This is a genomic window from Streptomyces chartreusis, assembly GCF_008704715.1.
GTDB lineage: Bacteria > Actinomycetota > Actinomycetes > Streptomycetales > Streptomycetaceae > Streptomyces > Streptomyces chartreusis.
In genome coordinates, this window is sequence record NZ_CP023689.1 from 6,169,041 (window position 1) to 6,630,413 (window position 461,373).

General features: G+C 70.8%; 392 protein-coding genes, 9 tRNA genes and 3 pseudogenes (2 of these 404 running past the window's edge). 230 read left to right on the forward strand and 174 right to left on the reverse strand.

Features of this window, described 5'->3' with window-relative positions; genetic code table 11:
• The 4 genes from glxA to CP983_RS27145 all read right to left on the reverse strand — a co-directional run.
• A protein-coding gene (gene glxA, locus CP983_RS27130) for a radical copper oxidase GlxA (RefSeq protein ID WP_125525950.1) crosses the window boundary here: on the reverse strand, window positions 1–1,443 show its 5' portion. 495 nt of this gene lie to the left of the window's left edge; only the first 1,443 of its 1,938 coding nucleotides appear in the window; it begins with the start codon at window positions 1,441–1,443; its stop codon lies beyond the left edge, outside the window.
• Window positions 1,440–3,446 carry a glycosyltransferase family 2 protein gene (locus tag CP983_RS27135; RefSeq protein ID WP_150502374.1) on the reverse strand — a complete coding sequence of 669 codons (2,007 nt, stop codon included), beginning with the start codon at window positions 3,444–3,446 and terminating at the stop codon, window positions 1,440–1,442. The genes glxA and CP983_RS27135 overlap by 4 nt, the downstream gene beginning before the upstream one ends.
• A gap of 323 nt (window positions 3,447–3,769) precedes the next feature.
• Window positions 3,770–4,486 carry a FadR/GntR family transcriptional regulator gene (locus CP983_RS27140; protein WP_107905599.1) on the reverse strand — a complete coding sequence of 239 codons (717 nt, stop codon included), beginning with the start codon at window positions 4,484–4,486 and terminating at the stop codon, window positions 3,770–3,772.
• Window positions 4,487–4,692: 206 nt separating this feature from the next.
• Window positions 4,693–4,766: transfer RNA gene (locus tag CP983_RS27145), tRNA-Lys, on the reverse strand.
• A 182-nt stretch (window positions 4,767–4,948) separates the two neighbouring features.
• Here CP983_RS27145 and CP983_RS27150 point away from each other — a divergent pair.
• The 5 genes from CP983_RS27150 (at window position 4,949) to CP983_RS27170 (ending at window position 10,640) form a co-directional block, all read left to right on the forward strand.
• On the forward strand, window positions 4,949–6,391 hold the full coding sequence (locus CP983_RS27150; RefSeq protein WP_150502376.1) for a peptidoglycan-binding protein: 1,443 nt from the start codon (window positions 4,949–4,951) through the stop codon (window positions 6,389–6,391).
• Between the two features lie 95 nt (window positions 6,392–6,486).
• A complete protein-coding gene (locus tag CP983_RS27155) occupies window positions 6,487–7,617 on the forward strand; it encodes an SPFH domain-containing protein (RefSeq protein WP_150502378.1) in 1,131 nt (376 codons plus the stop codon).
• 130 nt (window positions 7,618–7,747) lie between these two features.
• The gene (locus CP983_RS27160) at window positions 7,748–8,353 is read left to right on the forward strand and encodes a lytic polysaccharide monooxygenase auxiliary activity family 9 protein (RefSeq protein ID WP_107905596.1); all 606 of its coding nucleotides are present in this window, start codon (window positions 7,748–7,750) and stop codon (window positions 8,351–8,353) included.
• Between the two features lie 91 nt (window positions 8,354–8,444).
• On the forward strand, window positions 8,445–8,912 hold the full coding sequence (locus CP983_RS27165) for a DUF3592 domain-containing protein (RefSeq protein WP_150502380.1): 468 nt from the start codon (window positions 8,445–8,447) through the stop codon (window positions 8,910–8,912).
• A gap of 57 nt (window positions 8,913–8,969) precedes the next feature.
• Window positions 8,970–10,640: a long-chain-fatty-acid--CoA ligase gene (locus CP983_RS27170; RefSeq protein ID WP_150502382.1), complete on the forward strand. Its 1,671-nt coding sequence runs from the start codon at window positions 8,970–8,972 to the stop codon at window positions 10,638–10,640.
• Here the strand turns inward: CP983_RS27170 and CP983_RS27175 are convergent.
• The 6 genes from CP983_RS27175 to ehuB all read right to left on the reverse strand — a co-directional run bounded on the left by CP983_RS27175 (window position 10,606) and on the right by ehuB (window position 14,767).
• Window positions 10,606–10,679, reverse strand: a tRNA-Lys gene (locus tag CP983_RS27175). The two genes, CP983_RS27170 and CP983_RS27175, sit on opposite strands and share 35 nt — an antisense overlap.
• Window positions 10,680–10,779: 100 nt before the next feature.
• A complete protein-coding gene (locus CP983_RS27180; RefSeq protein ID WP_107905594.1) occupies window positions 10,780–11,544 on the reverse strand; it encodes an IclR family transcriptional regulator in 765 nt (254 codons plus the stop codon).
• A 173-nt stretch (window positions 11,545–11,717) separates the two neighbouring features.
• Window positions 11,718–12,509, reverse strand: coding sequence for an ectoine/hydroxyectoine ABC transporter ATP-binding protein EhuA (gene ehuA / locus CP983_RS27185; RefSeq protein ID WP_107905593.1), 792 nt, complete (start codon window positions 12,507–12,509; stop codon window positions 11,718–11,720).
• Window positions 12,499–13,149, reverse strand: a complete 651-nt coding sequence (ehuD, locus tag CP983_RS27190) for an ectoine/hydroxyectoine ABC transporter permease subunit EhuD (protein ID WP_107905592.1) — start codon at window positions 13,147–13,149, stop codon at window positions 12,499–12,501. Before ehuD ends, ehuA begins: the two co-directional genes overlap by 11 nt.
• On the reverse strand, window positions 13,146–13,865 hold the full coding sequence (gene ehuC, locus CP983_RS27195; RefSeq protein WP_107905591.1) for an ectoine/hydroxyectoine ABC transporter permease subunit EhuC: 720 nt from the start codon (window positions 13,863–13,865) through the stop codon (window positions 13,146–13,148). The genes ehuD and ehuC overlap by 4 nt, the downstream gene beginning before the upstream one ends.
• Entirely contained in the window at window positions 13,862–14,767 is a 906-nt protein-coding gene (gene ehuB, locus CP983_RS27200; RefSeq protein WP_163016920.1) for an ectoine/hydroxyectoine ABC transporter substrate-binding protein EhuB, read from the reverse strand. Before ehuB ends, ehuC begins: the two co-directional genes overlap by 4 nt.
• A 47-nt stretch (window positions 14,768–14,814) precedes the next feature.
• Between ehuB and CP983_RS27205 the strand changes: the two genes are divergently transcribed.
• Complete coding sequence (locus CP983_RS27205) at window positions 14,815–15,309, forward strand: DUF3830 family protein (RefSeq protein WP_150502384.1); 495 nt, start codon at window positions 14,815–14,817, stop codon at window positions 15,307–15,309.
• Here CP983_RS27205 and CP983_RS27210 read toward each other — a convergent pair.
• Window positions 15,290–16,690: an amidase gene (locus CP983_RS27210; RefSeq protein ID WP_150502386.1), complete on the reverse strand. Its 1,401-nt coding sequence runs from the start codon at window positions 16,688–16,690 to the stop codon at window positions 15,290–15,292. The two genes, CP983_RS27205 and CP983_RS27210, sit on opposite strands and share 20 nt — an antisense overlap.
• A 23-nt stretch (window positions 16,691–16,713) precedes the next feature.
• Entirely contained in the window at window positions 16,714–17,697 is a 984-nt protein-coding gene (locus CP983_RS27215) for a D-2-hydroxyacid dehydrogenase (protein ID WP_150502388.1), read from the reverse strand.
• 206 nt (window positions 17,698–17,903) lie between these two features.
• Here CP983_RS27215 and CP983_RS27220 point away from each other — a divergent pair, with 206 nt between their 5' ends.
• The 3 genes from CP983_RS27220 (at window position 17,904) to CP983_RS27230 (ending at window position 20,817) form a co-directional block, all read left to right on the forward strand.
• Entirely contained in the window at window positions 17,904–18,716 is an 813-nt protein-coding gene (locus CP983_RS27220; RefSeq protein WP_107906228.1) for a maleate cis-trans isomerase family protein, read from the forward strand.
• A gap of 10 nt (window positions 18,717–18,726) precedes the next feature.
• Window positions 18,727–19,458 (forward strand): maleate cis-trans isomerase family protein, encoded by a 732-nt coding sequence (locus tag CP983_RS27225; RefSeq protein ID WP_107905587.1) that lies wholly within the window; start codon window positions 18,727–18,729, stop codon window positions 19,456–19,458.
• A gap of 270 nt (window positions 19,459–19,728) precedes the next feature.
• Entirely contained in the window at window positions 19,729–20,817 is a 1,089-nt protein-coding gene (locus CP983_RS27230; protein WP_150502390.1) for an LLM class flavin-dependent oxidoreductase, read from the forward strand.
• Between the two features lie 15 nt (window positions 20,818–20,832).
• Here the strand turns inward: CP983_RS27230 and CP983_RS27235 are convergent, their stop codons facing one another.
• Window positions 20,833–22,695 carry a putative bifunctional diguanylate cyclase/phosphodiesterase gene (locus tag CP983_RS27235; protein ID WP_150502392.1) on the reverse strand — a complete coding sequence of 621 codons (1,863 nt, stop codon included), beginning with the start codon at window positions 22,693–22,695 and terminating at the stop codon, window positions 20,833–20,835.
• 309 nt (window positions 22,696–23,004) lie between these two features.
• On the opposite strand from CP983_RS27235, the gene CP983_RS27240 reads away from it, so the two are divergent.
• Complete coding sequence (locus CP983_RS27240) at window positions 23,005–24,438, forward strand: M6 family metalloprotease domain-containing protein (protein ID WP_167537768.1); 1,434 nt, start codon at window positions 23,005–23,007, stop codon at window positions 24,436–24,438.
• Between the two features lie 246 nt (window positions 24,439–24,684).
• Here the strand turns inward: CP983_RS27240 and CP983_RS27245 are convergent.
• The 7 genes from CP983_RS27245 to CP983_RS27275 form a co-directional block, all read right to left on the reverse strand.
• Window positions 24,685–24,758: transfer RNA gene (locus CP983_RS27245), tRNA-Lys, on the reverse strand.
• Complete coding sequence (locus CP983_RS27250; RefSeq protein WP_107905584.1) at window positions 24,749–25,414, reverse strand: hypothetical protein; 666 nt, start codon at window positions 25,412–25,414, stop codon at window positions 24,749–24,751. The genes CP983_RS27245 and CP983_RS27250 overlap by 10 nt, the downstream gene beginning before the upstream one ends.
• 139 nt (window positions 25,415–25,553) lie before the next feature.
• Window positions 25,554–25,919: a hypothetical protein gene (locus tag CP983_RS27255; protein WP_107905583.1), complete on the reverse strand. Its 366-nt coding sequence runs from the start codon at window positions 25,917–25,919 to the stop codon at window positions 25,554–25,556.
• Between the two features lie 302 nt (window positions 25,920–26,221).
• The gene (locus CP983_RS27260; RefSeq protein ID WP_107905582.1) at window positions 26,222–27,556 is read right to left on the reverse strand and encodes an AAA domain-containing protein; all 1,335 of its coding nucleotides are present in this window, start codon (window positions 27,554–27,556) and stop codon (window positions 26,222–26,224) included.
• Window positions 27,553–29,160 (reverse strand): hypothetical protein, encoded by a 1,608-nt coding sequence (locus CP983_RS27265; RefSeq protein ID WP_150502394.1) that lies wholly within the window; start codon window positions 29,158–29,160, stop codon window positions 27,553–27,555. The genes CP983_RS27260 and CP983_RS27265 overlap by 4 nt, the downstream gene beginning before the upstream one ends.
• Window positions 29,151–30,284: a PD-(D/E)XK nuclease family protein gene (locus tag CP983_RS27270; protein WP_150502395.1), complete on the reverse strand. Its 1,134-nt coding sequence runs from the start codon at window positions 30,282–30,284 to the stop codon at window positions 29,151–29,153. The genes CP983_RS27265 and CP983_RS27270 overlap by 10 nt, the downstream gene beginning before the upstream one ends.
• Window positions 30,235–31,233, reverse strand: a complete 999-nt coding sequence (locus CP983_RS27275) for a phosphatase PAP2 family protein (RefSeq protein ID WP_150502397.1) — start codon at window positions 31,231–31,233, stop codon at window positions 30,235–30,237. Before CP983_RS27275 ends, CP983_RS27270 begins: the two co-directional genes overlap by 50 nt.
• A 187-nt stretch (window positions 31,234–31,420) precedes the next feature.
• Here CP983_RS27275 and CP983_RS27280 point away from each other — a divergent pair, with 187 nt between their 5' ends.
• Window positions 31,421–32,017 (forward strand): histidine phosphatase family protein, encoded by a 597-nt coding sequence (locus CP983_RS27280; RefSeq protein WP_150502399.1) that lies wholly within the window; start codon window positions 31,421–31,423, stop codon window positions 32,015–32,017.
• Window positions 32,018–32,151: 134 nt separating this feature from the next.
• Here CP983_RS27280 and CP983_RS27285 read toward each other — a convergent pair whose 3' ends face one another.
• Entirely contained in the window at window positions 32,152–33,630 is a 1,479-nt protein-coding gene (locus CP983_RS27285) for an NsdA family TPR-like regulatory protein (protein WP_150502401.1), read from the reverse strand.
• 266 nt (window positions 33,631–33,896) lie between these two features.
• Between CP983_RS27285 and CP983_RS27290 the strand changes: the two genes are divergently transcribed.
• Together CP983_RS27290 and CP983_RS27295 are read left to right on the forward strand one after the other, a co-directional pair.
• Window positions 33,897–34,352, forward strand: a complete 456-nt coding sequence (locus tag CP983_RS27290; RefSeq protein WP_185844160.1) for a hypothetical protein — start codon at window positions 33,897–33,899, stop codon at window positions 34,350–34,352.
• Between the two features lie 42 nt (window positions 34,353–34,394).
• Window positions 34,395–35,264 (forward strand): spermidine synthase, encoded by an 870-nt coding sequence (locus CP983_RS27295; RefSeq protein ID WP_150502403.1) that lies wholly within the window; start codon window positions 34,395–34,397, stop codon window positions 35,262–35,264.
• A gap of 69 nt (window positions 35,265–35,333) precedes the next feature.
• Here CP983_RS27295 and CP983_RS27300 read toward each other — a convergent pair whose 3' ends face one another.
• Entirely contained in the window at window positions 35,334–35,858 is a 525-nt protein-coding gene (locus tag CP983_RS27300) for a hypothetical protein (RefSeq protein ID WP_150502404.1), read from the reverse strand.
• Between the two features lie 110 nt (window positions 35,859–35,968).
• Between CP983_RS27300 and CP983_RS27305 the strand changes: the two genes are divergently transcribed.
• The 3 genes from CP983_RS27305 to CP983_RS27315 all read left to right on the forward strand — a co-directional run bounded on the left by CP983_RS27305 (window position 35,969) and on the right by CP983_RS27315 (window position 39,662).
• Window positions 35,969–36,673 (forward strand): response regulator transcription factor, encoded by a 705-nt coding sequence (locus tag CP983_RS27305; RefSeq protein ID WP_030967866.1) that lies wholly within the window; start codon window positions 35,969–35,971, stop codon window positions 36,671–36,673.
• Window positions 36,670–38,088: a HAMP domain-containing sensor histidine kinase gene (locus tag CP983_RS27310; RefSeq protein ID WP_150502406.1), complete on the forward strand. Its 1,419-nt coding sequence runs from the start codon at window positions 36,670–36,672 to the stop codon at window positions 38,086–38,088. The genes CP983_RS27305 and CP983_RS27310 overlap by 4 nt, the downstream gene beginning before the upstream one ends.
• 107 nt (window positions 38,089–38,195) lie before the next feature.
• The gene (locus CP983_RS27315) at window positions 38,196–39,662 is read left to right on the forward strand and encodes a glycoside hydrolase family 18 protein (protein ID WP_150502408.1); all 1,467 of its coding nucleotides are present in this window, start codon (window positions 38,196–38,198) and stop codon (window positions 39,660–39,662) included.
• A gap of 173 nt (window positions 39,663–39,835) precedes the next feature.
• Here CP983_RS27315 and CP983_RS27320 read toward each other — a convergent pair whose 3' ends face one another.
• The 4 genes from CP983_RS27320 to CP983_RS27335 form a co-directional block, all read right to left on the reverse strand.
• On the reverse strand, window positions 39,836–41,254 hold the full coding sequence (locus tag CP983_RS27320; protein ID WP_107905574.1) for a GH1 family beta-glucosidase: 1,419 nt from the start codon (window positions 41,252–41,254) through the stop codon (window positions 39,836–39,838).
• 164 nt (window positions 41,255–41,418) lie between these two features.
• The gene (locus CP983_RS27325; protein ID WP_189749052.1) at window positions 41,419–42,321 is read right to left on the reverse strand and encodes a carbohydrate ABC transporter permease; all 903 of its coding nucleotides are present in this window, start codon (window positions 42,319–42,321) and stop codon (window positions 41,419–41,421) included.
• On the reverse strand, window positions 42,318–43,346 hold the full coding sequence (locus CP983_RS27330) for a carbohydrate ABC transporter permease (protein ID WP_107905573.1): 1,029 nt from the start codon (window positions 43,344–43,346) through the stop codon (window positions 42,318–42,320). The genes CP983_RS27325 and CP983_RS27330 overlap by 4 nt, the downstream gene beginning before the upstream one ends.
• Window positions 43,343–44,668 (reverse strand): ABC transporter substrate-binding protein, encoded by a 1,326-nt coding sequence (locus CP983_RS27335; RefSeq protein WP_107905572.1) that lies wholly within the window; start codon window positions 44,666–44,668, stop codon window positions 43,343–43,345. Before CP983_RS27335 ends, CP983_RS27330 begins: the two co-directional genes overlap by 4 nt.
• A gap of 378 nt (window positions 44,669–45,046) precedes the next feature.
• On the opposite strand from CP983_RS27335, the gene CP983_RS27340 reads away from it, so the two are divergent.
• Window positions 45,047–46,102: a LacI family DNA-binding transcriptional regulator gene (locus tag CP983_RS27340; RefSeq protein ID WP_107905571.1), complete on the forward strand. Its 1,056-nt coding sequence runs from the start codon at window positions 45,047–45,049 to the stop codon at window positions 46,100–46,102.
• A 73-nt stretch (window positions 46,103–46,175) separates the two neighbouring features.
• Here CP983_RS27340 and CP983_RS27345 read toward each other — a convergent pair whose 3' ends face one another.
• From CP983_RS27345 to CP983_RS27365, 5 genes are all read right to left on the reverse strand, one after another.
• Window positions 46,176–46,694, reverse strand: coding sequence for a GNAT family N-acetyltransferase (locus CP983_RS27345; RefSeq protein ID WP_229915021.1), 519 nt, complete (start codon window positions 46,692–46,694; stop codon window positions 46,176–46,178).
• 79 nt (window positions 46,695–46,773) lie between these two features.
• Window positions 46,774–46,846: transfer RNA gene (locus tag CP983_RS27350), tRNA-His, on the reverse strand.
• A 117-nt stretch (window positions 46,847–46,963) separates the two neighbouring features.
• The gene (gene orn / locus CP983_RS27355; RefSeq protein WP_030955945.1) at window positions 46,964–47,566 is read right to left on the reverse strand and encodes an oligoribonuclease; all 603 of its coding nucleotides are present in this window, start codon (window positions 47,564–47,566) and stop codon (window positions 46,964–46,966) included.
• A 107-nt stretch (window positions 47,567–47,673) separates the two neighbouring features.
• Entirely contained in the window at window positions 47,674–48,912 is a 1,239-nt protein-coding gene (locus CP983_RS27360; protein ID WP_107905569.1) for a helix-turn-helix domain-containing protein, read from the reverse strand.
• Window positions 48,913–49,289: 377 nt separating this feature from the next.
• Window positions 49,290–49,607 carry a hypothetical protein gene (locus CP983_RS27365; protein ID WP_107905568.1) on the reverse strand — a complete coding sequence of 106 codons (318 nt, stop codon included), beginning with the start codon at window positions 49,605–49,607 and terminating at the stop codon, window positions 49,290–49,292.
• Window positions 49,608–49,949: 342 nt separating this feature from the next.
• Between CP983_RS27365 and CP983_RS27370 the strand changes: the two genes are divergently transcribed.
• Together CP983_RS27370 and CP983_RS27375 are read left to right on the forward strand one after the other, a co-directional pair.
• The gene (locus CP983_RS27370; RefSeq protein WP_030944387.1) at window positions 49,950–50,477 is read left to right on the forward strand and encodes a universal stress protein; all 528 of its coding nucleotides are present in this window, start codon (window positions 49,950–49,952) and stop codon (window positions 50,475–50,477) included.
• 150 nt (window positions 50,478–50,627) lie between these two features.
• Window positions 50,628–51,194 carry a GPR1/FUN34/YaaH family transporter gene (locus CP983_RS27375; RefSeq protein ID WP_125528246.1) on the forward strand — a complete coding sequence of 189 codons (567 nt, stop codon included), beginning with the start codon at window positions 50,628–50,630 and terminating at the stop codon, window positions 51,192–51,194.
• A gap of 155 nt (window positions 51,195–51,349) precedes the next feature.
• Here the strand turns inward: CP983_RS27375 and glmS are convergent, their stop codons facing one another.
• Both glmS and CP983_RS27385 read right to left on the reverse strand, forming a co-directional pair.
• A complete protein-coding gene (gene glmS, locus CP983_RS27380; protein ID WP_030944380.1) occupies window positions 51,350–53,167 on the reverse strand; it encodes a glutamine--fructose-6-phosphate transaminase (isomerizing) in 1,818 nt (605 codons plus the stop codon).
• A gap of 14 nt (window positions 53,168–53,181) precedes the next feature.
• The gene (locus tag CP983_RS27385) at window positions 53,182–53,439 is read right to left on the reverse strand and encodes a hypothetical protein (RefSeq protein WP_126900017.1); all 258 of its coding nucleotides are present in this window, start codon (window positions 53,437–53,439) and stop codon (window positions 53,182–53,184) included.
• A gap of 175 nt (window positions 53,440–53,614) precedes the next feature.
• On the opposite strand from CP983_RS27385, the gene CP983_RS27390 reads away from it, so the two are divergent.
• Complete coding sequence (locus CP983_RS27390; protein ID WP_150502410.1) at window positions 53,615–55,177, forward strand: purple acid phosphatase family protein; 1,563 nt, start codon at window positions 53,615–53,617, stop codon at window positions 55,175–55,177.
• Window positions 55,178–55,182: 5 nt separating this feature from the next.
• On the opposite strand, the gene CP983_RS27395 is transcribed toward CP983_RS27390, so the two are convergent.
• Window positions 55,183–56,070: a DUF4429 domain-containing protein gene (locus CP983_RS27395; RefSeq protein WP_150502412.1), complete on the reverse strand. Its 888-nt coding sequence runs from the start codon at window positions 56,068–56,070 to the stop codon at window positions 55,183–55,185.
• Window positions 56,071–56,165: 95 nt separating this feature from the next.
• Between CP983_RS27395 and CP983_RS27400 the strand changes: the two genes are divergently transcribed.
• Window positions 56,166–57,749 (forward strand): beta-N-acetylhexosaminidase, encoded by a 1,584-nt coding sequence (locus CP983_RS27400; RefSeq protein ID WP_280116573.1) that lies wholly within the window; start codon window positions 56,166–56,168, stop codon window positions 57,747–57,749.
• Between the two features lie 138 nt (window positions 57,750–57,887).
• On the opposite strand, the gene CP983_RS27405 is transcribed toward CP983_RS27400, so the two are convergent.
• From CP983_RS27405 to CP983_RS27430, 6 genes are all read right to left on the reverse strand, one after another.
• On the reverse strand, window positions 57,888–59,660 hold the full coding sequence (locus tag CP983_RS27405) for an IucA/IucC family protein (RefSeq protein ID WP_150502416.1): 1,773 nt from the start codon (window positions 59,658–59,660) through the stop codon (window positions 57,888–57,890).
• Window positions 59,657–60,196: a GNAT family N-acetyltransferase gene (locus tag CP983_RS27410; protein ID WP_126900012.1), complete on the reverse strand. Its 540-nt coding sequence runs from the start codon at window positions 60,194–60,196 to the stop codon at window positions 59,657–59,659. The genes CP983_RS27405 and CP983_RS27410 overlap by 4 nt, the downstream gene beginning before the upstream one ends.
• Complete coding sequence (locus CP983_RS27415) at window positions 60,193–61,476, reverse strand: lysine N(6)-hydroxylase/L-ornithine N(5)-oxygenase family protein (RefSeq protein WP_150502418.1); 1,284 nt, start codon at window positions 61,474–61,476, stop codon at window positions 60,193–60,195. Before CP983_RS27415 ends, CP983_RS27410 begins: the two co-directional genes overlap by 4 nt.
• On the reverse strand, window positions 61,460–62,902 hold the full coding sequence (desA, locus tag CP983_RS27420) for a lysine decarboxylase DesA (RefSeq protein ID WP_150502420.1): 1,443 nt from the start codon (window positions 62,900–62,902) through the stop codon (window positions 61,460–61,462). Before desA ends, CP983_RS27415 begins: the two co-directional genes overlap by 17 nt.
• A 187-nt stretch (window positions 62,903–63,089) precedes the next feature.
• Window positions 63,090–63,944, reverse strand: a complete 855-nt coding sequence (locus tag CP983_RS27425; RefSeq protein ID WP_150502421.1) for a siderophore-interacting protein — start codon at window positions 63,942–63,944, stop codon at window positions 63,090–63,092.
• Between the two features lie 117 nt (window positions 63,945–64,061).
• Window positions 64,062–65,108: an ABC transporter substrate-binding protein gene (locus tag CP983_RS27430; RefSeq protein WP_150502423.1), complete on the reverse strand. Its 1,047-nt coding sequence runs from the start codon at window positions 65,106–65,108 to the stop codon at window positions 64,062–64,064.
• Window positions 65,109–65,345: 237 nt separating this feature from the next.
• On the opposite strand from CP983_RS27430, the gene CP983_RS27435 reads away from it, so the two are divergent.
• Complete coding sequence (locus tag CP983_RS27435) at window positions 65,346–66,194, forward strand: hypothetical protein (RefSeq protein WP_150502425.1); 849 nt, start codon at window positions 65,346–65,348, stop codon at window positions 66,192–66,194.
• Between the two features lie 14 nt (window positions 66,195–66,208).
• Here CP983_RS27435 and CP983_RS27440 read toward each other — a convergent pair whose 3' ends face one another.
• Genes CP983_RS27440 through CP983_RS27455 form a run of 4 tightly spaced genes read right to left on the reverse strand, consistent with a single transcriptional unit; the run spans window position 66,209 to window position 71,870 of the window.
• Window positions 66,209–67,369, reverse strand: coding sequence for an acyl-CoA dehydrogenase family protein (locus CP983_RS27440; RefSeq protein WP_150502427.1), 1,161 nt, complete (start codon window positions 67,367–67,369; stop codon window positions 66,209–66,211).
• A gap of 6 nt (window positions 67,370–67,375) precedes the next feature.
• On the reverse strand, window positions 67,376–68,311 hold the full coding sequence (locus tag CP983_RS27445; protein WP_125528436.1) for a hydroxymethylglutaryl-CoA lyase: 936 nt from the start codon (window positions 68,309–68,311) through the stop codon (window positions 67,376–67,378).
• Window positions 68,311–70,236 (reverse strand): acetyl-CoA carboxylase biotin carboxylase subunit, encoded by a 1,926-nt coding sequence (locus CP983_RS27450; RefSeq protein WP_150506908.1) that lies wholly within the window; start codon window positions 70,234–70,236, stop codon window positions 68,311–68,313. The genes CP983_RS27445 and CP983_RS27450 overlap by 1 nt, the downstream gene beginning before the upstream one ends.
• A 17-nt stretch (window positions 70,237–70,253) precedes the next feature.
• Window positions 70,254–71,870, reverse strand: a complete 1,617-nt coding sequence (locus CP983_RS27455; RefSeq protein WP_150502429.1) for a carboxyl transferase domain-containing protein — start codon at window positions 71,868–71,870, stop codon at window positions 70,254–70,256.
• Window positions 71,871–71,980: 110 nt separating this feature from the next.
• Here CP983_RS27455 and CP983_RS27460 point away from each other — a divergent pair, with 110 nt between their 5' ends.
• From CP983_RS27460 to CP983_RS27475, 4 genes are all read left to right on the forward strand, one after another.
• Window positions 71,981–72,577 (forward strand): SACE_7040 family transcriptional regulator, encoded by a 597-nt coding sequence (locus CP983_RS27460; protein ID WP_030954494.1) that lies wholly within the window; start codon window positions 71,981–71,983, stop codon window positions 72,575–72,577.
• Window positions 72,578–72,639: 62 nt separating this feature from the next.
• Window positions 72,640–73,341, forward strand: coding sequence for a DedA family protein (locus CP983_RS27465; RefSeq protein WP_125528434.1), 702 nt, complete (start codon window positions 72,640–72,642; stop codon window positions 73,339–73,341).
• Window positions 73,342–73,494: 153 nt separating this feature from the next.
• Window positions 73,495–74,652 carry an acyl-CoA dehydrogenase family protein gene (locus tag CP983_RS27470; protein WP_107906225.1) on the forward strand — a complete coding sequence of 386 codons (1,158 nt, stop codon included), beginning with the start codon at window positions 73,495–73,497 and terminating at the stop codon, window positions 74,650–74,652.
• A 35-nt stretch (window positions 74,653–74,687) separates the two neighbouring features.
• The gene (locus CP983_RS27475) at window positions 74,688–75,554 is read left to right on the forward strand and encodes an acyl-CoA thioesterase (RefSeq protein ID WP_125528433.1); all 867 of its coding nucleotides are present in this window, start codon (window positions 74,688–74,690) and stop codon (window positions 75,552–75,554) included.
• A gap of 28 nt (window positions 75,555–75,582) precedes the next feature.
• Here CP983_RS27475 and CP983_RS27480 read toward each other — a convergent pair whose 3' ends face one another.
• The 3 genes from CP983_RS27480 to CP983_RS27490 all read right to left on the reverse strand — a co-directional run bounded on the left by CP983_RS27480 (window position 75,583) and on the right by CP983_RS27490 (window position 79,345).
• Entirely contained in the window at window positions 75,583–76,698 is a 1,116-nt protein-coding gene (locus tag CP983_RS27480; RefSeq protein ID WP_229915020.1) for an acyltransferase family protein, read from the reverse strand.
• A 209-nt stretch (window positions 76,699–76,907) separates the two neighbouring features.
• Window positions 76,908–77,699: a phosphatase gene (locus tag CP983_RS27485; RefSeq protein ID WP_125528432.1), complete on the reverse strand. Its 792-nt coding sequence runs from the start codon at window positions 77,697–77,699 to the stop codon at window positions 76,908–76,910.
• A gap of 74 nt (window positions 77,700–77,773) precedes the next feature.
• The gene (locus CP983_RS27490; protein WP_150502433.1) at window positions 77,774–79,345 is read right to left on the reverse strand and encodes a helix-turn-helix domain-containing protein; all 1,572 of its coding nucleotides are present in this window, start codon (window positions 79,343–79,345) and stop codon (window positions 77,774–77,776) included.
• Between the two features lie 191 nt (window positions 79,346–79,536).
• On the opposite strand from CP983_RS27490, the gene CP983_RS27495 reads away from it, so the two are divergent.
• From CP983_RS27495 to CP983_RS27505, 3 genes are read left to right on the forward strand one after another with little or no spacing between them, the layout of a single operon-like run.
• Window positions 79,537–80,997: a sodium:solute symporter family protein gene (locus CP983_RS27495; protein ID WP_125529451.1), complete on the forward strand. Its 1,461-nt coding sequence runs from the start codon at window positions 79,537–79,539 to the stop codon at window positions 80,995–80,997.
• Between the two features lie 57 nt (window positions 80,998–81,054).
• Entirely contained in the window at window positions 81,055–82,023 is a 969-nt protein-coding gene (speB, locus tag CP983_RS27500; RefSeq protein WP_107905547.1) for an agmatinase, read from the forward strand.
• Entirely contained in the window at window positions 82,020–83,708 is a 1,689-nt protein-coding gene (locus CP983_RS27505; protein ID WP_150502435.1) for a thiamine pyrophosphate-binding protein, read from the forward strand. Before speB ends, CP983_RS27505 begins: the two co-directional genes overlap by 4 nt.
• On the opposite strand, the gene CP983_RS27510 is transcribed toward CP983_RS27505, so the two are convergent.
• The 3 genes from CP983_RS27510 to CP983_RS27520 form a co-directional block, all read right to left on the reverse strand.
• On the reverse strand, window positions 83,698–83,949 hold the full coding sequence (locus CP983_RS27510) for a hypothetical protein (protein ID WP_107905545.1): 252 nt from the start codon (window positions 83,947–83,949) through the stop codon (window positions 83,698–83,700). The genes CP983_RS27505 and CP983_RS27510 overlap by 11 nt on opposite strands.
• Window positions 83,950–84,068: 119 nt before the next feature.
• Window positions 84,069–84,878 (reverse strand): endonuclease I family protein, encoded by an 810-nt coding sequence (locus tag CP983_RS27515; RefSeq protein WP_150502437.1) that lies wholly within the window; start codon window positions 84,876–84,878, stop codon window positions 84,069–84,071.
• A gap of 211 nt (window positions 84,879–85,089) precedes the next feature.
• Window positions 85,090–87,324, reverse strand: coding sequence for an ArnT family glycosyltransferase (locus CP983_RS27520; RefSeq protein WP_150502439.1), 2,235 nt, complete (start codon window positions 87,322–87,324; stop codon window positions 85,090–85,092).
• Between the two features lie 196 nt (window positions 87,325–87,520).
• Between CP983_RS27520 and CP983_RS27525 the strand changes: the two genes are divergently transcribed.
• From CP983_RS27525 to CP983_RS27545, 5 genes are all read left to right on the forward strand, one after another.
• On the forward strand, window positions 87,521–88,390 hold the full coding sequence (locus tag CP983_RS27525) for a serine hydrolase (protein WP_107905542.1): 870 nt from the start codon (window positions 87,521–87,523) through the stop codon (window positions 88,388–88,390).
• A 76-nt stretch (window positions 88,391–88,466) separates the two neighbouring features.
• A complete protein-coding gene (locus CP983_RS27530; protein ID WP_150502441.1) occupies window positions 88,467–89,498 on the forward strand; it encodes an esterase-like activity of phytase family protein in 1,032 nt (343 codons plus the stop codon).
• A 94-nt stretch (window positions 89,499–89,592) separates the two neighbouring features.
• Window positions 89,593–93,312, forward strand: coding sequence for an ABC transporter ATP-binding protein (locus tag CP983_RS27535; RefSeq protein WP_150502443.1), 3,720 nt, complete (start codon window positions 89,593–89,595; stop codon window positions 93,310–93,312).
• A gap of 102 nt (window positions 93,313–93,414) precedes the next feature.
• Window positions 93,415–93,807: a hypothetical protein gene (locus tag CP983_RS27540; RefSeq protein WP_030967590.1), complete on the forward strand. Its 393-nt coding sequence runs from the start codon at window positions 93,415–93,417 to the stop codon at window positions 93,805–93,807.
• A gap of 115 nt (window positions 93,808–93,922) precedes the next feature.
• Window positions 93,923–95,332, forward strand: a complete 1,410-nt coding sequence (locus tag CP983_RS27545) for an alpha/beta hydrolase family protein (protein ID WP_150502445.1) — start codon at window positions 93,923–93,925, stop codon at window positions 95,330–95,332.
• Between the two features lie 34 nt (window positions 95,333–95,366).
• On the opposite strand, the gene CP983_RS27550 is transcribed toward CP983_RS27545, so the two are convergent.
• Together CP983_RS27550 and CP983_RS27555 are read right to left on the reverse strand one after the other, a co-directional pair.
• Window positions 95,367–96,029 (reverse strand): hypothetical protein, encoded by a 663-nt coding sequence (locus CP983_RS27550; RefSeq protein WP_150502447.1) that lies wholly within the window; start codon window positions 96,027–96,029, stop codon window positions 95,367–95,369.
• 141 nt (window positions 96,030–96,170) lie between these two features.
• On the reverse strand, window positions 96,171–98,024 hold the full coding sequence (locus CP983_RS27555; RefSeq protein WP_150502448.1) for a glycoside hydrolase family 3 protein: 1,854 nt from the start codon (window positions 98,022–98,024) through the stop codon (window positions 96,171–96,173).
• 434 nt (window positions 98,025–98,458) lie between these two features.
• On the opposite strand from CP983_RS27555, the gene aroA reads away from it, so the two are divergent.
• Window positions 98,459–99,703, forward strand: coding sequence for a 3-phosphoshikimate 1-carboxyvinyltransferase (gene aroA / locus CP983_RS27560; RefSeq protein ID WP_150502450.1), 1,245 nt, complete (start codon window positions 98,459–98,461; stop codon window positions 99,701–99,703).
• Here aroA and CP983_RS27565 read toward each other — a convergent pair.
• Together CP983_RS27565 and CP983_RS27570 are read right to left on the reverse strand one after the other, a co-directional pair.
• Window positions 99,700–100,362: a hypothetical protein gene (locus CP983_RS27565; RefSeq protein ID WP_150506910.1), complete on the reverse strand. Its 663-nt coding sequence runs from the start codon at window positions 100,360–100,362 to the stop codon at window positions 99,700–99,702. The genes aroA and CP983_RS27565 overlap by 4 nt on opposite strands.
• Before the next feature lie 5 nt (window positions 100,363–100,367).
• On the reverse strand, window positions 100,368–100,943 hold the full coding sequence (locus CP983_RS27570) for an RNA polymerase sigma factor (RefSeq protein ID WP_150502452.1): 576 nt from the start codon (window positions 100,941–100,943) through the stop codon (window positions 100,368–100,370).
• A 192-nt stretch (window positions 100,944–101,135) separates the two neighbouring features.
• On the opposite strand from CP983_RS27570, the gene CP983_RS27575 reads away from it, so the two are divergent.
• Window positions 101,136–101,606 carry a cupredoxin domain-containing protein gene (locus CP983_RS27575; RefSeq protein WP_125529075.1) on the forward strand — a complete coding sequence of 157 codons (471 nt, stop codon included), beginning with the start codon at window positions 101,136–101,138 and terminating at the stop codon, window positions 101,604–101,606.
• Window positions 101,596–102,027 carry a hypothetical protein gene (locus CP983_RS27580; RefSeq protein ID WP_150502454.1) on the forward strand — a complete coding sequence of 144 codons (432 nt, stop codon included), beginning with the start codon at window positions 101,596–101,598 and terminating at the stop codon, window positions 102,025–102,027. Before CP983_RS27575 ends, CP983_RS27580 begins: the two co-directional genes overlap by 11 nt.
• Here CP983_RS27580 and CP983_RS27585 read toward each other — a convergent pair.
• The 3 genes from CP983_RS27585 to CP983_RS27595 form a co-directional block, all read right to left on the reverse strand.
• The gene (locus CP983_RS27585; RefSeq protein WP_150502456.1) at window positions 102,024–102,824 is read right to left on the reverse strand and encodes a sugar phosphate isomerase/epimerase family protein; all 801 of its coding nucleotides are present in this window, start codon (window positions 102,822–102,824) and stop codon (window positions 102,024–102,026) included. The two genes, CP983_RS27580 and CP983_RS27585, sit on opposite strands and share 4 nt — an antisense overlap.
• Window positions 102,825–102,903: 79 nt before the next feature.
• On the reverse strand, window positions 102,904–103,836 hold the full coding sequence (locus tag CP983_RS27590; protein WP_107905533.1) for a bifunctional helix-turn-helix transcriptional regulator/GNAT family N-acetyltransferase: 933 nt from the start codon (window positions 103,834–103,836) through the stop codon (window positions 102,904–102,906).
• A gap of 148 nt (window positions 103,837–103,984) precedes the next feature.
• Window positions 103,985–104,581, reverse strand: a complete 597-nt coding sequence (locus CP983_RS27595; RefSeq protein WP_125529072.1) for a dihydrofolate reductase family protein — start codon at window positions 104,579–104,581, stop codon at window positions 103,985–103,987.
• Window positions 104,582–104,936: 355 nt separating this feature from the next.
• Between CP983_RS27595 and CP983_RS27600 the strand changes: the two are divergent.
• Window positions 104,937–105,266: pseudogene (locus tag CP983_RS27600) on the forward strand (maleylpyruvate isomerase family mycothiol-dependent enzyme); the annotation flags it as partial.
• 228 nt (window positions 105,267–105,494) lie between these two features.
• Here CP983_RS27600 and CP983_RS27605 read toward each other — a convergent pair.
• Entirely contained in the window at window positions 105,495–106,541 is a 1,047-nt protein-coding gene (locus tag CP983_RS27605; RefSeq protein WP_150502458.1) for a LacI family DNA-binding transcriptional regulator, read from the reverse strand.
• A gap of 335 nt (window positions 106,542–106,876) precedes the next feature.
• On the opposite strand from CP983_RS27605, the gene CP983_RS27610 reads away from it, so the two are divergent.
• The 3 genes from CP983_RS27610 to CP983_RS27620 are packed head-to-tail and all read left to right on the forward strand — an operon-like array spanning window position 106,877 to window position 110,018.
• Window positions 106,877–108,034, forward strand: a complete 1,158-nt coding sequence (locus CP983_RS27610; RefSeq protein WP_030960235.1) for a Gfo/Idh/MocA family protein — start codon at window positions 106,877–106,879, stop codon at window positions 108,032–108,034.
• Window positions 108,031–109,182, forward strand: a complete 1,152-nt coding sequence (locus CP983_RS27615; protein ID WP_150502460.1) for a dihydrodipicolinate synthase family protein — start codon at window positions 108,031–108,033, stop codon at window positions 109,180–109,182. Before CP983_RS27610 ends, CP983_RS27615 begins: the two co-directional genes overlap by 4 nt.
• A 35-nt stretch (window positions 109,183–109,217) precedes the next feature.
• Window positions 109,218–110,018, forward strand: a complete 801-nt coding sequence (locus CP983_RS27620) for a sugar phosphate isomerase/epimerase family protein (protein ID WP_150506912.1) — start codon at window positions 109,218–109,220, stop codon at window positions 110,016–110,018.
• 205 nt (window positions 110,019–110,223) lie between these two features.
• Here the strand turns inward: CP983_RS27620 and rbsD are convergent, their stop codons facing one another.
• From rbsD to CP983_RS27650, 6 genes are all read right to left on the reverse strand, one after another.
• Complete coding sequence (gene rbsD, locus CP983_RS27625) at window positions 110,224–110,613, reverse strand: D-ribose pyranase (RefSeq protein ID WP_150502462.1); 390 nt, start codon at window positions 110,611–110,613, stop codon at window positions 110,224–110,226.
• Window positions 110,610–111,512: a ribokinase gene (locus CP983_RS27630; RefSeq protein WP_150502464.1), complete on the reverse strand. Its 903-nt coding sequence runs from the start codon at window positions 111,510–111,512 to the stop codon at window positions 110,610–110,612. The genes rbsD and CP983_RS27630 overlap by 4 nt, the downstream gene beginning before the upstream one ends.
• Before the next feature lie 122 nt (window positions 111,513–111,634).
• Complete coding sequence (locus CP983_RS27635) at window positions 111,635–113,587, reverse strand: ABC transporter permease/substrate-binding protein (RefSeq protein ID WP_150502466.1); 1,953 nt, start codon at window positions 113,585–113,587, stop codon at window positions 111,635–111,637.
• Window positions 113,577–115,109, reverse strand: coding sequence for a sugar ABC transporter ATP-binding protein (locus CP983_RS27640; protein WP_125526860.1), 1,533 nt, complete (start codon window positions 115,107–115,109; stop codon window positions 113,577–113,579). Before CP983_RS27640 ends, CP983_RS27635 begins: the two co-directional genes overlap by 11 nt.
• A complete protein-coding gene (locus CP983_RS27645; RefSeq protein ID WP_150502468.1) occupies window positions 115,106–116,125 on the reverse strand; it encodes a LacI family DNA-binding transcriptional regulator in 1,020 nt (339 codons plus the stop codon). Before CP983_RS27645 ends, CP983_RS27640 begins: the two co-directional genes overlap by 4 nt.
• Before the next feature lie 159 nt (window positions 116,126–116,284).
• Window positions 116,285–116,848 carry a hypothetical protein gene (locus tag CP983_RS27650; protein ID WP_150502470.1) on the reverse strand — a complete coding sequence of 188 codons (564 nt, stop codon included), beginning with the start codon at window positions 116,846–116,848 and terminating at the stop codon, window positions 116,285–116,287.
• A gap of 117 nt (window positions 116,849–116,965) precedes the next feature.
• On the opposite strand from CP983_RS27650, the gene CP983_RS27655 reads away from it, so the two are divergent.
• The 4 genes from CP983_RS27655 (at window position 116,966) to CP983_RS27670 (ending at window position 121,916) form a co-directional block, all read left to right on the forward strand.
• Complete coding sequence (locus CP983_RS27655) at window positions 116,966–117,556, forward strand: TetR/AcrR family transcriptional regulator (protein ID WP_150502471.1); 591 nt, start codon at window positions 116,966–116,968, stop codon at window positions 117,554–117,556.
• A 124-nt stretch (window positions 117,557–117,680) separates the two neighbouring features.
• On the forward strand, window positions 117,681–118,046 hold the full coding sequence (locus CP983_RS27660) for a cupin domain-containing protein (RefSeq protein WP_125526864.1): 366 nt from the start codon (window positions 117,681–117,683) through the stop codon (window positions 118,044–118,046).
• A gap of 64 nt (window positions 118,047–118,110) precedes the next feature.
• Window positions 118,111–120,360: an SF1B family DNA helicase RecD2 gene (gene recD2 / locus CP983_RS27665; protein WP_150502473.1), complete on the forward strand. Its 2,250-nt coding sequence runs from the start codon at window positions 118,111–118,113 to the stop codon at window positions 120,358–120,360.
• A gap of 266 nt (window positions 120,361–120,626) precedes the next feature.
• Window positions 120,627–121,916: a citrate synthase gene (locus CP983_RS27670; protein WP_107905519.1), complete on the forward strand. Its 1,290-nt coding sequence runs from the start codon at window positions 120,627–120,629 to the stop codon at window positions 121,914–121,916.
• A gap of 577 nt (window positions 121,917–122,493) precedes the next feature.
• Here CP983_RS27670 and CP983_RS27675 read toward each other — a convergent pair.
• From CP983_RS27675 to CP983_RS27685, 3 genes are all read right to left on the reverse strand, one after another.
• Window positions 122,494–124,791, reverse strand: a complete 2,298-nt coding sequence (locus CP983_RS27675; protein WP_150502475.1) for a heavy metal translocating P-type ATPase — start codon at window positions 124,789–124,791, stop codon at window positions 122,494–122,496.
• Window positions 124,792–124,799: 8 nt separating this feature from the next.
• Complete coding sequence (locus CP983_RS27680) at window positions 124,800–125,039, reverse strand: heavy-metal-associated domain-containing protein (RefSeq protein ID WP_030955126.1); 240 nt, start codon at window positions 125,037–125,039, stop codon at window positions 124,800–124,802.
• A gap of 240 nt (window positions 125,040–125,279) precedes the next feature.
• Window positions 125,280–125,963, reverse strand: a complete 684-nt coding sequence (locus CP983_RS27685) for a TetR/AcrR family transcriptional regulator (RefSeq protein WP_150502477.1) — start codon at window positions 125,961–125,963, stop codon at window positions 125,280–125,282.
• 160 nt (window positions 125,964–126,123) lie between these two features.
• Here CP983_RS27685 and CP983_RS27690 point away from each other — a divergent pair, with 160 nt between their 5' ends.
• Together CP983_RS27690 and CP983_RS27695 are read left to right on the forward strand one after the other, a co-directional pair.
• The gene (locus CP983_RS27690) at window positions 126,124–128,343 is read left to right on the forward strand and encodes an MMPL family transporter (protein WP_150502479.1); all 2,220 of its coding nucleotides are present in this window, start codon (window positions 126,124–126,126) and stop codon (window positions 128,341–128,343) included.
• A 101-nt stretch (window positions 128,344–128,444) separates the two neighbouring features.
• A complete protein-coding gene (locus CP983_RS27695) occupies window positions 128,445–129,488 on the forward strand; it encodes a zinc-dependent alcohol dehydrogenase family protein (RefSeq protein WP_150502481.1) in 1,044 nt (347 codons plus the stop codon).
• Here the strand turns inward: CP983_RS27695 and CP983_RS27700 are convergent.
• Both CP983_RS27700 and CP983_RS27705 read right to left on the reverse strand, forming a co-directional pair.
• Window positions 129,469–130,062: a GNAT family N-acetyltransferase gene (locus CP983_RS27700; protein WP_125526870.1), complete on the reverse strand. Its 594-nt coding sequence runs from the start codon at window positions 130,060–130,062 to the stop codon at window positions 129,469–129,471. The genes CP983_RS27695 and CP983_RS27700 overlap by 20 nt on opposite strands.
• A 66-nt stretch (window positions 130,063–130,128) precedes the next feature.
• A complete protein-coding gene (locus CP983_RS27705) occupies window positions 130,129–130,329 on the reverse strand; it encodes a helix-turn-helix transcriptional regulator (protein WP_030959066.1) in 201 nt (66 codons plus the stop codon).
• Between the two features lie 515 nt (window positions 130,330–130,844).
• On the opposite strand from CP983_RS27705, the gene iolC reads away from it, so the two are divergent.
• The 7 genes and pseudogenes from iolC (at window position 130,845) to CP983_RS27740 (ending at window position 138,662) form a co-directional block, all read left to right on the forward strand.
• Window positions 130,845–131,795 (forward strand): 5-dehydro-2-deoxygluconokinase, encoded by a 951-nt coding sequence (iolC, locus tag CP983_RS27710; protein WP_150502483.1) that lies wholly within the window; start codon window positions 130,845–130,847, stop codon window positions 131,793–131,795.
• Window positions 131,792–132,673, forward strand: a complete 882-nt coding sequence (locus tag CP983_RS27715) for a Cgl0159 family (beta/alpha)8-fold protein (RefSeq protein ID WP_150502485.1) — start codon at window positions 131,792–131,794, stop codon at window positions 132,671–132,673. The genes iolC and CP983_RS27715 overlap by 4 nt, the downstream gene beginning before the upstream one ends.
• A 4-nt stretch (window positions 132,674–132,677) precedes the next feature.
• Window positions 132,678–132,923: pseudogene (locus tag CP983_RS27720) on the forward strand (5-deoxy-glucuronate isomerase); the annotation flags it as partial.
• 106 nt (window positions 132,924–133,029) lie between these two features.
• The gene (iolD, locus tag CP983_RS27725) at window positions 133,030–134,913 is read left to right on the forward strand and encodes a 3D-(3,5/4)-trihydroxycyclohexane-1,2-dione acylhydrolase (decyclizing) (protein ID WP_150502489.1); all 1,884 of its coding nucleotides are present in this window, start codon (window positions 133,030–133,032) and stop codon (window positions 134,911–134,913) included.
• 14 nt (window positions 134,914–134,927) lie between these two features.
• Entirely contained in the window at window positions 134,928–136,430 is a 1,503-nt protein-coding gene (gene mmsA, locus CP983_RS27730) for a CoA-acylating methylmalonate-semialdehyde dehydrogenase (RefSeq protein WP_150502490.1), read from the forward strand.
• A gap of 113 nt (window positions 136,431–136,543) precedes the next feature.
• On the forward strand, window positions 136,544–137,065 hold the full coding sequence (locus CP983_RS27735; RefSeq protein ID WP_167537769.1) for a hypothetical protein: 522 nt from the start codon (window positions 136,544–136,546) through the stop codon (window positions 137,063–137,065).
• Between the two features lie 199 nt (window positions 137,066–137,264).
• A complete protein-coding gene (locus CP983_RS27740) occupies window positions 137,265–138,662 on the forward strand; it encodes an APC family permease (RefSeq protein ID WP_125527297.1) in 1,398 nt (465 codons plus the stop codon).
• A gap of 13 nt (window positions 138,663–138,675) precedes the next feature.
• Here CP983_RS27740 and CP983_RS27745 read toward each other — a convergent pair whose 3' ends face one another.
• Window positions 138,676–139,086, reverse strand: coding sequence for a GNAT family N-acetyltransferase (locus CP983_RS27745; RefSeq protein ID WP_125527296.1), 411 nt, complete (start codon window positions 139,084–139,086; stop codon window positions 138,676–138,678).
• 116 nt (window positions 139,087–139,202) lie between these two features.
• Between CP983_RS27745 and CP983_RS27750 the strand changes: the two genes are divergently transcribed.
• From CP983_RS27750 to CP983_RS27770, 5 genes are all read left to right on the forward strand, one after another.
• Window positions 139,203–141,854, forward strand: a complete 2,652-nt coding sequence (locus CP983_RS27750) for a CocE/NonD family hydrolase (RefSeq protein WP_167537770.1) — start codon at window positions 139,203–139,205, stop codon at window positions 141,852–141,854.
• A complete protein-coding gene (locus CP983_RS27755; protein ID WP_093746097.1) occupies window positions 141,851–142,714 on the forward strand; it encodes an ABC transporter permease in 864 nt (287 codons plus the stop codon). Before CP983_RS27750 ends, CP983_RS27755 begins: the two co-directional genes overlap by 4 nt.
• Window positions 142,715–142,862: 148 nt before the next feature.
• Entirely contained in the window at window positions 142,863–144,425 is a 1,563-nt protein-coding gene (locus CP983_RS27760; RefSeq protein WP_150502494.1) for a vWA domain-containing protein, read from the forward strand.
• Window positions 144,426–144,522: 97 nt separating this feature from the next.
• Window positions 144,523–146,448, forward strand: a complete 1,926-nt coding sequence (locus tag CP983_RS27765; protein WP_150502496.1) for an AMP-dependent synthetase/ligase — start codon at window positions 144,523–144,525, stop codon at window positions 146,446–146,448.
• A 59-nt stretch (window positions 146,449–146,507) separates the two neighbouring features.
• Entirely contained in the window at window positions 146,508–147,776 is a 1,269-nt protein-coding gene (locus CP983_RS27770; protein ID WP_150502498.1) for a glycoside hydrolase family 26 protein, read from the forward strand.
• Here the strand turns inward: CP983_RS27770 and CP983_RS27775 are convergent.
• Genes CP983_RS27775 through CP983_RS27810 form a run of 8 tightly spaced genes read right to left on the reverse strand, consistent with a single transcriptional unit; the run spans window position 147,739 to window position 157,319 of the window.
• The gene (locus CP983_RS27775) at window positions 147,739–148,866 is read right to left on the reverse strand and encodes a GNAT family N-acetyltransferase (protein WP_150502500.1); all 1,128 of its coding nucleotides are present in this window, start codon (window positions 148,864–148,866) and stop codon (window positions 147,739–147,741) included. The genes CP983_RS27770 and CP983_RS27775 overlap by 38 nt on opposite strands.
• Window positions 148,863–149,528 (reverse strand): YveK family protein, encoded by a 666-nt coding sequence (locus CP983_RS27780; protein ID WP_093746095.1) that lies wholly within the window; start codon window positions 149,526–149,528, stop codon window positions 148,863–148,865. The genes CP983_RS27775 and CP983_RS27780 overlap by 4 nt, the downstream gene beginning before the upstream one ends.
• Window positions 149,525–150,667, reverse strand: a complete 1,143-nt coding sequence (locus CP983_RS27785) for a glycosyltransferase (protein ID WP_150502502.1) — start codon at window positions 150,665–150,667, stop codon at window positions 149,525–149,527. Before CP983_RS27785 ends, CP983_RS27780 begins: the two co-directional genes overlap by 4 nt.
• On the reverse strand, window positions 150,664–151,455 hold the full coding sequence (locus CP983_RS27790) for a polysaccharide deacetylase family protein (protein ID WP_107905502.1): 792 nt from the start codon (window positions 151,453–151,455) through the stop codon (window positions 150,664–150,666). The genes CP983_RS27785 and CP983_RS27790 overlap by 4 nt, the downstream gene beginning before the upstream one ends.
• Window positions 151,445–153,334, reverse strand: coding sequence for a lipid II flippase MurJ (locus CP983_RS27795; protein WP_229915017.1), 1,890 nt, complete (start codon window positions 153,332–153,334; stop codon window positions 151,445–151,447). The genes CP983_RS27790 and CP983_RS27795 overlap by 11 nt, the downstream gene beginning before the upstream one ends.
• Window positions 153,331–154,704, reverse strand: a complete 1,374-nt coding sequence (locus CP983_RS27800) for an O-antigen ligase family protein (protein ID WP_373309888.1) — start codon at window positions 154,702–154,704, stop codon at window positions 153,331–153,333. Before CP983_RS27800 ends, CP983_RS27795 begins: the two co-directional genes overlap by 4 nt.
• A gap of 6 nt (window positions 154,705–154,710) precedes the next feature.
• Window positions 154,711–156,183 carry an exopolysaccharide biosynthesis polyprenyl glycosylphosphotransferase gene (locus CP983_RS27805; RefSeq protein ID WP_150502504.1) on the reverse strand — a complete coding sequence of 491 codons (1,473 nt, stop codon included), beginning with the start codon at window positions 156,181–156,183 and terminating at the stop codon, window positions 154,711–154,713.
• On the reverse strand, window positions 156,180–157,319 hold the full coding sequence (locus tag CP983_RS27810; RefSeq protein ID WP_150502506.1) for a glycosyltransferase: 1,140 nt from the start codon (window positions 157,317–157,319) through the stop codon (window positions 156,180–156,182). The genes CP983_RS27805 and CP983_RS27810 overlap by 4 nt, the downstream gene beginning before the upstream one ends.
• 350 nt (window positions 157,320–157,669) lie before the next feature.
• Here CP983_RS27810 and CP983_RS27815 point away from each other — a divergent pair, with 350 nt between their 5' ends.
• Both CP983_RS27815 and CP983_RS27820 read left to right on the forward strand, forming a co-directional pair.
• Window positions 157,670–158,374 (forward strand): ATP synthase F0 subunit B, encoded by a 705-nt coding sequence (locus CP983_RS27815; protein WP_150502508.1) that lies wholly within the window; start codon window positions 157,670–157,672, stop codon window positions 158,372–158,374.
• A gap of 147 nt (window positions 158,375–158,521) precedes the next feature.
• Window positions 158,522–158,827, forward strand: a complete 306-nt coding sequence (locus tag CP983_RS27820) for a hypothetical protein (RefSeq protein WP_107905498.1) — start codon at window positions 158,522–158,524, stop codon at window positions 158,825–158,827.
• 330 nt (window positions 158,828–159,157) lie between these two features.
• On the opposite strand, the gene CP983_RS27825 is transcribed toward CP983_RS27820, so the two are convergent.
• The 4 genes from CP983_RS27825 to CP983_RS27840 all read right to left on the reverse strand — a co-directional run bounded on the left by CP983_RS27825 (window position 159,158) and on the right by CP983_RS27840 (window position 161,117).
• Entirely contained in the window at window positions 159,158–159,478 is a 321-nt protein-coding gene (locus tag CP983_RS27825; protein ID WP_150502510.1) for a hypothetical protein, read from the reverse strand.
• Between the two features lie 62 nt (window positions 159,479–159,540).
• On the reverse strand, window positions 159,541–159,861 hold the full coding sequence (locus CP983_RS27830; protein WP_150502512.1) for a hypothetical protein: 321 nt from the start codon (window positions 159,859–159,861) through the stop codon (window positions 159,541–159,543).
• A 63-nt stretch (window positions 159,862–159,924) separates the two neighbouring features.
• The gene (locus CP983_RS27835; protein ID WP_150502514.1) at window positions 159,925–160,281 is read right to left on the reverse strand and encodes a hypothetical protein; all 357 of its coding nucleotides are present in this window, start codon (window positions 160,279–160,281) and stop codon (window positions 159,925–159,927) included.
• A 440-nt stretch (window positions 160,282–160,721) separates the two neighbouring features.
• Window positions 160,722–161,117 carry a hypothetical protein gene (locus CP983_RS27840; RefSeq protein ID WP_229915016.1) on the reverse strand — a complete coding sequence of 132 codons (396 nt, stop codon included), beginning with the start codon at window positions 161,115–161,117 and terminating at the stop codon, window positions 160,722–160,724.
• A 215-nt stretch (window positions 161,118–161,332) separates the two neighbouring features.
• Between CP983_RS27840 and CP983_RS27845 the strand changes: the two genes are divergently transcribed.
• The 5 genes from CP983_RS27845 (at window position 161,333) to CP983_RS27865 (ending at window position 164,867) form a co-directional block, all read left to right on the forward strand.
• Window positions 161,333–162,091 carry a LamG domain-containing protein gene (locus tag CP983_RS27845; protein ID WP_229915015.1) on the forward strand — a complete coding sequence of 253 codons (759 nt, stop codon included), beginning with the start codon at window positions 161,333–161,335 and terminating at the stop codon, window positions 162,089–162,091.
• Window positions 162,092–162,195: 104 nt separating this feature from the next.
• Window positions 162,196–162,786: a vitamin K epoxide reductase family protein gene (locus tag CP983_RS27850; RefSeq protein ID WP_030949930.1), complete on the forward strand. Its 591-nt coding sequence runs from the start codon at window positions 162,196–162,198 to the stop codon at window positions 162,784–162,786.
• A 107-nt stretch (window positions 162,787–162,893) separates the two neighbouring features.
• Complete coding sequence (locus tag CP983_RS27855) at window positions 162,894–163,388, forward strand: tyrosinase family oxidase copper chaperone (protein ID WP_150502516.1); 495 nt, start codon at window positions 162,894–162,896, stop codon at window positions 163,386–163,388.
• On the forward strand, window positions 163,372–164,232 hold the full coding sequence (locus tag CP983_RS27860) for a tyrosinase family protein (protein ID WP_125527656.1): 861 nt from the start codon (window positions 163,372–163,374) through the stop codon (window positions 164,230–164,232). Before CP983_RS27855 ends, CP983_RS27860 begins: the two co-directional genes overlap by 17 nt.
• Window positions 164,233–164,279: 47 nt before the next feature.
• Window positions 164,280–164,867 (forward strand): DUF2087 domain-containing protein, encoded by a 588-nt coding sequence (locus tag CP983_RS27865; protein ID WP_150502518.1) that lies wholly within the window; start codon window positions 164,280–164,282, stop codon window positions 164,865–164,867.
• 8 nt (window positions 164,868–164,875) lie between these two features.
• On the opposite strand, the gene CP983_RS27870 is transcribed toward CP983_RS27865, so the two are convergent.
• The gene (locus CP983_RS27870; RefSeq protein WP_150502520.1) at window positions 164,876–165,835 is read right to left on the reverse strand and encodes a D-2-hydroxyacid dehydrogenase family protein; all 960 of its coding nucleotides are present in this window, start codon (window positions 165,833–165,835) and stop codon (window positions 164,876–164,878) included.
• Between the two features lie 146 nt (window positions 165,836–165,981).
• Entirely contained in the window at window positions 165,982–166,653 is a 672-nt protein-coding gene (locus CP983_RS27875) for a ScbR family autoregulator-binding transcription factor (protein WP_125527659.1), read from the reverse strand.
• Window positions 166,654–166,774: 121 nt separating this feature from the next.
• Here CP983_RS27875 and CP983_RS27880 point away from each other — a divergent pair, with 121 nt between their 5' ends.
• The 3 genes from CP983_RS27880 (at window position 166,775) to CP983_RS27890 (ending at window position 169,666) form a co-directional block, all read left to right on the forward strand.
• Window positions 166,775–167,812: a ScbA/BarX family gamma-butyrolactone biosynthesis protein gene (locus CP983_RS27880; RefSeq protein ID WP_150502522.1), complete on the forward strand. Its 1,038-nt coding sequence runs from the start codon at window positions 166,775–166,777 to the stop codon at window positions 167,810–167,812.
• Window positions 167,813–167,847: 35 nt separating this feature from the next.
• Window positions 167,848–168,792, forward strand: a complete 945-nt coding sequence (locus tag CP983_RS27885) for an NAD-dependent epimerase/dehydratase family protein (RefSeq protein WP_150502524.1) — start codon at window positions 167,848–167,850, stop codon at window positions 168,790–168,792.
• An 85-nt stretch (window positions 168,793–168,877) separates the two neighbouring features.
• Window positions 168,878–169,666, forward strand: a complete 789-nt coding sequence (locus CP983_RS27890) for an SDR family NAD(P)-dependent oxidoreductase (protein ID WP_229915013.1) — start codon at window positions 168,878–168,880, stop codon at window positions 169,664–169,666.
• Between the two features lie 14 nt (window positions 169,667–169,680).
• Here CP983_RS27890 and CP983_RS27895 read toward each other — a convergent pair whose 3' ends face one another.
• Complete coding sequence (locus tag CP983_RS27895; RefSeq protein ID WP_150502526.1) at window positions 169,681–170,367, reverse strand: ScbR family autoregulator-binding transcription factor; 687 nt, start codon at window positions 170,365–170,367, stop codon at window positions 169,681–169,683.
• A gap of 360 nt (window positions 170,368–170,727) precedes the next feature.
• Here CP983_RS27895 and CP983_RS27900 point away from each other — a divergent pair, with 360 nt between their 5' ends.
• The 27 genes from CP983_RS27900 to CP983_RS28035 all read left to right on the forward strand — a co-directional run bounded on the left by CP983_RS27900 (window position 170,728) and on the right by CP983_RS28035 (window position 198,176).
• Complete coding sequence (locus CP983_RS27900; protein ID WP_107905487.1) at window positions 170,728–171,456, forward strand: response regulator transcription factor; 729 nt, start codon at window positions 170,728–170,730, stop codon at window positions 171,454–171,456.
• Between the two features lie 279 nt (window positions 171,457–171,735).
• On the forward strand, window positions 171,736–173,508 hold the full coding sequence (locus tag CP983_RS27905) for an acetyl/propionyl/methylcrotonyl-CoA carboxylase subunit alpha (RefSeq protein ID WP_150502528.1): 1,773 nt from the start codon (window positions 171,736–171,738) through the stop codon (window positions 173,506–173,508).
• Between the two features lie 195 nt (window positions 173,509–173,703).
• Window positions 173,704–174,033, forward strand: coding sequence for a TcmI family type II polyketide cyclase (locus CP983_RS27910; protein WP_125527440.1), 330 nt, complete (start codon window positions 173,704–173,706; stop codon window positions 174,031–174,033).
• Window positions 174,030–175,301, forward strand: coding sequence for a beta-ketoacyl-[acyl-carrier-protein] synthase family protein (locus CP983_RS27915; protein WP_107905484.1), 1,272 nt, complete (start codon window positions 174,030–174,032; stop codon window positions 175,299–175,301). The genes CP983_RS27910 and CP983_RS27915 overlap by 4 nt, the downstream gene beginning before the upstream one ends.
• Complete coding sequence (locus CP983_RS27920) at window positions 175,298–176,524, forward strand: ketosynthase chain-length factor (RefSeq protein WP_150502529.1); 1,227 nt, start codon at window positions 175,298–175,300, stop codon at window positions 176,522–176,524. Before CP983_RS27915 ends, CP983_RS27920 begins: the two co-directional genes overlap by 4 nt.
• A 181-nt stretch (window positions 176,525–176,705) precedes the next feature.
• On the forward strand, window positions 176,706–176,975 hold the full coding sequence (locus CP983_RS27930; RefSeq protein ID WP_107905482.1) for an acyl carrier protein: 270 nt from the start codon (window positions 176,706–176,708) through the stop codon (window positions 176,973–176,975).
• A gap of 97 nt (window positions 176,976–177,072) precedes the next feature.
• Window positions 177,073–177,858 (forward strand): 3-oxoacyl-ACP reductase FabG, encoded by a 786-nt coding sequence (gene fabG / locus CP983_RS27935; RefSeq protein ID WP_150502531.1) that lies wholly within the window; start codon window positions 177,073–177,075, stop codon window positions 177,856–177,858.
• A gap of 20 nt (window positions 177,859–177,878) precedes the next feature.
• Window positions 177,879–178,814, forward strand: coding sequence for an aromatase/cyclase (locus CP983_RS27940; RefSeq protein WP_150502533.1), 936 nt, complete (start codon window positions 177,879–177,881; stop codon window positions 178,812–178,814).
• Window positions 178,815–178,816: 2 nt separating this feature from the next.
• Entirely contained in the window at window positions 178,817–180,304 is a 1,488-nt protein-coding gene (locus CP983_RS27945) for an FAD-dependent monooxygenase (RefSeq protein ID WP_308436545.1), read from the forward strand.
• A 105-nt stretch (window positions 180,305–180,409) separates the two neighbouring features.
• Window positions 180,410–181,279, forward strand: coding sequence for a glucose-1-phosphate thymidylyltransferase RfbA (rfbA, locus tag CP983_RS27950; protein WP_150502535.1), 870 nt, complete (start codon window positions 180,410–180,412; stop codon window positions 181,277–181,279).
• Window positions 181,280–181,316: 37 nt separating this feature from the next.
• Window positions 181,317–181,997: an antibiotic biosynthesis monooxygenase family protein gene (locus tag CP983_RS27955; RefSeq protein ID WP_107905477.1), complete on the forward strand. Its 681-nt coding sequence runs from the start codon at window positions 181,317–181,319 to the stop codon at window positions 181,995–181,997.
• 63 nt (window positions 181,998–182,060) lie between these two features.
• Window positions 182,061–183,236, forward strand: coding sequence for a nucleotide disphospho-sugar-binding domain-containing protein (locus CP983_RS27960; RefSeq protein ID WP_150502537.1), 1,176 nt, complete (start codon window positions 182,061–182,063; stop codon window positions 183,234–183,236).
• Window positions 183,233–184,222, forward strand: a complete 990-nt coding sequence (rfbB, locus tag CP983_RS27965; RefSeq protein WP_150502539.1) for a dTDP-glucose 4,6-dehydratase — start codon at window positions 183,233–183,235, stop codon at window positions 184,220–184,222. The genes CP983_RS27960 and rfbB overlap by 4 nt, the downstream gene beginning before the upstream one ends.
• A 52-nt stretch (window positions 184,223–184,274) precedes the next feature.
• Window positions 184,275–185,759, forward strand: coding sequence for an FAD-dependent monooxygenase (locus tag CP983_RS27970; RefSeq protein WP_150502541.1), 1,485 nt, complete (start codon window positions 184,275–184,277; stop codon window positions 185,757–185,759).
• 41 nt (window positions 185,760–185,800) lie between these two features.
• Window positions 185,801–186,964 carry a methionine adenosyltransferase gene (metK, locus tag CP983_RS27975; RefSeq protein WP_150502543.1) on the forward strand — a complete coding sequence of 388 codons (1,164 nt, stop codon included), beginning with the start codon at window positions 185,801–185,803 and terminating at the stop codon, window positions 186,962–186,964.
• Window positions 186,964–187,971, forward strand: a complete 1,008-nt coding sequence (locus tag CP983_RS27980; protein ID WP_107905473.1) for a carbohydrate kinase family protein — start codon at window positions 186,964–186,966, stop codon at window positions 187,969–187,971. The genes metK and CP983_RS27980 overlap by 1 nt, the downstream gene beginning before the upstream one ends.
• Complete coding sequence (locus tag CP983_RS27985) at window positions 187,968–189,089, forward strand: DegT/DnrJ/EryC1/StrS family aminotransferase (protein ID WP_150502545.1); 1,122 nt, start codon at window positions 187,968–187,970, stop codon at window positions 189,087–189,089. The genes CP983_RS27980 and CP983_RS27985 overlap by 4 nt, the downstream gene beginning before the upstream one ends.
• The gene (locus CP983_RS27990; RefSeq protein WP_229914753.1) at window positions 189,082–189,840 is read left to right on the forward strand and encodes a class I SAM-dependent methyltransferase; all 759 of its coding nucleotides are present in this window, start codon (window positions 189,082–189,084) and stop codon (window positions 189,838–189,840) included. Before CP983_RS27985 ends, CP983_RS27990 begins: the two co-directional genes overlap by 8 nt.
• Window positions 189,837–190,448: a dTDP-4-dehydrorhamnose 3,5-epimerase family protein gene (locus tag CP983_RS27995; protein ID WP_308436544.1), complete on the forward strand. Its 612-nt coding sequence runs from the start codon at window positions 189,837–189,839 to the stop codon at window positions 190,446–190,448. The genes CP983_RS27990 and CP983_RS27995 overlap by 4 nt, the downstream gene beginning before the upstream one ends.
• Window positions 190,439–191,446 carry an NAD-dependent epimerase/dehydratase gene (locus tag CP983_RS28000; protein ID WP_150502547.1) on the forward strand — a complete coding sequence of 336 codons (1,008 nt, stop codon included), beginning with the start codon at window positions 190,439–190,441 and terminating at the stop codon, window positions 191,444–191,446. Before CP983_RS27995 ends, CP983_RS28000 begins: the two co-directional genes overlap by 10 nt.
• Window positions 191,443–192,840 (forward strand): NDP-hexose 2,3-dehydratase family protein, encoded by a 1,398-nt coding sequence (locus tag CP983_RS28005; protein ID WP_150502549.1) that lies wholly within the window; start codon window positions 191,443–191,445, stop codon window positions 192,838–192,840. The genes CP983_RS28000 and CP983_RS28005 overlap by 4 nt, the downstream gene beginning before the upstream one ends.
• A 41-nt stretch (window positions 192,841–192,881) precedes the next feature.
• Complete coding sequence (locus CP983_RS28010; RefSeq protein ID WP_107906213.1) at window positions 192,882–193,739, forward strand: alpha/beta fold hydrolase; 858 nt, start codon at window positions 192,882–192,884, stop codon at window positions 193,737–193,739.
• 15 nt (window positions 193,740–193,754) lie between these two features.
• Window positions 193,755–195,038 carry an MFS transporter gene (locus CP983_RS28015; protein ID WP_373309818.1) on the forward strand — a complete coding sequence of 428 codons (1,284 nt, stop codon included), beginning with the start codon at window positions 193,755–193,757 and terminating at the stop codon, window positions 195,036–195,038.
• Complete coding sequence (locus CP983_RS28020; protein ID WP_150502553.1) at window positions 195,035–195,871, forward strand: 4'-phosphopantetheinyl transferase family protein; 837 nt, start codon at window positions 195,035–195,037, stop codon at window positions 195,869–195,871. The genes CP983_RS28015 and CP983_RS28020 overlap by 4 nt, the downstream gene beginning before the upstream one ends.
• A 5-nt stretch (window positions 195,872–195,876) precedes the next feature.
• Window positions 195,877–197,436, forward strand: coding sequence for an acyl-CoA carboxylase subunit beta (locus CP983_RS28025; protein ID WP_150502555.1), 1,560 nt, complete (start codon window positions 195,877–195,879; stop codon window positions 197,434–197,436).
• 14 nt (window positions 197,437–197,450) lie between these two features.
• Window positions 197,451–197,663 (forward strand): acyl-CoA carboxylase subunit epsilon, encoded by a 213-nt coding sequence (locus CP983_RS28030; protein ID WP_030954389.1) that lies wholly within the window; start codon window positions 197,451–197,453, stop codon window positions 197,661–197,663.
• A 30-nt stretch (window positions 197,664–197,693) separates the two neighbouring features.
• Window positions 197,694–198,176, forward strand: coding sequence for a nuclear transport factor 2 family protein (locus CP983_RS28035; protein WP_150502557.1), 483 nt, complete (start codon window positions 197,694–197,696; stop codon window positions 198,174–198,176).
• Window positions 198,177–198,180: 4 nt separating this feature from the next.
• Here CP983_RS28035 and CP983_RS28040 read toward each other — a convergent pair whose 3' ends face one another.
• Complete coding sequence (locus CP983_RS28040) at window positions 198,181–198,846, reverse strand: TetR/AcrR family transcriptional regulator (protein WP_107905466.1); 666 nt, start codon at window positions 198,844–198,846, stop codon at window positions 198,181–198,183.
• A gap of 66 nt (window positions 198,847–198,912) precedes the next feature.
• Here CP983_RS28040 and CP983_RS28045 point away from each other — a divergent pair, with 66 nt between their 5' ends.
• The 5 genes from CP983_RS28045 (at window position 198,913) to metF (ending at window position 203,582) form a co-directional block, all read left to right on the forward strand.
• Window positions 198,913–200,424 (forward strand): MFS transporter, encoded by a 1,512-nt coding sequence (locus CP983_RS28045; protein ID WP_150502559.1) that lies wholly within the window; start codon window positions 198,913–198,915, stop codon window positions 200,422–200,424.
• Window positions 200,425–200,429: 5 nt separating this feature from the next.
• On the forward strand, window positions 200,430–201,347 hold the full coding sequence (locus CP983_RS28050; RefSeq protein ID WP_150502561.1) for an aldo/keto reductase: 918 nt from the start codon (window positions 200,430–200,432) through the stop codon (window positions 201,345–201,347).
• A gap of 99 nt (window positions 201,348–201,446) precedes the next feature.
• Window positions 201,447–202,052: an NADPH-dependent FMN reductase gene (locus CP983_RS28055; RefSeq protein ID WP_107906211.1), complete on the forward strand. Its 606-nt coding sequence runs from the start codon at window positions 201,447–201,449 to the stop codon at window positions 202,050–202,052.
• 98 nt (window positions 202,053–202,150) lie between these two features.
• A complete protein-coding gene (locus CP983_RS28060) occupies window positions 202,151–202,501 on the forward strand; it encodes a DoxX family protein (protein ID WP_150502562.1) in 351 nt (116 codons plus the stop codon).
• A 190-nt stretch (window positions 202,502–202,691) separates the two neighbouring features.
• Window positions 202,692–203,582, forward strand: a complete 891-nt coding sequence (metF, locus tag CP983_RS28065) for a methylenetetrahydrofolate reductase [NAD(P)H] (RefSeq protein ID WP_150506928.1) — start codon at window positions 202,692–202,694, stop codon at window positions 203,580–203,582.
• Here the strand turns inward: metF and CP983_RS28070 are convergent.
• A complete protein-coding gene (locus CP983_RS28070; RefSeq protein ID WP_189748666.1) occupies window positions 203,551–204,393 on the reverse strand; it encodes a hypothetical protein in 843 nt (280 codons plus the stop codon). The two genes, metF and CP983_RS28070, sit on opposite strands and share 32 nt — an antisense overlap.
• A gap of 519 nt (window positions 204,394–204,912) precedes the next feature.
• Between CP983_RS28070 and CP983_RS28075 the strand changes: the two genes are divergently transcribed.
• Genes CP983_RS28075 through CP983_RS28085 form a run of 3 tightly spaced genes read left to right on the forward strand, consistent with a single transcriptional unit; the run spans window position 204,913 to window position 207,660 of the window.
• A complete protein-coding gene (locus CP983_RS28075; protein WP_150502564.1) occupies window positions 204,913–206,586 on the forward strand; it encodes an alpha/beta hydrolase in 1,674 nt (557 codons plus the stop codon).
• A gap of 58 nt (window positions 206,587–206,644) precedes the next feature.
• Complete coding sequence (locus CP983_RS28080; RefSeq protein WP_150502566.1) at window positions 206,645–207,115, forward strand: hypothetical protein; 471 nt, start codon at window positions 206,645–206,647, stop codon at window positions 207,113–207,115.
• A 20-nt stretch (window positions 207,116–207,135) separates the two neighbouring features.
• The gene (locus CP983_RS28085; RefSeq protein WP_167537771.1) at window positions 207,136–207,660 is read left to right on the forward strand and encodes a WXG100 family type VII secretion target; all 525 of its coding nucleotides are present in this window, start codon (window positions 207,136–207,138) and stop codon (window positions 207,658–207,660) included.
• Window positions 207,661–207,854: 194 nt separating this feature from the next.
• On the opposite strand, the gene CP983_RS28090 is transcribed toward CP983_RS28085, so the two are convergent.
• Window positions 207,855–207,927, reverse strand: a tRNA-Arg gene (locus CP983_RS28090).
• A gap of 321 nt (window positions 207,928–208,248) precedes the next feature.
• Here CP983_RS28090 and CP983_RS28095 point away from each other — a divergent pair.
• The 4 genes from CP983_RS28095 to CP983_RS28110 all read left to right on the forward strand — a co-directional run bounded on the left by CP983_RS28095 (window position 208,249) and on the right by CP983_RS28110 (window position 214,568).
• On the forward strand, window positions 208,249–209,856 hold the full coding sequence (locus CP983_RS28095; RefSeq protein ID WP_150502570.1) for a dynamin family protein: 1,608 nt from the start codon (window positions 208,249–208,251) through the stop codon (window positions 209,854–209,856).
• A gap of 96 nt (window positions 209,857–209,952) precedes the next feature.
• Window positions 209,953–212,145, forward strand: a complete 2,193-nt coding sequence (locus CP983_RS28100; RefSeq protein ID WP_373309822.1) for a GTPase — start codon at window positions 209,953–209,955, stop codon at window positions 212,143–212,145.
• Window positions 212,146–212,416: 271 nt separating this feature from the next.
• Window positions 212,417–212,884, forward strand: a complete 468-nt coding sequence (locus CP983_RS28105) for a single-stranded DNA-binding protein (RefSeq protein ID WP_150502574.1) — start codon at window positions 212,417–212,419, stop codon at window positions 212,882–212,884.
• Between the two features lie 259 nt (window positions 212,885–213,143).
• Complete coding sequence (locus tag CP983_RS28110; RefSeq protein WP_150502576.1) at window positions 213,144–214,568, forward strand: Cys-Gln thioester bond-forming surface protein; 1,425 nt, start codon at window positions 213,144–213,146, stop codon at window positions 214,566–214,568.
• Window positions 214,569–214,827: 259 nt separating this feature from the next.
• On the opposite strand, the gene CP983_RS28115 is transcribed toward CP983_RS28110, so the two are convergent.
• Window positions 214,828–215,121, reverse strand: a complete 294-nt coding sequence (locus CP983_RS28115; RefSeq protein ID WP_030955971.1) for a hypothetical protein — start codon at window positions 215,119–215,121, stop codon at window positions 214,828–214,830.
• Window positions 215,122–215,406: 285 nt separating this feature from the next.
• Here CP983_RS28115 and ettA point away from each other — a divergent pair, with 285 nt between their 5' ends.
• The 3 genes from ettA to CP983_RS28130 are packed head-to-tail and all read left to right on the forward strand — an operon-like array spanning window position 215,407 to window position 218,189.
• Entirely contained in the window at window positions 215,407–217,071 is a 1,665-nt protein-coding gene (gene ettA / locus CP983_RS28120; RefSeq protein ID WP_125529148.1) for an energy-dependent translational throttle protein EttA, read from the forward strand.
• A gap of 6 nt (window positions 217,072–217,077) precedes the next feature.
• Window positions 217,078–217,524, forward strand: a complete 447-nt coding sequence (locus tag CP983_RS28125; protein WP_107905454.1) for an acyl-CoA thioesterase — start codon at window positions 217,078–217,080, stop codon at window positions 217,522–217,524.
• Window positions 217,521–218,189: a DUF8185 domain-containing protein gene (locus CP983_RS28130; RefSeq protein WP_125529147.1), complete on the forward strand. Its 669-nt coding sequence runs from the start codon at window positions 217,521–217,523 to the stop codon at window positions 218,187–218,189. The genes CP983_RS28125 and CP983_RS28130 overlap by 4 nt, the downstream gene beginning before the upstream one ends.
• Before the next feature lie 45 nt (window positions 218,190–218,234).
• On the opposite strand, the gene CP983_RS28135 is transcribed toward CP983_RS28130, so the two are convergent.
• The gene (locus tag CP983_RS28135) at window positions 218,235–218,648 is read right to left on the reverse strand and encodes a globin (protein ID WP_030959324.1); all 414 of its coding nucleotides are present in this window, start codon (window positions 218,646–218,648) and stop codon (window positions 218,235–218,237) included.
• Between the two features lie 179 nt (window positions 218,649–218,827).
• On the opposite strand from CP983_RS28135, the gene CP983_RS28140 reads away from it, so the two are divergent.
• Window positions 218,828–219,814 (forward strand): methyltransferase domain-containing protein, encoded by a 987-nt coding sequence (locus CP983_RS28140; protein ID WP_107905452.1) that lies wholly within the window; start codon window positions 218,828–218,830, stop codon window positions 219,812–219,814.
• A 69-nt stretch (window positions 219,815–219,883) separates the two neighbouring features.
• Here CP983_RS28140 and CP983_RS28145 read toward each other — a convergent pair whose 3' ends face one another.
• From CP983_RS28145 to CP983_RS28160, 4 genes are all read right to left on the reverse strand, one after another.
• Window positions 219,884–221,380 carry an FHA domain-containing protein gene (locus CP983_RS28145; RefSeq protein ID WP_150502578.1) on the reverse strand — a complete coding sequence of 499 codons (1,497 nt, stop codon included), beginning with the start codon at window positions 221,378–221,380 and terminating at the stop codon, window positions 219,884–219,886.
• A 92-nt stretch (window positions 221,381–221,472) separates the two neighbouring features.
• Complete coding sequence (locus tag CP983_RS28150; protein WP_150502580.1) at window positions 221,473–222,819, reverse strand: vWA domain-containing protein; 1,347 nt, start codon at window positions 222,817–222,819, stop codon at window positions 221,473–221,475.
• Window positions 222,820–222,916: 97 nt separating this feature from the next.
• Window positions 222,917–224,395, reverse strand: coding sequence for a PP2C family protein-serine/threonine phosphatase (locus CP983_RS28155; protein ID WP_150502582.1), 1,479 nt, complete (start codon window positions 224,393–224,395; stop codon window positions 222,917–222,919).
• Between the two features lie 3 nt (window positions 224,396–224,398).
• Window positions 224,399–226,615, reverse strand: a complete 2,217-nt coding sequence (locus tag CP983_RS28160; RefSeq protein WP_425282256.1) for a serine/threonine-protein kinase — start codon at window positions 226,613–226,615, stop codon at window positions 224,399–224,401.
• On the opposite strand from CP983_RS28160, the gene CP983_RS45250 reads away from it, so the two are divergent.
• Window positions 226,587–226,895 carry a hypothetical protein gene (locus tag CP983_RS45250; RefSeq protein ID WP_425282257.1) on the forward strand — a complete coding sequence of 103 codons (309 nt, stop codon included), beginning with the start codon at window positions 226,587–226,589 and terminating at the stop codon, window positions 226,893–226,895. The two genes, CP983_RS28160 and CP983_RS45250, sit on opposite strands and share 29 nt — an antisense overlap.
• 39 nt (window positions 226,896–226,934) lie before the next feature.
• Here CP983_RS45250 and CP983_RS28165 read toward each other — a convergent pair whose 3' ends face one another.
• From CP983_RS28165 to CP983_RS28215, 11 genes are all read right to left on the reverse strand, one after another.
• Window positions 226,935–228,260, reverse strand: coding sequence for a hypothetical protein (locus tag CP983_RS28165; protein WP_150502586.1), 1,326 nt, complete (start codon window positions 228,258–228,260; stop codon window positions 226,935–226,937).
• A 54-nt stretch (window positions 228,261–228,314) separates the two neighbouring features.
• Window positions 228,315–229,406, reverse strand: a complete 1,092-nt coding sequence (locus CP983_RS28170) for a glutamate ABC transporter substrate-binding protein (protein ID WP_150502588.1) — start codon at window positions 229,404–229,406, stop codon at window positions 228,315–228,317.
• A 14-nt stretch (window positions 229,407–229,420) separates the two neighbouring features.
• Entirely contained in the window at window positions 229,421–230,896 is a 1,476-nt protein-coding gene (locus tag CP983_RS28175; RefSeq protein ID WP_373309817.1) for a hypothetical protein, read from the reverse strand.
• Between the two features lie 542 nt (window positions 230,897–231,438).
• Window positions 231,439–232,410 carry an N-acetylglucosamine kinase gene (locus tag CP983_RS28180; RefSeq protein WP_150502592.1) on the reverse strand — a complete coding sequence of 324 codons (972 nt, stop codon included), beginning with the start codon at window positions 232,408–232,410 and terminating at the stop codon, window positions 231,439–231,441.
• On the reverse strand, window positions 232,401–233,666 hold the full coding sequence (locus CP983_RS28185) for a 6-phospho-beta-glucosidase (protein WP_107905444.1): 1,266 nt from the start codon (window positions 233,664–233,666) through the stop codon (window positions 232,401–232,403). The genes CP983_RS28180 and CP983_RS28185 overlap by 10 nt, the downstream gene beginning before the upstream one ends.
• Window positions 233,667–233,756: 90 nt before the next feature.
• Window positions 233,757–234,647: a carbohydrate ABC transporter permease gene (locus tag CP983_RS28190; RefSeq protein WP_150502593.1), complete on the reverse strand. Its 891-nt coding sequence runs from the start codon at window positions 234,645–234,647 to the stop codon at window positions 233,757–233,759.
• Between the two features lie 2 nt (window positions 234,648–234,649).
• Window positions 234,650–235,591: a carbohydrate ABC transporter permease gene (locus CP983_RS28195; RefSeq protein WP_107905442.1), complete on the reverse strand. Its 942-nt coding sequence runs from the start codon at window positions 235,589–235,591 to the stop codon at window positions 234,650–234,652.
• 7 nt (window positions 235,592–235,598) lie between these two features.
• Window positions 235,599–236,960, reverse strand: coding sequence for an ABC transporter substrate-binding protein (locus CP983_RS28200; RefSeq protein WP_176577095.1), 1,362 nt, complete (start codon window positions 236,958–236,960; stop codon window positions 235,599–235,601).
• A gap of 96 nt (window positions 236,961–237,056) precedes the next feature.
• Complete coding sequence (locus CP983_RS28205) at window positions 237,057–238,268, reverse strand: ROK family transcriptional regulator (protein ID WP_150502595.1); 1,212 nt, start codon at window positions 238,266–238,268, stop codon at window positions 237,057–237,059.
• Window positions 238,269–238,427: 159 nt separating this feature from the next.
• Entirely contained in the window at window positions 238,428–239,663 is a 1,236-nt protein-coding gene (locus CP983_RS28210) for an MFS transporter (RefSeq protein WP_150502597.1), read from the reverse strand.
• Between the two features lie 201 nt (window positions 239,664–239,864).
• Window positions 239,865–240,953, reverse strand: a complete 1,089-nt coding sequence (locus tag CP983_RS28215) for a mechanosensitive ion channel family protein (protein ID WP_125529142.1) — start codon at window positions 240,951–240,953, stop codon at window positions 239,865–239,867.
• Between the two features lie 323 nt (window positions 240,954–241,276).
• Here CP983_RS28215 and CP983_RS28220 point away from each other — a divergent pair, with 323 nt between their 5' ends.
• Window positions 241,277–241,813 (forward strand): HNH endonuclease, encoded by a 537-nt coding sequence (locus CP983_RS28220; RefSeq protein WP_016435120.1) that lies wholly within the window; start codon window positions 241,277–241,279, stop codon window positions 241,811–241,813.
• A 116-nt stretch (window positions 241,814–241,929) separates the two neighbouring features.
• On the opposite strand, the gene CP983_RS28225 is transcribed toward CP983_RS28220, so the two are convergent.
• From CP983_RS28225 to CP983_RS28235, 3 genes are read right to left on the reverse strand one after another with little or no spacing between them, the layout of a single operon-like run.
• Window positions 241,930–243,276 (reverse strand): FtsX-like permease family protein, encoded by a 1,347-nt coding sequence (locus CP983_RS28225; protein WP_150502599.1) that lies wholly within the window; start codon window positions 243,274–243,276, stop codon window positions 241,930–241,932.
• Window positions 243,273–243,971, reverse strand: a complete 699-nt coding sequence (locus tag CP983_RS28230) for an ABC transporter ATP-binding protein (RefSeq protein ID WP_150502600.1) — start codon at window positions 243,969–243,971, stop codon at window positions 243,273–243,275. Before CP983_RS28230 ends, CP983_RS28225 begins: the two co-directional genes overlap by 4 nt.
• Window positions 243,968–244,501, reverse strand: a complete 534-nt coding sequence (locus CP983_RS28235; RefSeq protein ID WP_125529145.1) for a PadR family transcriptional regulator — start codon at window positions 244,499–244,501, stop codon at window positions 243,968–243,970. The genes CP983_RS28230 and CP983_RS28235 overlap by 4 nt, the downstream gene beginning before the upstream one ends.
• Window positions 244,502–244,686: 185 nt before the next feature.
• Here CP983_RS28235 and CP983_RS28240 point away from each other — a divergent pair, with 185 nt between their 5' ends.
• From CP983_RS28240 to CP983_RS28250, 3 genes are all read left to right on the forward strand, one after another.
• Window positions 244,687–244,944, forward strand: coding sequence for a hypothetical protein (locus CP983_RS28240; protein ID WP_107905435.1), 258 nt, complete (start codon window positions 244,687–244,689; stop codon window positions 244,942–244,944).
• The gene (gene malQ, locus CP983_RS28245) at window positions 244,945–247,071 is read left to right on the forward strand and encodes a 4-alpha-glucanotransferase (protein WP_150502602.1); all 2,127 of its coding nucleotides are present in this window, start codon (window positions 244,945–244,947) and stop codon (window positions 247,069–247,071) included.
• Window positions 247,072–247,170: 99 nt separating this feature from the next.
• Window positions 247,171–247,428 (forward strand): hypothetical protein, encoded by a 258-nt coding sequence (locus CP983_RS28250; protein ID WP_107905433.1) that lies wholly within the window; start codon window positions 247,171–247,173, stop codon window positions 247,426–247,428.
• Window positions 247,429–247,595: 167 nt separating this feature from the next.
• Here the strand turns inward: CP983_RS28250 and CP983_RS28255 are convergent, their stop codons facing one another.
• A complete protein-coding gene (locus CP983_RS28255; RefSeq protein WP_150502604.1) occupies window positions 247,596–248,183 on the reverse strand; it encodes a TetR/AcrR family transcriptional regulator in 588 nt (195 codons plus the stop codon).
• Window positions 248,184–248,321: 138 nt separating this feature from the next.
• Here CP983_RS28255 and CP983_RS28260 point away from each other — a divergent pair, with 138 nt between their 5' ends.
• The gene (locus tag CP983_RS28260; RefSeq protein ID WP_150502606.1) at window positions 248,322–249,779 is read left to right on the forward strand and encodes an FAD-dependent monooxygenase; all 1,458 of its coding nucleotides are present in this window, start codon (window positions 248,322–248,324) and stop codon (window positions 249,777–249,779) included.
• Window positions 249,780–249,863: 84 nt separating this feature from the next.
• Here CP983_RS28260 and pepN (CP983_RS28265) read toward each other — a convergent pair whose 3' ends face one another.
• A complete protein-coding gene (gene pepN, locus CP983_RS28265; RefSeq protein ID WP_125528520.1) occupies window positions 249,864–252,437 on the reverse strand; it encodes an aminopeptidase N in 2,574 nt (857 codons plus the stop codon).
• Between the two features lie 112 nt (window positions 252,438–252,549).
• Here pepN (CP983_RS28265) and CP983_RS28270 point away from each other — a divergent pair, with 112 nt between their 5' ends.
• On the forward strand, window positions 252,550–253,026 hold the full coding sequence (locus CP983_RS28270) for a DUF1203 domain-containing protein (RefSeq protein WP_150502608.1): 477 nt from the start codon (window positions 252,550–252,552) through the stop codon (window positions 253,024–253,026).
• Between the two features lie 59 nt (window positions 253,027–253,085).
• Here CP983_RS28270 and CP983_RS28275 read toward each other — a convergent pair whose 3' ends face one another.
• Window positions 253,086–254,102 (reverse strand): aspartate-semialdehyde dehydrogenase, encoded by a 1,017-nt coding sequence (locus CP983_RS28275; RefSeq protein ID WP_030955963.1) that lies wholly within the window; start codon window positions 254,100–254,102, stop codon window positions 253,086–253,088.
• Window positions 254,103–254,411: 309 nt separating this feature from the next.
• On the opposite strand from CP983_RS28275, the gene CP983_RS28280 reads away from it, so the two are divergent.
• Both CP983_RS28280 and CP983_RS28285 read left to right on the forward strand, forming a co-directional pair.
• Complete coding sequence (locus CP983_RS28280) at window positions 254,412–254,939, forward strand: RNA polymerase sigma factor (RefSeq protein WP_125528525.1); 528 nt, start codon at window positions 254,412–254,414, stop codon at window positions 254,937–254,939.
• A gap of 1 nt (window position 254,940) precedes the next feature.
• Window positions 254,941–255,663 carry a hypothetical protein gene (locus CP983_RS28285; RefSeq protein ID WP_107906500.1) on the forward strand — a complete coding sequence of 241 codons (723 nt, stop codon included), beginning with the start codon at window positions 254,941–254,943 and terminating at the stop codon, window positions 255,661–255,663.
• Between the two features lie 55 nt (window positions 255,664–255,718).
• Here the strand turns inward: CP983_RS28285 and CP983_RS28290 are convergent, their stop codons facing one another.
• Complete coding sequence (locus tag CP983_RS28290) at window positions 255,719–259,003, reverse strand: S8 family serine peptidase (protein ID WP_150506930.1); 3,285 nt, start codon at window positions 259,001–259,003, stop codon at window positions 255,719–255,721.
• Window positions 259,004–259,228: 225 nt separating this feature from the next.
• Between CP983_RS28290 and CP983_RS28295 the strand changes: the two genes are divergently transcribed.
• From CP983_RS28295 to CP983_RS28305, 3 genes are all read left to right on the forward strand, one after another.
• A complete protein-coding gene (locus CP983_RS28295; protein ID WP_125528523.1) occupies window positions 259,229–259,687 on the forward strand; it encodes an NUDIX hydrolase in 459 nt (152 codons plus the stop codon).
• 231 nt (window positions 259,688–259,918) lie between these two features.
• A complete protein-coding gene (locus CP983_RS28300) occupies window positions 259,919–261,709 on the forward strand; it encodes a TIGR03767 family metallophosphoesterase (RefSeq protein ID WP_150502610.1) in 1,791 nt (596 codons plus the stop codon).
• Window positions 261,710–261,809: 100 nt separating this feature from the next.
• Window positions 261,810–262,997 (forward strand): serine hydrolase domain-containing protein, encoded by a 1,188-nt coding sequence (locus tag CP983_RS28305; RefSeq protein WP_189748663.1) that lies wholly within the window; start codon window positions 261,810–261,812, stop codon window positions 262,995–262,997.
• 78 nt (window positions 262,998–263,075) lie between these two features.
• Here the strand turns inward: CP983_RS28305 and CP983_RS28310 are convergent, their stop codons facing one another.
• Together CP983_RS28310 and pepN (CP983_RS28315) are read right to left on the reverse strand one after the other, a co-directional pair.
• Window positions 263,076–264,116 (reverse strand): hypothetical protein, encoded by a 1,041-nt coding sequence (locus tag CP983_RS28310; RefSeq protein WP_150502612.1) that lies wholly within the window; start codon window positions 264,114–264,116, stop codon window positions 263,076–263,078.
• Window positions 264,117–264,324: 208 nt separating this feature from the next.
• Window positions 264,325–266,910, reverse strand: a complete 2,586-nt coding sequence (gene pepN / locus CP983_RS28315) for an aminopeptidase N (RefSeq protein WP_150502614.1) — start codon at window positions 266,908–266,910, stop codon at window positions 264,325–264,327.
• A gap of 147 nt (window positions 266,911–267,057) precedes the next feature.
• Here pepN (CP983_RS28315) and CP983_RS28320 point away from each other — a divergent pair, with 147 nt between their 5' ends.
• Entirely contained in the window at window positions 267,058–267,696 is a 639-nt protein-coding gene (locus CP983_RS28320; protein WP_167537772.1) for a DsbA family protein, read from the forward strand.
• Between the two features lie 3 nt (window positions 267,697–267,699).
• Here CP983_RS28320 and CP983_RS28325 read toward each other — a convergent pair whose 3' ends face one another.
• The 10 genes from CP983_RS28325 to CP983_RS28370 form a co-directional block, all read right to left on the reverse strand.
• On the reverse strand, window positions 267,700–267,933 hold the full coding sequence (locus CP983_RS28325; protein ID WP_107906507.1) for a hypothetical protein: 234 nt from the start codon (window positions 267,931–267,933) through the stop codon (window positions 267,700–267,702).
• Window positions 267,933–268,994 carry a glycerophosphodiester phosphodiesterase family protein gene (locus CP983_RS28330; protein ID WP_150502618.1) on the reverse strand — a complete coding sequence of 354 codons (1,062 nt, stop codon included), beginning with the start codon at window positions 268,992–268,994 and terminating at the stop codon, window positions 267,933–267,935. The genes CP983_RS28325 and CP983_RS28330 overlap by 1 nt, the downstream gene beginning before the upstream one ends.
• A 26-nt stretch (window positions 268,995–269,020) precedes the next feature.
• The gene (locus CP983_RS28335; RefSeq protein WP_150502620.1) at window positions 269,021–270,445 is read right to left on the reverse strand and encodes an FGGY-family carbohydrate kinase; all 1,425 of its coding nucleotides are present in this window, start codon (window positions 270,443–270,445) and stop codon (window positions 269,021–269,023) included.
• 102 nt (window positions 270,446–270,547) lie between these two features.
• On the reverse strand, window positions 270,548–271,576 hold the full coding sequence (locus CP983_RS28340) for a 2-hydroxyacid dehydrogenase (protein ID WP_150502622.1): 1,029 nt from the start codon (window positions 271,574–271,576) through the stop codon (window positions 270,548–270,550).
• Window positions 271,573–272,652 carry an ABC transporter ATP-binding protein gene (locus CP983_RS28345; RefSeq protein WP_150502624.1) on the reverse strand — a complete coding sequence of 360 codons (1,080 nt, stop codon included), beginning with the start codon at window positions 272,650–272,652 and terminating at the stop codon, window positions 271,573–271,575. The genes CP983_RS28340 and CP983_RS28345 overlap by 4 nt, the downstream gene beginning before the upstream one ends.
• Window positions 272,630–273,460 (reverse strand): DeoR/GlpR family DNA-binding transcription regulator, encoded by an 831-nt coding sequence (locus CP983_RS28350; protein WP_125525978.1) that lies wholly within the window; start codon window positions 273,458–273,460, stop codon window positions 272,630–272,632. The genes CP983_RS28345 and CP983_RS28350 overlap by 23 nt, the downstream gene beginning before the upstream one ends.
• A complete protein-coding gene (locus tag CP983_RS28355; protein WP_150502626.1) occupies window positions 273,457–274,542 on the reverse strand; it encodes an ABC transporter ATP-binding protein in 1,086 nt (361 codons plus the stop codon). The genes CP983_RS28350 and CP983_RS28355 overlap by 4 nt, the downstream gene beginning before the upstream one ends.
• Window positions 274,539–275,369, reverse strand: coding sequence for a carbohydrate ABC transporter permease (locus CP983_RS28360; RefSeq protein ID WP_150502628.1), 831 nt, complete (start codon window positions 275,367–275,369; stop codon window positions 274,539–274,541). The genes CP983_RS28355 and CP983_RS28360 overlap by 4 nt, the downstream gene beginning before the upstream one ends.
• Window positions 275,366–276,247 carry a carbohydrate ABC transporter permease gene (locus CP983_RS28365; protein WP_030952143.1) on the reverse strand — a complete coding sequence of 294 codons (882 nt, stop codon included), beginning with the start codon at window positions 276,245–276,247 and terminating at the stop codon, window positions 275,366–275,368. The genes CP983_RS28360 and CP983_RS28365 overlap by 4 nt, the downstream gene beginning before the upstream one ends.
• Before the next feature lie 4 nt (window positions 276,248–276,251).
• Entirely contained in the window at window positions 276,252–277,673 is a 1,422-nt protein-coding gene (locus CP983_RS28370) for an ABC transporter substrate-binding protein (RefSeq protein ID WP_150502630.1), read from the reverse strand.
• Between the two features lie 162 nt (window positions 277,674–277,835).
• On the opposite strand from CP983_RS28370, the gene CP983_RS28375 reads away from it, so the two are divergent.
• From CP983_RS28375 to CP983_RS28385, 3 genes are read left to right on the forward strand one after another with little or no spacing between them, the layout of a single operon-like run.
• Complete coding sequence (locus CP983_RS28375; RefSeq protein ID WP_150502632.1) at window positions 277,836–279,302, forward strand: FGGY-family carbohydrate kinase; 1,467 nt, start codon at window positions 277,836–277,838, stop codon at window positions 279,300–279,302.
• The gene (locus tag CP983_RS28380; protein ID WP_150502634.1) at window positions 279,299–279,934 is read left to right on the forward strand and encodes a histidine phosphatase family protein; all 636 of its coding nucleotides are present in this window, start codon (window positions 279,299–279,301) and stop codon (window positions 279,932–279,934) included. The genes CP983_RS28375 and CP983_RS28380 overlap by 4 nt, the downstream gene beginning before the upstream one ends.
• A 12-nt stretch (window positions 279,935–279,946) precedes the next feature.
• Entirely contained in the window at window positions 279,947–280,726 is a 780-nt protein-coding gene (locus CP983_RS28385; protein WP_107906519.1) for an SAM-dependent methyltransferase, read from the forward strand.
• Window positions 280,727–280,785: 59 nt separating this feature from the next.
• Here CP983_RS28385 and CP983_RS28390 read toward each other — a convergent pair whose 3' ends face one another.
• From CP983_RS28390 to CP983_RS28430, 9 genes are all read right to left on the reverse strand, one after another.
• Window positions 280,786–283,056, reverse strand: coding sequence for a hypothetical protein (locus tag CP983_RS28390; protein WP_150502636.1), 2,271 nt, complete (start codon window positions 283,054–283,056; stop codon window positions 280,786–280,788).
• A 153-nt stretch (window positions 283,057–283,209) separates the two neighbouring features.
• Entirely contained in the window at window positions 283,210–283,851 is a 642-nt protein-coding gene (locus CP983_RS28395) for a superoxide dismutase (RefSeq protein ID WP_125525971.1), read from the reverse strand.
• A gap of 106 nt (window positions 283,852–283,957) precedes the next feature.
• A complete protein-coding gene (locus CP983_RS28400; protein WP_150502638.1) occupies window positions 283,958–285,349 on the reverse strand; it encodes an amino acid permease in 1,392 nt (463 codons plus the stop codon).
• Window positions 285,350–285,470: 121 nt separating this feature from the next.
• Complete coding sequence (locus tag CP983_RS28405) at window positions 285,471–286,367, reverse strand: TauD/TfdA dioxygenase family protein (protein ID WP_150502640.1); 897 nt, start codon at window positions 286,365–286,367, stop codon at window positions 285,471–285,473.
• Between the two features lie 11 nt (window positions 286,368–286,378).
• The gene (locus CP983_RS28410; protein ID WP_189748660.1) at window positions 286,379–287,719 is read right to left on the reverse strand and encodes an LLM class flavin-dependent oxidoreductase; all 1,341 of its coding nucleotides are present in this window, start codon (window positions 287,717–287,719) and stop codon (window positions 286,379–286,381) included.
• Window positions 287,719–288,450 carry an ABC transporter ATP-binding protein gene (locus tag CP983_RS28415; protein WP_150502642.1) on the reverse strand — a complete coding sequence of 244 codons (732 nt, stop codon included), beginning with the start codon at window positions 288,448–288,450 and terminating at the stop codon, window positions 287,719–287,721. The genes CP983_RS28410 and CP983_RS28415 overlap by 1 nt, the downstream gene beginning before the upstream one ends.
• Entirely contained in the window at window positions 288,426–289,268 is an 843-nt protein-coding gene (locus CP983_RS28420) for an ABC transporter permease (RefSeq protein WP_125525967.1), read from the reverse strand. Before CP983_RS28420 ends, CP983_RS28415 begins: the two co-directional genes overlap by 25 nt.
• Before the next feature lie 5 nt (window positions 289,269–289,273).
• Window positions 289,274–290,341: an ABC transporter substrate-binding protein gene (locus CP983_RS28425; protein ID WP_150502644.1), complete on the reverse strand. Its 1,068-nt coding sequence runs from the start codon at window positions 290,339–290,341 to the stop codon at window positions 289,274–289,276.
• Between the two features lie 206 nt (window positions 290,342–290,547).
• The gene (locus CP983_RS28430) at window positions 290,548–291,750 is read right to left on the reverse strand and encodes an ROK family transcriptional regulator (protein WP_150502646.1); all 1,203 of its coding nucleotides are present in this window, start codon (window positions 291,748–291,750) and stop codon (window positions 290,548–290,550) included.
• A gap of 486 nt (window positions 291,751–292,236) precedes the next feature.
• On the opposite strand from CP983_RS28430, the gene CP983_RS28435 reads away from it, so the two are divergent.
• Window positions 292,237–292,815: a biotin transporter BioY gene (locus CP983_RS28435; protein WP_107906528.1), complete on the forward strand. Its 579-nt coding sequence runs from the start codon at window positions 292,237–292,239 to the stop codon at window positions 292,813–292,815.
• 94 nt (window positions 292,816–292,909) lie between these two features.
• On the opposite strand, the gene CP983_RS28440 is transcribed toward CP983_RS28435, so the two are convergent.
• Window positions 292,910–293,635 carry a hypothetical protein gene (locus CP983_RS28440; RefSeq protein WP_150506937.1) on the reverse strand — a complete coding sequence of 242 codons (726 nt, stop codon included), beginning with the start codon at window positions 293,633–293,635 and terminating at the stop codon, window positions 292,910–292,912.
• Between the two features lie 232 nt (window positions 293,636–293,867).
• Here CP983_RS28440 and CP983_RS28445 point away from each other — a divergent pair, with 232 nt between their 5' ends.
• Window positions 293,868–296,114, forward strand: coding sequence for a serine/threonine-protein kinase (locus CP983_RS28445; RefSeq protein ID WP_229914752.1), 2,247 nt, complete (start codon window positions 293,868–293,870; stop codon window positions 296,112–296,114).
• An 87-nt stretch (window positions 296,115–296,201) separates the two neighbouring features.
• Here CP983_RS28445 and CP983_RS28450 read toward each other — a convergent pair whose 3' ends face one another.
• Window positions 296,202–297,668 carry an amino acid permease gene (locus CP983_RS28450; RefSeq protein ID WP_150502649.1) on the reverse strand — a complete coding sequence of 489 codons (1,467 nt, stop codon included), beginning with the start codon at window positions 297,666–297,668 and terminating at the stop codon, window positions 296,202–296,204.
• Between the two features lie 217 nt (window positions 297,669–297,885).
• Between CP983_RS28450 and CP983_RS28455 the strand changes: the two genes are divergently transcribed.
• Window positions 297,886–298,371 (forward strand): ribose-5-phosphate isomerase, encoded by a 486-nt coding sequence (locus CP983_RS28455; RefSeq protein WP_150502651.1) that lies wholly within the window; start codon window positions 297,886–297,888, stop codon window positions 298,369–298,371.
• 143 nt (window positions 298,372–298,514) lie between these two features.
• A complete protein-coding gene (locus CP983_RS28460) occupies window positions 298,515–299,324 on the forward strand; it encodes an Fpg/Nei family DNA glycosylase (RefSeq protein WP_150502653.1) in 810 nt (269 codons plus the stop codon).
• Between the two features lie 16 nt (window positions 299,325–299,340).
• Here the strand turns inward: CP983_RS28460 and CP983_RS28465 are convergent, their stop codons facing one another.
• On the reverse strand, window positions 299,341–300,597 hold the full coding sequence (locus tag CP983_RS28465) for a GNAT family N-acetyltransferase (protein ID WP_150502655.1): 1,257 nt from the start codon (window positions 300,595–300,597) through the stop codon (window positions 299,341–299,343).
• A gap of 161 nt (window positions 300,598–300,758) precedes the next feature.
• Between CP983_RS28465 and CP983_RS28470 the strand changes: the two genes are divergently transcribed.
• Window positions 300,759–301,940, forward strand: coding sequence for a PP2C family protein-serine/threonine phosphatase (locus CP983_RS28470; protein ID WP_125529001.1), 1,182 nt, complete (start codon window positions 300,759–300,761; stop codon window positions 301,938–301,940).
• A gap of 23 nt (window positions 301,941–301,963) precedes the next feature.
• Complete coding sequence (locus CP983_RS28475; RefSeq protein ID WP_150502657.1) at window positions 301,964–302,446, forward strand: HD domain-containing protein; 483 nt, start codon at window positions 301,964–301,966, stop codon at window positions 302,444–302,446.
• Window positions 302,447–302,461: 15 nt separating this feature from the next.
• Here the strand turns inward: CP983_RS28475 and CP983_RS28480 are convergent, their stop codons facing one another.
• Window positions 302,462–303,664, reverse strand: a complete 1,203-nt coding sequence (locus tag CP983_RS28480) for an acyltransferase family protein (RefSeq protein WP_150502659.1) — start codon at window positions 303,662–303,664, stop codon at window positions 302,462–302,464.
• A gap of 539 nt (window positions 303,665–304,203) precedes the next feature.
• Here CP983_RS28480 and CP983_RS28485 point away from each other — a divergent pair.
• The 3 genes from CP983_RS28485 (at window position 304,204) to gcvH (ending at window position 307,191) form a co-directional block, all read left to right on the forward strand.
• A complete protein-coding gene (locus CP983_RS28485) occupies window positions 304,204–304,398 on the forward strand; it encodes a hypothetical protein (protein WP_004001285.1) in 195 nt (64 codons plus the stop codon).
• A gap of 90 nt (window positions 304,399–304,488) precedes the next feature.
• Window positions 304,489–306,642: a serine/threonine-protein kinase gene (locus tag CP983_RS28490; protein WP_150502661.1), complete on the forward strand. Its 2,154-nt coding sequence runs from the start codon at window positions 304,489–304,491 to the stop codon at window positions 306,640–306,642.
• Between the two features lie 135 nt (window positions 306,643–306,777).
• The gene (gene gcvH / locus CP983_RS28495; protein WP_341874895.1) at window positions 306,778–307,191 is read left to right on the forward strand and encodes a glycine cleavage system protein GcvH; all 414 of its coding nucleotides are present in this window, start codon (window positions 306,778–306,780) and stop codon (window positions 307,189–307,191) included.
• 88 nt (window positions 307,192–307,279) lie between these two features.
• Here the strand turns inward: gcvH and CP983_RS28500 are convergent.
• Window positions 307,280–307,350 (reverse strand) — tRNA-Gly (locus tag CP983_RS28500).
• A gap of 131 nt (window positions 307,351–307,481) precedes the next feature.
• Here CP983_RS28500 and CP983_RS28505 point away from each other — a divergent pair.
• From CP983_RS28505 to clpX, 5 genes are all read left to right on the forward strand, one after another.
• Window positions 307,482–307,558 (forward strand) — tRNA-Pro (locus tag CP983_RS28505).
• A 211-nt stretch (window positions 307,559–307,769) separates the two neighbouring features.
• Window positions 307,770–309,164 carry a trigger factor gene (gene tig, locus CP983_RS28510; protein ID WP_150502663.1) on the forward strand — a complete coding sequence of 465 codons (1,395 nt, stop codon included), beginning with the start codon at window positions 307,770–307,772 and terminating at the stop codon, window positions 309,162–309,164.
• A 365-nt stretch (window positions 309,165–309,529) separates the two neighbouring features.
• On the forward strand, window positions 309,530–310,138 hold the full coding sequence (locus CP983_RS28515) for an ATP-dependent Clp protease proteolytic subunit (RefSeq protein ID WP_030967072.1): 609 nt from the start codon (window positions 309,530–309,532) through the stop codon (window positions 310,136–310,138).
• Window positions 310,139–310,188: 50 nt separating this feature from the next.
• Window positions 310,189–310,869: an ATP-dependent Clp protease proteolytic subunit gene (locus CP983_RS28520; protein WP_107906539.1), complete on the forward strand. Its 681-nt coding sequence runs from the start codon at window positions 310,189–310,191 to the stop codon at window positions 310,867–310,869.
• A 180-nt stretch (window positions 310,870–311,049) separates the two neighbouring features.
• Entirely contained in the window at window positions 311,050–312,333 is a 1,284-nt protein-coding gene (gene clpX, locus CP983_RS28525; RefSeq protein ID WP_030967070.1) for an ATP-dependent Clp protease ATP-binding subunit ClpX, read from the forward strand.
• Between the two features lie 72 nt (window positions 312,334–312,405).
• Here clpX and CP983_RS28530 read toward each other — a convergent pair whose 3' ends face one another.
• Window positions 312,406–313,398, reverse strand: a complete 993-nt coding sequence (locus CP983_RS28530; RefSeq protein ID WP_125528824.1) for a hypothetical protein — start codon at window positions 313,396–313,398, stop codon at window positions 312,406–312,408.
• 136 nt (window positions 313,399–313,534) lie between these two features.
• On the opposite strand from CP983_RS28530, the gene CP983_RS28535 reads away from it, so the two are divergent.
• The 12 genes from CP983_RS28535 to CP983_RS28590 all read left to right on the forward strand — a co-directional run bounded on the left by CP983_RS28535 (window position 313,535) and on the right by CP983_RS28590 (window position 331,682).
• Window positions 313,535–316,159, forward strand: a complete 2,625-nt coding sequence (locus CP983_RS28535; RefSeq protein WP_150502665.1) for a valine--tRNA ligase — start codon at window positions 313,535–313,537, stop codon at window positions 316,157–316,159.
• Between the two features lie 172 nt (window positions 316,160–316,331).
• Window positions 316,332–317,819 carry a bifunctional tetrahydrofolate synthase/dihydrofolate synthase gene (folC, locus tag CP983_RS28540; protein WP_125524538.1) on the forward strand — a complete coding sequence of 496 codons (1,488 nt, stop codon included), beginning with the start codon at window positions 316,332–316,334 and terminating at the stop codon, window positions 317,817–317,819.
• Between the two features lie 9 nt (window positions 317,820–317,828).
• The gene (locus CP983_RS28545) at window positions 317,829–318,185 is read left to right on the forward strand and encodes a DUF4233 domain-containing protein (protein WP_150502667.1); all 357 of its coding nucleotides are present in this window, start codon (window positions 317,829–317,831) and stop codon (window positions 318,183–318,185) included.
• Window positions 318,186–318,250: 65 nt separating this feature from the next.
• A complete protein-coding gene (gene ndk, locus CP983_RS28550; protein ID WP_030943193.1) occupies window positions 318,251–318,664 on the forward strand; it encodes a nucleoside-diphosphate kinase in 414 nt (137 codons plus the stop codon).
• Window positions 318,665–318,943: 279 nt separating this feature from the next.
• The gene (locus CP983_RS28555) at window positions 318,944–319,963 is read left to right on the forward strand and encodes a rod shape-determining protein (RefSeq protein ID WP_107906544.1); all 1,020 of its coding nucleotides are present in this window, start codon (window positions 318,944–318,946) and stop codon (window positions 319,961–319,963) included.
• A gap of 183 nt (window positions 319,964–320,146) precedes the next feature.
• A complete protein-coding gene (gene mreC, locus CP983_RS28560; protein WP_107906545.1) occupies window positions 320,147–321,196 on the forward strand; it encodes a rod shape-determining protein MreC in 1,050 nt (349 codons plus the stop codon).
• Window positions 321,197–321,209: 13 nt separating this feature from the next.
• Window positions 321,210–321,890: a rod shape-determining protein MreD gene (mreD, locus tag CP983_RS28565; RefSeq protein WP_150502668.1), complete on the forward strand. Its 681-nt coding sequence runs from the start codon at window positions 321,210–321,212 to the stop codon at window positions 321,888–321,890.
• A 127-nt stretch (window positions 321,891–322,017) separates the two neighbouring features.
• Complete coding sequence (gene mrdA, locus CP983_RS28570) at window positions 322,018–324,282, forward strand: penicillin-binding protein 2 (protein ID WP_107906547.1); 2,265 nt, start codon at window positions 322,018–322,020, stop codon at window positions 324,280–324,282.
• Window positions 324,279–325,475, forward strand: a complete 1,197-nt coding sequence (rodA, locus tag CP983_RS28575) for a rod shape-determining protein RodA (RefSeq protein ID WP_125524540.1) — start codon at window positions 324,279–324,281, stop codon at window positions 325,473–325,475. The genes mrdA and rodA overlap by 4 nt, the downstream gene beginning before the upstream one ends.
• Window positions 325,476–325,640: 165 nt before the next feature.
• Window positions 325,641–327,143 (forward strand): CYTH and CHAD domain-containing protein, encoded by a 1,503-nt coding sequence (locus CP983_RS28580; RefSeq protein ID WP_150502670.1) that lies wholly within the window; start codon window positions 325,641–325,643, stop codon window positions 327,141–327,143.
• 87 nt (window positions 327,144–327,230) lie between these two features.
• Window positions 327,231–329,204 (forward strand): TIGR03960 family B12-binding radical SAM protein, encoded by a 1,974-nt coding sequence (locus tag CP983_RS28585; RefSeq protein WP_150502672.1) that lies wholly within the window; start codon window positions 327,231–327,233, stop codon window positions 329,202–329,204.
• Window positions 329,205–329,624: 420 nt separating this feature from the next.
• Window positions 329,625–331,682, forward strand: a complete 2,058-nt coding sequence (locus CP983_RS28590; protein WP_189748656.1) for a restriction endonuclease — start codon at window positions 329,625–329,627, stop codon at window positions 331,680–331,682.
• Window positions 331,683–332,442: 760 nt separating this feature from the next.
• On the opposite strand, the gene CP983_RS28595 is transcribed toward CP983_RS28590, so the two are convergent.
• Together CP983_RS28595 and CP983_RS44090 are read right to left on the reverse strand one after the other, a co-directional pair.
• A complete protein-coding gene (locus CP983_RS28595) occupies window positions 332,443–333,504 on the reverse strand; it encodes a radical SAM protein (protein WP_150502674.1) in 1,062 nt (353 codons plus the stop codon).
• A 111-nt stretch (window positions 333,505–333,615) separates the two neighbouring features.
• On the reverse strand, window positions 333,616–333,780 hold the full coding sequence (locus CP983_RS44090) for a hypothetical protein (protein WP_167537773.1): 165 nt from the start codon (window positions 333,778–333,780) through the stop codon (window positions 333,616–333,618).
• Window positions 333,781–334,361: 581 nt separating this feature from the next.
• Between CP983_RS44090 and CP983_RS28600 the strand changes: the two genes are divergently transcribed.
• Window positions 334,362–335,831: an APC family permease gene (locus tag CP983_RS28600; protein WP_150502676.1), complete on the forward strand. Its 1,470-nt coding sequence runs from the start codon at window positions 334,362–334,364 to the stop codon at window positions 335,829–335,831.
• Between the two features lie 53 nt (window positions 335,832–335,884).
• Here CP983_RS28600 and CP983_RS28605 read toward each other — a convergent pair whose 3' ends face one another.
• On the reverse strand, window positions 335,885–336,304 hold the full coding sequence (locus tag CP983_RS28605; protein ID WP_244364963.1) for a DUF7144 family membrane protein: 420 nt from the start codon (window positions 336,302–336,304) through the stop codon (window positions 335,885–335,887).
• A gap of 279 nt (window positions 336,305–336,583) precedes the next feature.
• On the opposite strand from CP983_RS28605, the gene CP983_RS28610 reads away from it, so the two are divergent.
• The 9 genes and pseudogenes from CP983_RS28610 (at window position 336,584) to CP983_RS28650 (ending at window position 346,182) form a co-directional block, all read left to right on the forward strand.
• Entirely contained in the window at window positions 336,584–338,608 is a 2,025-nt protein-coding gene (locus tag CP983_RS28610) for a cell wall-binding repeat-containing protein (protein ID WP_150502678.1), read from the forward strand.
• Window positions 338,609–338,767: 159 nt separating this feature from the next.
• A pseudogene (locus CP983_RS44820) lies at window positions 338,768–339,004 on the forward strand (TerD family protein); the annotation flags it as partial.
• Between the two features lie 327 nt (window positions 339,005–339,331).
• Complete coding sequence (locus CP983_RS28620; RefSeq protein ID WP_150502680.1) at window positions 339,332–339,742, forward strand: hypothetical protein; 411 nt, start codon at window positions 339,332–339,334, stop codon at window positions 339,740–339,742.
• 102 nt (window positions 339,743–339,844) lie between these two features.
• The gene (gene gad, locus CP983_RS28625; RefSeq protein ID WP_150502682.1) at window positions 339,845–341,209 is read left to right on the forward strand and encodes a glutamate decarboxylase; all 1,365 of its coding nucleotides are present in this window, start codon (window positions 339,845–339,847) and stop codon (window positions 341,207–341,209) included.
• Between the two features lie 94 nt (window positions 341,210–341,303).
• The gene (locus CP983_RS28630) at window positions 341,304–342,428 is read left to right on the forward strand and encodes an NAD(P)/FAD-dependent oxidoreductase (RefSeq protein WP_150502683.1); all 1,125 of its coding nucleotides are present in this window, start codon (window positions 341,304–341,306) and stop codon (window positions 342,426–342,428) included.
• Window positions 342,429–342,497: 69 nt separating this feature from the next.
• Window positions 342,498–343,394: an RNA polymerase sigma-70 factor gene (locus tag CP983_RS28635; protein ID WP_125524547.1), complete on the forward strand. Its 897-nt coding sequence runs from the start codon at window positions 342,498–342,500 to the stop codon at window positions 343,392–343,394.
• A gap of 319 nt (window positions 343,395–343,713) precedes the next feature.
• Window positions 343,714–344,055, forward strand: coding sequence for a hypothetical protein (locus CP983_RS28640; RefSeq protein ID WP_125524548.1), 342 nt, complete (start codon window positions 343,714–343,716; stop codon window positions 344,053–344,055).
• Complete coding sequence (locus CP983_RS28645) at window positions 344,052–345,656, forward strand: MFS transporter (protein ID WP_150506945.1); 1,605 nt, start codon at window positions 344,052–344,054, stop codon at window positions 345,654–345,656. The genes CP983_RS28640 and CP983_RS28645 overlap by 4 nt, the downstream gene beginning before the upstream one ends.
• 169 nt (window positions 345,657–345,825) lie before the next feature.
• Window positions 345,826–346,182 (forward strand): carboxymuconolactone decarboxylase, encoded by a 357-nt coding sequence (locus CP983_RS28650; RefSeq protein ID WP_107907334.1) that lies wholly within the window; start codon window positions 345,826–345,828, stop codon window positions 346,180–346,182.
• Between the two features lie 23 nt (window positions 346,183–346,205).
• Here CP983_RS28650 and CP983_RS28655 read toward each other — a convergent pair whose 3' ends face one another.
• Window positions 346,206–346,520: a putative quinol monooxygenase gene (locus CP983_RS28655; protein WP_107906563.1), complete on the reverse strand. Its 315-nt coding sequence runs from the start codon at window positions 346,518–346,520 to the stop codon at window positions 346,206–346,208.
• A gap of 113 nt (window positions 346,521–346,633) precedes the next feature.
• Between CP983_RS28655 and CP983_RS28660 the strand changes: the two genes are divergently transcribed.
• The 4 genes from CP983_RS28660 (at window position 346,634) to CP983_RS44485 (ending at window position 352,541) form a co-directional block, all read left to right on the forward strand.
• Window positions 346,634–347,173, forward strand: coding sequence for a winged helix-turn-helix transcriptional regulator (locus tag CP983_RS28660; RefSeq protein ID WP_150502685.1), 540 nt, complete (start codon window positions 346,634–346,636; stop codon window positions 347,171–347,173).
• A gap of 103 nt (window positions 347,174–347,276) precedes the next feature.
• Window positions 347,277–348,269, forward strand: coding sequence for a polyphosphate kinase 2 family protein (locus CP983_RS28665; RefSeq protein WP_150502687.1), 993 nt, complete (start codon window positions 347,277–347,279; stop codon window positions 348,267–348,269).
• Window positions 348,266–351,019 carry a cation-translocating P-type ATPase gene (locus CP983_RS28670; protein ID WP_150502689.1) on the forward strand — a complete coding sequence of 918 codons (2,754 nt, stop codon included), beginning with the start codon at window positions 348,266–348,268 and terminating at the stop codon, window positions 351,017–351,019. Before CP983_RS28665 ends, CP983_RS28670 begins: the two co-directional genes overlap by 4 nt.
• Before the next feature lie 67 nt (window positions 351,020–351,086).
• Window positions 351,087–352,541: a hypothetical protein gene (locus tag CP983_RS44485; protein ID WP_189748652.1), complete on the forward strand. Its 1,455-nt coding sequence runs from the start codon at window positions 351,087–351,089 to the stop codon at window positions 352,539–352,541.
• Between the two features lie 20 nt (window positions 352,542–352,561).
• On the opposite strand, the gene CP983_RS28680 is transcribed toward CP983_RS44485, so the two are convergent.
• A complete protein-coding gene (locus tag CP983_RS28680; protein WP_150502691.1) occupies window positions 352,562–353,653 on the reverse strand; it encodes a hypothetical protein in 1,092 nt (363 codons plus the stop codon).
• A 599-nt stretch (window positions 353,654–354,252) separates the two neighbouring features.
• Between CP983_RS28680 and CP983_RS28690 the strand changes: the two genes are divergently transcribed.
• The 13 genes from CP983_RS28690 to CP983_RS28750 all read left to right on the forward strand — a co-directional run bounded on the left by CP983_RS28690 (window position 354,253) and on the right by CP983_RS28750 (window position 374,541).
• Window positions 354,253–355,374, forward strand: coding sequence for a hypothetical protein (locus tag CP983_RS28690; protein WP_150502693.1), 1,122 nt, complete (start codon window positions 354,253–354,255; stop codon window positions 355,372–355,374).
• Window positions 355,375–355,422: 48 nt separating this feature from the next.
• On the forward strand, window positions 355,423–356,250 hold the full coding sequence (locus tag CP983_RS28695) for a TIGR03936 family radical SAM-associated protein (RefSeq protein ID WP_107906569.1): 828 nt from the start codon (window positions 355,423–355,425) through the stop codon (window positions 356,248–356,250).
• Between the two features lie 262 nt (window positions 356,251–356,512).
• Entirely contained in the window at window positions 356,513–360,481 is a 3,969-nt protein-coding gene (locus CP983_RS28700; protein ID WP_150502695.1) for an Rne/Rng family ribonuclease, read from the forward strand.
• Between the two features lie 246 nt (window positions 360,482–360,727).
• Window positions 360,728–361,048: a 50S ribosomal protein L21 gene (gene rplU / locus CP983_RS28705; protein WP_007381993.1), complete on the forward strand. Its 321-nt coding sequence runs from the start codon at window positions 360,728–360,730 to the stop codon at window positions 361,046–361,048.
• Window positions 361,049–361,062: 14 nt separating this feature from the next.
• On the forward strand, window positions 361,063–361,317 hold the full coding sequence (rpmA, locus tag CP983_RS28710) for a 50S ribosomal protein L27 (protein WP_030961848.1): 255 nt from the start codon (window positions 361,063–361,065) through the stop codon (window positions 361,315–361,317).
• A gap of 135 nt (window positions 361,318–361,452) precedes the next feature.
• Complete coding sequence (gene obgE, locus CP983_RS28715; protein WP_150502697.1) at window positions 361,453–362,898, forward strand: GTPase ObgE; 1,446 nt, start codon at window positions 361,453–361,455, stop codon at window positions 362,896–362,898.
• Window positions 362,899–363,110: 212 nt separating this feature from the next.
• Window positions 363,111–364,625, forward strand: a complete 1,515-nt coding sequence (locus CP983_RS28720) for an FG-GAP repeat domain-containing protein (protein ID WP_150502699.1) — start codon at window positions 363,111–363,113, stop codon at window positions 364,623–364,625.
• A gap of 44 nt (window positions 364,626–364,669) precedes the next feature.
• Complete coding sequence (locus tag CP983_RS28725; protein ID WP_150502701.1) at window positions 364,670–366,157, forward strand: FG-GAP-like repeat-containing protein; 1,488 nt, start codon at window positions 364,670–364,672, stop codon at window positions 366,155–366,157.
• Window positions 366,158–366,327: 170 nt separating this feature from the next.
• Window positions 366,328–367,887, forward strand: coding sequence for an alkaline phosphatase D family protein (locus CP983_RS28730; RefSeq protein WP_107906572.1), 1,560 nt, complete (start codon window positions 366,328–366,330; stop codon window positions 367,885–367,887).
• 94 nt (window positions 367,888–367,981) lie between these two features.
• Window positions 367,982–369,175, forward strand: a complete 1,194-nt coding sequence (locus CP983_RS28735; RefSeq protein WP_150502703.1) for a hypothetical protein — start codon at window positions 367,982–367,984, stop codon at window positions 369,173–369,175.
• Between the two features lie 181 nt (window positions 369,176–369,356).
• Window positions 369,357–370,856, forward strand: coding sequence for a bifunctional cytidylyltransferase/SDR family oxidoreductase (locus CP983_RS28740; RefSeq protein WP_107906574.1), 1,500 nt, complete (start codon window positions 369,357–369,359; stop codon window positions 370,854–370,856).
• Window positions 370,857–370,973: 117 nt separating this feature from the next.
• A complete protein-coding gene (locus CP983_RS28745; RefSeq protein ID WP_229914749.1) occupies window positions 370,974–373,094 on the forward strand; it encodes a CDP-glycerol glycerophosphotransferase family protein in 2,121 nt (706 codons plus the stop codon).
• A 226-nt stretch (window positions 373,095–373,320) separates the two neighbouring features.
• A complete protein-coding gene (locus tag CP983_RS28750) occupies window positions 373,321–374,541 on the forward strand; it encodes a glycosyltransferase family 2 protein (protein ID WP_373309814.1) in 1,221 nt (406 codons plus the stop codon).
• Here CP983_RS28750 and CP983_RS28755 read toward each other — a convergent pair.
• A complete protein-coding gene (locus tag CP983_RS28755; protein WP_150502705.1) occupies window positions 374,510–376,555 on the reverse strand; it encodes a hypothetical protein in 2,046 nt (681 codons plus the stop codon). The two genes, CP983_RS28750 and CP983_RS28755, sit on opposite strands and share 32 nt — an antisense overlap.
• A gap of 211 nt (window positions 376,556–376,766) precedes the next feature.
• On the opposite strand from CP983_RS28755, the gene proB reads away from it, so the two are divergent.
• The 5 genes from proB to CP983_RS28780 all read left to right on the forward strand — a co-directional run bounded on the left by proB (window position 376,767) and on the right by CP983_RS28780 (window position 381,860).
• Window positions 376,767–377,894: a glutamate 5-kinase gene (gene proB / locus CP983_RS28760; protein ID WP_126900093.1), complete on the forward strand. Its 1,128-nt coding sequence runs from the start codon at window positions 376,767–376,769 to the stop codon at window positions 377,892–377,894.
• A gap of 155 nt (window positions 377,895–378,049) precedes the next feature.
• Window positions 378,050–378,514 carry a hypothetical protein gene (locus CP983_RS28765; protein ID WP_107906579.1) on the forward strand — a complete coding sequence of 155 codons (465 nt, stop codon included), beginning with the start codon at window positions 378,050–378,052 and terminating at the stop codon, window positions 378,512–378,514.
• A 74-nt stretch (window positions 378,515–378,588) separates the two neighbouring features.
• On the forward strand, window positions 378,589–379,875 hold the full coding sequence (locus CP983_RS28770; protein WP_150502707.1) for a glutamate-5-semialdehyde dehydrogenase: 1,287 nt from the start codon (window positions 378,589–378,591) through the stop codon (window positions 379,873–379,875).
• A gap of 185 nt (window positions 379,876–380,060) precedes the next feature.
• Window positions 380,061–380,636, forward strand: a complete 576-nt coding sequence (locus tag CP983_RS28775) for an SCO2584 family spore wall biosynthesis protein (protein WP_125528099.1) — start codon at window positions 380,061–380,063, stop codon at window positions 380,634–380,636.
• 123 nt (window positions 380,637–380,759) lie between these two features.
• On the forward strand, window positions 380,760–381,860 hold the full coding sequence (locus CP983_RS28780; RefSeq protein WP_107906581.1) for an SCO2583 family membrane protein: 1,101 nt from the start codon (window positions 380,760–380,762) through the stop codon (window positions 381,858–381,860).
• Window positions 381,861–381,912: 52 nt separating this feature from the next.
• Here CP983_RS28780 and CP983_RS28785 read toward each other — a convergent pair whose 3' ends face one another.
• Entirely contained in the window at window positions 381,913–383,049 is a 1,137-nt protein-coding gene (locus CP983_RS28785; protein WP_150502709.1) for a M48 family metallopeptidase, read from the reverse strand.
• 139 nt (window positions 383,050–383,188) lie between these two features.
• Here CP983_RS28785 and CP983_RS44095 point away from each other — a divergent pair, with 139 nt between their 5' ends.
• From CP983_RS44095 to CP983_RS28825, 10 genes are all read left to right on the forward strand, one after another.
• Window positions 383,189–383,350: a hypothetical protein gene (locus CP983_RS44095; RefSeq protein WP_093745985.1), complete on the forward strand. Its 162-nt coding sequence runs from the start codon at window positions 383,189–383,191 to the stop codon at window positions 383,348–383,350.
• Window positions 383,351–383,481: 131 nt separating this feature from the next.
• A complete protein-coding gene (locus tag CP983_RS44100) occupies window positions 383,482–383,646 on the forward strand; it encodes a hypothetical protein (RefSeq protein ID WP_167537774.1) in 165 nt (54 codons plus the stop codon).
• Window positions 383,647–383,723: 77 nt separating this feature from the next.
• Window positions 383,724–384,362: a nicotinate-nucleotide adenylyltransferase gene (nadD, locus tag CP983_RS28790; protein ID WP_030948193.1), complete on the forward strand. Its 639-nt coding sequence runs from the start codon at window positions 383,724–383,726 to the stop codon at window positions 384,360–384,362.
• A 25-nt stretch (window positions 384,363–384,387) separates the two neighbouring features.
• The gene (locus tag CP983_RS28795) at window positions 384,388–386,091 is read left to right on the forward strand and encodes an LCP family protein (RefSeq protein ID WP_150502711.1); all 1,704 of its coding nucleotides are present in this window, start codon (window positions 384,388–384,390) and stop codon (window positions 386,089–386,091) included.
• A 124-nt stretch (window positions 386,092–386,215) separates the two neighbouring features.
• Window positions 386,216–386,662: a ribosome silencing factor gene (gene rsfS / locus CP983_RS28800; RefSeq protein WP_107906584.1), complete on the forward strand. Its 447-nt coding sequence runs from the start codon at window positions 386,216–386,218 to the stop codon at window positions 386,660–386,662.
• A complete protein-coding gene (locus CP983_RS28805) occupies window positions 386,659–387,330 on the forward strand; it encodes a histidine phosphatase family protein (RefSeq protein ID WP_125528094.1) in 672 nt (223 codons plus the stop codon). Before rsfS ends, CP983_RS28805 begins: the two co-directional genes overlap by 4 nt.
• Window positions 387,331–387,436: 106 nt before the next feature.
• A tRNA-Ala gene (locus CP983_RS28810) sits at window positions 387,437–387,509 on the forward strand.
• A 262-nt stretch (window positions 387,510–387,771) separates the two neighbouring features.
• Window positions 387,772–387,945: a hypothetical protein gene (locus CP983_RS28815; protein WP_107906586.1), complete on the forward strand. Its 174-nt coding sequence runs from the start codon at window positions 387,772–387,774 to the stop codon at window positions 387,943–387,945.
• 3 nt (window positions 387,946–387,948) lie between these two features.
• Complete coding sequence (locus CP983_RS28820; protein WP_003976229.1) at window positions 387,949–388,182, forward strand: hypothetical protein; 234 nt, start codon at window positions 387,949–387,951, stop codon at window positions 388,180–388,182.
• Window positions 388,183–388,303: 121 nt separating this feature from the next.
• Window positions 388,304–388,376, forward strand: a tRNA-Ala gene (locus CP983_RS28825).
• Window positions 388,377–388,490: 114 nt separating this feature from the next.
• On the opposite strand, the gene CP983_RS28830 is transcribed toward CP983_RS28825, so the two are convergent.
• On the reverse strand, window positions 388,491–390,104 hold the full coding sequence (locus CP983_RS28830) for an NADH-quinone oxidoreductase subunit NuoF family protein (protein ID WP_150502713.1): 1,614 nt from the start codon (window positions 390,102–390,104) through the stop codon (window positions 388,491–388,493).
• The gene (locus CP983_RS28835; protein WP_150502715.1) at window positions 390,101–391,468 is read right to left on the reverse strand and encodes a ferric reductase-like transmembrane domain-containing protein; all 1,368 of its coding nucleotides are present in this window, start codon (window positions 391,466–391,468) and stop codon (window positions 390,101–390,103) included. Before CP983_RS28835 ends, CP983_RS28830 begins: the two co-directional genes overlap by 4 nt.
• Before the next feature lie 470 nt (window positions 391,469–391,938).
• On the opposite strand from CP983_RS28835, the gene leuS reads away from it, so the two are divergent.
• From leuS to CP983_RS28870, 6 genes are all read left to right on the forward strand, one after another.
• A complete protein-coding gene (gene leuS, locus CP983_RS28845) occupies window positions 391,939–394,809 on the forward strand; it encodes a leucine--tRNA ligase (protein ID WP_150502717.1) in 2,871 nt (956 codons plus the stop codon).
• A gap of 255 nt (window positions 394,810–395,064) precedes the next feature.
• Window positions 395,065–395,940 (forward strand): hypothetical protein, encoded by an 876-nt coding sequence (locus CP983_RS28850; protein WP_150502719.1) that lies wholly within the window; start codon window positions 395,065–395,067, stop codon window positions 395,938–395,940.
• A gap of 93 nt (window positions 395,941–396,033) precedes the next feature.
• The gene (locus CP983_RS28855; protein WP_107906590.1) at window positions 396,034–396,879 is read left to right on the forward strand and encodes a DegV family protein; all 846 of its coding nucleotides are present in this window, start codon (window positions 396,034–396,036) and stop codon (window positions 396,877–396,879) included.
• Between the two features lie 255 nt (window positions 396,880–397,134).
• A complete protein-coding gene (locus CP983_RS28860; RefSeq protein ID WP_229914748.1) occupies window positions 397,135–398,316 on the forward strand; it encodes a ComEA family DNA-binding protein in 1,182 nt (393 codons plus the stop codon).
• Window positions 398,313–400,943 carry a ComEC/Rec2 family competence protein gene (locus tag CP983_RS28865; RefSeq protein WP_150502723.1) on the forward strand — a complete coding sequence of 877 codons (2,631 nt, stop codon included), beginning with the start codon at window positions 398,313–398,315 and terminating at the stop codon, window positions 400,941–400,943. Before CP983_RS28860 ends, CP983_RS28865 begins: the two co-directional genes overlap by 4 nt.
• 164 nt (window positions 400,944–401,107) lie before the next feature.
• Window positions 401,108–401,371, forward strand: coding sequence for a hypothetical protein (locus CP983_RS28870; protein ID WP_150502725.1), 264 nt, complete (start codon window positions 401,108–401,110; stop codon window positions 401,369–401,371).
• Between the two features lie 71 nt (window positions 401,372–401,442).
• Here CP983_RS28870 and CP983_RS28875 read toward each other — a convergent pair whose 3' ends face one another.
• Together CP983_RS28875 and CP983_RS28890 are read right to left on the reverse strand one after the other, a co-directional pair.
• Complete coding sequence (locus CP983_RS28875) at window positions 401,443–402,567, reverse strand: methyltransferase domain-containing protein (RefSeq protein ID WP_150506951.1); 1,125 nt, start codon at window positions 402,565–402,567, stop codon at window positions 401,443–401,445.
• Window positions 402,568–403,310: 743 nt separating this feature from the next.
• Window positions 403,311–404,552: a helix-turn-helix domain-containing protein gene (locus CP983_RS28890; RefSeq protein ID WP_150502730.1), complete on the reverse strand. Its 1,242-nt coding sequence runs from the start codon at window positions 404,550–404,552 to the stop codon at window positions 403,311–403,313.
• Window positions 404,553–404,692: 140 nt separating this feature from the next.
• Here CP983_RS28890 and CP983_RS28895 point away from each other — a divergent pair, with 140 nt between their 5' ends.
• A complete protein-coding gene (locus CP983_RS28895) occupies window positions 404,693–405,001 on the forward strand; it encodes a hypothetical protein (RefSeq protein WP_150502732.1) in 309 nt (102 codons plus the stop codon).
• A 246-nt stretch (window positions 405,002–405,247) separates the two neighbouring features.
• Here the strand turns inward: CP983_RS28895 and CP983_RS28900 are convergent, their stop codons facing one another.
• Window positions 405,248–405,841 (reverse strand): hypothetical protein, encoded by a 594-nt coding sequence (locus CP983_RS28900; RefSeq protein ID WP_150502734.1) that lies wholly within the window; start codon window positions 405,839–405,841, stop codon window positions 405,248–405,250.
• A gap of 115 nt (window positions 405,842–405,956) precedes the next feature.
• On the opposite strand from CP983_RS28900, the gene CP983_RS28905 reads away from it, so the two are divergent.
• Entirely contained in the window at window positions 405,957–406,484 is a 528-nt protein-coding gene (locus CP983_RS28905) for a hypothetical protein (RefSeq protein WP_150502735.1), read from the forward strand.
• Window positions 406,485–406,813: 329 nt separating this feature from the next.
• Here the strand turns inward: CP983_RS28905 and CP983_RS28910 are convergent, their stop codons facing one another.
• From CP983_RS28910 to CP983_RS28925, 4 genes are all read right to left on the reverse strand, one after another.
• The gene (locus CP983_RS28910) at window positions 406,814–407,596 is read right to left on the reverse strand and encodes a hypothetical protein (protein WP_150502737.1); all 783 of its coding nucleotides are present in this window, start codon (window positions 407,594–407,596) and stop codon (window positions 406,814–406,816) included.
• A 29-nt stretch (window positions 407,597–407,625) separates the two neighbouring features.
• On the reverse strand, window positions 407,626–407,934 hold the full coding sequence (locus tag CP983_RS28915) for a hypothetical protein (protein WP_150502740.1): 309 nt from the start codon (window positions 407,932–407,934) through the stop codon (window positions 407,626–407,628).
• A gap of 1,059 nt (window positions 407,935–408,993) precedes the next feature.
• Window positions 408,994–409,191, reverse strand: a complete 198-nt coding sequence (locus CP983_RS28920) for a hypothetical protein (RefSeq protein WP_150502742.1) — start codon at window positions 409,189–409,191, stop codon at window positions 408,994–408,996.
• Window positions 409,192–409,288: 97 nt separating this feature from the next.
• Window positions 409,289–410,917, reverse strand: coding sequence for a recombinase family protein (locus CP983_RS28925; protein ID WP_150502744.1), 1,629 nt, complete (start codon window positions 410,915–410,917; stop codon window positions 409,289–409,291).
• Window positions 410,918–411,175: 258 nt separating this feature from the next.
• Between CP983_RS28925 and CP983_RS28930 the strand changes: the two genes are divergently transcribed.
• From CP983_RS28930 to CP983_RS28950, 5 genes are all read left to right on the forward strand, one after another.
• Entirely contained in the window at window positions 411,176–412,015 is an 840-nt protein-coding gene (locus CP983_RS28930) for an arylamine N-acetyltransferase family protein (protein WP_150502746.1), read from the forward strand.
• Between the two features lie 428 nt (window positions 412,016–412,443).
• Window positions 412,444–413,325: a YceI family protein gene (locus CP983_RS28935; protein ID WP_150502748.1), complete on the forward strand. Its 882-nt coding sequence runs from the start codon at window positions 412,444–412,446 to the stop codon at window positions 413,323–413,325.
• 41 nt (window positions 413,326–413,366) lie between these two features.
• A complete protein-coding gene (locus CP983_RS28940) occupies window positions 413,367–413,612 on the forward strand; it encodes a hypothetical protein (RefSeq protein WP_107907336.1) in 246 nt (81 codons plus the stop codon).
• Between the two features lie 68 nt (window positions 413,613–413,680).
• Window positions 413,681–414,670 (forward strand): DNA polymerase III subunit delta, encoded by a 990-nt coding sequence (holA, locus tag CP983_RS28945; RefSeq protein WP_125525162.1) that lies wholly within the window; start codon window positions 413,681–413,683, stop codon window positions 414,668–414,670.
• A 65-nt stretch (window positions 414,671–414,735) separates the two neighbouring features.
• Entirely contained in the window at window positions 414,736–415,134 is a 399-nt protein-coding gene (locus tag CP983_RS28950) for a nuclear transport factor 2 family protein (RefSeq protein ID WP_107906594.1), read from the forward strand.
• 211 nt (window positions 415,135–415,345) lie between these two features.
• Here the strand turns inward: CP983_RS28950 and rpsT are convergent, their stop codons facing one another.
• A complete protein-coding gene (gene rpsT / locus CP983_RS28955) occupies window positions 415,346–415,612 on the reverse strand; it encodes a 30S ribosomal protein S20 (RefSeq protein WP_030947131.1) in 267 nt (88 codons plus the stop codon).
• A 234-nt stretch (window positions 415,613–415,846) separates the two neighbouring features.
• Between rpsT and lepA the strand changes: the two genes are divergently transcribed.
• Window positions 415,847–417,715 carry a translation elongation factor 4 gene (lepA, locus tag CP983_RS28960; protein ID WP_107906595.1) on the forward strand — a complete coding sequence of 623 codons (1,869 nt, stop codon included), beginning with the start codon at window positions 415,847–415,849 and terminating at the stop codon, window positions 417,713–417,715.
• 269 nt (window positions 417,716–417,984) lie between these two features.
• Entirely contained in the window at window positions 417,985–419,859 is a 1,875-nt protein-coding gene (locus CP983_RS28965; protein WP_107906596.1) for an AMP-dependent synthetase/ligase, read from the forward strand.
• A gap of 88 nt (window positions 419,860–419,947) precedes the next feature.
• On the opposite strand, the gene CP983_RS28970 is transcribed toward CP983_RS28965, so the two are convergent.
• Window positions 419,948–420,508 (reverse strand): response regulator, encoded by a 561-nt coding sequence (locus CP983_RS28970; RefSeq protein WP_107906597.1) that lies wholly within the window; start codon window positions 420,506–420,508, stop codon window positions 419,948–419,950.
• Window positions 420,509–420,520: 12 nt separating this feature from the next.
• On the reverse strand, window positions 420,521–424,600 hold the full coding sequence (locus CP983_RS28975; RefSeq protein ID WP_150502750.1) for a HAMP domain-containing protein: 4,080 nt from the start codon (window positions 424,598–424,600) through the stop codon (window positions 420,521–420,523).
• Between the two features lie 192 nt (window positions 424,601–424,792).
• Between CP983_RS28975 and CP983_RS28980 the strand changes: the two genes are divergently transcribed.
• Together CP983_RS28980 and hemW are read left to right on the forward strand one after the other, a co-directional pair.
• A complete protein-coding gene (locus CP983_RS28980) occupies window positions 424,793–426,766 on the forward strand; it encodes a SpoIIE family protein phosphatase (RefSeq protein WP_150502752.1) in 1,974 nt (657 codons plus the stop codon).
• A gap of 43 nt (window positions 426,767–426,809) precedes the next feature.
• The gene (hemW, locus tag CP983_RS28985) at window positions 426,810–428,042 is read left to right on the forward strand and encodes a radical SAM family heme chaperone HemW (RefSeq protein WP_150502754.1); all 1,233 of its coding nucleotides are present in this window, start codon (window positions 426,810–426,812) and stop codon (window positions 428,040–428,042) included.
• Window positions 428,043–428,070: 28 nt separating this feature from the next.
• On the opposite strand, the gene CP983_RS28990 is transcribed toward hemW, so the two are convergent.
• Both CP983_RS28990 and CP983_RS28995 read right to left on the reverse strand, forming a co-directional pair.
• Window positions 428,071–428,880: a DUF3097 domain-containing protein gene (locus tag CP983_RS28990; protein ID WP_150502756.1), complete on the reverse strand. Its 810-nt coding sequence runs from the start codon at window positions 428,878–428,880 to the stop codon at window positions 428,071–428,073.
• Between the two features lie 31 nt (window positions 428,881–428,911).
• A complete protein-coding gene (locus CP983_RS28995) occupies window positions 428,912–429,655 on the reverse strand; it encodes an MBL fold metallo-hydrolase (RefSeq protein WP_125525159.1) in 744 nt (247 codons plus the stop codon).
• A gap of 164 nt (window positions 429,656–429,819) precedes the next feature.
• On the opposite strand from CP983_RS28995, the gene hrcA reads away from it, so the two are divergent.
• From hrcA to CP983_RS29045, 10 genes are all read left to right on the forward strand, one after another.
• Window positions 429,820–430,836: a heat-inducible transcriptional repressor HrcA gene (hrcA, locus tag CP983_RS29000; protein WP_030967637.1), complete on the forward strand. Its 1,017-nt coding sequence runs from the start codon at window positions 429,820–429,822 to the stop codon at window positions 430,834–430,836.
• Window positions 430,837–431,973 (forward strand): molecular chaperone DnaJ, encoded by a 1,137-nt coding sequence (gene dnaJ, locus CP983_RS29005; RefSeq protein WP_107906603.1) that lies wholly within the window; start codon window positions 430,837–430,839, stop codon window positions 431,971–431,973. It begins immediately after the preceding gene.
• 79 nt (window positions 431,974–432,052) lie between these two features.
• Entirely contained in the window at window positions 432,053–433,138 is a 1,086-nt protein-coding gene (locus CP983_RS29010; RefSeq protein ID WP_107906604.1) for a nitronate monooxygenase, read from the forward strand.
• Window positions 433,135–433,884, forward strand: coding sequence for a 16S rRNA (uracil(1498)-N(3))-methyltransferase (locus CP983_RS29015; RefSeq protein ID WP_150502758.1), 750 nt, complete (start codon window positions 433,135–433,137; stop codon window positions 433,882–433,884). The genes CP983_RS29010 and CP983_RS29015 overlap by 4 nt, the downstream gene beginning before the upstream one ends.
• 17 nt (window positions 433,885–433,901) lie before the next feature.
• Window positions 433,902–434,294 carry a VOC family protein gene (locus CP983_RS29020; RefSeq protein WP_107906606.1) on the forward strand — a complete coding sequence of 131 codons (393 nt, stop codon included), beginning with the start codon at window positions 433,902–433,904 and terminating at the stop codon, window positions 434,292–434,294.
• Window positions 434,295–434,553: 259 nt separating this feature from the next.
• Window positions 434,554–435,108 carry a hypothetical protein gene (locus CP983_RS29025; RefSeq protein WP_373309813.1) on the forward strand — a complete coding sequence of 185 codons (555 nt, stop codon included), beginning with the start codon at window positions 434,554–434,556 and terminating at the stop codon, window positions 435,106–435,108.
• 96 nt (window positions 435,109–435,204) lie between these two features.
• Window positions 435,205–438,429, forward strand: a complete 3,225-nt coding sequence (locus tag CP983_RS29030; RefSeq protein ID WP_150506955.1) for a S41 family peptidase — start codon at window positions 435,205–435,207, stop codon at window positions 438,427–438,429.
• 97 nt (window positions 438,430–438,526) lie between these two features.
• Window positions 438,527–438,880 (forward strand): histidine triad nucleotide-binding protein, encoded by a 354-nt coding sequence (locus CP983_RS29035; protein WP_107906607.1) that lies wholly within the window; start codon window positions 438,527–438,529, stop codon window positions 438,878–438,880.
• Window positions 438,881–438,892: 12 nt separating this feature from the next.
• Window positions 438,893–439,798, forward strand: coding sequence for a ribonuclease Z (locus CP983_RS29040; RefSeq protein WP_150502760.1), 906 nt, complete (start codon window positions 438,893–438,895; stop codon window positions 439,796–439,798).
• Window positions 439,799–439,818: 20 nt separating this feature from the next.
• The gene (locus tag CP983_RS29045; RefSeq protein ID WP_150502762.1) at window positions 439,819–440,811 is read left to right on the forward strand and encodes an adenosine deaminase; all 993 of its coding nucleotides are present in this window, start codon (window positions 439,819–439,821) and stop codon (window positions 440,809–440,811) included.
• A gap of 16 nt (window positions 440,812–440,827) precedes the next feature.
• On the opposite strand, the gene CP983_RS29050 is transcribed toward CP983_RS29045, so the two are convergent.
• Together CP983_RS29050 and CP983_RS29055 are read right to left on the reverse strand one after the other, a co-directional pair.
• Entirely contained in the window at window positions 440,828–442,096 is a 1,269-nt protein-coding gene (locus tag CP983_RS29050) for an MFS transporter (protein WP_150502764.1), read from the reverse strand.
• Between the two features lie 202 nt (window positions 442,097–442,298).
• Window positions 442,299–443,087 (reverse strand): IclR family transcriptional regulator, encoded by a 789-nt coding sequence (locus tag CP983_RS29055; RefSeq protein ID WP_150502765.1) that lies wholly within the window; start codon window positions 443,085–443,087, stop codon window positions 442,299–442,301.
• A gap of 151 nt (window positions 443,088–443,238) precedes the next feature.
• On the opposite strand from CP983_RS29055, the gene CP983_RS29060 reads away from it, so the two are divergent.
• The 3 genes from CP983_RS29060 (at window position 443,239) to CP983_RS29070 (ending at window position 446,719) form a co-directional block, all read left to right on the forward strand.
• The gene (locus CP983_RS29060; protein WP_373309821.1) at window positions 443,239–444,135 is read left to right on the forward strand and encodes a 5-dehydro-4-deoxyglucarate dehydratase; all 897 of its coding nucleotides are present in this window, start codon (window positions 443,239–443,241) and stop codon (window positions 444,133–444,135) included.
• Complete coding sequence (locus CP983_RS29065; protein WP_150502769.1) at window positions 444,132–445,421, forward strand: glucarate dehydratase family protein; 1,290 nt, start codon at window positions 444,132–444,134, stop codon at window positions 445,419–445,421. The genes CP983_RS29060 and CP983_RS29065 overlap by 4 nt, the downstream gene beginning before the upstream one ends.
• A gap of 182 nt (window positions 445,422–445,603) precedes the next feature.
• A complete protein-coding gene (locus CP983_RS29070; RefSeq protein WP_150506957.1) occupies window positions 445,604–446,719 on the forward strand; it encodes a carbohydrate kinase family protein in 1,116 nt (371 codons plus the stop codon).
• 8 nt (window positions 446,720–446,727) lie between these two features.
• Here CP983_RS29070 and CP983_RS29075 read toward each other — a convergent pair whose 3' ends face one another.
• The 3 genes from CP983_RS29075 to CP983_RS29085 all read right to left on the reverse strand — a co-directional run bounded on the left by CP983_RS29075 (window position 446,728) and on the right by CP983_RS29085 (window position 449,067).
• Window positions 446,728–447,528, reverse strand: a complete 801-nt coding sequence (locus tag CP983_RS29075; RefSeq protein ID WP_150502771.1) for a VOC family protein — start codon at window positions 447,526–447,528, stop codon at window positions 446,728–446,730.
• A gap of 335 nt (window positions 447,529–447,863) precedes the next feature.
• Entirely contained in the window at window positions 447,864–448,217 is a 354-nt protein-coding gene (locus CP983_RS29080; RefSeq protein WP_125525147.1) for a cytidine deaminase, read from the reverse strand.
• Window positions 448,218–448,245: 28 nt separating this feature from the next.
• On the reverse strand, window positions 448,246–449,067 hold the full coding sequence (locus tag CP983_RS29085; RefSeq protein WP_051918986.1) for a helix-turn-helix transcriptional regulator: 822 nt from the start codon (window positions 449,065–449,067) through the stop codon (window positions 448,246–448,248).
• A gap of 148 nt (window positions 449,068–449,215) precedes the next feature.
• On the opposite strand from CP983_RS29085, the gene CP983_RS29090 reads away from it, so the two are divergent.
• A complete protein-coding gene (locus CP983_RS29090) occupies window positions 449,216–450,676 on the forward strand; it encodes an MFS transporter (protein WP_150502773.1) in 1,461 nt (486 codons plus the stop codon).
• On the opposite strand, the gene CP983_RS29095 is transcribed toward CP983_RS29090, so the two are convergent.
• From CP983_RS29095 to era, 5 genes are all read right to left on the reverse strand, one after another.
• Window positions 450,638–450,997: an MmcQ/YjbR family DNA-binding protein gene (locus CP983_RS29095; RefSeq protein ID WP_030949219.1), complete on the reverse strand. Its 360-nt coding sequence runs from the start codon at window positions 450,995–450,997 to the stop codon at window positions 450,638–450,640. The two genes, CP983_RS29090 and CP983_RS29095, sit on opposite strands and share 39 nt — an antisense overlap.
• Window positions 450,994–452,301, reverse strand: a complete 1,308-nt coding sequence (locus CP983_RS29100) for a hemolysin family protein (protein WP_107906617.1) — start codon at window positions 452,299–452,301, stop codon at window positions 450,994–450,996. The genes CP983_RS29095 and CP983_RS29100 overlap by 4 nt, the downstream gene beginning before the upstream one ends.
• Window positions 452,298–452,795, reverse strand: a complete 498-nt coding sequence (gene ybeY, locus CP983_RS29105) for an rRNA maturation RNase YbeY (protein ID WP_030949212.1) — start codon at window positions 452,793–452,795, stop codon at window positions 452,298–452,300. Before ybeY ends, CP983_RS29100 begins: the two co-directional genes overlap by 4 nt.
• 15 nt (window positions 452,796–452,810) lie before the next feature.
• Window positions 452,811–453,875, reverse strand: coding sequence for a PhoH family protein (locus CP983_RS29110; RefSeq protein WP_125529193.1), 1,065 nt, complete (start codon window positions 453,873–453,875; stop codon window positions 452,811–452,813).
• Window positions 453,876–454,027: 152 nt separating this feature from the next.
• On the reverse strand, window positions 454,028–454,987 hold the full coding sequence (gene era / locus CP983_RS29115; protein WP_185844100.1) for a GTPase Era: 960 nt from the start codon (window positions 454,985–454,987) through the stop codon (window positions 454,028–454,030).
• 165 nt (window positions 454,988–455,152) lie between these two features.
• Here era and CP983_RS29120 point away from each other — a divergent pair, with 165 nt between their 5' ends.
• Together CP983_RS29120 and CP983_RS29125 are read left to right on the forward strand one after the other, a co-directional pair.
• Window positions 455,153–456,472 carry an ammonium transporter gene (locus tag CP983_RS29120; protein ID WP_150502775.1) on the forward strand — a complete coding sequence of 440 codons (1,320 nt, stop codon included), beginning with the start codon at window positions 455,153–455,155 and terminating at the stop codon, window positions 456,470–456,472.
• On the forward strand, window positions 456,469–456,807 hold the full coding sequence (locus CP983_RS29125; RefSeq protein WP_030949199.1) for a P-II family nitrogen regulator: 339 nt from the start codon (window positions 456,469–456,471) through the stop codon (window positions 456,805–456,807). The genes CP983_RS29120 and CP983_RS29125 overlap by 4 nt, the downstream gene beginning before the upstream one ends.
• Before the next feature lie 47 nt (window positions 456,808–456,854).
• Here CP983_RS29125 and CP983_RS29130 read toward each other — a convergent pair whose 3' ends face one another.
• Both CP983_RS29130 and CP983_RS29135 read right to left on the reverse strand, forming a co-directional pair.
• The gene (locus CP983_RS29130; RefSeq protein ID WP_107906619.1) at window positions 456,855–457,331 is read right to left on the reverse strand and encodes a hypothetical protein; all 477 of its coding nucleotides are present in this window, start codon (window positions 457,329–457,331) and stop codon (window positions 456,855–456,857) included.
• A gap of 239 nt (window positions 457,332–457,570) precedes the next feature.
• Window positions 457,571–458,419: a helix-turn-helix transcriptional regulator gene (locus CP983_RS29135; protein WP_150502777.1), complete on the reverse strand. Its 849-nt coding sequence runs from the start codon at window positions 458,417–458,419 to the stop codon at window positions 457,571–457,573.
• Window positions 458,420–458,538: 119 nt separating this feature from the next.
• Between CP983_RS29135 and CP983_RS29140 the strand changes: the two genes are divergently transcribed.
• Window positions 458,539–459,393, forward strand: coding sequence for an NAD-dependent epimerase/dehydratase family protein (locus CP983_RS29140; protein WP_150502779.1), 855 nt, complete (start codon window positions 458,539–458,541; stop codon window positions 459,391–459,393).
• 12 nt (window positions 459,394–459,405) lie between these two features.
• Here CP983_RS29140 and CP983_RS29145 read toward each other — a convergent pair whose 3' ends face one another.
• Both CP983_RS29145 and CP983_RS29150 read right to left on the reverse strand, forming a co-directional pair.
• A complete protein-coding gene (locus CP983_RS29145; protein WP_150502781.1) occupies window positions 459,406–460,647 on the reverse strand; it encodes an MFS transporter in 1,242 nt (413 codons plus the stop codon).
• On the reverse strand, window positions 460,644–461,373 hold the 3' portion of the coding sequence (locus CP983_RS29150; protein WP_150502783.1) for a GH1 family beta-glucosidase. It continues 617 nt past the right edge of the window; the window shows 730 of its 1,347 coding nt (coding positions 618–1,347); its start codon lies off the right edge, out of view; its stop codon occupies window positions 460,644–460,646. The genes CP983_RS29145 and CP983_RS29150 overlap by 4 nt, the downstream gene beginning before the upstream one ends.

Below are 461,373 nucleotides of genomic sequence, written 5' to 3' on the forward strand. Positions count from 1 at the left end.
GAGGTGCGCCTGGAGGATGTTGGAGTCGCCACGGCCCCGGTAGTCCTCGGAACCGCCCGACAGCAGCACGGAGTCGTCCGGCAGCACCGAAGCCTGCGGATACCGCGTGCCCTTCTCCAGCGACGGCCCGTCCACGAACTTCGGGGCGTCGTCGTTCAGGTCGATGATCCGAGTCTTCTCGCTGGACTCCTTGGACTCGCCGACGCCACCGCCGCCGACCACCATGTACTTCTCGTCCTGCGCCGGCGGCAGCAGCACCGTGCCCGAGGTCTCCATCAGCTTGGAGTCGCTCAGACCCGGCAGCTTGCTGAACTTGTTGGTGTCCACGTCCCAGATGCCCGGCTCACGGCCCACGTTGTCCGGGCCGTAGCCCGCGTTCGACCCCGAGTAGAAGATCTTGCCGTTCTCCAGCGGGAACAGCGCCGGGTACGTCGGGAACTGCCGCAGCTTCTGGAGGTACGTCCACTTCTTGGTCTTCGGGTCGTACACCTCGTTCTTGCCCGGCACGAGCTGGCCGATGTCGTCGAGGCCGGAGACGCTGAGGATCTTGCCGTTGCCCAGGGTGGTGAGCGTCGGGTACCAGCGGGCCTCGTGCATCGGGTCGACCTTGATGTACTTCTCGGCGACCGGGTCGAACTCGTAGGCGTCCCGGATGCCCTGGAAGTCCTTCTTGTCGAGGGCGAGCTTCTGCGCGATGCCGTACGTGTTGCGCGCGTCGGCGCCGGACAACCCCTGGATCCGGTAGTTGTCCTGGGTGCCGGTCTCGTACTTGGCGCCCTTCTTCTGCGCCTCGACGTAGATCCGGCCGAGGCCGGGGTCGTTGCGCAGGAACTCGCCGGTCGCCTTGTCGAAGACCTTCTTCGCGCGCGGCACCAGCACCGGGTCCTTGGAGACGAAGGTCTTGCCGTTCTCCTTGCCGGTGAACTTGGTGCCCGCGGGCAGCGTGATCGGCTCGTCCGGGTTCTCGTTGTGGACGATCATCAGGCCGCCGGCCTTGGTGACGTCACCCTTGAGCTTCTCGTACCGCTTCGTGCCGCCCGCGATCAGCAGGTTGCCGTTGGAGAGCTGGGTGTGGCCGGTGCAGAACAGGTCGTTCGGCGTCGGCACCTTCTTGATCGTGCCCTTGACCGGGTCCCAGATCCGGGTGTCGTACTTCTTCGCGTCGAAGTTGTCCTGGTTGTTGCCCGAGCCCGCGATCAGCAGCACCTTGCCGGTGTGCAGGAGCGCCGCGTGGATGGTGTTGAGGCGGTACTCCTCGGGGAAATCGACGATCTCCCACTTGCCGTTCTCGGCTTTGTACTCGGGCTTGTTGATTTGGTACTGGTGGTATTTCTCGGTGCCGACGCGATAGAGCCACGGCCCGTTCATTCCGGCCAGCGCGATGACCACCGCCGTGCCTATCGCGAGTCGACGGGCGCGGCGGCGGCCTGCACGGTCGTTCATTCCTTACGTCCCCCAAGTCCACCAAGGGCGATCTGCATCGTCTGGTCATTGCCGCCGCTGCCCGACGCGGCCCAGCTCGGCTTCTGCTGGCCGTGGGGCGTGTGCGGCGGCGTGGCGTGCGCGGGCATCGGCTGCGGCTGGTACGAAGCCGCGGTCGCGCCCGTCGCCACCGCGTCCTGCGGCCCGGTCTGGGCCGGCACGGTCGCGGCGGGCTTCTTCTTCTCCTGACGCAGCATGTAGCGCCAGGCGAAGATCGGCGTCGCCGTGATCAGCATGGCAAAGATCGCCCAGGTGATCATCGCGGGGTGCGAGTGGCCGTAGACGAAACCGGCGGCGATCGAGGCGCCGAAGATCGCGATGAAGTACCAGTGGTAGCGGAAGGTGCCGAACCACCGGTCGGGGCTCGCGGAATCGCCCTTCGGAGTGACGACGAACTTGCTCTTCTTGCGCAGCACCGAGTCGACCAGCGCCTTGGCGTACAGCGGCGCCGACAGCGCCGACATCACCATGCCGGCCACGCCGCCGGAGCCCTCGGGCTCGTGCGGCGAGACGTTGTGGCGGCGGTTCCAGACGTACAGGCCGATCTGGAGCGCGGAGGCGTTGCCGTAGAGCATCAGCCAGATCGTCGGGTCGATGTTCACACCCGAGGCGCCCAGGCCCAGGAACAGCGCACAGCTCAGCGCCGCCAGGATCCAGTTGAGGGCGGACATCGGGTAGAAGATGATCATCATCGTGTAGTTGAAGAGCTTGCTCGGCGGCAGCGAGTACCAGCCCTTCCAGTACTGCTTGAGGATCGTCTCGTACGTCCCTCGCGACCAGCGCATCTGCTGGGTGAAGAAGTCCGTCCAGGCGCTCGGGCCCTCACCGACGGCGAGCACGTCCGGCGTGTAGACCGAGCGCCACTTCTTGCCCGTCGCCGGGTTCTTGTGACGGTGGATCTCGAAGCCGGTCGCCATGTCCTCGGTGATCGAGTCGTACAGGCCGCCGATCTGCTTGAGCGCCTTGATGCGTACGGCGTTCGACGTACCCACGAACATCGGGGAGCCGTACTTGTTGCCCGCCCGCTGGATGAGGGCGTGGAAGAGGAACTGCTGCGACTCGGCGGCCTTGGTGACGAAGTTGTCGTAGTTGCCGTAGACCTGCGGGCCGATGACGAAGCCGATGTTCGGGTCCCGGAAGAAGCCGAGCATCCGCTCCAGGTAGTTCGGCAGCGGCACGTGGTCGGTGTCGACCGAGGCGAAGAAGTCGTAGTCGTCACCGTGTGCGTCCAGCCAGGCGTTGTAGTTGCCGTGCTTGGTCTTGGCGCGGTGCGGGCCCTTCGCCTGGTTCCACTTCGCAACGCCCTTGCGGGAGAAGTGGTGCACGCCGAGCCGGGCGCAGACCTCCTTGACCTCCGCGTTGTCGCCCTCGTCGAGCAGCCAGACGTGCATGAGGCCCCGGTGGCGCAGCTTGACGGCCGCCTCCAGGGTCTTCGTCACCATCTCCAGCGGCTCCTTGCCGGGCACGAAGGAGGTGAGGAAGGCCACTCTCGTGCCGGTCTCCGGCACCACCGGGATCGGGTCGCGGGCGACCAGCGTGGCGTGCGCGTTGGACAGCACGTTCATGCAGCGGAAGAACTCGATCAGGCCGATCGAGACGAGCATGACTATGTCGAGCGCCGGCAGGAAGTCGAAGGCGGGGTAGTCCCGTTCGGTCCAGTGCTCGGGCTGGAGCAGCCAGAACAGCAGCACCAGCGACAGCACCGGGGCCGCGGCGAGCATCAGGGCGACCCTGATCCGGTGCGGCTCCTGCGAGATCAGCGAGCGGTACTGGACCCGGTACGGCTTGTTCGGATCGGGCTGGGTGAGGGGACCGGCCAGCCGGCTGTAGTGCTCGTAGTCATACTTCGGCAGCGTCTTCTTGATCCGGCGGAATGTGCCGGTCCGTGTTTGCGAAGGCACCCGTAGTTGGGTGGTCTGAGACGGGTCGAAGTTCTGCCGGGCGCCCGTCGGCGTCGACGTCATGAGTCATCCCCCCACACGCAGGTCACCGCGTGTCTGTCGGTTCCTTTACGACTGTGTCGATCCCCCTCGACCTTCACAGGCGTATCAGTGGTGGGCCGCAGTCACCACATCTTCCACACCTTAGACATGGAAACGCGACCTTCCGGTTGCATCATGCCCCCCTCGGCATGCGGTCATGAACGGGGCCCCCTACTCCCCGTAAAAACCGGCAACCGGCTCCTTGCCCCCCAACTGCCGCGTATCCGCAGCATCTTGGTAAACCCAACCCCAGGGTTCTACGGCGTTCCGCATGATCGCAAGATGCGAAACGAGGTGTTTACCGGTCATACGCGCTCATTGTGGCACCTGTGGGGGTGTTGTGTATTCGTTGTGGACACGCGGGCGCGGATGTTGCCGAAGTGCTCCCGTATCGCCTCCTCCGCCCGTATCGCGTCGCCGGACCGCACCGCGTCCACGATCTCCCGGTGCTGCCGGCAGGTGACCAGGGGATCCTGCGGAGCACCCCCGAGGTCGGTGTGGACCCGGTGGAAGGCGTCCCAGAACGCCTCCATGACCTCGCCCAGCAACGCGTTGTCCAGCCCTCGGTAGAGGGTGGCGTGAAAGGCCCGGTCGGTCTCGGCGATGCCGTCGCCGCCCAGTGCGGCCTGCTCTTCCATACGGTCGACGAGCGCGTCCAGTTCAACGAGGTCGGTGTCCGGTAGCCGGCCGGCGAGCCGTGCCACCAGACCCGTCTCCACGGCCTCCCGCAGCTGCACGAGCTGGAGGAGGGTGTCCTCGCCGCGGTGATGTCCGGCGACCGTGCGGAAGGCGAGGCCCTCGACCATGGGGGCGAGGGACATCGCGCCGACGTAGGTGCCGAAGCCGTGCCGGATCTCCACGATGCCCATCGCCTGCAGACCCTTGAGCGCCTCGCGCACGGAGTTGCGGCTTGCACCCAGGTGAGCCATCAGCTCGGGCTCGGTCGGCAGCGGGGCCCCGGAGGCCAGCCGACGGTCGATGATGAGCTTCTTGATCCGCTCTTGCAGGTCACGAGCTGCCATGGCCAGAGGGTATCCGGCCAAACACGCAGGAAGCCCCTCGCTTGCACGAGGGGCTTCCCGGCTGTCTGTGCGCCGCCAGGGACTCGAACCCCGGACCCGCTGATGCTGCATCTCCCGGGGGATAACCCCCGGACCCCCAGCCGCCTCCGCGTGACCTACGTCAAAAGCGGAAGCCCCCCGCAGCTGCGAGGGGCCTTCACTGTCGGTGCGCCGCCAGGGACTCGAACCCCGGACCCGCTGATTAAGAGTCAGCTGCTCTAACCAACTGAGCTAGCGGCGCCTGCTGACCCGTGAACTCTACATGACCTGCGGGGGTGGATCCGACCATGGCGGCGGGGCGGCGCGGTGCTTCCGGGGGCTGTAAACCATTCGGACCGTCAACATGCGAGTGCGGAAGACCGTTGAGAAACTGACGGGGTGTACAGCCGCGGACATTTCCGACTGGAGTGTGAGGGGAATCGCATGGAGGCTCGGACTCCGGTATTCGAGGAAATCGATCCGGGGGGTGACTGCGACTGCCCCGGATGCGTTCACTGGAGACGCGTCCTGCCGCATTCCACACCTGGTCGGCACCACACCGCCCACCGAGCCCTGATTCTCGCCGCAGCCGCCTCCACCACTCTCGTCGTCGGCCACACGGCCCCCGCTCTCGCCGCCCCCCACACCGTCGACCGCCCGGCCGTTCCTGCAGATGAAGAGCCCAGTACGCCCCAGGGAGGCAAGGCCCCGCTGCACGGTCCCGGCGGGAAGCCGGCCCAGCCCGCCGGCCCGGTCAAGACGCCTCCGACCACCCGCGCGGAGATCATCAAACGGGCCAAGAAATGGGTCACCGCGAAGGTGCCGTACAGCATGTCCAGGTACTGGTCCGACGGATACCGGCAGGACTGCTCGGGGTTCGTCTCGATGGCCTGGAGTCTCACCGGAAACGAATGGACCGGAAGCCTCGGCCAGTACGGCGTCCGTATCTCCAAGGAGGAACTCCAGCCCGGTGACATGTTGCTGTTCCATAATCCCGCGGACCCCCAGAAAGGCTCGCACGTAGTCATTTTCGGCGGCTGGACGGACTACACGCACACCAACTACATCGCCTACGAGTCGGCTCCGCCGCACGCCCGGCGCCAGTCCACCCCGTACGCCTACTGGAACCACTCCGACCGCTACGTGGCCTACCGGTACAAGGGCCTCACGAGCGGCACCTCGGCGGGCAAGAAACCGGACACCGAGCAGCAGGCCGGCACCAAGACGGAGACCGGCACGAAGTCCGAGGCCGGTACGAAGACCGAGGCCGGTACGAAGACGGAGGCCGGGCAGCAGGGTGCCGCCGAGCCGGACACCGCCAAGTCCGCGAGTCAGAAGAGCCCGGCGCCGTACCCGGGGCGGGCCCACTTCGGTCCCGGTGCCAACAACAAGCACGTCACCCGGCTGGGCCGCCTCCTCGTCGAGCGCGGCGCCGGCCACCACTACACCACCGGCCCGGGCCCTCGCTGGTCGGACGCCGACCGCAGGGCCACCCAGGCCTTCCAGCTCGCGCAGGGCTGGCGGGGCCAGGACGCGGACGGCCTGCCGGGGCCGGGCACATGGAAGCTGCTGGTGACGGGCAAGGGCAAGGACATCCCGGCCGCCGCCACCGCGGCCCCGCCGCCCGAGCAGTCGGCGTCGCACGGGGTGCCCGGCTATCCGGGGCGGGCGCTGTTCCGGCCGGGCGCCGACAACCAGTACGTGACCCAGCTCGGCAAGCAGCTCGTGAAGAAGGGGTTCGGCAAGCACTACAAGACCGGACCGGGCCCGCGCTGGGGCCAGTCGGACCGGCGTGCGGTCGAGGCGTTCCAGCGCACCCAGGGCTGGCGCGGCGGCGCGGCGGACGGCTATCCGGGGCCGGAGACCTGGCGGCGGCTGTTCGCGTAGCGGCCCAGCACGCACGCGCTCGACAACCAAGGCCGTACGACCACGGCCGCACGACCTTCCTGTGACGCATCTGGCGCGGAGGCTGGAGGCAACGCATGACCACGACCACTTCTCACACGCCCGAGCCCGAGGGGTTCGCCGGGCCGGCCGAGGTGCCGGCCCGGCCCGCACGGCTGATCCAGAACGAGGTGACCACCGAGATCCCCGTCCATCTGCTGTTCCGTGACGAGGCGGGCCCGGTGTCCGTGCCGCTCAGACCGACGGTCGTCGCCCGCCGGCAGGGCACGGGCGAGCAGCCGCGGCTGCGCCGCCCGGTCCAGCCGAAGCCGCGTCCCGAACCACAGGTCGACCCCGAACTGGTGGAGCGGCCCGCGCGGGTGCTGCCCGGAGCCGCGGGCGTGCTCGCCGGGGCCTGCGGAGCGGCCGGGTGCCTCGCCGCCTCGTGGTGGGCCGGGGTGCTGCCGCCGTCGGCGGTGCAAGCGCTGGGGCTGCCGGTGTCGGCGGGGGCGGAGCTGGGTCCGGCGCAGTGGGCGGCATACGCGGGAGCCGGGGCGCTGGGGCTGCTCGGATTCGGCGGGCTGGCCCGTGGGTCGACCGGACGGGCCTGGGTGCTCGGGCTGTTCGGACGCTACCGGGGGACGGTCCGGCGCACCGGCCTGATGTGGGTCAACCCGCTGCTGCTGCGCCGCCGGGTCGACGTACGGCTGCGGCACTGGCGCAGCGAGCCGTTGCCGGCGGCCGACGGCAACGGGGTCGCGGTGCGGGTGGTCGTCCAGGTGGTGTGGCGGGTGAAGGACACCGCGCGGGCGCTGCTCGGGGTGGAGGACCACGAGTCGTATCTGCGCGAGGGCGTCGAGGCGGCGCTGGCCCGGGTGCCGGTGGAGATGCCGGGCGGCCCGCGGGGCTCGGTCGAGGCGACCGGCGAGTCACTGACCCGCCTGGTGGTGCGGGACGCGGACGCGGTCGGCCTGGAGGTGTTCTCGGTGCGGCCGGTGCGGGTGGAGTACGCGCCCGAGGTCGCCGCCGCCATGCACCGTCGCCGGGTCGCCGCGCTGGACGCGCAGGACCGGGCCACCATGGTCGACTCGGTCGTCGACTCGGTCGAGGACACGGTGACGCGGCTGACCGTGCGGGGCCTGGTCGAGCTGGACGACTACGAACGCAAGGCGCTGGTCAAGGACTTGACGGTGGCGTTCTGCGCGGGACGGGGCGAGACAACGATCTGACGGCCCCGCGACGGCCCCTCGAACATCTCCCTCTATTGGTATGGACATGTTCAACAGTCAGCAATAATCTGAGACTTGGTCTAGACCTGCAAGCTCGCCGAACTTCCCCCACGTTCCCAGGAGCAGCAGCATGCGCAGAAAGGCCAAGTTGTACGCAGCCGCACTCGGGCTCAGCACGGCCGGGGCCCTCGTGCTCTCCACCGGTGGCGCCAGCAGTCATGGCTACACCGATCTCCCCATCAGTCGGCAGAAGCTCTGCCAGAACGGCACCGTGACCAACTGCGGCTCCATCCAGTGGGAGCCGCAGAGCGTCGAGGGGCCGAAGGGCTTCCCGGGCTCCGGCCCGGCCGACGGACAGCTCTGCAACGCAGGACTGGGTCAGTTCTCCCAGCTCAGCGCGTCCAAGACGCCGTCCGGCGGTGCGTGGCCCGCAACCAAGGTGAACGGCGGTCAGAGCTACACCTTCCGCTGGCAGTTCACCGCGATGCACGCCACGACCGACTTCAAGTACTACATCACCAAGCCGGGCTGGAACCAGAACCACAACCTCTCCCGCTCGGACCTCAACCTCACGCCGTTCTTCACGGTCCCGTACAACGGGCAGCGGCCGCCGTCCACGCTCTCCCACACCGGCACCCTGCCGTCCGGGCTGAGCGGTCGTCACGTCATCCTCGCGGTGTGGACGATCGCCGACACGAGCAACGCGTTCTACGCGTGCTCGGACGTGACGTTCTGAGGTTCTCTTGAGTCAGTGCCCAGGCCGGCGTGGGTAGGTTCCTCCCACGCCGGCCGATCGGGGTCGGCGCATCGACCTCGGGGGATGTGCGATGGACGTGATCTTTTACGCCGTGCCCGGCCTGATCATGGCCGTGGCCCTGTTCATGGCGTACCGGGTGGTGTACCGCTCGTCCCAGATGCGCAGTGCCTGGAACAGCGGGCTCACCGCGCAGGCGCGCTGTCTGCGGATGTACGCGACCAGTCACGGCGGCGGCGGGGACAGCCGCGTGTACACCACGCTGCACCACGTGTACGAGTTCGTCACCCATGACGGCCGGCTCGTCCGCTTCGAGGAGGAGGACGGCCCGGGGACGACCCTCGAGGGCGACTTCGTGACCGTCCACTACGCCGACGGGCCGCGGGTGGTGGCCACGGCGCACCGACCGAGCCACGGCAGGCAGGCGGCGGCCACCGTCGGCGTCCTCACCTTCCTCGGGGTGGTCGTGCTGTTCTGCGTCGGCTTCATGGCCACCTACACGGACATGTCCTCGGGCATGGACGCGATGGGCGGCTTCTGACCCTCGCACGCTCCTGGCCCTCCATATCTGACGGTGTGTCAACTACCGTGCGCCTCCATGGAGTCCACTACGGCACGCACGGTCGCGGAGCTGGTGGCGGCAGGGTGGGGCGACCACCGGCCGGGGCTGTGGTTCGAGGAGCGGACGCTCACCCGGCACGAGGTGGCCGCCGGTGCCGCCGCTCGTGCGGCGCTGCTGGCCGAGCTGCTGCCGCCCGGCGCCGAGCCGCACATCGGAGTGCTCCTCGACAACACCCCGGAGTACCCGATGTGGCTGGGTGCGGCGGCCCTCGCCGGTGCCGCGGTCGCCGGGATCAACCCCACCCGCCGGGGCCCCGAACTCGCCCGCGACATCCGGCACACCGAGTGCCGGGTCCTGGTCACCGAGCGGTCCCGGCTGCCGCTGCTCGACGGCATCGAACTGCCGGGAGTGCGTCTGCTGCTGACGGGGACGCCGGAGTACGACGCCCTGCTCGCCCCGTACGCCGACGCCCGGCCAGACCCCTCCCGCGCCGACCCGCGCGACCGGCTCCTGCTGTACTTCACCTCCGGCTCGACCGGCGCCCCCAAGGCCGCGATCTGCAGCCAGGGGCGGCTGGCCGCGGCGGGGTACTCCCTGGCGGAGCAGTTCCGGGTGCGGCCCGACGACGTGCACTACATCTGCATGCCGATGTTCCACGGCAACGCGGTCATCGCCGACTGGGCGCCCGCCCTCGCGGCCGGCGCGGGCGTGGCGCTGCGCCGCCGGTTCTCGGCGTCGAACTTCCTCGCGGACGTCCGGCGCTACCGGGCGACGTACTTCACCTATGTGGGCCGGGCCGTCCAGTACGTCCTCGCCACCGAGCCGCGGCCCGACGACCGGGACAACCCGCTGCGGCTCGGCTTCGGCACGGAGGCGGGCGCCGTGGACGCCGCCGCCTTCGAGCGCCGGTTCGGGGTACGGCTGGTGGAGGGGTACGGCTCCTCCGAGGGTGGGGCCGCCGTGCAGTGGTCGCCGGGAACGCCGCCGGGGGCCGTCGGGCGGGCGGGGCCCGGTCTCGTCGTACTGGATCCGGAGACCCGCAAGGAGTGTCCGCCGGCGGTCTTCGACGCGGGCGGGCGGCTGGTCAACGGGGACGCGGCCATCGGTGAGCTGGTCAACCAGGGGTCGAACCCCTTCGAGGGGTACTGGCGCAATCCCGAGGCGGAGGCCGAGCGGCGGCGTGGGGGCTGGTACTGGACCGGGGACCTGTTCTGCCGGGACGCCGACGGCTATCTGTACTTCGCGGGGCGCGGCGACGACCGGCTGCGGGTCGACGGGGAGAACCTGTCCGCCGCGATGATCGAGAACATCCTCGCCCGCTACGAGGGGGCGTCCGCCGTCGCCGTGTACGCGGTGCCGGATCCGGTGACCGGGGACCAGGTCATGGCGACGATCGCCGGGGAGTTCGACCCGGTCGCCTTCGCCGGGTTCCTGCTGGCCCAGCCGGACCTGGGGACGAAGATGGCGCCCCGGTTCGTGCGGGTCGTGGAGCGGATGCCGGTGACCGCCACGAACAAGATCCACCGGGCCGGCCTCAGACGGGAGGGGCCGCGCTGCGCCGATCCGGTGTGGTGGCGGCCACCGGGCGAGCGGACCTACCGCAGGCTCACGGAGACGGACACCCTGACATACGTCGAAGGGCCCCTCGCTCCCACGAGAGGCCCTTCGTCTGTGCGCCGCCAGGGACTCGAACCCCGGACCCGCTGATTAAGAGTCAGCTGCTCTAACCAACTGAGCTAGCGGCGCATGACCCGTGCCGACCGCGATTTTGTGCCTTTCGCGGCGGCGACGAAGAAAATACTACCTGGTCCGCAGGGGTGCTCCGGACCACTGCGGAGCGCGCCGGTCAGGACTGGATCGCCAGCGACAGCAGCACCGGCGCGGCGCTGCGGTTCAGGGCGTCCGCCGCCTGGCGCAGCCGGTGCGCGTGCTCCACCGGGAGCGACAGGGCGAGGCAGCCCACCGAGGAGCCGGCCGTGATCGGGACGGCCGCGCACACCGTGCCCACCGCGTACTCCTGGAGGTCGAGGTGGGGGACCGTCGGCGGCTGCGACTCCAGGCGGGAGAGCAGCACCCGGTCGTTGGTGATCGTGCGCGAGGTGAGGCGGGCCATCTTGTGCCGCGAGAGGTGGTCGCGCCGGCCGTTGTGGTCGAGCTGCCCCAGCAGGCTCTTGCCGATCGCGGTGGCGTGGGCGGAGAAGCGGAAGTCGACCCACTCGTTGACCACGGGGGTGGCCGGACCGGCCGCGAACTGGTCGATCTTGACCTCTCCGTCGATGTACCGGCTGATGTACACGGCGGCACCGACGGAGTCCCGCAGCCGGTCCAGGGTGTGCTGGAGGTTGTCCCGCAGGGCCTGCTCACGGCCCTGGGCGGAACCGAGGCGGGCCAGGGCGTCGCCCGTGACGTACGCCCCGTCGGCGATCTGCTCGACATAGCCCTCGCGGCGCAGCATCCGCAGGAGGCCGGTCAGGCGCTCCGGGCCTATACCGGTGTGCCGGGCGAGCTCGGCCTCGGTGACTCCGGTGCTGTGCCGCGCCACGGTCTCCAGGACGCGCAGGGCGTCCTGGACCGAGTGGTACGGCGTCGTCGACTCGTGCTGGAGCGCCACGGTTCCCCCTGCGGTCGCACGTCGCTTCTCATCGGGCCCGGTTCGAGTGAGTCAGTCCCCTCCACGATAACGGGCAAGAGGCTTGTAGTGAGCGGTTGTTGACGAGATCGCGACGCCCTCAACTGCGGTGGTAGCACCCTGGCATATGCCGCAGTCAAGGGCCCCGCGAAGAGTCACAGCACAGCGCTGAGGAACTCCCGTGTCCGGTCGTTCTCGGGGTCGTTGAAGATCTTCTCCGGGGTGCCGGACTCGATGACCCGGCCGGAGTCGAACATCAGGACCTGGTCCGAGATGTCCCGGGCGAAATTCATCTCGTGGGTCACACAGAGCATCGTGATGTCGGTGGTGCGCGCGATGTCCCGCAGCAGGTCCAGAACGCCCGCGACCAGCTCCGGGTCCAGCGCCGACGTCACCTCGTCGAGCAGCAGCACCTGCGGACGCATCGCCAGCGCCCGCGCTATCGCCACCCGCTGCTGCTGGCCGCCGGACAGCTGGGTCGGACGGGCGTCGCACTTGTCGGCGAGGCCCACCATGTCCAGCAGCTCACGGGCGCGCGCCTCGGCCTCGTCCTTCGACATGCCGAGCACGGTGACCGGCGCCTCGGTGATGTTGCGCAGCACGGTCATGTTCGGGAACAGGTTGAACTGCTGGAACACCATCCCGATCTTCTTGCGGACCTCGCGGATCTGCTTCTCGGGAGCGGGGAACAGCTGCTGCCCGTCCACCGTGATCCGGCCCTCGTCCGGCTTGGTCAGCGTCATCAGCAGCCGCAGGATCGTGGTCTTGCCCGATCCGGACGGTCCGATCAGCGTGACGTGCTTGCCGGCCTGGACCGAGAAGTCGAGGTTGTCGAGGACGGTGTTGTCGCCGAACCGCTTGGTGACCTGCTCGAGACGGATCAGTTCGCCGTTGGAGCGGTTCTCGGCCGGGTTCTTCTCAGGGTTGTGCTGGATGTCAGTGGACAAGACGTCGCTCCAGGGCTCGCAGGAGGAGGGAGGCCAGGTAGGAGATGAGGATGAAGGCCACGCCGATCACGGTGAGGGGCTCGGTGAACTGGAAGTTCTCCTGGGAGAACAGCCGCGCCCGGCCGAGCATGTCGAGGACGGTGATCGCCATCAGCAGCGGCGTGTCCTTGAGCATCGAGATCACGTAATTGCCGAGCGCCGGCACCACGCGGCGGATCGCCTGCGGCAGGATCACCATCCGCCACGTCCTGGTCATCGGCAGGTTCAGTGCCGTCGCGGCCTCCCACTGGCCGACGGGCACCGCCTCGATGCCGGCGCGGTAGACCTGCATCGTGTACGTCGAGTAGTGCAGGCCGATCGCGAAGACGCCGGTGGTCAGCGCCGAGAAGGTCAGGCCCCACTCGGGCAGCACGTAGAACAGGAAGAACAGCTGCACCAGCAGAGGGGTGTTGCGGATGAACTCGGTGACCACTCCCACCGGCCAGCGCACCCAGCGCGTCGGCGTCCGCATCAGCAGGGCCCACACCAGGCCCAGGGCGAACGAGATCAGCGAACCCAGGACGAGGGCCTGGAGGGTGACCAGCAGACCGTCCCAGAAGTACGGCATGAAGTCGCTCACGGCGTTCCAGTCCCACTTCATGACACCGCACCTCCGACGCCGGTGGTCTGCGCGCGCTTGAACTCATCGGCGGTCACGCCGCTCGCCGGGGCCTTCCCGACCCCTGCCTTGAGCTTCTTCTCCAGCCCACGCATCACGCGGGTGAGGAGGAAGGCGATCACGAAGTAGATGAGCAGGATGTACGTGTAGATCTCCGCGCTCTCCTGGAGCGCGAGGCGCACCAGGTTGCCGCTGAAGGCCAGGTCGCCCATGCCCATGATCGACACCAGGGCGGTGCCCTTGAGCAGTTCGATCAGCAGGTTGGAGAACGGCGGGATCATCTCCGGCACCGCCTGCGGCAGCAGGACCAGACGCATCCGCTGCCAGGGCGTGAAGCTGAGCGCGATTCCGCCCTCCTTCTGCGCCGGGTCGACGGCGCCCAGCGCACCGCGCACGATCTCCGAGCCGTAGGCGCCGTACGTCAGGCCGAGGGCCAGCGTGCCCGCCCACAGGGGCACCAGCTGCCAGCCGAAGGCCGGGGGCAGCACGAAGAACACCCAGAAGATCATCACGAGCGCGGAGGTCCCGCGGAACACCTCGGTGTAGAAGCCCGCGAGGAAGCGCACGACCCACAGCCGGTGGGTCCGTGCGACACCGACCACGAAAGACACCGCGGCGGCCAGCAGCGCGCTGAGGACGAGGAGCTGGACGGTGGTCCAGATCCCCTTGAGTACGAGTTCCCAGAGTCCTGAGGTCATCCGCCGCAGAGCTCCTTCGCGGTCAGATCCGTCATCTCGTTCTCCGTGAAGCCGAACGGCTTCAGGATGCGCAGCAGTTCGCCGCTCTTCTTGAGCTTGGCCAGCTCGACGTTGAAGGCGTCCCGGAGCTTCGTCTCGGTCGGCCGGAACGCGAACGCGCCGCCGTCGACGTGCGGTTCGCCCTCGACAAGGGGCGCGAAGGCCTTGGTGGACTCCGCCTTGGCCGACTTCTTGACGACCTCACGGGTGGTCAGCGCCGTACCGGCGAAGACGTCCACGCGCCCCGCCTCGACGGCGTTCAGCCCCGCGACCTGGTCCGGCACGATCAGGATGTCGCCCTCCTCGTACCCCGCCTCGACGGCGTACTGGATCTCGGCGTAGCCGGTCCCGGTGGCGAACCTGGCCTTCTTCTCGACGACGTCCTTGTAGTCGTGCAGGCCCTTGGGGTTGCCCTTGCGCACGATGAAGGAGTCGAGCATCTGGTAGTCCGGGTCGGAGAATATGACCTGCTCACAGCGCTCGGGGTTGACGTACATCCCCGCGGCCACCACGTCGAACTGCTGGGAGTTCAGACCCGGGATCAGCGATCCGAACTCGGTCGGCACGGGCTGCACCTTGTCGACGCCCAGCCGTTTGAAGATGACCTTGGCCAGTTCCGGTGCCTCGCCGGTCAGGTCTCCGTTCTTGTCGATGTAGCCGAAGGGGATCTCTCCCGCGATTCCGAGGCGTACGACGCCCGCCGCCCTGAGCCGGTCGAGCAGGTCGCCGCCGTCCTCGGTCGATGCCGTGGCCACCCGCGAGCAGCCGGCGGCCCCCAGCGCACCGAGCGCCGCCACCCCCGCGAGCAGCGACCGGCGCGTGGTCCCAGGTGTGTCTCTGTCGTTCCCATTAGGTGGAGCCATGGCGGCGCGGCTACCCGGGACGATGCGATGTATGCACCCTGGAATGCATGACTGATCGGTTCATCGAGGTGTCACTGGTCAAGCGCGAGATCCACTGCACGGCCAAACTCCTGGACGACCGCGCCCCGCTCACCTGCGCGGCCGTCTGGGACGCCCTGCCCCTGACCGGCGACGTCTATCACGCCAAATACGCCCGCAACGAGATCTACGCCCTCTTCCCGCCCTTCGCGGAAACGGAGCCGCCGCTGGAAAACCCCACAGTCACCCCAATTCCGGGCGATCTATGCTATTTCGCCTTCGCCGGTACGGAGCTGGGCACCAAGTCCTACGGCTACGACCGCGAGGTCCGCGCCGGCACGACGGTGGTCGACCTGGCCCTGTTCTACGAGCGCAACAACCTGCTGCTGAACGGCGACGTGGGCTGGGTGCCCGGCATCGTCTGGGGCCAGGTCGTGGAGGGACTCGACGAGATGGCCCAGGGCTGCAACGACCTGTGGCGGTCGGGCGCCCTGGGCGAGTCGCTCAGCTTCCGCAGGGTGTGAGCCGGGCGATGCCGGCCTCGTAGAGCGCGTGCGCCGCCCGCAGGACGAGTTCGTCGCGATGGCGGGCGGCCACGATCTGGAGGCCGATCGGCAGGCCGTCCCCGTCCGTGCCGACGGGGACGGTCGCCGCCGGCTGCTGGGTCAGGTTGAAGGGGTAGGTGAACGGCGTCCAGCCGGTCCACCGGCGGTGCCCCGACCCCTTGGGGACCTCGGCGCCCGCCTCGAAGGCCGTGATCGGGAGGGTCGGGGTGAGCAGGAGGTCGTAGGAGTCGTGGAAGCGGCCCATCCGGCGGCCCAGTTCCATCCGGACGTCCACCGCGGCCAGATAGTCCAGCGCCGACATCCGGGCACCGACGCCGCAGATCTCCCTGAGGCCCGGATCGAGCAACTCCCGCTGATGAGGCCCCAGATGCTGGGTCACCCGGGCCGCCCCGGTGAACCACAGGGCGTGGAAGGCGTCCACCGGATCCGTGAAGTCCGGGTCGGTCTCCTCGACCCACGCCCCCAGCCCCGCCAGCCGCTCCACCGCCCGCCGTACCGCCGCCGCGACCGCCGGGCGCACCGCCACCTGACCGCCCAGGGACGGGGAGTAGGCGACGCGCAGACCGCGCACCCCGCCGGACAGGGCCGCGGCGAAGGAGCCCGGGGCCGGCGGGAGCGCCGACCAGTCGCGGGAGTCGGGCGCGCCGATGACGTCCAGGAGCAGGGCCGCGTCGGCCGCGTCGCGGGTCATCGGGCCGACGTGCGCCAGGGTGCCGAAGGCGCTCGCGGGGTACAGCGGGACCCGGCCGTACGTAGGTTTCAGGGCGAAGATGCCGCAGAACGCCGCCGGGATACGGACGCTGCCGCCGCCGTCCGTGCCGAGCGCCAGGGGACCCGCGCCGAGCGCCACGGCCGCCGCCGCGCCGCCGCTGGAGCCGCCCGCGGTGCGGGACGGGTCGACGGGGTTGCGGGTCACGCCGGACAGCGGTGAGTCGGTGACGCCCTTCCAGCCGAACTCGGGCGTCGTCGTCTTCCCCAGGAACACCGCGCCGTGCGCGCGCAGCCGGGCCACCGAGGGGGCGTCCTCCGGCCAGTGGCCCTTGTCCACGACGGTCTTCGAGCCCCGCAGGGTCGGCGACCCGCGCAGTAGCAGGATGTCCTTCACCGTGACCGGGACGCCGTCCAGCAGACCGGCCGGCTCGCCGCGCCGCCAGCGCTCGGCCGACTCGCCGGCCCGCGCGAGGGCCTCGTCGGCGGTGAGCCGTACGAAGGCGTTGACCTCCGGCTGGATCCGCTCGGCCCGCTCCAGCGTGGCCCGGGTGGCGTCGAGGGGGCTGAAGTCTCCCTTGCGGTAGCCGTCGAGGAGTTGTACGGCGGTCAGTGCGGTGAGATCCGTCATGGGGCGCCCTCCAGCCGTTGACGTCAGCGTCCGGGTACGTACCCGCGCTGTTTGTCGACCACGTTCAGCAGTGGTCTGCCCGCCTCCCACCGCTCGTACAACTCCACGAACTGACGCCCGAGTTCATCCCGCCAGCCGATGGTGTCCCCGCTCATGTGCGGGGAGACGATCAGGCCCGGCAACTGCCACAACGGGCTGTCCGGGGTGAGGGGTTCGTCCTCGAACACATCGAGGGCGGCCCCCGCGATCCAGCGCTTGTCGAGGGCCTCGGCCAGCGCCTCCTCCACCACCAGCTGCCCCCGCCCGACGTTGATGAACCGGGCCGAGGGCTGCATGACACCGAAGCGCCGCAGGTCGAACATGCCGTGCGTCTGCTCGGTCAGCGGCGCGGCCGCGATCACCCAGTCGGCGCGGGACATCAGCCGGTCGAGATCGTCGGGACCGTGGATGCCGGTGCGCGGCACCCGGCCGACCAGCGCGGTCGTGACGTCGAGGGCCTTGAGCGTGCGGGCGATCGTGCGGCCGATGGGACCGGAACCGACCACGCACGCACGGGTGCCCGCCACGCGCTGCCCCTCGCGGTGCCGCCACTGCCGGGCGCGCTGGAAGTCCAGGGTCCGCGGCAGGTCCTTCGCCATCGCCAGCACCAGCGCGGCGACGTACTCGGCGATCGGCTGGTCGAAGATCCCGCGCGCGTTGGTGACCACCGTGTCGGAGTCGGTGAGCTCCTGGCACATCAGGTGGTCCACGCCCGCGCTCGCCGTGTGCACCCAGCGCGGCCGCGGGCCCTCGCCGGGCCAGGCGTGGCGCACGGCGTGCGAGGTGAAGTCCCAGACCAGCAGGACGTCGGCGTGCGGGAGCCGCTGCGCGAGGGTCGACTCGTCCGCGTGCTCGACCCGGGCGCGACCGGTGAGGCGGCCGAGGCGGGGCAGGGGCTCGGCGTCGAGGACCAGGAGCGTGGGCGGCGCGCCGGAGGCGGGGGAGGGGCCGGGGGCGGGTGAGGTCATTCGGGGTCGCTTCTCCAGAGGTGTGCGAGGGCTGCGCCCGGGGGTGTGCGGGGGCCGTTTCTCGGAGTTTTACTGGAAGGGATGGCCGTCTGACATGCGAGGTTTGACCACGCTCGCACCCGAACCTACCTTCGTCAACACGGGCGTACGTACGGTCCGTTGCTCACCCGTATCTCGTAGTGAGGGCGGTGCCAGCCATGGACGCCATGGACATCTCCTTCCTCGGCGGCCCCCGCCCGCAGCGCGGTGTCGGAGTCGTCGCCCCCTTCGACTTCGCCCTGGACCGCGAACTGTGGCGCTGGGTCCCGGACGAGGTCTCGCTGCACCTGACCCGGACGCCGTACGTCCCGGTCGAGGTCAGCCTGGATCTGGCCCGTCTGGTCAGTGAGCACGAGACGCTCAGCGACGGCGTCCATACCCTGACCGCGATCGCCCCCGAGGTGGTCGCCTACGCCTGTACGTCCGGCAGTTTCGTCGGCGGCATCGCCGGCGAGCGTGCCATGTGCGAGGCGATGACCCGGGCCGGCGCGGTGCCGTCGGTCACCACGTCGGGTGCGCTGCTGGAGGCACTGACCGAGCTCGGGGTGCGGCGGGTGGCGCTGGTGACGCCGTACACCGTGTCGGTGACCCGGGCGCTGGAGCAGTACGTGGCCGAGGCGGGCGTCGCGGTCACCGGATGCGCCTTCATGGGGCTGACCCGGCACATCTGGAAGGTGCCCTACCGCGACGTGGCCGGCATGGCACGCAGGGCCGTCGGCCGCCGCCGGGTCGACGCGCTGTTCATCAGCTGCACCAATCTGCCGACCTACGACGTGATCCCCCAACTGGAGGCGGAGCTGCGCATCCCGGTTCTCTCGGCCAACCAGGTGACGATGTGGGCTGCGCTGCGCAGGCTGGGTACTCGCGCGGTGGGGCCTTATCAGGCGCTGATCGACCCGGCGGCGAGGATCGATCCGGCGACCCCGAGCGGGCCCGTGCTCCCGGACGTGCCGGATGTTCCCGAGCAGGAACAGCAGTAGAAAGGCTGACATGACCGCACTCGGATTTCTCTACCCGGGCCACTCCGCCGAGGACGACTATCCGCGCATCGAGCAGCTGCTCGCCAGCGACATCCGGATCGACCTGGTGCACACCGACATCGGCGAGGACGCGCACCGGGTGGACGCCCTGCTGCGGATGGGCTCCGCCGAGCGCCTCGCGGCGGGCGTGGAGGCGCTGCGGCTGACCGGCGCCGAGGCGGTGGTGTGGGCGTGCACCAGCGGCAGCTTCGTCTACGGCTGGAAGGGCGCCCACGAGCAGGTGCGCGGCCTCGCCGTCGCGGCGGGCATGCCGGCCTCCTCGACGTCCTTCGCCTTCGCGCACGCGGTACAGGAGCTGGGCGTGCGCAGGGTGGCGATCGGGGCGACGTACCCGGACGACGTGGCCGCGCTGTTCGCCCGCTTCCTCACCGACGCGGGCGCCGAGGTCACGGCGGTGCGCGGCTCCGGGATCATCACGGCCGCGGAGGTCGGGACCTGGGGCGAGGCCGAGGTCTTCGCACTGGCCAAGGAGGCGGACACGGCCGACGCCGAGGCGGTCCTCCTCCCGGACACCGCCCTGCACACGGCCGCCCACATCCAGGCCCTGGAGAACGAACTGGGCAAACCGGTCCTCACCGCCAACCAGGTCACGGTATGGGAGGCCCTACGCCTCACAGACCGCCGAGTGAACGCCCCGGCACTGGGAGAACTGTTCACCCGGGAGCCGATCGTGCAGGTGTAGCAGGGACGCCGCGTTCAGCCGGTCCGCATTCTTTTCAGCCCGTCCGCGGGTCTTTCTCGTCCGTCCGGTGTGTGACGGCGGGCCGGTCCGCAGTCTTTTCAGCCCGTCCGGCGTTTGAGGACGAGGCCCTTCAGGCCGAAGCGGGGGTCCGGGGGCGGCAGCCCCCGGGGGACGGGACGGGTAGGGGCGGCGGGGGCGAAGGAATAAACCGGAGACGGCCTCCTGTTAACGGCTGACGTACACCGCACGGCAAAACGGCAGGAGGCACCGGTGACGGCAGACGAGACCCGAGGCGAGGCACAGGGCACCGCCCCCGTCCCCCTCTCCGTACTGGACCTGGTCACGGTCAGCGCCGGCCACACCGCCACCGACGCCCTCCGCACCAGCGTCGACCTCGCCCGCCTCGCGGAGTCCCGCGGCTTCCACCGCTTCTGGGTCGCCGAGCACCACTCCATGCCCGGCGTCGCATCCTCCTCACCGGCGGTGATCCTCGCCCACCTCGCTGCCCACACGAACCGCATCCGCCTCGGCTCCGGCGGCGTGATGCTCCCGAACCACGCCCCGCTGGTCATCGCGGAGCAGTTCGGCACCCTGGAGGCCCTGGCCCCCGGCCGGATCGACCTCGGCCTCGGCCGCGCCCCCGGCACGGACGGCGCCACCGCCGCCGCCCTGCGCCGCACCGACCACCTGAACGAGGGCGCCGACGACTTCCCCGAGCAGCTGGCCGAGCTCACCCGCTTCCTCGACGACGACTTCCCCGACGGCCACCCCTACCGCCGTATCCACGCCGTGCCCGGCCCGGTCCAGGCGACCTCGCCCGGCGGCGTCCAGTCCCCGCACCGCCCGCCGGTCTGGCTGCTGGGCTCCTCCGGCTTCAGCGCCCGCCTGGCCGCCGTCCTCGGCCTGCCGTTCGCCTTCGCGCACCACTTCTCGGCCCGCAACACGATCCCGGCCCTGGACCTGTACCGCGAGTCCTTCCGGCCCTCCGCCGTCCTCGACCGGCCCTACGCCCTCATCGGCGTCTCCGCCCTGGCCACCGACGAGGAGAAGGAGGCCCGCCGTCAGGTACGGGCCGCCGCCCTCGGCATGGTCCGCCTGCGCACCGGACGCCCCGGCCTCATACCGAGCCCGGAGGAGGCCGAGGCGTACGAGTTCAGCCCGATGGAGCGCGAGTTCGTCGAGACCTGGAACGCCAACGTCGTCCACGGCACCCCCGACGAGGTGAGGGCCGGCCTCGACGACCTCCAGAAGCGCACCGGCGCCGACGAGTTGATGATCACGAGCAACGCGCCCGGCATGGACGTACGCCTGCGCTCCTACGAACTCATCGCGGACGCCTACGGGTTGCCGGCCGCCTGACCGGACCCGCACGCGTCAGACGCGGGCACCCATCAGCTCGGAGATACGATCCGGCGACACCGGCCGCGAGTACAGCCACCCCTGGCCGGTGTCGCAGCCGATCCGGCGCAGCCGTGAAGCCTGCGCCATCGTCTCAACGCACTCCGCGGTGACCGTCAGCCCCAGCCGGTGGGCGAGCTGGATCATCGCCTCGACCACGACCTCGTCGGCCGGGTTCGGCGGGACGGCGGCGCTGTTCTCGCTCTCGTACTGGAAGCCCCGTACGAACGAGCCGTCCAGCTTCAGGACCGAGACCGGCAGCCGGCTCAGGTACGCCAGGTTCGAGTAGCCGGTGCCGAAGTCGTCGATGGCGATGCGCACACCCATGTCGCTGAGCGCCTGGAGGTCCTGGAGGGGCCTGCCCGACGAACCCATCACCGCCGACTCGGTCAGCTCCAACTGGAGCAGATGCGGGGCGAGTTCGGTCTCCTCCAGGATCCGCGCCACGTCCGACACCAGGTCGGAGTCCCACACCTGGCGCACGGCGACGTTCACGCTCACGAAGATCGGCGGCTCGTCCGGGTGCGCCATCTGCCAGGCGCGGGCCTGGCGGCAGGCGGTCGCCAGGACCCAACGGCCCAGCGGCACGATCGAGCCGTCCTCCTCCGCCAGTCCGATGAACCGATTCGGCGCCAGTACGCCGAACTGAGGATGGTTCCATCGGACAAGCGCCTCGACGCCGCGCAGCCGGCCGTCCTCCATGCCCACCAACGGCTGGTACTCCAGGGCGAACTCACCGCGGTCGATGGCCGCGCGAAGCGTGGCGGCGAGTGCCTGGCGGGTGATGAGGTGGGCGTTGCGCTCGGGGTCGAACAGCGTCCAGCGGTCCTTGCCGTCGGCCTTCGCCCAGTACAGCGTGGTGTCGGCGGCCTGCATCAGCGCGGTCGGAGTGGTGCCGGCCGCGTGACGCTCCACGACACCGATCGACGCCGACACCGACAGACGGCGGCCGGACAGGTCGAAGGGCTCGCGCAGCGTCTCCAGCAACGACTCGGCCAGGTCGGCCAGTTGCTCGGTGCCGGTCGAGTCCTCGACGAGCAGCGCGAACTCGTCCCCGCCGAGCCGGGCCACCAGCGGCGGGCTGGACCGGGCATACCCGGCCTGCTCGGCGCAGTGCGTGAGCCGCTCGGCCACGGCCGCCAGCAGCTTGTCGCCGACGCGGTTGCCGAGGGTGTCGTTGATCGCCTTGAAGCCGTCAAGGTCCAGGTAGCACAGGCCGATTCGGCCCGTGGTGCCGCTCTCGTCGTACGACTCGACCTCCAGCGCCGCGGTCAGCCGCTCGAAGAACAGCGTGCGGTTGGGCAGCCGGGTCACCGGGTCGTGCATCTGCAAGTGCCGTACGCGCGCCTGGAGTTCGCGGTGAGCACTGATGTCGGTGACGGAGAGCAGGACGCCGCCGGACTCGTCGCCGGGCAGCGGTGCGACCGTGACCCGGGCCCACAGGAAGTGGCCCTCCGGGTGTTTGAGGCGGCGCGTGCAGAGCAGTTCGGCCTGCCGGCCGCGCAGCACCTCGCGGTACGTGTGCCAGGTCCTGGTGTCGGAGGCGAGGTCGACCAGGTCGGCGGCGGCGGTGCCGGTCAGCTCCTGGGCGGGCCTGCCGAGCAGTTCGGCGAAGGTGGAATTGGCGCCGGCCACCATGCCGTCGCGGTCGACCACGGCCATGGCCAGGGGTGCGGCCGAGAAGGCCGACCAGTAGGGCGGTCCCCCCGTACCAGGGGATGGCAGGGCATTACTCTCTGTGACGGCCGGCCCGATGAGGTCTGCCGCGGGCGTCGGCCCTTCGGACGTTCCGCTCACCGCTCGCTCCCGCAGTGCACTCGATCTTCGGATGGGTCTCATCGGAATGGTCGGCCGGGTGGATGGGGGACGGCCGCCGGGCCGTGTCCGTGCAGGAAAAGTGTCAGGAAAGTGTGCCGATCATAGAGGCTGGTCTCCGGCCCTTCCACCTACTGTCCAGTGTTCCCGCGCAACGCGCGCATCCGACAGATCGTTTCTGCTCGCACCTGGACGGCTTCTTCGAGCCCTCGACCACTTGTGACGTTCCGTGAGCGATTCGGGGGTGTCGATTCCACGGAGCGCGCGGGCCGCTCACCCGTCCGGTGCAGCACAACAGGACGTAGTACGACAATCCCACACAGGCTGGATGCGGTGTCCCGCGAACCGCATCCGGAGGTCCACGTGCCGCGTCAGAACCCCCTGCTCCGTGGGATGGGTCTGCTGCGGGACAGGCCCCGACTGCGCAGTGCCGCCGCCGTGTTCACCACGATGTCGGCGCTCGCCGCGACCTCCCTCGTCGTCGGCCCGTCGGTCGCGGAACCGTTCGACGCGGCACCCTGCGCCCTGCAGCGCACCGACGCCCACCACTCGGAGGGCCTGGACACCTGGAACGCCGCCTATCCGCGTCCGGCCCGCAAGCTCGACGCGGTCATGGTGTTCCTGTCCTTCCCGGACGCGGCCCCCCTGACGACCCCCGCCGAACTGACGGCAGACCACTTCCCGGCCACCACCCGCTTCTTCGAACGTGCCTCCTACGGCAGATTCACCCTGCGCCCGCATCCGCTGCGGCACTGGCTGCGGATGCCGCGTCCGTCGACGGCGTACGCCATACAGCGTGACTGGCGTGTCGCCGACCGGGCCGCCTATCTGCGGGACGCCCTCGCGGTGGCGGACCGGCAGGTGGACTTCTCCCGCTACGACCTCGTGTACTTCGTCGCCGATCCGGACGCGCCCGGCGTCGACTCGGACGCCACGAAGGTCGTCAACCTGGAGACGCCGCTGCGGGCCGACGGTACGGACATCCGGCGCGTCGTCACGGTGTTCGAGAACCATCCGCCGGACCGGCTGGTCCTCGCGCACGAGACCGGCCATGTCTTCGACCTGCCCGACCTGTACCACCGTCCGGTGGACGGCAAGGGCGACTGGGACACCTACGTCGGCGACTGGGACCTCATGGGCAGCCAGTTCGGCATGTCCCCCGACCTGTTCGGCTGGCACAAGTGGAAGCTCGGCTGGCTGGAGCCGCGGCAGGTGGTGTGCGTGCAGGGCGGCGGCGCCGGGGCCGTCCGGCTGACGCTGGAGCCGCTGTCGGCGGGGCCGGGGGCTCCGCCGCGGACGGGTGCGGCCGGGGCGGACAGCGTCTTCGGCACGGACGGCTCCTCCGACCCGTCCGGCTCCTCCTACGTTCCGTCCAACTCCTCCTACGGCACCGTCCCGGGATTCGGGCTGGGCCACGGCACCAAGCTCGCCGTCGTCCGCACCGGCGCCGAGAGCGCCCTCGCCTTCGAGGTGCGCGGCCCGGTGGGCAACGACGTGGAGACCTGCCGGCAAGGGGTGCTGGTGTACCGGGTACGCAGCCGGACCGAGTCCGGCAGTGGTCCGGTCCAGGTGATCGACGCCCATCCCCACAGCGAGGCCTGCTGGGAGGAGTCGGTGTATCCCCCGCTCGCGGACGCCCCGGTCGCCCTGGGCGAAAGCTTCACGGTGCCGGGGGAGGGAGTCCGCGTGGAGGTGGAGAGCCGAACGGCTTCCGGGGCGTGGACGGTGAAGATCACTACGGCGGGTGGGGCGCGGGCGGTGGGGTAGCGGTGGTGGGGTAGCGGTGGTGCCGGTCGGCCACAACCGGAAATGCGAAAGGCCCCTCGTTCTCACGAGGGGCCTTCACTGTCTGTGCGCCGCCAGGGACTCGAACCCCGGACCCGCTGATGCTGCATCTTCCGGGGGCTGTGAAATCGGCGGCTCCGCCGCGGGCCCCCGGACCCCCAGCCGACCCCGCAAGACCCGGCGAAAATGCGAAAGCCCCCCGCAGTTGCGAAGGGCTTTCACTGTCTGTGCGCCGCCAGGGACTCGAACCCCGGACCCGCTGATTAAGAGTCAGCTGCTCTAACCAACTGAGCTAGCGGCGCCTGCTGACGTCGTAGACCTTAGCACCCTGATCGGGGTGGGGAAAAATCGATATCCGAACGGCGGCGCGGGCCGCTCGCACGGCTGCCCAGAGCAGTACCTCGGGCCCCGGCAACCAGGGATTACGGGTGTCCGGCGCGACCAGCCAGCGGGAGCCGGAGGGGGCCAGGAGCGGCAGGTCCACGTCCGGTACGTCCAGGTCCGGAAGGGGCATGTCCGGCCCCTCCGGATCGGCCGGCGCGGGCACCGTGACCGCGTCGCCCGTGCCATGGCACAGGAGCGGCGGCATCCCGTCCGTGCGGCCGAATTCCTCCCAGCGCAGCAGCGAGGGCAGCCGCTGGGCGGTGCCCGGCGCGGCGAACATCAGGATCCGTCCGCGATAGACGGCCACCGGCCCCGAACCCGGCCCCCCGTCCCACAGCCGGTCGAGCATCCGGCGCCCGAAGAGCGCGGGCGCGCTGACGATGTCGAAGACGGAGCCGCAGGGCAGGACCACCGGGGCCGAGGGGCGCTCCTCCCAGAGGGCGAGCGTGCTGCGCGGATACGTTCCTGCCGAGGCGAGCCAGGCGACGCCCTCGGGGGTGATACGTGCTGCGGCGTCGACCCCGGTGGCGTGGAACCCGGCGTCCGAGAAGAGGTCGTCCCGTGTGCTGCTCATGACGCATAGATCTACCTGGCGTGAGCATGTGGTCTCACAGGGTTGCCGAAAAGCCGGACAGGGGCGGGTGACAGCGGGTATCTTGCCCGCCTGGCATATGCCAAAGGGTGGCGGTGGGTGAGCGCACCGGCCAGGCCGGTCACACCGGGTCGACGTGCCCCGCCCCTTCGACGCCACGCATCAGATCCCGGCCGAACTCCACCATCTTCTTGGCGTAGTCCTCGGTCCACTCGGCCCGCTCGGCGATGTCGGCGGGCGTCAGCCGGTCGAACCGCCGGGGGTCGGCGAGCTGGGCCGCCGCGATGGCCTGGAACTCCACCGCGCGGTCCGTGGCCGCCCGGAACGCCTGCGTCAGCTCGGTCGCCCGCGCGAGCAGCGCCCGGGGGTCGTCCATCGACTCCAGGTCGAAGAAGTGCTCAGGGTCGGCGGCCACCTGCGTGGGCTCGAAGAGCAGGGGCGCGGGGCGTAGCCGCGGTTCGTTCCGACGCGGCGTGGGCTCCGCCATGTCTTTGTCCTCCTCGTACGTCACCGATCTCGTCGGTCCCCGGCGACCCGGCTGTGAACCGGTCCACCGTCCATTGTCCCGCGCCCGCGCAAGAGGGCGTCGGGACAGGTCAATGGGGTTGCCGTCCTTCCAGGGGCTTCAAGGCCGCCAGACCACCCGATGTTCCGCCAGCCGTGCAAGCACCGCGTGATTCGCCTCCCAGCCGTCGGGGCTGCATCCAATGGCCGCCTCCGGCGGCGTGCCGGACTCCGTCCGGGATGGGCGGGTCAGGTCGGTGCCGGGTCGTGCGGGTGATGCTCGTTTCATGGCCGCCAGACCACCCGATGTTCCGCCAGCCGTGCGAGCACCGCGTGATTCGCCTCCCAACCGTCCGGGAACTTCACCAGCGTCCCCAGCTGCACCGGCTCCGTCGACGGGTAGTCGTCCAGGAGGTCGCTCACGCCTGCTCGGCACACCACGATGCACGCGTGCCGGTGGCGGGAGGCGAGGACGCACAGGCGGCCCGTCTCCAGGTGGAAGGCGGTGGCGTCGGGGCGGCCGGAGAGCGGGTGGAGGACCACCGTCACGTCGTACTCGCGGCCCTGGAGACGATTCGCGGTGTCGACGGTGACGTCCGTCACGCCCAGCTCGGCCAGGGCCGCCCGGACCCCCGCCGCCTGGTCCCGGTGGGCCGTGCCGACCGCGATCCGGTCGGCGGTCAGGGGCGCGGCGTCGGGCGAGCGCTCGGACGTGGCCGCGCCGCCTCGGTCCAGCAGACGCCGTACGACCGTCGCCACCGCCCGCACCGCCTCGGGATCCGTGCGCGGGGTGTGCCGGGCGGGCAGTTCCAGCAGCCCCCAGCCCGACTCCGCGGCCTCGTCGATCACCCGGTCGGGGCCCGAGCCGTCCGAGGGGACCGCGAAGGTGAGCCGGCGGTCGTCGTGGCCGGTGCCGCTGCGGAACGGCGTGTAGGGGTAGAACGCGTCGGAGACCAGGGGCGCGGCCGAGGCGGGGAGCCGCCAGGACACCGGCAGGCGGTGCTGCGGCAGGTCCGGGTTGTGGGCCAACAGGGTCGTCACCGCCGAGGCCGAGGGGTCGTACGACAGGCCCGCCCACTGCTCGCTGCCCACGATCGCGAACGGGTCCAGCTGCCCCGGGTCGCCCACGAACAGCGCCCGCTCGAACAGCCCGGCCACGGCGAGCAGCGAGTCCGAGCGCATCTGGTACGCCTCGTCGACGATCGCGTGCCGCCAGGGCTCCTCGACCTTCACGTGCGCCCACTTGGCAGCCGTGGACAGGACCACCGCCAGGCCCGCGAGATCGGCCGCCTTCGCCGACTTGCGTACGTTCGGCAGGTCGTCGAGCGCCTTGTCGTACGGGTCGGAATCGCTGCTGTGCAGGCGGCCCACCGGCAGCTCGGGGTCCTTCTCGGCGAGCCTGAGCACCAGGTCGTCGACCTGCGCGTTGGTCTGCGCGACGACCATCAGCGGGCGCCCGGCGTCCGCCAGTTCCAGGGCCGCGCGGACGACGAGCGTGGACTTGCCGGCACCGGGCGGGGAGTCCACCACGACCCCGCGCGCCTCGCTGTGCAGGGTGTTGTGCAGGATCGCGTCTGTGGCAGCGGACGCCGCGGCACCGGGGTCGAACACGGCGGTCACAGCACGTCCTCCTGGGTGAGCGGATCTGCGGCCTCGGACTCCTGCTCCCCGGGCGGCCCGCCGTGCGTCCACGGTGTCTGCTCCGGCTCGGGCAGCTTCGCGCCGCCCCGCTGCTCGTGCTCGAACAGCGTGAAGCAGACCAGGTCGCCCTTCTGCGGCACCGACCCCTCCTCCGGCTCCTTGCCACGGCCCATCTTGTCCAGCACGCGCAGCACCAGCAGCGCCCCGCCGTCCTCGTCGAGGGCCTCCTCGTGGCCGACGAACTCCGCCGACTGGGGCTTGCCGCCCAGGGAGCGGAACACCTTGACCCGCTCGCCCAGATGCGGCCGGTCGTCCGTGCGGACGGTGACCAGGGGCCGCGGGCTCGGCCGCTTGCCCTCGCTGTACGCCATCACCACGTCGGTGACCTCGCCCGCGAACGCCTCCCCGGCCAGCCGCCGCCCCGCCATCACCAGCGGATCGTCCAGCGCCTCCTGGGCCTCGAGACGGGCCTGCTCCCGCTCCCGCGCGGCGAGCTTGTTCGCGGCGGTGACGGCGTCGTCGCGGCGCGGCTGCGGCGGCTCACCGGCGACGACCCGGTCCCGGTGGCCGGTGAACGACCAGCGGTCGCGGGTCCACCGCTCCTCCACCCGCCCGGCCACGGGCAGCTCCCGCAGCAGGTCCAGGCCCCGCCACACCGCGTCCCAGGTGGGCCGGGTCCGGCTCGCCACCAGGGCGCGGATCTCCCGCTCGGCGGCGGTGAGGTGCCCGAGCCGGTCGTCGGCCTCCAGTCCGTCCTCGGAGGCGGCGAGGGCGGTGCGGGCGCGGTCGTAGCGCTCGATCGCGGGGGCGAGCAGCTTGTTGTCGAACGCCGGGTCGGTGGCGGGACCCGCCGGCGGGCACAGCAGCTGGCCGTCCCGGTCCCGCGCGAGCTCCGCGCGCAGAGCCGCCTCGGCGCCCGTCTCGCCCTCGGGAGGGTCGATCCAGGCGAGCAGCGCGCCCAGGTGCTGGTCCTCCAGCGTGGACTGGCCGGTCGCCCAGTGCCGGGACAGCAGGTCCGTCATGGCCGGCAGCAGCGAGGAGCCGGGCACGCGGGCCCGCTCGCCGAAGTGGGTCAGCCAGCGGCCGAGCAGCGGCACGCGCGGCGGCGCCGGATAAGGGGCCTCCGGGTCCTGCTCGGCCGTACGCCGAAAACGCATCGAGCGGCCAAGCAGCCGTACGAAGTCGGCACCCGCGCGGCTCGGCATGATCAACTGCGGGGCGTCCGCGCACAGTTCGACCTCGACCTTGACCCGCTTGCCGGTCTCCGGATCGGTCTCGTTGCGCTCGGCCGCCTCCACGTCCTCGGCGAAGGAGTCGATGTACGGCAGGACGACGTCCGCCAGCTCGGACAGGAACGCGAACCTGAGGTCCCGGTCGCGCGGCTGCGGTACGACCAGCAGGTGCGGGGCGTCCCGGTCGGTGCCGACCAGCGCGCCGAGCGGGGCACCGGCCTCACCGGCGGTGGTGAGGGGCACGAACACGAGCGGGCGCTGGGAGAGATGCCGGTGGCGGACGGTCGCGGCGGGCTGGGCGCGACCGGTGCTGACGGCTTCCAGCCGGGCGAGGGTGGAGATCAGCGACACCCGGCCACCGCCTCCTGACCGAGGGCCTCGGCACGCAGGCGTGCCGCTCTGCGCAGCGCCGCCACCGCCGGGTCGTCCGGGTCGCCGGACTCGCCGCGCGCCGCCGACAGGACGTCCTCGACCGTGCTCAGGCCGCCCAGCTCCGCCCGCACCGAGCGGCCCAGCGACGTCACCGCGCCGGACTCGAGGGAACGGGCGCGGCAGTGGAAGGCCAGCTCGCAGGCGGACAGGCACTCGGGCGCATAGGTCGCCGGGACCGACTCGACGGCGGCCGTCAGGTCCGCCGCGGGCAGCTCGGGGGAGAAGCAGGTGCCGGCGGGGAGCGCGTCGGCGATGTCCTCGATGCGGGTGAGCCGGTCCAGCTGGCGGGCGGTCACCGCGCGCTGCTTGCGGACGTCGACGGCCGAGGCGGTGGGGAGGTTGGAGAAGTCCTTGGGGCAGACCAGCAGGACGCGCTCACGCACGCGTGGCACCGATTCCAACCGGGCTGCGACCTGCTCAAGCGCCAGCACGTACACCGCCGCCTGCCGCGCGGCCGCGCCCACCTTCGCCGGGTCCGCCGAACCGTCCAGCATCGGGAAGGACTTGATCTCCACGACCGTCCAGCTGCCGTCCGGGTGCACGACGACCGCGTCCGGCTCCAGGAAGGCGGGCGAGCCGGCGACGTCCAGCGCGAGCATGGGGTGGTCTAGCAGGGTCCACTCGCCGCGCGCCTCGGTGGCCTCGCGCAGGGCCAGTGCCGTACGGGCCGTGCGGCCCTCGGGGCCGGTCGCGGTGAGCTCGGGCACGCGTGCGTGGGCGGGCGGTTCGGCGCCGCGGTCCAGCTTCTCGCGCACCAGGCGCAGCAGCTCCGCGCCGCCGTCCGCCTTGACCTTGGCCTCGAAGGCGTTGCCGCGTGTGAGGGCGAACTGCGACTGTCCGAAGGCCGACGGCGAACCCAACGCGCCCGCGAGGGCGGCCTTGTTCACCCCGGCGCCGTCCAGGATGGCGCGCCGCTTGCAGCCGGGGTTGGCGGCGAGGGCGGCCAGGGCGCGCGCGTCCAGTGCCTTGGCCGGGACGTCGGGACCGCGCAGCTCAGCGAGCCGGTGCCGGAGCGCCGTCCCCCGCGTCCTGGGGAGAGGCACTCGGCTCGGCTCCGGATGCGAACCGGGACTCGCGCTGCCGTGGAATTCGCTCACCCGCGGAAGTCTGGCATCCGCCACTGACAATCGAGGAAGAAGTGGCGGCGGAGCCCACCTTGACGGTGGCGCCCGCGCCCCTGCTGGCCGGACCGGCGGGGGCCGCGACGGGCGTAGCCCCCGGTCCGAACCGTGCCCGCGCCCGGTCCATGATCCGCATCACATACGGCGCCAGCAGCAGGCCGGCGCCCATCACGGCGGCGCCCGCGGCCGCGTCGAGGAAGTAGTGGTTGGCGGTGCCCATCACCACGAGCGTCGTGATCAGCGGGTAGGCGACCGCGGCGACCTTCGTCAGGCGGGTCCCGCCGAACCGCCACAGGATGACCCCGCACCACAGCGCCCAGCCGACATGCAGGCTCGGCATCGCCGCGTACTGGTTCGTCATGCCGCCGAGGCCCTTCGGCGCGCTGGCCTCGCCGCCCCACCAGCCGTAGGAGCTGTACTGGGCCATCGTGTCGACGAAGCCGTGGCCGTCGGCGAGCAGCCGGGGCGGGCAGGTCGGCAGCAGGGTGAAGCCGATCAGACCTATGAAGGTCGACGTCATCAGCCAGGTGCGGGCGGCGCGGTAGTGCACGGTGCGGGACCTGAAGAGCCACACCAGCAGTACCGGCGTTATCAGGTAGTGCAGCGAGGCGTACCAGAAGTCGGCCGGGACGCCGATCCAGGGCTCACGGGTGAAGAGCCGGTTGAGGGGGTGCTCCGCGTTGAGGTACAGGGCCTTCTCGATGTCGAGGATCGCCAGGCCGTGGTCGACGGCGGTGGAGACATCACCCCGGGCGAGCAGCCGGCCCGCCGAGTAGCAGGCGTAGACCAGCAATATCAGCGGCAGCTCGGTCCACCAGCGCAGGCGGGTCCGCGGCGTCGCCTCCACGCCAGCTATGTCGGCGTGCGGCATCCGATCGCCTCCCCCTTCTTTTCTCACGGCGCCCGGTGGACCGGTCGAACCACTTTACGGTGTACGCGCGCGCCCCTTTCGGGCGCCCCGGCCCTCAAGACGCAGAGATCGCCCGGCGGGTTGCCCGCGCCAAGCGTGCGCGATGATGTAAGGGTTCCGCCTCTCATTTCTCCCGGAAGGCCCCGCAATGGCACCGCGCATCCTGCTGGCCCGGCACGGACAGACGGCGTGGTCGCTGTCCGGCAAGCACACCGGCAGGACCGACGTACCCCTCCTGGAGGAGGGCCGCCGGGGCGCGAAGCTGCTGGGTGAGCGCCTGCACCGGCCGCCGTACGACCGGCTGGACGGCGTGGAGGTCCGCACCAGCCCCCTGTCACGCGCGCGTGAGACGTGCGAACTCGCCGGCTTCGGCGACCGCGCCCGCACCTGGGACACGCTCATGGAGTGGGACTACGGCGCCTACGAGGGCATGACACCGGCGGAGATCCAGGCGATACGCCCGGGCTGGCTCATCTGGCGCGACGGCGTGCCCGAGGGGGAGACCCTGTCCGAGGTGACGGCCCGCGCCGACGAGGTGGTGACGTGGGCCCGCGCGGCGGACCGGGATGTGCTGGTGTTCGCGCACGGGCACATCCTGCGGTCCATCGGCGCGCGCTGGCTCGGGCTGCCGCTCGACTTCGCGGCCCGGATCCGGCTGAACCCGACCTCGCTGTCGGTACTGGGCTGGGCCTACGACGAGCCCGCGATCGAGAGCTGGAACGACTCGGGGCACCTGGCCGGCTGAACGCTCCGCCGGAAGGACCGTGATGAACCTGCGGGCGGGTGGGGGCGGGTCGCGCAGTTCCCCGCGCCCCTTGAGCGCGACCCGCACCGGGATTCACCAGGACCGCTCGCCCACCCGCGAGCCCGCCCCGCCGGTCACGGCTTGCGGGGCGCCGAAGCGTGCCGCTCCAGGAACGCCGACACACCGCTCGCCCGCCGGTGCGGCAGCAGCACCCGGGCCGTGCCCGCGAGCATCGTCTGGACCCGCGACGACTGCACCAGGTCCAGGAGGTCCAGCACCCGCATCCCGGCGGCGGCCGCCTCGTCGGGGCGTCCGCCCCGCGCCAGGTCGTCCGCCAGCTGCGCGGTGTACAGGGCGATGTTGCGGGTGAAGTGCGGATCCTGGAGCTGCGCCGCCCGCCCCGCGTGCCGCGCGGCCCGCTGCCAGTTCCCCAGCGTCGACCAGCACTGCGCCTCCAGGACCTCCAGCTCGGCCTCCCCGTAGAAGCTCATCCACTCCGGGTCGGCCTCCGAGTGGCCCCGCTGGAAGAGGGCCTGCGCACGGGCGAGGGCCTGCTCGCAGCCGGTGCGGTCGGCGAGCCCCGCCCAGCCGCCCGCCTCGCGCAGCGCGAGCAGCGACATCAGCCGGGACGAGCCCAGAGGCCGCGCGACGCGTTGCGCGGCCTGCGCCGCCCGCACCGCCTCCCGGGGCCGGCCCGCGTCCCGCGCGAGGAAGGACGTATTGCAGAAGGCGTGCGCCTCCAGACCAGGGTCGCCCGCCATCCGGGCCGTCGCGAGCGCCTCCGCGTAGTGCGAGCGGGCGTCGTCGAACCGCCCCGAGTCGTGCGCCAGCCATCCCACCGAGATGGCCAGTTCACCCGCGCCCGCGTGGAGCCGGTCGCTGGTCGCCTGCCGGGTCGTACCGGCGTCGAGCAGCGCGTAGGCGGCCCGCAGCGGGGCGGCGGCGCGCCGGTAGAGGCCGTCGGCGCCGTGCCGGTCGTCGAGCAGCCGGATGCGGCGCACGGCTTGCTCGAGCGCGTCCGCCTCCCGCCCCCCGACACGTCTGTGGGGACGTTCCGCGGCCGCGGCGTCGTGGGCGAGCCCCAGGGGGCTCAGTGAGGCGGCGGCCACCGTGGCGCCTCCGCCGGTCATGAATGCGCGACGTAGCACGTCGCTCTCCTCGTGGTTCTCGTCGTTCTGCGCTGTGCCGTACGCGTCACACGGGTCGTACGGGTCCTGCGGGTTCAGTGGGTCATACGGCTCGTGGGCCCCTCGCGTCTCACTCGTGGCGAGCGCCGGGCTCGTGGTGCGTGCCAGGGGCGCGTCGTCCTCGGCGTGCGCCCGGCGTCCGCGTACGGACGAGCGGGGCGCGAAGCCCAGGTCGGTGAGGGTGCGGCCGGGGAACATGTGCAGGAACACCCGTTCGTACGCGTAGTTGGGGCAGCGGATCTCGCCGGCCTCGACTCTGCCGATGTAGCGCGCGTCACAGCTGACCCGCTCATCGATCTCGCGAGCGGCCCGTCGGACCACCGCGGCGAACTCGGCCGGCGAGCGCTGTCCGCGCAACTGCCGGAACGCGAGGTTCGGCCGCGGTGGCCTGGAAGGCTGGGACGAGGTCAGCTCTGACGACGCCATGGCCGGGTCCTCTCGTGCGAACCGTCGAACCATGCCGGGACGCGGACGAGTTGAACCGAAAATCCGTGTGGTGCCCTTGCGTCCGGCGGGCAAGAACGTACCTGCTGTAGCGGAGCCACCACGCAGGGTTTGGCTACAAACCGGATATCTCATACGTGATCTGCCATGAACTGCCATCCTTTGCGGCGGACTTCCGCCGTAGCCGTTGACACCGAGACGCGTTGAACTCTTCGGACTGCAAAAGGGGTTCCGTGGTGGAGGTCGGGATGGAGACCAGCCAGAGCGTCGTTCCTCGAACGCCGTCGACAACGGCGAGGCACGCGCCGACCGCAGAGTGCAGCGCGCCGCCGGGCGAGGGCTGCGACCCGGAGTCGGGGTGCGACGTGGTCACCGTCCCTGCGCGCCAGGGTCTGGAGGCCGTCGACATCCTGCGGCGCGGGGCCTGCGAGGCGGTGGGTCCCGTCCTGCACGACGACGGCGGCGACACCCTCGGCTTCGTGGTCCCGCCGGGCACGGCCGCCGCCTGGGACGTGCCGGGCAGCACCTGCACGGAGACCGACGGGCGGGGCCTGAGCCTCGACCTGAACCCCGAGCCGCCGGTCGAGGGCTCGGACTGGCTCCTGCCGCCCGGGGAGGCGGACCTGGCGACCGATCCCGCGGTGCTGCGGGCGGCGCTGGGCGAGGCGGCGCGGCTGATCGAGGCGGCCGACAACTGTCGGTGACCGGCGCAGGCGCAGTGGCGCCGCCCCCCTGATAATGGCGGAGTGGGAAAGTCCAGAAAGCCCCGGCGGTCAGCCGCGGACCTCGCCTCCGTCGTCGAGAGCGTCGACGGCGGACTCGCCGAGCTCATACCCGACCGGGACCGTGCGCGGGCCTGGACGCTCCTGATCGACGGGGCGCCGCAGTCGCACGTCGACCTGGACGACCCCGCCCACCTCTCCTTCGAGTACCAGCGCCGCCTCGGGCACGTCATCGACCTCGTCGCCGCGCCCGGCAGGCCGGTACAGGCCGTGCACCTCGGCGGCGGGGCCCTCACCCTCGCCCGCTACACCGCCGCCACCCGGCCCCGCTCCACCCAGCAGGTCGTCGAGCGCGACGCCGCCCTCGTCCAGCTGGTCCGCCGCGAACTCCCCCTGGACCGCGCCGCCCGCGTCCGGGTGCGCTCGGCCGACGCCCGCGAAGGGCTCGCCAAGGTGCCCGACGGCTGGGCCGACCTAGTCATCGCCGACGTCTTCAGCGGAGCCCGCACCCCGGCCCACCTCACCTCCACGGAGTTCCTCGACGAGGTCCGCCGCGCGCTGCGGCCCGGCGGCTGGTACGCCGCCAACCTCGCCGACGGACCGCCGCTCGCGCATCTGCGGGGCCAGATCGCCACCGCCGCCGCCCGGTTCGCCGAGCTGGCGCTGGTGGCCGACCCGACGGTGCTGCGCGGCAAGCGGTTCGGCAACGCGGTCCTGGTCGCCGCCGACCTCCCGCTGCCGGTCGCCGAGCTGACCCGTCGCGCCGCCTCCGACCCGCATCCCGCGCGGGTCGAACACGGCCGCTCCCTCAGGGACTTCACCGGGGGCGCCGTACCGGTCACGGACGCGGCGGCGGTGGCGTCGCCGGCACCACCGGCATCCGTCTTCACCTGAGCACGCGCTTCGAACGGGCACGTGCTTCGGACGGGCACGCGCTTCACATGCGCCGGTCCCCGCCGTGAGTCAGTAGTTCCCGATCTCCACCCGCGGCGGCCCGTCGTGCCACGTGCAGAACACCGACACCCGGTCCGCGCCCGCGGCGAACTCCACCCGGATCCACGTCTCCGTCTTCCACACCTGCATCGACCAGCCCGAGCCCGGGGTGGCGGAGACGAGGGTCGCGGAGGCGTCGCCGATGTCGAAGACCACCCGGCCGCCGTCGGTGTCGTAGCTCTTGACCTGGCCGGACGAGATGGGGGAGGGGTCCGGGGCGCTGGTCGTCGGCTTCGCCGACGGGGTCGGGGTGCGGGGCTTCCCGGTCGGCTTCGTCGAAGGGCTCTTCGACGGCGGCGGCGCCTTGGGGGACTGCGTCGAGGACGCCAGCGGCTTGGAGCCCTGCGTCGTCGCGTCGGCCGCCGTGATGGGCAGGGCGCGCGGGCGGTCGTAGACCGTGCCCGCCATCACCGTGTGGACACCCCACCACGACAGCGTGACCGCCGCGCCGGTGGCGAGCGACCAAGCAAGTACGTGTACGAGTCCTCTGCGCATCGCGGGCCATACTGCCTCACGCGTCCCAGGAGTGTCGCCCGGTTGTCCACAGGGAGTGAGTTGTCCACAGGCCCGGACCCGGCTCGACGGCATGGCGTACGGTGCGGCGCATGGCAAGTGTGCTCGTGGTCGAGGACGACCCGTTCGTTCGCTCGGCGCTCATCCGGCACCTGACCGACGCGGCCCACACCGTCCGCAGCGTCGGGACGGCGCTGGAGGCGCTGCGCGAGGTCGCCCATCTCCGTTTCGACGTGGTCATCCTGGACCTCGGACTGCCTGATCTGGACGGCTCCGAGGCCCTGAAGATGCTGCGCGGGATCACCGACGTCCCTGTGATCATCGCCACCGCGCGGGACGACGAGACGGAGATCGTCCGGCTGCTGAACGCGGGGGCGGACGACTACCTCACCAAGCCCTTCTCGGTCGAGCACCTCTCGGCCCGCATGGCGGCCGTCCTGCGCCGCTCCCGGGCCGGCGCCGGCGACCTGCCGCCGGAGGCCGTGCTGCGCGTCGGCGGCCTCACCGTCGACCCGCTGCGCCGCCAGGCCGAGCTGGACGGCGTCCGACTCGACCTCACCCGCCGCGAGTTCGACCTGCTCACCTTCCTGGCCACCCGGCCCGGAGTGGTCGTGCCCCGCAAGGAGCTGCTCGCCGAGGTGTGGCAACAGTCCTACGGCGACGACCAGACGATCGACGTCCATCTGTCCTGGCTCAGGCGCAAGCTCGGGGAGACCGCGGCGCGACCGCGTTATCTGCACACCCTGCGCGGCGTGGGCGTGAAGCTGGAACCACCGGGTGGGGAGCTGCCGCGATGAGATGGGCCCTGGTCAAGGTCTGCCTGGCGGTCACCACCATGGTCGTGGTCGCCTTCGCCGTGCCGCTCGGACTCGTCATCCGGGAGATGGCCCGCGACCGCGCCTTCTCCAACGCCGAGCGGGAGGCCGCCGCCGTCGCCCCCGCGCTGTCCATCACCACCGACCGCGACCAGCTGGAGCGGGTCGTCGCCTCGGCCGGCTCCGACTCGGGCATGGCCGTGCACATCCCGGCCTCCTCCGACAAGACGTCCGGCGGCACGAGCGCCGTCGACCTCGGCCGGCAGCGCGCCGCCGCCGCCGACATCGCGACCGTACGACGACTGGGCCGCGCCTCGACCAGCGACGTCCCCGGCGGGTCCACGCTCCTCCAGCCGGTCGCGCTCAGCTCCGGGGAGATAGCCGTCGTCGAGGTGTTCGTCCCCGACGCGGAGGTCACCAACGGGCTCACCACGGCCTGGACGGTGCTCGCCGGGGTCGGCCTCGCGCTGATCGTCGGCTCGGTCGCCGTCGCCGACCGGCTGGGCGTGCGGATGGTGCGGCCGGCCCAGCGCCTGGTCGAGGGCGCGCACGAACTGGGGGAGGGCAAGCTGGGCTCCCGGGTGCCCGAGGAAGGGCCGACCGAACTGCGGCTGGCGGCCGTGGCGTTCAACTCCATGGCCGACCAGGTCGTACAACTCCTCGCCAACGAGCGGGAGCTGGCGGCCGACCTGTCCCACCGGCTGCGGACCCCGCTGACGGTGCTGCGGCTGAACGCGGCCTCGCTCGGGGACGGTCCGGCCGCCGAGCAGACCCGCACGGCCGTCGCCCAGCTGGAGCGCGAGGTCGACACCATCATCCGTACCGCCCGGGAGGCCAAGCCGCAGACGGTGGCCGCCGGTCCCGGCGCCGGGTGCGACGCGGCCGAAGTGGTGCGCGAGCGCATGGCGTTCTGGTCGGCGCTGGCGGAGGACGAGGGCCGCAAGGTCCGGGTGGCCGGCGTGGAGCGGCCGGTGCGGATACCCGTGGCCCGGGCGGATCTGGCGGCCGCGCTGGACGCCCTGCTCGGCAATGTCTTCCGGCACACCACCGAGGGCACCGCGTTCGCGGTCGACGTGCACAACGGCGAGGACGCGGTGATCGTGCTCGTCTCGGACGCGGGGCCCGGCATATCCGACCCCGAGGCGGCGATGGCGCGCGGGCGGGGCTCCGGCAGCGCCGGGTCGACCGGGCTCGGCCTTGACATCGTGCGCCGGCTCGCGGAGTCGACGGGCGGGGACGTACGGATCGGGTCGTCGGTGCTCGGCGGGACCGAGGTGCGGATCTGGATCCAGCTGGACGGCAGGGAGCCGGTTCGACGAGGGCATCGCGGGGCCGTTCGCCGCCGCCGGCCCGGCAGATTGGTCTCTACCTTTAACCGTCCCCGATCTCTTCCTTAAGGGCGTCATAAGCTCCTCAACCCCCGTCCGGATCAGGCACTTTGCCCGATTCGGGGTCGCTAGCGTGCTGCCGCACCCCACCCCCGAACAGCAAAGGCAGACACGCGATGAGGACGCACCGGCGCAGGGTCAGCGGCAGGAGCAAGGCGATCGGCGGACTGGTCGCCGCGGCCGCGGTCGGCGGGGGCGCGATCGTGTTCACCGGCACCGCCCAGGCGGCCGGCGTCGGAGCGGCGTACACCAGGACCAGTGACTGGTCGACGGGTTACACCGCCCAGTACGTCGTCACGAACAACAGCGCGCAGACGAAGAAGGACTGGACGCTGGAGTTCGACCTGCCGTCGGGCGCGAAGCTGAGCTCCCTGTGGAACGCCGAGTCGAGCGTGAGCGGCCGGCACGTCACCGTGACACCGCCCAAGTGGGACACGGACGGTCTGGCCGTCGGCGAGTCGGTGACCGTCGGCTTCGTGGTCAACGGCACGGCGGCGCCCACGGGTTGTCTCATCGACGACGCCAAGTGCTCCACGGACGACACCGCGACCCCGGAGCCGAGCGGCCGCCCGACGCAGCCGCAGTCGCCCTCCCCGACGCCGACCGCGTCGGCCGAGCCCACCAGGACGCCGACCTCGACGGCGACCCCCACCGCCAAGCCCACACAGAGCACCGGCACCGGCACGAAGGCATCCGCCGGCTTCGCCCCGTACATCGACACCTCGCTCTACCCGGCCTTCGACATGGCGGCCGGCGCCGAGGCGACCGGCGTGAAGAACTACAACCTCGCCTTCATCACCGACGGCGGCGGCTGCACCCCCAAGTGGGGCGGCGTCACGGACCTCGGCACCGACGCGGTGGCCGCACAGATCGGTGACCTGCGGGCCAAGGGCGGCGACGTCCGCGTCTCGTTCGGCGGCGCGGCCGGCAGCGAGCTGGCGACGACCTGCTCCTCGGCGGAGGCGCTGGCGGCGGCCTACGGCAAGGTCGTGGACGCCTACAAGCTGACCAAGGTCGACTTCGACGTCGAGGGCGGCGCCCTGCCGGACACGGCGGCCAACACCCGCCGGGCCCAGGCGATAGCCAAGCTCCAGCAGCAGCACGCGGACCTGGACGTCTCCTACACCCTGCCCGTCATGCCGGAGGGCCTGACCCAGCCGGGCGTGGACCTGCTCGCCGACGCCAAGCGGAACGGCGTGCGGATCGACACCGTCAACATCATGGCGATGGACTACGGCCCCGCCTACAGCGGCGACATGGGCACCTACGCCGAGCAGGCAGCCACCGCCACCCAGGCCCAGGTCAAGAGCGTCCTCGGCCGCTCCGACAGCGACGCCTGGAAGACGGTCGCGGTCACCCCGATGATCGGCGTCAACGACGTCACCACGGAGATCTTCAAGGTCGACGACGCCACCCAGCTGGTGAACTTCGCCAAGTCCAAGGGCCTCGGCTGGCTCTCGATGTGGTCCGCGACCCGTGACAAGCAGTGCGCGGGCGGCGAGAAGCCGGCGGCCGACGCGACATGCAGCTCGATCCTCCAGGACAAGTTCGCCTTCTCCAAGGCGTTCGCGGCCTTCAACTGACCCGACAGGCCTCCTGGACCACGGGGGGCGCGCCCCGGCCGGCCTTCCCCCCATCCGGCCGGGGCGCGCATTGCTGTGCCGGCTGCCCGGAACGACGGTGGTGTCCGGGAACGACCGCGGGGCGCGGCACGCTCCCTCGCCGTGCCGCGCCCCGTCCCCCGGACCCCCGCCGGCTAGAACACCTCGTCCACCTCGGGCAGCGTGCCCGTGCGGGCCGCCTTCGCGTACCAGTGGGCGCTCGACTTCGGCGTCCTCGTGAGGGTGGCGTAGTCGACGTACACCGCGCCGAACCGCTTCTCGTAGCCGTAAGCCCACTCGAAGTTGTCCAGCAGGGACCACAGGTAGTAGCCGCGGACGTCCGCGCCGTCGGTGATCGCGCGGCGGACCGCCGCGAGGTGGCCGTGCAGATAGGCGATGCGCTCCGGGTCGTGGACCCGGCCCTCGGAGTCGGGCTTGTCGTCGTAGGCCGCGCCGTTCTCGGTGATGTACAGCGGCAGGCCCGGCGCCTCCCGCGTGTACCGCATGATCAGCTCGTGCAGGCCGGTCGGGTCGATGGACCAGCCCATGGCCGTGCGGTCACCCGGAGTCTGGTGGAACAGCACGTCGTCCGCGCCGGGCCACGGCGAGTGCTCGCTCGCCCCGTGGCCGTCGGCACGCGGGCCGGCCTGCTCGGCGTCGCTCGCGGAGACCAGCGCGGGCGTGTAGTAGTTCAGGCCCAGCGCGTCGAGCGGCTGGTTGATCGCCGCCAGGTCGCCGTCCAGGACGTACGACCAGTCCGTCAGCTGCTCCGTGGCCGTGAACAGGCTGGCCGGATAGGCGCCGTGCAGGATCGGGCCGTGGTAGATCCCGTTGGCCAGGTCGTCGATCTTCCGGGCCGCCGCCAGGTCCGCGGGGTCCTGCGAAACCGGCCGCACGGTGGAGGAGTTGAGGCTCAGGGCCACCGTGTTGCGGGCGGGCATCACCGAGCGCAGGGCCGTGGCGCCGAGGCCGTGCGCGAGGTTGAGGTGGTGGGACGCGCGCAGCGTGGCGACCGGCTCGGTGCGGCCCGGCGCGTGGACGCCGGAGCCGTAGCCCAGGAAGGCGCTGCACCACGGCTCGTTGAGCGTGATCCACTGCTCCACGCGGTCGCCGAGGGCCTCGCCGACGATCTGGGCGTACTCGGCGAAGCGGTAGGCCGTGTCGCGCTCCGGCCAGCCGCCCGCGTCCTCCAGCTCCTGCGGCAGGTCCCAGTGGTAGAGGGTGACGGCGGGCTTGATGCCCTTCGCCAGCAGCTCGTCCACCAGACGGCGGTAGAAGTCCAGGCCCCGCTGGACCGCGGGCCCGCGTCCCGTGGGCTGCACCCGTGACCAGGAGATCGAGAAGCGGTACGCGCCCAGGCCGAGGTCGGCCATCAGCGCCACGTCGTCGCGGTAGCGGTGGTAGTGGTCGACAGCGATGTCACCGTGCTCGCCGCCGGCCGTCTTGCCCGGGGTGTGGCTGAAGGTGTCCCAGATCGACGGCGTGCGGCCGTCCTCCCGGACCGCCCCCTCGATCTGGTACGCGGAGGTCGCGGCACCCCAGAGGAAGGCGGGCGGAAAGGACACGGGTGTCATGGGCTCAGGCATGGAAGCGCTCCCATTGGAGGTCGTGGAGACCGACGAGTACGAGTAGGAGGGGAGAGGGGGGAGGAGGGGGAGAGAGGGGGACGGGGCCGGGGGCCGGGGCGGCGGTGACGCGACCCCCGGGGCCGTGGGACGTACGGGCGGCGGGCCGGGCGTCAGCCCTTGACGGCGCCCTGCATGATGCCGCCGACGATCTGCTTGCCGAACAGCAGGAAGGCGATCAGCAGCGGCAGTGTGCCGAGCAGGGCGCCCGCCATGATCACCGCCTGGTCGGGAACGTACCCGGTGCCCAGGGAGTTCAGCGCGACCTGCACGGTCGGGTTCTCCTGGTTCAGGGCGATGATCGGCCACAGGAAGTCGTTCCAGGCGAACACGAAGGTCAGCAGGCCGAGTACGGCCATCGCCGGCCGGGCCGCCGGGAACACCACGTGCCAGACGACCCGCAGACTGCTCGCGCCGTCCACCCGGGCCGCCTCGATCAGCTCGGTCGGCAGCGCCTGCACCAGGTACTGCCGCATGAAGAACGTACCGAAGGCCGTGCACAGCGTCGGCAGGATCACCGTCTGGAGCTGGTTCGACCAGCCGAGGTCCGCCATCCACAGATACAGCGGTACGACCGCCAGCTGCGGCGGGATCATCATCGTGCCGATCGTCAGCAGCAGCAGGACGCCGGAGAACTTGAAGCGGAGCTTGGCGAAGGCGAAGCCGGCGAGCGTGGAGAACAGCACCGTGCTGATGGTGATCATGCCCGCCACGAAGATGGTGTTGAACATCGCCGTGCCGAGGCCGCCCTCCTCCCACGCCCGTTCCATGTTCTTGAACAGGTTCCCGCCGAACCACAGCGGCGGCGGGGTCTCCGCGAGGCGCTGGTTGCTGCGCGAGGCCGCGATCGCCGTCCACACCAGCGGGGCCAGCGAGAGCAGCGCGAACAAGGACAGGACGACATAGGTGAGCGGGCCGGCGTGCAGCTGCTTGCCGGCGCCCATCACCCGGGGCCGCTCGCGCCGGGTCTTCACGGGCTCCGTGGACTGAGGTGTCGTCAGTTCGGTCGCGGTCATTGGGACTTCCTCAGCCGTCGGGAGATCAGCAGCTGGATCACGGCGACGATCAGCAGGATCAGGAACATCGACCAGGCGATCGCGGACGCCTTGCCGAGGTTGCCGATGATCCAGCCCTGGTCGTACATGTACAGACCGAGCGTCTGGTACTGGTGCTCGGAGCCGCCCTTGGAACCGGAGACCCCGCCGAACAGCAGGGGCTCACCGAAGAGCTGGGTCGCGCCGATCGTGGAGACGACGACCGTGAACAGGATCGTCGGCCGCAGCTGCGGGATCGTCACATGGATGAACTGCTGCCAGCGGTTGGCGCCGTCGATCGCCGCGGACTCGTAGAGGTCGACCGGGATCGCCTGCATCGCCGCCAGATAGATCAGCGCGTTGTAGCCGGTCCAGCGCCAGATCACGATCGAGGAGACCGCGAACTGCGAACCCCAGTCGGACTCACGCCAGTTGACGGGGTCGATGCCGACGAAGTCCAGCAGCCAGTTGATCATGCCGCCGTCCCAGGAGTACAGCAGCACGAACACCAGCGTCGCCGCCGCCACCGAGGTGGCGTACGGGGTGAGCATCACGACCCGCCACACGGTCGAGCCGCGCAGCTTGTAGTTGAGCAGATGCGCCAGGCCGATCGCCATCAGCAGCTGCGGCACCGTGGAGATCACACCGATGGTGAAGGTGTTCCACAGCGCGTTCCAGAAGAAGTCCGAGGACAGCAGGTTCTCGTAGTTGTCCAGGCCTGCCCAGGTCTGGCCGTCGAGATTGGCCAGCTGCACGTTGTGCAGCGAGTACCACGCCGTGTACAGCAGCGGGATGAGCGAGAACGCCCCGAAGACGATGAAGAAGGGGGAGATGAACGCGTACGGCGACGCCTTCATGTCCCAGCGGTACAGCCGGCTCCGCCAGGAACTGCTCCCCGGCGGCGGGGTACCGCGACCGTTCGCGCGGCCGGCCGCGCCCGGCTTGTCACCGGGCGCGGCGTCGGCACTCGACGCGGGATGCGCGAGGGCCTGCTTGGAACTGCTCACTGGCCGAGCACGTCCTTGATCTCGTTGGTCGCGGCGTCCCAGCCCTGCTCAGGGCTCTTGCCCTTCTGCTCGACCTGGAGGATGCCGATGTCGGTGATCGCGGTGCCGATCGGCTGGTCCTTGGTGCCCAGGTACTGCGTCGGGATGGTGTTGGCGGAGGCCGAGAAGATCTCGGTGATCGGCGCGTCGGAGAAGTACGCCTGGGTGGCGGCCGCCGGCTTCAGGCTCGAGTACGACGACGGGGCCGACGGGAAGCTGGCCTGCTTGGCGAAGACCTTCGCCTGCTGCTCGGGCGCGGTCAGCCACTTCGCCAGCTCGACGGCCTCCTTCTGGTGCTTGCTCGCCGTCGGCACGCCGATGAACGAACCGCCCCAGTTGGCCGCGGTCGGCGCCGCCGCCACGTCCCACTTGCCCTTGCCGGCCTCACCGGACTTCTCCTGGATGTAACCGATCATCCAGGCCGGGCAGGCGACGGTGGCGAAGGTGCCGTTCGCGTAGCCCTGGTCCCACGGCTTGTCGAACTGCTTCAGCTTCGCGGACATGTTGCTGGTCGCCACGTCCATGGCGACGTCCCAGGCCTTCTTCACACCGGCGGACTTGTCCCAGACGACGTTGCCGTCCTTGTCGTAGTACCGCTCGACCTCACCGCCGAGGGCCGCGTTGTAGACGGAGGAGGCGGAGTCCACGAACTTGGTGCCGCTCGGCGCCTTCTTCATGTAGTCCTTGCCGAGGTCGACGTACTTGCCCCAGTCGCCCTTCCACTGCTCGGCGAGCTTGGTGCGGTCGGTCTCCAGACCGGCCTTCTCGAACAGGTCCTTGCGGTAGCAGATCGCCATCGGGCCGATGTCGGTGCCGAGCCCGATCAGCTTGCCGTCCTTCGTGGTGGCCTGGGCGTTCTTCCAGTCCAGCCACTGGGACTTGTCGACCTCCTTGCCGAGGTCGACGAACTTGTCGGCCTGCGTCTGCACGGCCTCGGTGACGTTGCCGACCTCGATCGCCTGGATGTCGTCGGTGCCGGCGCCGGCCTGGAGGCGGGTGAGGGTCTTGGGCCAGTAGACGTCGGTCCGGGTGGTGACGTTCTCCTTGATGTTGATGTCGGGGTGGAGCTTCATGTACTCGTCGTAGAGGCCGGCCTGCTTGTAGCCGAAGACACCGAAGGTGCCGATGGTGAGCGTGGTCTTGCCGCCGCCTCCGTTGCCACCGCCCTCGTTCGAAGAGCCGTCGTCCGAGTCCTCGGCGCAGCCGGCGAGCAGCCCTGTCGTCAGCGCGGCTGCGGCCGCGAGGGCCATCAGCCGGCGGGACCTGCGGGTACTCGTGCGCATTGCGTCCTCCTGTTGCCTGACGTGCCGACCCCCCGGCCAACTGCATTGTTGGGCCCGTTCGTTTGTACTCGCTGCGGCTCGGGCGGGGAACGTGCGGGATGTGTATGTGTCAGGTACTGTGGGAGCGCTCCCACAGGTGATGTGTTGAAGGTTCGTCGGTCCGAGCGGGGGTGTCAAGGGAGCGGACGCGGAGTTATGTGTTCAGTTATCGGCCCGTTAGCTAACTCGGCAGGGCCGGCGGTGCGGGTGCGAACTCGGCCAAGATCGCCTGTATTTGGCCGAAGCAGGGTCTTGATCAACGATCCCCGCGGACGGTCACGGCACCGGCGGGACTGTTAAATTCCAGGCCAACGGAATGGTCAACGGGAGGCGGAGCCCATGGCAACCCACGGAGCGCGGGGCCGGAGCGGCGGTCGGCCGACCCTCGAAGAGGTGGCGGCCCGCGCGGGCGTCGGGCGCGGCACCGTATCCCGGGTGATCAACGGCTCGCCCCGGGTCAGTGACGCGACCCGCGCGGCGGTCGAGGCGGCGGTCGCCGAACTCGGCTACGTCCCCAACACCGCCGCCCGCGCCCTCGCGGCGAACCGCACGGACGCCATCGCACTGGTCGTGCCCGAGCCGGAGACCCGGTTCTTCGCGGAACCGTACTTCTCGGACATGCTCAAGGGAGTCGGAGCGGAGCTCACCGACACCGAGATGCAGTTGCTGCTGATCTTCGCGGGCAGCGACAAGGAACGGCGCCGCCTGGCCCAGTACCTGGCCGCCCACCGCGTGGACGGCGTCCTGCTGGTCTCGGTCCACGCGGACGACCCGCTGCCCGACCTGCTGGCCCAGCTGGAGATCCCGGCGGTGATCAGCGGTCCGAGATCGGCCGCGGAGACGCTGACCTCGGTCGACTCGGACAACTACGGCGGTGCCCGCTCGGCCGTCGAGCACCTGATGGACCGCGGCCGCACCCGCATCGCGCACATCACCGGCCGCCTCGACGTCTACGGCGCCCAGCGCCGCGTCGACGGCTACCGCGACGCCCTGCGTGACGCGGGCCGCCCGGTGGACGACGGGCTGATCGAGCCCGGTGACTTCACGGAGGAGGGCGGCGCCGGCGCGATGCGGGCCCTGCTGGAGCGCCACCCCGACCTGGACGCGGTCTTCGCGGGATCGGACGTCACCGCGGCCGGCGCCCGCCACGCGCTGCGCGAGGCGGGCCGCCGCATCCCCGAGGACGTCGCCCTCGTCGGCTACGACGACTCCGCCATCGCCCGCCACATGGACCCGCCCCTCACCAGCGTCCGCCAGCCCATCGAGGAGATGGGCCGCCGCATGATCGACCTCCTCCTCACCGAGATCGCGGACCGCCGCCCGACGGCGTCGAGGGACCTGGAGCGGACCCAGGCGGTCCTGGCCACGGAGTTGGTGACGCGGGCCTCGTCCTGATCGGCGGGGCTCCGACCGCCAACCCCCGCCGGGCGTCGGGCGTCCGGGGCCCGGCGTCACACCCGACGTGACGTCACCCGGGCGACCGCTGTCGGCGCCACCGGACCTCCCCGTCCTGCCGCTCCTCGGTCGGGGCGAGGCCCGCCGCCGCGGCGACCGTCGCCGAGGCCTGGTGGGCGGGGTGGACATGGGCGACGACCGTGTGGACCGGGCCCTGCTCCAGCCACCCGACGAGGCCGCGCGCCGCTTCGGAGGCGAGGCCGCGCCGCTGCCACGGCGTGCCGATCACCCAGGCGATCTCGGCGACGCCGCCCGCGGTGATCGTCGCCTGGACCGTGCCCACGAGGCACGACCCGGCACGCAGCCGCAGCACCCAGTTGCACCAGGACACGGCCGGGTCGCCGGAGCCGGCGACGAGACGTTCGTAACGGGCGCGCAGGGCGTCGGGGGAGAGTGGTTCGCCGCCGATGAAGCGGTGCAGCGCCGGGTCCGCGAGGACGGCGGCCATCTCCTCGGCGTGCTCGACGCGCAGCGGCAGCAGATCGAGACGGCCGGTGCGCAGGGGCTCGGCGGACACACGGGGCTCGGACACCGTCGGAAGCCTAGGGCCCGCCCCAGGAAACGCAATCAGCCGGTGACTTCATCTCTGAAGTCACCGGCTGATCATCAAGGGTGAGTGACGGGACTCGAACCCGCGGCATCCTGGACCACAACCAGGTGCTCTACCAGCTGAGCTACACCCACCATGACCGGCTGTTGACTTCCGCGGAGTCCCCTACCGGCCGAGAAAAAGTGTACAGGGTCCGAAGGGGTGCTCGCGCACGCCTTTTCACGGCGCCCCTGTCGGACCCCCTCGCACACCTACTGAGCAGGCACGACGTGCTTCGCGGCGATCGACTTCGCGGTGTCCGAGTCGGGGCCGGGCTGGGGCACGAAGACGGCCTCGCGGTAGTACCGGAGTTCGGCGATGGACTCGCGGATATCGGCGAGTGCGCGGTGGTTGCCGTTCTTCTCCGGGCTGTTGAAGTAGGCCCGCGGGTACCAGCGCCGGGCGAGCTCCTTGATGGAGCTGACGTCCACGATCCGGTAGTGGAGGTAGTCCTCCAGGGTCGGCATGTCGCGCAGCAGGAAGCCGCGGTCGGTGCCGACGGAGTTCCCGCACAGCGGCGCCTTGCCGGGTTCCTTGACGTGTTCGCGGACGTAGGCGAGGACCTGCTCCTCGGCGTCCTCGAGGGTCGTGCCGCCGGCGAGTTCGGCGAGCAGCCCGGACGCGGTGTGCATCTGACGCACCACCTCCGGCATCGTCTCCAGCGCCGCGTCCGGCGGGCGGATGACGATGTCCACACCCTCGCCGAGGATGTTGAGCTCGGAGTCGGTGACGAGGGCGGCAACCTCGATGAGCGCGTCGTCGGACAGCGAGAGGCCGGTCATCTCGCAGTCGATCCACACCATGCGATCGTTCATGCGCCCACCCTACGGCTGACGTCCGTTCTTGGGTGCCCCGCGTCGGTGTGGAGGTCCTCGAAACGCCGGACGGGCCGAGTGGATCGGCCCGTCCGGTGTCTACGACGTCACATGCCGCTGCGCTGGCTCGGCAGCCCGGCGCGGCTGGCCGCGTACGCCTCGCGGCCGTTGTCCGACGCCACCGAGAGGGGCGCGGACGTGCCCATCGGGGCCGGAGTGCGCCGGGTCTGGAGCGGGACCGGACCGGCGTCGGGGTACACGGAGGGCGGCGGGCCCTGCGGCACACCCGGACCCAGCGCGGGCTCCGTCTCCGTCGGCCTCTCGCTCTGCGGACGCCGGGCACGGTACGCCGCCCGGTACGCGGCCGGCGACGAGCCGAGCTGGCGGCGGAAGTGGCCGCGCAGCGCCACCGGCGAACGGAAGCCGCAGCGGCCCGCGACCTCGTCCACCGAGTAGTCCGACGTCTCCAGCAGACGCTGCGCCTGGAGGACCCGCTGGGTGATCAGCCACTGCAGCGGAGCGCTTCCCGTCAGCGAGCGGAACCGGCGGTCGAAGGTCCGGCGGCTCATGTACGCGCGCGCCGCCAGCGTCTCGACGTCGAACTGCTCGTGCAGGTGCTCCAGCGCCCAGGCGACGACCTCCGCGAGCGGGTCCGCGCCGATCTCCTCCGGTAAAGATCGATCGAGGTAGCGCTCCTGACCGCCGGATCGGCGCGGCGGGACCACCAGGCGGCGGGCGAGCGCTCCGGCCGCCTCGTTGCCGTGGTCCGTCCGCACGATGTGGAGACAGAGATCGATTCCGGCCGCGGTGCCGGCGGATGTCAGCACGTCGCCGTCGTCGACGAACAGTTCACGTGGATCCACATGAACCGACGGATAGCGCTTGGCCAGCGTCGGTGCGTACATCCAGTGCGTCGTCGCTGGGCGGCCGTCCAGCAGGCCTGCCGCCGCGAGGACGAAGGCGCCGGTGCACAGCCCGACGATGCGGGCGCCTTCCTCGTGCGCCCGGCGCAGAGCGTCGAGCGCCTCCTCCGGTGGCGGCGAGGTGATCGAACGCCAGGCCGGCACGACGACCGTGCCCGCCCTTGAGATCGCCTCCAGGCCATGTGGCGCGGTGAGTTCCAGGCCCCCTGTGGTCCGCAGTGGGCCTTCCTCGCCGCCGCACACCAGTAGTCGGTAGCGCGGCACGCCGGCGTCCTGGCGGTCTATACCGAACACCGACAGCGGTATGGAACTCTCGAAGATGGGGCCGCCGCTGAACAGCAGCACCGCGACGATCTCCTTGCGGCGTCGCCCGGAAAGCTTCCGGGCCGCGGCTTCCGGCGCGGCAGTGGAGTCGTGGCTCATACTGCTAAGCCCCCCTCGGTGGTCGCGGCTCCTCGGTTGTGTCGCTCCTGCACGTTTCCCCTCGGTCCTGCACGAGTCCCCCGCCGTAGACAGTCAAGATCGAATCTACTGTGTCGCGTCGCGCCGCAGTGGCCGGTTCGGCACTCGGCACATTGTCGACTTGGCAACTTGGCGTGAAGCATTCGATCACGAAGCGTTGCACTCGCGGGCCGTGCAGGGAAGTGCGCCTTGTCGCAGTGGCCAATCCACGTAGGGTGCGCAGACCCCCTGAGGCCCTTTCCGTGCAGGTGGAACGGGGGTTGAGGGGTGTTCTGGGCAGGGGATGCATGCGCGCCAGAAGTTGGCTGAAAAGTGGCGTGCCCGTGCGTGAAAACCGGTCAGCCGACCGGTGTATTTCCCCCAGTGTGACGTCCGCCTCTATGAGCCCCGGTTCCGGTGCGGTGATGGCGTCCGCGACGCCGGGGCGAGGGGCCGTGCAGCTCCTCCTGGCGCAGCCGCGTCGCGCCGCGCTCCGACTGGCGCAGCAGCAGACGGCACACGGCCGTCACGGCGGCGAGACCGAGGGCCGTGCCGGTGGCGCCGGCGAACGAGGTGCCGTACCAGAGCAGGACCACGGGGACCAGGACGCAGCTGAAGGCCGCCCAGCGGACCACGTCGTTGGTGCTGTCCTCGGCGGGGGTGCGAGGTCCGGACATGGATATGTGCTCCTGGGCTGCCTGGGCGGTGCTCGTGGTGATCAACGCGGGGCGGGGCAGTCGGTCACTGGTGTTCGGCCGTCCGTACGGCGCGCGCAAGTGAATCCTGTGCAAACCGCCTGTACACCGCAGCAAGCATTGCGTTACGGGCGTCCCCTCGTGCATGCTCCCTGGAACCCGCACCGACCGTGAGCGGGTATCTGGGCTAAGGAGGCGTGCCGCCGTACCCTTGGGGTATGGGGTTGGGAAGACCATTCCCGGACACAGCTCCGCCGCACACTGCCGCATCCGTCGAGCTCCGCTCGTGGGCCCCCATATAAGGATCAATACGCCGAGACAGCCATGGCCGGTCACGAATTCTTCGAACCAGCGGACCGCAAGCGGCCCGTCGCCGACCCCACGGCGGCCGAGCCCCTGGCGGCGGAAGAGCCACGCCACTCCTGCGATCCAGCCTTCAAGCACGGCGTCGTCGTCGGCTTCGACGGCTCCACCTCCAGTGAGCGCGCCCTCGCGTACGCCATCGGCATGGCGCATCGCTCCGGGTCGGGCCTGATCATCGTCCATGTCGCCAACCGGCTGCCCACCACGGTGTGGGCGGGCTGCGAGCCGCCGGTCTTCGTCGACGTACCGGACCACCGCACCGAGGTCCTCGGCCTCGAACTCGCGTGCGCGGACTACCTCGCCGAGGTGCCGTGGATCCTCGTCGAGCGCGGCGGGGACATCTGCCACGAACTCGAAGAGGTCGGGCGGGAGTACGAGGCGGACGCGATCGTCGTCGGCTCCACGCAGGGCATCGTCGGGCGGATCTTCGGGTCCGTCGCGGGGCGGCTCGCCAAGCGGGCCAAGCGTCCCGTCGTTGTCATTCCGTAACTCGCCGTTGTCCCAGGTGAGATGAGCCGTTCGGGACGCCGCACTCCTTTCTGCGAAGCGTGAACTTACCCACGCGTAGAGGTGTTTGTGCCCTTGTGAAGGGCATATATCGCACACCGCACAACTGCACATGCATGAAGGGAGCCCGCCGTGGACAATGACGTCTCTGCGGGAAGCGGAATCACCGGCGTGGTCGGCCGACTCGCCCTCGGAATCACCCTGTTGGCCTTCGGACTCGGATACGCCGATGTGATCGACGGTGTGTCGGCCGCTGACGCCGTATCAATCGCCCAGTATGTGGGCGGCATTGCCCTCTTCGTCGCCGGGCTGATGGCCCTCCGGGACCGTGACGCCGCGAACGGCACCGCGTTCGTGTCCCTCGGCGCGCTCTGGTTCACCTGGGCCGTCGCCGCCGACAACCAGGTGTCCGCCAATGCCGCGGGGCTCTTCCTGCTGCTGTTCGCCCTCGTGGCGCTGTCCCTCACACTCGCCGGTGGCGACCAGCTCGGTCAGGGCGCGTACGGGCTGTTCTTCGTCGGCCTGCTCCTCATGGCCATCGCGAGCTTCGCCGACAACGACGGACTCACCAAGGTGGGCGGCTGGTTCGCCGTCGCCGCGGGTGCCGTCGCCTGGTACGCCGCGACCGCGGCGCTGGCCCACTGGCCGACCGCACTTCCTCGACGCGCTGCGGGCCGGGGGGTGACGGCCGCCGGTTAGCTGCGCAGGCCGGGGAGTTGGGCGGCTTCCCGGCAATCGAAAACGGACCCCCCGTGAATGGTGGCATCACGTGGGGGTCCGTGTCGTTCGTCGGCCTCTGCGGGGCGCGGGGGGTTGCTCGCGCAGTTCCTCGCGCCCCTAAAGGCCAAAGGCCTCTATTCGACCGTGACCGACTTCGCCAGGTTCCTCGGCTTGTCGATGTCTCGGCCCAGGGCCAAGGCCGTGTGGTAGGCGAGGAGTTGGAGGGGGATGCCCATCAGGATCGGGTCGAGTTCGTCCTCGTTCTTCGGGACGACGATCGTCTGGTCGGCCTTCTCCTGGTGCTGGTGGGCCACCGCGAGGATCTTGCCGCTGCGGGCCTTGATCTCCTCCATGGCGGCGCGGTTCTTCTCCAGCAGGTCGTCGTCGGGGACGATCGCGACCGTGGGGAGCGCCGGCTCGATGAGGGCCAGCGGGCCGTGCTTCAGCTCGGAGGCGGGGTAGGCCTCGGCGTGGATGTAGGAGACCTCCTTGAGCTTCAGGGAGGCCTCGCGGGCGACCGGGTAGCCCCGGACACGGCCGATGAAGAGCATCGAGCGGGCCTCGGCGTACTCCTGGGCCAGCTTCTTGATCTCCTCCTCCTGCTCCAGCATCTCGGCGATCTGGGCGGGCAGCTTGCGCAGGCCCTCGATGATCCGCTTGCCGTCGCGGACCGAGAGGTCGCGGGTGCGGCCCAGGTGCAGGGCGAGCAGGGCGAAGGCCACCGTGGTGTTGGTGAAGCACTTCGTGGAGACCACGCAGACCTCGGGGCCTGCGTGGACGTAGATGCCGCCGTCGGCCTCGCGGGCGATGGCGGAACCGACGACGTTCACGACGCCCAGCACCCGGGCGCCCTTGCGCTTCAGCTCCTGGACGGCCGCGAGGACGTCGTAGGTCTCGCCGGACTGGGAGACGGCGATGTAGAGCGTGTCGGGGTCCACGACCGCGTTGCGGTAGCGGAACTCCGAGGCCGGCTCGGCGTCCGCGGGGATGCGGGCCAGCTCCTCGATCATCTGGGCGCCGATCATGCCCGCGTGGTACGAGGTGCCGCAGCCGAGGATCTTCACCCGGCGGATCTGGCGGGCCTCGCGGGCGTCCAGGTTGAGGCCGCCGAGGTGCACGGTGGAGAAGCGGTCGTCGATGCGGCCGCGCAGCACGCGGTCCACGGCGTCGGCCTGCTCGTGGATCTCCTTGTGCATGTAGGTGTCGTGGCCGCCCATGTCGTAGGAGGCGGCCTCCCACTCGACGGTGGTGGGCTCGGCGGTCGTGCGCGTGCCCTCCGTCGTGTAGGTGCGGAAGTCGTCGGCCTTGAGGGTGGCCATCTCGCCGTCGTCGAGGGTCACTATCTGCCGGGTGTGGGCGACCAGCGCGGCGATGTCCGAGGCGACGAACATCTCCTTCTCGCCGATGCCGAGGACGACCGGGGAGCCGTTGCGGGCGACCACGATGCGGTCCGGGAAGTCGGCGTGCAGCACCGCGATGCCGTACGTGCCCTCGATGAGGCGCAGCGTCTCGCGGACCTTGTCCTCCAGCTTCTCCGCCTGCGAGCGGGAGATGAGGTGGACGAGGACCTCGGTGTCGGTCTCGGAGAGGAACTCGACGCCGTCGGCCTCCAGCTTGCGCCGCAGGTCGGAGGCGTTGTCGATGATGCCGTTGTGGACGACGGCGACCTTGCCCTCGGCGTCCAGGTGCGGGTGGGCGTTCACGTCGGAGGGGGCGCCGTGGGTGGCCCAGCGGGTGTGGGCGATACCGGTGGTGCCCTTGAAGCGCGCCGGGACCTTGGCCTCCAGGTCACGGACCCGGCCCTTGGCCTTGACCATCTTCAGGGCGGGCGCCTTCGGGGAGGAGACGACCACGCCGGCCGAGTCGTAGCCGCGGTACTCCAGGCGCTGGAGGCCCTCCAGCAGGAGGGGGGCCACGTCACGCTTCCCGATGTATCCGACGATTCCGCACATATATATAGGTATCCCTAGCCGTAGACGATCCGGCGCAGCTGGCGGAGCGTGAGCTCCGGCGGTGCCACCGTCCGGTATTTCAGGTCCGCCTCGATCTGTTCGAAGATCGTCGCGTTCACCAGGCCCTGGGCCTGGAGCTCGCGGTGGCGGCGACGGACGAACTCCTCGGTCGTCTCGTCGAAGTAGGCGAGCACGTCCTGGATCACCCGCGACGCCTCGCCCCGGCTGAGGGGCGTGCTCCGGGTCAGATGATCAACAAGGTCGTCGTGCACTCGGTAGATCCTGGGGTATCGGGGATGGCTTCGCAAGAATCCTGCCCGATTTCGGGCAAGAGGGTGTCAGGGGGCTTTGGGAGAGTTATGGAACGCCCATGGGTGTCCGTTGGGCGGTTGTTCCGCCGGGGGATGTGTGCACAGACCAGCTTGTGGCGCCATGGACATTCCCCGCATGGGTGTACCCCAGCAGCTGGCCGAGCGCATGAGCATGGCCGAACAGCACGAGTACCTGCGCGCCAAGTTCTCCCGGCGCACGATGATCAGAGGCGGCGCCGTCACCCTCGGCGCCGTCGCGGGCGGCACCTTCGTGCCCGGTGCCACCGCCCAGGCGGCCACCAGGACCCAGCCGCTCACGCAGACCGAGACCGTCGACGGCGCTCTCGTCGCCCCGTTCGGCCGCCACCTCGCCTACGGCAACGACGCGAGCACCGAGATGACCGTCTCGTGGCAGGTGCCGGTGGCCGTGAAGAAGCCGTTCGTCCGGATCGGCGCCCACCCCTGGGACCTCTCCCGCAAGATCGAGGCCGAGGTCCGCAGCCTCCACACGCCGGCCGGTGTCGGTGCCAGCGCCGACCACACCCAGTACTACGTCCATGCCAGGCTGACCCACCTCAAGCCGGGCCGGACGTACTACTACGGCGTCGGCCACCAGGGCTTCGACCCCGCCGAGCCGCACCTGCTCGGCACCCTGGGCACCTTCACCACCGCCCCCGCCGGCAAGAAGCCGTTCACCTTCACGGCCTTCGGCGACCAGGGCGTCAGCTACCACGCGCTGGCCAACGACAGCCTGATCCTCGGCCAGAACCCGGCCTTCCATCTGCACGCGGGCGACATCGCCTACGGCGACCCGGCCGGGCAGGGCAAGACCTCCGACACCGGCTTCGACTCGCGCACCTGGGACCAGTTCCTGTACCAGACCGAGTCCGTCGCCAAGTCGGTCCCGTGGATGGTGTCGTACGGCAACCACGACATGGAGGCCTGGTACTCGCCCAACGGCTACGGCGGCGAGGAGGCCCGCTTCACGCTCCCCGACAACGGGCCGGACCGGAAGAACCTGCCGGGCGTCTACTCCTTCGTCCACGGCAACACCGCGATCATCTCGCTCGACCCCAACGACGTGTCGTACGAGATCCCCGCGAACCTCGGCATCTCCGGGGGCACCCAGACCAAGTGGTTCGAGGCGCAGCTGAAGAAGTTCCGGGCCGCCCACGACATCGACTTCGTCGTCGTGTTCTTCCACCACTGCGCCTACTGCACCTCCACCGCGCACGCCTCGGAGGGGGGCGTGCGCCAGGAGTGGGTGCCGCTGTTCGAGAAGTACCAGGTGGATCTGGTCATCAACGGCCACAACCACCAGTACGAGCGGACGGATGTGATCAAGGGGGACGAGGTCGTCAAGAAGCTGCCGATCGGCGGCACGGCCTACCCCGAGACCGAGGGCGTCGTCTATGTCACGGCAGGCGCGGCCGGCCGCAGTCTGTACGCCTTCTCCGCGCCCGACTCCTACGAGGGCCACGAGAACGAGGTCGACTCCGTGGCCTCCTTCGTCAACCTCAAGGACGGCAAGAAGAACGAGACGGTCGCCTGGTCGCGCGTGCGCTACCTGAACTACTCGTTCCTGCGCGTCGACGTGAACCCCGCGCCGCGCGGCCGCTACGCCACCCTGAAGGTGCAGGGCATCGCGGAGACCGGTGACCGCATCGACCACTTCACGGTGGCCCGCAGGGCCAAGTAGGCCCGCTACATCCGCTTCAGCACCGCCTGCTTGGCCATCGTGAACTCCTCCTCCGTCAGTACGCCGGTGCGATGGAGCTCGCCGAGTTCGCGCAGGCGGCGCAGGAGCGCGTCGTGGTCGTCCTCGGCGGAAGCGGACGCGGCCGGGGGAGCGGGGAGTTCCCTCCGCGCCTGAGGTACGTCCGCGGTGGCCCTGGCCGGATGCGGCAGGCGGGCCTGGACCGCCGCCGCGACCAGGGCCATCAGCGGGTCCTTCTTGAAGCCCCACAGCTCCACGGCGTTGGGGTCGTACTTGGGCGGGGCCTTGGTGGAGGCGTTCCTGACGGTGAAGCGGAGATGGCCGTTCTCCAGGCCCGCCGCCGGATGCCACTCCACGGCCGTGATGTCGGCCAGCGCGAGGGAGCGGGTGCCGGCGGCGGCCTTGGCGTCCTCCGTCTTCCAGTTCCACTCCAGACGGACCCGCTCGCCGTCGAAGCTGGCGGTGGCGTCCCCGGCGGAGACGGACAGCGGGAGTGAGGGGCTCGGCACCAGATACGCGTCGACCGGGTCGGCCGGCACCTCGTCCAGCAGCAGGGCGTTGCGCACCTCGTCCACGAAGTACTCCGCGACGCCGTAGCGGTCGGACTCCACGATGAGCTGGTACGGGTCGTTGGGCTCGGTCAGCCGGCCGCCGGTGGCGTGCAGCAGCGGGTCGGCGCCGTCGCGCAGGCGCAGCCGGAGCCGGCCGGCCTTCTTACCCTGCTCGAAGGAGACCCCCGCCAACGCCCCCAGCGGGAGCACCAGTTCACCCAGCGTCTTGCGGAACAGGCTGACGTTCTTGTCCCGTCCGGGAGTCAGCCGCAGTGCGTCGCCGTCGAAGACCCACGTGCCGTCCTTCTGGATGATTTCCGCCATGGGGTGGATTGTTCCACCAGACTCACGAGAGAGTGGTCCAGACCTCTTGGAGCGCCATGGCTCAAGGAAGGGACACGTCTGTGAGAGATCGCCGCGTGAGACAGCACCACAGAACGCTCCGCCTTCTCGGTTCCCTGCTGCTGGTCGCGATGGGCGCCTCGGTGACAGGAGCAGCCCCCGCCCAGGCGGCACCCCCCACCCCGCTGGACCTCGTGGTCCCCGCGCCCGCGTCGGTCACCCCGGGCGCGACCCCCTACCGGATCACCCGCGACACCCAGATCCGGGTCGACGACTCCCGCGAGAGCCGCCGCGTCGGCGAGTACCTCGCGGGCATCCTCCGCCCCTCCACCGGCTACCGCCTCCCGGTCACCGACGGCGGCGCCGGAGGCATTCAACTCCGTCTGTCCAAAGGCTCGTTCGGGGCCGAGGGCTACCGCCTCGACAGCGGCCGCAAGGGCGTCACCATCACCGCCGCGGCCCCCGCCGGGCTCTTCCACGGCGTCCAGACCCTGCGCCAGCTGCTCCCGGCGGCCGCCGAGAAGGACTCCGTGCAGCCCGGCCCCTGGCTGGTCGCGGGCGGCACGATCAAGGACACCCCGCGCTACGGCTGGCGCGGCGCCATGCTGGACGTCTCCCGGCACTTCTTCACCGTCGACCAGGTCAAGCGCTACATCGACCAGCTCGCCCTGTACAAGATCAACAAGCTGCATCTGCACCTCAGCGACGACCAGGGCTGGCGCATCGCCATCGACTCCTGGCCGCGCCTGGCGGCCCACGGCGGCTCGACCCAGGTCGGCGGCGGCCCCGGCGGGTACTACACCAAGGCGGACTACAAGGAGATCGTCCGCTACGCGACCTCCCGCTACCTGGAGGTCGTCCCGGAGATCGACATGCCGGGCCACACCAACGCGGCGCTGGCCTCCTACGCCGAACTCAACTGCGACGGCGTCGCACCGCCGCTCTACACCGGCACCGAGGTCGGCTTCAGCTCGCTGTGCGTGAACAAGGAGATCACGTACGACTTCGTGGACGACGTGATCCGCGAGCTCGCCGCGCTCACCCCGGGCAGGTACCTGCACATCGGCGGCGACGAGGCGCACTCCACCAGCCACGCGGACTATGTGAAGTTCATGGACCGCGTGCAGCCGCTCGTCGCCAAGTACGGCAAGACCGTGATCGGCTGGCACCAGCTGACCGGGGCGACCCCGGCCAAGGGCGCACTCGCGCAGTACTGGGGGCTGGACGACACCAGTGCGCAGGAGAAGGAGCAGGTCGCCAGGGCCGCACAGAACGGCACCGGCGTCATTCTGTCTCCGGCCGACCGGATCTACCTCGACATGAAGTACACCGCCGACACACCCCTGGGCCTCGACTGGGCCGGTCTTGTCGAGGTGAAGCGGTCGTACGACTGGGACCCGGGCGACTATCTGCCGGGGGCGCCGGCTTCGGCGATCCGGGGTGTCGAGGCGCCACTGTGGTCGGAGACGCTCACCAAGTCCGACGACATCGAGTACATGGCGTTCCCGAGGCTGCCGGGGGTGGCCGAGCTGGGGTGGTCACCGGCTGCCACGCACGACTGGGACGCCTACAAGGTGCGGCTCGCTGCGCAGGCTGAGCGGTGGGAGGCGTTGGGGATCGACTTCTACCGGTCGCCGCAGGTTCCCTGGCCCGCCGCGTAGGGGTGGGTTTTCGGCTGCCGGTCGGTGGGGGCTGGTCGCGCGGTTCCCCGCGCCCCTGACGGGGCGCGACAGGCGCCGGACGTAGGACGGGCACCCCGGGGGACCGTACCCCGGGGTGCCCGTCTGTCTTTGCGGGGCCTACAGGCCCGCTATCGGGTTCTTCAGGGTGCCGACCAGCTGGAGGGCGCCCGCCGGGTCCGACAGGTCCACCATCTGCTTGTTGTCGCGCAGCTGGAGGCGGTTGAGGCAGGACAGGGCAAACTCGGGGGCGAACATGTCGTACTGCTTGAACTTGTCGGCGAGTTCGGGCACCGAGTGCTGGTAGTCCCGGGTGACCTCGGCGACCGTGCGCCAGAAGTCGTCCTCCTGAAGGATCCCCTCGGTCGCGAGGTTCGCGGCGAGGAAGCGGAAGAAGCAGTCGAAGACGTCCGTGAAGATCGACAGGAGCTTCTTGTCCTCCGGCACGTCCACGCGCAGCCGCTCGACCGTCGGCGGCAGCACCGCGTCCGGGTCCATGACGGCGATCTCCTCGGCGATGTCCTTGTAGATCGCCCGCTCCACGACGCCGTCCCTCAGGACGAGGATGACGTTCTCGCCGTGCGGCATGTACACCAGGTCGTAGGCGTAGAAGCTGTGCAGCAGCGGGGTGAAGTACGCCTTCAGGTAGCGGCGCAGCCACTCCGTCGGCGTCAGACCCGACTGCTCGATCAGCGCGCCCGCGAAGGAGGCGCCCTCGTGGTCGACGTGGACGAGGGAGGCCATGGTGGCCAGTGACTCGCCCTCGCGCAGGGAGGACACCGGGCTCTCGCGCCACAGGGCCGCGAGCATCTTGCGGTACGGCGAGTAGCGGTCCGTCGCGGCCTCGTACTCCAGGTGCCGGTAGCCGACGGCGGCACGCTCGCGGATGATCGACAGACCGGTGGCCCTGAGGACCGGGTCGTTGTCGATGAGCTGGGCCAGCCAGTCGTTGATCGCGGGCGTGGCCTCCATGTAGGCCGCCGAAAGACCGCGCATGAAGCCCATGTTGATGACGGACAGGGCCGTCTTCACATAGTGCTTCTCGGGGCTGGAGGTGTTGAAGAAGGTCCGGATGGACTGCTGGGCCAGGTACTCGTCGTCGCCCTCGCCCAGGCAGACCAGGTAGCCGCGGGCGACCTCGGCGGCGAAGGTGACCGTGAGCTTGTTCCACCACTGCCAGGGGTGGACGGGGATGAAGAGGTAGTCGGCCGGGTCGAGGTCCCGCTCGCGCAGGACGCCGTGGAAGCGCTCGACGGTCTCCGCGCCCAGCTCGTCGCGCACGAAGGTCTCGTAGTCGATGCCGACACCGGCCGTGAACGCGGCGCGCGAGCGGTGGGCCGCGAGCCACACCAGCCGGATCGGGCTCGCGGTCTCCGGGGCGTACGACAGGTACTCGTGGATGCCGAAGCCGAGCCGTCCGTTGTTGGCGACGAAGCAGGGATGGCCCTCGGTCATGCCGGTCTCGATGGCCTGGAACCCGGACCCGGCCAGCTCGGCGACCGTGACCTCGGGCTTGGTGAGCTTGTAGCAGGTGCCGGAGAGGGTGGAGGAGATCTCCTCCAGGTAGACCGGCAGGACCTCGTCGCTCAGGCCGAGGGACTTCTGGAGCTCGATGAAGAAGTCCAGGGCGGCGAGCGGGAGTTCGGCCCCGTCCCGGTGCCGGGTGATCGAGTCGGCGTCGACCTGCCAGTGGTCGAGCGCGCGCAGCACCGCGGTGAAGGTGTACCGGGTCAGGCCGTCGTCGCTGCGGACGACGTACTCGCCGGCGCCGGCGGACTCCGGCGTGATGAGCCGCTCGTGCGCGAACTCGGCGAGTGCCTTGCGGATCAGGAGGCGGTTGGCCCGCGCCCAGCGGTGGGGGGACAGATGCGCTACGGCGTCGGACAGGGTCATACGGCAACTCCTCGGGCGGCCAGGAAGTCCTCACGCGTGCAGAAGCTGAGCAGCGCGCGCTTCTCCGGCTTGTCGATCTCACGGACGGGCACAAAGCCGACGGCCTCGTTCAGGGCGTGCACGGCCTTGTTGCCGACGTCGGGCTCCACCACGACCCGGCGGGTGCGCGGGTCGGCGAACAGTTCGTCCATGACGGCGGTGATGACCGCCTTGGTGAAGCCGTGGATCGGCCGGTCGGTCGGCGCGACCAGGAAGTGCATGCCGACGTCGCCGGGCTCGGGCTCGTACAGGCCGACCAGCTCCACGTACCGGGGGTCGTAGCTCTCCATCAGGAAGGCCGGTTCGCCGTCGTGCAGGCCGAGGAAGGCGTGGTGGTGCTCATGGGCAGCGATGCGCATGTACTCGCGCTCGACGTCCTGGAGTTTCGCGTCCTGCATCATCCAGAAGGCGGCCTTGGGGTCGGTGACCCAGCGGTGCAGCAGCTCGGCGTCCTTGAGCGGGTCGAGTGCGCGGATGGTGAACGTGCCGATGCTCATACCGAGAACTCCTGGAACGCGATCGTCTTCTCGACCGGGTAGTACTCGGTGCCGAGCAGCTCGCGGATGATGTACGCGTTCCGGTACGGGCCCATCCCGAGGTCCGGGCTGGTGATGCTGTGGGTGTGGACGCCGGCGTTCTGGAGGAAGACGCCGCGGCCGGTGACGTCGACGGCGTAGTTGCGGGCGACGTCGAAGTTGCCGTGGGAGTCGTAGACCAGGCGGTCGCGCACCGGCTTCAGGAACTCCGGCTCGGCGTACTTGTAGCCGGTGGCCAGGACCAGGCCCTGGGAGTGGAGCTCGAAGTCCTTCCCCTGCTCCTCCTGGCGGAAGGACAGCGTGTACGTGCCGTTCTCGTGCCGCGCGCCGCTCAGCGAGGAGTTGGTGAGCAGCCGCGTCGGGACCGGGCCGCCGAGGTTCTTCTGGTAGAGCAGGTCGAAGATCTCGTTGATCAGGTCGCCGTCGATGCCCTTGAACAGGCCCTTCTGCTCGGCGGTGAGCCGGTAGCGGGTCGCCTCGGGCAGCTCGCGGAAGTAGTCGACGTACTCCGGGGAGGTCATCTCCAGCGTGAGCTTGGTGTACTCCAGCGGGAAGAACCGCGGGGAGCGGGTGACCCAGTTCAGCCGGTAGCCGTGGACGTCGATCTCGCTGAGCAGGTCGTAGTAGATCTCGGCCGCGGACTGACCGGAGCCGACCAGCGTGATCGACTCCTTCTTCTGCAGCTCCGCCTTGTGCTGGAGATAGCGGGAGTTGTGCAGGAAGTCGCCGCCGAGCTCCCGGCAGGACTCGGGTATGTAGGGCGGGGTGCCCGTGCCGAGGACGAGGTGGCGGGCGCGGTAGACGTCACCGGCGGCGGTCCGCACCACGTAGACCGCGTCCTCGTCCTGGTACGTCACCTCCGTCACCGTCGTGCCGAAGCGGATGCTGCTCAGCTTGCCGGCGGCCCAGCGGCAGTAGTCGTCGTACTCGACCCGCAGCGGATAGAAGTTCTCGCGGATGTAGAACGAGTACAGCCGGCCCTTCTCCTTCAGGTAGTTCAGGAAGGAGTACGGCGAGGTCGGGTCGGCCAGGGTGACCAGGTCCGACATGAACGGGGTCTGGAGGTGGGCGCCGTCCAGGAACATGCCCGCGTGCCACTCGAAGTCGGGCTTCGACTCCAGGAAGACACCGTCGAGCTCGTCGATCGGCTCGGTCAGGCAGGCGAGGCCGAGGTTGAACGGGCCGAGCCCGATCCCCACGAAGTCATGGGTCTTGGTCGGGTTTTCAGGACGCGCGGTCAAGGGACTCTCCCAGGTACTGCTCGGCGTGGCCGGCGATCAGGTCGAGAACGGCGGCGATGTCCTCGGCCGTCGTCTCGGGGTTGAGCAAGGTGAACTTCAGGTAGTGGCGGCCTTGGACCTTCGTGCCCGCGACCACCGCGTCGCCGGAGGCGAACAGGGCCTTGCGGGCGTACAGGTTGGCGCGGTCGATCTCGGCCGGGTCGGTGACGGCGGCCGGGATGTAGCGGAAGACGAGGGTGGAGAGCGTGGGCTCCACGACCACGTCGAAGCGCGGGTCGGCGGCCAGCAGCTGCCAGCCCTCGACGGCCAGGTCGCAGACCTCGTCGAAGAGCTGCCCGATGCCGTCGGCGCCCATCGTGCGCAGCGTCATCCACAGCTTGAGGGCGTCGAACCGGCGGGTGGTCTGGAGGGACTTGTCGACCTGGTTGGGGATGCGCTCCTGCACCATGCGCTTCGGGTTGAGGTATTCCGCGTGGTACGTGGCGTGGCGCAGCGTCGAGGCGTCGCGGACCAGTACGGCGGACGAACTCACGGGCTGGAAGAAGGACTTGTGGTAGTCGACGGTGACCGAGTCGGCGCGCTCGATGCCGTCGATGCGGCCCCGGTACTTCACGGAGGCGAGCAGACCGCAGCCGTAGGCGGCGTCGACGTGCATCCAGGTGTCGAACTGCTCGCACAGCTCGGCGATCTCCGGCAGCGGGTCGATGGAGCCGAAGTCGGTGGTGCCGGCGGTGGCGACGACCGCCATGGGGACCAGGCCGTCCTTCCTGCAGCGCTCCAGCTCATGGGCGAGCGCGACGGTCTGCATCCGCTTGTCGTGGCCGACGGGGATCGACACGACGGCGTCCTGGCTCAGGCCGAGCAGTTTCGCCGACTTCTTCACGCTGAAGTGGCTGACCTCGGAGGCGAAGATGCGCAGTTCGGCGAACGAGTCGGACTTGGCCTCCTCGCGCGCCAGCAGCAGCGCCTGGAGGTTGGACTGCGTGCCGCCGGAGGTGAACACACCGTCGGCGTTCTCGCCGAGCCCTATTCGGGCCGTCGTCCAGTCGATCAGCTTGCGCTCGATGAGGGTGCCGCCGGCCGACTGGTCCCAGGTGTCCAGGGAGGAGTTGACGGCGGAGAGGATCGCCTCGCCGAGCACGGCCGGGATGACGACCGGGCAGTTGAGGTGGGCGAGATAGCGGGGGTGGTGGAAGTAGATCGCGTCCCGGAGGTAGACGTCCTCCAGCTCGTCGAGCACCGCGGCGGTGTCGAGCAGCGGCTTGTCGAGGTCGATCGCGTCGATGGCCGGGGCGAGGGCGTCGACGGTGACACCGGTGAACGGACGGTCGGTGGCGGCGAGTTTGGCTGCCACCCGCTCTATACCTTCGGTCACGGAGCTGCGGTACCGCTCCGCGGTCGTGTCATTGAGCAGGTGCGAGCGCATGGGGAGGTCCTCCGGTGGGGACGGGCCGTGAGTGCGGGGTGCCGTGCGGGGGTGCCGTGCAGGGGGGTGGCTCGGCGTTTAACTTAGGTTAGCCTAACCTAAGTTCCTTTGGATCAAGGCGGCATGGAGGGTGACTACGATCACTTACGCCGCGGTAGCCGCCCGATCGCCTTGCTTTCAGCGGCAGTTACGCCTGCTCGCGCAGCTGTTCCTCGCTGAGCCCCTGCCGCCAGTAGCCCACGAAGGTGACCCGGCGCCGGTCCACCCCGCGCTCCCCGACGAAGTGCCGGCGCAGCGCCTTCACGCACCCCGACTCGCCCGCGATCCAGACGTACGGGTGCTCGGCGGCCGGGAGCCCGGCGTCCCGGACGACGTCGAGGGCCATGGGGGACCCCTCGGCGGGTGCGCCCTCCTGGACGAGCCAGGTGATCTCGGCGTCGGCCGCGGTCGTGAGGTCCTGGATGTCCCCGGCGTCGTGGACCTCCAGCCACACCCGGGCGCGGGTGCCGGCGGGGAGCGTCTCGAGGATGGCGGAAACGGCGGGAACGGCGGTGTCGTCGCCCCAGATCACCACCAGGTCGGTGTCCTGCGGCGGCCGGAACCGGATCGCCCGGTTGTCGGCGACGGCGGGGCCGAGCAGCAGGACCCGGTCACCGGCGGCGGCCCGGGAGGCCCAGCGGGAGGCGGGGCCGGCCGGGGTGGCCGCGCCGGGCTCGATGCCGTGCAGGACGAAGTCGATGTCGATCTCGTCGGGGTTCCGGCGCAGCGCCCGCAGCGTGTACGACCGCATCACGGCCCGTACGTCGTCCGGCAGTTCACGCCACCCCTGCCACCATCCGTCACCGAGCTCGACCGGCACCTGCGGCTCGGTCTGCCCCGGGTGCGGCAGGAACAGCGACAGGGACTGGTCGCAGCCGTCGGAGAAGAAGTGCCGCAGATCCTCCCCGGCGAAGCTGACGCGCACCAGAGACGGCCCGAGCCGCCTCGTCCGCACGACCTGGAGAGAGAAGAAACGGAACGGGGCGGCCACGGCGGTGGTCATGGGGGGCAACTCCTGAATCGACGTCAGGGAATCCGACCTGCTTTTTGGGGGCGCGGGGAACTGCGCGACCAGCCACAACGGACCCGCAGTCGCCCCGTAACCCCAAGTGGCCCTTGTCTAGGCGACCTTCTTGGCCTTCTCGATGGCCTCGGCCAGGCTCGTCAGCAGCGGCGTGCACTTGGCGTACGACAGAATCGGCTCGGGCGAACGGGCGATGACCTGCCCGGCCTTGACCGCCGGCAGCTTCTTCCAGGTCGCCTCGGTGATGTCCTTCGGCTGAATCGTCGAGGTGCGGTCGTCCATCATGATGATGTCGGCCGGGTACTTGTCGACGTTCTCCCAGCTGAGGCTCTCGAACCAGCCGCCGCCCTCCTTCTTGGCGCTCTCCGGCGGCTCCACGAAGTTCACGCCGAGGGCCTTGAAGTACTCCAGGTCGATGGAGAGGTTGGTGCCGGAGACGTAGAAGATGTCCTGGCTGGCGGAACCGGCCATCACCTTGATCTCGGGGCGCGACTTGGCGGCCTTGCGCAGACGCTCGGCGGCGGCCTCGAAGTCCTTCTTGGACTGGGCTGCCTTGTCGGCCTTCAGGTCCGCGCCGAGGGACTCGGCCAGCTCCCACATCCGCTCCAGCGGCTGGGTGATCTGGCGGTCGTAGACGGAGATCGCGGCGCTCGGCGCGAGCTTGGCGATCTTGTCCTTGGACGCCTCGGGGACGTACCAGAGGGTGCCGGCGCTGTCGAAGGTCGTGGAGATGAGGACCTCGGGGGCGAACGCCGCGTACTGCTCGACGTTGAACTGGTCCCAGACGTTGCCGAAGACCGTCAGCTTGCTGATGTCCATGTCGCCGGCCTGGACGTCGGCCTTGCCGTCCTGCGTCTTGGTCGGGCCGAAGACGCCCTTGACCTCGATGCCGTAGTCGAACAGCGCGGCCGCGACGCCGACGAAGGCGACGATCTTCGTCGGGACCTTGTCGAGCTTCACCGTGGTGCCGCGGTCGTCCTTGAACGTCCAGGGGCCGGACTTGGCAGCGGTCGTGGCGTCGTCGGAGCCACCGCTTTTCCCGTCGTCGTCCCCGCACGCTGCCAGCACGGCCCCGAGGCCGAGGGCGCCGCCGGCGGCGAGAATGCCGCGGCGGGTGAGGTGGGTGGCTCTGGCGTTGGGCATGGGTACGCTGCTTTCGAACAGGGCGGATCACCCGCCGGACAATTCGAAGGTAGGTTAGCCTAACCTGAGCTGATGTCCAGGGGTGGGGGCCTGTGATCGAAAGCTCAGAGGCTGCTGTGAGTTGGACTGATAGAGGCGACCGGTCGCAACTCCCTTGCAATGGCCGCTTGTTGACGCCCTGCGACTTCTTGCTCCGGTCGGGGATCGACTCGTCCCGGTCGGAGGAAGAGGGTTGTGATGGATGACGAGACACCCCGCATGGACGTGACCGTCTGGGCCACGCTCGACGAACAGGCCGCCGCGCCCCGCGGAGACCTCTGCGTCCACTGGTTCCGGACCGCGATCGACTTCTTCTTCTCGAGCGAGGCGGAGGAAAGGGAGACCGCCGAATCGTACGCGGGCGTCACCGAGTCGATCAGTGGCGGGCGGACGACCCGGGTCATGGACGCCCGGGAGAACTGGCCGGCGCTCGCCGACGCGTTGCGTGCCCACCCCTTCTACGCGAAGGCCGGCTTTTACGAGGCGTCGGCGAACGTCGACGAATGGGTCGAGGAGTACGGGCGCATCGAGGGCCGGCACGAAGGCCGCGGCGGTACGCACACCGAGCTGTCCGCGGCTCTGCGGGCCGGCGAGCGGATCGGCGACCCGGACTTCTGCGCACGCCTCTTCGACTTCCTGGCGGTGGCCCTCGACGGCGCCGACCCGGTCTTCGCGCGCGTCGACCACCTGAACTTCCACGACAAGCCCGACCTGGAGGTGGCTCTGCGACGGAGCCGCCGCAAGTATCTCCGCGAGTCCCGCACCTACCTGCGTGGCTACTCGTGGGTCACCGGCGTGCCCGGCGAACTCGCCTCCCGGCTCGGCGGCGCCCCGCGTCTCACGAGCACAGGGGCCTTCCACGCCGTACGGGAACTGCGCCGCGGCGGCCTGCTGGTGCAGGCGACCGAGACACTCGCCGGCTACGACGACCGGGCGATGCACCGGGTGTTCACGGCTCTGGCACCGGTACTGGCGCCGGGCATCCCAGAGGACGACCCCGCCCGCGAGAACCTCCGAATCGTCTTCGAGGACGCGAGCGGGGCCTGAGGTCCGTCCGAGACTCAGCCCACCAGTCCCAGTTCGCGGGCGATCAGCATGCGCTGTACCTCGCTCGTGCCCTCGCCGATCTCCAGGATCTTGGAGTCGCGCCACATGCGGGCGACCGGGTACTCGTTCATGAAGCCGTAGCCGCCGTGGATCTGGGTGGCGTCGCGGGCGTTGTCCACCGCGACCGTCGACGAGTGGAGCTTCGCGAGGGCCGCCTCCTTCTTGAAGGGCTCGCCCGAGACGAGGCGGCTGGCCGCGTCGCGCCAGGCGAGGCGGGCCGTGTGGGCCTTCATCTCCATGTCGGCGATCTTGAACTGGATGGCCTGGTTGGCGCCGATCGGGCGGCCGAAGGCGTGCCGTTCCTTGGCGTACTTGACCGACTCGTCCACACAGCCCTGCGCCAGGCCGGTGCCGAGCGCCGCGATGGCGATCCGGCCCTCGTCCAGGATGCGCAGGAACTGGGCGTACCCACGGCCCTCCTCGCCCAGCAGGTTCGCCGCCGGGACGCGGACGTCCTGGAAGGACAGCTCACGGGTGTCCGAGGCGTTCCAGCCGACCTTGGAGTAGGGGGCGGCGACCGTGAAGCCCGGGGTGCCGGACGGGACGATGATCGACGAGATCAGCGGCTTGCCGTCGGGCTTGCGGCCGGTCACCGCCGTGACCGTGACCAGGCCCGTGATGTCCGTACCGGAGTTGGTGATGAAGCACTTGGTGCCGTTGATCACCCACTCGCCCGTCGACTCGTCGAGGCGGGCCGTGGTGCGCGTCGCGCCCGCGTCGGAGCCGCCGTCGGGCTCGGTGAGGCCGAAGGCGCCGAGGATCTCGCCCGCGCACAGGCGGGGAAGCCACTCGCGCTTCTGCTCCTCCGTGCCGAAGAGATGGATCGGCATGGCGCCCAGCGAGACGCCCGCCTCCAGCGTGATGGCGACCGAGGAGTCCACCCGGGCCAGCTCCTCCAGCGCGATGCCCAGCGCCAGATAGTCGCCGCCCATGCCGCCGTGCTCCTCGGGGAACGGCAGTCCGAACAGGCCCATGCGGCCCATCTCCCGGACGATCTCGTACGGGAACTCATGACGCTCGTAGAAGTCGCCGATCTTCGGCGCCACGACGTCGTGGGCGAACGCCTCCACCGTACGGCGGAGTTCCTCCAGTTCGGGGGAGAGACGGTGGTTCATGGCTGTTCACTGCTCCTTGTGGGAGAGGGCTCGTACGGTGCGGGACGGGCTGGGTCGGCCCAGTTGTTCGGCCATCCACGCGCTCGTGGCGACGAGGCGGTCGAGGTCGACTCCGGTGTCGATGCCGAGACCCCGCAGCATCCACACGAGGTCTTCCGTGGCGAGGTTTCCGGTGGCGGACTTGGCGTACGGGCAGCCGCCCAGGCCGCCGGCCGAGGCGTCGACGGTCGTGACGCCGTGTTCCAGGGCGGCGTAGGTGTTCGCGAGCGCCTGGCCGTAGGTGTCGTGGAAGTGCACGCCGATGACGTTCGTCGGCACGCCCTCCTCGTTCAGGAGGGAGAGGAGTTCGAGCACATGGCCCGGGGTCGCGACGCCGATGGTGTCGCCGAGGCTCAGCTCGTCGCAGCCCATCGCGACGAGCGCCTTGCAGACCCGGGCGACCTGGTGGAGCGGGACCGCGCCCTCCCAGGGGTCGCCGAAGCACATCGAGACGTACCCGCGCACGTGCAGGCCCTCGTCCTTGGCGCGGCGCACCACCGGGTCGAAGACGCCCAGCGACTCGTCCAGGGTCCGGTTGAGGTTGGCCTTGGCGAAGGACTCCGTGGCGCTCGCGAAGACGGCGATCCGGCGCGCGCCCAGGCTCAGGGCGCGGTCCAGGCCACGCGCGTTGGGGACCAGGACGGGCAGGTGCACGCCCGCCAGCCCGGAGACGCGCGGGAACAGGTCCTCGGCGTCGGCGAGTTGGGGCACCCATTTCGGGTGCACGAAGCTCGTCGCCTCGATCGTCGTCAGCCCCGCGTCGGCGAGCCGGCGCACGAACTCCGCCTTGACCTCGGTCGGCACGGTCGACTTCTCGTTCTGCAGGCCGTCGCGGGCGCCGACCTCGTGGATGCGGACGCGGGCGGGCAGGTCCGCGGCCGGCACCGTCATGGGCAGCGTCATCAGTCCTCCTCCACCGGGGTGATGACCGCCAGGACCTGGTCCATGGCGACCGTCGCGCCGGGTGTGACGTCCAGTTCGGCGACCGTGCCGGCGTGCGGGGCGGAGATGACGTGCTCCATCTTCATCGCCTCGACCACCAGCAGGCTCTGTCCGGCGGTCACCTCGTCCCCGACGGCGACCTTCACCACCGTCACCGTCCCGGGCATGGGCGCGGTGAGCGAGTCCGCGCCCGCGTGGGCGGCCCCGGTGAGGGAGGCGGCCACCGGATCGTGGTCGCGCACGTGCCAGGCGTCGCCGTCCCGGCCCAGCCAGTCGGCGGCGCGGTGGAAGGTGTGGCGTACGCCGTCGAGGGTCACGGACACGCCGTCGTCCGTCACGTCGGCGGAGCCGCGCGGGGCGTACTCCACCGGGTCCTGGGCGCGCAGAGGGAAGCTCACGGGCCGCGCGGTGCCGCCGAGCCGCCAGCCGCTGGGCACCGAGAACGGGTCCGTCCAGCCGGCACCCGTCGGCCGCAGCGCGTCGAGCCGTACGGCCGCCGCCGCCTCGTACACCTCGTCGGGTACGTCCGTGGCGACCAGGTCGTCCACCACGCGCTCGACCAGTCCGGTGTCCAACTCGCCCGCCACGACCGCAGGATGCGCCAGCAGCCGCCGCAGGAACCCGGCGTTGGTCTGCACGCCCAGCGTGACCGTCTCCGCGAGCGCCGCCCTGAGCTTCCTGAGCGCGCTCGCGCGATCGGGGCCGTACGCGATCACCTTGGACAGCATCGGGTCGTACAGGCTGCCGACCTCGGTGCCCTCGCTGAGCCCGGAGTCGGTGCGGACGCCGTCGCCCTGGGGCTCGCGCAGCCTGAGGACCGTGCCGCCGGACGGCAGGAACCCGCGCGCGGGGTCCTCCGCGCAGATACGGGCCTCGATCGCGTGGCCGGTGAGCGTCACGTCGTCCTGCCCGAAGGCCAGCCGTTCGCCCGCCGCCACCCGCAGCTGCCACTCCACCAGGTCGAGGCCGGTGATGAGCTCGGTGACGGGGTGCTCCACCTGGAGGCGGGTGTTCATCTCCATGAAGTAGTAGGAGGAGGGGTCGCCGCCGGGCACGATGAACTCCACCGTGCCCGCGCCCCGGTAGCCGCAGGAGCGCGCCGCCTGCACGGCCGCCTCGCCCATCCCCGCGCGCGTGGCCTCGTCGAGGAGCACACTGGGCGCCTCCTCGATGATCTTCTGGTGCCGGCGCTGGAGGGAGCACTCGCGCTCGCCGAGGTGCACGACGTTGCCGTGGCCGTCGGCCAGCACCTGGATCTCGATGTGCCGGGGCCGGTCCACCCACCGCTCGACGAGGAGCGTGTCGTCGCCGAAGGACGCGCGGGCCTCGCGGCGGGCGGCGGCGATCTCGTCGGCCAGCTGCGCCTCGTCCCGCACCAGCCGCATGCCCTTGCCGCCACCGCCGGCCGACGGCTTGAGCAGCACCGGCATGCCGATCTCACGGGCGGCGTCCGCGAGTTCGGCGTCGGTGAGGCCGCTGCCGCTGGAGCCGGGCACGACCGGCACGCCGGCCGCCTTCACCGTCTCCTTGGCGCGGATCTTGTCGCCCATCAGGGAGATCGCGTCGGCGCTCGGCCCGATGAAGACGAGCCCCGCGTCGGCGCACGCGCGCGCGAAGTCGGCGTTCTCCGCGAGGAAGCCGTAGCCGGGGTGGACCGCCTGGGCGCCGGTGCGGGCGGCGGCCTCCAGGAGGCGCTCCACGGACAGATAGCTCTCGGACGCCGGGGCCGGACCGATCCGTACCGCGGTGTCGGCCTCGCGGACGTGCCGGGCGTCGGCGTCCGCGTCGGAGAAGACGGCCACCGAGCGCACGCCCATCGAGCGCAGGGTGCGGATCACACGGACGGCGATCTCGCCCCGGTTGGCCACGAGGACGGTTTCGAACATGCTCATCAAGGTCCCCCTCACATCCGGAAGACGCCGAACTGGGGGTCACCCAGGGGCGCGTTGCCGCAGGCGGTCAGTGCCAGGCCCAGCACCTGCCGGGTCTCCATCGGGTCGATGACGCCGTCGTCCCAGAGGCGGGCGGTGGCGTAGTAGGCGTTGCCCTGGCGTTCGTACTGCTCCCGGACGGGCGCCTTGAAGGACTCCTCGGCCTCCGCGGGCCAGTCCTCGCCGCGCGCCTCGATCTGGTCGCGCTTGACGGTCGCGAGGACCGAGGCGGCCTGTTCGCCGCCCATGACGGAGATCTTGGCGTTGGGCCACATCCACAGGAAGCGGGGCGAGTACGCCCGCCCGCACATGGAGTAGTTCCCCGCGCCGTACGAGCCGCCGACGACGACCGTCAGCTTCGGCACGCGCGTGCAGGCCACCGCCGTCACCATCTTGGCGCCGTGCTTGGCGATGCCGCCGGCCTCGTAGTCCTTGCCGACCATGAACCCGGAGATGTTCTGGAGGAAGACCAGCGGGATGCCGCGCTGGTCGCACAGCTCGATGAAGTGGGCGCCCTTCTGGGCGGACTCGGAGAACAGGATGCCGTTGTTGGCGACGATGCCGACCGGGTGGCCGTGGATCCGGGCGAAGCCGGTGACCAGGGTCTGCCCGAACTCGGACTTGAACTCCGAGAAGCGGGAGCCGTCGACCACGCGCGCGATGATCTCGCGCACGTCGTAGGGGGTGCGGGAGTCGACGGGGACGGCGCCGTAGAGGCCGTAGGGGTCGACCTTGGGTTCCGCGGCGGGCACCACCTCCCAGGGGAGGTTCCGGCGCGCGGGGAGGGTGGCGACGATGTTGCGCACGATCCGCAGCGCGTGCGCGTCGTCCTCCGCGAGGTGGTCGGTCACGCCGGACACCCGCGAGTGGACCTCGCCGCCGCCGAGCTCCTCCGCCGTGACGACCTCGCCGGTCGCGGCCTTCACCAGCGGGGGACCGCCGAGGAAGATCGTGCCCTGGCCCCGGACGATGACCGCCTCGTCGCTCATGGCGGGGACGTAGGCGCCGCCCGCGGTGCACGAGCCGAGCACGGCCGCGATCTGCGGGATGCCCGCGCCCGACATCCGGGCCTGGTTGTAGAAGATCCGCCCGAAGTGCTCCCGGTCCGGGAAGACCTCGTCCTGCATCGGCAGGAAGGCGCCGCCCGAGTCGACGAGGTACAGACACGGCAGCCGGTTCTCCAGGGCCACCTCCTGCGCGCGCAGGTGCTTCTTCACGGTCATCGGGTAGTAGGTGCCGCCCTTGACGGTGGCGTCATTGGCGACGATCACGCACTCGCGCCCGCTGACCCGCCCGATGCCGGCGATGACGCCGGCGGCCGGGGCCTGCCCGTCGTACATCCCGTCGGCGGCGAGGGGAGCGAGTTCAAGGAAGGGCGATCCGGGGTCGAGGAGGGTGTCCACCCGGTCCCGCGGCAGCAGCTTGCCGCGTGCGGTGTGCCGGGCGCGGGCCTTCTCGCCGCCGCCGAGCCGGGCCGCGGCGAGCTTGCCGCGCAGCTCCTCGCCGAGCGCCCGGTGGGCCTCCTCGTTGGACCGAAAGGCCTCCGACGCGGGATCTGCCGCGCTGTGGAGCTCCGGTGCCTCATGCATCCTGCGGTCCCCTCACCCAGTGATCGACTGTTCATGAGCGACTGGTTAATGAGCGTTAACCATTTCCTTCAGGTTAACGACCGCTAACCTCCCTGTCTAGAATTGCTCGCATGGCCACCAGAACCGACGCCCCCACCCGCCGCGAACAGATCCTCAAGGAGGCCGCGCGGCTCTTCGCCGAGCGCGGGTTCCATGGCGTCGGAGTCGACGAGATAGGCGCCGCCGTGGGCATCAGCGGCCCCGGTCTCTACCGGCACTTCGCCGGCAAGGACGCGATGCTCGCCGAGCTGCTGGTCGGCATCAGCGGTCAGCTGCTGACGGGCGCGAAGCGGCGCCTCGCGGAGGCCGACGGGGTGCCGGCCGAGGCGGTCCTCGACTCCCTCATCGAGGGCCACATCGACTTCGCCCTCGACGACCGCCCCCTGATCACCCTGCACGACCGAGAGCTGGACCGCCTGCGCGACAGCGACCGCAAGCTCGTGCGCCAGCTCCAGCGGCAGTACGTCGAGCTGTGGGTCGAGGTGGTCCGCGAGGTCTACCCGGGCCTGACCGAACCGACGGCCCGCTCCGCCGTGCACTCGGTCTTCGGCCTGCTCAACTCGACACCGCACCTGGGCCGGCCCGGGGCGCTCCCGGGCCGGGGCGTCACGGCGGTGCTGCTGCACCGGATGGCACGGGGGGCGTTCGGGGCGGCCGGGGCGGAGTGAGCCGGGAGGGCGTGCGCCCTTCCTCATGCCGCCTTTAGGTCAAGACTTCGTAAAGTGGCGGCATGATCTTTGCTGCTGAGGCCGAGGCGCCGGTCGGTGGAGTGGCCGGCTGGGCCGCCGACCTCATGGAGACGCTGGGCGGTCCGGGTGCCGGACTGGCCATCGCCCTGGAGAACCTCTTCCCGCCGCTGCCGAGCGAGGTGATCCTGCCGCTGGCGGGGTTCACCGCGAGCCAGGGCCGGATGGACGTGTTCGCCGCGATCGCTTGGACGACCGCGGGTTCGGTGGTGGGCGCGCTGGCGCTGTATCTGCTCGGCGCGCTCTTCGGGCGGGACCGGGTGATCGCGGCGGCGGCCCGGCTGCCGCTGGTGAAGGTCGCGGACGTGGAGCGGACCGAGGCGTGGTTCGTCCGGCACGGCACCAAGGCCGTCTTCTTCGGCCGCTTCGTGCCCATCTTCCGCAGCCTGATCTCGATACCGGCCGGCGTCGAACGCATGCGGCTGCCGGTCTTCCTCGCCCTCACCGCGGCCGGCAGCCTCATCTGGAACACCGCCTTCATCGCCGGCGGCTACGCCCTGGGCGCGCGCTGGCACGAGGTCACCGACGTGGTCGGCCTCTACTCCAAGGTGATCCTGGCGGCCGTGGCGGTCGCGGCCCTGGCCTTCGTGGCCGCACGGCTGCTGCGCGCGGGGCGCGGGACGCGGCGGCGGACGGCCGGGTCGGGTTCCGGGAGGCGAGCCCTGGAGCGTGACGAGCGTTACTGACCTTGACCTCTGGACGCCTGTGGATACTCGCCGGTACGGTGAGTGAGCAAGCGCTTAGCCATGGGATCGCGGCCATCAATCGAGCAACCCCTACGGCGAGCAACCAGGTACGCGAGAGCGGCGCCGGTCTAGGCGCAGAGAAGGGTGGCGGCGGTGCGCCGTACGGTGTTCAACGAGGATCACGAGGCGTTCCGGGAGACCATCCGCGCCTTCATCGAGGCCGAGGTCGTGCCGGTCTACGACGAGTGGTTCGCGGCGGGCCAAGCGCCCCGCGACTTCTACTACAAGCTCGCCGAGCTGGGCGTCTTCGGCATCCGCGTCGACGAGGAGTTCGGCGGCGCCGGCATCGACTCGTACAAGTTCGAGGCGGTGATGTACGAGGAGACCGCCCGCGCCGGTGTGCAGTTCGGCGGCTCCGGCGTGCACGTGCTGCTCGGCCTGCCGTACATCAAGATGCTCGCCAGCGACGAGCAGAAGAAGCGCTTCCTGCCGAAGTTCGTCTCCGGCGAGGAGATGTGGGCGCTCGCGATGACCGAGCCGGGCACCGGCTCCGACCTCGCCGGCATGAAGACCACCGCCAAGCTCTCCGAGGACGGCACGCACTACGTCCTCAACGGCTCCAAGACCTTCATCACCGGTGGCGTGCACGCCGACCGCGTGATCGTCTGCGCCCGCACCGACGCCCCCAGCGCCGAGGACCGCCGCCACGGCATCTCCCTGTTCGCCGTGGACACCAAGTCCGAGGGCTACTCCATCGGCCGCAAGCTGGACAAGCTGGGCCTGCGCACCTCCGACACCGCCGAGCTCGCCTTCGTCGACGTCAAGGTGCCCGTCGAGGACCTCCTCGGCGAGGAGAACAAGGGCTTCTACTACCTCGGCCACAACCTGGCCTCCGAGCGCTGGGGCATCGCCTTCGGGGCCTACGCCCAGGCCAAGGCCGCCGTGCGGTTCGCCCAGCAGTACGTCACCGAGCGCACCGTCTTCGGCAAGCCCGTCGCCGCCTTCCAGAACACCAAGTTCGAGCTGGCCGCCTGCCAGGCCGAGGTGGACGCGGCCGAGGCCGTCGCCGACCGCGCCCTGGAGGCACTGGACGCCGGCGAGCTGACCCCCGCCGAGGCCGCCTCCGCGAAGCTCTTCTGCACCGAGGTCGCCCACCGCGTGATCGACCGCTGCCTCCAGCTGCACGGCGGCTACGGCTTCATGAACGAGTACCCGATCGCTCGCCTGTACGCGGACAACCGCGTCAACCGCATCTACGGCGGCACCAGCGAGATCATGAAGTCGATCATCGCGAAGGACATGGGCCTGTAAGGCTCCTGACATCCCCTGCCAGTAGAAAAGGTGCCATGAACGAGGCACTTCAGGACCTCCTCGATCTGCTCGACCTGGAGCAGATCGAGGAGGACATCTTCCGCGGCCAGTCCCGCTCCGCCGTCGTCCCGCGCGTCTTCGGCGGTCAGGTCGCGGCCCAGGCGCTCGTCGCCGCCGGCCGCACGGTGCCCGCGGACCGGCCCGCCCACTCCCTGCACGCGTACTTCCTGCGCATGGGGGACCCGGGCGCGCCCATCGTCTACAACGTCGACCGGATGCGCGACGGCCGCTCCTTCACCACCCGCCGCGTGGTCGCCGTCCAGCACGGCAAGCCGATCTTCGCGCTGTCGGCGTCCTTCCAGACGTACGAGGAGGGCCTGGACCACCAGACCCCGATGCCCCCCTCGCCCGACCCGGAGTCGCTGCCCACCTCCGAGGAGCGCCTGCGCGGCTACGACCACCTCGATGCGGCGGTCGTCGAGCGGTTCCTGGAGGCACGCCAGGCGGTCGACCTGCGCTATGTCGAAGAGCCGCCGTACGGGAAGTTCGGCGAGCCGCGCGAGCCGCACTCCCAGGTCTGGTTCCGCACCAACGGCAAGCTCGCCGACGACCCGCTCCTGCACGTCGTGCTCGCCACGTACGTCTCCGACATGACCCTCCTCGACTCCGTCCTGCTCGCGCACGGCCGGGGCGGCTGGGCGGTCGGGGACGTGGTCGGAGCCTCGCTGGACCACGCGATGTGGTTCCACCGGCCCTTCCGGGCCGACGAGTGGCTGCTGTACGACCAGGAGTCGCCGTCGGCGTTCGGCGGGCGCGGGCTCGGCCAGGCGCGGATCTACACGCAGGACGGGCGGCTCGCGGTGTCCGTGATCCAGGAGGGCGTGGTCCGCGTCCCGCGCTGAGCGCCGGGGCCCGCCGGGCCCCGGCACCTCATGCCCGCGCCGCATTCCGCAGCCGGGCGAACGACGTGTCCAGGCCCCGCTTCAGCAGCAGGGCCGCCGGACGCTCCACGCACCGGTGCACCAGCCAGCTCAGCACCAGGAACACCGTGATCACCACGGCTACCAGCAGCCGAGGGTCCATCGTGTCCCGCAGCCGGTTGATCAGCACCGTGCCGGCGAGGTAGTGCGTCAGATACAGCGGATACGTCAGCGCCCCGGCGGTGACCAGCCACTTCCAGCGGATCCGGTCCGTGCGGCCGAGCGCGACGGCGACCATGAACAGCAGGAACGCCGTGTAGATCAGCGCGCTGCCGCGCCAGCCCGAGACATGCTCGACCGATTCGATCCGGCGCCCGAGCTCCACCTGCGCCATCAGCCACGACATGGTCAGCATGCCCCACAGCAGCAGGTCCTGGCCGAAGCGGTACATCAGGTAGAGCACCAGACCGGCGATGAAGAACCAGGCCGCGACCGGGTTCACGATCAGGATCATCAGGCGCAGCTCGGAGATCGGCGCGAGCATCGCGGCGGTGCCCCAGACGCAGCAGAACACCACGACCCTGCGGTAGGTGAGCCCCATGGCGACGACCACGAGGAAGAGCAGGTAGAACCGCAGCTCCGTCCAAAGGGTCCAGTAGACGCCGTCGACGTGCGGCGAGGCCGAACCGGACTGGAGCATCGTGAGGTTGAGCAGGACGTCCCGCATCCGCAGGCGCTCCCACACCCCCGGCAGGGCCACGACGACGGCCGTGGTGAAGACGACGGCGAACCAGTACGCCGGATAGAGCCGGATGACGCGGGAGACGAAGAACTGCCGCGGGGTGCGGCCCCAGCACGACATGCAGATCACGAAGCCGCTGATGACGAAGAAGATCTCGACGCCGATCCAGCCGTAGGCGGAGAAGCGGAACACCGTGGGCATGATCTCGGACACCGGACGGTCCCAGACGGGGTTGCCGGGCCGGTCGAGCCGGTCGGTGCCCGTGTAGTGGTGCACCGCCACCAGCAGCGCGGCGAGCAGCCGGACGCCGTCGACGACATACAGCCGGCGGCCCTCCCGGGCGGGCGCCGTCTCGGCCGGCGGGGGGAGCGGCTGCGAGGGCACGCGTATCGCGCCCGACGCCCGCAACAGAGTCGTAGGTCCAGTATCAAATCCGCGCATCAGCAACATCCGTTCCCCTGAGAAACTCCGTCACTTCTGTTTCCGGTTGAACAGACAGAGACGTGTCTCAGGGGGATGTGTGCAGGGACGCGACCTCCACGAAGAAATCCGGCAGCGTTCGCCGAGATTTCAACGTGGGCCGGTACAATCCCCTACTCGACCAGGCCGGCCTCGCGCAGCAGATAGGTGGTCATCGGGTCGTAGTGGCGCGGGCTGACGACGTGGTCGTCCAGCGGCACCACGACCTGCACCGTGCCCTCCGACTCCGCGAGGAACAGCGCCGGGTCGTTGCAGTCCGCGTAGCCGACGGAGTCGACGCCGTGCTGGCCGGCGTAGCCCGCCCAGCCGTGGTCGGCCACGACGAGGTCCGGCAGCGGGCGTCCCTCGCGCTCCAGTCCGGTGAGGATGGCCTTCATCGGTGCCCCGGAATGGGTGTGCCAGAGGGTGGCGCCGTGTTCGAGGACCGCGACGTCCGCGAACTGCATGACGTAGCCCTCGTCGGTCTGCAGGCCCTCGGGGATGACGACGATCTCGCAGCCGGCACCGCGCAGCGCGTCGGCCGTCGCGCGGTGGACGTCCAGCAGGCCGCCCGGGTGGCCGGTCGCGAACAGGACGCGCTGGCCGCCGTCCGCGGCCTTGCGCAGCCGGGCCGCCATGCGCTCCAGCGCGGCCACGGTCAGCTCGGGGTCGATGGTGTCCTGGCCGTGCCGGTGCTCGGCGTCGTCGTTCACGCCGACGCGCTCCGCCATCACCGCGAGCACGTCCTGCTCGTCCGTCCAGCGTTCACCGAGCTCCAGGCCGAGCCAGTAGTGGCGGTCGCCGTTCGCCAGCTTGCGGTAGTGGGAGAGGTTGTTCTCGCGGGGAGTGGCGACGTCGCCCGCGATACGGGTTCTGACGAGGTGGTCGACGAGCTCGGCGCGGCTGGGTGTCCCGGGTATCGGCATGGTTCCCATTGTGAGGCAGACAACTACGGGAACGGCCGCGTCCGGGGTGCGTGCGACGCGGGTCACTGTGTGGATCACCGCTCGCCGTGCCGCAGGGCGAACCACAGCTCCATTCGTACGTCCGGGTCGTCCAGGTCCGTGCCGAGCAGTGCCGCGCAGCGGGCGATGCGCTGGCGGACGGTGTTGCGGTGCACGGCGAGGGCCACGGCCGTGCGGTCCCAGCTGCCGTGCAGCGAGAGCCAGGTGCGCAGCGTCTCGGCGAGGGGCGGGGTGAGGGGCGCGAGCAGTGCGCGGGCGTGGGCCTCGGCCTCGCCGGGGGAGAGCAGGTCGGTGAGGGCGGGGCGGTGGGTGCCGTGCCGGTGCAGGGCCGCCCGGGTGGCCCGCGCGCGGGACAGGGCGCGGGCCGCCTGGGTGTCGGCGGCCGGCCAGTCCCGCGCGGTCGCGGGGGCGCTGACGCCCAGGGTCCAGCCGGGCTGCGGGGCGGGTTCGCGGTCGGCCGGGACGAGGACGCGTACGACGTCCCGGGCCAGGTCGACCAGCGGGGAGCCGAGGGCGGCGCCCAGTGCGGCGGCCGCCACGGGGTCGCAGGGCTGGGCGTCGGGGCTGCCGTGCACCACGAGCCAGCCGCCGCTGCCCAGCAGCGGGGCCACCGCCTCCGGCTCGGCGCCCAGCAGCAGCCGCACGAGCGCGGAGGAGCGGGCCGCGCCGGAGCCGCTCTGGTGCTCGCCGGTGAGGAGGGAGAGCAGCACCGCCGCCACGGAGGCGATGGTGTGGTCGCCGGTGTCCCGGTGCGGGGCGGCGACCCCGAGGACGAAGCCCTGGCCCGCGCCGAGGGCGTAGGCGGCGAGGTGGGTGCCGGCGGCGGTGTCGGTGGCGGAGGTGGGTGTCCCGGGGCCGGAGGGGCGTACTACGGCCGCGAGCTCGGCCAGCGCCCCGCGCACCACGTCCCCCGGCTCGCGCCCGGCAGCCGCGATTTCGGCCGCCCGCCCGGCAGCCGTGGCTTCGGCCGCCCGCCCGGCGGACGCGGCTTCCGGCCCCTGCCCGTCCGGCGCGCGTCCCGCCGAGGCGCTCTCCGCCCCCTCCGGCCCGTACAGCACAGCCCAACCCCCTATCCGCTGGGCCAGTTGCCGCAGCACGGCACGCACCGGGTCCGGGCGGGAGGCCGCGGCCGCCAGGCTCTGCTGGGCCTCCGTCACCCGGCGCAGTTCGGCGTGCCGGGCCTGGGCCATGAGCTGCCAGACCGCGCGGGCCACGCCGGAGAAGGTGGTCTGCGGCGGGACCTCCAGGAGGGGCAGTCCGTAGGTGTCGCAGGCTTCCACCAGGGCGCGCGGCACCGTGTCGTGCACCGGGGCGAGGCCGAAGCCGAGGGCGGCGCCGCCCGCCGCGACGATCCGCGAGACGTAGTCGTCGAAGTAATCCCCCAAGCTCCCCGACCGCGCAGCCTCCGGGATGTGCACCCCGGCCGACAGCAGCAGCTCGCCGCCCAGCAGATAGGGGTACGGATCGGCCATCTCGGAAGTGTGCGCCCAGTGGATCACCGTGTTCGTGTCCTGCGGGCCGGCGATCTGGCGCAGGCCCAGATCCTCACGGGCGAGGAGCGCCGACAGCGCTACGGGTGGGGTGGGCGGGACAGCGGGATCCGGCATGGGACGTTTCCTACACTCGCGCAGTCTCGGATGGATGAAACGTACACTTCGCAGTCACTTTCCGGCCACCTACTGTCGTTCCAGTCCGGCAGCCGCGGGTACGGGCGGATGTCCCCGCGAGCCGCTGCCGACCGTCCCCACCCCCCATACGCACGACACGCCACCGGAATGTTCGTGAAGGAGGCCCCACCATGGCCGTCGACTACACCGTCATCGTCGTCTATCTGGCCGGCATGCTGGCCATGGGCTGGTGGGGCATGCGCCGCGCCAAGTCCAAGAGCGAGTTCCTGGTCGCCGGCCGCCGGCTCGGCCCGACGATGTACTCCGGCACCATGGCGGCGATCGTCCTCGGCGGCGCGTCCACCATCGGCGGCGTGGGCCTCGGCTACCAGTACGGGCTCTCCGGCGCCTGGATGGTGTTCACCATCGGCCTCGGCCTGCTCGCGCTGAGCGTCTTCTTCTCCGCCCGCATAGCCCGGCTGAAGGTCTACACCGTCTCCGAGATGCTCGACCTGCGCTACGGCGGCCGGGCCGGCGTCATCTCCGGCCTCGTCATGTGGGCGTACACCCTCATGCTCGCCGTCACGTCGACCATCGCGTACGCCACGATCTTCGACGTCCTCTTCGACATGAACCGCACCGTCGCGATCATCCTCGGCGGCTCCATCGTCGTCGCCTACTCCACGCTCGGCGGCATGTGGTCGATCACCCTCACCGACATGGTGCAGTTCGTCGTCAAGACGATCGGCGTGCTCCTGCTGCTCCTGCCCATCGCCGTCGTCAAGGCCGGCGGGTTCAGCGAGATGAAGGCGAAGCTGCCGACCGAGTACTTCGACCCGCTGGGCATCGGCGGCGAGACGATCTTCACCTACGTCCTGATCTACACCTTCGGCATGCTGATCGGGCAGGACATCTGGCAGCGGGTGTTCACGGCCCGCAGCGACAAGACGGCGAAGTGGGGCGGCACCGTCGCCGGCACCTACTGCCTCGCCTACGCCCTCGCCGGCGCCGTCATCGGCACCGCGGCCAAGGTGCTCTACCCCAAGCTCGGCAGCCCGGACGACGCCTTCGCGACCATCGTCAAGGACGAACTGCCCATGGGCGTGCGGGGCCTGGTGCTCGCCGCCGCCCTCGCCGCGGTGATGTCCACCTCCTCCGGCGCGCTGATCGCCTGCGCGACCGTCGCCAACAACGACATCTGGTCCCGGCTGCGCGGCGTGGTCCGCCCGGACGGGGAGGCGCACGACGAGGTCAAGGGCAACCGCGTGTTCATCCTCATCATGGGCCTCGCCGTGATCGGTACGGCCATCGCGCTGAACAACGTCGTCGAGGCGCTGACCGTCGCCTACAACCTGCTGGTCGGCGGACTGCTCGTGCCGATCCTCGGCGGGCTGCTGTGGCGGCGCGGCACCGCGCAGGGCGCGCTCGCCTCGGTCGTGGTCGGCGGCGTCGCGGTGATCACCCTGATGGCGACCCACGGCATCCTGGCCAACGAGCCCGTGTACTACGGCCTGCTGGCCTCCCTCGCCGCGTACCTCGTCGTCTCCCTGATGACGAAGCCGACCGACGCGGCCGTACTCGCCGCCTGGCGTGAGCGCCTGGCCGGGCGGGACCCCGAACTCGTGTCCGAACCGGTACCGGCTCACCAGTAGAGTCGTAGGTAGATATCCCGCATACGCGATGAAGCGTAGGAAAGAAGGCATTTCCACATGAGCAGCTACGAGACGCCCCGCGGCCCCGTCGACTCCTCCCGCATCCCGCGGTACGCCGGACCCGCGACCTTCGCCCGGCTCCCGCGCCTCGACGAGGTCGGCCGCGCCGACGTCGCCGTGGTCGGCGTGCCGTTCGACTCGGGCGTCTCGTACCGGCCGGGCGCCCGCTTCGGCGGCAACGCCATCCGCGAGGCGTCCCGGCTGCTGCGCCCGTACAACCCGGCGCAGGACGCGTCCCCGTTCGCGCTCGCCCAGGTCGCGGACGCCGGTGACATCGCCGCGAACCCGTTCAACATCAACGAGGCCGTCGAGACGATCGAGGCCGCCGCCGACGACCTCCTCGGCACCGGCGCCCGCATGATGACGCTCGGCGGCGACCACACCATCGCGCTGCCGCTGCTGCGCTCGGTCGCCAAGAAGCACGGCCCGGTCGCGCTGCTGCACTTCGACGCCCACCTCGACACCTGGGACACGTACTTCGGCGCCGAGTACACCCACGGCACGCCGTTCCGGCGCGCGGTGGAGGAGGGCATCCTCGACACCGAGGCGCTCTCCCACGTCGGCACCCGCGGCCCGCTGTACGGCAAGCAGGACCTCACCGACGACGAGAAGATGGGCTTCGGCATCGTCACCTCGGCGGACATCTACCGCCGCGGCGCCGACGAGGTCGCCGACCAGTTGCGCCAGCGCATCGGCGACCGTCCGCTGTACATCTCCATCGACATCGACTGCCTCGACCCGGCCCACGCGCCCGGCACCGGCACCCCCGAGGCCGGCGGCATGACCTCCCGCGAACTGCTGGAGATCCTGCGGGGCCTGGCATCCTGCAACCTGGTGTCGGCGGACGTCGTCGAGGTGGCCCCGGCGTACGACCACGCCGAGATCACGTCGGTGGCGGCCTCGCACACCGCGTACGAACTGACCACGATCATGTCCCGCCAGATTGCAGAGGCCCGCGCGAAGTGACTCACGACCACGACCTGGTACTCCGCCCCACCGCCGCCCAGACGGAGGCAGCGCTGAACCCTCCACCCGGCCGCAACGGCGGGGACCTGGTCGTGGAGACGCTGGCGGCGCTCGGCACGACGACGGTCTTCGGCCTCCCCGGCCAGCACGCCCTCGGCATGTTCGACGCCCTGCGCCGCAGCGATCTGCGCTACATCGGTCTGCGCGTGGAGAACAACGCCGGGTTCGCGGCGGACGCGTACGGCCGGCTGACCGGCGAGGCGGCCCCGCTGCTGCTGTCGACCGGCCCTGGCGCGCTCACCTCGCTGGCCGCGCTCCAGGAGGCGGCCGCGGCCTCCGCGCCGGTGCTGGCGATCAGCAGCCAGATCCCCACGGCGGGCCTGGGCGGCGGCCGGCACGGCTATCTGCACGAACTCCCCGACCAGGCGGCCTCGTTCCGTGGCGTGGTGAAGTCGGTGCACACCGTCCGCACCCAGTCCCAGATCCCGTCCGCGATCGAGGCGGCCTGGAAGTCGGCGCTGACGGCCCCGCACGGCCCGGTGTGGGTGGAGATCCCGCAGGACGTGCTGCTGGCCGAGACGTCGATCCCGGTGGTGACGGGCGGCGACGCGTTCCCGGAGGAGCTGCCGCCGCGCCCCGAACTGACCGCGGTGGCCGCCGACCTGCTGTCGAACGCGGCCCGCCCGGCGATCATCGCGGGCGGGGGAGTGGTACGGGCCGACGCGAGCGGCAAGCTGCGGCAGCTCGCGGAGCTGATCCAGGCGCCGGTGGTGACCACCCCCGGCGGCAAGGGGGCGTTCCCCTGGAACCACCCGCTCTCGCTCCAGTCGTGGATCGAGGACCGGCACACCACGGACTTCCTGGAGGACGCCGACGTCCTCCTCGTCGTCGGCTCGGGGCTCGGTGAACTCTCCTCGAACTACCACACGTTCAAGCCGCGCGGCCGGGTCGTGCAGATCGAGGCCGACCTCGGCAAGCTGGAGTCCAACCACCCGGCCCTCGGTATCCACGCGGACGCCCGCCTCGCGTTGCAGGCCCTGCTGGAGACGGTGTCCGAGCGCACGGATCCCACGGCGCCCGAGCGGGTGGCGACGGTCCTGGCCAAGGTCGCCGAGCGCATCGACGCCCAGGAACTCACCCTGGAGCGGCAGGTGCTGGCGTCCGTGCGCCGCGCCCTGCCCGCCGACTCCCCGTCCTTCTGGGACATGACGATCCTGGCCTACTGGGCCTGGTCGGCCTTCGACGCCAAGGGCCCCAACCACCTGCACTCCGCCCAGGGCGCCGGCGGCCTCGGCTACGGCTTCCCGGCGGCGCTCGGCGGTGCGGTGGCCGATCCGACCCGCCCGGTCCTCGCGGTGTCCGGCGACGGAGGCGCGCTGTACTCGATCGCCGAGCTCGCGACGGCCCGCCAGTACGACCTGAACGTCACCTGGCTCATCGTCGACGACGGCGGCTACGGCATCCTGCGCGAGTACATGAACGACGCCTTCGGCGAGGCGACGGCCACCGAACTGACCCGGCCGGACTATGTCGCCCTGGCCGAGTCCTTCGGCGTCCCCGGGGTCCGCACGACCCCGGAGACCCTGGAGGCCGACCTGACCAAGGCCCTGTCCGAGCCCGGCCCTTCGGTGGTCGTACTCCCGGCGGTGCTGCGGATGTTCGAGCCGACTCACCTCACGGCGTGAGGGCAGGCGCGGCGGCCCGGTCGTGCATCTCGTCGTGGTCGCGGTTGTGGCAGGCGTCGTCCACGGCGGGGCCCGTCAGCGGCAGGGCCCATGGGACGAGCGCGAGTGTCTCCTTGCAGAGGCCGAAACCGGAGTAGCCGGCGATGCTGATGCGGCCCCGGTCGCCGTCGTCGGCGTGGGCCGGGGCGGCGAGTACGAGGGCTGCCATGGTGAGCGCGGCGAGCGCGCTGATCTTCTTCATGGCCGGGTCAACGGCACCGGATCGGCGCAGGTAACTCGGCTGCACAGGTGGTGAATGAACGCGCCGGGGCCGAATGAGGCCCCTGGCGCGTCCACGGGGACCGAGCGGGGCCCGGTCGGCTACCAGATCGCCTCGACCCACTCCGGGTGGTCGATGAACGGGTTGCGGTTGTGCTGGTAGGTGTCGTAGATGGCCTGGTTGCGCTTCTCCTCGAAGGCGCTCGGCGGGTCCTGCTCGTTCCACGCCTTGAGGACGGAGAGTTTGCCCATGTACGGGTTGCTGCCGTTGCCGACCTTCTCGTTGGGCTCCAGGTCGGCGAAGCCGTCGCCGCCGTCGTAGCGCACGGCCATGTAGAGGATCATGCGGGCCACGTCGCCCTTGTCGGCGGCGCGCGGCTCGAAGGAGTCGGAGTCGACCTTGCTGCCGCCGCCGTTCGTGACGGTGCTGCCGCCGTTGTCGAAGTCCAGGTTCCCGCGGATGCTGTTGACCTGGACGTCGGCCGGGCGCAGGTGGTGCAGGTCGGTGCCGGGGCCGGTCGCCTCGCCGAAGTCGCCGTGCGACTTGGCCCAGGTGTGCTCGCGGTTCCAGTCGCCGACGTCACCGCCGTTGAGGGACTTGCTGCGGGAGACGCCGCTGTACAGCAGGATCACGTTGTTGCTGTTGTTCGGGTCCTGGTCGGTGACCTTCAGCGCGTTCCAGACCGCGGAGTACGAGATCTTGGTCTGGCTGCTGATGATCGTGTGCAGGGACGACTTCAGGCTCGCGCCGGTCTTGCCGATCGCGTTCTTGTAGTACGTCGAGTCGTAGTCGGTCGTCGTGGCGGCGGCCGAAGTCGCCGTCAGGGTGGGGGTGGTGAGGCCGACCAGGACGGCGGCCGTCGTCAGCGCAACTGACTTCCAGCGCCGGTGGCGTATGTGTGTCGCCAGCATGTGGGGTTCCCATCTGCGCGGGGATCTACGCGGGTTGAGCGAAGGCGGCAAACGGGAGAGTGGCATGAACATGTAGTGCTGTCGAGGGCTTGCACGTGTCCATTGGGTGACGGGGAACGGCAAAACGGGGCAGCGCTACGCGAGTTGACACACCCGAATCGGCCCCCGGCGGTGAGCCGGGGGCCGTGGTGCGGTGCGGTGCCGGGTGTCGCTAGCCGACGTCCGACGGGTCGAGGCGGTAGACGGTGGACTGGTTGCTCTCGGAGGAGGACGAAGAGGATGGAGAGGACGATGAGGACTGGGCGGTGGCGCCGTACTCGCTCTCCTTCACCGCCGTCCCGTTCTTCTGCACCCACTCCGTCACCTCGGTGCTGACGTCGCCGCCACCGCCGGGGCCGCCTCCCATGCCGGCGCCCCCGACCTGGACGTAGTGCAGCTCGCCCTTCTTCACCAGCTCCTTGAGCCTGGCCAGGGTCATCGCGTTGTCGCTGCCCGACCAGCCCCACATGGAGATCACGGGCTCACCGCTGCTCAGGATCAGCTGTGCGGCGCTCTGCGAACTCGACACCGCGAGGAGCCACTCGGCGCCGTCCTGGTGCTTCTTGAGGTAGGCGATCAGCTCGCTGCTCGCGCCGCCGCCCATGCCGCCGCCACCGAAGCCGCCGCCCGCGCCGCCGGGCCGGGTGCCGCTGCCGGTGTCCGCTCCGCCCGGGGCGGTACCGCCGGTGCCGCTGCCGTTCGGCGGGGCGCCGCCCATCTCGCCGGCACCGTCGGGAGTCTGACCGTTCCCGCCGCCCGGCATCTGGCCGCCCTGCTGTGTGCCGCCCGGCAACTGCCCGCCGCCGAAGTCGCCCCGGCCGCCACCGCCACCGGGAGCGCCACCGCCACCCGGAGCGCCGCCACCACCGGGACCGCCGCCGAAGCCGCTCCCCGTCGAAGGGCCGGCCGTCGGGTTCGTGCCGCCCATGCCGCCGCCCGAGCCGGACGGCACCGACCAGGCGTACGCCGCCGGGCCCGCCACCGCAGCGACGACAGCCGCCGTCACGGATGCCGCGAGCAGCCGTACCCGTAGGCCCGTCGCGGACCGGAAGACGAGCAGACCCACGATCGCCAGCGCCATGATGACGGCGACGGCGGGCCACAGCCAGGTGTTCCAGCCGGAGGCCCGGCGCAGCAGCACGACCGCCCAGCCGGCCGTGACCGCCAGACCCGCCGGCAGCACCCACGCCCACCGCCTGTCGGTGCGGAACGCCCGCAGCAGCATCACGCCGCCGCCACCGCACAGCGCCGCGATGCCCGGGGCGAGCGCGGTCGTGTAGTAGGGGTGCATCGTGCCCTCGGCCATGGCGAAGGTCAGGTAGTGCAGGGCCGTCCAGCCGCCCCACAGCAGCAGCGCGGCGCGGGTCGGGTCGGTGCGCGGGGCGCGGCCGCGCAGAAGGAGGCCGCCGGCGCAGGCGATCGCGGCGAAGGGGAGCAGCCAGGAGATCTGGCCGCCGAGGATGTCGTTGAAGAGGCGGCCGATGCCGGCCGTACCGGAGAAGCCGCCGCCTCCGCCTCCGCCACCGCCGCCCCCGCCGTTGCCCTCGCCGCCGAGGATCCGGCCGAGGCCGTTGTAGCCCATGATCAGGTCCCAGGCCGTGCCGTCCGTCGAACCGCCGATGTAGGGGCGGTCGTCGGCGGGCACCAGCGAGACCGCCGCCGCCCACCAGAAGCCGGCGACGGCCAGGGCGACGCCCGCGATCAGCAGGTTGAAGATCCGCTTCACCAGCCCCGGCTTCGCGGCGTACAGGTAGACCGCGAAGACGGCGGGCAGCGCGATGTAGCCCTGGAGCATCTTCGTGTTGAAGGCGAGGCCGAAGCAGACCGCGGAGCCGACCAGGGGCAGCAGCCTGCCGTTGCGCACGGCGCGCAGGGCGAGGGCGGCGCCGCCGGCCATCAGGAAGACCAGCAGGGTGTCGGGGTTGTTGTCGCGGTTGATGGCGACCGTGATCGGCGTCAGGGCCAGGACCAGCGCGGCCACCGTCGCCGCGCCGTGCCCCCACACCCGCTTCACCGAGGCGTGCACGATCCAGATCGTCGCCAGCGCGAGCAGGATCATCGGGAGCATCATCTGCCAGGTGCCGTAGCCGAACACACGGCAGGACAGCCCCATCACCATCAGGGCGAACGGCGGCTTGTCGACGGTGAGGAAGTTGCCCGCGTCCAGCGAGCCGAAGAACCACGCCTTCCAGCTCTGTGTGCCGCTCAGGACGGCCGCGCTGTAGAAGCTGTTGAGGCCGGAGCCCGACAGGTTCCAGGAGTACAGCACCGCCGCCAGGATCAGGATCGCGATCAGGGCGGGCAGCGACCAGCGCGGTGCCCGGTCCGGGGGCGCCCGGTGCGGGGCCGGCGGGGGCGCGTCGGCGGTCACGGTCGGGTGGGGGAGGGGATCGGTGGCTGATGTCACCAGCGCATCGTGTGTGGCGGGGGTGGGTGCGGGCTGTGCCGTACCTGGTGCCCGGCTGTGAAATCACCTCGGCGGGAGCGGGGGTACGCGCCGCCGCCGATCCCCGGAGCCGCACGGATCCCGTGGCAATATCCTGACGGTGTATCAGGTGCCGTTCGCGTACAACCATTCCCCGGGTCTCACGAGTCTTGAGGGCATGACTCACGGGAGAGAGAAGTCAAGGGGCGTTTCCAGACGTGTGCGAGCAGTCGTCGCGGCGGGCGTGGGTGCCGGTGTGTTCATACCGGTCATCGCCGCGGGCCCCGCAGCCGCCGCGGCACCCACCGTCAGCTGTACGTCCGCCAAGGCGGGCCTCGCCGACAAGCTGAAGAAGGACATCACGGCGGCCCTCGCGGGCCGCAAGGGCACGATCGCCGTGGGTCTGTACGACCGTTCGACGAACACCAACTGCAGCCTGCGGGCCTCCAGCGCCTACGACTCGGCCAGCGTCGTCAAGGTCACCGTGCTGGCCACGCTGCTGTGGGACGCGAAGAAGCACAACCGCTACCTCACGGACCGCGAGGCAAAGCTCAGCAAGGACATGATCACCAAGTCGGACAACGCCGCGACCAGCACGCTCTGGAAGCAGCTCGGCCTGACGAAGGTCAAGGGCTTCCTGGCGGCGGCCGGCATGACCCAGACCAAGCCCGGCGCGGACGGCTACTGGGGTCTGACGCAGATCACCGTCACCGACGAGCAGAAGCTGCTGAAGCTCATCACCGCCAAGAACACGGTGCTCAGCGACAACGCCCGCGCCTACATCCTGAAGCTGATGGGCCAGGTCGTCTCCTCGCAGCGCTGGGGCACCCCGTACGGCGTGCCGTCCGGTGTCTCCGTGGCCGTGAAGAACGGCTGGCTGTCCCGCTCGACGCACGGCTGGCGGGTGCACAGCGTCGGCGCGTTCAAGGGCGGCGGCCACGACTACATGATCACGGTGCTGACCCACGACAACAGCACCATGAACTACGGCATCGCGACGATCCAGGGCGTGGCCAAGGCCATCCACAAGGACCTCGCCGCGAGCTGACGGCCCCAGGGAGCCGGATACGACGCTTCATGAGCCGGTCTCCCCTGCGTCACCGACCCGCCCTACGGTGACCTCCATGCGCCTGAGAACCGTACTCGCGACCGTCACAGCGGGCCTGGCGGCGGCCACTTGTCTGACCGCCGCCGGCCCGGCGAACGCCCGCCCCGACTCCTCGGCCGGCCACGCCTGTTCGCCCGCCGTCTCCATCGACCGCTTCTCCGACGCGCTCGACAAGACGGCCTACGAGGGCACCTTCGTCGGCAACTTCTCCGCGCTCGCCGTGGACCGGGACGGCTCGCTCGCCGCCGTCTCCGACCGCTCCGCCCTCTTCGGCCTGGACGCCAGGACCCTCGCGCCGGAGAGCGTCGTCCCGCTCGCCGACGAGAGCGGCGCCGCCCTCGACTCCGAGGGCCTCGTCGTGGACCGGGACGGCACCCGGCTCGTCGCCGGCGAGACAGAGCCGTCCGTGCGCCGCTACTCCCGCGACGGCAGGATCCTCGACCGGCTCCCCGTCCCGGACGCGCTGCGGGTCGCCCCGGCCGGCCGCGCCGTCTCCAACGGCACCTTCGAGGGCCTGACCCTGCTCCCCGGCGGCCGCACCCTGCTCGCCTCGATGGAGTACGCGCTCGCCGGCGACAGCGCGGGCATCGTCCGCCTCCAGACCTGGAACCGGACCAAGGGCGACCGCTTCGAGGTCGGCCGGCAGTACGCCTACCGCACCGACACCGGACTCGGCGTCCCCGAGGTCCAGGCCACCCCCGACGGCCGCCTCCTCGTCCTGGAGCGCGGCTTCACCGCCGGCGTCGGCAACACCGTCCGCCTCTACCTCGCCGACCCGCGTCGCGCGACGGACACGAGCGGTGTCGAGAACCTCACCGGCCAGGACGGCGTACGCCTGATCAGGAAGACCCTCCTCGCCGACATCGTGAACTGCCCGTCACTGGGAGCGACCGCCAAGCAGCCCCAGCCGAACCCGCTCCTCGACAACATCGAGGGCATGGCGATCACGGGGTACTCGAAGGGCCGCCTGAAGGTACTGCTGGTCAGCGACGACAACCAGAACGCCGCTCAGACGACCCGCTTCTACCGGCTGCGCGTACGGATCTGAGCACGGCACCCGCCGTGTTTGTTGCGGCGGGATGAAATCGGAGCTCGTCGGCGTTGGTGCCTTCCGGTAGATCAGGACGGACGGAGGGCACCGCGTGGCAGCGCAACGGGGATGGGCACGACGGCTGTGGGGTTACGCCTGGCGTCACCCCAAGGACGTGGTCCTCGCACTCGGCTCGTCCCTCGCCGGTATGGCGGTCATGGCGATCGTGCCGCTGATCACCAAGGTGATCATCGACGACGTGATCGGCGACAAGAGCCGCGGCATGGCCGTCTGGGCGGGCCTGCTGGTGGGCGCCGCGCTCATCGTCTACGTCCTCACCTACATCCGTCGCTACTACGGCGGCCGTCTCGCCCTCGACGTCCAGCACGACCTGCGGACCGACATGTTCGGGACGATCACCCGGCTCGACGGCCGGCGCCAGGACGAGCTGTCCACCGGGCAGGTCGTCGGCAGGGCCACCAGCGACCTCCAGCTGATCCAGGGCCTGCTCTTCATGCTCCCGATGACCATCGGGAACTTCGCCCTGTTCCTGATCTCCCTGGTCGTCATGGCCTGGCTGTCGCTGCCCCTGACACTGGTCGCGCTCGCCGTGGCCCCCGCCGTGTGGTGGATCGCGCGGCGCAGCCGGGCCAGGCTGCACCCCTCCACCTGGTACGCCCAGGCCCAGGCCGCCGCCGTCGCGGGCGTGGTCGACGGGGCCGTCAGCGGCGTCCGCGTGGTGAAGGGCTTCGGGCAGGAGGACCAGGAGACCGGCAAGCTGCGCGAGGTCGGCCGGCGGCTGTTCGCGGGCCGGCTGCGCACCATCCGGTTCAATTCCAGGTACACCCCGGCGCTCCAGGCCGTCCCGGCCCTCGGCCAGGTCGCGATGCTCGCGCTCGGCGGCTGGCTGGCGGTGCGCGGGCACATCACCCTCGGCACGTTCGTCGCCTTCTCCACCTACCTCGCCCAGCTGGTCGGCCCGGTCCGGATGCTCGCGATGGTGCTCACGGTCGCCCAGCAGGCCCGCGCCGGCACCGAGCGGGTCCTCGAGCTGATCGACACCGAGCCGTCGATCAAGAACGGCACCAAGACCCTGCCCGCCGACGCGCCCGCGACCGTCGAGTTCGACGACGTGGCCTTCGGCTACGCCGACGAGCGCCCCGTCCTCGACGGGCTGAGCTTCGAGATCCGGCCCGGCGAGACCCTCGCCGTCGTCGGCTCCTCCGGCTCCGGCAAGTCCACCGTCTCCCTCCTCCTCCCGCGCTTCTACGACGTCACGCGCGGCGCCGTCCTGATCGGCGGCCACGACGTGCGCGAGCTGACCACGGACTCGCTGCGGGCCGCGATCGGACTGGTGCCGGAGGACTCCTTCCTCTTCTCGGACACCGTCCGCAACAACATCGCCTACGGCCGCCCCGACGCCACCGACGAGGAGATCACCGCCGCCGCGCGCGCCGCCCAGGCGGACCGTTTCATCGCCGAGCTGCCCGAGGGCTACGACACCAAGGTCGGCGAGCACGGCCTCACCCTCTCCGGCGGTCAGCGCCAGCGCGTCGCGCTCGCCCGCGCGATCCTCACCGACCCGCGGCTGCTCGTCCTCGACGACGCGACCTCGGCGGTGGACGCCCGCGTCGAGCACGAGATCCACGAGGCGCTGGGGCACGTGATGGAGGGCCGCACGACCCTGCTCATCGCCCACCGCCGCTCCACCCTGGGCCTCGCCGACCGCATCGCGGTCCTGGACGCCGGCCGTCTCGCCGACATCGGCACCCACGACGAGCTCCAGGAACGCTCCGCCCTGTACCGGCGCCTGCTCACCGACCCCGACGAACTCGGCGGCGTCTCACCAGGCCACGCCCAGCCGGCCTGCCCGCGCGAGGACACCTCCGTACGCGACGAACTGGACGCGGAGTTCGACGCCGAACGCGGGGTGACGCCGCGGCTGTGGACCGGGGACCGGGAGCCCAAGGACCTGGCGCTCGCGGAGTCCCCGGCGACTCCCGAGCTCCTCGCCCAGGTCGAGGCGCTGCCCCCGGCCATCGACGTCCCCGACATCGACGAGGCGCGCGCGGTGCGCCCGGAGGAGAGCTACGGGCTCAAGCGGCTGCTGCGCGGATTCGGGCCGCCGCTGCTGATCAGCCTCGGCCTGGTCGCCATGGACGCCGGCATGGGGCTGCTGCTGCCCGTGCTGATCCGGCACGGCATCGACGACGGTGTCACGGCGGCGGCGCTCGGCGCGGTCTGGGCGGCGGCCCTGCTCGGCCTGGTCGCGGTGATCGTCCAGTGGGCGGCGCAGATCGCCGAGACCCGGATGACCGGGCGCACCGGCGAACGCGTGCTGTACTCGCTGCGGCTGAAGATCTTCGCCCAGCTCCAGCGGCTCGGCCTCGACTACTACGAGCGCGAGCTGACCGGCCGGATCATGACCCGGATGACCACGGACGTCGACGCGCTGTCGACGTTCCTCCAGACCGGCCTGGTCACCGCGTTCGTCTCGGTCGTCACCTTCTGCGGCATCATGGTCGCCCTGCTGGTCATCGACATCGAGCTCGCGCTGGTCGTCTTCGCGACGCTGCCGCCGCTGATCGTCGCCACGTACTACTTCCGCCGGGCGAGCGTGAAGGCGTACGAACTCGCCCGTGAGCGGGTGTCGGTGGTCAACGCCGACCTTCAGGAGTCGGTGTCCGGGCTGCGGATCGTGCAGGCCTTCCGGCGTGAGCAGGACGGCGGCGCACGGTTCGCCGAGCGCAGCGACAGCTACCGCCAGGCGCGTATCCGGGGCCAGTGGCTGATCTCGATCTACTTCCCCTTCGTGCAGTTCCTGTCGTCGGCGGCCGCGGCGTCGGTGCTGATCGTGGGCGGCACCCGGATCGACGCGGCCACGCTGACGACCGGCGCGCTGGTGGCGTACCTGCTCTACATCGACCTGTTCTTCGCCCCGGTCCAGCAGCTCTCCCAGGTCTTCGACGGCTACCAGCAGGCCACGGTCTCGCTCGGCCGCATCCAGGAACTGCTCCGCGAACCGACCTCGACGAAGGCCGCCGCCGAGCCGCTGGAGGTGCTGTCGCTGCGCGGCGAGATCGCCTTCGAGGACGTGCACTTCAGCTACGGCGACGAGGAGGAGGCGCTCGGCGGGATCGACGTCCGCATCCCCGCCGGGCAGACCGTCGCGTTCGTCGGCGAGACCGGCGCGGGCAAGTCGACCCTGGTCAAGCTGGTGGCACGGTTCTACGACCCGACCGGCGGCCGGGTCACCGTCGACGGCCAGGACCTGCGGGCCCTGGACATCACGTCGTACCGGCACCGGCTCGGGGTCGTGCCGCAGGAGGCGTACCTCTTCCAGGGCACCGTCCGCGACGCCATCGCCTACGGCCGCCCCGACGCCACGGACGCCGAGGTCGAGGCCGCGGCCCGGGCGGTCGGCGCCCACGAGATGATCGCGACGCTGGAGGGCGGCTACCTCCACGAGGTCGCCGAGCGCGGCCGCAACCTCTCCGCCGGCCAGCGCCAGCTGATCGCGCTGGCCCGCGCCGAGCTGGTCGACCCGGACGTCCTGCTCCTCGACGAGGCGACGGCCGCGCTGGACCTGGCCACGGAGGCTCAGGTCAACCAGGCCACCGACCGTCTCGCGGGCCGCCGTACGACCCTGGTGGTGGCCCACCGGCTGACGACGGCCGCCCGCGCGGACCGGGTGATCCTCATGGATCACGGCCGTGTCGCCGAGGACGGTACGCATGAGGAGCTGCTGGCGCTCGGCGGGCAGTACGCCGAGCTGTGGCGGACCTTCCTCGGCGAGGCCGAGCCGGAGGAACCGGTCGGGGCGGCCCGGTGAGGTCCCGCCCCGTGTCGCCGTGACGGTCGTGCAACCATCCGGCATACGCCGTGCGTCCGTACATCAGTACGCTCATTGCCGGTGTACGGGGAGGACAAGACGGTGGACAAAGGTGCGATACGCCGACGACTGGCGGTCGGCCTGGCGTTGCTGACGGCGTCCGGCGTGCTCGCGGTGGCGGTCCCGGCGCAGGCGCACGCCGCCGCGCCGACGCGCTGCGAGGGACGCAAGGTGAAGACGTACCCGTTCTCCACCGGCACCCTCTACGTCTACAAGCGCGGCGGTCACGTCTGCGTCATCACCCTGCCCAAGGACCCCGGCCGCTCGCAGTGGATGAAGGCCAGCGTCCAGGCGTACCGGGCGCACCCGGTCGCCGACGAGGGCCGGCGCTCCCGCCGGGCAGGCCCCGTCACCGTGTACGCCGGGCAGCGCTGTGTGTGGGTGAAGGGCCGGGTGGGACGGGGCTCGGTCAGCAAGGGCTGGATCCTCTGCTGAGCGGTGCCCCTCGCCGCCGTTCGGCCATCCCCGTGGCGAATTCCTCATCTCCCCTGGTGCGGTTGGTAGTTGCTCGCTAGCTTGCGGCGCACATCCGCTTCCCAGGGGAGGGTGAATGGTCCGCAAGACCCTCAGATGGCTGCTGACGCTCGCGCTGCTGACCGGCGCGCTCGGCACGGCCACGGCAAGGGCGGCCACCGCCGCCGAGCCGGACATCGAGGCACGGCTGCTGTCCATACCGGGCATGAGCCTCATAGAGGAGAAGCCGTACCCCGGCTACCGCTTCTTCGTGCTGTCGTACACCCAGCCGGTCGACCACCGGAACCCGTCCGCGGGCACATTCCAGCAGCGCCTGACCGTGCTGCACAGGGACGTCTCCCGCCCGACCGTCTTCTACACCAGCGGCTACGAGGTCTCCACGCGGCCCAGCCGCCGCGAGCCGACGCAGATCGTCGACGGCAACCAGATCTCCATGGAGTACCGCTACTTCACGCCGTCCCGGCCCGAACCGGCCGACTGGACCAAGCTGGACATCTGGCAGGCGGCCTCCGACCAGCACCGCATCTTCAAGGCGCTGGAACCGGTCTACGACCGCAAGTGGCTCTCCACCGGCGTCTCCAAGGGCGGCATGACCGCGACCTACTACGAGCGCTTCTACCCCCGCGACATGGACGGCGTCGTCGCCTACGTGGCCCCCAACGACGTGGTGGACAACGAGGACTCCGCCTACGACCGCTTCTTCGCCCGCGTCGGCACCAAGGAGTGCCGGGACCGGGTGAACGCGGTGCAGCGGGAGGCGCTGGTGCGCCGGGAGCCGATGAAGGAACGCTTCGCCGCCCACGCGGCCGAGCACGGTTACACCTTCCGCACGATCGGCAGCCTGGACAAGGCGTACGAGGCGGTCGTCCTGGACTACGTCTGGGGCTTCTGGCAGTACAGCCTGCTCAAGGACTGCGAGACCGTCCCGGCGGACGCGGCGCACGCCACCGACCAGGCGATCTGGGACGCCGTCGACGCGAGCGGCGGCTTCGACTTCTACACGGACCAGGGCCTGGAGCCGTACACGCCGTACTACTACCAGGCGGCCACCCAGCTCGGCGCCCCGATGATCGGGTTCCCTCACATCGAGCGCAAGCTGATCCGCTACGGCTACCTCCCGCCCCGCGACTTCGTGCCGCGCGAGATCCCGACGAAGTTCCAGCCGCGGGCCATGCGCGACGTGGACAACTGGGTCCGGCACAACGCCCGGCAGATGCTCTTCGTCTACGGCCAGAACGACCCGTGGGGCGCGGAACGCTTCCGCGTCGGCAAGGGCGCCCGCGACTCGTACGTCTTCGCCGCGCCGGGAGCCAACCACGGCGCCCTCGTCGCGGGCCTGGTGGAGCGGGAGCGCACCCTGGCCACGGCCCGCATCCTGGACTGGGCGGGCGTCGCGTCCACCTCGGGCGAGCCGAAGCCGTTGGCGAGGTTCGACGCGAGGCTCGACGTCCGGGAACCGGAACGGGAGCTCGCGATGCGGCCGTGATGTGCGCCGGCCGGTGACCGGGGGCTCCGCGCCCTCACACCGGCCGTGCGCAGCCCACCGGTTTCTCGCCGCCCAGCTGGACGTAGAGGGCCGTCGACAGCGGACAGTCGGTCCGCCGGTCGGCGGCCTTCGTCACCTCGTACTCCGGCTTCTGCTCCGCCCTGCCGTCGCAGGACGTCTCGCGGACCTGGCCGTCGCCGGAGTCGTAGACGCAGTCGCCGACGATCGTGCGGGGGCCGCCTCCGCCGCCGGGGTCGCCGGGGTGGGGCGCGGCGAGGTTGCGCATACAGGCGTAGCCCTGGGGGATCGCGCCGTCGCCGTCCTCGTCGGAGGTGCGGCTCTGTTCGCTGATGTGCAGCACGAAGTCCGTGGTCGCGGGGCACAGCGGGCCGTCGCCCACCGTGCCGTCGTGCCGGGCGACGACCCGCGCCGCCGCCCGTTCACCGGTGCAGGACACCTCGGTGAAGCTCGTCGTGCCGAAGGAACTGCACTCGTCGACGCCGAGGAACAGCGCGCCGTACCCGGCAGGGCGCGTCGGCGACACCTGCCGCCCGCTCGCGCTCGCGGTGGCGCTCCCGCTCCCGGCGAGCAGCCCGTCCTCCCCGGCCGCCCGTGACTGGTTCTGACATCCCGTCAGCAGCCCGACGAGCAGCACGAGCAGTGCACACGCCACCCCGGCACCACGTCTCCCACCCATCGCACTCCCCCCGGCTACCCCCGTCCAGCGTGGCCCGTCGAAGCGGGCGCACGCCAGGCGGTTGGGGTCCTTTGCGTAGATTAGGGGTGAGAGTGGCGATTGTGCGGCGTACGCGTTCTACGTCCAAAGTGCTACGGGTCGTCAGCGGTGCTTGTACGAGAGTCCGTGGCCGACCGGATAGAGGACCTCGGCCGGGTCGTCCGCCCGCTGCACCGGCACCGGCAGCCGGCCGCGCGGTGCCACCCGCCCGGCGATCACCCGGGCCGCCGCCCGCAGTTCGACGTCGGTCCAGGAGTAGGACGCCAGGACGGCCCGGACGGCGGGCAGCTGCGCCACGTCGTAGGGGTTGCGGATCGCCACCGCCACCACCGGCCGACCCGTCGCGAGGAGCTGCTCGACCAGCACCTTCTGCGCACTGGCCGCCGTGACGTTGTACGTCCCCACCACCACCGCGTCCGCCTCGCCCGCCGCCGCGACGGCCCGCGCGACGGTCGCCGCGGACGGTGCCGTACCGGTCGACAGGGCCGTCGCCGTGAAGCCCAGCTCGGTGAGGGCGGTGGCGAGCACGCCGGTCGGGGGACCCGTCGTCCCGGACGGGGAGGCCGGGTCGGCGCCCACCACCAGGACCCTCGGGTGAGTGCGACGGGACAGCGGCAGCAGCGACCCCTCGTTGACCAGCAGGGTCGTCGTGCGCTCGGCGATACGGTCGGCGACCGCGAGGTGGGCCGGGGTCCCGACGTTCCGGTCGACGCCGTCCTGGCTGACGCACGGCGCGTCGAACAGCCGCAGCTTCGCCTTCAGTCGCAGCACCCGCAGGATCGACTCGTCCAGCCGTGCCTCGGTCAGCTCGCCGTCCCGCACGGCCTTCAGGACCGCGTTCCAGGCGATGTCGAGGGACGGCGGATTCAGGAGCTGGTCCACGCCCGCCTTGAGCGCGAGGACGGGGACGCGGTCGTCGCCGTACTTCGTCCGTACGCCCTCCATGCCCAGCGAGTCCGTCACCACCAGCCCGTCGTAGCCCAGTTCCTCGCGCAGGATGCCGGTGAGGATCGGGCGGGAGAGCGTGGCCGGGTCGCCGGAGTCGTCGAGGGCCGGGACCATGATGTGCGCGGTCATGATCGAGTCGATGCCGGCGCGGACGGCGGCCCGGAAGGGCGGTGCGTCCAGGGTCTCCCACTGCTCCCGGGTGTGGGTGATGACGGGGAAGCCGTAGTGGCTGTCGACGGCGGTGTCGCCGTGCCCGGGGAAGTGCTTGGCGGTCGAGGCGACCTGCCGGCCGCGCTGGTATCCGGCCACCTCGGCGGCGACCATGCCGGCCACCGCGGCCGGGTCGGCGCCGAAGGAGCGCACGCCGATCACCGGGTTCGCCGGGTTGACGTTCACGTCGGCCACGGGGGAGTAGTTCTGCCGGATGCCGAGCGCCCTGAGCTCCTGGCCGGCGATCCGGCCGAGGGTGCGGGCGTCGGTGCGCGAGCCGCCCGCGCCGATGGCCATCGCGCCCGGGAGCAGGGTGGCGGGCTCGCCTACCCGGCAGACGATGCCGTGCTCCTGGTCGGTGGAGATGAGCACGGGCAGCCCGCGGGGCTGGGTGAGGGACGCGCGCTGGATGCCGTTCGACAGGTCGGCCATCTGATGCGGGTCGCGGGTGTTGTGCGCCCAGGTGAAGTAGATGATGCCGCCCACGCGGTACTTGGCGACCAGCTCGGCGGCCGTGCGGACGCCGATCTCCTTCAGGTTGGCGTCGATGTCGGCCTGGTCGGGGGCGGTCGCGGAGTGGCCGTAGACCCGCATGACGAAGAGCTGGCCGACCTTCTCCGGCAGGGTCATCCGGGCGATGAGGGCGCGCAGTTTCCGGTCGTCGGGGGCGGCGGCGTGGGCGGTCCCGCCCAGGGCCAGCGCGGTGGTGACGCCCGCGCCGGCCGCGAGGACCGTACGTCTGGACGGTGGTGCGGTGCTTCCTGTGCTTCCCCTGCTTCCCGTGCTGGTGTCGGGCACGTGCGCTCCTTCCGGAGGTGGTGCGCTGAAGGAAACTTCCAGGAGTCACCAATAACCGGGAAGTTTCTGCCAGTCAAGGGAATCGGCCGTACCGGAAGGCGGACGGCGACCGGAAAGGGGCCGCCATCGGCGCAGTTGGAGGGGGGCGCGCCGATGACGGCGTGCTGCCGGCCGCGGCACGGCGGAGAGGGTTGGTCAGCGATCGCAGCCAGCAGCGAGGGCCGACACCGCACCACGGTGACTCTCCGGCAGCTTGCGTGTTGGACGAGCGGGCATGGGGCTGGGTTCCCCGCGACGGGCGGAATCGGCGAAGTCGGTGAGCGGGAGGCGGGCGTGACGGATGAGTAGACGAAAGGGCGACGGCCGGCGACCGGCACGGGTCCATCCCGTGGACGTCCGGGCACGCGCCCAGCCGGCCGGGCGATCATGTGCGCATGCCCGAAGTCGCCGTTCCCGGCTCCAAGTCCATCACCGCCCGCGCCCTGTTCCTCGCGGCCGCGGCCGACGGGGTCACCACCCTGCAGCGGCCGCTGCGCTCGGACGACACCGAGGGCTTCGCCGAGGGGCTGACCCGGCTCGGCTACCGGGTCGGGCGGACCCCGGACACCTGGCAGGTCGACGGCCGCCCGCAGGGCCCCGCGGCCGCCGAGGCCGACGTCTACTGCCGTGACGGCGCGACCACGGCCCGCTTCCTGCCCACGCTGGCCGCCGCCGGCCACGGCACCTACCGCTTCGACGCCTCGCCGCAGATGCGCCGCCGCCCGCTGCTCCCGCTGACCCGCGCCCTGCGCGACCTCGGCGTGGACCTGCGGCACGAGGAGCAGGAGGGCCACCACCCGCTGACCGTGCGGGCGGCCGGCGTCGAGGGCGGCGAGGTGACGCTGGACGCGGGGCAGTCGTCGCAGTACCTGACGGCGCTGCTGCTGCTCGGCCCGCTGACCCGCGAGGGCCTCAGGATCACCGTCACCGACCTGGTCTCGGTGCCGTACGTCGAGATCACGATCGCGATGATGCGGGCCTTCGGCGTGGAGGTGCGCCGCGACGGCGACACCTTCGTCGTCCCGCCCGGCGGCTACCGCGCCACGACCTACTCGGTGGAGCCGGACGCCTCGACCGCGAGCTACTTCTTCGCGGCGGCCGCCGTCACGGGCGGCGAGGTCACGGTGCCGGGCCTGGGCGAGGGGGCGCTCCAGGGCGACCTGGGCTTCGTCGAGGTGCTGCGGCGGATGGGCGCACGGGTGACGGTCGGCCGGGACGCCACGACCGTCCGCGGCACCGGCGAACTGCGCGGCCTCACCGTCAACATGCGCGACATCTCCGACACCATGCCGACCCTCGCGGCCATCGCGCCGTTCGCGTCCGGCCCGGTGCGCATCGAGGACGTGGCGAACACCCGGGTCAAGGAGTGCGACCGCCTGGAGGCCTGCGCGGAGAACCTGCGCCGGCTGGGGGCGGACGTGGCGACGGGCCCGGACTGGATCGAGATCCGCCCCGGCGCCCCCCTCGCCGGCGGCACCGACATCAAGACCTACGGCGACCACCGCATCGTGATGTCCTTCGCGGTCACCGGGCTGCGGGTGCCCGGCATCTCCTTCGACGACCCCGGCTGCGTACGGAAGACCTTCCCCGGCTTCCACGAGGAGTTCGGGGCGCTGCGCGCACGCCTGGAGACGGCCTAGGCCGTCGGGAAGGCCGCCGTGGCCAGGACGCTTCCGTCGGCGGCCACCAGGCGGGCGCCGGTCAGGCTCGCCGGGTCGGTTCCGGTGGGCGTCGCCCAGTAGCCGTAGCCGTCCTTGAGCGGGAAGGAACCCGCCGAGGCCGTCGACCCGTCGGCGTGGACGAGCACACAGCGCACCGGGCCCCGGCCGGCCCCGTCGAGGTCGACGGACATGTACACCCAGCCCTCGTCGCCGGAGTGCGCGTAGATACGGCCGACCTCGCGGCCTTCGGACACCAGGGACGCCTCGCGCAGGCCGTCGTGGGTCCGCTGGGCCGGCGGCGGTGGCGCGGCCTCGACCGCCGTGCCGACCGCCCAGCCGCCGAAGCCGCAGGCCAGAGCCGTCGCCACGGCGGCCGCCGCCAGCCGGAGCCGGTGCCTGCGGGGCTTTCGCGCGGGTGCCGCGCCCAGTGCCCGTACGACCCGGCTCTCGAACCCGACCGGCGGCTCCGCGCCCGGCAGCAGGGCGAGAAGGCCGTCGCCGACCGTCGTCAGCCGCTCGATGTGCTCCCGGCAGTCCGGACAGCGGTCCAGATGCGCGACCGCCTCGGCTCGCTCGCGGGCGGGCAGGACCCCGAGCGCCAGCTCGGCGTCCAGCTCCCGCAGCCGCTCGCACTCCATGCCGCTCACCGCTTCTCCGCCGCCTCGATCAGGGCCCGTACCTTGAGCGTCCCGGTCCGGATCCGGGTCTTCGCCGTGCCCAGCGGAACGCCCTCGGACTCCGCGACCTCCCGCGCCGTCATCCCGTAGATCCCTGCCATCACCAGGGCCCGCGCCTGCTCCCGGGGCAGCTCCGCGACGGCCCGCCGCACCCGCTCCGCGCTGTCGTCGGCGAGCGCCCGCCGCTCCGGTGTCTCGGTGACGATGCCGAGCAGCCCGTCCAGGTCCTCCGGGGCGATGGGGCTGGCCCGCCGGGCCCGTACGGCGTCGATCGCCAGGTTGTGAGCGATGGTCGTCAGCCAGGCCCGCACCGAACCGCGCCGGGGGTCGTACACCTGCGCGTGCCGCCAGGCCCGCTCGAAGGTCTGCTGGGCGACGTCCTCGGCGAGCTGCACGTCGCCCAGGACGGCGACGGCCACGCCGAAGACCGTGCGCTGGAAACGGCGCACGAAGGCGACGGCGAGCTCGGGATCGCCCGTCGTCAGGCCGGAGAGCAGTGCCTCGTCGGGGACCCGCCCGAGGGAAAGGCCCTTGCGCCACATATCAGGGATACGTTCCGTCGCCCGGAAGGGATTGCCATACGCGATGTGCCGATGGCCGATGGCGATAGCCGATGTGCTGATGCGCCGATGTGTCGTGGGTCCATTCTCCGCCCGCGGGATCCCGCGGGACCGCAATCCCTCGGTCCCGGAGAGCCGTACCCCTTGCGGGGGGACGTTCCGGAGGACCGACTCATGACCATCCCGCACATCCGAAACCGCGTGCTCCTCGGCGTGGCCGCCGGTGGCCTGACCGCCGTGCTCGCCGCCTGCGGAGGCGGCGGCAACGGCAGCAGCAGTGGCGACAGCAGCAACGACAACAGCGCCGGTACCGGGCCCGGTACCCAGGTCACGGCGGAGATGACCGACTTCCACATCAACCTCTCGACACAGAAGTTCCAGCCCGGCGAGTACACCTTCACCGTGAAGAACATGGGCGGGCACACGCACGGCCTGGAGGTCGAGGGCCCCGGCGGCGAGAACCGCAGCAAGAACGTGGAGCCGGGGCAGTCCACGACCCTCACAGTGAACCTGAAGTCCGGCTCGTACGAGCTCTACTGCCCGGTCGACGGGCACAAGGACCTCGGCATGAAGACGGAGATCACCGTCGGCGGAGCCCCGGCGCCGTCGACCGACAACAACACCTCTCCGGGCAATGGCTACTGAGGGCGCCGCCGTCCGGCTCGTCCTGCGGCTGGCCGGGGCCGGGCTGACGGCGACGATGGCCGCGATCCATCTGCGCCTGTGGGCCGAGGGCTACCGGGACCTCGCCACCATCGGGCCGCTCTTCCTGCTCAACGGCATCGTCGGCATCCTGCTCGCGCTGGCCCTGCTGGTCACGCCCGTGCGCCTGCTCGGCTTCGTCGCGGTGGGCACCGCGCTGTTCACGGCCGGCACGCTGGGCGCGCTGTTCCTGAGCCTCAACGCGACCCTGTTCGGATTCGGCGAGTCGATCGACGCGGAGCTGGTCCGCCCGACCCTGTACGTCGAGACGGCGGGCGTGATCGTGCTGATCGCCCTGGCGGTGACCGCGTTCGGCCACGCCCACCGCCACCGCGACCAGCGGACGACCCCTGCCGGCCGCTAGGCCGACTCGTTCAACAGCCGCGAAAGGTGCTCCCGCCCCGCGCCGAGCAGCTCGGGCAGCGGGGGCACGTCCTCGTACCAGCGCTTCTCGTACTCCCAGCACAGCCAGCCGTCCCAGGCGTGCCGGGAGAGGACCTCCACGCACTCGGCGAGCGGCAGCACGCCGGCACCGAGCGGCAGCGGGGTCGTGTCCTCGGCGGAGGCGATGTCCTTGACCTGGACGTAGCCGAGATACGGCGACAGGGCCGCGTAGCTCTCCGAGGGCTGCTCGCCGGCCAGCCAGGTGTGCATGACGTCCCAGAGCGAGCCGACGTGCCGGTGGCCGACCAGGCCGAGCACCCGGATCGAGTCGCCGGCGGCGCTGTGCGAGTCGTGGGTCTCCAGCAGGATCCGTACGCCCATGTCGGCGGCGTACTCCGCAGCCGTGCCCAGCCGCCGCGCGGCGATCGCGTCCGCCGACTCCCGGCTCTGCTCGGGATCGGCGCCGGGGAAGACGCGGACGAAGGGCGTGCCGAGGTCGTGGGCGAGGTCGACGAGCCTGCGGACCTCCTCGATCACCGGCCCGTCGTCACCCGGCGCGGCGACCCGGGCGTACCCGGCGAGCCCCACCAGCTCGATCCCGGCGGCCTTGAACTCGGCCGCCACATCGGCCCGTTCCCCGGGCCCGAGCCCCGGATGCACCGGCTCCTCCGGATGCGCACGCAACTCGACCCCGTGATACCCGTGCACACTCGCAAGCCGCAGCACGTCGGGGAGAGGGAGACCGGGGACGCCGAGGGTGGAGAACGCCAGTTTCATGCCTCCACCTTGCCAGGGAAACGGAGGGACGCCCATCCGGCCGGGCGTTCGGAAGCGGGATGCCCGGATCCCCCGGGCCTCACTCCGTCGTGCCGTGCAGGTCCAGGCGCCAGTCCTGGCCCGTCAGGTCCTTGCCGAAGGAGCGGTGGGGTTTTTCGGCGGCCAGGACGAAGCCGTGGCGTTGGTAGATGCGGCGGGCCGACGACAGGACGTCGTTGGTCCACAGCACCAGGTCGCGGTAGCCGACGCCGCGGGCGAAGTCGACGACGGCCGTGACGAGGCGGTCGCCGATGCCGAGGCCGCGGGCGTCGGGCTCGACCAGCAGCAGGCGCAGCCGGGCCGTGGCGGGGGCCTCGTCGCGGACGCACATCACGCAGCCCACCGGACGGCCGTCCAGCTCGGCGATCCACACCCGCTCCAGGTGCGGGTCGTGGTCCTCGGCGAAGTCGGCGACGATCCTCGCCACCAGCCCCTCGTAGTCGGCGTTCCAGCCGTACTCCGCCGCGTACAGCGCGGCGTTGCGCTGCACGATCCAGCCGAGGTCGCCGGGGCCCGGCTCGCGCAGCAGGACGTCCTCGCGGCGGGGAGGGCGGCCCTCGGACAGGATCGTGCGGACGGTCGTCATCGCCTCGGCGAGGCGGGGCCGTTCGGCGGCCGGCACGGTCGACAGCAGTGAGCCGACCGATTCGCTCGCCCGCTCCTCCAGCAGCTTGCCGGTCTCCCGGCCGCGCGCGGTGAGCGTGACGCGCCGGCGCCTCGGATCCTGCTGCGAGGCGGTGCGCTCGATGAGCCCGTCCTGCTCGAACTTGTTCAGGATCCGGCTCAGATATCCCGCGTCCAGCGAGAGCTCGGTGCGCAGATCGGCCGCGTCGGTACGCGGGGAGTGCGCGAGCTCGTACAGGACGCGGGACTCGGTGAGGGTGTACGGCGCGTACAGGTGGCGGCTGTAGTCGAGGGCACCGATGACGTTCGTGTAGAAGCGGTTGAAGGCGCGGATGTCGTGGACGCTCATGATCGTCGACCCCGGTGGACTCTGCGGCGATGCGCTTGCGTATCGCCGGATGTTTGACTCAGTCAGAGGTTCTGGGTTCGAGCCTAGGACGTCCGCGCCCGGACGGCCACCCTTTCGCCGATTCCTCCCGTCGGCTGTCCCGGGGCCGTCAGCCCTCCGCGGCCGGCCGGAACACGCACACCTGAGCGCCGGTCTTCGCGGTGGTCGTCGAGACGAGTTCCAGTGGGCGCCTGCCGCCGTCGGCCGGGAAGATCGACTTTCCGCCGCCGAGCAGCACCGGCATCACGATGAGCTGGAGCTCGTCGACCAGGCCCTCCTGGATGAGGGTGCGCACGAGGGTGGGGCTGCCCATCATCGCCAGGTCGCCGCCCTCGGCCGCGCGCAGCTCCCGCACCCGGGCGACCGCGTCGGCGCCGGGGATCAGGGTGGTGTTGTTCCAGGTCAGATCGGCGTCGGTGAGGGTGCTGGAGACGACGTACTTCTTGATCGAGTTCATCCGGTCGGCGAAGGGGTCCCCGGCCCGCTCCGGCCACGCCCCCGCCATGGTCTGCCAGGTACGACGCCCGAAGAGCAGCGCGTCGGCGTTCCGCATCCCGGCGTCGAAGGCACCGCCGAGGACCTCGGCGTCGAAGTAGGGGTGCGACCAGCCGCCGTGCGCGAACCCGCCGTCGGTGTCCTCCTCGGGGCCGCCGGGGGCCTGGACGACGCCGTCGAGGCTGATGAACTCGGTGATCGAGATGCGCATGGGGTTCACTCCTGGATATCGGGCGTGCGGTGTGCCGCCGAGGTGGTTACGGCAGGGAAGACCGGGGCGGTGCCCGGAAATCATCGGTGGGTCGAGAGATAGACGCGGAACGCGGGATTCGGGAGGGGGTTGGGCTCGAAACTGTGGTCGGCGCGGGCCCGAAACCGTGGCGGGCTCGTGCGTACGTCCGGTCGGTCGTGCGCGGGCGATATGCGGTGGCCGAACCCGACTTCCCTGCGTCAGGCTCGAGTTCATGGATCCTCAGCTCGACGCACCGCCGGCCGCTCACTCCTGGCTCGGTCCGCCGATCGACGCCCGCCCGCTCTTCGTCCCCGAGCACGCCTCCCTGATCGCCACCCTGCGCGACATCGCCGCACCCGCCGGCACGCAGGTGCGGATCCATGTCACCGGGCCCGCGGGCGGAACGTGGACGGCGACCGCGGGCGGAACGTGGACCGCGACCGCGAGTGGAACCTCGACCGGGACCGCCCCGGACGGCGGCAACTGGTCGTTGGCCGGTCCGGCCGACGGTCATCCCGCCGCCCTCGTCCGACTCGACGCGGAGACCGCCTGGCGTCTGTGCGTACGCGGCATCGAACCCGCAGACGCCCTCACCCGCGCCGAGATCGAAGGCGACCGCCAACTCGCCGAAGCCGCCTGCCGGATCGTGTCTGTCGTGCACTGACCGGCCGAAGGCCCGTCACCGACGGAGGCGCAGCCCCAGCCCCAGCCCCAGATGTAGCCCAGCCCCAGATGCAGCAGCCTCAGCCCCAGATGCGGCCCAGCCCCAGCCCTAGACGCAACGACACCGCGGTGCCCCCGACCCCTGGACGCCCCCGGACCCGGACGCCCACCGACCGACCCGGACACCCCCTGCGCAAGCCACCCCCGCACCGGCAGCCCCCAACACCCCTTACGGCCGAGGCCCCCCGGAAGACCCCCGGACCATCAGCTCGCCCCGAATCGTCGCGATCCCCCCGGGCGGCGGTTCCTCCCGGGCCATCGCGATCCGGCCGGCCCGCGCACCCGCCTCCGACAGCGGCAGCCGCACCGTCGTCAGCGAAGGCACCGCGTCGATGCTGAACGGCAGGTCGTCGAAGCCCGCCACCGAGACGTCCTCGGGGATGCGCAGACCGGAGTCCCGCAGGGCCGCGCACGCGCCCAGGGCGACCGAGTCGTTGGCCGCGACCACCGCCGTCAGGGACGGGTCCCGGCGCAGCAGTTCCAGCGTCGCCTCGTAGCCGGACTGGCGGTCGTAGCGGCCGTGGACGGTCCAGCCGGCGTCCTCCTCGATGCCGTGTGCCTCCAGCGCGGCCCGGTGGCCCTCAAGGCGGTGCCGGGTCGTGGTGCGCTCCTCCGGGCCCGCGATGTAGCCCAGCCGCCGGTGGCCCAGGCCGATCAGGTGCTCGGTCAGCTCGCGCCCGCCGCCGCGGTTGTCGAAGGTCAGCGCGATCGCACCGGTGTCCGGCGCCGGCGGCCGCCCGCACAGCACCACCCTCGTCCCCGCCTCCGCCAGCTTGCGCAGCTTCGCCGCGACCGCAGCCGCGTGCGGGGCGTTCTCCATGGCGCCGCCGGTCAGGACCACCGCCGCCGCCCGCTGGCGCTGGAGCAGGGTCAGATACGTCAGTTCGCGCTCCGGCGAACCCCCGGTGTTGCAGACGACCGCCAGCCGCTCGCCGCCCGCCCGGCCGCCCGGGCCCCCGATCTCCGACTGGATCGCGCTCGCCATGATCCCGAAGAAGGGGTCGGCGATGTCGTTGACCAGGATGCCGACCAGGTCGGAGGTGGCGGCGGCGAGCGCGCTCGCGGGACCGTTCAGCACGTAGTCCAGCTCGTCCACCGCGCGCAGCACCCGCTCGCGGGTGGAGGCCGCCACGGGATAGTTCCCGTTCAGCACGCGCGACACCGTCGCGGGCGAGACCTGGGCGCGGGCCGCCACGTCCGCAAGGGTCACCGTCATCTCGTCGTCCTCCGGTCGCGCATCTCGTCGTACCACCTGTCGTACGTGTGTGGTCACCACGTGTTCACGGACAGGCCTGCCCCCTCGTAGACAGGCCATCCGCGACCACGGTTCCGTGTATGTCGAGCAGACCTTAAGGCCAAGAACCCCGGTTGTTCGTCCCCTCGAACAACTCAACCCCGTCACGGTCTTGTCTACACCGCTGCTCAGAGGCTAGCTTCTCATCAGATAGAAAGCGCTTGCTGTGACGCTTGGCAGGGAAAGGCGTACGCGGCGCGCACAACCGCGTACGAGGCGCGCACGAACGTTGCGCACGACGACTGGAAGGGAACGACGTGACACGCAAGACGGTGCGTATCGCCATGAACGGCGTGACCGGGCGCATGGGCTACCGCCAGCACCTGGTCCGCTCCATCCTGGCCATCCGCGAGCAGGGCGGCCTCGACCTGGGCGACGGCACCCTGCTGTGGCCGGAGCCGGTCCTGGTCGGCCGCCGCGAGTACGCCCTGAAGGCGCTCGCCGAGCAGCACGGCCTGGACGGGGCGAACATCTCGACGGACGTCGACGCGGTCCTCGCCGACCCCTCCGTCGAGATCTACTTCGACGCCCAGGTCACCTCCGCCCGCGAGGAGGCGATCAGGAAGGCGATCGCCGCCGGCAAGCACATCTACACCGAGAAGCCCACGGCCACCGGCCTGGAGGGCGCGCTGGAGCTGGCCCGCCTGGCAGACGCGGCCGGCATCAAGCACGGCGTCGTCCAGGACAAGCTCTTCCTCCCCGGCCTGCTCAAGCTCAAGCGCCTCATCGACGGCGGCTTCTTCGGCCGGATCCTGTCCGTGCGCGGAGAGTTCGGCTACTGGGTCTTCGAGGGCGACTGGCAGAGTGCGCAGCGCCCGTCCTGGAACTACCGTGCCGAGGACGGCGGCGGCATCGTCGTCGACATGTTCCCGCACTGGGAGTACGTGCTGCACGAGCTCTTCGGGCGCGTGAAGTCCGTCCAGGCCATCGCCACCACCCACATTCCGCAGCGCTGGGACGAGAACGACAAGCCCTACGACGCCACCGCCGACGACGCCGCCTACGGCATCTTCGAGCTCGACGGCGGCGCCATCGCGCAGATCAACTCGTCCTGGGCCGTGCGCGTCAACCGCGACGAGCTCGTGGAGTTCCAGGTCGACGGCACCGAGGGCTCGGCCGTCGCGGGCCTGCGCAACTGCCGTGTCCAGCACCGCAGCACGACGCCCAAGCCGGTGTGGAACCCCGACATCCCGGCCACCTACTCCTTCCGCGACCAGTGGCAGGAGATCCCGGACAACCAGGAGTTCGACAACGGCTTCAAGGCGCAGTGGGAGCTGTTCCTGCGGCACGTCTACGCCGACGCCCCCTACCACTGGGACCTCCTCGCCGGCGCCCGCGGCGTCCAGCTCGCCGAACTGGGCCTGAAGTCCTCGGCCGAGGGCCGCCGTATCGACGTACCGGAGATCCAGCCGTGACGATCCGACTGCCCGACTTCAAGGGCGGCCTGCGGGCGTACGAGCCGCGCGCCGAGCCCCTCGCGCTCACCCCGGGCGCGCCCCTCGCCTCCCGTACGGTCTTCTCGGCGGCGCACGTCGTCGCCGACCCGTACGCCGACACGAGCCCCGACGCGCCCGCCGCCGTCGACTGGGACGCCACGCTCGCCTTCCGCCGCCATCTGTGGTCCCACGGGCTCGGGGTCGCCGAGGCCATGGACACCGCCCAGCGCGGGATGGGCCTGGACTGGGCGGGCGCGGCCGAGCTGATCCGCCGCAGCACCGCCGAGGCGAAGGCGGTCGGCGGGCGGATCGCCTGCGGTGTGGGCACCGACCAGATCGCCGCCGGGTCCCTCGGAGAGGTCCGGGCGGCCTACGAGGAGCAGCTCGCGGTCGTGGAGGAGTCGGGCGCCCAGGCGATCCTGATGGCCTCCCGGGCGCTGTGCGCCGCGGCCTCGGGGCCCGAGGACTATCTGGAGGTCTACGGCCATCTGCTGCGCCAGGCCGGCGAGCCGGTGGTCCTGCACTGGCTCGGCCCGATGTTCGACCCGGCGCTGGAGGGCTACTGGGGCTCGTCCGACCTGGACACGGCCACGGACACCTTCCTGGAGGTCATCGCCGCGCACCCCGACAAGGTGGACGGCATCAAGGTGTCGCTGCTGGACGCCGCGCGGGAGATCGACATCCGCCGCCGGCTTCCGCAGGGCGTGCGCTGCTACACCGGCGACGACTTCAACTACCCCGAGCTGATCGCGGGTGACGAGAAGGGCTTCAGCCACGCCCTGCTCGGCATCTTCGACCCGCTGGGCCCGCTGGCCGCCGAGGCCGTCCGGGTCCTCGACACGGGGGACGTGGCCGGGTTCCGGGAGCTGCTGGACCCGACGGTCGAACTCTCCCGCCACCTCTTCCGGACCCCGACCCGCTTCTACAAGACGGGCGTGGTATTCCTGGCCTGGCTGGCAGGCCACCAGAGCCACTTCACCATGGTCGGCGGCCTCCAGTCGGCCCGTTCCCTCCCGCACTTCGCCCGCGCCTACGAACTCGCCGACGGACTGGGCCTGTTCCCGGACCCGAAGCAGGCCGAGGAACGGATGAGGAACCTGCTCGCCCTGTACGGAGTGGCCCAGTGAGCACCGGCGATCTCTCCCGCTTCTCCATCAACCAGATGACCGTCAAGCAACTGTCCATGCCCGAACTGGTCGAGGAATGCGGCCGCCTGGGCATCGGCAACGTCGGCCTGTGGCGCGAACCCGTGCAGTCGTACGGCCTGGAGGCGACGGCCAAGCTGGTCCGCGACGCGGGCCTGACGGTCACCACCCTGTGCCGCGGCGGTTTCCTCACGGCGATCGAGCCGGGCGAACGGGCGAAGGCGCTGGACGACAACCGGCTGGCCGTCGACGAGGCGGCCGCGCTGGGCACCGACGTCCTGGTGCTGGTCTCCGGCGGACTGCCCGCCGGGTCCAGGGACCTGCGCGGGGCGCGGGAGCGGATCGCCGACGCGCTCGGCGAACTCGGCCCGTACGCCGAGGAGCGGGGCGTGAAACTGGCCATCGAGCCGCTGCACCCGATGTACGCCGCCGACCGCTGTGTGGTGTCGACCCTGACCCAGGCCCTCGACCTCGCGGAACGCTTCCCGGCCCACCAGGTCGGCGTCACGGTGGACACGTACCACATCTGGTGGGACGACACGGCTCCGGCGCAGATCGCGCGGGCGGGCGCGGGCGGCCGTATCCACACCTTCCAGCTCGCCGACTGGACGACCCCGCTCCCCGAGGGCGTGCTCAACGGACGCGGGCAGATCGGCGACGGCGCGATCGACATGCGGGAGTGGAAGGGGTACGTCGAGGCGGCCGGATACGACGGCACCATCGAGGTCGAGCTCTTCAACGACGGGCTGTGGGCCCGGGACGGCCGGGAGGTGCTGGCGGAGACGGCCCGGCGTTTCGTGGAGCACGTGATCCGCTGAAAAAATCTGCGGCACCCGTACAACCCTCCCCCCACCTCGCCGGTCGTACTTGGCATCAGGACTCTTGGAGGGGGATCTGGGGGGATCGCGGGGGTTCTGACAGGAGGGGAAAACCCGAGGGGCTCGGTCTGCAGACCGAGCCCCTCGAAACGTTTCCGGGCCGCCGGGAAGCCGTGGTGTCGCAAGACCGCCGGGGACGGTGGTCTCAGAAGAAGACGCCGCAGCGCAGCAGCACATTCGCGTACGGCCGTGCCTCGCCGGTGCGGACGATCAGCCGCGCCCCCGCCGACAGCTCCTTGAGCCGCTCGTGCGGGACCAGCTCCAGCTCGGGAAACTCGCCCTCCAGCAGCGTGGCCGCCGCGGGGTTGGCGTCCCGGACCTCCTTCGCGGCCGTCGCGCCCTCCACCACCAGCTCGGCCAGCAGCCCGTCCAGCACCTCGGCGAACGACGGCACCCCGGCCCGGAAGGCCAGGTCCACGACCCGGGGACCGTCGGGTATCGGCATGCCCGCGTCGCAGACCAGGACACCGTCGCCGTGGCCCAGCTCGGCGAGCGCGCCGGCGAGATGGCGGTTCAGGATTCCGGCGCGCTTCACAGGGCGTCGACCTCCGCCGCCGTCGGGAAGGACACCTGCGCGCCCTGCCGGGTCACGGCCACCGCACCGACCCGGGCCGCGTACGCCGCCGCCTCCGGGAGGGACGCGCCCGTGCCGAGCCGCCAGGCCAGCGCCGCCGTGAACGCGTCGCCCGCGCCCGTCGTGTCCACCGCGTCCACCTTGACGGCCGGGATCCGGGCGACGCCCTGCGCGGAGGCCACCAGCGCGCCCTCGGCGCCGAGCGTCACGACCACCGAACGGGGGCCCTTGGCCAGCAGTATTCGCGCCCAGTCCTCGGGGGTGTCGCCCACCGCGGAGTCGCCGAGGATCACCTTCGCCTCGTGCTCGTTCACGATCAGCGGGTCACAGGCCGCGAGCACCTCGGTGGGCAGCGGGCGCGGCGGGGACGGGTTCAGGACGAACCGGCTGCCCTCCGCGAGGCTGCGGACCACCTCCACGACCGTCTCCAGCGGGATCTCCAGCTGCGCCGACACCACCCGCGACGCCTGGAAGAGGCTCGCGGCGGCGTGGACGTCGCCCGGGGTGAGCCGGCCGTTCGCGCCCGGCGACACCACGATGCTGTTGTCCCCGGACGGGTCCACCGTGATCAGTGCGACGCCGGTCGGCGCGCCGCCGACGAGGACGCCGACCGTGTCGACGCCGGACTCCCGCTGCGAGTCGAGCAGCAGCCGGCCGTGCGCGTCGTCGCCGACGCGGGCCAGCAGGGCCGTGCGGGCGCCGAGCCGGGCGGCCGCCACCGCCTGGTTCGCACCCTTGCCGCCCGGGTGGACGGCCAGATCGGAGCCGAGCACGGTCTCGCCGGCACCAGGCCGGCGCTCGACGCCGATCACCAGGTCGGCGTTGGCCGACCCTACGACCAGAAGGTCGTAGTCGTACATGAGATCGCTCCCCTGATAGTCCCCGTGATGACGTGCGGCGGGCGGCCGCCGCCAGGTCCATGCTCCTGCAACGACCGCCCGTCCGTTCGCCGTTCGCCGATGTCGGCGGATACCGGCCGATGTCAGCCGCTGAAGCCCGCCACGTTCTCCTTCGTGACCACCTTCACCGGCACCTTCACCGTCTGCCGGACCTTCTCGCCGTCGAGCGCCTTGAGGGCGTTGTCCACGGCGATCCTGCCGAGCTGGGTCGGCTGCTGGGCGACGGACGCGTACAGCGATCCGCCCTCCACCGCCTTCAGGCCGTCCGGCGTGCCGTCGAAGCCGACCACCGAGACCGACTTGCCGGCCTTGGAGCCCAGCGCCTTGATCGCGCCGAGCGCCATCTCGTCGTTGGCGGCGATGACGCCCCGCACGTCCGGGTGCGCCTGGAGCAGGTTCGACATCACGTCGAGGCCCTTGGTGCGGTCGAAGTCGGCGGGCTGCTGGGCGACGACCTGGATGCCGGGGAAGGCCTTGAGGCCGTTCTCGAAGCCCTGGGCGCGCTCGCGGGCAGCGGACGTGCCGGCCTGGCCCTGGAGGATCACGATCTTGCCCTTGCCGCCGAGCTTCTCGGCGATCGACTTGGCCGCGAGCTCACCGCCGGCGACGTTGTCGGAGGCGACGAGGGCGTCCGTCTTCGCGTCGTTGACCCCGCGGTCGACGGCGATCACCGGGATGTCCGCCTTGTCGGCGGCCTTCACGGAGTTGCTCGCCGCGTCCGAGTCCACCGGGTTGACGATGATCGCGCCGACGCCGGAACTGGTGAAGTTCTGGAGCTGGTTGGCCTGCTGCGAGGCGTCGTTCTGGGCGTCGGTGACGGTCAGGTCCACGCCCTGCTTCTTCGCCTCGGCCATGGCGCCGGCCCGGATCTGCACGAAGAAGGGGTTGTTGAGGGTCGACAGGGACAGGCCCATCTTCCGGTCGGCCGACGTGGAGGAGCCGTTGTGCAGGAAGGAGGTCGCGCCGACGATCGCCACGGTGACGACCGCCGCGAGCGCGTACGTCCCGGCCTGCTTGCCCTTGCCGCCCGGAGAAGCACCGGCCGCCGACGGGGTCGCGCCGGCCTTGCGGCGCAGCGTGTCGAAGAGCACCGCCAGCGCGATCACGACGCCGATGACGACCTGCTGCCAGAAGGCGGAGACGTTCAGCAGGTTCAGGCCGTTGCGCAGCACCGCGAGGATCAGCGCGCCGATCAGGGTGCCGGACGCCTTGCCGGTGCCGCCCGCGAGCGAGGCGCCGCCGATGACGACCGCGGCGATCGCGTCCAGCTCGTAGCCGTCGGCGGCCTGGGGCTGCGCGGAGGACAGCCGCGAGGCCAGCACGATGCCGGCGACGGCGGCGAACACGCCGGACAGGGCGTAGATGGCGAGCTTCTGCTTCTTCACCCGCAGGCCGGACAGGCGCGCGGCCTCCTCGTTGCCGCCGATCGCGTACATCGAGCGGCCGATGTAGGTGCGGCCGAGCACGAAGGCGGCGATCAGGCCCATCACGATCATCACGAGGACCGGCACGGGCAGCCAGCCGCCGAGCGTGTCGCCGAGGTGCGAGACGGAGTCCGGGAAGGGGATCGGGGAGCCCTCGGAGATCACCAGCGACAGACCGCGGGCCACCGAGAGCATGGCGAGCGTCGCGATGAACGGCGGGAGCTTGCCGTACGCGATGAGGAAGCCGTTGACGAGTCCGGCCGCGATGCCGGTCGCGACGGCCAGCAGCACCGCTATGAAGACCGGTACGCCGTGCGAGGTCGCGGTCCAGGCGAGGACGGTGGCCGACAGGGCCGCCACCGAGCCGACCGACAGGTCGATGCCCGCCGAGACGATGACGAAGGTGACGCCGAAGGCGAGGACGGCGGTCACGGCCGCCTGGACGCCGACGTTGAGCAGGTTGTCGGTGGTCAGGAAGTCGCCGGACAGCGCCGACATGGCGATGACGAGGACGATCAGCGCGGTGAGCGCGCCGTTCTCCAGCAGCAGGCGGCGCAGTCCGCCCGTGGCGCCACCGGCGCCCGGTGTCCTCTTGAGCGTGTCAGTGGCCACGAGCGGCCTCCTTGCCGGTCTTGAAGTCGTTGGTGGGGTTGCTGACGGCGAGTGCCATCACGGAGTCCTGGGTCGCCTCGTCGGCGGAGAGCTCGCCCGCGATCCGGCCCTGGGCCATCACCAGCACGCGGTCGCTCATGCCGAGCACCTCCGGCAGATCGCTGGAGATCATCAGTACGGCCGCGCCGGCGGCGGTGAGTTCATTGATCAGCTGGTAGATCTCGACCTTGGCGCCGACGTCGATGCCGCGCGTCGGCTCGTCGAGGATCAGCACCTTGGTGTTCGCGAGCAGCCACTTGCCGATGACGACCTTCTGCTGGTTGCCGCCGGACAGGGTGCGCACATGCTGGCCGAGCCCGGCCATCCGCACGCCCAGCTGCCCCGCGATCCGCGCGGCCGCCTCCCGCTGGCCCCTGAGGTCGACGAGCCCCGCGCGCGTGGCGGCCCGCATCGTCACCAGGCCGAGGTTCTCCTCCACGGACTGGTCGAGCACCAGGCCCTGGCCCTTGCGGTCCTCCGGGATCAGTCCGATGCCGGCCGCCATGGCGGCGACCACGTCGTGCCCCTTCAGGGCCGTACCGGCGACCTTGACGGCGCCCTTGTCGTACGGGTCCGCCCCGAACACCGCGCGCACCACCTCGGTGCGTCCGGCGCCGACGAGTCCGGCGATGCCGACGACCTCACCGGCGTGCACCTCGAAGCCGACGTCGTGGAAGACGCCGTCGCGGGTCAGGCCCTCGACCGTGAGCAACGCGGAGCCCTTGTCGGCCCGTTCGCGCGGGTACTGCTGCGCGATCGAGCGGCCCACCATCAGCCGGACGAGCTCGTCCTCCGGCGTGGCGGCGGGTACCTGCCCGACGCTCTTCCCGTCCCGGATGACCGTGACCCGGTCGCCCAGGGCGGCGATCTCCTCCAGGTGATGGGTGATGAAGACGATCCCGACGCCGTCCTCGCGCAGCTTGCGCACGATCCGGAAGAGCTTGTCCACCTCCTCGGAGGTGAGCACGGCGGTCGGCTCGTCCATGATCAGCACGCGCGCGTCCAGGCTGAGCGCCTTGGCGATCTCGACCATCTGCAGGCGCGCGATGCCGAGTTCACGCACACGCGCGCGTGGCGACACCTGGACACCGACCCGCTTCAGCAGGACCTCGGCGTCCGCCTCCATCCGCTTCCGGTCGATCATCCCGTAGCGGCGCGGCTGGCGGCCCAGGAAGATGTTCTCGGCGACCGTGAGGTCGGGCACCAGGTTGAACTCCTGGTAGATGGTGGCGATCCCGAGGCGCTCGGAGTCCTGCGCACCGTGGATGCGCGTCTCCTCGCCGCCGACCAGGATCCGCCCGGCGTCGGGCGTGTAGGCACCGGACAGCATCTTGATGAGGGTGCTCTTGCCGGCGCCGTTCTCACCGAGGAGGACGTGCACCTCCCCGCGGCGCAGATCGAAGTCGACGCCGTCCAGCGCGACCACGCCCGGGAAGGTCTTCCGGATGCCCTCGATGCGCAGCAACTCGTCCTGGTTGCTCACGACGTGCTCCTTTGCACTGAAGTGGGGTTCGCTCCGCAGGAGCGGCGTACGACGAGACGGGCGGGCAGGGTGACGGACTCGCCGGGCCGTCCCTCGATGCGGTCCACCAGGGCCCGTACGGCGGCCCGGCCCAGCTCGCCCGTCGGCTGGGCGACCGCGGTGATCGGCGGATCGGTGTGCACGAACCAGCGGATGTCGTCGAACGCCGCGAGCGCGATGTCGTCCGGGATGCGCAGCCCACGCGCGCGTACGGCGTCCAGGGCGCCGAGCGCCATCAGGTTGTCGGCCGCGAAGACGACCTCGGGCGGCTCGGGCAGGTCGAGGAAGCCCTCGGTGACCCGCCGGCCGCTCTCGGCCTGGAAGTCGCCCTGCCCTATGTAGACGTCGGGGAGTTCGAGGCCGTACGCGGCGAGCGCCTCCCGGAACGCCTCGACCCGCTCACGCCCGGTCGTGGTCGCCGCCGGGCCCGCGATGATCGCGAGCCGCCGGTGCCCGAGCCCGTGCAGATGAGCCACCAGGTCCTGCACGGCGGTCCGCCCGTCGGCCCGTACGACCGGCACGTCCAGGCCCGGGATCCACCGGTCCACGAACACCATCGGCGTCCCCGCGCGGACCGCGTCCAGCATCAGCGGGGAGCCGCCGTCGGTGGGGGAGACGAGGAGGCCGTCGATGCGGCGGTCCAGCAGATTCCGTACGTGATGGTCCTGGAGGTCCGGACGCTCGTCGGCGTTGCCGATGATGACGCTGTAGCCGAGGGCGCGGGCCTCCTCCTCGACGGAGCGGGCCAGTTCGGTGAAGTACGGGTTCATCACGTCGCTGATGACCAGACCGAGGGTGTGGGTCTGGTCGGTGCGCAGAGAGCGGGCGACGGCGTTCGGGCGGTAGCCCAGGCTCTGGACGGCGGCCAGCACGCGTGCGCGTGCCTCGGCACTGACCGACGGATGGTCGTTCAGGACCCGCGAGACCGTGGCGACGGAAACCCCCGCCTCGGCAGCGACGTCCTTGATGCTCGCCATCGTCGCTCCACCTCCTCGTGGAACTCATGGAATCGATTACATCGACCTGCACGAAGGATTGGAATCGATTACACGGACGAGGGCAAGGGGGTGAAGGGTGGCCGAAACTCAATCGTGACCAGCCGGGTGGCCCGGGTCGGTCCCGGGCCACCCCTCGGTTCATGCGTGCTTGGCGGCCCGCCCCAGGCGGAGGGCGGAGACGAGGAAGAAGATCCCGCCGAGGAAGGCGTAGCCGGCGAGGGAGCCCAGGGAGGCGTCGTCCTTGCCGGCCTGTGCGAAGAAGGAGGCGCCGGCGAGGGTGGAGATGCCGCCGCTGGCGATCATCGCCCACTGTCCTCCCAGCCGGCGCCGGGCGGCGCCGACGAGCAGCTGGACGACGCCCGCGGTGACGGCCCAGACGCCCCAGACGCGCAGTACCGCCGGGATCCCGGACGTGGCGGCGACGGCGAGGCCGACACCGGTGAGGGCGCTGAGCGCGATGTTCAGGTACAGGTGGCGCACCGGACCGTCGTCCGCCTTGGCGGACCGGACGTCGACGACGGCGCACGCCACGTCGAACAGGGGGTAGATCACCAGGAGTGCCCCGCTCAGCGGGGTCAGCGAGTCGGCGGTGGCGAACAGCAGGCCCGCCCAGACGGCGGCGAACGCGAAGCGCAGGAAGTACAGCTTGCGCAGGGCTGCGGTGACGCCGGTGCCGGGGGATGCGTCGACGAGGGTGTCCATGGGGGCCTTCCCGGGGTGTGAGGGAGAACGTTCGGTCTCTCTGGGTATCAAAGAGCGCTGCCGTGGCCGCTGTCAAGACCGAACGTTCTCCCTCATGGTTTTGATAGCCTCGGGAACATGAGTCGGGGCACAACGAGCCGGAGCACGGCGGGCGGCAGCACATCCGAGGCGCGAGCGAGGCTGCTCGGCACGGCGACGCGGATCTTCTACGCCGAGGGGATCCATTCCGTCGGCGTCGACCGGATCGTCGCGGAGGCGCAGGTCACCCGGGCGACGCTGTACCGGCACTTCTCGGGCAAGGACGAACTCGTCCTCGCCTACCTCGACTTGGCCGACAAGGGGATCCGGGCCCAGATCGAGGCCGCGGCTGCGAGCGAGGAGTCCGCGGCCGGCAAGGTCAGGGCCGTCGCCCGGTCCATCGCCGAGGGCATCCGGTCCCAGGGCTTCCGCGGCTGCGCCTTCCTCAACGCGGCGGCCGAATACCCCGACCCGGCCCACCCCATCCACCAGGCCGTGCTGGCCCACCGCCGGTGGTTCCTCGAAACCGTCACGGAACTGCTGGCCAGGACAGGCCGCACGCCCGCCGACGCGGCCGGCCGGCACCTCGTCATGCTCCGGGACGGCGCCATGGCGGCCGGCTGCCTCTCCGACCCCGAACCGGTCTGCGAGACCTTCCTGCAAGGCGTCGACGCGATGCTCGAGTCCTAGCCCGCGCCATCGCCGCCCCCGCCCACTCGTGTCTGTCGCGGGGCACTCCGGGGCGGTCCACACTGAAAGGACGATGGGACCGTCTCTTCAAGGCAAGGTCCGCAAGGGCCGGAGCGGAGGAGCCATGACGGCGGCGACACGCGACGAGGTACCCGTCACCCTGGGCGGCGACGGCGTGGAGGTCCGCACCAAGATCATCGGTGGCGGCATGTCCGTCGGCTACCTACGCCTGTCGGAGGGCACGGACATGGGCCCCGCTCTCAAGGGTCTCGAAGGTGACGCCTGTCAGTGCCCGCACTGGGGTTACCTGCTGAAGGGCAGGCTGCGGATGCTGACGCCGACGGGCGAGGAGTACTACGAGGCGGGCCAGGCGTACTACTGGGAGCCCGGTCACGTGCCCGTCGCGGTGGAGGACTGCGAGTTCGTGGAGTTCTCGCCGGCCGCGGAATTCCAGGCGGTCATCGACCACGTGACCGCACAGGCGGGCTGACGGCCACCTGCCGTCCTGCCCGCGATCCTCCGGCGTTGTCGGACCCGACCGGTAGCGTCGGATCATGTCCAATCAGGCGGGGAGCGGCGAGCGGCGACTTGCGGTGCTCGAAGGCGTCCTGGAGCGGATCACGTACGCCAACGAGGAGAACGGCTACACGGTCGCCCGGGTCGACACCGGAAGAGGCGGGGGCGATCTGCTCACGGTCGTCGGCGCGCTGCTCGGCGCCCAGGTCGGCGAATCCCTGCGGATGGAGGGGCGTTGGGGCTCCCACCCGCAATACGGGAAGCAGTTCACCGTCGAGAACTACACGACACTGCTCCCGGCCACCGTCCAGGGCATTCGCCGCTACCTCGGCTCCGGGCTGGTCAAGGGCATCGGACCGGTCTTCGCCGACCGCATCACGCAGCACTTCGGGCTGGACACCCTGAAGATCATCGAGGAGGAGCCGAAGCGGCTCATCGAGGTCCCCGGACTCGGGCCCAAGCGCACGAAGAAGATCGCCGACGCCTGGGAGGAGCAGAAGGCGATCAAGGAGGTCATGCTCTTCCTCCAGACCGTCGAGGTGTCCACCTCCATCGCCGTGCGGATCTACAAGAAGTACGGCGACGCCTCCATCTCCGTCGTGAAGAACCAGCCCTACCGGCTCGCCGCCGACGTCTGGGGCATCGGCTTCCTCACCGCCGACAAGATCGCCCAGTCCGTCGGCATCCCGCACGACAGCCCGGAGCGCGTCAAGGCGGGCCTGCAGTACGCCCTGTCGCAGGCCACCGACCAGGGCAACTGCTATCTCCCCGAGGAACAGCTGATCGCCGACGCGGTCAAGCTCCTCCAGGTCGACACCGGGCTCGTCATCGAATGCCTCGCCGAGCTCGCGCAGATCCCGGAGGACGGCTCCGACCCGGGAGTCGTACGGGAGAAGGTGCCCGGCCCCGACGGCGGCGCGGAGCCCGTGACGGCCGTCTATCTCGTCCCCTTCCACCGGGCCGAACTCTCCCTTGCCGCGCAGCTGTTGCGACTGCTGCGCACCGACGAGGACCGGATGCCGGGGTTCCACGACGTCGCCTGGGACAAGGCGCTGGGCTGGCTGAAGGGCCGTACGGGCGTGGAACTCGCCCCCGAGCAGGAGGCCGCCGTCAGGCTGGCCCTGACCGAGAAGGTCGCCGTACTGACCGGCGGTCCAGGCTGCGGCAAGTCCTTCACCGTCCGCTCCATCGTCGAGCTGGCGCGGGCGAAGAAGGCACGCGTCGTCCTCGCCGCCCCCACCGGCCGCGCAGCCAAGCGCCTCGCCGAACTGACCGGCGCCGAGGCCTCCACCGTCCACCGCCTGCTGGAGCTCAAGCCCGGCGGCGACGCGGCCTACGACCGGGACCGCCCGCTCCAGGCCGACCTGGTGGTGGTCGACGAGGCGTCCATGCTGGACCTGTTGCTCGCCAACAAGCTGGTGAAGGCCGTGCCGCCGGGCGCGCACCTGCTGTTCGTCGGGGACGTCGACCAGTTGCCGAGCGTCGGCGCGGGCGAGGTGCTCAGGGACCTCCTGGCCGACGGCGGCCCGATCCCCGCCGTGCGCCTGACCCGTGTGTTCCGGCAGGCCCAGCAGTCCGGCGTGGTGACCAACGCGCACCGGATCAACGCCGGACAGCACCCCGTCACCGACGGCATGAAGGACTTCTTCCTCTTCGTCGAGGACGAGACGGAGGAGGCCGGCCGGCTCACCGTGGATGTGGCGGCCCGTCGGATTCCGGCCAAGTTCGGGCTCGACCCGCGCCGGGACGTCCAGGTGCTCGCCCCGATGCACCGCGGCCCCGCCGGCGCCGGAACGCTGAACGGCCTGCTCCAGCAGGCCATCACGCCCGGACGCCCCGAGCTGCCGGAGAAGCGGTTCGGCGGGCGGGTCTTCCGCGTCGGCGACAAGGTCACCCAGATTCGCAACAATTACGAGAAGGGGGAGAACGGTGTCTTCAACGGCACCGTGGGCGTGGTCACCTCGCTCGACCCGGTCGACCAGCGCCTGACGGTGCTGACGGACGAGGACGAGGAGGTTCCGTACGAATTCGACGAACTGGACGAACTCGCGCACGCGTACGCGGTGACGATCCACCGTTCACAGGGAAGTGAATATCCCGCAGTGGTGATCCCCGTCACGACGGGAGCATGGATGATGCTTCAGCGGAACCTGCTCTACACGGCGGTCACCAGGGCAAAGCAGTTGGTCGTCCTCGTGGGTTCGCGCAAGGCCATCGGTCAGGCCGTGCGCACGGTCTCGGCCGGGCGCCGCTGCACGGCACTCGACTTCCGGCTCGCGGGCTCCTGAAACACCGCTTTCCCGCCCTCGCCGGACCCCCTTCTGACCTGCCGATTCGTGAGGCAGTGAAAAAAATGATCGATCAAACGAGTCGTGAAGGTCACAGACCACTTCCAGATGGGGAAAACAGCGGGCAGGATGGCAGGTTGGCGGCACTCAGTGCCGCCAATAGGCCCAATGGTCGACCCCGAGTGCACTCTCCTGAGCCGAATGGGGGAGGGTAGAGACAGTCAGGGCAACCTCGAAGATGAGGCACAACGTCGGTGAGGGAAGACGTGAGCGACAACTCTGTAGTACTGCGGTACGGCGACGGCGAGTACACCTACCCGGTGATTGACAGCACCGTCGGCGACAAGGGCTTTGACATCGGCAAACTCCGCGCCCAGACCGGTCTGGTGACGCTGGACAGCGGATATGGCAACACCGCCGCCTATAAATCCGCCATCACCTACCTCGACGGCGAGCAGGGGATCCTCCGGTACCGCGGCTACCCGATCGAGCAGCTGGCCGAGCGCTCCACCTTCCTGGAGGTGGCCTACCTGCTGATCAACGGTGAGCTGCCGACCGTCGACGAGCTCTCGACGTTCAAGAACGAGATCACCCAGCACACGCTGCTGCACGAGGACGTCAAGAACTTCTACAAGGGCTTCCCGCGCGACGCCCACCCGATGGCCATGCTGTCGTCGGTGGTCTCGGCGCTGTCCACGTTCTACCAGGACAGCCACAACCCCTTCGACGAGCGGCAGCGCAACCTCTCCACGATCCGCCTGCTCGCCAAGCTTCCGACGATCGCGGCGTACGCGTACAAGAAGTCGATCGGCCACCCGTTCGTCTACCCGCGCAACGACCTCGGTTACGTCGAGAACTTCCTGCGCATGACGTTCTCGGTCCCTGCGCAGGAGTTCGAGCTGGACCCGGTCGTGGTCTCCGCCCTCGACAAGCTGCTGATTCTGCACGCCGACCACGAGCAGAACTGTTCGACGTCGACGGTCCGGCTGGTGGGCTCGTCGCAGGCGAACATGTTCGCGTCGATCTCGGCCGGCATCTCCGCCCTCTGGGGCCCGCTGCACGGCGGCGCCAACCAGTCCGTCCTGGAGATGCTCGAGGGCATCCAGGCCAACGGCGGCGACGTCGACGCCTTCATCCGCAAGGTGAAGAACAAGGAGGACGGCGTCCGCCTGATGGGCTTCGGCCACCGGGTGTACAAGTCCTTCGACCCGCGCGCGAAGATCATCAAGGCCGCCGCGCACGACGTCCTCTCCGCTCTCGGCAAGTCCGACGAGCTGCTGGACATCGCCCTGAAGCTGGAGGAGCACGCGCTTTCCGACGAGTACTTCGTCTCGCGCAACCTCTACCCGAACGTCGACTTCTACACCGGTCTGATCTACCGGGCCATGGGCTTCCCGACCGAGATGTTCACGGTCCTGTTCGCCCTCGGCCGCCTGCCGGGCTGGATCGCCCAGTGGCACGAGATGATCAAGGAGCCGGGTTCCCGCATCGGCCGCCCGCGCCAGATCTACACGGGCGTCGTCGAGCGCGACTTCGTGCCGGTCGAAGAGCGCTAGACGCTCCGCCGAGGAGGCGCCCTTCGGGGCGCCGCACCTCCGCAGGCAAAAAGAAGAAGGCGCCCTGGCGGCGGTCCCCCCACGGGCCGACGTCCAGGGCGCCTTCCCATGTCCCGGTGCGGATTCCCCCCACGGGATCCGGCCGGGCGTCTGAGAGACCAGCGCCTGAAATCGCTGTCTTTCGGTGTTGCCGTTTGAGCGGAACGAGCGGACTCGTCGTACTCATGGTTGAGTGCGGTCTGCCGGGACAGCGCACGGTCGGGAGGGCCGCTCAAAGCTTCCCGATGTACGTGCCCCGGCAACGCAACTCTGAGGAAGTCCCCCAAGACATCCTCAGATGCCAGTAAGCGCCCCCCAAGACGCTGCCTGACATCGTCAACTTAGACCTTCGAACCCCTTCGATGGTTACGTTCACATCACTGTGATCTGCGTCTCTTGCATATGTCCGTTAGATACGCAAGAGCCCCGATATGGCGATCGAGGCCCAAGCGTAAGGATGATGCGCGAGCCTTGTGAAGAGCTTATGTGAGCCGGGCGCCGGACTCCAGAGGGACCCAGCGGGGTTCTTACTACGAATTCACCGGAACGTCCGCAGCCGCAGGCTGTTCGACACCACGAACACCGAGGAGAACGCCATCGCGGCGCCCGCGATCATCGGATTCAGCAACCCCGCCGCGGCCAGCGGCAACGCGGCGACGTTGTAGCCGAAGGCCCACACGAGGTTGCCCCTGATCGTGGCCAGCGTCCGCCGGGACAGCCGGATGGCGTCCGCCGCGACCCGTAGATCGCCGCGCACCAGCGTCAGATCGCTCGCCTCGATCGCCGCGTCCGTCCCCGTGCCCATCGCCAGACCCAGATCGGCGGTGGCGAGCGCGGCCGCGTCGTTGACGCCGTCGCCCACCATGGCCACACAGCGCCCCTCGCGCCGCAGCCGCCGTACCGCCTCGACCTTCTCCTCGGGCAGGACCTCCGCGATCACCTGATCGATGCCGACCGCGTCCGCCACCGCCTCGGCGACCGCCCGGTTGTCCCCGGTCAGCAGCACCGGGGTCAGCCCCAGCGCGCGCAGCTCGCGCACCGCCTCGGCGCTGGTCTCCTTCACCGCGTCCGCGACGGCGATCACGCCGCGCGCCGCTCCGTCCCACCCGACTACGACGGCCGTACGACCGTCCCTCTCGGCCTCTTCCCGGGCGCGGACCAGCTCCGTGGGCAGGGCGTCGAAAAGGCGCCCCACGGCCACGTCACGGCCCTCCACGCGGCCGCGCACGCCTCGCCCGGGGATGTTCCGGAACTCCTCGACCTGCGGCAGCAGTCCGACCCGCTCCTCCGCGCCGGCGGCGACCGCGCGGGCCACGGGATGTTCCGAGGCGTGCTCCACGGCGCCCGCGAGCCGCAGCACCTGCTCCTCGTCGGTGCCGTCGGCGACGTACACCTTCTGGAGGGTCATGCGGCCGGTGGTCACCGTGCCGGTCTTGTCCAGGACGACGGTGTCGACGCGGCGCGTGGACTCCAGCACCTCGGGGCCCTTGATGAGGATGCCGAGCTGCGCCCCGCGTCCGGTGCCGACCATGAGGGCCGTCGGGGTGGCCAGGCCCAGGGCGCACGGGCAGGCGATGATCAGGACCGCGACCGCTGCGGTGAAGGCGGCGACCGCGTCGTCGGTGAGGCCGAGCCAGGCCCCGAAGGTGGCGACCGCGAGGACGATGACCGCCGGCACGAACACCGCGGAGATCCGGTCGGCGAGCCGCTGCACCTCGGCCTTGCCGTTCTGCGCGTCCTCCACCAGCCGTGCCATCCGCGCGAGCCGGGTGTCCGAGCCGACCCGGGTCGCCTCGACGACGAGCCGCCCGCCCGCGTTGACCGTCGCGCCGGTGACCGCGTCCCCGACCGTGACGTCCACCGGCACCGACTCGCCGGTCAGCAGGGCGGCGTCCACCGCGGAGGCGCCCTCCACGACGGTGCCGTCGGTGGCGATCTTCTCGCCGGGCCGTACGACGAACCGGTCGCCGACCGCCAGCCCCTCGACCGGCACGCGCACCTCGCGCCCGTCGCGCAGTACGGTGACGTCCTTCGCGCCGAGCTCCATCAGGGCGCGCAGCGCCGCACCCGCGCGGCGCTTGGAGCGGGCCTCCAGGTAGCGGCCGAGGAGGATGAACGTGACGACGCCCGAGGCCACTTCGAGGTAGATCTGCGAGGCGCCGTCGACCCGCGAGGCGGTGAACTCGAAGGTGTCGTGCATGCCGGGCATGCCGGCGTCGCCCAGGAACAGCGCCCACAGCGACCAGCCGAACGCCGCGAGCGTGCCCATCGAGATCAGCGTGTCCATGGTCGCCGCGCCATGCCTCGCGTTGGTGAACGCGGCCCGGTGGAAGGGCAGTCCGCCCCAGACGACGACGGGCGAGGCGAGGGTGAGCGCGAGCCACTGCCAGTTGTCGAACTGGAGGGCCGGGACCATCGACAGCGCGATCACCGGCACGGCGAGCAGGGCGGAGACGACGAGGCGCCCGCGGTACGCGGCCGGTTCCGGGTCTTCCGGCGCCTGGTCCCGCTCCGGCGCGGGCCGCGGGGGAGCGGGCTCCTCGGCGGTGTACCCGGTCTTCTCCACCACGGCGACGAGGTCGGCGACCTCGATGCCCGCGGGGTAACTGACCCTGGCCTTCTCGGTCGCGTAGTTCACCGTGGCGGTCACGCCGGCCATGCGGTTGAGCTTCTTCTCGACGCGGGCCGCGCAGGATGCGCAGGTCATCCCACCGATGAGCAGCTCGACGTCCGAGGCGGCTGCGCGGTCGGCCGGCCCGGACGCGGGCGTCGCCCCGGCCGTGCCGGTCGTGCCGGCCGGCCCGGCTATCGGCGGTTCATCGGTGGTGCGGGTCATGGCCGGACTCAGACCCTGCCGACCAGTTCAAAGCCGGCCTCGTCGACGGCGGCGCGCACGGCCTCCTCGTCCAGCGCGGCGGCCGACACGACGGTGACCTCGCCGGTCGAGGCGACGGCCTTCACCGAGCTGACGCCGGGCAGTTCGGAGATCTCGCCGGAGACGGCCCCCTCGCAGTGTCCGCAGCTCATGCCGCTCACCTTGTAGACGGCGGTGACGGAGCCGGGGGTGTCGGTCTGGGCGGTCATGTGGTTCTCCTCGTCGAGGCATGTGGGGCCGAGGGGACCCAGGGGGTCCCTTCTCTTCCACGGTATACCCCTATGGGGTACTGCTCAAAGAGGGGTGGCGCCTGTCGGTACCGCACGGGCGTTCGGCGGGTACCGCGTGATCGCTCCGGGATGCGGGCATGCGCGGTGCGGGAGAGAGTGGGTCGCGGGGTCCCCCCGAATCCGGGAGCTGATCCATGCACACCTGTCGGTACCGGCCCACTAGGTCGCGGTGCGGGCCGCCTCGGTCCGGCCGAGTCTGTCGCCCACCAGCGGGTCGAGGTAGCGGATCAGGACGTGCTTCAGCTCCTGGACGTAGGCGTCGCGTTCGGCGTCCTCGTGGGCGAGCACCAACTCCAGTCCGGCCTTGTAAAGGCCCAGGCACATATGGGCGGTCCTGGCCAGGTCGGCCGGGGCGGCGTCGGGCAGGAACGAGGAGAGCAGGCCCTCGATCCGGGACAGCAGGGTCGCGTGCAGGGCGTCGTGCTCCTCGGCCATGCGGCCGGGGATGTCGGGGCCGTGCATCAACGCGAAGAACGCCGGATGGGCGCAGTTGAAGGCGATGAAGCGGTCGACGGCCGAGGCGACGGCCTCCTCCAGCGGAGTGGCGGGATCGACCGGGGCGAGCGCCTCGCCGTACATCTCGCGCATCTCGTGGATCAGCCGGTCGCCGAGCTCTATGGCGATCGCTTCCTTGTTCGGGAAGAACTGGTACAGCGTGCCGGGCGAGACGCCGGCCTCGCGGGCGATGGCGTTGGTGCTGGCGGCCGTGTAACCGGTGGTGGTGAAGACGGTGGCCGCGGCCTCCAGCAGCTGGGCGATACGGCGCTCGCCGCGGGCCTGGCGGCGGCGCGGCTGCTCCTTCTCCTGGTGGACCTGGTCGTCCTTGTCCCGGTTCGCGGACACGCGTTATCCCCAGCTCTCCGAACGCGATTGACAAACGCGAGCGGTCGCTCGCATTCTTGAGAAACGCGAGCGAACTCTCGTGTTTGCCAGTCTATGGCAGTGACAGCTCCATGCTGCCTGCCGTGCACAGCATGGATCAGGGTGAAGGGGACACCGCACAATGAACGAAGTCAACAGGCCACCCCGAGTCGGAGGCTGGACCCGCTTCGTCACAGCACGCCCCCGGTTGTCGCTGCTCGTGGCCCTGGTGATCACCGCGCTCGCCGTGCTGGCCGGCAGCGGCGTCGCCGACCGGCTGGGCAGCGGCGGCTGGGAGGACCCGGACGCCGAGTCGACCTATGCGACCAAGGCGCTGGAGCGTGAGTTCCCCGCCTCCCAGCCCAACCTCCTGCTCCTCGTGGACGCGGGTGACGCCTCGGTGGACGACCCCGCGGTCGCCGCGGAGGCACAGCGCCTCGTGTCCCGCCTGACCGGCGAGAAGGGCGTCGTGGGCGTCGGCTCCTACTGGCAGGGCAAGTCACCCGCCCTGCGCGCCGAAGACGGCCACGAGGCGCTGATCGCCGCCCGGATCACCGGCGAAGAGAAGCAGATGGGGGAGACCCTGGACCGCATCGCGCCCGAGTTCCGGGGCGCGCACGGCCCGGTGGAGGTGAGCGTCGGCGGCCCGGTCGCGGTGCGGCACGAGATGCAGACCACCATCCAGGAGGACCTGCTGCGCGCCGAGGTGATCGCCCTGCCGGTCACCCTCGTGCTGCTGGTCATGGTCTTCGGCAGCGCGGTCGCCGCCCTGCTGCCGCTGGGCATCGGCATCGTCGCCATCCTCGGCACGAACGCGGTGCTGCGCGGCCTGACCGAGTTCACCGATGTGTCGGTCTTCGCGATGAACCTCACCACCGCCCTCGGCCTCGGCCTCGCCGTCGACTACGCCCTGTTCATCGTCCGCCGCTTCCGCGAGGAACTCACCGGCGGCGCCGAACCACTGGCGGCGGTCGGCACCACCCTGCGCACCGCCGGACGCACGGTCCTCTTCTCCGCCCTCACCGTCGCGGTGTCCCTGGCGGCGATGCTGCTCTTCCCGCAGTACTTCCTGCGGTCCTTCGCCTACGCCGGCATCGCGGTGGTGCTGCTGGCCGCCGCGGCCGCCCTGATCCTGCTCCCGGCGGCACTGGTCCTGCTCGGCCACCGGGTCAACGCCCTGGACCTGCGCAAGCTGCTGCGGCGCGGTCGGGCGAAGGAATCCGACGGAGCGGCCGCAGCGAGTGAGGGCAAGGGCTGGGCCCGTACGGCGAACCTCGTCATGCGCCGCGCCCCCTTCTTCGCCCTCGGCACCACCGCCGTCCTGATCCTGCTCGGACTGCCGTTCCTCGGCGTGAAGTTCGGCACCGCGGACGACCGCCAGCTGCCGTCGAGCGCCGAGTCCCATGTCGTCCAGCAGCACATCCGCGACGGCTTCCCGGGCAGCCCCGGCGGCGGCCTGGAGGTGCTCGCCGAGGGGCGGGCCACCCAGGCGCAGTACGCCGACTACAAGCAGCGCATCGGGGCCCTCCCGGAGGTGCTGCGGGTCGACGGACCGCTCCTGAAGGGCGATTCGGCGTACTTCACGGTGCTGCCCAAGGGCGAGGCGGTGGACGACCCGGCCCAGGGCCTGGTCGGCGACCTGCGCGCGACCGAGGCGCCGTTCGACACCAAGGTGACCGGCGCGGCGGCGGTCCTGGTCGACTCCAAGGACGCCATCGCCGAACGCCTCCCGCTGGCGGCCGCCTTCATCGCGATAGTCACCCTGCTGCTGGTGTTCCTGCTGACCGGCAGCGTGCTGATCCCGATCCAGGCGGTGGTGCTCAACGCGCTCAGCCTGACGGCGATGTTCGGCGCGGTGGTCTGGGTCTTCCAGGACGGCCATCTGTCCGGCCTGCTCGGCTTCACCAGCCCCGGCTCGATCGAGACGACCCTTCCGGTGCTGATGTTCTGCGTCGCCTTCGGACTGTCGATGGACTACGGCGTGTTCCTGCTCTCCCGCATCAAGGAGGAGTACGACACGACGGGCGACCACGAGGAGGCCGTGCGGCACGGGCTGCAGCGCACCGGCGGTCTGATCACCGCGGCCGCCGTGATCCTCGCGGTGGTGATGGTCGCGATCGGCACCTCCCGGGTGACCAACACCAAGATGCTCGGCCTCGGCATCGCGCTGGCGGTCCTCATGGACGCGATGATCGTCCGCAGCCTGCTGGTCCCGGCGGTCATGCGTCTGACGGGGCGGGCGACCTGGTGGGCGCCGGGGCCGCTCAGGCGGCTCCACGACAGGTTCGGGCTCAGCGAGTCGGACGCAGCGCCCGAGCAGGCCGAGGCCGAGGAGCGGGACAAGGTGGCGGTGCCCGGCTAGCGTTCCGCCGGACGGGGTGATCTCCGCGCCGTGCCGTTCAGGGACCGGGTCCCGGGCGGTGCGGGGATCACCGGGGCGGGACGGAAGGCGAGGTGGGGCGGATGCGGGCCGTCGTGTTCGAGCGGTTCGGGGAGCCGGCCGGGGTGCGGGAAGTTGCCGATCCGGAGCCGAAGGAGCACGGGGTGGTGGTCCGGGTCGAGGCGACGGGGCTCTGCCGCAGCGACTGGCACGGCTGGCAGGGGCACGACCCGGACATCACGCTGCCGCATGTTCCCGGCCATGAACTCGCCGGGGTCGTCGAGGCGGTGGGAGACCGGGTGACCGGCTGGCGGCCCGGCGACCGGGTCACCGTGCCCTTCGTGTGCGCCTGCGGCAGCTGCGCGGCATGCGCGGCGGGCGACCAGCAGGTGTGCGAGCGCCAGACCCAGCCCGGCTTCACCCACTGGGGATCCTTCGCCCAGTACGTGGCGCTGGACCACGCGGACGTCAACCTCGTCGCCGTGCCGGAGGAGATGTCCTTCGCGACGGCCGCCTCGCTGGGCTGCCGGTTCGCCACCGCGTTCCGGGCCGTCGTGCAGCAGGGGCGGGTGGCCGCGGGGGAGTGGGTCGCGGTGCACGGCTGCGGCGGGGTGGGTCTGTCGGCGGTGATGATCGCGGCGGTCTCGGGCGCGCGGGTCGTTGCGGTGGACGTCTCGCCGCGGGCCCTGGACCTGGCGCGGAAGTTCGGGGCGGCCGAGTGCGTGGACGCGTCGAAGGTGCCGGACACCGCGGCGGCGATCCACGCCGTGACCGGTGGCGGTGCCCATCTCTCCCTGGACGCCCTCGGCTCGCCCGCCACCTGCGCCGCCTCCGTCGACGGCCTGCGCCGCCGGGGCCGGCACATCCAGGTCGGCCTGCTGCCCTCGGAGTCCGGCACCACACCGGTTCCCATGGCCCGCGCCATCGCCCTGGAGCTCGAACTCCTCGGCAGCCACGGCATGGCGGCGCACACCTACCCGCAGATGCTGGAGCTCGTGCGGGCCGGGGTGCTGCGGCCGGATCTGCTGGTGACGTCGACGATCCCGCTGGACGCGGTGCCGGCGGCGCTGGCGGCCATGGGGTCGGCGCCGGGTGCGGGAGTGACGGTCATCGAGCCCTGGAGCTGACGGCACCGACGTCGGGGCGGCCGTGGTGGGCGGCCCACTCGTGGTCCAGGACGGCCATCATCACCCAGTCCAGCCACTGGCCGTCCCTGAAGTCGGCCTCCCGCCGGACGCCCTCCACCACGAATCCGGCCTTCTCGTAGACGCGCAGGGCACGCGGGTTGTGGCCGTAGGCCTCCAACTGGATCCGGTGCAGCCCGAGTTGCTCGAAGCCATGGCCGACGATGAGCCGGGTGGCCTCGGTGCCGATACCCCGGCCGCGCCCCCGGGGACCGACGAGCGTGCGGAACGTACAGCTGCGTGCCGTGGCGTCCCACTCGTACAGGACGACCTCGCCGACGAGTTCGCCGGTGGCGCGGTCGGTGACAGCGAGGTCGAGACGGTCGTTCTGCGCGGAGCGCGAGCCGTACCAGGAGCGCAGCCGCTCCAGGGAGAACTCCTCGGACGCCTCGCCGGTGAAGCGGACGACCTCGGGGTCCTCGATGATCTCCGCCATGACGGCGGCGTCGGCCTCGGTGAAGGGCCGCAGCACGGTCCGGTCGCCGGTGAGTACGGGCTTGACGGAGAAGTCGCTCATGCCACGACTGTGCCCCACACATCGGGTGGGGCACAGGTGGTTTTCGTCGCCCTCGGCCCCGCGAGGTCAGTCCGGCCTCCGGCCGCGGTTGCCGGGCCGGGACGCCACCCACAGCCGCACGGTGTCCGCGTACCAGAAGGGCTTGCCGCCCTCGACATGGTCGGGCGGCGGCAGCAGCCCGTGCTTGCGGTACGACCGCACGGTGTCCGGCTGCACCTTGATGTGCGCGGCGATCTCCTTGTAGGACCAGAGCCTTCGGTCGGTCATAGGTGCACCTCCCCGCGCGCGCCGCGGTGGCGACCGGGGACCGGTCGTCGGGGGGACCGCGCGCTGCGCTGGCGATCACAAAGCCTGTGTCCGGTCAACGACACGGAGTGAGGACGCGACAGGGCCCGTGCGCGGGTGTGACGCAGGGCCCGCGTACACGGGACATGTGTGACAGGGGAGGGGCCTTTGTGACACAGGTGACGCAAAGGCGTACGCGGGCGCAAGGGCGTGGCGCGTTGACAACCGACGGCTCGGCCGTAGTCCCGCAGCAACCCCGTCAGGGGCGCGGGGAACCGCGCGACAAGCCCCCCCCACAATCCGCACCCGCCCCCGAACCGAACCCGGCAGATGCCAAGGCGCCCGGTCACCCCGCAAGCGTATGGTTCGAATGTCTGGACAAAACATTGACAGGCCTCCCCGACCCGGGCTAGAAAGCCGGAGAGACCCGACGCGCCACGAGCACACGCGTTGGCGTCGGCACGGGTGCCGCGACACAGGGAGACCGAGGGAAGCCGATGGCGTACGACCTGATCACCATGGGGCGGATCGGAGTGGACCTCTACCCCTTGCAGACCGGCGTCCCGCTGCCGCAGGTCACCTCCTTCGGCAAGTTCCTCGGCGGCTCGGCGACGAACGTCGCGGTCGCCGCCGCCCGCCTCGGCCGCAGCACCGCCGTGATCACCCGCACCGGGGACGACCCCTTCGGCGCCTACCTCCACGAGGCGTTGAAGGGCTTCGGCGTCGACGACCGCTGGGTCACCCCGGTCCCCGGACTGCCCACCCCGGTCACCTTCTGCGAGGTCTTCCCGCCGGACGACTTCCCGCTGTACTTCTACCGCCTGCCCAAGGCCCCCGACCTGGAGATCGACGCCCACGAGCTCGACCTCGACGCCATCCGCGACGCCCGGATCTTCTGGGTCACCGGCACCGGACTGAGCGAGGAGCCCAGCCGTACCGCGACGCTCGCGGCCCTCGCCCATCGCGCCAAGGCCGGCACGACGGTCTTCGACCTGGACTGGCGCCCCATGTTCTGGAGCGACCCGGCCGCCGCCCGCCCCTTCTACAAGGAGGCGCTGCGCCACACCACCGTCGCCGTCGGCAACCTCGACGAGGTGGAGGTCGCGACCGGCGTACGCGAACCGCACGCCGCCGCCCGCGCGCTGCTGGACACGGGCGTGCAGCTCGCGGTCGTCAAGCAGGGCCCCAAGGGCGTCCTCGCCGTCAACAGCGACGGCGAGGCGGCCGAGGTCCCGCCGCTGCCCGTGAACGTCCTCAACGGCCTCGGCGCCGGCGACGCCTTCGGCGGCTCCCTCTGCCACGGCCTCCTGGAGGGCTGGGACCTGGAGCGGACCATGCGGCACGCCAACGCCGCCGGCGCCATCGTCGCCTCCCGCCTGGAGTGCTCCTCCGCGATGCCGACGCCCGACGAGATCGAGGCCGCGATCGCCGCGGGGGCCGTCAAGTGAATGTCGACATCTCCGAACTGGTCCGCCTGCGCACCCGGAGCCCGGAGGCCGTGGCCGAGGCCGCCGCGCGGCGCAGGCGCCGGCCGCTGCTCGACGACAACGGCCGCCTGATGATCGTCGCCGCCGACCACCCGGCCCGCGGCGCCCTCGGCGTCGGGGACCGCAAGCTCGCCATGGCCAACCGTGCCGACCTGCTGGAACGGCTCTGCCTGGCACTCGACCGGCCCGGCGTCGACGGCGTCCTCGCCACCGCCGACATCCTCGACGACCTGCTGCTGCTCGGCGCCCTCGACGACAAGGTCGTCATGGGCTCGATGAACCGCGGCGGCCTCCAGGGCGCGAGCTTCGAGCTCGACGACCGCTTCACCGGCCACCGCGCCGAGGACATCGAGCGGCTGCGCTTCGACGCGGGCAAGCTGCTGCTGCGCGTCGACTACGACGACCCGGGCTCCCTCACCACGCTGGAGTCCACCGCCCGCGCCATCGACGACATGGCCGCACGCCGGCTTCCCGTCTTCGTCGAGCCGTTCCTCAGCAGCCGCACCCCCGAGGGCAGGGTCAGGAACGACCTGTCCGCCGAGGCCGTCACCAAGTCCATCGCCATCGCCTCCGGACTCGGCGGCACCTCCGCCTACACCTGGCTCAAGCTCCCGGTCACCGAGAACCCCGACGACATGGCCGAGGTCATGCGGACCTCCACCCTCCCGGCCGTCCTTCTCGGCGGCGAGGTCGGTGACGACCAGGACGGGGCATATGAGAAGTGGCGGGGTGCTCTGCAACTTCCCACCGTGCGGGGCCTGGTGGTGGGACGGTCGTTGCTCTACCCGGCGGACGGGGATGTGGCCGCCGCCGTCGACACCGCCGTAGGACTGCTGTGAGGGCCTGATGACCGGCGACAGTGAATGGATCGGGCGTCCGCTGAACGGCGGATGCACCGTGGACGTCGAGAACGAGAAGTACCAACTCCCGGGCAGGGGCAGCGTATTGAGTGGAGTCTCCGACTTCGCCCACGTGCCCCGTGCCGCCCGGGCACAGATCGCCTCCGGCGCGGAAGGCCGCTTTGCTTTGGCAGGAGCGAAGTGCGAGCGAAGACTCCCCGCCCGCTACGGCCCCGCGCCGGAGGTCCCGAACGGTTTCGGTCAGCAGCGCGTATTCCCCTCGCGTGAGGGCGGATCCGTCGCCCTCGCGCAGGATCGCTGATCCGCTTCCATCCGGCACCTACGGAGGGTTACCGATGACCTCAACGACGAGGCTCACGGTCGCACAGGCACTCGTCCGCTTCCTGTCCGCCCAGTACACCGAGCGCGACGGGACGCGGCACCGCCTGATCGGCGCCACCTGGGGCATCTTCGGCCACGGCAACGTCGCCGGGATCGGCCAGGCCCTCGTCGAGTACGGCGATGTCATGCCGTACCACCAGGGCCGCAACGAACAGGCGATGGTGCACGCGGCGGTCGGCTACGCCCGCCAGTCGGGCCGGCTGTCCACCCACGCCGTCACCACCTCCATCGGCCCCGGCGCGACCAACCTCGTCACCGGCGCCGCCCTCGCGACCATCAACCACCTCCCGGTCCTGCTCCTGCCCGGCGATGTCTTCGCCGCCCGCCCCGCCGACCCGGTCCTCCAGCAGCTCGAAGTGCCGTACGCGGGCGACGTGTCCGTCAACGACTGTCTGCGCCCGGTGTCCAGGTACTTCGACCGGATCACACGTCCGGAGGCCTTGATCCCGTCCGCCCTCCAGGCCATGCGTGTGCTCACCGACCCCGTGGAGACCGGCGCCGTGACGCTGGCGCTCCCGCAGGACGTGCAGGCCGAGGCGTACGACTGGCCCGAGGAGTTCTTCGCCGAGCGCACCTGGGTGGTGCGCCGGCCGGGCGCCGACCCGACCGAACTCGCCGAGGCCGTACGGGCGATCCGCGGCGCCCGCCGTCCCCTGCTCGTCGCGGGCGGCGGCGTCCACCACAGCCGCGCCGAGGCGGCCCTCGCCGAGTTCGCCGCCGTCACCCGCATCCCCGTCGCCTCCACCCAGGCCGGCAAGGGCTCCCTGCGCTTCGACCACCCCCAGGACGTCGGCGGCGTCGGCCACACCGGCACCGCCACCGCCGACGAACTCGCCCGCACCGCCGACCTGGTGATCGGCGTCGGCACCCGCTACACCGACTTCACCACCGCCTCCGGCACCCTCTTCGCGCACCCGGACGTCCGCTTCCTCAACCTCAACATCGCGCCCTACGACGGCCACAAGCTCGCCGGGATGCCGCTGATCGCGGACGCCCGCAGCGGCCTGATGGAGCTGACCGCGGCCCTCGACATGCACGCCTACCGGGTCGGCGCCTCCTACGTCGCCGAGTACACCGAGGACAAGGAGCGCTGGGAGCAGCGCGTCGACGCCTGCTACGAGGCCGACGAGCCCGACGTACGGCCGACGCAGCCGCAGGTGCTCGGCGTCCTGGACGCGCTCGTCGACGAGTCGGACGTGATCATCAACGCGGCCGGCTCCCTCCCCGGCGACCTGCACAAACTGTGGCGGGCCCGCTCGCGCGACCAGTACCACGTGGAGTACGGCTACTCCTGCATGGGCTACGAGATCCCGGCCGCGATCGGCGTGAAGCTGGCCGCGCCCGAGCGCCACGTCTGGGCGCTGGTCGGCGACGGCACGTATCTGATGATGCCGACGGAGATCGTGACCGCCGTGCAGGAAGGTGTCGCGATCAAGGTGTTGCTGGTGCAGAACCACGGGTACGCGTCCATCGGCGGACTGTCGGAGGAGACGGGCGCCGAGCGCTTCGGCACCGCCTACCGCCACCGGGCGGCCGACGGCACCTTCACCGGTGCCCCGCTCCCCGTCGACCTGGCAGCCAACGCCGCGAGCCTGGGCATGCGGGTGCTGCGCGCGAAGACCGTCAGCGATCTTCGTGAGGCGCTCGGCGAGGCCCGTGACGCCGACACTCCCACATGTGTCTACGTCGAGACCCAAACGGCAGACACAGTGTCGGGCCCGCCGCCCGCGCAGGCCTGGTGGGATGTTCCCGTGGCCGAGACCGCGACCCGACCGTCGGCGGTCAAGGCACGTGAGCTGTACGAACGGCACGTCTCGACCCGACGCCGCCATCTGTGAAGGAGTAACCGGTCATGACGAAGATCGTCAACCACTGGATCGGCGGCAAGACCGCCGAAGGCGCGTCGGGCACGTACGGGCCGGTCACCGACCCGGCCACCGGCGCGGTCACCACGAACGTCGCCTTCGCCTCGGTCGACGAGGTGGACGCGGCGGTCGCGGCCGCCAAGGAGGCGTACCTGACCTGGGGCCAGTCCTCGCTGGCCCAGCGCACCTCGATCCTGTTCAAGTTCCGCGCCCTGCTGGACGCCCACCGCGACGAGATCGCCGAGCTGGTCACCGCCGAGCACGGCAAGGTGCACTCCGACGCCCTCGGCGAGGTCGCGCGCGGCCTGGAGATCGTCGACCTGGCGTGCGGGATCTCCGTGCAGCTGAAGGGCGAGCTGTCGACGCAGGTCGCCAGCCGCGTCGACGTGTCGTCGATCCGGCAGCCGCTGGGTGTCGTCGCGGGCATCACGCCGTTCAACTTCCCGGCGATGGTGCCGATGTGGATGTTCCCGATGGCCATCGCCTGCGGCAACACCTTCGTGCTCAAGCCGAGCGAGAAGGACCCGTCGGCGTCGATCAGGATCGCCGAGCTGCTCGCCGAGGCCGGTCTGCCGGACGGTGTCTTCAACGTCGTGCACGGCGACAAGGTGGCCGTCGACCGCCTCCTGGAGCACCCGGACGTCAAGGCGATCTCGTTCGTCGGCTCGACGCCGATCGCCCGCTACATCCACACCACCGCCTCCGCCAACCACAAGCGCGTCCAGGCGCTCGGCGGCGCCAAGAACCACATGCTGGTCCTGCCCGACGCCGACCTGGACGCGGCCGCCGACGCGGCCGTGAGCGCGGCCTACGGCTCCGCGGGCGAGCGCTGCATGGCCATCTCCGCGGTCGTCGCGGTCGGGGCGATCGGCGACGAGCTGGTGGAGAAGATCCGCGAGCGCGCCGAGAAGATCAAGATCGGCCCCGGCAACGACCCGACCTCCGAGATGGGCCCGCTGATCACCGCCGTACACCGCGACAAGGTGGCCTCCTACGTCACCGGCGCCGCGGCCGAGGGCGCCGAGGTGGTCCTCGACGGCACCGGCTACACGGTCGACGGCTTCGAGGACGGCCACTGGATCGGCATCTCGCTGCTCGACAAGGTGCCCACGTCCGCGAAGGCGTACCAGGACGAGATCTTCGGCCCCGTCCTGTGCGTGCTGCGCGCCGAGACCTACGAGGAGGGCGTGGCCCTCATCAACGCCTCGCCGTTCGGCAACGGCACCGCGATCTTCACCCGGGACGGCGGCGCGGCCCGCCGCTTCCAGCTGGAGATCGAGGCCGGCATGGTCGGCGTGAACGTCCCGATCCCGGTCCCCGTCGGCTACCACAGCTTCGGCGGCTGGAAGGACTCCCTCTTCGGCGACCACCACATCTACGGCAACGACGGCACGCACTTCTACACCCGCGGCAAGGTCGTCACCACCCGCTGGCCCGACCCGGCCGACGCCCCCACCGGCGTCGACCTGGGCTTCCCGCGCAACCACTGAGCACACCCCTCGCGTGCCCGCTGAACTGCCGGTTCCTGTTCAGCGGGCATGGTGAACGTCACTGTTCGGCAACGTGAGTCGCATGACCTGAGGCACCTGGGCAGTCTGTCCGGGTGCAGATGACAGAAGCCTTTGCGACGACCGTTGCCTCCGTGTCGTCGGCGATTCTCATCGCCGGCACGTTGGAGGCAGCCGCCTTTGGCAAGGCAGTTCAGGGCTGGACACGCACAGCGGTCGACAACTTCATGGACGAGGGCGTGGAACTGGCGGCCATGACGCCGTCGGAACGCCAGGCGGCCTCGCGGGCGTTCAAGGCCGAATGGTTGCCGAAGTACGGCCTGGGGGCCGCGAAGTCGCTCTTCTTCCTGGCGCTCGGCCTCCTGTGGGGTGTGCTCATGGTCGCGCAGGCCGTGGCGATCCTCATGTGCCTGCTCTGGCTGGCGGACCCGAAGGGGCCGAAAGACGTCGGGATCGCCAGGGCGCTGGTCGGCATCGTGGCCGCCGGTGCCGTCGTCGTCGCCGCGGTGCCGATCGTCCGCGTGGTGTACTCGCCCCTCGGTCCCCTGGCAGAGGTGTGGCTGGAGCGCAGACTCAGGCAGGCAGCTCGCCCGGTCTCCCCACCGAGCAACCACTGACACCCGGTGCCGGGGGCCGTCCGTATCGCGGACGGCCCCATTTTTTTGGATGCCCGTGCTGCGGTTCCCGCACCCGTGTAAGCCGCCCAGTATGCGGCCTTGACGCGACGTTAACGCGTGAAAGAGGGCTTCGGAGCCACGGATTCCGTAGGTGAACACCCATTGACGCGATGGTTTCCGTCGATGTTGCATCCCCCTCGTGACCGACACCCTCACCCCCGTCGAGGGCGCCGCAGTCGAGGCGTCGGACGGCCCCCAGAAGCTCAAGCGCTCCATCGGCGTGGTCGGCGGCACCCTGCTCACGCTCTCCTGCGTGACCCCCGCCTCCACCCTCTTCGTGGTCGTCCCCGACCTGTTCGGCTCGCTCGGCACCGCCACCGCCCTCACCATCGCCATCGGCTCGCTGCTCTGCATCGCCGTGGCGTTCTGCTACTCGGAGCTGGGCACCCTCATCCCCAGCGCGGGCGGCGAGTACGCGATGGTCTCCACGCTCGCCGGACGGCTCGCCGGCTGGCTCGTGTTCGTGCTCTCCCTGCTGGTCGTCATGGTCGTCCCGCCGGTGATCGCGATGGGCACCGCCGACTACCTCGCCCCGATCGTCCACCTCGACCCCGCGATGACCGGCGCCGGCGTCATGCTGCTCGCCACCCTCGCCGGCCTGCTGGACCTGCGCGCGAACGCCTGGATCACCGGCGTCTTCCTGGTCCTGGAGGTCATCGCCGCGGCCGTCGTGGCGGTGCTGGGCTTCGCCCACGCCGAGCGCGGCCCCGCGAGCCTGGTCTCGATGGAGGTGGCCGGCGCCGACGGGCATGCCGACACCGTGACGGGCCTGCTGGTCGTCTCCGGGCTCGCCATCGCCCTGTTCGTCACCCAGGGCTTCTCCACCGCCGTCTACCTCTCCGAGGAGCTGGAGAACCCGCGCCGCAACGTCGCCCGCACGGTGCTGGCCACCCTCGGCATCTCCGCCGTGATCATCCTGGTCCCGGTCGTCGCCATCACCCTCGGCGCCTCGGACCTCCAGGAGCTGACCGGCGGCGACCTCTCCGCCATGGTCACCGCCTGGTCCAACTCCGCGGTCGGCACCTTCGTCAGCCTCTGCGTGGCCCTCGCGATCATCAACGCGGGCATCGTCATGGTCATCCAGAACTCCCGCGTGCTGTACGCCTCCGCCCGCGACAAGGCCTGGCCCCGGCCGGTCAACGACGTCCTCGCCAGGCTCGGCCGCTTCGGCTCCCCGTGGGTCGCCACCCTCGCGGTCGGCGTGCCCGGCGCGGCCCTGTGCTTCGTCAACCTCGACACCCTGTACGGCGTCACGGGCGTCTCGGTGACCGGCATGTACCTGCTCGTCGCGGTCGCCGCGCTGCTCGCCCGGCGCGGCTCGCACCGGCACACCCGCGCCTGGCGGATGCCGCTGTGGCCCGCGATGCCCGTCCTGCTGATCGTGGTCCTCGGCTACATCCTCACTCAGCAGGAGACCGCGCATCTGCTGTGGACCGGCGGCATCACCGCCGCCGCCACCCTCTACTGGGCCCTGTACCTGCGCCCGCGCCGCGACACCCGCTGGCTGGTGACCCTCCCGGAGGACGCGCGGGACTGACCGGCGGCCGACCTCAGCCGAAGGCCCACGTGATCACCGAGCACGACCCGTCGTCCTTGCCACCCGCACTGCGGTACGTGGCGAGGGCGACGTCGTTGTCGGTGTCGACCAGCACCCACATCCCGTAGCACCCCAGCCGCCGGCCCAGCGCGTCGAGCCGCAGCACCAGCGCCCGCCCGATGCCCCGCCGCCGGTAGGGCCCGGCCACCCCCAGCTCGTACAGGAACATCTCGGCGCCCTTGTCGGGGTGCACGGTCTCGACGCCGCTGACGAAACCCACCGGTTCGCCGTCGACGTAGGCCACGAGGAGGTGGTGGCCCCCGGTCCCGAGGAAGCGCTCGGCCCACTCGGGGCGCACCGGGTGATCGAAAAGGTGCTCTGCGGCGGCGACTTCGGCGGGGGTCGTGGCCCGGCGGATGTCCATGTGCCTTCGTACCACGGCTGGTGTACGCGGGAGGGGGCTCGTACTTCCGTGGGAGGGGTGGCGGTTCGGCCTCCGGTAGATAACCCGCCGACAGGTTCGCCCCGTACCGTTGAACCATGGATCTTCGATTGCCCGGGCTCCGCGCGCTACGGGGGCCGCGGCGGCTGTTCGCCGCCGCGGCCGCTGTCGTCGTCATAGCCGGTGCCGGTACGTGGACTGTCGCGTCGGCCGACGACGACGCGCCCGCGGTGCGCCGCGCCGACCGGGTCATGGACATGGGCGACGGGGTGCGGGTCGACACCTCGTACTTCACGGCCGCCGAGAGCGGCCGCCGCCCCGCCGTCCTCCTCGCGCACGGCTTCGGCGGCAGCAAGGACGACGTACGGCAGCAGGCCGAGAACCTCGCCCGCGACGGATACGCCGTGCTGACCTGGTCCGCCCGCGGCTTCGGCAAGTCCACCGGCAAGGTCGGGCTGAACGATCCGAAGGGCGAGGTCGCCGACGTCTCCCGGCTGCTCGACTGGCTGGCGAAGCAGCCCCAGGTCGAGCTCGACAGGACCGGCGACCCGCGCGTCGGCATGGCGGGCGGCTCCTACGGCGGCGCGATCTCCCTGCTGGCCGCCGGCCACGACGACCGCGTGGACGCCATCGCCCCGGCGATCACCTACTGGAACCTCGCGGACGCGCTGTTCCCGAACGGCGTGTTCAAGAAGCTCTGGGCCGGCATCTTCGTCAACTCCGCGGGCGGCTGCGAGAAGTTCGAGAAGCCGGTCTGCGAGATGTACGACCGGGTCGCCGAGTCCGGCGTCCCGGACGCGCAGGCCCGCAGCATGCTCGAAGAACGCTCGCCGTCGGCCGTCGGCGACCGCATCAAGGTGCCGACCCTGCTGATGCAGGGCCAGTCCGACTCCCTCTTCCCGCTCGGCCAGGCCGACCGGGCCGCCAGGGCGATCAAGGCCAACGGCGCCCCCGTCGACGTCGACTGGATCTCCGGCGGCCACGACGGCGGCGACATGGAGACCGGCCGCATCCAGGCCCGCGTCCAGTCCTGGTTCGACCGCTACCTCAAGGACGACAAGGGCGCCGACACCGGCCCGGCCTTCCGCGTCACCCGCACCGGAGGCGTCGACTCCACCGACGGCCAGGCCCTGCTGCGGGGCGCGAGCGCCGGCTCCTACCCCGGCCTGGAGAGCGGCCCGAAGTCCTTCCGTCTCAGCGGCGGCGAGCAGAGCTTCGCCAACCCGGCCGGCGCCAGCCCGCCCGCCGTCTCCGCCCTGCCCGGACTCGGCGGCACCGGCGGCCTCTCCCAGCTGTCCTCGCTCGGCGTCGGGGTGTCCCTGGACTTCCCGGGCCAGTTCGCCGCCTTCGAGTCGGCCCCGGTCACCGGCGACCTGCGGATCACCGGCTCCCCGAAGGCGACCGTGCACGTGAAGTCGACCAGCGAGGACGCGGTGCTCTTCGCCAAGGTCTACGACGTCGGCCCCGGTGGCAGGCAGCAGGTGCTGCCGTCCCAGCTGGTCACGCCCCTGCGCGTCGAGGACGCCGAGGCCGGCAAGGACGTGACGATCACGCTCCCCGCCATCGACCACGACATCGAGAGCGGCCACCGGCTGCGCCTGGTCGTCTCCTCCACGGACCTCGGCTACGCCTCGCCCCTCTCCCCGGCGACGTACACCGTCTCCCTGAAGGGCGATCTGACGGTCCCCACGGCACCCGGCGTGGACACCGCCGCCGCCCCGCTGCCGGCCTGGGTGTGGTGGCTGCCGCTCGCGGGCGCGGGCGTCGCCCTAGCCCTGCTGCTGACCGCCCGCCGCCGCACCGCCACCCCCGCGCCCGACCCCGCGCTGGCCGAGGCCCCGCTCCAGATCACCGACCTGAGCAAGCGGTACGCCGGCTCGCAGGACCGGTACGCGGTACGGGACCTGTCGTTCCGCGTGGAGAAGGGCCAGGTCCTCGGTCTGCTCGGCCCCAACGGCGCCGGCAAGACGACGACCCTGCGCATGCTGATGGGCCTGATCAAGCCGGACGCCGGTGAGATCCGGGTCTTCGGCCACGCCATCCGCCCCGGCGCGCCCGTCCTGTCCCGGGTCGGCGCCTTCGTCGAGGGCGCGGGCTTCCTGCCGCACCTGTCGGGCCGGGAGAACCTGGAGCTGTACTGGCAGGCCACCGGCCGCCCGGCCGCGGACGCCCACCTCGACGAGGCCCTGGAGATCGCCGGTCTCGGGGACGCCCTGGCCCGTGCGGTGCGCACCTACTCCCAGGGCATGCGCCAGCGCCTGGCCATCGCGCAGGCCATGCTCGGCCTGCCGGACCTGCTGATCCTGGACGAGCCGACCAACGGCCTCGACCCGCCGCAGATCCGCGAGATGCGCCAGGTGATGATCCGTTACGCGGCGGCCGGCCGCACGGTCATCGTCTCCAGCCATCTCCTGGCGGAGGTCGAGCAGTCCTGCACCCACCTCGTGGTGATGGACCGCGGCCGCCTCGTGCAGGCCGGTCCGGTCAGCGAGATCATCGGCTCCGGTGACACGCTGCTCGTGGGCACGCCCGCGGCCGTGGAGGAGCCGGTCGTCGACAAGGTCGCCGCCCTGCCGGGCGTGGCCTCGGCCGTGCGCACCGACGACGGGCTGCTCGTCCGCCTCGACGCCGACGGCAGCGCGACGCGCCTGGTCGCCGAACTCGTCCGCCTCGAAGTGCCCGTCCAGTCGGTCGGTCCGCACCGCCGGCTGGAAGACGCCTTCCTCACCCTGATCGGAGGCTCCGCATGAGCACGCTCACCGAGCGCACCGAGGTCGCCTCCGGCTACCGGGCGGGCCGCACGCTGCCGCTGCGGGTCGAGCTGATCCGCCAGCTGAAGCGGCGCCGCACGCTGGTCATGTTCGGCATCCTGGCCGTGCTGCCGTTCGTGCTGGTCGCCGCGTTCGCGATCGGCGGCGAGCCGGACGGTGGCGGCAACCGGATCACCCTGATGGACACGGCCACCGCGTCCGGCGCCAACTTCGCCGCCGTGAACCTGTTCGTCTCCGCGGGCTTCCTGCTGGTCATCCCCGTCGCCCTGTTCTGCGGGGACACGGTCGCCTCGGAGGCCGGCTGGTCCTCCTTGCGCTATCTGCTCGCGGCGCCCGTGCCCCGGGCCCGGCTGCTGTGGTCCAAGCTCGTGGTGGGCCTCGGGCTCAGCCTGGCGGCGATGATCCTGCTCCCCGTGGTCGCGCTGGCCGTCGGCACGGCCGCCTACGGCTGGGGCCCTCTCCAGATCCCCACCGGCGGCTCGATCGACACGGGCACGGCCGCGCAGCGCCTGGTGGTGATAGTGGCGTTCATCTTCGTGTCCCAACTGGTCACCGCGGGACTTGCGTTCTGGCTGTCGACCAAGACGGACGCCGCGCTCGGCGCGGTCGGCGGAGCGGTCGGCCTGACCATCGTCGGCAACGTCCTGGACGCGGTGACCGCGCTCGGCGACTGGCGGCACTTCCTGCCCGCGCACTGGCAGTTCGCCTGGGCGGACGCCGTACAGCCCACTCCCGAGTGGTCCGGCATGATCCAGGGCGCGGCGATTTCCATAACGTACGCCCTGGTGCTGTTCGCGCTGGCCTTCCGCGGTTTCGCCCGCAAGGACGTCGTGTCCTAGGTCAACGGAAGATCACCCACCGGTCTCGACAGGCGTCCCCCGTGCCTCATTCGAGACTCATCCGCAACGCTCCGTAGCGCACGTTCCGGCCCCCTGGCCCGTCACAGTCACAGAAAGTCGACGTCAACGGACCCAGGGGGCACGGAAGATGGAGCGTCACCGAATACGAGACCTGCGGGGCACCCTCCTCGCGCTGACCGCGGCGGCCGGTCTGCTGCTCACCGGCTGCGGCGCGGGCGACGGCGACAACTCCTCCGCGGACAACAGCAGCTACCCCACCGGCCGCCCGGCCCCCGCCCCCGGCTACACCGACGGCGGCAGCACCGGCGGCACGGGCGAGCAGAAGAACGGCGACGACTCCGAGTCCCGGGAGTTCGCGCCGGCCCCCGACTACCTCTCCACCTTCGCCCTGGACGTCGACACCGCCTCCTACGGCTACGCCCGCCGCACCCTCGCCGACGGCCATCTGCCCGACCCCACGACGGTCCGCCCCGAGGAGTTCGTCAACAGCTTCCGCCAGGACTACGACCGTCCCGACGGCAACGGCTTCTCGGTGAGCGTCGACGGAGCCCGCACCGACCGCGAGGACTGGTCCCTGGTCCGCGTGGGCCTGGCCACCCGGCCGGCCGCCGACCGCGGCGAGCGCCCGCCGGCGGCGCTGACCTTCGTCATCGACATCTCCGGCTCCATGGCCGAGCCCGGCCGCCTCGACCTCGCCAAGGAGTCCCTCGGCGTGATGACGGACCGGCTGCGCGACGACGACTCGGTCGCGATCGTCACCTTCAGCGACGAGGCGGAGCGGGTGCTGCCGATGACGCGCCTGGGCGACAACCGGGACGAGATCCACGACGCGATCGACAGCCTGGAACCCACGGACTCCACCAACCTCGGCGCGGGCGTGGAGACGGGCTACGAAACGGCGGAGGACGGCCTGCGCGAGGGCGCCACCAACCGAGTCGTCCTGGTCTCCGACGCACTGGCCAACACGGGCGACACCGACGCGGACACCATCCTCGAACGCATCGCGTCCGAACGCCGCGAACACGGCATCACCCTCTTCGGCGTGGGCGTCGGCAGCGACTACGGCGACGCCCTGATGGAGCGCCTCGCCGACAAGGGCGACGGGCACACGGCCTACGTCTCCTCCTCCGAGGACGGCCGCGAGGTCTTCTGCGAGGACCTGCCGCGCAACATCGACCTCACCGCCCGTGACGCCAAGGCGCAGATCGCCTTCGACCCGTCGACTGTCTCCGAGTTCCGGCTCATCGGCTACGACAACCGGCAGGTCGCCGACGAGGACTTCCGCGACGACAGCGTCGACGGCGGCGAGGTCGGTCCCGGCCACACGGTGACGGCCCTGTACGCCGTCCGCACCAAGCCCGGGACCGAGGGGCACCTCGCCACGGCGAGCGTCCGCTGGCTGGACCCGAGCACGCGGGCTCCGCACGAGGAGTCCGGGCGGCTGGAGAGCGGGTCCCTGAAGGACTCGGTCTGGAGCGCGAGCCCGCGCTTCCAGGTCACGGCCACGGCCGCGTACTTCGCCGACGCGCTGCGGCTCGGGGACGACCGCTGGAGCGCCCTGCCCGGCTCGGCGCACCTCGGCGAACTGGCCGAGCGCGCCGACGGGTTGGCGAGCAGGACGGAGGACAAGGACGTACGCGGCCTGGCCGACGCCATCCATCAGGCGAGCAGGCTGACGGGGCGGGACTAGGCGGGCCGCGGCCCCGGGCGGTGTCACAAGCATTGACCTTCGGCTACGCGTGAGTAAGTTGACTCCCCGGTAAGTCCGACGGGCACCGGGAGCCGACATGGGCGTACGCAAGGACCTGAAGCGGGCGAAGCGGCGGGGCGACCTGATGGCGCGGGCCACGGTCGAGGTCGTCAAGGACGAGCGGGGAGTCGTCCGCGAGGCCCGCACGCCGCCGCTCACGCCGCCGGCCGCCGGGACCACCGCCGATCTCCCGTACGTCAATGCCGCCGAGGAGCCCGACGCCGTCGTCCTGCGGCGCAGGCAGGGCGGTGACCCGACCTGGCGTCCCGTCACCGCCGCCGCCTTCGCCCGCGAGGTCACCGCCGTGGCCAAGGGGCTGATCGCCGCCGGGCTCGAACCCGGCGGCCGGGTCGCCGTGATGTCGCGCACCCGCTACGAGTGGACGGTCCTGGACTTCGCGATCTGGGCCGCCGGCGGGCAGACGGTCCCGATCTACGCCACCTCCTCCGCCGACCAGGTCGAGTGGATCGTCCGCGACTCGGGCGTACGCCACGTCGTCACGGAGACGAAGGAGAACACCGAGACGGTCGCGGCGGGCACCGCGGGGCACGAACAGCGGCCCCGGATCTGGCAGTTGGACGGTGAGGACGCCCTCGGCGCGCTCACCGGCCTCGGACGGAACCTGCCCGACGACGAGATCACCGAGCGCCGCGGGGCCCTCACCCCGGACACCATCGCGACCGTCTGCTACACCTCCGGCACCACCGGCAGGCCCAAGGGCTGCGTCCTCACCCACGCCAACCTCCACGCCGAGGCCGCCAACACGGTCGAGCTGCTGCATCCGATCTTCAAGGAGGTCACCCGTCAGACCGCCTCGACCCTGCTGTTCCTGCCCCTCGCGCACATCCTCGGCCGCAGCCTCCAGATCGCCTGTCTGATGGCCCGCATCGAGATCGGCCACTGCCCGAGCATCAAGCCCGACGAACTCCGCCCGGCGCTGAAGGAGTTCCGCCCCACCTTCCTCGTCGGCGTCCCGTACCTCTTCGAGAAGATCCACGACACCGGCCGCGCCACCGCCGAGAAGATGGGCCGCGCCGCCTCCTTCGACCGCGCCGACCGCGTCGCCGTCCGCTTCGGCGAGGCCTACCTCGACAAGTTCCTCGGCACGGGCAAGGGCCCCGGTCCCGGCCTCTACGCCGCCTGGGCCCTGTACGACCTGCTGGTCTACCGCCGCGTCCGCAAGGAGCTCGGCGGCCGCATGAGCTACGCCATCAGCGGCGGCTCCCCGCTGGACCGCAACCTCAACCTGTTCTTCTACGCCGCCGGCATCATCGTGTACGAGGGCTACGGCCTGACCGAGACGACGGCCGCCGCCACCATCGTCCCGCCGCTGAAGCCCCGCCCCGGCACCGTCGGCCGGCCCGTCCCCGGCACCGCGGTCCGGATCGCCGACGACGGGGAGGTCCTCATCAAGGGCGGCATCGTCTTCGGCTCGTACTGGAACAACCCGGACGCCACCGACGCCGTGCTCCGGGACGACTGGTTCGCCACCGGCGACCTCGGCGCCCTCGACGAGGACGGCTACCTCACCATCACCGGCCGCAAGAAGGACATCCTCGTCACCTCCGGCGGCAAGAACGTCTCCCCGGCCGTCCTGGAGGACCGCCTGCGCAGCCGCTCACCGGTCGGGCAGTGCCTCGTCGTCGGCGACAACCGGCCCTTCGTCGGCGCCCTTATCACCCTCGACCCGGAGGCCCTCACGCACTGGCTCGCCGTACGCAAAATGCCCGCGGACACCCCGCCGGCCGAGGTGATCCGGGACCCGCGGATGCGCGCCGACGTCCAAAGGGCCGTCGACTACGCCAACGAGGCCGTCTCCCGGGCCGAGTCGATCCGCGCGTTCGTCCTGGTCGAGGGCGAGTTCAACGAGGAAAACGGCATGCTCACCCCGTCCCTGAAGGTGAAACGGCACGCGGCGACCAAGGCGTACGCCGACGAGATAGAGACGCTGTACGGCAGCTGACGGCCCGTTCGGCCGCACTCGGATGGTGCGACCGGCGCGGATATGACTACCTATCACGTATGGCTCCTGACCGTCGCAGGTCCGCCCCCCGAGGGCCGGCGCTCCTCACCGCCTTCGTGGTCGCCTCGGCGGCCCTCGCTCCCGGCACGGCCCTCGCGGCCGACACCGCGTCCCGGCCCGACCCGCGCCGGCCCGCACCCACGGCGTCCCCGGCACCCCCCGGCGGCGCCCACTCGCCCCAGGGCGTGTCCGCGCACAGCCCCGCCTTCGGCGCGTACCTGCACTACGGCCCCGCCGGGGTGAAGCGCATGCAGGAGCTCAGCCGCTGGCTGGGCGGCCAGGAGCCGCGCGTCGGGCACACCTACCTGCCGGGCGACCTGTGGGACAACATCGAGGGCGCGCACGGCTTCCTCGACAGCTGGGCGAAGTGGCGGCGCGCCAAGGCCGACCGGATGCTCGTGCTGAACGTGCCGATGATGGAACGCAACGAGGAGAACCTCCCGGACGCGGCCGTGCGCGGGCTGCTGCGGCGCGCCGCGTCCGGCGCCTTCGACGAGCACTTCGAGGTACTGGCCGAGCGGCTGGTCGAACTCGGCGTGCCGGACACGGTCATCGTGCTCGGCTGGGAGATGAACGGCATCACCTACACCCACCGCTGCGGCCCCGACCCGGACAGCTGGAAGCGGTACTGGCAACGCATCGTGAAGGTCATGCGCTCCGTCGAGGGCCAGAAGTTCCGCTTCGACTTCGCCCCGAGCCGGGGCATGGACGCGATTCCCTGGCCCGAGTGCTACCCCGGCGACGACGTCGTCGACATCATCGGCATGGACGCCTACGACCAGCCGCACGGGCTCGGCTTCGACGAGCAGGTCTCCGAGCCCTACGGCCTGCGGCACCACGTGGACTTCGCGCGCAGGCACGGCAAGCCGATCTCGTATCCCGAGTGGGGCCTGTTCCGCAACGGCGACAACATCAGGTACATGCTGCGCATGCTCGCCTGGATGGACGAGCACAAGCCGCTGTACAACACCATCACCGACTACTGTCCGCACGGCGTGTGGCTGTGCTCCGACAACCCCCGCGCCGCCGCCCTGTACCGCGTGCTGCTGTCCACCCCCTACCTGCCGCGGCCCGAGCCGGGGCCGGCGGTCCCCGCGGAGCCGGACAGCGACCCGAAGCCGGCGTCCGGCCCGGCGGGGCCGGCCGGCCCCGCCGCCCTGCCCTCCGAACTGCCGCAGTGCACGCCGGTGGACCTGGAGAAGGGGCTGAAGCAGCGCATCGGCGACAGCCTCACCGTGTGCCTTCAGCAGGCGCGGAATCTTCGGTGACCGCGTCCCGGCGCAGGATCTTCTTGGCCCTGCGCCGGGCGGCGTCCTCGGCCGCGGCCGCCGCCAGCAGCGGCAGGGTGCGGCGCCGGGCCAGCAGGAAGCGCTGGTTGACGACCGGCTCGGGGCACCAGCGGTACTTGTAGGGCTCGTCGCCGCGCAGCAGGCTCAGCGACCGGCGTCCGTCGGTGGCGGCGTGGTCGGCGGACGCGCGCAGCAGCATCGTCGCCACGTCCACCCGGCGCCGCCGCAGCTGCGGGTCGAAGCCGTACATGTACATCCCGGCCAACGCCCCCGACAGCAGCGTGATGTTGACCGCCACCACCGAGCCGTCGAGCCGGAACTCCGACGTCGCAGCCTCACCGGTACGCGTCAGCGGAGCCGCCGCCCGCACCAGGTGCTCCAGGAACCGGGGCCGCAGATGCTCGCTCGACACCTTCCGGTCCTCCCACTGCAGCCGGTGCAGTTCGAGGAGCCGGCCGACCGCGGACCCGGTCTCCTCGGGCTCCACGAAACGCCACTCGACGCCGATCCGGCCGAGCTGGTTGATCTTGCTGCGGATGCGCCGGGCACGCCCCGTGGGCAACCGGCCGACCAGGTCCGCCATGGGCAGCGCGGGCAGCTCCAGGCACATCGAGTCGGACACCCGCTGCCGCGGGCCGCGCCAGCACCGGTAGACCCGTTCCATGGCGCCGCCCGGCCGCACCTCGCGGAAGTCGATCAGCGCCGAGCGGGCCAGCTCGCCCAGCGCGCCCGCGAGCGCCGCGGCGGCCGGCTCGGCCACCGCGTCGTCGATGAGCACATCGCACAGGTCGGTGATCGCACCGCCCATCGGCACCAGCGCCGGCAGCGGATGATGCACCCGCATCATCGGGGCCACCGCCACCAACTCCCCGCCGCTGCGCACCAGGACGAGCCGCAGCCGGCCCGGCGTGCCGTACGACAGCCACCACGAGTGCAGCCAGGCGTGGCTCTGGAACGGCGTCGCCGACGGGCACGCCCGGTACAGGCGCTCCCACTCCCCGGCCAGCTCCGCGAACGCGCGCTCCTCGGTGCACACCTCCACCGAGAGCGCTCGGACGGGCGCCGTCACCCGAGCGTTCCGTGGGTGTCGGCGGCGTTCGCCGGACCGGGCACCGACGCCCGGCCCGTGTCGTCGTCGTCCTCCGTCCGCCGCGGCCGGACCAGCAGCGAGAGCCCGCCCAGCAGCCCGCCGGCGCTCGCGCCGACGAGCGCGGTCAGCGCCGGGGACGCGGACGACGGCTCGGTGGGCCGCGCGGCACGGGACAGGCGCTCCAGCTTGATGCCGGTGTCGTCCTTGGTGTTGTCGGCGTGCGTCAGCAGGGCCCGGGACACGGCGTTGGCGATGTCCACCGCCTGACCGGGGTTCGTCGAGGTCGCCGAGACCGCGACCATCGGCGCGTCCGGGGAGGTCGCGACGTCGACGCTCTCGCGCAGCGTGGACGCGGGCACACCCGCCCACACCTGTGCGTCGCCGAGCACCGCGAGCTGCTTGGCCACCCGGCCGTAGGCCTGGGCGAAACCGAGCGCGTCGGTGCAGTCGGCGTCGGTCCTGCCGTTGGGCACCGCGACGACGGAACTCGTCGCCGTGTACTGCGGTGGCCGCAGCTGGCCGTAGGCGCCACCGGCGACGACACCGATCAGCGCGCCGGCCGGCAGCCACCACCACGACGGCAGCCGCCTCGTCGGCGTACGGTCGAAGAGCTGGTCACGCCCAGCGGGGTTGTCCGTCATGAGGTACTGCCTTCCAGGTTCGAGCCGGACAGAGCGGCCGTGTACAGATCCATCAGCTGTTCAGCGGTGGCCGCGATGTCGTAGCGGCCCACCGCGTCCGGGGCGCTGCGCTCGCCGGGTCCCGCCGCCCGCAGCCGCAGCAGTTCGCGCGCGTACGCCCCGGCGCCGCCCGGCACCCGCCGGGCCCCGGGTGCCGCGCCCGGCGGCAGGTCCTCGACGGCCGGGCAGCTCGCGTACAGCACGGGGAGCCCGGCCGCCAGCGCCTCCACCACGGCCAGCCCGAAGGACTCCTCCGGCGACGGCGAGGCGAGCACGTCCATCGCGGACAGCAGGTCGACCAGGTCGGGTGCCTCGTCCTGGGGGTCGGGCAGGCTCGGCCGCTCGCCCGTCATCAGGACCCGGTTGGAGACGCCCAGGTCCCGCGCGGTGCGCCGCAGCACGTCCTCCTCGGGCCCGCCGCCGACCAGCAACAGCCATACGTCGCCGGGCAGCAGCGCCAGCGCCCGCACCAGCAGGTCGAAGCGCTTGCCCGGGGTCATGCGTCCCACGCCGCCGACGACGAACGCGCCCTCGGGCAGTCCGAGGAACGTGCGGGCCACCTCGCGGCGCGCGGCGTCGTAGCGGAAGCGGGGCGCGTCGATGCCGTTCGGGATGACGCGGATGCGCTGCCCCGGCACGCCCCAGTGCCGCAGCCGCTCGGCCACCGTCGGGGAGACGGCCACCGTGGCGTGGCCGAGGCGCTCGCCGGCCAGGTACAGCCCGCGTACGCCCGCCGTGCGCGGCCGGCCCTCCAGCCGGGTCGCGCCGATCGAGTGCTCGGTGGCGACGACGGCCCGGACCTTCGCCAGGCGCGCCGCGACCCGCCCGTACAGGCAGGCCCGGTACAGATGGGTGTGGACCAGGTCGTAGCCGCCGTCGCGGATCAGCCGGGTCAGCCGTGGCAGGGCCGCCAGGTCGCGGTTGCCGGTCATGCCGAGGTGGGTGACACGCACCCCGTCGGCGGTCAGGCCCTCGGCGACCGGGCCGGGGTTCGTCAGCGTCACCACGTCGCACTGCGCGGGCAGGTGCCGCAGCAACAGCCGCAGCTGCTGCTCGGCGCCGCCGACGCCGAGGCCGGTGATGACGTGCAGGGCCTTCACACGGACTCCAGCGCGCGGCCGTAGACCCAGGCGAGGCGGCGCTTCAGCTCCAGCCGGATGGAGGAGTCGGCCTCGCCGATGTGGATGCGCGGCAGCGCGAAGTCGCCGGAGCCGGCCGGGCCGGGGGTGATGGCGCAGCCGTAGCGGTACCCGGCGCGGCGCACCGCGTCGACGGCCCGCTCGTCGAGATGGCCGTACGGGTAGCAGAAGCCCTCGACGTCCTCGCCGGTGAGGTGGGCGAGCCGGTACCGGCTCTCGGCGACCTCGGCGTGCAGTTCGTCGTCGTGGGCCTTGGTCAGGTCGATGTGGGTCAGCCCGTGCGAGGCGATCTCCATGCCGGCGTCCGCGGCGAAGCGGATGCCGTCCGCGTCGAGCAGGGCCTTGCGCGGGCCGCTCTGCTCCCAGGAGTTCTCGCCGTCGAGCAGCCCCGGCAGCACGAACACGGTCGCCGTGAAGCCCCAGCGGTGCAGCACGGGCAGGGCGGTGGTGACGAAGTCGGAGTACCCGTCGTCGAAGGTGAGCCCCACCAGGCCGCGCTCCAGGCCGAGGGCGCGCGCGTCGAGCAGCTCGCGCACGCTCACCCCGCGCAGGCCGCGGGCGGCCATCCAGGCGAACTGCCGCTCCAGGCGCCCGGGGGTGACGGTGATGTCGTACGGGTCCTCCGGGCAGTTCGAGACGGAGTGGTACATGGCCACCCAGGCGGCTGGCCGCCGCTTCGGGCGTCCCTCCGTGTCCGGGGCGGGGAGCGGTTCGGCCGCGGGTGGCGCGGCGGTGATGTCAGCGACCATGGCGGAGCCTTCGTGTGACGGAGCTACGGACGGATTGCGTGACGGGAAGCAGGAGGGAGCGGGCACCGGCCGCGTCGAGGGCCCAGGCCAGCAGGAGGAAGACGGCGGTCACGCACAGACAGCAGGCGGCGACGGCGGCCGCGGGGGAGTCGAACTGCCGCACGCACAGCAGCCCGGCGCCGGTGGCGCAGACGGCCGCCCGCACCGGCCGGGACAGTTCGGCGACGACCCGGCGCACGCACACCGGCACGGCACGCGGCCCCAGGCCCAGCAGCAGGAGCAGCGCGGTGAGGGTGATACCGGCCGCGTTGGCCGCGGCGATTCCGCGGGCGCCCCACGGGCCCACGGCCCACAGGCTGATCCCGGCGGTCGCGAGCGCTCCCGCGCCCATCGCGCCCAGCGGGAACCAGGTGGTGCGGCCCGTGGAGAAGTACGACCGCACGAGCGCCCCCACCAGCGTCTGGCCGAGCAGGCCGAGCGCGTACACCCGCATGACGGCGGCGGTGGCGGCGGTGTCCTGCGCGGTGAACGCGCCCCGCTGGAAAAGTAGTTGGACGATCTGCGGCGCGCCGGCGACGACCACGGCCGCACCGACCAGCACCAGGCAGGCCATCAGCGCCAGATCCCGCTCGACCCGTTCCGTCGCCCGCCGTGTGTCGCCCTCGGCGATGGCCCGCGCCACCACCGGGAAGGTGACGACGCACACCATCATCGACAGCGACATCGGCAACTGGGCGACCTTCTGGGCGTAGTTGAGATGCGAGATCGACCCCGCGGGCAGCCCGGAGGCGAAGTACCGCTCGATGAGCACCTGCGACTGCCGGCACAGCGCGAACAGCAGCACGGCGCAGACCAGCCCGAACGCCACGGTCCGGCCGCCGTCCCCCTCGTGCGGGGACGCCGGAACCTCGACCGGCTGCTCGGGCCGCCGCGCGATGCGCCGCCACAACGGCGGTGCCTGTACGGCGGCCATCAGGCACCCGCCGATCGCGACACCGAGCGCGGCTGCCTGTACGCCCCAGCGGGCGCCGAGGGCGAACATCGCGGTGATGATCGCGAGGTTGTAGGCGATGTAGATGGCGCCCGGCGCGAGATAGCTGCGGTGGGCTCGAAGGGCCGCGCTGAAGTAGCCGGCGATGCCGAAGCTCAGCACGCAGGTCGCGGTGAGCCGGGTGCAGGACACGGCCAGCGACGGGTCGGAGAGACCGGGCGCGAGGACGGACACCAGCATCGGCGCCCCGGCCGCGAGCAGCGCCGCCGTACCGGCGAGGGCCAGACACAGCCGCGGCAGCGAGGAGGAGACCAGTGCCCGCACGGGGTCGGGGGAACCGGACCCCTGGGCCGCCCGACGGGCCAGCGCCATGCTGAACGCCGGCACCAGCACGAACGCCATCCCGTCCTCGATCAGCAGCGTCGACGCCATCTCCGGCACCGTCCAGGCCACCAGGAACGCATCGCTCTCGGCCCCGGCCCCGAACAGATGCGCCAAGGCCTGATCCCGCCCGAGTCCGAGCAACGCCCCGGCCATCGACAACGCGGCGGACAAGAGGGTCGCCCGAGCGAGGAAACGCCGGGTGGGAGCGCTGGGGCGGCGGGGGGCCGGGGGCCGGGGGGTGGAGGCGGCTGGGGGAGGCGGCTTGACGGCGCGTGGGCGAGGGGCGCCGACCGTGCGATCGGAGTCGTCCTGGAGCGGAGGCAGTCCGTTCGCGCCGGCCGTGAGGTCGGGGAGGTCCTGGACCGGGCGCGGGGTGCGCACCCGGTCACTCGGGGTGCACGCGTCGGCCGGGGACGTGAGGGCCGCTTCGTCGGCCCTGAAGCCGTCGGCCGAGGTGGCGGCGCGGGCGTGGGCGCCGTCGGTTGTCGCCGGGCCGGGGGTCATCGTGCTGCCGATTCGGCGGTCGGGGCGGGTTGCGCGGCCGGTGCCTCGGGTGCGGCGGGGGTCAGTCCCCACCACGCCGCCAGGCCGAAGCAGATGGCCGTGAGGACCGTGGAGGGGCCGCCGATGTCGGCGTAGAGGAAGTTGACGAGCTGCCACAGCAGCAGGCCGCAGACCGGCAGCGCGCAGTCCCGGGCGGGGCTGCCGCCGCGCCGCAGCCGGCGCAGGGCGACCACCAGCAGGGCCAGCCAGCTGCCGGCGACCGTGATCAGGCCCAGGATGCCCTGCTCGCTGAGGAGCAGCAGATACATGTTGTGCGGGGACAGCAGCGGCTGGCGCCGGTAGGCCTGGCCCGCCCCCTCCGTGTCGCTGCCCGACGACAGCGCGAGCGAGGCATGGCCGTCCCGGTAGGCCGGGAACGCCTTCAGCCCCACGCCGACCACCGGGTGCTCGCCCCACATGCCGGCCGCCGCCGCCCACATGGTGTAGCGGTCGATCACCGACTGGTCCGGCGCGTCGGTGACCTGGGTGATGCTGGTCAGCCGCTCCTCCAGCGCCGTCGCGCCCACCCCGAGCCCGCCGACCAGCAGCACCGAGGCCGCCACGGCCGCCGCGCACACCTTCGCCGCCCGCCGCACCCCGGCCATCAGCAGCTGAGCCCCGCAGGCCAGCGCGGTGGCGATCCAGGCGCCCCGGCTGAAGGACAGCGCGAGCGGCACCAGCAGCACCAGCACGCACCCGGTCGCCACGAGCTGCTGCCGCCGGTCCCGCGCCGCGAGCGCGAGCCCGGTCGCGGCGACCATGCCGAGCGCGACGACGGTGGCCATGCCCATCACGTCGGACGGCCCGAACGTGCCCACCGCCCGGATGAACGCCCCCTGATACGACGCCCCGGTCCCGGTCAGGTACTGCTTGACGCCGATCGCCCCCTGCCACAGGGCGAGCCCGACCAGCGACCACATCAGCAGCCGGGCCCCGCGCCGGTCGCGCACCAGCACCATCACGGCGAGCGGGATGAGCACGAACACCTGGAGGTACCGGGCCAGTCCGGTGACCGCGTCGGCGGCGGCCGTGGCGCCCGCCGCGGCGACCGCGATGCCCACCACCGGCAGCCCGAACACGATCGCCGCGGTCCGCGTCAGCGGCCGCCGCGCCCGCAGCACGGTGTCGACCACGGCCCACAGCACGACGAGCGCGGACGCCGCGTCGGCGGGAGTCGCGGAGCCGCTCGGCACGACCGGCAGCCCCAGCAGGACGACGACCGCCACGACCGGCAGCACGGACAGGACGGGCCGCAGGGAGCGGACCCGGCGCCGCGCCGAGGGCGGCAGCGCGGGTGCGGGCCGGACCTTGACCGTCGTAGAAGTGCTCACCGTGGCTCAGCTCCCCGTCGGCCGTACGAACTGGGCCGCCGTGCGCAGCAGGATGCAGATGTCCTGCCACAGCGACCAGTTGTCGATGTAGGCGTTGTCGTAGCGGCACCGGTCCTCGATCGAGGTGTCCCCGCGCAGCCCGTGGACCTGCGCCAGCCCGGTGATCCCGGTCCGCATCCGGTGCCGCGCCGGATAGCCGGGGTGGGCCTGGCTGAACTCGGCGACGAAGAAGGGTCGTTCGGGCCGGGGCCCGACCAGGCTCATGTCGCCGCGGAAGACGTTCCACAGCTGGAGCAGCTCGTCCAGCGAGGTACGGCGCAGGAAGTGGCAGAAGCGGCTCATGTCCTGCTCGTCGGCCACGCTCCAGCGGGTCGCCGCCTCGTGCGCGCTGGCGGGCCGGTGGGTGCGCAGCTTCAGCATCGTGAACGGCCGCCCGTCCTTGCCGATCCGCTCCTGCCGGAACACCACACCCGGCCCGTCCAGGACCCGCAGCACGAGCGCACAGATCAGCAGGACCGGCGCGACCAGCACCAGCAGCGCACCGGACAGCAGCACGTCGAGCGCCCGCTTGCCCACGCTGCCGTGCCGCCGCGCACCCCGCGGCCGCAGCAACCGGCCGGAGAATCCCGCCAGATGACCGGCCCCCGTCCGGTGCCCGCTCACGCCGTACGACGGAGGATCGGCGTCCAGCTCCCACAGCGCGCACCCGTGCGCGGCCAGCGCCCGCAGCACGCCCGCCTTCTCCACCCGGGTCGCGGCCCCCACCACGAGGACCGTGCGCACACCGTTCTGGACGAGTGCCCGCCGCGCCTCCAGCGCGGTCGTCAGCACCGGCAGCCCGAGCTCGTCGTCGGCCTCGCCGAGCACCTCCGGGTCGTCGGCGACCAGGCCGACCGGCCTTACGCCGCAGTCCGGTTGGCGCAGCAGCGCGGCCGACACCCGCCGCGTCGCCGCGAGCGGGCCGACCACCAGCGCCGGACCGGGCCGCTGCCGCAACGCGCGGCGCCGCAGCCCGTGCACCGCCGCGCGCCCCGCGACGGCCGCCGCACAGTGCACCGCGGCCGCTCCGGCCAGCACGGCCAACGGGACGGACCGCAGCGGGGAGAGCGCCACCACGGCGGCCCAGCCCACGGCGATCCGGGCGCAGACGGCGGGCAGTTCGTCGAGCACGCCGGTGACGGCGGAGGTGTCGTAGAGGGACGCCCGCCGGTTCAGGCACAGCACACCGAGCGCGAGCAGGGCGACGACCAGCGGATGTCTGTGCGGCGCCGGCAGCACCAGGGCCCCCAGCAGGGCCGCGCCCGCGTCGAGGAGCCACAGCGTGGTCCGGAAGCTCCGGGCGGCCGGGCGTGGACGGCGGGCGCCCCGCCCGGCACCGCCCCGGCGTCCGGCGGCCTGGCCGCGGGGGGCGAGGACGGAGACGGCGCCCCCGGGGACCTGCGGCCCCGCAGGCGAGGCGACGGTACTTTCCGCGGTCATGTGGTCATGCACTTTCTGCCCTCGTCGGATCCGGACATCTGCGCGGCGGTGAGGCCGAGCAGCTCGCGGTACACATCGGTCACCGCGTCCGTGGTCTGGCGCAGATCGTGCGCGCGCAGCACGTGCGAGCGGCCCTGCGCGCCGAGCGCCGAGCGCAGCGGCTCGTCCCGCAGCAGCGTCGTGAGCGCCCGCGCCAGCGCACCGGGGTCCTCCGGCGGCACCAGGCAGTCCGGCCGATGGGCGGCCGGCAGACTCTCGGCGGCCCCGTCCACGTCCGTGGCGACGACCGGCCGGCCGCACGCCATGGCCTCCAGCGGGGCGAGCGCCATGCCCTCCCAGCGGGACGGCAGGACCACGACATCGGCGGCCCGGTACCAGCCGGCGACGTCCGGCGTCCCGCCGGCGAACCGCACCGACGCGGGCGCCGACGCGCGCAGCCGCCCGTCGTCCGGGCCGTCACCCACGAGCACCAGCCGTGCCCCGGGGACCTGCCGCTCGACCTCGGGCCAGGCCCGCAGGAGCACGTCCTGACCCTTCTGGCGGCACAGCCGTCCCACACACACCACGAGCGGACCCGCCCCGGAGCGCGCGCTCTCCCCCTCCGGCCGGAACCGGTCGGTGTCGACGCCGTTGGGGACCACCTGCCAGCGGGCGGAGATCCCGGCCCGGTAGCCGGTACGCCGCTCGGCCTCGCTCACGCACAGCACCCGCTTCGCCCAGCGCGTCCCGAACCGCTCCCAGGCCAGCGCCACCCGGGCGACGGCTCCGTCGGCGGCCTCGAACGACCAGGCGTGCGGCTGGAAGACGGTGGGCAGGGCGCCGCGCACCGCGAGCCTCGCCGCGAGCCCGGCCTTCGCGCTGTGCGCGTGCACCAGGTCCGGCCGCACGTCTCGCACCAGCCGCGACAGCCGCCGTACCTCACCCGGGAGCCGGAGTCCCGGGGAGCGGGTGGCGTCCCAGCGCACGACCCGGCAGCCCAGCGCGCGTACGTCGTACGCCAGCGTGCCGCCTCTCGGACAGACCACGGTCACCCGCAGCCCCGTGGCGAGTTGTGCCGCGGCCAGGTCCGTCACGACCCGCGCGACACCCCCCTCGACGGGCTGGGCGACATGCAGGATGTGCGGCGCGATGCGCATGACCGAAGCTGCCCTTCCGAAGAAATGAGTCCGAACCAGTAACACGATGTGTGGCTCGCGTTCCCGATATAAGATCCCGCGCCTGTTCGAGAGGGTCTGCGCTTCAACCGGCTTCGTGGGTTCAGCAGATAAGCAGTACCAGCCACTTATCCATATTTATCTTCTATCCGGTCAACAGTGTTGGAGCGGCAGCGTTTTGCGGGTTGTTTCCCGCACGGGACCACCCATTCGGAGTCGTCGCCCGGTGTGGTTTTCAGAATGGTCTGTTCGGAGTGATGAGCGGTTGCGGGCGCGCCGTGCCGGTTTAACGGTGATCGCAAGATCCGAAAACTCACTTCGAGGTGGACTCCATGCCTTCGACGAACAACCGGCACTTCGCCATATCCGCCCTGTGCGCGGCCCTCCTGCTGGGCACGGCGGCCGCACCCGCCCTCGCCGCCCCACCGGACTCCGGGCGCTCGGCCGTCCGAAGTCAGACCCCGGCCCTGGCCGGTCTCGGCACCGCACTGACCCCGGTGACGCACCTTCTGAACAGCGCGGTCTACGCCGACGACGACCCGCTCACCGAGGCGGAGGCGAAGGAACTCGCGGACGCCGTCGCCGAGGCCCAGAAGGAGATCGACGCCGCCCTGAAGGAGGCCGAGCAGGCCCGCAAGGAGGCCGACCAGGCCAGGAAGGACGCCCTCGCCGAGGCGCAGAAGGAGATCGACGCGGCCCTGAAGGAGGTCGCGGCGGCCAAGAAGGAGGCGCTCGCCGAGGCGGCAGCGGCAACCGAGGAGGCCACGGCGGAGACGACCACCGAGGCCACGACCGAGACGGCGGCCGGGACATCGACCAGCACGTCGACTGTGGAGACCACTGAGACGGCCTCCCAGACGACGAACCTCACCTCGGACGCTCTCGGCGCCCTCGGCGAGACGCTCAGTTCCCTGCTGAGCGCGCTCACCTCCCTCGGCTCCCAGGAAGAGGTGGACACCAGCGCCGACAACGTGCTCAAGTCCCTCGTGAACGTCAGGGTCGCCACGCAGCTCGACCGCGAACTGCCCGCCGCCTGAACCTTCCGACCCGTTGTGCCGGCCATTGCCGGCGCAACGGGTCTTTTCGTATGAGTTCCTGGAACTTGAGAGCGCAGAGTTTCCCGGGCGGTCCCCCTCTCGTTAGCCCGGGAGAACGAGGACCGGATTTACCTGGAAAGGACCACGATGAAGAACCTGAAGGCCGCTGCCGTTGTCGCCGGCTCGATTGCCATTGCCGGCGCCGCTGTCCCCGCCTCCGCGGTGGACATGTCGGGGCAGGGCCTCGTCGACAACGGTAAGACGGTCGCCCGCAGCCTCCCCACCGCCGCCAAGCTGCCGACCGGCTACGTCGGCAACAACGTGAAGCGCACGGCGGACAAGGTGAAGACCGGCGTGAAGGACTCGGGCATGGTGAAGACCCCCGTCTTCGGCGGCGCGCTGCCGAACCCCGTCGACGGCCGGCTGCTCGGTGGACTTCCGCTCAACAGGTGAGTTCGCGGCCCATCGGCTCGCGCTCGGGGCCGGCTCCGTATCCCTCGGAGCCGGCCCTTCGGCATGTCCGGCCCGGTCGATATGACGGAGTGTGATTTTCGGCGGCCCTATTGGGCCGAACGGACGACTCCGGGTGACCGCGGGTGAGGTGGTCGCGTTGGTCCCTGTGAACGGGCGCTCTTTCCTCCTTGCCGGCGCTCTCGAAATCTGTGGGCCCTGTCCGCTCTCCGAAGTGGACAGGGCCCACGGCTTTGCCCGGCGCACCGTGCACGGAGAACGCCGATGGCGGCCCACCGGAACTCCGGGGACCGCCATCGAGTGAAGGACTGATCAGAACAGCAGGCCCGCGACGTACGGGGACTTCTGCTGCTGGTCGACCTTGCCGGTGTTGCACGCGGCGTAGTGCGAGTTGGGCGCGATGGTGGCGGCCAGGACGGCGCCGTTCGACCACGGGGCGATGCAGCGGCCGTCGATCACGGCACCGTTGACGATGGCAAGGCCCTGCTGCGGGTCGTTGACGACGACGGGGGACGTCGAGAAGCCGCTACCGCCCTTGACGGTGGTGGTCTCGGTGTCGGCCGCGGCGGCGCCACCGGTCGCGAGGACGATGCCTGCGGCAATGGCGGAAACAGCCATAACCTTATTGCGCATGAGTTGAGCCTTTCCGGGCTGCGATGGGGGGTTTACCTGCGTCGAATCGCTCGAAGCAGGAGTCAGAACAGCAGTCCGCCCTTGTAGACGGCCTTCTGCGACTGGTCGACCGTCGCCGTGTTGCACGCGGCGTAGTGCGAGTTCGGCGCGGCCACGCCGGCCAGCACGGCTCCGTCGGACCAGGGGGCGACACAGCGGAGGTCGGCCACGGTGCCATTGACGATCACAAGGCCCTGCTGGGGCGCGTTCACGACGACCGGGGACGTCGAGAAGCCGCTGCCACCCTCGACCCGGGTGACCGTGGTGTCGGCCGCGGCGGTACCGCCGGCCGCGAGGGCGATGCCTGCTGCGAGGGCGGAGATAGCCGTAACCTTGTTACGCATGGGTTTGCGCCTTTCGGGGCTGCGTTGGGGGATTCACCTGCTGCTAATCGCTCGGCGCGGTGCTCAGAACAGGAAGCCCGCGACGTACGGGGACTTCTGCGACTGGTCGACCTTCTCCGTGTTGCAGGCGGCGTAGTGCGAGTTCGGCGCCGCGACGCCACCGAGAACCGCTCCGTTGGACCACGGGGCGATGCAGCGGCCGTCGATGACGGTGCCGTTGACGACGAGGACACCCTGCTGCGGCTCGTTCACGACGACCGGGCCGGACGAGAAGCCGCTACCGCCCTTGACGGTCGTGGTGGTGCCGCTGGTGCTGGTGCCGTTGCCACCGTTGCCGTAGCCGCCCGCGGAGGCGACGCCGGCGGCGCTGACGACGGTGCTGAGGGCGAGGGCCGTGATGACCGCGAACTTCTTGGACAACTCGGTTCCTTCCTGAATTCACGGTTGCGCACGCTTACGAAAAGGAAACCCGTATATGCATGCATAAGTCACGGCGCGAACATTCAAACATGGGTAGATTCCATCGAATGGCGCAACGCGGTGTGCCAAGCGGCGGACCAGGCTTTCTGTTCATTCCCTGAGCGGGCTTCGGGGAATATGCCCCGGGTACCGCCGAATACATTCAGGAACGGGCGCCGACATACGTCCGGCCCACCGGCGAGGGGAAGGCCGGTGGGCCGGACGATGGTTCACGGGTGCCGGTGGGCTGGTGGGCCCGCCACGCGCGGATCTGGAACTGCGGGTCCGGATCCGGCGCCCGGGCCTGCCGACGGTTTCCGACCGCCGAGAACCGGATCAGAGATGTGGAATTCCGGGTCCGGCTTTCGCCGGTACTGCCGACTTGTAAGGATGCCGGGCCGTCACTTGCCGGGGAGCAGGGTGCCGAGACCGGCGGCGGTCGGCGCCTTCAGCGGGCGGACCTGCACGGAGCCGCTGCCGGCCGGGTTCTTCACCGGAATGGTGGGCTTCTTGGCCGCGCCCGGGTCCATGCCGTCCAGGTAGACGCCGGACATCGGGCTCGTGCTGTTCTTGTCGAAAGCGGTGCCCTTGGCGACTCCGCCGTCACGGGCCAGCCGCGTCACCGTGTCGGCGGCCGGCACGACCGCCGGGGTCACCTTGGTCGGGGACATGAGCCCGAGCGGGCTGCCGGGAAGCCCCGAACCGCCGCCGACAGCGGCCGAAGCCGCGACAGCGGAACCGCCCACAAGACCCGCACCGATCGCCAACGCCGCAGTGGTGAAAACTGCCTTCTTCATGATTCACCTCGCTTGAAAGTACCTCTGATCCGACGGTTGGAGAACATAGCAGTCCATCGCCACTGCAAAAGCGACGCGTTACTCCATACGCATGAAAGTCGGCGAGGTGAAGAATGCAATGTGCGGCGGCATTCGGAGGGATTGGCATCTGGTCCGCGGAGTAATTCATCCTATGGTGCTTCCGGATCGGCAGGGCGACCTGCATGATCGGAAATATGAAATTCAGCGCTCTCCTCGACATGTTCACAGGCGGAGATAAATTTACCCCGTCCCCGACCCCTCCCGGGACACCGCCGGGATCGCTCGTCTGGGCGGAGGAGTTCGACGCGCCCATCGCCTGGGGCGCCCGCTGGGTCGGCGACCGCACCAGCGCGTTCCGCTACTGCGACCACAACCCGGACGACAACAAGCTCGACTGGCTCGACCCCGGCTGTGTGACCGTCTCGGACGGCATGGCCACCTTCACCGCCACCCCCGACGGCCGCACTCTCGAGAACGGCCGGCCGGCCTGGCGCACCGGGCTGCTCACCACCGAGTACTCCGACGAGGCCTTCCGGGTGCGCACCGGCGACCTCGTCGAGACCCGCGTCCGGCTCCCCTCGGGAATGGGGGCCTGGCCCGCGCTGTGGACCTGGAAGGACGGCGAGAACGAGGTCGACAGCTTCGAGTACCACCCGGACAACCCGCACCTGCTGGAGCTGTCCAACCACGTCAACTGCGCGGCGACGTACTTCACCGACGCGGACGCGGTCGCCCCCGGCCGCTGGGTGACCATCGGCACCCGCTACGGCGCACGGTGCGTCGAGTGGTTCGTCAACGGCGAGCGCGTCTTCGCCGACGACACGGGCGTCGGCCACCACTGGTCGGCGTATCTGATCCTGAACCTGTCGCTGAGCGCCGGCGAGCATCACCCGGCGCCCTGCGGACCGGACCCGATCACCTTCGACGTCGGCCATCTGCGGGTCTACCGCTGACCGCGCCCCCGGGATCCCCCGTTCGGGCGGAGGGCCCGAGGGTTGTCGGCCGGTCGGGTGGGAGCGTGCCGGAAGACGCCGCGGGCCGTCGATAAGGTCGCGCGGTGGTCCCTAACTCACGTGCCGGCAGCGGCCGGGCGTTCGCCCTGCTGGTGGTGATCTGCGGGGCGGCCGGACTGGTGGCCTCCTGGGTCATCACCCTCGACAAGTTCAAGCTGCTGGAGGACCCCGACTTCACCCCGGGCTGCAGTCTGAACCCGGTGGTGTCCTGCGGCAGCGTGATGGAGAGCGACCAGGCCGAGGCCTTCGGGTTCCCCAATCCGATGCTCGGTCTGGTGGCCTACGGCATCGTGATCTGCGTCGGGGTGAGCCTGCTGGCCGGGGTCACCTTCCCGCGCTGGTACTGGCTGACCTTCGCGGCCGGCTGCCTGTTCGGGGTCGGGTTCGTCTCCTGGCTCCAGTTCGAGTCCCTGTACCGGATCAACGCCCTGTGCCTGTGGTGCTGTCTGGCCTGGCTCGGGACGATCCCGCTGTTCTGGTATGTGACGTCCCTCGTCGTACGGGCCGGCTTCCTGCCAGCCCCGCGTCCGGTGCGGGCGTTCTTCGAGGAGTTCACCTGGGTGCTGCCGGTGCTGCACATCGGCATCGTCGGCATGCTGATCCTGACCCGTTGGTGGGATTTCTGGACAAGCTGACAATTGCTGCACCCGGGGCGACACGGCCGTACGGACGCCTCGGTGCTGACGGCTCGGAGCCTGGAACTGCTACTCGTACGAACACCGAACCGTACGAGGAGTGAGCGATGGCCGTCAGCGCAGGTGGGGTTTCGGTGGGCGGGGTCCCGGGCTCGGACGCCCCCGCGGGCAGCGGGTCACGGGCATGGACGCGGCGGGAGGCGGCGCGGCTGCTGCTGGCCTCGTCCGCACTGGCGCTGGCCCCCGTCATCACCGCCTCCCGGCCCTCCCGGTCCGCCGACCGGCCGCCCGGTGGCGGTTCCTTCGACGAGACCTATCGGGGCCGCCGTATCCAGGGCAGTCCGGTCTCCCGCGGCGGCCTCAGCGCCCTCGACGTCGCCTGGCACGTCACGGTGGACGGCCAGCCGCTGCATCTGATGCGCCGGGCCGACGGCACCTGGCTGAGCATGGTCGACCACTACAGCTGGTACGGGACCCCGCTGGAGGCGACCCGCGCGGCCGTCGACGAGCTCGGGCCCCGCGAGCAGCTGCGCCATCTGGCTCCCGGGCCGTTCGGCGGCGGACATCCGCACAGGGAGGCACAGCATGGCGTACGTGCGTAAGAACGTGAGCAGGCTGACGCGCACCGAGCGCCGGCGGTTCATCGAGGCGATGCTGATGGTCAAGCGGCGGGGCGAGTACGACGAGTTCGTACGGCTGCACATCGCGCACTTCGTCGGGGACGGCGACCGGGGCCTGCGCGCCGCGCACATGACGCCCTCCTTCCTGCCCTGGCACCGCATGTTCCTGCTGGACCTGGAGGAAGCGCTGCGCCGCTTCGACGACTCGGTGACGGTGCCGTACTGGGACTGGACGAAGGACCGCGGGACCAACTCGACGCCCTGGACCGACGATCTGCTGGGCGGCAACGGGCGGCCGGGTGACCGGCGGGTGATGACGGGGCCGTTCGCCCGGGGGACGGGCAACTGGACCATCAGGGCGAGCGTCACCGCCGGCGACTTCCTCACCCGGGACCTGGGACGCTCCCGCAGCCCGATCGGCCTGCCCACCAAGGACGATCTGAAGCAGGCCCTGGACGACCCCGTGTACGACGTCGAGCCCTGGAACTCGACGGTGACCAGGGGCTTCCGCAACAAGCTGGAGGGGTGGGGCCGGGGCCCGGAGTCGTGGCGCAACCACAACCGGGTGCACCGCTGGGTCGGGGGTGCCATGCTCGGCGGGGCCTCCGTCAACGACCCCGTGTTCTGGCTGCACCACGCCTTCGTGGACATGCAGTGGACCCGCTGGCAGCAGCGCCATCGCAACCACCGCTACCTGCCGGACCGGCCGCCCGGCCGCGGCACCGTCCAGTACCGGCGGATCGTCGCACGTCACGAGCGGCTGCCACCGTGGGACGTGACGCCGGACGACCTTGAGGACGTGTCCCGGATCTACCGGTACGCGTAGGAAAAAATCGCTCCGCGACCGGCGCCCGCGTCGATTAGCCTCCGCGCATGGCAACCGATCCCACGGAACAACTGGTCCGGCTGTTCGCCGAGGAGAGCCGGGTACGCGCCTTCGCCGCGGTGGCGCTCGGCGCGGGAAGCACCGAGGAGGTCGCCCGGGCGGCGGGGCTGTCCCCGAAGGAGACGGCACTGGCACTGCTGCGGCTGCGCGAGCAGGGCGTGGTGAGCGCGCGGGGCGACGGGGAACTGGGCGTCGCCTACGACCTGTTCAGGCAGTACGCCCGCACCGCGGCGCAGCGCGAGGCCGACTCCCGCGCCGCGGGCGATGCGGACTCCGGCGACGCGCGGACCGACATCGTGCTGCGGACCTTCGTCCGGGACGGGCGGCTGGTCCGGCTCCCGGCACAGTGGACCCGCAAGAAGCTGGTCCTGCGGTACATCGCCGAGCAGAGCTTCGAGCCCGGCGTCGAGTACCCCGAGCGCGCCGTCGACGAGCGGCTGCGCGGCTGGTGCGAGGACAGTGACGAGATCGACCATGTGACGCTCCGGCGTTACCTGGTGGACCTGCACCATCTGCGCCGGAGCGAGGGCGTCTACCGCCGGACGGCCGAGTCCGGGCGGGTCGAGAGCGCCTGAGGCGGGCGTCAGGGCAGGCGGCGTAGCGGTGAACCCGACAGGTACGCCTGGATGTCCTCGACCGCCTGGCCGTAGTACGTCGCGTAGTTGGCCTGCGAGACATAGCCCAGGTGAGGGGTGGCCAGCAGGCGCGGGGCCGTGCGCATCGGGTGGTCGGCGGGCAGGGGCTCGACGTCGAAGACGTCCACCCCGGCCCCCGCGATCCGGCCCTCGTGCAGGGCGGCCAGCAGCGCGTCCTGGTCGACGATCGCCGCGCGTGAGGTGTTGATCAGATACGCCGTCGGCTTGAGCAGGGCGAGTTCGGGTGCGCCGAGCAGGCCGCGGGTCCGGTCGCCGAGGGCGAGGTGGATCGAGACGAAGTCGCTCTCGGCGAGCAACTCCTCTTTGGAGGCGGCCAGATGGACGCCCACCTCGTCGGCGTACTCCTTGGTGAGGTTCTGGCTCCACGCGCTGACGTGCATGCCGAACGCGAGACCGACGTGTGCGACACGGCTGCCGATCTTGCCCAGGCCGAGCAGGCCGAGGCGGCGGCCGTGCAGGTCGGCGCCGACCGTGCTCTGCCAGGGGCCGCCCGAGCGCAGCGCGTCGTTCTCCCGGACGAGGCCGCGGGCGAGGCCCAGCAGCAGGGCCCAGGTCAGTTCGACGGGCGGCGTGGAGGAACTGGCCGTGCCGCAGACGGTGACGCCGTGCGCCTCGGCCGCGGCGTAGTCGATGACGGTGTTGCGCATGCCGGACGCGATCAGCAGCCGCAGCCGGGGGAGCCGGGCGATCAGCGAGGCGGGGAACGGGACGCGTTCCCGCAGCGTCACCACGATGTCGAAGTCGGCGAGGGCGACGGCCAGCGCGTCCTCGTCGGGGAGGTGGGTGGTGAAGGGGACGACCTCCACGTCGTCCGCGAGCGGCGACCAGTCGGCGGCCTTCGTCGCCGCGTCCTGGAAGTCGTCGAGCACAGCACAGCGCAGCCGCACGGTGGTTCCTTTCGTGGCCGGGTCGGACGACCGAACTGGAACGACTGTACGGAAGCGGGGCGGGTGCGGCCGATTCAGGCCGGTGAGTCGTGAGAGTGGAGTTCCGATCAACCAGACCGATCGGTTTGGTTACCGGTGTGCGATCGCTAACCCTGCGTCACGGGAGCGGCGGCTGCCGGGGAGTTCGCCTCGTACTCCTCGAAGACGCGCTCGCCCCGGTCCGGCGAGAGGTCGAGGGCGGCCAGCAGGGCCGGCGTGGAGATGCTCGGCAGGACGTGCCGGAGCAGGACGGAGACCCGGCGGCCGAGGTCGGCGCGGTTGCAGCTGGCCTGGCTCATCGCCTGGACGCCGGCGAAGGCGCCGGTGAGGAACTCGGCGGTGTCGGTCACGTCGATGTGCGGCAGGAGTTCGCCCTGGGACCGCGCCTCGGTGAGGATCTGCTCCAGCTGTTCGGTCCAGGCGCGGAACGCGGCGTCGCGGTCCAGTTCGCGTGCGCCCTGGTCAAGGGCGAGGGAGACGCCCGCCTGCACCAGCGGATCGTGCTGCAGCCGGTGGGCCATGACCATGCCGTGGTCGACGAGCTTCTGGAGCTTGCTGGATCTCTCGGGGAGCCGGTCGAGCGGCAGTTGGGCCTCCAGCACGCCCAGCGCGACCTCCTCCTTGGAGGAGAAGTGGAAGTACAGGGCGCCGCGGGTGACGCCCGCGCGGTTGAGGATCTCCTCCACCGTGGCCGAGGCGTAGCCGCGCTCGCCGAACACCCTCGCGGCCGCTTCGAGGATCGAACGCCGGGTCCTGATCGCACGGTCCTGCTGGGCCATGGGTCCCTCCACCGTGTGCATGCAGCACATTACGTCGCGTATTGAAAAGAAAACCGGATCACACGTATGTTACTCGTCGGGCGGGGGTGACTCGCTCTGGCGAATGAGCTCGGGGGGAGCCATGGACCGGGTGCGATCTCTTGACGGAACCGCACGGGACGAGCAAACCACAGAGGCCGGGGGGCCCGTCCCTGCAACGGTCGTATGGCACACGGAGGTAACCGGCGAGCAGGTGCACCGGCCGGACCCGCGGGACGCGTTCCCGGTGGCCTGGCGCCGGCTGGACGACACGCACTTCCAGGTCAGGGCCCGCTGGCCGCGCCGGCACCGGTTCTTCACCGAGGTGGCCGGGCGCTTCCAGGACCCGCTGCTGATACCGGAGACCCTGCGGCAGGGCTCGATGCTGCTGGCCCACGCCGCGTTCGCGGTGCCCGTCGAGGACCGGTTCGTGATGCAGCGCATCAGATACTCGACCTCGCCGGTCAGGATGCTGCTCGACGACTCGTCCGAGGACGTCGTCGCCGACATCACCTGCGGCGACGTACGGCGCAGGGGCCGGCGGCTTGCGGGCATGCGGTGCGCGATGGTGCTGCGGCGGAAGGGCCGGGTCGTGGCCACCGCCGACGGCAGGCTCGACTGTGTCTCGGACCGGGCCTATCGCCGACTGCGCGGTGAGCGGCTGTCCCTGACGGGTCGTCCGGTGCCGCTGCTGCCCGGCCTGCCGCCCCAGGCGGTCGGTCGCGAGGACGCAGCCGCCGTCGTCCTCGCCCCGTCCCCGCGCCCCGGGGCCTGGCAGCTCCGCGTCAACACCGCGCATCCCACGCTGTTCCGGCGGCCGGACGACCATGTGCCGGGCTTCGTGCTGCTGGAGGCGGCCCGGCAGGCCGCCACGGCCTTCTCGCTCTTCCCCGGCCTGATGGTCGTCACCGGCATGGACATGGTCTTCTCCCGGTACGCCGAACTCGACAGCCCCTGCTGGATCGAGGCCGACGCCCTGACCGCGGGCGACCCCGACCCGAGCACGGTCCGGGTGCGCGGCCTCCAGGACGACGCCGAGGTCTTCCGCTGTACGGTCACGGTCGCGGCGTCCGAGTCCGCCGCACCGCCCCTCGACCCCTGCGGCTCCCGCAGCGGGCCCGGCGCCGAGCGCCGGCCGTGACGCGCGAACCGCCGGCCGAGAGGGAGGAACCCACCTTGTCCGCACGCATCCTCGTCACCGGGGGAAGCGGCTTCATCGGCGGGCATGTCCGCGCCGCCCTGCGGGAGTCGAAGGACATCACGCCGTCCCGGGTCCGGCTGCTGCTGCGCGATCCCGCGCGCCTGCCGGCCGGCGCCGCCGCCCCGGAGGCGGACGTCGTACGGGGGGACCTCGCCGACCCGGAGTCGCTGCGCGGGGTCTGCGACGGCGTCGACGTCGTCCTGCACTGCGCCTCACACATCGGAGACGACGAGCGGCGCAACGAGACCGTCAACGACCACGGCACCCGGGCCCTCGTCGAGGAGGCGGCGCGCGCCGGGGCGGGCCGGGTCGTGTACGTGAGCACGGCCGCCGTGTACGGCCGCGGACCCTTCTGCGGTGCGCCGCCGGGGGAGTTGCCGCTCGCGCCGGCCTCGCCGACCAGCCGTTCCCGTGCCGCCGCCGAGCGGCATGTGCTGGAAGCGGGCGGGGTCGTGCTGCGCCCGCACCTCGTCCTCGGGGCCGGCGACCGCTGGGTCGTGCCCGGGCTCGCCGCGCTGCTGGGCGTGCTGTCGGCGGGGCTCAAGGAGTGCGCGGCACGGCATTCCGTGGTCGACGTCCGGGCGTTGGGGCGCGCGGTCGTCGCCGCCGGGCTGTCGGACCGGGACCTCGCGGGCGTACATCACGTCAACCACCCGCAGCCGGTGCACTGTTCGGAGCTCCTCGACTCCGTGGCCGGCCGGCTCGGGCTGCGGCTGCCGGGTGCCGCCGTGGACATCGACGAGGCGCGGGACCGGCTCGCCGGGCAGCCGCGCGCACTGCACCACCTCGGCATGCTCGCCGTGGACCACTGGTTCGCGGACGACGGCTTCTGGTCCGGTGTCGGCGTCGACCCCGGAGCGGGGTTCGCGGAGAGCCTGGCCGAACACGCCCCTTGGTACCGGGAGTTCCTGGCCGGCTGACCCGAGGGCTCATGCCCTCTCCCGTTCTTGAACCCTCGTTCCGTATTTCCCGACTTCCCCTTCCCCCTCGACACGCAAGGTCTTCGTGAACACCAAACGCGCGCTGACGGACAAGATCGCACTGGTCACCGGAGCCGGCCGGGGGATCGGCAGAGGCATCGCCGAGCGGCTCGCCGACGACGGGGCGCTGGTCGGCGTCCACTACGGCCGCAGCGAGGCAGCCGCCCTGGAAGTGATCGCGGGCATACGCGACAGAGGCGGCCGGGCCTTCCCGGTCGGCGCGGAGCTCGGGGTGCCCGGTGACGTGGACGCCGTCTTCGCGGCCTTCGACACCGGGGTACGGGAGCAGACGGGAGTGGCGGGCGGTGCCGAGGGCACGCTGGACATCCTCGTGAACAACGCGGGCGTGAGCGGTTCGGGGCCGATCGGCAAGGCGGACCCGGAGGTCTTCGACCGCATGATCGCCGTGAACGCCAAGGCGCCGTTCTTCCTCGTGCAGGGGGCATTGGCACGGATGCGGGACGGGGGGAGGGTCGTCAACATCTCCTCGCTCGCCTCACGGCGTGCCTTCCCGGAGTCCGTCGCGTACGCCATGTCCAAGGGGGCGCTGGACACGATGACCCTGGCCCTGGCGAAGGAGCTCGCCGGGCGCGGCATCACCGTCAACACCGTCTCGCCCGGGTTCATCGAGACGGACATGAACGCGCGGCGCCGGGCGACCCCCGAGGCGCGGGCCGCCCTGGCCGCACGCTCCGCCTTCGACCGGATCGGCCGCCCCTCGGACGTGGCGGACGTGGTCGCGTTCCTCGCCTCCGACGACTCCCGGTGGATCACCGGCCAGTACCTCGACGTCAGCGGGGGCACCGATCTGTGACGGCGACCCGGAGCTCAGGGCGCGGACGGGCCGACCGGGGCCGGGGCGCAGCCCGTGCGCAGAGCCGTGGCCGAGGCCCGGTGCGCCGCGTCCGTGCCCGCCGGGTCCAGTCGCGCCAGGGTCTGGGCCGTGGCGAGCGTGGGCAGCAGCAGCTCCCAGAACGCGGTGAGGGTGACGCAGGACAGCCACTCCGGGTTGGACCTGCTCAGCACCTCGTACCCGACCGTCGAGGCCACCAGGGCACCCGCCATGTGCTGTTGGGCCACGCCCTGCGCGAGCGTGTGCTCGTCATCGGCCTCGGCCAGGAGCTGCTGCACACAGCACTGCCACTCCTGACGCAGATTGAGCCCCGTGCCCGGCTCGGTCTCACAGCTGAGCACGAAGCCCGCGCGTACGACGCTGCTGCGCCGGAGCAGATCGGCCAGCGCGTGCGAGACGTCGACCAGGGCCTGGAGCGCGCTGGTGCGCCGGCCGTGGACGAGGCGGGCGGCTCGGCGCAGCGAGTGCGAGGCCTCGTTGCGCAGGGCCTCGGCCAGGGCGGCCTTGCTCTCGAAGTGGAAGTGCAGCGCGCCGGAACTGACTCCGGCCTCGGCGCTGATGACGGACAGCTTCGCCTTGTCGTAGCCGTGCCGCCGGAACTCCCCGGCCGCCGCGAGCAGCAGCGCGTCACGGGTGCGTGCGGCTCGTTCCTGCTTGATCATCTTCGGCCTCTCAGCCGCACCGTGATTTCCCTGATGTTCACTTTCGGCTCCTCCTGCTTCCAGTCCCGGTGAGGAAGGGCGATGGATCATAACAAACCGTTTTGACTGTTTGTCAGCCTCCGACCGGCGACCGTGAAAGCGCCTTCGGCCTGCGAAGTCGCGGAAAAACTGCGTCATTTTCCTGCAGTTTCGCTGAAGTATGCGGCGCTGCACTTGATTTGACGTGCCGTTGAACGACATTTGTGCGAGTCGTCAACGGACCTAAGGATCATTGACATACCGGAGGATCGGTTTGTAGGTTTCCAGTGGACGTTCCTAAAGTGAACGATTCGGACAAAGCTGGACTAGCTAGGGGGACTAATGAGCCAGCGTTCAACGAATCTGGTGGAGCCTCACATACCGGCTCCCCGGCGTGGGGAGGTGACGGCCTGGCGAGTTCTCGTCGTGGAGAACAACGCGGCCGAGGCGGAAGCCCTGGTACGCGCGCTGAAGCGGCACGGACACGAAGTGGACAGCGTGACCTCGGGAGGCGCCGCGCTCCAGTCGTACGCGGACGCCGACCTCGTACTGATCGACCTCGAACTCCCCGATCTGGACGGGCTGGAGGTCTGCCGCGGCATCCGGTCCACCTGTGATGTCCCGGTGATCGCCGTCACCGCCCGCGGATCCGAACTCGACCGGGTGCTCGGCCTCCAGGCCGGCGCCGACGACTACCTCGTCAAGCCCTACGGCTTCCGGGAGTTGATGGCCCGCATGGAGGCCGTCATGCGCCGGGTGCGTACGCCGGAACCCGCCGAGCGGGTCGTGAGCCACGGCCCGCTGCGCATCGACGCCGGCTCCCGCGAGGTGACGTTGCACGGACGTCCGGTCGACGTCACCCGCAAGGAGTTCGACCTGCTGTACATGCTCGCCTCCAACCCCGACACGGTCATCCCCCGCAAGCGCCTCATCCATCAGATCTGGGGCGACTCCTGGTCCCGGCGGACCGTGGACACGCACGTCAGCAGCCTCCGCAACAAGCTCGGCGGCAGTGGCTGGATCGTCACCGTGCGGGGCGTCGGATTCCGCTTCGGCGGGGAAGGCGGCTGAACGCGGGGTGAGCGGCAGACCCGCAAAGACTCGCGGCCGCTCCAGGACGACATCGAAAGAGGGGCGCCCCCGGACGCGGGGGCGCCCCTTTCGTATACGTCCACCTGGAGAATTTTGCATTCCTCTGAGATTTCCCGACGTTCCTCTGAAGTTGTTCGGACACAGCCGCACTGGGCCTGCGGAATCTGACCTGTTCCTGAAAGGAACGCCCTTGAACGAGCGGTCCGGCACGGGCGAGGCTTTGACTCACGGTCCGGTGACGAACGGGGAGAACGCGTCGTGCGCAAGGTGCTCATCGCCAACCGTGGCGAAATCGCTGTCCGCGTGGCCCGGGCCTGTCGGGATGCCGGGATCGCGAGCGTGGCCGTCTACGCGGACCCGGACCGTGACGCTCTGCATGTCCGGGCCGCGGATGAGGCGTTCGCCCTGGGCGGTGACACCCCGGCCACCAGCTATCTGGACATCGGCAAGGTCCTGACCGCGGCCCGCGAGTCGGGTGCGGACGCGATCCATCCCGGCTACGGGTTCCTGTCGGAGAACGCCGACTTCGCCCAGGCCGTCCTGGACGCGGATCTGATCTGGATCGGCCCGCCGCCGCAGGCGATCCGTGACCTCGGTGACAAGGTCGCCGCCCGTCACATCGCCCAGCGTGCCGGCGCCCCGCTGGTCGCCGGCACCCCCGACCCGGTTGCGGGCGCCGACGAGGTCGTCGCGTTCGCCGAGACCCATGGTCTGCCGATCGCGATCAAGGCGGCCTTCGGTGGCGGCGGACGCGGTCTGAAGGTCGCCCGCACCCTGGACGAGGTGCCGGAGCTGTATGAGTCGGCGGTGCGGGAGGCGGTCGCCGCGTTCGGGCGCGGGGAGTGCTTCGTCGAGCGCTACCTCGACAAGCCCCGGCACGTGGAGACGCAGTGCCTGGCCGACACCCACGGCAACGTCGTCGTGGTCTCGACGCGTGACTGCTCGCTGCAGCGCCGGCATCAGAAACTCGTCGAGGAGGCGCCCGCGCCGTTCCTGTCCGAGGCGCAGGTCGCGGAGCTGTACTCGTCGTCGAAGGCGATCCTGAAGGAAGCCGGCTACGTCGGTGCCGGCACGGTGGAGTTCCTCGTCGGCGCGGACGGCACGATCTCCTTCCTGGAGGTCAACACCCGTCTCCAGGTCGAGCACCCGGTCACCGAGGAAGTCGCCGGGATCGATCTGGTGCGGGAGATGTTCCGCATCGCCGACGGCGAGGCCCTGGGCTACGACGACCCGCCGCTGCGCGGGCACTCCTTCGAGTTCCGCATCAACGGCGAGGACCCCGGCCGCGGCTTCCTGCCCGCCCCCGGCACCGTCACCGCCTTCGCCCCGCCCTCCGGCCCGGGCGTCCGCCTGGACGCGGGCGTGGAGTCCGGCTCCGTCATCGGCCCCGCCTGGGACTCCCTGCTGGCGAAGCTGATCGTCACCGGCGCCACCCGCGAACAGGCCCTGCAGCGCGCTTCGCGGGCACTGGAGGAGTTCCAGGTCGAGGGCATGGCCACCGCCATCCCCTTCCACCGCGCGGTCGTCAAGGACCCGGCCTTCGCACCGGAACTGACCGGCTCCACCGACCCGTTCACGGTTCACACCCGCTGGATCGAGACCGAGTTCGTCAACGACATCAAGCCCTTCGCCGCCCCCGCCGACACCGACGCGGACGAGGACACCGGCCGCGAGACCGTCGTCGTCGAGGTCGGCGGCAAGCGCCTGGAAGTCTCCCTCCCGGCCTCGCTCGGCATGACCCTGGCCCGCACCGGCCTCGCCGCCGGCGCCAAGCCCAAGCGCCGCGCCGCCAAGAAGTCCGGCCCCGTCGCCTCCGGCGACACCCTCGCCTCCCCCATGCAGGGCACCATCGTCAAGGTCGCCGTCGAGGAAGGCCAGGAGGTCAAGGAAGGCGACCTCGTCGTCGTACTCGAAGCGATGAAGATGGAACAGCCGCTCAACGCACACAGGTCCGGCATCGTCAAAGGGCTGTCCGCCGAGGTCGGCGCGTCCCTCACTTCCGGTGCCGTCATCTGCGAAATCAAGGACTGATTTCTGACCGGGTTTGACATTCGTCTGACCTGAACCGCCTTGAAAGCGGCCGGAAAAACGAAGAACCTGGTGTCAGATTCATCAGATTCCCTTTCTCGCGCTTCTCGGAACTCTGCCGAGAGCCATGCGATGTGAATTCATCCGGTCGCCGCGCGTGGAATCACCGGGAAACTCTGTCGTGGAGGAGAGAGACGCATGCACAGCACTCTGATCGTGGCTCGGATGGATCCCGACTCCAGCATCGACGTGGCAAAACTGTTCGCGGAGTTCGACGCAGGCGACATGCCACACCGAATGGGCACCCGGCGCCGGCAATTGTTCTCGTACCGGGGTCTCTACTTCCACCTTCAGGACTTCGACGCGGACAACGGCGGCGAACTGATCGAGCAGGCGAAGGCCGACCCGCGGTTCATCCGGATCAGCGACGACCTCAAGCCGTTCATCGAGGCGTACGACCCTGCCACCTGGCGTTCGCCGGCCGACGCCATGGCGACCCGCTTCTACAACTGGGAGGCGTCCGCGTGACGTCGCGACGAGTCGTCATCACGGGGATGGAGGTCCTCGCCCCCGGCGGCATCGGCACCAAGAGCTTCTGGAGCCTGCTGAGCGAGGGGCGGACCGCGACGCGCGGGATCACCTTCTTCGACCCCGCCCCCTTCCGGTCCCGGGTGGCCGCGGAGATCGACTTCGATCCCGAGGAGCACGGACTGAGCCCGCAGGAGGTCCGCAGGATGGACCGCGCCGCGCAGTTCGCGGTGGTCGCGGCACGCGGCGCGGTCGCCGACAGCGGGATCGAGGTGGCGGAGTACGACCCGTACCGGGTGGGCGTCACCATCGGCAGCGCCGTCGGCGCCACCATGGGGCTCGACGAGGAGTACCGGATCGTCAGTGACGGCGGCCGCCTCGACCTCGTCGACCACGCGTACGCCGTACCGCATCTCTACAACTACCTGGTGCCCAGTTCCTTCGCCACCGAGGTGGCCTGGGCGGTCGGCGCGCAGGGACCCTCCACGGTCGTCTCCACCGGCTGCACCTCGGGCATCGACTCGGTCGGCCACGCGCTGGAACTGATCCGGGAGGGCTCCGCGGACGTGGTGATCGCGGGCTCCTCCGACGCGCCGATCTCCCCGATCACGATGGCCTGCTTCGACGCGATCAAGGCGACCACGCCCCGCCACGACGAGCCGGAGCGCGCCTCCCGCCCCTTCGACGGCACCCGCAACGGCTTCGTCCTGGGCGAGGGCGCCGCGGTGTTCGTCCTGGAGGAGCTGGGCAGCGCCCGGCGGCGCGGCGCCCACATCTACGCGGAGATCGCCGGGTACGCCACGCGCAGCAACGCGTACCACATGACGGGGCTGCGGCCGGACGGCGCGGAGATGGCCGAGGCGATCCGGGTCGCGCTGGACGAGGCCCGGATGAACCCCGATGCCATCGACTACGTCAACGCCCACGGCTCGGGCACCAAGCAGAACGACCGGCACGAGACCGCGGCCTTCAAGCGCAGCCTCGGCGAGCACGCGTACCGGACCCCGGTCAGCTCCATCAAGTCGATGGTCGGGCACTCCCTGGGCGCGATCGGCTCCATCGAGATCGCCGCCTCCGCACTCGCGATGGAGCACAACGTCGTGCCGCCCACCGCCAATCTGCACACCCCCGACCCCGAGTGCGACCTCGACTACGTGCCGCTGACGGCTCGTGACCAGATCACCGACGCGGTGCTGTCCGTCGGCAGCGGGTTCGGCGGCTTCCAGAGCGCCATGGTGCTCGCCCGGCCCGAGAGGAGTGCGGCATGAGTACGGCCACGAGTACGGCCGTGGTGGTGACCGGCCTCGGTGTGGTGTCCCCCAACGGCCTCGGCACCAGGGACTTCTGGGACGCGACCAGGAGCGGCAAGAGCGGCATCGGGCGGATCACCCGGTTCGATCCGTCGCAGTACCCGGCGCGGCTGGCGGGCGAGATACCGGGCTTCGTCGCCGAGGACCATCTGCCCAACCGGCTGCTGCCGCAGACCGACCGGATGACCAGGCTCGCGCTGGTGGCGGCCGACTGGGCGCTCGCCGACGCGGGGGTGACGCCCGCGGAGCTGCCCGAGTTCGACATGGGCGTGGTGACCGCGAGTCACTCCGGCGGGTTCGAGTTCGGGCAGAACGAGCTGCGCAAGTTGTGGAGCCTGGGCAGCCAGCACGTCAGCGCCTACCAGTCGTTCGCCTGGTTCTACGCCGTCAACAGCGGCCAGATCTCCATCCGCAACGGGATGAAGGGGCCGAGCGGGGTCGTCGTCAGCGACCAGGCCGGCGGGCTGGACGCGGTCGCGCAGGCACGGCGGCAGATCCGCAAGGGGACCTCGCTGATCGTGTCCGGGGCCGTCGACGCGTCCATCTGCCCGTGGGGATGGGTGGCGCAGCTGGCCGGGGATCGGCTGAGCACGAGCGATGAACCCACACGCGCGTATCTGCCCTTCGACGCCGACGCGAGCGGGCATGTGCCCGGTGAGGGCGGCGCGATCCTCATCCTGGAGTCCGCGCAGGCCGCGCGGGAGCGGGGCGCGAAGGTGTACGGGGAGATCGCCGGGTACGGCGCGACGATCGATCCGCGTCCTGGCAGTGGCGGTGAGTCCGGGTTGCGGCGTGCGCTGGAGGTCGCCCTCGCGGATGCCGGGGTGCGGGCGGAGGACGTCGATGTCGTCTTCGCCGACGCGGCTGCCGTGCCCGAGCTGGACCGGGTCGAGGCCGAGGCGATCAACGCCGTGTTCGGGGTGGAGGGTGTGCCGGTCACCGCGCCCAAGACGATGACCGGGCGGCTGTACTCCGGGGCTGCGCCGTTGGATCTGGCGGCGGCGTTCCTCGCCATGGCGGACAGGGTGATTCCGCCGACGGTCAACAGTGCGGTGGTGCCCGAGTACGGGCTGGATCTCGTCGGTGGGGAGGGGCGGGGTGCGGTGGTGCGTACGGCGGTTGTGCTGGCTCGGGGGCAAGGGGGGTTCAACTCGGCGGTTGTCGTGCGGGCCTTGCGGTAGTCGCCGTGGGGTTTCTCGCCCCCGCCGCCCCTACCCGTTCCGTCCCTGGGGGCTGCCGCCCCCAGACCCCCGCTTCGGCCCTGAACGGGCCTCGTCCTCAAACGCCGGACGGGCTGACAGGTGCGGGCCGGCGAAGAAGACCAACTCTCAACTCACCCGAACACGAAAGGACCAACCCCACATGTCCACCACACAGTTCACCCTCGACGACCTCAAGCGGATCCTGCGTGAAGGTGCCGGTGCCGATGAAGGTGTCGATCTTGACGGCGACATTCTCGACACCGGGTTCGAGGAGCTCGGCTATGAGTCGCTCGCGTTGCTGGAGACCGGTGGGCGTATCGAGCGGGAGTTCGGGATCACGCTCGACGACGACGTCCTGACCGACGCCCACACGCCCCGCGCGCTGATCGCGGCCGTCAACGCGCTGCTCGGAGTCGGCGCCGCCGCCTGATGCGTGACCGGTGACCGCAGGGCTCCCGGCTCTGCCCCGCGGTCACCGTCCCCACCCCTCGAACCGGACCACTCAACCCCCACGGGAGAAGAGAAACATGGCGCAGCAGCACAAGCGGGTCGCCCTCGTCACCGGAGCCACCAGCGGTATCGGCCTCGCCGTCGCACGGCTCCTCGCCGGGCAGGGGCATCGGGTCTTCCTCGGCGCCCGTACCCCCGAGAACGTGGCGTCCACCGTCAAGGAGCTCCGTGAGGAGGGGCTGGACGTCGACGGGGCCGCCGTGGACGTGCGGTCCGCCGACGGCGTCAGGGCCTTCGTGCAGGCGGCCGTCGACCGCTTCGGCAGCGTCGACGTCCTGGTCAACAACGCCGGCCGCAGCGGCGGCGGGGTCACCGCCGACATCGTCGACGAGCTGTGGGAAGACGTCATCGACACCAACCTCAACAGCGTCTTCCGGATGACGCGCGAGGTGCTCAACACCGGCGGGATGCGGGAGAAGGACCGCGGCCGCATCATCAATGTCGCCTCCACCGCCGGCAAGCAGGGCGTCGTCCTCGGCGCCCCCTACTCCGCCTCCAAGCACGGCGTCGTCGGCTTCACCAAGGCCCTCGGCAACGAGCTCGCGCCGACCGGCATCACCGTCAACGCGGTCTGCCCCGGCTATGTCGAGACCCCGATGGCCCAGCGCGTGCGCGCCGGGTACGCCGCCGCCTACGACACCACCGAGGACGCCATCCTCGAGAAGTTCCAGGCCAAGATCCCGCTCGGCCGCTACTCCACCCCCGAGGAGGTCGCGGGTCTCGTCGGCTACCTCGCCTCCGACACCGCCGCCTCCATCACCTCGCAGGCGCTGAACGTCTGCGGCGGGCTGGGCAACTTCTGACACGCTGAGGAGAACGCGCCATGACGACACGTCAGGTCGAGCACGAGATCACCGTCGACGCCCCCGCCCCCGCCGTCTACCGGCTCATCGCCGAGGTGGAGAACTGGCCGCGGATCTTCCCGCCCACCATCTACGTCGACCACCTGGAGCGCGGCGAGCGCGAGGAGCGCATACGCATCTGGGCCACCGCCAACGGCGAGGCCAAGAACTGGACCTCCCGCCGCACCCTGGACCCGGACGCCCTGCGGATCACCTTCCGCCAGGAGGTCTCCACCCCGCCGGTCGCCGCGATGGGCGGCACCTGGATCATCGAGCCGCTGTCCGGCACGTCGTCCCGGATCCGGCTGCTGCACGACTACCGGGCGATCGACGACGACCCCGAGGGCCTGAAGTGGATCGACGAGGCCGTCGACCGCAACTCCCGCTCGGAGCTGGCCGCGCTGAAGACCAACGTCGAACTCGCCCACGCCTCCGAGGAGATCACCTTCTCCTTCGAGGACACCATGCAGATCGACGGCTCCGCCAAGGACGCCTACGACTTCGTCAACGAGGCCGGGCTGTGGGTGGAGCGGCTGCCGCACGTGGCGTCCGTCAGGTTCAGCGAGGACACACCGGGCCTTCAGACGCTGGAGATGGACACCCGCGCCAAGGACGGCTCCACACACACCACGAAGTCGTACCGGGTGACCTTCCCGCACCACAGGATCGCCTACAAGCAGGTCACCCTGCCGGCGCTGATGACCCTGCACACCGGCTACTGGACCTTCGAGGAGAACGCGTCCGGGGTCGCCGCCTCCTCGCAGCACACCGTCGTCCTCAACACCGCCAACATCGCGAGGATCCTCGGCGCCGACGCCACCGTCGCGGACGCGCGCGCCTATGTGCAGAACGCGCTCAGCACCAACAGCCGCGCCACCCTCGGCCACGCCAAGGACCACGCCGAGAACAGGCGTTGACCGTGGCCACGCGCACACTGGAGACCGACGTCCTGGTCGTCGGCGCGGGGCCCGTCGGGCTGATGCTCGCCGGGGAGCTGCGCCTCGGCGGCGCGGCGACGGTCGTACTGGAGCGGCGGGACGCCCCGACCACCGAGTCGCGGGCCTCCACGCTGCACGCCCGCACCATGGAACTCCTCGACAGCCGGGGGCTGCTGGACGCCCTGGGCACCCCGCCCCACGAACCGCGCGGCCACTTCGGCGGCGTACCGCTCGACCTGACGCTGCCCAGCCCCTGGCCCGGGCAGTGGAAGGTGCCGCAGACCCGGACCGAGGAGCTCCTTCAGGACTGGGCGCTCGGCCTGGGCGCGGACCTGCGGCGGGGACACGAGCTGCGGGCCGTGCGGGTGGGCGAGGGCAGCGGGGCCGGCGTCGAGGCGGTGGCCGCCGGACCCGGCGGGCGGGCCCTGCGGGTCCGGGCGCGGTTCGTCGTCGGATGCGACGGCGAGGACAGCACCCTGCGGCGGCTGACCGGGGCCGAGTTCCCCGGGCGGGACGCGGGACGGGAGCTGCTGCGGGCCGACGTGGCCGGCATCGACGTACCCGACCGGCGTTTCCAGCGGCTGGAGAAGGGGCTCGCGATCGCCGCCCGGCGCGGTGACGGGGTCACCCGTGTCATGGTGCACGAGTTCGGCGCTGGACCAGGTGGCGGTGAGCCGGAGTTCGGCGAGGTCGCCCAGGTGTGGAAGCGGGTCACCGGGGAGGACATCAGCTCCGGCGACCCGCTGTGGGTGAACTCCTTCGGCGACGCCGACCGACAGCTGACCGACTACCGGCGGGGGCCCGTCCTGTTCGCCGGTGACGCGGCACACCAGCAGATGCCGATCGGCGGCCAGGCGCTCAACCTCGGGCTCCAGGACGCCGTCAACCTCGGCTGGAAACTCGCCGCCGAGGTGCGCGGGCGGGCCCCGGCCGGGCTGCTGGACACCTACCACGCCGAGCGGCACGCGGTCGGTGGGCGGGTGCTCGCGAACATCCGGGCGCAGGCGCTGCTGCTGCTCGGCGGGCCCGAGGTGGAGCCCGTCCGGGCGCTGCTCGGCGAACTCATCGCCGAACGGCCCCAGGTGCGGGCGCACTTGGCGGGGATGATCTCCGGACTCGACATCCGGTACGACGCCGACGCCGAGGACCCGCTCCTCGGTGCCCGGCTGCCGTATGTGCAACTCCGGGGACCCGAAGGCGCGTTGGACACCGCGGACCTGCTGCGCACCGGCGGTCGGGGCCTGCTGCTCGACCTCGCCGGGGACGCGCGGCTGCGTACCGCCATGCGGCCGTGGGCCGACCGGATCGTCACGGTGACCGCCCGCCCGGCGCCGGACTCCGCGCTCGGCGCCGCCCGTGCCGTGCTCGTGCGGCCCGACGGATACGTCGCGTGGACCGGCACGGAAGCCACGTCCGACGGGCCGGAAATCGCGCTGAAGAACTGGTTCGGCATTTCTGACAGAAATTGACATCGCTCTGACCTGGCGGCCCTTGAATCGGGCCGCACGTCCGAGAAAGCTGGTCACCGGCTCCCCCGACCACGAACCGGCAGACAATGCCTGGAGGCAGGGACAGTGAAAGGGATCATCCTGGCCGGCGGCCACGGGACACGGCTTCAGCCGATAACCCTGGGAATGTCGAAGCAATTGCTCCCGGTGTACGACAAGCCAATGATTTACTACCCACTGTCGGTGCTGATGCTGGCCGGCATCACCGATATCCAGATCATTTCCGCACCCCGTGATCTGGGCGGATTCCAGCGACTGCTGGGCGACGGCTCGGACTACGGGCTGAACCTCACCTACGCCGAGCAGGACGAACCCCGCGGCCTCGCCGACGCGTTCGTCATCGGCGCCGACCACATCGGCGACGACTCCGTGGCCCTGGTCCTCGGCGACAACATCTTCCACGGCCCCGGCTTCAGCGGCATCCTCCAGGACGCGGTCGTCGACGTCGACGGCTGCGTGCTCTTCGGCTACCCCGTGCGCGACCCCGAACGGTACGGCGTCGGCGAACTGGACGCCGCAGGCAACCTGGTCGCGCTGGAGGAGAAGCCCGCCCGGCCCCGCTCCAACCTGGCCGTCACCGGCCTGTACCTCTACGACAACGACGTGGTCGACATCGCCAAGAACCTGCGCCCCTCCGCGCGCGGCGAGCTGGAGATCACCGACGTCAACCGGGTCTATCTGGAGCGGGACAAGGCACGTCTGATCTCCCTCGGGCGCGGCTTCGCCTGGCTGGACACCGGCACGCACGACGCCCTCACCGAGGCCGGCCAGTACGTGCAGATCCTGGAGCACCGCCAGGGCGTGCGGATCGCCTGCATCGAGGAGATCGCCTGGCGCATGGGATTCATCGACCGCGAGACCTGCCACCGGCTCGGCACAAAGCTCGCGAAGTCCTCCTACGGCCGTTACGTCATGGAAATCGCCGCGGCCGGCTGAGAGTTCACCACCCTTACTTCTCGAACCGTGGAGAGTCATGCCTTTCATCTCGCCCGACGACGGCTACATGACCCTGTTCAACCTTTTCGACACCGAGGACCGGGAAAAGCAGAACCTGGTTCTGGAGGCCATGCGGGACATCGTCGACAACGCCGATTACCCGGGCTGGATATCCTCCACCGTGCACGCCGGCCAGGACACCCCCGGCACCGCCAACTACATTCAGTGGCGCAGCGCCGAGGACCTCAAGGCGCGCTACCAGGGGGAGAAGTTCCGGACGAAGACCGTGCCGGAGTTCCACCGGCTCGCCACCACCGTGCAGCTCATCCAGACCGAGTCGGTCTTCGCCCAGCGGCACCCCTCGCTCGGGGACGCCGCGGAGATCTCCACGGAGCGCGACGACTACACCGTGATCTTCGTGCTGCGCTGCGAGCCGGAGAACCAGAAGGCCCTCGTCGACGCCATCGCCAAGCCCGACGAGTGGCTGCTGACGGTCCCCGGCTACCGCTCCCACGCCTACTTCCGCGCCCTCGACGGCACAGCCGTCGTCAACTACGCGCAGTGGGACGACAAGCAGTCCTACGACGCCTTCCACACGCTGCCCGACGAGCAGCGGCCGCTCGACGTCCAGAAGGGCCGGGTGCGCGCCCGCTCCCTGGCCACCTCCCGCTGGGCGAACACCTTCCGCGTATGGCACTCGCGCTCCGCCGCGAGCTGACCTCCCCTCCCACCAGGACCGGAAGACCGGAAACGGAAGACCAGGACCGGAGAAGCCACAGCCATGCGCTACCTGTTCACCACCATCCCGGGGGCCTCGCACATGCTGCCCCTGGTCCCGCTGGCCCACGCCGCCCTCGCCGCCGGCCACGACGTGCTCGTCGCCGCGAACGGCTCGGCGCGGACCACGGCGGCCTCGGCCGGGCTGCACACCGTCGCCACCGACGACGGCCGGTCCGTACGGCCGTACGACGATCTCGTCCGCCGGTTCACCGAGACCGACGTGAGCTGGAACCTCACCCCGGGTGAGGTGATCGAGCACGTCGCCGGCGTCTTCGCCGACGTCGCCGGCGGTATGGCCGACGGCCTGGTCGACATCGCGCGGACCTGGAAGGCCGACGCCGTCGTCTACTGCCCGCCCGCCGTCGCCGGACTGCTCGCCGCCCGCGCCGCCGGCATCCCCGCCGTCCTGCACGGCATCGGCACCCGCCGGCCGACCTTCCGCCCCGCCCTGAACCGCCTCGCCCCGGTCGCCGAGCGCCTCGGCGCGCCCGCCCTGGAGGAGGCCGAGGTGGAGATCGACCTCAGCCCGCCCTCCCTGGAGACCATCCACCAGGACTCCCCGCACCAGGGCGGCGCCCGCCACACCCTGCCGATGCGGTACGCCCCCTACACCGGCGGCGCCGAACTGCCCGACTGGGCGCTCAGGCGCGGCGAGAAGCCCCGGATCGCCGTCACGCTCGGCTCCCTGCGCGTCTTCTACAGCGACGGCGCCCATCTGCGCGACATCCTCAAGGGCACCGAGGAACTCGACGTCGAGGTCGTCCTCACCACCAGCGGCGCCGAACTGACCGCGCTGCCCTCGCCGTTGCCCGGCCATGTGCGCACGGTGGACTGGATGCCGCTGCGCGCGCTCCTCGCCACGTGCGACGCGATCGTGCACCACGGCGGCATGGGCACCATGTACGCCGCGTTCGACGCCGGGGTGCCCCAGCTCGGCGTGCCCATGGCCCACGACGACGGCTGGGCCAACGCCCAGGTCCCGGTGGCCCGCGGCGCCGGCCTGATGCTGGAGGGCCGCAAGGCCACGGGCGGCGACATCGCCGCCGCCCTGCGCGACCTGCTCGGCGAGCCGGGCTACCGCGGGGCGAGCGAGCAGGTCGCCGCCGAGATGCGCGCCATGCCGACGCCCGCCGATGTCGTACGGGAGCTTCCCGGACTGCTGGGGGCGGCGTCATGAGGATGCTGGTGACCGGGGGCGCCGGGTTCATCGGCTCCCACTACGTGCGCTCGCTGCTCGCGGGCGCCTACGACGAGGGCCGGGGCACCGCCGTCACCGTCCTCGACAAGCTGACCTACGCCGGCAACCGGGCCAACCTGCCCGCCGACGACCCGCGGCTGACGTTCGTCCACGGCGACGTCTGCGACCGGGAACTGCTCCTCGACCTGCTCCCTGGCCACGACGCCGTCGTCCACTTCGCCGCCGAATCCCACGTCGACCGGTCGGTGACCGGGGCCGCCGAGTTCGTCCGCACGAACGCGCTCGGCACCCAGACCGTGCTGGACGCGGCACTGGAGACCGGTGTGGAGCGGGTCGTGCACGTCTCCACCGACGAGGTGTACGGCTCCATCGAGCAGGGCTCCTGGACCGAGGAGTGGCCGCTGCTGCCCAACTCCCCGTACGCGGCGTCCAAGGCGAGCTCCGACCTCGTCGCCCGCTCCTACTGGCGCACCCACGGCCTCGATGTGTCGGTCACCCGCTGCTCCAACAACTACGGGCCCTACCAGCACCCCGAGAAGCTGATCCCGCTCTTCGTCACCAACCTGCTCCAGGGCATCGAGGTCCCGGTGTACGGCGACGGCCGCAACCGGCGCGAGTGGCTGCACGTCGACGACCACTGCCGGGCCATCCACCTGGTCCTGATGCGGGGCGGCGCCGGCGAGATCTACAACGTCGGCAGCGGCGACGAACTGACCAACCTCGCCCTGACCGAGCGGATCCTCACGCTGTGCGGCGCCGACCGCTCGATGATCCGGCACGTCACCGACCGCAAGGGACACGACCTGCGGTACGCCCTCGACGACTCCAAGATCCGCGAGGAGCTCGGCTGGGCACCCCGGACCGGCTTCGAGGACGGGCTGGCCGCGACGGTCGCCTGGTACCGCGACAACCCGCAGTGGTGGCGGCCCGTCCGGGACGCCGCGCGCCCGACGGCCGTCGCCTGACGACCGGTCACCCCACAGGCACTTCACACCACCAGACAGGGAGGGGACGTTCGTGGACGCGGACGTGATCATCGTCGGCGCCGGGCCGACCGGGCTGATGCTGGCCGGTGAGCTCCGGCTCGCCGGGGCACGGGTCGTCGTGGCGGAGCTGCTCGACGAGCCCACGGGGCAGTCGCGCGGCCTGGGCTTCACGGCCCGCGCCATGGAGGCCTTCGACCAGCGCGGCCTGCTGCCGAGGTTCGGCGGCCTTCAGACCAGCCCGCTCGGCCACTTCGGCGGCGTGCAGTTCGACTACACCGTGCTGGAGGACGCCCACTTCGGCGCCCGCGGCGTACCCCAGTCGCAGACCGAGGCCGTCCTGGAACAGTGGGCCGGCGAGCTGGGCGCGGACATCCGGCGCGGCTCGGCGCTCACCGCCCTGACCGACCGCGGCGACCGGGTCGAGGTCACCCTCACCGGCACCGGGGGCGAGCAGCGGCTCACCGCCGGCTGGCTGGTCGGCTGCGACGGCGGGCACAGTGTCGTCCGCAAGGCCGCCGGGTTCGACTTCCCCGGGACCCCGGCCACCCGCGAGATGTACCTCGCCGACGTCGTCGGCTGCGGACTGAAGCCCCGTTTCCTCGGCGAGAAGCTGCCCAACGGCATGGTGATGGCCGCCCCGCTCGCCGAGGGCGTGGACCGCATCATCGTCTGCCCGCACGGCACCCCGCCCCGCGACCGCACCGACCGGACCGTCACCTTCGCCGAGGTCGCCGAAGCCTGGCGGGCCATCACCGGCGAGGACATCTCGCACGGCAGCGCCGAGTGGGTCAGCTCCTTCACCGACGCCACCCGCCAGGCCACCGAGTACCGGCGCGGCCGGGTACTGCTCGCGGGCGACGCCGCGCACATCCACCTCCCGGCCGGCGGACAGGGCCTGAGCACCGGGGTGCAGGACGCGGTCAACCTGGGCTGGAAGCTCGCCGCCGAGGTGGCAGGACGGGCCCCCGAGGGCCTGCTCGACACCTACCACGCCGAACGCCACCCGGTCGGCGAGCGCCTGCTGAGCAACACCCGCGCCCAGGGCATGGTCTTCCTCGGCGGCGAGGAGGCCGACCCGCTGCGCGAACTCCTCACCGAACTCATGGCGTACGACGACGTCAAACGCCATCTGGCGGGCTCGGTCAGCCACCTCGACGTCCGCTACGACCTCGGCGCCGGCAGCCACCCCCTGCTGGGCCGCCGGCTGCCGCCCCGCGCGCTGCGCACCGCCGCGGGCGCCACCACGACCACGGCCGAACTGCTGCACGCGGCGCAGGGCGTGCTGCTGGACCTCGCCGACGACGCCGGAGTCCGGGCCACGGCCGAGGGCTGGAAGGACCGCGTGCTCACGGTGACCGCGACCCTCGACGCCGCCGAGAGGCGCACCGACCCGTTCGCCGGCGCCGCAGCCGTCCTCGTGCGGCCCGACGGGTACGTCGCCTGGACCTCCGCCGACGGCGAGCGGGCGACGGACGCGCTGGAGCGCTGGTTCGGCCCGGCGGCCCCCGGACGCTGACGCCCGCCGCGGCCCTTCCCCACCCAACGGAGGAAACCCCCATGGCTGTACGCCTGTTCACCTCGGAGTCCGTCACCGAGGGCCACCCCGACAAGATCGCCGACCAGATCAGCGACACCGTCCTGGACGCGCTGCTGCGCCAGGACCCGACCTCCCGCGTCGCCGTCGAGACCCTCATCACCACCGGGCTCGTGCACATCGCGGGCGAGGTGACGACCAAGGCGTACGCGCCCATCGCCCAGCTGGTCCGCGAGAAGGTCCTGGAGATCGGCTACGACTCCTCGCAGAAGGGCTTCGACGGCGCCTCCTGCGGTGTGTCCGTCTCGATCGGCGCCCAGTCCCCGGACATCGCCCAGGGCGTCGACACCGGCGGCGCGGGCGACCAGGGCCTGATGTTCGGCTACGCGACGGACGAGACGCCGACGCTGATGCCGCTGCCGATCTTCCTGGCGCACCGCCTGTCCAAGCGCCTGACCGAGGTCCGCAAGAACGGCACCGTCCCCTACCTGCGCCCGGACGGGAAGACGCAGGTCACCATCGAGTACGACGGCGACCGAGCCGTACGCCTCGACACGGTCGTCGTCTCCTCGCAGCACGCGAGCGACATCGACCTCGACACCCTTCTCGCGCCCGACATCCGGGAGTTCGTGGTCGAGCCGGAGCTGAAGGCTCTCGTCGACGAGGGCATCAAGCTGGACACCGAGGGCTACCGCCTGCTGGTGAACCCGACCGGCCGTTTCGAGATCGGCGGTCCGATGGGTGACGCGGGTCTGACCGGCCGGAAGATCATCATCGACACGTACGGCGGCATGGCCCGCCACGGCGGCGGCGCCTTCTCCGGCAAGGACCCGTCCAAGGTGGACCGTTCGGCGGCGTACGCGATGCGCTGGGTCGCCAAGAACGTCGTAGCGGCCGGTCTGGCCGCCCGCTGCGAGGTGCAGGTGGCGTACGCGATCGGCAGGGCCGAGCCGGTGGGCCTGTTCGTGGAGACCTTCGGCACCGAGAAGGCCGGCGTGGCGAGGATCCAGGCCGCCATCACCGAGGTCTTCGACCTGCGTCCGGCCGCGATCATCCGGGACCTCGACCTGCTGCGCCCGATCTACGCCAAGACCGCCGCGTACGGTCACTTCGGCCGTGAACTGCCGGAGTTCACCTGGGAGCGGACGGACCGCGTCGAGGCGCTGCGGAAGGCGGCCGGGGCCTGATGCGCATCGCCGTCACGGGCTCCATCGCCACCGACCATCTGCTGTCCTTCCCGGGCCGGTTCACCGAGCAGTTCGTCGCCGACCGGCTGGACCGGGTCTCCCTGTCCTTCCTCGCGGACAGCCTGGAGGTGCGCCGCGGGGGAGTGGCCGCCAACATCGCGCTCGGCCTGGCCCGGCTCGGACTCGATCCGGTGCTGGTGGGCGCGGCCGGCGCCGACTTCGCGGAGTACGCGGCCTGGCTGCGCGCGAACGGGGTCGCCACGGACGCCGTACTGGTCAGCGAGACCCTGCACACCGCACGCTTCGTGTGCACCACCGACCTCGACCACAACCAGATCGCCACGTTCTACGCCGGCGCCATGGCGGAGGCATCCCGCATCGGCCTCGCGGACCTTGCCGAGCGTCCCGACCTGGTGCTCGTCGGGCCCAATGACCCGACGGCCATGCTCCGGCACACCGACGAGTGCCGGCAGCAGGGCATCCCGTTCGCCGCCGACCCCTCCCAGCAGCTGGCCCGGCTCACCACCGGGCAGGTACGCCGACTCGTCGACGGGGCACGGCTGCTGTTCACCAACGAGTACGAGGCCGCCCTCCTCCTGGAGCGCACCGGCTGGACCGAGGACGAGGTGCTGGAGCGCACCGGAGCCTGGCTCGTCACCCGTGGCGCCGACGGCGTCGACATCGCCCGCGCCGGCCGGGAGCGGCTGCACGTCGACGCCGTACCGACCGACCGGGCCGTCGACCCGACCGGTGTCGGCGACGCGTTCCGCGCCGGCTTCCTCGCCGGGGCCGCCCGCGGTCTGGCGCCCGAGCCGGCCGCCCGGCTGGGCTGCGCGCTGGCGACCGTCGTGCTGGAGACCGTCGGCACCCAGGAGTACGTGCTGACCGGGGCCGATCTGCTCCGCCGTATCGAAGCCGCCCACGGCCCGGCCGCCGCCCGGGAGACCGGGCCCGGCCTCGGCCCCGACCGAACCCCGAGCAACTTCAAGCAGGAGGCGATCGCGTGACCACCCGAGTCTGGGACTATCTGCCGGAGTACGCAGTCGAGAAGGACGACATCCTGGACGCCGTCGCGAAGGTGTTCGGGTCCGGTCAGCTGGTGCTCGGCGAGAGCGTCAAGGGCTTCGAGGCCGAGTTCGCCGCCTACCACGGGCTGCCGTACGCCACCGGCGTCGACAACGGCACCAACGCTCTCAAGCTCGCCCTTCAGGCGCTGGGCGTCGGCCCCGGCGACGAGGTCGTCACCGTGTCCAACACGGCAGCCCCGACCGTCGTCGCCATCGTCGGCGCCGGGGCCACACCGGTGTTCGTGGACGTCCGCGAGGACGACTTCCTCATCGACACCGAGCAGGTCGAGGCCGCCATCACACCCCGCACCAAGGTGCTGCTGCCGGTCCACCTGTACGGCCAGAGCGTCGACATGGAGCCGCTGAGGCGCATCGCCGACAAGCACGGGCTGAAGATCCTGGAGGACTGCGCCCAGTCGCACGGCGCCCGCCACCACGGCCGGCTCACCGGCACCATGGGCGACGCGGCGGCCTTCTCCTTCTACCCCACCAAGGTCCTCGGCGCCTACGGCGACGGCGGCGCCGTCGTCACCGCCGACGAGACGACCGACCGGGCCATGAAGCAGCTGCGCTACTACGGCATGGACAAGGTCTACTACGTGGTGCGCACGCCGGGCCACAACTCCCGCTTGGACGAGGTGCAGGCGGAGATCCTGCGCCGCAAGCTGACCCGTCTCGACGCCTACGTCGCCGGCCGGGGTGCCGTCGCCCGCCGCTACGAGGAGCAGCTCGCCGACGTCACAGGACCCGGCGGACTGCTGCTGCCGGCCACCAACCCGGGCAACACGCACGTCTACTACGTGTACGTCGTCCGGCACCCGAAGCGGGACGCGATCATCGAGGCGCTCAAGGCGTACGACATCCACCTCAACATCAGCTATCCGTGGCCGGTGCACACCATGTCCGGCTTCGAGCACCTCGGCCGGCCCGAGGGCTCCCTGCCGGTCACCGAGAAGCTGGCCGGGGAGATCTTCTCGCTGCCGATGTACCCGTCCCTGTCCGAGGGCCTCCAGGACAAGGTCATCGGCGCGCTGCGGGAGGTGCTCGCGCGTGTCTGAGGCAGCCGGGCCCACGGGCATCTACGACGCGGGCGACATCTACGACGCGATCTACAACGGACGCGGCAAGGACTACCGCGCCGAGTCCGCCGTCGTCGCCAAGCACATCCGCTCCCGCTTCCCCGCCGCCGCCTCCCTGCTGGACGTCGGCTGCGGCACCGGCGGCCATCTCACGCACTTCGCCGAGGAGTTCGGGGACGTGCGCGGCATCGACCTGGCCGACGGCATGCTCGACGTCGCCCGCCGCAACCACCCCGGCATCCCCGTCGAGCGCGGCGACATGCGCACCTTCCGGCTGAGGCGCCGGTTCGACGCCGTCGCCTGCCTCTTCGCGGCCGTCGGCAACCTCACCGGCGAGGACGAACTGCGCTCCACCCTGCGTACGTTCGCGCATCACCTCGCCCCGGGCGGCGTCGCCGTCCTCGAACCCTGGTGGTTCCCGGAGAACTTCACCCCGGACCACGTCGGCGGCAGCGTCGTCACCCACGGCGGCATGACCGTCGCCCGGGTCTCCCACACCGTCCTGCACGACACGGGCGACGCCAGCCGCATGGACGTGCACTACCTGGTCGCCAAGCCCGGCCAGGACGTCCGGCACTTCGACGACACCCATGTCATGGCCCTCTACAGCAGGGCCCAGTACGAGGCCGCGTTCACCGAGGCCGGGTTCACCGTCGAATACGTCACGGGTGAGTACCCGGGCAACGGCCTCTTCGTCGGCGTCAAGCCCGTCAACCAGGAAGGCAAGTGAGCGCCGTGCAGGTGCACAAGCTCGGCATCGAGGGTGCCTTCGAGTTCACGCCCCCCGTCTACAAGGACGACCGCGGCCTGTTCTCCTCCCCGTACCAGGAGGCCGCGTTCACCGAGGCGACCGGCCGCCCGCTGTTCCCCGTCAAGGACATCAGCCACAACCTCTCCGCCCGCGGCGTGCTGCGGGGCATCCACTACACCGCCACCCCGCCCGGCCGCGCCAAGTACGTCTACTCCCCCTACGGCCGCGTCCAGGACTTCCTGATCGACCTCCGGGTCGGCTCGCCCACCTTCGGACAGTGGGAGGCCACCGAGATCGGCGGCGACGACTGCCGCGCCCTGTACATCCCCGTCGGCGTCGGCCACGCCTTCCTGTCGCTGGCCGAAGACTCGATGGTCGTCTACGTGATGTCCGAGGGCTACGTCCCCGAGAACGAGCGCGCCGTCAGCCCCCTCGACCCCGAACTCGGCCTGCCTCTCCCGGCCGAGCTCACGGCCGCCCAGTCGCAGCGCGACCTGAGCGCGCCCACCCTCGCCGAGGCCCGCGAGCAGGGCCTGCTGCCCACGTACGAGGCCTGCCGGGAAGTGGAGGCACAGCTGTGGCCGTGAACCCCCCGCTCGTGGTCCTGCTCGGCGCCACCGGCTTCGTCGGCTCGGCGGTGCTGCGCGAACTCGCCCGCCGCCCGCTGCGGATCCGCGCCGTCTCCCGCCGCCCCGCGCCCGTCCCCGCCGGCGCCCGCGCCGACATCGAGGTCCGTGCCGCCGACCTCACCGGGCCCGGCGCCGTCGCCGAGGCCGTCGCCGGCGCCGACGTGGTGATCCACACCGTGCTGTACAGCGCCGGCACCACCACCTGGCGCGTCGAGGACGGCGACACCGCCGCCGAACGCGTCAACGTCGGCCTGGTCCGCGACCTTGTCGAGGCCCTGCGCGACGCCCGCACCGCCGACGGGTCCGCGGTCACCGTGCTGTGGGCGGGCGCCGCCTCGCAGGCCGGACCCTTGGACAAGGAGGTCCTCGACGGCACCGAGACCGACCGGCCCAAGGGCGAGTACGACCGGCAGAAGCTCGCCGCCGAACGGCTGCTGCTGGCCGCCGACGCCGAGGGCGCGCTGCGCGGCGCCGCGATCCGGCTGCCCACCGTCTTCGGCTACGGCCCCGACTCCACCGCCCGCGACAAGGGCGTCGTCACCTTCATGACGCGCCGCGCCCTGTCCGGGGAGTCCATCACCATGTGGCACGACGGCACGGTCCGCCGCGACCTGCTCTACGTCGAGGACGTGGCCCGCGCCTTCGCCGCCGCCGTCGACCACCCGGACGCGCTCGCCGGCCGGCACTGGCTGCTCGGCACCGGCCGCGGCGAACCGCTCGGCGAGGTCTTCCGCACGGTCGCGGCCCTCGTCGCCGGGCAGACCGGCAAGCCCGCCGTGCCGGTGGTGTCCGTGCCGCCGCCCGCGCACGCCGAGCCCGGCGACTTCCGCAGCGTCACCATCGACGCCTCGGCGTTCGCCGCCGCCACCGGCTGGAGTGCCGTGACACCGCTGGACGAGGCGCTCGCCCGCACGGTCGCGTTCGTCGTCTCCGGCGGCGAGGAGGCCCTGTCGTGACCGCACCCGTCGCCCCCTCGCTGCGTTCCCGCGCCGCCGAGGACCTGGCCGCCCGACTCGCCCGTTCGGCCGCCGCCACCGGCGCCGGGCACGCCCTGCGCACCGCCGACGTCGACGAGTGGCTCGCCGGCCGGGCCCGCGCCCACCGCTTCCGGGTGGAGCGGCGCCCGCTCGGCGCCCTGGACGGCTGGTCCTTCGCCGAGGGCACCGGCAACCTGGTGCACCACACCGGGAAGTTCTTCAGCGTCGAGGGGCTCCACGTCACCCTGAGCGAGGGCTCGGTGCGCTCCTGGCAGCAGCCCATCATCCGGCAGCCCGAGGTCGGCATCCTCGGCATCCTCGCCAAGGAGTTCGACGGCGTCCTGCACTTCCTGATGCAGGCCAAGATGGAGCCCGGCAACCGCAACGTCCTCCAGCTCTCGCCGACCGTGCAGGCCACCCGCAGCAACTACTCCACCGTGCACCGCGGTTCGCGGGTGAAATACCTGGAGTACTTCGCCGGGGCGGACCGGGCCCTGGTCCACGCGGACGTGCTCCAGTCCGAGCACGGCTCCTGGTTCTACCGCAAGGCCAACCGGAACATGCTCGTCGAGGCCGGCCCGGACACCGAGGTCCCCCTCGACGACGACTTCTGCTGGCTCACCCTCGGACAGCTCGGCGAACTGCTGCGCCGCGACAACCTCGTCAACATGGACGCCCGTACCGTCATCGCCTGCTTCCCGCCGGTGCACACCTCCGAGGGCGCCCTGCTCAGCGACGCCGAACTGCAGTCCTGGTTCACCGTCGAACGCTCCCGGCACGACGTGGACATGCGGCGCATCCCGCTGAACCAGGTCGAGGGCTGGCAGCGCGGCGACGACGTGGTCGAGCGGCCCGACGGCCGGTACTTCCGGGTCGTCGGCGTCCGCGTCGAGGCCGGCAACCGCGAGGTCACCGGCTGGGACCAGCCGCTGTTCGAGCCCACCGGCACCGGCGTCACCGCCTTCCTGTACCGGCGCATCGGCGGCGTACCGCACCTGCTGGTCAACGCCAAGGTGGAGGCCGGGTTCCTGGACACCGTGGAGCTCGCGCCGACCGTGCAGGCCAACCCCGGCAACTGGGAGCACCTGCCGCCCGCCGACCGCCCGCCCTTCCTGGACCTGGCGCTCGACGCCGCCGCCGACCGCGTCCGGTACGCGGCGATCCACTCCGAGGAGGGCGGCAGGTTCCTCAACGCCGAGAGCCGCTACCTCTTCATCGAGACCGACGACTCCGAGACCCCGCTGGATCCGCCGGCCGGCTACCAGTGGGCGACCCCGGGCCAGCTGGGCGCGCTCACCGCCCACGGGCACTACGTCAACGTCCAGGCCCGCACCCTGCTGTCCTGCATCGACGCCGGCGCGGTGGAGCTGTGACGCAGCTCGGGTGCGAGACCGCCCCCGCCGCCACCTCCGGCATCCGCCCGATCACCCTCGACGCCGCCGGACTCACCCTGTCCGCGCTGCTCGCCGAACCCGCGCACGGCACCCCGCGCGCCACCGTCGTCGCCCTGCACGGCGGCGGCATGAGCGCCGGCTACTTCGACGGCCGCTCCCACCCGGGCCAGTCCCTGCTCGGCCTCGGCGCCCGGCTCGGCTACACCGTCGTCGCCGTCGACCGGCCCGGCTACGGCGCCTCCGCGGGCGCCCTGCCGGACGGCCAGTGCCTCGCCGAGCAGGCGGACGCCCTGCACGCCGCCCTCGACGACCTCGCCCTGCGCCACGACACCGGTGCCGGACTGTTCCTGCTCGCCCACTCCTACGGCGGCAAACTCGCGCTCACCGCGGCCGCCGGGGAGCGCGGGGGCGCCCTGCTCGGCCTGGACGTCTCCGGTCTCGGCCACCGCTACGCCGTCACCCCGCGCGAACTGCCCGACGAACGCGGCCACGGGCACTTCAGCCGCAACTGGGGCAAGCTCCGGCTGTATCCGCCGGGCACCTTCCGCGACAGCGACACACTGGTCGCCCCGATGCCCGCGCGGGAGCGGGAGGAGGCGGCGCGCTGGCCGGAGGCGTTCGCGTCGCTGGCCGCGCGGATCCGGGTCCCGGTGCGGCTCACCTTCGCCGAGTACGAGGCGTGGTGGCGGCACGACGACGACACCCTCGCGGCGCTGCGGGCGGAGTTCGGCGGCGCGCCGCGCGTGGTGGTCGACCGGCTGCCCGGCGCCGGGCACAACATCAGCCTCGGCTGGGCCGCCCGCTCCTACCATCTGCGCGCCCTCGGCTTCCTGGAGGAGTGTCTCGCCCAGCGCGAGTGCGCCCCGACCGGACGCTGACCCGCGGTGCCCACCATGTTCGGCATGACTCTGCCCAGTGGCCTCCGCTCCCTGTCCGTGCGCAACTTCCGCCTCTTCGCGGCCGGCCAGCTCGTCTCCGTGGCGGGCACCTGGATGATGGTCGTGGCGCAGGACTGGCTGGTGCTGTCCCTGACCGGTGACTCCGCCTCGGCGCTCGCGACCGTGACGGCGCTCCAGTTCACGCCGCTGATGCTGTTCACCCTGTACGGCGGCCGGCTCGCCGACCGGCACGACAAGCGGCGCCTGCTGATGTGGGCCAACACCGCCTCCGGCGCGCTGGCCCTGAGCCTGGCGCTGCTCGACCTGAGCGGCGCGGCCCGCCTCTGGCACGTCTACCTCTTCGCGCTCGCCCTCGGCACCGTCAACGCCGTCGAGGTGCCCGCCCGGATGGCCTTCGTCAGCGAACTCGTCGGCGCGGAGCTGCTGCCGAACGCCTCCTCGCTGAGCGCCGCGTACTTCAACGTCGCCCGGGTCGCCGGTCCCGCCCTGGCGGGGCTGCTGATCGGGGCGTCCGGCACCGGCTGGGTGATGCTGCTGAACGCGGCGAGCTACGCGGGGACCGTGGCGGGGCTGCGCCTGATGCGGACGTCCGAGCTGCACCGCTCGGGGCGTGCGGCCGTCAAGGGCGGGGTGGCCGACGGCCTGCGGTACGTCAGGACCCGCCCGGACCTGCTGCTGCCCGTCGCGCTGATCGCCGTCGTCGGACTGTTCGGCCTCAACTTCCAGCTGCTGCTGCCCCTGCTCGCCAAGACCGTGTTCCACGCCGACGCGGCCTCCTTCGGGCTGCTCACCACGGCGTTCGCGGCCGGCTCCCTGCTCGCCGCGCTGGTCGGCACGGGACGCCGCTCCCGCCCGCCGGCCCGTACCGTCGTGCTCTCCGCGCTCGCCTTCGGCGTCCTGGAGACGACGGCCGCGTGGGTCCCCGGCTTCACCTCGGCGCTGTTCCTGCTGGCCCTGACCGGCTTCGCCTCCCTGTACTTCGCCCAGGCCGCCAACCACCGCATCCAGCTGGGCAGCGACCCCGACTACCGGGGCCGGGTGATGGCCCTCTACACCCTGATCCTCCAGGGCTCGACCCCTCTGGGCGCCCTCCTCATCGGCTGGCTCGCCCAGCAACTGGGGGCACGCGCGGGCCTGCTGGCGGGCGGCCTGGTGTCGGTGGGGGCGGCGGCGGTGGCCCTGGTCGTGGAGCGGCGGGGGAGCGGCGAGGACGACCCCCTGGCGCAGGAGCCGCCGACCCGTGAGCCCAGGCACTCCACCAGAGGCGGTACGACATGACATCGCGGCCCGCCACCACGGCACCGGCCCTGCGGCTGGGCGCCCCCCGAGAACTGCACCTGTGGGCCCTGCGCCCGCCCGCCGAGGAACCGCCGTCCATGAGCGAGCTGGACGCGGAGGAGCGCCGCCGGGCCGCCGGTTTCCTGCGGGCGGACGCGCGGCTGGTCTACCTGCACGCGCACATCGCGCTGCGCAGGCTGCTGTCGGCGTACACCGGCACCGCCCCCGCACTGCTCCGGCTGCGCAGAGCCCCCTGCCCCCACTGCGGCGGCCCGCACGGCCGTCCCGTCCTGCCGGGCCCGCTGCACTTCTCCCTGTCCCACAGCCACGGCCTCGTCCTGATCGGCGTGGCCGCGAGTCCCGTCGGCGTGGACGTGCAACGGGTGCCGGACGCACCGACGGTGGAGCTGTGCCTGCCACGGCTGCACCCGGCGGAGCGCCGCGAGGTGCTGGGCGCGCCCGAGGACCGGCGGCCGAGGGTCTTCGCGGAGCTGTGGAGCCGCAAGGAGGCGTACCTCAAGGGCCTCGGCACCGGACTCGGCCACGGTGTCGGCGGCCACTACCTCGGGGTCCACGCGAACGCCGGAGGCCACCGCGCACCGGACGGCTGGCTCGTCGCCGGCCTGCACGGCTGCCCCGGCCACGTGTCCGCGCTCGCGGTCGAGGCGGCGACCGCCCACCGTGCCGTACTCCACGAACTCCCGGACCGGATCGCCGAGTTGCCGCGGCCGGCGGCCGCCGAGGCGATCGCCGCCGCCGAACCGGTCCTGTCCATGGCCCTGCCCGCGCCGCCCGTACCGACAGCGACACCGACACCGACACACGAGGAGTGAGTGACATGGGGGAGACCACCACGCCCGGCCGCGTCGAGGAGCTCGGCCACATCAAGGAACAGGCCCGCGAGGGCCCCGATCCGAAGGCCACCGAACGCCAGCACGCCAAGGGCAAGCTGACCGCCCGCGAACGCATCGGACTCCTGCTGGACAAGGGCAGCTTCACCGAGGTCGAACCGCTGCGCCGGCATCGCGCCGCGGGCTTCGGGCTGGAGGCCAAACGGCCTTACACGGACGGGGTGGTGACCGGCTGGGGCACCGTCGACGGCCGTACCGTCTTCGTCTACGCCCATGACTTCCGCATCTTCGGCGGCGCCCTCGGCGAGGCCCACGCGCAGAAGATCCACAAGCTGATGGACATGGCCCTGTCCGCCGGAGCGCCGCTGGTGTCCCTCAACGACGGGGCCGGCGCCCGGATCCAGGAGGGCGTGTCCGCGCTCGCCGGGTACGGCGGCATCTTCCGCCGCAACACCAGGGCCTCCGGCGTGATCCCGCAGATCTCGGTCATGCTCGGCCCCTGCGCGGGCGGTGCCGCCTACTCGCCCGCGCTGACCGACTTCGTCTTCGCCGTACGGGACATCTCCCAGATGTTCATCACCGGCCCCGACGTGGTCCAGACGGTCACCGGCGAGCAGGTCACGCAGAACGAGCTCGGCGGTGCCGACGTGCACGGCGGTGTCTCCGGCGTCGCGCACTTCGTCTACGACGACGAGGAGACCTGCCTCGCCGAGGTGCGCTACCTGCTGTCCCTGCTGCCCGCCAACAACCGCGAGCTGCCGCCGACGGTGCGCGGCGCCGACCCGGTGGACCGCGCCGGGGACACCCTGCTCGAGACGGTCCCGGCGGACGGCAACCGCTCCTACGACATCCGCGCGGTGATCGAGGAACTCGTCGACGACGGCGAGTACATGGAGGTCCACGCGGCCTGGGCCACCAACCTGGTGTGCGCGCTGGCCCGGCTGGACGGCCATGTCGTCGGCATCGTCGCCAACCAGCCTGCCTCGATGGCCGGTGTGCTGGACATCAGGGCGAGCGAGAAGGGCGCGCGGTTCGTGCAGTTCTGCGACTCCTTCAACATCCCGCTGGTCACCCTGGTCGACGTGCCGGGCTTCCTGCCGGGCGTCGACCAGGAGCACGACGGCATCATCCGGCGCGGCGCCAAGCTGCTGTACGCGTACTGCAACGCCACCGTCCCGCGCGTCTCGGTGGTGCTGCGCAAGGCGTACGGCGGCGCCTACATCGTCATGGACTCCCGGTCCATCGGCGCGGACATCGCTCTTGCCTGGCCCACCAACGAGATCGCGGTGATGGGCGCCGAGGGCGCGGCGGGTGTCGTCTTCCGCCGGGAGATCGCCGCGGCCGAGGACCCCGAGGCGATGCGCCGCCGGAAGATCGAGGAGTACCGCACCGAGCTGGTCCACCCCTACTACGCCGCCGAACGCGGCCTGGTCGACGACGTGATCGACCCGCGCGAGACCCGCTCGGTGCTCTGCCGGGCCATCGCCATGCTGGCCGGCAAGGACGCCGACCTGCCCCGCCGCAAGCACGGAAACCCGCCGCAGTGACAGGGGACCCGGCCATGACGCCCACTCAGTTGTTCCGCGTGGAGAAGGGCAGTCCCGGCCCCGAGGAGCTGGCCGCGCTCACCGCGGTCCTGCTCTCCCGTACGGCCGCCCTGGGCGCCGAGCCCGACGACCTCTCCCGCCGCCATCGCGCCGTCGCCCGCTGGCGGCGCCTCGAACGCGACCGGGGCTTCACCGGCCCGCGCGGCTGGCGCGGCACCGGCCACTGAACCGCAGACCACCCGAGAAGAGGAGCAGCCATGACCACCCCTGACGAGCTGGCGCAGCTGGGCGCCCAGGTCCGTACCCTCGCCGACCGCGCCGCGATCACCGAGGTGTGCGACCGCTACGTCCATCACCTGGACGCCGACCGGCACAACGACACCTGGTTCGGCTCGGTGTTCACCGCCGACGTCCATCTCACGTTCCCCTTCGGCGAGTTCAAGGGCTTCGAGGGGCTCGCGGGCTTCCAGCAGATGGCCCGTACGACCTTCGAGCGCACCCACCACCTCGCCGGGAACTACACGATCGAACTCCACCCCGGGGGCGACGAGGACGCGGCGCGGGTGCGTGCCCATCTGATGGCCGTGCATGTGCGCCGGCCCGATGAGCCCGCCGCCCACTTCGACATCGGCGGGCACTACGAGGCCGAGCTGACCCGCACCCCGGCGGGCTGGCGCATCCGCCGGTTCACCTTCGACCTGGTGTGGAACGCGGGGCAGGGCCCGAACCCCGGGCACTGAGCGCTCAGCCGCCGTCCCGGGGCAGATAGCCGTACAGGAAGGCGTGGACGCCGGCCGCCGCGATGTCGTGCGTCTCGGCGTCGGTCAGCGCGTCCACGCCGGCCTGGCCGCGGCCCCAGGTGTTGGTGACGAGCACGACGAAGTGCTGGGCGGCGAGTTCGGAGTCCCGCACGTGCAGCAGGCCGCTCTCGGCGAGCCGGGCCATCCGGGCGGCGAGCGTGCGCTGCACCCGCAGCGGGCCGGCCTTCTGCCAGGCGTCGTGCAGGTCGCCGGGGAAGTTCTCGCCCTCGGCGTTGATCCGGGCGACGATCGCGAAGTGGTCGGTGAACTCCGGGCGCGGCCGCACCCAGTCCATGGCGAGCGACACCAGGTCGGCCTCCAGGCCGGCCGCGCTCGACGTACGGCCCAGACATCGCTCGATCATCGCCTCGTGGGCGGCGGCGACCTGCTCCGAGCTCTCGATGAGCACCGTGGAGAACAGCTGTTCCTTGTTCTCGAAGTGGTTGTAGATCGTGCGCGTCGACACCGACGCCTCGGTGGCGATCATGTCGATGCTGGCGCCCTGGTAGCCGACCCGGCCGAACACCTTCCGGGAGGCGTCCAGGATGGCCCGCCGCTTCTCCGGGAACCCCTTGCGCGGCCTGCCCCGCCCGCTGTCTGCACTGGTCATGCGGCACCTCCTGGTCGATTACAACGACCACTTTACACAGTGCAATGCACGTTGTACTTTACCTTCATGAGCGCATCGCAGAAGCTCGACCGGGCAGGGGTGCCGTCCGGCGCCGGATCCCCGGACTCCGGGGGCCGCGTCAGGGCCGCGCTGACCCTCGGGTCCGTGCTCCTCGGCTATCTGATCGTCCCGATGGCGATGTCCGGCACCAGCGTCGCGCTCCCGCGCATCGCCGCCGACCTGGGCGGCAGCGGCGGCGCCCTGCAGTGGGTGGTCACCGGGTACTTCCTCGCCGCGTCCTGCCTGATGCTCGTCGCGGGCTCGCTCGGCGACCTCTTCGGACGCCGGCGCATCTTCGCCGTCGGTGCGGTGCTCTACGTCGCCAGCACCGCGGCCGCCGCGTTCGCCCCGCACATCCTGGTCCTCGACGCGGCCCGGACCCTGTCCGGCGTGGGCGCGGCCGGCGTGATGGCCGGCGGCGGCGCGATCCTCGGCAGCAGTTTCGAGGGGCCCGCCCGCACCCGGGCCTTCGCCATGGTCGGCACCACGGTCGGCGTCGGCCTCGCCTTCGGCCCGACCTTCGCGGGCTGGCTGGTCAGCGCCCTCGACTGGCGCGCGATGTTCGGCGCCTTCGCCGGCGTCGGCCTCCTGCTCGTGATCGGCACGCTGTTCCTGAAGGAATCCGCCGCCGAGCACCGCCCCAGGTTCGATCTGCCGGGCACCATCGCCTTCGTCCTCGGCATCATCGGCCTGATGTACGGCACCAACCAGGTGGCGTCGGCGGGCTGGACCAGCCCCAGGGTGCTCGGCTTCCTGGGCGCGGGAGCGCTGATGCTCGTGGTCTTCGTCGCCCTGGAACGGCGCGCCGAACACCCGGTCCTGGACCTGGCGCTGCTGCGCGGCGGCCCCTTCACCGGCTGGCTGCTGGCCGCCCTGACCACGGCCGTCGGCACCGTCGGCGTCCTGGTCTACCTGCCGACCTACCTCCAGGGGGCCGGCGACTTCTCCGCCGGGGACGCGGGCACCCTGATGCTGGCGATGACCCTGCCTGTCCTGGCGGTGCCGCCGCTGGCCGGGAAGCTGGTCAACCAGGGCGTGTCCGCCCGGCTCCTCATCACACTGGCCGTCGCCCTGATCGCCGCCGGCAACGCCTGGATGACCGTGCTCGCCCCGGGCTCGGGCGCCGTACAGCTCATCGGCCCGCTGCTGCTGATCGGCGTCGGCAACGGCCTGGCCGCCGCGCTGATCGACGCCCAGGCCATGGAGCACGTCGCCCCCGACCGCATCGGCATGGCCTCCGGACTGCTCAACACCGCCCGCGGCGGCGCCAACGCGCTCGTCCTCGCAGTCTTCGGCGCCGCCCTGATCAGCCTGATGCAGTCCGAGGTCGGCGGCCGCGAGCAGGCAGGACGGGTGGCCGCGGGCGACCTCGGCGGCGAGTCCCACGCCTTCCTCGCCGAGCAGTACACCGACGCCTGGCACCTCGTGCTGTGGACGGTGGCCGGCCTGTGCGCGCTGTCCGGCCTGGCCGTCAACCGCCTCGTCGCCGGCACCGCCGCCGGCACGGACAAGGGGTGAGCGGGATGCGTACGACACTCCCGACCGCGCCGATGGGCGCCACCGGCCTCGTCGCCCCCGTCCAGGGACTCGGCTGCATGCGGATGACCGAACCGGCCACCGCGACCGGCCCGTCCGCAGCCGCCACCGTCATCAACCGCGCGCTCGACCTCGGCGCCACGATGATCGACACCTCCGACATGTACGGCCGCGGCCGCAACGAGGAGATGGTCGGCCGGGCCGTGCGCCACCGGCGCGACGAGGCGGTGCTGTGCACCCGCTTCGGCGTGGTCTTCGGCCCCGGCGACAGCTGGTCGATGCGCGGCGACGCCCCCTTCGTACGGGCGTCCTGCGAGGCCAGCCTGAAGCGGCTCGGCACCGACGTCATCGACCTGTACTACCTCGCCCGCCCGCATGTGAACGTACCCCTGGAGGAGACCATCGGCGCCATGGCCGGCCTGGTCGCCGAGGGCAAGGTGCGCCACCTCGGGCTCAGCGAGGTCAGCGGCGCGGAACTGCGCCGCGCCCACGCCGTCCACCCCGTCTCGGCCGTGCAGTCGGAGTGGTCGCTGGGCGCCCGGCGGATCGAGGCGATGGTGCCGGACTGCGTCGAACTCGGCGTCGGGGTCGTGCCGTTCTCGCCGAACGGACGCGGGCTGCTCAGCGCCCGGGACGACCGCTCGGCGCAGCTCGCCCGCACCTTCCCGGGCCGCGAGGACCTGCCGGGCGTCCTGCGCGACATCGCCACCGGGCACGGTGTGCGGCCCGGTCAGATCGCGCTGGCCTGGGTGCACCACAGGGCCCGGGTCTGGGGGATCCCCGTCACCCCGATCCCCGGCACCCGGCGCCTGGACCACCTTCAGGAGAACGTCGCCGCCGCGGGCATCGCCCTCACCGACACCGAACTGGCCCGGCTCGACGCGGTGTCCCCGGCGGGAGCGTGAGCCACCGGCGGGAGGGAAGCCACACCGCCACCACCCAGCCACCCCCTCTCATCCCTTCTCACCCCTTATGTGAAGCACTTGATGAAGGAGCACCTCAGCATGTCCACGAACACCCTGAAGCTCGCCGTCATCCTCGGCTCCGTCCGTGAGGGCCGGTTCGGCGAGGTCGTGACGCACTGGTTCGCCGGCCTGGCCAAGGAGCACAGCGCCTTCGACGTCGAGGTCATCGACCTCTCCGAGACCGAGCTGCCGCTCTCCCTGCCGGCGACGCCGCCCGCCATGGCGACCGAGGAGGTGCGCCCGGCCGAGATGCTCCCGCTCTCCGCGAAGCTGGCCGCGGCCGACGCGTTCGTCGTGGTCACCCCCGAGTACAACCACAGCTTCCCGGCCTCCCTGAAGGCCCTCATCGACTGGCACTTCACCGAGTGGCAGGCCAAGCCGGTCGGCTTCGTCTCCTACGGCGCCCAGAGCGGCGGCCTGCGCGCCGTCGAGCAGCTGCGCCAGGTCTTCGCCGAGATGCACGCCGTCACCATCCGCGACGGGCTGGCCTTCCCGTTCTACTGGGAGGCGTTCGGCGAGGACGGCGCCCCGCGTGACGCCGAGGGCACCAACGGCGCCCTGAAGGTGATGCTCGACGAGCTCGCCTGGTGGGGCAACGCGCTGCACGAGGCCCGCGCCAAGTCCCCCTACAACCCCGAGGCCTGACGCGGCGAGGGCGGGGGCAGGTCAGGCCGGCCCCCGCCCTCGTTCCTTTCCCACCGCCCCGTCCCCTCCGCTCACCCCTCCCACTCCCCGGAGAAGTCATGTACATAGCATACATAGTGCTCGCCGTGATCGTGTCGTTCCTGCTGGTGTTCTCCGGCCGCAGCATGCTGGTCAAGGACAAGGACATCGTGGAGACGCTGACCCGGCTCGGCGTGCCGAGCAACTGGTACACGATGCTGGCGCTGCTGAAGTTCGCCGGTGCCGCGGGCCTGCTGATCGGCATCTTCTACCGGCCGCTGGGCATCGCCGCCGCCATCGGCGTGGTGCTCTTCTTCATCGGCGCGGTCATCTCCCACCTGCGGGTGAAGGACGTCAAGGGCGTACCGGTGCCCTTCGTGCTGGTGCTGGTCTCGGCCGCCCCGCTGGTGCTGGGCCTCGCCACGCTGTGACGGCGCGCGCCGCACGCGCGCCCGCCCCTCGGCCCGTACGGACGCCCCGTACGGGCCGATCGCCCTTGCCCGCCCCCAGCGTCCACCAGGGAGCAGCATGACGCCGACCCCGCGCAGCAGTACGACGACGACCCCGCACGCCGACATGACGACGACCGTGCGCCGCAGCACGACGACGACCCTGCGCGAGATGCTCGCCCGCGATCTCGCGGCCGCCACGCCCACGTTCTCCTTCGAGTTCTTCGCCCCGAAGACCGAGTCCGGCACCCGCGGCCTGTGGGACGCCGTACGCCGGATCGAGCCGCTGTCACCCACCTTCGTGTCGGTCACCTACGGGGCGGGAGGCTCCTCGAAGGACCGCACGGTCGAGGTGACGCGGCGGCTCGCGACCCACACCACGTTGCGGCCGGTCGCCCATCTGACGGCCGTGGACCACAGCGTGGCCGAGCTGCGCCACATCATCGGCCAGTACGCCGACGCCGGGGTCCGGGACGTCCTCGTCCTGCGCGGCGACCCGCCCGGCGACCCGAACGGCCCCTGGATCCCGCACCCCGAGGGCTTCACCCACGCCCATGAACTGGTCGCCCTGGTAAAGGACATCAGCGACTTCAGCGTCGGAGTCGCGGCCTTCCCCGAACGGCACCCGCGCTCACCGGACTGGGAGAGCGACATCAGGCACTTCGTCGCCAAGTGCCGGGCCGGCGCTGACTACGCGATCACGCAGATGTTCTTCGACGCCGAGGACTACCTGCGCCTGCGGGACCGGGTGACGGCGGCGGGCTGCACGACGCCGATCATCCCGGAGATCATGCCGGCCACCGACGTACGCCAGATCCGCCGCTTCGCCCAGCTCAGCAACGCGTCCTTCCCGGCCGACCTGGCGCAACGCCTGGAGGCCGCCCGCGACGACCCGGCAGAGGGCCACCGCATCGGCGTGGCCCACGCCACGCAGATGGCCGCCCGCCTGCTGACGGAGGGCGCCCCGGGCCTGCACTACATCACCCTGAACCGCTCACCGGCGACGTACGAGATCCATCGGAATCTGGGGGTCAGGGGGAGGGCCGTGCGGGCGGCGGCGTAGGGGGTGGGCTGGGGGTGAGTGGTGGTGTGGGGGATGGGCCGGGAGCCGGCGCCGGCGCAGGGACAGGGCTGGGGACGGGCGGTGGCGCCTGCCCCGCTGGGCCTGACGGCGTGTCGTCCTCCAGTTCGCCGCGCAGGGCGGCGATCACGAAGCCCGTCATGCAGGCGAGGAGGATCAGCGTGATCGGGCCCCAGATCGCCGGCAGCGCCCACATCGGCCAGTCATTTCCCGACTTTGCCCAGAGCGTCAGCAGGGCCGCCGCGCCGATGGCGACACCGTGCCACCGCACCACGGTCGCCGCCGCGGCGTGACGCCGGTTGCCGCGTGCGAGAAGGGCCCACAGCCCGCCCGCGACGGCGGCCAGCCCGCCGGGGATGCAGGCGAGCGCGCCGCCCAGCCGGTCCGCGGGCCAGCCCACCGGGCCGTCGGAGGTCTGCTGCCGTCGCCCGTCGGCGTCCCGTACCTCGACGACCCGCCCGTGCCAGATCACCCCGACGACCTCGTCGTCCGGTTCCATCCCGGAGAGCACCGGACCGGTCTGCCGGAACGTCACGTCCCAGGTCTTGCCCGAGGGCAGCACCAGCACGGCTTCCGGTGACCTGTTCCGTTCCCGCCGGTTCGTATCGGCGCTGCGAACGGTGAATTCCTGTTCCCAGAGGCAGGCGGAGGCAGTGACGGGGACGGACGCGCACTCGGACGCGGCCCGATACTCCCGCTCCCGCTCGAGCGCCCCGCGAACCTGAAGGGCCGAGGCCACCCCGACCCCGAGCACGACGACCCCGACCAACAGCCACACCAGGTTCCGCCCCACCGCCCGTCCCTCCCCTGAACAGCAAAAACGCCCTCCCGAAGGAGGGCGGAGACTGGGCGCCCCCGGCAGGACTCGAACCTGCGGCCAAGCGCTTGGAAGGGCCCGCTTGGCGTGTCCACCAGAGATCCGCCACTGACCTGGGAAGCTACCCCTTCCGATCGAGGCTTGTCACCTGCCGTCGATACGCATTCGACACGGCCCGGAGCCGGTTCACGGTCGCCGATAGGAAGAGGGGTCGACGCGGCCGGCGCATGGCCGAACGGTCATCCTCCGGTCGCCTCGCCCCTGGCTTCGGCCCGGCTCTCCCAAACCCCTTGCCTGCCTACGGCTTTCGTCGCAGTGACGGGCCTTGCCACTCGACACGAGGTGATCCAGAAGCAACGGTCTTGGAGGAGAACACGTCGGCTAGGCTGAGCGCTTCGAACTCATGAGTGAGTAGCAACGGGGGTTGCCATATGCCTACTTGGGTCGGCTTACCATGCTCCGCGCGATCCTCGGGCCGGCCGAGCGGGAGCCGACGTGGCCTCTGACTTCTCCCGGCTGATGAAGCAGGACTTCTCCGACCTGGATGCCGCGGCCAAGTCCTGGCGCGGGCTCTCGACGACCATGGACTCACTCACCGACCGCCACCGCCGGCAGGTGACCGGGCCGTTGCACCAGTCCTGGAAGGGCGATGACGCCGACGCGGCCTTCTTCTACCTGGAGGACGTCGAGTCGCGCATCGGTGTGGTCGAGACGGAAGCGATGGCCATCGCCGAGGTCCTCAACACCACCAGGTTCTGGATGGAGCAGTCCCAGACCGACCTCCGTAACGCGGTGCGGCGTGCGGAGCAGGACGGCTTCGCAGTCGACAACGACGGCTGGGTCAGCGATCCGACCACCTCTGGCCTTCCACGCCAGGACCCCGACGCACAGCAGATCATCGCGGACCGCAGCGCCCTGCTCGGGGAGCACCGCGCCGCCATCGACGAGGCCCTGGCCGCCGCGCACAAGGCCAGTAACGACGGCGCGAGGGCCCTCGCCGAGCTGAACGGCGACATTCTCACCGATCCGCTCAGCCACGACGCGGCGGCGGAATCCGCCCGGGACGTCAAGGACGCGATGAAAGCCGTGGGTGTCCAGGCCCCGCAGATCCCCGCGGACGACCCGAAGGCTGCCGCCGACTGGTGGAAGGCCCTCAGCCCCGAGGAGCGTCAGACCTACACCACGCTCTACCCGAAGCAGATCGGAGCGACCGACGGTCTGCCGTCGGACGTGCGCGACGACGCCAATCGCACGGCCCTCGCCCAGGAGATCAATCTGATCCAGGAGGGCAACTGGGACGAAGGCTTCCCGGGAGACACCGATGAAACCGTCAACAGGCGCCTGGGCAACCTCCAGGTGCTGAACGACCGGCTCGAAGCCGCGGACGCCGCGCCCAAGGGCAAGGAGCTGTACCTCCTCGGCTACGACTCCAAGGACGACGGACGGGCCATCATCGCCATGGGCAACCCGGACACGGCCGCGCACACCGGCATCCTGGTGCCAGGCACGAACACCAACATGGACGCCGTACCCGGTCAGCTCGAGCGCATCGACAGGCTGCAGTCGGCGGCGGAGAGCCGGTCCAACGGCGAGAGCGTGGCGATGGTCACCTGGCTCGGCTACGACGCTCCCGAGGCGTCCGCGACCGACTTCACCAGCGTCGGCGGAACCGGGCGAGCCGAGGACGCCGCTCCTGACCTGCGGCAATTCGTGGCGGGCTCGCACGCCGCGCATGACGGGTCGCCGAGCCACACCACCGTCATCGGACACAGCTACGGCTCCACAGTCGTGGGTGCGGCCGCAGCCGGAGGCTCCGGTCTGGGCGCGGACGACGTGGTTGCAGTCGGTAGTCCTGGGATGACAGTGGACGAAGCCGAGGATCTCCAGATGGATCCCGAGCACGTGTGGGTCGGTACCGCGGAGGACGACGCCGTCGCCGACAACACCTCCGACTACACCCTCGGCCGCGACCCGACGCTTGGAGGCTTCGGTGGCAACAACTTCGAGGTCGACACCCATGGCCACAGCGGCTATTGGGACAGCGGGCCGTACGGACCCAGCGAGTCCCTCGACAACCAGGGAGCGATCATTGCAGGCAGGCAGCCCACAGAGGTTCCCAAGGAAGGCTCCGAGATGCCGCCGGACGCCTATGTCGTCCCTGGTCTCTAAGCCTTTCCTCCAGGCGCTGCTCGCCGTCTCCGCGGTTCTGCTTTCAACTGGAGGTTGTGTGTCCCGAAGCGACGACGCGAACACCCCGCTGCCGCGGATGGAGAAGGACGCCGCGCTGAAGTGGGCCAAGGACTACACCGCGTACATGGCCAGGATCACCGATGTCGAGCTCACCCCCTCGACGGCCAGGGTGCACTTCGAGGCCTGTGTCGGGGCGAACGACGAGGTGGCCGAGGACGGCCGGTACAGCCTCTTCTACTACGTCAACTCCCCGGCGCCCGTCACGGAACACACACGCGTCGTGAAGACGCTCCGTCAGGAGCTCTCCGAGCAGGGGTACGAGGTCACGGGATACCGGGAGTTCAAGGACGCCTATGAGTCGGCGGTGTTCAGGGCCGCCAACAAGGAGAACTCCTATCGCGTGACGGCCGAGACCGTCGGCTCCGGCAAGACGAAGCCCCAAGCGCTCTCCTTCTCCGTACGCACCCCCTGCATGCTCCCGCCCGGCGCAAAGCAGCAGCAGTTCTGACCGATCGAGAGGAACTGGACGTGTCTCGGAGCACCAACGTCGACCCGGCCGAACTGCGCGCGTCCGCCGGCGCCTGCGACGGTATTTCCCAAACCATGAAGGGGCCGGCTGACAAGGCCGTCAGGGAATCGGGGACCGCGGGCACCTCGCTCACCGGCTGGTCGGTCGGCCCCGCCTTGACAGAGATCGCCACCAGCTGGAAGCCGGCCCTCGACGGTCTGCACTCCCGCCTCCAGGCCGGCCGGGACAACCTCAGGTCGTCGGCGGACGGCCATGAATGGAACGACCAGCGGGCGTCCCAGGACTTCGAGAAAACCGGCACCTCGGCACAGGCCACCTCCGGTGAAATGCCCGCGGTTCTGCGCCCCGGTACGGGCGAGCGCCACGCCGTCGGGCACCCGGGCAGCACCTCGGGCGTCCAACCGGTGGGCGGAGGGTCCGGCGACGGACCACTGGACCCGCGCACCTCGTACGGCACCACTATGCCGACGTACGACGAGACCATCAGTACTCGCCCCACCCCCGCCACGAACGACTTCGGCTGACTTGACACTCCCACCTCACCGTCACGGGCTGCCGCAAAAGGCGGTCGCGTCTGTACAAGCGACAGGTGGAGAGCGCGGCCGTCCCGTTCGACACATGTTCGAGATCACATAGCTGGCGTCCGGGGCTTCGCCGTGACCCTTGATATGCGCTCTGAACAGCAAAAACGCCCTCCCGAAGGAGGGCGGAGACTGGGCGCCCCCGGCAGGACTCGAACCTGCGGCCAAGCGCTTAGAAGGCGCCTGCTCTATCCACTGAGCTACGGGGGCCGGTTGTGGTGGCCTCGTTCGTGGTGCCCGGGTGTGGGCCGAACCGTGACGTTGCCGGGGACAAGGATAGGGCTCCCGCATCCGTGTCCCTGTTGCTTCGCCTCCGTGGCTCGGTGTGGAGGTTCGGTGAAGCGGTCCTGATAATCGCAGGCAGGTACGAATCGTGCACCGCTTTTGGCCTCTCGCGCACCGGGTGTTGTGCACTCGTTATGCCTGGACTGTGCCCGTGTCCCAGTCGCCCCTTCCGTCCCTTGTGTCCTATCGGCGCGCAGACATGCTCATATGCTTCAGAATTCCCCTAAAATTGGGCATTCTTCGCATGTGGTGACCTTGGACGTACGGCCTCAGCTGCTCGACGCACTTTCCGCCCTGCGCGACCGTGTCGCGGCCGCACGCTTCCCGCTGCCCCTCGCGGGAGCGCCACGCGCGCGTGCCAACCGCGACGAACTGCTCGCGCAACTCGACGACTACTTGGTGCCCCGCCTGAAGGAGCCCGAAGCGCCCTTGCTGGCCGTGGTGGGCGGTTCCACCGGCGCCGGCAAGTCGACGCTCGTCAACTCCCTGGTGGGCAGGCGCGTGACCGAGGCGGGCGTGCTGCGCCCGACGACGCGGAACCCGGTGCTGGTCTGCCATCCCGAGGACCACCACTGGTTCAGCGGGATGCGCGTACTGCCCGACCTCACGCGCGTGTGGGTGCCCGAACCCGACCCGGCCGAGGAGCTGATGCTGCCCGGCGAGGACAGCGAACGCGTGCTGCGGATCGAGACCGCCGACACGCTGCCGGCCGGCCTCGCCCTCCTGGACGCGCCCGACATCGACTCCCTCATCGCCGACAACCGTGCCCTCGCCGCCGAACTGATCTGCGCCGCCGACATCTGGGTGATGGTCACCACGGCGGCCCGCTACGCCGACGCCGTCCCCTGGCACCTGCTGCGCACCGCCAAGGAGTACGACGCCACCCTCGTGACCGTCCTCGACCGGGTGCCCCACCAGGTCGTCTCCGAGGTCTCGCGCCAGTACGGCGCCCTCCTCACCAAGGCCGGCCTCGGCGAGGTGCCCCGCTTCACCGTGCCCGAGCTGCCCGAGTCGGCCTGGGGCGGCGGGCTGCTGCCGGCCACCGCCGTGGCGGGGCTGCGCACCTGGCTCGTCCACCAGGCCCAGGACCCCGCGGCACGCGATCACGTCATGGCCCGTACCGCGTACGGCCTCCTGGACTCCCTCAAGTCCCGCATGCCCGAGCTCGCCAGTGCGGCCGCCGCCCAGTACTCGGCGGCCCTGCGGCTCACCGCCGCCGTGGACAGCGCCTACGACGGCGAGTACGCACGCGTGCGTGGCCGTCTCCAGGCCGGCGCCGTGCTCGCCGGGGACGCCCTCAAGCGCTGGCGGGCCTTCCCGCTCGACTGCACCGCGGGCGAGCTCCTCGACTCGCTGGTGGAGAGCCTGAGCACGCTCCTGCTGTGCGCGGTCACCGCCGCCGACGAGCGCGTGGACGACGCCTGGCAGCGCGAACCGGCGGCCGCCGCGCCCGAGCTGACGGGCAGTGACCCCAAGCCGACGAGCGTCGAGCACCGCATCGGCATGGCGGTACGGCGCTGGCGCCGCGAGCTCGAGGAGTACGCCGAGGACGAGGTGAGCTACCTCGACCGCAGCGTCGCCCCGGACTCCGAGGTGGTCACCGCCCTCGTCGCCACCGCCCTGCTGGGCAGCCGGCGGGCGCGGTCCGCGGGGGAGGGGCTCGCCGAGCGGATCGGGGCGCACGGGGCGCTGCGGCTGCGCGACCGCGCCGGGCGGCTGCTCACCGAGCATCTGGACCGGGTCATGCACAACGAACGCGAGCGACGGCTCGCCCCGCTCGACTCCCTGGAGGTCCACCCGGACCCCCAGGCCGAACTCATCGCTGCGCTGTCCGTACTGCAGAAGGAGAGGTGACCGGTGACCGCCGTCACTGACCATGACCACACGGAACACGCCGATCAGCAGGAGGACGGCCTCACCAAGGACGACGAGCGCGTGAACGACACCCCCATGGAAGGCGCCGCCGACAACCTGCTCCCCGTGCGGGCCCCCCGCGCGGAGGCGGAGCAGCCGGCCGAGAGCGAGGGCTCCGTGGCCGCCGACGAACAGGACAGACGCAGGCTCTGGAGAAGGCCGGCGAAGCGGGAGGGCCGGCCGAGCGACGTCCACGCACGCGTGGAGGCCGATGACTCGCCCGCGCGTGAGGACGTCCCCGACTCGGGTGACGGCCGGAAGAGCGAAGCCGACACCGCCGGGCGCCCGGCCGTGCCCGAGCCCGGCGGCCGCAAGCCCGACAGCCCCAAGGCCGACGGCGACACCCCCGCGCGGGGGAGCGTCACCGACCCGGGCGTCCGCAAGGAGGCCCGCAGGGAGGGCGGCGCCGCCCGTCGCAGGGAGCAACCGGCCTCCCGTACGGAACCCACCCCTCGTACGGCTTCCTCGCCCCGCACGGAACCCGCACCCCGCACGGACCCGTCCACCGGCGCGGAGTCCTCGACCCCCTGGGACGACGGCCTGATCGCCCGGCGGGTCAACGAGGCCGCTCCCGTGGAGCAGCCCCCCGTCGTGGAGGCGCGGGCCTCCTCCGGGCCGCAGCAGTCCGTGACGCCGCTCGCCTACGACGGGGCGCTGCGGTCGCGGCTCGACGCGCTGCGCGAACTGGTCGGCCTCTCGCGCACCCGGCTCGACGGCAAGACCCTCGCCGAGGCGGGCCGCGTGCTCGACGAGGCCGCCGCGCGGCGCAGACTCTCCGGCCAGCACACGGTCGTCGCCATCGCGGGCGCCACGGGCAGCGGCAAGTCGCAGCTGTTCAACGCGCTCGCCGGGGTGACCATCTCGGAGACGGGCGTACGGCGGCCGACGACCTCCTCGCCGCTCGCGTGCAGCTGGAGCGACGGCGCGGCCGGCCTCATCGACCGGCTCGGCATCCCGCCCCGTCTGCGGCGCCGCCCCGCGCAGAACGCGGCCTCGGACGGGCAGCTGCGTGGGCTCGTCCTGGTCGACCTGCCCGACCACGACTCGGCGGCCGTACAGCACCGCGAGCAGGTCGACCGGGTCCTGGCGCTCGTCGACGCGGTGATCTGGGTCGTCGACCCGGAGAAGTACGCCGACGCGGTGCTGCACGAGCGCTATCTGCGGCCCATGGCCGGGCACGCCGAGATCATGTTCGTCGTCCTCAACCAGACCGACCGGCTCCCCGGGGAGGCCACCGACCAGGTCCTCGACGACCTGCGGCGGCTCCTCGACGAGGACGGCATCGCGCTGGGCGAGCACGGCGAACCGGGCGCCGTCGTGCTCGCGCTGTCCGCGCTCACCGGCGACGGTGTCGGCGACCTGCGGGAGGCGCTCGGCGAGTTCGTGACCGAACGCGGGGCCGCGGCGCGCCGGATCTCCGCCGACGTGGACTCCGCCGGGCTGGGACTGCGGCCCGTGTACGCCGCGCGGCGCCGGACCGGGCTCAGCGAGGAGGCCCGGGACGAGTTCTCGGCCCGGCTCGCGGACGCGATCGGCGCCACCGCCGCGGGCGAGGCCGCCGAGCGGGCGTGGCTGCGCAACGCCAACCGCGCGTGCGGGACGCCCTGGCTGCGGCTGTACCGGTGGTACCAGGACCGGAGCGAGCCGCCGACGGGACGGCTGTCCTTGAAGACGCAGACGGACGAGGAGGCCACCGCGCGCCAGCGCGTCGAGCAGGCGGTGCGCACGGTCGCCGACCGGGCCTCCGCCGGGCTGCCCACGCCGTGGGCGCAGGCGGTGCGCGAGGCGGCCGTACGGGGTGCCCAGGGGCTGCCCGAGGCGCTCGACGACCTGGCCGCGCGGGCGGGACTGCCGCCTGGGCGGCCACCGCGTCCGGGCTGGTGGCCGGCGGCCGTCCTGGTGCAGGCGTCGATGACGATCCTTCAGATCGTCGGCGGGCTGTGGCTGGTGGCGCAGATCGTCGGCGTCATGGAGCCCAACCTGGGTGTGCCGGTGCTGCTGATGGTGGCCGGCATCGTCGGCGGCCCGTTCGTCGAGTGGGGCTGCCGGATGGCGGCGCGAGGTCCGGCGCGGCGGTACGGCACCGACGCGGAACGACGGCTCAGGGAGGCGGCGGCCGGGTGCGGGCGGGCCCGGGTGCTTGATCCGGTGGCGGCGGAGCTGCTGCGGTACCGGGAGGTCCGGGAGCAGTACGGGCGGGTCATGGGGGTGGGGTCCACCGGGAGGTGAGCAGGGGCGCCGCCGGGCGCGGGTAGGTGCGGCCACCCGTGTGGGTGACGGAGATATCCACAGACCGGCGGTGATCCACAGGGCTCTGCGGGCTCGGCCCGACGGAGGCAGTCTGGCTTCGCGGCGATCGCGACGGAAGCGGTCGACCGCGGTGACGGCGGCACACCCGGTACGTCCGGGTGCGCCGCCGTCGGGTCGGACGCAGCCGTACGGGACGGGCCCGTCGGCGTATCCGCCCGGCGCGAGCGGCCGGGTGAGGGAGGGGTATGCGATGAACGAGACGATCGTCTGCGCGGTGGGGAACGTGGCGACGCAGCCGGTGTACCGGGAGCTGGCGACGGGACCGTCCGCCCGCTTCCGGCTGGCGGTGACCTCGCGCTACCTGGACCGCGGGAAGAACGAGTGGACCGACGGCCACACCAACTTCTTCACGGTGTGGGCCAATCGCCAGCTCGCCACGAACACCGCCGCCTCGCTGAACGTCGGCGATCCGGTGGTGGTGCAGGGCAGGCTGAAGGTGCGCTCGGACGTGCGCGAGGGGCAGAGCTGGACCTCGGCGGACATCGACGCGCTGGCGATCGGCCACGATCTGTCGCGCGGCACCTCGGCCTTCCGACGCGGGTCGAGGCCGGATGCGGCGGTCGCCGCGGGACCGCCGCAACCCGAGCCGGACTGGGAGACGCCTGCCCCGGGCGACGCCGAATCCCAACAGGGCGTGGAACCAGCGGTGGTGACGTGACGTCAGTCACTGAAGAGGCCTGACCGAACTGCGGCTTATCGATGAATGCGCGCCGAACGGACCCGGTGGATTTGTCGATAAGCCCTGCTCGCAAGGGATCTTGGCGATAACGATTCCGAGTCGGATCGGCCCGGCGGCGGGATCCCCGGGAAGCGTGGTGCGCCACGTATTTAGGATGCCGGGCATAGCTCTCGGGGCTTAAGAGTCTGCTGGTGGGACCTTCCCCCACGTCAACGGGTCCTGCTCGAAGGGGAATTCTGTGTTTGCTGCGTTCTCAGCGCTGTCGGCGCGCGGGCGAGGGGCGGCGCGTCTGGCCGCCGCGACCCTGGTGTCCGGGCTCGCCGCCGTCACGGTGCTGGCCGGCACCGCCGCGGCCGCGCCCGCTGCCGACACGGCGGCGCCGAGCCAGGGCGGGGCGACCGCCACCATAGGCGGCCTGAAGACGTACGGCGGCGCGGTCGTCCACACCGACTCCGGCGACCAGGAGATCTCGGCCGGTCTGTTCGAGATGTCCGTCGACGGCGGCGGCATGCTCCAGACGTACTGCGTCGACATCCACAACCCCACCCAGCGCGACGCCAAGTACCACGAGACACCGTGGAGCGGCACCTCGCTGGGCGCCAACGATGACGCCGGCAGGATCCGCTGGATCCTGCAGAACTCCTACCCGCAGGTGAACGACCTCGCGGCACTCGCCGCCAAGGCCGGCTTCAAGGGCGGCCTCACCGAGCAGGACGCGGCGGCCGGCACGCAGGTGGCCATCTGGCGTTATTCGGACGGGGTCGAGGTCGACGCCGTCGACCCGCAGGCCGAGAAGCTCGCGGACTACCTGGAGAAGAGCGCGCGCGGCGTCGCCGAGCCCGAGGCGTCGCTGACGCTGGAGCCGCCCGCGGTCTCCGGGCACGCCGGTGAGCGGCTCGGTCCGGTGACGGTGCGCACCGACGCGGACGGCGTGACGCTGACCCCGCCCGCCGACGCCGCCACCAGCGGGGTGCGGATCGTCGACAAGGACGGCAAGGTCGTCACCACCGCCGTGAACGGCGCCCAGGTGTTCTTCGACGTCCCCGAGGACGCAGCGGACGGCCAGGCGGAACTGACCGTGCAGGCCTCGACGACCGTCCCGGTGGGGCGTGCCTTCGCCGCCGAGAGCCGCAGCCAGACCCAGATCCTGGCCGGCTCCAGCGAGTCGACCGTCTCGGCGACGGCGAGCGCGACGTGGGCGGAGACCGGCGCGATACCGGCCCTGTCCGCGGCGGAGAACTGCGACAAGGGCGGCGTCGACATCACCGCCGCCAACGAGGGCGACGCACCGTTCACCTTCGAGCTGCTCGGCATCGAGTACAGCATCGCCGCGGGCGAGTCCCGCACGGTGACGGTCCCGCTCCAGGAGGACCAGGCGTACGACTTCACCATCGAGGGGCCGGGCGGCTTCGAGAAGCGGTTCACCGGCGTGCTGGACTGCATGACGCAGGCGGGCGAGGCCGACGCGGCCGGCACCGTCACCCAGACCCTCGACGAGCCCAGCCCCGCGACGGTCGGCTCGGCGTCCGACGACACCAACCTCGCCGCGACCGGCGGCTCCTCCATGACCCCCCTGATCGCGGGCGTCGCGATCGGGTTCGTCGTGCTCGGCGGTGCGGCACTGGTCATCGTGCGCAAGAGGGAGGCCTCGGCCCAGGACTGAGTCCGGCCGGGGAAGCCACACATAGCCACACATGCGGCCAGGGGCCTGATCCGTTGCTCGGATCAGGCCCCTGGCCGCTTTTCCGGGACGCCTGGGCGCCGGTGCACTGCTGTCGGCGGGACAACCCATGGGCCGACTGACGCGGCCCGTACTCCACCGGCGGTTCGCGCCTGGTGCACCGGACCGCACCCGCCCACGCCTCATGCCGAGTTCGGCACGGCATGAGGCGTGGTCAGGAGCCCCGTACCAAGGCGGTGGCTCAGAAGGCGCTGTTGTCGCAGCCCATCGTGGAGCCGAGGTGGGTGTCCTGCGCGCCCGTGTTGCCCTCGCCGTTGAGAGCGTTGCCCAGGGCGCCGTTGAGGATGCCGACCTGGCCGAGGACGTCGAGGTTCAGGTCGTGCGACTTGCAGTTGGAGCTCTGCAGCACGCTGACCTTGTCCCCGCCCTTGCCGCCGTGCCCGTCGAGGCCCTGGGCGGTCGCAGTGCCGGTGCCCAGCAGGCCGACGCTGCCAAGGGCGACGACCACGACGGCAGCCTTCTGAAGCTTGTGCATGTCATCTCCGATGGAGTGAGGTGGGTGCGATCCGTGACGGATCGACTCCGTACAGTTACGAGAGGCTAATGTGAAGAATCCAGGCATATCCGGACGACGCGCCGAGAATCACGCCGTTGCCACGCGGGGCGTTCGCGACCGACAGTGACGGTCAAGTCACGGCACCGTCGGAGAAACCCCAGGTGAGGGGCGTTCTGGTATACGGGTTTCCGTCGCGGGCTGGACGTCGGGCAAGATGGGGTGTATCTGCCCACTGCCTGATTTCAAGCTGCCGGACGGTTTCTCTTGGCTGAGTACATCTACACCATGCGCAAGACGCGCAAGGCAATCGGCGACAAGGTCATCCTTGACGACGTCTCGCTGAACTTCCTGCCCGGCGCGAAGATCGGTGTGGTCGGCCCGAACGGAGCCGGTAAGTCGACCATTCTGAAGATCATGGCGGGGCTGGAGCAGCCGTCGAACGGTGACGCCTTCCTGTCGCCCGGATACACCGTCGGCATCCTGATGCAGGAGCCCAAGCTCAACGAGGAGAAGACCGTCCTGGAGAACGTCCAGGAGGGCGTCTCCGAGGTCAAGGGCAAGCTCGACCGGTTCAACGAGATCGCCGAGCTGATGGCCACCGACTACTCCGACGCGCTGCTCGAGGAGATGGGCAAGCTCCAGGAGGACCTCGACCACTCCAACGCCTGGGACCTCGACGCCCAGCTCGAGCAGGCCATGGACGCGCTCGGCTGCCCGCCCGGCGACTGGCCCGTCGTCAACCTCTCCGGCGGTGAGAAGCGCCGCGTCGCGCTGTGCAAGCTGCTGCTGGAGGCCCCCGACCTGCTGCTCCTCGACGAGCCCACCAACCACCTCGACGCCGAGTCGGTGAACTGGCTGGAGCAGCACCTCGCCAAGTACGAGGGCACCATCGTGGCCGTGACCCACGACCGGTACTTCCTCGACAACGTCGCCGGCTGGATCTGCGAGGTCGACCGCGGCCGCCTGCACGGCTACGAGGGCAACTACTCCAAGTACCTCGAGACCAAGCAGACCCGTCTCAAGGTCGAGGGGCAGAAGGACGCCAAGCGCGCCAAGCGCCTCAAGGAAGAGCTGGAGTGGGTGCGGTCCAACGCCAAGGGGCGTCAGGCCAAGTCCAAGGCCCGTCTCGCCCGCTACGAGGAGATGGCGGCCGAGGCCGACAAGATGCGGAAGCTGGACTTCGAGGAGATCCAGATCCCGCCGGGCCCGCGGCTCGGCAGCATCGTCGTCGAGGTCTCCAACCTCACCAAGGGCTTCGGCGACAAGGTCCTCATCGACGACCTCAGCTTCACGCTCCCGCGCAACGGCATCGTGGGCGTCATCGGCCCCAACGGCGCCGGCAAGACCACCCTCTTCAAAATGATCCAGGGTCTGGAGACCCCGGACTCCGGCGCCATCAAGGTCGGCGAGACCGTCAAGATCTCATACGTCGACCAGAGCCGCGAGAACATCGACCCGAAGAAGACGCTGTGGGCCGTCGTCAGCGACGAGCTCGACTACATCAACGTCGGTCAGGTCGAGATGCCCTCGCGGGCCTACGTCTCCGCCTTCGGCTTCAAGGGCCCCGACCAGCAGAAGCCGGCCGGTGTCCTCTCCGGTGGTGAGCGCAACCGCCTCAACCTGGCGCTCACCCTCAAGCAGGGCGGCAACCTGCTGCTCCTCGACGAGCCGACGAACGACCTCGACGTCGAGACCCTCAGCAGCCTGGAGAACGCGCTGCTGGAGTTCCCCGGTGCGGCCGTGGTCGTCTCCCACGACCGGTGGTTCCTCGACCGGGTCGCCACGCACATCCTCGCCTACGAGGGTGACTCCAAGTGGTTCTGGTTCGAGGGCAACTTCGAGTCGTACGAGAAGAACAAGATCGAGCGTCTCGGTCCGGACGCCGCCCGTCCGCACCGTGCCACCTACAAGAAGCTGACCCGGGGCTGATCGATCTTGCGCCACATCTACCGCTGCCCGCTGCGCTGGGCGGACATGGACGCGTACGGCCACGTCAACAACGTGGTCTTCCTCCGCTACCTGGAGGAAGCCCGTATCGACTTCCTGTTCCGTCCCGAGAAGGACTTCAAGCAGGGGTCCGTGGTGGCGCGCCACGAGATCGACTACAAGCGGCAGCTCGTCCACCGGCACCACCCGGTGGCCATCGAGCTGTGGATCAGTGAGATCAGGGCCGCGTCCTTCACCATCATGTACGAGGTGAAGGACGACGACCTGGTCTACGTCCGGGCCTCGACGGTGGTCGTGCCGTTCGACTTCCAGGCGGAGCGGCCGCGCCGGATCACCGCGGAGGAGAAGGAGTTCCTCCGCGAGTACATGGACGACGAGCCCGGCAAGGCCGGCAAAGCCGGCGGGACCGAAGAGGAGGAGGCCGTCGCCGCATGACGGTGCTCCACCTCGCCGACGAGGGGGAGGCGGCGGATCTCGCGGCCTTCCTCTCCCGGCTGCTCCACTACGACCGCGGCGCCGCCGTCCGTCTCCAGGCGGCCGGCACCGCGCTCGCCGTCTTCGGCCGCCCGCCTTCCTTCGAGGTGCTGGCGATCCGCGCCGTACGCCTGGCGAAGCCGTACGAGAACGGACTCGACGTCACGCTGGACGTGACCGTCTCCGCGGGTGAACTCCTGGAGTCCGTCGACGAGTCGGCGGCCACCGCAGTCGTACCGGACGCCGTGACCGGGCCGCCGTGGGCCGGGGTGCTCCCGCCGCGCGGCGGATGGCGGCCGGTGCCGGGGCTGCCCGCGCCCGACGCCCTGCGGGCGATGATCGGCTCGGGTGTCGCGGAGTTCCGCTCACGCACACAGGAGTTGGCCCAGGAGCGGCGTACCCGCGCCGAACTCGACCGGATCGGGCGGGAGATCTGGTCCCGGACCGTCGGGGACACCCGTCTTCCGGTGCGGGCCGTGCACGCGGCCCAGTCGCTGGGATTCCTGCGCGCCACCGGGGAGCCGGCGCTGCTCTCGTCCGGCGCGTGGCTACGGCTGCGCACGCCGTACGGGTCGATCGCCGTACGGCGTGCGGGACTCGGCGCGCTCGACGTCAGCGTCCGCTGACACTCATGATCACTTACTGTTTGGTGACAGTGAGTCGCGGCAGGGTCAGCCCGCCGTGTTCACCATGGACGCCGCCGCGTACGTCAGGTAGTTCCACAGCGTCCGCTCGTGCTCCTCGGAGAGGCCGAGCTCGTCGACGGCGACCCGCATGTGCTTCAGCCAGGCGTCGTGCGCCGCACGGTCGACGGTGAAGGGGGCGTGGCGCATCCGCAGACGGGGGTGGCCGCGGTTCTCGCTGTACGTCGTCGGGCCGCCCCAGTACTGGATGAGGAAGAAGGTCAGGCGCTCCTCGGCCGGACCCAGGTCCTCCTCGGGGTACATGGGCCGCAGCAGCGGGTCCTCGGCCACACCCTCGTAGAAGCGGTGGACGAGGCGGCGGAAGGTCTCCTCCCCGCCGACCTGCTCGTAGAAGGTCTGCTCCTGAAGCGTGCCGCGCCGAATCTCTTTCACGTCGTCCATGGTCTCAGACGCGGCGACCGAGGACTCAAGGCTTAGGACCAGCCGACCGGGAAGCACCGGTCGTAACTGCTCGTGACTGCTCGTGACTGCCCCCGGCCGCCGCACCCGGCCGAATGGCTCGTTCCGGATCGTCCGGTCAGGCGCTCGCCCCGCACCGTCTCCCGCAGGACAGTGGACGTATGAGCGCGCACGCTCTCGACAGGGACCTGGAGGACCTCGCCACCTCGGCGAGGGCCGCACTGGTGCGTGAGATCGACGCGAGCGGGGCGTGGGCCGGCGACCCCGGGTGGCGGGAGGTCTTCGGCGCCGTGCCACGGCATCTGTTCGTGCCGTACTACTACGTCGGCGTCGCCGGCGGCTACGAGCGGCGCTGGGGCCAGAGCCCCGATCCCGCCGCCCGCGAGCGCTGGGTGCGCGGTGCCTACGCCGACACCCCGCTGGCCACCAGACTGCGCGACGGCGAGCTGCTCTCCTCCAGCAGCCAGCCGTCCCTGATGGCGATGATGCTGGTCGCGCTTCAGGTGGCGGACGGCCACCGGGTCCTGGAGATCGGCGCGGGCACCGGCTACAACGCCGCCCTGCTCGCCCGGCGGCTCGGCGACGACGACCTCGTCACCACCGTCGACCTGGAACCGGAGATCACCGAGTCGGCGCGAGGGCATCTGGCCGCCGCCGGGTACCGCCCCGCCGTCGTCACCGGCGACGGCGCCCGCGGCGTCCCGGCGCGCGCCCCCTACGACCGCATCGTCGCGACCTGCACCCTGCCGTCGATCCCGCGCGCCTGGCTCGCCCAGTGCCGCCCCGACGCCCGGATCCTGACCCCGCTCGCCACCGGCCTGGTCACCCTCGCCGTCCAGGACGCCGAGCACGCCGAGGGACGCTTTCTGCACACCCCCGCCTACTTCGTGCCACTGCGCGGCGGCAGCCGGAGCGAACCCGAGCTCCCGCCGGTGGCGGGGCTGCCGCGCCGGGCCAGGGAGCACGAACTGTTCCGCTTCCTGCTCACCCTCACCCGCGGCAGCCTCGACCCGCAGGAGGCGTACACGCTGTGGGAGCACGAGGGACAGCCCCAGCGGGAGCGGTACGGCATCACCGTGCGCGGCGAACACGAGTGGGCGTGGCTGGACGACCCCGAGGGTCCCTACGCCTGGCCCCTGCCCGGCTGAGACGCCGGAAGGGGCCGGCCGTACGGGCTTTCACCGCCGTACGGCCGACCCCTCCCGGGTGCCGACCAGCTAGCCGCGCCGGATCGTGATCGTCGTCCAGGCGCCCACGTGCACCCGGTCGCCGTCCTGGAGCGGTACCGGTACGAAGGGCTGGATGGGCTCCTCGGAGCCGTTCACCGTCGTGCCGTTCGTCGAGTTCTGGTCGACGACCGCCCAGGTGCCGTCCGGCTGCTGGACCAGGACGGCGTGCTGGTGCGAGACGCCCGGGTCCTCCGGCGGCACCGACAGGTCGATGTCGGGGGTGTCGCCGGTGGAGTGGCGGCGGCGGCCGATGGTGACCTGGTTGCCGGTGAGCGTGCGCTGCTGCTCGGGCGAGTACGCGGGCAGGTTCAGACCGGCGGCCTCGGGGCCGGAACGGTGCATCATCGCCATGAAGTACTCACGGTCCGGACCGATGGTCGCCAGCCAGGTCGCCGGCTGCTGCTGGTAGCCGGGCCCGGGCGGCGGGGCCTGGTTCGCGCCGGGCTGCGGATAGCCGTAGCCGCCCTGCGGGGGAGCGCCGGGGGCACCCGGGCCGCCGGGGCCGGACGACGGCGGGGAGATCACCCAGTCGTCGTCACCGCCGCCGAAGGACGGGCCGCCCTGCGGCGGACGGTTCGGGTCCTGCCCGAAGCCGGGCGGGGCCTGCGGCGCGGAGGGGCCGGGGCCGGCCGGCTGGAACGCCTGCGGAGCGCCACCGGGGCCACCGTGGCCGGGCGGGGGCGGAGGCGGGCCCTGCCGTGAGGGGTCGCCGCCGAAGGCGGAGGGCGCGTTCATGCCGTGGCCGCCGGGACCACCCGGTGCGCCGTGGCCGCCGGGGCCTGGGCCGCCCGGAGCTCCGGGACCGCCAGGGCCCTGACCGGGGAAACCGGGGCCACCCGGTGCGCCGGGGTTGGTGGCGCCAGGACCGCCGGGGGCACCGGGGCCGGGGCCGAAGCCGCCGGGACCACCCGGACCACCGTGACCGCCGGGACCCTGACCCGGGCCGCCGGGGCCACCCTGAGCGTGCGGGTCCGCGCCGAACGGCGGGATCGGTTCCGCCGGCCGGTTCACCTGCGACGGGCGCGAGCCCTGGTACTCGTACGAGTCACCGCCGCCGAACGACGGCGGGGGACCCGACTGCTGCTGGAAGTGGGACGGCAGGCCGGGGCCGCCGGGCGCCGGCGGGCGCGGGGCCGCGGGCGTGTACGACGTCGCCGTGTTGGTCAGGAAGTTCCACCGGCACTCCTCGCAGAACGGCGCACCGCCCTCACGGGGCGTACGGCACTGCGGGCAGAGCTCCGGCTCCCGGGCACCGGGCATGGGCGGCGGGCCGCCCTGCTGACCCATGTTCGGGCCACCGGACGGACCACCGGGTCCAGGGACGCCGGGGCCGGGACCGGGGCCGCCGGGAGGCGGGAAGCCGTAGCCGCCGCCGGGCGGGGGCGGGGGAGGAGGGGGCGGAGGTACGGCACCGGCCATGCGGTGACCGCAGACCTCGCACCAGTCGTCGGAACCCGACTGGTGTCCGTTCGGGCAGGTCGGCATGTCGGCGCTTCCCCCTCTCTTTTCCGGTCGCTCTCGACCGGATTTCTCCAACCCCGAGGGGTCAGGCTCGATCTTTTCCGGGTCCTGCTAGGTCACTTCTTTACACGAACAGTCTTTGTGGACCGTGTCTCGAGAGTCATCTCGTCGGCCTCCGCGACCTTCGCCTTCAGTCGCACAGTACCCGCCGCGGCGTCGACAACGTCCACCACCTTCGCAAGGAGTTTCGCCGTATCCGCATTTCCGGAGGCGCTGGCGAGCTGAACGGCGCGGCCCAGTTTGGCCGTTGCTCCATCCATATCGCCCGCTTTGCGAAGATCGAGCCCTTGTTGAATGGCTTGTGCCAGTTCTGCCTGGCCGGTGTAGTGGGCGACCTGAGGGTTGATCGACGTCGAGGCGACCATGTCGTCGGTCCACACGGCTCGTACCAGCCCCTGCGCGCCCAAGTTGTGCGCGCTCCCATCGGGTTGCGGGACGACGAGGGAGACCCGGGCGGCGAGCATCTCCTGGCCGAGGCCCGCGGCCGGGACCTCGACACAGACGTGGTAGTCACGGGACTCGTCGCCCCAGGAACCCGTGGGGTAGTCCCCGGCGCGCGGACCGGCCTCGGTGCGGCGGTCGGTCAAGTCCTCGACGGTGGGTGCGACCTGCTTGACGAACTTGATGGTCGTGCCGACCGGCGTCCACACCCGCAGGGCGACGTCCGCGACCTCCTTGCCCATCGCCGTCTCCATCATCTGTGTGAAGTCGGCGGCGAGGCCGGCCGGATCGGCGACGATGTCGGCGCTGCCGAGCAGCGCCGAGGCGATGCCTGTGACTTCTTTCACTTCCCAGTCCGTACCCACGCCGCGGGCGTCGCATGTGAAACGTCCGGCGCAGGAGTCGAGCGCCGCTTTGAGGTCCTCCGGCGACTCGTGTTCGTTGCGGCCGTCGGTGAGCAGGATGCCGTGCCGGATGGCGACGTCTTCCGAGGACAGCAGCCGGTCGGCGAGCCGCAGCCAGGTGCCGATCGCGGTGCCGCCGCCCGCGCTGAGCCGGCGCAGCGCCTGCTTGGCCTGGTCGCGGGTGGTGGCGTCGGCCACGGCGAGACGTCCGCCGCCCGGATACACCTCCTTGGCCACGTGCGTGCCGCCGATCACGGCGAAGTGCACGCCGTCGCGCAGGGTGTCGATCGCGGCGGCCGTGGCGTCGCGGGCGTTGCGCATCTTGGTCGGCGGGTAGTCCATCGAGCCCGAGCAGTCCACCATGATCGCCACGGCCGCGGACGGGCCCTGCCCCGGAGCGTAGAGGTGGGGCGCGGCGACCGCGCTGCCGATCGTGCCGCCGCCGGTCGCGGTCACCGTGACGATCGCGCTGACGTCCCGGCCGCCCTCCGGCAGGTACTCGTTCTGGTACACGTCCACCGAGAACTGCGGCACGTTTGATTTCGAGAAATTGGCCATACCTTCTCAAATCCCCCTAAAAAACCCCGTGATGGGGCCCTGGCTGTCGACGGACCGGTCCCCTCCGGTCCGATGAGGCCGTCCCCGCAGCAGGGCCTCAGGCCGATCCTGCCCCCATCGGGGGTGCCGGGAACGGCAGGACGGCCACTGTTACGTTGTCGTGGCCCCCACCGTCGAGCGCGTGACCGACGAGCACCTGGGCGCTGTGCAGGGGGCGCGCGGCGGCGTCGAGGGGTACGACGTCGGCCATGTCCTCGGCCGCCTCCGCGTAGTTCCATAGACCGTCCGTGCACACCACCACCACGCCCGGCCGGTCCGGCTTGAAGGAAGCGGTGTGCGGCTCCAGTTCGTAGGCGTCCGCGCCGAGCCAGCCGGTGATCGCGTGGGCGCGCTCGTCGGCGTACGCCTCGGCCTCGTTCATCAGGCCCGCGGCGACCATCTGTGCCGCCCAGGAGTCGTCCTCGGTGAGGCGGGCCGGGGGAGTGCTGCGGTCCACCGGGACCCAGTAGGCGCGGCTGTCGCCGACCCAGCCGACGATCAGCAGCTCCGGCGTGACCACCGAGCCGACGAACGTGCAGGCGGGCGCGTTCTGGTGGGGGGCCTGCTCGCGGGCCGTGGCGGGCTCGGCGGCCAGGGCGTTGACCGCGTTCGAGGCGGCGACGATCGCGTCGTGCATGGCCTGCTGCGGGTGGGTGCCGCGCGGCAGGGCGCCCAGCAGCGACTCGCTCGCGGCCCGGGACGCGGCCATCGAGGCGTCGTCCGGGCGGGTCGCCGAGGACACACCGTCGCAGACGATCGCCACGACCGCGGGCCGGCCGTCGGGCAGCGCGGTGCAGCAGACGGCGAACGCGTCCTCGTTGCGGTGGTGGCGCAGACCCCGGTCGCTGACGGCGGCCACGGGGCCCGCGTCCTGCTCCATGTGGTCGCGCTCGCGCGGTTGCGCGTGCCCGCAGTTCTCGCAGTAGCCGTCGTGGTCGACACGGCCGGCACGGCACGCCACGCACACCTTGGTGCCCTCCGGCGGGGTCGGCAGGTCGGCCGCGATCCGCGGGTCGGGCGCCTGCAAGGGGTAGTCGTCGGGCTCCGGCGGCCGGTCGAACCGCACGCCGGACGCCGGGGACACGGGAGAGCCGGTCGGGGCGGGAACGGCGGCCGGAGGCGGCAGCGGGCCTGCCGGTCCGGCCGGGCCGCCGGGGGCCGGGATGCCGGGGTGTCCCTGCGGTGCCTCGGGAGCGCCCGCCAGCGGCGGCGGAGGTCCGGGCGGCGGCGGTGCCTGCGGGGGCGGGGGAGTGCCCGGGGGCAGCGCGGCGCCGCCGGGGTCCGTGCCGGTCGGGTCCGGCAGATGCGCGGGCGCCGGGACGGCGGGGCCTTCCGGCGCGGGGGCCGCGGGCCAGTCCGCGCCGGGCGCACCCGGGGCGGGGGGCGGCGCCGAGCCGTTCAGGGCGATGGTGGGGTGGTCGTCCGGCCGTACGGGCACGGCGGACAGGTCGTATCCACACGCACCGCAGAAACGGTCACCCGACTCGAGCGGCCATTCGCAGCTCGGGCAGGCGGACAACTGGGGCATCTGCGACATCAACTACACCCACGTCCGGGGGCGGTAACGGTTGGCACGTTCCACCAGGTCGATCCTCTCCTCGCCGCCCCGTGCGAGACGGGCCAGCATGCGGTACGAACGCTCCAGACCGAAACGCAGTCCCCGCTCGTCCAGGCCGCTGCCGAGCAGCGTCCGTCCTCCGGCGGCGCCAGGGGCGGAACCCTGGCCCCCGGAGAGTATCCAGTCCAGCGCGCAGCCGAGGACTTCCGTCGACAACTGCTCCCGGCGCGCCGGGTCCAGGCCGTACGCGTCGAGCGCCTCGACCTGCCCCGCGGCGGCGGTCAGGTCGTCCAGGAACGGTACGTCGGAGGCGACCGCCGTGCGTTGACGCAGCCGGGCGCGGACGGCCGCCACGCGTGCGGCCGTGTAGTGGATGGAGCTCTCCGGCACCGACTCCAGGGTCGCCACGGCGCTGCGGCGGTCGCCGGTCGCCAGCTGGACGCGCGCGAGACCGAAGGCGGCGCTGACATAGCTGGGGTCGGTGGACCACACCAGGCGGTAGTACTCGGCGGCGTTGTCGAGCTGGCCCAGCACTTCGGCACAGAGGCCGAGGGCCAGCTTCGGGGCGGGCTCGCCGGGGAAGGCGTCGTAGATCGCGTCGAAGGCGAGCGCGGCGCCCTCGTGGTCGCCGGTGACGAGCGCCGCCACCCCGCGGTACCAGACCACCCGCCAGTCGTCGGGCCGTTCGTCCTCCAGCTTCAGCAGCGTCTCGTGCGCGGTACTCGTGTCGCCGTTCTCCAGCCATGCCCGGACCTGCCGCAGCCGGGTCTCGGTCGACGGCGCGGGGGCGGCGGCGAGGGCGCCCAGCAGCTCGGCCGCCGCGGTCGTCATCAGACCCGCGAGGAAACCGGCGTTGGGGTCGGACGGGTCGACCCGCGGGACCGGCAGGGCGAGCGCCCCTACGGAGGCGCTGACGGGCTTGACGATGCCGGGGGCGCCCTGGGCCGCGGCACCGCCCGGCACTCCGTTGCCCGCCGTGAGCTGCTTCGCGGCGGGCGCCACGCGTGCCCCCAGCCGTGAGACCTCGCCGTCCAGCTTCGGGAACAACTCCGTGTCCGTCACCCGCACTTCGGGACCGAACAGCGTCGAAAGCGACGGCCGCGCGCGTCCCGTCTGCAACGACACGACCTCGCGCAGCACGCCCGTCAGCTGCTCCGTCATCTCCTGCGCGGAGGCGAAGCGGCGGGCCGGGTCGGGGTCGGTGGCACGGACCAGGAGGCGGTAGAAGGACTCGTACTGGCGGAAGACCTCGATGTGGTCGGGGTCGGGCAGCGAGTCGACATAGACGTTCGTGTAGCCCTGGAAGTCGAAGGACAGCACGGCCAGGGTGCGCGCGACCGTGTACAGGTCGGAGGCGACCGACGGGCCGACGTCCGCGACTTCGGGCGCCTGGTAGCCCACCGTGCCGTAGATGGCCGACTCGTCGTCGTCCATCCTGCGCACCGCGCCCATGTCGATCAGCTTGAGCTGATCCTCGGTCTGGATGGCGTTGTCGACCTTGAAGTCGCAGTACAGCAGGTTGCGGTTGTGCAGGTGGCCGAGCGCCTCCAGGGCCTCGATGCCGTACGCGCACGCCTGCTCGACGGGCAGCGGATCGCGCCGACCCGTCTCCGTGCGGCGGGCGTTCGCGATCTCCTTCAGGGACTTGCCGCCGACGTACTCCATGACGATGTAGCCGTCGAGGGAGCCGGTGCGCTGGTCGAGGTGCTCGACGAAGTTGTAGATCCGCACGATGTTGGCGTGCTCGATCTCCGCGAGGAAGCGCCGTTCGGAGATCGCCGCCGCCATCGCGTCCTGGTCGCCGGTGTCCAGCAGGCCCTTGAGCACCACCCAGCGGTCGGAGACCGCGCGGTCCACGGCGAGATACACCCAGCCGAGGCCGCCGTGCGCCAGGCAGCCCACGACCTCGTACTGGCCGTGCACGATGTCGGCGGACTTCAGCTTCGGGACGAAGGAGTACGGGTGCCCGCACTTCGTGCAGAAGCCCTCGGTGCGGCCCGGCCGCTCACCGCGGGCCCGGCCGACCGGCGCGCCGCAGTCCGAACGCGAGCAGAACCGCTTGCGCTCGGGCACCTCCGGGTTCTCGAGGACCATCGCGCGCGGATCGGGCCGCGGCACGTCCGGGACCTGGACCAGGCCGACGCCGAGCCGGCCGCGCCCGCTGGAGCCGGTGGACGAACCCGAGCTGCGCACCGACACCGACCGGCCCGTGGAACGGCCCGACAGCGAGCGCGACAGCCGTCCCGACACCGAGCGGCGGGACTTCGACGACTGCGACGACGTACGGGAACTCCCGCGGCCGGTGGAGCGGGAGCTGCCGCTGCCCGTCGAGCCGCGTGCTCCCCTGCCGCCGGTCATCCCGGTGGGCGGTGAGCCGACCATGCCGGACGCCGACACGACCGGGGCAAGACCGCAGGTGTCGCAGTACAGCTCGCCGCCGCCCACGTCCTCGTACGTCCCGTCGCAGTCCGGCCGCTGACAGGTGCGCTGTGCCTGACTCACGACTCCCCCCTCACCCTCATGATCCCCCGCGATCCTCGGGCCCGCGCGGCCCCGGCACCCGGCCGCCGCCGAGCAGGTCGGCCGCCGCGTGCTGGTACCGCAGCACCGCCTGCTCGGCGACCCGCAGATCGCAGGGCGCGCTCCACAGCATGCGGCGGGCCGCGTCGTAGCGCTCGATGAGGAACGGGTCCTCCGCGAGGCCGTGCCGGGCGACCTTCGCCTTGTACGCGTCGAGGCGGCCGCGCAGCTCGGCGCGGACCGCCAGGGGCGCGGTGACCGCGGTCAACGACTCGCGGGCGCGCAGCAGTTCGTCCTCCGCCTTCTGCTCCAGGGACTCCAGGAGCGGGGACAGGCGGTGCCACTGGGCCGATCTGCGGTACTCGGCGGCCGTCGCCAGCTGCTCCTGGAGCACGGTCGGCGGGCCGCTGACCACCGGCACCTCTGTGGCGGCGATCTTCGCCAGCACCTCGCCGCGCGCGGTGCGGGCCTCGGCGAGCGTACGGTCCGCGCGCGAGAGCACGTCCCGCAGCTTGACCAGCCGCTGCTCGGCATCCTGACGGACCGTCAGTACCGCGTCGATCTCACGCCGTACGTCCTCCAGCGCGCGTGCCTCGCGGTCGTACACCGTGGTGTCCGGCCTGCCGCCGCCCGGCGCCGAACTGCCCTGCTTCCGGATCCAGTACGCGAGCGGGTCGGACACCACCTGCGCGCGCAGACCGGTCAGCGTGCGCGTGATGCGCTCCAGGTCGTCCCCCGCCGGGTGCTCGCCCGGGCGCACCCCGACGGAGTGGGCGAGCTGGCGGGTGCGCTGGAGCTCCGCGGCGAGTAAATCGATCCGGGCCGGCAGCGCCGACCACACCGCGTCCGCCGCGACCACCATGTCCAGCGAGGTCGCGTACAGCTCGTTCATCCGGTCCACCAGCGTGACCAGCGAGAACTGCTCGCTGAGCCTGCTCGCGGACCCCTGAAGCGTCGGGGCGGCCGCGGTCGCCGTCGCCGAACCCGCGACGGTCACCGACTCGCCCCGCAGCAGCTCCGTCAGCTCCACCAGGTCGTCCCGGCTGGACCAGCGGCGACGGGACCGGATCTCGCGGGCGGAGCGCAACGCGTCGGTGTACGCGTCGAAGTACGCCCACAGCAGCGTGATCGACGCATCCGCGGCCGTCCAGCGTTCCTTGGTGACGCCCGTCAGTTCGGCGCCTTCGAGAAGTCTGCGGCCCGCGTGGTCCTGAAGGGCGAGCAGCGAGGTCTCGATCGCCTCGTGCTCCGCGCCGAGCCGCGCCAGCGCACGGTCCACCTCGTCCCGGTCCATCACCGGCCCGGCGGGGTCCGTGACGCCCATCGATCACCTCTCGCTGCGTTGAGTTCCGTCAGTCGTCCGTCAGTTGACGGCCGGCTACTTGTAGTCGGCCTCGGGAGGGGTCGCCGACGCCGACTTCTTGTCGCCCTGATCCATGGTCGGGTGGAGCCACTTCTCGTACGACGCCTCCCAGCCACCGTCCTTGACGTAGTTCTCCAGGGTGCGGTTGACCTGGCGTACCAGATCGTCGGAGCCCAGTTTCATCGCCACGCCGTAGTACTCGTCCGTGAACAGGCTGCCCTTGAGTTCCACGGTCGGATCCTGTGCCGCCTGACTCGCCGCGAGCGCGCCGTCCGTGACGACCGCGTCGACGTCTCCGAGCTGCAACTTCACCAGGCAGTCGAGCTGGTTGGGGACGGTGGTGCTGATGTCGGTGGAGGCCGGAAGGTCGCCGTTCTTCCTGCCCGCCTCGAGGTTGTCGTACGCGGTGGAGCCCTCCGCCGAGCACACCTTGCGGCCGGCCAGGGTCTTGTCGAACCCGGTGATCGTCGAGGTCTTGGGGGCCAGGACCTGCTGGCCGGTGACGAAGTACGGAGCGGAGAAGGCGACTTGGCCGATGCGGTCGCAGTTGATCGTCATGGTGCGCACCACCATGTCGACCTCGCCCTTCTGGATCGCCTCGATCCGGCGGCTGGTCGGGATGGCCTTGAACTGCACGTCGTCACGGTCACCGAGGATGTCCTCGGCGATCCGGTGGACCAGGTCGATGTCGAACCCCTCCAGCTCGCCGGAGGGGTTGTTCGGGTCGAGGTAGCCCCAGCGGTAGCTGTTGGTGTCGACGCCGACGATCAGACGCCGGTCCTTGCGGTCCTTGATCGCGTCCAGCGTCGTCGTCTCGCCGTTGCCGCCGGACGGCGACAGGGACTGGTCCTCGGGGTTCTCGCACTCCTCGGCCCGCACCTGGCTGCCGTGGGCGAGACCGCGGCCCGCGCCGGAGGCGTCCCCGGGGCCGCTCTCCTGGGACAGCGGCAGCAGCAGCGCGAAGGCCAGCGCCAGGGCGCAGACGACGGCCATCGCGCCCACCCCGCCCCAGCCGCGCACGCCGGCCCGCAGCCTGCGCCATGCGCCGGCCGCGCCCCGGGGGCGGACCGGGGTGCCGCCCTCGTTCGTGGTGCCGCGTGCGTTCATCGTCGTGCCCCCTCTCACCGGTACTCCGACAGCCTGCGGCCGATGCCGAGGACCGCGCCGGCCGCGCCCAGGACCGCGAGGACCGCGGCGCCGGTCGGCAGGCCGGTCAGCGAGTCACGGCCGTCGCCGGCCGCCTGCCTGAACTCGTTCTGCTCGTGGGTGAGCGCCGTCGCCAGGGCCTTGTCGACGTTGTCGAAGCACACGCTCGTGGGCTCCTTCGCGGCGCCGATGACACGGTCGCGGGCGGCCTGGTAGTTGCCCGAGTCGTTGTCGTCGCGGGCCAGGTCGTGGCGGTCCTTCCAGATCTTCATGAAGCCGTTCGCGTCCTGCACGGGCTTCTTGCCCGCCGTGTCGTCGGCGAGGTCCGCGGCCCGGGTGAGCGCCTTGGCGAGGTCGCCGATCTCTTTGTCGTAGCCCCACTCGTACGCGTCGACGACCGTGTCGTCGGCCAGCGTCCTGGTGTCCGCGCCGCGGCGGACGAGAGTGAGGTTCTCGTCGCTGCGGGCGGTGAGGGAGGCGATACGGGCCTCGTGCAGCACGTTCAGGGAGCGCACGCCGTGGTCGTAGGAGTCGTTGAGGCCGGCGCGCGCGACGACCTGTCCCACGGCGAGCCACAGCAGGACGACCGTGGCGGCGGCCGTGGCGGTGACCAGGCCGTGGTTCAGGACCCTGTTGGTGCGCCGGTAGTTGCGGCGCTGGGCCCAGACGAGGGCGGCCAGGACGAGGACGCCGAGGCCGGCGGCCGCCCACGGGAACGACTTCGCGTCCGCGTAGTCGGCGCGCAGGCGTTCGTTCTCCGTCTCGTGGAGCTTCTGGGCCGCCGGGAGCATGCGCTGCTGCATCATCTCGTTCGCGGCGCGCAGGTAGGCGCCGCCGACGGGGTAGCCCTGGCGGTTGTTGGCCCGTGCCGTCTCGACGAGGCCCTTGTACTCCGGGAGGAGTCTGCTGAGTTCGGCGATCGTGTTCGCCGAGGTGGAGCCCGACTCGGAGTTGGCGGCGGCGGTGACGAGTTTGGCGGCGGCCGTGCGGATGTCGCGCTCGTAGCCCTCGCGCATGGCCGGCTTCTCCTGGAGGCCGGCGAGGTAGCCGCTGGCTGCGGCGGTGTTGGCGTCCGCCAGGGAGCGGTAGATGTCTGCCGCGTCGGAGGTGAGGGGCTGGCTGCGGTTGAGGACGTCGTCGGCTGCGGCTGCGCGCTCTGTCATCTGCCAGGCGGCGATGGAGCCGAAGGCGACCACGAGGAGGGCGAGGAAGGCGCCGATGATGCGGAGGCGGCCGGGTTCGGTGGTGGCGGCGGTGCGGAGTTGGTCGAAGCCCTCTGCGAAGGCTGTGCGGCGGGGTTCTGCGGGGGGCGTTGCGGGTGCTGCGGGTGTTGTGGATGTGGGGGTGTGTGAGGTGTTGTCGGGTGACTGTGGGGGGACCGACGGCATGGTGGGTGCGCCCTGTGCCGGGGTGTTTTCCGGTGGGGCGCTGCTGTTCGGCGTCTGTGTCACTGTTGACCTCCCCCGTGGTCATCCGTCGCGGCAAGTATCGCTGCCGGGACTGACATCCGCACCGGCCTTCGCTGGATCTTGATCGGATCGCAGCGTGGGTGCCGCGTCGGCACCTCGACACACGCCCCGCACCACCCCCTGCCCATGAAAACGCCGTGGGAATCTGTTCGGTTCCAGGATCCGGGTTCGGGGGGTGTGCGTCTTTTGCCTGCGGCGGCCCATTGCGCCGGGTGGGGGCTTGCGTAGCGCCTGCGGGTGGGGGTGGGTCGGGGCCGTGCCGGGGGGTGTCCGTCCTCGGTCGGGCGGTTGCCCTCACTTAGAAGGGTGCTCGGCGTGGACGCCCGCCGCTGCGGGCGGACACCCCCCGGCACGGCCCCTTGCCGCCGTACGCGGCTGGGGCTCCGTTTTTAGGGGCGCGGGGAACTGCGCAACGGTTGTGGCGCATACGGTCACGTCTCGCGGCGCAGGCCCACTGCAACCCCCTGCCTTTAGGGGCGCGGGGAACTGCGCGATCAGCCCCCGCGGGGCCGCAGCCGCCGTTGCTACCGTTCGAAGTGGCTGCGTAGGCGGGTGTGGACCTCCGTGGGTGCATCTACGGCGTCCAGGCCCAGCAGGGCCGCTCCCAGTACCGGGCTTGCCGTGACCACGTTCGGGACTGCCTTGGGGGCCCGGGATGCCAGCAAGTCCCGGATGCTGTCGATCAGTTGGGGGTGGCGGGCGGCCAGGACTCCGCCGCCCAGCAGGACCGGGGTCTCCTCCTCCAGCAGGTCCAGGCGGGTCAGGGCGACCGTGGCCATCGCGACCACCTCGTCGGCCAGGCGGTCGATCACGGAGCGGGCGATCGGGTCGCCGGATGCCGCTGTCGCGAAGAGGACCGGGGTCAGCTCGTGGCGGCGGATGTCCTCGATGCGTTCCAGGTGCAGGGACTCGATCAGGGCGTACATGGTGGGCAGGCCGAAGTGGGAGGGGAGGGTGTGCGCCAGATCCGTGGGGGCGCCTCGGCCGTCCTCCGCCCTGGCCGCGTGCCACATGGCCTCCTCCGCCAGGCCCCAGCCGCCGCCCCAGTCACCGGAGATACGGCCCAGTGCGGGGAAGCGGGCCGTGCGGCCGTCGGGGCGCATGCCCACGCAGTTGATGCCGGCGCCGCACACGACGGCCACGCCGCGGGGTTCGGTCACCCCGGCGCGGAGGATCGCGAAGGTGTCGTTGCGGACCTCGACCGTCGAGCTCCACGCGCGTGCGTGCAGCGCGGCCGCCAGGGTCTCCTCCTCCACTGGGAAGTCGGCGTTCGCCAGGCAGGCCGAGACGTGGTCGACAGCGGTCACGCCCGCGGCGGCGAATGCCTCGTCCACCGCCTCGGCGAGCGTGTCCATCGCCTGCTCCACGCCCACGGCCGGTGGCCGGAAGCCGCCCGAGCGGGCGGTGGCGAGGACGCTTCCGTCGGCCGCCACCACCGCCACGTCGGTCTTGCTGTTGCCCGCGTCGACGGCGAGGACACGTGCGGTCATGCCCACGCGAGATGCTCCCGGTTGTGTGCGATGAGTTCGTCGGTGAGTCGTTCCGCGTACTCGTACTGGCCGATGAGGGGGTGCGACAGCAGCGCCTTGAAGACGCGGGTGCGGCCGCCGTGCAGGGCCGCGTCGAGGGCCAGGTCCTCGTACGCCGTCACCTGGGCCATCAGACCCGCGTACAGGGGGTCGATGTGGGAGACGGGGAGCGGGGTCGCGCCCTGCCTGCCGACCGCCGCCTGCACCTCGATCACCGCGTCGTCGGGGAGGAAGGGCAGCGTCCCGTTGTTGTGGGCGTTCACCACCTGGTACGGGCTGCCCGCACCGTTCAGCAGCGCAGCGGCCAGGTCGACCGCCGCCTCGGAGTAGTACGCCCCGCCCCGCTTGGCGAGCAGCTCCGGCTTCTCGTCGAGGGCCGGGTCGGCGTACAGAGCCAGCAACTTTCTTTCCATTTCGGCCACTTCGGCGGCACGGGACGGTTTGGTGCGCAGCTCGCGGACCACCTCGTCGTGCGCGTAGTAGTAACGCAGGTAGTAGGAGGGGACGACGCCCAGGCGGTCCAGTACGGCTCGGGGGAGGCGCAGGTCCGCGGCGATCGCCTCGGTGTGGTCGGTGAGCAGCTTCGGCAGGACGTTCTCGCCCTCGGGGCCGCCCAGCCGTACCCCGGTCTCCCAGGTGAGGTGGTTGAGGCCCACGTGGTCGAGGTGGACGTCGGAGGCGGACACGCCCAGCATCGCCGCGAACTTGCGCTGGAAGCCGATCGCCACGTTGCACAGGCCGACCGCCTTGTGGCCCTCCTGGAGCAGGGCCCGGGTCACGATGCCGACCGGGTTGGTGAAGTCGATGATCCAGGCGGTGGGGTTGGCGCGGCGGACGCGCTCCGCGATGTCGAGGACGATCGGGACCGTGCGCAGGGCCTTCGCCAGGCCGCCGGCTCCGGTTGTCTCCTGGCCCACGCAGCCGCATTCCAGGGGCCAGGTCTCGTCCTGCTCGCGGGCCGCCTGGCCGCCCACGCGGAGCTGGAGGAGGACCGCGTCGGCGCCGTCCACCGCCTTGTCCAGGTCCGTGGTGGTGGTGATCGTGCCGTTGTGGGCCTGGCGGGTGAAGATGCGGCGGGCCAGGCCGCCGACCAGTTCCAGGCGGTCCTGCGCCGGGTCCATCAGGACCAGTTCCTCTATGGGGAGGGTGTCCCGGAGGCGGGCGAAGCCGTCGATGAGTTCGGGGGTGTAGGTCGAACCTCCGCCGACCACGGTGAGTTTCACTGCGAGATGCCTCGATTCCCGGTGCGGGTTACGGTGATCATCGGCCGGGGGGCCGGGGGTTGTCCCCCGGGGAGACGCTGCATGCGTGCATCAACCCTTTACTCCGGTGAGCGTGACGCCCTCTACGAACGCCTTCTGGGCGAAGAAGAACACGAGGATCACGGGGGCCATGACCAGCACGGTCGCGGCCATGGTCAGGTTCCAGTCGGTGTGGTGGGCGCCCTTGAACGACTCCAGGCCGTAGGAGAGCGTCCAGGCGCCGGGGTTCTCGGAGGCGTAGATCTGGGGCCCGAAGTAGTCGTTCCACGCGTAGAAGAACTGGAAGAGGGCCACCGCGGCTATGCCCGGCTTCGCCATGGGGAGGACCACCCGAAGGAGCGTGCGCAGTTCGCCGCAGCCGTCCACCTTCGCCGCGTCCAGGTACTCGTTCGGGATCGTCATCAGGAACTGGCGCAGCAGGAAGATCGAGAACGCGTCCCCGAACGCCATCGGGATGATCAGGGGCCACAGGGTTCCCGAGAGGTCCAGCTGCTTCGCCCAGAACAGGTACATCGGGATGATGACCACCTGGGGCGGCAGCATCATCATCGAGATGACCAGCATGAGGGCTGTGTTGCGGCCTCGGAAGCGGAACTTGGCGAGCGCGTAGGCCACGGGGATCGAGGAGACCACGGTGAGGACCGTGCCGAGGCCCGCGTAGATCAGAGTGTTCTTCCACCAGGTCAGGAAGCCGGGGGTGTCGAAGACCTTGGTGTAGTTGCCCCATTCCCAGGTGTCCGGGACCAGGTCGCGGGTGAGTGCCTGCTGGTCGCTCATCAGCGAGGTCAGGACGACGAAGACGAAGGGCAGGGTGAAGAACAGCGCCGCCGCGACGCCGAGGGAATGGACCGCTATCCACTCCAGGAGTGCCTTGCGGCGGGCCGTGCGCTCGGCGACGGACGGGGGGTCCAGCCGCACCGGCTTGTCCAGCACTTGGGTCATGGTCAGTCACCTGCCTGGATCAGTCCGCCCCGGCGCCGCATCAGCAGCGCGGTGAACGCCATGGCGAGGGCGAACAGTACGAGTGCGACCACACAGGCCGAGCCGTAGTCGAAGCGCTGGAAGCCGAGGTTGTAGACGAGCTGGGGGAGGGTGAGGGTCGACTTGTCGGGGTAGCCCGGCTCGAACTGCTGGCCGGAGCCGCCGATGATGCCGGAGGCGACCTTCCCGGCCACCAAGGGCTGGGTGTAGTACTGCATGGTCTGGATCACGCCCGTGACCACGGCGAACATCACGATCGGCGAGATGTTCGGCAGGGTGACGTAGCGGAACCGTTGCCAGGCGGAGGTCCCGTCCAGCTCGGCGGCCTCGTACTGCTCCTTCGGTACGTCGAGCAGCGCGGCCATGAAGATGACCATGAGGTCGCCCACTCCCCACAGCGCGAGCGAGGTGAGGGCCGGCTTGGACCAGGCGGGGTCCGTGAACCAGCCGGGGGTCGGCAGACCCAGGCTGTCGAGGACCGAGTTCACCGGCCCGGTACCGGGGTTGAGGAGGAAGACGAAGGCGAGGGTCGCCGCGACCGGCGGGGCCAGGTAGGGCAGGTAGAACAGGGTCCGGAAGACGCCCGTGCCGGTCTTGATCTTGGTGATCAGCAGGCCCACGCCGAGGCCGAAGACCACCCGGCAGGTCACCATCACCAGGACGAGCCAGAGCGTGTTGCGCAGGGCGGGCCAGAACAGCGGGTAGTCGTTGAAGACGTAGGCCCAGTTGCCCAGGCCGCGGAACACCGGTGTGCCGAAGCCGTCGTACTTCATGAAGGAGAAGTACACGGTGGACACCAGCGGATAGGCGAAGAAGACGCCGAACCCGATGAGCCACGGTGACAGGAAGGCCACCGTCCGAAGCGCCGACCTGCGGCGCTTCGCGCGGAGAGTGTGCGTGGACATCGGGAGGCTACTTCGCCTGCTCGATGTCGGTGTCGATCTGCTTCGCGGTCTTCTCCAGACCGGCCTTGAGGTCCTTCACCTTGCCGGACTCGTACTGGTAGCCGAAGTCCTGGAGCGTCGTCTGGTACGTGGAGCCGTTGACGGAGGCCGGCGGCGTGTTCGAGTGCGGGTTCTGGGCGATGTCCAGGAACGTCTTGAAACCGGGGTCGACCTTCAGGTCGGGCGACTTCAGCGCCTCGAACGTGGAGGGCACGTTGTGGATGGCGTTGGCGAAGGAGACCACGGCCTGCGTGTCGGTGGTCAGGTACTTCACCAGCTCCCACGCCGCGTTCTGCTTCTCGCTCTGCGGGGCGATGCCGATGATCGTGCCCGAGAGGAAGCCCTTGCCGTACTCGTCGGCCTCGTCGTCGGCGACGGGCATCGGGGCGGTGCCGATCTCGAAGTCGACGCCGGCGTCCTTCGCCATCCCGAGCCGCCACTCGCCGTCGAGCTGCATGGCCACCTGCCCGGTCTGGAACGGGTGCTTGGCACCCCACTCGTCACCGAAGGTGTTGCGGTACTTCTCCAGCTTCGCGAAGCCGCCGAGGTCGTCGATGAGCTTCTTCTGGTACGTGAACATCTCCGCGAACGCCGGGTCCTCGGCGATGCTGGACTTGCCGTCCTTGTCGAAGTAGGCGTGGTCCCACTGGGACATGTAGTGGTCCACGACCGTCTCGTAGCCGTGGTACGTCGGCATGAACCCGAGCTGCTGGTAGCTGTCGCCCTTGTTCACGGTCAGCTTCTTGGCGACCTGCGCGAACTCCGACCAGGTCTTCGGCGGCGACTTGATGCCGGCCTTCTCGAAGGCGTCCTTGTTGTAGTAGAGGCCGTAGGCGTCGCCCAGCAGCGGCAGGGCGCAGCGGGTGCCCTCGAACTGGGTGTAGTCCAGCATCGGCTTCGGGATGAGCTTGTCGAGGTCCAGCTTGGACTTCTCGATGAAGGGCTTCAGGTCGAGGAAGGCGCCGGAGGAGCAGAACTTGCCGACGTTGGAGGTCGTGAACGACGACACCACGTCCGGCCCGTTCGAACCGCCCGCGCGCAGCGCCTGGTTGAGCTTGTCGTCGTTGATGTTGCCGACGACCTTCACCGTGATGTTCGGGTGCGCCTTCTCGAACGCGTCGACGTTCGCCTGGATCGCCTTGACCTCGGCGGGCGCGCTCCAGCCGTGCCAGAAGGTGATCGTCGTCTTGGCGTTGGGGTCGTCGTTCGCGGCGGACTCCGACGAGCCGGTACAGGCCGTGGCGAGCAGGGCCAGGGAGGCGGAGGCGGCGAGCGCCGCGGCGGTCTTCCGGGATGCTGAGGGTATGACTTTCCAGGACTTTCCGGGCATGGCGAGGTCTCCCAGGGGCGGGACGGGGTGGGTGAAGGGAAGGCGGTGGGTGAGGCGGGAGGTGGGTCGAGGAGGTGAGTCGAACGGGGCGGGCGGTCAGCGTGAGGTGTTGAAGACCTCGTCGCGCGTGGTCGCCAACGCGCTCTCCAACGCGCCCCGCAGCACTGGGTGTTCATGTACGTCGCCGACGACGAGCCGGGGCCTGGACGCGGCCAGTTCCTCCAGCTCGGACTGGACGAGGGCACGCAGCACCTCGCCGCCGGCGGTCAGGGAGGCGCCGCTGAGGACGACCAGTTCGGGGTCGAGGACGGAGACCAGGGAGGCCAGACCGGTGGCCAGCCGGGTCGCGTAGGTCTGCAGGAGCAGCCGGTTGAGGGCGGTGTCCTCCCGGGCGGCCCGCTCGACGAGGGTGGCGGCGGCCTCGGCGTACGGCGTCGACGGGACCGACGACATGCCGATCTCGCGTGCGAGGCGCGGGATGGCCTGGGAACCGGCCAGTTCCTGGTAGCCGCCGCTGTTGGCCTTGGTCACCTGGCGGACCAGGGGCGTGCCGGGAACAGGCAGGAAGCCCACCTCGCCCGCACCGCCGGTCCAGCCGCGGTGCAGCCGGCCGCCGAGGACCAGGGCGGCACCGAGACCGCCCTCGTTCCACAGCAGCACGAAGTCCTCGTGACCGCGGGCCGCGCCGAGCCGCTGCTCGGCCACCGCCACGAGGTTGACGTCGTTCTCGTACTCCACCGGCATCGGCAGGGCCGCCGCCAGTTCGTCCAGGAGCGCGGGGGTGTGCCAGCCGGGGAGGTGGGAGGCGTAGCGCAGCCGGCCCGTGTTGGGGTCGAAGGCGCCGGGGGTGCCGATGACGAGCCGGTGGACGTCGTCGCGGGCCAGTCCCGCCGCCTTCACCGCGCCGTCGAGCGCGTCGGTGACCTGCCGGACCACGGGCTGGGCGGGGCGTCTGCCGGGGGTGGGCAGTTCGTACGACCCGACCGTGCGGCCCGTGATGTCGGAGACGGCGGCGAGGATGCGTTCGGGGGTGACGTCGAGCCCGGCGGCGTACGCGGCGGTCGGGTTGACCTCGTACAGCTGGGCGTTGGGGCCGGGGCGGCCCTCCGTCGTGCCGGTCGCCAGGACGAGGCCGGCGGCCTCCAGGCGGGCCAGCAGCTGGGAGGCGGTCGGCTTGGACAGGCCGGTGAGCTTGCCGATCCGGGTGCGGGACAGCTGTCCGTGCTCCAGGAGGAGGTCCAGGGCGGCACGGTCGTTCATGGCGCGCAGGACGCGCGGGGTGCCCGGCGTACCGGCGGTTCCTGCCATGGTGTCGACACCTGCCTCTCGGCTGACCAGCTTCTCAGCGATCTACGACGGAAGTCCATCCAAGGTCACTGTTAGGAAAGTTTCCTATTCGCTGCGGAGGAACGTAAGCCCGGCGGGAAGTCGGCGTCAAGAGAGGTGGTCCGGCAGGCAACCGAGTCGTTACTTGAGGGCGCCGACCCGCCGATCGTGCTCATGCCATGGGAGCAGAAGGGGCGTCGCCAGCAACAGGGCGCCGGCGAGGGCGATCGCCGTGCGCGGGCCGGTCAGGGCCGCCAGCCATCCCCACAGCGCGGTGGTCGCAGCGGTCGCGGTCCTGGTGCTGATCGACCACGCGGCGAGGGTGCGGGTGACGCGGTCCGGCGGGGTCATCTCCAGGCGGGAGGTGGCGAGCACGGGGTTGAAGACGCCGGCGCAGGTGATCAGGCCGAACTCCACGGCCATGACCAGGAGGAGGCCGGGGGTGCCCGGGCCGACGAGGGCCAGGCCGACGGGCCAGCAGGCGCGCAGGGTGCCGGCGGCGAGCAGGATCCGGCGGCTGCCGTGCCGGGCGGTCAGACGCCGGGACAGCCGCGAGCCCAGCAGGCCGCCCAGGCAGGGCACGGCGAAGGCGAGGCCGTACTGCCAGGGGGCGAAGCCGAGCGGGCCGAGCATGAGGACGGCGAGCAGCGGAGCCGACGCCATGATCAGGGAGTTCACCAGGACGGTGTTGAGGAACAGCGGGCGCAGGGTGGGCTCGGCGAGCAGATGCCGCCAGCCGGCCCGCAGGTCCCGCGCCCGGGGCCGCTCTGAGGGGGAGTCAGGAGGGGACGCCATCCTTTCCTCGCCGCCGATCGCCCTGATGCCGAGTGCCGAGAGGAGGAAGCTCACTGCGTTCGCCAGTACCGTCGCCATCGGGCCGAGCATCCCGAACGCCGCGCCGCCCAGCGGCGGGCCCAGTGCCGTGGCCGTCCACATCGTGGCCTCGAAGCGGCCGTTCGCCACGAGCAGGTCCCGCGGCGGCACGAGGGACTTCAGATACGCGCCGCTCGCCGCGTTGAAGGTGATGTCCGCCGCGGCCACCGCCACCGACACCAGCAGCAGTTGCCCGAGATCGAGCGCGTCCAGCGCGAACGCGACGGGCAGGCTCAGCAGCGCCGCGCACCGGATGAGATCCGCCGCGACCATCACCGGCCGCTTCGGGCGGAACTCCACCCACGCCCCGAGCGGCACCGCCAGCGCCGCCCCCACCGCGAGCCCCGAGGCCGCCAGCAGCGACACCTCGGTCGCCCCGGCGTCCAGCACGACGACCGCGAGCAACGAGAACGCGTCGAAGGCCAGCCACGTCCCGAGCGAACTGACCGCGTAGGCCGCCCACAGCCACCCGAACCGCCGCCCCAACGACCGCCCGCCCGCCACCGCCCACCACCCCGCTCACCCGCGACCGCCCTGCCGGACCGGGCCATCAAAGCCAGGTGGACGCGCGCGGATCAAACAACCGAGGGGCCGGGCCGTACAACCGGCGGATGTACGCCGTCGCGCAGGCGGCAGCCGGGGCTCGGCGCGCGCAGAAAAAGAGGGGCTCCCGGCGATGCCCGGAGCCCCTCTGTCGCGTCCCGCCTACTTCGTCACGCTCGGCGGCGTCAGCGGTGTGGCCGCCTGGGACTGGGGCGAGGTGGTGTTGGAGTAGGCCGAGGGCGCGGCCATGCCCGCCGTCGGGTCGGCCGAGCTCGCCTCCTCGACCAGGACGGGAGCGCGGCCGACGATCGGGATGTCGGCGGCGTCGAAGGCGCGCTTGATGCGCCAGCGCAGTTCGCGCTCCACCGTCAGGGCCTTGCCCGGCATGGTCTTCGCCGAGACGCGGACCACCATGGAGTCCAGCAGCACGCTGTCCAGGCCGAGCACCTCGATCGGGCCCCACAGCAGCTCGTTCCAGGGCTCTTCCTTGCTCATCCGCTCGGCGACCTCGCCGACGACCTCCCGGACCCTGTCCAGGTCCTCCGAGGAGCGGACGGTGACGTCCACGCCGGCCGTCGACCAGCCCTGCGAGAGGTTGCCGATGCGCTTGACCTCGCCGTTGCGGACGTACCAGATCTCGCCGTTGTCGCCGCGCAGCTTCGTCACGCGCAGGCCGACCTCGATGACCTCGCCGGAGGCCACGCCCGCGTCGATCGAGTCGCCGACGCCGTACTGGTCCTCGAGGATCATGAAGACGCCGGAGAGGAAGTCGGTGACCAGGTTGCGGGCGCCGAAGCCGATCGCCACGCCCGCGACACCGGCGGACGCCAGCAGCGGGGCGAGGTTGATCTCGAAGGTGGCCAGAACCATCAGGGCGGCCGTGCCCATGATCAGGAAGCTGGCCACCGAGCGGAGCACCGAGCCGATCGCCTGCGAACGCTGACGGCGCCGCTCGACGTTGACCAGCAGGCCGCCCAGAGCCGTGCCGTCCACCGCCTGGGCGGTGCGGTTCATCCTGTCTATGAGCTTGGTGATCGCCCGCCGCACGAAGACTCTCAGCACTCCCGCGATCACCAGGATCAGCAGGACCCGGAGGCTGATCGCGAGCCAGGTGCTCCAGTTCTGCTCGACCCAGCTCGCGGCCTCGGCCGCGCTCTCGTGGGCGTCCCGGATCGAGGGGACCGCCGGGGTCGTCGTCTCCGAGGGCGTCGGGGACGGGTCGGCGGCCAGTAGGACGGCGGACAGGGACACGGCAGGTACCTCCAAGCGGCCCGCCCCATCGGTCAGCGGTCAAGGTCGGTCAAGGTCACGAAAAGGTCACCGGCGGGGCAGGCCCACCACACTATCGGGGCATCGTGTGTGGATCGTCGCCATGTTCGAGGGAGGAAACGTGCCTACCTGGGGATGAACTGGTGGGATGAACCGTTCATCGTCCGGGGGATGAATGAGATGTGGTCGAAAACACTCCCAGCCCGTTACCGGGACATGGTGGCGCTTTCACCAGGCAAGAGGGGAGACTGACTACAGATCGTCCCGGCGCGAGCCACGCGCCGCCGACGCCCAAGGAGGCATCCGTGCCGCATGTCCTGGTCCTCAACGCGTCGTACGAGCCACTCGGCGTCGTACCGCTCCGCCGCGCGCTCGTCCTCGTCCTCGAGAACAAGGCCGTATGCCTCGAGGAGTCCGGCGCCTTCATGCACAGCGCAACCGTCACAGTCCCCGCACCCAGCGTGGTCCGGCTCAAGCGATTCGTCCGGGTTCCCTATCGGGGGCCCGTTCCTCTTACCCGCAGGGCGCTCTTCGCCCGCGACGGGGGCCGGTGCATGTACTGCGGTGGCGTCGCAACCAGCGTCGACCATGTCATTCCGCGCAGCCGCGGGGGCAAGCACGTCTGGGACAACGTGGTGGCGTCGTGCCGCCGCTGCAACCACGTGAAGGCCGACCGACACCTCTTCGAGATCGGCTGGCGGCTGCGCCACAAACCCGCTCCACCCACCGGACTCGCCTGGCGCATCATCGGCACCGGGCATAGGGACCCGCGCTGGTTGCCGTACTTGCAACCATTCGGCGCGGACGACGCCATGGCCCGGATCGACGGCATTTCCGCCTGACGACCCGGGCTTTCGCACACCTGGAGGACGGCGCGCGTGCCACCGGCCCCGGGGGTCCCCCGTGCCCTCGGGGCCGGACGGCTGCCCGGGTGCGCGACGGCAGCACGGACGCCGGCTCAGGCGTACCGCAGCTCCGCGGGCCGGACCGAGCGGCGCAGCAGCGGCAGTGACATGGCCGCGGCCAGCAGGCAGGCGGCGTACACGGCCACCGGGACCAGCACGGGCAGCAGCGGTACGGGTCCGACCGCGTCGTCGATCAGCTCGGCCCAGCCGGCGTAGATCGCCGTGCCGCCGGCGCCCGCGAGCAGCACCGCCGGGGCGAGCGGCAGCGCGGTCTCCAGCAGCAGCGCCCGTCCCAGCACGCTCTGCGGCACGCCCGCCGCGGCCTGCGCGGCCAGTCCCCGGCGACGGGAGGCCAGCGACTCGGCCGTGCCGACGGCCAGGGCCGACAGAGTCAGCGCCAGCGCGAGCAGGATCGCGGCGCCGGTGAGGTCGAGGCCGGTGGTGTAGTACGCGTTGCGCTCGGACAGCTGGGTGGTGCCGTTCACGATGTGCAGCATCACCGCGCGGATCCCGGCGAAGGCCGTACCGACGACCGTCACGAGCAGTACCGCGGCATGGGTGCGGGCCGTCGCCCACGGGTCGTCCCGCAGTCGCTCCGCCGCGATCAGCAGCGCGGGGCGCTGGGCGCGCGCGGCCAGAGCGGTGCCGAGCCGCCGCGAGGACCAGCCCGCCAGCCAGACGGCCGCGGCGCCGAGCAGCAGACTCGTGGCGAACACCGTCAGCGGCCCGAGGGCGATGCCGAGCCGGTTGCCGCGGTACGTGTTCAGACCGACGTAGGCGGCCGGCACCACCAGGAGCACGGTCAGGGCGCCGAACACCCTCCCCGGCCCCCGGGTCGGGCGCACCCGCCGTACCCAGCCCAGGGGCGAGGCCACCACGCGGCGCAGCGCCAGCGCGCTCACGGCCGCGCCGAGCACCGGGACGGCCACGGCGACGAGGGCCACTCCGACCCAGGCCAGGGGCTCGGGGTGCTGCCACAGGCTCAGCAGGAGGGGGACGGAGACCGCCGTCGCCAGGGCCGACCCGGCGAGACAGGCCAGCCCCGCCTCCAGCGCCGCGATCCGCCGCACCTGAGCGGGCGTGGCACCCGCGAGCCGCAGTGCCGCAAGGCGCCGGTCGCGGTGCACGGCCCCCACGCGGGCGCACTGCCCGAGGAACCCGAGCACCGGCACCAGCAGCATCAGCAGCGTGACCATCACGCCCTGGCGGTCACTGGCGGCATCGAGGAGTCCTGAGCCGACCGACACCGAGTAATGGCCCCTGATCGAGGCGATCGTCGCGAACGCGAGCCCGATGCCGGTCGCGAGGGCCGCGCCGACCGCGGTGAGCGCGACCCGCCACCACTCGCGCCGGTCCGATCCCCGGGTGAGCAGCCAGGCCAGCCGGAGATCGGTGCTCATACCCCCACCTCCAGCGGCAGCACGGCGCCGTCCGCCAGCCGGACCTCGCGGTCCGCGTACGCCGCCACCTGGGCGTCGTGGGTGATCAGCAGTACGGCCGTGCCCGACTCGCGGGCCGTGTGCGTGAGCGCCGACATCACCTGCTCGCTCGCCAGGGAGTCCAGGGCCCCGGTCGGCTCGTCCGCGAAGACCACCTTCGGGCCGGTGACCAGGGCCCGGGCCAGGGCCACCCGCTGGGCCTGGCCGCCGCTCATCTCGCCGGGCCGCAGCTCCTCCTGGCCGCGCACCCCGAACCGCTCCAGCCACTCACCGGCACTGGACTGCGCCTCCTGCCGCCGGGCACCGCCGAGCAGCAGCGGCAGCGCCACGTTGTCCAGGGCCGTCAGCTCCGGGATCAGCTGCCCGAACTGGAAGACCACCCCGAACTCCGTACGCCGCAGCTCGCTCAGCCGCCGCTCGGGCAGCCGGTCGAGCCGCTCGCCGCCGTACGTCACCGCGCCGGAGTCCGGGCGGACGATGCCGGCCAGGCAGTGCAGGAGCGTGGACTTCCCGCTGCCGCTCGCGCCGGTGACGGCGAGGATCTCGCCGGGCCGCAGCTCGACCGTGGCGCCGCGCAGGGCCTCGGTCCTGCCGTGCGCCTTGACGAGGTCACGGGCCGCCAGAAGCGGTACCGCGCCGTCCTCTTGGTTGCTCATGCTGGGTCGACCTCCGCGGTCAGGGTGATGAGCCGGGCCGCCGTGGTCGTCATCCAACGGAGGTCGGCGTCGAGGTGGTTGAGGGCGTAGTCCGCCGAGAGCACCGACGCGAGATCGGCGCCGGGCGCGGTCTTGAGGGCCGTGAGCTCCCGCATGCGTGTCATGTGGGCGGCGCGCTGGGACAGCAGATAGGCGTCCGGGTCGCCGCCGGACAGGATCGACACGACGACCTTGGCGAAGATCTCGTTCGTCACGAACGGCGCCGGCGGCGCGATCTCGCCCGCCCACTGGGCCAGTTCGCGCGCTCCGTCGTCGGTCGTGCGGTACATCGTCCGCTCGGGCCCGCCGTCGGAGTCGGTGCCGTCGACCTCGGCGAGTCCGTCGCGGACCAGCCGTTGCAGCGTCGTGTAGACCTGCCCGTAGGCCAGCGGGCGGGCCTGCGGGAAACGTTCGTCGTGGCGTCGCTTGAGGTCGTAGCCATGGCTCGGCCCCGTCGCGAGCAGGCCCAGCAGGATGTGACGGGTGCTCATGGCGATCATTATGTACTGAGTACATGTACTGAGTGAATAGTCGGCGTCGAAGTGATCAGGGGAATCCTCGGTCGGTGGAACAGAATGTGATGAGGGGCACGTTGTTGGACTCTGTACGTCTGCCGTCGCGCCTGCTGGGTAGGGCTGCGGTATCCCGTACGCCGCACCATGAAGAGGAGGCCCCCGTGGCAGCATCGGCACACCTTCTGCTCCCGGCCCAGTCCAAACCTGAGGCGCCCATCGAGCCCGAGATGCACGACTGCGTCTTCAGCGCCGAGGGCGCCTGCGTCGAGACCCCCCTGACCAGCGAACCACCCCTCCCCGACTTCGAGCCGCTCACCAGCGAGCCGCCGCTCGCCGACGCCGCGCCGCTGACGAGTGAGGCGGCGACCTGGGACCTGGGTATGGACACCGGTATGGACATGGACTGCACGAGGCCGTAGATGACAGCGCAGCGGTCGGCCGAAGCCTGTGCTGAAGGGCCCGAAGGCTCTGCGGATCTCCCTTCCGACGCTTTGACGCGCCTCGCCGAGCTGCACGGCGTGGCCACCTCCTTCCAGCCGTCCGCCGACCGCACCGTCACGGCCTCCGCGACCGCGCTCACCCGCGCCCTGGCCGCCCTCGACGTGGACACGAGCACACCTGCCGCCGTCGCGGCCGCGCTCGCCGCCCGGGACCGGGAACTGCGGGAGCGGCTGCTGCCGCCGACGCTGGTGAGCTGGAGCGGGGCCGAACCCGAGGCACTGGCCGCACTGCCGTCCGGCACCCGGCTGCGCGTCGAGACCGAGCAGGGCGAGACCCGGACCGCCGCCGACCGGCTCCCGCCCGGCGTCCACCGGCTGACCGCCACGACACCGGACGGCCGTACGACGACCAGTCATCTCGTCGTCGCCCCGCCCCGCCTGCCCACCCCCACCGGACGCTCGTACGGCATCCTCGTCCAGCTCTACTCCCTGCTCTCGCGCCGCTCCTGGGGCATGGGCGACCTCGGTGACCTCACCGAACTCGCCACCTGGGCCGGCCGGGCGCTCGGCGCCGGATTCGTCCAGGTCAACCCGCTGCACGCGGCCGTACCCGGAACCCCGACCGACCCCTCGCCCTACCGTCCGTCCTCCCGCCGCTTCCCCGACCCGGTGCACCTGCGGGTCGAGGACGTGCCCGAGTTCGCGTACGTCGAGGACCGCACACGGGTGCGGGCACTGCTGGAACGGGCCGGGCGGCTGCGCGAGGCGGTGCTGGAGAAGGGCGCGCTGATCGACCGGGACGCCGTCTGGGAGGCCAAGCGCGAGGCGCTGGAACTCGTGCGCGAGGTACCGCTCGGGCCCGGGCGGCGTGCCGCGTACGTCGACTTCCTCGCCCGGGAGGGCGACGCGCTGGAGGACCACGCCACCTGGTGCGCGCTGGCCGAGGTGCACGGCTCGGACTGGCAGCAGTGGCCGGAAGGGCTGCGGGACCCACGGTCGCCCGAAACCGCCCGCGCCCGCACCGAGTTGATGGACCGGATCGACTTCCACTGCCGGCTCGCCTGGCTCACCGACGGCCAGCTCACCGCCGCCCAGCGGGCCGCCCGGGAGGCCGGGATGCCGGTCGGGATCGTGCACGACCTGGCGGTCGGAGTGCACCCCGGGGGCGCCGACGCCTGGGCGCAGCAGGAGTACTTCGCGGCCGGCATGTCGGTCGGCGCGCCACCTGACGCCTTCAACGCGCGCGGCCAGGACTGGGGGCTGCCGCCCTGGCGCCCCGACCGGCTCGCCGAGTCCGGGTACGAGCCGTACCGCCGCCTGCTGCGGGCCCTGTGCCGCTACGCCGGCGCCCTGCGCATCGACCACGTCATGGGGCTGTTCCGGCTGTGGTGGGTACCGCAGGGCCAGGCGCCGACGGAGGGGACGTACGTCCGCTACGACGCCGAGGCCATGCTCGCGATCCTGGTGCTGGAGGCCGAGCGGGCCGGCGCTGTGGTCATAGGGGAGGACCTCGGCACGGTCGAGCCGGGCGTGCGGGAGGCGCTGCGCTCGCGGGGCGTGCTCGGCACCTCCGTGCTCTGGTTCGAGCGGGACTGGGACGGCGACGGACGGCCGCTGCCGCCGGAGTCCTGGCGCGCCGACTGCCTCGCCACCGCAACCACCCACGACCTGCCCTCCACCGCGGCCCGCCTCACCGGCGAACACGTCGAACTCCGCGACAGCCTGGGCCTGTTGACCCGTCCGCTGGAACAGGAGCGGGCGGAGGCAGCGGCGGACACGGGGGAGTGGCTGGAGCTGCTGTCCCGGCTGGGGATGCTGCGGGGAGCGCACGGCGGGCACTGCGCCTCGGAGGAGGAGGCCGAGATCCAGGCCGTCCACCGCTTCCTGCTGCGCACCCCGGCCCGGATGATCGGCGTCTGGCTCCCCGACGGCGTCGGAGACCGCCGCCCGCAGAACCTGCCGGGCACCTGGGACCAGTACCCGAACTGGCGCCTGCCGATCGCCGACGCGGACGGGAAGCCGGTGACCCTGGAGGAGCTCGCGGGGTCGTCCCGGATGTGGGGGCTGGTCGAGGTGCTGCGGGGCGGGATCGGGCCGCAGGAGTGACGCGGCGACGGGCGTGCGGTGGCCCGCGTCCGGCCGGGGCGGGCCTCATACGGCACCCCGGGCGCGCGGGCCTTCGCGTCGTTCGATACTTTTGGCCCCGTGGACAAGAAGAACGCCCTGCGCGCCGGCGCCCTGGCTGCCGGTACGACGCTGATGATGCTCCTGATGTCGTCCCCCGCGCTCGCGCTCACGCGTGACGACGGCGACGACCCCGGTCAGGGCCTGTCCGTCATCGAGACGGTGGCCCAGTTCGTCATTGCCCCGACCGTGATCTTCTTGGTCATCGTGGGCCTCGTGATGGTCCTGGACCGCTCCTCGGACCGCCAGCCGAAGACCAAGGCCAAGGCGAAGGCCTGACAAGGCCGGGCGAAGGCCCGACCCCGATCAGGGCGTCTCCCGCCTGATCCCTGCTTCCGTCGAGGGCGCCTGCCCCGTCGTGCGTACGCGCATCCGCCGTATGCACGACGAGGCCGGCGCCCTCGACGCGTTTCCGCCCCCGGAGGCCGCTCTCGCGCAGGCCGCTCTCACGCGGGATGCGGCGCCGTCAGATACCGCTGCACCGTGGGCGCCAGCCAGGCCACGAGTTCCTCGGGGGCCAGCGCCACGGCCGGCGGGAAGCGCAGCACATAGCGCGTGAGGGCCAGTCCGAGCAGCTGTGAAGACGCCAGCGCGGCCCGGGCCGGGGCCTGCTCGGGGTCGGGGCACACCCTGCGGGCGAGCGGCAGCAGCTGGTCCGCGAAGATGCCCTGCATGCGCTCGGCGCCGGCCTGGTTGGTCGCGCCGACCCGGAGCAGCGCCGTGAGGACCTCGTTCTCCTCCCACATGCCGAGGAAGTGCGTCACGAGCGCCCGGCCGACGTCCTCCCGGCTCAGTGCCCCCGGCGCCGGCAGCTTCAGATCGATGGCCATGGCCGCCGCGAAGAGGCCCTCCTTGTTGCCGTAGTAGCGCATCACCATCGACGGGTCGATGTTCGCGTGCTTGGCGATGGCGCGGATGGTGGCGCGCTCGTACCCGTCGGCCGCGAAGTGCTCGCGGGCCGCGTCGAGGATCGCCGTGCGCGTGGCGTCGGAACGGCGGGGTGGGGCGGGGGGCGGGGAGCTGCTCTCGTTCATGCCCACAACCGTAGGTCAACAGATGTAGGCCAACAAGTGTTGACAGCTCCGATCGACCCTCCTAATGTTGCCAACAAGCGTTGACCAACAACCGTTGGCAAACAATGGTTGGCAAACAATCGTTGGCAGGAGGCCACCATGACCGGCACCGTCTCCCCGCACCCCGTGATCGTCGTCGGCTCCGGCCCCACCGGCCTTCTCCTGGCCGGTGACCTGGCCGCCGCCGGAGTCCCCGTCACCCTCGTCGAGCGACGCCCCCGCAAGATCAGCAACCTCTCCCGGGCCTTCGGCGTGCACGCCCGCACCCTGGAGCAGCTCGACGCCCGCGACCTCGCCGACGAGCTGATCGCCACCGGCAGCACCATCACCGGGCTCCGTCTCTTCCGCCGGCTCTCCCTCGACCTGGGCACGCTGCCGTCCCGCTTCCCGTTCCTGCTCATCACCCCGCAGTACGAGGTCGAGCGGCTGCTGGAGCGGCGGGCGCGCGAACTCGGCGTGGAGTTCCGGTACGAGAGCGAGGTCGTGGGGCTGCGGCAGGACGCCGACGGGGCCGACCTCGACGTGCGCGGCGCTGATGGGAAAGTCGTCACCCACCGCGCGGCCTACGTCGTCGGCACCGACGGCCACCGCAGTGCCGTACGCGAGGCGCTCGGCCTGCCCTTCCCCGGCACCTCGGTCATCAAGTCGCTGATCCTCGCCGACGTCCGGCTCGCCGAGCGGCCCGACAGCGTGCTCACCGTCAACGGCGCGGGCAACGCCTTCGCGATGATCGCCTCCTTCGGCGACGGCTGGTACCGCGTCATGGGCTGGAACCGCGACCACGAGGTCCCCGACGACGCCCCGCTCGACCTCGACGAGGTCAAGGAGATCGCCCGGCGGGCCCTGGGCACCGACTACGGCATGCACGACGCCCGCTGGCTGTCCCGGTTCCACAGCGACGAGCGCCAGGTGCCGCGGTACCGGGTCGGCCGGGTCCTGCTCGCCGGCGACGCCGCGCACATCCACTCACCGGCCGGCGGCCAGGGCATGAACACCGGCCTCCAGGACGCGGCCAACCTCGGCTGGAAGCTCGCCGCGGTCGTCCAGGGCCGGGCGTCCGACGGCTTCCTGGACACCTACGAGGCCGAACGGCACCCCGTCGGCAAGGCGGTGCTGCGCAGCAGTGGCGGGCTGGTCCGCCTCGCCCGGGCGCACCAGCCGGCGGTGCGCGCCGTACGCGCCCTCGTCTCCGCCGTCGCCAACATCGCCCGGCCCGTCCGGACGAAGGCCCTCGCCCAGATCTCGGGCATCGGCTACCGGTACCCCGCCCCGCGCGGCGCCCACCGCCTGGTCGGCACCCGCGTCCCGGACGTGGCGCTGGAGAGCGGGCGGCTGTACGAGGCGCTGCGCGGCGGACGGTTCGTGCTGATCGCTCCGCGGGCGCTGCCGGAGCCGTACGGGATCCGGGCCGGCCGCGAGGACCTGCCGGCCGTCGAGCGCTGGGCGGGCGGGAGCCGTACGACCGTGCTGGTGCGGCCCGACGGATACGTGGCCTGGGCGGCCGAGGACGCGGACGCCGCGGCGATCGAGAAGGGCCTCACCTTCCGGTTCGCCTGACGTGGGGTCGCGTACGCGCGAGGGGCGCCCGGTGCCGTGGCACCGGACGCCCCTCGCCGACGTGTCGGCCTCAGTGACGAGCCGTCACTCCGCGGCCGCGTCCGCCTCCTGTGCCCGCAGCGCGCGCTCGACGCCCGCGCGGGACTCCGAGACCAGACGGCGCAGGGCCGCGTTCGGCTGTGCCGCCGACAGCCACTCGTCCGTCTTGCGCAGGGTCTCCTCGGAGATCTGCAGCGCCGGGTACAGGCCGACGGCGATCTGCTGGGCGATCTCGTGGGAGCGGGAGTCCCACACGCCCTTGACCACCTCGAAGTACTTGTCGGTGTAGGCGGCGAGCAGTTCACGCTGGTCGGTCTGCACGAAGCCGCCGATCACCGCTTCCTGCACGGCGTTCGGGAGCTTGTCGGACTCGACGACCGACGCCCACGCCTCGGCCTTCGCCTCGGCGGTCGGGCGGCCGGCACGGGCGGTGGCGGCGTGCCGCTCACCGGCGGCGGTCCTGTCCCGCTCGTACTCGCCGGCGATCTCCGTCTCGTCGAAGCGGCCCACCGCCGCGAGACGCTGCACGAACGCCCAGCGCAGCTCCGTGTCGACGGCCAGGCCCTCGATCGTCTGGGAGCCGTCCAGGAGCGCGTCCAGCAGGTCCAGCTGCTCCGGCGTCCGGGCCGCCGCGGCGAACGCGCGCGCCCACGCCAGCTGGTGGTCGCTGCCAGGCTCCGCCGCCCGCAGGTGCGCCAGCGTGGCGTCCGTCCAGCGGGTCAGCAGGGCCTCCCGGGTGGCGGGAGCGGCGTACAGCTCGATCGCCAGCTTCACCTGCCGCTGGAGCGACTGCACGACACCGATGTCGGACTCCTTGCCGATGCCCGACAGGACCAGCGAGAGGTAGTCGCGGGTGGCGAGCTCGGCGTCCCGCGTCATGTCCCACGACGACGCCCAGCACAGGGCCCGCGGCAGCGACGCCTCGAAGTCGCCCAGGTGCTCGGTGACGACGGCGAGGGACTGCTCGTCCAGACGGACCTTCGCGTACGACAGGTCGTCGTCGTTGAGCAGGATGACGTCCGGGCGGCGGGTGCCCACGAGCTGCTGCACGGGGGTCAGTTCACCGTCGACGTCCAGCTCGATGCGCTCGTCGCGCAGCAGCTTCCCGGAGGTCTCGTCCAGGTTGTACAGGCCCACCGCGATGCGGTGCGGGCGCAGCGTCGGCTCGCCCTGGGCGCCCGCCGGCAGGGCCGGGGCCTCCTGGCGGATCGCGAAGGACGTGATCACACCGTCGGCGTCCGTGGCGATCTCGGGCCGCAGGATGTTGATGCCCGCGGTCTGCAGCCACTGCTTCGACCAGGTCTTCAGGTCACGGCCGGAGGTCTCCTCCAGGGCGCCCAGCAGGTCGGTCAGGCGCGTGTTGCCGAACGCGTGCCGCTTGAAGTACGCCTGCACGCCCTTGAAGAACTCGTCCTGGCCGACGTACGCCACGAGCTGCTTGAGCACGGAGGCGCCCTTGGCGTACGTGATGCCGTCGAAGTTGACGAGCACGTCGTCCAGGTCGCGGATCTCCGCCATGATCGGGTGCGTCGAGGGCAGCTGGTCCTGCCGGTACGCCCACGTCTTCATCTGGTTCGCGAACGTCGTCCACGCCTGCGGCCAGCGCGTCCCCGGAGCGTGCGCCTGGCAGGCGATGGAGGTGTACGTGGCGAACGACTCGTTCAGCCACAGGTCGTTCCACCACTCCATGGTGACCAGGTCGCCGAACCACATGTGGGCCAGCTCGTGCAGGATGGTCTCCGCGCGGCCCAGGTACGCCGCGTCCGTCACCTTCGAGCGGAACACGTACTGGTCGCGGATGGTCACCGCGCCCGCGTTCTCCATCGCGCCCGCGTTGAACTCCGGCACGAACAGCTGGTCGTACTTCTTGAACGGGTACGCGTAGTCGAACTTCTCCTGGAACCACTCGAAGCCCTGCCGGGTCACCTCGAAGATCGCGTCCGAGTCCAGGAACTCGGCCAGCGACGGACGGCAGTAGATGCCCAGCGGCACGCTCTGGCCGTCCTTCTCGTACACGCTGTGCACGGAGTGGTACGGGCCGACGATGAGCGCGGTGATGTACGTCGAGATGCGCGGCGTCGGCTCGAAGGACCAGACGTTGTCCTTGGGCTCCGGGGTGGGCGAGTTGGAGATGACCGTCCAGCCCTCCGGCGCCTGCACGGTGAACTGGAAGGTGGCCTTCAGGTCGGGCTGTTCGAACGAGGCGAAGACGCGCCGGGCGTCGGGCACCTCGAACTGGGTGTACAGGTACGCCTGCTGGTCGACGGGGTCGACGAAGCGGTGCAGGCCCTCACCGGTGTTGGTGTACGCGCAGTCGGCGACCACCCGCAGGACGTTGCGGCCCTGGAGCAGGCCGGGCAGGGCGATCCGGGAGTCGGCGAAGACCTCGGCGGCGTCCAGCGCGTCGCCGTTGAGGGTCACCTCGTGGACGGTCGGAGCCACGAGGTCGATGAAGGAGTCGGCGCCGCTCTCAGCGACGTCGAAGCGCACCGTGGTCACGGACCGGTAGGTGCCGCCCTCCTGCGCGCCGGAGAGGTCGAGATCGATCTCGTACGAGTCAACGGTGAGCAGCTTCGCCCGCTGCTGCGCCTCTTCGCGAGTCAGGTTTGTGCCAGGCACGCGGTCATCTCCTCGATATGTGTCGGTTGCGTCATCCTTCCACGGGACGTGACCGGAACGCGATGTCCGTTGACCGCCGGTGAGCTCGGCCCTCGCGCGTGAGGCTGGGGGCATGACGATCCGCCGTGCACACCCCATCGATCCGGCCGCCCTCAAGGAGCTGCGCACCGCCGACGACGCGGGCCGCCGCATGCGTCCCGTGACCGACGAGGAAGGCGGCGCGCCCCTGCGCTGCTGTCTTCGCCGCAGCGCCCCCGGCGAGCGCATCGCCCTCGTCTCGTACGCTCCCCTGCGCCGCTGGGCGGCCGGTACGGGCGTCGATCCCGAGGCGTACGACGAGCAGGGCCCGGTGTTCATCCACGCCGAGGAATGCGGGGGACCCGACGGGCACGGCCTGCCCTTCGCGAACGCCCACCGCACGGTGCGCCGCTACTCGGCCGACGGCCGCATCCTCGGCGGCCGGCTCGTGGAGTCGGGGGCCTTCGAGGACGCGTTCACGGCGGCGTTCGCCGACCCCGAGGTGGCGCTGCTGCACGTCAGGGCCGTGGAGTACGGGTGCTTCCTGTACGAGGTGCGCCGGCCCCGCTGAACGCGCCAGGGGCGCCCACCGGTGAGGGTGGGCGCCCCTGCGCCGGGTACGGGTGGGCGTCAGCCCTTCAGCTCGGCCGCCACCAGCTCCGCGATCTGCACCGCGTTCAGCGCGGCGCCCTTGCGGAGGTTGTCGTTGGAGACGAACAGCGCGATGCCGTGCTCGACCGTCTCGTCGGCGCGGATACGGCCCACGTAGGACGGGTCCTGGCCGGCCGCCTGGAGCGGGGTGGGGACGTCGCTGAGGGCCACGCCGGGGGCGCCGGCCAGCAGCTCCTTGGCGCGCTCCGCGCTGATCGGGCGGGCGAAGCGGGCGTTGACCTGGAGGGAGTGGCCGGAGAAGACCGGGACCCGGACGCAGGTGCCGGAGACCTTCAGACCGGGGATCTCCAGGATCTTGCGGGACTCGTGGCGGAGCTTCTGCTCCTCGTCGGTCTCGTTCAGGCCGTCGTCGACGATGGAACCGGCCAGCGGCAGGACGTTGTACGCGATCGGCGCCACGTACTTGTTCGGGGCGGGGAACTCCGCCGCCGAGCCGTCGTGGGTCAGCTTCGGCGCGTCGTCGCCGACCTTCTTGACCTGCTCGAACAGCTCGTCCACACCGGCCAGGCCGGAGCCGGAGACGGCCTGGTAGGTGGCGACCACGAGCGCTTCGAGGCCGGCCTCGGCGTGCAGCGGCTTCAGCACCGGCATCGCGGCCATCGTGGTGCAGTTCGGGTTGGCGATGATGCCCTTGGGACGGTCGGCGATCGCGTGCGGGTTCACCTCGGAGACGACCAGCGGGACCTCGGGGTCGCGGCGCCACGCGGAGGAGTTGTCGATCACCACGGCGCCCTGCGAGGCGACCTTCTCCGCCAGCGCCTTCGACGTGGAGCCGCCCGCGGAGAACAGCACGATGTCGAGGCCGGAGTAGTCGGCGGTGGCCGCGTCCTCCACCGTCACGCCGTCCAGGACCGAGCCCGCCGAGCGGGCCGAGGCGAACAGCCGCAGCTCGGTGACCGGGAAGTCGCGCTCCTTGAGGATCCTGCGCATGACCGTGCCGACCTGACCGGTGGCTCCGACGATTCCGACCCTCACGGTGACTCCTTCTGGGCGTTCTTGCATGTCTGCGGCCTTTCCATCATGCGGCCGACCCGGGTCCGCCTGTCCAATTCTTTGCGCTTCATACCCCCGGACAAGGACACCCCGACCGGCCGGACGGTTCCGGAACTCCCGTGCGCACCCATGCTGAGCTGCATAAATTCGCCCCACGGGGTGCTCGCGCCGCAAGCTGTGCTGCCCTCGCGCGGCGGTGTGACGTACACCTCGCGGAAAACTTCCGGCGACCCGGCCGAACGTTTCCGGGCGCCGCGGCGTCGTAGAGGAAACGCGGTGAGGGGGTGGCTTGTGCTGCGCAGAAAGGCCCGCCGTGCCCAGGAGGACGATCACACCGATCCCCTGGACGCGGCCCAGGAGCGTCGGGTGCGGGCGGTGCTCGCGCTCGGCGGGGTGCCGCAGACGGACCTGCCGGACGGGGTACAGCAGGTCCGGCTGCGGTTGCTCGAACGGGCCGCGAGCGGACGCGAGGCGCCGCGGGACGTGTCGGCGTGGGCGGCGGTCGTCGCCTCCAACCTCGCCATGGACTGGCACCGGGCCAAGAAGCGCCAGGAACGCCTCGGCGAACGGCTGGCCTCCCTGCGCCAGACGGAGCACCCCTCCGGCGAGGACTCCAGCCTGCTCTCCCTCGCCGTGGCCCGGGGCCTGGACGAGCTGCCCGACGCCCAGCGTCAGGTCCTCGTGCTGCGCTTCTACGGCGATCTCCCGGTGCGCGACATAGCCGCGGAGCTCGGCATCCCCGAGGGCACGGTCAAGAGCAGGCTGCACACGGCGGTACGGGCCCTGCGCGCCCGCCTGCACGAGGACGAGGTGGTGTGACATGACCGCCGAGAACCAGGGCCGCGGCGCCGACGCGCTGATGGCCGCGATCACCGGTGAACCGCTGTCCGACGAGGCCAGGGCGGACGCCGCCTTCATGGCCGAGCACGACTCCGCCGCGGCCGACCTGGCGCTGCTGCGCGAGCAGCTCGGCATCATCGGGCACGCGCTCGCCGAGCCGGCGCCACCGGCGCCCGAGCCGGCTCCCGTACGACGGCCCGTCCGCGCCCGGCGCCGGACCTTCACCGTCGCCCTCGGCTCGCTCGCCGTGGCCGCCGCCGGGTCGGTGCTGGTGGGCATGGGCTGGCTGCTGACCCAGGCCGGATCCGGGGTGAGTTCCGACGCGGGGGCGAGCAGCGCGGACAAGGCCGCCCCCTCGCAGGAGTCCATCGGCACCGAGTTCGGCAGCCCGCTCTACCTCGCCTGCTCGCGACTGGTGGCCGAGGGCCGCGCCACCTCCGTCGAGCGGGTTCCCGGGACGGCGTCGCTGCGCGTCACCCTCGACATGACCCGCTACTACAAGCCGGACAAGGGCGCCCCGGAGCTGGCGTTCACCGTCGACGAGAGCCTCGTGCCGGGTCTCCGCAAGGGCGACCCCGTGCTCATCGGCATCAGGAAGGGCGCCCGCGAGCCCGACTTCTGGGCCGTCGGCGAGGGGGACATCGCCCCCGAGCGGGCCTGGATCACCGCCTCGCTGCCCGAGGCGCGGGAGCTCGGCTGCTGAACGGCAAGGGGCGGGCGCCCCAACGGACGCCCGCCCCCGATGGCCGTACTCCGGACTACGGAGTGACCTTCTCGATCTTCACGTTGCCGATGCCCGCGACGGTGCCGCGCGCGTTCAGCAGCTGGACCTGGCCGAAGAACTCACGGCCCTCCGGAGCGGCCGCCTGCGCGGTGACGCTGCCGGTGAGGGTCGCCGACTGGCCCGTGCCGAGCTTCACCGGCGCGTCGGACACCGTGACGGTGCCGAGCGCGGCGGAGAAGAACACGTCCAGGTAGTCGTACGCCGTCGAGCCGCTCGGGACCGAGTAGCCGACGACCTCGACGCTGTACTTGCCGGCCGCCGGGTTCGCGACCGACACCGACTCCTCCGAGTCACCGTCGGCGGAGCTGCCGACCTCGGTGCCGGCCGCGTCGTAGACGACCAGGTCGAGGTCGGCGGCCGCGTCGGAGACGTTGCCGATGGAGACGTCCAGCGACGTGGCGCCCGCGGGCACGTCGACCGTGGTGGTCTGCGTGACGCCCTCGGTGATGTCCGGGCGCGCCGTCTTCGACGAGCCGAGCGGGCCGCCGGCCGCCTTGCCGTCGAGGGCCGCGTAGTTGTTGGTCACCTTCCAGGAGGCGGCGGCCGGCGTGCCGACCTTGGCCTCGGGCACGGTCACGGTCTCCGGGTCGAAGGCCGCGCCGAGGACGGTGACGTCCAGCTTGTAGGGGTTGTCGAGCAGCGGCGACGTACGGCGCGACTCGACCTCGATCTCCCAGACGCCCGGCTGCGGGTCGGCGTAGGCACGCACGTCCGGCTTGCAGCCGTTGCCGTCGAGGTAGTTGTTGTAGCAGTACGGGGTGCCGGTGTTGTCGGACGGGACGCCGTAGGGGTGGATGGCGATGAACCGGGTCTGGCTCTTGCCCTTCAGCCCGCCGATCGCGACCTCCAGCGACTTCGCGCCCTCGGGGACGGTCACGAAGTACGACTTGGTGCTGTTGCGCTGCACCGAACCGGACGCCGAGTAGCTGTACTTCAGCGGCTGCGAGACCACGACCGTGTTGAGGATCTGCTTGTCGACGCCCTCGGTGCGCGGGTCGTCGACCTCCAGGATCGCGCTCTTGATGCCCGCCGAGCCCGGCTTCGCGGCGACCTTGACGGTGACCGGCTTGTTCAGGCCGAGGCTGATCTCGTCGGAGCCGACGATGCGGAAGGTGTCACCGGCGTTGTTCTCCAGGTTCAGCTCGTGCCGGATCGCCTTGTCCGCGCCGGACGTACGGGTGATCGTCACGTCGTACGTCTTCTTCTGCCCGGCCTTCAGGCCGCCCTCGCGGTCGTAGACGCCCGTGCCGAAGCCCGGCGTCTTCAGGAACTGGTCGATCGCGGTGTCGACCGGGGCCTTCACCGTGTACTCGTGGGCGGTGGCGCCGTCACGGATGGAGTCCCAGGCGTCCTCGATGTCGATGAGGCCGGCACCCTCCTCGTACGCCTGCACACCCTTGATGTGGTCGGCGGTCGAGGTCAGCGCGGTGCGCAGCTTCGCCGGGGTGAGGTCGATGTGCCTGGCCTTGGCGGCGCTCAGCAGCAGCGCGGAGGCGCCCGCCGCCTGCGGGGACGCCATCGAGGTGCCCTGGAGCATCGAGTAGCCGGCCGGCAGGGAGTAGCCCGCCTCGGCGACCGGGCCGCCCGGCAGCCAGGTCTGGGTGGTGTTGATCGAGGCGCCCGGCGCGGACAGAGTCGGGGTGAAGCCGCCGTCCTCACGCGGACCGCGCGAGGAGAACGGCATCATCGCGTACTTCTTCTCCACGGCGGAGCCGTAGTTGGCGGCCCATGTCTCCTTGGAGATGGTCGCGCCGACCGAGATGACCTTGCTCGCGAGGCCGGGGTCGCCGATGGTGTTGGCGCCGGGGCCGGAGTTGCCGGCGGAGATCACCAGCTGCACGCCGTAGGTGTCGATGAGGCGCGTGTACAGCTCCGCGCGGGCGTTGTTGCCGTCGTTCAGCGCCGGGAGACCGCCGATGGACATGTTGACGATGTCGACGCCACGGTTGACGACGAGGTCGATCATGCCCTCGGTGAGCGCGACGTTGGTGCAGCCGCCGGTCCAGGTGCAGGCGCGGGAGGCGACGAGCTTCGCGCCCGGGGCCGCGCCGTTCATCTTCCCGCCGAACAGGCCGTTCGCGGCGGTGATGCCGGCGACGTGGGTGCCGTGCTCGGACTCGATGACGCCGATGTTGACGAAGTCGCGCTTCTGGCCGACCCAGTCCCCGCCCAGCGGGTCCATCGGCACGTCCTTGCGGATCTGCACGACGAACGGCTGCCGCTCGGCGACGTCGGTGGCCGGGTCGTCGGTGCCGAAGTACCCGATCTGGTAGCCGTCCTTGTACGGCTTCATCGGGGTGTCGTCACCGAAGTCGAAGTTGTTGTTGAGGTCGACCCGGACGGTGCCGTTCGCGGCGTCGTACAGGACGCCCCAGGAGTCGGTCTTGTCGCCGTCGCGGTTGGCGTCGCCCGCCGCGTCGCCCCCCGTGGTGTACGACTCCAGGAAGGTGCTCACCTGGTAGGAGCCGGCGGGCGCGGTCCAGGTCTTGCCGCCGTAGGTGAAGCTGGGCCCGGAGACCGAGGTCACCATCGGGCGCCAGGTGCGGTCGTTGTCGACCAGCGGATCGGTGGCGGTGACCCAGTCGACGATCTTCCGCTCACCCGTGGTGGTCTTCTGCAGCGCGGGGTGGGCGAGGTCGATGCCGGAGTCGAGGATGCCGATGGTGATGCCGCGGCCGTCCGCCCTCGGGTTCTTCTTCACGAAGTCGACGGCGCCCGTCTCGAAGGACGGGTTGTACGGGTTCTCGGCCGGGGTCTGCTTGCCGGGTGCCGGATACGTGGTCGCGGAGGCCGTCGACTTCTTCGTGTCGACGGCGGGGTCGTCCAAGGGTATCTCCTCGCGCAGGTCGATGCCGTGCACCGAGGAGAGCTTCGCCGCGGCGGCGATGGCCTTGTCGGCCTTGCCGGTGGGGACGGTGGCCCGGACGTAGCCGAGCTTGTCGTAGGTGCGGCCCACGGAGCCGACCTCGTCCAGCTCCTCGGCGACCTGCTCGGTCTGCCCGGGCGCCGTCGCGATCATCATCGTGACGTTCTTGGCGTCGCCGGCCTTGGCCTCGGCGAGCAGGTCGGCGTCGTCCGAACCGAGCTTGTCATGGGCGGACTTGACGCTCGGGTCCGCCGCGGCGGGCGCGGGGTCCACGGCCATGGCCATGGGTATCGGCCCGGCCGCGGAGAGCGCGGCGACGAGACCGGCTGCCACGGCTATGCGAGCGGCGCGTCTCGGGCCCGGCTTCGGTTCGCGCTGCGGGGTGAGGGTCATCGGCATCCCTTGTTGGTAAAGGAGCAACGGGCGTCCGGAATGTGATCCCGGACGACCGCACAGCCTTATGCAAGGGAAGGATGTTTGGGAAGAGTTGACCCAATCGAAATGAACGGGTGGGGAAAACCCCCGATGCATATCGGACAGGAAGTGCAAAAGGGGTGAGTAGCCCGTAGTGCCGGATATTCACCTGCCGAATCGGCCCCGGCCGACTAACGTCCCCACGTGCGGAAGAAGTTGAGGGTGGCGGCCTACGCCCTATGCGTTCGTGACGGACAGCTCCTCCTCGCGCGTTCCCCCGCGCCCGGCGGCGGCTTCGAATGGGTGCTGCCCGGCGGCGGCATGGAACACGGGGAGGATCCCTACGACACCGTCGTGCGGGAGGTGGAGGAGGAGACCGGCTACCTCGCCGAGCCGACCGCCCTGCTCGGCATCGACTCCTCCCGGCGCGTGCTCCCGGCCCGCTTCGGCCGGGGCGTCGACCACCACGGCGTACGGCTCGTCTACGAGGCCCGGATCACCGGCGGCGAACTGCGCTTCGAGGCCGACGGATCCACCGACATGGCGGCCTGGCACCCGGTGGCCGCGGTGTCGGAGCTGACCTGTGTCTCCATGGTCGGCAAGGGCCTGGCGATGTGGCGCGAGCGGCCCGCGGCGGGACGGATCGGAGCCGTCCGGAAGTAGTCCGATACCCCGGAAGATGAACAGGGAGTGACCGCGTCCCGGCCGTTCGAGGAGCGGCCGTGGACGCGGAAGGTAGTCCAAGATCCACGTACGGTGATCGGCGCTGCGCGTTGCAGTCATGTTCATGCGCAGGTCATTCCCGGTGCCAACCATCCACAGTGAGCGGGATGTTCGCATCCGCGACCGCCCCGCGACCACTGCCGACGCGTTCGCACTCGGGGAGACCGCGCCATGTCGCGCATACGCTCTGTCGCCAGCTCCGCGCTGGGGGTCCACCGCCGTACCCTGCTCGCCGCCACCGGTGCGGTGACCCTCTCCGCGGGCGTCGGCTACGCCCTGCGGCCCACGGACAGTGAGGCCGCCACCACCCACGGCGCCGCGAGCGCGCCGGAGGCGGCAGCGGACAACGCCGCCGCCGAGGCGCCCGTAGGTGCCTCCCGCAGGGTGCCGGTCGCCCTCGCGCCGTACACCCGCGGCACGACCGTCGCGAGTGTCGCCACACCGCAGGGCAGCGGCGGCTACCGCCGGCTCGCCGACGGCCCCGGCTGGAAGCGGGTCGTCCGCGAGAACCTGGCCGCCGCCAAGTCCGGCCGCGAGAGCCGCCGTACGGCGCTCGCCTCCTTCGTGCAGCTCACCGACCTGCACCTGATCGACGCCCAGCACCCGCTGCGCCTGGAGTACCTGCGCTCCACCGACGTGCACGCCTGGCGCCCGCAGGAGGCGCTGACCGTGCCCGGTGCCGTCGCGCTCGTCGAGCGGATCAACGCGCTGCGGGGCGCCCCCGTCACCGGCGCCCCGCTCCACTTCGCCATGACCACCGGCGACAACACGGACAACAACTGCAAGTCCGAGCTGGACTGGTTCCTGACGGTGATGAGCGGCGGCCGCGTCACCCCCAACACGGGCGACCCGCGGCAGTACGAGGGCGTCCAGAACAGCGGCCTGAAGCTGTACTGGCAGGCCGACGACTCCGTGCGCGACGCCGACAAGCAGCTCGGCTTCCCGCACATCGACGGCTACCTCGCCGCCGCGATCCGCGAGATGCGCAGCCCCGGCCTGAACATCCCGTGGTACTCGACCGTCGGCAACCACGACGCGATGCCGCTGGGCACCTACGCCTCGCACAGCGACTCCTACCTCACCGACCTCGCCGTCGGCGGCAAGAAGCTGATGAACGTCTCCGCCGCGGACGCCAAGAAGCTCCAGGACTCCCTCAAGCAGGACAAGGACCCGAGGGGCACCGTCTTCAAGGACTTCCTCAAGGCCCACGCCCGCTCCATGCGCTCGGTCACGCCCGACGAGAACCGCGCCCCGTTCACGCCCAAGGACTACCTCCGCGCCCACCTGAACCCGGCCCACCGCGGCCACGGCCCGGTCGGCCACGGCTACTCGACGGCCAACCTGGACGCGGGCACCCAGTACTACAGCTTCCGCATCGCCGACGACGTCATCGGCATCAGCCTCGACACCACCGACCCGGGCGGCCACTACGAAGGGTCCATCGGGACGGCCCAGTTCAGGTGGCTGGACCGGACGCTGCGGGAGAACAAGGACTCGTACGCGATCATCTTCAGCCATCACACCAGCGGGACGATGGACAACCTGCGCCGCGACCCGGCCCGCCCGGGCGAGCGGCGGGTGGGCGGGGCCGAGCTGCTCCAGCTGCTCGGCAAGCACCGTAACGTGCTGGCCTGGGTGAACGGCCACATCCACAAGAACGTCATCACCCCGCACTCCGGCACCGGCGGCCACGCGTTCTGGGAGATCTCCACCGCCTCCCACGTCGACTTCCCCCAGCTCGCCCGGATCATCGAGGTGGTGGACAACAACGACGGCACGATCTCCCTGTTCACCACGCTGATCGAGTCCTCGGCCCCGCACCGCACCAGCTTCACCGACCTCTCCCAGACGGGCCTGGCCGCCCTCTACCGGGAGCTGTCCCTCAACGCCCCCGGCGCGAGCGCCAAGCTGGGCGGCGACCGCAAGGACCGCAACACCGAGCTGGTCCTCAAGAAGGGCTGAATCGCGCTCAACTGCCCCACCCCGCCTCAACCTTCGCAGGCGAGGCCAGGTCTCCCCCCGCGACCACGCTCGACGTGAGCGTGCGGACAGGGGGAGAGACATGAGCGTACGTACGACCCGCGCGGTTCTCGTGGCGGCGACGGCGGTGGCGCTGTCGGCGGCCCTCGTGGCCCCCGCGCTGGCGGCGGTGCCCGCCGGCTCCGGCCACGAGGCGACCCGGAAGGCCGCAGAGGCCGCGGTCGGGGCGGGCGTCCCCGGCGTGACGGTGACGGCGAGGGACGGTCACGGCACCTGGTCGGCGACGGCGGGCGTCGGCAACCTCGCGACGGGGGCGCCGCGTTCGGCCGACGACCGCTACCGGGTGGGCAGCATCACCAAGACCTTCGTCGCCACCGTGCTGCTCCAGCTGGAGTCCGAGGGCCGGCTGTCGCTGGACGACAGCGTGGACAAGTGGCTGCCGGGCCTGGTGCGCGGCAACGGCCACGACGGCCGTGAGGTCACCCTGCGTCAGCTCCTGAACCACACCAGCGGCATCTTCAACTACACCGCCGACGAGGGCTTCGGCCGCACCTACTTCCTGAAGGACGGCTTCTTCGAGCACCGCTACGACACCAAGAAGCCCGCGGAACTCGTCGCCCTCGCCATGACCCACGCGCCGGACTTCGCGCCGGGCACGTCGTGGAACTACTCCAACACCAACTACGTTCTTGCCGGCATGGTGATCGAGAAGGCGACCGGACGCCCCTACGGCGCCGAGGTCCGCGACCGCATCATCAAGCCCCTGCACCTGACCGGCACCTCCGTGCCGGGCACGCGCGTGAGCGTGCCGGGCCCCAGCAGCCGGGCCTACTCCAAGCTGGCCGAGACGGCGACGGGCCCGACGTACGACGTCACACGGATCAACCCGTCGATCGCCTACTCGGCCGGCGAGATGATCTCCGACTCCACCGACCTCGGCCGCTTCTACGCGGCCCTGCTGCGCGGCAAGCTCCTGCCCCGCAAGCAGCTGGCCGAGATGACCAGGACCGTCGCCGTCGACGAGCGCAACGGCTACGGCCTCGGCCTGATGAAGTCCGAACTGTCCTGCGGGGTCACCGTCTGGGGCCACGGCGGCGGCATCCACGGCTCCGTCTCGGAGGCGGTCACCACCAAGGACGGCCGCCACTCCCTCGCCTTCAACCTCAACGGCGACTGGTCGGGGGACACGGCGGCGGTGATCGAGGCGGAGTTCTGCGGCACGGGCAAGGCGCCCGAGCGCACCGTCTCGCGCGGCCCGGACCTCACCTGACACACGAGGAGGGGCCGCCGGCGCAAGGCCCCGGCGGCCCCTCCTCTCCCCTCCTGATGCTGCCTTCGCGGTCCGTCACTACCTCGGCAGCACCACGACGTACGCGGCCGGATCACGGTCGGCCGCCGCCATCAGGGCCGTACGGACCACCGCGGCCTGCTGCTCCGTGCCGTCCCGGAGCTTCTTCGGGGTGATGTGGACGACCGTGATGCCGAGGCGCTCCAACGTCTCGCGCTTGCGGGCGTACTCCGACCACAGGGCGTCCTCCTCCTGGCGGGGCGCCCGGGTGTCCAGTTCCACCGCCACCGCCTGCTCCGGCCAGTAGGCGTCCAGGCCGCCGAGGTGGGGGCCGCCCGGCAGCCGCAGGTCCACGTTCCAGACCGGGTCGGGCAGGCCGTGCTCGTGGACCATCGCGTACAGCCGGTCCTCGGCGATGGCGCGGCCCTCGGCGAGCAGGGAGTCCACCGCGTCCACCACATGCGGGCGGCCGAGCAGCTTCGCCTGGTTCAACTCCCGCACCACCGACGCCGGTTCGCAGTGCCCGCCGCGCACGGCCTCGGTCAGCAGCCGGCGTACGGCGCTCGCGTCGGTGAGTTCGGCGACGGCGTCGGCCAGGGCGCGCGGGACCGGCGCCACCGGGATGCCGGTGACCTGCCGGGGCGTGGGCAGCGCGGCGGTGCGCAGGATGCGGGTGCAGCCCGCGGAGCGCAGCCGGCGCATCCGGGGGACCAGGACGTCGACGGTGTCCAGGGCGGTGAGCGGCGGCGCGGCGGAGAAGCCGTGCAGGGTCAGCGCCGCGAGGCCCGTGATCATCACCTCGGGGTAGGCGGGGGCGGCGTGCTCCTCGCCCGCGTTCGGCTGGGCCGGCACGCCCGGGGTGCGCTCGCGCGAGGCGTACATCAGCGCCGCGTGCAGCCGCTCCTCGCCGGTGGGCGGGCCGGGGTGGAGCAGCACGACGCCGGGGAGGAGCTGCTGCCAGGGGCCGCCGGGGCGGCACTGCTCGTTCATCTCGGCGGTCCCGACGCCGTGCGACTTCAGCTGGGCGGCCGTCATGACACGGCGGTGGATCTCGGAGAGGTGACGCAGGGGGCGGGGGGACAGCGGGGTGTTGTGGGTCATGACCCGGAGGTTCCCGTGCCTGATCGGCTCGCTAACCGCTGTTACAGGGCCGTCGACAAAAACGGACAACGTGGCACTAAAGGACGGGTGTTCGGATGCCGAGTACGCACCGAAAACCCCTGGTCCAATCGGGTGGGACCAGGGGTTACGGCTGCTATTGCCTGAATTCCGTAACGGTCACGCAGGCCATGACCGTTGGCCAAAGGTCTCAGCCGGTTGACGCCGCCGCGTCACACGCCTGCCCCCGCAGCGCCCGTGCCAGATCGTCCCGCGCCTCCAGCACCAGCCGCCGCAGCGCCGGAGCCGCGTCCTCGTGCGCCGTGAGCCAGGCGTCCGTCGCCTCCAGGGTGGCCGGTGACTGCTGGAGCCCCGGGAACAGACCCCGGACCACATCCATGCCGATCTGGATGGACCGCTCGTCCCACACCCGCTCGATCACCGCGAAGTACTTCTCGGCGTACGGCGCCAGCAGCTCCCGCTGGGACGGCTGGACGAAGCCCGCGATGGTCGCCTCCACCAGCGCGTTGGACAGCGCGTCCGACTCGACGACCTGCGCCCACGCCTGCGCCTTCACCGCCTCCGACGGCCGCGCGGCCAGGCAGCGCACCTGGTGCCGCCTGCCCGACGCCGTGTCGTCGCGGGCCAGCTCCGCCGCCAGCTCCTTCTCGCCGACGACGCCGTACGTGGCCAGCGTGTCCAGCAGCGCCCAGCGCAGCTCCTGGTCCACGGCGAGACCCTCGACCGTCGCCGAACCGTCCAGCAGGCCCGTCAGCAGCCCGAAGCCCGGCTCGTCCGTCACCCGGGCGAAGAACCGCGCCCACGCCAGCTGGTGCTCGCTGCCGTGCTCGGCCGCGTACAGCTGCGCCGAGGCGCCCTCGGCCAGCAGCCGGGTGCCCTCCGCGCGCCACTCCGGCGCCGCGTAGAGCGTCAGCGCCGAGTCCGCCCACGCGTGCAGCATCTGAAGGACGCCGATGTCGGACTCCCGGTGCGCGAACCTCAGCACCAGGTCGATGAACTCCCGTGCCGGCAGCAGCGCGTCCCGTGTCATGTTCCACAGCGCCGACCAGCACAGGGCACGCGCCAGCGGGTCCGTCATCTCGCCGAGCGCGGCCCGCAGCGTCGCGAGCGAGGTGTCGTCGAAGCGGGTCTTGCAGAACGTCAGGTCGTCGTCGTTGACCAGCACCAGCTCCGGCGCCTCGGCGCCCACCAGCTCCGTCACGATCGAGCGCGGCCCGTCCACGTCCGTCTCGGCCCGGGCGTACCGCTCCAGCGCGCCGTCCGCGGTGCGCCGGTACAGACCCACGGCCACCCGGTGCGGGCGCAGCTCCGGGTGCGACTCGGCGGCCTCCTGCACCACCGCCAGCTCGCTCACCCGGCCCTCGCCGTCCAGCAGCACCTGCGGGGTCAGCGAGTTCACGCCCGCCGTCTGCAGCCAGGAACGCGCCCACGCGCCCATGTCCCGGCCGCTGGTCTCCTCCAGCACCGACAGCAGGTCCCCGAGCCGGGTGTTGCCGTACGCGTGCCGCTTGAAGTAGCGCCGCGCGCCCTCCAGGAACGCGTCCTGCCCGACGTACGCCACCAGCTGCTTAAGGACCGAGGCGCCCTTGGCGTACGTGATGCCGTCGAAGTTGAGCTTGGCGTCCTGGAGGTCGCGGATGTCCGCCGTGATCGGGTGCGTGGACGGCAGCTGGTCGGCCCGGTACGCCCAGGCCTTGCGGCGGTTGGCGAAGGTGATCCAGGCGTTCTTGAACCGCGTCGCGCCGACGTTGGCGAAGGTGCCCATGAAGTCCGCGAAGGACTCCTTCAGCCACAGGTCGTCCCACCACACCATCGTGACCAGGTCGCCGAACCACATGTGCGCCATCTCGTGCAGGATGACGTTCGCCCGGCCCTCGTACGACGCCTGCGTCACCTTGCCGCGGAAGACGAACTCCTCCCGGAACGTCACCATCCCCGGGTTCTCCATCGCGCCCAGGTTGTACTCCGGCACGAACGCCTGGTCGTACTTCCCGAAGGGGTACGGGTAGTCGAAGTGCTCGTGGAAGAAGTCCAGGCCCTGCTTGGTGACCAGGAAGATGTCGTCGGCGTCGAAGTACGGCGCGAGACCCTTGCGGCACATCGCGCCCAGCGGGATCCGCAGCGTCGAGCCGTCGGCGAGAGTGCGCTCGTAGGAGTCCGTGACGTAGTGGTACGGGCCCGCCACGACACAGGTGATGTACGTCGAGATCGGCTTCGTCTCCGCGAACCTCCAGGTCCCGTCCGCGAGTTCACCGCTGCCGTTGCTCCACACCGTCCACGCCTGAGGCGCCCGCACCTCGAAGCGGAAGGGCGCCTTGAGGTCGGGCTGCTCGAAGTTGGCGAAGACCCGGCGGGAGTCGGCGGGCTCGTACTGCGTGTAGAGGTAGACCTCGCCGTCCTCGGGGTCGACGAAGCGGTGCAGGCCCTCTCCCGTGCGGGAGTAGGCGCACTGGGCGTCGACGACGAGTTCGTTGTCGGCGGCCAGGTCCTCGAGGACGATCCGCGAGCCGTCGAAGACCTCGCTCGGGCCGAGGTCCTTGCCGTTGAGGGAGACGGCCGTCACGCTCGGCGCGATCAGGTCCGCGAAGCTCGTCGCGCCGGGCTCGTTGCAGCGGAAGCGGATCGTGGTCACCGAGCGGAAGGTGCGCGGCCCGCCGTTCTCGGAGCCCTCGTCGCCGAGCGCGGAACGGACGTCGAGGGACACGTCGTACCCGTCGACGGACAGCAGGGCGGCCCGCTCCCGGGCCTCGTCGCGGGACAGATTCTCACCGGGCACGGGTGGCACTCCCTGGGGTCGTGTTCAGTATGCGGACAGCCCGATCCTGCCATGTGCCCCTGACCCGCGGCACCGGGGAATGGCCGGGCGGGCAGCGGTGTTCCCCCAGAGGTTCAGCTGAGACCTGCTTGCCTCATGAGGAGAGACATGTCGGACAAGACCCCCGTCGACTTCTGGTTCGACCCGCTGTGCCCCTGGGCCTGGATGACCTCACGCTGGGTCCTGGAGGTGGAGAAGGTCCGTGACATCGAGGTCCGCTGGCACGTGATGAGCCTCGCCGTCCTCAACGAGGACAAGCTGGACGACCTTCCCGCGGAGTACCGCGACCTGCTGGAGACCAAGGCGTGGGGCCCGGTCCGGGTCGTCATCGCCGCGCAGGAGGAGCACGGCGCCGAGGTGCTCGGCGACCTCTACACCGCGCTCGGCACCCGCATCCACAACCAGGGCGAGGGCCCCGGCAAGGAGGCGGTCGCCGCCGCCGTGAAGGAGGCCGGCCTGCCCGAGTCCCTCATGGAGCACTGGGACGGCACCCCCTACGAGCCGCAGCTGCGCGCCTCCCACAAGGAGGGCATCGACAAGGTCGGCCAGGAGGTCGGCACGCCGGTCATCGCCGTCCCCGGCGACGACGGCGAGCAGATCGCCTTCTTCGGACCCGTCGTCACCCCCGCCCCCAAGGGCGAGGAAGCCGCCAAGCTCTGGGACGGCACCCTCGCCGTGGCGTCCGTGCCGGGCTTCTACGAGATCAAGCGCACCCGCACCAAGGGCCCGGACTTCAGCAACCTGTAGGGCTCACTCGCCGGCTGCGGCCTCCTCCGCGAGGAACTTCTTCGGGAGACGGCCGTAGCCGGCCTTGTTGAACTGCGGGTAGTACGTCAGACAGCCCGTGCCCGTGCACCGCCACAGGTTGTCCACGAAGAAGCCCGGCCCCTCCTCCTCCCGTACCGCCGCCCTCTCCTCCTTGTCGAGGATCCGGAAGATCTGCATGGTGCCGCAGGTCGGGCAGTCCAGTGTGCGGGTCCTCATCAACCCCTCCTCGCCATCACCGCCAGATCGGGGAAGTCGGTCACCACGGCGTCGACCCCCAGCCCGTAGTACAGCGCGTACTCCGCGAACGCGTCCCCGAAATCGTTCGGTCCGGTTCCCCGCCGCAGGTCCGCCGGCAGGAACTGGTTCTCCGCGCGGAAGGTGTACGGCCCCACCCGCAGCCCCGCCGCGTGCGCGTCCGCGAGCAGGGACGTGCCGGCGAGCGAGGACTTGTCCGGGCCGATCCACCCGGCGTACGCCGAGATCCGCGCCAGCCCCGCCGGGGTCATCATGTCCTTGTACGTCGTCGGATCACCGGACGAGACCAGGTCGTAGGGCCCGCCCGTGGTCCCCAGCGCCTGCCACAGATCCAGCCCCAGCCGCTCGGCCGCGATCCGCTTCAGGCTCGTCGGCTCGAACGACTGCACCACGCACTCGCGCCGCCCCAGCCGGTTGCGCCGGATCAGCCGCGCCAGCTCCGGCTCCAGCGGCAGGCCCAGCGAGCGGAAGTACGTCGGGTGCTTGGTCTCCGGGAACACGGCGACCGTCCGGCCGTACGTCTTCGAGAGCCGGCGCGCCAGGTCGACGACCTCCTGGAAGGTGAGGACCTCCTCACGGCCGTCGAACACGGTGTTGCGGTTGCGGACGAGCGGCAGCCGCTCCACCGCCCGCAGTGTCTTCAGCTCCGCCAGCGTGAAGTCCTCGGTGAACCAGCCCGTCACCGCCCGCCCGTCCACGGTCTTCGTCGTCCGGCGCCCCGCGAACTCCGGGTGCTCCGACACGTCGGTGGTCCCCGAGATCTCGTTCTCGTGCCGGACCACCAGCACATGGTCCTTCGTCGGCACCAGGTCCGGCTCGATCCAGTCGGCGCCGGTCTGCACGGCGTACGTGTACGAGGCCGCCGTGTGCTCGGGACGCCAGCCGGCCGCGCCGCGATGGCCGATGACGAGCGGCCGCCGCCCGGGGCGGGACCCGGGTGCGGCGGTGGCGGTCGCGGGTACGGCGGCGGTCGCCGTGGTGCCGGCGGCCGCGAGCAGCAGGGATCTACGTCTCGGGTGCATGCGACTCCCTTTCGTCGTAGGGCTGTTCAGGCGCGGGCCCGGCCGCGCGCCTCACTCAGGCGGGTCAGGTGTTCCTCGTACTCCCGCGCGTAGTACGCGGCCCGTGCCGCGTCCGGCTCGACGACGGCCGTCGGCCGCGTCCACGCCCCGGCGTCCAGTGCCTCGCCGTACCGCTCGGCCGCCGCGAGCACCGCGCCGCGCGCGCCGACCTCGCCCTCGACGACCCTGAGCGGCCGCCCCAGGACGTCGGCGAGCAGCCGCATCCAGGCCGGGCTGCGCGTCCCGCCGCCGCAGACGGCGAGCGTCCCGCTCAGCCCGGCCGCCTCCAGGCAGTGCCGGGCCGCGTAGCCGATGCCCTCGCAGGTCGCCCGGACCAGGTCGGCACGGGTCGACTCCAGCGAGACACCGGTGAGTTCGGCACGCAGCCGGGGCTCCACGAAGGGCGCGCGCTCACCCGACGGCGCGAAGTACGGCAGCACCCGCACCCCGTGCGCCCCCGGCGGGGTCTCGGCCAGCAGCCCGTCGACCTCCTCGTGCCGCACGCCCGTCGTCGACAGCACCCAGTCCAGCGCCGCCGTACCGACCATCGCGGGCATCGCGCGCAGCCAGTGCCCGGGCCGGTCGGTGCTGATGTACAGGCCGGCCGGCTCACCGGTCAGGTCCAGGTCGGTGGTGGCGACGAGGCTGGCCAGACAGGTGCCGACGATGAGGAGACCGTCGCCGGGCGAGGTCACGCCCGCGCCCAGCGCGCAGGCCGGCAGGTCGTACGGCCCGTTCGCGAGCCGGGTCCCGGCCGCCAGGCCCTCGCCGAGCGCCGGCGCCGTCGCGACCGGATCACTGACCGGCGCGAGCAGGCCACGCCGGTGGGTCAGCCCGAGCAGCTCCACGACCCGGTTGTCGTAACTCCGCGTCCGCGGGTCCAGGAACGGCATCGAGGCGTCCGACACATCGGTGGTCGGCCCCGCCCCCGTCAGCCGGTGGAACACCATGTCCTTGCAGTACAGCGCGGCCGCCGCGGCATCCAGCGCCTTCGGCTCATGGCTCTCCAGCCACGCCAGCAACGGCCCCGGACAGCCGGGGAACATCGCGCTGCCGGTGCGCCGGAACACCGTCTCGAACGTGCCGTCCGCCAGCCACCGGTCGACCAGCTCGTGCGCCCGCCCGTCCATCCAGGACGCCGCCGCCCGCACCGGCCGCCCCTGCGCGTCGACCAGCCACACCCCGTCGCCCTGCCCGGTCAGCCCGGCCAGCTCGACCGGCTCGGGCACCCGGGCCGTCACCTCCTCCAGCACGGCGACGACCGCCCCGTACACCTCCTCCATGTCCTGCTCCACGAACCCGCCGTGCAGGGTGAGCCCCACCGGCCGCGATTCGACGGCGAGTTCACGACCGGTGCTGTCGAACGCGGCAGCCTTCACCATGGACGTACCTACGTCGATCCCGACGTACATAACGGGTCTCCTCTACGGTCCGGTAGCGCCCCCTCAGGGGCGCGGGGAACTGCGCGACCAGCCACAACGACGCCGCAGACGACCGACGACAAAGCGCGGCACTCAGGTCAGCGCATGCGCCAACGGTTCCCCCCGCACCCAGCGCCCGACCTCCGCCGCCGCGATCGCCGCCGCCTTCTCCGCCACCGCCCGCGAAGCGCCCCCCAGGTGCGGGGTCAGCACGACACGGTCGGCCAGGGCGTGCAGCCGCGAGTGCGGGGGCAGCGGCTCCTGTACGTAGGTGTCCAGGGCCGCCGCCGAGAGGTGTCCGTCCTCCAGGGCGGCGCACAGCGCGTCCTCGTCCAGCAGCGGGCCGCGGGCCACGTTCACGACGACCGCGCCCCGCGGCAGCAGGGCCAGCTCCCGGGCGCCGATCAGCCCGCGGGTCTCCGCGGTGAGCCGGGCGTGCAGGGTGACCACCCGGGAGCGGCGCAGGAGTTCGTCGAGGGAGGCGAGACGCAGGCCGTGGATCTCGCCGCGGGCGTAGGGGTCGTAGACCATCACCTGCGCCCCGAACGCGCACAGCGCCCGCGCGACCCGGCTGCCGACGGCGCCGTAGCCGACGAGCCCGACCGGCAGGTCCTCCAGCTCCAGGCCGCTGTGGTCGTAGGTGTAGTACGTCGAGCCGTCCCAGCTGCCCCGCAGCGCCAGCAGATGGTGGGCCTGCGGGATGCGGCGCAGGGCGGCCAGCAGCATGCCGACGGTGAACTCGGCGGTGGCGGCGGCGTTGCGGCCGGGCGCGTAGCAGACCCGCACGTCGTGCCGCTTGGCCGCGTCCAGGTTGACGTTCACCGGGCCGCCCCGGCACACCACGACCAGCCGCAGCTCCGGGCACGCGCCGAGGACGCGTTCCGTCACCGGGCCCATCTGCGTCACCAGCACCTGCGCCCCGGCGAGCGCCTCGATCAGCTCGTCCTCGGCATCACTGGCCTCCACGACCTCGGCCACCGCCCCGAACGGCTCCAAGGGCCACCCGAGCGTCAACTCGCTCACATCACAGGCGAGTTCATGACCGAGCGCGTCCTTGATGAGCGACGGCAGGATGAAGTGGTCGCCGGCGGCCACCACGCGCACGCGGTTCCCGTTGGTCATCGCAGGGAGTCTCCCGTCTCGGCGTCGAAGACATGGGTGAGGTCAGGGTCGGCGGTGACGTGGACGCGGTCGTCGTGGGCGAGGCGGACCTCGGCGTCGGTCAGGACGACGAGGGGGCTTTCGACGCCGTCGAGGGCGAGGGTCGCGATGCCCGACTCCAGCAGGGGCTCGTGGGCGACGACGCGGGCGGCGAGGCCGTCCCCGCCGGTCAGGCTCAGGTCCTCCGGGCGGATCCCGACCACCACCTCGCGGCCCGCCGCCACCGGCACCGGCAGCGCGATCCGTGCCGTGTCGGACAGGCGGGCGTGGCCGTCGTCCGTCGCCACCCCCGGAAGCAGGTTGATCGCCGGTTCGCCGACGAAGTCCGCGACGAAGAGGTTGGCGGGGCTGTCGTAGATCTCGTACGGGGTGCCGAGCTGCTGGATCACGCCGTCCTTCATCACGGCGATCCGGTCGGCGAGGGAGAGGGCCTCCTCCTGGTCGTGGGTGACGAGGATGGTGGTGTGGCCCAGGTCCCGCTGGATGCGCTTCAGTTCACGGCGGGTCGTGTCGCGCTGCGCCGCGTCGAGGTGGGACAGCGGCTCGTCGAGGAGGAGCACGTCGGGTTCGCGGATCAGCGCGCGGGCCAGGGACACGCGCTGCTTCTGGCCGCTGGACAGGCCCGCGGGCCGGGCGTCGAGGATGCCGGTGAGGTCGACGCGCTCGGCGATCTCCTCGACCTTGCGGGCCACGTCCCCCCGGTCGGCCCGCCGGCGGGCCTTGAGGCCGAAGGCCAGGTTCTCCGCCACCGTCAGCGGCGGGTACAGGGCGTAGTTCTCGAACGCCACCCCGATGTTGCGCTGCTGCGCGGGCCGGGAGATCACCGACGAACCGCCGACCAGGACGTCCCCTCCGGTCACCGTCTCCAGCCCGGCGATCATCCGCAGCGTCGTGGACTTCCCGCAGCCCGACGGGCCGAGCAGCCCGAGCAGTTCGCCGGAGCGCAGGGTCAGGTCGATACCGCGTACGGCGTCCACCGGCGGACGCCCCCGCGCCGTGTAGGTCTTGCGCAGATCACGTAGCTCCAGCTCGGTCATCGCTGCCCTTCGTCACGGTCGCCGGCTTCGCGCAGACTTCGTAAGGGACCTTGTTCTCGTCCAGGTCCCGCAGCGCCTCGGCCGACGCACCGTCGTCCACGAGGAGCAGGTCGAAGCGGGACAGGGGGACCACCCGGTGCAGGGCGACCCGGGCGAGCTTGGTGTGGTCGATCAGCAGGACGTTGCGGGCGGCCGCGTCGAGCATCGCCCGCTTCACCGACACGATGTGCTGCTCCTGGTGGTAGGCGTAACCCCCGTGCACGGCCGACGTCGACGCGAAGCAGACGTCCACCCGCAGCTGCCCGATCGCCTCGACGCAGGACACGCCGAGGAAGGAGGAGTGCAGCGGGTCGTAGTCGCCGCCGAGGGCCATGAGGTGGATGCCGCGCTGGTCGGAGAGCATGTTGATCGCCTCCAGGAAGTTGGTGACGACCGTCAGCGGGGTCACCTCCCCGAGCCGCAGCCTGCGGGCTATCTCCAGGGTGGAGGTGGAGTCGTCCAGCATGATCGCCATGCCGGGCTCGACCATCTTCAGCGCCCGCTCGGCGACGGCGGCCTTCTCCGCGCGCATGGTCTTCAGCCGGTACTGCACGTTCGACTCGAAGACCCCGGACGGCTGCGCCGTCACCCCGCCCCGGAACTTCCGTACGATCCCCTGCCGTTCGAGCTCGTCGAGGTCCCGGTGGATGGTCATCAGGCTCACCCCGAACCGCTCGGCCAGCTCGGCGGCGGTCGCGGAACCCTCGGCGAGGACCCGCTCGGCCATCGCGGCCTGACGGGCGGCGGGGCCCTGCTGTGCGTTGTTCATTGCCCGATCCTTCGTCCTGGACGCTCCGGCCGGTCGGCCTCGAACAGCAGCAGGTTCTCAGGCCGGACCGACAGTCGTACCGGATCGTCGGGCCGAAGGGCGGTCGCCTCGCCGCGCGGGGCGACCAGGGACAGATGCTGCTCGCCGAGCCGGACGGTGACCTCCACGGACCGGCCGAGGACCTCCGTGACGTAGACGGTGCCGGTGAGCTCGTGCCCGGGGTCCTCGCCGAGGGTGAGATCGCGGGGCCGGACGCCGATCAGGACGTCGGTGCCGGGGGCCGCCTCGGCCCGGATCGGCAACTCGACCTTGCCGTCGGCGGAACGGAAGCCGCCGTCGGCGGTGACCGCGCCCGGCAGCAGGTTGATCCGGGGCCGCCCGAAGGCCCGCGCGACCTCCGTGTCGTGGGGCCGGTACCAGATCTCCTCCCGGGTTCCCGTCTGCACGATCCGCCCGTTACGGATCACCCCGATCCGGTCGCCCAGCGCCAGCGCCTCGACCGAGTCGTGGGTGACGTAGAGGGTGGTCGTGCGCCGCACCGCCCCGATCGCCTTCAGTTCCGCCCGCATCTGCTGGCGCAGCTTGGCGTCCAGATGGGACAGCGGCTCGTCGAGGAGGAAGGCGCGGGCCGGGCGGACCAGGACGCGGCCGAGGGCGACGCGCTGCCGCTGGCCATTGGAGAGCCGGCCGACGGGGCGGTCCAGCAGGGCCGAGATGCCGAGGAGGTCGGCGACCTCGCCGATCCGCTCCCGGGCCTTTTCCGCGGGGAGGCGGTGGCGTGGGGAGCGGAGCGGCGAGGCCAGGTTGTCGTAGGCCGACCTGTGCGGGTAGAGGGCGTAGCTCTCGAAGCACATCGCGACGCCGCGGTCGTAGGGCTCGACGCCGCGCATGTCCCTGCCGTCGAGCTCGACCGTGCCGGCGTCGGGGGTCTCCAGGCCGGCGACGGTCTTGAGGGTCGTGGTCTTGCCGGCGCCCGAGGGGCCGAGCAGGCAGAAGAACTCGCCCTCGCGCACGTCCAGTTCGAGGCCGTCGAGGGCGGTGACCCTGCCGTACGTCTTGCGTACGTCCCGCAGCCGGATCATGACTTCACCGCCCCGAACGACAGCCCGCGCACCAGATACCGCTGGATCGTCAGCGCGAGCAGCAGCGGCGGTACGACGGAGACGAGCGCGGCGGCGGCCGTGAGGTTGTACTTGGGCCGGTCGCCGCCGAGGAAGGACAGTGCGCCCACGGTCACGGTCTGGGCCTCGTTGGAGGTGAGGATCAGCGGGAAGACGAAGTTGTTCCAGGCGAAGATGAAGGCGAGCAGGGACACGGCCGCCACGCCCGGCTTCACCAGCGGCAGGGCGATCCGGAGGAACGCCTGCTTGCGGGTGTAGCCGTCCAGCAGCGCCGCCTGTTCCAGCTCGGGCGTCAGGTCGGCGAAGTAGGACCGCATGATCCACACGATCAGCGGCAGGGTGACCAGTTGGAGCACCCACACCATGCCGACGTACGTGTCGAACAGGCCGAGCTTCTGGTACAGCACGAACAGCGGGATGATCACGGTGAGTTCGGGGGCGAACCGGAACGACAGCAGCGTGAACATCAGGTTCTCCGAGCCCCTGAACCGCCAGCGCGCCGAGGCGTACGCCGCCGGGAGCCCCACGAGGAGCGAGAGGACCACGGCGCCGACCGACACGACCAGGCTGTTGACGAAGAACCGCAGGAACGGGATGCCCTCGCTGTCACCGAGGACCGTGCGGTAGCCGTCGAGGGTGGGGGAGAAGGAGAAGTAGGTGGAGAAGAGCTGGTTCGTCGGCTTCAGCGACAGGATCACCATCCAGGCGATCGGGAACAGGGCGAAGACGAAGTAGAGGATGAGGGCGGCGTCCGCGAGCCACCCCAACAGGCGTTTGCGCAGGGTCATTTCGCCTCGGCCGCCTTCCGCTGGATCTTCCCCAGGTGCTTCACCAGCACCATCGCGGCGAGATACACCACGGCCCACAGCACGATCGTGTAGCTGATGCCGAACGAGTAACGCTGGAAGCGGATCGCCTCCAGGTAGGCCCGGATCTGCAGCACGACGGTCGAGTCACCGGGTCCGCCCTCGGTGAGGGCGTAGATGATGTCGAACACCTTCAGCGAGTCCATGAACCGGAAGATCACCGCGACCAGGACGTACGGCCACAGCATCGGCAGCGTCAGCCGCCGGAAGGTGTACCACCAGCCCGCCCCGTCGACGGCCGCCGCCTCGAACGGGGAGGTGGGCAGGGAGCGCAGCCCGGCGAGCGCGAGGATCGCGACGAACGGCGTGTACACCCACACGTCCACGGCGATGGACGACAGCAGCGCCCCGGTCGGCGTGTCCGTCCACTGCACCCCGCCCAGCCCGAACGGTCTGAGCAGGTAGTTCACCACGCCGACCGACGGCTGGAGCATCAGCTTCCAGATGATCGCAGCGATCACCGGGGCGATCATCAGCGGCAGGATGAGGATCTTCTCCAGTACCCGCCCGACGATCGTCGAGCGGTGCAGCAGCAGGGCGACGGCGACTCCGAGCACGGTCTCCACGGCGGCCGCCCCCACCGCGTACAGCACCGTCACCCACGCCGAGTTCCAGAACGCCTCCTGGGTGAAGACGGTCTGGTAGTTCTCGAACCGCACCATGTCCGGCTGCGGCTTGCTCGCCGAGAAGTCGAACAGCGTGTAGTAGAGGCCGAGCCCGAAGGGATAGAGGATCCCGCAGGTCAGCAGCAGGGCGGGGACGATCAGGACGTACGGGCGAAGGGCGAGCCGCCATCCCATCGCGCTAGCCCACCTTGTCGGCGAGGTCGCCCGCCAGCCTGCCGAGGACCGACTCGGCGCCCTTGCCGCCGTAGATCTCCTGGAGGGCGGAGGCCCAGCTGGTGGTGGCGTCGAAGAACTGCGCCTGCGGGGTGAACTGGATCTTCGTCTGGTCGACGACGGTCTCGAAGGTCTCGATGAAGCCGGGCAGGTGCTTCATCTTGTTCTTGTAGGCGGCGTCGTCGGCGATGGACCTGCGCACCGGGTCGATGTGGTTGTGCGTGATCGCGCTCCTGCGCAGGTGCTCCTTGCCGGTCGCCCACTGGAGGAAGAGCCAACTGGCGCTCTTCTTCTTGCTCTTGGCGTTCATGCCGAGCGACCAGATCCACATGTTGGTGGCCAGCGACCCGTCCGGTCCCTTCGGGCCGGGGTGGAAGGCGATCTTCCCGGACGCCGGACTCGCCCCTTCCACGGCCTGGAAGTAGGCGGCCGTGTCCGCGTCGAACAGCATCCCGGCCTTCTTCGCGCCGAGGTCGCTGGAGCACTGGTACCAGGTGTACGACGTCCAGGACGGCGGCCCGCCCTGCTTGACCATGCCCGCCCAGTCCTCGGTGAAGGCGACGGCCTCCGGGGTGTTCATCGCGGGTGTGAGCTTCCCGCCCTCGACCGTGAAGTCCTTGAGCCCGTTGCGGGCGTACATCGTCATGAAGCCCGGGTGGATGGTCGCCCAGCTGCGCGATCCCCGTACGGCGATCCCGTACATGCCGTCGAACCCGGCTCCCGGCGCCTTGCGCTTGATGACGCCGGCGATGTCGCGCAGCTCGTCGAACGACTCGGCGGGCTTGAGGCCGAGCTTCCTGAACACGTCCGTGTTGTAGGCGACGACGTTGGTCTCCCAGCCCCACGGCAGCGCATACTGCCCGCCCTGCCCGAGCGGCGCGCCCGCCTTCAGGGACCACTGGTCGGCCTGGAGGAGGTTGGGGAAGAAGTCGGCCTGGTCCCATTCGGAGCCGGTCGCCGAGGCGTTGCGCATCCAGGGGCCGAGGTCCTCCAGCCAGCCCGGTGGGCCGTACTGCCAGACCATGTACGCGCCCAGCATGAAGACGTCGTAGGAGGCACGTCCGCTGGACAGGTCGACGGTGAGCTTGTCGAAGTAGTTGTCCTCGGGGAAGACGTCGTACTCGACCTTGATGCCGGTCCGCTCGGTGAACGACTTCAGGTCGGCGATGAGTGCGTCGGTGTACGGGTGCTTGTTGAGCAGCGCCTTGACGGTGGTGCCCTTCTCCCGCTTCCAGTCGAAGGAGCCGGTGACGTCGTCCGCCGCCGAGCCGTCGCTCTTGCTGTCGTCGCCGCCGAACCCGGCACCGCACGCGGTCAGCGCAGGCGTGGCGGCCAGGGCTGCGCTCAGCGCCAGGAACCGTCGGCGGTCGTGCACGTGCGTGTCCATCCGTGACCTCCACGTGGGGCTCGGTCAGCTGATCGGGTTAACACGGCGAGTCGACTCGTTAACAGAGGGTGGAACGGCGGAAGTTGGGCGTCAATCCCTCGCGCACGGGAAAATATCGGTGCAGAGTGAGAAGTTAACGGATCCAGATGTGCGGGAGGCCGGATGACCGACGAGCACGAGGCCTGGCTGGGGATCGACCTGGGCACCCAGAGCGTGCGGGTCCTGCTGGTCACCGGGGACGGCACGGTCCTCGGCAGCGGCTCGGCGCCCCTCGCCGGCCGGCGCGACGGCGTACGGCACGAGCAGGATCCGGGGGACTGGTGGGAGGGCGTGTGCACGGCGTCCCGGGCCGCGCTGCGGGAGCACCCGCGGACGAGGACGCGGATCGGCGGGCTCGCGGTGTGCGGGACGTCCGGGACCGTGCTGCTGACGGACGGGGCGGGGCGGCCGATGACCCCCGCCCTGATGTACGACGACGGACGCGCGACCGTGCAGGCGGCCCGGGCGCGGATGGCCGGGGCGGCGGTGCAGGACACCTGGGCCCTGCCGAAGGCGGTGTGGCTGACCGAGACGTACGGCCCCGGCCGCGTCACCCACCAGCCCGACGTGGTCGTCTCCCTCCTCACCGGTGAGCTGCCGCCGGCCGACTCCAGCCACGCCCTGAAGACCGGCTACGACCTGGAGCACGACTCCTGGCCCGCCGTGCTGCCCCGCCTCGGCCTGCCCGGCAGCGCGCTCCCCGAGGTCGTCCGCCCCGGCAGCCCGCTCGGCGAGGTCTGCGCGAGCGCCGCCGACGCCACCGGCATCCCCGCCGGCACGCCCGTCGTCGCCGGGATGACCGACGGCTGCGCGGCCCAGATCGCCTCCGCCGCGCTGCGCCCCGGCTCCTGGAACTCCGTGCTCGGCACCACGCTGGTCCTCAAGGGCGCCTCCTCGACGCCGGTCCGCGACCCGACCGGCGTGGTCTACAACCACCGTGCCCCGGACGGCGGCTGGCTGCCGGGCGGCGCCTCCAGCGTCGGCGCGGGCGTGCTCACGGCGGCGTTCGCGGGCGCCGACCCGGCGGCGATGGACACGCTGGCCGCCGCGTACGAGCCCTCCGGCGCGATCGCCTACCCGCTCGTGTCACCCGGCGAGCGCTTCCCGTTCCACGCGCCGGACGCCACCGCGCTGGTCCTCGGCGAACCGGAGTCGGACGCCGACCTGTGGGCCGCGCTCCTCCAGGGCGTCGCCTTCACCGAACGCCTCTGCCTGGACTACCTGCACCACCTGGGCGCCCCCCTCGACGGCCCCCTCACCTTCACCGGCGGCGCCGCCCGCAGCCCGTACTGGAACCAGCTGCGCGCCGACGTCCTGGGCCGCCCGGCCCGGGTGCCTCGGGAGACGGAACCCGCCCTGGGGATGGCCGCGTTGGCGGCGTACGGCGCGGGCGCGGCACCCTCCCTCGCGCAGGCCGCGGAGGCCATGGTCCGGATCGGTGCGACCGTCGAACCCCGCCCCGGCCGCACCGCCCGCTTCGCCGAGCCGTACGCCCGCCTCGTCGACGAGCTGACCACCCGGGGCTGGCTGCCGCCCCCGGTCGCGGCGCACGCGCACGCCCGCCTGGACGGGGATACTGCGGACTCATGACCACGAGCACCGACGCGACCCTGCTGCTGGCCCGGCACGGACAGACCGTCTGGCACGCCGAGAACCGCTACGCCGGGGTCAGCGACGTGGCCCTCACCGACACCGGACGCGCCCAGGCCGACGCCCTCGGCCACTGGGCCGCCGCCCACCCGGTCGACGCGATCTGGACCTCGCCCCTCTCCCGTGCCGCCATTACCGCCGACCCGGCCTGCCGGGCCCTCGGCCTCACCCCGCACCGCGAACCGGGCCTGCGCGAATGCGACTTCGGGGTGCTGGAGGGCCGTACGCTCGCGGAGTTCGCGGCGCAGTACCCGGCCGCGGCGGAGGCGTTCCGCACCGACCCGGTGGCTAACCCGTTCCCCCGCGCGGAGGACCCGTCGGCCGCCGCCGGACGCGGCGCCGCGGCCCTGCGCCGGATCGCCGCCGCCCACCCGGGCGAGCGCGTCCTCGTGGTCGCGCACAACACGCTGCTGCGTCTGGTGCTGTGCACGCTGCTGTCGATCCCGGCGGGGGAGTACCGCAGAGTGTTCCCCCGGTTGCGCAACGCCGCGATCAGCGAACTCCTCGTGAGATCCGACGGATCCGCCGCACTTCTCTCCCTCAATGTGCCCTGTGACCCCGACCTGCCGTAGCACCATGGGGACATGACGGAGATCGACACCTCGGTACCGCACTCGGCCCGGATCTGGAACTACTGGCTGGGCGGCAAGGACAACTACCCCGTGGACGAGGCGGCGGGCGACGCGTACACCGCGGTCTTCCCCGGCATCGTCACCATCGCGCGCAGCAGCCGCGCCTTCCTGGGCCGCGGTATCCGGTATCTGGTGAACGAGGGGGGCGTGCGCCAGTTCCTCGACGTCGGCACCGGCCTGCCGACCGTCGACAACACCCACGAGGTCGCCCAGCGCCTCGCCCCCGAGTCGAGGATCGTCTACGTCGACAACGACCCGCTGGTCCTGGCCCACGCCCGCGCCCTGCTCACCTCGACCTCCGAGGGTGCGACGGCGTACGAGGACCTGAGCCTGTACGAGCCCGAGGAGATCCTCGAGGCGGCCTCCCGGACCCTCGACCTCTCCCGTCCCACGGCCCTGATCCTCAGCGGCATCCTCGGCCACGTCGCCGACTACGACCGGGCCCGCGAGCTGGTCCGTCGCCTGCTGGACGGCCTGCCCTCCGGCAGCTACCTCTGCGTCAACGACGGCTCCCGGGGCACCGACCCGGACTACGAGAACGCCCAGGACTCCTACAACGAGACCGGCGCCGTCCCGTACTTCCTGCGCCCGGTCGACAAGATCGAGGCGTTCTTCGAGGGCCTGGAACTCATCGAACCGGGCGTCGTCTCCGTCCCGCTGTGGCGCCCCGACCCTGCCGACCAGGAGCCCCGCCCGATCGGCCAGCACGGCGGAGTGGGCCGCAAGCCCTGACCGACGAGGACGAAGGGACGGCCACCGGGCGCGGCCGTCCCTCGGCTACCTCCCCCGCCTCACCTCGGTGGCCGCCCGACGGCGTTTCGGCGCAGGTGATTTGCCCGACGAGCGGCGTCCAGACGGCGTCGCCGCAGCCGCAGCAGCGCGATCGGCGCGAGGAGCAGCGCGGGCAGCAGCCACAGCGCCCGTGTTCCCGAGGACACGGGTTCCTGCGCCTCCTGCTTCCCCTGCGCCTCCTGCTTCGCCGGTGCGCCGATACCGGTCTTGGCCTGGCGCGGGGTCGGTGAGCCGAGCCAGACGGTCTCGTCCCCGGCGGCGGCCGACGGTGCGTTCAGCGAACGGTCGACGCTCTGCGGGAGCCCCGCGAAGTCCGAGGTGAAACGGTCGTCGGTGACGGTCTTCAAGGGGATCCTGGTGAGGTCGACACCGCCGTAGACGTAGCTGCGTACGTAGGTGGTGCTGCCCTTGGTTGTCCTGTCGGTGACCTTGAACTCGCCCTTGGTGTACGAGTCGACGTACCGGTCGAAGGTGTCGGTGGGCTGCCAGTCGCCGGTGCGCCGCCAGGTGTCGATGTCGCCGCTGTCGATGAGGTCGCCGTACGTCGTGTCCTTGGTCCGGCTCAGCTCGCGGTACCACTCGGCGGCGACCCGGGCGAGATACACGCGGCGCAGCTCGGCGTACTCGGGGGCGGTGTTGATGGCCTTCTTGAGCCTGGGGAGGATCAGGTCGCGGAAGAGCGCTTCGTTGTGATCCTCGGTGGCCTTGTCCTGCTCGGGGCAGGAGGCCGCGGACGACGCCCCGTTGTCCTTCAGGTACTGGGTCTCCATCTTGACGTCGAGGGGCGCGTCGAGGATGTAGAGCTTGTCGCCGTCCTGGTGGACCGACGCGGTCGCCGGCAGGATCCAGTTCCGGAACGACATGCAGTCACCCCGGACCCCCGCCCAGAACTTCCGTCCCGGCGCGCTGTGCGGATGGATGAGCTTGCCGACGGTCTTCTTCATCTCCAGATCGGCCTCCAGCATCACCTTCCCGGCATCCGTACGCCCCAGCCGGCCATCGACGATGCGCTCCGGCTCGTCGGGATTGAGGTTGACCCAGAAGTTCTGCGGGGCGAGGGAGAGCCAGACGAAGAAGGCGTCCGAGGACTGGGACAGGGCCGCGCGCCCCGTAGCGGTGCGGGCGTCCCCCTTCAGCGGCTTGAAGTCGGCGCTGAAGGAGTACTCCAGGCCGCTTCCGTCACCGGGGTCGGAGAGATAGCGCAGCTCCATGCTGGAGAAGTCGATGCCGCCGGTGCTCAGGCCGGGGGCGGCGAGCATGCTGCCCAGGCCCGTGGCGACGCGCGGGGTGTCCTCCGCCTCGTCGCAGGGATTGGCGGCCTTGGCTGCGGCCGTGAGTACCAACGTCTGCTGGAGACCCAGTGACTGTGTTCCGGTTCCCTGGTCAGGGCATTGTTTCGGGTCGACGGAGAAGGCGGGGGAGGGCTCGTGGCCGTACCGCGCCTCCAGACCGCGCCGCACCTCGCCGAGGTCGGTCACCAGTTTGTCCTTGGCGGTGGCGTTGCGTCGCTTCACCCTCTCCTCGTACTTCTCCTTCACCCCCTTCTCCGCCCTGCGCTCCGCCTCCGGGCCCAGGTGCGCAACCTTGTTCCGCGCCCACGCGATCTCCACCTCCCGGTCGACCCACTCCTGCACGCTGATGTCGTACGGGTGCCCGAAGACGAGCGGTGTGTCCGGGCGGTACAGGCGGGCGCATCGCGAGCAGTTCTGTCGTTCGGAGCTGCCGAGGAGCTCCGCCTCGTCACCGATGCCGTACTTGTCCAGCACCTTTTGGATGACGTCCTCGGAGTGCCTCTGCTTGCTTTTCTGGATGTTCAACGCGCTGACGACGACGAGTTCGCCCCACTTCGCGTCGTCCAGCCGCTGGACGGCTGCGCGCTTGAGATACTCCCGCAGCGGATCGACCCGGACGACCGATGCCGCCCACGCCTGGCGGCCCGTGTGGCTGAAGGTGGTGGTCTCCTTCAGGAGCGGCATGACCTGGTGGTCGTAGTCCAGCACCGTCGGGTCCAGAAAGACGGCCGCGCCGTTGCGGTACGGGTTCCACGCCTCGTTCTTGTCCGCCTTGGGCAACTCGCGCCAGAGGTCGTACCGCAGCTTCTCGATGGGTTCGAACGGCGAGGTCAGCAGTGGGTTCTCCTCCTGCATGGAGAGGTCGCGCCCCTTCGCCGCCCCCGGCGGCCGCTTGTCGTCGGCCACCCCGGGCGGCGCCGAGCCGAGCGGGACGAGCAGCGCCAGCAGCAGCGCTGCCAGCCATCTGGGTCTGTTCATGCCACAGACGGTGGATGGGCGGCGTGAAATGCCCATGAAACCGCCCGACATGGGAAGCCCCCGCGAGTCAGGTCCTCGCGGGGGCTTCCGTCATTCCGCCTGCCGTTCGTGAAGGGTGAGAAGACGATCACGAGGCAGGACGTTCTCGCCGGCTCAGGGAGCCAGCAGCAGTACGTCCGTACGGGACCTGGCCGCGGTGTAACGCCGGGCCACGTCCTGCCAGTTGACGACCTGCCACATGGCCTCGATGAAGTCGACCTTCTGGTTCCTGTACTGGAGGTAGAAAGCGTGCTCCCAGGCGTCGAACACGAGGATCGGCGTGGCGCCCTGGCCGGCGTTGCCCTGGTGGTCGTAGACCTGCTCGACGATCAGCCGCCCGCTCAGCGGCTCGTACGCCAGCACGCCCCAGCCCGAACCCTGCGTGGTCGCGGCGGCCTTGGACAGCTGCGCCTTGAAGTTCGCGAAGGACCCGAAGGACTCGGCGACGGCGTCCGCCAGCTCGCCCACCCCGTCCGCGGCGAGCGGCTCGCCACCGCCGTCGCCGGTCATGTTCTGCCAGTAGATGCTGTGCAGGATGTGCCCGGACAGATGGAACGCCAGGTTCTTCTCCAGGCCGTTGATCGACCCCCACGACTCCTTGTCCCGCGCCTCGGCCAGCTGCTCCAGCGTGTCGTTGGCGCCCTTCACATAGGCCGCGTGGTGCTTGTCGTGGTGCAGCTCGATGATCTCGGGGCTGATCACGGGCGCGAGCGCGGAGTAGTCGTAGGGCAGTTCCGGGAGTGTGTAGACGGGCATGAAGGGTCCCCTCAGAGCTCTTATTGCAAGTAGCTTGCAACAACAAGCTAACAGCAAAAAGCCCCCGTGCGGATCACACGGGGGCTCTGTCGCGGTACGGGGCGTGTCAGGCCGCGGCCCGCCTGCGCTGCCAGGCGTACCCGACGGCCGCCAGGAGCACCGTCATGCCGCCGGTGGAGTACAGCTGCACCCGGGTGTCGGGTTCGCGGGCCATCAGGACGAAGATCGCCGCCATGCCGGCCATCGCGACCCAGGTCAGGACCGGGAAGGCCCACATGCGCACGACCAGCTTCTCCGGGGCCTCGCGCTCCAGACGGCGGCGCAGCCGGAGTTGCGAGGCGGCGATGAAGATCCAGACGACCAGGATGACCGCGCCAATCATGTTCAGCAGCCACGGGAAGACGTCGTCGGGCCGCCAGTAGGACAGGACGACGCAGACGAAGCCGAACACGGAGGAGGCGAGGACCGCGATGCGCGGGATGCCGCCCGAGACCCGGCCCAGCGCCGCGGGACCCTGGCCGCGCTGGACGAGGGAGTACGCCATGCGCGAGGAGCCGTAGATGTTGGCGTTCATGGCGCTCAGCAGGGCGACCAGGACCACCACGTTCATCAGCTGACCGGCGCCGGGGATGCCCAGGTGGTCGAGGGTGGCGACGTACGGGCCCTTCTCGACGACCTCCTTGGAGTCCCAGGGGATCAGGGTGACCACGACCGCCATCGAGCCGATGTAGAACAGCGCGATGCGCCACATGGCCGTGCGGACCGCCCGCGCCACACCGCTGACCGGGTTCTCCGACTCGGCGGCCGCGATGGTGACCGTCTCCATGCCGCCGTAGGCGAACACCGAGGCCAACAGGCCGATGATCAGTCCCTCGCCGCCGTTCGGCAGGAATCCGCCCTCACCGGTGAGGTTCGCGGTGCCCGGCGCGTCCGTGCCGGGCAGGACGCCGGCGATGGCCAGCCCGCCCAGCACCAGGAACAGCGCGATCGCGCCGACCTTCAGCGCGGCGAACCAGAACTCGAACTCGCCGAAGTTCTTCACGGCGGCCAGGTTCGCGCCGCAGAAGACGACCATGAACAGGGCCACCCAGGCCCACTCCGGCGTGCCCGGCAGCCAGCCCGTCACGATCTTCGCGGCGCCGATGCCCTCCAGGCCGACGGCCGTGCAGAGCAGGACCCAGAACGACCAGCCGGCCGTGAAGCCCGCCCAGGGGCCGATGGCCCGCTCGGCGTGCGCGGAGAAGGAACCGGAGGAGGGATACGCGGCCGACATCTCGCCGAGCATCCGCATCACCAGCATCACGAGGAGGCCGGAGACGACATAGGCGATGACGATCGAGGGGCCGGCGGCGGCGATACCCGCCCCGGACCCGACGAACAGGCCCGCGCCGATGACGCCGCCGAGGGCGATCATCGACAGGTGGCGCTGCTTGAGACCGTGGGAGAGGGAGACGCCGTCCGCTTTCGCGGGCGTCTCCGTGGAGGTGCTGTTCTGCATGGGCGCGGCTCGTCCAATGCGTGAGAGGGCAAAAAACGCCCACAGTGTGGTCAGCCTCTCCGCTCAGAAGGAGAGACTGACCACTATGCGGACACTCACCGCACGGTGAGTGACCCCACTGTCACGCAGCGACGGCCGTGTAGTGCGACGCGTCCCCCTCGATCGAGTAGCTCGCCTTGCCCTCGATGCCGACCGGCACGTCACCGGCGACGGTCACCCGGTGCAGGCGGCGCGGCTGCCCGTCGTAGTTGTCGACGGCGTAGTGCTGGGTGATGCGGTTGTCGAAGACGACCAGCTGGTTCTCCGACCAGCGGTGCCGCAGGATGTTCTCCGGCCGCGTGACGTACGTCTGGAGCAGGTCGAGGATCTTGCGGGACTCGCCAGGCGACAGACCCACGATCCGCTGCGCGAACCCGCCGATGAACAGGCCCCGCTCACCGGTCAGCGGATGGACGCGGACCACCGGGTGGACCGTGCGGTACTTGATCGACGTGAACTCGGCGCGATTGGCGGCCTGCCGCTCGTCGACCTCCTCGTCCGCCACGGCGTAGTCGTAGTCGTTGGTGTGCTCCGCCCACAGCGTGTCCGCCAGCTTCCGCAGCGGCTCGGGCAGCTGACGGTAGGCCGCCGCCGAACTCGCGATCAGGGTCTCGCCGCCGTACGGCGGGATCGTGATCGAGCGCAGGGTGGTGGCCTGCGGCGGGTTGAGGACGAACGTGACGTCGGTGTGCCAGTGGTTGGCGGCGCGTCCCCGCTCGCTGTCGACCGGGAGGACGTTCGGGGTCCCGGCGATCGAGGAGACGGTGGGGTGGGCGGTGGTGACGTCGCCGAAGTGACGGACGAAGGACTGCTGGGTCTCGTCGTCCAGGTTCACGTCGTCGAAGACGAGCGCCTTGTGGACGTTGAGGGCCTCGCGCAGGGCGGCGACCGTGTCGGAGCCGAGCGGCCGGTCGATGTCGACGCCGGACACACGGGCGCCGATGTGTGCGGTGACCTTGTGGATTTCGATGCCGGACATGGGCGGTCCTTTCAGACGAGGGCGTTCTCGCGGGCGGTGTACTGGTTGGCGGGGCGCGGCAGGCCGTAGCGCTCGCGCAGGGTGCGGCGCGGGCCGTACTCCTCGCGGAGCAGGCCGCGTGCGCGCAGGATCGGGACGACGTGGTCGACGAAGGCGTCGAGGCCGGAGGGGAGCACCGGCGGCATGATGTTGAAGCCGTCGGCGGCGCCCTGCGTGAACCAGGTCTCGACGGCGTCGGCGACCTGCTCGGGAGTGCCGGCGAAGGTGAGGTGACCGCGGCCGCCGCCGAGCCGCCCGATCAGCTGCCGGACGGTCAGCCGCTCGCGCCGGGCCAGCTCCACCACGAGCGTGTAACGGCTCTTGGCGCCCTCGACGGCGTCCTCGGACGGCAGGTCGTCGGGGAGCTGAGCGTCCAACTCCAGCACGCCGGGCTCCAGTTGCAGCAGGCTCTCCAGCCGTCCCACCCCGTGCGTGTACACGATGTGGTCCTCGAGGAGCTGCTCGGCCGCCCGTGCCTCGGCCTCGGTCGAGCCGATCACCGGGACGATGCCGGGCAGCACCTTGATGTGGTCGGGGTCGCGCCCGGCCGCCGCCGTACGTGCCTTGAGGTCGGCGTAGAAGGCCCGTGCGTCCTCGATGGTCTGCTGGGCGGTGAACACCGCCTCCGCGTACCGGGCCGCGAAGTGCTTGCCGTCCTCGCTGGACCCGGCCTGCACGAGCAGCGGGTAGCCCTGCGGGCTGCGCGGGACGTTCAGGGCGCCCTCGACGCTGAAGTACGTCCCCCGGTGCCGGGGCGGATGGATCTTGGCGTCGTCACCCCACACGCCGGCCGCCTTGTCGGCGACGATCGCGTCGTCCTCCCAGCTGTCCCAGAGCTTCAGGGCGACGTCCAGGAACTCGGCGGCCCGCGCGTACCGCTCGGCGTGCGCGGGCTCCGCGTCGAGGCCGAAGTTGCGGGCGGCCTCCGCGCCCGCCGTGGTGACGATGTTCCAGCCCGCGCGGCCGCCGCTGATGATGTCGAGCGAGGCGAACTTGCGGGCCAGGTTGTAGGGGGAGTTGTAGGAGCTGGACGCGGTCGCGATCAGGCCGATGTGCTCGGTCGCCGTCGCCAGCGCGGTCAGCAGCGTGAGCGGCTCCAGGGCGCCGGCGGGCCGCTGCGCGAGGTTGTTCCACAGCTGCGGGCCGTCGGCGAGGAAGAGCGAGTCGAACGTGCCGCGCTCGGCGACCCGGGCCAGCCGGACGTAGTGGGCCAGGTCCACATGGGCGTACGGGTCGCTCTCGGGCAGCCGCCAGGAGGCCTCGTGGTGGCCGGTGTTCATCAGGAAGGCGTTGAGGTGGAGCTGTCTGGTCATCAGTGGTCCTCTGTTACGCCCAGTGCCGCGAGCAGCCGTTCGCGGTACTCGCCGAGCAGCGGGTCCCGGTACGTCCGTGGATGCGGGCGGTCGATGGTCAGGTCGAGGCCGATCCGGCCCCGGTCGAGCACGAGCACCCGGTCGGCGAGCACGATCGCCTCGTCGACGTCGTGGGTGACGAGCAGTACGGAGGGGCGGTGGCGTTCCCACAGCTCTCGCAGCAGGTTGTGCATCTTGATCCGGGTGAGGGCGTCCAGCGCCCCGAACGGCTCGTCGGCCAGCAGCAGTTCGGGCTCCCGGACCAGCGAGCGGGCCAGCGCGGCCCGCTGCTGCTCGCCGCCGGACAGCTCGCTCGGCCAGGCCCGCTCGCGGCCCCGCAGTCCGACCTCGGCGAGGGCGTCGCGGCCCTTCTGCTCGGCCTGGCTGCCGTCGAGCCCGAGCAGGACGTTGGCGAGGACGCGCCGCCAGGGCAGCAGCCGGGAGTCCTGGAAGACGACCGACACCCGGTCCGGGGCCGTGAGCTGTCCGCTACCGGTGACCTCGTGGTCGAGTCCGGCGACCGCCCGCAGCAGGGTGCTCTTGCCGGAGCCGCTGTGCCCCAGCAGGGCCACGAACTGGCCGGCGGGAATGTCCAGGTCGATGCCGTCGAGCACGACGCGTTCGTCGAACGACCGCGTCAGCGACCGGAGTTGGACGGCGGGACGGGTCAGCTGCTCAGTGTGCGGCGCCACGACAGCACCCTCCGTTCGATGAGACGGACCGTGCTGTCGGAGACGAGGCCGAAGATGCCGTAGACCACCAGGCCGACGAGGATGACGTCCGACTGGCCGTAGTTCGTGGCCTGGAACATCATGTAGCCGAGGCCGCTGGTGGCGTTGATCTGCTCCAGGACCACCAGGCCCAGCCAGGACCCGGTCACGCCGAGCCGGAGTCCCACGAAGAACCCGGGCAGTGCGCCGGGGATGACGATCTCCCGGATGAAGCGCAGCTTCGACAGGCCCTGCACCTCGGCGAGTTCGACGAACCGGTTGTCGATGCCGGACAGGGCGGCGTGGGTGTTGAGGTAGATCGGGATGTAGACGACGATCGCGATGATCGCGATCTTGAAGGTCTCGCCGATGCCCAGCCAGAGGATGAACAGCGGGATCAGACCGAGGGTGGGGATGGCCCGGTTGAGGTTGACCGTGCCGTCGATCAGCGCCTCCCCGGTGCGGGTGAGCCCGGAGGCCAGGGCCAGTACGACGCCGGCGGTCAGCCCGATCGCGAAGCCGGACGCGGCCCGCTGCAACGAGGTGAGGATGTCGGTGATCAGGGTCCCGTCGGTCCACAGCTGGGCGCCGGTCTCCACCACCGTCCAGGGCGCCGGTATCGCGGCGGGGTCGAGCGCCTCGGCGGCGGACGCGACGGCCCACAGGGCGAGCACCAGCAGGGGACCGGCGAGCCGGGCGGCGGGCAGGCGTTTGCCGGGGGCGAGCCCGCGGCGTCGTTTACGGGGCCGCTCGTCAGCCGTGACGACGGCGGCGGCCTTGTGCAGGGTGGTCGTGGTCATGGCGGTCACTTCCGGTACTCGGCCGGTACGGACTTGGCGGCGATGCCCTCGAAGCGGTGGTCGAAGAGCCCGCCGACGTCGAACTTCTTCACGAAGCCGCCCTCCGCGAGCAGATCCGCGGTCTCCTGCTCCCACTCGATCGCCTCGTCCCAGCTCGGCGGGAACAGCGGCTTGTTGGCGAGCTCGGTGATCGCCGCGGCCTGGGGGAGGGTCAGGTTCTGCGTCTTCACGTAGAACTCCCGGTTCCAGATGTCGGGGTGCTCGTACGTCCACACCTGGCCCTTGGCCCAGTACGGGATGTAGGCGGCGACCGCGGCGGCCTTCGCGGGGTCGTTCAGCACCGAGGCCGGCGCCCACAGCAGGTTGAGCAGGTCGACGACGTCGGTGGTGATGACACGGGCGCCCTTGCCCTCGTACTGCTTCAGATAGGCGGGCGCCTGGCTGTTGCCGAGCGGGGCGATGTCGACCTGCCCGGACTGCAGGGCCGTGAGGAACTGGTTGCTGGTCAGCGGGACCAGCTCCACCTCGTCGTACTTCAGCCCGGCCTTCTTCAGCGCGCGCAGCAGGACGACGCCCTGCGCCTGGCCCTGCGAGAAGGCGAGCTTCCTGCCCTTGAAGTCCTCGACCGACCGGATGTCGCTGCCGGGCTTGGTGGCGAAGAGGTAGTTGGGCTTACGGGTGACGTTGATCGCCACGATCTTCGCGTCGAAGCCCTGGTAGTACGCCTGGATCGGCGGGATGCCCGCGTTGTTGGCGAGGTCCAGCGACTTGGCCCGGAAGGCGTTGATGACATCGGGCCCGGCTCCGATGTTCAGCCAGTTGCTGACCTTGAAGGGCGGATCACCCAACTTGGCCAGTCTGAACTGGAGTTGCTGGGTGTTCTGGAAGGAGGAGATCTTCAGGCTGGTGCCGGCGGGCACGTTTTTCGCCAGCGGGGCGGTCGAGGCGCCTTTGCTCGCGGCGGCCGCGCTGCTGTCGGCGCAGCCGCTGAGTCCGGCGACACCGGCGGCGGCGCCGAGCAGGGAGGTGAGGAAGAGCCGTCGGTCGACACCGGACACGGGGGATGCGGGCATGGCAGGACTCCGTGGGTTCAAAAGGAAAGAAGGCATGCCGAATTCCGGGCCCGAAGAGGCCGGGAAAGGGAATTCAGGCAGGAGGAAATGAGCGCTTCACACGCGGCGGTGAGTCAGCAACAGAGGGTGCGACAGCTCACGAACAGGCTCATGAGCAGTAGGTTCCCGGCCATCGGTGCCCCTTGTCAACATTCCGAGTTTCTGAATTAAATAGCCTCAGGTGACGCGCCCAGCGGATCCCGGTACAGCACATCCAGAGCCACCGAACCGCCCGCCACCGCGAGCACGGAATCCGCGAAACTCGTAGGTGCGACGGCGGCCGCCCGCTCACTGCCGACGGCGTCGCGCAGCGCCGCGAGACAGTCCTCACGGCTCAGCACGCCGAGCTCGGTGACGACGACGGTCTCCGGGTTGAGGACGTCGAGCAGGAGCCCCACCGCCCGCCCGGTCATCCGCGCCCGGTCGGTCAGCAGCCGCAGGGCGACCGGGTCGCCGTCCCGCGCGGCACGCAGGACATGCCGCGGATTGGTCCCCTGGACGACCCCGGCCGCTCGCGCCCGGCGGCACAACGTCCGTTCGCTCAGCTCGACCTGGAGGCAGCCGACCCGTCCGCAGTGGCAGGTCTCCGTGCCGCCCGGCACCGGCAGATGGGCGATGGCGCCGGCCTGCGAGCGGGGACCGTGGTGCACCTCGTCGCCGGTCGCGAAGGCCGCGTCGACGACGTTGCCGACGAACAGGTGCAGCACGCTGCCGCTGCCGCGCGCCCGCCCGAACAGCCGCTCCGCGTTCACCAACGCCCGCGCGTGCCCGTCCACATGGACCGGCAGCCCGGTGCGGGCGCCGAGCACGTCCCGCACCGGCACCTCGCGCCAGCCCAGCAGCGGATGCTCGACGACGACGCCCGAGTCCCGGTCCACCCAGCCCCCGGCCGCGAAGCCGACGCCGAGCGGCCGGCTGCCCGGCGCCGCGTCCAGCAGCGCGGCCAGCCCGTCGGCGGCCCGGTCCAGGACGTCGTACGGATCCATGTCGCCGGTGTGCTTCAACTCCCGCTCGGCGACGACGCGTCCGCGCGGATCGAGCAGCGCCACCGTGGTGTACGGCACCGCCACATGGACCCCGCCCACGACGAACCGTGTGTCGTCCAGGTCGATGGGTACGTGCGGCCGGCCGACGCCGCCGGACTGCCGGGGCGCGGCGGCCTCGCGGATCAGCCCGAGCCGGGTGAGGCGGGCGCAGTGGTCGGTCACCGACGCCGGTGACAGCCCGGTCAGCCGGGCGATGTTGCTGCGGGCGACCGGGCCGTGCTCCAGCACGGACCGCAGGATGACGCTGGCGCTGGTCCGGCGCCGGTCACGGTCGGCGATACGGGGGACGGGGGACGTAAGGGTGGGTGCCGCGGTACGGGGCATGGGGTACTTCCTCGGGAGCCGGTCCGACACTGCGCCGTCTGCTGCGGGCGAGCCGGACCGGAGCCACCTCGGACCGACTCACCCCGGTCGGCGACAGGCGGCCGCGCCCACGCGTCGCAGGTCGACGTGGCGACGCGACGTGAAGTTCCGGGACTGGGCGACCATGCGCTCGAAGCTAGCAAAGCGGACCACCGCTGCCCAGACGGCGACCGACGGGCGAGACGGCTCTTCACATGCGGGCAATCTCTTCACGCGCGAGCAACATGATTGGCGCATTCCCACAGTCGGCCCGAAGCCCCGTCCTGTGAGTCGTACGTCCCTGCCTCAGTGACCGGCGTCACCCCGTACCCGGTGTAACCGCCACCCTTTGTCCGGAGCCGACTAACCCCGTGATCCGGCCTTTGTCGACCACTGACGGTGAGGGGCCGCAACACCCTGGGATAGCGTCACAGCGTCCCGTACCGCCCTCACCCTCGCGGAGTCCCCATGAGCACCGCTGCCGCCCCCATCCGCACCGGACAGGTCCTCGCCGACCTGCTCCCGGCCTCCCGCGTCCGCGACATCGCGCTCGTCGTCGGCGGTGCCGCGTTCACCGGCCTCGCGGCCCAGATCTCCGTTCCCGTGCCCGGCTCCCCGGTGCCGGTGACCGGTCAGACCCTCGCGGTGCTGCTCGTCGGTACGGCCCTCGGAGCCGGCCGCGGCTTCCTCTCGCTCGCGCTGTACGCGCTGGCCGGCATCGCGGGTGTGCCGTGGTTCGCGGACGGCACCTCCGGCGCCGCAGCCCCGTCCTTCGGCTACATCCTCGGCATGATCCTCGCCTCGACCGTCGTCGGTGCGCTGGCCCGCCGCGGCGCCGACCGCACCGTACTGCGCACCGCCGGCGCCATGTTGCTCGGCGAGGCGATCATCTACGCCGTCGGCGTGCCCTACCTGGCCCTGGCCACCGGCATGTCGGCGTCCGCCGCGATCGCGGCCGGTCTCACCCCGTTCCTGATCGGCGACGCCCTGAAGGCCGCCCTGGCGATGGGCGCGCTGCCCAGCGCCTGGAAGCTGCTCGACCGCTGAGGCGGTAGCTCCCGAGCAAGAGGCTCGCCGGGTCGACGACTTCGACCCGACGAGCCTCTTTCGCGTTCCCGCGCCGGACGGCGGGACCGTGGACTCAGTCCGCCTGCCGCCTCGGCCGCCGGAGCTGCGACCACCACAGCCCGGCCGCGCCCGCCGCGATCAGTGCCGCGCCGGCCGCGCCGAGCGGCAGGACGTCACGACCGAGGCCGGTCTTGGGCAGTTCGTCGGGGCCGGGAGCCACCGGCTTGTTGTCGGTGCCGAGCAGCAGCGGGGTGGCCGGGGCGTCGGGCGACGGGTTCGTCGTACCGAACGGCACCGGGCCCTGCTGCCAGTACGTCTTCTTGCCGTCACCGGTCTGGACGGGGAGACAGATCTTGCCCTCCTTGCCGAGGTCGAACGTCGCCGCCACGGCGTACGACTTCGACTCACCGGCGGGGAGATTGTCGAGAGCACAGGCGAAACCGCTGTTCGAGCCCTCCGGGAGATTGCTTTTCTCGATCGCCGAACAGCCTTCGACATTCTTGACGGTGAGGCCGTCGAACCCGACGACCAAAAGCTGGATCTTTCCGCTCTCCTCGGTCCCTTCGTTCTTCACCGTGGCGGTGATCTCGGTTTCTTGCGAACTGTTGTTCACCGAGATTTTCTCCGGCAACTCGGTGGTGAGCTTCACCCCCGACGGCGCCGCGTCGATGACCTTTCCCCCCTTGCTGCTCCCGGGTCCCTGGTCGTCCGCACTGGCAGTGAAGGAAAGGATCATCACTGCCGAAAAAGATGTCGCGACCAGCGATCCCGCGATGGCCGTCGTGCGACGAGAACTCATGTTCGTCCCCCTTGCCTGCGCCTGAATTCGCAGTACTTGAAGAGCTACCACAAGATTTCTCCGCACTATGCTGGTACGGCACGAAGTGTGACCATTGTGTTTCAATGGCGGATGTCCGATGCGGCATCGAGGGGGGTGCAGTGGATTGCCGGGGAATACGAGGAGTGGCGGGGTTCCAGGTGTACTGGTGACGGGGCGCTATCGATTGGTCGAGAGTATCGGCCAGGGGGGAATGGGGCGCGTGTGGCGAGCGGTCGACGAAATCCTCGATCGACTGGTCGCCGTCAAGGAAATGCGCATCGACGGCCTGGACCCCGAGGACACCCGCACGCGCCGTGAACGTACCCTGCGCGAGGCGCGGGCGACGGCACGGATCGACCACCCCAACGTCGTACGGGTCTACGACGTGGTCGACGAGGGCGAACGCCTGTGGATCGTCATGGAGTTGGTGGCCGGCCGCTCCCTGGAACGCATCATGGCGGAGGAGGGCCCGCTCGGCCCCGGCGAGACGGCCCGGATCGGCCTTGGCCTGGTGGCGGCGCTGCGGCAGGTCCATGACCGGGGTGTGCTGCACCGGGACATCAAGCCGGGCAACGTGCTGGTGGAGACGGACGTGCGGCGCGGGCGGGGCCGGGTGGTCCTGACGGACTTCGGCATCGCGGCGATACAGGACGCGAAGGCCCTCACCATGGTCGGCATGCTGGTCGGTTCCCCCGACTACATGGCCCCCGAGCGCATCTCCGGCCGCCCCCAGGGCCCGCCGTCCGACATCTGGTCCCTGGGCGCCACGCTCAGCGCGGCCCTCGCCGGCCGCTCCCCCTTCTCCCGCGACACCACCCTGGCGACCCTGCACGCGGTCCTCTACGAGGAGCCCGAACTCCCGCCCACGGCAGGCCCGTTGCGGGAGATCCTCGCGACCCTCCTGGACAAGGACCCGGACCGGCGCCCCGGCCTGGACGACCTTGAAACGGCCTTGCAGCCGGTGGCCCATCCGATTCCCACTCCGACCGTGCCTGTTGTGAGGGGAGGGGCGGACGAGCGGGGCGAGCCCGCGACGGGGGCGGCGGGTCCGCCGCCGGGAGCCGAGCCGGAAGCCGATCGGGCGAAGTCCGCCGAGCAGCAGGAGCCGGAGCAGGAGCCGGGTACGGAACCGCAGTCGGCGCCGGAGTCCGGGCAGGCGTTCATACCCGGCACGGTCGCCGAGCTGGAGCGTGACCCGGAGACGGGATCGCCCCCCGCCGCCGATCTGACGCCTGAACCCGGTCCACCGTCCGCATCCTCACCGGACCCCGCGCCGGCCACCGCACCCCCCGGCGAATCCCGCACCCCCGCGCTTCTGGACCCCTCCCGCGTCCTGCTCCCGCCCGACCCCCGGCAGCCGCCGGACGACATCCGAGACGCGATACCGCCGACCCACCGCCCGGCCCCGACCAAAGAGGCCCGAACAGGGGTTCCGCACACCGACGTCGCGCACAGCGAGGTACTGCCCACCGAGGCTCCGCCCGCCGAGCCCACCCACCAGGCCGAACCCACCCCGGCCGAACCCACGCAGACCTCACCCACGCAGACCCCACCCACGCAAGCCCCCCGCGCCCTCAACGCCTCCACGGAACTGGCCCCCGGATCCCGCTCGGAAGTGCACTCGGCCACCCCGGCCGGCAACTCGACCGCCCCCACCCCGCGCCGCGCAGGCGTCTCCCTGGAGCGGGCCGGCGCGGTGACCGAGCGGCGGCCGGGGCCCGGGGTGGGAGTGCCGGAAGGTGCGGCCCAGGCTCACGGAGGCATGCCGCGAGGCGGGGCCCAGGCTCAAGGGGCCATGCCGCCCGGCGAGTTCCCCGGTCCGGCGGTTCCGGCCCACCCCCGACCCCGGCGCGGACATCGCCGTACCGGAATCGTCGCCGCCGTCGGTATCGCCGCGGCCGGCGCGGTCGTGGCCGTGGTGCTCGCGTCCGACTTCGGGTCGCCGAAGGACGACGACGCGGGCGGCTCGACGCCGCCCTCGACGGCCGCGTCCTCCCCGTCGTCCACGGTCGAGGGCACGTCGAGACCGCAGAGCCTGCCGCCGGGCTCGCGCCGAGAGGCGGGCGGGTTCGCGTGGGTGCCGCCAGAGGGCTGGCAGCGGGACGTCAAGACCGGCTCGGAGGTGCACTACACGTCACCGGACGCCAGACAGGAACTCGCCGCCAAGTCGTCCGTGGCCCGCGACGACCTGATGGACTCCTGGCAGAAGTCGGAGCAGAACGCCCAACAGGGCAAGGACTACAGCAAGATCCGCCTGGAACGCACCACCTTCCGCGGGCACCCGGCGGTCGTCTGGGAGTACACCTTCTCCCTCCAGGGCGAGCCCTGGCACGCCCGGCTGCTCGGCTTCACCGTCGGCGGGAAGTCGTACCAGATCAACACGTGGTACCGCCCGGACATGGAGGCACAGGCCCTGAAGACCTACGAGAAGGTGAGAGACACCTTCACGGTGCTGTGACCGGGCGCGGGAGGCAGAGGACAAGAGGACAAAGAGGGGCGACGGGGTGGTACCCCGTCGCCCCTCGGGCGGTACACGGCCGGCGACTCAGCCGGTCTTGACCTCGTCGCGCTCCGTCTCGGAGGCCACGGCCCCGGCGCCCGCCGGGCGCCCGCCGCGGACCTTCTCCTTCACGAAGGCGATGGCCAGCACGGCCGCGGCGACCAGCAGCGACAGCAGCACGGTCTTGCGCCCGTCGTGCTCGGTGTCGGTCAGCATGTAACCGAGCACGAACACGATCAGCGCGGCCGTCGCCCAGGTCAGGTACGGGTACAGCCACATCTTCACGACGAGCTTCTCCGGCGACTCACGCTGGATGATCTTGCGCATGCGCAGCTGCGAGAAGCAGATGACCAGCCAGACGAACAGCGCGACCGCACCGGAGGAGTTGACGAGGAAGAGGAAGACGGAGTCCGGGAACTTGTAGTTGAAGAACACCGCCACGAAGCCGAACGCGACCGACACGAGGATCGCGGTCCGCGGCACGCCGTTGCCGGTCGTGCGGGCGAACCCCTTCGGCGCGTCCCCGCGCTGGCCGAGCGAGAAGGCCATGCGGGAGGCGGTGTAGAGGCCCGAGTTGAGACAGGACAGCACCGAGGTCAGCACGATGAAGTTCATGATCTGACCGGCGTGCGCGATGCCGAGGGAGTCGAGCGCGGCGACGTAGGAGCCCTTGTCGGCGATGGCCTTGCTGTCCCAGGGCAGCAGGGAGACCACGACGAGGATCGAGCCGAGGTAGAACACGGCCACACGCCAGATGATGCTGTTGGTCGCCTTGGTGACGGCCTGCTGCGGGTTCTCGGACTCACCGGCCGCGAGGGTGGCGATCTCGCTTCCCATGAAGGAGAAGACGACCAGCAGCACACCGGTGAGGATCGCGCCCGGTCCGTGCGGCAGGAAGCCGCCGTGGTCGGTGAGGTTGCTCAGCCCGGCCTGGTCGCTGTCGACGCCCGGCAGCAGCCCGAAGATGGCCAGCCCGCCGATGACGATGAACGCGGCGATCGCGACGACCTTGATCCCGGCGAACCAGAACTCGAACTCGCCGTACGAGCCGACGGAGACCAGGTTGGTGGCGGTCAGCACCACCATGACGATCAGTGCCCAGCCCCACTGCGGGACGGCCGGGATCCAGCCCTCCAGGATCACCGCACCGGCGGTCGCCTCGACCGCCAGCACGACCACCCAGAAGAACCAGTACAGCCAGCCGATGGAGAACCCGGCCCAGCGGCCGAGCGCCCGGTCGGCGTGGGCGGAGAACGACCCGGACGTCGGGTTGGCCGCCGACATCTCACCGAGCATCCGCATCACCAGCACCACGAGCGTGCCGACGAGTGCGTAGGAAAGGAGGATGCCGGGGCCGGCGGTGGCGATACCGGAGCTGGACCCGACGAACAGGCCGGCGCCGATGACGCCGCCGATCGCGATCATGGACAGATGGCGGTTCTTGAGCCCGGCCTGTAGGCCGTGGCCCCCGGGGGCCGGTTCGGCCGTCTTCTTTGTCGGCTGCGAAGTCATGGAAGGGATTTCCTTTGCGCCGTGGGGAGCGGTCCTCGCACAAGCGGATTGCGTGTGGCGTACGAGTCGGACCAGTGAATCGGAGGAGAACAGATTCGGGAACCTTTGATTCGGGATTGTTACTTGAGGTTTCCTTGAGCTTCCATGGCTCAAATCACAATTGACTCGTTCGACACCCGACGCTGCTGCCCGGAAACAGCCGTGTCACACTCGTCCCATGCGCGTGTATCTCGGCTCGGACCATGCGGGCTACGAACTCAAGAACCACCTCGTCGACTGGCTGAAGGCGGCCGGCCACGACCCGGTCGACTGCGGCCCTCACATCTACGACGCCCAGGACGACTACCCGCCGTTCTGTCTCCGTGCGGCGGAGCGGACGGCCGCGGACCCCGACGCCCTCGGCATCGTGATCGGCGGCTCGGGCAACGGCGAGCAGATCGCCGCGAACAAGGTGAAGGGTGTCCGCGCGGCCCTGGCGTGGAGCGAGGAGACGGCGCAGCTCGGCCGTCAGCACAACGACGCCAACGTCGTCGCGGTCGGCGCGCGCATGCACACCACGGAAGAGGCGACCAAGTTCGTCGAGACCTTCCTTGGCACCCCGTTCTCGGGTGACGAGCGCCACATCCGCCGCATCGACATGCTCGCGGCCTACGAGACGACGGGCGACCTGCCCCCGATCCCGGCCCACCACCCGCAGCAGTAGCTCTTTCGCGCCGGGTGATCTGATTCAGCCCGTCCGGCGTTTGAGGACGAGGCCCGTCCAGGGCCGACGGGGGTCCAGGGGGCAGAGCCCCCTGGGCACGGGCCGAAGGGGCGCCCGCCCCTTCACGCACAGAAGGAGCCACCGTGCCTGAGGGGCACACCATCCACCGGCTGGCACAGGACTACGCCGCCGCGTTCCTCGGCACGGCCCCCCGGGTCACCAGCCCCCAGGGCAAGTTCTCCGACGCCGCGGCCCTCCTCGACCGCGCCGAACTCACCCGCACCGAGGCCCACGGCAAGCACCTCTTCCTCGGCTTCCGCGACGCCGACTGGATCCACATCCACCTCGGCCTCTTCGGCAAGGTCAACTTCGGCGGCGCCCCCGCGCCCCCGCCCACGGACACCGTCCGGCTCCGCCTCGCGAACACCACCGCGTACGTCGATCTGCGCGGCCCCACCACCTGCGCCCTGATCGCCGACACGGAGAAGCAGGCGATACACGACCGCCTCGGCCCCGACCCCCTGCGCGACGACGCCGACCCGCACCAGGCGTACCGCCGGATCTCCCGCAGCCGTACGACGATCGCCGCCCTGCTCATGGACCAGAAGGTCATCGCGGGCGTCGGCAACGTCTACCGCGCCGAGGTCCTCTTCCGGCACCGCATCGACCCCTACCGCGCGGGCAGGGACATCACCCCGGCCCAGTGGGACGCGATCTGGAGCGACCTCGTCGAGCTCATGCACGAGGGCGTCCGCAACAACCGCATCGACACTGTCCGCCCCGAGCACACCCCGGAGGCGATGGGCCGCCCGCCCCGTGTCGACGACCACGGCGGCGAGGTCTACGTCTACCGCCGGGCCACCATGCCCTGCCACATCTGCGACGGCGAGATCCGCACCGCCGACCTCGCCGCCCGCAACCTCTTCTGGTGCCCGAACTGCCAACGCCCGTAAGGCGGTCGGGGCAGCCTCAGAAGCCGTGCGGCAGCCACGGGGCCACCGAGGACGCGAAACCCACCGACGCCTCCGCCAGCGCCCCCTGCCGCAGCTCCCGCACCCGCCCGGCCGCGCCCAGCGCCGCGAGGCTCACCCCGCCGAGATAGGCCGCCCCCAACTCCCGTACGGACAGGGCGAGATCGGCCGGATCCGTCGTACGAGCGCACGACGCGCCCTTGGCGTCCCCGCTCAGCCGCCAACGTCCCGTGTTCCAGGGGCAGAAGTCGTCCTCCACCTCGAACACCACGTCCACCGGCGCCTGATACGTCCGCGCCTCCAGCGCGGCCCCGACGTCCACCAGCCGTACGTGCAGGGCGTCCTTCACCCGCACCACGCACCGCCGGATGTCCGAGACCTGGTACTGCCAGGCCTCGTCCAGCGGCCGCGACCACGCCTTCACCGTGGACGTCAGGTCGATGCCGAACAGGAACCGCCACAGCGCGGCCTCCGCCGCCGGGTCCAGGGCCTGTACGTCCCGCAGCAGCACGACACCGCTCGGGCCGTTGCCGTCCCACTCCGGCTTCACGCGGAAGCGCGCGTACCCGACGACCTCGCGGTCCCGCTCCGCGAGCACGCACTGGATCGGCGACGCGCCCTCCCGGTCGTTCTCCGGGTCGAGCAGCCCGAGCCGCTCCCAGCCGGGCAGCCGCGCGATCATCCCAGGCCGGCGTGACACCCGGCGCGCGTACACGGCCTCGCACGCGTCGAGGACGTCGGCCGGTGCGGCGTAGCGCAGACGTACGTCATCCGTGCCGGGCGGCACGGACAGCCGCACGCGCGAGGTGTCGATCTCGGCGCTGACCTGGTGGGTGCCGATGCCGTAGCCGAACCGGCCGTAGATCGCGGGCTCGGAGGCGGTCAGCACCGCCAGCGGCCACCCCCACTCGCGCACGTCGTCCAGCTGCCGGCGCATCATCGACCTCAGGACGCCGCGCCTGCGGTGCGTGGCGGCGACGCTGACCATCGTGACGCCCGCGGCGTCCACGGCCGCACCACCGGGCACCGTGAGCCGGAAGCTGAACGCCCCGGCCGTCCCCACGCACGCGTCCGCGTCCCAGACCCCGAGGGACCGGTCGAACTCGGTGAGCGAGTTCCACAACTCCCGCTCCTCCGCCGCCTCCGCGACGCCACCGAAGGCGCGGATGAGGGTGTCGTACCAGATGTCCCACTCGTCCTGACGCAGCGCCCGCAGCTCCAGGCGGTCGGCCTCGCTCACACTGTCTTTCGCCATGAACCATGCCTACCAGCGCAATGCGGGACGAGCGAGGGAATTTCTCCTTGCCGCGACGGGACGTCTTTCTGTGAAGTTCACTGTGAAGTTGAACCTCGGACGGGGGACAAGTGGGACCTCCCGTGCCAAGCAGCTGGTCCGATGGATAGGGTCCCGAACTAATGGCAGCAGGACGAGAGCGGCGCACGGCGGCCGAGACGTTCATGGCCCGGTTGAGGATGCACTGGCACCGGGTCCGCGTCGGCCTGCGCAGAAGCGCCGTGGACTACTTCCGCGGTGACGGCTCCGACTGGGTCGCGCTCGCCGGACTGCTCGTGACCGTGCCGCTGATCTGCAGCGCCACGATGGCCAACTCGGTGTGGTTCTCACCGGCCGCGCTGGTCCTGCCGATCGTGGCCGGCGGGCTGCTGCTGCGCCCGGCGAGCCTGCTGGGCCTGTACGCGGCGGCGGCCACCGCCCTCATCGTGGAGTCGGTGCAACTCGGCCCTTACACGGAGGGCCCGTCCAGGGTCACTCCGGGCGTGGTCCTGGTCGTGGCGGCGTGCGGCTTCTTCGGTCTGCTCATCGCGCAGTTCCGCAGCCGCGTCGGCGTGCCCTGGCGGCGCGGCGGCACCATGCTCTTCGACCTGCGCGAGCGGATCCGCGTGCAGAGCAAGCTGCCGCAGCTGCCGCACGGCTGGCACCGCGAGATGGCCCTGCGCCCCGCGGGCGGCCAGTCCTTCTCCGGCGACTTCGTGGTGGCGGCCCGCACGAACGGCGGCCGCACCCTGGAGGCCGTCCTGACGGACGTGTCCGGCAAGGGGATGGACGCCGGCTCCCGCGCCCTGCTGCTCTCCGGAGCCTTCGGCGGCCTCCTGGGCAGCCTGCCCCCGCACGCGTTCCTGCCGGCCGCCAACGGCTACCTCCTGCGCCAGGACTGGGACGAGGGCTTCGCCACCTCCATCCACCTCGTCCTCGACCTCGACTCGGGCGACTACGAGCTCTATTCGGCGGGCCACCCGCCGGGCCTGCAACTGAGCGCGGGCAGCGGCCGCTGGGAGGAGAAGGCCGCCGAGGGCCCCCTCCTCGGCGTGTACGACGGCGCCCAGTTCGACCCCGTGAAGGGCTCGCTGCGCCCCGGCGACGTCCTGATGCTCTTCACGGACGGTCTGGTCGAGACGTCCGACCGCGACATCGTCGAGGGCATTGACCGCCTCACCGGCGAGGCCGACCGCTATGTCGCCGGCGGCTTCCACGGCGCCGCCTGGCACCTCATCGAGGCGGTGGCGAAGGACGTCAACGACGACCGGGCGCTCCTGCTGATCTCCCGCGAGGGCCCGACGACGACAGCTGCCGCCCGCTGAGCCGCAGGGGCGACACTGGGCGGGTGACCGAGACACCGCAGCCGCAGAGCACCCCGCACGGGACGCTGTCCCTCGCCGACGTGGAGGCCGTCGCCCGCGCCGCCCACGCGAGCCAGACCGACAAGGCCGGGCGGCCGTACACCGAGCATCTGAGCGCCGTCGCCGAGGGCGTACGCGCGCGTGGCGGCGACGAGGAGCTGATCGCCGCGGCCTGGCTGCACGACGCCGTGGAGGACGACGCGCTGTCCGAGCGGTGGCTGGAAGAGGCCGCGCTGAGCCGTCGTACGAAGGACGTGGTGCGCGCGGTCACCAAGCGGGCCGGAGAGCCGCCCGAGGCCTATGCCGCGCGGATCCTCGCGACCCCGGGCGCGCTGCTGGTGAAGGAGGCGGACCTGGCGCACAACGCGGACCCGGCGCGCCTGGCGGTACTGGACGAGGCGACCCGGAAACGACTGACCGAGAAGTACGCACGGATGCGCGCACTTCTCGGTCTGTCCATGGTGTGAAGGAACGGCGCAGGGTCAGGCGTTGACCTTCTCGCGCGCGGTCGCGCCCTCGCGCTTCTCCCGCTCCCGGGCCAGCTGGGCCGCGTCCCGCTTGAAGGCCCACTCCATCTTGGGCTCCATCGCGAACCGGAAGACCCGCTGCACCGGCGCGGTGCACAGCAGCGTGACGCCGACGGCCGCGACGACGCTGACGAAGATCTCGCCGAGCGGGCGCTGCAGCCAGGCGTGCTCGAACCAGCCCTGGTAGTCACCGGCCTTCACGACGAAGCCGTGCAGCAGGTAGCCGTACAGAGTGCCCGCGCCGAGAGCCGTGAACCACATGTGGCGACGCGGCACCCAGGCGAAGAAGCAGGCCGTCAGCACGAGCGAGCAGCCGAACATCGCCAGCACCATGACCGGCCCGGTCCACCACGGGGCGTGCAGCTCCTGGGCGGCGTCCCGGTGGTAGAACCACGCGGTGTTCATGCGCGGCACCGCCCACCAGCCGATGGCCAGCGCGAGGGTGAACACCGGCACGGACAGGATCCGCACCGTGCGCGTGCGCACCATGTGGAAGTGCTCGGGCTTCATGATCAGACCCAGCACGAAGTACGGCAGGAACTGAAGGACCCGCTGGAGGTCGAGGTCGTCGCCGATCTCCGGGGTGACCGTCGCCGCCATGGCGAGGCCGAGCGCGATCGGCAGCGGCCAGCGCACCATCTTCCAGATCGGCGTCGTCATGCGCCAGATGAACAGCGCGCACAGGAACCATGTCAGGTACCACGGGTCCAGGAGGCTGATGTCCTGGCCCGGGTCCTCGTCGATCCAGCGCTTGAAGAGCGGATAGGCCGTCTCGAAGACGACGTACGGCACCGCGACGCCGGTGATCAGACGCTTCAGGCGGTTCGGGCTCGCGTCGAAACTGCGCGAGAAGAAGCCGGAGATGATGATGAACGCCGGCATGTGGAAGGTGTACACGACGGTGTACACGGCCTCCAGGATCCGGCTGTCGCCCTTGATCGGCTCCCAGGAGTGGCCTATGGCGACGAGCACGATCGCCAGGTACTTGGCGTTGTCGAAGAACGCGTCGCGCTGCTTGGCACCGCTGGACGCGGCTCTGGCGTCGCCCTGAGCCTTCCTGCCCTGCGGTGAGCGCGGACTCGGCACTCCGTCCGCCGACTGCTGTGTCGGGGGGAGTGGCGCTCTGTTGTGGCCGTGCGGTCGCAGCGAGTCCGTCACAGACCCTCCCGTCGGAAGCCCGGGTAGCGGATCCAGGACCTCGCTGCGTATGCGGGGGACGAGGCAGCGTGGAACATCTGAGGCACCCTAGCGTTGCCTGTGGGATTTCGTAAAACCCCCGAGGTCATTAGCGGTTATTGCGAGCGACTTCGCATGTACAGCGAACATGCACCTGGCAGACACCTGTTGGTCACCCCTCTTGTCCGGATTCATCCTGACTAAGTAGCGCATATGGCAAGGAGGTGACGCCGATGAAATGATCACCGTGTTGCGAATTCGAAATAGCGGCGAACATGTTGTGTGGCGATGGAAACGATCCCTTCGAATTCTCTGCGCCGATCTCTCGCCGAAATGTCGGACGGGCGTGATGCGAGAGGTCGGTACGTCCGCGGACCGTCACAGATCCGGCACAGGTGTGGCGAACGAAACGTCACGTGCCGCATAGCGAGGCCCGGTTGGTGGCACGATGGTTCTGGCGGGGGTGCGCGGGGTCGCGTCCCCGGGCCGGGAGAGCGGACCGACCGAGGGTGTGATCTGTTGTGGCCATTTCGCTGTCAGTGGTGTTGCTGTTGGCGATCGTCCTGGTGGTGCTGATCCGTGGTGGATCCCTGAAGGCCGGCCCTGCCGTCGTCGCCGTGCTGTTCGGCTTCTTCCTGGCCTCGACGGGCATGGCCGACGACATCCAGCGGTTCCTCAACTCGATAGCCGAGACCATCAACTCCATCCAGTTCTAGGGTCCGTGGGGCGGCCCGAAAGGGTACGGATACCCTCGTTCGTGATCGTCGAACGCTTCGGAACGACGGTGCGGACGGGGGACGTAAGGGATGGCGCTGCGCGAAACGGACCCGGCTGAGGTCGGGGGCTACCGGATCGAGGACCGCCTCGGCTCCGGCGGCAGGGGCGTGGTGTACCTGGCCCGCTCCGCCTCCGGTCGCCGTCTCGCCGTGAAGGTCGTGCACGCGCAGTACGCCGACGACGACGAGTTCCGCACCCGCTTCCGCCGCGAGGTGGCCGCCGCCCGCCAGGTGAGCGGCGCCTTCACGGCCCCCGTCGTGGACGCCGACGCCGACGCGTCGCGCCCCTGGATGGCCACGCTCTACATCCCCGGCGAGGACCTCGGCACCCATGTCCGCCGCCATGGCCCCCTGCCGCCGCCGCAACTGCGCGAACTCGCCGCGGGGCTGGCCGAGGCGATCCGGGACATCCACCGCGCCGGGATGGTCCACCGGGATCTGAAACCGGCCAATGTGATGCTCGCCGAGGACGGCCCCCGGGTCATCGACTTCGGCATCTCCCGCGCCACCGAGCTGGCCGCGGCCGACGTGCTCACCCAGACCGGCCGCGTGATGGGCACCCCGCCCTTCATGTCCCCCGAGCAGTTCTCGTCCCCGCAGGACGTGGGCCCCGCCGCGGACGTCTTCTCCCTCGGCTCGGTCGTCGCCTACGCCGCCACCGGCCACGGCCCCTTCGACAGCCCGAGCCCCTACGAGACGGCCGTGAGGGTCGTCGACGGCGACGCGGAACTCGACGGGGTTCCGCCCGAGTTGCTCCCATTCGTCCAGTTCTGCCTGGAGAAGCATCCCAAGTCCCGCCCCTCGCCCGACGAGTTGCTCCACCTCCTGCGCGAGGGCGAACTTCCCGACCCCCGCCCCGCCGCCGCTCCCGCCCCGGCCGCGGACGCCCCGAGGGCCCCGCGCCCCCGGCGGCGCCGTCGTCTCCTCCTCGCCTCCGCCCTGGGCGCCCTGCTGCTGACCGCCGCGACCGCCCTCACCGTCCTCGCGGTCGACTCCGAGCCCGCCCCGAGCGCGGGCGACCTGCCCGCCGGCTGGCAGGAGTGGCACCAGAAGTCCAAGGACCCGAACGTCGACGAGGACCCGATCGACGCCGACGGCCCGTTCAGCCGCTGCGCAGCCACCGGCCGGTCCCTCGTGTGCGCCGGGGACGACGTCATGGCGACCCGCTTCGCCCTCGCCGACGGCAGCAACACCTGGGCCCGCCCGATCGACGACACCCCCGACGAACTCGGCAGCGGCGACCTGGGCACCGTCATAGCCGCCCGCGGCGGCCGCGTGTACGTCTACGGCGCCGACGACCGGACCGAGGGTGACGCCAACCCCTCCCGCTACACGATCCAGGCGCTGGACGCCGACACCGGCAAGGTGATCTGGAAGACGGTCACCGGCGACGGCCAGGAGGCCACGGAACCGAACAGCGAGCAGGGCTACTCCGTCGCCGTACCGGAGGGCGTCGTCGCCGTGTACGGGGCGAAGGGACAGCAGTACGCCCTGCTGGACGCCGACACCGGCGAGGTCCGCTGGAAGCGCCCGCTGCCGGACCCGGACGCGCAGATGTGCCTGCTGCGCAGCGCCGCCCGACACGCCTACCTGGTGTGCCGGAAGTGGACCGACGACGCCGTCTCCAGCACGAGCTTCGCGCAGCTCGACCCGGCCACAGGGCGTCCCCGCTGGACCGTGACCGTGGCCAAGGACCAGGACGTCGTGGGTCAGGCCGACGGACGCCTCGTCGTCCTGAACACGACCGGAACCCGCCGCACGATCACCCTGATCCACGCCGCCTCGCACGTCGTGACGACCGTACGGATGTCCGAGCCCCAGCCCGAGAGCGCGACGCCCACCCTCCTGAACGGCACGCTCTACGTCACCTTCCCCAGCGGCAGCGTCCGCGCCGTCGCCCCCGACAGCGGCCGCCGGCTGTGGGAGAGCAACTCCACGGTGGAGTCCCCGGGCCTGCCGACCGCCTCGGCGAACCACCTGTACCTGGCGTCCCCCAGCGGCCGCCTCGCCGCCCTGAACGTGCGCACCGGCGCGGTCGAGGCCACCCTCCAGGGTCGCGACGACGGCGGCACCGCCGACTCCTCCGCCCCCGGCGCCCCACCGACCCTGGTCGGCGATGCCCTCTACGTCCCCTACGGCATCCGCTCCGTCTACACGGTGGACGTGCACACCCTGAGGGCCTGACGGGAAACGATCAGGGGCAGGTCGGGGGCAAGCCCTCTGACCTGGCCCGGAGCCCGTACGGCACGTGTCGCTCCCTGTAGCCCATGCGAGGGAAGTGATGCTCATCCCCTTTGAGCCCTGGGCAGGATGGATGCGTTGATCGTCTATGGCTTCACGGGAGCGAGCATGTCGCACATTCCGGCTGATCTGCGGTACGCCGAGTCGCACGAGTGGGCACGACTGGAATCGGACGGCGCGGTCACGGTCGGCATCAGCGATCACGCTCAGAAGGCGCTCGGAGACGTCGTATTCGTGGAGTTGGTCGACGTCGGCAAGGTCTTCGAGGCCGGCGATGCCGCCGGTGTCGTGGAGTCGGTCAAGGCGGCCACGGACATCTACGCGCCGGTTGGTGGCGAAGTGATCGCCGTCAACGAAGAGCTGGCGGACAACCCGGAGCTGCTCAATGAGGAGCCCTACGACGCTTGGATCTTCAAGCTCAAGCCGTCGAAGGCACGTGAACTCGAAAGCCTCCTGAACGCTGCCGGCTACAAAACCGCGATCGGCGAGTGACCGGCGCAGCCGTGGCTGATCCGGGCCGGGGAAACGCAAAAGGCCCAGAGAGAGGAAACAACCTCTCACCTGGGCCTTCGGCCTTCGGAGCGGGCGACGGGAATCGAACCCGCGTAGCTAGTTTGGAAGACTAGGGCTCTACCATTGAGCTACGCCCGCACAGGACGCGCCGCAGGTCAGCCGACCGCGGCACAGGATGCATCGTAGCGGGTCGGCCCCCCTTGTCGCACACCCCGTAAATGCGGCGGCCCCGCTGCCTGCGGGCATGTACCCTACGTGTCGCACCAGCACGGGGTGTGGCGCAGCTTGGTAGCGCGTCCGCTTTGGGAGCGGAAGGCCGTGGGTTCAAATCCCGCCACCCCGACCAGGTCCGGCGAAGACCGGCCACATGCGCGACGACCTCCTGCGATCGCGTTCAGTGATCGCCTTTGGGGGCGTGTCCCCGCTGCCGTTACTATGCAAGCTGCACGCCCGTGTGTCTCTCCGTACGAAGTCACGAGGTCCTCCGGGCGGCGAATCCGCCGGACCAGTCTGGCTCCGGCAGAAACCAAGAAGTCAGCCCACAAGGAGACCGAACCGTGAAGAGCGCCGTGGAGACCCTGAACCCGACCCGGGTTCGGCTCACTGTCGAGGTGCCCTTCGAGGAGCTCAAGGACAGCCTCGACGCGGCGTACAAGAAGATCAACCAGCAGGTCACGGTGAAGGGCTTCCGCAAGGGCAAGATCCCGGCCCGCGTCATCGACCAGCGGTTCGGCCGCGGTGCGGTCCTGGAGGAGGCGGTCAACGACGCGCTTCCGAAGTTCTACACCGAGGCGGTCAACGAGGCCGAGCTCAACGTCCTGGGCCAGCCCGAGGTCGACATCACCGAGCTGAAGGACGGCGAGACGCTGAACTTCACCGCCGAGGTCGACATCCGCCCCGCCATCGAGATCCCGGACTACTCCGGCATCGAGGTCGAGGTCGACGCCGTCGAGGTCAGCGAAGAGGACGTCGAGAAGGCCGTCTCCGACCTCCGTGAGCGCTTCGCGTCCACCTCCCCGGTCGAGCGTGCCGCCGAGGACAGCGACGTCGTCACCATCGACCTGGAGGCCAAGGTCGACGGCGAGGTCCTGGAGGACGGCGTCGCCAGCGGCGTCTCCTACACCATCGGCTCCGGCGAGCTGCTCGACGGCATCGACGACGCCGTGAAGGGCCTGGAGGCCGGTGGCGAGGCCACCTTCACCTCCGAGCTCAAGGGCGGCTCGGCGGCCGGCAAGGAGGCCGAGGTCACCGTCAAGGTCACCCAGGTCGCCGCCCGCGAACTGCCCGAGCTGGACGACGAGTTCGCGCAGCTCGCCTCCGAGTTCGACACCCTCGACGAGCTGAAGGCCGACAGCCGCAAGCGCCTCGAGAACATGAAGCAGTACGACCAGGCCACGCAGGCCCAGGAGCGCGTCCTGGAGAAGCTGCTGGAGCTCGTCGAGGTGCCCGTCCCCGAGAAGCTGCTCGAGGACGAGATCAACACCCGTAAGCACAACCTCGAGCACCACCAGCTCGGCCAGATGGGCCTCGACCTCGCGAAGTACCTGGAGATCCAGGGCAAGACCGAGGAAGAGTTCGACGCCGAGACCAAGGAAGCCGCGGTCAAGGGCATCAAGACGCAGTTCGTCCTGGACGAGCTCGTCAAGCAGGAGAAGCTGAACGTCAACCAGGAGGAGCTCACCGAGCACCTCATGCGTCGCGCCGCCTCCTCCGGCATGTCCCCCGACCAGTTCGCCCAGGCCGTCGTCGAGGGCGGTCAGGTTCCGCTCCTGGTCGGCGAGGTCGCCCGCGGCAAGGCCCTGGCCGTCGTGGTCGAGAAGGCCGTGGTCAAGGACACCAACGGCGAGGTCATCGACCTCGACGACGAGGACGACGTCGAGCAGGTCACCGAGGCGGTCGAGGCCGCCGAGGGCACCGCCGACGAGGCCGCCGAGGAGAAGTCCGAGGGCTGAGCCCACGGCGCCTAGAAGGTCGTAGGAAGGGGCCCCGGGGATGAGAAATCCCCGGGGCCCCTCTCTCGTACGGCTGCGGCAGCGCCGCCGAGGGGCGCGGGGAACCGCTCGAACGGCCACGACGGTTCCGTACCCGCCCACGCACCTGCACGGTCACGGTGAGTAGGGCGTCGGCCGCGCGTCCCGTGGCTCTACGCCCCCGGCGAACACTCACGGAACCGGGATGGCACCGCACAGCCTGCGCGTTAGGGTCCATGAGTATGGGGGCAGGGAAGTCGGCGAAACCGCCGGAGGCCCCCCGCAGGGAACACGTGAGACGGCCCGGCGCCGTCGTAAGACGAGCAGGTGGAGACGTGACGAATCTGATGCCCTACGCCGCCGGCGAGCCCTCTATCGGTGGTGGCCTCGGCGACCAGGTCTACAACCGGCTGCTCGGCGAGCGGATCATCTTCCTCGGCCAGCCGGTCGACGACGACATCGCGAACAAGATCACCGCACAGCTGCTGCTCCTTGCCGCCGACCCGGACAAGGACATTTACCTGTACATCAACAGCCCGGGCGGCTCGATCACGGCCGGTATGGCGATCTACGACACCATGCAGTTCATCAAGAACGACGTGGTGACCATCGCCATGGGCCTCGCCGCCTCCATGGGCCAGTTCCTGCTCAGCGCGGGCACGCCCGGCAAGCGCTTCGCGCTGCCGAACGCCGAGATCCTGATCCACCAGCCCTCCGCGGGCCTGGCGGGCTCGGCCTCCGACATCAAGATCCACGCCGAGCGGCTGCTGCACACCAAGAAGCGCATGGCCGAGCTCACCTCCCAGCACACCGGCCAGTCGGTCGAGCAGATCACCCGCGACTCGGACCGTGACCGCTGGTTCGACGCCTTCGAGGCCAAGGAGTACGGCCTCATCGACGACGTCATCCCGACGGCCGCCGGGATGCCGGGCGGCGGTGGCACCGGGGCGGCCTGAGGCCCCCTGGAAGCCCCCAGCCGACCGCCACAGCCTCTAGGAGACAGACAGTGAACGACTTCCCCGGCAGCGGCCTGTACGACCGCACGCGCGCCGAGTACACCGGCCCCGCCGCCGAGTCCCGCTATGTGATCCCGCGCTTCGTCGAGCGCACCTCGCAGGGCATCCGCGAGTACGACCCGTACGCGAAGCTGTTCGAGGAGCGCGTGATCTTCCTCGGCGTGCAGATCGACGACGCCTCCGCCAACGACGTCATGGCGCAGCTGCTGTGCCTGGAGTCGATGGACCCCGACCGTGACATCTCGGTCTACATCAACAGCCCCGGCGGCTCCTTCACGGCGCTCACGGCCATCTACGACACGATGCAGTTCGTGAAGCCGGACATCCAGACGGTCTGCATGGGCCAGGCGGCCTCCGCCGCCGCGATCCTGCTGGCCGCCGGCACGCCGGGCAAGCGCATGGCGCTGCCGAACGCCCGTGTGCTGATCCACCAGCCGTACAGCGAGACCGGCCGCGGTCAGGTCTCCGACCTGGAGATCGCCGCCAACGAGATCCTCCGGATGCGCTCGCAGCTGGAGGAGATGCTGGCCAAGCACTCCACCACGGCGATCGAGAAGATCCGCGAGGACATCGAGCGCGACAAGATCCTCACGGCCGAGGACGCGCTGTCGTACGGGCTGATCGACCAGATCATCTCCACCCGGAAGATGAACAACGCCGACGTTCGCTGACGCGGACCCGGTATTGTCTGCTGCCCCTTGGCACGGTTTGGGACGGTGCACGTCAAAGTGAACCGCGCCAAGGGGGGCCCGAACGGGGGGCCAGGCAAGGTACCGTCGACATAAGGCAGCACCAGGAGCCGCTGGATTCGAAAACGTCCAGGCGTCTCCCAGGCGAAGGGGAAGCACACCGTGGCACGCATCGGTGACGGCGGCGATCTGCTCAAGTGCTCGTTCTGCGGCAAGAGCCAGAAGCAGGTCAAGAAGCTCATCGCAGGCCCTGGTGTGTACATCTGCGACGAGTGCATCGATCTCTGCAACGAGATCATCGAGGAAGAGCTCGCCGAGACGAGCGAGGTGCGCTGGGAGGAACTCCCCAAGCCCCGCGAGATCTACGAGTTCCTCGAGGGCTACGTGGTCGGCCAGGAAGCGGCCAAGAAGGCGCTCTCCGTCGCCGTCTACAACCACTACAAGCGCGTTCAGGCCGGCGAGAACGGCGGCGCCCAAGGCCGTGACGACGCCATCGAGTTGGCGAAGTCCAACATCCTGCTGCTGGGCCCCACGGGCTCCGGCAAGACGCTCCTGGCGCAGACCCTGGCGCGCATGCTGAACGTCCCGTTCGCCATCGCCGACGCCACCGCGCTGACGGAGGCCGGCTATGTCGGCGAGGACGTCGAGAACATCCTGCTGAAGCTGATCCAGGCGGCCGACTACGACGTCAAGAAGGCCGAGACCGGGATCATCTACATCGACGAGATCGACAAGGTCGCCCGGAAGAGCGAAAACCCCTCGATCACGCGCGATGTGTCCGGCGAGGGCGTCCAGCAGGCCCTGCTGAAGATCCTCGAGGGCACGACCGCCTCGGTGCCGCCGCAGGGCGGACGCAAGCACCCGCACCAGGAGTTCATCCAGATCGACACGACGAACGTCCTGTTCATCGTGGGCGGCGCGTTCGCCGGTCTTGAGAAGATCATCGAGTCGCGGGCCGGCGCCAAGGGCATCGGCTTCGGCGCGACGATCCGCTCCAAGCGGGAGCTGGAGGCCAAGGACCAGTTCGAGGACGTCATGCCCGAGGACCTGGTCAAGTTCGGCATGATCCCCGAGTTCATCGGTCGCCTCCCCGTCATCACGTCGGTCCACAACCTGGACCGCGAGGCGCTCCTGCAGATCCTCGTCGAGCCGCGCAACGCACTGGTGAAGCAGTACCAGCGCCTCTTCGAACTCGACGGTGTGGAGCTGGACTTCGAGCGCGAGGCCCTGGAAGCCATCGCCGACCAGGCCATCCTCCGCCAGACCGGCGCGCGCGGCCTGCGCGCCATCATGGAGGAAGTCCTCCAGGGCGTGATGTACGAGATCCCGTCCCGCAAGGACGTGGCCCGCGTCGTCATCACGGCCGACGTCGTCCACTCGAACGTGAACCCGACCCTGATCCCGCGCGACGCGCGCCGGGGCCCGGGGGAGCAGAAGTCGGCGTAGCCCGCCACCACGGACAAACGAAGGGGCCCCGGTCAACCGACCGGGGCCCCTTCGCAGTTGACGCCTCGGGCGTCAGGCCTTGACGCGGATCTCCGCGCGGACCTTCGTGGTGATGTCCACGGCGATGTCCTTGGGGATGCCCTGGGTGGCGTCGCCCGGCGACACCATCGCGATGGTGCTGTAGTCCGCCCAGGCGCAGAACCAGTCCGTCTTCTCCTTCTTGGTGGCCGGGTCGGTGCCCTTGGCGGCCTGGCACTTCATGACCGCGCCGTCGAGGTCGACGTCCTCGGCCTCACCGACCAGCTCGGTCTTGCCCACGCCGGAGGAGTCGGAGGAGGAGGACTTCTCGGACGACTTCTTGAAGTCGGCGAAGAACTTGTCCAGCGCCGCCTCAGGGTCGGCGACCTCGCCGTAGGCGCCGAAGTACGTGATGCCCTTGGCCGTCGCGAGCTCGGAGAGGTCCGGCGTCGTGCTCGGGTCGCTGGGGTCGTAGCCGCTCAGGTCCGCCGTCGAGTAGACGCCGACGACGCTCTCGCCGTTCTTGACGCCGCTCTTCTCCAGGTCGTCGGCGGTGTCGTTGGACCCACCGATGCCCTCGCCGAGCTTGCTGGCCCGGGTGTACTCGCTGAGCAGCTTCTCCGGCGTCGCCAGCTTGTGCGCCCCGTCGTCCTCCAGGTTGCCCGCGCCGCCGCCGCTGCTGCCGAGGACGAAGTACGCGCCGACGCCGATCGCGGCCACCACGGCCACGGCGCCGATGATCAGGCCGGTCTTCTTGCCGCCGCCACCCGGCGCCGGCGGCTGCGGCATGCCGTACGGCTGCTGGCCATAGGGCGGCTGCTGGCCGTACGGGGGCTGCTGGCCGTAGGGCTGCTGGGGCGGGACGCCCTGCGGGGGCTGCTGCGGGTAGCCGTACCCGGGCTGGGCCGGGGGAGCCTGCTGGGGGTAGCCGTAGCCGGGCTGGGGCGCCTGCGGCTGGCCGTAGGGCCCGGGCTGCTGAGGCTGCCCGCCGTACGGACCGGGCTGCTGGGGCTGCCCGCCGTACGGGCCCGGCTGGTTGTGACTCATTTCTGGGTTCCCCTCCAGATGCTTATGTGTTCCTGACATCCTGGCGCAGACACAGGCGACGCACGGCATCGGGGTGCCCACCGTTACAGAACAAAGGCGTTTCGGGACACCCCCGAGACACCCCTAAACTGAGCCCGTGACCGAGAACGCTCAGCAGCAGCCATCAGCGCCCGACACCGAACTGCCGACCCAGTACGCGCCGGCCGATGTAGAGGGGCCGCTGTACGAGCGCTGGGTGGAGCGCGGTTACTTCGAGGCGGACGCGAAGAGCGACAAGCCGCCCTACACCGTCGTCATCCCGCCGCCGAACGTCACCGGCAGCCTGCACCTCGGGCACGCCTTCGAGCACACCCTCATCGATGCCCTGACGCGCCGTAAGCGCATGCAGGGCTTCGAGACGCTGTGGCAGCCCGGCATGGACCACGCCGGTATCGCCACGCAGAACGTCGTCGAGCGCGAGCTCGGCAAGGAGGGCAAGTCCCGCCACGACCTCGGCCGCGAGGCGTTCGTCGAGCGCGTCTGGCAGTGGAAGGGCGAGTCCGGCGGGCAGATCTCCGGGCAGATGCGACGCCTCGGTGACGGTGTCGCCTGGTCGCGCGAGCGCTTCACCATGGACGAGGGCCTCTCGCAGGCCGTCCAGACCATCTTCAAGCGGCTCTACGACGACGAGCTGATCTACCGCGCCGAGCGCATCATCAACTGGTGCCCCCGGTGTCTCACCGCCATCTCGGACATCGAGGTCGAGTACCAGGACGACGACGGCGAGCTCGTCTCCATGAAGTACGGCGACGGTGACGACACCATCGTCGTCGCCACGACCCGTGCCGAGACGATGCTCGGTGACACCGCGGTCGCCGTCCACCCGGACGACGAGCGCTACAAGCACCTGGTCGGCAAGCTCATCAAGCTGCCGCTGACCGAGCGCTCGATCCCGGTCGTCGCCGACACCCACGTCGACCCCGAATTCGGCACCGGCGCGGTCAAGGTGACCCCGGCCCACGACCCGAACGACTTCGAGATCGGCCAGCGGCACGACCTGCCGGCCATCACGATCATGGACGAGCACGCGGTCATCACCGCGCACGGCCCCTTCCAGGGCCTGGACCGCCTGGAGGCCCGCTCGGCGATCGTCGCCGCGCTGCGCGCCGAGGGCCGGATCGTCGCGGAGAAGCGGCCGTACGTCCACTCCGTCGGCCACTGCTCGCGCTGCAAGACGACCATCGAGCCGCGTCTGTCGATGCAGTGGTGGGTCAAGGTCGGCCCGCTCGCCAAGGCCGCCGGTGACGCGGTCCGCGACGGCCGGGTCAAGATCCACCCGCAGGAGATGGAGAAGCGGTACTTCGACTGGGTCGACAACCTCCACGACTGGTGCATCTCGCGGCAGTTGTGGTGGGGCCACCGCATCCCGGTCTGGTACGGCCCGAACGGCGAGGTCGTCTGCGTCGGCCCCGACGAGGAGGCGCCGAGCGGCGAGGGCTGGCGTCAGGACACCGACGTCCTCGACACCTGGTTCTCCTCCGGCCTGTGGCCCTTCTCGACCCTCGGCTGGCCCGAACAGACCGAGTCGCTCGCGAAGTTCTACCCGAACTCCGTCCTGGTCACCGGCTACGACATCCTCTTCTTCTGGGTCGCCCGGATGATGATGTTCGGCCTGTACGCGATGGACGGCACCCCGCCGTTCCACACCATCGCCCTGCACGGCATGGTCCGCGACCAGTTCGGCAAGAAGATGTCGAAGTCCTTCGGCAACGCGGTCAACCCGCTGGACTGGATGGACAAGTACGGCTCCGACGCGCTCCGCTTCACCCTGGCGCGCGGTGCCAACCCCGGCGTCGACGTCCCGATCGGCGAGGACTGGGTCCAGGGCTCCCGGAACTTCGCCAACAAGATCTGGAACGCCACCCGCTTCGCGCTGATGAACGGCGCGACGGTCGAGGGCCCGCTGCCGGAAGCGTCGGCGATGTCCTCCACGGACCGCTGGATCCTGTCCCGCCTGAACTCCGTCATCGCCGAAGTCGACGCGTTCTACGAGGACTTCCAGTTCGCCAAGCTGTCCGACGCCCTCTTCCACTTCGCGTGGGACGAGGTCTTCGACTGGTACGTCGAGCTGTCCAAGACGACGTTCCAGGCGGGCGGCGCGGCGGCCGAGGTCTCCAAGCGCGTCCTCGGCGAGGTCCTCGACGTCACGCTGAGGCTGCTGCACCCGGTGGTCCCGTTCGTCACGGAGACCCTGTGGACCACGCTGACCGGCGGCGAGTCGATCGTGATCGCCGAGTGGCCGGCCGACAGCGGCTTCCGTGACCAGGGCGCCGAGCGGGAGATCGAGTCGCTCCAGTCGGTCATCACCGAGGTCCGCCGCTTCCGCGCCGACCAGGGCCTGCAGCCGGGCCAGCGCGTCCCGGCCCGCCTGACGCTGGACGGCACGGCCCTCGCCGCGCACGAGCCGGCCATCCGCCAGCTGCTGCGCCTGCAGCCCGAGGGCGAGAGCTTCTCGGCGACGGCGACCCTGCCGGTCGCCGGCGCGGAGGTCACCCTCGACCTGTCCGGCGTGATCGACGTCGCGGCCGAGCGCAAGCGCCTGGCCAAGGACCTCGCCGCCGCCGAGAAGGAGAAGGCCCAGGCCACGGCCAAGCTCGGCAACGAGGCGTTCCTCGCGAAGGCCCCGGACCAGGTGGTCGACAAGATCCGGGGGCGGCTCGCCAAGGCGGACGAGGACATCGCCCGGATCAAGGCGCAGCTGGAGAGGCTGCCGGAAGCGTAAGTCGTTCCACGAGAGTGAAGGCCCCCGGAGCTGTCCAGCGCCGGGGGCCCATTCCTACCCAGGGGCGCGGGGAACTGCGCGACCAGCCCCCACCGCCCCGTCAGGCCGCCCGACAACCCCCACCACCCCACTCCCTACGCGCACTGTCAGTCCCCCTCCGTAGACTGGCCCCGTGAGTGAGAGCGACGACCCCTTCGAAGAGATCATCGCGGCGGAGACCGACCGCGACCCCGATCTCGCCGTCATCGAGGCCGGCAGCCGAACCCTGCGCACCCAGGGCGGCCCGCCGCAGGCGCACGTGCCGGCGCGCCCCGAGGACCCCGAGGTCGACAAGGCATTGCGCGAGGTCGAGGCGGAGCTCGCCACCCGCTGGGGCGAGACCAAGCTGGAGCCGTCGGTCAGCCGTATCGCCGCGCTCATGGACGTCCTCGGCGAGCCCCAGCGCTCGTACCCCTCGATCCACATCACCGGCACCAACGGCAAGACGTCGACCGCCCGCATGATCGAGGCCCTCCTCGGCGCCTTCGAGCTGCGCACCGGCCGCTACACCTCGCCGCACGTCCAGTCGGTCACCGAGCGGATCAGCCTCGACGGCGCCCCGGTCTCCGCCGAGCGCTTCATCGAGACGTACAACGACATCAAGCCGTACGTCGAGATGGTCGACTCCTCGCAGGAGTACCGCCTGTCCTTCTTCGAGGTGCTCACGGGCATGGCGTACGCGGCCTTCGCGGACGCGCCCGTCGACGTCGCCGTCGTGGAAGTGGGCATGGGCGGCTCCTGGGACGCCACCAACGTCATCGACGGTGATGTCGCCGTCGTGACGCCCATAGACCTCGACCACACCGACCGGCTGGGCTCCACCCCGGGCGAGATCGCCGTCGAGAAGGCCGGCATCGTCAAGCAGGACGCCACCGTGATCATGGCCCAGCAGCCGGTGGACGCCGCCCAGGTGCTGCTGAAGAAGGCCGTGGAGGTCGACGCCACCGTCGCCCGCGAGGGCCTGGAGTTCGGGGTCGTCGCACGTCAGGTCGCCGTCGGCGGACAGCAGGTCACGCTGCGCGGGCTCGGCGGCGAGTACCCCGAGGTGTACCTGCCGCTGCACGGCGCGCACCAGGCGCACAACGCCGCCGTCGCCCTGGCCGCAGTGGAGGCATTCTTCGGCGTCGGCGCCGCACGCGCCGAGCCGCTGGACATCGACACGGTCCGCAAGGCCTTCGCGTCCGTCTCCTCGCCGGGCCGGATGGAGGTCGTACGGCGCTCTCCGACCGTCGTGCTGGACGCCGCCCACAACCCGGCGGGCGCGCGGGCGGCCGCCGAGGCGATCGGGGAGGCCTTCGACTTCAGCCGGCTCATCGGCGTGGTCGGCGCGAGCAGCGACAAGAACGTGCGGGAGCTGCTGGAGGCCTTCGAGCCGATCTTCGCCGAGGTCGTCGTCACACAGAACTCCTCGCACCGCGCGATGGACGCCGACGAACTCGCGGCCGTCGCCGTCGAGGTGTTCGGCGACGAGCGCGTGCAGGTCGAGCCGCGGCTGCCGGACGCCCTGGAGGCCGCGATCACGCTGGCCGAGGAGGAAGGCGAGTTCACGGGCGGCGGTGTGCTGGTCACCGGGTCCGTCATCACGGTCGGCGAGGCCCGGCTGCTGCTGGGGAAGGGCTGAGTCCGAAAGATGCGTACCCTCTGTTCATCGACCCTGATCGGCGAGTTCTTCGTCATCGGCTTCGCCGGTCTGGTCGCGATGAAGGACCCCGATCTGGCCTTGTCCACGGTGTGGACGGTCAGCGGGATCGCGATGTTCCTGTGCGTGCTGCTGTGCGGCCTGGTGACCCGCCCCGGCGGGGTCGCCCTCGGCTGGGCCCTGCAGATCGCGCTCATCGCATCCGGGTTCATTGTTCCCACGATGTTCTTCCTGGGCGCGATCTTCGCGGCACTTTGGTGGGCTTCGGTGCACTACGGCAAGAAGGTCGACGAGGCGAAGGCGAGATTCGCCGCGCAGGCGGACTCCTCCGCACCTGACGCTGCGTAACAGGCGCCTGGACACGCCCTGTAACCTCATCCCACCGCACACCGGCAGTAAGAAGGAGCCATCCCGTGACCCAGCGCACCCTCGTCCTGCTCAAGCCCGACGCAGTCCGCCGCGGCCTGACCGGCGAGATCATCAGCCGCATCGAGCGCAAGGCCGGCTGGCAGATCACCGCGCTGGAGCTGCGCACCCTGGACCAGGAGACCCTGGAGCAGCACTACGGCGAGCACAAGGGCAAGCCCTTCTACGAGCCGCTGGTGGAGTTCATGGCCTCCGGCCCGGTCGTCGCCCTGATCGTCGAGGGCGAGCGGGTCATCGAGGGGCTGCGCGCGCTCGCCGGTCCGACCGACCCGATCGCCGCCGCGCCGGGCTCGATCCGCGGTGACTACGGTGTGATCGTCCGTGAGAACCTCATCCACGCCTCCGACTCCGAGGAGTCCGCCGAGCGCGAGGTGAAGATCTTCTTTCCGGGGCGTGCGTAACCCCTTCGTAGTTGAACGGAGAGGGTGTGGAGATTGAATCTCCACACCGGAGTGCATACCAAATGCATATGCGTGGCGATCGAGGGAACGAGTGCCCCCGATGGCCCGTCTCCACAAGCGAGGCGACTCGCCATCTGCTGACAATGGCGAAGACCCTCCCGCAGTGTTCGTGCAGGCGCGTCTACGATGGAAGCCTTCACGTCACAGCACCCACTTCGCCGACCTGACAAGCCATCAAAAGCTCCCGGGAAGGCCAGACGAATCCTGATGGGGAACTCAATGTCGTTCATCGGCCGTGACATGGCTGTCGACCTCGGGACCGCCAACACGCTGGTGTACGTCAGGGGTCGCGGGATCGTGCTCAACGAACCGTCGGTCGTCGCGATCAACACCAACACCGGCGGCATCCTCGCGGTCGGTGCCGAGGCGAAGAAGATGATCGGGCGCACCCCCGGCAACATCGTTGCCGTGCGTCCGCTGAAGGACGGCGTGATCGCCGACTTCGAGATCACAGAGCGGATGCTCCGCTACTTCATCCTGAAGATCCACAAGCGGCGTTATCTGGCTCGTCCGCGGGTCGTCGTCTGCGTTCCCTCGGGCATCACGGGTGTCGAGCGCCGTGCCGTGATCGAGGCGTCGTCCCAGGCGGGCGCCCGCCAGGTGCACATCATCGAGGAGCCCATGGCCGCGGCCATCGGTTCCGGCCTGCCGGTCCACGAGGCCACGGGCAACATGGTGGTCGACATCGGCGGCGGCACCACGGAGGTCGCGGTCATCTCCCTCGGCGGCATCGTCACCGCCCAGTCCATCCGCGTCGCGGGTGACGAGCTGGACAACGCGATCATCCAGCACATCAAGAAGGAGTACTCCCTTCTGCTGGGTGAGCGGACGGCCGAGCAGATCAAGATCACGATCGGTTCGGCGTACGACCTCGACTCCGACGAGCACACCGAGATCCGCGGCCGGGACCTCGTGTCCGGACTGCCGAAGACCGTCGTCATCTCCGCGGCCGAGGTGCGCAAGGCCATCGAGGAACCGGTCAACGCCATCGTGGACGCCGTGAAGACGACCCTCGACAAGTGCCCGCCGGAGCTGTCCGGCGACATCATGGACCGAGGAATCGTTCTGACCGGCGGCGGCGCCCTGCTGCGCGGCCTCGACGAGCGGCTGCGGCGCGAGACCGGCATGCCGATCCACATCGCCGAGGACCCGCTGGACAGCGTGGCGCTCGGTTCCGGCAAGTGTGTCGAGGAGTTCGAGGCGTTGCAGCAGGTGCTCGACGCCTCGCCGCGCAGATGACGTAACTCTTCGGTTCCGCCGTACGGGATGATCTCCTCTCGTACGGCGGATCGTTGATATTGAGGCATAAGCTCACACATAAGTCTCTGCGCATCCGAAGCATCTGAAGACCGACACCTCCGCACATTTGAAGACCAATAAAACCCCTGCACATTCCAATGAGGAAGGGCACGGCCGCCGCACGTGAGGGACACACGAGAGAGCCGGCTGCTCCTGGTGCTGCTGATCGCCATCGCGTTCGCACTGATCACGGTGGACATCCGCGGTGGTGAGGACTCCCCGGTCGACGGTGCCCGCCAGGCCGCTGCCACGGTCTTCGGCCCCATCGAGGACGGTGTGTCGGCCGCGGTGAACCCGGTCGGCAACGCGGTCGCCGCGATCCGCGACTCCGGTGAGCGCCACGACCGGCTCGCCCTGCTGGAGCAGGAGAACGCGGCCCTCAAGGCGAAGCTCGGCAGCGAGGACCGCGACAGCAGCCGGCTCAAGCAGCTGGACAAGATGCTGAAGGTCGCGGGCGCGGGCCAGTACGGCATCAAGGGCGCCGAGGTCATCGCCATAGGAGCGGCCCAGGGCTTCTCCTGGACCATCACCGTCGACGTCGGCGCCAACGACGGCATCCGGCGCGACATGACGGTCCTGAACGGCGACGGGCTGGTCGGGCGGGTCACCACCGTCGGCCCGAACACCGCCACCGTGCTCCTCGCCAACGACCCCGACTTCACCGTCGGCACGCGCATGGAGTCCAGCGACGAGCTCGGCTTCGCCTCCGGCCAGGGAGACCGCCCACTGCGCGTCGAACTCCTCAACGGCAAGGCCGAGGTGAAGAAGGGCGACCGGCTCGTCACCTTCGGCTCGCAGGCCGACAAGCCCTTCGTGCCGGGCGTTCCCGTCGGTGTCGTCTCCCGGGTCGACCCGTCAGGCGGCGGCCTGACCCGCACCCTCTACGTCACGCCCTTCGTCGGCTTCTCCAAGCTCGACATCGTCGGCGTCGTCGTCCAGGCACCCACCAAGGACCCGCGCGACACGGTGCTCCCGTCCAAGCCCAAGCCGACTCCCAGGCCTACCGTGACGGTCACGGTCACCCCGGGCGCCGAGCCCCCGGCCGACGGTGAGGAGCAGCCGCAAGGGGACGGCCAGGACCAGCCGCTGGCCGACGGGCTGTACCAGCCCCGGGCCGACGGCCGGTATCAGCCTCCGGGCGACGGACAGAACCCGTACGAGCAAGAGCAGTAGGAGCTGAAGCCCGATGCGCGTCAACCGAATCCTGCTCTCCTCCGCTCTGGTCGTCGTCGCCCTTGTGGTGCAGGTGAGCGTCCTGTCCCGGCTGCATCTGCCGGGCGCCGTCCCCGATCTGCTGCTCCTGACCGTGCTGGGCCTCGCCATGGTCTACGGCCATGTCGGCGGCGCCCTCGTCGGCTTCGGCGCCGGTCTGCTCGCCGACCTCGCCCCGCCCGCCGACCACGCCGCCGGCCGCTATGCGCTGGTGCTGTGCGTGATCGGCTATCTCGCCGGGCTCATCAAGCCGGACAACGGCCGGATCAAGTCGGCCACCGGGCCGATGGTCGTCGTGGTCGTCGCCGCCATCGGCACGACCCTGCTGTACGCCGGAGTCGGCGCCCTCGTCGGGGACACCGCCGCCCGCCATGTCGGCCTCGGCAGCCTGCTGTTCACGGCCGCCCTGTACGACCTGCTGCTCGCGCCGTTCGTCGTCCCGGGGATCATGGCGCTGGCCAGGCGCGCGGAGAACGACCCGCTCGCCGACAGCGGCTCCCAGGCCAAGAAGACCGACATCTCCTCGGGCTGGCTCTCCGGCGGCACCGGTCTGCGGATCGGCGGCCAGCGCGGCGGGCTGAGCGGTCTGAAGGTGAAGGCGGTGCGGGCGCGCACGGCGCGCGCGGGGCGCATCAAGGGGGTCAAGAGGCTGTGAGGACGGGGGAGTTCACCCGCACGGGTGAGTCCAGCAGGAACCGGGCCCCGCGGGCCGGTCGTTCACCACTCGAACGAACACAGTCGTATTCGCACTGGTACTCGCACCGAGAGGGGGAGGCGGCGCAGTGACCAACATCCCGGAGACCGGCCGGACGCCACGCGTCCAGATCCGGCTCATCGTCATCCAGATCCTCGTCCTCTCGCTCCTCGGCACCCTCGGCGGGCGCCTGTGGTACCTCCAGATCCGCGAGGGCGACGCGTACGCCAAGGAGGCCTCCGGCAACCACGTCCAGCAGGTCGTCCAGCCCGCGGTGCGCGGCTCGATCCTGGACGCGCGCGGAGTGCCCCTCGCCGACAACGAGACCCGGCTGGTCGTCTCGGCCTCCCGCACCGACCTGCTGAAGATGCCGGACGACGGCAAGGCCGTCCTGGCCAAGCTCGCCGGCGTGCTGGGCATGAAGCCCAAGGAGGTCATGGAGAAGGTCCGGCTGTGCGACGCCGAAACGCCGCAGCCCTGCTGGAACGGCTCGCCCTACCAGCCGATCCCCATCACCGACGAGGCCACCGCCAAGCAGGCCCTCCAGATCCGTGAGCGCGCCGAGGACTTCCCCGGCATCACCGCCGAGCCGCAGGCCCTGCGCCGCTACCCGGCCCCCGGCAAGTCCAACACCGCCCAGGTCCTCGGCTACCTCTCGCCGGTCACCGACGAGGAGCTCCAGCAGGCCCAGGACACCGACTCGCCGTACCTGCGCTCCGACCAGGTCGGCCGCTCCGGCCTGGAGCGCCAGTACGACAAGGAGCTGCGCGGCAAGGCCGGCGTCACCCGCTACGAGGTCGACAACCTCGGCCGTGTCATCGGCCAGGCCGAGGCCGACGCCGCGGAGCCCGGCTCCAACCTCGTCACCAGCATCGACGCCCGGGTGCAGCGGGTCGCCGAGTACGAGCTGAACCAGGCGATGAAGGACGCCCGCAAGGAGTGGGACCGCAACACCAACGAGCCGTACAAGGCGGACTCGGGCGCGGTCGTGGTCATGGAGGCCAAGACCGGCCGCATAGTCGCCATGGCGTCCAACCCGACCTACGACCCGAACGCCTGGGTCGGCGGCATCTCCGCCAAGGACTACAAGACGCTGACGGGCAAGTCCTCCAACTACCCGCTGCTCAACCGGGCCATCCAGGGCCAGTCGGCACCCGGCTCCATCTTCAAGGTCGTCCCGACGGCCGCCGCGGTCAACGCCGGCTACTCCTTCGACGGCCCCTACCAGTGCTCAAGCTCGTACTCGATCGGCGGGCAGGTCTTCAAGAACTTCGAGTCCAAGGGATACGGCCCGATCAGCCTCGGCCGTGCCCTGGAGGTCTCCTGCGACACCGTCTTCTACCGGCTCTCCCACGAGGAGTGGAAGCGGGACGGCGGCACCAAGCCGAAGAAGAACGCCAAGGACTGGTTCTACAAGACGGCGCACCAGTTCGGCCTCGGCGCTGAGACCGGCATCGACCTGCCCAACGAGGTCACCGGCCGCATCCCCGACCGCCAGTGGAAGCAGGACTACTGGAAGGCCAACAAGGACGCCTGGTGCAAGTACGGCAAGAAGGGCGGTTCGTACGCCGAGCAGATCGCCTACGAGAACTGCCTCGAAGGCAACCGCATGCGCGCCGGTGACTCCGTCAACTACTCCATCGGACAGGGCGACACCCTCGTCACCCCGATCCAGATGGCCACGATCTACGGCGCCATCTCCAACGGCGGCACCCTCTACGACCCGACCGTCGGCAAGGCCGTCGTCAGCGCCGACGGCAAGTCCGTCGCGGAGATCGAGCCCAAGTCGCACGGCAAGCTGCCGATAAGCCGCAAGACGCTGGCCGCGATGGACGACGCCCTCGCCGGTGTCGCCACCCGCGGTACCGCGGCCTGGCGGTTCGCCGACGTCGGCTGGCCGCAGGACAAGATCCCGATGCACGCCAAGACGGGTACCGCGGAGGTCTACGGCAAGCAGACGACCTCGTGGTTCGCCACGTACACCAAGGACTACTCGGTCGTCATGACGATCTCCCAGGGTGGTACGGGTTCCGGCGCCTCGGGTCCGGCCGTGCGCAACATCTACGACGCCCTGTACGGCGTCTCCGACGACGGCACGATCAGCAAGAAGAACGCGCTGCTGCCGACGCCCCAGAAGAGCCTGCCGAAGGTCCGCACGGACGGCACCATGGCCTCGCCGAAGGTCGGCAAGGACCCGGCGAAGGACCAGCGGGCCACCCAGCAGGGCGAGGACAAGACGGACGAGCAGCAGCAGCTCGCCGGGACGGTGGCGACGCCGTCGGCCGAGAACCGGGACACCCGGCGCAGGCGACGCGGGGGCCGCAAGCGGGGAAGCCGGAGGATGCCGACATGACCGGCAACAGTTTCCAGGTCTCCGGGTACGGGCCGGAACGGGCGGGCTGGACCCGCCTGTTCGCCCGCGACTCGATGGCCCGCCGACTGGACTGGCCGATGCTGCTGTCGGCGATGGCCCTGTCGATGATGGGCGCGCTCCTCGTCTACTCGGCGACCCGCAACCGCACCGAGCTCAACCAGGGCGACCAGTACTACTTCCTGATCCGGCACGTCCTGAACACCGGCATCGGGCTCGCGCTGATGATAGGGACGGTGTGGCTGGGCCACCGCGCGCTGCGCACGGCCGTGCCGATCCTGTACGGCCTGTCGGTCTTCCTGATCCTGCTGGTGCTCACGCCCCTCGGCTCCACGATCAACGGCGCCCACTCCTGGATCAAGCTGCCCGGCGGCTTCTCGCTGCAGCCCTCGGAGTTCGTGAAGGTCACGATCATCCTGGGCATGGCGATGCTGCTGGCGGCGAGAGTGGACGCGGGCGACAAGCCGTACCCGGACCACCGCACGGTGATGCAGGCGCTGGGTCTGGCCACGGTGCCGATGCTGATCGTGCTGCTCATGCCCGACCTCGGGTCGGTCATGGTCATGGTCGTGATCGTGCTGGGCGTGCTGCTCGCCTCCGGTGCCTCCAACCGCTGGGTCTTCGGACTGATCGGGGCGGGGACCATGGGCGCGATCGCGGTCTGGCAGCTGGGCGTCCTGGACGACTACCAGATCGCCCGATTCGCGGCCTTCGCCAACCCCGAGCTCGACCCGGCGGGCGTCGGCTACAACACCAACCAGGCACGTATCGCGATCGGTTCGGGCGGGCTCTCGGGAGCGGGGCTGTTCCACGGCTCGCAGACCACCGGCCAGTTCGTGCCGGAGCAGCAGACCGACTTCGTCTTCACGGTGGCGGGGGAGGAGCTGGGCTTCCTCGGCGGCGGGCTGATCATCGTGCTGCTCGGTGTGATCCTGTGGCGGGCCTGCCGGATCGCCCGTGAGACGACCGAGCTGTACGGGACCATCGTGGCGGCCGGGATCGTGGCGTGGCTCGCGTTCCAGGCGTTCGAGAACGTCGGGATGACGCTGGGGATCATGCCGGTGACGGGTCTGCCGTTGCCGTTCGTCTCCTATGGCGGATCGTCGATGTTCGCGGTGTGGGTGGCCATAGGGCTGCTCCAGTCGATCCGGGTGCAACGCCCGATGTCGGCGTGACCTCTGTGTTCGACTGACGCCGGCGATGTCCGGCGGCACGGCTCCTCCGTGTCGCCGGTGCCGTGCGCGGAATCGACGGGTCCCCCTGCCTTCACCGCCCGTTCGCCTGTGGTTCATGGCTGGTAAGCCCTGTCATCCGGCCGTGACTCCGATTAGATTCGGTTCATGGCGGACACGAAGCGCGAAATCGAGCGGAAGTATGAGTCCGACGACAGCGGCCTGCCCGACCTGACCGGCGTCGCCGGGGTCGCCTCCGTCGTCGACAAGGGTGTCGCGCATCTGGACGCCACCTACTACGACACCCCGGACGAACGCCTCGCCTCGGCGTCGATCACGCTGCGCCGCAGAACGGGCGGGTCCGACGCCGGCTGGCATCTGAAGTTCCCCGTCGCCCAGGGAGTGCGCGACGAGATCCAGGCTCCGCTCTCCGACGACCTGCCCGACGAACTCGCCGGACTCGTCCGCTCCCGGGTCCGGCACGGCGAGCTGGCGCCCGTGGTCCGGCTCCGGTCCGACCGGGACGTGCGCGACCTCGTGGACGCCGACGGGCGGCTGCTGGCCGAGGTCAGCGTGGACGCCGTACACGCGCAGCGGCTAGCCGGCGGGGACGGCGTCGCCCAGTGGACCGAGATCGAGGTGGAGTTGGCGGACGGCGTCGACCCGGTCGTCCTCGACAAGGTGGAGAAGCGGCTGCGCAAGGCGGGCGTACGGCCGTCGAAGTCGGCGTCGAAGCTCGCGCGGGCGCTGGCCGAGACCGCTCCGAAGAAGCTCGCCCCCGGGCCCGCCGCGGACCCCGTGACCGCCGGTGACCATGTGCTCGCGTATGTGCGGACCCAGCGGGACACGATCGTCGAGCTCGACCCGGCCGTGCGGCAGGACGCCGAGGACTCCGTCCACAGCATGCGCGTCGCGACCCGCCGGATGCGCAGCACCTTCAAGTCCTTCGGCAAGGTCCTGGACCGGGAGGTCACCGACCCGATCGGCGACGAGCTGAAGTGGCTGGCGGGTGAGCTGGGCGTGGACCGGGACCGTGAGGTGCTCAACGAACGCCTGAGCGCGTCACTGGAGCAGGTGCCCGGGGCGCTGGTGTCCGGCCCGGTCGCCGAGCGGGTGAGTCACTGGGCGGGTGACCGGCCCGGCGGGGCCAGCAGCCGGCTGATCGGGATTCTCGACTCCGGCCGTTACCTGGCACTGCTCGACGCCCTGGACGCGCTGCTCGCCGATCCGCCGCTGCGCGAGAAGGCCGGGAAGAAGCCCGGCAAGGTGCTGCCCAAGGCCGTGAAGAAGGACTTCGGGAAGGTCTCCGCGCTGGTCGAGCAGGCCGTGGAGCTGGACCCGGGCAGCGACCGGGACGTGGCGATCCACGAGGCCCGCAAGAAGACCAAGCGCACCCGCTACGCGGCGGAGGCGGCCGTCCCGGCGCTCGGCAAGCCGGCGAAGGACCTGGTCAAGACGATGAAGTCGCTCCAGAACCTGCTCGGCGAGCACCAGGACAGCGTCATGGCCCGCCAGACCCTGCGCGAGCTGTCCGCGGTCGCGCACGCCGCCGGGGAGAGCGCGTTCACGTACGGACTGCTGTACGGGCGTGAGGAACAGCGCGCGGCGGCCGTGGAAGCCGAGCTGCCGGGCTTCTGGGACGGGATCAAGGGCGGGACGGACCTCCTCTGAGCCTTCGGACGTACGGGGGGCGCCCGCGGTCGCGTTAGGCTAGATGGTCACCCCTGTCAGTTCAGTCCAGCCACGAAGGTTCGCGAGATGCCTGCCGAAGCCGCTGCGGTCACCGAGTCCGTGTTCCCGCAGCTCGAAGCTCTGCTCCCGCATGTGCAGAAGCCGATCCAGTACGTCGGCGGAGAACTCAACTCCACGGTCAAGCCGTGGGAGTCCTGCGACGTCCGCTGGTCCCTGATGTACCCGGACGCCTACGAGGTCGGGCTGCCCAACCAGGGCGTCATGATCCTCTACGAGGTACTGAACGAGCAGGAGGGCGTCCTCGCCGAGCGCACGTACAGCGTGTGGCCGGACCTGGAGGCGCTGATGCGGGAGCACGGCGTCCCGCAGTTCACCGTGGACAGCCACCGCCCGGTCCGTGCCTTCGACGTGTTCGGGCTCAGCTTCTCCACCGAGCTGGGCTACACGAACATGCTCACCGCCCTGGACCTGGCCGGGATCCCGCTGGAGTCCAAGGACCGCACGATCGACGACCCGATCGTCCTCGCGGGCGGCCACGCGGCCTTCAACCCCGAGCCGATCGCGGACTTCATCGACGCGGCGATCATCGGCGACGGCGAGCAGGCCGTCCTCGACATGACGAAGATCATCCGCGAGTGGAAGGCGGAGGGCTGCCCCGGCGGCCGCGAAGAGGTCCTCTTCCGCCTCGCGAAGACCGGCTCGGTGTACATCCCGGCGTTCTACGACGTGGAGTACCTGCCCGACGGCCGTATCGCCCGCGTGGTCCCGAACAAGAGCGGTGTCCCGTGGCGCGTCTCGAAGCACACGGTGATGGACCTCGACGAGTGGCCGTACCCCAAGCAGCCGCTGGTCCCGCTGGCCGAGACGGTCCACGAGCGCATGTCCGTGGAGATCTTCCGCGGCTGCACGCGCGGCTGCCGCTTCTGCCAGGCGGGCATGATCACCCGCCCGGTGCGTGAGCGTTCGATCACCGGCATCGGCGACATGGTCGAGAAGGGCCTGAAGGCGACGGGCTTCGAGGAGGTCGGCCTCCTGTCCCTCTCCTCGGCGGACCACAGCGAGATCGGCGACATCGCGAAGGGCCTGGCGGACAGGTACGAGGAAGACAAGATCGGCCTCTCGCTCCCGTCCACCCGCGTGGACGCGTTCAACGTCGACCTCGCGAACGAGCTCACGCGCAACGGCCGCCGTTCCGGTCTGACCTTCGCCCCCGAGGGCGGCAGCGAGCGCATGCGCAAGGTCATCAACAAGATGGTGTCCGAGGAGGACCTCATCCGGACGGTGGCGACGGCGTACGGCAACGGCTGGCGCCAGGTGAAGCTGTACTTCATGTGCGGCCTGCCGACGGAGACCGACGAGGACGTGCTCCAGATCGCCGACATGGCGATGAACGTGATCGCCAAGGGCCGCGAGGTGTCGCGCTCGAACGACATCCGCTGCACCGTCTCGATCGGCGGCTTCGTCCCCAAGCCCCACACGCCGTTCCAGTGGGCACCTCAGCTGTCGGCCGAGGAGACGGACGCGCGCCTGGAGAAGCTCCGCGACAAGATCCGCGGCGACAAGAAGTACGGCCGCTCGATCGGCTTCCGCTACCACGACGGCAAGCCCGGCATCGTCGAGGGCCTGCTGTCCCGTGGCGACCGCCGTATCGGCGCCGTCATCCGCGCGGTCTACGACGACGGCGGCCGCTTCGACGGCTGGCGCGAGCACTTCTCGTACGACCGCTGGATGTCCTGCGCCGACAAGGTGCTGCCGGCCTTCGGCGTGGACGTCGACTGGTACACGACGCGCGAGAAGACGTACGAGGAGGTCCTCCCCTGGGACCACCTCGACTCCGGCCTCGACAAGGACTGGCTCTGGGAGGACTGGCAGGACGCCCTCGACGAGACGGAGGTCGAGGACTGCCGCTGGACTCCGTGCTTCGACTGTGGGGTTTGCCCGCAGATGGATACGGCCATACAAATCGGCCCGACCGGGAAGAAGCTGCTGCCTCTGACGGTCAAGAACGCTGCGCCGGCGCCTAGCGGTCACTCTCACTGAGGTGGGCGAGGAACTCGATCGGGTGATTGAGGCACTGGCGGAGGCGAGCGCGGAAGAGGTGGCCGCTGCGCTGGCTTCTGCCGGGGCTTCTGGCCTTCGACGGTCAGTGCCGCGGCGGGGGCCTGTTACGCCTCTGCCAAGCCCCGCTGAGTCCTTGGGCATCCACTCAGAGGTCGAGTGGGTCTGAGTGCTCAGACCTTGCTGAGGCCCCATACAGCGATGTTGAGCCCCCTCTCATTACGGAGGGGGCTCAATGCTGTCCGACGCCGGTGAGCTGCCTGAACGGTCGGCTCAGCTTGCCTTTGGCAAGTTGATATCCAGGATGGTGATTACTGGATAAAGTCGGATTGTTACTACTGGTTGCGGGGGCAACCAGGTTTGGTCGGCGGTGCCGACGTCCCTGGGGAGGGCAGGTAGCGCATGAGTCGTCGCTCTGCTGGTTTGGTCGGCGTCTGGGCCGAGATGCAGCGTCAGCAACAGCGCCAGATGGAAGCCGAGGCGAGACAGCGCAGAGAGGAAGCCCGGCAGGCGCGGGCTTACCAGCGGCTCGCTGCTCAGGGTCATCGGGAGTTCCGGCAGGCGGAGGCCCGGCGGCGTACGGAGGAGATCGAAGCCCAGGTCGCGTCCTTACAGGGACTGCTGGTCGCCGGTTGCCAGGCCTCGGTCTTCAGAGCGTCGTCCTTGATGCGCTCTGAAGAGATTGCGCCGTTCGATCCAGGGCCACTCGCGTGGCCTGTGCGTATGCCGGATCAGAGCCAGTACCAGGCGCAGGGGGGTTGGACCGCGAGTCGGCGCGCACAAGCTCAAGCCGAGGCGCGGGCTCATTTCGAACGCGACTTGCACGCTGCTCAGGCTGCCGAAGCACAGCGGCAGCAGCAGTTGGCGGCTGCACAGCGGGAGTATCAGCAGGGGGCTGATGCCCAACGGTCGGAGGTACGTCGGCATAACGCCGGCGTTGTCGAGGTGACCGCGGGGGTGAGGCGAGGCGAGCCGGACTCCGTGATCGAGTACTTCTCGGCCGCGCTCTACTCGTCGACTGCCTGGCTTGAAGGGTTTCCCCGGCAGGTTGCCGCAGCTTTTGATCCAGCGGCCCGGCAACTCGTCCTGGACTGGGAGATGCCTCCCTACGACGTCGTGCCTGAGGCGAAGTCGGTGAGGTACGTCCCCTCTCAGGACCAGGACAAGGAGACCGCTCGTCCTGCGACCCAGCGTCGGGCGCTGTACCGGGAGGTGCTGGCGCAGAGCGCGCTGCTGGTGCTGCATCAGCTGTTCGCTGCGGATGAGTACGGCATCCTCGACTCGGTCGCGTTGAACGGCTTCGTGGACGCGCCGGACCCGGCGACGGGACGGCAGTCGCACATTTTTCTGGCGACCGTGATGGCTGGACGGTCGGGCTTCACTGAGCTGCATCTGGAGCAGGTGGATCCCGTCAGTTGTCTGACCGACGCTTTGCGCGGACAGCTTGCCGCTCGCCCCGATCAGCTCACCCCCGTGCGGCCGAGCCGTCAGCCTCAGGACGTCGGCAATCACGTCGTCACCCATGGTGGGGATGAGGAGCCGGATCTGTATGACATGGATCCGATTGCCTTCGAGTCTCTGGTCGCGGAGCTGTTCCGTGCGATGGGGATGCAGGCGGTGACGACTCAGCGCTCGAACGACGGGGGCGTTGATGTAGACGCGCTGGACCCGACTCCCATCCGCGGCGGCAAGATCGTCGTACAGGTGAAGCGCTACCGAGCGACGGTGCCGCCTACTGCCGTCCGTGACCTGTACGGCACCGTCCAGGACCGCGGCGCCAACAAAGGCGTCCTGGTGACCACCTCGGCATACGGGCCCGGCTCGCACACCTTCGCCCGGGGTAAGCCCCTGGAGCTCATCTCGGGCAGTGAGCTTGTCGATCTGCTACACAGGCACGGCCTTCGTGGCCGTCTGGGGGAGGGCGGGAGAGCGGCCCCAACGCAGACGACGCCTGCCGGGCCTGCAAACCCGACTGACGACTACAACGTGTTGGGCATGACGTGGTCGGGGAACGTCGCATTGGACGTGTGCGCACTCGTATGTCGCGGCAGCCGGGTCCTGAGCGAAGAGCACTTCGTGTTCTTCAACAACCCGCAGACTCCCGATGGGTCGGTGCGAGCAGTGCCGGCACAGGCGCCGGACAAGGCGGCGATTCGTGTCTCCTTTGACGGACTCCCGCAGGAGGCTGACCGGTTGGTGCTAGTGGCTGCCGTTGATCCAGTGGTGAACCCGGACGCGGACCTGTCAGGCTTCACCGACGCCTGTATCCGGCTGCTGGACCCGGCAAGGGCGGAGGTCGGCCAGCTTGAAGTCTCGGACGGCCGCTTTGGGGAAACGGCGTTGGTACTGGGCTCCTTCAGGCACAGGCCAAATGGTGACTGGGACTTCGTCCTTGGCGGCAAGGGCTACCCACGGGGTCTTGAACAGCTCCTTCAGGACTACGGCATCGAAGTGGAGTAGCAGCGTCACGACCTGTGTAGTTCCGAGCGTGCCCGCAGATGGACACGCAGATCCAGATCGGCCCTACGGGCAAGAAGCTGCTGCCGCTGACGGTGAAGAACGCGGCGCCGGCGCCGAGCGGGCACTCGCACTGAGGTGAGTGAGGCAGGCGGTCGGGCGGGTGGTTGAGGCGCTGGCGGGGCGAGTGAGACGTGGTGACGGTCGCACTGTCTGCGGCCGGCGTCTCGCCCCTCGCCCGTCGTGCTGATGGGCCGGGCGGTTCCAAGGCTCAGACAGCCCTCATCGCGCGAGCCTCAAGGTCATGCGTTCAGGTGGCCGCAAGTGGGCGCGATCTCGGCGACGTAGGCCAGAAGACACATGCGGGCAGGCGAGGGCCTTGGCGAATGACCGCAGGTCACAGAGGCCTCGGGGCCGGTCTGGTCGGCGCGTGGGTGCGGACGGGCGACGTGCGAGAAAGCTCGGCCTACGCGAGTTCCTCTTCGTTGTACTCCGCGTCGACCTTGAAGGAACGGCCGCCGCGAGAGCGAGCGTCGCACTCACAGCGCCAGTGCCAGAGCGTCCGAGTGCTCGGACCGTCCACGGAGGACGCATCTTCGGATCTTCATGCGCGGCACCGCAGCGTCATTCGCGTTCCAGATCCTGCGGGGAACGACGGGGAACAGCGGGGACGCGTCACCAGTGCGACCGAGGCTCCAACGCCACCTGGCCACGGGTCAACGCGACAATCGCCACCAAAAGACCCGAGTTTCCCAAGCTGCGATCAGCGGGCCGACCCCGCGAGGCGTGGGGGCCCGAGTTGTAGAAGTTGTTGCCCAGCTTGCGGCAGGCTGGCGTAGGGGCACTTCACGGCGGCCCAGTCCTGGTCGCCCCATCCACGAACCCATGGGGCCACCTGGGAACCGTCGATGTGCAGCGTTCCATCGGTCATGATGCGTCCCACCGTGTTGCGGGGGTCGTTGAGCGCAACCGTGCACTTCGCGATGGTTCCGTTGGCGCGAATCACCAGAGAGTTCGGGCGTGCGGCATAGCAGGCCGCCTCTCTCCGGGCACCTCCGCGTGCAGCGTCTCCGGTGCGCAAGAGAGCCCCTAGTTCTCTCTGTGCTTGTGCCCGGGTTTCGTGCGCGAGGACTTCGATCTCCTCGTCGTTGGGTCCGCCCATCCGTTCGATGGCCTTGAGGTGCACGGAAAACCGGGAGTCACAGAGGAAGGTGTCACGCACTTCCGGGGCGAACTCTCGCATCTGGGAAATGTTCGAGGGGGTCAAATGAAGACGTAGGAGAACTCGAATATCCAAGTCGCTGCGCCGAAGGGAAATCAAATTCTGCCAGATGCGTCGAAAAGATCCGCCGCCATCGGCCCTCAGTCGAGTGGTGTCGTGAAATGCCTGTGGGCCGTCTAGAGAGATCTGGTAGGAGTTGACGCCAAGACGCGCCAGGCTTTCTGCTCTGGCAACGTCGAGGAGATAACCATTGGTGGTCATGTCCGCCGAATAGCGCACCCCTGGCCTGGCGCCAACCTCATCCACGATGAACGAGGAGATCTCCTCGACAACTGTACGGGCCAGAAGCGGCTCGCCGCCGAACCAGGAGAGGTTCAACTGCTGGAGACTGTCCAGTCGTCGGCCCACCAACCGTTTGACGCTCTGCACGGTGTCGGGAGTCATGCGCCCGATCTCGAAGTCTTCATAGCAGTATGTGCAGCGAAAATTGCACTGCTCCGTAGGTAGCACGATCAGATGGAGGGTCTCATCCGCCAGTGCCGCAACAAGCTCTTCCTCGAAGACGTCGTCCCTGTCGGCGACGGGTGCAGCGTTCTGCGACATGCGCACATCCCGGTACGTGTGATGGAGGGGCAGGCTGAGGCGTGCTTTCTCTTCTGAACCGACACCCGTGCCCGATGCAGCCAGGGCCGGGTGACGGTTCCGGAAGCAGAGCTATTGCAGGCACGGGCAGTTGATATTGATGACCGGCCGGCGACGCGCGACCTCGGGGGAGACCTCCTTCAGCCTCTCCGTGATTTCGGGATCACTGAGAATGATCCGTCCCTCATCGTCGACCTCCACACCACTCCCAGGCTTTCTGGACTTGTCGTCAGCCATGATGGATCTCCTACAGGCATAGGATCACGGAACTGCTTGCGAAACGATCATCATGCTGGGCCCGGAGTCTGACCACCGGTGTCAGCCCGGATGAGTGATGGTTGATGGCACCTTCCAGACCGCACAGCGCACTCCAAGGGGTGCCGCTGTGAAGTGGCCCTCGGGGCGGCTCGGCGCGGCCAGGCTCCGTCTCGGGTTCCGTCTCATTCAGCGCCGTTCACGGCCGTTCACCAAGGGCTGCGCGCCGAGTCGTCTGCTGGGGCCAGCCGCCCATGAACCCCAAGCTGATGCGACCTGCCGGCTGTCCCCGGCCGTGACCTCGGCGGCCGGGGTTCCGGGAGGCAGATCTCCCCAGAGTCGGGCGTGGGTGGCCGGCTGTCTGGTTGAGCCCCTTCTGTGTGAAGGGGCTCGTTGGTTCTCAGGGCTGTGCGGGGACGGAATCGATCTTCCGGGTGCGCAAGTGCTGTGTATATGTCTTAGATCTACGAGGAGCGTGCGGACGGGAAGCCGGCCGCCCGGGCAATGAAAGCCGGTGCGCCCACGCCCGGCCGGCCGGGCGTGACGAAAGGCGGGTTGCCGAAGTGGTGGAAGCGGCTTCGCCGGGCTCCGAGGGCACAGAGGACCCCACTGCCCTCGGGGGCTATCAGCAGGAGCTGAAGCGGACTCTCGGTTCCTTTCAGGTGTTCGCGATCTCGTTCGCGTTCATCTCGGTGGCGGTCGGCATCTTCTCGACCTACGACGACGTACTGCAGAACGCGGGGCCGGTCGGGATCTGGCTGTGGGTCATCGCGACGGTGGGCCAGGTGCTGGTGGCCCTGGTGGTGGCGCAGCTCGCAGGGCGCATCCCGCTCAGCGGCTCGTCCTACCAATGGGCCTCGCGGCTGGCCAACCCGAAGGTCGGCTGGGGGTTCGGCTGGCTGAGCTTCTGCTACCTGGCCATCGCGGTGGTGGCGATCGACAATGCGCTCGCGAGTCAGGCGTTCATGCCGCTCGTGGGTATGCAGCCGGACGAGGGCACCGCGCGGGTGATCACCCTTGTGATCCTGCTGGTCCAAGCCGTGGTCGTCGTGGCCTCGACGCGCCTCGTGAGCCTGATCAACACGACCGCGGTGGGGCTGGAGCTGGCGTTGGTCGTGGTGGTGGCGCTCGCCCTTGCCATCGCGGTGGTGGTCACCGGCCATGGCGAGGCCGGCAACCTGACCTCGCGCGGCATCACCGAGAATGCCCCGGACTACTTCGACGTCGGCGGGGGGCTGATGATCGCGATGATCATGGGCCTCGCCACGCTGGTCGGCTTCGATTCGGCGGCGAACCTGGCCGAGGAGGCCAAGGACCCCTTCCGCAGCGTCCCGCGCGCGATCGTGGGGTCCGTCGTGGCCGCCGGTGTACTGGGGATCGTGTTCCTGATCTGCCTCACCATCGCGATCGAGGACATCCCACGGACCACCGCGAGCGAGTCGCCCGTCGCGGCGATCATGCGTGAGCAGCTGGGGTCGTCGATGGAGAGAGTGCTGCTCGCGGCCATCGCGATCGCCTTCTTCGGTGCTGGGACGGTGGTGATGACCGCGTGTTCACGGATGGTCTTCGCGATGTCGCGCGACGGGCGCTTCCCTGCTCACCGGCTCATGCGCCGGGTCAGCCCCCGCACGCAGACGCCGATCCCCGCGACGGTGCTGATTCTCGCCGTGGGCCTTGTCCTGATGGTCGCGCTACCTGGCGCCGCGCTGCTGAAGCTGATCACGGCGTCCACGATCCTTCCGGCGATCATCTACGGCGCGACGATCGTCCTGTACCTCGCGGTGCGCCGCCGGTTGGGCCGCAAGGAGGGTGCCTTCGACCTCGGGCGGTTCGAGTTGCCGGTCGCGGTCTGCGCGCTGGTGTGGACGCTCGCGTCCCTGATCGTGCTGATGTCGCCGTCCGAAGCGCTCGTGCCCGTCCTGATCGTGGTGGGTCTGCTCGTCGCGGGTGGGGCGTTCTTCGTCGGCTTGCTGCTGTTCAATCGCCCGGCGCTGGAGACCGAACCCGGGGACGTGAGTGTCTTCGAGCACTGAATCTTGAACGCGGCGCCTGCGCCTAGCGGGCACTCGCACATCCCGCCGAGGCGTCACCGGCCCCCGCCGGTTCCGACCTGGAACCTCGTGAGCGCGAAGATGACCAAGAGGTCAAGCGTCATTATCGGGATGGCCCACAGCGGGTAGTACGGAACGAACATGAACTGGGTGATCAGGCTGACCCCTGCCGCTGCTGCACCGGCTCCGCGACTCCAGCTCTTGTTCGTCACGACCCCCATTCCGGCGATGACGAGTGCCAGTCCGACCACGATGTGAATCCAGCCCCAAGCGGTCAGGTCGAACCGGTAGGCGTACTGGGACGCGGCGAACAGGTTGTCCGATGCGATTCCGGATGCCCCCATGAGAATGCTGAGCGGCCCGCTGAGCATCATCACGGCCCCGGCGAACAGGGACGCGCCGCTGAGTCCTTGGCTGCTGCCCGGCCCCCCGTGTTCGTTCGGTATCGCCGCCATGGCCGTCACCTTTCTGTACAGCGCGGTCACCGATGCACGACGCCCATGCGGCGCCGGCCACGCTCCACTGCCAGGATCACCGCGATCCCTCGGCACCGCGACTGCAAACTGCCGTGGGGAGACCGTGGGTACGAGCGTCGGCGCCGGGTGCCCCTGCCTCCACGGATGCCGTAGTGCAGCGCTAAAGTTTCGCCGCTGCCGTACGGACGACGAACACGATGCCGCCCGTTCGCCTCGGGGGAGGGGCAACGCAGCCGTTCATTCACCTGTGGGGGCACATTGAACACCTCTGCGCGCCGCGCATTCGCGGCGCTCACGACCGTCGCCGCGCTCGCGGCCGGTCTCGTCGCCGGGCTCCCGGGCCAGGCGACCGCCGACACCGCCGGCTGGCCGGCCGCGGACGGCAGGCTGCTGTACAACGAACTCGGCTCGCTGCGCTACATCAACCCCGACGGGACCAAGAGCGCCCAGTTCTACGAGACCGCGAATCAGGCCGCCTGGTCCGCCGACGGCAGCCAGATCGCCTACGTGGGCTCCGCCGACGGCCGTCTCCGCACGAAGACGTACGCCCAGGAGTCGATATCGGGCAACGACATCGTCATGCCGGCGGGCAGTGGCTGGCATCCGACCGATCCGACGTTCTGGGGCGGCGGGGGCGACATCGTCTTCACCGCCGGAGGCCGACTGCGGGTGGCCGTGGCCAATAGCGGCCGCGCTCCCGCCGCCCTCTTCGGCACCGACGTCGACGGCTGCGACTCCAAGGCCAGCGGCGCCGTCAACGGCAAGCTGGCCTTCGTACGCACCGGCACGAGCTGCTCCACCACCGGTGCCCCGGCCGTCTGGGTCTACAACGGCCCCACCAAGGCGTTCAAGAAGCTGGCCTCCAACGCTGACGAGCCGAGCATGTCCCCGGACGGGCAGTCGCTGGTCTTCACCCGGAGCGTCGCCGGACACAAGCAGCTCTTCACGGTCAAGGCCGACGGCACCGGGCTGACCCAGGTCACGACGGACCCCGCCGACCACAACCGTCCCGCCTGGTCACCCAAGGGCGACCGGATCGCGTACGACACCTACTTCACCGGCGGTCCGGACACCGGCCCCAGCGGTTCGCAGATCTGGATCCACGATCTCGGCACGGGCACGGAGACGCGTGTGCCCATGGCCGACGGCACGGACGTGGCCTGGCAGCCGCTCCGGAAGAACGCGATCTCCCGGGTCTACGGCGCCGACACCTACGGCACCAACATCGCGTCGTCCAAGTGGACCTGGAACACCCTCGGCAAGAGCGTGCCCGGCCTGATGAACGCGAGCTCGGCCGTCCTCATCAGCAAGTCGGACTCCGCGTACGCCACCACCGCGACCTCGCTGGCGGGCAAGAAGCACGGACCGGTGCTGATGACCTCCCGCACGGGCCTGGACTCCGCAGTGCAGACCGAGCTGAAGCGCATGCTGCCCAAGGGCAAGACCGTCTACCTGGTCGGCGGCACCAGCATCCTGAGCAGCTCGGTGGCGTCCAAGGTGACCTCGCTCGGATACGTCGCCAAGCGGCTGTCCGACGTCTCGCGCTACTCCACCTCGGTGGCGGTCGCCAAGACGATCACCAGCACCCCGAAGTACGTGTTCCTGGCGACCGGCACCGACTACCACAACGCCCTCGCGGCCAGCTCCGCCGCCGGCGCCATGGGCACCTCGGGCACCGCGGTCGTACTGCTGACCGAGGGCTCGACCATGACCGCGTCCGTGTACGGCTACCTGAACAAGTACAGCCCGAGCACGACGAAGATCATCACGGTGGGGACCGATGCCGAGTCGGCGCTGACCAAGGCGTACAACGCCGGCAAGCTGCCGCACTGGCCCAGCAAGTACAGCTACTACCGCTTCGGCGGCAGTCCGGCGCCGGTCGCCGCGAGGCTCGCCGAGTTCTGGTGGTCGTCGCCGTCGGACGCCGCGGTGGCGTCGGTGAACAGCTGGACCGGCGGCGTCTCCGCGTCGTCGGCGATGACCACGTTCGGTCCGCTGCTGTGGACCGACGTCACCTCGCTGACGTACGACACCAAGTGGTACATGATGCGCACGTCGGCGAGCCTGAACCACGTGGCCGTGTTCGGCGGCAACGGCTCCGTCGACGCGAAGGTGGTCCCGTTGATCGGCCGTGCCATCGGCGTGGACAGCACCTATGCGTACACCTCGTACTACAAGGGCGACATCCCGCAGAGTCCGGCCTCCCAGCCGTTGTCCGCGACCACCGGCAGGCCCGTTCCGAGCCCGGATCTGGCCTCGCTCAAGGTGACAGTCTCGAAGTGACCCCTTTGTCCGGGACGCCTTCCACCCAGAGGGCGTCCCGGACCACCGACGGATCGGCCGGGGACATCTCGCGAGCGTTGGCATCGATCAGCGTTCAGCACTGCACGCGCGTGGAACAGGGATGCCTCCAGGCGTCCGCATCGGTGCTGATCACCCTCCGAGGCGAACCCGAACGCTGACCTGTCGGGCTTCACCGACGCCCGCATCCGGCTGCTGGACCCGGGGAGGACGGAGCTCGGTCGCCTCGAAGTCTCGGACGGCCGCTCCGGGGAAACGGCCCTGGTGCTGGGCTCTTCCTGCACAGGTCGAATGCTGACTGGGACTTCGTCCTCGGAGGCAAGGGCTACCTCCAGGGGTTGGACCAGCTCCTGGGGGGACTACGGCATCGAAGTGGAGTATCACGACCACGCTCCGCACGGCTGTCCGAGCGCGCTCGCAAATGGACGCAGATGGACTCGCGTTGTGGCCGTCGCCTGAGTGGCCGTTCCTGGTTCGCTGCGGGTCTCCTGCCTTCTTAGCGTTGCGGTATGCGCTGCGGAGGAGGCACGTATGCCGGCCAGTGACCCATCGGTGGGTGGAACGCAGGAGGGTGGTCCGCAATGGGGCCCCCGCCCGGACGGCCAGCGTCAACCCGCTGGATCATGGGTGCCTCCTGCCGGGCCGCCCCAGAAGAAATGGCGAGGTCGTGGCTGTCTCTGGGGCTGCGCCGGGGCTGTGGCCGCCGTGGCTGTCATCGTCGTGATCGTTCTGGCGGTTGCGCCGGGGGACAGCGATGAGAGCACCACTCCTGCGCCCAGCACGAGCATCACCCCGAAGGCATCGCAGGAGCAGTCGCAGGAATCTCAAGGGGAACGAGCCGACCTCGTCAGGTTCAAGCTGGATGACCGCTCGGAAGCCGGTATCACGAATATCTGGCTTGTCTGGACGATCAAGAACGGCAGCAGCGAGAAGTCGGACTACTCATGGGAGTGGGAGGCGGTCGACGCCGGCGGTACTCGTCTGGCGAACGGTTCGCAGCTGGAGACCGATGTGCAACCCGGCCAGACTGCCCAGGGCGAGTACCCGACGACGCTCAAGGGCGTGAAGGGCATGGAACTCAACATCACGAGCTTCGACCGCACTGCCAGCTACTGAAGCGGCGCCAATTCCGTAGCGCCGGTTGTTGTTGCCTCTCTGCCTTGTTCCGTCTCGGCGTGTCCCTCGGTGGGATCAGGTTGGTGCTGTTTGAATTGTCATATGACTAAGCGTGGCGACGCGGATCTCTTCGGTAATCGATTTCTGACCATGCCCGCTCCCTCGAAGGAGTTTCCCGAGGAAGGCATGTCCGCTACGGACGCGATGCGGCTGTTGGACGTGGATCTCGCCATGGAGGGCGATCCGCAGCGGAACCTCGCCACATTCGTGACCACTTGGATGGAGCCGGAGGCGCAGCGGATCATCGCTGAGAATCTCCATCGGAATTTCATCGACCACGCGGAGTACCCCATTTCCGCTGAGATCGAGCAGCGTTGCGTCCGCATGCTCGCCGATCTCTTCAACGCTCCGGGCCCGACCACCGGGTGCCGGACCCAGGGGTCGTCCGAGGCGATCATGCTCGGGGCGCTGTCGCTGAAGTGGAAGTGGCGGCAGCGTCGCCAGGCGGCGAATCTCTCGGCCGACCGCCCCAACCTGGTCTTCGGCGGGGACGTCCACGTCGTGTGGGAGAAGTTCTGCCGCTACTTCGACGTCGAGCCCCGGATCGTGCCGCTCGGCGTGGACAAGTACACGATCGGCCCGGAGGACGTGGAGCCCCACGTCGACGAGAACACGATCGGTGTCGTGGCCGTCCTCGGCACCACATTCACCGGCCACAAGGACGACGTCGTCGGGATCGACAAACTGCTGCGGGACATCCGCAAGGAGCGGGACCTCGACATTCCGATCCATGTGGACGGGGCCAGCGGCGCATTCGTGTGGCCGTTCCTGTACCCGGACTCGAAATGGGACTTCCGGCTGGAACAGGTGCGTTCGATCAATGTCTCGGGACACAAGTACGGCTTGGTCTATCCCGGCATCGGCTGGCTGGTCTTCCGTGAGGAATCCGACCTGGCCGAGGACCTCGTGTTCTACGAGAACTATCTGGGCAAGACCGATTCGACCTTCACGCTGAACTTCTCCACCGGTGCGTCGATGGTGCTCGCGCAGTACTACAACTTCGTCCGGCTCGGCCGCCAGGGCTACACGTATGTCATGAGGACGATGCAGGAGAACGCCCGTAAGTTGGCGGACAACCTGCGCGACAGCGGCCGTTTCGAAGTGATCGGGAGTGACCTTGAGCAGCTGCCGCTGGTCGCTTTCCGGCTCGCCGGCGACCACCCCTACGACGAGTCCGATGTCGCCTGGCAGCTCTCCGCCGAGCGCGGCTGGATGGTGCCGGCGTACACGCTCCCGCCCAACGCGGAGCGGGTGAAGATCATGCGTGCTCTGGTCAAGGAGACCCTGAGCCGCGAGCAGATCGACCGCCTGACCGAGGACATCGTCGACGCCTGTCGCACCCTGGACGACAAGGGGGCGACCCACGGGAAGGAACGGGCCAAGGTCAAGCGCGGCACCGGCTACTGACCTGCCGCTGTGCTCCACGTCTCACCCGAGGGCTGTTACACCGCGCGCGTGGCCGGTGTCTCCATGCCGAGTTCGAAACGGCGAGGGAGACATCATGAGCAAGAACGTCCAGGTGGTCGTGGTCGGCGGCGGGTACGGCGGTGTGACGGCGGCCAATCGTCTGGCGCGGCGTGACGGCGTGTCGGTGACCCTGGTCAATCGGCGTGCCGACTTCGTCGAGCGGATCCGGCTGCATCAGATGGTCACCGGCTCCGACGACGCGGTCGAGGGCTTCGGTGAGGTGCTGGGCGGGAACGTCCGGCTGGTGGTCGACGCCGCGACCCGTATCGACGCCGCCGAGCGGCGGGTGTCGCTGGCGGGCGGTGGCACGCTGACGTACGACTACCTCATCTACGCCGTGGGCAGCGGCGCCGCCGATCCCGGTGTGCCCGGAGCGGCGGAGTTCGCGTACTCGGTGTCGGACCTGGAGGGGGCGGAGCGGCTGCGGTCGGCGCTGGCCGCCGCGCCCGCGACGGATCCGGTGACCGTGGTCGGGGCCGGTCCGACCGGCCTGGAGACCGCCGCCGAGCTGGCGGAAGGCGGCCGTAAGGTCACCCTGGTCTGCGGCGATGTGCTCGGCCCCTCCCTGCATGCCCGGGTCCGCCGGCCGGTCGCCCGTCGGCTCGCCGAGCTGGGGGTGACCGTTGTCGAAGGCTCCCACGCGCGCGTGACGGAGGTGACGCGCGATGCCGTACGTCTCGACGACGGCCGTGAGGTGTCCAGCGCGGTGACGATCTGGACCGCGGGGTTCCGTGTCCCGGACCTGGCCGCCCGCAGCGGGCTGCGTACCGACACCGAGGGCCGACTGGTGACCGACGCGACGCTGACCAGCGTGGACGACGCGCGCATCGTCGCTGCCGGGGACGCCGCCGTGATGACGGACCGGCCGTTCCGGATGAGCTGCCAGGCCGCCGTGCAGCTGGGTGCCGGTGCCGCCGACACGATCCTGCGCCGGATCGCGGGCAGGACACCCGGTTCCGTCCGGCTGCTGTTCGGCGGGCAGTGCCTGAGCCTCGGCCGGGACGCGGGCGTCACCCAGTTCTCCTACCCGGACGACAGGGTGAACGCGCTTCACATCAGCGGGCGGCTCGGCGCAGGCGTCAAGGAGTTCGCCTGCCGGTTCACCCTCAAGCAGCTGGCCTCCGGGGCACGCAAGGCCGGCGCCCGCCCCGCGGCCTAGCCGCTGACACCCCCCTTCGGCTGTGTCCTCGGCAATCACGGCCCACCACGAGAGAGCGAACCGCACCACATGAACGACCACGTCACCGACCCCGCGACCGAGGCGTTCGTCGCCCACCGCAACCTGCTGTTCACCGTCGCCTACGAGATGCTCGGATCGGCGGCGGACGCCGAGGACGTGCTTCAGGAGACCTGGCTGAGATGGGTCAAGGTCGACCTGGCGCAGGTGCAGGACCAGCGCGCCTACCTGGTGCGGATCACGACCCGGCAGGCCCTCAACCGGCTGCGCAGCCTCAAACGCCGCAAAGAGGCCTACGTCGGGCCGTGGCTGCCCGAGCCCCTGCTCACCGCGCCGGACGTCGCCGAGGACGTCGAGCTGTCCGAGAACCTGTCGCTGGCGCTGATGTTCATCCTGGAGACGCTCTCGCCGACCGAACGCGCCGTCTTCGTGCTGCGCGAGGTCTTCGACTTCGGCTACGACGACATCGCGGCCGCGATCGGCAAGAGCGCCGCCGCCGTACGCCAGATCGCCCTCCGCGCCCGCCGGCACGTCGACGCCCGCCGGCCGCGCACACCGGCCTCCCCGGAAGAGGCCCGGGCGGCGCTGGACTCGTTCCAGCGCGCGCTCGCGACGGGGGACCTGCAAGGGCTGCTCGACGTCCTCGCACCGGACGTGGTCTTCGTCAGCGACGGCGGCGGTTTCAAGCTGGCCGCCCTGCAGCCGGTCGTCGGCGCCGACAAGGTGCTCCGCTACATGGCCGGCAGCGCCGACAAGGCCGGCGGTGTCCTCACCGGCGAGCCCACGACGGTCAACGGCAACCCGGGACTCCTCCTGCGCCTGGACGGTGAGATCGACGGCGTACTGGCGTTCCGTGTGGAGAACGCCCGCGTCACCGGCCTCTACTACGTCCGCAACCCCGAAAAGCTCACCCGCGTCGAGTCCGAGACCTCCCTGACCTCCCGCTGAGCACTCCGGGACGCTGTTCGACGCCCGCCCGGCTGTCTCCAACTGGTGGGGTGGTCGTCGGCTTCCTAGCGTGGCGGTGACCGGTACGAAGGAGGCCCGGATGACGCCGAGTGAGCCGCCCGAGGGGGAGCCGCCGAGAAGTCGGCCGCCCACGAGCGGGCCTCAATGGGGACCTCCGCCCCAGGAGGGGCCACCTCCATCGGGGCCGTCCCAGGGGCCACCCCCTCCGGGAGGCTGGGCGCGGCCTCCTGCCGGTCCTCCACCGGGGAAGCAGCGGAGCCGTGCGTGCCTCTGGGGGTGCATCGGGGCCCTGGCGTTCGTGGTCGTCATCGTCGTGATCCTGGTCGTCGTCATCGTGGTGGCGAACAACGACACCGACCATCCGCCGGCTGACGACGTGAAGGTCACGTCATGCACGGTGAACTCGGCGACGCAGCAGGCGACGGCGAGGGTGGAGATCCACAACCACAGTTCGAAGGCGTCGACGTACGCCTTCACGGTCGAGTTCGTCACCGCGAACGGGACCCGGGTGTCGGAGGGCGGCACCCTGTCCTCGACCGTCGCGCCGGGGCAGACCGTGCGGACCGAGGTCGGAGGCGTGGACCGGGTCACGCAGAAGGTGACGTGCAAGGTGACGGACGTGACCCGGGTGGCGAGCTGACGGGCCGGAAGGGGCCGGCGGGGGAGCCCGCGCGGCTCATCCTGTGGACGCTCGCGGCCGGCCAGTTCCTGATGGCGCTCGACAGCTCCGTCATGAACGTATCCATCGCGGCGGTGGCCGACGACGTGGGCACGACGGTGACCGGGATCCAGGGCGCCATCACGGCGTACACGCTGGTGATGGCGATGTTCATGGTCCCGGGCGGCAAGGTCGGGGCGCTGATCGGCCGCAGACGTGCCTTCACGATCGGCTGCTGCATCTACGGCTGCGGTTCCCTCACCACGTCGCTCGCGCCGAACCTGCCGGTGCTGCTGCTCGGTTGGTCCTTCCTGGAGGGCATCGGGGCGGCACTGATCCTGCCCGCGATCGTGGCGCTGGTGGCCGGCAATTTCCCCGCCGAACGACGTCCCGCCGCCTACGGACTGGTCGCGGCCGCGGGCGCCGTGGCGATCGCGCTCGGGCCGCTCATCGGGGGTCTGGCCACGACGTATCTGTCGTGGCGCTGGGTCTTCGCCGGTGAGGTCCTGGTGGTGCTCGTCATTCTGCTGCTCGCCCGCCGCATCTCCGACGCCGTGGGCGCCGAGCACCCGCGCATCGACCTGGTCGGCGCCGCTTTGTGCGCCCTCGGCCTCGGAGTCTTCGTCTACGGCGTCCTGCGCTCGGGCGAGTGGGGCTGGTTCCGGCCCAAGCCCGACGCGCCCGCGTGGCTCGGCATCTCGCCGGTCGTGTGGCTGATGCTCGCCGGCGTGCTGCTGATCCGGCTCTTCCTCGCCTGGGAGGCCCGCCTCGTGGAGCGGCACAGGGACCCGCTCATCGACCCGGCGCTGCTGCGCAACAGACAGTTCACCGGCGGCCTGACCATGTTCTTCTTCCAGTACCTGGTCCTGATGGGCGTGTTCTTCGTCGTACCCCTCTATCTGTCGATCGCGCTGGGTCTGTCCGCGCTGGAGACCGGTGCCCGCCTCCTGCCGCTCTCCCTGACCCTGCTGGCGGCGGCGACCCTGATCCCCCGTTTCCTGCCGGACGTCTCGCCGAGGCGGGTGGTCAGGCTCGGGATCCTCGCGCTGCTCGCCGGCGCGGTGGTGCTGATGGCCGCGCTGGACGCGGACGCCGGTGCGGAGATCGTGACGATCCCGTTCCTGCTGATCGGGCTGGGCACGGGCGCGCTGGCGTCCCAGCTGGGGTCGGTCACGGTCTCGGCGGTGCCGGACGAGAAGAGCGCGGAGGTCGGCGGCATCCAGAACGCCGTCACCAACCTCGGCTCCTCGATCGGTACGGCGCTCGCCGGGTCGATCCTGATCGCCGCGCTCGCCTCCTCCTTCCTGGCCGGCATCGAACAGAATCCGGCGATCCCCGCCGAGGTCGAGAACCGTGCGGCCGTCGAGGTCCAGGACGGTGTGACGTTCCTGTCGGACGCTCAGCTGAAGTCCGCCCTCGACGAGGCGGGCGTCGACGACGAAGTCGCACAGGCCGCGCTGGACGCCAACGCCGACGCCCGGCTGGACGGTCTGCGTGCCGCGCTCGCGATCCTCGGGTTCGCTTGCGCGCTGGCGATGTTCTTCACGTCGAGGATCCCGACGACCCAGCCCCGGTCCACGTAGCCACGGCCCAGCCCCGGTCTGCCTGGCCACGCCCCGTCCGGCTCGACGCGCGCGGCAGTGGGACCGCGCCTACGCTTGAGTGGCAACCGCCGGACACCCAGGGGCGATTCCCATGTAGAGCGGGTGGGTGCGGTTCCACTCCCTACAGCACCGGAAGGCGGGCCCCGTCATGGCCACTGCATCCGAGACCCCCGTGCTCGACACGATCGCCGCGATGACGATCGACTCCCTCGAGCACTGCAACATGGACGAGCGGACGCTCATCCAGTCCCGTATCGCCGCGCTCGTGGCCATGGACGCCCCCGCGATCTCGTACATGGCCCACATCAACCCCGCGATCAGGGCCGAGTTCACCGTCGAGCACTTGCAGGACCTGCTCGTCGCGATCGCTCCCGTCGTGGGGACCGCGCGCGTGATGTCGGCCGCGGGCCACATCGCCGAGGCGTTCGGCGTCACGATGGCGATGGCCGAGAGCGAGGCCGAAGCCATCGCTCAGGCGGAGGCCCAGAGCCGCAGCGGGTCCTGAGCCGCCACAGGTCCTGAAGTCACTCACGACCGCAGGTCGGCAGGCCCGTCGGCGACGACATTGCCCCGCATGAGCCACGTCGGGCCTTCGGCGTAGCCACTCGCCTCGGCGAAGAACGCGGCGAAGTACGGCCCGCCCGCGTGCGCGTTGAACGCGTCGACGTCCTCGTAGACCTCGTTGAGGTAGAAGACGTCCGCGTTCTCCTCGTCCGCGATGACCTCGAACCGGTGCGAGCCGGGCTCGTTCGCCAGGGAGTCACGGGCGGTCCTGTGGGCCGCCCGGACGAAGTCGTCGCGGTTCTCCGGCTTGACGGTGAAGGACACAAGGAACTGGTACATGGGGCAGCCTCCACGGGCTCGGATGTGGCAGTTCAGTGACTGAACCGCCCTCGTGGAACGACCGTAGCACGGCTCGGTTCAGTGAGTGAACCGGTGCGGCTAGAATCGGGGGCATGACACTCCCCAGCACCTACGCGGACGGCAACTGCTCGCTGGCGCGCACTCTGGAAGTCGTGGGGGAGCGGTGGACGCTCCTCATCGTCCGCGACGCGTTCTTCGGGGTGCGCCGGTTCGGGGACTTCGCCACCCAGCTCAAGATCCCGCGCGCCGTACTGGCCAACCGGCTGAAGTCCCTCGTGCAGGAAGGCGTGCTGACCCGCGACGAGGACGCCGGCACGGGTGTCGAGTACCGCCTGACCGCCAAGGGCGTCGAACTGTGGCCCGTCGTACGCGCCCTGATGAACTGGGGAGACGCGTTCTACTCACCCGCGGGAGTGCGGCGCGCCCTCCGTCACGACCGGGACGGCGGACCGCTCGACCCCGAGGGCCGCTGCCAGGACTGCGGCTCGGTCGTCCCGGTCCCCGAGGTCCTGATCGAGCCCGGCCCCGGATTCGAGCCGGAGGGCTCCGACGCCGATCCCGTGTCCAGGGCGATCAACACCCCACGCCGCCTCCTGGAACCGGTCACGCCGGTTCCCGCCGGTCGCCCTTGAGGAACCACCCCCGGAGGGTGAAGCGGGGGATCCCCTTTCGCGGTGGTCTGTGGGGACGGACCGTGACCGTGCCGTGGGTCGGACGGGGAAGGGCGAGGTGGCCATGGGCGACGACAGGGCCGCACGTATAGCGGACTTCATCGAGCCCCTGCGGGTCGAGCCCGGTACGAAGGTGCGGCTGGGGAAGGACTTCGACCCCGGCTCCAAGGCGGGCGTCCGCAAGAAGAAGGACGGCGTGGAGCTGCTGCAGAGCGGCATCGAGCTGCTCGCGGACTACCAGCGGCGACTGGCCGCCCAGGACACCTACGGGGTGCTGGTCTGCCTCCAGGCGCTGGACGCCGGCGGCAAGGACGGCACCATCCGGCACGTCATGAGCGGCGTCAATCCGCAGGGCGTGAGTGTGTCGTCCTTCAAGGTGCCCTCCACCGAGGAACTCGACCACGACTACCTGTGGCGCTACGCCTCCCGCCTGCCCCGGCGCGGCGAGATCGGGATCTTCAACCGGTCGCACTACGAGGAGGTCCTGGTGGTGCGGGTGCACCCGGAGAACCTCGCCCGGCAGAAGCTGCCGGAGGCGGCGCGCGGCCCCGACGTGTGGGAGCGGCGCTACCGCGAGATCAACGACTGGGAGCGCTATCTCACCGACAACGGCTTCAAGGTCGTCAAGCTGTTCCTGAACCTGTCGAAGGAGGAACAGCGCATCCGCTTCCTCAAGCGCATCGACGTCCCCGAGCGGAACTGGAAGTTCTCGGCGGCCGACGTCCGTGAACGGGCCCGGTGGGACGACTACCAGCGGGCGTTCTCGCAGATGCTGTCCGCCACCAGCACGGAATGGGCGCCCTGGTACGTCATCCCGGCCGACCACAAGTGGTTCGCGCGGCTGTGTGCCGCGGGGGTGCTGGCGCACACCCTGATGGACATCGACCCGCAGTATCCGCGCGTCAGCAACCGGACCCGCCGCGACCTGGCCAAGGTCAGACGGGAGCTGGAGAACCAGGCCCCGGAGGGCGCCTCGCCCGATCCGTACGCGGACTCGGCCACCGAAGGCAAGAAGGGCAAAAGCAAGAAGCGCAAGAAAGGCAAGCAGGCGCCATGACCGCGCGGACAGACGCCCCGGACGGGCGGGCCGAGCAAAGCTCTCAGGAACCGGCCGGGCAGGGCCGGGAGTGGTACCGGCTGTCGGCGCCGGACGTCGCCGCCGCGCTCGAAGTCGATCCGGCCACGGGACTGTCCTCGGCGCGGGCGGCGGAGCTGCTGCGGACGCACGGTCCGAACGCGCTGCCCGAGGAGAAGCCGCTGCCGGGCTGGAAGCGCTATCTCGCGCAGTACCGCAGCTATATGCAGCTGGTCCTGGTGGCCGCCGCCGTGGTGTCCCTGGTGATCAAGGAGTGGACCACCGGGGTGCTGCTGCTGGTGCTGACCGTCCTCAACGCGGTGGTCGGCATGCGGCAGGAGGGCAAGGCGGAGAGCGCCATGAACGCCCTCAAGTCGATGATGAAGGCGACCGCCCGGGTGCGCAGGGACGGCGCCGAGTCCGAGATCCCGGCGGAGGAGGTCGTCGTCGGCGACGTCGTGCTCGTCGCCGCCGGGGACGAGGTGCCGGCCGACGGCCGCATCGTCCAGGCCAACGCCCTCCAGATCGACGAGTCGGCGCTGACCGGCGAGAGCGTGCCCGCCGCCAAGGACGCCGGCCCGCTGACCGGCGACGACCTGGGGCCGGGGGACCGGACGAACATGGCGTTCATGAACACGCCGGTCACCCACGGCAGCGCGACGGTGCTGGTCACGGGCACGGGGGCGGGCACGGAGCTCGGCCGTATCTCCGGAATGCTCTCTGCGACGCCGCGCGAGGCCTCCCCGCTGACCCGGGAGCTGGACCGGCTCACCCTGTGGATCACGGGCGCGGCCGGACTGACGATGATCGTGATGTTCGTGCTCGGACGCAGCCGCGACGAGGCGTGGGACGCGCTGTTCGTGAGCGCCGTGTCCCTGGCCATCGCCGCCATCCCGGAGGCCCTGCCCACCGTCACGCAGACCATCCTCTCGATCGGCGGCATCGATCTCGCCCGGCGCGAGGCGATCGTGAAGGACCTGCCGTCGGTGGAGTCGCTGGGGTTCACCTCGGCCATCAACTCCGACAAGACCGGCACGCTCACCATGAACCAGATGACGGTCGTGGAGGTGCTCGACCCGGGCGACCGCTACACCGTCTCCGGCACCGGGTACGGCCTGGACGGCAGGATCCACCACGCCGTCGGCAGCGCGCCGGACATCGAGGACGCGATCCTGCCGTACCTGGTCGCCTGCGACGCGAAGCTCGTGGACGGCCGGGTCGTCGGCGACCCCACCGAGGGCGCCCTGCTGGTGCTCGGCCACAAGGCCGGCCTGGACATCGACGCGACCAGGGAACGGTTCCCCCGGCTGGCCACGCTGCCCTTCGACCCCTCGTACAAGCTGATGGCCACCTTCAACTCGGCCACGGACGCGGCGGGCCGGCCCGTGGTGCGGTGCTTCGTGAAGGGAGCCGCGCCGGCCGTGACCGGCCGGGCGGCCACCGCCCTTGCGCAGGGCAGGTCCGTCCCGTGGAACGACCGGGCGCGCGGGCGGGCCCAGGAGCACATCGAACGTATGGGAGGCGAGGGCCTGCGCGTGATGGCAGCCGCGCGGCGCGACCTCGACCCCACGACGTTCGACCCGGACGGGGACCTGCTCGGATACGTCACCGACCTGGAGATGACCAGCCTCGTCGGCATGGTCGACCCGCCGCGCGAGGAGTCGCGGACCGCGGTGGCCGACGCCCAGTCCGCCCATATCCGGGTGCGGATGGTGACCGGCGACGACGTCGTCACGGGTGCCGCCATCGCACGGCAGCTCGGGATCGAGGGCGAGGCCGTCCTCGGCGCGGAGTTCGCCGCCCTGCCGGAGAACGAGCGGCTCGCCCGGATCGACGACATCGGCGTGGTCGGCCGGGTCGCCCCCGAGCACAAGGTGCTGCTCGCCGACACGCTGAAGAAGAAGGGCCATGTGGTGGCCATGACCGGCGACGGCGTCAACGACGCCCCGGCCATCAAGGCGGCGGACGTCGGGATCGCCATGGGATCCGGCACGGACGTCGCCAAGAACGCCGGACGCATGGTGCTGGCCGACGACAACTTCGCGACGATCGTCTACGCCGTCGAGCAGGGCCGCAAGATCTACGACAACCTCACCAAGTACATCCGCTTCGTGCTCGTGCTCCTCGTCGTGTTCGTGCTGACGTTCCTCGGCGCGACCCTGTTCAACATCGCCTCCGGTGAACCCTTCACTCCGGCGCAGGTGCTGTGGATCCACTTCTTCGTCAACGCGGCCTTCGGCTTCGCGCTCGGCTTCGACCGGCAGAGCCCGGGGCTGATGGAGCGCCGGCCGCGCCCGCGTGGCGAACCGGTCCTGACGAAGAGCGTGATGATCACGGTCGGGCTGTCCGGCCTTGCCATCACCATCGGCCTGCTCTCCATGATCCAGCTGGGCGAGTCCCACTTCGACAGCGTGAAGGTCGGCCAGTCGATGGCGTTCACGTCCTTCGCGCTCTGCCTGATCGTGGCCGCGCTGGAATGCCGCAGCGAGACGGACACCGTGCTGACCACCGCCAGCTTCGACAGCAAGCAGATGAACTGGGCCATGCTCGTCGAGTTCATCCTCGCGATCATGGTGACCCAGATGGACGCCTTCAACCGCCTCCTCGGTACGACGGAACTGGAGCTGCGGGAGTTCGCCTGGACCCTGATCCCACCGCTCGCCCTGCTCGCGCTGTGGGAGCTCGGCAAGTTCCTGGTACGACGCCGCAGCGCGCCGGCCCCGCGGAGGTGACGCCCCAGGCCTGCCGAACGGGGGAGCCCCGGGTGCGCACGGGTGGGGCGCGTTCGAGCCTGGTGCCATGAGCATTCGCCCCTGGGTCATCGTCGAGGCACCGGACAGCCGCGGGCTTCGCCGGGTGACCAGGGGCAGCGAGACGGTGGGCGGCGCCTGGTCACCGAGTGACCTGCGCCGAATACTGCGACGTCTCGACTTCCCGGACGACGTCGACCTGGACGACACCGCGTTCATCTGCTGGCGCGGAGGCGACAGCGGTACGTGGCCCGACCGGCCGTGGCGAAGACGCGCGACCCTCGTCGTGATGACCGTCGGACTGCTGGCCTCCATGGTGCTCAGCGCGCTGGTCGGCTGGCCGGACGCCGCCGGGGCGCTCACCTTCGCCCAGCGCATGACCGGGGTCCTCTTCATGTTGACGGGCCTGGTGCAGGGCGTGGCCGCGGCGATGGCGCTCGACTACTGGGGGAGACGGCAGTTCAGGATGTCCGGGGCGATCGTCCTGCTCGGGGTGCTCATCGCGCTGGCCACGGACAGCCTGCTGCTCTTCATGTGGCTGGAGGAGACGGAGTACACGCCGTACCTGCTGATGTTCCTGCCGCTGTGGTGCTGGTCCGTCTGGGCGCTCGTGGTCCTGGTACGGGAGGACTGCTGGAAGGGAGTGCCACGCCCGAAGAGATTCGCGGCCGGGGTGGTCGTCACCGCACTCCTGACCGGAGTGAGCCTGGCGTACTCGACCATGTACCAGCCGGCGGCGGCCCCGATGCACCTGTCCCTCCAGGCGAAGTTCGGGGCGGCACGGGCGGATCGAGGGGTGCCCTTCGTCCATGTCCCGCTGTCTCTCCACATGAAGAACACCGGCGGAATTCCCGTCTACGTCACCAATGACATCTACACGGTCCGCGGCAGAGACGCCACGTACTCCGAGTTCCGTGGAAACCAGGACATGTTGCGGGAGTGGAGAGAGAGCGCGGGGCGGGGAACCACGCTCGGGGAAGTGGAGCGTTATGCGGATGACCTCAGAGGGACCATCATCAGCAGCGGCCATGTCTACGGACCCGGCACATGGCTCGAGGTCGGGCAGGAATACTCCGTCGAGCACGTTTTCCAGATTCCCAAGGAGGCACCTTTCGGGACCGTCGCCGTCACCATGCAGGTCTCCTACATGAGGAAGGACCGGGGAAAGCTGGACGTGGACAAGTTCAAGAATCCTCATTACACATGGCGGCCGAGCGAGGAGGGGTACTACTGCCGCTGGGAGTCGTGCGGGCAGCAGCTCGTCTACAGCGGGCGGGTCCGGCACAACAACAACCTCATCAACGTGACCCGCAAGCCCCGCTTCCTGTGGGCGACCTGGGTACCGGGGCGGCGGCCTCTCGCCGCTGTCTCATCCCTTTCTCACTGGAAAAGTGGGTTGTCAGCGAATGAAGTAAGAAGGGAGCAGGACAGATACGGCGCTGCGAGGGTTCGGGTCGAGGCCGAGGTCCCGGTCACGGAACTGCTCAGATCCGCCGGTCTTTGACGACGGCCCTCGCTGCCCTGCTACTCCGAGTCGTCGCTGTCGCCCCAGTCCCCCACTATGACTCCTCGATCCTCGAGGTACTGGGCGGACTGCTTGCAATGGGCTGCCGAGCGTCCCCCGATGTCCGTGTTCAGCTCATCCACTCGCACGAAATCGGCAAAGCTGACGATGAGGTCCGCGACGACGAAGGGGGCATGGGTGTTCTGGTCGTTGCGCAGGAAGGCACGGATGTCGAGCATGCTCTTCTCATCGGCGCTGGCCTTCCAGAAGTCCTTGACTCCCACGCTGTCCCAGCTCTGCGGAGTCAGGTCCTCCAGCCCATTCGAGAGTCTCCGCTCCGAGACGGTATTGAATATCGCGTTGGCGCACCCTTCGGCGGCATCGCCGAGCGGGGCGTTAGTCGACTCCTGATCCGCGGCGGCCTTCCGCTGTTCGTCCTTCATACGGGCGGTCTGCCTCCGCATCTCGCCTCGGGCCTCGGACTGCTCCTCCTGCGAGGAATCGGGGTCGCTCGCCCGCCTCATCTCCCGTCCCGTCCGCTCGGAACGGTTCAAAAGCTCCCGTTGATTTCCGGAGCCACTCTCCTGCTGCCCGGCCATGTTCGAGCCGGTGCCGTCCTGGGGCCGGGCTGAGTCGACGAGGTAGACGATCGACGCACTCAAGGTCACTCCTGTGCGTCCCGTCTCTCCGCCGCCGTTGGTGTGCTCCATGGCGTAGTTCAGGTCTTCGACGATCGTCGCCAGTTGCTTCCGTACCTTCTGCGGTGTGTCCGTATCGGCGATCATGCCCAGGGCGGAAGTCGTCCGCGTCGACACCATGAAGAGCCTCGACCGGTCCTCGGCCGGCACATCCGGCTCCTGACCGGCCTCCAGCGCGGCCGTCACCTGCTTCACGAGCCGGGTCAGCTGATCCCGCACCCCGCCCGGTGTGCCGGCGTCGGCGATGACACCCAGCGTCGAGGCCAGCGCCTCGGCGCTCTCGGTGACCGCGCCTCGGTCCTGGGGCGTCGTCTCCGGGGCGGCGACTGCCCGGAGCATGCCGGTCAGTGAGTCGACGGACGACTTGAGCTCCTCGGGCACGTCGTCGCGCCGCGCGTTCAGAGTCGCCGTCACCTCTGCGACCGCCCGGATCTGCTCCGGCGGAGGCTCGGTCCGCCCGCCACCATCGGTGGCCTCACTTGACGGCTGCTCAGTGGGCGTCGTGCCGTCCGGACTTGTCGCATCGTCCGGTGTGGACTCGGCCGGCGCAGAAGGAGGCGTGGAATCGGGCGTGGGCGTATACGAAGGGGTGGGGGTCTCCTCCGTCGGGGTGGACGGGGTCAGCGGCGAGGACGGAGTGGGCGGGGTGGGCGGGGTGGTCTGAGCGGTGGCGGGTGCGCCCGGTCTGTCCGCGGGGGGTGTCTGCTGTGCCGCCATCGCAGTCGTCAGGCCCGCCGGCAACGCGAGTGCCGCGGCCAGGACGGATGCGTGAACCCTGTGGAAGACATGTCGCCTGATGGTTCTGGCCATGATGGTTCCCGATGCGCTGTGCGCGGTACCGCATCAACTGTTGGCCGACCCGGGCCTCTCCAATCCACTGTTCACCCCCTGCGCGCATCCCGCAATGCGAACGCCCCGCCCCGGGCCGGGTGTTGCCTGAGGCGTGCCGGAAGCCCGAAATAGTTGTGAGGTGCAATGGGATCCGGACAGGCGGCTCCGGCGTCTAGACGGATATGGACCTTGATAAGCCACCGGCTCGGCAGCAGCAGCAACAGGCGCCCGAGGGGTGTCTTGCCGTCGCGATCCGGGTGCCCGTGCGGATCGTCGTGCTCGTGCTGGTCGTGCCGGTGCGGATGGCGTGGGACGCCCTCGTCGTCGCCGGTCGCTTCCTGAACGACACGGTGCTCCGGCCGGTGGGCCGGGCGCTGCTGTGGCTCGGCCGGGCGGTGTTCGTGTGGCCGTTCGTGGCGCTGTGGCGGTACGTCGTGGTGCCGGTCGCCAAGGGCCTCGCCTGGCTGGGGAACGTGCTCTTGGTCATACCCCTGGTGTGGCTGTACCGGTACGTGCTGACTCCCGTCGGGCACGCGTGCGCGTGGGTCGCGCGCGGGATCGGCGCGGGGCTGACATGGCTGTACGCGCGCGTGCTCACGCCCATCGGCCACGCCGTGCTCTGGGTACTCAAGGGGCTCGGCGCGGTGCTCGCCGCCATCGGGCTCGGGGTGTTCGGCGCCATGGCCTGGCTGGCGCGGTACCTCCTCGTCGTACCCGCCCTGTGGCTGTACGAGTGGGTCCTCACACCGGTCGGCCATGCCCTCGCCTGGTGCGCGAAGGGCGTCGCGTGGCTCGTGAGCACAGTCGTCACGGGCATCGGCATCGCCCTGTACTGGATCGTGCGCGTACTGCTCGTGCTGCCCGCGCTGGGCCTGTACCGCTGGGTCCTCACGCCCATCGGCCGGGTGCTCGCCGTCGTCGGCAGGGAGATCTGGGACGCCCTCGGGCACGCCTGGCGGATCGCCGGCCACATCTCGCTCGCCGTCGGCCGGTTCCTCGCGAGCGTCTTCCGGTGGACCTTCGTCGAGCCGGTGCGCTGGGTGTACCGCACGGTGCTCACACCCGTCGGGCACGTCGTGCGGGACGCGGTGCTGCGACCCGTCGCCGAAGCGGCGCGCAGCGTGGGCCGGGCCACCCGGCAGGCCCTCGCCGCCGCCGGGGAGTCCGTACGGCAGGCGCGCGCCGACTTCCGGCGGATGCTGTTCGGGGAGTCCCGGGAGCGTGAAGCCGTGCCCGTGCGGGAACCTCGGGGCCGCGAGACACGTACTCTTGGTAGCAGTACGACCGCTCTCACGAAGGACTGAACGACACTGGGCAAGCGACAGCCCGAAGGCCCGCCGCCCGCACCCGCGGTGCAGCGCATCCGACTGCGCTACACCAAGCGCGGCCGCCTCCGGTTCACCAGCCACCGTGACTTCCAGCGCGCCTTCGAGCGTGCGCTGCGCCGTGCCGAGGTGCCGATGGCGTACTCGGCGGGGTTCACGCCGCATCCGAAGGTGTCGTACGCCAATGCCGCACCCACCGGCACGGGCAGTGAGGCGGAATATCTGGAGATCGCCCTCACCGAGGCGCGTGATCCGGAGCAGCTGAGAGCACTCCTCGACGAGTCGCTGCCCACCGGGCTCGACATCGTGGACGCGGTCGAGGCCCGGGTCTCCGGGCTCGCCGACCGGCTCACGGCGTCCGTCTGGGAGCTGCGGCTCGACGGTGTGGACCCGGCCGACGCCGCGCGAGCGGTCGCCGCCTTCGACGCCGCCGAGTCCGTCGAGGTCCAGCGCATGACCAAGAACGGCGTGCGCACCTTCGACGCCCGCCCCGCGGTCGTCGAACTGGAAAGCACCGACGCGACGGACGCCAAAGACGCAGCAGCCGCGTCAGGCGCTTCGGACACAACTGAAACGCACAGTTCCCAGGCTGATAGGCCGACCGACCAGCCCTGTGCGATACTGCGGCTGGTTGTTCGGCACGTGACGCCTGCCGTACGACCCGACGACGTCCTGTCCGGTCTCCGCGCCGTGGCCGACCTGGCGCCGCCGGTCCCCGCAGCGGTGACCAGGCTGGCGCAGGGGCTGTTCGATGAAGAGACCGGCACGGTGACCGACCCGCTCGCGCCCGACCGCGAGGCAGCGACGGCCCCAACCGAGGCCGAGCCCGCTGCCGCCGCGACGGCGCCGGCGTAAGGAAGGTTCCGCGCAGGGACGTACGTCGAAGCGCAGCCCTCGTACTCGGGAGCCACCTGGGTCGGGCAGCGCACCGACCAGAAGACTTTCGCCAGGCCGTACGCATGAGGCGTACGGAACCGGCGAGACAGGACACAGAGAGCTCCCGTGCGGCGCCCGCGCCCCGGACGGCGGCAGTCGCGCACCGCGCGAGCCGCGGACGTCACCGGCATGCCGCCGGACCAGGCGCGGCGCCCGGGAGCCTGACGGGAGAAACGCCCGCATGCTCGAACCGACCGAACCCACCGAGGGTTCCGAACTGAACACTCCCAGCGACACCCTGCCGCCGCGCCGTCGGCGTCGTGCGGCGTCCCGCCCGGCGGGACCGCCCGTGGCCGCCACCGAGGCGCAGCCCGCGGAGGTTGTCGAGCCGGCCATACCGGTCGCCGAGGCCGCCGATGTCGCGGCCGTGACCGAAGAGGCCGAGAAGCCCGAGGAGATCATCGAGGCCGTCGAGGCCGAGGTGACTCCCGAGGCCACCGAGGACGAAGAGGCCCAGCAGGGCGAGGAGACGACGGAGGCCGCACCCACCGGTCGTCCGCGCCGCCGTGCCGTACGCCGTGCCTCCGCGCCCGCCGGTGCGCCCGAGGCCGCCGAAGCCGCCGAGACCGTCGTTCCCGTGACGGCCGCCGCGCCGGTCGCCGAGGAAGCGACCCCGGCCGCCGCCGCGGAGAGCACCGAGGCGCCCGCGCCCCGTACGCGTCGCCGTGCCGTGCGCCGCGCGTCGGCACCCGCCGGTGCCCCCGCGCCCGTCGAGGCGGCCGAGCCCGCCGCCGAGGCGCCCGCCACGGTCGAGGCGCCCGCCGACGTGGAGACCGCCGAGGTGGCCGAAGAGGCCGCCCCGCGTCGCACCCGCCGCCGTGCCACCCGCCGGGTGTCCGCGCCCGCCGGTGCTCCGGACGCCGCCGAGACCCCCACCGAGGCGGAGGCGCCCGCCGCTGTCGAGACCGCCGAACCCGTGGAGGCCGCCGAGGAGGCCGCGCCGCGTCGCACGCGTCGCCGTGCCACCCGGCGCGTGACCGAGGAGGCCCCCGTCGAGACCCCCGAGTCCACCGAGAAGCCGGTGACGGCGGAGGAGACCCCCGAGGTCCCCGAGACCGTTGCCGAGGAGACCCCCGCCGAGACCGGTGAGGACGCCGGCCCCCGTCGCCGTCGCCGCGTCGTCCGTCGCGCCGCCGCCGGGTTCGCCGAGCCCGCCCGCGCCGCCGCCAAGGCCGAGCAGTCCGAGCAGGACACCGAGGACGCACCGCGCCCGGCGCGGCCCTCCGTGGCCGTGTTCCAGGCGCCCGTCTTCACCGAGCCCCAGTTCCAGACGCCCGAGCGCGCCGCCGCCCAGGCCGCCGCCGCGGAGGCGGAGACCGAGGACGTCGAGGAGTTCCCGGAGGAGCAGGCCGGCGCGTCCAGGCGCCGTCGCCGTCGCCGCAGCGGCGGATTCGCCGAGGAGACCGAGACCCAGGTCGCCGAGACCACCGCCGAGGACGAGACCGAGGAAGCCGAAGAGGGCGCCGAGGACATCGCCGACGGCGAGGAGACCGAGGAGACCGGGTCCCGTCGCCGCCGCCGGCGTGGCGGCCGTCGCCGCCGTCGCGGCGAGAGCGCGGAGTCGGACGCCGAGGGCGACGACACCGACGAGGCCGCCGCCGCGCAGGCCGAGCAGGACGCCGAGGACACCGCCGAGCAGGAGGAAGAGGACGCCGAGGACGGCCGCGACGACGGCTCCGGGTCCAGCTCCTCCAGCCGGCGCCGCCGTCGCCGTCGCCGTCGCGCCGGTGACTCCTCCACGGACACCGAGCCCGGCGACGGCGACCCCGAGCGCACCGTCGTCAAGGTCCGCGAGCCCCGCCCGAAGGCCGAGCCGTCCGACGAGGTGCAGTCCATCAAGGGCTCCACCCGCCTGGAGGCCAAGAAGCAGCGCCGCCGTGAAGGCCGCGAGCAGGGCCGCCGCAGGGTGCCGATCATCACCGAGGCCGAGTTCCTGGCCCGCCGTGAAGCGGTCGAGCGGGTGATGGTGGTCCGCCAGCACGGCGACCGTACGCAGATCGGCGTCCTCGAGGACAACGTGCTCGTCGAGCACTACGTCAACAAGGAGCAGTCGACCTCCTACGTCGGCAACGTCTACCTGGGCAAGGTCCAGAACGTGCTGCCGTCGATGGAGGCCGCCTTCATCGACATCGGCAAGGGCCGCAACGCCGTGCTCTACGCCGGTGAGGTCAACTTCGAGGCGCTGGGCATGGCCAACGGGCCGCGCCGTATCGAGTCCGCCCTGAAGTCCGGCCAGTCGGTCCTCGTCCAGGTGACGAAGGACCCGATCGGTCACAAGGGCGCCCGTCTGACCAGCCAGGTCTCCCTGCCGGGCCGCTACCTCGTGTATGTCCCCGAGGGCTCGATGACCGGCATCAGCCGCAAGCTGCCCGACACCGAGCGGGCGCGGCTGAAGACCATCCTCAAGAAGATCGTCCCCGAGGACGCGGGCGTCATCGTGCGCACCGCCGCCGAGGGCGCGAGCGAGGACGAGCTGCGCCGGGACGTCGAACGGCTCCAGGCGCAGTGGGAGGACATCCAGAAGAAGGCCAAGAGCGGCAACGCCCCGTCGCTGCTGTACGGCGAGCCGGACATGACCGTCCGGGTCGTGCGGGACATCTTCAACGAGGACTTCTCCAAGGTCGTCGTCAGCGGTGACGACGCCTGGTCGACGATCCACGGGTACGTCTCGCACGTCGCCCCGGATCTGGCCGAGCGGCTCTCGAAGTGGACCTCCGAGGTCGACGTCTTCGCCACGTACCGGATCGACGAGCAGCTCGCCAAGGCGCTGGACCGCAAGGTCTGGCTGCCCAGCGGCGGTTCGCTGGTGATCGACCGGACCGAGGCGATGGTCGTCGTCGACGTCAACACCGGCAAGTTCACCGGTCAGGGCGGCAACCTCGAGGAGACCGTCACCAGGAACAACCTGGAGGCGGCCGAGGAGATCGTCCGCCAGCTGCGGCTGCGCGACCTCGGCGGCATCATCGTCATCGACTTCATCGACATGGTGCTGGAGTCCAACCGGGACCTGGTGCTGCGGCGTCTGCTGGAGTGCCTGGGCCGGGACCGGACCAAGCACCAGGTCGCCGAGGTGACCTCGCTGGGCCTGGTCCAGATGACCCGCAAGCGGGTCGGCCAGGGCCTGCTCGAGTCCTTCTCCGAGACCTGCGTCCACTGCAACGGCCGCGGCGTCATCGTGCACATGGAGCAGCCGACGTCCGCCGGCGGTGGCGGTGGCAAGCGCAAGAAGCGCGCGCGGGCCGGTGCCGGTCCCGAGCACGTCCACGAGGCGTCCGTCGCCACCGAGCCGGCCGAGACGGCCGAGGAGGAGGCGGAGACCGAGGCCGAGGTCGCGGCAGAGGCCGCCGAGCCGGCCGCGCTGCCCGAGCCGGCGTTCGCGCCCGACGAGGAGCTGTACAGCAGCGTCGCCGAGGCGGAGGCCGCGGCGGGCCGTGGCGGTCGTTCGCGGCGCCGCGGGGGCCGGCGGGTGTCGGCTCCGGCGGGTGCGCCGAGGAAGGCCGAGGCGGTCCCCACCGCTCAGGACGTGACCGTCGCCGAGGAGATCGAGCGCCCGGTCCGGCCCGAGCCGGCCGCGGAGGTCAAGGCCGAGCCCGCGGCGGTCGAGGACGCGGTCGTGCAGACCGAGGCCCCGGCCGCCGAGGAGGCCGCACCCAAGGGCCGTACGCGGCGTCGCGCCACCCGCAAGGTGTCCGCGCCCGCCGGGTCGCCCGCGGGGGCCGAGGCCGCCGTCGTGACGGTCGCCGAGACGGCCGCCGCCGAGCCGGCCGAGGAGACCGCCGCCGAGCCGGTCGCCGAGAGCGCCGCCCCGGCCCGTCCGCGTCGCCGTGCCGTGCGCAAGGCCACCGCGCCGAGCGCGTCCGACGAGGCGGCCGTCCTGGTCGTCCCGGCGGGCGAGGCACCGGCCGAGCCCGCTGCCGAGGCGCAGGCCCCGGCCGCGGAGGAGGGCGTCGAGGAGGCCGCTCCGGCCAAGAAGACGGCCCGTAAGACGGCCAAGAAGGCGACGGCGAAGAAGGCCGCCACCAAGAAGACCGCGGCCAAGAAGACGGTCGCCAAGAAGACGACGGCCAAGAAGGCGGCGAAGACCGCCAAGACGGCCGCGGCCAAGGCGACGGCGAAGAAGACCACGGTCTCCGCCGCCACCGACGAGTGACACACGACGTCTGACGTGTGGTGCGGCCGGTCCCTGTGACCGGCCGCACTCCTTTGGGGACCGGCCCGGTTTGACCCCCTCGGCCACGGCCCCGTAACCTTGACCGTCGGCGTGTCCGTGGATATAGGCACGCCACATCCCCGTAAACCTCTTCCTCCGGAGCACTGGGTGTCCTGGAGAGGCTGTCCGCGTGCCGGGCGGCTGGACTGCGGGGGTGCCGTTCCCGAGCGAGAGAGTGAGATCCGCGTGTACGCCATCGTGCGCAGCGGTGGTCGCCAGCACAAGGTTGCTGTCGGCGACATCGTTGAGGTTGACAAGATTTCCACTGCCAAGGTTGGCGACACGGTCGAGCTCTCGACCCTGCTCGTTGTCGACGGCGACGCTGTGACCAGCGACCCGTGGGTCCTGGCCGGCATCAAGGTCCAGGCCGAGGTCGTGGACCACCACAAGGGCGTCAAGATCGACATCCTTCGCTACAAGAACAAGACCGGCTACCGCCGTCGTCAGGGCCACCGCCAGCAGTACACGGCGATCAAGGTCACTGAGATCCCCGCGGCTGCGAAGTAAGGGACTGAGGAGAGATGGCACACAAGAAGGGCGCATCGTCCACCCGTAACGGTCGTGACTCCAACGCTCAGCGCCTCGGCGTGAAGCGTTTCGGCGGTCAGGTCGTCAACGCGGGTGAGATCCTGGTCCGCCAGCGCGGCACCCACTTCCACCCGGGCGCGGGCGTCGGCCGTGGCGGCGACGACACGCTGTTCGCGCTGAACGCCGGTGCGGTGCAGTTCGGCACCCACCGTGGCCGCAAGGTCGTGAACATCGTTCCGGTCGCCTGAGTCTTCTGACTTAACGGCTCAGACCGAACGTCTCGCGAGGCGGACCTCACTTCCCGTGCGGGAAGGCGGGTCCGCCTTTCGCGTGTTAAAGCAGAGACATATACGTACGTTTTCGCAGTGCTGGAGGCACCTACCATGACCACCTTCGTGGACCGCGTCGAGCTGCACGTCGCCGCGGGTAGCGGAGGCCACGGCTGTGCCTCCGTCCACCGTGAGAAGTTCAAGCCGCTCGGCGGGCCCGACGGCGGCAACGGCGGGCGTGGTGGTGACGTCATCCTCACCGTCGACCAGTCGATCACCACGCTGCTCGAGTACCACCACTCCCCGCACCGCAAGGCCACCAACGGCAAGCCCGGCGAGGGCGGCAACCGGTCGGGCAAGGACGGGCAGGACCTGGTGCTGCCGGTGCCGGACGGCACGGTGGTGCTGGACAAGGCGGGCAACGTCCTCGCCGACCTGATCGGGCACGGCACGTCGTACGTCGCCGCGCAGGGCGGCCGGGGCGGTCTCGGCAACGCCGCGCTGGCCTCGGCCCGGCGCAAGGCGCCCGGATTCGCGCTGCTCGGCGAGCCCGGGGACCTCCAGGACATCGTCCTGGAGCTGAAGACGGTCGCCGACGTGGCCCTGGTGGGGTACCCGAGCGCCGGCAAGTCCTCGCTGATCTCCGTGCTGAGCGCCGCCAAGCCGAAGATCGCGGACTACCCCTTCACGACCCTGGTGCCCAACCTCGGTGTGGTGACGGCCGGTTCGACCGTGTACACCATCGCCGACGTTCCGGGGCTCATCCCGGGCGCCAGCCAGGGCAAGGGCCTGGGCCTTGAGTTCCTGCGGCACGTCGAGCGGTGCAGCGTACTGGTGCACGTCCTGGACACCGCGACGCTGGAGTCCGACCGTGACCCCGTCACCGACCTGGACATCATCGAGGCGGAGCTGCGGGAGTACGGCGGGCTCGACAACCGGCCGCGGATCGTCGTCATGAACAAGATCGACGTGCCGGACGGCAAGGACCTCGCCGAAATGGTGCGGCCGGACCTGGAGGCCCGCGGATACCGGGTCTTCGAGGTGTCGGCGGTGGCGCACATGGGTCTGAAGGAGCTGTCGTTCGCGCTGGCCGAGCTGGTGGCGGGCGCGCGGGCCGCGAAGCCGAAGGAAGAGGCGACGCGCATCGTGATCCGGCCCAAGGCCGTCGACGACGCCGGGTTCACCGTGACGCCCGAGGAGTCCGGCGGGGAGCCGCTGTTCCGGGTGCGGGGCGAGAAGCCCGAGCGCTGGGTCCGCCAGACCGACTTCAACAACGACGAGGCGGTGGGCTACCTGGCCGACCGGCTCAACCGCCTCGGTGTCGAGGAGGCGCTGATGAAGGCGGGTGCCCGTGCCGGCGACGGCGTGGCCATCGGCCCCGAGGACAACGCGGTCGTCTTCGACTGGGAGCCGACGATGATGTCCGGTGCCGAGATGCTCGGGCGCCGCGGTGAGGACCACCGCTTCGAGGCACCGCGACCCGCCGCACAGCGCAGGCGTGACAAGGACGCCGAACGGGACGAGGCGTCGCGGGAGTACGACGACTTCGAGCCGTTCTAGACAGCCGTATTCGACGACGCCGGGGTGCCGAGAGGCACCCCGGCGTCGTCGTGCCCGCCCCCGGGACTGGCCGAATCGGTGAACGACGGGAAAATTCCCGGGGTATCCGAGGGCAACCCCCCGGCAGGCCGGTGAGTCGTACTGGGCGTCGTGGATGAGGATCTTGAACCTCGTCACGCGCTCCAACCGCCTTTCCGACCGCCGGAGTTGCCGTGCCCTCGCGTTCCCGCCGCCGCACCCTCCTGTCCCGCCGCAGACGCCTGGTGCTCGCCACCGGCGTCGCAATCGTCGCCGGTGCGCTGGTGGTCCCCGCCGTCAACGCCGCCACGGAGGCGACGACCCCGGCGCCGAGCAGCAAGCGGCTGCACGACGACTTCAACGGCGACGGGTATCCCGACGTGGCGATCGGCGCGCCGGGCACCGCGCTCGGCAAGCAGACGAAGGCCGGCGCCGTCAGCGTGCTCTACGGCTCGGCCGGCGGCCCGGCGACCTCGCGCAAGCAGGTCCTGACCTGGTCGAGCCGGGCGGGAGTCACGCCGGCGCGGACCGAGTACGGCTCCGGGCTCCAGAGCGCCGACCTGGATCGGGACGGCTACGCCGACCTGCTGTCGACCATGCGGTCGAGCCCGGTGAGCGGCTACGAGGGGCGCTTCGTCGTCGTCAACTGGAGCGGGCCCAAGGGTCTTTCGGCCGAGCCGACCATCCTTCAGGGCATCCCGGCCACCAGCCTGGGTGCCTTCGCCGTGGCCGACGTCGACGGGGACAGGAACCCCGATGTGACCATGATGGGCGACCCCTACGGCGACGACTCGGCCCAGGGCGACGGCAGCGTGCTGCGCGGTCCGTTCACCCGCGGCGGCGAATCGGCGGGCAGCAGGCGCTTCACCGTCGACCCGGACAACATGAGCTTCTTCAGGCTGATCGCGGCCGGTGACGTGACCGGCGACGGCATCGCCGACCTGGCCGTCGGCAGCACCTCCACCGAGGAGTCCGACTCCCGCGTGGTGTCGCTGCTCGTCGGCGGGCCCGACGGCTTCACCGACAAGGGCGTGCTGAAGGACGGACAGGGCCGCGTCATCGGCGGCGAGGACATCGAGATCGGCGACCTGAACAAGGACGGCTACGGCGACATCGTCGTCGGCCACTCCGCCGACAGCTACGACAGCGATGTCGAACTCCCCACCAAGGGCGGCGCGTTGATCGTCGTGTACGGCGGCCCCGGCGGTGCCTCCACCACCCGCAAGCCGGTGTGGATCAACCAGGACAGCCCCGGAGTGCCGGGCGCCGGCGAGTACCACGACGGCATGGGCTCGGGTCTGTCGATCGGCGACACCAACGGCGACGGCTACCTCGACGTGGCGACCGGGCTGCCCGGCGAGGACTTCGACGGCATCACCGACGCGGGCACCGTGCTGGTGCTGCGGGGCAGCGCGAACGGGCTGACCGCGAGCGGCTACAAGTCGTTCAGCCAGAACACCGCCGGGGTACCGGGCACCGCCGAGAAGGCGGACCGTTTCGGCGCCGAGACCGCCCTGGTCGACGGCAACGGCGACAGGAAGGACGGCCTGGTCGTCGGCGACGCGGCCGAGAACGCGGGCAACGGTTCCGCGTGGATCCTCTCCGCCACCTCCGCCGGCGTCACGGCGAGCGGCTCCTTCTCGTTCGGCTCGGCCACCATGGGCCTGCCCGCGAGCGGGGCCCTGTTCGGAGCCTCGACGGCCGACTGACGGCGGCCACATCCCCGTACGAACGCGACACAGGAGAAAGTGACATGAAGAAGCAGCGCGGCACGCTCCGCACGGGTCTCGCGGTCGTCATGGCCGTCACCGGGGCCGTTGTGCTCCCGGGATCGCAGGCGTCGGCGGGTGGCGCGCCGGCCGCCGCCGAGCGGCACGACGACTTCAACGGCGACGGCTACTCCGACCTCGCGGTGGCGGCGCCCGAGGCGACCGTCGACGGGAAGACGAAGGCCGGGTACGTCGCCGTCGTGTACGGCTCGGCGACCGGGCTGAAGACCTCGTCCAAGCAGGTCATCAGCCAGAACAGCCCCGGCGTCACCGACTCCGCCGAGACGGCCGACCTGTTCGGCAGCGCGGTGAGCACGACCGACCTCGACCAGGACGGCTACGACGACCTCCTGGTCGGCGTCACCGGTGAGGACAGCGTGGAAGGGGGCGCCGAGACCGGGCTCGTGCAGGTCGTCTGGGGCGGCCCGAACGGGCTGTCCGGCGGGGCCGCGCTGGCGTACGGGCACGACACCTACGACCGGCTCAGCGACCGGGGCAAGCTCACCGTCGGTGATGTGAACGGGGACGGGGCGCCGGACCTGGTGGCCGTCGAGAGCACGTTCAAACTCCGTGTCATCAAGGGGCCGTTCGGGCGGGACGGCTCCGCGAGCGGCGGCGAGCAGACCGTCGCCGACGACTCCGACCCCCGTTTCCTGGACCTGGCCACCGGCGATGTCGACGGCGACGGCATCGACGACGTCGTCGGCACGATGAACGACGGCGACGAGTACGACGCCCGCCGCGTCACTTACTGGCGGGGCACGGACGACGGGCTCGCAGCCGAGGGCGTCGTGCTCCGGGACAGCAGGGACTGGCGGGTGCAGGGCGGCGAGTCCGTCGGCGTCGGCGACGTGAACCGGGACGGCTACGCGGACATCGTCGTGGGCCGTCCGGTCGACGGCTACGACAGCGACCTCGACACCCCGATCCCCAAGGGCGGCCGGGTCGCCTTCATCCCCGGCTCCGCGAACGGGCCCGTCGGCACGAAGGCGAAGTACGTCAACCAGGACACCGCCGGGGTCCCGGGCGCCGCGGAGCGCGGCGACGGCTTCGGCACCGACATCTCGGTCGCCGACGTCGACGGCGACGGGTACGCCGACGTCGCGACGGGCGTGCCGGGCGAGGACTTCGACGGCCAGAGCGACGCCGGCGGCACCGTCGTCCTGCGCGGCGGCCCGAACGGCCTGACCGGCACCGGCGCCAAGGGCGTCAACCAGAACACCGACGGTGTGCCGGGCGCGGCGGAGACCAAGGACGTCTTCGGCACCGCCACCCGTCTCGTCGACGGCAACGGCGACGGCCGTGCCGAACTCGCCGTCGGCGCACCGGGGGAGAACGCCGACGCCGGCTCGGTGTGGGTGTTCAGGTCGACCTCGACCGGGATCACCCCGACCGGCTCGTTCACCTTCGGGGCCGGGACCCTCGGCACGGTGGCGGCGAAGGCCAGGCTCGGAGTCGGGTTCACCTACTGATCCACCGACAGACCCGTCGTGGCCGGGGCACGTTCGTGCACTCCTGCGACGGGTCTTCTGTTGTCTCCCTGTTTGTCATGCACGCGAAGTATGCCGTTCAACGGGCGGACCGCCCTGAAGCATGAGCATCCGAAGTGTCCAAGAGGCCAGCGAGGCAAGGGAGTTCGCCGATGACCGGAGAGACCGGACCCGTGTCGACCGACAGACGCCGTTTCCTGACCGCCGGGGCCGCCGTGCTCGGCGCCGCGGCCTCTGCCCAGCTGTGGCTGCCGACCGCCGCCCGGGCCGCCGAAACCCCGCTGCCCGACGGCGTGTTCAGCCTCGGCGTGGCGTCCGGCGACCCGCTGCCCGACGGCATCGTGCTGTGGACGCGGCTCGCCCCCGACCCGTTCAACGGCGGCGGCATGCCCGACTCGGTCGTCTCCGTCGAGTGGGAGCTCGCCGAGGACGAGCGGTTCCGCAAGCCGGTGCGCCGCGGCGTAGCCCAGGCCCGGCCCGAGCTGGGGCACAGCGTTCACGTCGATGTACGGCGGCTGCGTCCGGGCCGCACCTACTGGTACCGCTTCCGCGCCGGCGGCCAGCTCTCGCCCACCGGCCGCACCCGCACCGCGCCCCACCCGCACAGCTCCGGCGGCCGGCTGCGCATGGCCCTCGCGTCCTGCCAGAACTGGCAGCACGGCTACTTCACGCCGTACGCCGACATGCTGGACCAGGACCCCGACTTCGTGCTGTTCGTCGGCGACTACATCTACGAGTCCACGCCGTCCTCGACGGGCGTGCGCCGTCACGAGGGCACGGGCGAGCCGTACAGCCTGGTGCAGTACCGCAACCGGTACGCCCAGTACCGCACCGACCCCGACCTCGCGGCGATGCACGCGAACGCGCCCTTCGTGGTCACCTTCGACGACCACGAGATCGACAACGACTTCGCCGGCGAGATCCCGCAGGACCCGGACAAGCAGACGCACGACGCCTTCGTGGCCCGTCTGACGGCCGGCTACCAGGCGTACTACGAGCACATGCCGGTCCGGGCGAGCGCCGTCCCGAACGGCCCGCACATCCAGATGTACCGCCGTCTGGAGTTCGGCAGGCTGGCCCGGCTCAGCGTGCTGGACACCCGGCAGTACCGCAGCGACCAGGTCACCAGCCAGGAGGCGGCCCAGGACCCCTCGCTCACCATGCTGGGCGCCGAGCAGAAGGAGTGGCTGGTCGACGGGCTGCGGCACTCGCCGGCCCGCTGGAACATGATCGGCTCGCAGATCATGATGGCCGAGACCGACCTCCAGGTCGGCCCGGGCAAGCTCTGGTACTACGACGCCTGGGACGGCTACCAGGTCGAGCGCAACGCCCTGATGGAGGAGCTGAAGCACGTCCGCAACCCGGTCGTGTTCACCGGCGACCGCCATCTGACGATGATCAGCGACCTCAAGGAGGACTACGCCGACCCGGACTCCGCCGTCGTCGGCGCCGAGTTCGTCGGTACGTCCATCTCCAGCAACGGCGACCAGGACCAGGCCGCGTTCCACCGCGAGTGGGACCCCCGCGTGCCCGACAACCCGCACTGGAAGCTCCTCGACGCCCACCGCGGCTACCACCTCTTCGACATCCGCCGCGACGGCATCGACGCACAGGTCAGGGTCGTGGACACGGTCCGCGCGCAGACGGCGACGCCGAGCACCCTGGCGCAGCTGCGGGTGGAGGCGGGCCGGCCCGGCGTCGAGGTCGTGTAACCGCCGGAACGGGCTGGTGGGAGACCTGGGACTCATCCGTGTCCCAGGTCACTCTCAGCGCGGTCTCAGGAACCTCTCTTACCGTCCTCTGACCATGGAGACGGACTGTACGAGAGATGAACTCCGGGCCGACGGCGCCGCGATCGCCCCGCTGCCCACCGGGACCCGGCTGCTGCACATCGGCCCGCACAAGACCGGCACCACCTCGATCCAGGGCGCGCTGTTCGCGGCGAAGGACGAGCTGGCCCGGCACGGCGTCGACTGGCCGGCCGCCACCCGGCACCCCATGGAGGCCGTCCTGGCCGCCTGCGCCCGCACCGGCATGCTGGGCGACACCGCGCCCACCGAGCGGCACTGGCAGCAGCTGCTGGCGCAGGTCCGGGCCACGGGCCGGCGCACCTCGGTGCTGAGCAGCGAGTTCTTCGCCGACGCTCCCGACGACGAGACCGTCGCGCGGGTCGTCGAGCAGCTCGGCGGCGACCGCGTGCACGTCCTCGTCACCCTGCGCCCGCTCGCCCGGATCATGCCCTCGCAGTGGCAGCAGTACGTGCAGAACGGCCTGCGCATGGGCTACGACGACTGGCTTGCGCACATGCTCAGGAAGCCGCCGTACGAGAAGCCCAACCCCAGTTTCTGGCGCCGGCACCGGCACGACCGGCTCGTCGAGCGCTGGGCGCGGGTGGCAGGTGCCGAGCGGGTCACCGTGGTCGTGGTGGACGACCGGGACCGGGAGGGGCTGACGCGCACATTCGAGACGCTGCTCGGACTCCCGAAAGGTCTGTTGCGTCCCGTTCCGGACGCGGCGAATCGCTCACTCACCCTCGCCGAGACCGAAATGCTGCGGAATCTTAATAAGGAATTCCGCGCCAATGAACTGCCCGCGGAGCTGTATTCACAGCTCGTCCGGAACGGCGCGGTGATGCATATGAAGAACACGTGCACCCCCGGTCCCGGCGATGTGAAGATCTGCACCCCGCGATGGGCCGTGGAGGCCGCCGCCGAGATCGGCGCCCGGATGGCGGAGCGCATCGGCGGGACGGGGGTGCGGGTCCTCGGTGACCTGCGGTTGCTGTCCGTGGTGGACGAGACGGGGACCGCCGTCGCCGCCGCGCCGCGCATCGCTCCCGAGGCCGCCGCGCAGGCGTTGTACGGAGCCCTCGCGGCGGCCGCCGCCGCGCCCGTTCGGCACACCGCGGCCGCCAAGTCGCGCACCGTCCACCAGACGTCTTCGGGAGAACTCGTGCGGGTACTCGGGCACCGCTGCCTCAAGAGGCTGCGGCTTCGCTGAGCCTGTGCGGTTACTCACAGCAATTTCCCGGAACTTCCGGAGGGCCTCTCGCCATCGACCATGCGTACAAGGTGAATGCCAGGTTGCGCGCACATATGCGGCCGGGGACGCTCACCTTGCACAGCGGTAACCACAAGTGGGACCATTTCCAAGTTCCCAGTCGCCACAAGGTAGGTCACCTGTGTCCCAGCACATAGCCAAGCCCCGTACCACCGCAGTGATCCTGGCCGGTGGCACCGGTCAGCGGGTGGGTCTGTCGATCCCCAAGCAGCTGCTGAAGATCGCCGGCAAGGCAGTCATCGAGCACACCCTGGCCACCTTCGAGAAGGCCGACTCGATCGACGACATCATCGTGCTGATGGCGCCCGGTTACGTGCCGGACATCGAGAAGATCGTCGCCAAGGCCGGGTTCACCAAGGTCAAGAAGGTCATCGAAGGCGGCTCGACGCGAAACGAGACCACCGAGCGCGCCATCGACGCCCTCGGTGAGGGCCTGGCCGAGGGCGAGGACCTCAACGTCCTGTTCCACGACGCCGTACGCCCGCTGCTGTCACAGCGTGTGATCGACGACTGTGTCGTGGCGCTGGAGCGCTTCCAGGCCGTCGACGTCGCCATCCCGTCCGCGGACACCATCATCGTCACGCGCACGCACGGCGAGGACGGCGAGTTCATCACCGAGATCCCGGACCGCTCCCGGCTGCGCCGCGGCCAGACGCCGCAGGCCTTCAAGCTGTCCACCATCAAGCGGGCCTACGAGGTCGCCGCCGGTGACCCCAACTTCCAGGCCACGGACGACTGCTCCGTCGTGCTCAAGTACCTGCCGGACGTGCCGATCCACGTCGTCGCGGGCGACGAGTACAACATGAAGGTCACTCAGCCGGTCGACGTCTTCATCGCCGACAAGCTCTTCCAGCTGGCCTCCACCGCCGCGCCCGAGCAGGTGAGCGAGGAGGCCTACCGCGAGCTGCTCACCGGCAAGACCGTCGTCGTCTTCGGCGGCAGCTACGGCATCGGCAAGGACATCGCCGAACTGGCCGAGTCCTACGGCTCGAAGGTGTACGCGCTGGGCCGCTCCACCACCGGCACGCACGTGGAGAACCCGGAGGAGGTCGACGACGCGCTGTCCAAGGCGTACGCGGAGACCGGCCGGATCGACTACGTCGTCAACACCGCCGGTGTGCTGCGCATCGGCAAGCTGGCCGAGACCGACAACGCCACCATCGAGGAGGCGCTGAAGGTCAACTACCTGGCCCCGGTGCAGATCGCGCGCTCCTCGTACAAGTACCTGTCCGAGACCAAGGGCCAGCTGCTGCTGTACACCTCCAGCAGCTACACCCGCGGTCGCGCCGAGTACAGCCTCTACTCCTCGACCAAGGCCGCCATGGTGAACCTCACCCAGGCCCTGTCCGACGAGTGGGCCGGTGACGGCATTCGGGTGAACTGCATCAACCCGGAGCGCACCGCCACGCCGATGCGCACCAAGGCCTTCGGCCAGGAGCCCTCGGGCAGCCTGCTCTCCTCCGAGGCGGTCGCCCGGACCTCCCTCGACGTGCTGCTCTCCGAGCTCACCGGCCATGTCATCGACGTCCGCCAGCAGGACCCGACGGCCGCCGCCGGCCAGGCCTCCGGCTTCGAGCAGGCGCTGGCGAGCGTCCTCGACCGGCAGGACGGCATGGCATAATCAAGATTTAATAGCCTTATGGAATTCAGGCCTCTGGGAATCTTCGTTCACGAAGAATTCACAGGGGCCTGAGTCCTTCCCCCTTCAGACCGGCCCCTCTCCTGAGCAGGTTCCTACGTGATATCCACTGCTATTCGCGTCGCCCGGGTGGGCAGCGCGGCCGAGCTGGCCGCGGCGGCCCTCATGGTGCTGGGATTCCCGGCGCTCATGCTGGCCGCGCTCGTCCCGAGCATTCCCGCCTTCGCGGCGGCGGCCGCCGTGACGTACCTGGCGGACCACTATCTGCACCGCAAGGGCAGCTACCTGGTCAACCGCCTGAGCAAGGTCCGGGCCGGTCTGTCGATCCGCTTCCTGATCCGGCAGCTGCTGCTGATCCTGCTGCTGGCCCGGCTCGGCCTCGCGGACGACCTGATCTACTACGGCGCGATCGCCTGCTTCATCGCCTTCTACGGTCTCCAGGCCCCGCACGGCGCGCTGGTCACCCTGATCCGCAACCGCCGCCGGATGCCGGTCGCCACCCGCAACATCGACCTGGCCTCGCGCATCCGCATCCCGGACGCCCCGCCGCGCGTGCTGCTGCACCGCTCCGCCGAGAAGATGCTGCACCTCGACCTCGCGGCCGTCGCCGGCATCCTCGTCTCGGCGTCCCTGGAGTCCGCCGTCGCCGGTTTCATCGGCATCGGCGTCACCGTGGGCCTGGGCCTGCTGTACGTGCTGGGGCTCGTGCCGTACGTGCGCGGCGCGAAGATCCCGCCGAACGCCGAGAAGGTCCTGGCCGCCGTCGACGACTGGCTGGCCGAGTACGGGCCCGAGACGGTGCTGTACTTCTCCGGCTCCAAGGACTCCGTCTACCAGGTCAACATGTGGCTGGAGACCATGGAGCAGCTGGACTCCAAGCCGCTGATCATCCTGCGTGAGCGGGCCATCCTGAACAACCTGGCGCCCACCACGGTCCCCGTGATCTGCGTGCCCGGCGGCGTCCACCTGATGAACCTGGACCTGACGAACGTACGCGTCGCCCTGTACGCCGCGAACGTCGGCAAGAACATCCACCTGCTGCGCGTGCCCACCATGAAGCACGTCTTCATCGGCCACGGCGACAGCGACAAGCTGGCCAGCGTCAACCCGTACAGCAAGGTCTACGACGAGGTGTGGACCGCCGGCCGCGCGGGTCGGGACCGCTACGCCATAGCGGACGTCGGTGTCCGCGACGACGACATCGTCGAGGTCGGCCGCCCGCAGCTGGCGCCGATCCAGGGCTGGAGCGGGGTCCCCGAGGGCCGGATCCCGACCGTCCTGTACGCCCCGACCTGGGAGGGCTGGGACGGCAACCCGGGCAACACCTCGATCGTGCTGGCCGGCGAGAACATCGTCGAGCGGCTGGTGAAGGCCGACCCGCCGGTCCGCGTCCTGTACAAGCCGCACCCGTTCACGGGCACCGTCAGCAAGGAGGCCGGCGCCGCGCACCGCCGGATCACCGCCCTGGTCGAGGAGGCCGCCGCGGAGCGCGCCACCGACGGGCGCTTCACCGCCGACGCCGCCGCGCGCGCCGCCGCCAAGGCCGAGCTCGCCCGGATCGAGACCCGCCTCGCCGAGCTGTCCGGCAAGTCGGGCGGGAACGGCAAGGGCGACGAGGCCGAGGCCACCCGTGACGGCGTGGTCGACCCGGCCGTGCACGAGGAGGTCGCCCGGCTGCGCGGCGAATGGAACACCGCGTACTGGCGTTCCTTCGGCAGCCACGAGCACCGCGTCATCACGGGCGCCGAGCCGCGTCTGTACGACTGCTTCAACGTCTCCGACGCGATGGTCTCCGACATCTCCAGCGTGGTGTCCGACTTCATCGCCAGCGGCAAGCCGTACGCCGTCACCGACTCGGCCGAGCTGGGCGTGGAGGAGTTCAAGCGGCAGAACACGGCCGTGCGTGCCGCAGTGATCCTGTCCAACGGCGCCACCGAGCTGGGCGGCCTGCTGGACGCCGTACGCGACCCGGCGGGCGACCCGCTGGCCGAGGACCGCGGTGACCTCAAGCGGTACCTGCTGGGCCCGGACGAGCCGACGTCCATCGAGCAGTTCAACACCGCCGTGGCGGACCTCGCGCTCAAGGCCGACACCCGCAACGCCGGCCAGGAGGTGCCGGCGACCGGAGCCGACGCGGACCCCGAGCCCGAGCCCGACCCCGAGCCGGCGACCGTGCCGGCGCACGGGCTGACGGCGGCCGGGGACGACCTGGCCGGCTGACCCGCGGAACCCACGAACGGCGCGGCCCCCGAGGAGTGATCCTCGGGGGCCGCGCCGTTTCACGTGGGCCTCTTACGTTTCCCGAATAGCTTGAGGCCATGTCAGTTTGCGATGTGATCTGGACCACCAAATCACAGGCCTGAGGCAACCGCTTGCAACGTCCAGCCGTCTATCAGGTAGCGAATGAGGCGATACGGGGGAAATATCCTGTTGACAAGGGGGAAACGTGACGCAGCCTGATGTGACTGTGATCATCGGGGCGTACGAAGCGATGCCGTACCTCGTCGAGTGCCTGGCTTCGGTCGAGGCACAGACCATCGACCCGGGACGCATCGAGGTGATCGCCGTCGACGACGGTTCGACGGACGGCACGGGGGAGTGCCTGGAGGAGTTCGCGGGCCGGGTGCCCATGCAGGTGACCGTCATCCGGCAGGACAACTCCGGCGGGCCCAGCGGCCCGCGCAACGTCGGACTGGGCAAGGCGACCGGGCGGTACGTCTTCTTCCTGGACGCCGACGACCGGCTGGGCCCCGAGGCCCTGGAGCGCATGGTCGCGATGGCCGACCGGAACGCCACGGACGTGGTCATCGGCCGCATCGAGGGCGTCAACCGCAGCGCGCCCAAGTCGATGTGGGGCAGGACGCTCGACCGCACCGACGTCTTCTCCTCCAACATCAGGTTCACGCTGAGCGCGCAGAAGCTGTTCCGCCGGGACCTGCTGACCCGGCACAACATGCGCTTCGACGAGTCCCTGTGGACCGGCGAGGACGCGCTGTTCACGATGGAGGCGTACCTGCGGGCGGACGGCGTCTCCGTGGTCGCCGACTACACCTGCTACTACCTGGTGGGCCGCGACGACGGCAAGCACGTGACGAAGAGCGGCGGCTACACCCTGCGCTTCGACTCCGCGCGCGCCCTGATGAACCTGATAGCCGAGCACATACCCGCGGGTGACCGCCGCGACCTGCTCATGACGCGCCCGTTACTCATCACCCTGCTGCCGCAGTTCGGGCCCAAGTACGCCAAGGACAGCGAGAAGGTCCGCCGGCACAAGCTGGAACTCGCCAAGCCCCTCATGGACGCCTTCTGGACGCCCGGCATCGCCCGCCGCATGAAGGTCGACGAACGGCTGCGACTGCACCTGGTCGCCGAGCAGCGCCCCGAACTCCTGCTGCCCGTCGTGGAGTTCGTCAAGGCCAAGAAGCAGCCGGCGGCCCTCCTGGAGAAGAAGGGCCGCCGTGTCTATCTCGCCTACCCGCACTTCCGGGACGCGGCCGCGGGCATTCCCGACTCGGTGTACCTCGCCGAACCGCGCCAGGCCCGCGCCTACCCCGGCTACCGGGAGGGCGGCGCGGACTCCTTCGTGCGGCGGGCGGTGCGCAAGGCGCGCCGGGTGCTGAGGTCCTCCGGCGGGGCTACGCCGGGTGGGCGGGCTGCGGCGGCGTAGCCGACCGCTGGTCGGGGATCTCGGTGGCGATCTCCGCCGCCATCCGCTCCGCCATCCGCGCCCGGTGCTCCCGGGCCGCCGAACCCAGCGCCCGTACGGCCTCGTTGAAGCGCTCCTGCGACGTCGGCTCGTCCGGCCCCAGCAGATGGCGCTTCAACTCGGCCCGCGCCTCGACGAGTTCGTCCTTCTCGGGGTGCCGCACCGTTTCGAGCAGGTCCGGCACCCCGGCCGCGTCCGGCGCCAGCACGGTCGCCGCGCGCACCGTCGGGAAGGCCTTGCGGAACACGTCCTCCGAGAGCCCGCTGGTGTTCGCCACGGCGTACGGCTTCCCGCTCGCCAGGAAATCGCTGACGACGCTCGACACATCGCTGATCAGCAGGTCGGCCACGTTGAAGCAGGCGTAGAGCGTGGGCCGCGCACCGATGAAGACCTGGTGCTCGCCCTCGGGCAGCGAGGCCCAGTACGCCTCCTCCCAGGCCGCCGTGGCCGCCGCCACCGCCTGGGCCCGCCCGGGCTCCGGCGCCGACTGGAGCAGCATCCGCTCCAGCTGGTCGGCGTTCGCCCGCACCGCGGTCGTGGTCAGCCGGTCCAGCTCCTTGGTCCGCAGGTCGAGCTCCGCGGTGTCGCCGGGCCGCTCACCGGCCCGCTCCCGGACCGCCGCCCGGATCAGCTCACGGATCCGCAGATCGGCCGCCCCGGCCCGCGGGTCGACCGACCCCGTCAGCGGATGCGGCTTGTACAGCAGCCGCACGCCCGGGTCCGCGAGCAGCGCCCGCACGAGGTTCTCGCCGGCCTCGATCACCGACGTGTTGCCCGGGTTGCCGTCCCAGCCCTCCCAGGTCGGCGCGTACAGCACCGTGGTGAGTCCACCGGCCGGCGTCTCCCCCTGCGGCCGTACGGCGTCCAGCTGCGGACGGCCGATCTCCACCACGTCCTTGTCCTCGACGCCGACCTCGGCCAGTGCGTACCGCTCCCGCGCCGCGGGACCGGCCACCCACACCTCGTCGTACGCCTTCGCGTACGGGTTGCAGGACGACAGCTTGTCGCTCTCCCCGTGGTTGACGAAGGTGTGCTTGAGCGTGGGGATGCGCAGGACCTGGGAGGTCTTGCCGGAGTTCGAGGGGTGGATGAGGACCTCCAGCGAGGACTCCTCCAGACGCATCAGCGTGGACACCTTCGGCAGACACAGGATCGGCACGTCGGTGGGGCCGATCTTCGCCACCATGAACCGCTCACGCAGCACGATCAGCGGACGGCCGTCCAGCTGTGCGAGCGGTTCCAGCCACATGTTCGCCTGGTACGCCGAGGAGACGCCGCCGGAGAAGTACAGGCCCGCCGTCGGCCGGTACTCCGCCAGCCAGGCGTCCAGCCACTGAAGGGTCTCGTTCTCGCCCGCCGGGCGGCGGCTCGGCAGCAGCCGTACGAGAAGGTCGTACAGGCCCACCAGGCCGAGCCCCAGGGACAGCGCGATGCCGAGGGCGGCGCAGCGCGGGTCGTCCGTGGCGGCCGTGGCCAGCAGGCCCGCGGTGGCCGGGAGGCCGAAGACCAGCAGCCGGTCGCCGGGGCGGCGCAGCAGGGCCGGCGGGGCGGTGGAAAGGCGCAGGGCGGAGGCGTCGATGTTGCGGGTGACCACCGGCAGGGTCCGGGTGCGGCGCACCAGCACCGAGACCGCCTGGATCGCGCAGTGCAGGGCGTAGAAGGCGAGCAGGCCCCCGACCAGCGGTGTGTACACCGACTCCCGGTCCTGCTCGCCGAGCCGCAGCAGGGCGACGACCAGCAGCAGGTCCCGCAGCACGTGCCGCACGGTGATGTCCGCGTGCGACTTGGCGAAGACCGAGAGCATGCCGCGTTGCCAGCGGTACATCACGCCCTCGACGGCCAGGGACACGACCGTCGAGGCGAGCAGCAGCGGGACGTGCGGCTGCAGCGCGGCCAAGGCTTGGCCGCAGAAGGCTGCGACCAGGAGCGCCGCGACCAGGGCTCTGGCCGGGACGCTGGACAAGGGTGTGGGCAACTGCGGTCACTCCAAGGTCGGCGCGGGGAAGCCTGCGCTCCGGTTAACGCGCGGCAGCGTACAGACGACACGCACATGTCTTGAAGGCTTTGGGTGGCTGAGAATGGTCACGTTTTGGCTGTCCGGGGACTGGACCGATGCGCACCGCGCGATCCGCTTCGCGTAGATTTCGGGGAGGCAGCCGGCATCCGCGCAAGGGGGAAGAGCACAGGTGGCAGGGGCAAGGCAGGGTGTGCACGAGGCCCGCAGGGTCGTCGTCAAGGTGGGCTCCTCGTCACTGACCACCGCGTCCGGCGGCCTCGACGCGGACCGCGTCGACGCGCTGGTAGACGTCCTCGCCAAGGGCCGCAGCGGCGGGGAGCGGGAGATCGTCCTGGTCTCCTCAGGCGCCATCGCCGCCGGGCTCGCCCCGCTGGGGCTGCGCCGCCGCCCCAAGGACCTCGCCCGCCAGCAGGCCGCCGCAAGCGTCGGCCAGGGGCTGCTGGTCGCCCGCTACACCGCCTCCTTCGCGCGCTACGCCGTCCGCGTCGGCCAGGTGCTGCTGACCAGCGACGACATGAGCCGCCGCGCCCACCACCGCAACGCCTCGCGCACCCTCGACAAGCTCCTCGCGATGGGCGCGTTCCCGATCGTCAACGAGAACGACACCGTCGCCACGGACGAGATCCGCTTCGGCGACAACGACCGGCTCGCCGCCCTCGTCGCCCACCTCGTCCGCGCCGACCTGCTGGTGCTGCTCTCCGACGTGGACGGCGTCTACGACGGCGACCCGAGCAGGCCGGGGACCTCACGGATAGCGGAGGTACGCGGGCCGGAGGACCTCGCGCACGTCGAGATCGGCAGCGCGGGCAAGGCCGGCGTCGGCACCGGCGGCATGGTCACCAAGGTCGAGGCGGCCCGGATCGCGGCGGCCGCCGGCATCCCCGTCGTCCTGACCAGCGCGATCCACGCCGCCGAGGCCCTGTCGGGCGGCGACACCGGCACCTATTTCCACGCCACCGGCAAGCGCTCCGCCGACCGTCTGCTGTGGCTCCAGCACGCCTCCACGCCCCAGGGTTCGCTCACCCTGGACGACGGCGCGGTACGGGCGGTCGTGGAGCGCCGCAAGTCCCTCCTTCCGGCCGGGATCGCGGCCGTCGAGGGCGAGTTCAGCGCGGGCGACCCGGTCGAGCTGCGCGACACCTCGGGGCGTGCGGTCGCCCGCGGGCTCGTCAACTTCGACGCCAAGGAGATCCCCCAGCTGCTCGGGCGGTCCACGCGCGAGCTCGCCCGGGAGCTCGGAGCGGAGTACGAGCGGGAGGTCGTGCACCGCGACGACCTGGTGCTCCTGGAGCCGTAGGCGGCCGAAAACAGGGGGAACGCCCTGTTTCAAAGTTCGCCCTGAGGTGGACGTTCCGCAAAACCGCCCCGCGAGCCCTTGCGGCCTGCTCAACTTTGTCTACGGGACACATTCCGCACGACCACAGGGTCGGTCACTGCGAAAAGGAGGCCGTCGTGAGACGAGTGCGCCCTGGGACGGCGTCCCGCAGTGCCGGTGGGGGCTCGTCCCGTGCGGCCGGTGAGGAGCGTGCGTTGACCAGCGTGGCGGCCGGCGACCGGTACGAGCAGCCCGAGGACCTGCCCCGCCTGTGGCACGTCACCCTCTCGGTCTCCGGCCGGGAGGCCCCGCTGAAGGAGGTCCGGCGCGCTCTCGAACAGCTCGCCCACGACCACCCCTTTCTGCTGACCAGCCGGTACGCGGGCGACCACGCGGAGATCCGCTACTGGGAAGAGGCCCGCGATCTGCACGACGCGGCCGCCGTCGCCCTGCGCCTGTGGGGCGAGCACCGGCAGAGCGCGGGACTGCCGCCCTGGGAGATCGTCGGCCTGGAGGTCATCGACCGCGAGACCTATCACCAGCGCATCGCCGAGGGATACGGGCCGCCACCGGCGACTCCGGTGGGTGTCCATCCGTATTGAGCGGCCCTGGGCGGCTTGTCTCGCGGTTCGGAATGCGCGGGGGAACGGCCCGGCAACCGCACTACCCTTCTTTCATGACCACGCTCTCGCCGTACGACTCCATGTCCCCGGTCAACCGGGCCGCCTACCGCGCCAAGGCCGCCGCCGCCGACCTCGCCCCGCTGCCGCGGGCCGAGAAGGACGACGCGCTGCTGGCCATCGCGGACGCCCTGGAGGTCCGTACGAGTGAGATCGTCGAGGCCAACGCCAAGGACATCGCCAAGGCCCGCGAGGCCGGCACCAGCGAGGCGATCGTCGACCGGCTGACGCTGACGCCGGAGCGGGTGCGGGCGATCGCCGCCGATGTGCGGGACGTCGTCGCGCTGCCCGACCCGGTCGGCGAGGTCGTGCGCGGCTCGACCCTTCCCAACGGCATCGACCTGCGTCAGGTCCGCGTCCCGCTGGGCGTCGTCGGGATCATCTACGAGGCCCGCCCGAACGTCACCGTGGATGCCGCCGCCCTGTGTCTGAAGTCCGGCAACGCCGTGCTGCTGCGCGGCTCGGCCTCGGCGTACGAGTCGAACACCGCCCTCGTCCGGGTGATCCGGGACGCCGTGGGCGGCGCCGGGCTGCCCGCCGACGCCGTGCAGCTGGTGCCCGGCGAGAGCCGCGAGAGCGTGCGCGAGCTGATGCGGGCCCGCGGCCTGGTCGACGTGCTGATCCCGCGCGGCGGCGCCTCGCTGATCCAGACGGTCGTCTCGGAGTCGATCGTCCCCGTCATCGAGACCGGCACCGGCAACTGCCACGTCTACGTCGACGCCCACGCCGACCTCGACATGGCGATCGAGATCCTGATCAACTCCAAGGCCCAGCGCGTCAGCGTCTGCAACTCCGCCGAGACCCTCCTGGTCCACCAGGACATCGCCCCCGAGTTCCTGCCGCGCGCCCTGGACGCCCTCGCCGAGGCCGGCGTCACCGTGCACGCCGACGAGCGCGTGATGGCGTATGCCAAGGACTCCAAGGCCACCGTCGTCGAGGCCACGGCCGAGGACTGGGAGACCGAGTACCTGTCGTACGACATCGCGGCCGCGGTCGTGGACTCGCTGGACAAGGCCGTCGAGCACATCCGGCTGTGGACGTCCGGTCACACCGAGGCGATCGTCACCACTTCGCAGCAGGCCGCCCGCCGCTTCACCCAACTGGTCGACTCCACGACGGTCGCGGTCAACGCCTCCACCCGCTTCACCGACGGCGGCCAGTTCGGCTTCGGCGCCGAGATCGGCATCTCCACGCAGAAGCTGCACGCCCGCGGCCCGATGGGGCTGCCGGAGCTGACCAGCACCAAGTACATCGTCACCGGGGACGGGCACGTACGGCGCTGAATCAGGCCGTTCCCGGGCCGTCGGCGCGCGTCGGCGGCCCTCGGGGCGCAAGGCGCGCAGCCAGGGCATATGCGCCCGACACGCGCCCCCGGAATGACTCCGTGCCGCAGGACGGGTGTCTCACAAGGCGGATGAATTTCCATACCGTCTGCCCAAATTGACCCCCCAGGACTACTCTGGATCCCGTGCCGGAGGACGTGGGGGGCACGCCGTTCCCTGACGGCTGGGAGCCCGACGACGACCACGACCGCGGGGTGTCGGACGAAGAGTTCGCCTCCGTGGTCTTCGACGAGGCCTTCGTACAGGCGGCCGCGGTGCACGAGCCGACCGCCGTCGAGCGCCTCCTGGCCGCCGCCCAGGCGAGAGCAGAGGCCTCCGAGGCGGAGGCCCGCCGGGCCCACGGCAGGGGCGAGCGGTACGAGGAGGGGTACGGCCCCGACGGCCGCGCCGGATTCGGCCATGATCCCGACCTGGACGATCTGGACGACACGGACATCCTGGAAGGCCCCTACGGCGCCCCGGGCACCTACGGCAAGCAGGTCCGCTGGCACCGTCCCGTCGCCTGGATGCTCGCCCTCGTGATGGGCATCGGCATGGTCGCGCTGGCCTTCACGGCGGTCTACCGCGGCGCCTCCTCGGGCAGCAGGGACCGGGTCCCGCCGCCGGCCTCCACCGGCCTGGAACAGGGCAGCGGAGCGGCTCCCTCCGCCTCCGCGGACTACTCGCCGCCGGCCGTCCCGGCGACCCCGCGCACGCCCTGACAGGCAGTCGGCCGAGGGTCCGGGCGCCACTCGGAGCCGCCGCGCGATCCTGGTGAGAACCTGTCAGAACTTGTCGCGCAGCGGGGCGTTTACCCGAGCTCTCCGCGACCTACCCTTGAAGATATGGGAGGGTCCGCAGACCCACCCGAGGGGACACCCGAAGGCGGCCCCGGAGGTGGCGAGGAAGAGTACCGATCCGTCGTCTTCGACGAGTCGTTCATCCGTGCTGCCCGCCTCCAGGAGTTCTCCGCCCAGGAGCGGATGGCCGACCACGCCCCCGCCGTTCGCAGGCGGGCACCCGTGCGCCGGGGCCTGTCCAGGCAGGCTCTCGTCCTCGTCCTGCTGATCGCCGTCGCCTTCGGCACGGCGATCTACATGGGTGTACGGCACCCCTACCAGGGCCCCGCAGAGTCCGGGCCGCCCGCCGAGCCGCTGCGGATGACCGTCATCCCGCTCGCCCCCGAGGGCCAGGTGCCCGGGGCGAGCGACACCGACCACCTGTACGCGAGCAGTCCGGCCGCGCAGTTCCGGATCGGCGCCGAGGGCATACCGCTGCCGGCCGCGCGGCGCACCGCGCACTTCTCGGACGGTCAGGTCACGAACGCGCTGAGCATCGCGAAGGACTACATCGTGCGGTCCTCGCTGTACCCGGAGGTGCTGACCGGCGACCAGATCCGGCCGGTGCGGGTGCTGCTGGACCCCGACCAACTGGATCAGTTCGACCAGAGCTTCTCTCACCCGGCAGCGGACGGCCGGCACGCGCCGACCGGCTGGCTGGTTCGCTTCGACTCCTCGCAGGCGCAGCTGGCCGACCGCAGCATCCGGGTGCAGGGCACGCTCCAGGCCGCCGAGACCGACGCGTCGACGCTGGAGGTCACCGCCGACCACACGTTCGTGTACGCGCTGCGGGCGGTGGCCGCCGGCGCGGGCGAGAAGGCGGGGGCCGCGGTGAAGGCGGCCGAGGCGTCCCTGTTCACCGTGCGCCGGGAGCTGCACTTCCGCTTCGACCGCGAGGACCTGCGGCTGCACCAGACCCAGCTGATGGTCTCCTACGTCCAGGCGGGCCCGCTGTCCTGCGCCGAGGACTCCACGAACCGGCTGCATCCGCTGCTCGCGGGCCAGACCGCGAAGGAGGGCGGCCCGGCCGGCACCGACCCGTACGCCACGGGCGGCGCGACGGCGCTGTGCGGATCCCTGGCGACGGGGTCGCAGCCCAAGGTGTGAGCGTCCGGTCCGGGCACCGTGCGGTCGCCCGGACCGGCGTCGAGAGGTGACCTCAGTTCTTGCTTCCGGCGTCGCCCGGACCGTCCGTGCCCGGGCCGTCGGCGCCGTTCGTGCCCGTGCCGTCCGGACCCGGCTCGTCCCTCGGGGGCGCGCTCGTGAAGCCGCCGAAGCCCCGGCGCACCCGGCCGCCCAGGTCGCCCGCACCACCGGCGATGTCCGTGACCAGCTTCATCAGCGGGTCCTTGGAGGACTTCACGTGGGTGGCGTAGTGGGACGCCGACTCGCGGAAGGAGTCGGTGACCGAGGTGTCCTTGTCCTCGCTGCGCCGCGGGTAGTGGCCGTCCATGATCCGCTGGAAGTCGCGGGACTCGGCCCACTTCTTCAGCTCGGCCGCGCGGACGGTGGTGAACGGGTGCGAGCGCGGCAGTACGTTCAGGATCTTCAGCACCGAATCGCGCAGGTCACCGCCCGCCTCGTACTCCTCGGCCTGCTTCAGGAAGGCGTCCACGTTCATCTCGTGGAGGTGGTTGCCGCCCGCGATCTTCATCAGGCCTCGCATCGACGCCTTCAGGTCCTGGCCGACCAGCAGGCCCGCGCGGTCCGCGGACAGCTCCGACTTGCGGAACCACTCGCGCAGCGCCGTCACGATCGCCATGATCGCGAGGTTGCCCAGCGGGATCCACGCGACCCGGACGGCGAGGCTGGTCAGGAAGAGCAGGATCGTGCGGTAGACCGCGTGACCGGAGAGGGCGTGGCCCACCTCGTGGCCGACGACCGCCCGCATCTCCTCCTCGTCGAGCAGCTCCACCAGGCCCGTCGTGACGACGATGATCGGCTCGTCCAGGCCGATGCACATCGCGTTCGGCACCGGGTCCTGGTTGACGTACATCGGCGGGACCTTCTCCAGGTCCAGGATGTAACAGGCATCCCGCAGCATGTCGTTGAGGTGCGCGAACTGCTGGTCCGACACCCGCACCGAGTCGGACAGGAACAGCAGCCGCAGGCTGCGCTCGGGCAGCAGTCCGCTGAGTGCCTTGAAGACCGTGTCGAAGCCGCTGAGCTTGCGCAGGGCCACCAGGGCCGAACGGTCCGCGGGGTGTTCGTACGCACGCGAGGAGATCCCCGGGAAACGCCTGCGCTGCCTGCTCGGCACGTTCTCGTGACCGTCGTGCTCGTGGCCGTCGGACATGTCTTTCCCCCATGTGCGAGTGGATGGGTCTCTCTCGGCCCTTTGCGGAGCCTTGTTCCGCCCTTTGCGCCCCCCGAAGCAGAGCCCAGCCTAGGCGGAGTTACCTTGGACGGGCACTACAGCGAAGGAGTTCCGCGTCATGGAGCACAACCCCTCGGCCGCCTGGCTCACCGAGGCCGCGAGGGCGGCCGAGCAGCAGGGAGCGGGGAATCTGCTCCGGGTCGTACTGATCGTGATGGTCGTGGGCTGTGTGCTGACCGCGTGGTTCCTGTTGCGGGGCTACAGGCAGAAGGACGACTGAACCGCCGGGAAGGTTGCCCGCCGGTCCGTCCGGGGCGCCCCAACGGTGGAGTCGGCGTGATCGCCGTCATGGCAGCCGCTTACGATGGGCCGACATCTTTATCCCGCCCACACCGATAGGTCACGCCGAAGATGAGCTTCCACAGCGCAGCTGCCCAGTTGGTCACCCTCGCCGCCGAGGGCGAGGAGCACGGCGGCGCCCACGACAGCATCAGCCCGCTGGCCACCGGTGGCGGCGCGTTCATCATTCTCATGCTGCTGCTGTGGATCACCACCCGCTTCAACCGCGACCGCTGAGTCCCGGCCAGCCCCTTCGCTCCGCCCGCGCGACTGTCGGCCGGAGCTCTCAGGCGGGGCCGGTAGGGTCTGCACGCATGGGAGAGCAGGACATGCCTACCGGCCCCGGAAACGGCCCGTCGAACCCCGGCAAGCGCCGGCTCGGCGTCATGGGCGGAACCTTCGACCCGATCCACCACGGGCACCTCGTCGCGGCCAGTGAGGTCGCCGCGCAGTTCCACCTGGACGAGGTCGTGTTCGTGCCGACCGGCCAGCCGTGGCAGAAGAGCCACCGGCACGTCTCCCCGGCCGAGGACCGCTATCTGATGACGGTCATCGCCACCGCCGAGAACCCGCAGTTCTCCGTCAGCCGCATCGACATCGACCGCGGCGGTCCGACGTACACGGTGGACACCCTGCGCGATCTGCGCGCGCTCAACCCCGACACGGACCTCTTCTTCATCACCGGCGCCGACGCCCTCGGCCAGATCCTCACCTGGCGCGACTCGGAGGAGCTGTTCTCCCTCGCGCACTTCGTCGGGGTCACCCGGCCCGGCCACCACCTGGACGACGCCGGCCTCCCGGAGGGCGGAGTGTCGTTGGTCGAGGTTCCCGCGCTGGCCATCTCGTCCACCGATTGCCGCGCGAGAGTCGCAAAGGGAGATCCCATCTGGTATCTGGTGCCGGACGGAGTCGTGCGCTACATCGACAAACGTGAGCTGTACCGCGGCGAGTGAGGCAGTGAGCCGAGAGGGGCTACCGGTGAACGACCGATACGACGCGGGGGCGGCAGGACACGGCGCCGACCAGTACGAACTCGTCGGCTACGACGAGTACGGACGGCCGGTGTACCGACAGGTCCAGCCACAGCAGCAGCCACAGCAGCCGTACGACGGCTACACACAGCAGGGATACGGCTACGACCCGTACGCGACGGGCGGGCAGCAGGCCCAGCAGTACGACCCCTACGGCGGCGGTGACACCGGACAGCAGCCGCAGACGCCGTCCTACGACCCGTACGGCACCGGCAGCCACCAGCAGCAGCACACCGGCGGCCACTCGGCGCCGTACGACCCGTACGGCCGTACCGCCTCCAGCGGGCAGCAGCCGCGGGTCGCCGAGCAGACCGCCTACATCCCGCACCAGGCCGGACCGGTCGAGGAACCGGTGACCCAGGAGCGGGGCGAGCGGGACTACCGCACCGAGCAGTTCGCCTTCGTCGAGGAGCCCGACCAGGACTCCGAGGACGTCATCGACTGGCTGAAGTTCACCGAGAACCGCACCGAGCGCCGCGAGGAGGCCAAGCGCCGGGCACGCGCGCGTGTGGTCGCCCTCGTGGTCGTCCTGGCGCTCGCCGCGGCCGGCGGCGTCGGCTACCTCTGGTACGCCGGGAAGCTGCCCGGCGTCTCGTCGTCGGACGACAAGAAGGACACCGCGACGCCGACGGGCGCCCAGAAGCGCGACGTGATCGTCCTCCACCTGCACAACACCAAGAAGGGCGGCACCTCCACGGCGCTGCTCGTCGACAACACCACCACCAAGCAGGGCACCACGGTCCTGCTGCCCAACGCCCTCGCGCTCTCGGGCGACGACGGCAGCACGACCACGCTGGCCAAGTCGGTCGACGACGACGGCTCCTCCGGCACCCGCGACGAGATCGACACCGTCCTCGGCACCGAGATCCAGGGCACCTGGCGGCTGGACACCCCCTACCTCCAGAACCTCGTCGACCTGATCGGCAACATCGACGTCGACACCAACGCGAACGTCCCCGACCCGGAAGCCAAGTCCAAGGGCACCGCGCCCCTGGTGCGCAAGGGCAAGGCGCAGACCCTCAGCGGCAAGTCGGCCGTCGCCTACGCCACCTACCAGGGCTCGGGCGAGGCACAGAACGCCCAGCTGGAGCGGTTCGGGCAGGTCATGCAGGCCGTGCTGCGCAAGCTGACCTCGGACGCGCAGGGCGCCACCACCACCGTCCAGACGCTCGGCATGATCATCGAGCCGCCGCTGACCGACAAGGACCTCGGCGCCTTCCTCGCCAGGCTCGCCGACCTCGCCAAGGGCGGCGACTACAAGACGGCCCTGCTGCCGGTGCAGACCGACGGCACGCTCAGCGCCCAGGCGAGCGCCAGCGTCGTCAAGGACGTCCTCGGCGGCACCGCGAAGAGCCCCGACAAGGACGCCGCGATCCGGGTGTCCGTGCGCAACGCGAGCGGCGTCAAGGACAACACCGGCAAGGCCCGCGTGGTCCTGCTGAACGGCGGCTTCTCGTTCCAGGACGGCGGCTCCGGGGCCGCCGAGGCCACCTCTGAGGTCGTCTACGCCGACGCCGCCGACAAGGACGACGCCACCGAGGTCGCCAAGACGCTCGGACTGCCCGCGGGCGCCGTCAGCAAGGGCGACGTGTCCGGGAACGCCGACGTGTCCGTGGTCCTGGGCCAGGACTACGCCCCGTCGTCCTCGTAACACCGGTCGGCACATCGCCGCAGGCCACCCCACGTGAAGCGATAATCACGTGGGGTGCTGTCACTGGTCCGTGAGACCCTTGATGTCGAGTGAAGTCAAGTGTCCGCCGATCGAAAGCCTTGTAGTGACCGCTACCGACCGTTCCCTCGAGCTCGTCAACACCGCCGCCCAGGCCGCAGCCGACAAGCTCGCGCACGACATCATCGCCTACGACGTCAGCGACGTCCTGTCGATCACGGACGCCTTCCTGCTGGCCTCCGCGCCCAACGACCGCCAGGTCAAGTCGATCGTCGACGAGATCGAGGAGCGGCTCAACAAGGAGCTCGGCGCCAAGCCGGTGCGCCGCGAGGGCGACCGCGAGGCCCGCTGGGTCCTGCTCGACTACGTCGACATCGTCGTCCACGTCCAGCACAGCGAGGAGCGCGTCTTCTACGCCCTCGAGCGGCTGTGGAAGGACTGCCCGGAGCTCGAACTGCCCGAGGACGCCAGGGCCACCCGCGGCAAGGCCGCCGAGCACGCCAAGCTCCAGGCCGCCGAGGAGGCCGCCGATCTCGGCGGTGAGTGGCGATGAGCACCACCGACGAGGTCCCCACGGACAGGCCAGGCCGCGGCCGCCGCGTCATCCTGTGGCGGCACGGCCAGACCTCCTGGAACGTGGAGCGCCGCTTCCAGGGCTCCACGGACGTCGCGCTCACCGAGGCGGGCATCTCCCAGGCCCGCCGGGCCGCCCGGCTGCTCGTCAACCTCAAGCCCGACGCGATCATCGCCTCCGACCTTCAGCGCGCCGCCGCCACGGCGGCCGAGCTGGCCGGGCTCACCGGCCTGGAGGTGACGCACGACGAGGCCCTGCGCGAGACCTACGCGGGCGTCTGGCAGGGCCTGACGCATGAGGAGATCATCGCCCGCCACGGCGAGGAGTACGCCGCGTGGAAGCGCGGTGAGCCGGTGCGCCGCGGCGGTGGCGAACTGGAGACCGAGGTCGCCGACCGCGCCGCGCCCGTGGTGCTCCGGCACACCGAGAAGCTGCCCGACGACGGCACGCTCGTGGTGGTCAGTCACGGCGGCACCATCCGTACGACCATCGGCCGTCTCCTCGGCCTCCAGGCCCGGCACTGGGAGAGTCTCGGGGGCCTCTCCAACTGCTGCTGGTCGGTCCTGGGTGAGGGCGCGCGCGGCTGGCGCCTGCTGGAGCACAACGCCGGCACCCTGCCAGAGCCGGTCCTCGGCGACGACGACTGAAGCCGGGCTCCCCGGCCGGGGCGACCCGGGGACCCGGATTTCACTTTCTGGCAGGTCGCAGGCTAAAGTTCTTCTTGTTCGCCCCGCTGAGCGGGGCGGAACGCAAGGGGCTATAGCTCAGTTGGTAGAGCGCCTGCATGGCATGCAGGAGGTCAGGAGTTCAATTCTCCTTAGCTCCACAGTCAGACAACAAGATCCCGTCGATCGCTCAGATCGGCGGGATCTTCTGGTATCCGAACTGTTCGGGTCCGTCTTGAGTCACTTGGGCCTCGCAGGCGTATACCTCTCAGGAGAGGCGCGTTGGGGTGCGTGTTCGCACGGTTCGTACGGCATGGAGGCTGCCGTGTCCGGACTGGTACTGAGGCGTCGCTGACCGTATTGGTCCGGCCGTGGCAGAATCAAACGGCCGGAGGGGGCGCGGCCCGACGGGAGGGAGTAGCGATGCCTGCGAGCATCCTCGGAGAGGTCGGTCACCTCTTCGAAGCAGCATTGACACGGGACACGATCACCCGCCTCAGCTGCCCTTCCTGCGGCTCCGTCCACGTCGCCCAGCTTCTCGGTGACAACGGCGGAGTTTCCTACGTGTGCACGGCCTGCGGCCACAGCTGGAGCTGATCGATGGGTGCACACAGGCGAAAGTGCGACTGGTGCGGCAGCGGAACGCCGATCGTCCGTGACATGGAACCGGTGAACCCCGACTACCAGTACTGGTGCGAGGAATGCGCGCGGGCGCTGATCATAAAAGGCGACCCGATCGAGACCTACCGTGAACTCGAGGGTGAACCGATCTACGGCCGGCTCCTCGAAGAACACTGCACGCTGAAGCGCTTCTATTCCTTCGTCACGGCATGACCTTCGGGTCATAAATTCCGACATTTCAGGGCGTACTGCCCTGGAAGGTAAACGATTTGGTGCTGCACCCGGTCGACCGGTAATGTTGGCGTCGCCGCCGGGGAAACCGGGCGGAACGCAAGGGGCTATAGCTCAGTTGGTAGAGCGCCTGCATGGCATGCAGGAGGTCAGGAGTTCAATTCTCCTTAGCTCCACAGCAAGATCCCGCCGGATGGAATCCATCCGGCGGGATCTTTTTCGTGTGCGAACACCCTTGGTTCCGAACACCCTTGGTCGCAGGGGCCGTCCGGTGGGACGGCCCCTGGGGCTCAGCGGCCCAGGGCGCGCCTGCCGCGGCCCTGGGAGAGGACCGGCAGGTTGTTCCGGGAGGTGTCCTGCCCGCGGGTGTCCTCCTCGATCCGCAGGGCGAGGGCGGGACAACGCCGCACCGCGCGCAGGGCCTTGGCCTCGGCGTAGCGCGGCACCATCGCCTGGGCGACGGTCGGGAAGCCGTCCGCGCCGAGCTGGAAGACCTCCGGGAGGATGTCGGCGCACAGCCCGTGGCCGCGGCACAGCGTCCAGTCGACGTAGATCTTCTGGCGGGCCGGGCCGTTCTCCTCCTCCTCGCCGCCGCCCGGGATGCCCGTGGGAGCCCTGCCGCCCTCGAAGAGCGGCAGAACGCCCTCCACGGGCCGTCCGCAGCCATTGCCGAGGACATGGGCCGCGAGGTCGTCCGTGAACGCCTTGATGGTCGACTCAAGGAACATCGCGGAGCCGTCCGGGTGCGAGCACGCGCCACGCCGCTTCACGTTCTTGGCGACCTGCTTGAGCGCCTCCAGGGCGGCAGGGCCGCCGCCGTTGAGGATGTCCTCCAGGCCGCGCGCGGCGGCCGGCAGACCGAGGTAGCAGGGGCCGCACTGGCCCGCGCTCTCCTCGGCCAGCCACTGCGCCACCCGCAGCGACTCGCCCAGCGGGCAGGTCTCCTGAGTGATCGGCAGGACCGCGCCGGCGCCGAGCGCGCCGCCCACCGCGTCCAGGGAGTTGCGGGAGACGATCGCCTCGTTGACCGTCGCCGCGTCGATCCACTTGCCGTGGTAGCCGCCGGTCAGCACGCCCTGCGGCACCGGCGGGGCGCCGGCCAGCTGGAGGACGTAGCGCAGCGGTACGCCCGTGGGCACCTCGATGACCATCGGGCGGGCGACCGCGCCGGAGACCGTGAGCATGACGGTGCCCGGCTCGTCGTACAGGCCGGTGTTGCCGTAGCGCTCCGGGCCGATGCGGGCGGCGATGGCCAGCTGCGCGAACGTCTCGGCGTTGGAGAGCAGGGTCGGGGCGCCGCCGACGCCGTTCTGCGAGGCGCTGACCTTGCGGCCGGGCGGGATCGCCGGGCCGCCGTCGATCGAGCGGATCACGGAGGCCGCGGCACCGGTGACCATGCGCACCGGGTTGCGCTGCACGAACGCGCGTAGCGCCGAGCGGCGGCTGTTGCTCAGGCCGCGCTCGGCGAGGGCCGCCTCCATGGAGCGCTGGGTGGACTCCCGGGTCACCGCGATCACGAGCGTGCGGGCACCCATGGCCTCGGCGCACAGCAGCGCGCCGTCCAGGATGAGATGCGGGGCACGGTTGATCATCACCGTGTCCTTGCGGCAGGCCGGTTCGTCCTCACTGCCGTTGACCACGACGACGGGCCGTACGCCGCGCTTGATCGCGGTCTCGGCGACCGAGCGCAGCTTCTTGTGGAAGGGGAAGCCCGCGCCGCCGCGGCCCTTCAGGTTGATGTTCTCGGCGAGCTTGGCGAGTTGCTCGCCGCCCATCGGTTCGAGCGGCCCGTGCACCTTCAGGTGCATGGGCAGATCGAGTCTTTCGACAAGGTCGAAGCCCGACGTGAGCTGAGGAAGCCCGACCACGCGGACTTCTGGTACGTCGGGCAGGGCCTCGTTCACTTAAACCCTCCGGAAGGCGTGTTCCAAGGTTCGCCCGAACCCGGTGCCTCGAAGTCGTAGGGGGCACCGGGGAATGTTTCAGTGGCGGGACCGCTGTTGTTGTACGTGTCGTTCTGGTTGTACGTACCGAAGACGGCGTTTGTCTCAGAGGTGTCGTACACATCACTCGACCCGTAGCCGGCCGCGTTGGAGCCGTAGCCCGAAGTGTTCGAACCGTAGGTCGTGGTTCCGGAATTGTCGTAGACCGGGATGTTGTAGCTCGTGTCGTTGAGCGGGTCGTAGGCGGACGGGGGTGCCTCGCCGACCGGCGGCGGGGAGGGGATGGGCCAGTTGCCGGTACTGCTGGAGCTGCCGTCGACGCGCGGCATCGCCTCCGTCGGCTGCATGTCCATGGGCAGGTCCATGCGGGAGGTCTGGTCGGCGTACGGCTGCTGCTGTCCGCGCGGGTTGACGGCGCGATAGGCGGCGGCGAAACCGCCCGTGGTCTCCGCGGCCGAGGGGGGCTGGGAGGGCATGCCGGGCAGTGGGCCGGTGCGCTCGTTGCGGGAGGGGCGCTCGTCGCGCGGGCCCCGCCCCGGGCGCCGTTCCTCGTAGCCGGGCAGGGAGGAGCCGGACGCCGCCCGGGCGCGGCTCTCCTCCAGGTCCTCGCGCAGGCCCGGCTCGTTGCCGATGATCTGGGCGAGGCGGTCGGCGAACTTGCGCTTGACCGGACGCGGGGCCGCGCGCAGGGCGAGGGCCGCGGCGACGGCGACCACGCAGAGTTCGTAGCTGACCATGAAGAACGTCTTCGCCGGGCGGCCGGCGAACAGGCCGTGGATCAGGGCCGCGCACCAGGCCGGGTAGGCCAGCATGTGCATCGCGCGCCAGCGGGCCGCGACCGGCGCGGGGGAGGCGAACTGGTTGCGCAGGGCGCCGGTGACGCCGACGAAGATCATGAGCAGGGCGGCCAGGGAGCCGAGGCCGATGAGGAACGCGCTGCCCGGGATCTCGCTGCCGCCGGCGAACAACAGGCTGAAGGGGATGATCGCGGCGATCGGGCTGGCGTGGTCCAGGGCCAGTTTGACGCCGATGTGCACCAGGAGGAACGCGATCGAGGCGACGGCGGTCACCCGGTGGATGCCCTGCGCGATGATCCGCTGGCGGGTGTTGAGGATCATCCGGTCCTGGGCGACCAGGCCCCAGATGACAGAGCAGGTGAGGCAGACGAGCGAGAGGACACCGGCACCGAAGTTGAGGAACTCCTGGAGCCAGGTGCCGCCGAGCAGCACGACCAGGGGTATGAGAAGCAGAACAGCGGCGGTCGCAACCCCGTAGGCCGACCGGCCCGTCCTGGGGAGCGAACTGTTACTACGACGAGGGTTCATGGGGGCAACTCCGAGCGGTTCGGGAAGGCGGTCCCGCTGCCGCACTCTAAGTGGCTCCATACCGGGGGGTACGGCGTTTGAGTTATTGCGTTGTTATCTACGGGCTGTGTGGGGCATGCGATGTCCCTTAGCGTCTGTTACGCCAGGTAACAATTGAACGTTGTTCAGCTTTTCCATGTCTTCACAACTCCCAGGTACGGATCAGGGGGCGCGGATGTTCATGTGTGACTCCTCTCATCGCGCGCCGCCGTGCGCCCCCGGAAGCCCGTCGCGACCCGCTGTGGCGCTGCGGTACCCTGACGCCATGCGTGCCGTACGCCTTCTGCTTAGCGAGCCGCGCTGATCAATCCCGACCACCGGGCGAATCGGATGGTCGGCATCGGCGCGGCGTCCCCTCCTGTGCGAGGGGATTTTTCGTTTCCAGGGAATCGCAGCCGCCGGCAGAGACGATCGATGGAGCTTTGAGGATCATGAGCGAGACGAACCCCGCTGCCGCCGAGGTGGCCGCGCCGCACCGCTACACGGCGGCCGTGGCCGCCGAGATCGAGGCACGCTGGCAGGACTTCTGGGACGCCGAGGGCACGTACGCGGCGCCGAACCCCAAGGGTGACCTGGCGGGCGATCCCGAGCTGGTCGCCAAGCCCAAGAAGTTCATCATGGACATGTTCCCGTACCCCTCCGGTGCGGGCCTGCACGTCGGTCACCCCCTGGGCTACATCGCCACCGACGTCTTCGCGCGCTTCCAGCGCATGACCGGCCACAACGTCCTGCACACCCTGGGCTTCGACGCCTTCGGCCTGCCCGCCGAGCAGTACGCCGTGCAGACCGGCACGCACCCGCGGGTCTCCACCGAGGCCAACATCGAGAACATGAAGGTCCAGCTGCGCCGGCTGGGCCTGGGCCACGACAAGCGCCGGTCGTTCGCCACGATCGACCCGGACTACTACAAGTGGACCCAGTGGATCTTCCTGCAGATCTTCAACTCCTGGTACGACGACGAGGCGCAGAAGGCCCGCCCGATCGCCGAGCTGGTCGCGCAGTTCGAGTCCGGTGAGCGTGCGGTACCCGGCTCCACGCGCGCGTGGAGCGAGCTGAGCGCCGGCGAGCGCGCCGACGTCCTGGGCGGCTACCGCCTGGCGTACGCCTCCGACGCGCCGGTCAACTGGTGCCCCGGCCTGGGCACCGTGCTGGCCAACGAGGAGGTCACCGCCGAGGGCCGCTCCGAGCGCGGCAACTTCCCGGTCTTCAAGGCCAAGCTGCGCCAGTGGAACATGCGGATCACCGCGTACGCCGACCGGCTGCTGGACGACCTGAACGAGCTGGACTGGCCCGAGGCCATCAAGCTGCAGCAGCGCAACTGGATCGGCCGCTCCGAGGGCGCCCGCGTCGACTTCCCCGTGGACGGCGAGCGCATCACCGTCTTCACCACGCGCCCCGACACCCTGTTCGGCGCGAGCTACATGGTGCTGGCTCCCGAGCACCCGCTGGTCGACAAGTTCACCCCGGACGCCTGGCCCGAGGGCACGCACGACGTGTGGACCGGCGGTCACGCTACCCCGGCCGCGGCCGTCGCCGCCTACCGCGCGCAGGCCGCCTCCAAGTCCGACGTCGAGCGCCAGGCCGAGGCCAAGGACAAGACCGGCGTCTTCATCGGCTCGTACGCGACCAACCCGGTCAACGGCGAGCAGGTCCCCGTCTTCATCGCCGACTACGTCCTGATGGGCTACGGCACCGGCGCGATCATGGCCGTACCCTGCGGCGACCAGCGTGACTTCGAGTTCGCGCGCGCCTTCGAGCTGCCGATCACCTGCATCGTCGAGCCGACGGACGGCCGCGGCACGGACACCTCGACGTGGGAGGACGCCTTCTCGTCGTACGACGCGAAGATCATCAACTCCACCGCCGAGGGCATCTCCCTGGACGGTCTGGGCGTCGCCGAGGCCAAGGCCCGCATCACCGAGTGGCTGGAGCGGTCCGGCGTCGGCGAGGGCACGGTCAACTTCCGGCTGCGCGACTGGCTGTTCAGCCGGCAGCGCTACTGGGGCGAGCCCTTCCCGATCGTCTACGACGAGGACGGCATCGCCCACCCGCTGCCCGAGTCGATGCTGCCGCTGGAGCTGCCCGAGGTCGAGGACTACAGCCCGCGCACCTTCGACCCGGACGACGCCGACACCGAGCCCGAGACGCCGCTGTCGCGCAACGAGGACTGGGTCAACGTCACGCTGGACCTGGGCGACGGTCCGAAGCGGTACCGGCGCGAGACCAACACCATGCCCAACTGGGCCGGTTCCTGCTGGTACGAGCTGCGCTACCTGGACGCGCACAACAGCGAGCAGCTGGTCGACCCCGAGATCGAGCGGTACTGGATGGGCCCGCGCGAGGGCCAGCCGCACGGTGGTGTCGACCTGTACGTCGGCGGTGCCGAGCACGCCGTGCTGCACCTGCTGTACGCCCGCTTCTGGTCCAAGGTCCTGTTCGACCTGGGGCACGTCTCCTCCGCGGAGCCGTTCCACAAGCTGTTCAACCAGGGCATGATCCAGGCCTACGTCTACCGCGACAGCCGTGGCATCGCGGTGCCGGCCGCCGAGGTGGAGGAGCGCGACGGCGCCTACTACTACCAGGGCGAGAAGGTCTCCCGGCTGCTGGGCAAGATGGGCAAGTCCCTGAAGAACGCGGTCACTCCGGACGAGATCTGTGCCGAGTACGGCGCCGACACGCTGCGGCTGTACGAGATGGCGATGGGCCCGCTGGACGTCTCCCGGCCGTGGGACACGCGCGCGGTCGTCGGTCAGTTCCGGCTGCTGCAGCGGCTGTGGCGCAACGTCGTCGACGAGTCGACCGGCGCCGTGACCGTGGTGGACGCCGAGCCCGACGAGGACACGCTGCGTGCCCTGCACAAGGCCATCGACGGCGTGCGCGGGGACCTGGAGGGCATGCGGTTCAACACCGCGATCGCCAAGGTCACCGAGCTGAACAACCACCTGACCAAGGCGGGCGGCGCGGTGCCGCGCACGGTCGCCGAGTCGCTGGTGCTGATGGTCGCGCCGCTGGCCCCGCACATCGCCGAGGAGCTGTGGCGCAAGCTGGGCCGCGACGGCTCGGTCGTGCACGAGGACTTCCCGGTCGCCGACCCGGCGTACGTGGTCGATGAGACGGTGACGTGCGTCGTGCAGATCAAGGGCAAGGTCAAGGCCCGCCTGGAGGTCTCACCGGCCATCTCCGAGGAGGAGCTGGAGAAGGTCGCGCTGTCCGACGAGAAGGTCGTGGCGGCGCTGGACGGGGCAGGGATCCGCAAGGTGATCGTGCGCGCGCCGAAGCTGGTGAACATCGTTCCGGCGTAGGGCGTCGGGGTTCTGGGCTTCGGGGCTCTGACCGGGCCGGAAGTATCGTCCGGTCGGCAGGCTTGCTGCCGGCCGTCATGATCAGCGGTCGTCCGGTCGGCGAGCGTGCCGCCGGGGCGCCATGATCACGCTGGACGGCTCGGGGTGATCCCCTGCGGGCAGGTTCGGGGTTCTGCTGGAACTCCGGGCCTGCCCGCTGCGTTTACCGTTGAAGAGTGACGTGGCATGGGTCGCGGCCGGTCGGAGGAGGAGCTCGTGGAAGCAGTGATCGCAGTCGTCGCCCTGCTCTTCGTGCTCTTCGTGGTGCTCGGCGCGTACGCCACCGTGAAGGTGGTCGGCGCCGCCAAGCGCCGCGTGGACGAGACGATCACCCACGCCCGGCGCACGGTCGAGGACCACACCCTGCGGGCCAAGTCCTTCGCCCAGCCCGGCGCGGTCGGCGAGCTGGCGCAGCTGCGGCTGAAGCTGCGCACCTCGATGCGCGCCACCCAGGACGCCCTGCACGCGGGCGTGGGCGAGGACGAGTCCCTCAAGGAGTCCCTCGGCCTCTTCGAGCGCCTGAGCGCGCACGGCCACGAACTGGACGCGGAGCTCCGGCGCCTGGAGTCCGAGCCGGACCGTACGACGCTTGCCGGGCGGCTGCCCGACCTGCGTGAGCGCACCGAGCGCATCGTCGAGGCCGCGGACTCGCTGCGCTGGGCGGCCCGCGACCGGGCCCGCCGGTTCGCCGACGACGACCTGGACACCCTCAGCGCCCAGATCGACGTGGAGACCGGCGCCCTGCGGCACTGGCAGACGACGGAATCCATGGGGACCGGGTCGACGGGGTCAGGGTCGACGGCGACCGGGGCCGGGTCCTCGACCGCAGGCTCTTCAGCGACGGGGTCTTCCACGGGATCTGCGAAGGCGGAATCCGCGGCGGCTGGGCCGGCGCCCGACCGTCCGTCTTCCCCGCCGCCCCCCTGGCCGGAGGCTCCCGCCTCGGACGCCGCCGAGACGTCCGAGCAGACCTGGCCGGACAGCCCTCAGCGGCAGCGGGCCGAGGAGCCGACGAGGCCCGCCATCAACCCGCCGGGCCCCCGCCAGACGTACCCCTGGCAGAAGAAACCCCGTCCCGAGAGCACGACTTGAGCCCCGGCGGCCACGCGTCGCTCCGGTCAAGGCTTCACCGCCTGAGCGGGGTCGGGCTGCCGCCCGGGCACTACGCCAGGTAACCTCCAGCTCATGTCCCGCCATGTCGCTATCGTCACCGATTCAACGGCCTACCTGCCGCCCCGGACGATGGAGCGCCACGGCATCACAGCGGTACCCCTGACCGTGGTCGTCGGCGGTCAGGCGCTGGACGAGGGCACCGAGATCTCGACCCGTTCCCTCGCCCAGGCGTTGCAGAAGCGACGGCCCGTCACGACCTCGCGGCCCAGCCCCGAGGTCTTCGCACGGCACTACCGCGAGGTCGCCGAGTCCGGCGCCACCGGCATCGTCTCCCTGCACCTGTCCGCCGAGCTCTCCGGCACCTACGACGCGGCGGTCGTCGCGGCGCGTGAGGCGCCGGTGCCGGTGCGGGTGGTGGACACCGGCATGGTCGCCATGGCGCTGGGGTTCTGCGCGCTCGCGGCAGCCGAGGCGGCGGAGACGGGCGGCACGGTGGATGAGGCCGTCACGGCCGCCGAGAAACGGGCCGGGGGCACGGCCGCCTACTTCTACGTCGACACCCTCGACTATCTGCGCCGTGGCGGCCGCATCGGCGCCGCGCAGGCCCTGCTGGGCTCCGCGCTCGCCGTGAAGCCGTTGTTGCAGCTGGAGGGCGGGCGGATCGGGCCCCTGGAGAAGGTCCGCACGGCTTCCAAGGCGATCGCCCGCCTGGAGGAGATCGCCGCCGACCGGGCGGGCAGCGCGCAGGTGGACATCGCGGTCCACCATCTCTCGGCACCGGACCGGGCGTCGGCACTGGCGGATCGTTTGCGGGCGCGGGTGCCGGGGTTGGCGGAGCTGCATGTGAGCGAGGTCGGGGCGGTGATCGGGGCGCATACGGGGCCTGGGTTGTTGGGGGTTGTGGTTTCGCCTCGGTGACGGGGCTTGTGGGGCTCGTGGGGCTCGCGGTGCTTGTGGTGAAGGCATTGGGGGCTTGGGGAGCCGGGGGCGTCACTCGTGTGGGTGGCTGGGTTTTCCACAACTGGTTGGTAATCCCCGGGAATTGAGCAAGATCATCGTGAGTGGGGCGGGGTGTCGGATCCTCCTCGCATGGCACTTCGATCACGTACACGTTCACGTACTGTCACGCGGCCGGGCGCTGCTACGGCGACGGCTGGGGCTGCGGCCGCATCCGTGCCCTCGGCTGCACGGGGGCGCACTGCGACGGTGACCAGTGGTCCTGGGCGCGGTCCGCGATCCGACGGGCGCACTCGGCACCGGCGAGGCACGCATGTCACCGGGAGGGCGCGTCAGCGTCAGCGCCATGCATCGGCGGAGGAGCTGCGGCGCCGGGCGGAGGTGATTTTCGCCGAACGGGGCGAGGAGTGGGGGGAATCGGGGGAGCCGGGGGGTGGGCCGCCGCCGCGGCGTAGCGGGGTTGAGGGGGTGGGGAGGGGGTTCGGTCTCGACCCGGACGTGGACCCGGACCCGGACCTGGACGTGGCGCGGGGCGGCGTGGTTGCTGGCGCTGGTGTCGGTGGCGATGCCGTTGGTCGTGCCGGGGCCGGTGACGCCGGTTTGGATGCCGGCGCGGGCGCCGGTTCGGGGGAGTGGCGGGCGCGGGCCGGGCTGGCGTTGCGGGAGCGGATGCCGGTGTGGTTGCAGGCGCGCTGTGGGCTGGAGCGGCGGAACGTGGTCGCACTCACCGTGGTGCTCGTCCTCGCCGCCGGCTTTGCTGTGCAGCACTTCTGGGCCGGGCGGGCGCAGTCCGTGCGGGCTCCTGAGGTGGTGCGGGCAGCGGCACCGTACGGGGGAGGGGAACCCGGAGGAGAGCAGGCCGGTGAGCCCGGGTCGGCTGCATCGGGAACCGCAGCTTCGACGGCAGGTGCGTCGGCGGTCGGCGCACCCGGTGCCGTGGGTACTTCGGCGCCAGAGATCGTGGTGGACGTCGGCGGCAAGGTGCGTGAGCCGGGGATCCATCGCCTCCCGGCGGGCTCACGTGTCGCCGACGCTCTGCGGGCGGCCGGTGGAGTGCGCCCCGGCACGAACACCGACACCCTGAACCGGGCCCGGTTCCTGGTGGACGGCGAGCAGGTGATCGTCGGTGCTCCGGCGGCCCCGGCACCTGAGGCCGGTGCGGGTACGGGCGTGGGCGGCGCGGCGGCTCCCGGTGCCGCACCTGCCGCGCCGATCCCTCTCAACACCGCGACCGTGGACCAGTTGGACACCCTCCCGGGCGTCGGCCCGGTGCTGGCCCAGCACATCATCGACTACCGCACCCAGCACGGCGGCTTCCGTTCGGTGGACGAGTTGCGTGAGGTCAACGGCATCGGCGATCGCCGTTTCGCCGATCTACGGAATCTCGTACGGCCATGAGTCACGACAGCCAGGACAGTCAGGACAGCCAGGACACCCTCGTCCCCGCCTCCCGGCCTGCCCGAGCCGCTGTTCACGCCACATCCGGCCGACGGCTCGGCGCAGCCCACCCGCGTCAGGAGGGGCCGACGGACCTGCGCCTGGTCCCGCCGGCGCTTGCTGCTTGGGCCACGGCGGCGCTCATGCTGGACGCACCGCCGGAGTGGGTGGCGGGCCTGGCGGTGGTCTGCTTGGTTGCGGCAGGCGTGCTGCTGCTGGTGCGGCGGGGTGGGACGGGCGGGGAGAGTCTTCGTGCGCCGGTGCTGCCAGGTGGAGCGGGCGGACGAAGCCTTCGAGCGCCGGTGCGACGAGGCGGGAGTGTCGGGAGTGGCGGGCAGAGCCTTGCGCTCCCGGTGCGACTCACATGGCCCCGCACCTCGGCCGCCGCCCTGCTGCTCTGTGTCGCGGGGGCCGCCGTATCCGCCGCGCTGCACGGAGCCGACCTGCGTCGTGGGCCGGTGCCGGGGCTGGCGCGGGAGTACGCCACCGTGACCGCAGAGATCGAGATCACCTCGGACCCTCGGCTCACCCGTCCCAGGGTCAAGGGGGACCACATGGCGCCGACCGCTGTGCTGGTCAACGCGGACGTACGACGCGTCGAGAAGCCGGACGGCACGGCGATCGACACCCGGGCGCCGGTGCTGGTGATCGTCGACGCGGGCAGGGGCTCCTCAGCCGATGCCGAGGATCAGCCTCAGCCTCCCTCCACCACCCACCCCACCCCATGGCTGACCCTCCTCCCCTCCACCCGCCTGCGTATCACCGCCCGGCTCGCACCCTCCCTCTCGGACGGGGACCGGATCGCGGCCGTGTTGCGGGTGCGGGAGTCCGCCGGGACGGAGGCCGTGGGGGAACCGTCGGCGGTGCAGCGGCTGGCGGGGCGGTTGCGGGGTGGGCTGCGGGAGGCGACCGACGGGTTGCCGGCGGATGCGCGGGCGTTGCTGCCGGGGCTGGTTGTCGGGGACACCGCACGGATCACGCCGGAGCTGGACGAGGCGTTCAAGGAGACCGACCTCGCACACACGCTGGCAGTCTCCGGCAGCAACCTCACGATCATCCTGGCCCTGCTCATCGGCCCGCCCGGCCTCGCCCAGCACGTCGAGCGCCGAGGGCTCGCACCCCGGCTCGGCATCTCACTGCGCACGACCGCGTTGTTCGGCGGCGCTCTCACGCTCGCGTTCGTCGTGGTGTGCCGGCCGGACCCGAGCGTGCTGCGGGCAGCGGCCTGCGGGGCCGTCGCGTTGCTGGCCCTGGCGACCGGGCGCCGCAGATCGCTGATTCCGGCGCTGGCGACGGCCGTACTCCTGCTGGTGCTGTACGACCCTTGGCTGGCCCGCAGCTACGGCTTCCTGCTCTCCGTCCTGGCGACGGGCGCCCTGCTCACCCTCGCACCCCGCTGGAGCGCCGCGCTGCGCAGACGCCGGGTGCCGCCGAGGCTGGCCGAGGCGCTGGCGGCCGCGGCTGCCGCGCAGGCGCTGTGCGCGCCGGTCGTGGCGGTGCTGTCGGCCCGGGTGAGCCTGGTGGCGGTGCCGTGCAACCTGCTGGCGGAGTTCGCGATCGCGCCGGCCACGGTCCTGGGCTTCGCGGCGCTGGCGACGGCACCGCTCGCGATGCCGGTGGCCAAGGCGCTGGCCTGGTGCGCGAGTTGGCCGGCCGGGTGGCTGGCGAACGTCGCCCGGACAGGGGCCGCGCTGCCCGGCGCGGGTGTGGACTGGCCCGGCAGCTGGACCGGGGCGGCACTGCTCGCCCTCGTCACGGTGGTCGTCGTGCTCGCCGGACGTCGGCTGCTGAGGCACCCCTGGTGGTGCGGGGTCTGCGCGGCGCTGCTCCTGCTGGCGGTGGTGCAGCCGCCGCCGCTGACCAGGGTCGTCACGGGGTGGCCGCCGCCGGGGTGGAGGTACGCGATGTGCGACGTGGGGCAGGGCGACGCGACGGTGTTCGCGGCGGGCGAGGGGACCGGGGTCGTCGTGGACGCCGGACCCGATCCGACGCTGATCGACCGTTGCCTGCGCACGCTCGGCATCACGAGGATCCCGCTCGTCGTGCTGACCCACTTCCACGCCGACCATGTGGCGGGCCTGCCCGGCGTGCTGCGCGGGCGGGCGGTGGGCGCGATCGAGACCACGGGGCACGAAGAGCCGGTGGACCAGGCGGAGTTCGTGCGCAGACAGGCGGCTGCCCGGCGGATTCCCGTGACGCGGGCCACCGCCGGGGAGGAGAGGTGCACCGGCCCCCTGAACTGGCGAGTTCTGTGGCCACCGCCACCGCCACTGCCAGCGCCACCGGCACCGGCACCGCACCAAGCCCTGACCCCGGACGCCCCGGAGGGCCCCAACGACTCCAGCGTCACCCTGCTCGTCCGGTCGGCGGGGCTGCGGTTCCTGCTGCTCGGTGACCTGGAACCCCCGGCGCAGCGGGCGCTGTTGAGATCGCCGGCGGGGCCGCTGCTGGGCGGCGTGGACGTGCTGAAGGTCGCCCACCACGGCTCGGCGTACCAGGACCCGGAGCTCATACGCCGGGCCGCGCCCAGGCTGGCGCTGATCTCCGCGGGGGCGGACAACCCAAAGGGTCGTGACTTCCAGTTCTAGCACGTCTGCCCTGGTCAGCGCATCAACTCAGCGGCAGTGCGCAGGTTGCGAGCCCCGAAATTGAGGCGCCCGAGGGGGTGCGAGTGTCCCTACGCTGGTGGGGTCGATACGCAGCGCCCTGGCGAGGTTTCCGCACAGGGACCACCGACCGAATTGGAGTCGGCATGCCCGAGACTGATGGCACCGAGGAAATCCGCCAGCGCACCGAGGATCACCGGATCAGCACAGCGCGAAACGATGCCGCCTATGCACTGGCCATGGTCCATCGCCCGGAAGTCGCGCGCGCTGAACTCTGCTCACTCATTGAGCGGCTGGCCGTAGCCGTCAGGGACGTTGCCCATGTTGCTGAGCTGCGTGGAGAACGGCTCAATGCGCCGGCAGCAAGGGCGCTGGAAACGGCGCTACGTGAGGCTCTGAGCCCGCGCTGAGGCTAGACAGCAGAAAGCCCCCGTCCATGCGCCACGGGGGAGGGCACACAGACGGGGGCGGTCTCAGCAGGCTAGGCGCTCCGGACAGGTACAGGGTTGCCGGGCGAGTCCAACCACACGTGTTCGCCGTCAGCGTCCACGGTCAGCCCGAATCGCTCGAAGCCGGGGCGCCCCTGTTTCTCCCACCACAGGTAGGCAGTCTCCACCTCATCCCAGAGTCGGCGCGGACCGGACTGATAGACCTCGAATTCGTCTCGGCCCTTTTCGTAGTCCGCCGTTGCCCATGACGTCACGGCCGTATCTCGCAGCCACAGCGTGTATGAGCCGTCGTTGTACGACTCCATCCATGGGAACGCACCAGGCACCTGCGCGCCGATGGCGAACATGATGTGCCAGTCGCCCACCGCATCCGGCGAGATAGGCGTAACGCTGCGAGCGCCGTCCGCTGGCCACTTCTGACCACCGAGGTATTCCCGGACGTGCGTGCGCTGGACTCGCTGAGCGCGTAGGCGCATGAACGCGGACGAGCCGATGAACGAGCCTGACGCAGTCCCGTCCTCGGCCACGGTCAGCCGCACAATGGCTTCGCCGCCGTATGTCGGTCCCCAGGGGGCAAGGATGATCCCGCCCGGCTTCGTCTGCTCGACCCATCGCCGGGGGACACTGCCGATCGATGCCGTGGCAATCAGCCGGTCGTACGGGGCGCCCTCGGCGTAACCCTCCGCACCATCACCGATGACGGACACAGGGTCGAATCCCGCGTCATTCAGGCGCTTGCGCGCTTCCCTCGCGCTGCTTCCGTCGACCTCAACCGTGAACACGTTCTCAGCACCGAGCCGATGGGAGAGCAGGGCAGCATTCCAGCCGGTACCCGTGCCGATTTCCAGCACCCGTTGACCCTCTTCAACGCTCAGCGCATCGAGCATCGAGAAAACCATGGTCGGCATGGAGCTAGAGCTAGACGGGATCTTGCCTTTTCCGGCGCCGGTGAACGCGCCGTCATCCCACTGAGTCGTGATCGGGGCGTCCGCGTAGACAGCCTCCAGCCACGCGTCAGGTTCCTCGCTGCGGATGACTCGGTCACTCTGGCGGTTCATGCCAGCGCGCCCCGGCCAGATTACTTCCGGAACGAACAGATCACGTGGCACGGCCTTGAACGCGGGAAGCCAGTCACTCGCGAGCGCGCCCTTTTCCATGAGTACGGAGGCGAGCCCCTCAGGGCCCGCCCCCTTTGTACCGAGGTTGCTCACCTACTTACCGTCCGCCGGTCCCTGACCGTCGTTCGTGTTACCGCCCTCATCCGATCCGCCTCCGCCGTGCTTGTTGCCACTGTCGCTGTCGTCCTGCCCGCCGTCTGCCATCGTGAGCCACCAGTGACGCATGTGAGTACCTCCTAGTTGATTGATCACCATGGAAGGGGCATCAGCCGCCCGCCGGCGCAGAGGGGGCACGGGACCTTGCAGCGATGCTTGCAGGACCAACACCCCTCGAATCCGAAACAGATCGGGCACCAGATTTCACGATGCCCAGCGCACATCCCGCAGTACTCGCCCCAGGACCAGAACGCTTGCATAGTCGAAATGGGCCGTCGCGGGTCAGTGCGCGCCATTACAAGATTTCGCCCCGGCTGCGAGCGTTGGCCTTGGCGACTCGTTCCCGCATGGTCGGACGCGATAGTCCGGAATGGGGTGCCATGTCGGCACCTTCAGCCGTCGTACCCAACGCGTCGTCCCGGTCTTTGAAGACCAGTAACAGGCCGTCCTGTCCGTGCTGCTGCATCGCTGTGGACAGTCGGGCTCTTGCGTCGCTCGCCATGATCGCTCGCCCCTCCGTCGTTGGTCGGTAACAGCGACGGTATGAGCGTGATCAGAGCCAATCCATGTGCGCAGAACGGTAGTTGGGTAGCTCAGCGCGCCGAACTACTACGCTCCGCAGTAGATCAGCCAGCAACGCCGAGGTGAGCGGCCATACTCCGCATTTCCTCGGTCAGCGTGCGCTTGCGAGTCTTCAGAATGTCCGCCATCACGCGCCGTGCTATGGGCTGATGAGTCAGCCACACATTGGCCGTCTCACGCAGGTTCACTAGCTCATCCATGGCGTCCTGGTGGGAGCCGAGCAGCGTGTGTGCACGGGCTACGTCGAGCCGATGGCGGCCGTAGTTGTTCGTACTGAGCCGGCCGAAGTTCTTCACAGCCTTGGGGCTCAGGGGGCCATCGTCGGCACGCCGCAGAACGCCCCGGGCATCGCCGATCAGCGCGAGATCCTCAACGGCTTTGGCCTCAGCGGTGACAGGGCCAAACGCTGACCAATGCGTGGGGAAGTCGGTGTGTTCCCGCTCGATCGCGCCCCCGGCAGTGCCAGCCATCCGGCGTGCATGCTTGGCCATGTCCGGCCGGTTGTTCCGACGAGCAGCAGCAGCGACGCGAAGCCACAGCTCACCCCACACAGCGAGTTGCGCGGGAGTCGCCTCGGACATACGCGGCTCAATGTCCGTAGCCGTCTGCGCTGCGAGCGTCTCTGACTCGTCGAATCGATCCTGCCTCAGCAGCAGCCAGCACAAGCCCACAACTCCCGTTGCTGCCAACTGAGTTTGGCCAGTCTCGCGAGCAAGCCGGATCGCCTCAGCGAGCGCGAAGTAAGCCATGTCGTATTGCCGCACCTGGGTCAGGTACTTGCCAGCGAGCAGCAGAGCATGTGCACGGGCGATCAAGGCTTGCTGCTGCTCTTCGCCCTGAAGGATTCCGGCAGCCGCCTCAGACGAGCGCAGCAAGCCGGGTAGCGCACGTGCGACGGATGAGTACCGGTCCGCCTGATAGAGCGCGTGTGCGTCCTGTACGCCCTGGCGGATGGCCGATGGCTCCACAGCCTCAGCGGGTGCTGCCAGGGGCGCAGAGAGGCCAACAGGGGGCATGAGGGCACGGCGCAGCTCTGCGAGGTTCCTGCGGTTCGCCTCATCCTGCTGGCCGAGTACGGGCTCGGGCGCCTCGCTGGCGAATAAGGCAGAGGTCTCGACTCCCAGCGCACCAGCGAGCGAGGCAAGCGTGTCCATGCTGACGTGCCCGCCCTGCTCGACCTTGCGCACTGTGCTCAGCGAGAGGGCCGATTCTTCGGCCAACCGCTCTTGGCTCCAACCCTGCTGGCGCCGGTACTTGCGGACGTTGTCTGCCAACCCTGCGGACATCGGCACTCACCTCGACACCCAGGGTACGCACTCGCCGTAGCGGAGCAACGTCGATAGGTCAAGCGGGGTTCGCGTCCGGCTGCTGGGGGGCATGATCGGTGCTCCGTGCCGGGAATGCGCACAAGTTCAAGGGAGGGCGTATGGCGGGGAACCTTGGTCAGTACGAAGTGTTCACGACAGCAGCAGGGAAAGCCGGGGGCGTAGACAAGCTGATCAGCAGCATCGAAAAGGCTGCCGCATCCAAGGCGTTCGGTAAGGGGGTCGGGCTGGGGGTGGCCGGCGCACTAGCGGCAGTCGGGGGTGCAGCCGCTGTGAAACGCTCCTTGGACGCTCGAAGAGCAGCCCGTGAAGCACTGGCCGACGAGTCAAAGGAGATTCTGAAGGCCACGATTGGTGGACCCATGGGGTCGGATGGCGACAACTCGGATAACAGCGACGGCGGAAAGTAGAAAAGCCCCGCTCCTGGGGCTATCCCAGGGCGGGGCTCAGCTACTGGTCAGGGTCAGTCTCTGCGAAGTCGGTCACTCGCTCATCGGACTCAGCGGCGAGTACATGCGCATAAGTCTCTGGGTCGGCGCCAAGCACCCTGCGGCGGGCACGCTGGACCAACGGCACTTCAAGGGGCGGGAACGTCCACAGCGGGGCGCTCAGCGCTTCAGCGGACAGCGACAGATAGTGGCGCAGTCGGTCAGCACTCACGCTGCACCCCCGGCGAGTTGCACCCGGATGCGCTGAGCACGTGCCTGACCGATACGGAAGTGCGCCTGAAGTTCACGCAGCGATGGAGCCTTGCCCGCATCCCGCTGTATCTGCTCGGCGAATGCACGTGCCTGCGGCAGCAGCGGGTCAGAGGGATGCGCAGATGCGTCCGCCGGCTCGGGTGCCGGAATGGCTGTACGGCTCTCTGCGAGGCGCTCGGGCGTTTCAGGCTCAACGGCTACCGGCTCACTCTCCTGACGCGTCGGCGGAGCGCTCAGAGCCTTCACGCGCCAGAGGACGAGCGGGGCTATCGCGCTGACAGCCACGACCAGCGGAACGGATACGGGAATCAGCCCCGAACTCACCAGATGCGCGAGCGCATTCGTCAGGATGAGCGCAGCCACAACGGCGGGTACATCGCGCCGGACGCTGAATGCACGCAGGGCGTAGACATCAAGTGCAGCCGGAATGCATCCCGCTGTGAACTCGCCGAAGCCAACTGCGCGTGCTAGTTGGTACTCAGCGGATGCGGTGGCGATGAGGGCAGCGAGCAAGGCGAGTGCGCCCAGTAGGTCTCTGTTCTTGATCATCTGACGCTCTTTCAGGCATGAGAAAGGGCCCCGAACCCGCTCGCGGCAGGGGCTCAGTGATTAGTGGTATGCATGCGCTTGACCAACTGCGCCATAGGTCAGGAAAGTTGGCGCCATGGACGCAGGATTGGCAGCAGTGCTCGGGGCGCTGGCGGGTTCAGTGGCAACGATTGGCGCAGCACTGGCCACGGGGTGGGCTCAGCGTGAAGGTGCGCGCATCACTGCCCGTGCCGAGCATCGGCGGGAGCGGCGCGAACCACGTCAGAGCGTGTACAAGGTCCTCATTAGCGAGGCATCCCAGCTACGGGACTCGTCTGCGCCTTTCGCAGTGCACCCAGACTTGTACCCAGTGTTTGAAGAAGAACCGGAAGCGCGCTGGAGGCAATTGGTTACTGCGATCAAAGAGGCTAGTACGGATGCCGCACTGGCTGGACCGCCTGAAGTGAGCGAGGCGGCCATTTCATTGTCGCGAGGCGCTTCGGCGCTGTTGGCTGAGCTGTGCGTGTACAACATCGTTGACGAAGACGGCCAGCGTGATGCTCGTGTGCGATTGTTCCTGCAATCACAGGAGTTCGATTCCAGCGTCACCGTTTTCATCATTGCAGCCCAGGCCGCACTAGACGATGACGGTAGTCGGAAGTAGGCAAGAGCGCTACTCACCCTTGGCCTTTAGGCGCCGGCCCGCTGTTCACGTGTCCACCACGCGCCATAGCCGGTCACCCCCTGTGACATGGTTAGGTAACGGAACGGTTACGAACGGGGTCTCTGACTGGGCGCGCCGGCCGGAGCCCTCCCCCGCGTTCAACTCCCCCATGGGGGCAAGGGGTACACCCCCACCCCTATCGCCCTAATCGGACATCAAGGACGTTCACTCAACGTGAATGCTCGGCGAATGTGGTGAGTAACGCAGTACGTGATGGGCCGGAGCACGTACCGAATTGGTAGGTGACTCCGGCCTACCCCGCTGTGTGATCAGCTCTGAAGCATGTGCCGAGTGAACGCGCTAGCAGCAACCCGCGCCTTACGCAGCTCGACAAGAGCGAGGTTCGTACGTGCGGCAGCAGAACGCTTAGGGTCACCGCTCCCTGCGGCTGCCCTAACCACCTCAGCGCTCACGAGAGTCAACACCGCCTCGCGCATGTCCGTGTCAATGCCCTGCGAATCCAGGAAATCACCGAGGAAACGCGGATCAGCCACCAGGGCGCCGACCCCATCACTGCGCTGAGCAAGCCGCTTCAGCGTGTCGGACAGTTCCCCCGGCTTACCGAGGTGGCGCTGAGTGAGCATCTGGAGATCAGCGCGGGCAGGCATCGAGTCTTCCGGTGAAATGAGCGGGCGGGCAGCCTCATACGTGAGCGCCGTAGCTACCTCAAGCTTCGCATCAGCGCTCTCGAACGACTCGGCGACCTTGTTGGTAGCCGTCTTGATTGCTTCGCCGGCGAGGAGTTCACGGCCCTGCGGGTAGATCTGCACATCATTTCGGATGCTGTCGGCCTTGGTCCGTGCGTCACGAGCGGTGCTCAGCGTCGACGTGATCGCCATGGAAGCATCCCGGACGATATCCCGCAGATCGGCGGGTAGAGCGCTGCTCAGATCCGCGTTGCTGCTGAATGCGGCGGCATGACCCTTAGCAGTCGTCGCCAGACCAGCAATGGAGGCGTCAGCCTGATCGGGGGTGCTCGGGCGCATGGCGTCGAAAGTCAGCGGGTCAGCCTCGGTGCCAGCGCCGGTGAATTCGAGGGGAGTCTCAGTCATGGGAATGGTTCCTTTAGTTTGGGTTGCGCTTATGCGCGGTTCGAGGGGCGGCGCATGTGGCGTAGCTTCCGCTCAAGCTCGGGATCCGGTACGCCGGGTGCCAGTTCGACGCCGTATGCGTGATGGTCATCCCCCTGCTTCGGGGCGCGGACGCTGATACCGACGCTGCGGAGGATTTCCTTCACAGTCTTGAAGGGCACGCCCGAATGCTCACCGCCCAGGTGTCGAGAAACAGCGCGATGGACGGTCGGTATGGGCAGCCGGTTTCCGGGGGCCGGAATGAGCACTTCGGTCAGTGCGCGGGTGATGTCAGCAACGGAGGGCGGGTTGTCGCTCATGTGTACTCCAGAATTCAGCGATCCGAGCCGGTTGAGGCATCGGTCAGGTACCAAATTTGGTAGGTGATGCGGCTAGCGCCTGAGTCGGCGAAACTGCGAGTCCCAATACACGTTGTGCGAGCGGCACATGGGGATGTAGTCGGCGGGATCCGGCGAATAGGTGTAGGGGCCGTCCTTCAGGCGAGGCACCAGCGGTAGCAGCGCCCAATCGGATGCGCCCTCCCCGCAGTAGCAACGGTGTTCAGCGGCCTTGCCCTTGGCCTGTATGACGGCGCGATGAGCCTGGCGGTACCGGGCGTGGGGCGCAGCATTCTGACCGGACTGCCGGCGCTGCCAACTAGCACGGCGCTCAGGGGTCTTGTTGTACGCCTTGCCTCGCGCGCGGCTACATGTCCGGCATAGGTGCTGGAAGCCAGACCATGTGTGGGAGTCACGCATTAGGCCGCTGGGCATCGTCAGCACACCACAATCGCGGCATGTAGCGGCCAGTAGCTTTCGATAGGGCATGGTGGGAAGCCTTTCAGGCATGAAAAAAGGGCCCTTGCGCACGGCGTAACCACCACCTCTGAGGCTTCCCGGCCAGAGGGTGGGATTACGACCGTGGGCAAGGGCCCAAGTCTGTGAGTGCGCGTACAGCGCTGTGTCCGGCGCAAAGGTGGGAAGCCTGCCGGAGTGGGGCGAGTGCGTGAAGTACCCGCTTAACCCGTAACTAGCGAGTCGGTTACCTGCCGCAGGCTAGTTAGGGCTGCCTAAGTGACGAGGTGACGGTTTGAGCGCCACTTCGGTTTTCTTAGTAGATCTCCTAGAAGAATTGAGATGAGCGTCAAATCGTCACCTCGTCACTTTATGCAGGTCAGAGGGTGTTTTGATCTTGAAGCCCTACCCGCTGTTCGTCACTCGCGCTGTCCCGGACGGAGGCGATTTAACGTTCTGTAATCATTTAATTACTTAACGTGATCTTCGATTCGGCCCCTACGTCCGCCAGAACGCACGAGAAAGCCCCGTCCGAGCAATCCCGAGAGGGACGCCCGAACGGGGCTCAGAGGGGCTCTCAGGTGCCTAGCCGGCCAGTTGCTCAGGGAAGCCGAGCATGGCCTGTAGCAGCCGCTCAGTGCGGTCTATTCGCTGCGCGAGGTACACAGTTGTGTCGCCAGCGCTGCGAGCTGCATAAAGCCTGTCGAGCCTGCGGCTAACGGTCAGGTACTCGTACTCCTGGTCCCACGCTGCGTTGCGGGCGTCGAACTCTTCGCGTGTCATGATGTGGTTTCCCTTTGGTAGGGACACCGGTTCGGTCTGCGTCCGCCAAGATCACTGGCCGAACCGGTGCCATCTGATTGGGTACTGTGCTAGGTGCCTACAGCCACGCAGCCTCAGCCGTGCGCTCTTCGTCAGCCATGGCCGTTAGTTCAGCGGCTGCCTCGCTGAAGAACGGGTCACGCACGCTGAAGTCCACGCGCCCCTCATCCAACTTGAACTGTCGCCCCCGCTTGCCTCGACTCACGTCCAAGCGTGCTCCGGCCCCTTGCATGAGCTGTCGCCTGCCCGCCGTGTCAGCCTTCGCCCAGAGGTCCGCATAGTTCTTGCCCGTTCGGGTTTCCTCGATACGGGGCTCAACCTTTTCCCGGGTCTCAAGCTCAGCGAGTCGGGAGTCAAGGGCGGCTGCATGCCGTTGCCAAGCAGCCTTAGCCGCCGCTGACTTCTGTCGCCCCTGCTGTTCCTGGTGTGCCTCGAACTCGGCGATAGTGGCGTCAATCTCGGGCTGAGGGTCGTAACCAGGAATGGTGCGCGTCTGTGTGACTTCCAGTGCGCCAAGCATCCGCAGGAACTCGCGCTCTGCGTACTCCTCCGCCCATTCCCGCTTGATGATTGCGCGGGTCTCGCATGTGCGGCCTTGGTTGTGTGCGCTGCACTTGTAGGTGTGGGTCTTGCTGGTGCTCTTGCTGTTGGGCGATGGCTGGTGGAGATACATACGCTCTCCACACCCAGCGCAGTGAATGACCCGAAGCAGCAGCGCAACGGTGTCCACTCGATCCGGCTTCTTGTTGTCCACGGATCGTTCATTGAGGATGGCGCCAACGGCGTCGAATTCCTCGCGGGTGAGAATCGGATCAGCGGTAGCCATGACCGGCCGGCCCTCGCTGTCCCGAACGACTCCCTTTTCGGTGACCTTCCAGCCCAACAGGCGCTCGCTGGTCAGTAGTTCCTTGATGGATCCATGCGTCCACTTGAATTGTTCGCGTACGACAGTCTCGCCGGGGTTACCGCCGGTCTTTCCGCCGGTCTTCCGCCCCTGCTTCAGACTCCAGTGGTCGCGGGATGAGGGAATGCCGTCTGCGTTGAGGTCTCGCGCGATTGCAGCGGTGCCCTTGGGGGCAACGCCGTTGAACGGGTCGCCTTTGAGTTCCTTGATGATCCGCTCAAGCACCTTCACGGCGTCCGGATCCTGAATCAGGGTGACTCCGCCACCTTCCAGTGGAGCAGGCATATAGCCGTAGGGTGGACGCGAGCCACGCCAGCGAAGAGGCATGAGCCGCATTGCTGCCTGCGCGCCGGTGACCCGCTCTCGGATGGCCTGCGCTTCCATCTGTGCGGCGAACGCGAAGAGCGTGACCATGAGGGTGGTCATGGGATTCATCGGGTTGCGGAAATCCAGATCCAGCCGCCCGCCCGGACCCTCGGCGAACACGATCAGCTTGCGGTGGTCGCGCGCCCACTTAGCCAACTCGTGCATGTCATCCATGGACCGGACGGCACGATCGAATCGCCAGAAGACAAGCGCGTCGAAATCGGCGGGACGCCGAAGCCATGCGCCTAGCCCCGGACGCTCAAAGGGCGTGGTCTTGCTCGCGCTGACTCCTAGGTCAACGGCTTCGCGGTCGGCAAGGTCGATGCCCAGCGAGGCAGCAGCACCCTGGTTGGCTTCACGCTGGCGCTCGGGGCTGGTGGTCTCGTCGGTCAGTACAGAGAGGCGGAGGGCGGACACGCCCCTGAGCTGAGAGTTCATTGGGGTGTACGAGCGAGTCGGATACCTACCCGCTCTGACCTGCGGTGATGCCGCCATTGAGGGTGTCTCCTTGAACTGCTAGTCGGAGACCCTCTGGAAACCCCTACGGTCACCCGGCTCCCGTCACGGTCGCGGCGCTGCGGGCGCAGGGTGCCGTGGTGCTGCGGACGGACGAGGACGGGGCGCTCGCGGTCGCGGGTACGGGCGCGGAGCTCATGGTGGCGGGAGACTGAGGGCATGGAATCCGTAGAGGTTGATGCCTATCTCCGGCGCCTGGGAGTCGAGCACCCGGCGTGGCCCACCGTGGACGTACTGCGTGAGCTGCAACTGCGCCACCTGCAGGCCGTGCCCTTCGAGAACCTGTCGGTCCACCTCGGCGAGGAGATCGTGCTGGAGGAGAAGCGGCTGCTGGACAAGGTGGTGGGCGCGCGGCGGGGCGGGTTCTGTTACGAACTGAACGGGTCGTTCGGGGCGTTGCTCGGCGCGCTGGGCTTCGATGTGACGCTGCTCGCGGCGCGCGTCTACGGCAAGGAGGAGCGGCTCGGGATCCCGTACGACCACATGGCGCTCAAGGTGGGCACGGTGGACGGGGGCGCGTGGCTGGCGGACGTCGGGTTCGGGGCGCACAGCCACTATCCGCTGGCGTTCGAGGCGCGGGGTGAGCAGGTGGATCCGGCGGGGGTGTTCCGGGTCGTCGAGGCGGGGCCGGACGCGGCCGGGGTACGCGGCGGGCACGACTCGGGGGAGGCGGCGGACCTGGACGTCGTGATGGACGGCAGACCGCAGTACCGGCTGGACCGGCGGCCCCGGGCGCTCGGTGACTTCGTGGCCGGGGCGTGGTGGCACAGCACCTCGCCGCTGTCCCACTTCACACAGTCGCTGGTGTGTTCGCGGGTGACGGAGGAAGGGGGACGGATCACGCTGAGCGGCCGCACGTTCAAGACGACGGCGGCGGACGGGACACGTGAGGAGCGGGAGTTGGGGACGGACGAGGAGGTGCTGAGGACGTACCGGGAGCGGTTCGGGATCGAGCTGGACCGGGTGCCGACGGTGACCAAGCCCGACCGGCCAGGCTGACGCGGCAGGCCCCGGAGCCTGGTGCCCAGCCGGCTGACGTGGCCGATCCCGGGCTCGACGCCGCGCCTTGTCGACCAGCCTGGCTGAGTGGCTGGACCCCAGGCCCGGGTCCCGACCGGCCTGGCTGACGCGGCTGGACCCCGGGCCCGGAGCGACCACCTCGGCTGACGCGACAGCGCTCCGAGCCCGGATCCCGACCGGCTGATCGACAGGACCCCGAGCCCTGCGCCCGGCCGGGCGGGCCGGCGCACGCGACTGGTTCCCGGGCTCGGCGCCGCACCTCGTGCCCCGCTGGTGCTACTAGCGCGTAGAACCAGCACATCTGCCGGTTTCCCACGATGTGATCCCGTGTTGCCCCGAAAAACTCGGCGGTGGTCGAATGCCCCTTCGGCAACGCGTGAGGTCGAGTTCGTACAGGGGTGTCGAGGATGATCGGTCGCCGGCGAGGAAGCCGAACGAACCCGGAACAGCGGACGAGCCCTCTGGCGGCGCTGGAGACCCCTCCGAGCGCGGGAGTGCTGAGCTGCCGGGTACTCGATCCGGTCAACGAGCCCGTCCGGCACGCGGAGTTCGTGGTGAGCGACACCACGGGGCGGACGGTGATGAGCGGGGGGCTGGATCCCTTCGGGTCGTTCGTGATCACGGTGCCGGCGGGTGAGTACCGGCTCGCGGTGTCGGCCGAGGGGTACACGCCGTACCGGACGACCACGACGGTCGTGGAGAACACGCTCGCCTCGCTCGGTGACGTGACCCTCCATGTCGCCCAGCCGCCGGAGCTGCCGGCGCCGGGCGACTGGGAGGTCGAGCCGGCGCACACGTCGATCGGGTTCACCGCGCGGCACATCGGGCTGGCCCGGATCCACGGCCGGTTCAACTCGTTCGCGGGGGCGGTGCGGATCACCGACCCCGTCGAGCGGTCGGCGATGCACGTGGTGATCGACGCGGCGTCCATCGACACGGGCGTGCGGATGCGGGACGACCATCTCCGGTCGGCGGACTTCCTGGACGTGGCGGCCTTTCCGACGCTGGAGTTCTACAGCGAGCGGTTCGTGCACAAGGGCGGCACCCGCTGGGCCGTGACAGGCGCGCTGACGTTGCACGGGGTGACGCGGACGGTCGTGCTCGACACGGAGTACCTCGGGCTCGGCAACGGCACGGAGGGCGAGGTGCGGGCGGCGTGCCGGGCGACGACCGAACTGCATCGCGACGACTTCACCGTGAGCTGGCAGACGATGCTGGCGCGGGGGATCGCGGTGGTGGGGTCGAGCATCCGCGTCGAGCTGGACGTGCAGCTGGTGCGCAAGGGCTGACCGGGGGATTCCCCTCGGGCCGGGTGCCCGAGAATGGCTCCGTGAGCGATGTGAGACATGTGCTGGTGCTGCCCGACCGTGACGCGGCCCAGGAGGCGGCGGAGGCGCTCGGGGAGCGGTTCGGGATCGACGAGGAGCCGCGCCTGGTGCGGGACGCCCTGGCCGGTGAGGACGATGCCGAGGACGCGCAGTGGCTCGTCGTGCTGAGGGACGAGGGTGGCCGGCTCGATCCGGGGGCGCTGGACGAGTTCGCGGGGGAGTGGGACGGCTGGCGGGAGGAGCCGTGACCGTGCCGTAGCCGCCGGGTGTCCGGCGCCGGCGGGGGTTGTCAGTGGCCCGTGCCATCCTTGTCGCGATGGCCAAGAAGAGTGCGAACGACGACCCCCTCGCCCCCGTGACCCTCGCCGTGGGCCAGGAGGAGCTGCTGCTCGACCGTGCCGTGCGGGAGGTGGTGGTCGCCGCCCGGGCCGCCGACGCGGACACCGATGTGCGGGATCTGACCCACGACCAGTTGCAGCCGGGCACGCTGGCCGAGCTGACCAGCCCCTCCCTGTTCGCGGAGCGCAAGGTCGTGGTGGTGCGCGGCGCGCAGGACCTGTCGGCCGACTCGGTCAAGGACGTGACGGCGTATCTCGCCTCGCCCGCCGAGGAGATCACACTGGTGCTCGTGCACGCCGGCGGGGTCAAGGGCAAGAAGCTGCTCGACGCCGCCCGCAAGGTGGGGGCGCGTGAGGTGGCGTGCCCGAAGATGACCAAGCCTGCGGACCGGCTGGCGTTCGTCAGGAGCGAGTTCCGGGCGACCGGGCGCTCGGCGACGCCCGAGGCGTGCCAGGCGCTGGTCGACGCCATCGGGAGCGATCTCAGGGAGCTGGCGTCCGCGGTGAGCCAGCTGGTCGCCGATGTCGAGGGCACCATCGACGAGGCCGTCGTCGGGCGGTACTACACCGGCCGTGCGGAGGCGTCGAGCTTCACCGTCGCCGACCGGGCCGTCGAGGGACGGGCGGCCGAGGCGCTGGAGGCGCTGCGGTGGTCGCTGTCCACCGGTGTGGCCCCCGTCATGATCACCAGTGCGCTCGCCCAGGGCGTGCGGGCCATCGGCAAGCTGTCCTCCGCGCGCGGCGGCCGCCCCGCCGATCTCGCGCGCGAGCTGGGCATGCCGCCCTGGAAGATCGACCGGGTCCGTCAGCAGATGCGGGGATGGACACCCGACGGGGTCGCGGTCGCGCTGCGGGCGGTCGCCGAGGCCGACGCCGGTGTGAAGGGCGGCGGGGACGACCCCGAGTACGCCCTGGAGAAAGCGGTCGTGACCATCGCGAGGGCGGCTCGGTCCAGAGGGCGCGGCTAGGCCCGGGAGAGGAGAATCGGGCGTATCAGCCGTATATCGCCGGACTGGGAAAGGTGGCGAGCACCATGGCTGAACACCCGCACGCGGCTCTCGTCCGCAAGGGCTACGAGGCCTTCCAGCGCGGAGACATGGACACCCTGCGCGGCCTGATGACCGGGGACTGCACGCACCACGTACCCGGCTCCCACCCGCTGTCGGGGGACTACAAGGGCGTCGACTCGATCTTCGAGGGGTACTACGGCCGGCTCTTCTCGGAGACCGGCGGGACGTTCAAGGTCGAGCTGCGCAACATCTTCGTCGACGGCCGCGGGCATGCCATGTCCGTGCACCACTTCTCCGCCGACCGGGGCGGCAAGCACATCGACGAGATGGGCGGCATCGTCTTCCGGATCGTCGGCGAGAAGATCACCGACCTCGACGAGTGCGTCGCGGACATCGAAAAGGGCAACGACTTCTGGTCCTGACGCAGGCATGTCGAAGGCCCCGGCGCCCACCCTGGGGAAGGGCGAGGCACCGGGGCCTTCGAATGAAGCTGCAGGATCCGCACCCGCGTGGCGAACGCAGGCCGCGTGCGAATCCGGGGTGCCGGTCGGGAGCGGATGAGAGAGGGCCCGCTCTGGGTCCTACCGGCGACTGGATCCGGGAAGCCGGATCCGATCAGACCAGATAAAGGGTTCAGCCCTTGAGGGAAGCGACCTTCGAAGCAAGCGCCGACTTCTTGTTGGCGGCCTGGTTCTTGTGGATGACGCCCTTGGAGACGGCCTTGTCGAGCTGACGCGCGGCAGCGCGCTGGTACTCGACGGCCTTCTCCTGGTCACCCGCGGCAGCGGCCTCACGGGCCTTGCGGATCGCGGTCTTCAGGGAGGACTTGACGGCCTTGTTGCGCAGCCGAGCCTTCTCGTTGGTCTTGATCCGCTTGATCTGGGACTTGATGTTCGCCACTGATTGAGCCTTTTCAGGTTCAGGCACGGGGCCGCGCGGAAGCCGCACGAAATCCGTACCGGGTGATTTCTTCGGGGTGTGCCTCGCGCTGAGAGGGCATGAGACACAGCCACCCAGAGTACCAGCGGCCCGGCCGACGGCCCAAAACGGTCCCCGGTCGCCGCCCATGGGACCATGGAACCTACGTATCGATCCGACCCGAGGCACAAGGCGCCTCAAGAGACAGGACCCTGCGTGCCCGCGACCCCTAACAATGTGCCCGAGCCGAGCCGTACCGACCCGGCTCTGATCCGCAATTTCTGCATCATCGCGCACATCGACCACGGCAAGTCCACGCTCGCCGACCGGATGCTCCAGCTGACCGGCGTGGTCGAGCAGCGGCAGATGCGTGCTCAGTACCTCGACCGGATGGACATCGAGCGCGAGCGCGGCATCACGATCAAGTCCCAGGCGGTGCGGCTGCCGTGGGCTCCCACCCACGAACCCGGCAACACGCACATCCTCAACATGATCGACACCCCGGGGCACGTCGACTTCACCTACGAGGTCTCGCGGTCGCTGGCCGCCTGCGAGGGGACCGTCCTCCTCGTCGACGCCGCCCAGGGCATCGAGGCCCAGACCCTCGCCAACCTCTACCTGGCGATGGAGAACGACCTCACGATCATCCCCGTACTGAACAAGATCGACCTGCCGGCCGCGCAGCCCGAGAAGTTCGCCGAGGAGCTCGCGAACCTCGTCGGCTGCGACCCGGACGACGTGCTGCGGGTGTCTGCCAAGACCGGTCTCGGCGTCGACGCCTTGCTCGACAAGGTGGTCAAGGAGATCCCGGCGCCGGTCGGCGTCAAGGACGCGCCCGCCCGCGCGATGATCTTCGACTCGGTCTACGACTCCTACCGCGGTGTCGTGACGTACGTCCGTGTCATCGACGGCCAGCTCAACAAGCGCGAACGCATCAAGATGATGTCGACGGGCGCCACGCACGAGCTGCTGGAGATCGGGACGAACTCGCCCGAGATGCTGTCGGCCGACGGCCTCGGCGTCGGTGAGGTGGGTTACCTCATCACCGGTGTGAAGGACGTCCGCCAGTCCAAGGTCGGTGACACCGTCACCAGCCAGCACAAGGGGGCCACGGAGGCGCTCGGGGGCTACAAGGACCCCAAGCCCATGGTCTTCTCCGGCCTGTATCCGCTGGACGGCTCGGACTACCCGGAGCTGCGCGAGGCGCTCGACAAGCTCCAGCTCAACGACGCCGCGCTCGTCTACGAGCCGGAGACCTCCGCGGCCCTCGGCTTCGGCTTCCGCGTCGGCTTCCTGGGCCTGCTCCACCTCGACGTGATCCGTGAGCGGCTGGAGCGCGAGTTCGGCCTCGACCTGATCGCCACCGCGCCCAACGTGGTCTACCGCGTGGTCATGGAGGACGGCACCGAGCACACCGTCACCAACCCGAGCGAGTTCCCCGAGGGCAAGATCAACGAGGTGTACGAGCCGGTCGTGCGCGCCACGATCCTCGCGCCCACCGAGTTCATCGGCTCGATCATGGAGCTGTGCCAGACCCGGCGCGGCACCCTGCTCGGCATGGACTACCTCTCCGAGGACCGTGTCGAGATCCGCTACACCCTGCCGCTCGCGGAGATCGTCTTCGACTTCTTCGACCAGCTGAAGTCCAAGACCCGCGGCTACGCGTCGCTGGACTACGAGCCCACCGGCGAGCAGACGTCCAGCCTGGTCAAGGTCGACATCCTGCTGCACGGCGACAAGGTCGACGCCTTCTCGGCGATCACCCACAAGGACGCCGCGTACGCGTACGGGGTGCGCCTGGTCGCCAAGCTGCGCGAGCTCATCCCGCGGCAGGCCTTCGAGGTGCCGATCCAGGCCGCCATCGGCTCCCGGGTGATCGCCCGCGAGACCATCCGCGCCATCCGCAAGGACGTCCTCGCCAAGTGCTACGGCGGCGACATCTCCCGTAAGCGCAAGCTGCTGGAGAAGCAGAAGGAAGGCAAGAAGCGGATGAAGATGGTGGGTTCCGTGGAGGTTCCACAGGAGGCCTTCATCGCCGTGTTGAGCAGTGATGACAGCGCGGGGTCGGGCAAGGGCAAGAAGTAACCGCGGGTAACACCTGCTGACCCGGCAAATCGCCGCAACAGGGGTCCGTCGTACGCAAGTGCGACGGGCCCCTTTGTGTACGCCAGGTGACCTTCTGGAGGAAGTGACAGGGCGCGGACCCTTACGCAGTGGCCTGCCGACCTTTAACCTGATCCCTGCTCGATAGTTACTCGCGAGTTAAACAACGCCTCGCGCGTAGGAAAACGCCTCGCGTGTAGGAACCAGCCGCACTGAGCCAGCCGCATCGTCGCGGGCCCCCGGAGGATGTCTTGAGCGACACACAGACACTGATCGAGAACCGTCCGCCGAGCGTGGCGACCCTCTTCCTGGAGCGCGTGGCCGCCACGCCGGACGCCGAGGCGTACCGCTATCCGGTGCCGGCGGCCTCGGGGCAGGGGCCCGACGAGTGGAAGTCGCTGAGCTGGGGGCAGGCGTCCGAGCGGGTCTACGCCATCGCGGCCGGGCTCATCGAGCTGGGCGTCCAGGCCGAGCAGCGCGTCGCCCTGGCCTCCTCGACCCGGATCGAGTGGATACTGGCCGACCTGGGCATCATGTGCGCCGGTGCCGCGACGACCACCGTCTACCCGCAGACCAACGCCGAGGAGTCGGCGTTCATCCTCTCCGACTCCGAGAGCCGGGTGCTGATCGCCGAGGATGCCGCCCAGGTGGCCAAGGCGCTGGAGAAGCGCGCCGAGCTGCCGAACCTGACCCATGTCGTCGTCGTCGACGCGGCCGGTGTCGAGACCGGTGACTGGGTGCTCAGCCTCGCCGAGCTGGAGGCCCGCGGCGCGGCCCGGCTCGAGAAGGACCCGGAGCTGATCAAGCAGCGGGTCGGCGCGATCACCAAGGACCAGCTGGCCACCCTGATCTACACCTCCGGCACCACCGGCCGCCCCAAGGGCGTACGGCTGCCGCACGACAACTGGTCGTACATGGCGAAGGCGATCGCCGCGACCGGCCTGGTCGGCGCGGAGGACGTGCAGTACCTGTGGCTGCCGCTCGCGCACGTCTTCGGCAAGGTGCTCACCTCCGGCCAGATCGAGGTCGGCCACGTCACGGCGGTCGACGGCCGTGTCGACAAGATCATCGAGAATCTGCCGGTCGTGCAGCCGACGTACATGGCCGCCGTGCCGCGCATCTTCGAGAAGGTCTACAACGGGGTCGCCGCCAAGGCCCGCGCCGGCGGCGGCGCCAAGTACAAGATCTTCCAGTGGGCCGCCGAGGTCGCCCGCGAGTACGCCAAGGTCACCCAGGACAACTTCCGGCGCACCGGCACCCACTCCGCGCCGTTCGGCCTGGCCGCCAAGCACAAGGTCGCCGACACGCTCGTGTACGCCAAGATCCGTGAGGCCTTCGGCGGCAACCTGCGCGCCTGTGTCTCCGGTTCGGCCGCGCTCGCGCCGGAGATCGGCTACTTCTTCGCCGGCGCCGGCATCCACATCCTGGAGGGCTACGGCCTCACCGAGTCCTCGGCCGCGTCCTTCGTGAACCCGGGCGAGGCCTACCGCACCGGCACGGTCGGCAAGCCGTTGCCCGGTACCGAGGTCCGTATCGCCGACGACGGCGAGATCCTGCTGCGCGGGCCCGGCATCATGGAGGGCTACCACGGACTGCCCGACAAGACCGCCGAGGTGCTGGAGAGCGACGGCTGGTTCCACACCGGCGACATCGGCGAGCTGTCCCCCGACGGCTACCTGCGCATCACCGACCGCAAGAAGGACCTCATCAAGACGTCCGGCGGCAAGTACATCGCGCCCGCCGAGGTCGAGGGCCAGTTCAAGGCGGTCTGCCCGTACGTCTCCAACATCCTGGTGCACGGCGCCGACCGGAACTTCTGCACGGCGCTGATCGCGCTGGACGAGGTCGCGATCCAGGCGTGGGCCGAGGAGAACGGGCTGTCCGGGAAGCCGTACGCGGAGATCGTGGCCGCGCCGGCCACCGTCGAGATGGTCGACGGCTACGTCAGGAAGCTCAACGAGGGCCTTCAGAAGTGGCAGACGATCAAGAAGTTCCGGCTGCTGCCGCGGGACCTCGATGTGGAGCACGGTGAGATCACGCCGAGCCTGAAGCTGAAGCGCCCCGTGGTGGAGCGTGAGTACAAGGCGCTCATCGAGGAGATGTACGCCGGCACCCGCGAAGCGTAGGGGAGGGCGGGGGACTGCGTCGCGGCTGCCGGTAGGCGGTGGCTGGTCGCGCAGTTCCCCGCGCCCCTTCAGGGCACGACGCGCCGCCCTAGCCGACGAGCCCGCGTATCTCGTGGACCCTTGCGCGCAGGTCCGTCAGGTCCGGGGCGGTGTCGTCGGACAACTGGTCCGCCAGGGCCGCCAGTCGGGTGCTCAGCTGCTTGCTCTGGATGTGCTCGCGGCTGAGCAGATGCTCCAACTGCCTGTTCTTGCGGTACAGATCCAGGAACACCGAGACCTTCGCGCGCAGCACCCACGGGTCGAACGGCTTGGTCAGATAGTCGGCCGCCCCGGTGGCGTAGCCGCGGAAGGCATAGCCGGGCTCGTCCTCAGCGCCGGTCAGGAAGATGATCGGGACGTCCTTGGTCTGGTCGAGCCGTTTGATGTTCGCGGCCGTCTCGAAGCCGTCCATGCCCGGCATCCGGACGTCGAGCAGGACCAGGGCGAAGCGCTGCCGCAGCAGCGCCTTCATGGCTTCCTCGCCCGAACGCGCGCGGATGAGCGGCTCGTTGAGGGACCCCAGGACGGCCTCCAGCGCGATCAGGTTGTCCTCCATGTCGTCGACCAGGAGGATGCCGGCACGCTCGTCGGTCGTTGCCTCAGCGATCATGGTGAAGTGGCCTCATTCGGTGATGGTCGGCGGGACCTCGTCCTCCTCGGAAGCGTCCGGTCCCGGTACTGCGGTGTCGTCCGGGCCGGCGGAACGGCCCTCCGGCTGCGTGACCTCGGGGTCCAGGAGGTCGCAGACGACGGTGAGGAGCTGATCCACGTCCACCGGCTTCGGAACGTAGTCGTTGGCGCCCCGGGCGATGGACTTCTCCCGGTCTCCGGGCATGGCCTTCGCGGTCAGCGCGACGATGGGGAGATGGGCCCAGCGCGGTGTGCGCCGGATGGCGGAGATCGTCTCATACCCATCCATCTCCGGCATCATGATGTCCATCAGGACGAGTTCGACGTCCGGTGTGCGCTCCAGCGTCTCGATGCCCTCGCGGCCGTTCTCCGCGTACAGCACCGGCATGCCGACCCGGCCCAGCACATGGGTCAGCGCGAAGACGTTGCGGATGTCGTCGTCCACGATCAGCACCCGCCGGCCCGGCAGCACCTGGCCCGCCCGGCCGGTCTGCCACGCCTCCAGCTTGGTCGGCGTGGGCCATGAGTCGTCCGTGTCGTGGGCGGCCGCGTACGGCTCGGTCGACAGCTGCTCCGGCACCGGCAGCGGCCGGTCCTCGGGCACCGGCCCGGTCGCCGGGTGACCGGGGCTGACGACGGGGACGTACAGCGTGAACGTGGAGCCCTTGCCGGGCTCGCTCTCGGCGACGATACGGCCGCCCAGCAGGCCCGCGATCTCACGGCTGATGGACAGACCGAGTCCCGTGCCGCCGTACTTGCGGTTGGTGGTGCCGTCGGCCTGCTGGAACGCCTCGAAGATCACCGGGAGTTTCTCCCGCGCGATGCCGATGCCGGTGTCGGAGACCGCGAAGGCGATCACCTCGTCGCTCTCACGCACGTAGTGGTGCTCGGGGTCCTTCAGCCGGCCCACCCGCAGCTCCACCCGGCCCGTCGCGGTGAACTTGATCGCGTTGGACAGCAGGTTGCGCAGGATCTGCTGGAGGCGCTGCTCGTCGGAGTACATCTCGCGCGGCACGTCCTCGCCCACCGACACCTCGAAGGCGAGCCCGCGGTCCAGGGTGAGCGGGCGGAACGTGGCGTGGACGTAGTCGAGGAGTTTGATCAGCGGCAGCTTCTTCGGACGTACGTCCATCCGGCCCGCCTCGATCTTCGACAGGTCCAGGATGTCGTTGATCAGCTGGAGCAGGTCCGAGCCGGAGCGGTGGATCGTCGTCGCGAACTGGACCTCCTGGTCGGAGAGATGGCCGTCCGGGTTGTCGGAGAGCAGGCGCGCCAGGATCAGCAGGGAGTTCAGCGGGGTGCGCAGCTCGTGCGACATGTTCGCCAGGAACTCCGACTTGTACTGCGACGACGTCGCCAGCAGCGCCGCCTTCTCCTCCAGCTCGGCGTTCGAGCGCTGCAACTCCGCCTGCTGCATCTGGAGTTCGTCGGAGCGTTCCTGGAGCTGCATGGCCAGGCGCTGGGACTCGCCGAGCAGGGACTCCGTACGGGAGTTGGCGATGATCGTGTTGATCGCGACGGCGATGGTGTTCACGAACTGGTCGAAGAACGCCAGGTGCACATCGGAGAAGCGGGAGAACGACGCCAGCTCGATCACGCCGAGGAGTTTGTCCTCGAACAGGATCGGGATGATGACGACGCTCGTGGGCGCCGCCTCGCCCAGCCCGCTGTTGATCTTGATGTAGTCCGGCGGGGCCTCCTCGACGAGGATCCGCTTCTTCTCGCGTGCCGCCTGCTGGACCAGTCCGTGCACAGGGAGGCCGCCGGTCTCGACGGTCGCGCCCTGCGCCGAGCCGTACCCGGCGATGAACGCGAGCCCCTTGGTCGGAACGGTCGTGCGCAGCGAGGCGCTCTCCTCGTCCGGGTCGGCCAGGAAGAACGCGCCGTACTGCGCGTTCACGAGCGGCGTGAGCTCGCGCAGCAGCAGGTCGGCGACCTCCATCAGGTCGCGGTGGCCCTGCATCAGGGCGGCCAGGCGGGCCAGGTTCGATTCCAGCCAGTCCTTGGCGCGGGTCGTCTCGCGCAGGTTGGACACCATCAGGTTGATGTTGTCCTTCAGTTCGGCGACCTCGCCGCGCGTCTCCACGGTGATCGAGCGGGACATGTCGCCCTGGGCCACGGCGGAGGCGACCTCGGCGATCGCGCGGACCTGGGTGGTCAGGTTCGACGCCAGCTCGTTCACGTTCGTCGTCAGGCGCTTCCAGGTGCCGTACACGCCCTCCACCCGCGCTTGGCCGCCGAGCTGGCCCTCGGAACCCACCTCGCGGGCCACGCGGGTGACCTCGGAGGAGAAGGAGGAGAGGGTGTCGACCATGGTGTTGATGGCCGTCTTCAGCTCCAGGATCTCGCCGCGCGCGTCCACGTCGATCTTCTTGGAGAGGTCGCCGTTGGCGACGGCGGTGGTGACCTGGGCGATGTTCCGCACCTGGGATGTGAGGTTGTCGGCCATGTAGTTGACGTTGTCGGTCAGGTCCCGCCAGACGCCGGAGACGCCCAGCACCTGTGCACGGCCGCCGAGCCGGCCGTCGGTGCCGACCTCGCGGGCCACCCGGGTGACCTCGTCGGCGAAGGCGCGCAGCTGCTGCACCATCGTGTTGACGGTGTCCTTCAGCTCCAGGATCTCGCCGCGCGCGTCGACGGTGATCTTCTTCGACAGGTCGCCGTTGGCCACGGCCGTCGTCACCTGGGCGATGTTGCGGACCTGCGAGGTCAGGTTCAGGGCCATGAAGTTGACGTTGTCGGTGAGGTCCTTCCAGACCCCGGAGACGCCCCGGACCTGGGCCTGACCGCCGAGGTTTCCTTCGGTGCCGACCTCTCGGGCGACGCGGGTGACCTCGTCGGCGAAGGCGGAGAGCTGGTCGACCATCGTGTTGATGGTCGACTTCAGCTCCAGGATCTCGCCCTTCGCCTCGACGGTGATCTTCTTGCCGAGGTCGCCCTGGGCCACCGCGGTGGAGACCAGGGCGATGTTGCGGACCTGCGAAGTGAGGTTGTCCGCCATGAAGTTGACGTTGTCGGTGAGGTCCTTCCAGACCCCGGAGACACCGCGCACCTGGGCCCGGCCGCCGAGGTTTCCTTCGGTGCCGACCTCTCGGGCGACGCGGGTGACCTCGTCGGCGAAGGCGGAGAGCTGGTCGACCATCGTGTTGATGGTCGACTTCAGCTCCAGGATCTCGCCCTGGGCGTCCACCGTGATCTTCTGCGACAGGTCGCCGTTGGCCACCGCTGTCGTCACCTGGGCGATGTTGCGGACCTGCGAGGTGAGGTTCGACGCCATGAAGTTGACGTTGTCGGTGAGGTCCTTCCACACGCCCGAGACGCCCCGCACCTGGGCCCGCCCGCCCAGCTGCCCCTCCGTGCCGACCTCGCGGGCGACGCGGGTGACCTCGTCGGCGAACGCGGAGAGCTGGTCCACCATCGTGTTGACGGTCAGCTTCAGTTCGAGCAGCTCGCCGGTCGCCTCGACGGTGACCGTACGGGTCAGATCGCCGCGGGCCACGGCCGTCGTCACCGCGGCGATGTCACGCACCTGTGCCGTCAGCCGGGACGCCATCGCGTTGACGGCCTCGGTCACGTCCCGCCAACTGCCCGACAGGCCCGTCACCTTGGCCCGTCCGCCGAGCCGGCCCTCGGTGCCCACCTCGCGGGCCACGCGGGTGACCTCGCCGGTGAACAGGGAGAGCTGGTCGACCATCTTGTTCACGGCCCGGCCCAGACGGCGCAGGTCGCCGCGTAACTGACGGGTGCCGTCGTGCAGATCGACGCGCTGGGTGAGGTCGCCGCCGGCCACCGCGTCAAGGACGCGCGTGGCGTTGGCCGCAGGGGCCACCAGGGCGTCGAGCAGATGGTTGACGTCGTTGACGCGGGTCGTCCAGTCGCCCTGGCCCGGGCTGGCCGAGAGCCGCTCGTCGAGCCTGCCGTGCCGGATCAACTCCCGTTTGACGCGCTGCACTTCCGTGTTGAAGTGCGTACTGCGGTCCATGATCTGGTTGAAGACCGCCGTCAGCTCGGCCACCACTCCCTCATCGGTCTCCGGGAGACGGCGGAAGTCCCCGTCCCGGGCCGCGGTCATCGCGGCAAGCAGGGGGCGCAGATCCGATGCTCGAATTTGACCGTCTTTCTGTCCTTCTTCGAGCACACGCGTAGCACTGTTCTCACTCATGGCGGCCCACTTCGGTAACTCGGTGCTTATGGGCGCGGCCAGTCTGTCACTCTGTCGGCGTCGACTGAGGCGTATTCGTCCGAACCGCTCGGGGAGCTGTACATGGGGGCCATTCCGGTGCAACGGGAGACCATCACCCGTGCCTGCGATGCGCCTGCGCCCGGAAACGAGTGCGCGCAGACCCGCACCGTCCTCCCCGGCAGCCCCCTCTCCCCGGGCTCCGCCCGCACCCTCGTGCGCGCCGCCCTCGACGACTGGGCCTCCTCCGGACTCCCCGGCACCGAGCACCTGAGCGAGCGGCTCCTCGACGACGCCGTCGTGGCCGTCAGCGAACTCGTCACCAACGCCGTCGTGCACGCCGGCACCGAGGTCGAGCTCAGCTGCCGACTGGAGGAGGACGGCGCCCTCCTCGTCGAGGTCCTGGACCACCACCCCTCACGCGCCCCGCGCGACGGGGAGCTGGAGGCGCCGTACGAGACGCCGGAGTACGGGCGCGGGCTGCGGCTGGTGTCCCGGCTCGCGGAGTCCTGGGGCGTCACCTACCGCACCGGCGCCAAGACCGTGTGGGCGCGGCTGCCCGCCGAGGACCCGGTGCCGCTCAAGGACGACATCGAGGCGTACGCCGAGGAACGCGCGCTGGAGCGCGGGCTGCGGGTCGCCGAGATCCTCGCCCCGGAGCCTCCCCCGCTCTCGAATCCGCTCGAGCGGGGGTACCCCCATCGGGCCGAGCGCGAGCGGGACTGGCTCAACCGGGGCGCCCTGTCCTTCCTCGCCGAGGCCTCCGACCTGCTCGCCGGGCAGCTCGACGAGAACCTCGTCGCCGCGCTCGCCGGCCAGCTGATCGTGCCGAGGCTCGCGGACTGGTGCGCGGTCTGGCTGGAGGACGAGGTCGCCGGGCGCTGGGGTTACGCCCGCTCCGGCGACGGGGACAGCGGCGGGGGCTGGGCCGTGGACGGCATCGCCGGGACCGGGCCCCGGCTCGCCCGGGTCTGGCACGGCTCCGAGAACCTCATCGAGGAACTGCGCCGGGCCCTGGAGAAGGAGCCGCCGCTGCCGCCCGACAACCACCGCACCGGGCCCGTCGCCTATCCCTGGCCCGGTGACGCGCTCGGCCGGCGCCAGGAGCACGGCACCGCGCTCGCGTACCGCCTCATCGCCGGCGGCCACCCGCTGGGCACGCTGGTCATCGGGCGGGCCGACCTCCTGCGCTTCCCCGACGAGGTCACCGGACTGGTCGAGGACCTCAGCCGCCGGGTCGCCCTCGCCATCGGCGCGGCCCGCCAGTACGCCCGGCAGGCCACCATCAGCCGGGTCCTGCAGCGCGGACTGCTGCCCGGCGCCGTCGCGGAGATCCCCGGCGTGGCCAGCGCGCTGGTGTACGAGCCGTGCGACAAGGGCGGTCCCAGCGGCGACTTCTACGACCTCTTCCCGGCCCGCGACGGCCGCTGGTGCTTCGCCATCGGCGACGTCCAGGGCAAGGGCCCCGAGGCGGCCGTGGTGATCGGCATCGCACGGCCCTGGCTGCGGCTCCTCGCCCGCGAGGGCTACCGCGTCTCCGACGTCCTGGACCGCCTCAACCAGCTCCTCCTCGACGACGCCACGGAGGCCGCGGACGCCGCCGCCCGCGCCCTCGTCGGCCCGGCGGCGCCCGGCGACGGCCCGCAGACCCGGTTCCTGTCCCTGCTCTACGGCGAGCTCACGCCCTTCGAGGGCGGCATCCGCTGCACCCTCGCCTCCGCCGGCCATCCGCTGCCACTGCTCCTCGGCGCGGACGGCGAGGTCCACACCGCCGCCCAGCCGCAGACCCTCCTCGGGGTCGTCGAGGACGCGACGTACACCAGCGAGACCTTCGAGCTGCGCTCCGGCGACACCCTGCTGTGCGTGACCGACGGCGTCACCGAGCGGCGCAGCGGTACCCGCCAGTTCGACGACGGCGACGGCCTCGCGACCGCGCTCGCGGGGTGCACGGGCCTGAACGCCCAGCTGATCGCGGAACGGATCCGCCGCCTCGTGCACGAGTTCGGCGGCCGCCCGCCCGAGGACGACCTGGCGCTGCTGGTGCTCCAGGCCGAGTGACCGACGGGGAGGGACACCCGCTCAGTACGGGACAATGGAACCCATGCCCTCCGCACTCCCCGACGGCGAGCCCGTCCCCGACGACGGCGCGCTGCCCGCCTCCGCACTCGCCGGGACCGCCGACCGCCCCCTCGGCTTCTATCTGCACGTCCCGTACTGCGCGACCCGCTGCGGCTACTGCGACTTCAACACCTACACCGCGACCGAGCTGCGCGGCACGGGCGGAGTGCTGGCGTCCCGCGACAACTACGCCGACACCCTCGTCGACGAGGTCCGCCTGGCCCGCAAGGTCCTCGGCGACGACCGGCGCGAGGTCCGCACGGTCTTCGTCGGCGGCGGTACGCCCACCCTGCTGGCCGCCGATGATCTCGTGCGGATGCTGGGGGCGATCCGCGACGAGTTCGGGCTGGCGCCGGACGCGGAGATCACCACGGAGGCGAACCCGGAGTCGGTGGACCCGGCATATCTGGCCACCCTCCGCGAGGGCGGATTCAACCGGATCTCCTTCGGCATGCAGAGCGCGAAGCAGCACGTGCTGAAGATCCTCGACCGCACGCACACCCCCGGCCGCCCCGAGGCATGCGTCGCCGAGGCCCGCGCGGCGGGCTTCGAGCATGTGAACCTGGACCTGATCTACGGCACCCCGGGCGAGTCCGACGACGACTGGCGGGCCTCGCTGGAGGCGGCGCTCGGCGCCGGACCCGACCATGTGTCGGCGTACGCCCTGATCGTCGAGGAGGGCACCCAGCTGGCCCGCCGGATCCGCCGGGGCGAGGTCCCGATGACGGACGACGACGTCCACGCGGACCGCTACCTGATCGCGGACGAGGTGATGTCGGCGGCCGGTTTCGACTGGTACGAGGTCTCCAACTGGGCCACCTCCGAGGCCGCCCGCTGTCTGCACAACGAGCTGTACTGGCGCGGCGCCGACTGGTGGGGCGCGGGCCCCGGAGCCCACTCGCACGTCGGCGGGGTGCGCTGGTGGAACGTCAAGCACCCCGGCGCGTACGCGGCGGCCCTGGCGGCGGGGCGGTCACCGGGCGCCGGCCGTGAACTCCTGTCGGACGAGGACCGCAGGGTCGAGCGCATCCTGCTGGAGCTCCGCCTGCGCGAGGGCGTGCCCCTGGCGCTGCTGCGCGAGGAGGGCCTGCGGGCGTCCCGCCGAGCCCTGTCGGACGGGCTGCTGGAAAGCGGTCCGTACGAGGAGGGGCAGGCCGTCCTGACGCTGCGCGGGCGGCTGCTGGCGGACGCGGTGGTGCGGGACCTGGTGGACTGAGCGGGCGTACCCGGCCGGCCCGGCCGCCCTACGCCGGTGTCGTGACGAAGTCGATCAGTTCCTCCACCCGGCCCAGCAGCTCCGGCTCCAGGTCCTTGTAGGAACCCACCCGCTTGAGGATCGCCTGCCACACCGCCCCGATGTTGTCCGACGGCCAGCCCAAGGCACGGCACACCCCGGTCTTCCAGTCCTGGCCGTGCGGGATGCGGGGCCATGCCTCGATGCCGAGGGCCGACGGCTTCACGGCCTCCCAGATGTCGATGTACGGGTGGCCCACCACCAGGGCGTGCTCGCTCGTCACCGACTCGGCGATGCGCCACTCCTTCGTCCCGGGGACCAGATGGTCCACGAGGACGCCGAGGCGCGCGTCCGGACCGGGTGCGAATTCGGCCACGATCGACGGCAGGTCGTCGACGCCCTCCAGGTACTCCACGACCACGCCCTCGATGCGCAGGTCGTCGCCCCACACCTTCTCGACCAGCTCGGCGTCGTGCCGGCCCTCCACGTAGATGCGGCCGGCGCGGGCCACGCGGGCACGAGCGCCGGGGACGGCGACCGAACCGGAGGCGGTACGGGTCGGGCGGGCCGGAGCCGTACCCGACGGGCGGACCAGCGTGACGACCTTGCCCTCCAGCAGGAATCCGCGCGGCTCCAGCGGGAACACCCGGTGCTTGCCGAAGCGGTCCTCCAGGGTCACCGTGCCCGCCTCGCAGCGGATCACCGCGCCGCAGAACCCCGTGCCGGGCTCCTCCACCACCAGGCCGGGCTCCGCCGGTACCTCGGGGACGGGCTTGGGCTTCTTCCAGGGCGGGGTCAGGTCCGGGGAGTACTGGCGCATTCGGATGACGATAGGAGAAGCACCCCCGCGCTCACTGCGACACGCCGAATTCCGACGCGAGCTCGTCGCGCTGGCGCCGTACGAACTCCGCGTCCACCACCGCTCCGTGACCGGGTACGTACAGCGCGTCCTCGCCGCCCAGGGACAGCAGCCGGTCCAGCGCGGCAGGCCAGTGCGAGGGCACCGCGTCGGACCCGGCCTGGGGCTCGCCCGACTCCTCCACCAGATCTCCGCAGAAGACCACCTCCCGGTCGCCCGAGACGTCACCCGGCACGAGCACCACCAGGTCGTGCGCGGTGTGCGCGGGGCCCACGTTCGCCAGCAGGACCCGGCGGCCGCCGCCCAGGTCGAGCGTCCACTCGCCGCTGACCTGGTGACGGGGCCGGATCAGCGCGTCCACCGCCTCCTCCGCCGCGGCCGGATCCAGACCGTTGCGCACCGCGTCGCCCCGCAGCTCCTCGCGCGCCTGCCGGCCCTCCAGCACCGTGTCCATGCCGACCGGGCCGTAGACCTCCGCGCCCGCGAACGCCGCCGCCCCGAAGACATGGTCGAAGTGGGGATGCGTCAGCGCGAGATGAGTCACACGGTGACCGGCGAGCCACTGCGCCTGCGTACGCAACCGAACGCCCTCCGCCAGGCTCGACCCGGCGTCGACGAGCAGCGCGGTGCCGTCCCCCACGACCAGCCCCGCCGTGCAGTCCCAGCCCGGAAGCCGGCACCGGCCCACCCCGGACGCCAGCCGCTCCCATCCCAGCTCTTCCCAAGTCACCGTCATGCGGCGACGCTAGCGGGGACACCCGCGTCGAGCACGGCGGACCTGGCCCGGCCTTGCCCGGGGTGTACCCCACCGCCGTACACTGGCCGGGGACGGCTGGCACTCGGATGGACAGAGTGCCAGGAAAGATGTCAAGGGGAACGACTTCTGGAGGTGTGCGCGAGATGCTGAGTGAACGCAGGCTCCAGGTGCTGCGCGCCATCGTCCAGGACTACGTCGGGACGGAGGAGCCGGTCGGCTCCAAGGCGCTCACCGAGCGGCACAACCTCGGCGTCTCCCCGGCGACCGTCCGCAACGACATGGCGGCGCTGGAGGACGAGGGCTTCATCGCCCAGCCGCACACCAGCGCCGGGCGCATCCCCACCGACAAGGGCTACCGGCTGTTCGTCGACAAGCTCGCCGGCGTCAAGCCGATGACCCCGCCCGAGCGGCGCGCCATCCAGAACTTCCTCGACGGCGCGGTCGACCTCGACGACGTCGTGGCCCGCACGGTACGGCTGCTCGCGCAGCTCACCCGGCAGGTCGCCGTCGTGCAGTACCCGTCGCTGACCCGGTCCACCGTCCGGCACGTCGAGCTGCTCTCGCTCGCGCCCGCGCGGGTGATGCTCGTGCTGATCACGGACACCGGCCGGGTCGAGCAGCGGATGATCGACTGCCCGGCGCCCTTCGGCGAGGCCTCGCTCGCGGACCTGCGGGCACGGCTGAACAGCAAGGTCGCGGGGCGGCGCTTCACCGATGTGCCAAGGCTCGTCGAGGACCTCCCCGAGGCCTTCGACATCGAGGACCGCGGCACCGTCTCGACCGTGCTCTCCACCCTCCTGGAGACACTCGTCGAGGAGAACGAGGAGCGGCTGATGATCGGCGGTACCGCCAATCTCACCCGCTTCGGGCATGACTTCCCCCTCACCATCCGGCCGGTCCTGGAAGCCCTGGAGGAGCAGGTCGTCCTCCTCAAGTTGCTTGGCGAGGCCGGGGATTCGGGCATGACCGTGCGGATCGGGCACGAGAACGCCTATGAGGGACTCAACTCCACTTCCGTGGTCTCGGTGGGCTACGGTTCGGGCGGCGAGGCAGTCGCCAAGCTCGGCGTGGTCGGACCGACCCGCATGGATTACCCGGGAACGATGGGAGCGGTACGCGCAGTGGCACGTTACGTCGGACAGATCCTGGCGGAGTCGTAAGTGGCCACGGACTACTACGCCGTGCTCGGCGTGCGTCGCGACGCGTCGCAGGAAGAGATCAAGAAGGCCTTCCGGCGGCTCGCTCGCGAGCTGCACCCGGACGTCAACCCGGATCCGAAGACCCAGGAGCGGTTCAAGGAGATCAACGCCGCTTACGAGGTGCTGTCGGACCCGCAGAAGAAGCAGGTCTACGACCTCGGCGGCGACCCGCTGTCCCAGGCGGGCGGCGCGGGCGCGGGCGGCTTCGGCGCCGGTGGCTTCGGCAACTTCTCGGACATCATGGACGCCTTCTTCGGTACGGCGTCCCAGCGCGGTCCGCGCTCGCGCACCCGGCGCGGCCAGGACGCGATGATCCGGCTGGAGGTCGAGCTCGACGAGGCGGCCTTCGGCACGACGAAGGACATCCAGGTCGACACGGCCGTCGTCTGCAACACCTGTAACGGTGAAGGGGCCGCACCCGGCACCTCCGCCCAGACGTGTGACATGTGCCGCGGCCGCGGTGAGGTGTCGCAGGTGACGCGGTCCTTCCTGGGCCAGGTCATGACATCGCGGCCCTGCCCGCAGTGCCAGGGCTTCGGCACCGTCGTCCCGACGCCGTGCCCCGAGTGCGCCGGCGACGGCCGCGTGCGGTCCCGGCGGACCCTGACGGTCAAGATCCCGGCCGGTGTCGACAACGGCACCCGGATCCAGCTCGCCGGCGAGGGCGAGGTCGGGCCCGGCGGCGGTCCCGCCGGTGACCTGTACGTCGAGATCCATGAACTCCCGCACTCGACGTTCCAGCGGCGCGGCGACGACCTGCACTGCACGGTGACGATCCCGATGACGGCGGCGTGCCTCGGCACGAAGGTGCCGCTGGAGACGCTGGACGGCATGGAGGAGGTCGACATCCGGCCCGGCACCCAGTCCGGCCAGTCGATCCCGCTGCACGGCCGCGGTGTCACGCATCTGCGGGGCGGCGGCCGAGGCGACCTCATCGTGCACGTCGAGGTCCAGACCCCGACCAAGCTGGACCCCGAACAGGAACGCCTCCTGCGCGAACTGGCCAAGCTCCGCGGCGAGGAACGCCCCCAGGGACAGTTCCAACCCGGTCAGCAGGGGTTGTTCTCGCGGCTGAAGGACGCCTTCAACGGTCGCTGACGGGTGGGGGGAAGTCCCGGCCCGGAGCAAGGGGAAGGGCCGATTCGGACTTGTTCGGAGGACGTGACAACATGCCGTCATGTCCTCCGCGCTGACCGATCTTTTCCCCCATCCGATCGTGCAGGCCCCCATGGCGGGCGGCGTCTCCGTGCCGCACCTCGCTGCCGCCGTGTCCGAGGCCGGTGGGCTGGGGTTTCTCGCCGCCGGGTACAAAACCGCCGACGGGATGTACCAGGAGATCAAGCAGCTGCGGGGACTGACCCAGCGCCCCTTCGGCGTCAACCTGTTCATGCCGCAGCCCGAGTACGCCGACGCGGCCGCCGTGGACGTCTACCGCCATCAGCTCGCCGGTGAGGCCGCCTGGTACGAGGTCGAGCTGGGGGACCCGGACAGCGGCCGCGACGACGGCTACGACGCCAAGCTCGCCGTGCTCCTCGACAACCCGGTACCGGTCGTCTCCTTCCACTTCGGCGTGCCCAGCGCCGAGGTGCTGGAGTCCCTGCGCCGCGCCGGCACCGTCACCCTCGTCACCGCCACCACCCCGGACGAGGCACTCGCCGTGCAGCGGGCCGGCGCCGACGCCGTGATCGTGCAGGGCGTCGAGGCCGGCGGGCACCAGGGCACCCACCGCGACCACCCCGAGACCGACGGCACCGGCATAGGGCTGCTCTCGCTCGTCGCGCAGGTCCGCGAGACCGTGAGCCTGCCGCTGGTCGCCGCCGGCGGCATCATGCGCGGCAGCCAGATCGCCGCCGTCCTCGCGGCCGGCGCCAGCGCCGCCCAGCTCGGCACCGCCTTCCTGATCACCCCGGAGTCAGGCGCCAACGCCCTGCACAAGCAGGCGCTGACCAACCCCCTGTTCGTCCGCACCGAGCTGACGCGCGCGTTCTCCGGACGCCCCGCGCGCGGCCTCGTCAACCGCTTCCTGCGCGAGCACGGCCCGTACGCTCCCGCCGCCTACCCCGAGGTCCACCACCTCACCTCGCCGCTGCGCAAGAAGGCCGCCGCGTCCGGCGACCCGCAGGGCATGGCGCTGTGGGCGGGGCAGGGCCACCGCATGGCCCGCGAACTCGCCGCCGGGCGGCTGGTGGAGGTCCTGGTCGCGGAATTGGACGCGGCGTCGACAGCGTTGTCGGGCTTCCCGAAGGGCGGTGCGACCGGATGACCGCGCCGGTGTTCGTCGTCGAGTCGCTGGAGCGGGCCGGTGGCGCCGAGTTCGTGCTCGACGGGCCCGAGGGCCGGCACGCCGTCTCGGTGAAGCGGCTGCGGGCCGGCGAGGACGTCGTCCTCACCGACGGGCACGGCCGCTGGGCCGAGGGCGTCGTCAAGGCGGCCGAGGGCAAGGACCGGCTGGTGCTGGAGCTCGGTGCCGTGGCCGAGGAGGCCCCCGAGCGGCCCCGGATCACCGTCGTGCAGGCCCTGCCCAAGGGCGACCGCGGTGAACTCGCCGTCGAGACCATGACCGAGACCGGCGTCGACGCGATCGTGCCGTGGGCGGCCGCCCGGTGCATCACGCAGTGGAAGGGCGAGCGGGGCGCGAAGGCGCTCGGCAAATGGCGGGCCACCGCCCGCGAGGCCGGCAAGCAGTCCCGCCGGGTGCGCTTCCCCGAGGTCGCGGACGCGGCGACGACCAAGCAGGTCGCGGCGCTGCTCGCGGCCGCCGACTTCGCCGCCGTACTGCACGAGGACCGCGACTACGGCAGCGAGGCCCTCGCGAGTGCCGACCTGCCGGCCGAGGGCGAGATCGTGCTCGTCGTCGGGCCGGAGGGCGGGGTGTCGCCCGAGGAACTGGCCCTCTTCGAGGAGGCCGGGGCGAAGGCGTACCGTCTGGGCCGTACCGTCCTGCGCACCTCCACCGCCGGAACCGCGGCGACGGCACTGCTCCTCGGCCGCACCGGCCGCTGGTCCTGACGGGAGGGACGTCCGCCGTGGAACTCGCCCAAGTACGGCTGCTGGTCACCGACTTCGCCGCCTGCTACCGCTTCTACGCCGACGTCCTCGGCCTCAAGCCGCAGTCCGGGGCGACGGACGGGCCGTACGAGAAGTTCAGCCCCGCCACCGGCTCGGCGGGGATCGCCCTCCAGGACCGGGTCATGATGGCCGAGACCCTGGGCGAACTCGGCGACGACGCCGCCGGCCATCGCTCCATGGTCGTCCTGCGCGTGGACGACCTGGACACCTACTGCGCCCAGATCACCGCCCGCGGCGCGACCCTCATGCACGGCCCCGCCCCGATGACCGACCGCATGCGGGTCGTCCACCTCAAGGACCCGGAGGGGAACCTGGTGGAACTCCAGGAGTGGCTGCTGCTGCGCGGCTGACCTCGACGGTCTCGACGACCGCGTGGAACAGCTCCCAGCCGTCCAACTCGCGCTTGCCCGGCAGTGGTTCGCGCCGCGCGGCCTCGTCGACGAGGGCCCGTACGACCCCCGGCTCGCGCAGGTTGAGGAGAGGCGGAGGTTCAGGACCTCACGGCACATGTCTCCGTCGCGGTGCTTCATTCGATTGTGATGTCCGAGGTCCTGGAGTGGCCGTATGCGCTCTACCGCGTCGGCGGCGACAGTGGCAGGCTGCCCTCCCATGGGGGCATTGAGCAGGGTTTGGGGTTGTGCGGGGCGTCGGCCTCGCGGCGTGCGGGTGGCCGGTGCCGCCGGGCTTGCCGTGGTCGCGGTCGGCGGGCTGGGCGCCTGTGACCCGGGCGGACTGAGCAGCGCGACCGTCGCGTTCACCACCGACCAGACCGTGACCGCGGAACTGGAGCGGCAGAAGGCCGATGTGCAGTGGCTCAACTGCACCGGCTCCTACGACGGCGGCGGCAACAAGAGCTCCGGTGCCACGGCGAGCGAGAACACCGTCGTCAAGGTCGACTGCGAGGGCGAGACGGGCGACGGCAAGGACATCGTCGTCACCGGCCGGATCACCCGGGCCGTCAGCGGCTCCTGTGTGCGCGGGGACCTCGTCGCCAAGGTCGGCGGCAAGGAGTGGTTCCACGTCAACGGCCTGGGCAAGTGCGACGCCACGCCCTCGCCGGTGAACCCCGGCGGCGGACAGCAGCCCGGGCCCACCGTCACGGTGACCGTCACGAAGACCGTCTACTGCAAGGAACATCCGAACTGCTGGCCGGAGGGCAAGTGACCGCTTTCCCCGGGCGGCGCGGGCAAGTGATCCAAGGGGCTGTTCGCGCACGCCGCCCTTGCTTAGGGTGATCGGGTGACACAGTCCGCGACGGCCGTGACGACCTCGGCCTCCCTCCCGCCGGCCGCACATCCCTCGTCCGCGTATCTGCGGTATCCGCATCTGCGCGGCGACCTGGTCGCCTTCACCGCCGAGGACGACGTGTGGATCGCCCCCCTCGACGGCGGCCGCGCCTGGCGGGTCAGCGCCGACAACGTGCCGGTCTCCCGGCCGCGCATCTCGCCCGACGGCACGACCGTCGCGTGGACCTCCACCCGTGACGGCGCTCCCGAGGTGCACATCGCGCCGGTCGACGGCGGCCCCTCCAGGCGCCTTACGCACTGGGGCAGTTGGCAGACCCGGGTGCGCGGCTGGACCCCGGACGGCCGGGTCCTCGCGATCAGCACCCAGGGCCAGGCCGGCAGCCGCCGCACCTGGGCCCACACGGTCCCGCTCGACGGCGGCCCCGCGACCACCCTGCCGTACGGCCCCGTCGGCGACGTCGTGCACGGGCCGCACCTGGTGCTCGCCTCCGCGCCGATGGGTCTGGAGGCCGCCCGCTGGAAGCGCTACCGCGGCGGCACGGCGGGCAAGCTGTGGATCGACCGGGAGGGCGGGGGCGACTTCGTACGGCTGCACGAGGAGCTGGACGGGAACCTCGAGGACCCCGTGTGGGTGGGGGACCGGATCGCCTTCCTCTCCGACCACGAGGGCGTCGGGGCCCTGTACTCCTCCCTCGCCGACGGCTCCGATCTGCGCGGGCACACAGCTGTCGACGGGTTCTACGCCCGGCACGCCGCGAGCGACGGCACCCGGGTCGTGTACGTGTCCGCCGGTGAACTCATGCTGCTGGACGACCTCGACGGCGCCGAGCCGCGCCGGCTGGACATCCGGCTCGGCGGGCAGCGCACCGACCGGCAGCCGTACCCGCTGAACGCCGCCCGCTCCTTCGGGGAGGCCGCCCCCGACCACACCGCGCGCGGCAGCGCCGTCTGCGTCCGGGGCAACGTGCACTGGGTCACCCACCGTTCCGGCCCCGCCCGCGCACTGGCCGCCGAGCCCGGCGTACGGGCGCGGCTGCCCCGCACCTTCCGCGCGGACGGCGAGGAGTGGGTGGTGTGGGTGACGGACGCCGAGGGCGACGACGCGCTGGAGTTCGCCCCGGCGACCGGGCTCGCGCCCGGGGCCACCCCGCGCAGACTGGCCGCCGGACAGCTCGGGCGGGTGCTGGAGCTGGCCATGGCGCCCGACGGGAGCCGGGCGGCGGTCGCCGCGCACGACGGCCGGGTGCTGTTCGTCGAGCGGGAGAGCGGCGAGGTCCGCGAGGTCGACCGCAGCGTGGACGGCGACGTGTCGGGGCTGGTGTTCTCGCCCGACTCGGCCTGGCTCGCCTGGTCGCACCCCGGCCCGCGCCCGCTCGCCCAGCTCAAGCTCGCCAACACCACCGACCTGTCGGTCTCCGAGGCGACCCCGCTGCGATTCCAGGACTACGCGCCCGCGTTCACGCAGGACGGCAAGCACCTGGTGTTCCTGTCGACGCGCGCCTTCGACCCGGTCTACGACGAGCACGTCTTCGACCTGGCCTTCGTCGTCGGCTCCCGCCCGCACCTGATCACGCTGGCGGCCACGACCCCGTCCCCCTTCGGCCCGCAGCGGCACGGCCGTCCCTTCGACGCGCCGGACAAGGAGGAGACACCCGACAGCGAGGGCACCCCCGCCACCCGCATCGACCTCGAAGGGCTCGCCGACCGGATCGTGCCGTTCCCCGTCGAGGCCGCCCGCTACACGCACCTGCGGACCGCCAAGGACGGTGTGCTGTGGCTGCGCCACCCGGTGCAGGGCGCGCTCGGCGCCTCCCGGGCCACGCCCGACGACCCCGAGCCCAAGACCGAGCTGGAGCGCTACGACCTCCTGCAGCGGCGCGTCGAGCATCTCGCCGACGACGCCGACGACTTCGAGGTCAGCGGCGACGGCAAGCGGGTCCTGCTGTGGACCGACAGCAGGCTCAAGGTCGTACCGAGCGACCGGCGGGCCTCCGGCGACGAGGACAGCGACTCCAACATCACCGTCGACCTGACCCGCGTACGGCAGCGGATCGACCCGGCCGCCGAGTGGCGGCAGATGTTCGACGAGGCCGGCCGCATCATGCGGGACCACTTCTGGCGGCCCGACATGAGCGGCGTGGACTGGCCGGGCGTCCTGGACCGCTACCGCCCGCTCCTCGACCGCGTCGCCACCCACGACGACCTGATCGACCTGCTGTGGGAGGTGCAGGGCGAGCTGGGCACCTCGCACGCCTACGTCGCCTCGCGCGGCGGGTACGGCGGCGGCGCCCGGCAGGGGCTGCTCGGCGCCGACATCTCCCGCCACGAGGAGGGGAGTTGGCGCATCGACCGCATCCTGCCGTCGGAGACCTCCGACCCCGACGCACGGGCACCGCTGGCCGCGCCCGGCGTAGCGGTGCGGGCCGGCGACGCGATCGTGGCCGTGGCCGGGGTGCCGGTGGACCCGGTGACCGGGCCGGGGCCGCTGCTCGTCGGCACGGCGGGCAAGGCGGTCGAGCTGACGATCTCGCCGGCCGGCGGCGGGGACGTACGGCACGCGGTCGTGGTGCCCGTCGCGGACGAGCAGCCGCTGCGCTACCACGCGTGGGTCGCGGACCGGCGGGCGTACGTCCACGAGAAGTCCGGCGGCCGGCTCGGCTACCTCCATGTCCCGGACATGCAGGCGCCGGGCTGGGCCCAGATCCACCGCGACCTGCGGATCGAGGTGGCCCGCGAGGGACTCGTCGTGGACGTCCGGGAGAACGGCGGCGGGCACACCTCCCAGCTCGTCGTGGAGAAGCTGGCCCGGCGGATCGTCGGCTGGGAACTGCCGCGCGGGATGCGGCCGTACAGCTATCCGCAGGACGCGCCCCGGGGGCCGGTGGTGGCGGTGGCGGACGAGTTCTCCGGGTCGGACGGGGACATCGTCAACGCGGCGATCAAGGCGCTCGGCCTCGGACCGGTCGTGGGCACCCGGACCTGGGGCGGGGTGATCGGGATCGACAGCCGGTACCGGCTGGTCGACGGCACGCTGATCACCCAGCCGAAGTACGCCATCTGGCTGGAGGGCTACGGCTGGGACGTCGAGAACCACGGCGTCGACCCGGACGTGGAGGTGTTCCAGCGCCCGCAGGACTGGGCGGCGGGCCGGGACGCCCAACTGGACGAGGCGATCCGCCTGGCGCTGGAAGGGCTCGAGGAACGGCCGGCCAAAACACCGCCGAGTCTGCCCACCTAGGGGCGCGGGGAACTGCGCGATCAACCCCCACGTGGCGGCACCCGACGACGATACGATGCCCCCCGTAAACCACACCGGCCCAACCCCCGGAGGGAACATGGCAGGGGAGCCGCAGGACGACTGCTTGTTCTGCAAGATCGTCGCGAAGCATGTTCCGGCGACGATCGTGCGGGAGACGGAGACGACCGTCGCGTTCCGGGACATCAACCCCCAGGCGCCCACCCACGTCCTGGTCATCCCCAAGGCGCACTACAAGGACGCCGCCACCCTCGCCGCCGCCGAGCCGGCCCTCGCCGCGGACGTCCTGCGCGAGGCCCAGACCGTCGCCGACGAGGACAAGCTGGAGAGCTACCGCGTCGTCTTCAACACCGGTGCCGGTGCCGGCCAGACCGTGTTCCACGCGCACGCCCACGTGCTCGGCGGCCGTGGCCTGCAGTGGCCCCCCGGCTAGGCCGAAGTCGTCGTGTCCGTACGTGAGTTGGTCGTCCTCGGGACGGCGAGCCAGGTCCCGACCCGGCACCGGAACCACAACGGCTATCTGCTGCGGTGGGACGGCGAGGGCATCCTCTTCGATCCCGGCGAGGGCACACAGCGCCAGATGCTGCGGGCCGGCGTCGCGGCCCATGACCTGAACCGGATCTGCGTCACCCACTTCCACGGGGACCACTCGCTGGGCCTCGCCGGGGTCATCCAGCGGATCAACCTCGACAAGGTCCCGCACCCCGTCACCGCCCACTACCCGCGGTCCGGGCAGCGTTTCTTCGACCGGCTGCGGTACGCCACCGCCTACCGCGAGACCGTCGAGCTCACCGAGGCCCCGGTCGACACCGACGGCGTCATCGCCGACACCGGCGGCTACACCCTGCACACCGCCCGGCTGTCGCACCCCGTCGAGTCGTACGGCTATCGCCTCGTCGAGCCCGACGGCCGCCGCATGCTGCCCGAACGGCTCGCCGCGCACGGCATCAAGGGCCCGGACGTGGGCCGGATCCAGCGCGAAGGCGTCCTCGACGGTGTCTCTTTGGACGACGTGAGCGAGTTCCGGCGCGGGCAGCGGTTCGCGTTCGTCATGGACACCCGGCTGTGCGACGGCGTGTACGCCCTCGCCGACGGCTGCGACATGCTCGTCATCGAGTCGACCTTCCTGGACGAGGACGGCGAACTCGCCGCCGAACACGGTCACCTTACCGCCGGTCAGGCGGCCCGGGTCGCGCTCGACAGCGGCGTACGTCACCTCGTGCTCACCCACTTCAGTCAGCGCTACACCGAGCCGGACGAGTTCGAGCGGCAGGCACGGGACGCCGGTTTCGGCGGGGAGCTGACGGTGGCGCACGACCTGCTGAGGGTCCCGCTACCGAAACGTCGGTAATGCAGCCGTACGATGCTTTGATGCCCCTCCCCAAAGCAGAACTGCACCTTCACATCGAAGGCACTCTCGAACCCGAGCTCGCCTTCGAACTGGCCGCCCGCAACGGCGTCCGGCTGCCGTACGCCGACGCCGGCGAGCTCGGCAAGGCGTACGAGTTCGAGGACCTCCAGTCCTTCCTGAACCTGTACTACGAGCTCATGGCCGTCCTGCGCACCGAGCAGGACTTCGCGGACCTCGCGAACGCCTACCTCGCGCGGGCCGCCGCCCAGGGCGTGCGGCACGCGGAGATCTTCTTCGACCCGCAGGCGCACACCAAGCGGGGCGTCGGGCTGGGCACCGTCGTCGAGGGGCTGTGGCGGGCGCTGGGCAGCAGCGAGGCGAACCACGGGGTCTCCACCCGGCTCATCATGTGCTTCCTGCGCGACGACTCCGCCGAGTCGGCGATGGAGACGCTGCGGGCCGCCGAGCCCTATCTCGACCGGATCACCGGCGTGGGCCTGGACTCGGCCGAGGTCGGCCACCCGCCGGTGAAGTTCCGCGAGGTCTACGAGGAAGCCGCCCGGCTAGGGCTGCGGCGCGTCGCGCACGCCGGCGAGGAGGGCCCGCCCGCGTACATCACCGAGGCCCTGGACGTCCTCGGCGTCGAGCGCGTCGACCACGGGCTGCGCTGCATGGAGGACCCGGCGCTGGTCGAGCGGCTGGTGCGGGAGCGGGTGCCGCTGACCCTGTGCCCGCTGTCCAACGTGCGGCTGCGGACCGTCGACACCCTCGCCGACCACCCGCTGCCGGCGATGCTCGACGCCGGTCTCATGTGCACCGTCAACTCCGACGACCCGGCCTACTTCGGCGGGTACGCAGGCGACAACTTCGACGCGGTGCACTCGACGCTGGGCCTGGACCGGGAACGGCTGCGCGAGCTGGCCCGCAACTCCTTCCTCGCCTCCTTCCTGGAGGACGACGAGGAACTGCGGGCGCGGTACTTGGCCGAGGTGGAGGGCTACGAGTTCCGCTAGCGCTCCGGGCGGCCGCTCAGATGGCGGCGGTCAGGCGGTCGGGGGCGGCCGGGGTGGCCTCGACGGTGTCCAGCGGGATCTCGACGACCTCGACCACCTCCGCCGTCTCGGCGATCTCGCCGCTCGTGCGGGTCAGGCGGCCCAGCGCCACCGCCGTCATGGGCACGGACACGACCAGCAGCCCCACCGCGAGGACCGCGCCCATGACCGGGAACCCGGCCTGCGCCGACAGCACGCTCCCGGCCAGCGGGCCCGCCGCCGTGCCCAGCGACGCCGCCGAACCCACGAGCACCGCCCAGCGGCCCCGCGGGTCGAGGGAGGCGGCGAGCCCGATGACGTACGACAGGACGATCGGGTAGATCGTGTTCCAGGCGATCTCGCCGGTCGCGAAGGTCGTCAGGTCGGTGGCGGACGCACTGAGCGCGATGCAGCCCGCGATGAGGACCGTGCCGGCGCCGATCGGCATGGCGAGGCCGAGACGCGGGCCGAGCGCGCCCGCCCCGGTTACGCCGAGCAGCCCGGCGCCGAGCGCGATGGCGAACACGGCGCCGACCGTGGCCTCCGTCAACTGGGCCTGCGTCAGGCCTATCCGGCCGCTGACGCCCCACAGCGAGTTCTGGGCCAGCGACCAGCACAGCATGCAGGCGGCCAGGACCAGGCCCGGACGGCGATGGGGGAGCCGTGCGGCGGGCCGGCGTGACTCCACCGTCGGCGCGTCGACCGGGATACGGCCCGTCAGCGGCCATACGGCGAGCGCGGTGAGCGCGATGGCGGCCAGCGGCTGGCCATGGCCCGGACCGAGGTGCGGGACCGTCAGATAGACGGCGCCCGCGAGAGCGGAGACGCCCAGCAGGCCGGCCGTGGTGGTCCGGTGCGGGTCCCTCCCCCACGCTCGAACACCCTCGCGCCGGGGGACCCCCATGGCGGCGATACGGGTGGCGGCGACGGCGGTGGCCGTACCGGAGCCGAAGCCGCCGATCAGGACGCCGAGGACGACGGCCGGGACGGCGTGCGCGAGGGCCCCGCCGCCGTAGCCGAGCAGGGCCAGGGTGAGGCCGATCCGGGCCAGCCTGCGGGCGCCGAAGCGGTCCACGCGGGAGGCCAGCAGGAAGCCTGCCGAGGCCGAACTCAGCAGCAGCGCGCTGCCGACGGCTCCGGCCTGGGTGGGGGAGAGCGGAAGTCCGGAATCGAGCCTGCCGACGACGGTCGGCAGCAGATACGGAGCGAGGTACCCGGCCGTGAAAAGGGCAACGAGAGGCCAGGGGGTGGTGCGGGGGGCGAACACGGGCGGTCCCAGGGCATGCGAAAGGAGCGGCACAGAAAAGGGGGAGGGGCGCATGCCGTCGACGGACAGGACCGCGCGGGCAATTTGTATCAAGCGGAGGGAGCCGCGAAAAAGTGGGGACGGAGTGATCTGAGGCACATTCCGTTTGTGGTGGGGGAAGGGGGGTAGCAGTGGCGCTCGCCCGGGCCTTCGGCCGGCGCTCTCAGCTGCGCCAGTGCACCGAGCCGCCCCCGCCGCCGGGGGCCCTCGCCTCGATCTTCGCGCGGGTCTCGCGCATCACCGCCACGATCCGCTCCTCGTGCGCGGCCGACAGCCGGGCCACCGGCACCGAGCAGCTGATCGCGTCCTGTGCCGGGGTGTCGTAGCGCAGCGCGAAGCCGAAGCCGACGATGCCGAGGACGCCCTCCTCGCGGTCGATCGACCAGCCGCGCGCCCGCACCCCGGCCAGATCGGCGGCCAGTGCCTCGCGGCTGGTGCGGGTGTTGGGGGTGAGGGCCCGGTAGGGGCCCTCGGGCAGGTCGGCGTCCGGGCGTTCGGCGAGCAGCGCCTTGCCCAGGGCGCCGACGTGCGCCGGCAGCCGGCGGCCGACCCGGCTGATCGTCCTGAGGTACTCGTGCGACTCGCGCGTCGCCAGGTACGCCACGTCCCGGCCGTCCAGTCGCGCCATGTGGATCGTCTCGCCCAGCGCCTGCGACGCCTCGTCGAGGTACGGGCGCACCAGGCGCACGCGCGGGTCGGAGTCGAGGTAGCTGGTGCCGGTGAGCAGGGCGTGGATGCCGATGCCGTAGAGCGAGCCGGTGACGTCGGTGCGGACCCAGCCGCGCGAGATCAGGGTCTGGAGCAGCGCGTACATGGAGCTGCGCGGCACCTCCAGCTCGTCGGCCAGCTCCTGGAGGCGCGCGGGCCGGTCGCCGCGCGCGGCGAGGAGTTCGAGGAGCTCGACCGTGCGCGCCGCGGACTTCACCTCGCGTACGCCGCCTGTCTCTGACATGGGCCGATCGTAATCGGACGGACCGTGCGATTGACGGTCACGGTTCGCGTATCTAATCTCAGTTCTTATACGTGGAAGACGTCTACATGGGGAGATGACGAGGGTGAGCCTCGATACGGACACCGACACGATCCGCCGACTGCGGGACGGCATGGCACGCGGCGTGCTGTCGTTCCCGCTGACGAGCTTCCACGACGACGGCTCGCTGGACCCGGACGGCTGCCGCGCCCATGTCGCCGCCCAGCTCGCCACCGAACCCGGCGCGGTCTTCCCGGCCTGCGGCACCGGCGAGTTCTTCTCGCTGGACGAGGACGAGTACCGCGTCGTCGTCACCGCGGCCGTCGAGGAGGCCGGCGGCCGGGTGCCCGTGGTGGCCGGGGTCGGGTACGGCTGGGCGCAGGCCGCCCGGTTCGCGCGGATCGCCGAGGAGGCCGGCGCCGACGCCCTGCTCGTCCTGCCGCACTACCTGGTCGCCGCCCCGCAGGACGGTCTGGTCGCCCAGCTGGAGCAGCTCGCGGCCCGGACCCGGCTGCCGCTCATCGCCTACCAGCGGGGCCAGGTCACCTTCACCGCCGACTCGTTGCGCCGCATCGCGCGGATCCCCGGCGTCATCGGGCTCAAGGACGGCCACAGCGACCTCGACCGCCTCCAGCGCCTCACGCTGGCCGCGCCCGAGGGCTTCCTGTTCTTCAACGGCGCCTCCACCGCCGAGATCCAGGCCCGCGCCTACGCCACCGTCGGCGTCCCCGCCTACTCCTCCGCCGTGCACGCCTTCGCCCCCGAGATCGCGAACGCCTTCTTCGCCGCCCTGCGCGACGGCGACCACGGCTTCGCCGACAAGCTGCTGCGCGACTTCTACGTCCCGCTCGTCGAACTGCGCGACCGGGTGCCCGGCTACGCGGTCTCCCTGGTGAAGGCGGCAGCCAGGCTGCGCGGCCGCCCCGTCGGACCCGTCCGCGCCCCGCTCACCGACCCGTCGCCCGGCGACCTGGCCGAGCTCAGGGCCCTGCTCGTCACCGGACTCGACCTCGTGGGAGCGGTGCTGTGAACCTCACCGTCACGGACGTACGCCTGACCCCGATCCTGGTCGCCGACCCGCCGCTGCTGAACACCCAGGGCGTCCACCAGCCGTACACGCCCCGACTGATCGTGGAGGTCGAGACGGCCGACGGGATCACGGGCGTCGGCGAGACGTACGGCGACACCAAGTACCTGGAGCTGGCGCGGTCGTTCGCGCGGAAGCTGGTCGGACGCGAGGTCACGGATCTGAACGGCCTGTTCGCCGTCGCCGACGCGGTGGCCGTCGACCGGTCCCGGGTCTCCGGCCAGGTCGACGTCGGCGGGCTGCGCGGCGTCCAGACCGCCGACAAGCTGCGGCTGTCCGTCGTCTCCGGCTTCGAGGTCGCCTGCCTCGACGCCCTCGGCAAGGCGCTCGGACTGCCCGTGCACGCGCTGCTCGGCGGGAAGGTGCGGGACGCGGTCGAGTACAGCGCGTATCTGTTCTACAAATGGGCCGCCCATCCGGAGGGCGTGCGCGCCGAGAAGGACGACTGGGGCGCCGCCGTCGACCCGGCCGGGGTCGTCGAGCAGGCGCGCAGGTTCAAGGAGACGTACGGCTTCACGTCCTTCAAGCTCAAAGGCGGTGTCTTCCCGCCGGACGAGGAGATCGCGGCCGTACGGGCGCTCGCCGCAGCCTTTCCCGGGCATCCGCTGCGGCTCGACCCCAACGGGGCCTGGTCGGTGGAGACCTCGCTGAGGGTGGCGCGGGAGCTCGGGGACGTCCTGGAGTACCTGGAGGACCCGACCCTCGGCACGGCGGGCATGGCCGAGGTCGCCGCGCGCACCGGTGTGCCGCTGGCGACCAACATGTGCGTGACGACGTTCGCCGAGATCAAGGAGGCGTTCACCAGGGACGCCGTGCAGGTCGTCCTCTCCGACCACCACTACTGGGGCGGGCTGCGCAACACCCGGCAACTGGCGGCGATCTGCAGCACCTTCGGTGTCGGGGTGTCCATGCACTCCAACACCCACCTCGGCATCTCCCTGGCCGCGATGACCCACGTGGCGTCCACCGTGCCGGACCTCCACCACGCCTGCGACTCCCACTACCCCTGGCAGTCCGAGGACGTCCTCACCGAGCGCCTCACCTTCGAGGCCGGCAGGGTCGCCGTGCCGGACGGCCCCGGACTCGGCGTCGAACTCGACCGCACCCGCCTCGCCGAGCTGCACCGCCGGTGGCTCGATGACGACGGCTCCCACAGGGACCGCGACGACGCGGCGGCGATGCGGATCGCGGAACCGGGGTGGGTCACACCGGAGGTGCCGCGCTGGTAGGAGCGGCCCGGGACGGGTGACGGCCGCTCGACCTGCACGGGCGGGCGGCTCGGGCAGGATCGTGGTGGCGTTGTCAGTGGCTTGGTGCACACTGGCCAGATCGGCACCACGTCAGGGAGCGCACCGTGACCACGCCCACCGCGCCCACCGGAAGAGGACCCTCGCCCCAGCGGCCGTCGGCCATGGCGGCGGGGCCGTACCGCCGCGCCCAGGTCGACCCGCTCGCCGGCCTGCGCGCGCCCGCCGACCCGCCCTGGGACGTGTACCTCACGGGCACCGTCTTCCTGGACATCATCTTCACCGGCCTCGACTCCGCCCCGGTGCGCGGGACCGAGTCCTGGGCGCGCGGCATGGGCTCCAGCCCCGGCGGCGTGGCGAACATGGCCACCGCCCTGGCCCGCCTCGGCCTGCGGACGTCCCTCGCGGCGGCCTTCGGCGACGACCACTACGGCGACTACTGCTGGGACGCGCTGGAGCAGGGCGAGGGCATCGACCTCTCGCCCTCGCGCACGGTCCCGGGCTGGCACTCGCCGGTCACGGTGTCGATGGCGTACGAAGGGGAGCGCACGATGGTCTCCCACGGCCACGAGCCGCCCCCGGAGCCGGTGCCGCTGCCCGAGGGGGCACCACAGTGCCCGCCGCGCGCCCGTGCCGCCGTGGCCTCCCTGGTGCCGGGCATCCGCGCGCCCTGGATCGCGCAGGCCGCGAGCAAGGGCGCCCGCATCTTCGCCGACGTCGGCTGGGACGACACCGGAGCGTGGGACCTGGCGGGACTGGCGGACCTGGAGCACTGCGAGGCATTCCTGCCGAACGCGCAGGAAGCCATGCGGTACACGCGCACCGACTGCCCCCGCAAGGCCGCCCACGCCCTGGCCGAGCATGTGCCGCTGGCGGTCGTCACCCTCGGCGCGGAGGGCGCGTACGCGGTGGACGGCGGGACCGGCGAGACCGCCGTGGTCCCGGCCATCGCCGTGGAGGCACTGGACCCGACCGGCGCCGGTGACGTCTTCGTCGCCGGGTTCGTCACCGGTACCCTGGCCGACTGGCCGCTCGCCGACCGTCTGGCCTTCGCGGGCCTGACGGCCGCCCTCTCCGTCCAGGAGTTCGGCGGCTCCCTCTCCGCCCCCGGCTGGGCCGAGATCGGCGCCTGGTGGCGTCAGGTCCGCTCCCTCGACCGGCAGGACCCCGAGGCCCTGAGCCGGTACGCGTTCCTGACGGACCTGGTGCCGAAGGACGCGGGAAGACCCTGGCCGCTGCGCAGAGCGGTGCCGACGATCGGGTTCAGACGGTCGGCGTGAGAGTGTGCTCAGCTCGGCGTCGCCGGGGTCAGCACCACGAAGTCCGCGTTCGACGGGTCCACGCACACGGCCAGCCGGCCGACGCCCTCGGCGTCCTCCGGGCCCATCTGCACACTGCCGCCGTTCTCGGTGACCTTGGCGACCGCCGCATCGCAGTCGTCGACGTTGAAGACCGGGTGCCAGTACGGCCGCCCGCCCGCCAGCGCGAGGTTCTCCGCCGGGAGCTCCATGAGGCCGCCCTGCATCCGCTCCTCGGGCAGCCCGGCGGGCGTGATGATGGTGTACGCGCCACCGCCGCCCGGCAGTTCCATGTCGCCGTACTGCCAGCCGAAGATCCCGGCGTAGAACTCCTTCGCGGCCGTGGCGTCGGTCGTGTACAGCTCGGTCCAGGACAGCGAGCCCGGCTCGTCCGCCAGCTCGAAGCCCGAGTTCTTACCCGGCTGCCACACGGCGAACTGCCCGCCCAGCGGATCGGTGAACTGCGCCATCCGGCCCCAGTCCTCCAGGTCCATCGGCGCCACCCGCACCGCGCCGCCCGCGTTCTGCACCGCCTGCGTCGTGGCGTCCGCGTCCGGGACGGTGTAGTAGATCATCCAGGCCGAGCGCGCACCCTCCTCGGTGAGCTTGCCGAGCCCGGCTACGGTCTTGCCGTCCTTCTTGAACATGCCGCCCTGGAATTCCTCGTCCTCACCCATGGACTCGTACTCCCAGCCGAGCACCGCACCGTAGAAGGCCGCGGAGGCCCGCACGTCGGGAGCGCCGAGGTCGAGCCAGCAGGGGGAACCCGGGGCCTGGTCGGTGGTGATCATGACGATTCCCTTCCGCCGATCCTGTATGCCCTCAGCGTGACACCGGGCACTGACAATCGCCCGCCGACGTTTCTCGCCCCCGCTGCCCCTACCCTCCCCCACTCTCGGCTTCGCTCGACCGGGGGGACCCCCATCGTCCCCGGGGGCTGCGCCCCCAGACCCCCGCTTCGGCCTGAACGGCCTCGTCCTCAAACGCCGGACGGGCTGAAAACCTTCGCCCACCGGCGTGTGCCGAGAAATTCAGCCCCTCCGGCGTTTGAGGAGCGGGGTCGAAGGGGCGGAGCCCCTTCAGGATGGGACGGGTAGGGGCGGCGGGGGCGAAAACGCTTCGAACCTCAGCCCGCCGTGACCGTCCCGCGTACCGACCCGTCCGGTCCCGCCACCAGCACCGGCGTTCCCGGCCCGCCCAGGTCGCGTACCGCCGCGCGGTCCGCGTCCGAGGCGCTCTCCGCCTCCGTCACGACCGCGGCCGCCTCCAGCGACTTCGCGCCCGACGCCACCGCCATCGCCACCGCCGTCTGGAGCGCGCTCAGCTTCAGGGAGTCCAGGGCCACGGTCCCCGCGACATACGTACGGCCCGTGTCGTCCCGAACGGCCGCGCCCTCGGGCACGCCGTTGCGGGCCCGAGCGGAACGGGCCAGGGTGACGATCTTGCGGTCCTCGGGGTCGAGTGCGCTGTTGTCGGTCATGCGCTGAGCATACGTAGCGCCACCGGCCCTATCCGGCCACGGGGTACATCGCCCCGCGCCGGCCCTCCGGGGACGCCAGCCACTCCAGCTTGGCCGCCGTGTTCGCCTCGTCCAGCGGCGTGTGCAGCACGATCGACAGATCGGGGCGCACCGGCATCTGCATCACGCTCGACTCCATGCACAGCAGCCCGACCAGCGGATGCTCCAGCTCCTTGCGGATCTGCCCGGCGTCCTCGATGTCGCGGCGCTCCCACAGCGCGGTGAACTCCGCGCTGGACTCCTTCGCCTCGGCCAGCACGGCCTGGAACCCCTCGTCGTCGGGGGAGGCCGAGCACACCGCGCGGAACTGCGCCACGACCGTGGCCGCGTTCGCCTCCCAGTTCCTGGAGCGCGAGCGGTACATCGGGTCGGTGAAGAAGTCGATCAGGCAGTTCCACCGCTTGCCGGGGCGCATGCCGAGCACCGTCGCGGCCGCGTCGTTGTGCAGCACGCCGTTGTAGTACTTGTCCATGATGTGCGCCGGATACGGCATCCACGCGTCGATCAGCCGCCGCAGCCCGTCGCACATCTCCTGCTTCTCGGGCGCCACTTCGGCCACCGGCGGATTGAGCCCGGCCAGCAGATACAGGTGCCGCCGCTCGGCGTTGCTCAGCCGCAGCACCCGGCCGACGGAGTCCAGCACCTGCGGCGACACGGAGATCTCCCGCCCCTGCTCCAGCCACTGGTACCAGGAGGCGCCCACCCCGGCCAGCACGGCGACCTCCTCGCGCCGCAGCCCCGGAGTACGGCGCCGCGCGCCACCGTCGGGCAGTCCCGCCTCGCCCGGTGTCACCCGGGCCCGCCTGCTCATCAGGAACTCGCGCAGCTCGCGCCGCCGATGACTCTTCAGCGTGCCCTCGGACACGTACCGATCCCCCCGTTCGCGTTGGCTGGTGGTGCCACCACCAGCACAACTTCCGGCTCCCCACGGCTATTCCGACGCCAGCAGGCTCTTGCCCATGGCGATCGACACTCCCTCACCCACCTCCCCAACCACCACCGCGCCCCTGCCCGACACCCCCCGGATGTCGACGCGCGACAGACTCGTCCTGTTCGTCCTGTGCGCCGCCCAGTTCATGGTCGCGCTCGACTTCTCCGTGCTGAACGTCGCCCTGCCCGTCCTCGGCGCCGACCTCGGCATGAGCCAGTCGGCCCTCCAGTGGGCGGTCACCGCGTTCGCGCTGCCGTCCGGCGGCTTCCTGCTCCTGTTCGGCCGCATCGGCGACCTCTACGGCCGCCGCAGGCTGTTCCTCACCGGCCTGGCCCTGTTCGCCGCCGCCTCGGTGCTCGCCACGTTCGCCTGGGACCCGGCGTCGTTCCTCGCCGGACGCGCCCTCCAGGGCCTCGGCGCGGCGGTCATCGTCCCGACCGGCATGTCCCTGCTGACGACCACGTTCGCCGAGGGGCCCGCCCGGGCCCGGGCGCTCGGCATCTCCGGGACGCTGATGTCCCTCGGCTTCACCATCGGCATGGTGGCCGGCGGCATCCTGACCGACGCGCTCGGCTGGCGCTCCACGATGGGCCTGCTCGCGGTCTTCGCCCTGATCGTGCTGCCCCTCGCGCCCGGCCTGCTGCCCGAGTCCCGCACCCCGGAGCGCCCGCACCTCGACGTACCCGGCGCGATCACCGTCACCGGCGGTCTGCTGTCCCTGATCTACGCCCTGACGACGGCCGCCGACCACGGCTTCGCCCGCGCCGACGTCATCGCGACCCTGATCGCCGGCCTCGCGCTGCTCGCCGCCTTCGTGGTCGTGGAGTCCCGTACCGCCGCTCCGCTGGTCTCCCTGCCCATGCTGCGCCGCCGCACGGTGGCCTGGGGCAACATCGGCGGCCTTGTCACCTTCTCGATGATGTCGACGGTGATCTTCGTGCTCACCCTGTACCTCCAGGAGATCCTGGACCTGTCGGCCTGGGAGACGGGTCTGGTCTTCGGCGTCCAGGGCGTGGTCTCGGTGGTCGCGGGCGCGCTCACCCCGAGGTTCGTCAGCCGCCTCGGCGCCCGCCGCACCCTGGTGCTCTCGCTCACGGGGCAGGGCGCCTTCATCTCCGGGCTGGTGTTCCTGAACGCCGAGACCTGGTCCGTCTGGCTCGCCACGGCCGCCGTCTCGGTGGCGAGCATGTTCCACCTGGGCGCGATCATCTCCTACGGCCTGACGGTCACCTCCGGCGTCCCCGACGAGGAACAGGGCCTGGCCACCGGCCTGGTCACCTCCACCCAGCAGATCGGCCTCACGGTCGGCATCCCGCTGCTGGGCGTCATCGCCACCACCGCCGACGACCTCCTGTCCGGCACCCGCACGGCGATGGCCCTGAACGCGGCGATCGTCCTGACCGCTGCGGCCCTCGTCGGCCTCGGACTGCGCACCCGGCGGACGGCCGGATCAGGGGCGGTCGAGGCGGAGGCGCTCGGCTCTCGGTAGACCGGCGACGACCAGGTCGTAGGAGTCCTCGACGAGCTCCCGGACAAGGCGGTCCGGGAGTTCGCCGTCGGCCGTGACGGTGTTCCAGTGCCGCTTGTTCATGTGATAGCCGGGGATGATCAGGCCGGGGTACTCGCCGCGCAGGCGGACCGCGTCGTCCGGGTCGCACTTGAGGTTGACCGTCAGGGGCCGGGCGTCCAGGTTCGTCAGGGCGAAGAGCTTGCCGAGGACCTTGAAGACCGAGGTCTCCGGATTGAAGGGGAAGTCCTCCACGGTCGCGTTGAACGACAGGCAGAAGGCGCGCAGCTCCTGAGGGGTCACTCGGACTCCTTCTCCTCCTCCGGGGGCACGAGGGGACCCACCGGCTCGACGAGCACGGTCACGATCTTGTTCCGGCGGCCGGCCGCGGCCTCCGCGGTCAGCCGCAGCGTGCGGCCGTCGGGCAGCTCGACCACCGACGACGCCCCGGCGATCGGGACCCGGCCCAGCGCCTTCGCCAGCAGCCCGCCGACCGTCTCCACGTCCTCGTCGTCGTACTCGTCGAGGCCGTACAGCTCGCCCAGGTCGGTGATGTCCAGGCGGGCGGTGACGCGGTAGCGGTCCTCGCCCAGCTCCTCCACCGGCGGCAGCTCACGGTCGTACTCGTCGGTGATCTCGCCGACGATCTCCTCGAGGATGTCCTCGATGGTCACGATGCCGGCGGTGCCGCCGTACTCGTCGATGACCACGGCGACGTGGTTGCGCTCCTTCTGCATCTCGCGCAGCAGGTCACCGGCGTTCTTGGTGTCGGGCACGAAGAACGCGGGCCGCATCGCCGTCGACACCAGCTCGCTCTCCGCGTCCCGGGAGATGTGCGTCTTGCGGGTGAGGTCCTTCAGGTACACCATCCCGACCACGTCGTCCTCGCTCTCCCCGACCACCGGGATCCGTGAGAAACCGGAGCGCAGGGCGAGGGTGAGGGCCTGGCGGATGGTCTTGTAGCGCTCGATGACGACGAGGTCGGTGCGCGGGACCATGACCTCGCGCACGAGGGTGTCGCCGAGCTCGAAGACCGAGTGCACCATGCGGCGCTCGTCGTCCTCGATCAGCGACTCCTTCTCGGCGAGGTCGACCAGTGCGCGCAGCTCCGCCTCGGAGGCGAACGGGCCGCGCCGGAAGCCCTTGCCGGGGGTCAGCGCGTTGCCGATGAGGATCAGCAGATAGGGGATCGGGCCCATGACGCGGGCCAGCGGCAGCAGGATGTACGCCGCCGCCGTCGCCGTGTTCAGCGGGTGCTGGCGGCCGATGGTGCGCGGGGAGACCCCGACGGCGACGTACGACACCAGGACCATGACGGCTATGGCGACCAGCAGCGCCTGGGTGGTGCTGTCGAACTCCTGAAGACAGGCGTACGTGACCAGCGCGGCGGCGGCCATCTCGCAGGCCACGCGCACCAGCAGCGCCACGTTCAGATAGCGCGTCGGGTCGGCGGCGACGAGCGCGAGCTTCTCGCTCCCGCGCCGCCCGCTGCGTACGGCCTCCTCGGCACGGAAGCTGGAGACGCGCGCCAGGCCCGCCTCCGCGCAGGCGGCGAGCCAGGCGACGACCACCAGGGCGATGGCGCCGGAGACGAGGGCGAGACTCATGACACGGTCGGGGCCGGGGAAGGACCGGTCAGGCCCTTCTCCGCACGCCAGCCGTCCACGATGGCCGCCTGGAGACCGAACATCTCGGCCTTCTCGTCGGGCTCCTCGTGGTCGTACCCGAGGAGGTGCAGCACACCGTGGACGGTGAGCAGCTGGAGCTCCTCGTCCATGGTGTGCTGCGTGGGCGCCTCGGTTCCCTGCTTGGCGGCGACCTCGGGGCAGAGCACGATGTCGCCGAGCAGCCCCTGCGGGGGCTCGTCGTCGTCCTTCGACGGCGGGCGCAGCTCGTCCATCGGGAAGGACATGACATCCGTGGGCCCCGGCAGGTCCATCCACTGGATGTGGAGCTGCTCCATGGCGTCGGCGTCCACGACGATCACCGAGAGCTCGGAGAGCGGGTGGATGCGCATCCGCGCGAGCGCGTAGCGGGCGATGTCGAGGATCGCCTGCTCATCGACCTCGGTGCCGGACTCGTTGTTGACGTCGATCGACATGGGCTTGCGTGTTCTCTACTTCCCCTTGTGCCCGGCCTTGCCGCGGCCCTTGTGCGTGCCGTTCTGGGTGCCGTGCGTGTTGTCGTACTTCTCGTAGGCGTCGACGATACGGCCGACCAGCTTGTGCCGGACGACATCCTGCGACGACAGCCGGGAGAAGTGGACGTCGTCCAGGCCGTCCAGGATGTCCTGCACCTGCCGCAGACCGGACTTGGTGCCGTCCGGGAGGTCGACCTGGGTCACGTCACCGGTGATGACTATCTTCGAGTCGAAGCCGAGGCGGGTGAGGAACATCTTCATCTGCTCGGGGCTCGTGTTCTGGGCCTCGTCCAGAATGATGAAGGCGTCGTTCAGCGTGCGACCGCGCATGTACGCGAGCGGCGCGACCTCGATGGTCCCGGCGGCCATCAGCCTGGGGATGGAGTCCGGGTCGAGCATGTCGTGCAGCGCGTCGTACAGCGGGCGCAGGTACGGGTCGATCTTCTCGTAGAGCGTGCCGGGCAGGAAGCCGAGCCGCTCGCCCGCCTCCACCGCGGGACGGGTCAGGATGATGCGGTTGACCTGCTTCGACTGCAGGGCCTGGACGGCCTTGGCCATGGCGAGGTAGGTCTTGCCCGTGCCGGCGGGGCCGATGCCGAAGACGATCGTGTGCTTGTCGATGGCGTCGACATAGCGCTTCTGGTTGAGGGTCTTGGGGCGGATCGTGCGGCCGCGGGAGGAGAGGATGTTCTGGGTGAGCACCTCGGCCGGGGTCTCCTCCGGACCCTCCCCGTTCTCACTGGCTCTGAGCATGGCGATCGAGCGTTCCACTGCGTCCTCCGTCATCGGTTGCCCGGTGCGGAGCACCAGCATCATCTCGTCGAACAGGCGCTGTACGAGGGCGACTTCCGCGGAGTCGCCGACCGCGCTGATCTCATTGCCCCGGACATGGATGTCGGTCGCCGGGAAGGCCGTCTCGATCACGCGCAGCAGGGAGTCGCCGGACCCCAGCACGGTCACCATGGGGTGCTGGGCGGGGACGGTGAAATGTGCTCTCGCCTGCCCCTGCGCGGGTGTGTGAGCTGTGGGTGTCTGAGTCATGGGCCGGCTCGTAGGCCTTGCTCGTCCTCCTCGATACGACTCGCCCGCCACATGGGCGGCCTGGCGATTTCAAGGGTACGCCGGGGGACTGACAGTGCCGTAGGCCTTTTCCAGGAGGAGGGCCCGGGGAGGCGGGACAGGAGCCGGGAGGCTCAGAAGCCCAGCTTGCGCAGCTGGCGGGGGTCGCGCTGCCAGTCCTTGGCCACCTTGACGTGGAGGTCCAGGAAGACCGGAGTGCCGAGGAGCGCCTCGATCTGCTTGCGGGACTTGATGCCGACGTCCTTCAGGCGCTTGCCCTTGGGGCCGATGATGATGCCCTTCTGGCTGGGGCGCTCGATGTAGACGAAGGCGTGGATGTCGAGCAGGGGCTTGTCGGCGGGGCGGTCCTCACGGGGCAGCATCTCCTCGACCACGACGGCGATGGAGTGCGGCAGCTCGTCGCGGACGCCCTCCAGCGCGGCCTCCCGGATCAGCTCCGCGATCATGACCTGCTCGGGCTCGTCGGTGAGGTCGCCCTCGGGGTAGAGCGCGGGCCCCTCCGGCAGCAGCGGGACGATCAGGTCGGCCAGCAGGCCCACCTGCTTGTCGCCGACCGCCGAGACGGGCACGATCTCGGCCCACTCGAAGCCGAGCTCCTTGCCGAGCTGGTCGATCGCGATCAGCTGCTCGGCCAGGGTCTTCGAGTCCACCAGGTCGGTCTTCGTGACGATCGCGATCTTCGGCGTCTTCTTGATCGACGCCAGCTCCTTCGCGATGAACCGGTCACCGGGGCCGAGCTTCTCGTTCGCCGGCAGGCAGAAGCCGATCACGTCGACCTCGGCCCAGGTCGTACGGACGATGTCGTTCAGCCGCTCGCCGAGCAGCGTGCGCGGCTTGTGCAGACCGGGGGTGTCGACCAGGATCAGCTGGGCGTCGGGCCGGTGCACGATGCCCCGCACCGTGTGCCGCGTGGTCTGCGGCTGGTTCGCGGTGATCGCCACCTTCTGGCCGACCAGAGCGTTCGTGAGGGTGGACTTGCCCGCGTTGGGGCGGCCCACGAAGCAGGCGAAGCCGGCGCGGTGGGGGGCCTCGGACGGCTCGGATGACTGATGGCGAACGCTCATGGCGCCCATTCTCCCTGATCCACAAGCCCCTGCCGCACAAGGGAGCGACCATCCCCCGTCGTGTGAGCTTCCGGAAACCCTCACGCAACGAAACCTCGTGGAAACACATCCGTACGCGACCAGAAACGCGCGCCCGTGAATCTCTGACGAGCCCCCACCCGGTTGGAGACCAACGTGCCCCTCGCCGCCGCAAGCGTCGACACCGGCGACACCGCCTGGCTGCTCGCCGCCACCGCGCTCGTCCTGCTGATGACCCCGGGCCTGGCCCTCTTCTACGGCGGCATGGTCCGCACGAAGAGCGTCCTGAACATGCTGATGATGAGCTTCGTGTCCATCGCGCTGGTCACCGTCGTGTGGCTGGTCTGCGGGTACGCGCTCGCCTTCGGTGACGACGCCGGCGGCGGCCTGATCGGCGGCCTCGACCACCTCGGCATGGCCGGTCTCGGACCGGACAGCGTCCAGGGGACCGTCCCCACCCTGCTCTTCGCCACCTTCCAGCTCACCTTCGCGATCGTCACCGCGGCCCTGGTCAGCGGCGCCGTCGCGGACCGGGCCAAATTCGGGGCGTGGCTGGTGTTCGTGCCGGTGTGGGCACTCCTCGTATACGTTCCGATCGCCCATTGGACCTGGGGCCCCGGTGGCTGGATCCTCGACGGTCTCGGCGCCCTGGACTTCGCGGGCGGTCTGCCCGTCGAGATCACCTCGGGCGCCTCCGGCCTGGCGCTCTGCCTGGTCCTCGGTCCGCGGCTCGGCTTCAAGAAGGACGCGATGCGGCCGCACAACCTGCCCATGGTCGTGCTCGGCGCCGGTCTGCTCTGGTTCGGCTGGTTCGGGTTCAACGCCGGCTCCGCGCTCGGCGCGAACGGCCTCGCCGCCGCCGTCTTCCTCAACACCCTCGCCGCAGGCTGCACCGGTCTGCTCGGCTGGCTCCTCGTCGAGCACAAGCGCGACGGCCACCCCACCACCCTGGGCGCGGCCTCCGGCGCGGTCGCCGGACTCGTCGCCATCACCCCGTCCTGCGGCTCGGTCTCCCTGCTCGGGGCGCTGGTCATCGGCCTCGCCGCGGGCGTCGTCTGCTCCTACGCGGTGAGCTGGAAGTTCAAGCTGAACTACGACGACTCCCTGGACGTCGTCGGCGTGCACCTGATCGGCGGTGTCGTCGGCACCCTGCTGATCGGCGTCTTCGCGACGGCCACGATGACGGGCGGCGCCGAGGGCCTGCTGCACGGTGGCGGGTTCGCGCAGCTCGGCAAGCAGTTGGTGGCGATCGCGGCGGTGGGGGCGTACGCCTTCCTCGTCACCTACGGCATCGGCAAGCTGATCGACAGGGTCCTGGGCTTCCGGGCGAGCGAGGAGCAGGAGCACACCGGCCTGGACCTTACGGTGCACGCCGAGACCGCCTACGATCACGGGGTCCTGGGGCACGGAGCCCCGGTGACCGCGTCCGTGTCCCCGTCCGCTCCCGCCGCGCAGAAGGTCAAGAAGCAGGCATGAAGCTCATCACCGCGATCGTCAAGCCCTACCGGCTCGACGAGGTCAAGACCGCTCTCCAGGAGATCGGCGTGCAGGGCCTGACCGTGACCGAGGCCAGCGGCTACGGCCGGCAGCGCGGCCACACCGAGGTGTACCGCGGCGCGGAGTACCAGGTCGACCTGGTGCCGAAGGTCCGGATCGAGGTCGTCGTGGACGACGCTGCGGCCGAGGACGTCATCGACGCCATCGTGAAGGCCGCCCACACCGGCAAGATCGGCGACGGCAAGGTCTGGGCGCTCCCGGTCGACACCGTCGTACGGGTACGCACGGGCGAGCGCGGCCCCGACGCGCTGTAGTCGGCCGACAGCGACGGGACCGCGCCCTTCTCACCGGGTCACACGGTTCAGTCGAACACGAACGGGCCCGGCGACTGCGGCCCGGTCGCCGTGCAGGTGATGGTGATGCCGAAGACGGTCATCTGCAACGAGCCGCCGAAGGCCTCCAGGCTGTCCCCGGAGGCGACGGTGCCGTTCAGCGGACCGACCTGGACGGGGTCGCCGGCGGCCATCGCCGGGTTCTCGGTGCCGGAGAAGGCGACGGTGCCGCCGCTCGCCCTCACCAGGGTGAGCGTCGAGGCGATCGAGTCCGCGGACAGCGCGATCGGCGCGGTGATCGCGGACGAGTTGACGGTGACGGTGGCGGCGGTGCCGCTCTGCGTCGCGGTGATGGTGGCCTCGCCGCCGCCGAAGCTGCCGCAGTCGGCGGTGATCGTCGCGGTGGCGGGGGTGACGGCGAGGGCGGCGGGTGCGAAGGCGAGGCCGGTGACGGCGAGGGCCCCGGCAGTCAGGGCCGCACCTGCTGCGATACGTGTTCGTCTCATGGGATTCGCTCCCTTTCGGGGTGGGGGAATTCCGTGGGGGGACAGCTCGGCAGGTGGGTGCGGGCACGCTGCGGGGCGAGCTGAGAACCGAGATCTGAGAGCTGAGATCTGACGGTCCGTCGGAACCGTCGTTTCCATTGATGCGCCTGGGGCGAGGGTCGGCAAGGGTGATTTCCGGCCTCAACTACCGACGGGTCAACTACCGCGTCCGATAGGGCAGTCGGCGGTGATCGTCGCGGTCAGCTCCTGCTGGGCGACATGTCCTGGAGGCCCACCACGCGCAGCAGTCGGAGGCGTTCGTAGGCGTCCGTTCCGGGGCGGGCCGAGTGCACGACCAGGAGGTGGTGGTGCTGGTGGCTGACCATGACCTCGCAGTCCAGCTCCAGCAGGCCGACCAGGGGGTGCAGGAAACGCTTGGTCGCCTCGTTGCGCCGGGACACCTCGTGCTCGTCCCACAGCCGGGCGAACTCCGCGCTGCCCGCCCGCAGTTCGGCGACCAGCTCGGTCGGCTCCGGGTCGTCGGGGCGGGCCGCGGCCACCGCGCGCAGGCTGGAGACATGGGCGCGCGCATGGCTCTCGAAGTCCTCCGGCGGGAAGAGCGTGCGCGCGGCCGGGTCGAGGAAGAAGAGCCGGGCGAGGTTGCGCTCGCGCCGCGGGCGGGACATCACGTCGCCGATCAGCGCCTTGGCCATCGCGTTCTGCGCCAGCACCTCACCGCAGTCGTTCACCACCTGCGCCGGTGAGTCGTGCAGCCGGTCCAGGATCAGCAGCAGCCCGGGGCGCACGTGCGCCGACGCCGTCTCGTGCCGTGGCGGCTCCTCGCCGGCCAGGTGGAACAGATGGTCCTGCTCGACGTCGGTCAGGCGCAGCGCGCGGCCCAGCGCGGTGAGCATCTGACGGGACGGGCGCGGGCCCCGGGACTGTTCCAGCCGGGTGTAGTAGTCCACCGACATGCCCGCCAGCTGCGCCACCTCCTCGCGGCGCAGGCCCGGTGTACGGCGCCGGGAGCCGGGCGCGAGGCCCACGTCGGACGGGGCCAGCCGGGCGCGGCCGCGGCGCAGGAAGTCGGCGAGTTCGGCTCGGTTCACCCCTCCAGCCTGCGCCACGGCGCGCGCCTTATCCAGGGACTGCCGATCCCCCGATCAACGGGTCTCTCCCGCCCGCACCGGCCCCGTCCGAGGGTGGTCGGTGACGAGAGGAGCAGATCATGCAGACATTGGTGACGGGTACGACGGGACAGGTCGGCCGGCGCTTCGTGCCGAGGCTGCTGGCGCAGGCCAGGGCGGGGGAGCGGGTCAGGGTCCTGGTCCGGGACGCGGCACGGGGCGAGCCGTTCGCGGAGCTGGGCGCCGAGGTCGTCGTCGGCGACCTGCGGGACGCGGAGGTGCTCGGCAAGGCGGTCGCCGGGGTCGACGCGGTCGTCAACGTCGCGGCGGCCTTCCGGGGCGTGCCCGACGAGGAGGCGCGGGCGGTCAACCGGGATGCGGCCATCGAACTGGGCCGCGCCGCACAGGCCGCGGGGGTGCGCAGGTTCGTGCAGGTCAGCACGGGTCTGGTGTACGGCACGGGGCGCGGCCGCGCGCTGACCGAGGGCGACGAGAGCCGGCCCGGCGGGACGATGTGGGGCGCCTATCCGGAGTCGAAGGCACAGGCGGAGCGGGCCCTGCTCGCGCTGGACGGCATGGACGTACGCATCGGCCGTCTTCCCTTCGTCTACGGCGAGGGCGATCCGCATCTCGCGCAGTCCCTGATGTGGGCCGGGAACTGGGCGGCGACCCAGCGGTTGCACATGGGGCACCATGCGGATGTCGCACAGGGGCTGCTGCGGATCCTGCACGCGCCGGGGATCGCGGGCCGTGTATACAACATCGCCGACGACGTGCCGGTGACAGCGGTCGAACTCCATCAGCTGAACGGGGTCGAGATCCCCGAGGAGCTGTACACCCGCACGGACCCGGACCCATGGCTGGCGGTCCTGTCCACCGAACGGATCCGGCGAGAACTGGGATACCGGCCACTGTTCCCGAGCGTCTACGCGGCTCGGGACGCCGGGGCGCTCTAGAAACAGGGCGCTCTAATCGACGCCCTTGATCCGCCCCACCAGCACCGCCCCCGCCAACCCGATCACCGCCGCCACCGCGTACAGCGTCCGGTAGCCGCCCAGGTACGTGACGATCGGGGCGGCGAGGGCGGGGGCCGCTACCTGGGGGAGGGCGTTGGCCACGTTGATGACGCCCAGGTCCTTGCCGCGGTCCCGGGCCTCGGGCAGGACGTCCGTCATCAGGGCGAAGTCGACCGACATGAAGACGCCGAGGCCGATGCCGAGCAGGGCCGCCACCACGATCGCGCTCGGCCAGGTCTGCCAGGCGGCGAGAAGGGCGGTGGCCGCCGCCATCAGGACGCCGGACCAGTGCACGAAGGGCTTGCGGCGGCCCACCCGGTCCGACCAGATGCCGCCCACCACGACCGTGGCCAGCAGGGACACGGCGTTCACCGCGGTCAGGATCAGCACGCCCTGCTCGGGGTCGTCGTGGTGCAGGCGGTCCCGCAGGTAGTAGAGCAGGTAGAGGATCACCAGCGCGTTGCTCAGGTTGATCAGGAAGCGGGTCAGCCAGGCCCAGCCGAAGTCCGGGTGGCGGCGCGGGCTCAGCCAGAAGCCGCGCGTGAAGGAGCGCCAGGACCAGGCCGGCCGGTCCGCGGCCGGCAGCCGGAGATCCCGGTACCGGAGCACGTACGGCAGCACCCCGGCCACGACGAACACCGCGCACGCCGCGTACCCCGCCGCGATCCCGCCGACCGCCGTCGCCAGCCCCGTCCCGGCGACCGCCCCGAGGATCTGCGCCGCCCCCAACCAGCCGCCCACGACGCCCCGTTGGAGCCGCGGCACCCGGTCCGGCACGGCCGCGGTCACCGCCGCGAAGGCCGCGTTCAGGGTCAGCTGGACCAGACACCAGCCGAGCGCCATCAGCCACAGCCCGTCCGCGCCGGCGAGCAGCAGCAGCGACAGCGCCCCGCCCGCCGCCCCGGCCACGATCCACGGCGTACGACGGCCCCGGCGGGACGTGGTCCGGTCCGACAGCGCGCCGAAGAACGGGTTCGCGGCCAGCGACACCACCGCGCCCGCGCCCGTCACCCAGGCCAGCAGGGTCTCCTTCGACATCCCCGTGCCGGGCGCGAAGTCCTCCGCCTGCTGGGCCAGCAGGATCTGGAGCGGGCCGTACCAGCCCACCCAGATCGCCACGTTGGCCAGCCCCAGCGCCGTCGTCCAGCCCCCGCCGACCCGGTCCGTGGGTTCGGCCAGGGCGTCGGCCGTCATCCCCGCGCCGGGACCTGGGCCCGGAGCACGTCCCGCAGCCAGCCGTACGACGCCTTGGGCGTCCGTTCCTGCGTCGCGTAGTCCACGTGGACCAGCCCGAACCGGCGCGCGTACCCCTCGGCCCACTCGAAGTTGTCCAGCAGCGACCACACGAAGTACCCGCGCACGTCCACGCCCGCCTCCACCGCCCGGTGCAGGGCGCGGATGTGGCCGTCGAGATAGGCGATCCGCTCCTGGTCGTCGACGCCCTCGTACGAGCAGCCGTTCTCGGTGATGACGACGGGCGGCAGCCGGTCGCCGTAGCGCTCGCGGAAGCCGGTGAGCAGCTCCGTCAGCCCCTCGGGGACCACCGGCCACCCGAAGTCCGTCGTCGGCACGCCCTCGATCTCCCTTACCGAGAAGGGCAGTTCGGCGGGCATCGTCACCCCGCCGAAGTCGATCTCGGTGCCCTGCGGGGCGCCCACGCGGGTCGGGGCGTAGTAGTTGACGCCGTAGAAGTCGATCGGCTCGGCGATGACCTTCAGGTCCGACTCGACGTCGCCGGGCATCAGCTCGCCGATGCCGTCCGGGTACCGCCCGAGCAGCAGGGGATCGGCGAACAGCCGGTTCAGGAGCAGGTCGTAGAAGTCCGCCGCCTCCAGGTCCGCCTGCTCCCGCGAGGCCGGCCAGGTCGGCCCGTGCGAGTTGGCGATGCCGATGTCCGTGGCGCCGGCCGCGCGCAGCGCC

What these genes read in the sequence shown, in the direction of transcription:
- ybeY (WP_030949212.1), bottom strand. Translation starts at nt 452,795, where the DNA reads ATGTCGATCGACGTCAACAACGAGTCCGGCACCGAGGTCGATGAGCAG.
- CP983_RS27160 (WP_107905596.1), top strand. Translation starts at nt 7,748, where the DNA reads ATGCGCAGAAAGGCCAAGTTGTACGCAGCCGCACTCGGGCTCAGCACG.
- CP983_RS28320 (WP_167537772.1), top strand. Translation starts at nt 267,058, where the DNA reads ATGTCGGACAAGACCCCCGTCGACTTCTGGTTCGACCCGCTGTGCCCC.
- CP983_RS28585 (WP_150502672.1), top strand. Translation starts at nt 327,231, where the DNA reads ATGCCTGCCGAAGCCGCTGCGGTCACCGAGTCCGTGTTCCCGCAGCTC.
- CP983_RS28530 (WP_125528824.1), bottom strand. Translation starts at nt 313,398, where the DNA reads ATGAGTCACAACCAGCCGGGCCCGTACGGCGGGCAGCCCCAGCAGCCC.
- CP983_RS29055 (WP_150502765.1), bottom strand. Translation starts at nt 443,087, where the DNA reads ATGTCAGAGACAGGCGGCGTACGCGAGGTGAAGTCCGCGGCGCGCACG.
- CP983_RS27335 (WP_107905572.1), bottom strand. Translation starts at nt 44,668, where the DNA reads ATGCGCACGAGTACCCGCAGGTCCCGCCGGCTGATGGCCCTCGCGGCC.
- CP983_RS28260 (WP_150502606.1), top strand. Translation starts at nt 248,322, where the DNA reads ATGACCGGCACCGTCTCCCCGCACCCCGTGATCGTCGTCGGCTCCGGC.
- CP983_RS27205 (WP_150502384.1), top strand. Translation starts at nt 14,815, where the DNA reads ATGACTGATCGGTTCATCGAGGTGTCACTGGTCAAGCGCGAGATCCAC.
- CP983_RS29100 (WP_107906617.1), bottom strand. Translation starts at nt 452,301, where the DNA reads ATGAGTCTCGCCCTCGTCTCCGGCGCCATCGCCCTGGTGGTCGTCGCC.
- CP983_RS28980 (WP_150502752.1), top strand. Translation starts at nt 424,793, where the DNA reads ATGGGGGCCATTCCGGTGCAACGGGAGACCATCACCCGTGCCTGCGAT.
- CP983_RS27825 (WP_150502510.1), bottom strand. Translation starts at nt 159,478, where the DNA reads ATGCGCAATAAGGTTATGGCTGTTTCCGCCATTGCCGCAGGCATCGTC.
- CP983_RS27875 (WP_125527659.1), bottom strand. Translation starts at nt 166,653, where the DNA reads ATGGCCCAGCAGGACCGTGCGATCAGGACCCGGCGTTCGATCCTCGAA.
- CP983_RS27780 (WP_093746095.1), bottom strand. Translation starts at nt 149,528, where the DNA reads ATGACGGACAACCCCGCTGGGCGTGACCAGCTCTTCGACCGTACGCCG.
- CP983_RS28230 (WP_150502600.1), bottom strand. Translation starts at nt 243,971, where the DNA reads ATGAGCAACCAAGAGGACGGCGCGGTACCGCTTCTGGCGGCCCGTGAC.
- CP983_RS27370 (WP_030944387.1), top strand. Translation starts at nt 49,950, where the DNA reads ATGGCCGGTCACGAATTCTTCGAACCAGCGGACCGCAAGCGGCCCGTC.
- hrcA (WP_030967637.1), top strand. Translation starts at nt 429,820, where the DNA reads ATGCTGAGTGAACGCAGGCTCCAGGTGCTGCGCGCCATCGTCCAGGAC.
- obgE (WP_150502697.1), top strand. Translation starts at nt 361,453, where the DNA reads ATGACCACCTTCGTGGACCGCGTCGAGCTGCACGTCGCCGCGGGTAGC.
- CP983_RS28105 (WP_150502574.1), top strand. Translation starts at nt 212,417, where the DNA reads ATGAACGAGACGATCGTCTGCGCGGTGGGGAACGTGGCGACGCAGCCG.
- CP983_RS28430 (WP_150502646.1), bottom strand. Translation starts at nt 291,750, where the DNA reads ATGCCCCGTACCGCGGCACCCACCCTTACGTCCCCCGTCCCCCGTATC.
- CP983_RS27155 (WP_150502378.1), top strand. Translation starts at nt 6,487, where the DNA reads ATGACCACGACCACTTCTCACACGCCCGAGCCCGAGGGGTTCGCCGGG.
- CP983_RS28515 (WP_030967072.1), top strand. Translation starts at nt 309,530, where the DNA reads ATGCCCTACGCCGCCGGCGAGCCCTCTATCGGTGGTGGCCTCGGCGAC.
- CP983_RS28545 (WP_150502667.1), top strand. Translation starts at nt 317,829, where the DNA reads ATGCGTACCCTCTGTTCATCGACCCTGATCGGCGAGTTCTTCGTCATC.
- CP983_RS27530 (WP_150502441.1), top strand. Translation starts at nt 88,467, where the DNA reads ATGCGCCTGAGAACCGTACTCGCGACCGTCACAGCGGGCCTGGCGGCG.
- CP983_RS27165 (WP_150502380.1), top strand. Translation starts at nt 8,445, where the DNA reads ATGGACGTGATCTTTTACGCCGTGCCCGGCCTGATCATGGCCGTGGCC.
- CP983_RS29035 (WP_107906607.1), top strand. Translation starts at nt 438,527, where the DNA reads ATGGCAGGGGAGCCGCAGGACGACTGCTTGTTCTGCAAGATCGTCGCG.
- CP983_RS27485 (WP_125528432.1), bottom strand. Translation starts at nt 77,699, where the DNA reads ATGCCGATACCCGGGACACCCAGCCGCGCCGAGCTCGTCGACCACCTC.
- CP983_RS29085 (WP_051918986.1), bottom strand. Translation starts at nt 449,067, where the DNA reads ATGAGCAGGCGGGCCCGGGTGACACCGGGCGAGGCGGGACTGCCCGAC.
- CP983_RS27590 (WP_107905533.1), bottom strand. Translation starts at nt 103,836, where the DNA reads ATGAGCGTCCACGACATCCGCGCCTTCAACCGCTTCTACACGAACGTC.
- CP983_RS28580 (WP_150502670.1), top strand. Translation starts at nt 325,641, where the DNA reads ATGGCGGACACGAAGCGCGAAATCGAGCGGAAGTATGAGTCCGACGAC.
- CP983_RS27845 (WP_229915015.1), top strand. Translation starts at nt 161,333, where the DNA reads ATGAAATTCAGCGCTCTCCTCGACATGTTCACAGGCGGAGATAAATTT.
- CP983_RS27460 (WP_030954494.1), top strand. Translation starts at nt 71,981, where the DNA reads ATGGCCACCAGAACCGACGCCCCCACCCGCCGCGAACAGATCCTCAAG.
- CP983_RS27940 (WP_150502533.1), top strand. Translation starts at nt 177,879, where the DNA reads ATGACGACACGTCAGGTCGAGCACGAGATCACCGTCGACGCCCCCGCC.
- CP983_RS27860 (WP_125527656.1), top strand. Translation starts at nt 163,372, where the DNA reads ATGGCGTACGTGCGTAAGAACGTGAGCAGGCTGACGCGCACCGAGCGC.
- CP983_RS28595 (WP_150502674.1), bottom strand. Translation starts at nt 333,504, where the DNA reads ATGTCGCAGAACGCTGCACCCGTCGCCGACAGGGACGACGTCTTCGAG.
- aroA (WP_150502450.1), top strand. Translation starts at nt 98,459, where the DNA reads ATGCCCGAAGTCGCCGTTCCCGGCTCCAAGTCCATCACCGCCCGCGCC.
- CP983_RS27645 (WP_150502468.1), bottom strand. Translation starts at nt 116,125, where the DNA reads ATGGCGAGCATCAAGGACGTCGCTGCCGAGGCGGGGGTTTCCGTCGCC.
- CP983_RS27675 (WP_150502475.1), bottom strand. Translation starts at nt 124,791, where the DNA reads ATGACCCGCACCACCGATGAACCGCCGATAGCCGGGCCGGCCGGCACG.
- CP983_RS28930 (WP_150502746.1), top strand. Translation starts at nt 411,176, where the DNA reads ATGGAATCCGTAGAGGTTGATGCCTATCTCCGGCGCCTGGGAGTCGAG.
- CP983_RS27515 (WP_150502437.1), bottom strand. Translation starts at nt 84,878, where the DNA reads ATGCTGGCGACACACATACGCCACCGGCGCTGGAAGTCAGTTGCGCTG.
- CP983_RS28450 (WP_150502649.1), bottom strand. Translation starts at nt 297,668, where the DNA reads ATGACTTCGCAGCCGACAAAGAAGACGGCCGAACCGGCCCCCGGGGGC.
- CP983_RS28150 (WP_150502580.1), bottom strand. Translation starts at nt 222,819, where the DNA reads ATGGCCAATTTCTCGAAATCAAACGTGCCGCAGTTCTCGGTGGACGTG.
- CP983_RS28445 (WP_229914752.1), top strand. Translation starts at nt 293,868, where the DNA reads ATGGGGCGCGTGTGGCGAGCGGTCGACGAAATCCTCGATCGACTGGTC.
- CP983_RS27805 (WP_150502504.1), bottom strand. Translation starts at nt 156,183, where the DNA reads ATGACCGCGGAAAGTACCGTCGCCTCGCCTGCGGGGCCGCAGGTCCCC.
- CP983_RS28905 (WP_150502735.1), top strand. Translation starts at nt 405,957, where the DNA reads ATGGACGCAGGATTGGCAGCAGTGCTCGGGGCGCTGGCGGGTTCAGTG.
- CP983_RS44095 (WP_093745985.1), top strand. Translation starts at nt 383,189, where the DNA reads ATGGAGCACAACCCCTCGGCCGCCTGGCTCACCGAGGCCGCGAGGGCG.
- CP983_RS28330 (WP_150502618.1), bottom strand. Translation starts at nt 268,994, where the DNA reads ATGCACCCGAGACGTAGATCCCTGCTGCTCGCGGCCGCCGGCACCACG.
- CP983_RS28135 (WP_030959324.1), bottom strand. Translation starts at nt 218,648, where the DNA reads ATGGACGACGTGAAAGAGATTCGGCGCGGCACGCTTCAGGAGCAGACC.
- CP983_RS27435 (WP_150502425.1), top strand. Translation starts at nt 65,346, where the DNA reads ATGGATGACGAGACACCCCGCATGGACGTGACCGTCTGGGCCACGCTC.
- CP983_RS27620 (WP_150506912.1), top strand. Translation starts at nt 109,218, where the DNA reads ATGACCGTCAAGCAACTGTCCATGCCCGAACTGGTCGAGGAATGCGGC.
- CP983_RS27275 (WP_150502397.1), bottom strand. Translation starts at nt 31,233, where the DNA reads ATGCCGCACGCCGACATAGCTGGCGTGGAGGCGACGCCGCGGACCCGC.
- CP983_RS28285 (WP_107906500.1), top strand. Translation starts at nt 254,941, where the DNA reads ATGACCGCCGAGAACCAGGGCCGCGGCGCCGACGCGCTGATGGCCGCG.
- CP983_RS29145 (WP_150502781.1), bottom strand. Translation starts at nt 460,647, where the DNA reads ATGACGGCCGACGCCCTGGCCGAACCCACGGACCGGGTCGGCGGGGGC.
- CP983_RS28145 (WP_150502578.1), bottom strand. Translation starts at nt 221,380, where the DNA reads ATGCCGACCTGCCCGAACGGACACCAGTCGGGTTCCGACGACTGGTGC.
- CP983_RS27840 (WP_229915016.1), bottom strand. Translation starts at nt 161,117, where the DNA reads ATGAAGAAGGCAGTTTTCACCACTGCGGCGTTGGCGATCGGTGCGGGT.
- CP983_RS29070 (WP_150506957.1), top strand. Translation starts at nt 445,604, where the DNA reads ATGGCGGCGGGGCCGTACCGCCGCGCCCAGGTCGACCCGCTCGCCGGC.
- CP983_RS28350 (WP_125525978.1), bottom strand. Translation starts at nt 273,460, where the DNA reads ATGAACAACGCACAGCAGGGCCCCGCCGCCCGTCAGGCCGCGATGGCC.
- CP983_RS27585 (WP_150502456.1), bottom strand. Translation starts at nt 102,824, where the DNA reads ATGAAACTGGCGTTCTCCACCCTCGGCGTCCCCGGTCTCCCTCTCCCC.
- CP983_RS44090 (WP_167537773.1), bottom strand. Translation starts at nt 333,780, where the DNA reads ATGGCTGACGACAAGTCCAGAAAGCCTGGGAGTGGTGTGGAGGTCGAC.
- CP983_RS27465 (WP_125528434.1), top strand. Translation starts at nt 72,640, where the DNA reads ATGATCTTTGCTGCTGAGGCCGAGGCGCCGGTCGGTGGAGTGGCCGGC.
- CP983_RS28410 (WP_189748660.1), bottom strand. Translation starts at nt 287,719, where the DNA reads ATGACCAGACAGCTCCACCTCAACGCCTTCCTGATGAACACCGGCCAC.
- CP983_RS28155 (WP_150502582.1), bottom strand. Translation starts at nt 224,395, where the DNA reads ATGTCGCAGATGCCCCAGTTGTCCGCCTGCCCGAGCTGCGAATGGCCG.
- orn (WP_030955945.1), bottom strand. Translation starts at nt 47,566, where the DNA reads ATGAACGATCGCATGGTGTGGATCGACTGCGAGATGACCGGCCTCTCG.
- CP983_RS28305 (WP_189748663.1), top strand. Translation starts at nt 261,810, where the DNA reads ATGAGCGTACGTACGACCCGCGCGGTTCTCGTGGCGGCGACGGCGGTG.
- CP983_RS28055 (WP_107906211.1), top strand. Translation starts at nt 201,447, where the DNA reads ATGTCCACGAACACCCTGAAGCTCGCCGTCATCCTCGGCTCCGTCCGT.
- CP983_RS28650 (WP_107907334.1), top strand. Translation starts at nt 345,826, where the DNA reads ATGGCCACTGCATCCGAGACCCCCGTGCTCGACACGATCGCCGCGATG.
- CP983_RS28440 (WP_150506937.1), bottom strand. Translation starts at nt 293,635, where the DNA reads ATGAGTTCTCGTCGCACGACGGCCATCGCGGGATCGCTGGTCGCGACA.
- CP983_RS28270 (WP_150502608.1), top strand. Translation starts at nt 252,550, where the DNA reads ATGACGATCCGCCGTGCACACCCCATCGATCCGGCCGCCCTCAAGGAG.
- CP983_RS27225 (WP_107905587.1), top strand. Translation starts at nt 18,727, where the DNA reads ATGACCGCACTCGGATTTCTCTACCCGGGCCACTCCGCCGAGGACGAC.
- CP983_RS28035 (WP_150502557.1), top strand. Translation starts at nt 197,694, where the DNA reads ATGACCACCCCTGACGAGCTGGCGCAGCTGGGCGCCCAGGTCCGTACC.
- CP983_RS28290 (WP_150506930.1), bottom strand. Translation starts at nt 259,003, where the DNA reads ATGACCCTCACCCCGCAGCGCGAACCGAAGCCGGGCCCGAGACGCGCC.
- CP983_RS28995 (WP_125525159.1), bottom strand. Translation starts at nt 429,655, where the DNA reads ATGACGGTGACTTGGGAAGAGCTGGGATGGGAGCGGCTGGCGTCCGGG.
- metK (WP_150502543.1), top strand. Translation starts at nt 185,801, where the DNA reads ATGGCTGTACGCCTGTTCACCTCGGAGTCCGTCACCGAGGGCCACCCC.
- CP983_RS28025 (WP_150502555.1), top strand. Translation starts at nt 195,877, where the DNA reads ATGGGGGAGACCACCACGCCCGGCCGCGTCGAGGAGCTCGGCCACATC.
- gad (WP_150502682.1), top strand. Translation starts at nt 339,845, where the DNA reads ATGACTAAGCGTGGCGACGCGGATCTCTTCGGTAATCGATTTCTGACC.
- CP983_RS28455 (WP_150502651.1), top strand. Translation starts at nt 297,886, where the DNA reads ATGCGCGTGTATCTCGGCTCGGACCATGCGGGCTACGAACTCAAGAAC.
- CP983_RS28170 (WP_150502588.1), bottom strand. Translation starts at nt 229,406, where the DNA reads ATGAACGCACGCGGCACCACGAACGAGGGCGGCACCCCGGTCCGCCCC.
- CP983_RS28725 (WP_150502701.1), top strand. Translation starts at nt 364,670, where the DNA reads ATGAAGAAGCAGCGCGGCACGCTCCGCACGGGTCTCGCGGTCGTCATG.
- CP983_RS28890 (WP_150502730.1), bottom strand. Translation starts at nt 404,552, where the DNA reads ATGTCCGCAGGGTTGGCAGACAACGTCCGCAAGTACCGGCGCCAGCAG.
- desA (WP_150502420.1), bottom strand. Translation starts at nt 62,902, where the DNA reads ATGCGCTCGCACCTGCTCAATGACACGACCGCGGAGCGGTACCGCAGC.
- CP983_RS28345 (WP_150502624.1), bottom strand. Translation starts at nt 272,652, where the DNA reads ATGACCGAGCTGGAGCTACGTGATCTGCGCAAGACCTACACGGCGCGG.
- CP983_RS27490 (WP_150502433.1), bottom strand. Translation starts at nt 79,345, where the DNA reads ATGCCGGATCCCGCTGTCCCGCCCACCCCACCCGTAGCGCTGTCGGCG.
- CP983_RS27545 (WP_150502445.1), top strand. Translation starts at nt 93,923, where the DNA reads ATGGTCCGCAAGACCCTCAGATGGCTGCTGACGCTCGCGCTGCTGACC.
- era (WP_185844100.1), bottom strand. Translation starts at nt 454,987, where the DNA reads ATGGGCGCCATGAGCGTTCGCCATCAGTCATCCGAGCCGTCCGAGGCC.
- CP983_RS27650 (WP_150502470.1), bottom strand. Translation starts at nt 116,848, where the DNA reads ATGGACACCCTCGTCGACGCATCCCCCGGCACCGGCGTCACCGCAGCC.
- CP983_RS28470 (WP_125529001.1), top strand. Translation starts at nt 300,759, where the DNA reads ATGGCAGCAGGACGAGAGCGGCGCACGGCGGCCGAGACGTTCATGGCC.
- CP983_RS28100 (WP_373309822.1), top strand. Translation starts at nt 209,953, where the DNA reads ATGGAAGGCGCCGCCGACAACCTGCTCCCCGTGCGGGCCCCCCGCGCG.
- CP983_RS28420 (WP_125525967.1), bottom strand. Translation starts at nt 289,268, where the DNA reads ATGACCACGACCACCCTGCACAAGGCCGCCGCCGTCGTCACGGCTGAC.
- CP983_RS28395 (WP_125525971.1), bottom strand. Translation starts at nt 283,851, where the DNA reads ATGCCCGTCTACACACTCCCGGAACTGCCCTACGACTACTCCGCGCTC.
- CP983_RS28895 (WP_150502732.1), top strand. Translation starts at nt 404,693, where the DNA reads ATGGCGGGGAACCTTGGTCAGTACGAAGTGTTCACGACAGCAGCAGGG.
- CP983_RS27630 (WP_150502464.1), bottom strand. Translation starts at nt 111,512, where the DNA reads ATGTACGACTACGACCTTCTGGTCGTAGGGTCGGCCAACGCCGACCTG.
- CP983_RS29140 (WP_150502779.1), top strand. Translation starts at nt 458,539, where the DNA reads ATGCAGACATTGGTGACGGGTACGACGGGACAGGTCGGCCGGCGCTTC.
- CP983_RS28310 (WP_150502612.1), bottom strand. Translation starts at nt 264,116, where the DNA reads ATGACCCACAACACCCCGCTGTCCCCCCGCCCCCTGCGTCACCTCTCC.
- CP983_RS27745 (WP_125527296.1), bottom strand. Translation starts at nt 139,086, where the DNA reads ATGGACATCCGCCGGGCCACGACCCCCGCCGAAGTCGCCGCCGCAGAG.
- CP983_RS28205 (WP_150502595.1), bottom strand. Translation starts at nt 238,268, where the DNA reads ATGGCAGGAACCGCCGGTACGCCGGGCACCCCGCGCGTCCTGCGCGCC.
- CP983_RS28235 (WP_125529145.1), bottom strand. Translation starts at nt 244,501, where the DNA reads ATGAGCACCCGTCACATCCTGCTGGGCCTGCTCGCGACGGGGCCGAGC.
- metF (WP_150506928.1), top strand. Translation starts at nt 202,692, where the DNA reads ATGCTCGCCCGCGATCTCGCGGCCGCCACGCCCACGTTCTCCTTCGAG.
- CP983_RS28435 (WP_107906528.1), top strand. Translation starts at nt 292,237, where the DNA reads ATGAGCACCGCTGCCGCCCCCATCCGCACCGGACAGGTCCTCGCCGAC.
- CP983_RS27790 (WP_107905502.1), bottom strand. Translation starts at nt 151,455, where the DNA reads ATGGTCGCTGACATCACCGCCGCGCCACCCGCGGCCGAACCGCTCCCC.
- CP983_RS27820 (WP_107905498.1), top strand. Translation starts at nt 158,522, where the DNA reads ATGAAGAACCTGAAGGCCGCTGCCGTTGTCGCCGGCTCGATTGCCATT.
- iolC (WP_150502483.1), top strand. Translation starts at nt 130,845, where the DNA reads ATGGCGTACGACCTGATCACCATGGGGCGGATCGGAGTGGACCTCTAC.
- CP983_RS27895 (WP_150502526.1), bottom strand. Translation starts at nt 170,367, where the DNA reads ATGATCAAGCAGGAACGAGCCGCACGCACCCGTGACGCGCTGCTGCTC.
- CP983_RS29130 (WP_107906619.1), bottom strand. Translation starts at nt 457,331, where the DNA reads ATGAGACGAACACGTATCGCAGCAGGTGCGGCCCTGACTGCCGGGGCC.
- CP983_RS27700 (WP_125526870.1), bottom strand. Translation starts at nt 130,062, where the DNA reads ATGAGCGACTTCTCCGTCAAGCCCGTACTCACCGGCGACCGGACCGTG.
- CP983_RS29025 (WP_373309813.1), top strand. Translation starts at nt 434,554, where the DNA reads ATGGGGGCATTGAGCAGGGTTTGGGGTTGTGCGGGGCGTCGGCCTCGC.
- CP983_RS27285 (WP_150502401.1), bottom strand. Translation starts at nt 33,630, where the DNA reads ATGGCGTCGTCAGAGCTGACCTCGTCCCAGCCTTCCAGGCCACCGCGG.
- CP983_RS28190 (WP_150502593.1), bottom strand. Translation starts at nt 234,647, where the DNA reads ATGACCCAAGTGCTGGACAAGCCGGTGCGGCTGGACCCCCCGTCCGTC.
- CP983_RS27605 (WP_150502458.1), bottom strand. Translation starts at nt 106,541, where the DNA reads ATGACGGTGACCCTTGCGGACGTGGCGGCCCGCGCCCAGGTCTCGCCC.
- CP983_RS27930 (WP_107905482.1), top strand. Translation starts at nt 176,706, where the DNA reads ATGTCCACCACACAGTTCACCCTCGACGACCTCAAGCGGATCCTGCGT.
- CP983_RS27140 (WP_107905599.1), bottom strand. Translation starts at nt 4,486, where the DNA reads ATGGCAGCTCGTGACCTGCAAGAGCGGATCAAGAAGCTCATCATCGAC.
- CP983_RS28365 (WP_030952143.1), bottom strand. Translation starts at nt 276,247, where the DNA reads ATGGGATGGCGGCTCGCCCTTCGCCCGTACGTCCTGATCGTCCCCGCC.
- CP983_RS28370 (WP_150502630.1), bottom strand. Translation starts at nt 277,673, where the DNA reads ATGGACACGCACGTGCACGACCGCCGACGGTTCCTGGCGCTGAGCGCA.
- CP983_RS27310 (WP_150502406.1), top strand. Translation starts at nt 36,670, where the DNA reads ATGAGATGGGCCCTGGTCAAGGTCTGCCTGGCGGTCACCACCATGGTC.
- CP983_RS27250 (WP_107905584.1), bottom strand. Translation starts at nt 25,414, where the DNA reads ATGAGCAGCACACGGGACGACCTCTTCTCGGACGCCGGGTTCCACGCC.
- CP983_RS28915 (WP_150502740.1), bottom strand. Translation starts at nt 407,934, where the DNA reads ATGAGCGACAACCCGCCCTCCGTTGCTGACATCACCCGCGCACTGACC.
- CP983_RS28465 (WP_150502655.1), bottom strand. Translation starts at nt 300,597, where the DNA reads ATGGCGAAAGACAGTGTGAGCGAGGCCGACCGCCTGGAGCTGCGGGCG.
- iolD (WP_150502489.1), top strand. Translation starts at nt 133,030, where the DNA reads ATGACCTCAACGACGAGGCTCACGGTCGCACAGGCACTCGTCCGCTTC.
- CP983_RS28050 (WP_150502561.1), top strand. Translation starts at nt 200,430, where the DNA reads ATGCGTACGACACTCCCGACCGCGCCGATGGGCGCCACCGGCCTCGTC.
- CP983_RS28335 (WP_150502620.1), bottom strand. Translation starts at nt 270,445, where the DNA reads ATGTACGTCGGGATCGACGTAGGTACGTCCATGGTGAAGGCTGCCGCG.
- CP983_RS27135 (WP_150502374.1), bottom strand. Translation starts at nt 3,446, where the DNA reads ATGACGTCGACGCCGACGGGCGCCCGGCAGAACTTCGACCCGTCTCAG.
- CP983_RS29075 (WP_150502771.1), bottom strand. Translation starts at nt 447,528, where the DNA reads ATGATCACCACCGACCAGGCCCCGGGTTCCCCCTGCTGGCTCGACCTC.
- CP983_RS27980 (WP_107905473.1), top strand. Translation starts at nt 186,964, where the DNA reads ATGCGCATCGCCGTCACGGGCTCCATCGCCACCGACCATCTGCTGTCC.
- CP983_RS28425 (WP_150502644.1), bottom strand. Translation starts at nt 290,341, where the DNA reads ATGCCCGCATCCCCCGTGTCCGGTGTCGACCGACGGCTCTTCCTCACC.
- CP983_RS28040 (WP_107905466.1), bottom strand. Translation starts at nt 198,846, where the DNA reads ATGACCAGTGCAGACAGCGGGCGGGGCAGGCCGCGCAAGGGGTTCCCG.
- CP983_RS27215 (WP_150502388.1), bottom strand. Translation starts at nt 17,697, where the DNA reads ATGACCTCACCCGCCCCCGGCCCCTCCCCCGCCTCCGGCGCGCCGCCC.
- CP983_RS27795 (WP_229915017.1), bottom strand. Translation starts at nt 153,334, where the DNA reads ATGACCCCCGGCCCGGCGACAACCGACGGCGCCCACGCCCGCGCCGCC.
- CP983_RS28785 (WP_150502709.1), bottom strand. Translation starts at nt 383,049, where the DNA reads ATGTCCGACGGCCACGAGCACGACGGTCACGAGAACGTGCCGAGCAGG.
- CP983_RS28140 (WP_107905452.1), top strand. Translation starts at nt 218,828, where the DNA reads ATGAGCGCGCACGCTCTCGACAGGGACCTGGAGGACCTCGCCACCTCG.
- CP983_RS27955 (WP_107905477.1), top strand. Translation starts at nt 181,317, where the DNA reads ATGCCTTTCATCTCGCCCGACGACGGCTACATGACCCTGTTCAACCTT.
- CP983_RS27475 (WP_125528433.1), top strand. Translation starts at nt 74,688, where the DNA reads ATGAACGAGGCACTTCAGGACCTCCTCGATCTGCTCGACCTGGAGCAG.
- CP983_RS28855 (WP_107906590.1), top strand. Translation starts at nt 396,034, where the DNA reads ATGTCCCGCCATGTCGCTATCGTCACCGATTCAACGGCCTACCTGCCG.
- ehuC (WP_107905591.1), bottom strand. Translation starts at nt 13,865, where the DNA reads ATGACCTCAGGACTCTGGGAACTCGTACTCAAGGGGATCTGGACCACC.
- CP983_RS28670 (WP_150502689.1), top strand. Translation starts at nt 348,266, where the DNA reads ATGACCGCGCGGACAGACGCCCCGGACGGGCGGGCCGAGCAAAGCTCT.
- CP983_RS28655 (WP_107906563.1), bottom strand. Translation starts at nt 346,520, where the DNA reads ATGTACCAGTTCCTTGTGTCCTTCACCGTCAAGCCGGAGAACCGCGAC.
- CP983_RS27320 (WP_107905574.1), bottom strand. Translation starts at nt 41,254, where the DNA reads ATGACACCCGTGTCCTTTCCGCCCGCCTTCCTCTGGGGTGCCGCGACC.
- CP983_RS28380 (WP_150502634.1), top strand. Translation starts at nt 279,299, where the DNA reads ATGACCACGAGCACCGACGCGACCCTGCTGCTGGCCCGGCACGGACAG.
- CP983_RS27900 (WP_107905487.1), top strand. Translation starts at nt 170,728, where the DNA reads ATGAGCCAGCGTTCAACGAATCTGGTGGAGCCTCACATACCGGCTCCC.
- CP983_RS28605 (WP_244364963.1), bottom strand. Translation starts at nt 336,304, where the DNA reads ATGGCGGCGATACCGAACGAACACGGGGGGCCGGGCAGCAGCCAAGGA.
- CP983_RS28400 (WP_150502638.1), bottom strand. Translation starts at nt 285,349, where the DNA reads ATGCAGAACAGCACCTCCACGGAGACGCCCGCGAAAGCGGACGGCGTC.
- CP983_RS28970 (WP_107906597.1), bottom strand. Translation starts at nt 420,508, where the DNA reads ATGATCGCTGAGGCAACGACCGACGAGCGTGCCGGCATCCTCCTGGTC.
- rfbB (WP_150502539.1), top strand. Translation starts at nt 183,233, where the DNA reads ATGAGGATGCTGGTGACCGGGGGCGCCGGGTTCATCGGCTCCCACTAC.
- CP983_RS27760 (WP_150502494.1), top strand. Translation starts at nt 142,863, where the DNA reads ATGGAGCGTCACCGAATACGAGACCTGCGGGGCACCCTCCTCGCGCTG.
- CP983_RS27280 (WP_150502399.1), top strand. Translation starts at nt 31,421, where the DNA reads ATGGCACCGCGCATCCTGCTGGCCCGGCACGGACAGACGGCGTGGTCG.
- CP983_RS27210 (WP_150502386.1), bottom strand. Translation starts at nt 16,690, where the DNA reads ATGACGGATCTCACCGCACTGACCGCCGTACAACTCCTCGACGGCTAC.
- CP983_RS27830 (WP_150502512.1), bottom strand. Translation starts at nt 159,861, where the DNA reads ATGCGTAACAAGGTTACGGCTATCTCCGCCCTCGCAGCAGGCATCGCC.
- CP983_RS27550 (WP_150502447.1), bottom strand. Translation starts at nt 96,029, where the DNA reads ATGGGTGGGAGACGTGGTGCCGGGGTGGCGTGTGCACTGCTCGTGCTG.
- CP983_RS28780 (WP_107906581.1), top strand. Translation starts at nt 380,760, where the DNA reads ATGGGAGGGTCCGCAGACCCACCCGAGGGGACACCCGAAGGCGGCCCC.
- CP983_RS28555 (WP_107906544.1), top strand. Translation starts at nt 318,944, where the DNA reads ATGTCGTTCATCGGCCGTGACATGGCTGTCGACCTCGGGACCGCCAAC.
- CP983_RS28060 (WP_150502562.1), top strand. Translation starts at nt 202,151, where the DNA reads ATGTACATAGCATACATAGTGCTCGCCGTGATCGTGTCGTTCCTGCTG.
- CP983_RS27455 (WP_150502429.1), bottom strand. Translation starts at nt 71,870, where the DNA reads ATGCATGAGGCACCGGAGCTCCACAGCGCGGCAGATCCCGCGTCGGAG.
- CP983_RS28200 (WP_176577095.1), bottom strand. Translation starts at nt 236,960, where the DNA reads ATGCCCGGAAAGTCCTGGAAAGTCATACCCTCAGCATCCCGGAAGACC.
- CP983_RS28815 (WP_107906586.1), top strand. Translation starts at nt 387,772, where the DNA reads ATGCCTGCGAGCATCCTCGGAGAGGTCGGTCACCTCTTCGAAGCAGCA.
- CP983_RS28730 (WP_107906572.1), top strand. Translation starts at nt 366,328, where the DNA reads ATGACCGGAGAGACCGGACCCGTGTCGACCGACAGACGCCGTTTCCTG.
- CP983_RS27815 (WP_150502508.1), top strand. Translation starts at nt 157,670, where the DNA reads ATGCCTTCGACGAACAACCGGCACTTCGCCATATCCGCCCTGTGCGCG.
- CP983_RS28820 (WP_003976229.1), top strand. Translation starts at nt 387,949, where the DNA reads ATGGGTGCACACAGGCGAAAGTGCGACTGGTGCGGCAGCGGAACGCCG.
- CP983_RS29080 (WP_125525147.1), bottom strand. Translation starts at nt 448,217, where the DNA reads ATGACCGACAACAGCGCACTCGACCCCGAGGACCGCAAGATCGTCACC.
- recD2 (WP_150502473.1), top strand. Translation starts at nt 118,111, where the DNA reads ATGTCCAATCAGGCGGGGAGCGGCGAGCGGCGACTTGCGGTGCTCGAA.
- CP983_RS29010 (WP_107906604.1), top strand. Translation starts at nt 432,053, where the DNA reads ATGTCCTCCGCGCTGACCGATCTTTTCCCCCATCCGATCGTGCAGGCC.
- CP983_RS28375 (WP_150502632.1), top strand. Translation starts at nt 277,836, where the DNA reads ATGACCGACGAGCACGAGGCCTGGCTGGGGATCGACCTGGGCACCCAG.
- CP983_RS27865 (WP_150502518.1), top strand. Translation starts at nt 164,280, where the DNA reads ATGGCAACCGATCCCACGGAACAACTGGTCCGGCTGTTCGCCGAGGAG.
- CP983_RS27595 (WP_125529072.1), bottom strand. Translation starts at nt 104,581, where the DNA reads ATGCGCATCTCGATCACCGAGTTCATCAGCCTCGACGGCGTCGTCCAG.
- CP983_RS28660 (WP_150502685.1), top strand. Translation starts at nt 346,634, where the DNA reads ATGACACTCCCCAGCACCTACGCGGACGGCAACTGCTCGCTGGCGCGC.
- CP983_RS29090 (WP_150502773.1), top strand. Translation starts at nt 449,216, where the DNA reads ATGGCGATCGACACTCCCTCACCCACCTCCCCAACCACCACCGCGCCC.
- CP983_RS28990 (WP_150502756.1), bottom strand. Translation starts at nt 428,880, where the DNA reads ATGCGCCAGTACTCCCCGGACCTGACCCCGCCCTGGAAGAAGCCCAAG.
- CP983_RS28360 (WP_150502628.1), bottom strand. Translation starts at nt 275,369, where the DNA reads ATGACCCTGCGCAAACGCCTGTTGGGGTGGCTCGCGGACGCCGCCCTC.
- rodA (WP_125524540.1), top strand. Translation starts at nt 324,279, where the DNA reads ATGACCGGCAACAGTTTCCAGGTCTCCGGGTACGGGCCGGAACGGGCG.
- holA (WP_125525162.1), top strand. Translation starts at nt 413,681, where the DNA reads ATGGCCAAGAAGAGTGCGAACGACGACCCCCTCGCCCCCGTGACCCTC.
- CP983_RS27770 (WP_150502498.1), top strand. Translation starts at nt 146,508, where the DNA reads ATGGCTCCTGACCGTCGCAGGTCCGCCCCCCGAGGGCCGGCGCTCCTC.
- CP983_RS28875 (WP_150506951.1), bottom strand. Translation starts at nt 402,567, where the DNA reads ATGGAAAAGGGCGCGCTCGCGAGTGACTGGCTTCCCGCGTTCAAGGCC.
- CP983_RS28950 (WP_107906594.1), top strand. Translation starts at nt 414,736, where the DNA reads ATGGCTGAACACCCGCACGCGGCTCTCGTCCGCAAGGGCTACGAGGCC.
- CP983_RS44100 (WP_167537774.1), top strand. Translation starts at nt 383,482, where the DNA reads ATGAGCTTCCACAGCGCAGCTGCCCAGTTGGTCACCCTCGCCGCCGAG.
- CP983_RS28390 (WP_150502636.1), bottom strand. Translation starts at nt 283,056, where the DNA reads ATGAACAGACCCAGATGGCTGGCAGCGCTGCTGCTGGCGCTGCTCGTC.
- CP983_RS27255 (WP_107905583.1), bottom strand. Translation starts at nt 25,919, where the DNA reads ATGGCGGAGCCCACGCCGCGTCGGAACGAACCGCGGCTACGCCCCGCG.
- CP983_RS28835 (WP_150502715.1), bottom strand. Translation starts at nt 391,468, where the DNA reads ATGAACCCTCGTCGTAGTAACAGTTCGCTCCCCAGGACGGGCCGGTCG.
- CP983_RS27300 (WP_150502404.1), bottom strand. Translation starts at nt 35,858, where the DNA reads ATGCGCAGAGGACTCGTACACGTACTTGCTTGGTCGCTCGCCACCGGC.
- CP983_RS28225 (WP_150502599.1), bottom strand. Translation starts at nt 243,276, where the DNA reads ATGAGCACCGATCTCCGGCTGGCCTGGCTGCTCACCCGGGGATCGGAC.
- mreD (WP_150502668.1), top strand. Translation starts at nt 321,210, where the DNA reads ATGCGCGTCAACCGAATCCTGCTCTCCTCCGCTCTGGTCGTCGTCGCC.
- CP983_RS27705 (WP_030959066.1), bottom strand. Translation starts at nt 130,329, where the DNA reads ATGACCGACCGAAGGCTCTGGTCCTACAAGGAGATCGCCGCGCACATC.
- CP983_RS27325 (WP_189749052.1), bottom strand. Translation starts at nt 42,321, where the DNA reads ATGACCGCGACCGAACTGACGACACCTCAGTCCACGGAGCCCGTGAAG.
- CP983_RS27390 (WP_150502410.1), top strand. Translation starts at nt 53,615, where the DNA reads ATGGGTGTACCCCAGCAGCTGGCCGAGCGCATGAGCATGGCCGAACAG.
- CP983_RS28405 (WP_150502640.1), bottom strand. Translation starts at nt 286,367, where the DNA reads ATGTCCGGCATCGAAATCCACAAGGTCACCGCACACATCGGCGCCCGT.
- mmsA (WP_150502490.1), top strand. Translation starts at nt 134,928, where the DNA reads ATGACGAAGATCGTCAACCACTGGATCGGCGGCAAGACCGCCGAAGGC.
- CP983_RS28030 (WP_030954389.1), top strand. Translation starts at nt 197,451, where the DNA reads ATGACGCCCACTCAGTTGTTCCGCGTGGAGAAGGGCAGTCCCGGCCCC.
- CP983_RS27220 (WP_107906228.1), top strand. Translation starts at nt 17,904, where the DNA reads ATGGACATCTCCTTCCTCGGCGGCCCCCGCCCGCAGCGCGGTGTCGGA.
- CP983_RS27810 (WP_150502506.1), bottom strand. Translation starts at nt 157,319, where the DNA reads ATGCGCATCGCGCCGCACATCCTGCATGTCGCCCAGCCCGTCGAGGGG.
- CP983_RS27575 (WP_125529075.1), top strand. Translation starts at nt 101,136, where the DNA reads ATGACCATCCCGCACATCCGAAACCGCGTGCTCCTCGGCGTGGCCGCC.
- CP983_RS28590 (WP_189748656.1), top strand. Translation starts at nt 329,625, where the DNA reads ATGAGTCGTCGCTCTGCTGGTTTGGTCGGCGTCTGGGCCGAGATGCAG.
- CP983_RS28975 (WP_150502750.1), bottom strand. Translation starts at nt 424,600, where the DNA reads ATGACCGCGGCCCGGGACGGGGACTTCCGCCGTCTCCCGGAGACCGAT.
- CP983_RS27655 (WP_150502471.1), top strand. Translation starts at nt 116,966, where the DNA reads ATGAGTCGGGGCACAACGAGCCGGAGCACGGCGGGCGGCAGCACATCC.
- CP983_RS28805 (WP_125528094.1), top strand. Translation starts at nt 386,659, where the DNA reads ATGAGCACCACCGACGAGGTCCCCACGGACAGGCCAGGCCGCGGCCGC.
- CP983_RS27290 (WP_185844160.1), top strand. Translation starts at nt 33,897, where the DNA reads ATGGAGACCAGCCAGAGCGTCGTTCCTCGAACGCCGTCGACAACGGCG.
- CP983_RS27755 (WP_093746097.1), top strand. Translation starts at nt 141,851, where the DNA reads ATGAGCACGCTCACCGAGCGCACCGAGGTCGCCTCCGGCTACCGGGCG.
- CP983_RS27150 (WP_150502376.1), top strand. Translation starts at nt 4,949, where the DNA reads ATGGAGGCTCGGACTCCGGTATTCGAGGAAATCGATCCGGGGGGTGAC.
- CP983_RS28165 (WP_150502586.1), bottom strand. Translation starts at nt 228,260, where the DNA reads ATGGGCGTCACGGACCCCGCCGGGCCGGTGATGGACCGGGACGAGGTG.
- CP983_RS27405 (WP_150502416.1), bottom strand. Translation starts at nt 59,660, where the DNA reads ATGACCCTGTCCGACGCCGTAGCGCATCTGTCCCCCCACCGCTGGGCG.
- CP983_RS28195 (WP_107905442.1), bottom strand. Translation starts at nt 235,591, where the DNA reads ATGTCCACGCACACTCTCCGCGCGAAGCGCCGCAGGTCGGCGCTTCGG.
- CP983_RS27450 (WP_150506908.1), bottom strand. Translation starts at nt 70,236, where the DNA reads ATGTTCGAAACCGTCCTCGTGGCCAACCGGGGCGAGATCGCCGTCCGT.
- CP983_RS28635 (WP_125524547.1), top strand. Translation starts at nt 342,498, where the DNA reads ATGAACGACCACGTCACCGACCCCGCGACCGAGGCGTTCGTCGCCCAC.
- nadD (WP_030948193.1), top strand. Translation starts at nt 383,724, where the DNA reads ATGGGAGAGCAGGACATGCCTACCGGCCCCGGAAACGGCCCGTCGAAC.
- rpmA (WP_030961848.1), top strand. Translation starts at nt 361,063, where the DNA reads ATGGCACACAAGAAGGGCGCATCGTCCACCCGTAACGGTCGTGACTCC.
- CP983_RS27695 (WP_150502481.1), top strand. Translation starts at nt 128,445, where the DNA reads ATGCGGGCCGTCGTGTTCGAGCGGTTCGGGGAGCCGGCCGGGGTGCGG.
- hemW (WP_150502754.1), top strand. Translation starts at nt 426,810, where the DNA reads ATGCCCTCCGCACTCCCCGACGGCGAGCCCGTCCCCGACGACGGCGCG.
- fabG (WP_150502531.1), top strand. Translation starts at nt 177,073, where the DNA reads ATGGCGCAGCAGCACAAGCGGGTCGCCCTCGTCACCGGAGCCACCAGC.
- CP983_RS29060 (WP_373309821.1), top strand. Translation starts at nt 443,239, where the DNA reads ATGGCACGCGGCGTGCTGTCGTTCCCGCTGACGAGCTTCCACGACGAC.
- CP983_RS27365 (WP_107905568.1), bottom strand. Translation starts at nt 49,607, where the DNA reads ATGTCCGGACCTCGCACCCCCGCCGAGGACAGCACCAACGACGTGGTC.
- CP983_RS27570 (WP_150502452.1), bottom strand. Translation starts at nt 100,943, where the DNA reads ATGTGGCGCAAGGGCCTTTCCCTCGGGCGGGTCCCCGACGAGGCACTG.
- CP983_RS27305 (WP_030967866.1), top strand. Translation starts at nt 35,969, where the DNA reads ATGGCAAGTGTGCTCGTGGTCGAGGACGACCCGTTCGTTCGCTCGGCG.
- CP983_RS27445 (WP_125528436.1), bottom strand. Translation starts at nt 68,311, where the DNA reads ATGACGCTGCCCATGACGGTGCCGGCCGCGGACCTGCCCGCCCGCGTC.
- CP983_RS27750 (WP_167537770.1), top strand. Translation starts at nt 139,203, where the DNA reads ATGGATCTTCGATTGCCCGGGCTCCGCGCGCTACGGGGGCCGCGGCGG.
- CP983_RS28385 (WP_107906519.1), top strand. Translation starts at nt 279,947, where the DNA reads ATGACGGAGATCGACACCTCGGTACCGCACTCGGCCCGGATCTGGAAC.
- malQ (WP_150502602.1), top strand. Translation starts at nt 244,945, where the DNA reads ATGACAGCGCAGCGGTCGGCCGAAGCCTGTGCTGAAGGGCCCGAAGGC.
- CP983_RS28115 (WP_030955971.1), bottom strand. Translation starts at nt 215,121, where the DNA reads ATGCACAAGCTTCAGAAGGCTGCCGTCGTGGTCGTCGCCCTTGGCAGC.
- CP983_RS27440 (WP_150502427.1), bottom strand. Translation starts at nt 67,369, where the DNA reads ATGAACCACCGTCTCTCCCCCGAACTGGAGGAACTCCGCCGTACGGTG.
- CP983_RS27395 (WP_150502412.1), bottom strand. Translation starts at nt 56,070, where the DNA reads ATGGCGGAAATCATCCAGAAGGACGGCACGTGGGTCTTCGACGGCGAC.
- CP983_RS28770 (WP_150502707.1), top strand. Translation starts at nt 378,589, where the DNA reads ATGACCACGCTCTCGCCGTACGACTCCATGTCCCCGGTCAACCGGGCC.
- CP983_RS28865 (WP_150502723.1), top strand. Translation starts at nt 398,313, where the DNA reads ATGAGTCACGACAGCCAGGACAGTCAGGACAGCCAGGACACCCTCGTC.
- CP983_RS28340 (WP_150502622.1), bottom strand. Translation starts at nt 271,576, where the DNA reads ATGACCAACGGGAACCGCGTGCGCGTGGTGGCCGCCGGCGACCACTTC.
- CP983_RS27660 (WP_125526864.1), top strand. Translation starts at nt 117,681, where the DNA reads ATGACGGCGGCGACACGCGACGAGGTACCCGTCACCCTGGGCGGCGAC.
- CP983_RS28630 (WP_150502683.1), top strand. Translation starts at nt 341,304, where the DNA reads ATGAGCAAGAACGTCCAGGTGGTCGTGGTCGGCGGCGGGTACGGCGGT.
- leuS (WP_150502717.1), top strand. Translation starts at nt 391,939, where the DNA reads ATGAGCGAGACGAACCCCGCTGCCGCCGAGGTGGCCGCGCCGCACCGC.
- CP983_RS28690 (WP_150502693.1), top strand. Translation starts at nt 354,253, where the DNA reads ATGGACCTTGATAAGCCACCGGCTCGGCAGCAGCAGCAACAGGCGCCC.
- CP983_RS27340 (WP_107905571.1), top strand. Translation starts at nt 45,047, where the DNA reads ATGGCAACCCACGGAGCGCGGGGCCGGAGCGGCGGTCGGCCGACCCTC.
- CP983_RS27880 (WP_150502522.1), top strand. Translation starts at nt 166,775, where the DNA reads ATGGACCGGGTGCGATCTCTTGACGGAACCGCACGGGACGAGCAAACC.
- CP983_RS27360 (WP_107905569.1), bottom strand. Translation starts at nt 48,912, where the DNA reads ATGAGCCACGACTCCACTGCCGCGCCGGAAGCCGCGGCCCGGAAGCTT.
- CP983_RS28920 (WP_150502742.1), bottom strand. Translation starts at nt 409,191, where the DNA reads ATGACACGCGAAGAGTTCGACGCCCGCAACGCAGCGTGGGACCAGGAG.
- CP983_RS27690 (WP_150502479.1), top strand. Translation starts at nt 126,124, where the DNA reads ATGAACGAAGTCAACAGGCCACCCCGAGTCGGAGGCTGGACCCGCTTC.
- CP983_RS27765 (WP_150502496.1), top strand. Translation starts at nt 144,523, where the DNA reads ATGGGCGTACGCAAGGACCTGAAGCGGGCGAAGCGGCGGGGCGACCTG.
- CP983_RS28020 (WP_150502553.1), top strand. Translation starts at nt 195,035, where the DNA reads ATGACATCGCGGCCCGCCACCACGGCACCGGCCCTGCGGCTGGGCGCC.
- CP983_RS28700 (WP_150502695.1), top strand. Translation starts at nt 356,513, where the DNA reads ATGCTCGAACCGACCGAACCCACCGAGGGTTCCGAACTGAACACTCCC.
- CP983_RS28910 (WP_150502737.1), bottom strand. Translation starts at nt 407,596, where the DNA reads ATGACTGAGACTCCCCTCGAATTCACCGGCGCTGGCACCGAGGCTGAC.
- CP983_RS27855 (WP_150502516.1), top strand. Translation starts at nt 162,894, where the DNA reads ATGGCCGTCAGCGCAGGTGGGGTTTCGGTGGGCGGGGTCCCGGGCTCG.
- CP983_RS27510 (WP_107905545.1), bottom strand. Translation starts at nt 83,949, where the DNA reads ATGAAGAAGATCAGCGCGCTCGCCGCGCTCACCATGGCAGCCCTCGTA.
- CP983_RS28130 (WP_125529147.1), top strand. Translation starts at nt 217,521, where the DNA reads ATGACGGTGCTCCACCTCGCCGACGAGGGGGAGGCGGCGGATCTCGCG.
- CP983_RS29015 (WP_150502758.1), top strand. Translation starts at nt 433,135, where the DNA reads ATGACCGCGCCGGTGTTCGTCGTCGAGTCGCTGGAGCGGGCCGGTGGC.
- CP983_RS29110 (WP_125529193.1), bottom strand. Translation starts at nt 453,875, where the DNA reads ATGACTCAGACACCCACAGCTCACACACCCGCGCAGGGGCAGGCGAGA.
- CP983_RS28490 (WP_150502661.1), top strand. Translation starts at nt 304,489, where the DNA reads ATGGCGCTGCGCGAAACGGACCCGGCTGAGGTCGGGGGCTACCGGATC.
- CP983_RS27960 (WP_150502537.1), top strand. Translation starts at nt 182,061, where the DNA reads ATGCGCTACCTGTTCACCACCATCCCGGGGGCCTCGCACATGCTGCCC.
- CP983_RS27425 (WP_150502421.1), bottom strand. Translation starts at nt 63,944, where the DNA reads ATGACCACCGCCGTGGCCGCCCCGTTCCGTTTCTTCTCTCTCCAGGTC.
- CP983_RS27565 (WP_150506910.1), bottom strand. Translation starts at nt 100,362, where the DNA reads ATGGAGTGCGAGCGGCTGCGGGAGCTGGACGCCGAGCTGGCGCTCGGG.
- CP983_RS28255 (WP_150502604.1), bottom strand. Translation starts at nt 248,183, where the DNA reads ATGAACGAGAGCAGCTCCCCGCCCCCCGCCCCACCCCGCCGTTCCGAC.
- ehuB (WP_163016920.1), bottom strand. Translation starts at nt 14,767, where the DNA reads ATGGCTCCACCTAATGGGAACGACAGAGACACACCTGGGACCACGCGC.
- CP983_RS27235 (WP_150502392.1), bottom strand. Translation starts at nt 22,695, where the DNA reads ATGAGACCCATCCGAAGATCGAGTGCACTGCGGGAGCGAGCGGTGAGC.
- CP983_RS28300 (WP_150502610.1), top strand. Translation starts at nt 259,919, where the DNA reads ATGTCGCGCATACGCTCTGTCGCCAGCTCCGCGCTGGGGGTCCACCGC.
- CP983_RS27910 (WP_125527440.1), top strand. Translation starts at nt 173,704, where the DNA reads ATGCACAGCACTCTGATCGTGGCTCGGATGGATCCCGACTCCAGCATC.
- CP983_RS27680 (WP_030955126.1), bottom strand. Translation starts at nt 125,039, where the DNA reads ATGACCGCCCAGACCGACACCCCCGGCTCCGTCACCGCCGTCTACAAG.
- glmS (WP_030944380.1), bottom strand. Translation starts at nt 53,167, where the DNA reads ATGTGCGGAATCGTCGGATACATCGGGAAGCGTGACGTGGCCCCCCTC.
- CP983_RS27495 (WP_125529451.1), top strand. Translation starts at nt 79,537, where the DNA reads ATGGCCGTCGACTACACCGTCATCGTCGTCTATCTGGCCGGCATGCTG.
- CP983_RS28900 (WP_150502734.1), bottom strand. Translation starts at nt 405,841, where the DNA reads ATGATCAAGAACAGAGACCTACTGGGCGCACTCGCCTTGCTCGCTGCC.
- CP983_RS44485 (WP_189748652.1), top strand. Translation starts at nt 351,087, where the DNA reads ATGAGCATTCGCCCCTGGGTCATCGTCGAGGCACCGGACAGCCGCGGG.
- speB (WP_107905547.1), top strand. Translation starts at nt 81,055, where the DNA reads ATGAGCAGCTACGAGACGCCCCGCGGCCCCGTCGACTCCTCCCGCATC.
- CP983_RS27525 (WP_107905542.1), top strand. Translation starts at nt 87,521, where the DNA reads ATGACTCACGGGAGAGAGAAGTCAAGGGGCGTTTCCAGACGTGTGCGA.
- CP983_RS27430 (WP_150502423.1), bottom strand. Translation starts at nt 65,108, where the DNA reads ATGCCCAACGCCAGAGCCACCCACCTCACCCGCCGCGGCATTCTCGCC.
- CP983_RS29125 (WP_030949199.1), top strand. Translation starts at nt 456,469, where the DNA reads ATGAAGCTCATCACCGCGATCGTCAAGCCCTACCGGCTCGACGAGGTC.
- ehuD (WP_107905592.1), bottom strand. Translation starts at nt 13,149, where the DNA reads ATGAAGTGGGACTGGAACGCCGTGAGCGACTTCATGCCGTACTTCTGG.
- CP983_RS27920 (WP_150502529.1), top strand. Translation starts at nt 175,298, where the DNA reads ATGAGTACGGCCACGAGTACGGCCGTGGTGGTGACCGGCCTCGGTGTG.
- CP983_RS28735 (WP_150502703.1), top strand. Translation starts at nt 367,982, where the DNA reads ATGGAGACGGACTGTACGAGAGATGAACTCCGGGCCGACGGCGCCGCG.
- CP983_RS28355 (WP_150502626.1), bottom strand. Translation starts at nt 274,542, where the DNA reads ATGATCCGGCTGCGGGACGTACGCAAGACGTACGGCAGGGTCACCGCC.
- CP983_RS27580 (WP_150502454.1), top strand. Translation starts at nt 101,596, where the DNA reads ATGGCTACTGAGGGCGCCGCCGTCCGGCTCGTCCTGCGGCTGGCCGGG.
- CP983_RS28935 (WP_150502748.1), top strand. Translation starts at nt 412,444, where the DNA reads ATGATCGGTCGCCGGCGAGGAAGCCGAACGAACCCGGAACAGCGGACG.
- CP983_RS28045 (WP_150502559.1), top strand. Translation starts at nt 198,913, where the DNA reads ATGAGCGCATCGCAGAAGCTCGACCGGGCAGGGGTGCCGTCCGGCGCC.
- CP983_RS29045 (WP_150502762.1), top strand. Translation starts at nt 439,819, where the DNA reads ATGCCCCTCCCCAAAGCAGAACTGCACCTTCACATCGAAGGCACTCTC.
- CP983_RS28015 (WP_373309818.1), top strand. Translation starts at nt 193,755, where the DNA reads ATGTTCGGCATGACTCTGCCCAGTGGCCTCCGCTCCCTGTCCGTGCGC.
- CP983_RS28665 (WP_150502687.1), top strand. Translation starts at nt 347,277, where the DNA reads ATGGGCGACGACAGGGCCGCACGTATAGCGGACTTCATCGAGCCCCTG.
- CP983_RS27410 (WP_126900012.1), bottom strand. Translation starts at nt 60,196, where the DNA reads ATGAGCATCGGCACGTTCACCATCCGCGCACTCGACCCGCTCAAGGAC.
- CP983_RS27315 (WP_150502408.1), top strand. Translation starts at nt 38,196, where the DNA reads ATGAGGACGCACCGGCGCAGGGTCAGCGGCAGGAGCAAGGCGATCGGC.
- CP983_RS28325 (WP_107906507.1), bottom strand. Translation starts at nt 267,933, where the DNA reads ATGAGGACCCGCACACTGGACTGCCCGACCTGCGGCACCATGCAGATC.
- CP983_RS27170 (WP_150502382.1), top strand. Translation starts at nt 8,970, where the DNA reads ATGGAGTCCACTACGGCACGCACGGTCGCGGAGCTGGTGGCGGCAGGG.
- CP983_RS28870 (WP_150502725.1), top strand. Translation starts at nt 401,108, where the DNA reads ATGCCCGAGACTGATGGCACCGAGGAAATCCGCCAGCGCACCGAGGAT.